This is a genomic window from Serratia sp. NCCP-200 (genome assembly GCF_059697885.1).
Genome location: NZ_BAAKUJ010000001.1, coordinates 170,901 through 632,273 on the forward strand (window position 1 = coordinate 170,901; position 461,373 = coordinate 632,273).

Sequence of the window (461,373 nt, forward strand, 5' to 3'; positions counted from 1 at the left end):
CAGCGGATCGGTGATAACGCCGCCGCTGAACAGCGTTATCAGCAAGCGCTTAAACTTGCACCGGGTAACGGTACCGTATTGAATAATTACGGTGCGTTTCTCTGTAGTTTAGGGCAGTATGTACCGGCCCAACAGCAGTTTAGCGCTGCGGCACTGGCGCCAGAATATGGCCAGGTTGCCGACAGTCTGGAAAACGCAGGTTACTGTTTCCTCAAGGCCGGTCAAAATGATGAAGCTCGTAAGTTATTAACGCGAGCGCTGAAGATCGATCCGGACAAGGGGGCTCCGCTGCTAGTGGAAGCAGAAAAGCAATTTGGAGAAGGGAAGCGCGCGCAGTCGCAACTTTTATTGGACAGTTATCAACATGTTCTGCCGGCGAGTGCCGACAGTCTATGGCTACAGATTCGTTTCGCCGCGTTAGCGGGCCGTCAGGATAGCGTTCAACGCTATGGCAAACAGCTAGCGCGAAGTTTTCCACAATCCAAACAGTACCAGCAGTTCTTAGCTAATGAATACTGAAGATTCCCAAGATAAAACCGTATCTATGACAACAGGTCAACGCCTGCGCCAGGCTCGTGAACAACTCGGGCTGAGTCAACAGGCCGTGGCTGAACGCCTGTGCCTAAAAATGTCTACCGTGCGCGACATTGAAGACGACAATATGTCTGCCGATCTGGCTTCAACGTTCGTGCGTGGTTATATCCGTTCCTATGCCAAGCTGGTGCATTTGCCAGAAGATGAACTGTTGCCGATGATGGAAAAACAGGCACCGGTGAGAGCGGCCAAAGTGGCTCAGATGCAGAGCTTCTCTTTGGGTAAGCGCCGTAAAAAGCGTGATGGCTGGCTGATGAGCTTTACCTGGCTGATTGTGTTTGTGGTCGTGGGGTTGACCGGTGCCTGGTGGTGGCAGAATCACAAGGCTCAGCAGGAAGAGATCGCCACCATGGCGGATCAATCTTCCGCACAGCTTTCTCAGCATGGTGAAGGCCAGCCAGTGCCATTGACCGACGGTAACGTGGATAATGGTGCATCGGCAGTTGTCCCAGACAACAGCCCTGCGCCGTCAACCAATAGCGCTGCTACGACTCAACAGGTCCCGGCCGTGCTTGATCCTCAGGCGGCTCAACAGCCTGCTGTAGTAGCACCAAGCCAGGCTACTATCCCGGATGCGACATCGACCGCGCCAGCCGCTCAGGCTCAGTTGCCTACCGGTGCTGCTGGCGTCAGTGCTTCGGAGGCTGATGCCAACGGGCTGGTGATGGATTTTTCCGGCGACTGCTGGGTGCAAGTGGTTGACGCGACGGGTAAATCCTTGATCAGCGGCATCCAGAAAAGCGGTTCCCGGCTGAATCTGGCTGGCAAGGCGCCGTTTAAACTGACCCTTGGCGCACCGGCTTCGGTACAGGTCCAATTCCAGGGTAAACCGGTCGATTTAAGCCGGTTTGTCAAGTCAAACCGTGTTGCTCGTCTGACCGTTGCCGCGCAGTAATTGCGCGGCTATTGTCGTTATGTCTGAGCAGCAGTGGAGAGTAACTGATGCATAACCAAGCTCCCATTAACCGTCGCAAATCTACCCGTATTTACGTCGGTAACGTGCCTATAGGCGATGGAGCGCCGATTGCCGTGCAATCGATGACCAACACCCGTACCACCGATGTCGAAGCGACGGTTAATCAGATCCGGGCTCTGGAGCGCGTGGGGGTTGATATTGTCCGCGTTTCCGTTCCCACCATGGACGCCGCCGAGGCGTTTCGGCTGATCAAGCAGCAGGTCAACGTACCGCTGGTGGCCGATATCCATTTCGATTACCGCATTGCGTTGCAGGTTGCCGAATACGGCGTTGACTGCCTGCGTATCAACCCTGGCAACATTGGCAACGAATCTCGTATCCGTTCAGTGGTTGATTGTGCGCGTGACAAAAATATCCCGATCCGCATCGGCGTTAACGGCGGTTCGTTGGAAAAAGATATTCAGGAAAAGTACGGCGAACCTACGCCGGAAGCGCTGCTGGAATCCGCCATGCGTCACGTGGATATTCTGGATCGTCTCAACTTTGACCAGTTCAAGGTGAGCGTGAAAGCGTCCGACGTGTTCTTGGCCGTACAGTCTTACCGGCTGCTGGCTGCCCGTATTGACCAACCCTTGCATCTTGGCATCACCGAGGCGGGCGGAGCACGCAGTGGCTCAGTGAAATCAGCCATTGGCCTGGGCATGCTGCTGTCGGAAGGGATCGGCGATACGCTGCGCATTTCGCTGGCGGCAGATCCGGTTGAAGAAGTGAAGGTTGGCTTTGATATCCTGAAGTCCTTGCGCATCCGCGCTCGTGGCATCAACTTCATTGCCTGCCCAACCTGCTCACGTCAGGAGTTTGACGTCATTGGCACCGTCAATGCGTTGGAACAACGCCTGGAAGACCTCATCACCCCGATGGACGTGTCCATTATCGGTTGCGTGGTGAACGGGCCGGGCGAAGCCCTGGTGTCGACCATTGGGGTAACCGGTGGGCACAAGAAGAGCGGCTTCTACGAAGACGGCGTGCGCCAGAAAGAGCGTTTTGATAACGAACAGATGATTGACCAGTTGGAAGCGAAGATCCGGGCCAAAGCGGCCATGATGGACGGATCCAAGCGCATTTCGATCAATCTTCTGGAAGAATAAGTCGGCGGCTATTGGCCCGCTGATTGATAATCCGAGGACTGGATTGCGCATCTGCGTTGAATAGCGGGTGGCAAAGTCCCTATAATCGGATCCATTTTATATAAACGGACAGAGAACTCACGTGGCAAAAAACATTCAAGCCATTCGCGGCATGAACGATTACCTGCCGGAAGAAACGGCACTGTGGCAGCGTATTGAAGGCACACTCAAGCAGGTGCTGAGCGGCTATGGCTATAGCGAAATCCGGTTGCCGATTGTAGAGCAGACCCCGTTATTCAAGCGCGCCATCGGTGAAGTGACCGACGTCGTGGAAAAAGAGATGTATACCTTCGAGGACCGCAACGGCGAAAGCCTGACGCTGCGCCCGGAAGGAACGGCTGGCTGCGTACGCGCCGGTATCGAACATGGTCTGCTGTACAATCAGGAACAGCGTCTGTGGTATATCGGCCCGATGTTCCGTTACGAACGTCCACAAAAAGGCCGTTACCGCCAGTTCCATCAGTTAGGGGCAGAGGTATTTGGCCTGCAAGGTCCGGATATTGACGCCGAGCTGATCCTGCTGACCGCCCGCTGGTGGAAAGCGCTGGGCATTGCCGAACACGTCAATCTGGAACTGAACTCCATCGGTTCACTGGAAGCTCGCGCCAACTACCGTGACGCTCTGGTGGCTTTCCTGGAACAGCATCAGGAAAAACTCGACGAAGACTGCAAGCGTCGCATGTACAGCAACCCACTGCGCGTGCTGGATTCTAAAAATCCAGAAGTGCAAACCCTTCTTAACGATGCGCCGCGTCTTTCCGACTATCTGGATGAAGAGTCCAAAGCCCACTTTGCCGGGCTGTGTGAACTTTTAGCTCAGGCCGGTATCCCATATACCGTTAACGAGCGCCTGGTGCGCGGCCTGGATTATTACAATCGCACGGTGTTTGAGTGGGTCACCACCAGCCTGGGCGCTCAGGGCACCGTGTGTGCCGGTGGCCGTTACGACGGCCTGGTTGAGCAACTGGGTGGGCGCGCTACCCCTGGCGTGGGTTTTGCCATGGGGCTGGAGCGTTTGGTACTGCTGGTTCAGGCGGTTAATCCGGACTTCAAGGCACCGGCCACCATCGACGTGTACGTCATATCGAGCGGTGCGGGTACCCAGAGTGCGGCCATGTTGCTGGCAGAGCAGGTTCGTGATGCTGCGCCGCAGATTAAATTGATGACCAACTATGGCGGCGGCAACTTTAAAAAGCAGATCACCCGTGCGGACAAGTGGGGCGCGCGTATCGCCCTGATCCTGGGTGAGAACGAAGTCGCAGCACAGCAGGTGGTGGTTAAAGACCTGCGCAGTGGTGAACAAGAAACGCTGGCGCAAAGCGAAGTCGCTGCGCGTCTGGCTTTGATGTTAGGTTAAGGAGAAGGACACCGTGGAAGTCTATACCACTGAAAACGAACAGCTTGACGCCGTGCGCAACTTTTTTGCCGAAAACGGTAAAGCTTTGGTTGTGGGTGTGGTGCTCGGTATTGGTGCCCTGGTTGGTTGGCGCTACTGGCAGAGCAACCAGACCTCCAGCATGATGGCTGCCTCACAGTCGTATCAACAGGTTGACGTTGCCCTGGCATCGGGTAAAGCCGAAGACGTGGCAGCGGCAGAGAAGTTTATCCAGGCGAATGACAACAGCTACGGCGTGTTCGCGGCTCTGGATTTGGCTAAACACTTTGCACAACAAGGTGATTTTGCCAAGGCAGAACAGCAACTGGTGGTGGCACAGAGCCATGCCAAAGATGAAAACCTGCTGGCGTTGGTAAATCTGCGGCTGGCTCGTGTTCAGATGCAAGAGAAAAAGCTGGATGAAGCGCTGAAAACGCTGGATGGCGTGAAAGGCGAAGGTTGGATGGCCATGATGCAAGACGTACGCGGCGACGTGCTGTTGGCCAAAGGCGACAGTAAAGGTGCACGTGAAGCTTACAGCAAAGGCATCGAATCCAATGCTTCTCAGGCGCTTGCGGCAGTAATGCGCATGAAATTGAATAACTTGTCCAGCTAAGGGGAATTCCCATGCAATTGCGTAAAACACTCTTGGTCGGACTGGTTTCCGTGACTTTGCTGAGTGGCTGCTCGTTGTTTAGTGGCGAAGAAGACGTGGTTACCATGTCGCCGCTGCCAACGGTTGAAAATCAGTTCACGCCGAACAAAGCGTGGAGCACGTCGGTCGGTGATGGTATTGGTGAGTATTACTCTCACCTGCGCCCGGCTTATCAGGACAGCACGGTTTATGCTGCCGATCGTCGCGGTACGGTGAAAGCGATGGACCTGGCCGACGGTAAACAAAAATGGAAGGCCGATCTCTCCGAGAAAACCGGCTTCTTCTCCAGCAACCTGCCTGCGCTGCTGTCTGGCGGCCTGACGGTGTCTGGCTCCAACGTGTACGTTGGCAGTGAGAAAGCGGTGGTGTATGCGCTGAATACCGAAGACGGTAAAGTCGCCTGGCAAACCAAGGTTGCGGGTGAAGCGATTTCCCGTCCGGTGGTCGCCGAGGGGCTGGTGCTGATCCATACCACCAACGGTCAGCTGCAAGCGTTGAACGAGTCTGATGGTGCCATCAAGTGGACGGTCAACCTGGATATCCCTTCACTGTCACTGCGTGGTGAGTCTGCTCCGGCAACGGCCTTTGGTGCCGCGGTAGTTGGCGGTGATAACGGTCGCGTCAGCGCTGTGTTGATGCAGCAGGGCCAGTTGATCTGGCAGCAGCGTATTTCCCAGCCAAGCGGTGCGACCGAGATCGACCGCTTGAATGACGTAGATACCACGCCGGTGATTATTGACAACGTGGTCTATGCCTTGGGTTACAATGGCAACATGGCGGCGCTGGATCTGCGCTCCGGCCAAATCATGTGGAAACGTGATATGGGCTCGGTGAACGACTTTATCGTCGATGCAGGCCGTATCTATGTGGTCGATCAGAATGACCGTGTAGTGGCAATGAATACCGAAGGTGGCGTTAACCTGTGGCGCCAGAGCGATCTGCTGCACCGTAACCTGACTGCACCAGTGCTGTATAACGGCTACCTGGTCGTTGGCGATGCCGAAGGTTATCTACACTGGATCAATACCACCGATGGCCGTTTTGTGGCTCAGCAAAAAGTGGATAGCTCCGGCTTCCTGTCCGCGCCAATTGTGGCCGGTGACAAACTGCTGATCCAGGCGCGTGGCGGCAAGGTTTACGCCTTCACTCGCTAACAGTTGTAACCCCAATCAATCGCAGGCTGTGCAACCTGTAAGATTCATGGGATAACGGCTCCTGACGTCAGGGGCCGTTTCGTATTTTTAAGCTATGCCGCTGCTGTCTATTGCGCTGCATAGTAACGCATTGATTATTAAGTAATGAGGCTTCAACATGATACCTGTCGTTGCGCTGGTCGGGCGCCCGAATGTCGGTAAATCCACCTTGTTTAACCGTTTAACACAGACGCGCGATGCGCTGGTGGCGGATTTCCCCGGGCTAACGCGAGACCGCAAATATGGTCGTGCTGAAGTTGAGGGCAACGAATTTATTATCGTCGATACCGGGGGTATTGACGGGACGGAAGATGGCGTTGAAACGCGCATGGCTGGTCAGTCGCTGCTGGCGATCGAAGAGGCCGATATCGTCCTGTTTATGGTCGATGCCCGTGCCGGGCTAATGCCTGCCGATCAGGGGATTGCCCAGCACCTGCGTAATCGCCAGAAGGCGACGTTCCTGGTTGCCAACAAAACCGATGGCATGGATCCGGACACCGCGACGGCAGATTTCTATTCCTTGGGCCTGGGCGACGTCTATGCGATTGCCGCTTCCCATGGCCGTGGCGTCACGCAGCTGATTGAACACGTGCTGGTGCCGTTCATCCCGGCAAAACCGGAAGAAGTCGAGCTGACCGAAGAAGAAGCCAATGCCGCCTATTGGGCCGAGCAGAACGGTGAGCTGGAAGAGGGTGAATATGAAGATCCGGAAGAGGACTTCAACCCGCAGGATCTGCCGATCAAGCTGGCGATCGTTGGCCGCCCTAACGTAGGTAAGTCGACGCTCACTAACCGTATCCTTGGCGAAGAGCGTGTCGTTGTGTTTGACATGCCTGGCACGACTCGCGACAGCATTTACATTCCGATGGTGCGTGACGAGCGTGAATACGTGCTGATCGACACCGCCGGGGTGCGCAAGCGTGGCAAGGTTACCGAAACCGTTGAGAAATTCTCGGTGATCAAAACGCTGCAGGCGATCGAAGATGCCAACGTCGTGTTGTTGGTGATCGACGCCCGCGAAGGCATTTCCGATCAGGATCTGTCGCTGCTGGGCTTTATCCTCAATAGTGGGCGCTCACTGGTGATTGCGGTCAACAAGTGGGACGGCATGAGTGAGGAAGATCGCGATCACGTGAAAGAGATGCTCGATCTGCGTTTGGGCTTTGTCGATTTTGCGCGTGTGCACTTTATCTCTGCGCTGCACGGCAGCGGTGTGGGTAACCTGTTCGAATCTGTGAACGAAGCCTATGAGTGTGCGACTCGCCGCGTAAATACCTCGATGCTTACCAAGATCATGCAGATGGCTGCCGAAGACCACCAGCCGCCGTTGGTGCGTGGCCGCCGCGTGAAGCTCAAATACGCGCACGCAGGGGGTTATAACCCGCCAATCGTGGTGATCCACGGTAACCAGGTATCCGATCTGGCCGACTCCTACAAACGTTACCTGATGAACTACTTCCGTCGTTCACTCAAGGTGATGGGGACGCCGATCCGCATCCAGTTTAAAGAGGGTGAGAACCCGTTTGCGGGCAAGCGCAACACCTTGACGCCAAACCAGATGCGCAAGCGCAAGCGCTTGATGAGCCACCTGAAGAAGTCAAAATAACCATCGTAGGGCGTGGAATTGATACCGCGCCCTATTTTTATCCTGCTTAAACCGTTCTATTATCTGCCAATCTCACTTCTACACCGGCCTTGCAAAGGAAGCTCATGTCCTGGGAAACCTGGAGTTTTGCCTTTAGCGTCACCGTACCCAACTTATTGATGATGCTGCTGGGGATCCTGCTGCGCCACTGGCGGCTGATGGACGATCGCTTTATCGATGGGGCCACCAAGCTGGTGTTTAATCTGGCGCTGCCCTGCCTGTTGTTCTTCAGCATCGCCACCAACCACCCGCAACTGCGCGATAATTTTGCTCTGGTGATCTACGGTGCGGTAGGGACGATTGTGACCTTCCTGCTGCTGGAGTTCGCAGCCAAGTGGCTGGTGAAAGATCCACGCGAGCGTGGCGTGTTCGTGCAGGGGGGATTCCGGGCGAATACCGCGATTGTCGGCCTGGCTTATGCAATGACCGCTTACGGCGATGAGGGCGTCGCGATTGCCTCGCTGTATCTGACCGTGACGGTGATCCTGTTTAACGTGCTGTCGGTTATCACCCTGACGCGCAGCCTGCAAGGCGGCAACGGGCAGAAGATCAAACATCTGTCATTGCTGCGCAGTATCGTGACCAATCCGCTGATCCTCGGGCTGTTAAGCGGTCTGGCCTATGCTCAGACCGGGCTGGGGATTGCGCCCGTGCTCAAGCAGACCGGCAGCTATATCTCAGGCCTGTCATTACCGCTGGCTTTGTTGTGTACCGGGGCCAGCCTCGATCTGCGGGCAATGTTCCGTTCTTCCAACGTCGCTGCGTTGTCGTCGTCGGCTAAACTGTTTTTGGTACCGGTGTTGATGACGTTTGGGGGTTGGCTTTGCGGTTTCGAGGGCGCTACGCTCGGCATTATTTTTATGTTCTCGGCGACGCCGACCGCCTCCGGCAGCTATGTGATGACGCGCGCCATGGGGGGCAACGCGACGTTGGCCGCCAATATTATTGCGATCACCACCGTGGGATCCTTCTTTACCACCGCGTTGGGGATCTCTTTCTTGCGCTCGTGGGGCGTGATTTAAACCAGGAGGAAAGATGGACGCCTTATGTCCGGTTTGTGCTCAGCCGATGAGCTGGGTGAATGGCCACTATCATTGTGACGACTGCAACAGCGATTACCGGCAGCTTGCCGAATGCCCCGACTGCGGGCAACTGTTGCAAGAACTGAAAGCCTGCGGCGCCGTGGATTATCTCTGCCAACATGGCCACGGGCTGATCTCCAAAAAAAGGGTGAAGTTCAGCTATCAACCGGTGGAATGACCTCATACATCATAGAGCCGGTGGTCGTGCGTGCTGACCGCTGGCGACACCTTGTTTTGGCTGAGGCGTTTTACCGAGGCCCGCACCGCCAAGCGCCCGTGCAACAGCATATTGCTGGGTGGCGCATCCGGGCGCAGCATACGGCGTTGCAATAGAGCGATGGCCTCTGCACCCAGCTCATCACGAGGAACGTGAACCGAGGTGAGCGGCACGTCGTGGATTTCTGCCAGATTAAAACCATCCGTACTCATCACCGAAATATGCCCCGGCACGTTGATATGCATCTTCTTTAGCGCATTAACCGCACCTACCGCCATATAGTCACCCCCTGCCAGGATCGCCGTGGGCAATTGCGTCCGATCGGTAACGCCGTTGATAAAGGCTGTGATGGCCTGCTCGGCTTCTTCGCTGCCGAACCCGGACGTGGTGACCAGATGTTGGCGATCATCGAAGGGAATATTGTGCCGCATATAGGCCTGTTTGATCCCCGCCAGCCGCAGCTCCATGGTATTGCGCCGTAGACATTGCAGATTGAGGATACGACTGTGGCCCTGTTGCAACAGATAGTTGGCTGAATACTCCCCAATCAGTTGATGGTCTGGGGAGACGCTGTCTAGCCGCATCTGGCGATCGGTGCAGTTAATCAGAATGCAGGGCTTGTTCAGATCGGCGGCCAGCGTATGGATATGCTCGTCATCAATGCCGATGATCAGCACGGCTTCGGTTAACGGATCGCTCATCTTTTCCAAAAACAGTACGCTGTCGCTGTGTTGTTCCTCCAACCCGCAGTAGCGGATCCTCACATCATGTTGCGCCAGTGCACTGGTGATCCCCTGGATCACCTTGTAGTAGAAAATATCGGTGCGGACATCAAAGGCGCGCTGTGGGGCAAATACCATCACGTTGTTCAACATCAGCCTGCCGTTGGAAAGCCCCTGCAAAATGCCGTTTTGCTGTGCGCAGGCCAGCACTCGTTGCCGCGCCTCGGCGCTGGTGTTGGATTTCCCGGCCAACACGCGTGAAACGGTGCTGATCGAAAGCCCGGTTTGGCGCGCAATTTCCTGTACTTTCAGCTTTCCGTTCATTTTGTGATCTCCTTCAAATTCGGTCGTGGAAATTTTTTCACGGCCTATATCTGCCTTTTATACGGCTTTCTATGGCTATAACGGCGAAATTTTAACTAACGCATGAGAATTTTTGCAAAAATCGCCATTTCACTCGCACTCTCCGCTGGTTAGTCTCCATTGGTACACCAATTTTATAGATTTATCAGTCCAATTTACCGGCTGGAATACAAGTAAAACAACATTAAATCATAGGGTTGTCGCAGCATTGTCGTTGTATTTGTGGCCGACGTCACAAATAACGCTGTTAACACCTCCGTTAGCAAGAGTTGCCCTACCAAAAAGGCGTATGGTCGCCACGGAGATCAAGATGAGTGTAGAAATCAATCAAACGGTAGTTGCCAGCAGCCGCCGCAAATTCAAATCGTTGCGCTGGTGGATGTTGGCCCTGTTCCTGCTGGGCGTCACGGTTAACTACATAACCCGTAACTCGCTGGGTATTTTGGCCCCTGAGCTGAAAACCAGCCTCAACATGACCACCGAGCAATATTCTTGGGTGGTGGCCTCCTTCCAACTGGCCTATACCCTGTTCCAACCTATCTGCGGGTGGCTGATAGACGTCATCGGTCTGAAGATGGGGTTCCTGGTTTGTGCCAGCATCTGGGCGGTAGTGTGCATGATGCATGCTGGTGCGGGCAGCTGGTTGCAACTCGCGATCCTGCGTTTCTTCATGGGGGCAGCTGAAGCGGCGGCTACCCCGGCTAACGCCAAAGCGATTTCTGACTGGTTCCCGAAAAAAGAACGGCCAATTGCCGCTGGCTGGGCAGGGGTTGGCTTCTCGATCGGCGCGATGTTGGCTCCGCCGATCATTGTGATTGCCCATGTGTCCTTCGGCTGGCAGGGAGCCTTCTTGTTCTCTGGTGCGCTGGCGCTGATCTGGGTGGTGCTGTGGTGGGTGTTTTACCACTCGCCGCAACAGCACCCGAACCTGAGCCAAAAGGAGTTTGATCTGATCAACGAGGATAATGAACCGGTACTGCCGAAGCTGCCGTTCTTTAAATCGTTGGCGATCCTGTGCAAAAACAAAAAATTCTACGGCATCGCCATCCCAGCGTTTCTGGCTGAACCGGCTTGGGCGGTGTTCAGCTTCTGGGTGCCTCTGTACCTGGCCACCGAGCGCGGCATGGATCTTAAACAGATCGCCATGTTTGCCTGGCTGCCTTTCCTGGCGGCGGATATCGGCAGCGTCGCCAGTGGTTATCTCACTACGCTGTATCGCAAATGGTTCGGCTGTTCACGGGTGAACTCGGTGGTGGCCAGCTCGGTGACCGGAGCCTTCATGATGGTATCGCTGGCGTTTGTCGCGATCACCAAAGATCCCTACATCGCAATCGCGCTGATCTCCATCGGTGGCTTTGGCCACCAGGTGATCTCCTGCATGTTGAGCGCGCTGGTGGTGGAATCCTTCGATAAAAACCAGATGGCGACGGTGAACGGTATGCGCGGCTCCAGCGCCTGGATCGCCAGCTTCCTGTTTACGCTGTTGATTGGTGCCGTTTCCGACACCGTCGGCTTCAACCCGCTCTTCGTCGCCATGGGCTTCTTCGATCTGATCGGTGCGATGTTCCTGATCGGTTTGATCGCCGAGCGCGGCAAAAAACCTTCACCTACTGTTTAAGTTGGATCATTATGAAAACGTTAAAAAACTGGACGCTGGCGGGGCAATACGCGGACCGTGTTGAACTGCTGGTGGACGAGCAACACCTGTTCTGCCTCTACGTGCTGGAAAGCAATCTGTTCCGCGTGCTGATCAAACGCCATGGTGAGCTGGCGCTGGATCGTACCTGGAGTATCGCCCCGCAGGAGGATGTGCCTTGGGAAGGACGCGATCGCCTCAGCGTCGTCGGTTTTGGCCTGCCGGGCTATCAACTTAGCCAGCAGGCAGACAGTTTGACGGTAGCGACTCCGCAGCTGCGCGTGACGATACATCAGCCGCTATGGCTGGAATGGGAATATTGCAACGCGGCGGGGGAATGGCTACCACTGGCAGCGGATCGCCCAACCAGTGCCTATCTGCTCAATGCGCACGGTGACGGCGTGGCGCACTATCAGCGCCGCCATAAAGGCGAACGTTACTATGGACTAGGTGAAAAGGCTGGCGATCTGGAGCGAACTGGCCGCCGCTTTGAAATGCGTAACCTGGACGCGATGGGCTACAACGCCGCCAGTACCGATCCGCTCTACAAGCATATCCCTTTTACCATCACGCGCCGGGAAGAGGTCAGCTTCGGCCTGTTTTATGACAACCTGAGCAGTTGCTGGTTGGATCTGGGTAATGAGATCGACAACTATCACCTGGCCTATCGCCGCTATCAGGCCGAGGCGGGAGATCTGGATTACTATCTGTTCCTGGGGCCAAAGGTGCTCGACGTCACCAAAGCCTTCGTGCGCCTGACCGGTAAAACCCATTTTGGGCCGAAGTGGAGCCTGGGTTACAGCGGCTCGACGATGCACTACACCGACGCGCCGGATGCCCAGCAGCAGTTGCAGCAGTTTATCCAACTGTGCCGCCAGCACGCCATCCCGTGCGATTCGTTCCAGCTCTCTTCCGGCTATACCTCGATCAATAACAAACGCTACGTCTTCAACTGGAACTACGACAAGGTGCCGCAGCCTAAACAGCTTAGCCAAGCCTTTCACGATGCTGGGTTGAAGCTGGCGGCTAATATCAAACCCTGCCTGTTGCAGGACCATCCCAAATATCAACAGGTGGCAGAACTTGGCTTGTTTATCCGCGATTCGCAAAGCGACGCTCCAGAACGTTCCAGCTTCTGGGATGACGAAGGTTCGCACCTCGACTTCACCAACCCAGCGGCGGTTCGCTGGTGGCAGCAAGGGGTGACAGAGCAACTGTTGGAAATGGGGATTGATTCCACCTGGAATGACAACAACGAGTATGAAGTGTGGGATGGAGAAGCGCGCTGCCATGGCTTCGGCAAGCCAATCGCCATCAAGCATATTCGCCCGGTGATGCCGCTGCTGATGATGCGAGCCTCGCTTGAAGCACAGAAGCGCTTTGCGCCGAACCTGCGGCCTTATTTGATTTCGCGTTCCGGCTGCGCCGGTATGCAGCGCTATGTGCAAACCTGGAGTGGGGACAACCGCACCAGTTGGCAAACCTTGCGCTACAACACCCGTATGGGGGTGGGGATGAGCTTGTCCGGGTTGTTTAACGTAGGGCACGATGTGGGGGGGTTCTCCGGCGATAAACCGGACGCGGAACTGTTGGTACGTTGGGTACAAAACGGAGTGATGCACCCGCGCTTTACCATCCATTCCTGGAATGATGATGCTACCGTCAATGAACCCTGGATGTACCCGGCGGCAACGCCGATGATCCGTGATGCCATCAACCTGCGTTATCGGCTGATGCCCTACTTCTACACGCTGCTGTGGCAGGCAAGCCATGACGATGAGCCGATGTTGCGGCCAACCTTCCTCGATCATGAGCACGATGAACGCACCTTCGGTGAGACCGATGATTTCCTGATTGGCCGCGACCTGCTGGTGGCCAGCGTGGTGGAGCAGGGGCAGCGCCAGCGTGAAGTCTACCTGCCGGATAACGTTGATGGTTGGTACTGCTTCTATAGCGGCCAATGGTACAGCGGTGGCCAGAGCATAGTGCTGGAGGCACCGCTGGAGCGCTTGCCGTTGCTGGTGCGCGCTGGGGCCGGGCTCCCGATGTCACAACGGTTGGGGCATGTAGACAATGCGGCAGACGATCGCCGTGAACTGCGACTGTTCCCCACCAAGGGCTGCGGATGGTCCTCAGGCCTGCTGTTTGAAGACGACGGGGAAAGCCATGGCTGGCAGCAGAATAATGCGCTGTGGCTCCGCTGGGAGGCAGTGAGTGACAATCAGCGCATCGAGCTGACCTTCACCTGTGAAGGGCATTTCAAACCGACGTGGCAGGCGCTGAACATTGTGTTGCCAGCAGGTGAGACTCGCGAACTATGGGTGAATGGGGTTTGTTGTGATAGCTATGTGCTGTGACTGATGCCACATCCCAACCCTCTACTGAGGGTTGGGATGCTATCAAACGGGATGAAGTTTGGCCTAAAAAAGAAGAAGTCGATCGGCTCTGCCACTAACGGCTATTCCACCACGCGTTTCTTACGCGGCTTTTTCGCCACGGTGACGGTTTTGACTACGCTCTCCACCCAGCCATCCTGCAGGCGGGTTTTCAGCATTTCCCCAACCTGTGCCTGCTTGGTGGTTTTCAGTAACTCACCCTGTGGTGTCTGCGTTACGCTATAGCCGCGAGCCAGGGTTGCCAGCGGGCTAACCGCCTCCAACTGACTACAGGCGACGCCAAAGCGTTGGCGATAGCCATTGAGCTGCCGCTCCATCCCTTGTTGCAAACGGTATTCCTGCTGCTGAACGCGCTGCTGCAAGCGGTGGATTCGGCCCATCGGCTGGACCTGCGCCAGGCGCTGCTGCGCGCGTTCACTGCGGCGAGAAGATAGCCGTAATTGCTGCTGCATCCCATCTTCCAAACGGCGCTGTAGCTTGAATAACAGCGTTTGCTGCCGCGCCAGCCTCAGGTGCGGATGCTGTTGTTGCAAACGGTGGTTGATGCGGGTGAACTGCTGCTGGCGCTGCGCCAGATAATAGTCCATCGCCATTTCCAGCCGCTGTTGCTGTGACTGCAATTGGCGCAACAGCTCAAGCTGATTACGGCTGACCAACTCCGCCGCAGCGGAAGGGGTAGGTGCCCGCAGGTCGGCAACAAAGTCGGCAATGGTGACGTCGGTTTCATGGCCAACGGCGCTGACGATCGGGATACGGCTGGCAAAAATTGCCTTCGCGACGCGTTCGTCGTTAAAACTCCATAAATCTTCTAACGAGCCACCGCCGCGCCCGACGATCAACACATCGCACTCATCACGGCGGTTGGCGGTTTCTATCGCGCGAACGATCTGCAACGGAGCTTCTGCCCCTTGCACGGACGTGGGGTAAATCACGATCGGCAGTGAAGGATCGCGCCGCTGTAACACCTGTAAAATATCGTGCAGTGCCGCGCCGCTGGCGGAGGTGATCACTCCAACGCATTTGGCCGGGCTCGGCAGCGGTTGCTTGAACTGCTGATCAAACAAACCTTCGGCTGCCAGGCGCTGTTTCAACTGCTCGAATTGCTGTTGCAGCAGGCCGTCACCGGCAGGCTGCATGCTTTCGGCGATCAGTTGGTAATCACCGCGTGGTTCATACAGGGTGATGCTGGCCCGCACCAGAACCTGCTGGCCATTTTGCGGGCGAAAGGTGGTGCGGCGGTTGCTGTTGCGGAACATCGCACAACGCACCTGGGCACGGTCATCTTTCAGCGTGAAATACCAGTGGCCGGAGGAGGGCTGGGAGAAGTTGGAGATCTCGGCGGAGAGCCAAATCTGCCCCATTTCCATTTCCAGCAGCTGTCGAACCGTCTGATTGAGGCGGCTTACGGTAAAAATGGACGGTGAAGTAGGTAGTGACATGTGACCCAGATCAAATTTCAAAACAAGCACTTAATTGGTCGATATTACAGCTCGGCGAAAGGTAATCAAGAGTTTTTGTAAGAAAGTGCTGGAGGCAACCGATTACGCTCTGTATAATGCCACGGCAATATTTTATCTTTTCCGCATCCACCTTGGTGAGATATTGCCCATGCTACGTATTGTAAAAGAAGCTCTAACGTTTGATGACGTTCTCCTGGTTCCAGCCCACTCCACAGTTCTGCCTAATACCGCAGATCTTGGCACCCAACTGACCAAATCCATCCGCCTGAATATCCCTATGCTGTCCGCAGCCATGGATACCGTAACCGAATCCAACCTGGCCATTGCGCTAGCGCAGGAAGGCGGTCTGGGCTTCATTCACAAAAACATGTCCATTGAGCGCCAGGCGGAAGAAGTTCGCCGGGTGAAAAAACATGAAAGCGGCGTGGTCACGGACCCACAGTCCGTCACACCTTCCACCACGCTGGCTGAAGTGAAAGAGTTAACCGCGCGTAACGGCTTTGCCGGTTACCCGGTTGTGACCGAAGAAAACGAACTGGTGGGGATCATTACCGGCCGTGACGTGCGCTTCGTCACCGATCTGACTCAGCCTGTCACCGCAGTGATGACGCCAAAAGAGCGTCTGGTCACCGTCAAGGAAGGCGAAGCGCGTGAAGTCGTGCTGCAAAAAATGCACGAAAAACGCGTTGAAAAAGCGCTGGTGGTGGACGACAGCTTCCACCTGCTGGGCATGATCACCGTTAAAGACTTCCAGAAAGCAGAGCGTAAACCTAACGCCTGTAAAGATGAGCATGGCCGTCTGCGCGTAGGCGCTGCGGTGGGTGCTGGTGCCGGTAACGAAGAGCGTGTTGATGCGCTGGTCGCTGCCGGTGTTGACGTACTGCTCATCGACTCTTCACACGGCCATTCCGAAGGCGTGTTACAGCGCATCCGTGAAACCCGTGCCAAATACCCAGACCTGCAAATCCTTGGCGGCAACGTCGCAACTGGGGCTGGTGCCAAAGCCCTGATGGAAGCCGGCGTGAGCGCGGTGAAAGTCGGTATCGGTCCTGGCTCTATCTGTACAACTCGTATCGTAACCGGCGTGGGTGTTCCGCAGATCACCGCTATCGCCGATGCGGTCGAAGCACTCGAAGGAACGGGTATCCCAGTTATTGCTGACGGTGGTATCCGCTTCTCTGGCGATATCGCCAAAGCGATTGCTGCCGGTGCGTCCTGTGTGATGGTTGGCTCAATGCTGGCGGGTACGGAAGAATCTCCGGGCGAAATCGAGCTGTATCAGGGCCGTTCGTTCAAATCTTACCGTGGGATGGGTTCTCTGGGCGCAATGTCCAAAGGTTCCTCCGACCGTTACTTCCAGACCGATAACGCCGCTGATAAACTGGTGCCGGAAGGTATCGAAGGCCGTGTGGCCTACAAAGGCATGCTGAAGGCGATCGTACATCAGCAGATGGGCGGTCTGCGTTCCTGCATGGGCCTGACCGGCTGTGCGACCATCGACGAACTGCGTACCAAAGCCGAGTTTGTGCGCATCAGCGGTGCCGGTATTCAAGAAAGCCATGTGCATGACGTGACCATCACCAAAGAATCACCAAACTACCGCATGGGCTAATGCTTTAACCTCTCTCCTGCGGGAGAGGGGCAGGGATGAGGGGGGCAACCTCTCATCCCAAATACCCTTTTTGCTTTTTTTCTCTGTTGCTGGAATTTGCCTCACATGACAAAAAATATTCATAAGCATCGCATCCTGATCCTGGATTTCGGTTCACAATACACCCAGTTGGTTGCTCGCCGCGTGCGTGAGATTGGCGTTTACTGTGAGCTGTGGGCCTGGGACGTCAGCGAAGAGCAGATCCGCGAGTTCAATCCAAGCGGCATCATTCTCTCCGGTGGCCCGGAAAGCACCACCGAACTGAACAGCCCGCGTGCGCCAGAATATGTCTTCACCGCCGGCGTACCGGTATTGGGCGTGTGCTATGGCATGCAGACCATGGCGATGCAACTGGGCGGCCATGTACAGGGGTCAACCGAGCGTGAGTTCGGTTATGCGCAGGTGGAAATCACCCAATCAAGCGCCCTGATCCGCGATATCGAAGATGCGATCAGCCCGGCAGGCAAACCGGTATTAGACGTATGGATGAGCCACGGCGATAAAGTTACCGCTATCCCGTCAGATTTCGTCACCGTTGCCAGCACCGATACCTGCCCGTTTGCCATTATGGCCAACGAGGAAAAACGCTTCTACGGCGTACAGTTCCACCCGGAAGTCACCCATACCCGCCAAGGCCAGCGTATCCTGGAGCGTTTCGTACTGGATATCTGTGGTTGTGAAGCACTGTGGACGCCTGCCACCATCATCGAAGATGCCGTTGCGCGTATTCGTGAGCAGGTCGGCGAAGATCACGTGATCCTCGGCCTGTCCGGCGGCGTGGATTCATCCGTTACCGCCATGCTGCTGCACCGTGCCATTGGCAAGCGCCTGACCTGCGTATTCGTAGATAACGGCCTGCTGCGCCTGAACGAAGCTGACCAAGTGTTGGAAATGTTCGGTGACCACTTCGGTCTTAACATCGTGCACGTGGCGGCAGAGAACCGTTTCCTGAGCGCGCTGGCGGGTGTGGATGAGCCAGAAGCCAAGCGTAAGATCATTGGCCGCGTCTTTGTCGAAGTATTCGACGAAGAAGCCTGCAAGCAGAGCGCCGTGAAGTGGCTGGCTCAGGGCACCATCTACCCGGATGTGATCGAATCCGCTGCTTCCGCTACCGGCAAAGCGCACGTGATCAAATCGCACCACAACGTCGGTGGCCTGCCGAAAGAGATGAAGCTGGGCCTGGTGGAACCGCTGAAAGAGCTGTTCAAAGACGAAGTGCGCAAGATTGGTCTGGAGCTGGGCCTGCCGTACGACATGCTGTACCGCCACCCGTTCCCAGGGCCAGGTCTGGGCGTGCGCGTATTGGGCGAAGTGAAGAAAGAATACTGCGATCTGCTGCGCCGTGCCGATGCGATCTTCATCGAAGAGCTGCACAAAGCCGATCTGTACAACAAGGTCAGCCAGGCATTCACCGTATTCCTGCCGGTGCGTTCCGTTGGTGTGATGGGCGATGGCCGTAAATACGATTGGGTTGTCTCTCTGCGTGCGGTAGAAACCATCGACTTTATGACCGCGCATTGGGCACACCTGCCGTACGATTTCCTTGGCCGTGTTTCCAACCGTATCATCAACGAAGTCAACGGGATTTCCCGTGTGGTTTATGATATCAGCGGGAAGCCACCGGCGACGATTGAGTGGGAATGATAAGTTAATATCAGCCTCACTCGATAGCGTGAATAGAATGAAAATCCTCTGTTTTACAGGGGATTTTTCTTTTTCAGTGAGCATTCATTGTGTTAGCCTCGAAAGTTTTGCCATCGGCATGATGTGGTGGCAGAATACGGCAAACTAACTTTTAAGAATTTTTTCGCATTGAATATTTTTTTACGTTATGCATCTGTAGGTGTGCTGAACACCTTTGTTCATTGGGCTGTGTTTGCGCTCATGTTTTTTAGTGGTTTTTCCCAATCAATATCCAACGTTGTTGCCTTTTGCATCGCGGTGACCTTCTCGTTCTTTGCAAACGCCAGGTGGACCTTTAAAAAAGAAGCGACTACTGTCCGCTACATGGCGTATGTGCTGTTTATGGGGGGCATGGCATTTTGCGTAGGTTGGATCGCTGACGAAGTAAAGGCTAACCCAATAGTCACACTGATTACCTTTTCTGCAGTAAGCCTCATATGTGGCTTCATTTATTCTAAACTAGTTGTATTCAAGGATGATAAATGAAAATATCGTTGGTAGTTCCTGTATTTAATGAAGAAGAAGCAATCCCTCTCTTCTATAAATCCGTTCGTGAATATAAAGAGTTTGCAGAAAAAGATATAGAAATTGTGTTTGTAAACGATGGTAGTTATGATAAAACAGAGAACATAATATCAGCCTTGTCGCTAGCTGATGAGAAAATAAAAGTTATAAATTTCACGCGTAATTTTGGCAAAGAGCCTGCCTTATTTGCTGGTTTGGAGGCATCTTCGGGTGATGTCATCATTCCTATCGACGTAGATCTCCAGGATCCAATAGATGTTATCCCGTTATTGTTAAATAAATGGGAAAATGGTGCGGAAGTTGTTTTAGCTAAACGTATAGATAGACAGAGTGATGGAAGAATGAAGCGTAAAACTGCAGAGTGGTTTTATCGCATTCACAACAAAATAAGCAAACCGGCCATAGAAGAAAATGTTGGCGATTTTAGGCTTATGTCTCGAGAAGTCGTGGATAACATCAAATTACTTCCCGAAAGAAACCTGTTTATGAAAGGGATATTAAGCTGGGTGGGTGGAAAGGTTGACATCGTTGAGTATTCAAGAGCCCAACGAGTTGCTGGCTCAAGTAAATTCAATGGCTGGAAACTGTGGAATCTGGCGATAGAAGGTATCACCAGTTTTTCGACCTTTCCGCTACGGGTATGGGCATATATCGGTTTTTTCGTTGCCACTTTATCCTTTACTTATGGCGCATGGATGATTCTGGATAAATTAATTTGGGGCAATCCGGTACCGGGCTATTCCTCTATTATAGTTTCCATCCTCTTCCTTGGAGGTGTGCAGCTAATTGGAATAGGTGTGCTAGGTGAATATGTTGGACGGATTTACATAGAAACAAAACGCAGGCCGCGTTACATAGTTAAAAAGTGAGATGGAAAATCAGATGATCTGCAAAGACGATAAAAAAACATTGGCCTTGTATTCAGGCTTGGCTCTGCTGTTTATATATCCTCTTATTCAAGCTGGGGTGTTTTACAGGGATGACCTAGATCGAGCGATTACAGGGCAATATGGATGGCGTGGATTAGGGCGGCCAATTGCGGATATTCTGATGAAAATCCTATCGGCGAGTGGGCGCTACAATCTTGACCTGTTTCCCTATACAATGATTGCATCTTGTCTGTTTATAGGTGCCGCTTCCTTCTTGCTTTTCAAACATTTGGTTAAAATGGATGTTCCGCATGCCAAACTTGTTGCGGCACTTTTGATATTCAATCCTTATCTATTACAAAATATTGCTTATAGATACGACTCTTTGGGTATGGTAATTGCCTTGTTTCTTGCCGTGTTAGCCTATACCTATAGGAACGACAGCATAATTCGTGAAGGCTCAATAAAAATAATAGCGGGCGTGTTATCGCTAACCCTCTATCAACCATGCATGAATATTTTTATCGGCCTGCTTGCCATTGATATGATGATTATTGCAGTTAAAAGTGAATCTACAATAGCTCATTCCATAAAATTAATAATAAACAAGGCAGTGACATTTGTTTGTTTTTATCTTGTGTACATGCTGTTTTTTGCTGTAAGAAACAACTCTCGTTCGGACATTATTTTGCCGAATGCTGAGGGTGCTGAAAAACTGTTAAGCACGATAAAGGGATTAAAAGAGCTGGTTTTGTCGTATTTTTACGGCCCTGTTTATATCTATTTCCTGGTGCCTGTAGTGGTTGCTTTGGTATTCATGATGGTCAGCAACTATGCACATACCAAGAGAATAATTTCATTCATGATATACGCTTTGCTATCATGCTTTATTTTCTTGGTGTCTCTAATGGGGCCAACAATCCTTCTGCAAGATGCTCCTGTATTCCCAAGGACCCTGGTTTCATTTTCGGTGCTACTGGTTATTATTGCCATTCCGATTATGTATTTTTCTCCTAAATTAAAATATCTATCGCTCGTCCCGCTAATCACCGTTTTTGCATTCAGTGCTCAGCTAAGTAGCGCCATAAAGTCACAGCGTGAATATGAAGACTTTGTTTTTAACATGATTGCCAGAGAAATGCTGAGCTACCCAAACATAGAGACTATCGGCACTACTGGGCAAGTGAATATTAACGAAAGAACCAAGTTAATCATGGAAAACAAGCCGCTGATTGGCCATTTTCTTAGCCCGGCCTCTGAGTTTATTGCATCTTTCCAGTTGATTAATAAGGGATTAACGCAAACGCTGCATGGTTACGTTGATGAGCAAGCCAATATGGATAGACTTGCAGGGATGATAGATAAAGGTATTAAGCCGGTATCCTCTAATAAGGACTATTCGTTATACGTTTCTGGTAATGAGGCTATAGTCACATTGGGAACCACTAAAAATTCACTATCTGTATTGGCTCAATAATTTTTAACTGAGTCTATGAATTTGGTTTATCTGCATCAAGCGGTTAATCTGGCCTGAGTTCGGTATTCAAATCGACTCAGGCCGTTCAGGTTATTGCTTTGCTACTTATCTATGCTTACTCAGGAAAATTATCCATCAATATATAGCTGGCATCCTTACGTTTATGTTGATCGATCAACGGCACCAGGCGTTTAAAGTGTTCGCTCGCGCAGTGAGCATCCAACGCCGCGCGATCGGGCCACTCTTCGATAAAGATAAAGTGCCCGGCGTCCTTTTGGTCGACATACAGATCATAGGCGATGCAGCGGGGTTCCTGCTTGGTGGCTTCAACCAGCTCTTGATAAAGCGGTAACACCGTTTCTATTGCTTCAGCCTTGATAAAATCTTCGGCAATGACTTTCAACATTTTTATACCTCATCCACTTTTACGACTCGGGTATTGCCTAAGTTGAGTGCTTGCCCGGCATGACCGATTGGTGTCATGCGAGGTATTGGCTGGCCGCTGTCGTTTTCCACCAGGCGTGAGTAGTCCTCTCCTGCCGCAAAAAGATGGTCTTCTCCCCATTGGCGCAGCGCGACGATAATCGGGAAGATATCTCGGCCTTTATCGGTCAGCAAATACTCCTGATAGGCGCTGCCATCGGCGGCAGGGCTAACTTGCAAAATCCCCTGGGCGACCAGCGTGCGTAGCCGAGTGGAAAGAATATTCTTTGCCATCCCCAGATTCTTTTGAAACTCACTAAACCGGCTGATGCCGTCAAAGGCGTCGCGGATGATCAGCAGTGACCACCAATCACCCAGCACATCCAAGGTTCGTGCTACCGGGCATTGAGCATCCTCAAGGCTTTTACGTTTCATGCTGCGGCTCCCGAATTATTCTGGTTGCATTATAAAACCTCTTTCACTAAAGTGCATTGAGTTTAATAATGAAACCACTTTGACGAGGCGCTTGATGAGTGATAAACCGCTGGAAACCTTCCGCTCACAGTCTGTCGAGCTTTTGCCTACGTCACTGGTGCTGCTGTTGGCTACAGCCTGCGCCTTCAGCGTGGCCAATGTTTATTACGCGCAACCGCTGCTTGATGCCATTGTGGAGGATTTTAATATCAGCCTGGCAAGAGTAGGGATGGTGATTGCAGCGACCCAGATCGGCTGCGCCTGTGCGCTGTTATTGGTGGTTCCTTTGGGGGATTTGCTGGATCGCCATCGTCTGCTGGCGGTGCAGCAAATACTGTTGATTGCCGCGTTGCTGATGGTTGTGGTGTCTAGTAGCAGTTTGGCGTTACTGGCGGCTATGCTGCTGGTGGGGCTGCTGGGAACCGCGATAACGCAGGGATTGATCGCCTTTGCCGCGACGTTGGCCTCCCCGCAGGAACGTGGACGCGTGGTGGGGGCTGCTCAGGGCGGAGTGGTGATGGGTTTACTGTTGGCGCGCACCCTTTCTGGGTTACTGGCGGATATCGGCGGTTGGCGAACCGTCTACATTTTCTCAGCGGCTCTTACCCTGATATTACTTCCTGTTCTGGCTCGTTTATTACCAAAGCAGCCTGCTTACGAGTTGAAGTTAAGCTATTGGCAACTGCTGAGCTCAATGCTGAGCCTGTTGCGCCATGACCGGATTTTGCAGATACGCGGTATGTTGGCGTTGTTGATGTTCGCGGCATTCAGCATCTTCTGGAGCACGCTGGTTCTCCCTTTGAGCCAACCCCCATTTCTTTTTTCTCATTCGACCATTGGTGCATTTGGGCTGGTAGGGGCAGTCGGAGCGCTGGCGGCGATGAGAGCTGGGCATCTAGCTGACCAAGGCTGGGGGCAGACAGCTAGCGGAGTGTGCCTGTTGTTGCTGATGATCGCTTGGCTGCCGCTTGGGTTGATGGAGCGAGGAATGGCGTACCTGATTGGCGGTATCATCCTGCTGGATCTTGCCGGGCAGGCGATCCATGTCCTCAACCAGAGCATGATTTTCACTGCACACCCGCAGTCCCACAGTCGCCTGGTCGGGTGCTACATGCTGTTTTATGCCGTTGGCAGTGGGCTGGGGGCGTTTGCCGGTAGCCATATTTATGCGTGGGCAGGCTGGCACGGCGTATGCTGGTTGGGTGGTTCGGTAAGCCTGGTGGCATTGCTGTTTTGGTGGCGTACGCTGAAATATTGCCGTTGACCCTTCCATACGCCAGTGCAGGTTTATCCAGCAGCTTTTTTTTCCGCCATACCCTGGATAAACAACAATCCCAACGCAATGACGACTGGGATAAACACCAGCATATTCAGCCAGAACCAGCCGAGAATATGCATCATCTGCCCAGATAACAGAGAGGCTAATGCCGTGGTGCCGAACACAAAAGAGTCATTCAGTGATTGCACCTTCAGCCGTTCTTGATGCGTGTAACAAGCGCTCAGCATGACGGTCGCGCTGACAAAACCAAAGTTCCAGCCGACGCCCAGCAGGATTAATCCGCCCCAGAACCAGATGACCTCGGTGCCTATCATGGAAACCGCCGCGGCACAGGCCGTCAGCAATAGCCCGCTGGCGCAGACGTTACGTGGCCCAAAACGCGATATCAGCCTGCCAGTAATAAACGCCGGCGCGTACATGGCCAGAATATGCCATTGGATACCTAATGTGGCGGTGGACAGGCTGTGGCCGTGATGGATCATCGCCAGCGGCGTTGCGGTCATCATAAAGGTCATCAGCCCATAAGAGACCAGGGCTGCCACTGCGGTGGTGATAAAGCGCAATGAACCGGCGATTTCCCCCAGAGAGCGGATTTTATCTGTTGATGCTGTTTGAACGGGGTCGGAAAGCGGGTTTTGTTGAGCCACTAAGCGAGCGGTCATGCGCCGCATTTGCCATAAAAGCAGCAACGCAATCAACGCCAGCAGAGACTGCCCGAGGAAACTGGCCGACAGGGGAACTGGCAACAGGTTTTGCGTCCAGATCACCAGCTGTGGGCCAATTACCGCTGCCAACAGTCCGCCGAGCATAACCCGGGAGATCGCCACGGGTTGCTCAGGTTTGGCGACATAATCCGTTACCGCAAAACGGTAGCTTTGCACGCACGCCGCGTAACCCCCGGCCATCAGGCAGCCCAGACAGAACAGGATGAAGGAGCCGTTTATGACGCCCCATGCAGCTATTATCCCCCCGATGAACGCACTGAGCGCACCAAGGGTATAGGCGTTAACACGCCCAAAGCGGGCTATCAAGGCCCCTACAGGTAACACCGACAAGGCCAGGCCAATGTTGAAGAGACTGACCGGTAGCGTGGATAAGGCTTTATTACTGCTTAATGTCTCACCCACCAATCCGCCCAGTGAGATGATAATCGCAGGCGAGGATGCACCTATCGCCTGAAGGGCAAAAAGCAGATGTACGTAGCGCTTTGTTTGTGCGCGGTAGGTGTCTATCCCTGTATTGACGCCAGCCGGATCCACGATGGCTATTCCTTGGTTGGTTATGGGTAGTGAATACCCTGAATGAACCAGGCGCTATCTCCATGACGCCTGATTCGGTAATAGCGATCAATAGTACCCTAGCAATTTCCACCAGGCGAGGCCGACAACGAAGATCAGAATGACGTTGAACGTCACCACGCAAAAATTGATTTTGTAGAAACGTGGCCGTTCAAAATATCCCTGAGCGAAGTAAATGGGGCCAGGGCCGCCGCCATATTCGGTATTTCCCCACATCAGATTGCTGAAAATACCAAAACAGATGGCAACCATCATCGGCGGCGCGCCAGCAGCGATGGCGGTAGCTGCGAACGGTGCATACAGTGCAGCGACATGGCCGGAGGCCGTGGCAAACAGATAATGCACATAGATATACAGTATCCCCAGAATGACAAACGTTTGCATTGCGCCAAAACCGCTAATAGTGGTTTCGAGCTTGGTGGTCATCCAACTGATAAAACCGAGGCTGGATAGCCCGCCAGCCAGGCTGATGATGACGCTGAACCAGATCACCGTATCCCACGCGGCCTGATCTTTAAGCAGGTCTTTCCAACTCACGGCATGGGTAGCAAACAGATAGGCGGCCAGCCCCAGCCCTACCGTAGTGGCCGATAATCCTGTCAGCAGGCTGGTGCCCCAGCCCAGCAGTGCCAAGATAAAACCCAGCGCGACCTTTTTTTCAACGCCTGACATCGCACCCAGCTCATTGAGAGCACGGCGTCCCATGTCTTTCGCTTCCGGGGTCTTTTTAAGTTCCGGGTTCAAGATCTTATAGACCAGCAGTGGCATCAGGAAAAAGCACACCATGGCGGGTACGACCGCGGCCACGAACCAGCCACCCCAGGTTATCTCTACCCCCAACGAATCTTTTGCCAGACTGCCCACCAGTGGGTTCGCCGCCATACCCGTCAGAAATATGGCACCGGTAATGGGGGTGAACTGGAAGCACACCATAGTCAGAAAGTCGCCGATCTTTTTACCGCTCTTACCTGGTGCCGAACCTAAGACTTCATTGATAGAGCGTACGATGGGAAAGATGATGCCTCCCGATCTGGCGGTTACCGAAGGCATGGCCGGAGCCATAATCAGATCGGATACCCCTAGCGAGTAGGCAATCCCCAGGCTGCTGCCACCAAATAGTGACAGCATTTTATAGGCGATACGCTTGCCCAAGCCGGAGGTAACGAACCCCAGTGACAGGATATAAGCACAGAAAATCAGCCATACTGTCCCACTGGCAAAGCCGGATAAGGCTTTAGCCTCCGTCAGGGTTCCGGTAAAAATGGCTACGCAAAGCGCGACCAGCATGACTGCCCCGGAGGGCAGTGGTTGAGTCAGAATTGCCGCAATAGTTGCTGCAAAGATGGCGAACATTTGCCAAGCCTGTGGTGTTAATCCCTCGGGTACCGGGTAAAACCAGATCGCCAAGCCTAAAAGCAGGGGGATCAGGGTGGCGATAGCTTTTTTCTTTCTGTCGGGTGATCCTGCTGACATAATTATCTCCTTATACAAGGATTGAATTTCCTGCGGATGCGTTAGCCCTGTTTGGCTGAATGTTGTACTGCCCGATCCACCATTTGCGGTGCCATACCCAAATAATTGGTCGGGTCGGTAAGCTGTTCAATCAGCTCTGGTTGCAGACGGCTGGCAATGGCCGGCAACGCGTTCAGCACATCGGCGAGGCGTCCTCCCTGTTCATTGACAATGCGGCAGGCGTCATACACCACATCATGGGCATCCTGGCGGCCAATATAAGGTGCAAGCCCCATCATCACGGCTTCGGCTACGATCAACCCATTCGTCATGTCCAGGTTTTTTGCCATGGCAGCTTCATCCACAATCAGCCCACCGAGCATAAATCTTGCCTGCTTCAGTGCACCGGCGCTGAGAATGAAGCTTTCTGGGATGGCTATCCATTCGGCATGCCAGGGCCCGGTGGCGCGCTCCAGGTCCTGGACCATCGCATCCAACATCAACCCAGCCTGTTGACGGACTCCTTTAGCGCAGGCCAGCATAAGCTCACTAGAAATAGGATTGCGTTTTTGCGGCATGGTACTGCTGGCACCACGGCCTTTGACGAAGGGCTCATAGAGTTCGCCGAATTCGTTTGAGGCCATCAGCATGACGTCATAGGCGATTTTGCCTAACGATCCGGTGATCAGACCCAACAGGTTAACGGCTTCGGCAAAACCGTCGCGTGCGACATGCCAGGTGGAGGCAGGAGTGCCCAGCTTCAGCTCTTCCATCATCGCCTGCTGCACAGCCAGCCCCTTATCCCCCAGCGATGCCAACGTCCCGGCGGCTCCGGCGAATTGGCCTACCAGGACGCGCGGGCGGGCTTGCGCCAGGCGTTCGGCGTGCCGATCAAACATATTGAGCCAGATTGCCGCCTTATAGCCGAAGGTGATCGGCAAGGCTTGCTGCAAATGGGTGCGTCCGGCCATTGGGGTGGTTCGGTAGCGCTGTGCCATGTCAGCCAGAATGCGGCGTAGTTCGTTGATATCGGTTTCGATAAGTTCGAATGCATCGCGGATTTGCAGGACGACAGCGGTATCCATAATATCTTGTGTCGTTGCACCCCAGTGAACGTATCCCCCTGAGCTGCCAGCCTGCTTCGATATCTGATGCACCAACGGCAAAATGGGATAGCCAACGATTTCGGTTTCATGACGCAGTAGGTCAAAATCCAGCGTGTCTGCACTGCAGCTGGCCGCAATTTCCTCTGCGGCTTCTGCTGGGATCACCCCACAGCGAGCTTCGGCTTTGGCCAGAGCGACCTCCACTTCGACATACTTGCGCACCAACTCGCGATCATCAAAAATGGCACGCATTTCCGGGGTACCAAAAGCGTCACGGAACAGAATAGAATCAAGAACATTAGAAGCCATATTGCCTCCCTGAGTGTAAGAATGGTGGTAAGATTTATTTCATATGTCATATAGGACAGGTGGCTAAACAGCAGCTCGTGAGGAGCGAGGAAACGAGGACTCTTGCTGTTCAGGTTACTTTAAATGTCCGTACATTTAATATGTCCGGACAATATATAATGTACGGACATTTGAGCAAAGCTGTCTTGCTACAGCTTTGTGAGGTTGATCTGAAAGTTTTTTCGGGAGTAACGGCCAGACCGCTATGAAAGAATCTCTTTATAAACGTATTGCTCGTGAGCTGGTGCAAAGCATTGCCTCGGGTAAGTACCCGGTTGGCACGTTTTTGCCACCTGAAATGGAGCTGTGTGAACAGTTTGATGTTAGCCGACATACCATCCGTGAAGCTTTGCGTGATATCACCGAGCAGGGATTGATCGTCAGGCGCAAGGGGATTGGCACACTGATAGTGGAAAAAAAGTCAGACAGCGCGATGAATCACCCGCTGGCCAGCCTGGAAGATTTGCTTTTCCTGGCCAACAACAACCTTCGGGTGGTTAAAAAGATTGATGAGGTGGTGGCTGATGAGGCGCTATCTCAAGTGATCGGCGGTTCGCCGGGTTCGCGCTGGTTACATATCGCCAGTATCCGTGAAGACGGCGCAAAGAAAGACGCGCCCATCTGCTGGACAGACAGCTATACCCGCCTGACTTATGACAAAATACGTCGCCTGGTGCGCAGCGATCCCTATGCATTGATCAGTGAGCTGATTGAAAAGCATTATGGGGTCAAGAGTGAAGAGGTTCGTCAGACCATCACCGCCGTTGGCGTATCGCCGAAAATTGCCAAAGTGCTTGGTGTTGAACCCGGCTCACCCGCGCTGAGAATTGTTCGTCGTTACGTTGACCGTCATGGTGAAACGTTCGAAACGACGGTGTCTATCCATCCGGCGGACAGATACGCTTGTTCTATTGTGTTAAGACCGCAAGCTTAAGGACAACGCTATCTTTTCGGTGAATACATCAGGTAATACTCTTCACCGCCGTCACAGCCAGTGGAGGCGATCTGCCAGCCGTGCTTGTGATAGAACGTCAGCGCCTTGTCGTTTTTCACCAGGCACTTGAGCGAGCCGGTTGAGGTAAACGTCCGTTCTGCGGCATGCAACAGCGCGCTGCCCACGCCCTGTGGCGGCAACAGGGGGTCGACATACAGGTTATGAATAAAATTATCGGCGCGATATATCGAGACAAAGCCGAGCAGCTTGCCGTCCTGCTCGACTACCCAGATCTCTTCACCAATCGTTGAGCGATCAAAATCTTCCAGCCGATAATTTTGCGTGTCACGCCAGGTAAAGGCGGCTTGGCGAGCGGCCAGATACAGGCTGCGCAGGAAAGGGCGATCGGCCTCTTGGTAAGGTCTTATGTGCATGGCGGCTCCTGATGATTTGCTAGCACTATAGCTGACAATCAACTCATTTCAACGCTGGTACCCAGCCATTGGCCGATCCCTTCTACTCCGCCGTTGGTTTTGGCCTGTTGCTCAAGGTTATGATGAAGACGTCGTTTATTCCGTTCTTTATCGTCGGCTTTTTGTTCGTCACCTTTATTCCGGTACAAAATCTGCTGCCGGTAGCCGTGCTGGGCGTGGCGTTTGCGGTCTACGAATACTTTAACCAGCAGAAAAAGGCTGCGGCTCCAGCAATCACTTCGGGAGATCTGGAAGATGGCATCTGAAATCAATGTGACCGAAACGGCGCTTGAAACTCTCCCTCGGGCTACCTGGTGGTGGCCCTTTATTTCTCGAGTGATTTAGGAATATAAATCCATTTTATTGTGTGTTAAGTCAATATAATCAGTATAAGACACAATATTTTGTAGTTATAGGCCTTGTTGGCTGTAACGGCTAACTCTATAATTTAGTGTGTTAGGTAGCTTTAACTAAGGGGGGACAAACATGTTGGACTTAAGCCTCAGTAAGCCGAGTGAGATAGTCAAACTTCTGTGTGAGCGCCTACGTACAGAACGGTTAGCTTTGCAGATGACGCAAGCTGATGTGGCCGCACGCGCTGGCATTGGGGTCAATACGGTGTCCAATTTGGAGGCTGGGCGCAGCGTGGGCTTCGAGAACGTGATCCGGGTAGCCATGGTGCTGGGACGAAGTAAGGAGCTGGAAGCGCTCTTCTTGCCTAAGCTGGATAGCTTGGAGGACATTCTGCGCTATGAAAGCAGTGCCAAGCGTCAACGCACCAAGAGGAAACTCACTCATGCTTGAACAGGTTGATGTCTATTATGATGGCTGGGGTGAGCATTGGCGGTGGGGCACACTGGTTTCTACGACAGCGATTACCGGTCGTCCGCTGATTGCGTTTGAGTTCAGCGACGAGGCGAAGAATAGAGGATTAGAGTTGTCCTCCTTCAGACTTCCTTTGGCGGGGGGCAAGTTACGCAGGGATTTCCCACCCCATCAATGGGGGCTACCTGGGCCTGTCTACGACTCGTTGCCAGACGGTTGGGGCATGTTGCTGATGGATCGTTTGTTCAAGCGCCGCGGCCTCAATCCAGCACGTATTGGCCCATTAGAACGCTTGGCCTACATTGGCAATAATGCCATGGGGGCAATGTCGTTCGAGCCTGTGGCACTCGAGGGACTAGTGCCTGAAGTGCATCTTGCCGTTGAGCGGCTGGCCGCAGAAGTACAGGAAGTGCTCAATGGTGAGGGAGGGGAGTTCCTGCAGCAATTGCTGTTGGTGGGCGGTTCTCCGCAAGGTGCCAGGCCAAAGGCCCTGGTTTATCGCGATCCTCAAAACGGAACATTTACCACCGCTTCCATACCAGGATTTGAAGCCTGGCTGATCAAGTTTCCGGCCAAACAAGAGCATCCCGAAGTGTGCGCCATCGAAATGGTCTATGCCGAATGCTTGCGCACGTGCGGTATCCAAACCCCCGATACTCAGCATTTCACCCTGCCTGATGGGTTAGCGGCCTTTGCGATCAAACGCTTTGATCGCCAAGACGGCCTACGCGTGCCCATGCAAAGTCTTGCCGCGTTTACCGGAGCCGATTACCAAACTGCTGGAACTTTGGACTACGTAAATTTCTTGCGTGCCACTCAGTTATGTACCAATGATATGCGGCAGAAGGCGCTCGCGTTTGAGCGTGTAGTCTTCAATATTGTGTTCAACAACCGAGACGACCACCCCAAGAATTTTTCCTACATCATGTCATCGATCGGTGAATGGACGTTAGCACCGGCCTACGATGTGACTTTTTGTGAGGGGCCGGGCGGATACCATCAGATGGACGTGATGGGCGAGGCTTTGGCGATATACCGAGAAGGTCTGCTAGCCCTGGCGGATGAAGCAGAAGTCCCAATGGATACGGCTGGCAGCATCATTGATCGAATGTGTGATGTGGCCAGCCAGTTTACGACTATAGCTCGCAACATGTTCCCAAGTGCGATCACGCAAGATACCCTGCGCACTATTCAACATCGCATTGACGAAAACATCGATCTGCTACGCTAAATCTGGGGTTAAGTACTCAAGGGCAACGGCCCGAAGGTTATAACCCCTTCACTGCAATCAACGCAGTGTTTAACTGAGCTACCGCCTACTTGGCAGACATATCGGGATAGGTGAAAAAGTCATTCAGCACGCGGAAAAACACCTCTTTCGTCTGTACATCCACCGCCATTGAGTGTGCCATGCTCGGTAGTAAACGGTCGGCGGCTCCTGCACTCTTGAACAGCTTGGCAGCTTTTTGTGCGCAAACATCAAAGGTGCTCATGTCGATATCGGTACGTGCCGGAATTGACCCTTTGATCTGATTAAAACGACGTTGGAAATCGGGATCCATAAGCACATTCGCCAAGTGGCACTGTGCCTCAATGGCTGTGGCGTTGCCGTTCTGCTGCAAAATGGCAAAGCTGTCGATGCCGTAGATAAAATAGCCTTCACTGTCAGGTGTCGCGACGCACAGAAAATCTTTCCCCGGCACGGCGCCCATCTGCATCCGTTCGTCTTTAGCCCAGTCCCCCATGATCATCATGGCTGCCTTACCGCTGTAGAGCAGTTCGGCGGACTCTTGCCATGGGCTGCGTACATAATTAGGATCGATCTAGTCATGCAGGCAGCGGAACAAAAAGGCTTCATTCCTTTCGGTTTGAAGCCCTGAGTCATCTTTACAAGCGTCAGCGTTTACTTCACATCGACCTGATAGAAAATGTGTTTGCCGAACGGGTCGATTTCGTATCCGGTGACCTCTTTGCGCACCGGCTCAAAAATCGTCGAGTGGGCAATCATCACCGCAGGCATCTGATCGTGCATCATCTGCTGGGCTTCTTTGTACAGCGCTACACGTTTTTCGTGGTTACTTTCGGCGCGAGCTTCCAGGATCAACTTATCAAACGGCTGATAGCACCACTTCGACGAGTTAGAACCGCCGTTGGCTGACGTGCAGCTATACAACGGGCCAAAGAAGTTATCCGGGTCGCCGGTTGCCGTGGTCCAGCCCATCAGTGCGGCCTGATGCTCGCCGTTTTTCACCCGCGTCAGGTACTCGCCCCACTCGAAAGTGACTACTTTGGCCGTTACGCCCACTTTCGCCCAGTCGGCCTGGATCATCTCGGCCATGCGCTTGGCGTTCGGGTTATACGGACGCTGAACCGGCATTGCCCACAGATCGATGGTCATGCCGTTGGCGAAGCCGGCTTCTTTCAACAGCGCTTTGGCTTTCTCCGGATCGTAATCGTAATCTTTCAAATCCGCATCGGCACTCCACACGCCCGGTGGCAGTATATTTTTCGCCGCTGTGCCGGTGCCGTGGAAAACTGCCTCGATGATCGCTGGTTTATTGATGGCCAGCGCCAACGCCTGACGGACTATCACGTTATCCAGCGGTGCCTTCTGGGTGTTAAACGCCAGGAAGCCGGTGTTCAAACCCGCTTTTTGCATCAGGTTGATGTCTTTATTTTCCCGCATGCGTGGCAGATCTGCCGGGTTAGGGAACGGCATCACCTGGCATTCATTTTTTTCCAGCTTGGCGTAGCGGATCGACGCGTCCGGCGTGATGGAGAACACCAGACGGTCGATTTTCGCTTTGCCCTGCCAGTAATCAGGGAAGGCGCTAAACAGGATGCGGGAGTCTTTCTGATACTGCTTCAGTTCAAACGGCCCGGTGCCAATCGGCTCCATATCCACACGCTCTGGTGTGCCCGCTTTCAACATGCTATTGGCGTATTCCGCCGAGAGAATTGAGGCGAAATACCAGCCTAAATCGGCAACAAACGGTGCTTCCGGATGGGCCAGAGTGAAACGCACGGTATGGTCATCAACCTTGTCGATGGCGGTAATTAACTTGCCAAACTCCAGGCTCTCGAAGTTGGAGTAGTTGCCGTTGGAAACGTTGTGATAGGGATGGTTTGGATCTTTCTGGCGCATAAACGAGAAGATCACATCATCGGCGTTAAAATCGCGCGTCGGCTTGAAATATTTGTTGCTCTGGAACTTCACCCCTTGGCGCAGATGGAAGGTGTACACCTTACCGTCTTCACTGACGTCCCAGCTTTCTGCCAGGCTAGGCTGTAGTTCGGTGGTACCGACTTTGAAATCCACCAGTCGGTTATATATCGGCACCGCGCTGGCATCTACGCTGGTCCCGGAGGTGTAGAGCTGCGGGTTAAAGTTTTCTGGTGAACCTTCTGAACAATAGACTAACGTTTTTGCTGCTACCCCAGAGCTTATTGAGAGCGCTGCTACGGTCAGCGCAAGCTTTGTAATTTTAATTATCATCACTATCTTCCTGTTGGTGAGCCTACCACTGAAAAATAAAGCTTGTACTAAAGCGCTTAATAAATAACATTAAATTTACATTGTCAGCAAACAACATCGAACGATAACAATGAGGTCAACGCTAGCCTCGGTAAAGGCAGTAGTTGGCAAAAATAAACTCTAACAAAAGGGTGAATTCTGAAAGATTGCTCTGGTGATCCTAGCCATGGGAGCCTTGCAAACGGGATGCGTTCATATACAACACAATGTCTTCACCGCTCGCCACGCAGTTAACCCAACGTTTCTTCCGCTACCTGGCCGTCACCAGCCAGAGTAACCCAGCGGTAAGTACTTTACCCAGCACTCCTGGCCAGTTCGCCATGGCAGAAATGTTGGCAGAGGAACTACGCCAACTTGGCCTGGATAATGTGGTTATTGACGAACATGCCACCGTCACCGCAGTGAAAAAAGGCAACGTACCCGGCGCGCCACGTATCGGGTTCATCACCCATATCGATACCGTTGACGTCGGTTTATCGCCGGATATCCATCCACAAATCTTGCGTTTTACCGGTGAGGATTTGTGCCTGAACGCGCAGCAAGATATCTGGCTACGCACCGCTGAACACCCGGAAATCAAAGCCTATCCGGGGGAAGAGATTATTTTCAGCGACGGCACCAGCGTGTTGGGGGCGGATAACAAAGCGGCTGTCACGGTAGTGATGACGGTGTTGGAAAACCTTACCGCAGAGGACCAACACGGCGATATCGTGGTGGCATTTGTACCGGACGAAGAGATTGGCCTGAACGGTGCCAAAGCGCTGGATCTGGCGCGTTTCGACGTCGACTTTGCCTGGACCATCGACTGCTGCGAATTGGGCGAAGTGGTGTATGAAAACTTCAACGCCGCCAGCGCCGAACTCCGCTTTACCGGTGTGACCAGCCACCCGATGTCCTCCAAAGGCGTGCTGGTGAACCCACTGCTGATGGCGATGGATTACATCAGCCACTTCGATCGCCAGCAGACTCCTGAGCATACCGAAGGGCGTGAAGGCTATATCTGGTTTAACGGCATGCAGGCATCACAAAGCGAAGCGCTGCTGAAAGCCAATATCCGTGATTTCGATTTGGCGAACTTTGAGCGCCGTAAACAGCAGATTGGTGAAGTTGCGGAGAAGATTGCTGCGCAGTATCCCACCGCCCGGGTGGAGTATCACATCAGCGATACCTACAGCAATATCAGCAATGCCATCACCGATGACCGCCGGGCCATTGATCTGATTTTTGCCGCACTGACCGAGTTGAACATTGAGCCTAAAGTCATCCCGATGCGCGGGGGCACCGATGGTGCTGCGTTGTCGGCAAAAGGGTTATTAACGCCCAACTTCTTTACCGGCGCGCATAACTTCCATTCGCGGTTCGAGTTTTTACCCCTCAAGTCGTTCGAGGCTTCCTACAATGTGGCGTTAACGCTGTGCAAGCTGGCGGCTAAATAAGGACTGGCTAGCCAGGCTGAGTCTTGAGCTTCTTTGCTCTGGCCTGCCTGGCGTCAACGGGCATATTCCGTCGGTTACGGCTTATTTATTAAAATTAAAGTAATAAAAAACAATAATTAATAGATTTTAATTCCATGGATGTATTCTTGGTTATGTTTTAATGTGGCGCATTATTTTTTCAAATTTTGGAGGTTATAATGACCTTTCTTTTAGTGTGCCTGCTGGGATTTTTTTTGATGAAAAAACGCCATTATCTTTTCTAAGTGAACTATATTTGTTATGCACGGAATGAAGGAGGAAGGTGCTTTAAATCCTAGTGAGAAACCAATGGCTTTCTACTAACTCAGTATGCTTCTGATATTACAAGCTTAAACTAGTTTTTATATTGGTAAACTTTTTTGACCTCTAGAGGTAATTAAATGGCCAATAAAGGTAATGAACATATTTATCTTGGGAAAAGGCTATCCAGTATGGTTTCAACCATGCTGGATAGCGATTAACAGACTTATTGCTTCGTATCATGAACACCGCAAATGTTGCTGCGGTGCTCATGGAAGATTGATCACTCAGCTTGGCATTATGCCAATGGGGGGTAACTAGTTTATGTCTAATTCTGTTTCTAATACCGCTAAGCCCGGTCATTCAGCCAAGAAACTTGGTATTGCTACACTTGCCATTATGAATATCGTTGCCGTAGTGAGCTTGAGAGGCTTACCCGCAGAGGCTGAATATGGCTTGAGTTCGATATTTTACTATCTGTTTGCCGCCGTTTTTTTCCTGATCCCGGTGTCACTGGTGGCTGCAGAGTTAGCGACCGGTTGGCCGGAAAAAGGCGGAGTGTTCCGTTGGGTCGGGGAAGCCTTTGGTCCTCGTCTGGCCTTCTTGGCCATGTTTATGCTGTGGGTAGAAGTCACCGTCTGGTTCCCGACCGCACTGACGTTTGCTGCTGTTTCTCTTGCCTTCATTGGCCCGGAACAACGGTGGGATGAGGCTTTATCGGCGAATAAATTCTTTGTGTTAGGGATAGTACTAGGTATTTATTGGCTGGCGACCTTTATTGCTTTCAAAGGGGTTGGTACCTTTGCCAAAGTGGCTAAATGGGGCGGCATTATTGGCACCATAATACCGGCCGTGATCCTCATTGTGCTGGGTTTCTCCTATTTAATGTTTGGTGGTGCACCGCAGGTGACTCTGGCATGGGGTGACGTCATTCCTGATTTCAATAATTTCGACAATGTCGTGTTGGCCGCAAGTATCTTCCTGTTTTATGCAGGGATGGAGATGAATGCCATTCACGTAAAAGACGTCGACAACCCGAAAAGAAACTATCCTATCGCTATTATGTTAGCGGCAGTGGGGACCGTGCTGATCTTTGTGCTGGGCACGCTGGCGATTGCTTTTGTGGTCCCTCAGTCCGATATCAACCTCACCCAGAGCTTATTGGTTGCCTATGACACTATGTTTAAGTGGGCGGGCCTAGAATGGCTGGGTCCGATTGTGGCTTTTGCATTAGCCATTGGTGTGCTGGCTGGCGTAGTGACTTGGGTTGCGGGTCCTTCTTCTGGTCTGCTGATTGTCGCGAAGGCGGGTTATTTGCCCCGCTGGTGGCAACATACCAACAAGAATGACATGGCAACCCATATTCTGCTGTTGCAGGCATTGCTGGTTTCGCTATTAGCGACATTGTTTGTGGTGTTGCCTTCCGTACAGGCGGCCTACCAGATTATGAGTCAGTTGACGGTTATTCTGTATCTGGTGATGTATATGCTGATGTTCGGCTCTGCCATTTATCTGCGGCATAGCCAGCCTAATCGTCCACGTCCTTATCGTATTCCTGGGGGGGACATTGGAATGTGGGTGATCGGTGGTGCAGGTTTGGTGGGGTCAATTCTGGCGTTTGTCTTCAGTTTTATACCGCCAAGCCAAATATCGGTGGGTAGCCCTGAGGGATATGTAAGCATCTTGCTGGTCCTGACCGCGTTCTTTGTGGTGCTGCCATTCCTGATTTACATGCTGCGCAAGCCGCATTGGCGTGATGAGAACAGCGATTTTGCCCCGTTCACTTGGCAAATCGAAAGTGGGCACCCAGGTATTGCAAGCGCTTCAACTTCGCACACCAGCGATGTAGTGGCGACCGGTGTGGTGAAAACTATTGAGCCTGCTGCACCAGTCGCTCCGCTGCCAAAACCTTAATATTTCTTTCAAGGGTTGGGAGTATTAGCTCCCAACCCCGAAAATTCAGTCTGGGAGCCAACAACATGACTATCGATTTACAACGTCTTCAACAGGTGGCATCGGATGCCTATACGCAGTATTCCACATTGAGTGGCGGCGAGAATGCCAGCTATATCCCTTTTTTAGCGAGCGTGCCAAGCCATTTAGCCGCCTTGGCGATTGTGACCGTTGACGGGGATATCATTTCTCATGGCGATGCGGAGTTTCGCTTCGCGCTGGAGTCAATTTCAAAAGTGTGCTCGCTCGCCTTGGCGTTGGAAGATGTTGGCCCACAAGAGGTTCAGGACAAGATTGGTGCCGATCCCACCGGTTTGCCCTTTAACTCGGTGATTGCTCTGGAGCTGCATAACGGCAAACCCCTCTCACCGTTGGTGAATGCCGGGGCAATGTCAACGGTGAGCTTAGTGAAAGCGAGTGACCGGGAAAACCGCTGGTCGCGTATTCTTGATATGCAACAGCAGCTAGCGGGGGCACAGATCGCACTCTCTGACGAGGTGAATGATTCAGAGCAAACGACCAACTTCCATAACCGTGCGATCGCCTGGTTACTCTATAGCGCCGATGCGATGTACTGCGATCCAATGGAAGCCTGCGATGTGTATACCCGCCAATGTTCAACGCTGCTTAATACCATTGAATTAGCCACTATGGGGGCGACAATTGCCGCTGGTGGTATTAACCCCGTCAGCAAAAAGCGAGTGCTGACAGAGTCTAATACGCCCTATATTTTGGCAGAAATGACGATGGAAGGGATGTATGGCAGTTCCGGTGATTGGGCGTATACCGTTGGATTACCGGGTAAGAGTGGTGTTGGGGGGGGGATCCTGACCGTGGTACCCGGTGTTATGGGGATTGCTGCGTTCTCGCCTCCTCTCGATCCCGTTGGTAACAGCGTCCGCGGGCAAAGAATGGTTGCGGCTGTTGCCCAGCAAATGGGGTATAACCTTTATCGGAGCCGTTAATTATGAACAGGCCGCTGGTTTCTGCGAGTGGAGATAAATCCCTGACGGTTTTTAATGTTGCCGCGCTTGGCATTGGTGCCATGGTGGGGGCCGGGATTTTTGCGTTACTCGGTCAGGCGGCTCTGTTAGTTCATTCGGCAACCTGGCTGTCGTTTGCTATCGGTGGGGTGATCGCGTTATTTGCCGGTTACGCGTATTCCTGTCTCGGCGCGTTTTATCCTAGCCGGGGCGGGATTATTACTTTTTTCCAGCACGGATTACCGTCTACTGTCCTGAGTAACATGTTGTCGTTGCTCTATTTGATCACGCTTGCGCTGACAATTGCGATGGTTGCACGGGCTTTTGGTGCATACGCGCTCCAACTGTTTCACTCCGACCCCTCCTCGATTTGGCTGCTCCGTACTTATTCAGGTGGGGTCATATTGGCTCTGGTGCTGGTAAATATTATCAGCACTAAGGTGGTGGGGCGTACCGAAAACGTTCTGGTGGTCATTAAGCTTGCTATTTTAGCTGTCCTCATCCTTGCTGGCATAATGACCATCAAACCGCAGATGTTGGAAATTCAGCAGATACCTAGCGCGCAAACCTTGTTTTCTAGCGTAGGGCTCACGTTTTTTGCCTATGCAGGGTTTGGCATGATGGCCAATGCGGCTGACAAGGTAGCAGACCCGCATCGTACGATGCCCAGAGCTTTCATGCTGGCGATTGGTGTGACCATCGTATTATATATTTCGTTGTCCCTGGTGTTGCTGGGCAACGTTTCGGCATCAGATTTGGCTAAGTACGCAGATACCGCTGTGGCCCAGGCGGCTTCTCCCATTTTGGGTCCGATTGGTTTTACTGTGGTGGCTATTGGTGCCTTGCTGGCTACCGCTTCGGCGATTAATGCCACGGTGTTTTCCGCATTCAATATTATGTCCAGTATGGGAATGAACGGCACGCTGCCTGCGATGTTCAAACAGACACTATGGCGGCAGGCGACGCGTGGCAATATTGTTGCTGCGATAGTCGTACTGGTTCTTTCCCTCTCCTTGGATTTAGGTTCGCTAGCCAATGTTGCCAGTGCGACATTTTTAATCTGCTATTTAGCCGTTTTTTTCGCCGCATGGCGGTTACGCCTGCAAATTAATGCCTCCTCCATTTTAATCTTGTGTGGCGGTGGATTAATGTTATTGGTATTTGTCGGCTTTATTTATAGCCTGATGCAGCAAGGGCTGAAAGAAGCGATAATTATTTTTGTTGCGCTGGTCATCAGTTGGCTATTTGCGTTAAACGCCAAGCGTAAATCACATGTCCTGGAGTGATCTCATGGAAGCCACGTTGGTGCAGTTTTTGCTCTTGTATATCACCTTCCTAGCCATGTTCAGCCCGCCCGCAACCATGGCCGCTGCGGCCACTATACTGGGAGGCGTATCCAACAAGGTTTTGCGACGTGTAGCGTTGCGCGTGTCGCTGGCCTATGTAGTAGTGATGTTGATCGTGATCTGGCTGGGCAATTACATGTTGACAGCATTAGGGCTCAGCACCCATGCGTTAAGCGCCACCGGTGGGGCAGCCTTGCTCTTTCAAGGCTGGCCGTTGATGACGCGTGGCACTAAAGCCGATCAAAGTAATGCGGTGTTAAACAGCGACAGCCCGAAAAATGCGGATGATTTGGCGGTGGTGCCGTTGCTATTTCCGATATCGATTGGTGGCGGGACGATTGCCGTTGGGATTTCGTCGGCGGCACATAATGATACTTTTGCGGGCATGATGCTGCTTTCGGCCGTGATCCTGGCAATGGCACCGACCATTGCCTTAACGTTTTTGATTTCTGGCCCGCTGCATGGGCGGCTTTCCACTGGTGCCATGGACACGATTGCACGTATTTCTGGCATTATTCTGGTTGCTCTGTCATTGCAATTGCTGGTATCTGGCCTGACTGGGTTAGTGACGTCGGCGTTGCACGGCACGGTTGTAAAAACCCTTTGAGGGTAAGCTAATACGGGTAGCTCAAGTGCCGTGGTGGGTCCCTCTTCTTTTGGGAGAGGGGACCCACCGTATCCCCTCATTCCTCGTTATGGCGAGCAGTCAGATTTGCCCCGTCTTGTTCCGAGAGCTTGAAGAAAATAAATCCAGAGACAATGGTTATTACCCCGAGAATAACGAAAGTCACTCTGAATGAATCCACCAGATCCAGATGCATGGGATCGGCAGGCGCCTGAAACATCCTCAACAGCACTGCGCTGATGGCAACACCGAATGTGGTAGAGAGCTGCTGGCTGACAGACATCAAACTGTTACCGCTGCTGGCCTTCTCATCATACAGGTCAGCAAGGGTAAGGCTGCTCATGGCGGTAAATCGCAGTGAGTTGACGAAACCGATCAGGAACAGGTTTATCGCCAGGAAGTATATTGGCGTATTCTGGTCAAAGAGACCCAGGGCCATGATGGCCATGCCGACAAAAAACGTACTATAAATTAGCACATTGCGATAACCAAAACGGCGGAGGATCGGGGTGACCAGCTCCTTCATGATCATCGCCGCCAGGGCGAGTGGGATCAGCATCAAGCCCGAATGAATGGCCGAAAACCCTAACGCCAGTTGCAACATTAAAGGGAGCAGGAAAGGTATGGCCTGCGCCCCCAAGCGTGATGCAAAGTTGCCTGCCAACCCGATACTAAAGGTTTTTACCTTGAATAACTCGAGAGGAAAGATCGAGCTTTTGTGAAAAACTTTGAGGTTTTTTCTGGCATGAGTGACGTACACATACAGCAGCAGCACCCCTGGGATGAACAATAAGATAGGGTAGTGTATGCCTTCGCCATCACTCATCATTTCAAGGCTTAAGGTCGTAATAATAAACGCCAGGGAAACCAAAACCAGCCCCTTGACGTCCAGGTCTGTCGATTTGCCACGAATATTCGGCATGAATTTCAGGCTGAATATGATCCCCAGAATACCGATAGGCACGTTAATCAGGAATATCCAGTGCCAGGTGAACTTTTCGACTAAAAACCCACCTAGCACTGGGCCAAGGAAGGGGCCCGCCAGCCCTAAAAGGGTAGATGTGTTTAGCGCCTTGAGAAAATCTTTTCTATCAAACGACTTTATCAGCGTCAGCCTGGAGACGGGAACCATCATGGCTCCTCCAACCCCTTGAAGAACCCGGGATACGTCCAGCCAGAACAAGGATGTGGAGCTGGCGCTGCACAAGGAGCCGATAGAAAAGAAGGTCAGGGCAAAGATAAATACGTTTCTGGTGCCGAACTTGTCGGAGAGAAAGCCGCTAGCCGGGATGAAAAGCGCCAAGCTGAGGGCATAGCAAATCACTGCCGACTCCATGCTCAACGGTGATTCATGTAAGTCTGCCGCCATCTTTGGCAGCGCAGTGTTGAGTATTGAGGTATCAAGGGCCTGCATAAAATATGCAACCGCTGCAATCCATGGCAAGGCTTTGTGCATAGTAGGAGTAATCGCAGTTGCCATCTAAATTCGCTCACCAGGCGGGTTATCTATTGATAGTAGAACAGCCACTTGATGAGCGCGAATGCCAATTTTGCACGTATGGTTTCTGAAGGAACCGATAAAAGTCACACAGCCGCAGGGAAGGCTATTTTTTTACTATTCCGGAAATATCATTGGTATTGATCAGATGATAGTCGCCGTTCATGCCGGTATAGCTGGTCATACCGCTACTGCGGTCAGTGTCAGGTTCACCGTGAGCCTGTAGGATATCGCCATATTTAGTCGTGATAATGTAGTCACTGGTGCAACCCGTCAGCGCCACTGTTAGGACAATGAGAGGCAGAAAAGTCAGTTTTTTCATTGGTCAACAGGCTCTTTCATTTTAACTGCTTCATATTACAGACGAAGTGGCCCGAGATGCAAAGGCTACCTTGTTACACCTCAGCGCGTTTGTGTTTCAAAGATATCCGTCGGCAAATGGGTGTAGTCCACCTTCTTGAGCTTAAAGTTGGTGATATAGACGGGGCCGGCTTTTTGCTCGGAAAGAAACGAGTATTTCGGCGTCAGCTCTTTGGTTTTGATCCCGGTCCACGAGGCGAAAAAGGTCAGGAAGTCATTGGCCGAACGAGGGGCTTTAATCAGGCGGTGTGCGGTGTCATCGCTGGAAAGCACCATAAAGGGGACCTGAAAATTTTGCTGAAACTGGTCATCGTGGGCCAGATATTGCACCTGGGTACCGCGCTCTTTAAACGCCAGACCGTGATCGGAGAAGTAGACCATTGAGAAACTTTCCCCGGTGTCGCGTAACTGCTGATAGAGCTGTTTCAGCAGGTTGTCAGTTTGCGTCATGGAGTAAAGATAGCAGGAGGTCTCTTTGGATTGCACAAAGTCCGCGTACTTCCCCTGAGTCCGGTCGCAGGCTTGCGGATGTGAACCCATCAGGTGCAAGACGATCAACTGCGGGTTAGTGCTGCTCGGGGCGGCAAAAACCTGAGCGGTCATTTTGAGCAGCGTTTCATCATGGGTATTCTTATCCGCTTCAAAATCACCGTTTTTCAGGAACTGCACTTCATCGGCACGTTTGGCAATGCTGGCGATAGCGGTGTCATATTCACCAATTTGGCCTTGGTTGGAGAACCACCAGGTCTGAAAACCTGCCCGATTGGCCAACGTGACGAAGTTATCCTGATACTGCGGTTTGCCGTTAATGACACGGGTTAACGTTAAGCCGAGCGATTTCTGTGTTGAGCCGCTGGCCGCAATATAGTTAAGCAACAGAGTACCGTTTACGTGGCTGGCGAAGGGGGTATTGTCCCAGTGCCCACCAAACGCCCCTAAGGCATCTCGCCGCGCGCTTTCGCCGATCACTACCATGTAGATATGATATTTCGGTTTCACCGCCAGCACGTTCCAGGAATCTTTCAGCTGTGAAAACGCCTGCATACGGGCTTTTTCATCAATCACTTCCTGGTTATTGGCGATCACATCTCTGACGAAACGAAACACGGGATAACCAGAGTCGGTCAATTTAAACACGCCACCGTACGCCAGATTCTGTACTGGCGTGACAAAAAAGCAGACCACGCTGATGGTGAGACATAAGCTCTGGAGGGTGTTCCAAGCGCCTTTCGGGGTTGGCTTACGGCGCAATGCGATAATACCCAGTGCCAGAATAAACAGGGACACCAGATAGCTGTACCACGGGAAGATGGTCAATATCTCGCTGGACTCTTCCACCGTGGTCGAGTGTAACGCCAGCAGGGTATTAAAATTGGGCGAGCCATAGGCCTGAGAAAATGGGAAATACATGGCGGCGATGAGGCTACACAGCCCGATCACACTCTTTTGCAAGCGCGGGCTGAGGCGCCACAGCAGCAGTAACACACAACTGAACGCCACGGCATACAGCAGACTAAATGGGTAGCCGAGGGCGAAGTTGATCAGCAGCGACTGCAGGAAATAAAAGCCTGTCCACGGGGTTAGGGTGACGTCACGCGCTGCCAAGGTATCTTTAACCGTTGAATTCATGTTTACCGAAATTTATCAAATGCCGTGTGGTAACTCTGACAAGAAAAGAGTCATAAATCCGTTTGGTAGACGGAAAGGGGAGGAGGGATAGACCGCATCCAGCGAGCCGCAACATGTACCCGGATGCGAGAAGATAGAGCCGAATGAAAACAAGATCAACTGATAATTATCGGCTGTTTTGAGAGGTTGATTGCAATTTCGAACGGAATGAGAGGTAAAGGTAGGAAGGTGCGGATTTTCAAGAAAAATGCAGACCCTTCAGTGAGGACGGATCGCTATCGGTACGCCCCATTTCTGGAATAACGCAATCAGGTTAATCAGTGATTGCCGGAGTTGGAGTAACGCTACTGTCGCTTAAATCTGGCGTTATTGAAGCGGGGGCGGAAATATCCTCAGACGAGGAGTGTTCAATCAGCTCGTATAACTCGATCCGTTCATCAGCGGTAAAATCCCGCCATTCGCCCATCGGCAACCCTTGCAGAGCGATGTTCATAATACGTTCGCGCTCAAGCTTGATGACTTTATAACCAAAATATTTGCACATGCGGCGGATTTGGCGGTTAAGCCCTTGCACCAGGGTGATGCGAAACACCTGCGGGGCTTCTTTCTCTACTAAGCATTTTTGAGTCACCGTGCCCAGGATGGGGACGCCCGCACTCATGCCCTGAATAAACTCATCGGTCACCGGTTTGTTGACGGTCACCAGATACTCTTTTTGGTGATTGTTGCCAGCACGGAGGATCTTATTGACCAGTTCGCCGTCATTGGTCAGGAAAATCAGCCCTTGGGAGTCTTTATCCAGGCGCCCGATGGGAAAGACGCGTCTGGTGTGATTAACGAAATCACCAATGTTATCCCGCACGTGCTTCCCCATGCTGGTGATGATGCCAACAGGCTTATTCAGTGCGATAAGCACTAGATCGTCCGCATCACGCGGTTCGATCGGCTGGCCGTTAACTGTCACCACATCCCCGACCAATACCTGAGCACCCAAGGAGGCTAACTTGTCGTTGATGGAAACGTTGCCTTGCTTGATGTGGCGGTCGGCAGAGCGACGAGAACACATGCCGCTGTCGCTAATGTATTTGTTAAGGCGGATAGATGAGTGAGTGAGCATGGTTTCCCCGTTAAACGCGAACTATACATTATCTGGGGGAGACGGCGTCTCCTTTTTATTTTTTGACGCTATCGCGTGATTGACCTCACTGGCCACAGCCTCAATAATGGCAAACGTCGACTCGGGGTGCCCCTAGGGGCTGAGAAATTACCCGTATTACCTGATCTGGATTATGCCAGCGTAGGGATGTCGCGGTATCTCAACCGGTACCCGCCCTCTTGAACGCCGGTTGGGAGCATTATGTTTACTCGACCTGATGTGTTACCCGGCATCCGTGCCGCGGCCTGCTTTAACCAATTTAAACGCCAACCTCCATTGATCCACTGCCTGACCAACGAAGTGGTGCAAGAGCTGACGGCCAACGTGCTGCTGGCGTTAGGCGCTTCGCCAGCCATGGTGGTGGAACCGGAAGAGGCCGCGCAGTTCAGCCGCGTGGCTGATGCGCTGTTGATCAATATCGGCACCCTGCACGCATCGCGGGCAGAGTCGATGTTAGCCGCCATCGAGGCTGCCAATCGTGCTGAAAAGCCCTGGTTACTGGATCCGGTTGCCGTTGGGGGATTGGAATACCGAGCAATCTTCGCCCGCCGCTTGCTCACCCTGCGGCCTGCGGCGATCCGTGGCAACGCGTCGGAAATCATTGCCTTGAGCGGCCTGCAGACCAGCGCCCGTGGTATGGATAGCCAGGATGACTCGCTGGTGGCGTTACCCGCAGCACGCGTATTGGCGCGTAATTGCGGGGCCATTGTGGCCGTCACCGGTGAGACAGACTACATCACCGATGGTGAGCGAGACTGGGCCGTCACCGGTGGCGATGTATTAATGACGCGCGTGGTGGGGACGGGCTGCGCGCTTTCGGCCGTTGTGACAGCATTTTGCAGTTTGCCGGGCGATCGGCTGGATAACGTTGCCACCGCTTGCCGGGTGATGGCGCTATGTGGTGAAAGGGCCACGGCGCGGTGTTCTGGCCCTGGCAGCTTTACTGCCGCCTTCCTGGATGCCCTCTACCAACTGCGCATGGAGGATCTGCTATGAAACGGATTAACGCTCTCACCATCGCTGGCACCGATCCTAGCGGTGGAGCCGGTATTCAGGCCGATCTGAAAGCTTTCTCCGCATTGGGGGCCTATGGCACCAGCGTGATCACCGCGCTGGTGGCGCAGAACACCCGTGGCGTGCAGTCGGTATATCATATCGAACCGGCATTTGTGGCCGCCCAACTGGATTCGGTACTCAGCGATGTGCGTATCGACAGCGCTAAAATCGGCATGTTGGCTAATGCCGACATCGTGCAGGCGGTGGCCGAGCGCCTACGCCATTACAAGCTGCCTTATGTAGTGCTGGATACGGTGATGCTGGCTAAAAGTGGTGACCCGCTGTTGGCACCGGAAGCGGTGGAGTCCATCCGCCGTGAGCTAATGCCGTTGGTTTCCATTATCACGCCGAACTTGCCAGAGGCGGCGGCTTTGCTGGCCTGCGCTCCGGCACAAAACGAATCGCAAATGCGCGAGCAGGGACAGGCGTTGTTAGCGATGGGCTGTCAGGCGGTGTTAATGAAGGGGGGCCACCTAAGTGAAGAGGAAAGCCCAGATTGGCTATTTACCCCCGGCTTTGAGCAGCGCTTTAGTGCGCCGCGCATAGCGACCAGGCACACGCACGGCACCGGTTGCACCTTATCTGCGGCACTGGCTGCTCTGCGCCCGCGCCACCCAAATTGGGCCGATACCGTAGCTGCGGCAAAAAACTACCTGCAACAGGCTTTACAGCAGGCCGATAGCCTGGAGGTGGGGCAGGGTATTGGGCCGGTACACCATTTCCATGCATGGTGGTGAGCCAGAGATTGAGTTTATGCTGGCGAAACTGGTGGCGACATTAACCAAAGGTATTGGGTGACAAGCTGAGAAACGTTGCCACAATGTCGGAAGAAATGTCGGAAGAAATGTCGGAAGAAATTTTACCGCCGCTTCCAAGAAGGAAAGCGGCTAATCAGGGTTGGGGCAACCAAAAAAAGGTATTGGCAGGTTGTCTGACGAAAAACGCTGAGCCAACTTTCCCGTTTAATTGTGGTCTGAGCTACTTGGAGCTACGCTTTTGATTTACCGAGGGAGGAGACCATGATAGGAAAAAAGAGGTTGCTGGGAGCCTTGGTTGCGACCCTGCTTGGATTTAGCACCGGCAGTTTTGCCGAACAGATTATCACTGCCTCAGATCTGATCCAGCAACCGGGCTACCAAACCAGTTGGAAAAATATGGTGAAGGGCCAGGCACAGTTACCGGGTTGGGCGCGCAAAGGGATCGGCACTTCCACACCAGCCGAAACCGTCACCTGGCAAGGGCAAAGCTACCAGATCGGTAACATCTGCAAGCCGCATGACTGCGCCAATAACTTTATGATTGTGGCTTTTAAAGCAGACAAGTCCCAGGCTTGGGGCGTGCGGGTTGAAGTGCCCAATAAGCCGCAGGCCATCGACCATCCGAAGCAATACGCCAAATATCAATGGCTGGGTAAACCGGATGATCAGATGAAAGCGTTGCTGAAGAAACAGTTTGAGGGCAATCCAGACTGGAAGTAACGCTGCTGAGGGGGAAAGCTACGCGCCAAGGTAGTTAAGCGGGCGTAGCATGCTACGCCCCCTACGTGATATCAGCCGATCCCGGCCTGATGCAGGTCGTGCAGGTTGATTGCACCTACCAGTACGCCATCGATATCCACCACCGGAGCCGCGCTGATGTGCTGTTCGTGCAGCGCTTCCAGGGCTTCCCCGGCACGCCACTGTTCTGGCAAGCGGTAGCCGGGGCGAGTGATCGCCGGGCTGAGGCCGTCATTGAGGCTATTACCCTTCACCAACCAGCGGCGCAGGTCACCGTCGGTAAACACGCCCACCACTTTTTGCTGTGCATCACATACGGCTACCAGGCCTAGCCCGGTACGGCTCAATTCCAGCATGGCTTCCATTACGTTGGCACTTTCTTGCACCATCGGCAGGCGATCGCCGGTACGCATCAAGTGATGGACGCGATTTAGCAGGCGAGCACCCAGGCTGCCACCGGGATGGGAACGGGCAAAATCTTCGGCATTAAAACCGCGCTGGCGCATCAGGGCCATCGCTAATGCATCCCCCATCATCAGCGTAGTCACTCCGCTGGAAGTGGGTGCCAGGCCCATCGGGCAGGCTTCACGTTCAACGCTGATATCCAACGTACAGGCAGCACCCAGTGCCAGCGGCGACTCTTTGCCACCGGTCATGGCAATCACGGGGATCTTGCTCTCTGCCAGCAGCGGCAGGATCAGATCCAGCTCTTTGGCGCGGCCTGAATAGGAGATGAAGATCACCACATCATCGGCGCCGATCATCCCCAAATCGCCATGCAAGGCTTCCGCCGGATGGACGAAAAACGACGGGGTGCCGGTGCTGGCCAACGAGGCGGCAATCTTCTTGCCGATATGGCCGGATTTACCAATGCCGGAAATTACCGCCTTGCCACGGCAGTTGAGCAGCAGTTCGCAGGCATGGACAAAATTGTCATCCAGACGAGTCAGCAGGCGTTGCGCTTCGGTCAGCTCAATTTCCAGCGTTTCACGGGCAAAGTTGAGCAGGGCAGTGGCGTTACTCATCAAGGGGGTCTCCTACCAGAATGATATTGATACCTTTGGCCTGCAGCGCAGCCAGGTAATCCGGGTTGATGCCGTTATCGGTAATCAGGGTATCCACGACGCTCAGATCGCACACCACGTTGGGGCTTTTGCGGCCAAACTTCGAGGAATCGACCAGCAACACAATGCGGCTGGCGGCTTCACACATCGCCTTGCTGACATTATGCACCTCATTAAAGGTGGTGACACCCGCATTGAGGTCGACACCGTCGGCCCCAATAAACAGCTTATCGAAGCTGAACTGCTGAAATGCCGACTCCGCCAGGCTGCCGTGAAAGGAGGCAGATTTTTTACGGTAGGTGCCGCCGGGCATCAGGATGGTTTGATCGTTATCCAGTTCCACCAGCGCGTTAACGATAGTCAGGCTATTGGTCATCACGGTGATGTTATTGAACTGCGCCAGATGTGGCACCATCTGCAATACCGTACTGCCTGCGTCAAAGATCAGCGAATCACCATCATCGATCAGCTTGATGGCGGCATAGGCGATCTGGCGCTTCTTTTCGGTATTGATATGGGTTTTACGATCGATGGGCTGATCGCCATCGTCACGGCTAAGCACCACGCCGCCATAGGTGCGGATCACCTCGCCTTCTTCTTCCAGCAAGGTGAGATCTTTACGGATGGTGGTGCCGGTCGTGGAGAAATGCTCTGCCAAGGCATCCACTGCCGTTTTGCCATGCCGCTGCAAGTATTCGAGGATAGCGGCTTGCCGCTGCTTTGGTTTCATAGAGATCCCTGTTCACAAGAGTTTACCATTCCTCTCGGTGATATAGTTCACTATGAAAGGTAATGTCTTTTAATGTGAAAATATCATGATTTCGGTGCGATCGCTAACGATAGTGCAGTTTGGCATGCCCGATCCTCGGGGAAGATCACATCTGGGCAGAGTTGTTGTTGGTGCATGCCATGTAACTGCGTGAGCTGTTTCGGCTGGGCGAAGATGGTCAGGCCGCGCATCAGCATGCTGCCACATACTCGCTGCTGGGTGTCAAACGCCAGTGCCAATACCACGCGGGGTTTGAACCTGCCCCCAGAGCGGCCAACGCCAACGGTGCCCAACTGGCATAGGCTCTCGAACGCGCGGTTAAAGCGCTGTAGCTGCCACCAACCCAGGGCGATTTGTAGCAGCCAGGCGATAACGGCGAAGGTAATGAGTGCGCTGGTCATACGGTTGTTCTCCTGTGTGAAAATAAAGGGAGAGAGTCCGGCGATCGACCCCTCACCCTAACCCTCTCCCACAGGGAGAGGGGACCGAATGTGCTACAACGTTATTCCTGTATTTAACTACGGCACGGTATCAAAATATGGGGTTAGCGTTCTTCAGATAGAGTCCTATACCTGACTATGACACCGTACTGGCCCCCTCTCCCTGTGGGAGAGGGTGGGGGTGAGGGGCTGTTAGGTACATCTGTAATTATCAGCCCGTAAATCAGAACATCACCTGCCCGCCAGTAATGTTGATCGACTGGCCGGTGCAGTAAGAGGCTTTGTCGCTGGCATAAAACAGCAGCGTGTTCAGCACGTCCTGGTAGTCACAGCCGCGTTTCAGCGGCACCTTATCGGTGTAATACTTCTCGACCTCTTCAGGCTTGATGCCCAGCTTCTGTGCATATTGCGGCAATAGCGACTGGAACATCGGTGACTTCAACAGGTTACCGAGCATCAGGGAGTGCACGGTGATACCGTAATCGGCCAGATCGAGCGCCAGCGACTGCGTCAATCCAACGCCACCGAACTTGGCGGCGCTGTAGCCGGAATTATGCTTGCTGCCGACCTTGCCGGATTTAGAGTTGATTTGAATGATGCGCCCGGCGATACCGTCGCGGATCATCAGGCGAGAGAACTCGCGGGCACACAGGAAATAACCCACCAGGTTCACCTGCAAGGAGCGGTCAAAATCCCCCAGTGGGAAATCGGTGATCGGCGCGGCTTTGGCAATCCCGGCGCTGTACACCAACAGGTTGGTTTGACCGAAAGCCCGGTCGACCGCACCAGCCAGCGCGATAACGCTGGCCTCATCGGTGGCATCGGCCTGGAAACCGATGGCGCGATCGGCCCCGAACTCCTGATTGATTTGCTGTGCCACCAGATTGGCGTTGTCGGCATTCAAATCGGCGACCGCAACGCGATAACCCGCTTCAGCCAGGCCATGGCACAGGAAAGCCCCCAACGTTTGGCCACCGCCAATCACTACAGCTACTTCAGACATGATCTACTCCTTATGCGATAAATTTCAGTGTGCTGCCTAACGGGACATCAGCGGGCGTGCTGCCTGTTACGTGGATCGTGCCAGGGAATTCGGCCTGAGTTTCTCCATCAAAACGTACGGTGATATGGCCCAGTTCGCGTAGGTTCTGGGTGGCAACCTCTCCGACGGCGGTGATGGGGTAGCGCCGATCGCCAAGCTCCATCACGCCCCCGGTTTGTAATTCACCGGCGGTCTCGCCGTGCTGGTGGATGAAGCAGTACTCTTCAATATCTGCCGGTGCGCCTTCGCGGAAGGTGATCAGCATATTGTCCAGCAGTGCGTCACGGGCGCAGCCGCCAATCTGGGTGATAGTGGTCTGGAAAATGGTGCTCATGGTTTTCCTCCGGGCAATTTATTGGTAGATAAAGGCCGATGCGGCCCAGGCGATCAGGACCGTAGGTGCGCCAGTGAGGAAGCGCCCAACCAGTACCGAAGGGACGCCGACACGTACCGTATCCTGCTTGGCCTCTGCCAGGGACAGACCCACCGGGATAAAGTCACAGGCGGCCTGGGCGTTAATGGCGAACAGCGCCGGGAGTGCCAACTGAGGGGGAATATGGCCAAGACCAATCTGTACGCCCACCAGCACGCCGATGACCTGAGCGATGACGGCGCCAGGGCCGAGGAACGGTGAAAGCAGGGGGAAGGAACAGATCAGCGCCAACGTCACCAAACCGATTGGGCTGTTGGCCAGCGGCGTCAGGCCGTGGGCGATAAAGTCACCCAGACCAGAGGCCATGATGATGCCGATCAGCGCCGAGACGAAGGCCATAAACGGCAGAATGGTTTTCAACACGGTGTCGATGGTGTCACGTCCGGCCTGGAAAAACACCGCGACAACTGACCCCATACCCATCCCGACTTTTGCCAACAGGCCATCGCTCTGTTCGGTGATTTTTTTGCTGGTATCGTAATCACGAACCTTTGGTTGTGGCTGTTTTTCGCTGGGCGGAGGAGTTTCAGACCCTTGTGCAACCTCAATCAGGCTGATGTTGTTTTCCCGTACGCCGGAAACGTAAATATCCTCCAGAATAAACTGCGCCAGAGGGCCAGAGCGGCCAGTTGAATGAATATTGATAGTCGGGATGAGGCGTTTAGGGTAGATGCCACAACGCAACGTCCCCCCACAGTCAATAATCGCCAGACCAATCTCTTCCGCCGGTGGTTCGCCTTCTTTGAAACCGTCTACCGCAGGCCAGCCGGTTAAATCGCTGAGTTTGTCGACGATCGCCGGGCGGGTACCGGCGGTGATATAGACGATTTTCTTACCTGGCTCGATAGGTAACTGTAGTGGGCCACCCCAGCCGCCAGCACCTTTCTCAATACGGATATAAGCACTCATGCTGCGCTCCACAAATTAAAGTTGAACCTGGCGATCCAGTTGGATGCCCATCTTGCGTTCAAATATGCTGGTGGTGAGATCGGTGATCCAACCGCGGAAGAAGTTAGTGAACAGCCCAACCAGGAAGTAACTCACTGCCAGAGGAGCCAACGGCAGGCCAAGCGTGGTCAAACCGCTGGCAATGCCGAGGTAAACGAACAGTTCGCCAGGGTTGATATGGGGGAACAGGCCGTTCATGGAGTGGCAACTGTAGGAGGCTGCGGCGTAATAACTGGGTTTATATTTCTCTGGCATAAAACGTCCGAGACTCAACGTCATCGGATTACAAAACACAAAGGTGCCGATCAGGGGGAGTAGCAGGTAGCGTGAAACCGGGTTACCGGCACAGCGCTGTGCCAAACGTTCGATACGTTCCTGGCCAACAAAGTTGATCAACGCGTTCATGATAACTAACAGGCTGATCAACAACGGTAAAATGCCGGTCACCATACCGACAAACACTTCCCCGCCTTTTTGGAACAGGCCGATGAACCATTCGGCTCCGTGGGTTATTAGCTCAATCATTTTTTTCTCCTGTGATGGATGCTATGGCCTGGAGCGAAGTGCGGCTCTGTCGCCATGGGTCATACAGTAACCACTTTGGTTCGGCTTTTGTTTTAAATGGATCACACTTTGAAAGATAAATATTTTATTGTGAAAGATAAAAATGAAAGAAAAGAAATTAATAATGAAAGAATAGAGGGGGTAGGACATGAAAAAGGCCCAGCAGAGCTGAGCCTCGAAGACTAATAATTTGATAAATAACGATTAAGCGATGGTGACGCTGTTGTCGAGATAGGTGTCCTGCACGGCATTGATCAGGGCGATGCCATCCTTCATCGATTTCTTGAACGCTTTACGCCCCAGGATCAGGCCCATCCCGCCAGCCCGTTTGTTGATCACGGCGGTACGCACTGACTCTTGCAGGTCATTTTCCCCTGCGGCGCCGCCAGAGTTAATCAAACCGGCACGGCCCATGTAGCAGTTTGCCAACTGGTAGCGCACCAGATCGATCGGGTGATCGGTGGTCAGCTTGTCATAGACGCGATCGTCGGTATAACCGAATTTCACTGCACGGTAGCCGCCGTTGTTCTCGGCCATTTTCTGTTTGACGATATCGGCACCGATGGTGGCCGCAATGTGGTTGGCTTGGCCGGTCAGATCGGCGCTGGAATGATAATCGACGCCATCCTTGTTGAACGCAGGGTTACGTAGATAGGCCCACAATACGGTCACCATGCCCAGTTCGTGAGCGCGCTCAAAGGCGATCGAGATCTCTTCAATCTGGCGGCGTGACTGCTCGGAACCGAAGTAAATGGTTGCACCAACCGCCACCGCCCCCATGTTGAACGCCTGCTCAACGCTGGCATACAGAGTCTGGTCGTATTGCGTTGGATAGCTCAGGGTTTCGTTGTGGTTCAGTTTGACCAGGAACGGGATCTTGTGGGCGTAGCGGCGGGAGACCGAAGCAAGCACGCCGTAAGTGGACGCCACGCAGTTACAGCCAGCTTCGATCGCCAGCTCAACGATATTTTTTGGATCAAAATAGAGTGGGTTGGCGGCAAACGAGGCCCCGGCAGAGTGCTCCACGCCCTGATCGACCGGCAGGATCGATAGATAACCGGTGCCCGCCAGGCGGCCATGGTTCAGCAAGGTTTGCATTGAACGCAGCACGCTGTTTGGGCGGTTGTTGTCGATCATCACCCGATCAACAAAGTCGCCACCGGGCAGGTACAGATTTTCCGCAGGGATGGTGGTGCAGCGGTGTTGCAAAAGGTCTTCCGCTTCCTTACCTAACAATTGTGCAATATCTGTCATGATTCACTCCCGTTAAAGCTTCCTATACACCGGTAACTCTGGGTATTTGGCCACCGGCGTAGTCAAAAGCGGTGATTGAAGCTATGCAAAAGATACTAATCAAAACCTGATGATGCGAAGAGACAATAGATGCGATTGAGAAGAAATGCTATTTAGAAGGCAAAATTTGCGAGTGAGCGCTTGTTGATGGTGTCCCCTTTCCTGATCGGAGAGGGGAACAGTTTTTACTCGGCTTCAAACCAATCGGTGTTTTGCAGGGCAATCGGGGTGATCGAATAGATCATCTCCTGCAAATGCTCATGAATAGCCAGCTCCGCCGCATCAGGATCCTGGGCTTTCAGCGCCTCAAAAATACGGTAATGCTGGTGGATCAGATTCTCCGGCGGTGACACTTCGCTCAGGCTGAGGAAGCGCACCCGATCCATCGTCGCTTTGATGGTCTCGATGGTTTCCCACGCCAGGGCACAGTTGGCCATTTGCGTCAGCAGATGGTGGAATTCGTCGTCCAGCGCCAAAAACTCGCGGATCTGATTATTCTGTGCCGCCAGCTCCTGGCGATGCAGATTATGCTCCAGCGTCATCAACTGCTCGGGGGTGATGGTGGTGGCAACTCGCCGCACGATGGCGCATTCCACCGCCTGACGGATAAAGCGCCCGTCGGCCACTCGTTTGGCGGAAATTTTCATCACGAAGGTACCGCGTTGCGGCAAGATCTGCACCAGCCCCGCTTCAGCCAGTTTGATAAAGGCTTCGCGCACCGGTTGGCGTGAAACGCTGAAACGGGTGGAGATCTCTTTCTCGGAAAGCAACGTGCCCGGAGGGATGGTGCAATCGACGATATCTTTGCGCAGGAAACGATAGATCTGCTGATTGACCGGGACATTATTCGTGAGGACGTACGATTCTGACATGGCGACAATCAATATATGAGAGTAGTAGTGAATGCCACCATACTAGCAGATTAACCCGTGAAAGAGGGCGGATAAATCCACCCGCATTCTCTGCTTTTCTATTAGCGCGCCAGCACCCTTGCCACCGTCGCTTTAGCTCCCCGAGCCAACAGCGCCAGATAAGCACTGGTCACGGCATTGACGAAGCGTTGGTTATCCGGCAGATCGCGTCCGAACACCGAGGTCATTTGCAGTAACGCCATCACGCGAGGCTCACCTTCAGCACTGTTGGCGACGCGCAGGGCAATTTCCTCACGCAATGGATCGCTGATGTCGATCGGTTGACCCTGTTCGTCCTTACCGCCGACGTAACGCATCCAGCCCGCTACGCCCAGCGCCAGACAGTCAAAATCACTGCCGTTGGCCAGATGCCAACGCACCGAATCCAGCATGCGCTGCGGCAGCTTTTGCGTGCCGTCCATGGCGATCTGCCAGGTGCGGTGCTTCAACGCTGTATTGCCATAGCGTGCCAGCAGGGAATCGGCGTATTTCTCCAGATCGGTTCCCGGCGTGTTCAGCGTTGGGGCTTGCTCAGCCAGCATCAGATGGCGGGCGGCCTTGACGTAATGCTCATCCTGCATACAGTCACTGATGTGTGGGTAACCGGCTAAATAACCCAGATAGGCCAGGAACGAGTGGCTGCCGTTCAGCATACGCAGCTTCATCTCTTCGAACGGCAACACATCGCTGACCAGTTCGGCACCGGCTTGTTCCCATGCCGGGCGGCCCGCGACAAAATTGTCCTCAATCACCCATTGGCGGAACGGCTCGCAGGCCACGGCTGCCGGATCCTGCACGCCGGTTTGCTGTGCGACCTGAGCCAGGGTGTCTGGCGTCACGGCTGGCACGATGCGATCGACCATGGTGGAAGGGAAGGTGACGTGGGTTTCGATCCACGTTGCCAACGCCGGATCTAGCGCTTTGGCATAGGTGGTGATCACGTTGCGGGTCACATGGCCGTTTTCCGGCATATTGTCGCAAGACATCACGCTGAATGCAGATTGCCCGGCAGCTTTACGCTGCGCCAAGGCTGCGACGATAACCCCAACTGCGCTTTGTGGGTGATGCGGATTAGCCAGATCCCGCACAATCAATGGATGATCTAGCTGCAACTGGCCGGTGGCGGGAGAATGACAGTAGCCTTTTTCGGTGATGGTCATGGACACAATAGCCACTTCTGGCTGGGCCAGGGCCTGGAACACGGCGTCCAGCCCGTCGATTTGCGCATGCAGCGCCTGTTTTACTACGCCCACCACCCGGCATTGCCAGGCATCGGCTGACATTTCTGCCACGCTGTAGAGCATATCTTGCTGTTTGAGATCGGCGATTTGCTGTTCGCCGCCGATCAGGTTGATTTCGCAGTACCCCCAGTCGCTGCCGTGTTCCTGTGCCAGAATATCGGCGTATACCGCCTGGTGGGCCCGATGAAAGGCACCAAAGCCCAGATGAACCAGGCGCGAAACCAGTTTGCTACGATCGTACTGCGGAACAATGGCGTTGGCTGCTAACAGCTTGGTATCCATGTTAAAACTCACTGTGTGATGGTTTGATTGCCGCAGAACCTTCTCTGCGGCAGAGGATTGAAGAGGGATTAATGACTGCTGACGCGCTGGGCTATCGGTAGCGCTGGGCTTTCTGCGGCATCTTCCGCCAGGCTCAGGTCGCGATCTCTGACTTCTGGCATCAATATCGCTGCCAGCAAGCCGATAACGGAGTACAGGATCATCATGGCGGCGATTGGCCACCAGGAGTCGGTCATATTGCAGAAGATACCGGCCAATACCGGGCCGAAGCCGACCGCCACCAAACCACCGGCCTCTTTGGAGATCGCCATGCGGGTAAAGCGGTTACGTGAACCAAACATTTCCGCCATGGTGATGTTTTCCAGCGCAAACAGGCCCAGCACCGCGACGTTATGGATAATAATGATCGAGGCCATAATCACGTTCACCTCATTGGTCTTGTCCACAATCATCGAAATCAAGGGGTAAGCCAGAATGATGGCGGAGATATTGACCAGGATATAAGGTATCCGCCGGCCTATCTTGTCGGAGAGCCAGCCAAGGAACGGGATGGTAATAAAACCGATGGCGGAGCTGATCATCAAGGCGTCGGTTGGGATAGCCTTCTCAAACAGCAGGGTTTGCACCAGATAACCAGCCAGGAAAGTCTGGATCAGACCGGAGTTGCCTGCCTGGCCAAAACGCAGCCCGGTAGCCAGCCAGAAGGATTTGCTACTGAACATTGCCGACAGCGAATGGGTCTTGTCAGCCACGGCGTGAGCCGGTGTTGCGCTGGTGCTGTCGTCGTTAACTTTTTCAAACACCGGGCTTTCTTTCAGGTTCATACGCAGCCAGATGGCAAACAGCATGACGACCACGCTGGCCAGGAAAGGAACGCGCCAGCCCCAGGCCAGCAGCTCTTCTTTCGACAGGAAGAAGAACATGACGGCCCAGATAGCCGTTGCTGACAGCGTGCCGCAGTTGGTGCCCATGGCTACTAGTGAGGAGATAATCCCGCGTTTACCCTTAGGCGCATATTCTGCCAGCATGGTTCCGGCTCCGGAAATTTCCGCACCTGCTCCCAACCCTTGAATAATACGCAGTAACACCAGTAACAAAGGGGCGAAAATACCGATTTGCGCATAGGTTGGCAGCACGCCGATTAAGGTGGTGCAGATCCCCATCATGGTAATGGTAATAAACAGCACCCTTTTACGGCCGATGGTATCCCCCATGCGTCCAAAGAAGAAGGCACCCGCAATACGGGCGATATAACCCGCGCCGTAGGTTCCCATCGCCAAGATTAACGCCATGGCGGCGGACTGTTCCGGGAAAAATATTTCATGGAAAACTAATGCTGCACCTAGCGAATAAAGCTGAAAATCCATAAATTCCAATGCGGTACCAAGCCAGCCGGAAACGGCCGCCTTGATCAGGTCCGAGGTACTTCTTTCCGGCTGAGTGTTGTCAATTTTTGCGTTCATCATTGTTCTGTTCTCTGCAAATTGTTGTTGTAAGGACGGCAAAGATGAGGTTCAGAAGCCCCTGTTTCCTTCCAGCTACAGCAGGCCGTAGCTGGAAAGTCGTCAGGTCAGAATTTCAGTAAAACTTTACAGCACTGCTTTTGGTCTTTTTCGAAGACCTCCATCGCGTCAAGCACTTGCGTAAACGTAAACTGATGGGTGATCAGTTTCTCTGGTTGGATCTGGCGTTGCGCCATCCAGGCAATCACCTGCGGGAAGCGGTTGCTGTTAAGGCGTGAGCTGTAAATCGAGATCTCTTTACTGGTAATGGCTTGCTGGCTGATCACGCAGGGCTCGGCAGAGAAGCCCATAATGCCAATGCGCGCAGCGGGAGAAGCCAAACCGATCGCCTCCGGCAGAATGGCCGGGTGGCAGGCAGCATCGATGATCAGCGTTGGCCGAATGCCGAGTTTTTGTAACTCGCTGGCCAAATCAAGATGGCTGTTGTTGATCACTACGTCCGCGCCATTGGCGGTAGCCATAGCCAGACGTTCATCGATACGATCGGCCACCACAATCTGTTTAACGCCGTAAACGCCGCGCAGCGCCTGAATGGAGGTTAGCCCCATCGGTCCGGCACCATACACCAAGGCCACATCTAACGGGCCAGGTTGCAGTTGGCTACAGATGTTGGCAGCAATGGTGAAGGGTTCGACCATCGTGGCTTCGTCGTCTGGAATGCTGTCCGGTACTGGATGGGCATTTTTGGCTGGTAGCGTCACGTACTCGCTGAACCCGCCGTCACGGTGCACTCCGATGACTTGCAGTTCAGTGCAGACGTTTGGCCTACCCACCGAGCAGGGATAGCAATGGCCGCAACTGACAACCGGATCGCCCACCACGCGTTCTCCGATACGTGACGGGTCGACACCTTCGCCGATAGCATCGATATGGCCAAAGAACTCATGGCCGATCACGCGCGGGTATTTGGCAAACGGATTATGGCCCCGATAGATATGCACGTCGGAACCGCAGATCCCGGAACTAGCCACACGGATCCGGACTTCACCTTGCTGCGGCGATGGCAATGGGCGTTCTTCGATCACCAATTGCCCTGGCTGTTGAACAGTAATGCTTTTCATAGAAATTCCTCGGTTTACCAGTTCCACAGGGTGCCGTCTTGCAGGCGCGCTACCGGCAGGTAGGCTGGATCGTAGGGATATTTGGCAGCCAGTTTTTCGTCAAACTCGATGCCCAACCCTGGTTTTTCACCTGGATGCATATAGCCGTTGTCGAACGTCCAGTTATGTGGGAACACCTCCAGCATCTGTTCGGAGTAGCCCATATATTCCTGCACGCCGAAATTCGGCACCCACAGGTCAAAGTGCAACGCCGCCGCCATGCAGATCGGCGACAGATCGGAAGGGCCGTGTGAGCCGGTACGCACCTGATACAGTGAAGCGAAATCGGCGATACGGCGCATGCCTGTGATGCCCCCGGCGTGGGTGATGGTGGTACGGATGTAATCGATCAGTTGCTCTTCTATCAGCTGTTTGCAATCCCAGATGCTGTTGAACACCTCACCAACCGCAATCGGGGTCACGGTATGTTGGCGGATCAGGCGGAAGCACTCCTGGTTTTCGGCCGGGGTAGGATCTTCCATCCAGAACAGGCGGTATTGCTCAACGCTTTTGCCAAAGCGGGCCGCTTCGATCGGCGTCAGGCGGTGATGCATATCGTGCAGCAGGTGTTCGTCAAAACCGAATTTTTCACGCACGGCTGCAAAAAGTTTCGGGGTGAAGTCGAGGTATTTCTCGGTTGACCACAGCTGCTCTTCCGGCCAGTTACCTTTGGTCGCAGGCTCATACGCCAGGCCTTTACCCTTGGCCATGCCGTAGGTGGTTTTCATCCCTGGTACGCCGCATTGTGCGCGGATTGCCTTGAAACCCAGCTCCTTGTGCTTGGCATAATCGTCCAGCACTTCGTCAATCGAGTGGCCGGTGGTATGGCAATACACCATGACGCCGGTACGTGAAGCGCCACCCAGCAACTGGTAAAGCGGCATATTGGCCGCTTTGGCTTTGATATCCCACAATGCCGTATCCACCGCAGAGATGGCCGACATGGTCACCGGGCCACGGCGCCAATAAGCACCTTTGTAGAAGTACTGCCAGATATCTTCGATCTGATGAGCATCGCGGCCAATCAGCTGTGGGCAGACGTGATCTTCCAGATAAGACGCGACCGGCAGTTCGCGGCCGTTCAGGGTTGCATCACCGATCCCGGTTAGCCCGCAGTCGGTGGTGATCTTCAGGGTGACGAAATTTCTTCCCGGGCAGGTGACAAACACCTCGGCTTTAACAATTTTCATGACTTCCACATCCTGTTGTTGCTGATAACGTATGGGCGAAAATTAACCTTGAACTAACTACCATACAAGTATGATTTGTGAGAATTGCCGCTGGAGATCACATTTATGGGTGGATCGCAGACGTGGGGTGGTGGTTTTATCTTGAGGTAAAAAGAGGGATGTGGGTTCGCAGGCGTGTTCAGGAGCGGGAATTAATTTGTAGCACCAGCCCCTCACCCCAACCCTCTCCCACAGGGAGAGGGAGCTGATTCGGTGATACGCTCAGGTGTGGATGATAATTTGTAGCACGGCAAATTCACCATGAGGTTGGGAACGATTTGATGTGGTGGGGAGGGCCGCATATTAAATCCCTCTATTGGAGAGGGGATTTAAACGATGTAATGGTTGAGCGCTGGGGCTAATTTGTAGCACATACTGTCCCCTCTCCCTGTGGGAGAGGGTTAGGGTGAGGGGCGTTACGCCGGGCTAAAGCTTGTTCGATCTGAGCGCGTGGATTATTTGTTTATCCCAGCAGATCGCAATTTGGCGGTAAGCGGCACTTGATCGCATCAGGCAGCACCTCAATGCGGAAATCACGACCTTTCAGCGGTTCGCCATCAAGGTTAAAGGTGATTTCATGCGGCGCGGTGATTTCCAGCCATGGCAATGAGGCATCGACTACGTTGCTGTTTTCCTCACCGCTGAACAAGATATTGACCAGCGTAGGCATCAACTCTTCGGCAGTGAGCAGGCGCACCTGCAATAAACCATCGTTAATCAGCGCCCCAGGGCAAAGTTTCTGCCCACCCCCGGCCTGCCTACCGTTGCCAATACCGATCACCAGCGCTTCTCCGGTCCAATGGAAATCTGGCCCGCGGATCTCGCAACTGTCGGCTTTCAGCGCATCCAGGCGCAGCAGCCCATGAATGAAATAGGAAACGCCCCCCAGCGCAGCCTTCAGTTTTTCCGGGGTTTCGGTGGTGATGCGGGTGCCAAAGCCGCCGGTCGCCATATTGATGAAATAGCGCTCGTCATTGACCTTGGCCAGATCGATCGGCACCGCTCGGCCCTTGATGGCTAACTGCAAGGCCAAATCTGGTTGTAAGGGAATAGAGCAGGCGGTAGCAAAGTCGTTGGCGGTGCCCAGCGGCAGTATGCCGAGTATTGGGCGAAACTCTGCGGGCAGTTGTGCCAATGCGGCAGCGACCTCGTTGATGGTACCGTCGCCACCCCCGGCGATCACGGTTTCAACCCTCAGTTGGCTAGCCTCTTTGACGTAACGAGCAGCATCCCCCAGTTCCCAGGTGACGCGGACATGCAGGGTCTGGCCCTCACGGCGCAGCAGGTTCACCGCTGCGCGAACTTCCTCGTTGCCGGAGCTTTTACCATTGATGATAAGCAGTGCTGGTGCATATTGGTGCATTCCTGATCCTTATGGCGAAAAACGAATCGGCTGTCAAACGGTGGCCAGGTGGGGCTTCCCAGTAGTTTGAACCCTAAACCAAGCCATTAACGATAAACCACAATCCGGTAGCGGGCCATAAGAATATTCAGGTAATGCCGCGTTTGGCTGCTACAGGGTATTTATATAATCAATGCCCAATGGGGGGAAATACCTTTCTTTCACGCAAGTTAAGCGTTGGTATTAACGACCTTATTAATCGCTATAGAATAATTTATATATTGCAGGGAAAATGATAAGCCGCTTGGCGCAATGCAAGAAATATCCTAAAAAACCAATGAAATTTTCAGCTGATTGAAATTTAAGGGGATAAAAAAGAAAAGGCCAACCCAAGGGAGATTGGGCTGGCTAAGGAGGTGGTTCCTAGTATTGCTATGCAAATATTTTCGTTATTAGTTTTAAGCAGCCTGATAATAACCAAGCCGCGCGCTAATTGATGTGATCTGATTCTAATATTTGCCAAAAATTGCCACCCAGGCGGGTGGCGATAAACATCTTAACCGTTCTGGCTATCGTCCTGCGGCAAATTGCGGATCAACAACGCATAATTGAGGTCGATATCCTCGGGGATTGGCAAATAAACGATATGGCCGTTGCCCGGAGCGACATCGATCGTCTCGCCCTTCTTGTTCTGCAGGCTTTCCAGGGTAAACAACACGTTACCTCCTGGCGTCATCATCTCTACGCTGTCACCGACCAGGAATTTATTTTTTACATCTACTTCTGCCCAGCCGTTACGGCGCACCCCGGTAAATTCCCCGACAAACTGCTGCAGTTCGGAAATGGAGGAACCGTAATCATAGTTCTGATGGGCATCGTGCGTATGGCGGCGCAGGAAACCTTCGGTATAGCCACGATGAGCCAGACCTTCCAGCGTGGTCAGCAGGCTTGGATCGAAGGGTTTACCGGCAACGGCGTCGTCAATGGCACGGCGATAAACCTGTGCGGTACGGGCGCAGTAATAAAAGGACTTGGTACGGCCTTCAATCTTCAGCGAATGTACGCCCAACTGGGTGAGCCGCTCTACGTGCTGGATGGCTCGCAGATCTTTTGAGTTCATGATGTAGGTGCCGTGCTCGTCCTCAAACGCGCTCATGTACTCGCCGGGTTTCTGCGCTTCGGAAAGCATAAAGACTTTATCGGTTGGCGCGCCAATGCCCAGCGTCGGCTCAACGTTTTGCACCGCGATAGGCTCATGAAGATGCACGATGTTGCCGGTATCGTCTTCCTTGCCTTCTTCTGCCTTGTACTGCCAGCGGCAGGCATTGGTGCAGGTGCCTTGGTTGGGATCGCGTTTGTTGATGTAACCGGAAAGCAGGCAGCGGCCGGAATAGGCCATGCACAGTGCGCCATGAACGAAGATCTCCAGCTCCATTTCTGGTACCTGGCTACGGATTTCTGCCACTTCATCCAGCGACAGCTCGCGGGAAAGGATCACTCGCGTCAAGCCCATCTGCTGCCAGAACTTCACCGTTGCCCAGTTGACCGCGTTGGCCTGCACCGAGAGGTGAATGTCCATCTGCGGGAAGGCTTCGCGCACCATCATGATCAAACCGGGGTCGGACATGATCAGCGCGTCCGGGCCCATGTCGATCACCGGTTTCAGGTCACGCAGGAAGGTTTTCAGTTTGGCGTTGTGTGGCGCGATGTTAACCACCACGTAGAACCTTTTGCCTAGCGCATGGGCTTCGTTAATCCCAAGCTGCAGGTTCTCGTGGTTAAATTCGTTATTACGTACCCGCAGGCTGTAACGCGGCTGGCCTGCGTAAACCGCATCGGCGCCATAGGCAAAGGCGTAACGCATGTTTTTCAGCGTTCCCGCCGGGGAGAGGAGTTCTGGTGTAAACATAGTGATTCTCGGTCTGATTTCAGGTCAGCACCGCGCCACCCAATGGCGCAGTGAAAGCGGGGGATTGTAGCGGCAGCCCGCCAAGAAATCAGCAATTAACCGGAAATTTTCAAGGGAGATTGATCTTCATCATCAGAAAAACCGCGCGGTAACAGATACCGCGCGCAGGCCGGATGAGATTTATACGCTTAAATCACGCACGTCTGTGGTAGGGCCATTCTTGATCACCGACTGAATCCCGCTTTTCGCTGCGCTATCCGAGCTGTACATCTGGCTGGTGCCAATCACCTGATGGTTTTTGGCTTTCAGCACGAAATAGGGTTTGTTGTTGCTGCTGATTTTTACTTCAAACTGCGCTTCATGAGGCGAATTGGTTTGCACGGATGCAATCCCGTTTTCCGCCGAGGCTTTGCTGGCATACATCTCGCTGGAGAGAATGATCTCGCCATTGCTGGCCTTCAGGTTGAAGTGATACTGCCCGTTGCTCGATTTTGTCAGCTCATAATGTCCGCTTGCCATGGTCCTGCTCCTGATTAGTGCCAATAAGTGAGATAAGTGTAGCTAATGTCTCGGCAAGCGTTTTTTTTAACGGTGAAGTAATGCGTACCAGTGCACAGAAATGGGTGGCTTGTTGTATTCGTTGCCAGGTTGGGCTGGAGGGAGGTTGCCCTGGTTACATTGGTGATTGCGTAGCGGTTCGCATCGTTGGCAAAAAACGTTAGACGGCAGATGATTTTGCTACGTTGAGAGGATAGGGTGGCTGATATCCGCATTCCTTATGCGAACAAAAAACAGGCAGCTTGGCCTTGGCATCCACTCAAAATAGGCATATGCTTTGGCCTATGCCAGCGTGAGGAGGTGCAATATGGAAAGAGTCGCCAAGCTTTTTAAAAACGGTAGAAATCAGGCGGTGAGATTGCCAGTGGAATTCGAATTCGATGTCGATCAGGTTTATATTCGCCGGGATGAACAGGGTAACGTTATCTTGTCGAAGCACCCAATGAAATTGGACTCCTGGCAACCGCTACTGACCATGCTGCAAAACGTGGCGGTTCCTGCTGACTTCCTGACTGCTGACGATCGCCAGCAAGGGATAGCAGAACGGGATCCGTTCAAGGAGGAACAGTAAGTCATGTATATGTTCGACACTAACACGGTGAGCCAGCTTTTTCGTCAGCATCCTCGGCTGCTTGCGGCTATGGGCCGGGTACCGCCATCGTCGGTGTGTATTTCCAGCATATCCCAGGCGGAACTGCTTTATGGCGTCGCCAAGCGGCAGAACAAGGCGCTAAAACAGACGGTGATGATGTTCCTGGACGCCGTCACCGTTTACTCCTGGGACTCTGCGGCGGCGCATTGCTATGGTGTCATGCGCGCAAGTATGGAAAAACAAGGCAGACCGATGGGGGCGTTGGATCAGCTTATTGCCGCACATGCGGTAAGCCGTGGCGCAACCATAGTGACCAGCGATCGGGCTTTCACTATGGTCGCGGAGCTTGAGGTGGAAGACTGGACGCTGTAAGCGTCACAGCCCATTGACCAGCCGACACTGTTCGGCTTCCCAGCGGTAGCCCACCCCGTAGACCGAACGGATAAACGCCTTGTCGCCGTCGATCAGCTCCAGCTTGCGGCGCAGGTTCTTGATATGGCTATCGATGGTACGGTCTGTCACCACCCGGTAATCGTCGTACAGATTGTTCAGCAGTTGTTCGCGTGAAAACACGTTGCCCGGCTGGCAGGCCAGGGTTTTCAGCAGGCGGAATTCCGCCGGAGTCAGATCCAGGATATGGCCCTGATAGCTGGCCTGAAAGCGTGGCTCATCAATCTGCAACAGTGAATCATCATCGCTATGTTCCTGGGGCCGATAGCAACGGCGCAGGATGGTTTTCACCCTGGCAACCACTTCGCGCGGGCTGTAAGGCTTGCAGATGTAGTCATCCGCCCCGATCTCCAGCCCCAGCAGGCGGTCGATCTCCTCGATTTTGGCGGTCACCATGATGACGGGGATATCGGTAAAACGGCGTAGCTCACGGCAAACGGTTAAGCCATCGCAGCCTGGCAGCATCAAATCCAGCAAAATAAGCGCCGGTGGATGTTCATGCACCGCCGGGATCACCTCGCTGCCGTTGCTCAGCCAGCGGGTGGCGTAGCCAGCAGCCTGCAGATAATCTACCAACAGTTGGCCCAGCTTGGGTTCATCTTCCACAATCATGATTTGTAGTGGCTGATTTTGGTTTTCCATCAAACAACCTTATTATTCACCAGAGATGGGGAAATCTACTGTAATGCGCACGCCGCCTAAAGGCGAGTGTTGTGCGCGGATCTCGCCGCCATGTGCCTCCACAATGTTCTGACAGATGGAGAGCCCCAGCCCCGAACCGCCGCTGGCGCGGTTACGCGATCCTTCAGTGCGATAAAAGCGTTCGAAGATGAGAGCCAGTTGCTCGTCATTCACACCTGGGGCGCTGTCCTGCCAGTAAATCCGCGCCGTTCCGGGCAGGCGTTCGATACCAATCTCCAGCCGACCACCGGCATCGGTATAGCGTTGGCTGTTTTCCAACAGGTTGTTGAATAACTGGAGCAGTCGGTCAGGATCGCCAAACAGTGGCATCTGTTCCGGCAGATAGGTGACGATTTCCAACTGTTTGGCATGAAAACGTTCACGGAAGGCCGCCACTGCGATCTGCACCAGATGCACACAATCTACCGGCAATTTACGGTAGGCGAGGGCGCCGAGATCGGAGAGTGACAGCTGGTGCAGATCGTCCACCAATTTGGTGAGGGTTGAGACTTCCGCCTGTAGCGAACTGAGCGAAGCCGGTGTGGGTTGGCGAACGCCGTCTTGCAGCGCCTCTAACTCGCCACGCAGTACCGCCAGTGGGGTACGTAGCTCGTGGGAAACATCCGCCATTAGCGCCCGCCGCATCTGTTCGTTCTTTTCTAACGAGGTGGCAAGCTGGTTGAAATCCTGTGCCAGCCGACCCAGCTCATCTTGGCTGCTGACCGCCACCCGAGCGCTGAAATCACCCGCCGCTAGCCGATGGGTACCAGCAACCAGGCGTTTAACCGGTGCCAGCAGGCCGCGCGACATCAGCCAGGTGACTGCCGCCGCCAACAAGGTAGATAGCCCAACGATCATCCAGCTGGTGCGCTTCTGTTGGCGATCGAAGTTGATGTCCGCATTGCGCGTCAGTTTTTCCGGTGGAGTAGCCACTACCCAACCGACGATCTGATTGTTGTAATGAATCGGGTGTCGGGTGCTTTCTTTCGGGATCGGGCCGGAATGGCCTACCAACCGGTTATATTGACTGTCCACCACCCAGAATTGGGTGCGCCAGCCCTTGGGGGGCAGATTGTGGCTACTGTCGCTGTTCTGCTCAAACGAACGCATGATCTGATACACCACCTGATCGTTGTTACGCAGAAATTCCCAGTTGCCGTGGAGGCGATACTGATCTTCCAACGCGTCACCGAGCATGCTGATGCGCTGCTCATTGCTGTGCTTGATGTAATCGATAAAACCCCGTTCAAAGCTGACGCGTACGCCCCAGTGCATGGTGATCAACACCAACATGCAGGTGGCGAAGATCGCCATGAACAGCTTGCCGGTTATGCCAATTCTCATTGTTTCCTCGTGGAGCCGGTGCCCGGCTCTTTGGTCAACGTGCGGTTGGGGGCGATGCCGGTCGGTACGCGGGCGAAAGCCAGCGCCGGCAGGGCAATAATCAGCGCCATGCAGCCATAGCTGTAGATAAAGGCGTTGTGGATCGCCGGGCTATCGGCCACCACCTGATGATGCGCGAAGCTGCCAATCAGGATCCCGGCAATACTGACGCCCAGGCTCATGGATAGCTGCATCACCATCGACAGCAGGCTGTTGCCGCTGCTGGCGAGCCGGTCGGGCAGATCTTTCAGCGTCAGGGTATTCATGGCGGAAAAACGCAGGGAGTTAACCATACCCTGGAAGAACAGCACCAGCGGCAGCAGATAAACCCAGCCCAGCATCGCCACCAGCGGAAAACTCAGGGTGACTAGCGCCAGCATCAGCGTGGCGGCTACCAGTACATTGCGATAACCGAAGCGGTTAACCACCTGCACCACGATGCGCTTCATGCCCATGCTGCCGATGATCATCGGGATCATCATCAACCCGGCGTGGAACGGGGAAAACCCCATACCCACTTGCAAAAACAACGGTGTCATAAAGGGCAACATACCGCTGCCGATCCGTCCCAACAGGCTGCCGGTCAGGCCGATGCGGTAGGTTGCCGTCTTGAATAGTCGTAGTGAGAACAGCGCCCGGCTGTTACCTCGGGCATGCAACCAGTAGCCAGCCAGCGCAGCGCAACCCATAACCACCAGCCCGGCGATAGTGGCAGAGGAAAGCCCCATGCCTTTATGCCCGTCGAGCGCCAGCGTCAGCGTCGCCATGCCAATTGCCAACATGATAAAGCCGCTGATATCGAAACGCCGGGTCTGCATGGTGTAATTGGGCATCAGCAGCGCGGTGGCAATCGCTCCGGCGATCCCCACGGGAATGTTGATCAGGAAGATCCAGTGCCAACTGGCGTATTGCACCAGAAAGCCCCCCAAGGCGGGCCCCATCAGCGGGCCGATCTGGCCTGGCAGGGTGACGAAGGTCATCGCCGCCATATACTGTTCACGCGGGACGATTTTCATCACCGTCAGCCTGCCGACCGGCACCATCATCGCGCCGCCGATGCCTTGTATCACGCGGGAGGCCACCAGCTCATTCAGGGTTTCCGAACGGGCGCACAGGATCGACCCGAGCGTGAACAGCACGATGGCGCTGAAGAACACCCGTTTGACGCCAACCCGATCCGCCAGCCAACCGCTGGCAGGTAGCATTACTGCGACCGTCAGCACATAGGAAACAATCACCGACTGCATGCGCAGCGGGTTTTCCCCCAGGCTGGCTGCCATGGAGGGCAACGCGGTATTGACGATGGTGGTATCCAGCGTCTGCATAAAGAAGCCGAAAGCCACGATCCACAGCTGCCATCGCACCGAGGTGGACCCTGGTGGGGCGCTGGGTTTGATGTTCATCTCATAGGCCCTTATCTCCCGCGTTGCTGCCGATCAGTGAGGCAGCGGCGTCAGTTTTTTACCGCGACGGAACTTCATCTGCAAGCGGTCAAAGTACAGATAGATCACCGGCGTGGTATACAGCGTCAACAATTGGCTCATCAGCAGCCCCCCGGCGATGGTGATCCCCAGCGGCTGCCTCAGCTCCGCCCCGTCCCCGCTGGTCAGAACCAGCGGCAAGGCGCCAAACAGGGCCGCCAACGTCGTCATCATGATGGGGCGAAAACGCAGTAAGCAGGCCTGGAAGATGGCCTCACGGGCGCTGATCCCGCCGTTGCGTTGCGCATCCAGGGCAAAGTCGACCATCATGATGGCATTCTTTTTAACGATACCAATCAACAGCATAATCCCGATTAGCGCAATCAGGCTAAACGGCGCGTCAAACAGTTCCAGTGCCAGCAATGCCCCGACTCCGGCAGAAGGTAGCGTGGACAGTATGGTCAGCGGATGGATATAGCTCTCATACAAAATACCTAGCACGATATATACCGTGGCGATGGCCGCCGCGATCAGGAACAGCTGTGATTTCAGCGTTTCCTGAAACACCTGTGCGGTACCGGCAAACGAGCCTCGCACGGTGGGGGGAACTCCCAGCTGCGTCATGGTACGTTCGATGGCTGCCGTCGCCTCGGACAGGCTGCCACCGTCTGGCAGGTTGAACGAGATGGTAGAGGCTGCCGACAGCCCCTGATGGTTCACCGCCAGCGGTGCGTTGGCTGGCCGCCATTGGGCAAAGTAAGACAGCGGGATCGGCTGACCGCTGTTGTTGATCACAAACATTTTGTCCAGCGAGCTCACGTCCTGGGTATAGGGCGGAGCCACCTCCATCACCACTTTGTATTGGTTCAGCGGCTGATAGATGGTGGAAATCTGGCGCTGCCCGAAAGCGTTGTTGAGCAGGTTGTTGGCGTCGTTGACCGAAATGCCCAGCCGCGACATGGTTTCGCGATCGTAGGTCAGATCCATTTCCGAGCCTTTGTCCTGCTGATCGGAGTTGACGTCCGCCAGCTCCGGCAACGCTGCCAGCGCGGTACGGATCTTCGGCTCCCATTCGCGCAGTGCGCCAAGATCGTCGGCCAACAACGTGTATTGATAGCTGGCGTTGGCCTGCCGCCCACCAACGCGAATGTCTTGTACCGCCATCAGGAACAGGCTGGCCCCCGGCTCTTTCGCCAGTTTGGCACGCAGGCGGGCGATCACCTTCTGAGCATCATCGGTGCGTTCCGACAGCGGTTTGAGGGAGATAAACATCGAGCCGCTATTGGTGCGCGAACCGCCGGTAAATCCGGTGACGTTATCCACGTCCTTGTCTTCCCGCACGATCTTCATAAATTCTTGCAGCTTACCGCGCATTGCCTGAAACGAAATGCTCTGGTCGGCCTGGATAAAGCCCATCAGGCGGCCGGTATCCTGCTCGGGGAAGAAGGTTTTTGGAATACTGATGTACAGCCAGACGTTGAGGGCGATAGTGGCCAGGAACACTGCCATTACCCAGCGGGAATGGCCCAATACCCAGTTGAGTGAGCGGCCATAGCCCTGCTGCAAACCCAGCAACATGCGGCCAAAACCCCGAATACGCCGCTGTTCGCGCGGTGGCTGGTAACGCAGCAGATAGGCGCACATCATCGGCGTCAGCGTGAGTGAAATCAGTAACGAAAGCCCGATCGACACCGAAAGCGTCACGGCAAATTCACGGAACAGCCTGCCTGGCAAACCAGCCATAAACAGCAAGGGAATAAACACCGCCACCAGCGATACGCTCATGGAAAGCACGGTGAAGCCGACTTCACGTACCCCTTGCAGGGCAGCTTTGATCGGTTTCATCCCGGCCTCGACGTGGCGCGAAATGTTTTCCAGCACCACGATGGCGTCATCCACCACAAAACCGGTGGCGATGGTGAGCGCCATCAGCGATAGGTTATTCAGGCTGAAGCCGCACAGGTACATGGCGGCGAAGGAACCGATCAGGGAAACCGGTACGGCCACTGCCGGGATCAGCGTTGCGCGGCCAGAGCGCAGGAAGATGAAGACCACCAGGATCACCAGCCCGATGGCGATCACCAGTGATTGCTCTACTTCGGCCAGTGAGGCACGGATCGTCGGTGAGCGATCCTGGGCAATATTCAGTTCGATCGAGGCGGGGATGTTCTCCCGCAATGCGGGCAACTCGGCGCGGATACGATCCACGGTTTGAATGATATTGGCACCGGGAGCGCGGCTGATGGTGAGAATGATGGCCGGTTTGGCGTTGGTCATCCCGGCGTTGCGTACGTCCTGGACCGAATCGATGACGTTGGCCACGTCGCTCAACCGTACCGCCGCGCCGTTGTTATAGTGAATCACCAACGGCTGGTAGGCCGCCGCGGTTTTCAATTCGTCGTTGGCCTGGATCTGCCAGCGCTGCTGTGGGTCATCCACCGCGCCTTGCGGGCGGCGTACGTTGGCGTTGGCGATGGTTTGCCTTACCGCATCCAGTGAAATCCCCTGGTTGAATAAGGCACCGGGATTAAGCTCCACGCGTACCGCAGGTAGGGAACTGCCGCCGACCGAGACATCGCCTACGCCTTCCGTCTGGGCAATTTTTTGCGCCAGTTGCGTTGACGCGAAGTCATACAGCTGCCCTTGGTTGTAGGTATCCGAAGTCAGCGTCAGGATCATGATTGGCGCGTCGGACGGGTTGATCTTGCGATAGGTGGGTCGGCTTGGCATCCCGGTAGGTAACAGACTTTGGGCGGCGTTAATCGCGGCCTGTACGTCACGCGCTGCCCCGTTGATATCGCGATCGAGATCGAACTGCAGGATCACCCTGGTGCTGCCAAGTGAACTCGTCGAGGTCATTTCATTCACCCCGGCGATCCGGCCCAGGGCCCGCTCCAGCGGTGTAGCTACCGAGGAGGCCATGGTTTCCGGATCGGCGCCAGGCAACGAAGCGCTCACCAGAATGACGGGGAAATCTACCTGCGGCAGCGGCGATACCGGCAGCAGCCGAAAGCCAATCACCCCGGCGATGGTGATCGCCAGCGTCAACAGCGTTGTGGCAACCGGCCGGTAGATAAACAGGGCAAAGAATTTCACGGCAGCTCCTGCGGTTCTGGCTGGCGGTGGGTATTGCGAGCCAATTTATCAAACAGCAGGTAAATCACCGGCGTGGTGAACAGCGTCAGGATCTGGCTCATCACCAGACCACCGACCATACAGACGCCCAGCGGGCGGCGCAGTTCGGCCCCGACGCCGGTACTCAGCATCAGCGGCAATGCCCCCAGCAGCGCGGCCAGCGTGGTCATCAGGATCGGGCGAAAACGCAGCAGGCAGGCCTGATAGATGGCGTCGTACGGCGTCATCCCTTGCTCACGCTCGGCAGCCAATGCAAAGTCGATCATCATGATGGCGTTCTTTTTCACGATGCCGATCAGCAAGATGATGCCGATAATGGCGATCACATCCAGCTCATGCCCGGAAAGCATCAGCGCCAGCAGGGCCCCGACACCGGCGGTGGGCAGGGTCGAAAGAATGGTCACCGGGTGGATAAAGCTCTCATACAGCACGCCCAGCACGATATACATCGCGACCACCGCCGCCAGGATCAGCCACAGCGTGCTGCCAAGGGCAGCCTGGAATGCCAGCGTGGCCCCCTGGAACTGGGTGGTGATGTCTTTGGGCATGTTGAGGTCTTTCTCAGCCTGAGTGATCGCCTCTACTGCTTCCCCGAGCGAGTAATTACCGGCCACGTTAAACGACACGGTGGCCGACGGGAACTGATCGAGATGGTTGATCGACAGCGGGCCAAAGCGCTCTTCTATTTTGGCGATGGTGCTCAATGGCACTATGGTGCCGTTGCTGCTGGTCAGGCGGATATCGTTTAACGCGGAAAGCCCTGGTGTGCTGGAGACATCATGCTCCAGGACCACCCGATATTGGTTTGCCTGGGTGTAAATGGTTGAGATCAGGCGCTGGCCGAAGGCGTTATACAGCGCGTTGTCGACATCGCTCATGGTGATGCCAAGGCGCGAGGCCGAGTCTCGGTCGACATTCACATAGGCCACCAGCCCCTGATCCTGCCAGTTGCTGGTCACTTCGGCCAGTTGCGGGGCCTGCTGCAATTCGGCCATCAACTTCGGCACCCACAGGCTGAGTTCATCCAATGACATCGCCTGAAGGGTAAACTGGTACTGCGTGCGGCTCACCTGGGTGTCGATGGTCAGATCCTGCACCGGTTGCAGATACAGCTTCAAGCCGGGGAACTGCGCCGTCTGTTGCTGCAGGCGGGTAATGATCGCCGGGATGCGATCGCTCCGTTCGCTCAGTGGTTTAAGGTTGATCTGCAAACGGCCACTGTTGAGCGTAGCGTTGCTGCCGTCCACGCCGACAAAGGACGTCAGGCTTTCTACCGCCGGATCCTTGAGGATTTCGGCAGCAACCTGCTGCTGGCGCTCGGCCATGTTACTGAATGAAACGCTCTGTGGCGCTTCCAGCGTGCCCTGAATGATGCCGTTATCCTGCACCGGGAAGAAGCCTTTCGGCATCAGCAGATACAGCAACACGGTCAGCGCCATGGTGCCGAAGACGACGCCTAACGTCAGCCACTGATGGTTCAATACCACTTTCAGCCACACGCCGTATTGGGCGATCACCCGGTCAAAGAAACGCTCGCAAGCGCGAGAGAAACGGTTTTGCTTACGCAGCGATTCGTGGCTAAGCATCCGGGCGCACATCATCGGCGTCAGCGTCAGCGACACCAGTGCGGAAATCAGGATCGCCACTGCTAGCGTCACAGCAAACTCACGGAACAGGCGGCCAACGATATCGCCCATAAACAGCAGTGGGATCAGCACCGCTACCAGCGAGAAGGTCAGCGAGATAATGGTAAAGCCGATCTCTCCGGCCCCTTTCAGCGCCGCGTCGAGCGGTTTTTCACCTTTTTCGATATAGCGCGAGATATTCTCGATCACCACGATGGCGTCATCCACCACAAAGCCGGTAGCGATGGTCAGCGCCATCAGCGTCAGGTTGTTGATGGAGAAGTCGAGGAAATACATGACGGCAAAGGTGCCCACCAGGGAAAGCGGCACCGCCACGCTCGGGATAATGGTGGCGGGAACGTTACGCAGGAAAACGTAGATCACCATGATGACCAGGGCGATCGCCAGCAGCAGCTCAAACTGTACGTCGCTGACCGAGGCCCGGATGGTGGTGGTGCGGTCGGTCAGCACCTTCACATCTACCGATTTTGGCAGGCTTTTGATCAGCTCTGGCAGCATCTCGCGAATACTGTCGGCGGTGGTGATGACGTTGGCACCCGGCTGGCGCTGAATATTCAGCACAATGGCCTGCTCTTTATTGGCCCATGCCGCCAGGCGGTTGTTCTCCGCGCCTTGCTCAATGGTGGCGATATCTTGCAGACGGATGGCCGCGCCGTTCTGATAGGCGATAATCAACTGACGGTAATCCTCAGCGGTTTTCATCTGATCGTTGGCAGAGAGCGTGACCGAACGCGTCGGGCCGTCCAGGCTACCTTTGGCCGAGTTGACGTTGGCGTTACTGATGGCGGTGCGGATGGTTTCGCTATCCAGCCCATAGGCGGCGACCGCCGTAGCATTGAGTTTCACCCGTACGGCCGGGCGCTGGCCGCCGGAGATGGTGACCAGACCGACCCCGGTAACCTGCGAAATCTTTTGCGCCACCCGGGTTTCCACCATGTCTTCTACCTGGGTCATCGGCATGGCGGTCGAGGTGACGGCCAGCGTCAGGATCGGTGGATCGGCAGGGTTAACCTTGCTGTAAATCGGCGGGTAGGGCAGATCGCTGGGCAGCAGGTTAGTGGCGGCATTGATGGCCGCCTGTACTTCCTGCTCGGCAACGTCCAGCGGCAGTTCAAGCTGGAATTGCAGGGTGATCACCGAGGCGCCACCGGAGCTCTGCGAGGCCATCTGCTTAAGGCCGGACATCTGACCGAACTGGCGCTCCAGCGGCGCAGTGATCGCCGAGGTGACCACATCCGGGCTGGCGCCAGGGTAAAGTGTGACGATCTGGATGGTTGGGTAATCCACTTCCGGCAGGGCAGAAACGGGCAGTGAGCGATAGCCAATGATCCCGGCCAGCATGATAGCCAGCATAAACAGCGTGGTGGCTACCGGGCGAAGAATAAACAGGCGGGAAGGCCCACCGCCGCTATGGGGGGACATCGACTGCATCAGGAGTTCCCCTGAGGTTTAGCGCGGTGCTTCGGTTGTTCTGCAGTCGGGGTGGCCGTCGTTGTATGAGGGGCCACCACTTCAACCTGCATGCCTTCGGTCAGACGGTCGATCCCGTCGGTGACGACGCGGTCGCCCGCATTGACACCGGCGTTAATGACTACCTGCTGGCTATCCTGAATACCGGCGGTAACCCGATGTTTGCTGACCTTATTGTCTGCGCTCAGCAGCCAGACGAAGTTGCCTTCGTTGCCCATTTGCAGCGCGGCGGTAGGGATCACCACCGCATTTTGCAGGGTGGCAACCTTCAGCCGGGCGTTAACGAACTGATTCGGAAACAGCGCATCGTCCTGATTGTCGAAGCGAGCCTTCAGCTTGATGGTGCCCGTTGCGGTATCGATCTGGTTATCCAGGCTCAATAACTCACCGGTGGTTAACAACTGCTGGTTGGTACGGTCCCAAGCCTCGACGCTCACGGGGCCAGCTTTTTGCGCTTTGACCAGATCGGCGATATTGCTCTCCGGCAGGGTGAAGACCACATCGATCGGATACGTTTGGGTGATCACCACGATGCCGGTAGTGCTGCCGCTGGCGATGTAATTGCCCACGTCAACCAGTTTAAGGCCCACGCGGCCATCAATCGGTGCGGTGATCTTACTGTAGGTTATTTGCAGTTTGGCGCTGTCCACCGCCCCTTGATCGGCCTTGATAGCCCCTTCGGTCTGGCGAACCAATGACTCCTGGGTATCCAGTTCCTGGCGCGATACCAGATTGGTTTTTGCCAACTGTTGGTAACGGGCGAGGTCGCGTTTGGCATTGGCCAGCGTCGCCTGATCTTTGGCTAACTGCCCCAGAGCCTGAGTTAATTGTACTTCGTAAGGGCGCGGGTCGATCTCAACCAGCAGGTCTCCCGCCTTGACTTGTTGGCCTTCGGTAAAGTGTATCGCCATCAATTGACCATCGACGCGGCTGGTGACGGTCACGGTGTTGGCCGCGGTGGCGGTGCCCAATCCTGAGAGGAAACGCGGCACACTCTGCACTGTGGCGGTGGCGGCCTGCACTGGGGACATGGGAGCCCCTCGTCTACCACCGGCTCTGCCTGCGGCTCCTGCTGGGCCTGAACCTGCCTGCTGCGCACCCGGCGCTGCATCGGTAGCCTGTGGCGCGCTAAAGTGACGCCAGATCAGAATGGCGGCAAGCACTACGATAACTATGGCTAGCAGGCGCAAGAGCAGTGAGCGGCGTTTGGGTTTTGTATTCATGGCGTTGGGCATTCTCTCCAGAGACAGTCGTGCGGGCAATCAGTTGCCAAAAGTGATACTCCTTACAGGATACTAGTTTAGCGAGCCGTCACGGTGTAAAAATGAAGGAAATATGGAGGAAGCGTCAGGTTTGTCGGCGGAGAATGTCTATTTTACCCAAACCACGCTTAGCTAGACATTTTCTGACATATAACCGATTCGTTTTAGCGTTCCAGCCGTTTTCGCGCTAATAATTTAGGGCGAATTTTTCCTTTTCCCTCAGGAGCCACATCATGAGCAAGAAACCGTTGGGCCGTTCCGGCATTCAGGTCCCGCAACTGACCTTTGGCGGCAACGTGTTTGGTTGGACTGCAGACGAGGCCACGTCTTTCAGCCTGTTGGATGCGCTGGTAGCCAATCAGCTGAATTTTATTGATACCGCGGACGTTTATTCGAGCTGGGCGCCGGGCAACCAAGGTGGCGAGTCAGAAACGGTGATTGGTAACTGGCTGAAGAAAAGCGGCAAGCGCGACCAGGTGATCATCGCTACCAAGGTGGGAAAACCGATGGGCGAGGGCAAACAAGGCTTGTCGCCACGCTATATTCGTCAGGCCGTAGAGGCTTCGTTGCGCCGCCTGCAAACCGATTATATCGATCTTTATCAGTCCCATGATGATGACCAGGACACTCCGCTGGCAGAAACTCTGTCTGCGTTTGATGAACTGATCAAAGCCGGGAAAGTGCGTGCCATTGGCGCTTCCAACTATCAGGCAGACCGGCTGGTGGAAGCACTGAAAGTCAGCGAGCAAAACGGACTGGCGCGCTATGAAACCCTGCAGCCGGAATACAATCTGTATGCCCGTGAAGGTTATGAGCAGGCGCTGGAAGCGGTGGCGCAGCAACAGGGGCTGGGGGTGATCAACTTCTTCTCACTGGCCAGTGGTTTCCTCACCGGTAAATATCGTAGCGCACAGGACGTGGGTAAGAGCCAGCGTGGGGATACCATTGTGTCGCGTTATCTTAACCCACGCGGTTTCCGCATTCTGGCAGCCCTCGATCTGCTGGCAGAAAAGCACCAGACTACACCCGCACAGATCTCGTTGGCCTGGCTGATTGCTCGCCCAAGCATCACCGCGCCCATCGTCAGCGCCACCTCGTTAACCCAGTTGGATGAGTTGGTGAGTGCCACTCGGCTCCAATTGGCCGCCGAGGATATCAAGGCGCTGGATGAGGCAAGTGCCTGGTAAGGCCCATAACATCAATTATTATTCAATGAGTTATCATCCAATATCACTTATTTGGTGACAGCTTACGATACAACACATGCTTGCGTAGTGGATGGCCCAGCGGTAAACGGGGATGCTCGAAGGTTTCACCGCTGAAGGTCATCCCGATACGCTCCATCACCCGGCGGGAAGGGAGATTAATTTCAGCGGTAAAGGACACCACCTCTGGCAGTTGCAGCCTATTGAAAGCGATATCCAGCGCGCAACGTGCCGCTTCGCTGGCATAGCCTTGGCCCCAATGCTCCTTCGCCAACCGCCAGCCAATTTCCACGCAGGGCGAGCAGGGCAGATCGTCGCCAGGAATGGCTAGCCCGACAAAGCCGATAAAGGCAGCCTGATGCTTCACCTCGACGGCCCATAGCCCCCAGCCGTGTTGTTGCATAAATTGGCGGATACGATTGGCCTGGGTGTCGCTTTCAGCTCTGCTTAGCGTTGCCGGGAAGTATTTCATCACCTCAGGAGCGCTATTGAGCGCGGCAAAGGCGGGCAGATCGCTATCTTGCCAACCGCGCAGCAGCAATCTAGGTGTTTCACCAGTGATGATAGCCATAATGCTCCATTGTCAGGGGCGTTAGCCGCCCCTGCGTTAATCAACGAAACAGCGTCTGCGCCCAGCGTGCCAACCCGGCGGTGACCGAGCCAAAATCGTTGCCACCGACGATCGGGATCCCCGGCAACTGCTGTTGCAGTGCAGTTCTCAGCAGTGGTGAGCGCGCGCTACCACCGGTCAGGTAAATGACCTGCGGCTTACTTTGGCTGGTAGCCAGAGCGGCGCTAACCTGTTCCTGGATACGTAGCAGAGGTTGGGCAATGGCATCGGCCAACTGCTCTTGGCTGATCGTTTCTGCCAGCTCCGGCTGCACAAAATCCAGTTGAGCGCTGATGCTTGCCTGACCCGATAGCGCGATTTTACTCTCTTCCGCCGCACGTACCAGCCGATAGCTCAGGCGCTGCTGATGGACTTTCAACAGCCGTTTCACCTTCTCGGGTTCGGCAGCGTCGCGGAGCAGATCGCGCAGCATACGGCCATTGGCTGTGCTGTAGAAATCGATTTGGGCCGGGACATCGTTGGTCGCTACCGCGTTCCAGTAAGGCAACGCAGGCATGGCGATCCCTTTCTCGGTTTCACCGCCCATACCGAACAGCGGCATCAGCTGTTTGAACGCCAGCATGATATCCAGATCGTTACCGCCTACGCGGCAACCGCTGTGCCCCAACAGGCTCTGTTGGCGATCGGCACGATCGCGCCATTGTGGCCCCATCAGCAGCACCGAGCAGTCGGTGGTGCCGCCGCCGATATCGACTACCAGCACGGTTTTCTCTTCGCTTAGCGTCGCTTCAAAGTCCAGCCCGGCGGCAACCGGTTCGAACTGGAACTCGATCTCTTTGAAGCCGGCCCGTTGTGCGGCGCGGTGCAAAATCCCCTGCGCCTGCTGGTTAGCCTCTTCACCGCCGGTGCCCTGGAAGTTGATCGGGCGGCCAATAACGGCCTGATCGATGCTGGTTTGTAACACGCCTTCCGCCTGGCGCTTGATGTGGAACATCATGGCGCACACCAGATCTTCAAATAGCGCAATCTGTTGTGGCTTAAGGCCGTTAGCCCCGAGGAAGGATTTCGGCGAGCGGACAAAATACACTTCTTCCGGATCTTCGATGTAGTGAGCCAGCGCCTGCAGGCCGAACAGCACGCTGTCGCCATTGACCGGAATATCTTCTTCGCGGTTGAAGGTGATGGCGCGGCGCAGCAGTTGCTGGTTTTCCTCGCTGCCGGTTGGCACCTGCCAGTGGCGATGCAAGCACTCACTCACCGCCTCGCGCGTCGGTGCACACAGCATCGAAGGGAGATACGGCTCGTTGTTTTCCAACGTCAGTAATTCAGGACCCTGGTCGCGCATAACGGCGACAGAACAGTTGGCAGTGCCATAATCGAAGCCAATAAACATTTTTCGTTCCCCATGCCGATGAAGGGGGGCGACTTTACCCGAGACTGGTCTGCCGAGCAACGAGTGGGCGGCTAACTGGCGAAAAATTTAGCGCTAATCACGGCGGCGTGGTTAACTTGATGGCAGCGATATCAAACAGGTTAATGTCCGATTCCCGCACGTCAGCTATAGGTCCGAGCGCCATAATGAACAAAAAACTGACTCCGAGCGATGCCATGAAGAATCAACAACAGGCGCTGTATAGCGCGCTGAGTGCGCGTGACCGTAAGTTTGACGGACGATTTTTTGTCGGTGTCTCCTCCACCGGTATTTATTGCAGGCCGGTATGTAGCGCCCGCACGCCGAAAATCGAAAATTGTACGTTTTACCCCAGCGCCGCCGCCGCCGAACTGGCCGGTTTTCGCCCCTGCCTGAAATGCCGCCCTGAACTGGCGCCAGGGTTGGCGCTGATCGATCTGGGCAATCGCTATGCTCAGGTTGCGGTTCAACTGATTGAGCAGGGTTATCTTTCAGAGCATAGCTGTGAACAACTGGCTACCCGGCTGGGGATTTCCGATCGCCATCTGCGGCGCATTTTTGCCGAGCAGTTCGGCGCTTCCCCCATTGATTACGCCCAGTCACACCGCCTGTTGCAGGCCAAACGGCTGCTGGCGGATACCGATTTGCCCCTGAGCGAGGTGGCATTTGCCGCCGGGTTTGGCAGCCTGCGGCGTTTCAATGAGCTGTTTAAGGCCCGTTATCGCCTGATCCCTTCGGTATTGCGCAGCACTGCTGGCCGAAGTGAGCGTGCCGCCACCAGCGGACTGGTATTTCATCTGGGGTATCGGCCACCTTACGATTGGCCGCGTATGCTGGGGTTCTTACAGACTCGTGCGGTCAGCGGCGTGGAAAGCGTTGTCGGTCAACAATACTGCCGTTCGATCGCGGTGGATCAGGGCGGCGTCGAATATTGCGGTTGGGTGAGCGTCCAGCCGGAAGAGGCGCGAAACCGGGTGCGGGTGGAAATTGCCCCATCGCTCAGCCGAGTGACGACCGAAGTCCTGCGGCGCATTCGCCAACTGTTCGATCTGGATGCCGCGCCAGACCGCATTTGCGAGGCGTTAGGCGCGCTAGCGGCGGATGCGCCCGGCTTACGTTTGCCAGGCTGCGTCAACAGCTTAGAGCAGGCTACGCGTGCGGTGTTGGGGCAGTTGGTCAGCGTCAAGATGGCGGCTATTTTTGCCGGGCGGATGGCCGAACGCTGGGGAACGGTGCTGGAGCAGCCGTATGGCGATATCACTCATGTTTTTCCGCAGGCGGCGCGGATCGCCCAGCTGCAACCGGAAGATCTGCGTCCATTGGGCGTACAGCTGAAGCGCGCGGCGGCGCTGATTGAAATTGCACGCAGGGTAACAGAAGGGCGTTTGCAGCTGGATAACGTGCTGGATATCGACCAGGGTATCAAGGAGTTGACCGCGCTGCCGGGAATAGGCAGTTGGACCGCCAGCTATATCGCGATGCGGGCCTGGTCATGGCCGGACGTTTTTCTGGCGGGGGACTATCTGATCAAACAGCGTTTCCCCGGCATGACGCCGCGCCAGATTGAGCGCTATGCCGAACGCTGGCGGCCTTGGCGTTCCTACGCCACCTTGCATCTGTGGCATAACGATCGTTGGGCACCTTCAGTGAATACCGAAGTAACCGCCGCTGAGTAACTCGCTCAGGGGGAGCTCCAGCGCAACGGTGTCACCGTCTACCAGATCGACCCCGATGGCTGTCAGCGCACTTAGCGTAACCTGTTGATGTGCAGGCCCGGCCAGAGTTTGAGTATTAATACGGTGCGCGGCACCATGGATCATCGACACCATCAGTTCATCCATTTGATTGCAGTGGACGTCGGTGATAAAACGCTCGTCGATGCGGATGTAATCGATAGTCTGGCCGTTTAACTGATCGAAGGCGTTCAGGTTGCGGCCAAAACCATTGACGATCAGCTTGCAGCCCATCTGCTGCAAGCGGCGGATAAAGGCACAGCCATCCTCTGGGTGATCGAGCACAATGGTCTCGTCCACCATCAGATACAGCGTGCTGGCCGGCAGCACGGAAGCCGCCAGTAACTCCAGTAAATAACTTTGAAAATCAATATCCAGCACGCTGTCTGTGGCTAATGGCAGCGCAATGGCCAGCCCCTTGCGGCGTAGAGCTTCGGCGTGTCTTTCCAGCACCTGGCTTACCACCCAGCGATCGACATCCGGTAGCAGGCCGTAGAGCTGGGCGGCGGCGAGGAAGGACTCAGAGGCCAGCATACGATCATCGGATGGCCGAACGTGCAGCTTTAACTGATAGAAGCAGACTGCCTGCGGCGTTTTAGGCGGCGAGGCTGCCCTGACGCGTAACAGCAATTGCTGATTATCGATAATATTCAGCACTTCCTGGCGTGTTAGCAGCTCATGCCGGCGCTCCATCTGCTGTTTTTGCCGGGCTTCATAGATATAAACCTGGCCACGGCCTTGGTGCTTGGCGGTATAACAGGCGATATCGGCCTGTGCCAATAGCTCGCTGCTCTTGCCGCTGGTGGCCCCGATTGGTGTAATACCGGCGCTTGCACCGACATGATAAATCTTGCCTGCCCAGTAGAATGGGTGTTCGCCGATCTGCTCGATCATCTGTTGCATCAGCAACTTGGCCTGCTCCAACGAACAGTCGAACAGGATCAGGCCGAATTCGTCGCCACCGAGCCGTGCCAGGCAGTCGCTGTTACGCAGTTGGCGTTGCATCAACTGGCCAATCTCCCTTAGCAAGGCATCACCTGCCGCGTGTCCGGCACTATCGTTAACCGCCTTGAACCTGTCGAGATCGAGGAACACCAGCGAGTGCTGTTGCTGGCTTTCGGCCGCGCTGGCAATGGCGCCCTTCAGCCGCTTTTCGAAGCTGGTACGGTTTTTCAGATCGGTTAGCGCATCGTGTGAGGCGTTGTAGCTGAGCTTTTTCATCAGTTCCCGCGAGGCGCTGACATCCTGCAACACCATCACTGCCCCCATCACCTCGCCCTCGATGGTTTTCAGCGGCGATACCGATTCCTGTACGTCGAAGCGGCGGCCGTCGCGGCTATGCAGTACCAGAGCGTATTCTGCTGGCAGGGGAGGACCTTCTTGCAGGCAGTTTTTCACCGGATTTTCTATCTCTGGGCCATCCTGGCCGTTGGTCATCCGCACTACGCCGTTGATCGGCATACCGAGCGCCAGCTCCAGCGGCCAACCGCACATTTGTTCAGCCACCGGGTTCATAAAGGTGATGCGCATTTCGCGGTCGGTGGAGATCACCCCTTCGCCGATGGCGTCCAGCGTAATGTGCAAACGTTCTTTCTCTTCGTGCAGCGCTTCGGCCAGCGATTTGATTTCCGTCATGTCGATATTGGTACCGATCATCCGCTTCGGCTCACCATGCTCATCGAAGATGGTATTACCTTGGCCGCGAATATGACGAATTCCTCCCAGCCGGGTCTTGATGCGGAACTCCATCACAAACGGCCGGTGCCGATCGCTGAGCGTAGCCACTTGCCGCCCGATACGCTCGCGATCCTCCTCCAGCAGTAAAGCAATCCACAGCGCCAGGGTGGGAGTTTGATCCGGCGTCAGTTCGTACAGCTCGAACATTCGCTTGTCCCAGGTGAGCTTATCTCCGTTCAACATCCATTCCCACACGCCGATCCCGCCGGCCTGATTGGCTAATGTAATGCGTTCTACCAGGCTGCGGTTCTCCGCTTCGGTACGTTTTAGCTCGTTGATATCTTCTACTTGAGAAATAAAGTACAGCGGCTGGCCCTGGGGGTCGCGCACCAACGATACCGCCAGCAGTGTCCAGACGCTCTCACCGTCGCTGCGGATATAGCGCTTTTCCATGGTGTAGCTGCTGATGTGGCCATCAAGCAGGTCTTGTAACTGTGTCAGATCGGCATTTAAATCATCGGGATGGGTAATTTCTTGAAACGTCAGGCGGCGCAGGGTTTCTGGGGGATAGCGCAGCAGCTTGCACAGCGCCTGATTGACCTGTAACCATTTCCCTTCTGGTGACACCAGCGCCATGCCGATGGCCGAATACTCCAACGCATTACGAAAACGCGCTTCGCTTTCCACGATATGCTCTTTTTCCACCCGGAAGGCATGCATCACCATCGCCATGGCGTGGGCCGGGATCAGGATCAACATCAGTGGCAGGTAGATTGTCACATCGCTTAAAAATGTCCCCCTATCCTGAAAATGCAACAGCCCGAGCGAGATCATCACCGTAATCATCAGGGTGGTGGTAAAACAGATGATAAAGGCTTCAAGCCGCGGCAGGCTGATCGCTGCCCACAGCAACGGCAGGATGATAAAGGTAAACGGGAAGGGCATGTTGAGCAGTGCCAGATAGCTGAAGGTCAGTGTTCCCAGCAATACCAACAGCAGTTCGAACAGGTTCAGCGTTCTCAACATTGAGCGGCGATAAACCAGCCCGATCGGCGCCAGAGCCAGTACGCCAATCGCCTCGGAAATAAACCAGGTGCTGAAGGGTTGCCAAAAGGTTTCCCCAGGCGCGGGCGCTAGTGAGGCTGCCAGCAGTGCGCTGAACATGGGCATGAAGATCACGGCGCAGAACACAAATTTCAACCAGCTTGCCAAGCCGTTCAACGGATCGTCTGGCTGCAGTATTCGCCGTAACAGCAGGGTACAGACGGTGGCCTCCAGCAGGTTAATCAGCGTGAGTTTGACCGGGAACCAACTGAGGCCAAACAGCAGAAAACTGGCAATACACATGCCGATCCCGCAGAGGATCAAGTGCAATGGCCAAGTACGCGGTGGCTGGTGGAACATCAGCATAATAACGGCGGCAGTCGGGAACCACAGCGGGGTAAAGTGGCTGGATTCTGCTGACAGCGTCAGGCACAGGTAGGCCAGCAGAAACACAATCAGTGCGCTCAGCAACGAGTGGGTGAACAAGACACCTTTAGCTTTGAGTGGGTGCTGCGCTGCGCTGAGATCCATCGGTAACCTTCACTATGTGCTATCGACCACGAAATCCTGCCGCCATTTTACTCACTAAAAGAGAGTACAGCGGACGAGGAATACCTATCCAAGTATATACCCAACCTCAATCAAGACATACCGTTGCGCTTCGGCACTTCCTGCGCAAGGGAAACCCGCGATTTGTTCTGGTTGAGCTAGCGGTGACACTGACTAAAGCAGGAACACGGTCGCCAGCCCCAGGAAGATAAAGAAGCCGCCGGTATCGGTCAGGGCGGTGATCAGTACGCTGGAGCCCACGGCAGGATCGCGGCCCAGTTTGAGCATGGTCATCGGTATGATCACCCCCATTAGCGCGGCTACCAGCAGGTTGAGCATCATGGCCAGCGTCATTACGCCCCCCATCGCCAGGTCGCCATACAGCAGATAGGTGACCAGCCCCATGATGCCACCCCAGACGATCCCGTTGATGATGGCTACGCCCAGCTCTCTGAACAACAGGCGCGAAATATTGCCCTCTTCGATCTGATGCAGCGCCAGCGCGCGCACGATCATGGTAATGGTCTGGTTGCCGGTATTGCCGCCGATACCTGCGACGATAGGCATCAAGGCGGCCAGCGCCACCAATTGTGAAATAGTGTGTTCAAACAGGCCAATGACCCTGGAGGCGATAAAGGCGGTACAGAGGTTGATGGCCAGCCAGGCCCAACGGGTTTTCACTGCCTTGCTGACCGGGGCAAACACGTCTTCTTCCGGGCTTAACCCGCCCATACGACGCAGAGTGGTGTCGCTTTCTTCGTTAACCACGTCAACGATCTCTTCGATGGTTAACCGCCCCATCAGTTTGCCTTTGGCATCGATCACCGGGGCGCTGATCAGGTCATAACGTTCGAACGCGCTGGCCGCCGCCTCGGCTTTGTCTTCCGGCTGGAAGGTAGTGGGATCGCTATCCATCACCTTAAACACCGGGGTTTGCGGATCGTTAAGCAGGATCGCGGTCAGCGGCAGTTCGCCTAACAGGGTATTTTTGCGATCGGTGACGAACAGCTTATCGGTGGCGTCCGGGATGGTTTTGCGTTGACGCAGGAAGCGGTGTACGGCCCCCAAAGAGACATCAGGGCGTACCGAGACCAGTTCAAAGTCCATCATCCAGCCGACGGTATCCTTACCGTAATGGACCATCTCGCGCACCTGCTCACGCTGCTCTGGCTCCAGTGAGGTCAGCAGGCGGCCCATCAGGTTACGTGGCAGGTATTGCGCCAGATAGGCCTGTTCATCGACATCCAGGGTTTTGATTGCCTTGAGCAGGTCTTTATCGCTCATCTCTTCGATCAGGCTATCCCAGACGGGTTCGGCAACTTCTACCAGGGTTTGGCCGCGCTTGTTGTTATCCACCAGCCGCCACAGCGCCAGGCGTTCATCTTGTGGCAGCGCTTCTAGCAGGTCCGCCAGGTCAGCGGCGTGCATATCTTGCAGCAAGTGGGTGATTTCGGCGGTATGATTAAGCAGTTCGCCTTCGCTGAGTTGCTTTTCATCCCCTGAGCGGCCAAGAATGCCGTCAACCAAAGGGGTATTATTTAACAGTAGGCTTAGAATGCGCTGACGATACTCAGCGACTTTTTTGACGTTATGTGTTGCGGCGGACATGGAATTCCTTAACGCTGACTTGGTACACCGGGTTCCTTTTAGACTATCTTTAAAAGATAGAGCATAGCGGCGGTTGGCGTGGTTTTTATCAATCTGATGGTGCAGGGTCAGCAGCTTTAGCGTGCCGGTGACTCAGGGTGATGGTCGCTTGGTAGGGCAAGATAATCACCGATTATCCACGCGGGCTTCCTGGGTCTGCGGTTCAGGCAGCGATCTTTTTTCCTGATGATGGGGAATAGCGGCAATGGCGGCATACAGCAGGCGACCGACTAGAATGATGAAACTGATCAGCAGCACGACTTTGGTCATGCGCCCGGTTGTGGTCTTTCTCATGGTTCATTGAGCCCGTCGGTTTTTCCCATTGGCATTGTTCAAGCACCCTGTTGGGGCTGCCGCTGGAAAATGATGGTGGCGATTACTGTTGTTTGACACATGCCTGCCATGGCTAACATTGATTTAAATTGTAAATGGAATTCTAGGCTCTGATGACAAAAGATGTCCATTTATTTCCGTGCGTTTGATCGAGCAATTTAGCTGGGGTTTATGTCCACCACTTTTTAAGCGGTTACTCGAAATGCACGGGATATAGATTTTGTCTGATTTTTTGTTGTGTATTAATAGGTTATTATCGTCCTAAGACGTGTCATATGGATTTTTATTAGCCTTTTCTCTATTAATTGATCGTGGTCAAATCTTAAGCTATCGCAGAGAATAGAATTCACAGCCATTCTTGATGCTGGAACCGCATGTCTCAGCTTGCTCCCCGAATGGTTCTGTGGTGGGATCGGATCCTGCCTTTTCTGCGATTTAAAACGCTTAAGCGACGAAGTGAATCACGCCTTAGCGGATACAATGTCTTGATGGGTATTTTAAAGTTCTGGAATAATTTACGTGACCGTTGGTGGGGGCAGCCTATAGTGCTGAGCCTGCTGCTGGTGCCGCTTGCAGGCTGGCTATCGCCGCGCCTGATGCTGCCTGATGGCAAAGTGTATCTGGTTTATCTACCGCTAGTGGTCTGCTTTTCTTTGCTGATGGTTTATGACTGGCGTGCCATGCCTGGCATCGCTTTGGCTATCCTTATCCGCTATTCCAACCGCGCCGGCGGCAGCGAAGTCGACGTGATCATGACGTTGCTGTATGTGGGATGTCTGAGCATTTGCTGGTGGGGCTATCGCTGCCAGTCGCAGCGCCACTGGTGTGTGGGGCTCACCGAGTTGAAGCTGGGTAAACACCGGCTGATCTGGCTGGTGCTGATGCCGCCAGTGCTGTTTATTTTTGGTTTACAGCTGGTTATCGGCCTCGATTTGTTGCCGGACGAACTCGGCATGCTTTCCGGAAGCGGTAATCACCTGCATGCACTGATTAACTTTCAGGCCATTCTGATTGGCTGCCTGTCTTCCATGCAACTGTTCTATTTCGTCTTACGGATCATTAAGAACCCCAAGTTTGCTCGCGTACTGCTGGGAAGGATCCGTCGCGAGATGGCGCCATCGGTTAAAAAAAGTGAGCTGCAGCTGTGGGTCGTGGTGCTGCTTGCCTTGGTCGTGGTGCTTGCCTACCACACGGCTGATACCAATGCCATGCAGGTGCCCGACTACAGCCTGACGCTGTTATTGCCGGTAATGCTGTATAGCGCCATGCGCTTTGGCTACCTGTTCAACTGTATTATCTGGGCGGCAACCCTGCTGGTGCTGTTCTTTAACTATCCGGGCTACGTGCAATGGGACAGCCTGCTGCATAACTTGACCATGATCTCGTCAATGATGCTGGCGTTCACCCTCAGTATTCTGCTGACATCTGCGGTGCATACTCGCCAGCGGATGGACCATGCGAAGGCGCAAAGCGCCTCGTTAAAAGATCCGGTCATCGGCTTACCCAACCTGCGTGCATTGAAGCGCGATCTGGCCAAGGTGCCGCGTTCTACGCTGTGCTTCCTGCGGATTTCCGAGCTGGATTTGCTCAGCCGAAACTATGGCATGCAGTTGCGCATCCGGTTCAAACAGAAGCTGGCGAGCAGCCTACGCACGGTGCTGGAGGAAGGGGAGGACGTCTATCACCTGCCGGGGTACGATCTGGTGCTGCGGCTCAACGGTTCCGACGGTGAGGCCCGGGTGGCCAAAATCCACAGCACGCTGGAGAAGTTTCGTCTGGTGTGGAACGGTCTGCCAATCCATCCGCCGCTGGGAATTAGCTACTGTGGAGTCTATTCGGAAGTGGAACACCTGCATCTGTTACTGGGGGAATTGAGCTCGTTGGCGGAAATGTCTCTGACCAGTGGCCGGCCTGAAAACGTGCAGAACGATCATCATGTGGTTCAGGATGAAATCAAGCGCAAGGTCGCCTTGTTACACTGGGTGCAACGCTCGCTGGATAACGACGGTTTCATGTTGATGGCTCAACCGATTGTCGGGGTTCGCGGCGATTCTTACCATGAGATCCTGCTGCGTATGCTGGATGATGAAGGTAACGTCATTCCTCCCAACGAATTCCTGCCGGTGGTGCATGAATTCGGGTTGGCTTACCAGTTGGATATGTGGGTACTGCGCCAAACCTTGCAGTTTATGGAGCTCCATCGCGAAGGTATGCCTAGCGCGCGCTTTGCCGTGAATCTGTCACCGTCCTCGCTGTGTCGCCCGAGCCTGTGCCAAGACGTGCGCGATGCCTTGCGGCAATACCAGATTGAGCCTTATCAACTGGTGTTGGAAGTGACGGAGTCTCATCTGGTGCAGGATGTGAAATATGCCAAGAGTTCGCTGAAAGAGCTGCGTCAGTTAGGTTGCCGCATTGCCCTGGATGATTTTGGCACCGGCTATGCCACCTACGATCGCCTGAAGGAGTTGCATGTCGATATCTTGAAGATCGACGGCAGTTTTGTGCAGGACATGCTGACCAGCAAGGTGGATTACCAGATCATTGCGTCAATCTGCAAGGTGGCGCTGATGAGAAGGTTGTCGATTGTGGCGGAATATGTCGAGTCGCCCGAGCAGCGCGATGCGCTTAAAAGCCTCGGCGTGGATTATATGCAGGGCTACTTTATCGGCAAACCTCAATTGTTGGCGTCTCTAGTGCCGATGGAGGCACAACCGGAAGACGAAGAGTCTGACTGAGAACGTGGCCCCTCACCCTAACCCTCTCCCACAGGGAGAGGGAACCGATCGAGCGTGGTTGAAATTGTAGTGATTCATCTTGGATGAGAGACGATCGAGTACGCTGATTTTTCTGCGCCATGCTCCATCTTTGTTCTTCTTACTCCGTATTTACAGCACTCCGGTCAGCTCCCTCTAGTACAGATGTCTCTTATACACATCTCAAATTGCGGTCAAATGGCCGTAATTTGAGAAACATAGTAGGCTGATTTTAAAGAGAATTTTTTCGAGCAACAAATTGATGTGTTTGAAATAATTCCCTTAAAAAACAGCAGGATGTCGAGTTGTGTATAAGAGACAGCTAGTACAGGGAGAGGGGGACCGGGCGAGTATGCTGATTTTTCTGCACCATGCTCCATCTTCGTTCTTCTTACTCCGTATTTACCGAAGCAGCACAGGCCAACCAAGCACTCCGGTCAGCTCCCTCTCCCTGTGGGAGAGGGTTGGGGTGAGGGGTTACGCGGCAGGTTTTGCGTCTGCGTCCTGCTCGCCTTCTTCTTCTATCACCAGTTTCCAGCCAACCACGTCATTCCAGTATTCCTGCTCACGCTCAAAATCGAGCTGTACCAGGTTGTTCTGCGACAGATAGCCCGCCGGGAAGCGCAGCGTCCAGTGATTGTCATCCGTGACCAGGCGCAGGGTTTCCGGCGTGGTGGTGGCCTGACGCTGATTGTTAAGCAGGGTGCTCAGGCGTAACAGCTGGATCAGCGGCAGATAGTACTTCTTCTTGAACAGGTTCAAGCGGGGTAACTCTTCGAGCTTGATCGCTTTACGCTGGAAACGCACCAGCGCCGATAGCAGCAACTGCTGTTCCTGGTTGAAGCCTGGCAGGTTGGTATTTTGTAGAATATAGGCGGAGTGGCGGTGCATGCCGCTGTGGTTGATGCTCAGCCCCACCTCATGCAGCATGGCGGCCCATTTCAACAGCGCTTCCAACTGTGGCTGCACCAGCTTGGTGTTTTGCGCCATCCACTGGGCGTACAACAGCTCGGTGGTTTCGAGCACGCGCTTGGCCTGCTCGCGGTCAATATTATAGTGATCGGCCAGACTTTTGGCCGTGCGGCTGCGAATATCCTGGTGGCGGAAGCGGCCCTCCATTTCATACAGCACGCCTTCGCGCAGGGCACCGTCGGACAGACGCAGATCGCGGATTGCCAGCGCATCAAATACCCCACACAGGATCGCCAGCCCCGGCACAAATACCGATTGGCGATCTTCCGACAGGCCCGGCAGGCTCAGGGCGCTGAAGTTTTTAAACTGCAACACTTGCTCAACCAGCAACTCCAGCCGTTCAAGGGTAATCAAACCGTCTTTTTCACCCATGGCCACCAAAACTTCGTGAGCGGCCTTGATGGTGCCAGATGCCCCCAAGGCATATTGCCAGCCCTGGATGCGGTATTGCCAGGCCAGGGTTTCCAATTTTTGTGCGGCGGCCAGGCGTGCTCGTTTAAAGTTGGTTTTGCTGATCTCCCCTTCAGGGAAGAACAAGTGGGCAAAGCTCACGCAACCCATGCGGCGGCTCTCTGCCAGCAGAGGCTCGAAATCCTCCCCGATCACCAGTTCGGTAGAGCCACCGCCGATGTCGATCACCAGCTTGCGGCCTTTTTCCGGCTGAGTATGTTCGACCCCCATAAAAATCAGACGGGCCTCTTCCTGCCCGGCGATGATTTCGATCGGATAAGGGATCACTTTTTCCGCCCGTTTGAGGAACACCTCGGCATTCACCGCCTGACGCAGGGTGTGGGTACCCACGATGGTCACGTTATCCGCTGGGAACCCCTGTAATCGCTCGGCAAACAGCGCCAGGCAGGCCAAGCCCCGCTCCATGGCTTCTTCACTGAGCACGTTGTTGCTATCCAATCCATCGGCAAGGTGTACCCGCTGTTTTAAACGGCCTAACACCTGTAAGGCGCCGTTAACGACGCGGGCGATCACCATATGGAAACTGTTCGAGCCAAGATCGATGGCAGCGATTTCCTGTGGCTTATTATTGGTTGCAGTGCTTTTTAGCGGCATAGTGGCTGGCCTAGTTGTCCGGTTGTTCCAGAGCTTTTAAATACTCATAAATGGCCACCTGTGCACGGACCTTACGGCGATTGCCACGCGGTACATACTGGTTGCTCAGTTCTTTATCGATATAGCGGGCCTTGACCGTATCGCTAAACAGCAGCTCCAGAATGTCCAGAACGCGCTGTTTGAGCGCCGGATCCAGCAGCGATACAGCCACTTCGATACGGTAATCTATGTTGCGGGTCATCCAGTCGGCGGAAGAGAGGTAAACCCGTTTGTCACCTTTGTTTTCGAAAACGTATACCCGATCGTGTTCCAGGAAACGGTCAACGATGCTGATAACCTGAATATTGTCACTAATTCCCGGCAGGTTGGGGATCAGCGAACACATGCCGCGCACCAACAGACGGATTTTCACGCCGGCAGCGGCAGCGGTATATAACCGATCTACCAGCCCTTTATCCACCAGATTATTTATTTTCAACATAATAGCGGCGTTTTCACCGGCTAATGCGTTGGCAATTTCCCGATCGATCAGATCGTACAGCATGCGGCGGGAGTTCTGCGGCGAAACCATCAGGTTGTCGAAGGAGACCGGCCGGTACGGATTTTCAATAAAATTGAATACCCGGCGTACTTCGTTAGTGATGCGCGAATCGGCGGTCAGCAGCGAGTAGTCGGTGTAGATACGGGCGGTTTTTTCGTTAAAGTTGCCGGTACCAATATGAGCATAGCGCACAATATCGTCGCCTTCACGGCGCGAGATCAGGAATAGTTTGGCGTGGATTTTCAGCCCCGGTGCGGAGAAGATCACGTGCACCCCGGCCTCGGTCAAGCGTTTGGCCCAGTGGATGTTGGCCTCTTCGTCGAAGCGTGCCTGTAGCTCGACCACCACGGTCACTTTCTTGCCGTTATGCGCCGCATGGATCATCGATTCGATAATGCGTGAGTCTTTGGCTACCCGATAGATATTGATTTTTATCGCCAGCACGCTGGGATCGAACGACGCCTGACGCAGCAGCTCCAGCACGTGTTCAAAAGTGTGGTACGGGTAGTACAGCAGCACGTCTTTTTCGCGGATGGCATCGAAGCCGTTACGGAATTTATCGAACCAGATATGCCGCAAGCGTGGTAGTGGGCGGTTAACCAGATTGGCCTTACCGACGTTCGGGAAGCTGATGAAGTCTTTGAAATTGTGGTAGCGGCCACCGGCGATCACCGAGTCGTAGTTGGATATCCCCAGCTTGTTACGCAGCAACTCCACCATCTCGTTGGGCATATCGCGCTGATACACAAAGCGTACCGGCTCGGCGGTCAGGCGCTGTTTCAGGCTTGACGACATCAGTTCCAACAGGCTGGATTCCATTTCGGTCACCAGATCGTATTCTGCATCGCGCGTCATTTTCATCGAATAGGCGTTGAGCGCATCATAGTCGAAGAAGCCCTTGAAGATGTCGTCCAGGCAATAGCGCAGGATGTTATCCAACAAGATCATTGGCTTGCGGCGGCGGGGGGCTTCCGGCGGCAGATTGACGAAACGGGGCACTTTGTCGGAAGGAATTTCCAGTAACGCATAATCGATGCGCGTACCGCGAATGATCTCCACCGCCAGATAGGTGTAATCGTCCTTCAGGAACTGCACCAAATTGGTGTCATGATTGATCAGGATCGGCGTGATGTGCTGGCGCAAATGATGCTTGAAGTATTGCCGCAGCCAGATTTGCTGGTTCTCCGACACCTGACGCTCGTTGATCAGGAAGATCTGGTTGCGCGCCATCTCCAGCAGCAGATCGTTGTACAGGCTGTCGAACTCCTGGTCGGTCTTCAGCACCTTGGCCTGAATTTTTTTCAGCAAATGACGTGACGCGCCACCTGAACCCTGTTCTTCGCTGATCAAGATGCGCCGTTTCAGATCGGCAAAACGGACTTTATAGAATTCATCCAGGTTATTGGAGTAAATGCCCAGAAATCGCATGCGCTCAATCAAGGGATTGCTCTTATCTGCGGCTTCCTGCAACACGCGTTCATTAAAGGATAACCAGCTTAATTCTTTATCGATGTAGAGCTTTTCCTGACCCATTGCTACTCCAGTTCAATTTTAGAAAAGGATCGGACTTATCGCCGAATACCGCTCTAGTGTCCTTCTTCATTATTGCGAGAGATTGACAACAATGTCCAACATATCTGCGGAGTTATCCCGCCGCATTGCCCGCTGCAAATTGTTATCGGCCCAGCATGGCACCCGGCAACTTTGTCATGCAAACGTCACAAAACTGACATAAGATGCCCGGTTATCTTTGGGTGCAAGCCCGACAACGGAACCGACGACAGGCAAATGGCACAGACAACGCTTAACCAACATCCCCGGGATCGCCTGCGTGCGCACGTTGATCGTGGCGTACAAGGGGCCGTGACCGTCAGCGGGCTGCTGGTATTGATGACGCTGATGCTGATCTTTGTCTATCTATTGCTTTCGGTTTTGCCGCTGTTCAAACCGGCCTCGCTAGGCACTTCACGCGTATTGCCAATGAGCTACAGCTCCCCAGCGCTGGCCATCGGGATGGACGTACAGCAGCGTATTGGTTATCGCATCGATCGTCAGGGGGAAGGGCATTTTTATCTGTTGCAGGCACCGAACAATACTCCTATACAGCAAACGCTATTGAGCCAGCCTACATTATTGGCTCAGGCGGTTGGGGAGCGTGACCTGTTTGCCCTGGCACGGGCGGATGGCCGATTGATAGTTGCCTTGGCCGATTTTGCACCGTCGGGCGGTGTTGAACCGCAGTGGCGTTTTCCGCTGGGGCAGGAGCCTTTGGCGTTTGATCCCCATGGGCATGCACTGACATTGCTAAGCCTGGCGCAAGTCCGCCGGGGCAACTTCCTGCTGGCGGCGGTAACGGACGACAACCGGTTGCTGTTTGGGCGGTTCAACCCGACGCTTCAGGGCCAACCCACGGAAATCCCTTTGTCCGCCGCGCCACAACAACTGTTGCTAACGCCTGATGGCCGCCAGCTTTATCTGTTAACCGGTAACCAACTGGCCCGCTATCAGATTGAAGGGGCACAGCCGCAGCTGCGAGAGACGCGAACCCTGGGTGAACATCCTCCCTACCGTCTGACGGCGTTGCCAGGGGGGAGCGCATTATTGATCCAGGCTGGCGACGGTAGCCTGCGTGAATGGTTTGACGTGGAGAAAAACCAGCGCTATCAGTTAGCACCGATACAGCAATTTGCCCATCAGACTACCACGCAGGAGTTGTTGGTCGCCGAGCCGTATCGGCGGGTGTTCGCAACCTTGCAGCCACAGGGCGAGTTCGCCTTGTTTTCCAGTATCCAGTCCAAGCCGTTGCTGAAGGACAAGCTCTCCGTCAACGTACAACAGATGGCTTTTGCCCCACGTGGCGACGGTCTGTTGCTGGAAACTGCCCAGGGTTGGCAGCATTACGCCGTGGACAATCTCTATCCAGACGTCACCTGGCGTTCCCTGTGGCAGCGGCTGTGGTATGAGAACTACCCTGAACCGGCGTATGTGTGGCAATCCACTTCGGGTGAAGATAGCTACCAGGCTAAATTCAGCCTGATGCCGGTGATCTTTGGCACCTTCAAGGCGGCAGCGTACTCCATGTTATTCGCCATTCCGCTGGCGCTGGCCGGGGCGATCTATACCGCCTGCTTTATGTCGGCAGGGTTAAGGCGGGTCGTCAAACCGGCGGTCGAGGTGATGGGCGCGTTACCAACGGTGGTGATTGGGCTGGTGGCCGGTATCTGGCTGGCGCCGATGATCGAGCGTTATCTGCTGGCCGTGTTGGCCTTGCCGTTCCTGTTGGCCGGGGTCGTGCTGCTATGCAGTTGGCTGGTTAACCGATTTACGACGCGGCCTTGGTCACCAGGTTGGGATTTACTGTTGCTGTTACCTGTAGTGGTGCTAACGATTTGGCTGGCGCTTGCCGTAGGGCCTTGGCTGGAGCTTAAGCTGTTTGGTGAGCCGCTGCATTTCTGGTTGGGCGAGGACTTCGACCAGCGCAATACGTTGGTGGTGGGCGTGGCGATGGGCTTCGCACTGGTGCCGATTATCTTTTCGCTGGCAGAGGATGCGTTGTTCAGCGTGCCAGACTCGCTTAGCCGGGGTTCGTTGGCCCTGGGGGCTACCCAGTGGCAAACTGTATTACGCGTAGTGTTGCCTTCCGCCAGCGCCGGTATTTTCTCTGCGCTGATGATCGGTTTTGGCCGCGCGGTGGGGGAAACCATGATCGTGCTGATGGCCACCGGCAACACGCCGCTGATCGACGGCAGCCTGTTCCAGGGCTTACGGGCGATGGCGGCCAATATCGCGATCGAAATGCCAGAGGCCGTCACGGGCAGCAGCCATTATCGGGTGCTGTTCTTGACCGCGCTGGTGCTGTTTATCTTTACCTTTGTGTTTAACACGCTGGCGGAGGCGGTACGGTTACGCTTGCGTAAGCGCTATACGCTGAACCAGGAGACACCATGAGAAGCTGGGTGAAAAGCGGCTCCCCGTGGATTTGGCTGACGGCGGCATCGGTGGCCATCAGCCTGCTGGCGCTGATCGGCATTTTACTGCTGCTGGCCGGGCAGGGGACGCGTTATTTCTGGCCTAGCCCGGTCTATCAGTTCGAGCTGAATCAGACGGCCGCAGGCCCGGTAACGATCGTGGGGGAGCTGTATCAACGGCAGACGATCTCGCGCCAGCAATTGCAAGACGCCGGTGTTGCATTGCCACCAGGGGAGGCGCAAAGCTTTATCCGCTACCTGATCAAAGTGGGAAACCGGGAAAGCGAAGGGCAGGATTTCCGTACTTTGCTGGCCAGTGACGTCAGTAGAATGACCACCCCACGCGATTTATTAGTGTTGGAGCGTAACAGCAACGGCACCGCGTACGGCTACCTGGCTGGTTTACTGGAGGATGGCCAACCGTTGACCGGCAGCGATCTCAGCCAGGCGTTGCAACAGCGCTTGCCGCAGATTGCGGCGCTGACGCGACAGGCGCGTGATATTCAGTTCCGCGACATGGCGCGGATTAACGAACAGTTTGAACATTTACGCCTGCATGAAAAGAGCCTGCAGCGTGAGAATAAGCTGGATGCGCGCTGGCAAGCCTCTATCCGTGCCGAACGGCAGGAGTTGCAACGCCAATACCGCCAGCTTGCAGGCAAACTGCAAGGGTTGGAACGCGATCGCCAGCGTGATGCCTTGCTGCTGCGCGACATGCACGGGCAGGTTCACACCATTGCCCTGAGCCAGGTGCGCGATGCCTGGTATCCCAATGACATGAGCAGCGGGCAGAAGCTGGCGCATTGGACCAAGCAAGTACAAAAATTCCTGACCGACAGCCCACGGGAAGCCAATACCGAAGGGGGCGTGTTCCCGGCGATTTTTGGTACCGTGTTGATGGTGATCCTGATGTCGATCGTGGTAATGCCGTTTGGCGTGATTGCCGCCGTCTATCTGCACGAGTATGCCGGTAATAATCTGCTGACGCGGCTGATCCGCATCTCGGTAGTGAATCTGGCGGGGGTGCCGTCGATCGTCTACGGGGTATTTGGTCTGGGGTTCTTTGTCTATATGGTGGGCGGCTCGCTCGATCGGCTGTTTTACGCCGATTCCTTGCCGAACCCGACGTTCGGCACACCGGGCGTGCTGTGGGCCGCCTTGACCCTGGCATTGCTGACCTTGCCGGTGGTGATTGTTGCCACTGAAGAAGGGTTGTCGCGTATTCCCGTTTCGTTGCGCCAGGGGTCTTTGGCTCTGGGAGCCACCCGGGCGGAAACGCTCTGGCGGATCGTGCTGCCGATGGCTGCACCGGCGATGATGACCGGCCTGATCCTGGCTGTAGCACGAGCGGCGGGGGAAACGGCACCGCTTATGCTGGTTGGCGTGGTGAAATCGGTACCGGTGCTGCCGGTGGACGATATTTTTCCCTATTTGCACCTGGAACGTAAATTCATGCACCTGAGCTTCCAGATTTACGATATGGCGTTTCAGAGCCCTAGCGTAGAAGCGGCGCGGCCACTGGTGTTTGCCACGGCATTCCTGCTGGTGTTAATTGTTGTTGGGTTGAATCTGACGGCAATGGGCATCCGGCATTCGCTAAGGGAGCGGTATAAAGCATGGTCGCAGTAACAAGATTGAATCTTTTGGGGAGCGCCAAATGAGTCTGATAACGCCGGGCAGCCTACCCCGGTTGGATGTCCAGCAGTTGGCCGATGAACATACCGTACTGGCGGTCAACGGTCTGGATCTGTTTTATGGTGACAAGCAGGTGCTGCACAATATTTCCCTGCGTATTCCCAAACACCGGGTGACGGCGCTGATCGGCCCTTCTGGCTGCGGCAAGTCGACGCTGTTGCGCTGCTTTAACCGGATGAACGATCTGGTGGATCGCTGCCGGATTGACGGCGAACTGCAGCTTAATGGCGAAACCATTTCCGGCCCGCAGATTGACGTTGCCGCATTGCGGCGGCGCGTGGGCATGGTATTCCAGCGGCCCAACCCGTTCCCGAAATCGATCTACGAAAACGTGGTTTACGGCCTGCGCTTACAGGGCGTCCGCGACAGGCGTATTCTGGATGAAGCCGTAGAGCGATCCTTGCGTGCCGCCGCGCTGTGGCACGAGGTGAAAGATCGGCTACGGGAAAATGCGTTCCGCCTTTCCAGCGGCCAACAACAACGATTGGTGATTGCACGGGCGATCGCGGTTGAACCGGAAGTGTTGCTGCTTGATGAGCCGACCTCTGCGCTGGATCCGATTTCTACCTTAACCATCGAGGAGCTGATTTCGGTGCTGAAACAGCGCTACAGCGTAGTGTTGGTGACCCACAACATGCAGCAGGCCGCGCGGGTTTCCGACTATACGGCGTTTATCCACCAGGGGACGCTGGTGGAATATAACGATACCGACGCGATTTTCACTTCGCCACGCCAACGCCGTACAGAGGATTACATCACTGGCCGCTATGGTTGACGGACGAGCAGCTTAATTGGCCTGCTTGCTCGGCTGTTCCTGTTGTTCAGGTTCAACCTTTTTCAGCGCGGTCACTTTTGCCTGAGTGGGCTGGGCCTGAGGAGGCGTTTTTTGCATCAGCTGCGACTGGCCAATAAACAGGCCGCCTTTCTCGATGGAGATTTCGTCGGCGAAAATATCCCCGCGCATGCTGCCCTTAGGCTGGATTGACAGCGAGTCGGCGAAGCAACGGCCTTCAACCGGGCCATTGATCATGATCTGCTGGGCGCGGATTTCGCCTTTGACATGGCCGCTGGTTTCAATGCGCACCATGTGGCTGCAAATGATGTTTCCTTCAACCCGACCTTCGACAATGATATTGCCATCGCCTTCGATCACGCCGGTGAACAGTGCACCATTGGAGATAAAGGTGTCCTTCTTGGCACGGATTGGCTTGATGGCATCGGCAACTTCAGGCAGGGCGTTTGGCTCAGAGTGAGCGGCCGGCTGAGGCACAGGCTGATCAATCAGCTCCTGCGCTTTTTCCTCATTAACGGCTTTATTTTTCTTATTGAATGACAGCATTTGATTCGTCCTTGTTATTTTGTAGATAAACGCCAGCGTTGCCAACAGTGCCAGGACCAAGGTGGCCAGCAGCGCGCGTTTTATGTAGATACCGGTGAAGCTGATCCCTGTCAGCCAGAGAACGATGGACAGCGTCCATAATCCCCATAAACACCATAATAAGTTGTAATTACGCATGTTTTTCAGGCCGTTGAAGTCCATTCGCCGCGAAAGTGCGGGATGCCAGGCGGCAGCCAGCGTGACGGTTCCTGTAAGGCTATCCGTAGTAGCGAGTGATGATACCTAATAATGCGAGCTAATTCACCACTCGCTTGACCAACCAGGGATATTCTTAAATGGTCATGGAAATTGATTATTTATATGATTTTTATGGTTAAATTGGTTTTTTTGCATGAATATGGGGCGCGGACACAATCTGTCAAATAACTCAACGACATTACTCTGGCAACCGGCGTAAGATGGCTGGTCATTCACATCTGGAGGTTGTATGTCTTTATCGATTTATGCCCACTCCCCATTGCAGTTTGCTCGTGGTTTGCAGATCCTGTCGGCGTTACTGAAAAAAGGTGAGCAGTTCTTGCAGCAGAAGCAGCAGGCTGAAAGCGTGCTGTTAGAAGCCCGACTGGCGCCAGATATGTTTCCACTGCTACGGCAGGTACAGATTGCCAGCGATGCTGCCAAAGGCGCAGTGGCCAGATTAGCCGGGCAGGAAGTACCGTCCATGCCGGATAACGAAGCCAGCTTTGCCGAGCTGTACCAGCGTATCGAAAAAACTATCGCCTATGTGCAGGGCTTCCAGGCGGCCGATTTCGCCGAGGCCGATAGCCGCAATATTGAGATAAAAAGCAAAACGCGTGATTTTCACTTCACCGCGCAAGATTTCCTGCTGACTTTCGCCATCCCCAACTTTTATTTCCACCTGACCACCGCCTACAACATCCTGCGTAATCAGGGTGTGGAAGTGGGGAAATTGGATTATCTGGGCGCGAAGTAATTTTGGATCTTTCGGGGAGAGGAATATCTCCCCGGTTTGCTGTTATTTAACCAATGGCCTATCGCCAGGCTGGGCAGTCTTGAACTTCGCCAAATACTGCGGCTGGAATATGCACATGCGCAGCACGGTGCGGTATGCGCCGCTAACGAAGAATTCGTCAATCAGTTCGCCTTCCACCTCAAAGCCCAGCTTGCTGTAAATATGGATCGCCTTCGGGTTTTCTTTATCGACGATCAAATACAGCTTATACAGGTTAAGTACCGAGAAGCCGTAGTCCATCGCTAGTTTGGCGGCGGTGCTGGCGTAGCCTTTGCCCTGATGCGCCGGATCGATGATGATCTGGAATTCGGCGCGGCGGTGAATATGGTCGATCTCTACCAGTTCCACCAGCCCGACCTTGGCCCCTTCATGCTCGATGATAAAACGCCGTTCGCTCTGGTCGTGAATGTGTTTATCGTACAGATCGGAAAGCTCGACAAAGGCTTCATAGGGTTCTTCGAACCAGTAGCGCATGACGCTGGCGTTGTTATCCATCTGGTGAACAAACGCCAGATCTTCCCGCTCCAGCGGGCGTAGCCTGACGTTGGTGGTGCTCGACATACATTCTCCTCGGTATTATTAATCTGGCAAAAGTATAACCTCAGGAGCTGATTGAAGGCGAAAAAAAACGGCACCGTGAAAGGCACCGTTTAGCTTGCGGTTAAATTGCGGGTCAGTCGGCGGCATAGCCTTGTGCTGGCAGGCGTTCACCATCCAGCCAGGCAGCGTTGTCGCGCATTGCCAGGCGCCCTTCGATAAACCAGCTCACCACCAGAGGGTATATGGTGTGTTCCTGGGTCTGCACCCGCTCAATGACCTCATCTTCCTCGTCACCGGGGAAGATCGGCACCTTGGCTTGCAGGATCACCGGGCCACCGTCGAGCTGCTCCGTGACGAAATGTACCGAAGTGCCATGCTCGGCGTCGCCGTTGTCGATAGCCTGGCGATGGGTATGCAACCCGGGGTATTTCGGCAGCAGGGAAGGGTGGATATTCAGCATGCGCCCGGCATAGCGCTGCACAAACGCGTTGCTGAGAATGCGCATATAACCGGCCAGCACCACCAGATCGGGTTGGTATTGGTCGATAGCTTGCGCCAGCGCGGCGTCAAAGGCTTCGCGATCGGCAAAGGCTTTGGCATCCAGCGCTTGAGCGGCAATGCCTGCCTCTTCTGCACGCTGCAGGCCATAAGCCTGTGCGTTGTTGCTGAGTACCGCCACGATAGTGGCGGCGATCCTGCCCTGTTGGCAGGCGTCGATCAGTGCCTGGAGATTACTCCCCTGGCCGGAGACCAACACCACAATCTTTTTCATCACTGGATGACCACTTGTTGTTCGTCAGAAGAAGCGGTCAGTTTACCAATCTGCCAGGCTTTTTCACCCGCAGCGGTCAATATTGCGATGGCTTTTTCTACCGACTCCTGTGGCAGCGCGATCACCATACCGACACCGCAGTTAAAGGTACGATACATTTCATGGCGGCTCACGTTGCCCGCCTGCTGCAACCAACTAAACACGGCAGGCCACTGCCAGCTAGATTCGTCGATCACCGCCTGCATCCCTTCTGGCAGCACGCGTGGGATGTTTTCCCAGAAGCCGCCACCGGTCAGGTGAGCTATCGCATGCACTTCCACTTTCTCGATCAATTCCAGTACCGATTTGACGTAAATCTTGGTCGGCTCGAGCAGATGATCTGCCAGCGGTTTGCCTGCCAGGTCGGTGGTAGTGGGGTCGGTCTTGCTCACTTCCAGGATCTTGCGCACCAGCGAATAACCGTTGGAGTGCGGGCCTGAAGCGCCCAGAGCGATCAGCGCATCGCCAGACTCTACTTTGCTGCCGTCGATGATTTCGGATTTCTCAACCACGCCCACGCAGAAACCGGCGACGTCATAGTCTTCACCGTGGTACATGCCAGGCATTTCGGCAGTTTCACCACCCACTAACGCACAGCCGGATTGTTTACAGCCTTCGGCAATCCCGGTGATCACGCTGGCGGCGGTATCCACATCCAGTTTGCCGGTGGCGAAGTAATCGAGGAAGAACAGCGGCTCAGCGCCCTGAACCACCAGATCGTTAACACACATCGCCACCAGATCGATACCGATGGTGTCGTGGCGTTTTAAATCCATCGCCAGACGCAGCTTGGTGCCCACGCCGTCGGTGCCGGAAACCAGTATCGGCTCGCGGTATTTCTGCGGCAACGCGCACAGGGCGCCAAAACCGCCCAGCCCACCCATTACTTCCGGGCGGCGGGTCTGTTTCACTACACCTTTGATGCGGTCTACCAATGCGTTGCCAGCATCGATATCGACACCTGCGTCTTTATAGCTGAGAGAGGTTTTGTCGGTCACTGCGCGATCCCCACGACGGTTTGCGGTTTGAGAACGGTGCTTCCGGCGGTGATGCCGGAACCAGGCGCGGCAATTCTAACAGCGCAAGCAAACGTTTGCGAGAACCATGTGAGCCCGCTCGAACTTTTCGTCTTCTATACTGTTGATCACTCTTTTGTTGATCTCGATCTGGCTATTGGTAGTGGCGTCGGGAGCAAAAGGCGGTATAATCCGGCGATTTTTTTGGCCGTCAACCACCTTAATAGGAGAAAAATGATGAAGATCGTTGAGGTGAAACACCCGCTGGTTAAGCACAAGCTTGGTCTGATGCGCGAACACGATATCAGCACCAAACGCTTTCGTGAGCTGGCTTCTGAAGTGGGTAGTTTGCTGACCTATGAAGCGACCGCCGATCTGGTGACAGAGAAAGTTACCATCGAAGGCTGGTGTGGGCCGGTTGAAGTTGAGCAGATTAAAGGGAAAAAAATTACCGTAGTGCCTATCCTGCGTGCCGGTCTGGGCATGATGGAAGGAGTGCTGGAGCACGTACCGAGTGCTCGTATCAGCGTGGTTGGGGTTTATCGTGATGAAGAAACCCTGGAGCCGGTCCCTTATTTCCAGAAACTGGTTTCCAACATTGACGAGCGCATGGCGCTGGTGGTTGACCCAATGCTGGCTACCGGTGGTTCGATGATCGCCACTATCGACCTGCTGAAGAAAGCCGGTTGCAGCAGCATCAAGGTGCTGGTGCTGGTCGCCGCTCCTGAAGGGATCGCCGCGCTGGAGAAAGCGCATCCAGATGTTGAGCTGTATACCGCGTCGATCGATCAATGTCTGAATGACAAAGGGTACATCGTGCCTGGCCTGGGTGATGCAGGCGACAAGATATTTGGTACCAAATAATAAATAAGCCGACCTGAGAGTCGGCTTTTTAATGCCCTTTGGATTGCTAACACTGGCAATCCATTGGGTATTAATCACCAAGCTAACACAACTGATACTAACTCAGAGGAAAAACACCCCATGACCCGTCGCGCCATCGGCGTTAGTGAACGCCCGCCGCTGTTCCAGACCATCCCACTCAGCTTCCAGCATCTGTTTGCCATGTTCGGGGCCACCGTGCTGGTGCCGATCCTGTTCAAGATCAACCCGGCGACGGTGCTGTTGTTCAACGGCGTGGGGACATTGCTGTATCTGTTTATCTGTAAAGGCAAGATACCTGCCTATCTGGGTTCCAGCTTTGCGTTTATTTCACCGGTGTTGCTGCTGTTGCCGCTGGGGTATGAGGTTGCACTGGGCGGTTTTATCATGTGTGGCGTGTTGTTCTGCCTGGTGGCGTTGATCGTCAAGAAGGCGGGAACCGGCTGGCTGGATGTGATGTTCCCGCCTGCGGCGATGGGCGCAATCGTTGCCGTCATCGGTTTGGAGTTGGCGGGCGTGGCGGCCAACATGGCCGGGCTGCTACCGGCGGAAGGCACCTCCGCAGACAGCACGACCATCACTATTTCACTGGTGACGCTGGGTGTTACCGTATTGGGCTCGGTGCTGTTCCGCGGCTTCCTGGCGATTATCCCGATCCTGATCGGGGTGTTGGTAGGCTATGCGCTGTCGTTCTTTATGGGCGTGGTGGATCTGACGCCAATCCGTGACGCGCACTGGTTTGCCTTGCCGACCTTCTACACGCCACGCTTTGAGTGGTTTGCCATCTTTACCATTCTGCCAGCGGCATTGGTGGTGATTGCCGAGCACGTTGGTCACCTGGTAGTCACGGCGAACATCGTTAAAAAAGACCTGCTGCGCGATCCGGGCCTGCACCGTTCCATGTTTGCTAACGGGATTTCTACCGTGATCTCCGGCTTCTTCGGCTCTACGCCTAACACCACCTATGGTGAGAACATCGGTGTCATGGCCATCACTAAGGTTTATAGCACCTGGGTGATCGGCGGCGCGGCTATTCTGGCCATTCTGCTTTCCTGCGTAGGCAAGCTGGCGGCGGCGATCCAGGTGGTACCGGTGCCGGTAATGGGTGGTGTTTCCCTGTTGCTGTATGGTGTAATTGGCGCTTCGGGTATCCGCGTATTGATCGAATCCAAGGTGGATTACAACAAGGCGCAGAACCTGATCCTGACTTCGGTGATCTTGATTATTGGCGTTAGCGGCGCGAAAGTGCATATCGGTGCGGCGGAGCTGAAAGGTATGGCATTGGCGACCATCGTTGGCGTCGGCCTGAGCCTGCTGTTCAAGCTGATCAGCCTGTACCGCAAGGAAGAAGAAGTGATCGATGTGCCAGAAGAGCGACTGGACCAAAAATAATCGGCAAAGCTCTATTAGCTTGCTGGTAGAGTGGGCCTGATGATGATTGTGCCTTCATGGTCAGGGAATGTCTCTTGAGTGCTTCTAGGTCCACTATAGCCTGCTTGCCGTGTCTTGATAGCAGGCTATTGGTACGGATAATTGGGCAACAGGATAGTACATCTGCCAACGGTTGCCCGGTTATAACCGATTACAATAAAAGACCGGAATGTCGGTTTCATAGATAAAGTACCCTTGCTTACCTGCTGGGCGTATGGTGTAGCCTGACAAACTGTTTATTTTAGAAAAAACATCGGGTACAAGGCGTTTTTCGACATTTTCAGGGATGGTGTCTCGGGCATATTTATTTATATAGAGGGTTTTAAAAAAATACAAGCCATTATCGTCAACTTGGTAGCTGACAATGATATCACGCCTGATAAAGTACGTGTTCTTCCCATCATAAAAGTTTGCAGTTATTGAGAGTTTACCTCTGCCATCATCTTTGTCGCTGTCGCCTTTTAAATTTATTATAATGTTATAGTTGGCAACCACTTCAGGTTTTGGTACGTAAAATTTAAAATAAAGCTTAGACTCACAAGAGATAGTTTCTGTTTTATTATCTAAATAAAAAATGTAATACGCTACGGCCAGCATGGCACATAATAACATTACTAATGGAATAATGACTTTAGTTTTCATAGCCAGTCCAATGATATGATTTACAATTACTTCTAGCATCACCATCAATGCGGTTATCACATAAGAAAATTGATTCTCGTTTAATTACAGGGTTTCCAAAGTAATACAAAGACTGGTTTCCTACGTTATTACACTCTATGCTGTGATTTTCAATTCTTGATTTTATATATAAGGGAGTGAATTCCCCATCTTCCCCATAAATATCACAATGCTGATACTTCCCTATTAATGTGTAACCGACCCCTAAAGGTTTTTTGACGTTGTAAATATAAATTGATGAGCCAATGATGAGGGTGAAAATCATCACAAAATAAAAGGTGCTGCGTCTTTTTAGTAAGCTGGTTTTTTTGGGGGGTAACGCATTGATTACTAATGCAGGCTTTTCTTCCACCTCTTGCTGTTTTTCTTGATGATTATCTTCTTTTACGTATTCAACTTCATTTTGGAATAGCTCAATAGTAAATTCTTGCGGGATATTGAACCCGGAACGCGGAGTTGTTTTAATAATGTTTTTATCTAACCCCAGTGAGCAAAGGTGTTTTCTCAGGATATAGATATGTTGATATAGGGTATTAGTGCCTACAATGACACCTTTCTGTCCCCAAATGTCATCGATAAGCTCATCTGGAGAGACAATTTGATGATCTGCATCAATGAGTTTCTGTAAACATTTAGCCGCAGGGTTAGAAAGCTTTTCTTTTACTTCTGGCTCATTAAGGTTGAAAACTTCCCCGTCATCAATATTGTAAACTATCTTTTTATCTATCAAATAGTAACCAACCATCTCAATCCTCTGAGTAATGAATGCCACCCATAAGGATGGGATTATTCCCAGCGCATGTAAAGTCTTATCCCGATTTAATTTAACATCTATATAGTGTCTAAGAGTAAACCGGCAACGTGCGGCGGCCAGGTACAGATACTTTGCTGCAGCAGAAAGGGCCGGAGGGGGCCCTTACTCCGGCTCCGCATATTGTCTGCGTTTCAGATGCGGGTGCAGTACAATAGTGTGGTATCGGTCTGGCCTACCAGATAGCCTTGTTTGCCAACCAGGCATACTATGTCATCCGCCAAACCCTTCACTATATGTTTGCTTGGGCTTTGACAAGCGGGCTCTCTATTATGCGCTTTTGAATTGATATAGTTCCAGGATAAATTATCAGAGGAGCTAAAGAGGGGACGGTTTCCATTTTGATACGAAAGCGAGACATTATTTAACGGTTGGCGATCGCTATTAACCAACAAAATGATTAGGCTAATAATAAACGGAATGAAATAAAATAGTTTATGCCACCCGGATGAGCTCTCAACCAGGGTCGGGATGCTAGCATTTTCTGCGCATCGAAATTCATTCTCCATCCGCTCAATAGTAAAGTTTGTGGATATATTAAATCCGAGCTGCGGCGTGGTTTTAATAATCTCTCTATCTATGCCTAAAGCCCCGAAATTTTTTCTTAACATATAAATATGTTGGTAAAGCGTATTCGGGCCGACAACCATTCCTTTTTGTCCCCAAATATCCTTAACAAGAGCATCTTGTGAGATGATCTGATGCTTGGCATCAATCAGGATCCGTAGGCACTCGGCGCCAGGTTTTGATAGCTTTATTTTTAAATCTGGTTTATTCAGCTTAAAAATGACACCTTCTACACTATTGTAAACTATAGTTTTGTTAATCAGGTAATCATTAGTCATTTCAAGCTCCTTCAAGGTGAGAATAATCTGAAGGCGGTGAGTCTAGCATATAGAATATGCTAGACCACAGAAAGGATTGCAGGGATATAAATATCATAATCAGAAAGCAAGAGAGATAAGGGCTGAAGGTGTGTTTGCTGGCCGTCTTTTGTTAGCTAGGTTCAGAAAAATGTCGCCATGGTTGGCGACATTGAAGGGGGATAATTATCATTCTTATTGCGTATGATGCCGTTGACTAGTTTGCTAATAATAATTGATGGTGAATACAACCTTGCTGTCTGCTTTACCGGGTGTCACTTTGTTTTCTGTCTTGATATACCTGGCTACCAATGGAATAGTCAGGCTGGTACTGGCACTATTGCTAACGGCGATCCGCTGCTCATTGCCGAGATTGAACAGGGTATTGCTAGCCTTGTTACCCGAAGCCAGCTGGATACCAACGCCGTTTGCCGTGTTGTTTGATGGCTCTAACTTGACGATGCCGTTGGCGGCGTTGATATTACCATATAATGCAGATAGCTTAAGTCCAATGGCATTACCGGTATATTTTAACCCGGAAATCGCGCCGGTTAAGTGCACCGTGTTAAAGGCATTATTGATATAACCGTAGAACCTTGGGCAGTTGGTCATTTTTATTGAGGCATCGCGCCATTCGCTGGAGCCTTTTGACATCATATCAAAGATGTCCCAAGAGCCGAGATCGACAGTATAATCCGGTACGCTGCAGGTTTGAGAAATGATCCTTAAACTGCCGCTAAAGTTGACGGTGTAAGGCTTCCACGAATAAAGGACGGCGCTGCCGTTGGCAACGGTGTAATCGTTACGAATGACGGCGGTAGGTAAGGAGCTGCCGTTCAGCGTACCCGGTGTGATATTACCGGTTTTTATCAGTAACATCGTGATGGTGGTCCACACCTGTATATCACCAATGCTGGCTCGAGTTTCACTGTACCATTGATAGGCGGTGGCATTAAGACCCGTGTTGCCTCTGGCGATCACCACGCCAACGCCAGGGATATTGGTGTTGTATATTTTTCCTGAATAAGTTCCCCCTTGCCAGCTGGAAAGCGACTGCGGCATTTTGGTGAGATAAATATATTGCCTGTCCGTATGTGGGCCGGTGCCATCACAAAGACCATGGGGCGCTTTGGCATAATCCTTGGTTGAAGTGATGTTTTGCCGATAAATGATGGACCCGAGGGGGAGTTCGTTACCCACGGTGATATTCCCTCCCTGCAAGGGAAAGGCATCGGTTCTGACCGGCACATTTATCTTACAGGTTAGCGCTAAACCAGCCGAACTGTAGGCAACCAGAACGACCAATAAGGCGTGCAAGCTATAGTTAGTTAAGGTCGATCGAATGCTTTCAAGCCACCCGTTAGTAAAACTGTTCATTGTTAATCCTCCCGGCAGATTGAATCAAAGCGGATAATGTTTTTAATGGTCGAGCCTGGTTGCTTAGGCGGTAAAATATAATTCAGCTGGCAGTATTGACCCGGTTGGCTACCCCACTTGACCGTAAGCTGGTCCCGTTGCTTTTCTACCCGCGCGTAGATTTGCCCCATCTGACCAACGCTGCCGATGTTGTTTTTCACACTGTCGAACACTTCGGCCCCAAACGGCACCGCTTCGCCATTAGCGCGTTGTGCCATGATCAACAGCGGTGTCCCTTGCTGGGTTTTAAACGTCACCTTGCTCACCGCACCTGCATGTGGGGCAACTTTGTCACTGGTATTTTCCAACTCGACCTCGTACGGCATGCCTTTTGGATCGATGGTGATTTCATTCATCTCATACGGGTTCAGATAGGGTACTGCGGCGTGTCCCCATGGATCGATGCGCACACCGGAATAGCCGCCAACCTTGGCGCCCGTCGCCCCCTTGGCTTCAACCACGGCGAAGGTATCGCCGGTATAAGGGGTCATGACAACACCTTGCGGCCAGGCGATCATCGTGCCACTCAGCCCAGCCGACGCATTCTGGTAATGTCTGCCCGCGCCGTAAGTGGCGGTCATATGGGTATAAGCTGAGCGGTAACCGCCGTTGAGTGCCATGCTGCTGCCCCCACCCTGGTTATAATGCATCGCGCTGGCACCGTAGTTGTATTGATAGTCCTCCCCGGCACTGCCGGAAATCCCGACTTGTTGGCCACTTTGCCCCGTGGTGCTGTGATTCAGACTGGCACTCAGCGATGGTAGATTGGCATTTTCTTTACGCCCTAATGGCATGCTGAGGTTAAGCAGCCAGTTGGTTTCCATCCCGCCCCGCATGCCGCGAACGCGCCCGGCGCTCAGGCTGTAGCTGATATCGCGATACTCGTTGCTGTAGCCCAGTTGATATTGAAGATCGGTATTGCCTTGATTCCAGTAATCCTGGGTATAACCGGTGACATACATTTGCCCCCAACCGGCTGGCAGCCCCTGATTCATGGTGATATTAAAGCGGTTACGTGGCCGCCAGATATTGTCAGCCGATTGGCCGCGCTGCTCGGCATCGATCGCCCTCATGGCGGTCATATAGTCGTAATAGCCGGAGGTTGAATAGCGATAGGCGGCGATGGTCAGGTTGCTGTTGGTTGCCGGCAAGAACTTGCTGTAGCTCAACTGGAAGCTCTGCCCGCTGTTCATCCGCTCTTTGGTGCTATTCAGATGGACTCGAGCCTGGCTGACATCGGCGGAGAACGCGCCAATGGAGGTGCTCAATGCTGCCCCCAATTGCAGCGCATAGTAATCATTACTTGCCTGCAGGCCGCCGTAGCCTGTCAGGGTATTGGTCAACCCGCGCTGGTAAGTGGCCTGGACCAGAGTGGGGTTTGTGGACAGCGAGATATCATTGAGCTTACCCGCTACCACATCGTAGTGGTGGGTTCCTGGGCGTAACAACTGGGCGACTGATGCATAAGGAACCTGGAAGTTCTGCACACTGCCGTCTGCTTCCTTCACTGTTACGTCCAGATTGCCGCCAAAGCCGGTCGGGTACAGGTCGTCAATCACAAAGGCCCCCGGTGATACCGTGGTCTCATAAATAACCAGACTATTCTGGCGCACGGTTACCCGCGCATTGGTCCGTGCGATCCCACGGATATTGGGGGCATATCCGCGCAGGGAAGGGGCCAGCATGCGGTCGTCGTTGACTAGTTCAATCCCTCTGAATGGCAGAGTATCAAACACCTGTCCTTTGGTGCTGGTTTCCCCTAGGCGCACGCGACCCAAGATCGCCGGAATATCGCGTTCGACATAGTTGTTAATCGACTGGTATTGCCCGCCGATCCTCTGCTGCCAGTTATAATTCCCGTCGTGGCGGAAATACCAAGCGCCGATATTGATGCCTGCATTTATCCCGGTGTAGACCGAGTTACTGGTTTCTCCACGTGAGTGCGTGGTATAGACGTTGGTGTTGTATCCTAACAGCAGCGCAGGGATGCCCTTGTCCCACAGTTCTGGGCTGACATAGCCGCGCGCGATATTTTGCATCATTGCTTGCGGGATGCTGATATCCAGGCGTTGCAACCCTGAGTCGAACGCCACCTGAGCCTGTGGGATCAGGTGGGTGAGTGGATAGCAACTTTGTTCATTGCGTAGTGCCTCGGTAAAAGAGGTTGGTAGCTGGCTGTAGTTAAAGTTGATTTTTTTCAGGATGGCTGGTGACAAGCAAGGTAAGACTTGCTTATCCGCCTGCTCGACAAACAACACCTTTTCGTGCGTCGCCAATTCGCCGTTAACAAATATATCGGCCGGGTAGGTGCCTGGTGAAGCTGCCGCGCCGTGTTCAAAACGGGATAAATCAACCGCCTCTGCCTCAGACGAGCTTAGAAATATCGGGTCGAAACGCACGCCCGTTCCCGTAGGAGCATCGTTGCGCAAAATCGCTGGCGTATCTTCTGTGGCATGGGCCGCAGGCATGACGGCCAACATTACCATGGTAGCCAATAGAGAATAATGGAATGGATGACGCATAGTAGATAAACAACCCTGTTTATATTTATCCCAAATAAAACGACGGATTAAAGAACAGCCTTCACTGTTTTAACCGCCCCCCAGTCGTTAACATATTCGTAGGAGATTGCAGTTCCCGCAGGTAAAGTGCGCGCGTCTTTCAGTGTGAAATGTTGAACGCCGCCAGGAGGAACCATCTCGCCTTCCGTAGAGAACGTATTTCCCCCTTGATGCACGACCACCGAGACTAACGAAACGTAATAGGGCGAGGAGTTGGCTGCCTGAAGTTTTCCGTTGCTAAATGACCAAACCAATTTTTCGGCGGCGTCGGCCGCTTTGGTGTTATCGGCAATGGCAGCCGGACGATAGAAGATTTTTATCCGGGTACGGAAGGCGACCTGCAGGCGATTTGGCGCGATATTTTCCTTCACTGGTGGAATTTCCAATACGTTCAGCCAATACACGGATTCTTTATTTTCAGGCAGCGCAGGAGATGCGGTATAACTCAGGCGCAGCGTCTGGCTTTTATTGGGATCGATGCGGTTAATGGGAGGCGTCAGAATAAAGGGTACGCGGATTTTTTCCGGTTTGGCATCGGAGTCGCCGGTATCAATCCAGCTTTGTACCAACATGGGAGCCTGTCCGACATTCGATAATTTAACGGTCACTTCCTTGTCATTCCCTGGATAAACCACGCGGGTCCCATTGACCACAATACTGGCCGAGCCAGGCAGCGGGGAAATCAGAAGAAAGCATAAGGCGGCCCAGAGTGTAAACGGGAATGATTTGCTGAACATAAATGCACTATCCTTGAACAATGAACAGGGAGGTTACCCTCCCTGATAAATCAAAACATTATTTGTATTGCAGGTTATAAACTACGCTACTGGTCACGGTACCCGGCGTGGTTTGGCCATTGGCATAATATTCAACGGCGTAAGGCAACAGCGCGGTACCCTTGGCCTGATCGATATCGATATAAGTCATATCGTTGACCTGGTTGGTGCTACCGATGTCGATGACTTTATAGTTGCCAGACACGTCCAGTAATTGCAGATCAACCTTGGTGGCGCTACCGCCAACGTTTTTCAGGCGCCCAGTGCCCAGGTCTACCGTATTGCCCGGCTGGAAGAACGCCGAAACCTTGGAATGGCCACCTGCAGTACCGATCACACATTTGGAGATGTTCATCTTGAAAGAGGCACGGCCGGTGGTGTCACCAGCGCTGGTCAGTTCGGTTACGCTAACGGTGGGTAGAATGATGGTGGCATCTGCGCCCTGGCCTTCGATGTCCACGTCACAGGTGCTGTCAGTCAGCAGGCCATTAAACGTAATGGTACCGGTTGAGGCAGCCTGTACAGAAGTAGCCAAACCCAGTGCAGCCAGCAGAGAAAGACTAACAATTGTTTTTTTCATCTTTAAAACGTCCTTTATAGATCGAGTATCGTTACCATCATGGTAATACTTGGTGTGTAAGTAGGTTGTAGCGAACAATAAGTGGCTTATTAATTCGTCACGCCTCCTTTTTTAAACGTAAAGCTACGTTCAAACCTGTCGCCCATTAATACGGCTACCTTTAACGAGCGGTTAAATTATCTGACTTGGTTTAAATGACGGATTTACACGCTTCAGTGCAGTCCGAGGATTTTAACCTTCATCATCAATTCCTGATTGCTGAGTACGCCCAGTCGTTTCATTGAATTACGCTTGTGGGTACTAATCGTTTTAACGCTTTTGTGGGTCAACTGCGCCACCCGGTGTGGGCTATGGCCCATCGATAAATGCCGCACCGTTTCCCTTTCCATTTCAGACAAGTTCAACATTGGGGGGCTGTTTATATCAAACCGGCCCATTAAGAACAGCATCGATAATTTTTTTTGTAATTCTTGTTTTAATCTGGTGATGGTTATATCCAGATCGAACAGGCAAACGCTCCAGTCGGTAGGGGTACCTTGTAACAAACGCTGGCAGCGTTCAGAACAAAAAACGATGCTGGGTGTCTTCGGTTTTGGTCGGTTAACAAAAGGCAGCACGTCGGTCAGGCACTTCTGGCTGATTATCCATATGTCGATTTGAGGTATTGCCTGTCCTAGCTCCAAAGGCATGCGTAGAGGAATATCGGCCAAGACGCTTTCTACTCCATATTTAAAAAATGAGTCAACCCCATAAATATTGATTGCTGGTTTATACTTCATTTCTTCCTCAAAGATACAGTTCTGGCAGTGGGTACAACAGGGACCAGGGTTAATATTAACCTGGCTTACTGTTTTTAACTGCAAGTTGATAATCGGACTCTTGGCTGAGTTTATTGCTTGTTAGACCATTTTTAATAGTAAAGCGTTTTTATATCGGCCCTTGAAATACTGATGCCTTTGCTTCTGGATGTAATGATAATATCTTCTGAAATACCCAATAACGCCAGTTTTGACTTAAGTTCTTTGAGTTCTTGCCACAGGAATTGGTTGGAAGATGAATAGTTCATCTTGCCAATGACCTCGCTCAGCAATTCCTGACGGCTGACATACTTGTCCCCGGCATGCTTGAGTAAATAGGTGAGTATGGCCATCGTCACTTCTTTTAACGAGACGATCGCGCAGGAGAAGTTGGCGCTAGGTTTGTCCGTGCTGAGACGAACTATCCTGTTATGCTTGACATCGATTTGCAGATCCGGCTCAACCCAGAAGCCAAATAGTTTTTTCCTATCCATTTCCTAAAACTCCTGTTATTAGGTAGAGAGCCTATCCGTTGGTAAGACAATTCTATGTTCATACTCATATAAAACAATACGTTTGATATTATGATCTTAGTGTTTCAACTTTGTAACAAAATGGAGTTTTTGACTAAGTAATTTCACTTTGTTGGATATAAAAACTGCCAAATCAAGGAGAGCTAAATTTTGTGCTGCAATTGATCATGGTTTTTACCCTAGCATAAAATTATAAAAATAAATTCTAATTGGTATAAAGTGCTTTTTTGTTTGGTAAGTTTAATTTATTCAGTTACTTATATATAAATCTTCAATTGCGTTGATTCTTATTTGTGGCCAATAATCTTGGAAGATTTATAGCCGTTTTAATTTCTGACTCATCAGAGAATACTGAGCCTGTTCAAGCTGCGATTCCCGTTTGCCAGGCTCATATTACGGAGTATCCAGCGGTATAAAACTCAAAGTTTATCATTCTATCTCAATGAGATGGCCTAACTAACCTATAAGGTATTGGTGTAAACGAATTGCATTTATAATGTTGCTTTTTTGGTTTTTAGGCGGTTTTTTATTGGGGCATTTAACAGAGGCAGATTGCACCTCGTTAACCAGAAAAATCTTAATGAGGTGTTAATCTTCACATTAATGATAACGCTTGGGCCATACGCCAAAAGTGGGTTTGGCCAAGTCTATTTGATGGAAGGCATATCAGACACTTTAACACCGGTTTTGGTAAATAGAGGGGTGTGAAGGCAGGAAAGAAATGACGGGCGGGTAGCCAAGCGGGCGCAGCACATGCCGCGCCCATACAGAGCAAATCTGTTTATTGATTGGCAGGCTGGGCCGGCTGTTCGGTTTTACCGTCGGCTTGTTGAGCCTTATTATCCATACTGTTCTTGAGCTGTTCGGTTTTTGCTTTGGCCTGTTGTGCCAGATCGTTCGCTCCGTTAATCGCATCGGCCTTGATATTTTTGGCCTGATCGATCAGCTGCTGGCTTTGTTTGTCTGCATCCTGTTTGATTGCTGCAGCCTTGGCCTTGGCATCATCAGTGAGGGCATCCGCCTGCTTGGCGGCGTCATCTTTAATGGCGGAAGCCTGATCCTTCAGCTGTTCCGTCTGGGCCGCTGCAGCCTGCTTGATTTCTTCCGCTTTGGCCTTGGCATCGTCGGTCAGTTGATCCGCTTTCTTTTCTGCCGCATCTTTCATTTGTTCGGCACTGTCTTTGGCCTTATCCAGGTGGGAATCGACCTTGGCATCATCGCAGCCCACCAGCAGTAAACCTACCATTGAGGCCAATAGCACTTTATTCCACGCTTTCACGGTCTAACTCCTTTCGGTGATCGTCAATTTGTACGACTTATCTTAGAACAGCTTTGCCGTACAAGACAAATTTGGCAACTAAATCGCGTTGTTCTCATGGCGGGTTCAACAGAGGTTGCTTTCTGTGGTAGACTCATTGTGTTTTCCTGCCAGTTTTGGTTGAGGTGCTTTTCTGAATACGCCGGCACAGCTTTCACTGCCACTTTATCTACCCGATGATGAAACTTTTGCCAGTTTTTATCCGGGTGAGAACCCATCCTTATTAGCCGCGATCCAATCCGCAGTCCGTCAGGAGCATGGTAGCTACATCTATTTCTGGTCACGCGAAGGCGGGGGACGCAGCCATTTGCTGCATGCGGCCTGTGCCGAACTCTCGCAGCGTGGCGAAGCAGTAGGCTATGTGCCCCTGGATAAGCGGGCCTATTTTGTGCCCGAAGTGCTGGACGGCATGGAACAGCTGGCGTTGGTCTGCATTGATAACATCGAGTGTATTGCCGGTGATGAAGAATGGGAAATGGCGATTTTCAATCTCTATAACCGCATTCTGGAAACTGGCCGCACCCGCCTGTTTATCACCGGCGATCGTCCGCCGCGCCAGCTAAATCTGCATTTGCCGGATCTGGCCTCGCGCCTGGATTGGGGGCAGATCTACAAGCTACAGCCACTGTCGGACGAAGAGAAACTACAGGCGTTGCAGTTGCGCGCCAAACTGCGTGGTTTTGAACTGCCGGAAGATGTGGGCCGTTTCCTGCTCAAGCGCCTGGATCGTGAAATGCGCACGCTGTTTATGACGCTCGATCAGCTTGACCGCGCGTCGATCACGGCACAACGCAAGCTGACCATTCCGTTTGTGAAGGAAATTCTGGGGCTGTAGCGGGTCACTACTCCCCATTACCCATTTTAGGTTATTCACCCTTCGTGTAACAGCGCACTGCGGAATGACAGGATATGCGCCTGTGCAGCACTAGCGGCGGCGTCGCTGTCCTGTGCGGCCAACGCGCTGATAATCGCCCGGTTTGCTGTCACAGGATCTCCAGCACCTGCTCCGGTGGTCTGCCAATGCGGGCTTTGCTGCCTTTGACCACTATTGGGCGTTCGATCAGTTTCGGATTGCTCACCATCGCTTGCAGCAGTTGCTCTTCGCTCAGGGTTTCATCCGCCAGTTTCAGTTCCTTGTAGAGATCTTCTTTCTTGCGCATCAATTCGCGTGCTGAAGCGAAACCGAGTTCTTGCAACAGCTTTTTCAACTCGGAGACGGAAGGTGGCGTATCCAGATACAGCACCACCTGCGGTTCGACGCCATGCTGTTCCAGCAGTGCCAATGTCTCACGGCTCTTTGAGCAGCGTGGGTTGTGATAAATAGTGACGTTTTTCAACTTTTCTCTTTCCTTGTTCAAATCAAGTGCGTTGGAACTTGCTGAAGGTTTTTTGCAACTGACGCAGTTGGTCAATCCGTGCGTCATAGCGAGCCTGTTTCAGGCTGCCCAGTTTTTGTAATGAGCTGGCGTTACTGAGTAAACCGATCGCCTGATCCAGACGACCTGCCAGCGCCAGGCTTTCTGCCCGGGCGGAGAGTTCTTCATCGCGTAGACCTTGGGCGGCACTGGCCTGAGCCAACAGATCCCAGCCATTCGGATCGTTCGGATGGGCAAAGGTATAACGGTTGAGAATTTTTGACGCTTGTGCGGGTTGATTGCCCTCAACGTAGGCGTTCGCCAGGTTGAGCAGCAACACCGGGTTATTGCTTTGCGCCGCATTGACCGCCTCAAGGCGAGCAATGGCCTGAGCGGCCTTATTCTGACCCAGATCGATGTCGGTCAGCAGATCCAGCAGCCAGACGTTTTTCGGATCCTTTGCCAGCAGCGGCTGAATAAGATTGCGCGCTTCGTCGTATTTCTTGGCTTCATAGAACAGGATCGCCCGGCCATATTTGGCGGCTATTTGCTCGCGAATGTTGCCTTTGCTGTAAGTGTTCAGCAGGTCTTCGCTCAGACCATAGCCTTCCGAGCTGTACATGCCCAGCGTACGTACCCTTGCTAGCAGATAGTCTTGGCTGGATTGCACCAGACGGCGCGGCATTTGGTTGGCGCGGTTGCGGGCGTCCGAAAGCCGACTGTCTGGCAACGGGTGCGTCAGCAGCATTTCCGGTGGTTTTGAGGCATAGCGGGACTGATCGGCCAGCCTTTGCAAGAAGTCTGGCATCGCTTCGGGATCGAACCCGGCGCGCTGCAATACCTGAATACCGATACGGTCGGCCTCTTGTTCGTTTGCCTGGGTGAAACTGATCATCCCCTGCTGCGTTCCCGCCAGCGTACCGCTCAGCGCCGCCATGCCCATGGTTGGGTTGGCCATCGCCAGCAGGATAGAGCCTAGTGCGCCCACCCAGGTCAGTGGTGCGTTGCGTTGCTGGTCTTCCATTGCGCGGGCCAGATGGCGCTGGGTCACGTGTGAGATTTCGTGCGCCAGGACCGAGGCCAGTTGGCTCTCGTTGTCGGTTTCACGGAACAGGGCTGAGTGCAGCACCACGTTGCCGCCGAAGAAGGCAAAGGCGTTGATCTCGTCGTTACGGACTAAAAAGAAGTGGAACGGGGTGCGTACCGAATAGGCGCTGGCGACCAGCCGGTTACCCAACTGGTTGATATACTGGGTCAATAGCGGATCGTTGATCAACGGGGCGCTAGCGCGTAGCTGCCGCACGTAAAAATCGCCCATGGTCAGTTCTTGGCCGATGCTCAACGTCCCCCCTGCGGAAGTCCCCATATCCGGCAGTTGGTCTTGTGTTTGGGCATTAACCGGCGCCAAAGCAGAGGTGCAAAGCGAGCCGAGCAGCAGGACTGTTAACGCTGTTTTAGTCAACCGGATGGTCATAGTCAGATCATTCCCTCAATAAAGTCACCAAGTAAGACGTCAGTATCAGATAAGAGTTCTTCTTCCGTACCAGACTCTCCAGTACAATCAGCGCGAAAGTGCGTTGGCTCACAAAAATGCATTTTCAGGGGATCGTGCGCCTGAGCGGCAAAACGTTATTACATCATAGCCAGCCACAACCCACATTGAAACGCCTGCACGGTGATAACCGGGCTAAAATTATTTAAAAATCATGTCATATCTGCTCGGCCGCATAGGGACTGGCGAGCCTCACCCCCCATTGATGGAATAAGGAGCAATCTCTGATGTTGGAGTTGTTATTACAGTGGTACCGACGTCGTTTCACCGATCCGCAGGCTATTGCGCTGCTGGTGATCCTGGTTGCCGGGTTCTGCATCCTTTATTTTTTTCACGGTATCTTGACCCCCTTGCTGGTGGCGCTTGTGCTTGCTTACTTGCTGGAGTGGCCTACCGTACGCCTTCAGCGCTTGGGATGTTCGCGCACCTGGGCGGCAAGTATCATGCTGATCGTGTTTGGCGGTATTGCCATGCTGTTGGTCTTCGTGGTCGCGCCAACCGCCTGGCAGCAGGGCATCAACCTGATGACCGATTTACCGGGCATGCTCAATCAGTTCTACAACTATGCGGCGACCTTGCCGACACGCTACCCGGCGCTGGTGGATGCAGGCATCATTGATATGATGGCGCAGAACCTGCGTGAGCGACTGTCGGGGATGGGAGAATCGGTGGTGAAATTCTCGCTGGCCTCTCTGGTTGGGCTGCTGACACTGGCCATCTATCTGATCCTGGTCCCTTTGATGGCGTTCTTCCTGCTGAAGGACAAAGAGCAGATGATCAATGCGGTGCGCCGCGTGCTGCCGCGCAACCGAGGGTTAGCAGGGCAGGTATGGGTCGAGATGAACCAACAGATCACCAACTATATTCGCGGTAAGGTGCTGGAGATGGTGATCGTCGGAGTGGCGACCTATCTGGTGTTCTTCATTCTGGATATGCGTTATTCCCTGCTCTTGGCGGTGTTGGTCGGCCTCTCGGTGCTGATCCCATACATCGGCGCGGTGCTGGTGACGATCCCGGTGGTGGTGGTGGCGATGTTCCAGTGGGGCATTGGTGCCGATTTCTGGACGCTGATTATCGCTTATCTGGTGGTGCAAGGGTTGGATGGCAACCTGCTGGTGCCGATCCTGTTCTCCGAGGCGGTCAACCTGCATCCGCTGGTGATCATTCTCTCGGTGATTATCTTCGGCGGCCTGTGGGGGTTCTGGGGCGTATTCTTCGCCATTCCGTTGGCGACGCTGGTGAAAGCCGTGATCCACGCCTGGCCGGATGACATGCTGGTGGATGTGGGGGATGAAGTGAAGTGAGAAAAATAAAGCGCAGCAACTCATGTTGCTGCGCTTTACCCTTTACTGCTGCAGGTAGTTCAGAACGATTTCGTGGTGATTGGTGGTCTTGAAATCATCGAACACTTTCTCAACCTTGCCGTCGGTGCCGATCAGGAAACTGATACGGTGAATACCGTCATAGGTTTTGCCCATGAAGGTTTTCTCGCCCCAAACGCCAAACTGCTGAGCTACCTGATGATCTTCGTCGGATAGCAGCGTGAAATTGAGCAGTTCTTTCTCAACAAAACGCGAGAGCTTTTCGGGTTTATCGGTGCTGATGCCCAGCACTTCGACGCCCGCCTTTTTCAATTCATCCATGTTATCCCGTAACCCGCAGGCTTGCACGGTGCAACCTGGCGTCATGGCTTTAGGATAAAAATAAACCAGTACTCGTTGTCCCTGGAAGTCGGCCAAATTAATTTCCTCGCCATCCTGGTCGAGTAAACTAAATTTCGGCGCTGTATCACCGGCTTTCAATGGGCTCATAACTACTCTCCATCTCTCTCATCATGCTGTGGATAGTTCACCACGCTAATACTGCCTTGCGCATTCAATTCTGTACATAGGCGATAAAAGGCTTGTTCAATATTTGTTGCATCCTGGCCACCGGAACTGTGGGCGGTGATCTGGATATAGAGCTGGGAGGGCTGATCCCCCTGTGCTGGCTGAGTCCGTGACACCAGCTCGGCAATGTTCATCTGGCTCGAATCAAACAGGCCGGTAAACCGCTCGATGATATGCGGGGAGTCTTTTACCTCAACCTGTACCCACACTGTAGCTGGCATTGGCGGTCTTTCTTGCGAGTTTGTGCGTTTCATCACGATCAGTAAATCCAGCTCGGCACCTTTTTGCGGCAAAGTGGATTCGATCAGGGTAATCGCGTTCCAGCTACCTGAAAGCAGCATGATGAAGGTGAACTCTTCACCCAGCATGGCCAGACGGCTATCTTCGATATTGCACCCGCAGCTACTGACGTGGCGGGTGATGGCGTTGACGATACCGGGGCGATCGGCGCCCAGTGCGGTGATCACCAGATAGTGTTCATCAGGCTTAGGCAAAATGCAGCTTCCTGTCGTACTGAATGGGGTTACCAAGGTAAACATAAAAAAAACCGCCTGCCAAGCGCTTAGACACGTTGTTTGCTTGCTTTTGGATAGGTGACAAAAGTACCATGGGTGACTTGTTTGTGGAGGGGACGGCCAATGTTTACGGGAAGTATTGTTGCACTGGTTACGCCGATGGACACCAAAGGTGCTGTCGATCGTGCGAGCCTAAAAAAACTGATTGATTATCATGTAGCCAGTGGGACTGCGGCGATCGTTTCCGTAGGAACTACTGGCGAGTCCGCCACGCTGCCCCATGACGAACATGTGGACGTGGTCTTGCAGACGCTGGAACTGGCCGCAGGCCGTATTCCGGTGATCGCCGGTACCGGTGCCAACGCCACCAGCGAGGCTATCTCACTGACGCAGCGTTTCAGCAACACCGGTGTCGTGGGCTGCCTGTCGGTCACGCCTTACTACAATAGACCGACCCAGGAAGGCCTGTACCAGCATTTCAAAGCCATTGCCGAAAGCACCAATCTGCCGCAGATCCTCTATAACGTGCCTTCACGCACCGGTTGTGACATGCTGCCGCCAACCATCGCTCGTTTGGCCAAAATTAAGAATATTGTTGCCGTTAAAGAGGCAACAGGGAACTTAAGTCGTGTTAGTCAGATCCAAGTGCTGGTTGATGATGAAGACTTCATTTTGCTGAGCGGCGACGACGCCAGCGGTCTGGACTTCATGCAACTGGGTGGCAAAGGGGTGATTTCCGTGACGGCCAACGTGGCTGCGCGTGAAATGGTCGAACTTTGCCGCCTGGCGGCGCAAGGCAATTTTGCCGAAGCCCGCCGTTTGAATCAGCGCTTGATGCCTTTGCATCAGGATTTGTTCGTAGAAGCAAACCCAATTCCGGTGAAATGGGCCTGTAAGGCATTGGGATTGATGGCAACCGATACGATGCGTCTGCCTATGACGCCGTTGACCGACGCTGCCCGTCCTGTCGTGGAGCGTGCGTTGAAAAGCGCCGGTTTGCTGTAACTCTTAGGGAGATTTGATGGCTTATTCATTGCAAAAGTCGACGCTAGCAACGGTCGTGGGATTAGCGCTGGTGATGACGCTGGCGGCTTGTTCTACCGATCAGCGCTACAAACGCCAGGTTAGCGGCGATGAGGCCTATCTTGACGCCGCACCGCTCAAACCGTTGAGCGCGCCGTCTGGCCTGATCCTGCCGGTACAAACTGGTAATTATGAAGTTCCGGCAAACGCGCAGAAAGGTGCTGTTGGCAAGCAACTGGATATCCGGCCACCGGTACAGCCGCTGGCACTGTTGAGCGGTTCCCGTGGTCAATATGCGGGTGACAGCGGCACGCTGCTGATGGAAAGCAGCCCGCAGAACGATAACCTGTGGCCTCGCGTAGCCAGCCTGTTGCAGAGCAAAAACATTCCGATCGCCTCACGTACGGATGCCAGCCAAACGCTGACCACCGACTGGGTGAAGTGGAACCGTCTGGATGAAGACAACCAGTACGAAGGCCGCTACCAGATCACGGTACAGAAACAGGGTTATCAGCAAGCGTTGGTAGTGAAAACCCTCGAACTGCGCCAGCAGGGGAAAACCGACAAGGTTACCGATCCATCTGAAGTTCAGCGCTACAACGGTATGATGATGAACACCATCGTTGAAGGCCTGGACAAGCAGGACAACCTGTCGAGCAGCCAGTCCGCCAACCGCGTTGGCGTATTGGATGTGCAGAGCGGCGCGGATGACACCGGCTTGCCGACGCTGATCGTGCGTGCGCCGTACACGGTAGTATGGGATCGTTTGCCACCGGCACTGGAAAAACTGGGGATGAAAGTGGGTGACCGCAGCCGTCCACAGGGTACCGTCGCCGTGACCTACAAATCCCTGAGCAGCAGTGATTGGGATGCGTTGGGCGCCAAAGATCCTGAACTGAAAGAAGGTGATTACAAACTGCAGGTCGGTGATTTGAATAACCGTACCAGTTTACAATTTATCGATTCCAAAGGTAAGCCGTTGACCCAGTCGCAGAACGATGCGCTGGTAGCGGTGCTCCAGACGGCTTTCAGTAAAACCAGCGTGAAATAACTACATCTAGGGGCTGCGGCCCCTTTTTGTTTTGCTGATACGGTATCGTTTGCGTCGCAGATTTGGCACAATAGTTATCAGCAAACCAAAGAACTTATCAGGTCAATTTTGTGCCCAGTAGGCTGTCTGTCAGCCGGAAGGTACCATCTCATTGGAGTAAGTTAAGATGCAAAAGCTAGCTGAACTGTATCGCGGCAAGGCAAAAACCGTCTACACCACCGAAAACCCGGATCTGCTGGTGTTGGAATTCCGTAACGATACGTCAGCACTGGATGGTCAGCGCATTGAGCAGTTCGATCGCAAAGGGATGGTGAACAACAAGTTCAACCATTTCATTATGAGCAAGCTGGAAGAGGCCGGTATCCCAACGCAGATGGAACGCCTGCTGTCAGACAACGAAGTGCTGGTGAAAAAGCTGGAGATGGTACCGGTTGAGTGCGTGATCCGTAACCGCGCTGCGGGCTCTTTGGTCAAGCGCTTGGGGATCGAAGAAGGTTTGCCGCTGAATCCGCCGCTGTTTGATCTGTTCCTGAAGAACGACGCGATGCACGACCCAATGGTGAACGAATCCTATTGCGAAACCTTCGGCTGGGTGAGCAAAGAGCATCTGGCGCGCATGCGCGAGCTGAGCTACATGGCTAACGACGTGTTGAGCAAACTGTTTGACGATGCAGGCCTGATCTTGGTCGATTTCAAACTGGAGTTCGGCCTGTTCAACGGCGAAGTGGTGCTGGGCGATGAGTTCTCCCCGGACGGTAGCCGCTTGTGGGACAAGAATACCCTGGCCAAGATGGACAAGGACCGCTTCCGCCAGAGCCTGGGTGGCCTGATCGAAGCCTACGAAGAAGTCGCCCGCCGTATCGGCGTGAAGCTAGACTAATAGCCCCTCACCCCAACCCTCTCCCAAAGGGAGAGGGAGTTGTTCCAGAGTTGTTTTCAGGCCTGGAGTTAATCTGCGGCACGCTGGCTTCACGTTATATCCCCTTGGTCCTTTGGGAGAAGGCACGGGGTAAAGCATCAAATCCAGGCACCCAATTCCCCAATCCCTACTTTCCAGAAAATTACTGCATTCCCTTCGCCGCGAACGCCTTATAATAGTAACCAGGGCAAGTTTCCTACGATTATTAAAAATCATCTCTGGAGTTTATTTATGCGTTGGCAAGGGCGTCGAGAAAGTGACAATGTCGAGGATCGCCGTGGGCAGTCTTCAGGTCTGGGCGGCGGCGGCCCCCGGATACCTATCGGCGGCAAAGGTGGCCTGATCATTCTGGTCGTGGTGCTGGTTGCCGGTTACTACGGGGTAGACCTGACTCCTCTGCTGAATGGCGGAGATGTCTCCCCGCAGTCTCAGCAGCAAAGCGCCAGCATCAGCCCGCAAGACGATCAATTAGCCAAGTTTACCTCGGTGGTGCTGGCTTCTACCGAAGATAATTGGCAGGGCATCTTCAAGCAGATGGGGAAAAACTATCAGGATCCGAAACTGGTAATGTACCGGGGCGCGACGCGTACCGGCTGCGGCACCGGTCAATCGGTGATGGGGCCGTTCTATTGTCCGGCTGACGACACGGTCTATATCGATCTCTCGTTCTACCAGGATATGAAAACCAAGCTGGGCGCTGGCGGTGATTTTGCCCAGGCTTATGTGGTTGCGCATGAAGTGGGCCACCACGTGCAGAATCTCTTGGGGATTGAGCGCAAGGTTCGCCAGATGCAGCAAGGGGCTAGTCAGGCAGAGGTTAACCGCCTGTCGGTGAAAATGGAGCTTCAGGCCGACTGCTTTGCTGGCGTTTGGGGCCATTACGCCGAGAAACAGCAGATGCTGGAAGCAGGCGATCTGCAATCCGCATTGAATGCCGCGCAGGCGATTGGTGATGACCGTTTGCAGCAGCAAAGCCAAGGGAGAGTGGTGCCAGACAGCTTTACGCATGGCACTTCGCAGCAGCGTTATACCTGGTTCAAGCAAGGGTTCGATAGCGGCGACCCTAATACCTGCAACACCTTCGCCTCCCGTTGATATTACTCAGTGCCGGTGCCTAGAGCCCGGCACTCTGCTTTCAGGTCTCAATATTCATGTTTCAGGTAATGCAACAACGCATGCAGCAGCAGGGTATTCGGCGGTTGTTGGTGATCAGCGGCGAATCGCAATGGTGCCGAGATCAGGCGCAGCAACTGGCGGCACAGGTGCCGGGTGACTGGCCTTGGGTCGGTAATGACGTGCCCGCAGGAATCGATGCGTTGGCGAGTCACGCGGTCAGAATCCTGTTGGGGCAGGAGCGATTGCATGCGGTGTTTGATGCGTTAGCGGAGCTGGATGTCGAAGCGCTGGCCCAGCTTTGCGGGACATTACAAGCCGGTAGCTGGTTATTGTTGCTGGTACCATCTTGGCAAAGTTGGCCGCAGCAGCCTGATAGTGACAGCCTGCGCTGGAGCGATTGCCCACAGCCAATTGCCACGCCCCATTTTATCCACCATCTGCAACAACGCTTGCTGGCCGATAGCGAAGTGTCTATCTGGCGGCAAGGTGAACCGTTGTGCCTGGCTCCCTTACCATCACGGCCAGCTTGGCAGGCTCCCCAGGGTAATCCGAGTGAGGAACAGCAGGCCATTTTGGCCCGCTTGTTGGCGGCCGAGTCTGGGATCTGGGTATTAACCGCTGCGCGTGGCCGGGGGAAATCAACGGTGGCGGGGATGTTGATGGCCAGCAGCCCGTTAACCTGTTGGATCACCGGCCCGAGTCGCGCCGCTACCGACGTAGCCAGCGAGTGGGCCGCAGGACGGGCCAAGTTTTGGGCACCGGATGCTTTGCTACAGCATTGTTCTGAACAGGGTGCAGAGGGTGTTGGCTGGCTGCTGGTGGATGAGGCTGCAGCGATCCCTGGACCTTTACTGCAACAGTTAATGGACTATTTCCCGCGCGTATTGCTGACAACTACGGTGCAGGGATATGAAGGAACGGGGCGCGGATTTTTACTGAAGTTCTGCGCCTCCTTACCGCAGTGGCAGCCGTTAAGCTTGCAGCAACCGATGCGTTGGGCTGCGGGTGATGCCCTGGAGCGGATTATCGATCACGCCTTGCTGTTCAACGAGGAACCGGCATGGGCAGTGGCAGGGCAGTCACCCACTTTTAGTGCTATTGAACAGGCTGAACTGTGCGCCGATCCGCAACGGTTACGGCGTTTCTATGCGTTGCTCTGTAGCGCACACTATAGAACCTCACCGCTGGATTTACGCCGTCTGATGGATGCGCCCGGGATGCACTTCAGTGCGGCGTCACTGGGAGATGAGGTGGTCGGGGCGTTATGGCTGGTAGATGAGGGCGGCTTATCGGTTGAACTGGCCCATGAGGTGTGGGCGGGCCGCAGAAGGCCACGTGGCAATCTGGTCGTTCAATCCTTGGCGGCACATAGCGGCCAATGGTGGGCACCTACGCTGCGTTCCCGTCGCATTACCCGTATCGCCGTGTTGCCGGAGTTACGCCAGCAAGGGATCGCCAGCCGGTTGGTGGAACAGCAAAAACGTGACTCGCAGGGGTTGGATTTTCTTTCCGTCAGCTTCGGCTATACCGAGCCGCTGTGGCGGTTTTGGCAATCTTGTGGCTTCACCCTGGTGCGGATTGGCAACAAACCGGAGGCCAGCAGTGGCTGTTACACCGCCATGGCGTTGCTGGCCATTACTGAGCAAGGAGAGGCGCTGTGCCATGCGGCGCATAAGCACCTGGCTCGGGATTGGCGCTGGTTGCGGCAACGTAGCGACCTGTTGCTGGAGCTCGACGATGATACCGATCCGCTATTAAATGAAGAAGACTGGCGCGAGCTGGCCGGTTTTGCCTTTGCCCATCGCCCCTTGGAGGCTAGCCTGGGGGCACTACAACGTTTGTTGTTGAACAGCTCATTGCCCTGTGCGGCATTGCGCGCGCATTTGCAGCAACAACAAACCGTGGCCCAGTGCGCTGCCCAATATGGCCTGAGTGGCCAAAAAGCCTTGCTGCGGCTTTGGCGACAAGAGGCTGGGCAGGCGTTGCAACAGCTTAATGCGCAACATTGCCGCTACTGGCAGGAGTGGGCGCAGTCGTTGCAATAAATGGAAAGAGTTGTTCAATAAAACCCGATTTTCCTGATTTCTTCGCGGCGTATAGTAAGGGCAGTTGCCGGGTCTGTCCCGGATGTCTCTAACCTGAGGAGTCCCCTATGAAACATTCGCATTTCGTTGTCCAAAGCCCCGCAACACCGGCAGAGCAACTGATACTGTTGTTTCATGGCGTGGGAGATAACCCGGTGGCGATGGGGGAGATCGGCAGTTACTTCGCCAAAGATTTCCCGCAGGCCTTGGTGGTGAGTATTGGTGGCCCATTCGCTTTTGGCAACGGTGAGGGTCGCCAATGGTTCTCGGTTCAGGGGATCACCGAACACAACCGCGCGCAGCGCATTGCCGAAGTGATGCCAACCTTTGTTGAAACCGTGCGCTACTGGCAGCAGCACAGCGGAGTGGGCTACGCGGGTACCGCGCTGGTTGGTTTTTCGCAGGGTTCGATCATGGCGCTGGAGGGGCTAAAAGCCGAAGCCAAGCTGGCCGGGCGGGTAGTGGCCTTCAGCGGTCGTTTTGCCCAGTTACCGCAAGCCGACGTTGGTGACAGCGTGGTACACCTGATCCATGGTGAGACAGACGGTGTGATTGCTGCGGAACATGCGCAAGCGGCTGAAGCTCAGTTACAGGCCGTTGGCGCAGATGTGACATTGGATATTGAACCTGGCGTCGGGCACGCAATCAGTTCGGGCATGATGAATGCTGCTCTGGATCGTTTGCATTACTATGTGCCGCAGCGCTATTGGGAAGAGGCGATGTTTGGTAAACGGGGCGATCTGATCGCTTTTAAATAAACAGCAGGGCGCTATGTGCGCCCTGAGGTTATGGCTTTTTCGGCCAGTCGTCTTCGTCGTCCCACTTGGCGTTGTTATCGCGGTGGGGCGGCAATTCAGGCTTGTTGGCCAGGAATTTTCGATGATCCAGGCGGCGTAATTCCTTGATCCCGCTAATGATAATACCTGCCAATATCACCAGGATTATCCACCAGTAGTCAGCTAACCAATGCATGTTTACACCTTTCCTTCAGGGCGAACAAAACGCGAGAATATCGCGGGCAGATGGCTTGCGAGCCAAGCTGCACCAGCAACGTCCTTATCTCGCCAGGCCGCCAGCAGCAGCTCGGGCGTCAGTAAATGCTCGGCCTCTTGCGCCAGCGGGCGATAACTTAAATGCCAGGGTTCCACCGCCACTCCACCTTGATCGGCGGTAAACGGGCGATAGAAGCCAAACTCGGCCATATGTGCAGTCAGCCAAAGATTTAGCGGATGGAAATAACCACCGGCTTCATATTCCCACGGCTCCAACTGCAACTTTTGCCCAACGGGCAGCAGCGACGGATCGTAAACATCCAGATCGCTGCCCCAGTGGTGACGGCTGGCACCCGGCAGGGCCGACCAACGCAAAATGGCTTCACAACGCTCGGCGGCAGACAGTGGCTGGATATCCATCGGCTGGCTATTGTGATCCAATACTGGCCGCTCTCCACAGAACTTGCCATTCCAGATCGCCAGTTGCCGGTCAAAATCGCGAAAGGTGCTGGCCGGTTGCAGATCGAAGCCTGCCATTTTAGCCGCCTGCTGCATGGCCTGAAAGGCCACCACCGCAGCGGGTTGCAGCCGGTGATTGCCGCTCAGTACGGTGAGATGCTCCGTTGAGCGCCCGGTGAGCATTTCTGCGCTGATCATGCGACCAGTTGCTCCATGATACGCTGATACATGCGGCTCAGTAACTGCAGATCGGCCGCATGTACGCATTCATTCACTTTATGGATGGTAGCGTTGACCGGCCCCAGCTCAACCACCTGTGCTCCCATCTGAGCGATAAAGCGGCCATCAGAAGTCCCGCCGGTAGTCAGTAGTTGCGGGGTGAGCTCGGCATAGTGTTCTACCGCATTCACCACGGCATCGACCAAAGCGCCTCGTGCGGTCAGGAAAGGTTGGCCAGACAGCCACCAGTCGATGCTGTAGTTCAAGTTATGGCGATCCAACAGTTCCTGCACCCGCTGCTTGATCAGGGTGTCGGTAAGCTCGGTGCTGAAGCGGAAGTTGAACTGCACGAACATTTCACCGGGGATCACGTTGTTGCTACCGGTCCCGGCCTGCACATTGGCAATTTGCATGCTGGTTGGCGGGAAGAATTCGTTGCCCTGATCCCACTCAATGGCGACCAGTTCGTTTAACGCAGGCATAGCCCGGTGAACCGGATTATCGGCCAGATGTGGATAGGCGACGTGCCCCTGAACGCCATGTATACGCAGATTGGCGGTGATCGAGCCACGGCGGCCATTTTTCACCACGTCTCCGACCCGCTCGGTGCTTGAAGGTTCGCCGACCAGGCAATAATCAAGGCGTTCGTTGCGAGCCATTAAGGCTTCCACTACCTTCACTGTGCCATGAGTGGCGCTGGCCTCTTCGTCTGAGGTGATCAAAAACGCCAGGCGGCCCTGATGGTTGGGGTTGGCGGCAACGAAGCGTTCTGCGGCTACCACCATGGCGGCCAGGGAGCCTTTCATATCGGCGGCTCCGCGCCCATAAAGCATGCCGTCGCGGATGACGGGCTCAAACGGTGGGTTATCCCAATTTTTCTCGTCGCCGGTTGGCACCACATCGGTGTGGCCAGCAAACGCCAGCGTGCTGCCCTGACCGCGCCAGGCCCAGAAGTTTTGCGTATCGCCAAAGTTCATTGGTTCGACGGTAAAACCGATCGCTTTCAGGCGGGCGATCATCAACTCCTGACAGCCTTCGTCATGTGGGCTGAGGGAAGGGCGCTTGATAAGCTGTTGCGCCAGTTCGATAACAGGGCAGATCATGAGTTAACCTCGGTAATAAATTGCTGATAGCTTTCGCTGCTGAAGCCTAGCAGGGCATGTCCTTTACCATCATCCAGCAAGGGGCGTTTGATCATGGCCGGTTGCTCCAGCATCAGGGCGATGGCGGCATCGGCATTGTCGCAGGCATTGCGCTGGGCTTCATCCAGTTTACGCCAGGTGGTTCCACGAGTATTCAACAAGGGTTCCCAACCCAGGCGCGTGACAAAATCACGCAACAGCTGCTCGTCGAGCCCGTCTGCGCGATAGTCGTGGAATTGATAAGCCACTCCCTGTTCTTCCAGCCAGCGGCGGGCTTTTTTGATGGTGTCACAATTTTTGATGCCGAACATGGTCAGCGAGGCGTGCTGCGGTTTGTCTGTCATGGCGTAAAAGCTACCTTTTAATCGTCAAAATCTGTACGGAACGATGAGTGAGGGTACCGCTCGTCTATATAGAGATAATGCGGGAAAACGGGGCTTAGATCCAGACGGCCAGGGGCGGATCATGCAGATGGGGTGTTTAGGCTTGCAACGCCTTAAGGTTTGTCAGAGCTATGAGTCTGTTTTGCCAATCCTCCGGTAGGGTGCTGTTTTGATCTGTATTAGTATCCCTGTAAAATAATAAGGTAAACCTATAGTTTTAATCAACGCCACTAATTCCGGGTGATTACATTCATGAAACATGGGTAAATAGCTTTTTCATATTGATTTTAATGATGTGTTGGTGGTTTTTAATGATCGCGTCATTGTCTTTACACTTGATTATGTTGAGTTGTGATGTTAAAAAGCGTTTGTTTTGTATATAATATTGAGTCTCGTGTGATGCTTACGTAGTGACTTTATAAAAAAGGATTTTGATATGGCAAATGACATTTTTCTAACTTTGAAAGGTGCAAAGCAGGGGCTGATTTCTGCGGGATGTTCCACTAAAGATTCCATCGGAAATTTATACCAAGCGGGGCATACAGATCAAATTTACCTTCATCAACTCAATCATTCAATGAGTCGAGAGCAGCACGTTAGCCATCATCCGTTCGTTATCGTTAAGCCAATCGATAAGTCTTCACCTTTAATTGGTATCGCAATATCTAACAATGAACGTTTGGATGCAATTATAGATATATATAGAACCAACCAGAATGGTGGGCGTGAATTATTTTATTCCATCAAGTTGACTAACGTTACGATTATGGACGTTAACATTTTTTACCCAAATTCATCAACCCATAACGAATCACAACCGCAAGAAAGTATATCACTGAAGTACGAAAGCATTTCTTGGCAGCATCATATAGCTGGAACCAGTGGTTATAGCATTTGGGATGATAGGGTTTACTAATGAAAAAAGTAAAAAGCGTTGATAGACTCCTTTTGGAGTCTTATTTCACTAGGAGTGAAATAAAAAAAATAAAAAATAATGCTAATGTTTTTCAACTCGATATTCTATATTCAGTTAGAGATATAGGTAGAAGAACCCTCAGAGCAAGTATCATCTTAGGGGTAATACTAACTATTTTCACAATTGGAACAGTTTCCAAAGATGGTGTTTTTGGTTTTGGAATTATAGTTCTTATGTGCTTTATGATTGTAATACCTTCTTATTTCCTAACTCCAATGAGGCTCTACATTAAGTCTTTGTATTTTTTTGTGAAAGACAGAAGAAATGAAAAGTTAAAATGAGAAATTAATTTGCATTTTTGTGTAAGTCACATATTTCTTAGTGAGCTATTTCATTACTCCCTTTATAGTAATAGCATCGCTCACTATCTCCAATGAGAGTGAGAACTTCCCCATGGTTTTAAAGCCAGTAACCGCATCGTTATACATAGCATAATATAATCTTTCAGTATCTGGTCCTCTACCACTTATACCTAACCAGCTTCTACTATTTGGTACTACTGCCTTGCCAAATAAAGCTTTTAATGAAAGGGACAGGTCTATGCCTGCATATAGAATATCGCCACCACGTTCACCATAACCTACGTTGGTAGATGCCCAGCGATATAGGTCTCTTAAGTAACCTGTATTTTCCTCACCCGTGAAGAAAAATTGTAAGTTTTCGTAGATGTTATTCGCTCCATGACAAATAAGTAAAACGCCCGTAACACCACTAACGAAAGTGACTTCTGATGCTAGCACCATAGCTAACCCAGAGGTCACTTGTGATAGTCCTGCGACAACGCCGATTGCTTTAACAACATATGTGTATACGCCGTTTTCTTTTTTTATTTCCAAATATACAGCTCTGGCCACCTTATTAAGTTGTAACGACTCATACTGCATTCTTAAAGAATCATGCTCAGTTTTTAGACAGACAAATGCATTGCGTTGCCCTTCTTGAGTCGTTGCTGCACGGCAAGTCGATATATGATGATTGATCAGATCATCAATTTCTTTTTGAAATGAAAATCTTGATTGTGCATTTTTTAGATAAAAAGCAGATGCTCTGTTAGCCAAACGGCCTAACTCATGAGAGTTTGCAAGTGCCATCTCAAGGTAGTAGTTTTTCACTTGTTCACGAAAACCGAAATAATTATCCATATAAAAAAAATCCCTTTAAAATAAAAAGCGTGATCATTATATCGTGCTTACTTTAATTCGCTTATTCATGATAGCAATCTCTACGAAAGTGATCAAATGTAGCTACTTTGCTTGAGTGATGGGGGGCGGAATGAGGATACCTCCGTAGCTATGATGAAAAATTAGTGTAACGCACAGGGAATGTTGATGCCGAACATGGTCAGCGAGGTGTGCTGCGGTTTGTCTGTCATGGCGTAAAAGCTACCTTTTAATCGTCAAAATCTGTACTGAGTGGCAGACTGGGTCACAATGTTATACCACTTGGTTATAGAACAGATAATGCGGGAAAATGGAGTTTAAATCCAGACAACGATGTGTTCATCATTGACAGGGAGATACCTGTATTTTCAGGTCCGCAGATGAGTAACACATTTGGTTTTGACCTTCTCTGTAAAGCGACGAGATACTGCCCCACTCAGTACTAATTGTTTGTCACAGACGGGGGAGAGTAATTATGCTGCGAATATTAATTTACCAAGACAACCTCCAACAATTTTTGATAATATCATCTGGGAATAGATGATGTAGTTTCGTATGACTTGTGCAACATATTATTCTTTATTTTATATTACAACATGGAAGTGAAAATGAATGCGAGAAAACTAATCCTAACAAGTTGCTTTTCATATAGGGATCTATTAGAAATAAAACGCTCGTATGCTAAAACCGTGCGTGAGGTTTATGGTGGAGAGGGTAGGGTTTCGAGTGAAGAGACATTTGAGAATTATATTTTTGTTCTTGCCGATATTGTAAGTAGCACTGTTTTCATCTTCTCGGCTTTAGGTATTTTAAATACAGGGATTCTTATATGCCTCCATGGCTTAACTAGAGGGCCATTTGTCATGTTTATTATAAGCATAACATTCGTGGCTTGTGTGGTAATTAGGAATGGTAAAGCAAGTAAGTTACAGATAAAAACCACAATAAAGTTAATTAACTTAAGGTTGAGGGTTTTTATTTTTAGGCTCAGCCTACCGTAGCACACAAATGAATATTGTTTTTTGTTATTATGAATTATTCACTATCATGATATTTGTAGTCATTGTCATAAAGTGTGGCTTTAAGTGTATTAAGGGATAAGCCTGCTTGAAATGTCCTCATAGCAGTATTTTTATTTTCTCACTTAATATTTAGCAGTTTGATGTTCAACGCACATACCCGCTATTTTGTAACCGCTCCAGCGCGCACCCATCGGCATACACCATGCCGGTAGTCAGATCGTGGAAGCCATATCGCTTATAAAATGCCAATTTGTCCGGCACCGAGTAAATAAACACTTTACCTAACGGAGCCAGATCTTGCATGACGCGATCCATCAACTGCTGACCATAACCTTGTCCCTGGAAGCGCGGATGGATGGCGACATCGGCCAGATAAGCTACCGAGGTCATGTCACTGATGGCATGGGCTGTGGCCATCAACTCACCCTCAATAAAGCCCCAATAGCAGAATTGGCTATTTTGGTACACCTTCTGTAAGACCTGAGGATCACGCTCGCCCAGTCCGGCAGCGGCCAGCAATTCGCCCAACTGTTGCCAGTCGATATTACAGTTACGCAGATCGGTGATGAGCTCAATATTCTCCCCTTAACCAATACGATCCAAATCCGCAGCATATTGCTGAATAGCACGCTGGTAGCTGCTGATTTCCGTATGCGCAGAGGTCTCCGCCAACAGCATCAGCAGATCCGCCACCGCCTGTTTGGTTTCCCCAAGATTGTAGAGCGTCATGGCGCGGAACAGCGTGATCTCCTTGGCCTGCGGGAACTCGTTTAACCCGTCGTCGAAAGCGGTTAGCGATTTCTGGTATTCCCCCAATGCGCGATAGGTGCTACCCAGGCCCAGCCAGGCTTCCTGGCGTAACTGTGTAGGCAGGCCGTGCTGCAAGGCGGCGAGATAGCAGGGGATTGCCTGCTGCTCAAAGCCCTGTACATCGTAAAGGCACGCCAGCTGGTAATGCAGCGAGCCATCCAACGGTGCCTGTTGCAGCATCTGTTGGGCCAGCTCGGTGGCTTCCGGATAGCGACCTTGTTGTTTCAACTGCTCGATGGTGATACTCGAAGACATGATTTTCCCTTTCAACGGTGTTTTGCTAAATCCTGTAGCAACGTTACTCCTTCACTATTCATCCGCAAAGAAATATATGCCTGGATAGATCTCCGATGAGTTTGAAATAGTACGTTCACATCATGCTGATGTAGAATGTCCTATAGTTAATCAGGCTTTTCTTGACGGCAACACGTGATATTTTTCACAAAATGCCTGCGTGCATACCAGTGAGTAAAAAATGACACCCCAAGTTCCATCGTATGTTCGACAACTTTTCACCCTGCTGCTATGGGGGATAATCTATTACTTCGCCGGATTGATCTCATTAAAATTTGACGACCCTAACTCGCCGATCGCTATCGTGTGGTTTCCCTCAGGCGTTGCGGTTGCCGCCTTTCTTTTGTCCCGCTGGCGCAGTTATTTAACCCTGTTCGTCGTTTTGACGTTGGCGAGCTTGTTGTTGACGGAGGGCTGGCAGCATAAACCATTGATATCACTGATCGATGCCCTGCTATCCATGCCCGCCAACGTAGCGATCGCCTGGGCGGTTCGACGCTTTGCACGGCTTAATGACGATCTCCATACTATTTTAATCTGTATCACTGCAACCTTGGTCTTCAGCGGGCTGGATGCGCTAATTATTGGTGGGGGTTATGCTCTAATCCACCAGCAGCCTTTGTTCAGCTTGTTCTGGCAGAACTTTATCGCTGATGTTACCGGCATTATCTTTGCTACAGCCGTTATTATGGGGTTTGTTAATCGGCGCTTGGAACCTGCCAGTTGCAATCTGCAAACGGGTCTTCTGGGAGGGGCACTTTGGCTGCTGCTGTGTGTTTCGATCTGGTTTATCTTTGGTTACCCCCTTCTCTGGCTGCAACACAACGCTGCTGCGCTCTACTTTGCCTTGGCATGCCTTCCCATTATTTTGGCTATTATGCTTTCTGTGGCTTGGGGAAATCGCGGGGGCTCTCTCGCGCTTATCACTCTTGGGTTGGGAGTGATTTACTATACCAATCATCAGCATGGGCCCTTTTTTCTAAAGGGCTTGCATCTCAATGAGTCTCTGTTATTAGCCTTGAGCTACCTTTCCGCGGCGGCGTTGTTGATCGTGTTTATCAGGGTGTTGAAGCACTCGACCAACAGTTTTAACCCAGATACCGGCCGGATAACCGGCAAGGGGGTGATTTATAGCCTCAACCCACGGACCGGGATTTTGCACTGGGAAGATGAGCTCGGCAGTTTGTTTGAGCAGAAGGTTCCCAGCAAGCTAGACACCATGGATGATGTCATGCAATGGGTTCATCCGCATGATCAAGGCAAGCTGCGTGACCATTGGCTCCTCAATGATGGCCCTCAACCCCGTCCCCCGTTGGTATTCCGTATCCAGATGCCACAGGGAGAGTGGTTAACGTTGGTGGATAACAGCTGCGTCCTGCTGGATGAGGAAGAACAGAGCATTATTGTCGGCAACTGGCAAGCAAGCCAGTATCACCAGGACAGTTAAATGAACCTATTATTTGCATATTGCGGAGAGTTGCAGCAGTGATCCAGATTGCCCTGTTATTATTCGGCGTTGATTTTGTGCGCTCCAAAGCCAAATTTTTGGGCGTAATCGGGATTATCTGGGGGCTGATGGGGATCGGTATCTTTATCGATGGCCTTGATGGCGTGCTCTATTTTCCCTTACAGGTTTTTGGTGCGCTGATGCTTCTGGAGAGCCTGGTCACGTTGAGTATTGCCTCTAGCGGGGTTGGGGCGCAGAAAGCGGTGCTCTATTTCAAGGGCGGGATCTTTTGTGTTGTCGCACTGCTGATCCTGGCGAACAAACCCTACAGTAATTTGCTACTGGCAATCATATTCGGTTTCTCCTATTTCGTTATTGGCTTGTTTATGATCGCTTCAGCCTGGATCGTCCGGTTTCCGCGCTGGAAGAATGCGCTGGTCAGCGGTATTGCTCAGATACTGTTCGCCATGCTCATATTTAGCCCCTATCCGGTGCACTACAAGGCCACCATATCGTTTTTCCTGGGCACATTGATGGTTGTCAGTGGCATCAATATCCTGCAATTAGCCAGGCGGGCCAACCTTTTAAGGGATGGCACCTCGGTGTTTGAATTGTTGGTACCTACCGAGATATTTTACGTCTTTGGAAAGAAATCGGCGGCTCGGCCACCCGAGGTGGTTGCCCCCAGCACTGATTTTAAAAAGCCTTTAACCGTCCATATCTGGACCCCGGAAGGAACGGCGAGTGCGGCCCCAATCCCCCGGCCAGTCATTAATCGCTATATCGCGGCCGTGGATGCTCAAGGGGTTATCTCTACCGGGCATGCTGCATTGGAACTGGTACCGAGCATCTACATCAGCCTGTATCCAGCGGCAGATATCGATCGTTCTCCTTCAGAGTTCCTCAATGTGTTGAAGGCGACGCGAGAAAATGACGTGCCCGGCACCTTCCAGCCGGACTATGTTACCGAGGCGGCCAACTGGTGCGATTCGAATCGGCAGATCCAGTTTCACAGTTATAACAGCTCGGCACTGCTACGTTTTTGGAGCGGCTATCAGCTGACTAAAATCTACAATCTGACGTCGCGTAACTGCTCCAGTAGTGTTGCCTATGCCTTGGAAGCCTCATTGGATGGCGTGCTTGCCAAACAGAGTAAAAGTTGGCTGGGTACATTACGTATTTTGACCATGCCGGAACTGTGGATTGCCGCACAGGTACGCAGACGGGCACTCTCAATGGCCTGGACGCCAGGGCTGGTGATGGATTACGCCCGAGCGCTGCGACATATTGTTCACCCCGTGCCTCAGCCATGGTATCAACGTATTCTCAAGCGCAGGCAGCCGGAAAAAGAGGGATAGCGACGCGTCATGATTATTTTACAACAATAATCAGCCACACAATTGTTTCGGCTAAGGCTGACCGTTGATCATCCAAATTATTCGGCGGGTTTCGTTAAAAAAGTAACATCAGGGTAGGTTTCTGATTAATCTGAAAATATGCTCCGCTCCTGGATTTCTTGGATGGTATCGTTCCCAAAAGGCTTCACTTGGTCAAAAAACAGGCGTAGAATCTCTGCGTCCAATAACCGGAGGTTGTGAAGTATCATGGTTGATCGAGAGTTAAAAAATTGGAAAGACTTTATTGATGAGATGTTAGGTAACTAACACCATATAGGGTTTAAAGCTTGAATAAGGCTATTGGGTTTGTTTTTATTTAAAGCACCTAGGGTAACAATATTAAGTCTTTAACAAAGCAGCCTCGGTTTCCCGAAGCTGCTTTTTTTACGCCTGCTATTGGCTATCGTGATGGTGAGGCAGCGCCTTACCAGGGAAGCGGCGGCGTACCAATACGAAGAACAGCGGCACAAAGAAAATTGCCAGAACGGTGGCTGAAATCATACCGCCCATCACCCCGGTACCTACTGCATGCTGGCTGCCAGAACCTGCACCGGAACTGATGGCCATTGGCAGAACGCCGAAGATAAACGCCAGTGAGGTCATCAGGATAGGGCGCAAGCGCAGGCGCGAGGCTTCCAGCGTTGCCTCCAGCAAATCCTGGCCTTTATTGTTCAGTTCGTTGGCAAATTCCACGATCAGGATGGCGTTCTTGGCCGACAGCCCGATAATCGTCAATAGCCCCACCTGGAAGTACACATCGTTTTCCAGCCCGCGCAGCCAGGTGGCCGTGACGGCACCGATCACCCCCAGCGGTACCACCAACATGACCGAGAACGGGATCGACCAGCTTTCATACAGGGCCGCCAGACACAGGAATACCACTAACAGCGAGATGGCATACAGCGCCGGTGCCTGGGAACCGGACAGGCGTTCCTGGTAGGACATTGCGGTCCATTCCAGACCGAAACCGGTCGGTAGCTGGCTGACGAGTTTTTCCATTTCATCCATCGCGGTACCGGTACTGACGCCCGGGGCAGCCTCGCCCACGATTTCTACCGTGGAGTTACCGTTGTAGCGTTCCAGACGCGGTGAACCATATTCCCAATGGGAGGTAGCAAAGGCGGAGAAGGGCACCATCCCACCGCTGTTGTTACGTACATACCACTTGTTGATGTCCTCCGGCAGCATGCGGAAGGGCGCTCCGGCCTGGACGTACACTTTCTTCACTCGCCCGCGGTCTAAAAAGTCGTTGACGTAGGTGGAGCCCCAGGCGGTTGACAAGGTGCTGTTGATATCGTCGATCGACACGCCCAGCGCCTGCGCTTTGCGTTGGTCGATATCGATCTGCAACTGCGGGCTGTCATCAAGACCATTATGGCGCACGCGCGATAGCTGCGGGTTTTGCCCAGCCAACTGCAGTAATTGATTGCGAGCCTCCATCAGCTTGCCATGCCCCAGCCCGGCGTGGTCTTCCAGCTGCATATCGAAGCCCGAAGAGTTCCCCAGTCCGGTGATCGCTGGCGGGCTGCTGGCGATAACGCGCGCTTCGTTGATATTGCTAAAGGCCTTGGTGGCACGCTCGATGATATCGAACGAACTATTGGCTCCCGAACTGCGTAGATCCCAGTCCTTCAGGCGCAAGAACAGGCGTGCGACGTTCTGGCCGTTGCCGCCTGGCCCGGCACCGATGGTGGAGAACACCGACAGCACGTCGGCTTTCTCTTCGGTCAGAAAGTAGTGCTCAACCTTTTCCACCACCTTGGTGGTTTGTTGCAGGGTGGAACCTGCTGGCAACTGCACCTGTACGGTGAACACGCCACGGTCTTCCTGCGGCAGGAACGAGGTCGGCAGTTTGATAAACAGCACCGCCATACCGGCCAACAGCAGCAGGTAGATCACCATGTAGCGGGCACTGTGATGCAGCACGCGCGCTACCCCACGTTCATAGCGTTCGGTGTTGCGATTGAACATGCGGTTAAACCAGCCGAAGAAACCGCGCTTGCCGTGATGATGGCCTTTGGCGATCGGCTGGAGAATAGTGGCGCACAGGGCCGGGGTGAGGATCATGGCGACCAGCACCGAAAGCACCATTGCGGAAACGATAGTGATCGAGAACTGGCGATAAATGGCGCCGGTGGTGCCGCCGAAGAAGGCCATGGGAATAAATACCGCCGAAAGCACCATGGCAATCCCCACCAGCGCGCCCTGGATCTGCCCCATGGATTTACGGGTTGCGTCCCTGGGTGAGAGACCTTCCTCGCTCATCACGCGTTCCACGTTTTCCACCACCACGATGGCGTCATCCACTAATAGGCCGATCGCCAGCACCATGGCAAACATCGTCAGGGTGTTGATGCTGTAACCGAAGGCCGAAAGGATGGCAAAGGTGCCCAACAGCACCACCGGAACGGCGATAGTGGGGATTAACGTGGCGCGGAAGTTCTGCAAGAACAGGTACATGACTAAAAACACCAGCAAAATGGCTTCCAGCAGGGTTTTTACCACATCATGGATCGACGCCTGGACGAACGGCGTCGTCTCATAGGCGATCTTGGCTTCCAGCCCGTGGGGGAAATAGTGTGAAAGCTCGGCGATCTTGGCTTTCACCAACTGGTCGGTTTGCAATTCGTTGGCACCGGAAGCCAGCTTGATGTTCATACCGGCGGCCTGCAGGCCGTTGTAACGGCTGAGGTAGTTATAGTTTTCCCCGCCCAATTCCACCGTGGCAACGTCACCCAGGGTGACCAGCGAACCGTCACGATTGACGCGCAGCGTGATCTGGCGGAACTGCTCCGGCGTTTGCAATTGGGATTGAGCATTGATGGTGGCGTTTAGCGCCTGCTGATCCACGGAAGGGGATCCGCCCAACTGGCCCACCGCGACCTGGGTATTCTGCGAACTGATGGCGCTGACTACATCCTGAGTGGTGAGCTGATAGCTGGTGAGCTTGTTCGGATCCAGCCAGATACGCATGGCGTATTGTGAACCGTAAACGTCCATGCTGCCCACGCCGTTAATGCGGCTGAGGGGGTCTTGCAGGTTGGAGACGATGTAGTCCGCGATGTCCTGCTTATCCATGCTGCCATCGTTGGAGACAAAGGCCACCATCATCAGCGTGGTATCGCCCGATTTTGACACCGTTACGCCTTGTTGCTGTACCGCCTGTGGCAACCGCTTGATGGCGGCTTGCAGCTTGTTTTGTACTTGTTGCATTGCCTCGTTGGGATCGGTGCCGGCATCAAAGGTCAGCGTAACCGAGGCCTGGCCGGTATTGGTGCTCTGGGACGACATATACATCATGTTGTCGAGGCCGGTCATGTTCTGTTCGATAATCTGGGTTACAGTATTTTCCAACGTCTGTGCCGATGCCCCCGGATAGGAGGCGCTGATACGCACGTTTGGCGGAGCGAGGTTCGGATATTGTTCGACAGGCAGAGAAAAAATCGCCAACGTCCCCGTCAGGCAAAGAATAATTGCCAGAACCCAGGCAAAAATCGGGCGATCAATAAAAAAATTGGCCATGCGGCATGAACCTCGTTGTGACTTATTCTATTTTTGACAGCATCACCTATGCTTTCGCCTGGCGCTGATGGATGGCCGGGCTGTCGCAGGATTTGATTGTACCCAAAGGTGCTACTGCACTTTACTCGTCGAGTGCAGATAAAGCGTGGAGAAAAAAAGGAGATAATGTAAATAACAGTAGTAGAAATCTACAGTTACACATTGCACCACCACGAAACGCGTCATTATGGCGATTTTATTGCGTTACGGTGAAATAATCAGGACGTTTTCCTCAGCAGGAGTTAAGTATGGAAATTAACCCGGTATTTGCTCGTCGTCTTTATCTGTGTTGGCTGATCAGCAGCAATGAACGCCCTAACGTTCCGCGCCTGATGGAACTGACCGGTTGGCCGCGCCGTACGTTGCAGGATGTACTCAAAGCTTTGCCAGGCCTGGGCCTGGAGTTGCAGTTTGTGCAGCAGGGGAAGCGTAATAACGATGGCTATTACCAGTTGGCAAACTGGGGCCCGCTAAGCCAAAGCTGGGTTAATCAGCATCATGAGATGCTGTTGGCGGCCATTGGTTGAATGTTCCCCGGCGTGCCGGGGAAGCATTACTGGCTTTTCGCTTCCAGATACATCACGGTTGCTGCCACGCGCGAACGCACGTTGAGCTTGCGCAGCATATTGCGGATGTGTACTTTCACCGTCTCTTCAGAAATATGCAACTGCGCCGCGACCTGCTTGTTTGACATGCCGCGCGCCACTTCCTGCAACACATCCAGTTCACGCTCGGTGAGGGCGGCAAAGGGGTCGTGTTGCTCGCTGCGTGACGAAAGATAGTCTGCTACCGCATCGCTAATCACGTTCTGGCCCTCGGCGGCCTGGCGAATATGCTCCAGCAACTGTTCTGGCTCGCTGTCTTTCAGTAGGTAGCCATCGGCACCCGCATCGATCAGCGCATAGACGTCGCTGCGGGAGTCGGAAACGGTCAGTACGATGATGCGTGCATCCACCCCTTCATCGCGCAATGCTTTCAGCGTATCCAGCCCGGAAAGACCCTTCATGTTCAGATCGAGCAGGATCACGTCTGGCGTGAACTGCGCGGCCAGGGCGATCGCCTCAGCACCGCCGCTGGCTTCTGCCACCACGGTGAAAGTGGGATCTAGCCCCAGCAACTGTTTGATGCCGCGGCGCATCAACGGGTGATCGTCCACGATCATTACTCGGTAATTATTCATCACAATAAAACGTGCTCCCTGTAGCGAGTAAAGCCACTGCCTACTGCCGGCAGTAAAGCTGACTCTTAAAATATAGTAGTAATTAGCATTGTCGCTCGGCTCGAATGGCCGCCGTGCAATGCTGTTAGCCCTTATGGCGGGAAGCTAAGACAGACCTCCGTGCCCCCGGCATTGCCACGCCTGATATGTAACGTCCCGTTCAGGCGCGATGCACGTTCGCTCATAATGGTTAGCCCGTAATGGCCTTCCGGTTCATCCAGGCTGTCGATGCCGCAGCCGTCGTCACAAATGGTGATCTCGTTGTCGCCGCTGGGGGAGACTTCGCAATGGATCACAATTTCCTGTGCATCGGCGTGTTTGATGGCATTAAGCACGGCTTCACGCACGATCTGTAGCGCATGAACCTGTTGTTGGGCATTCAACGCCTGTGAGGCTAACCGACAGTGTAACTGAATCCGCGCGCTGGTCAGCAGTTTTAATGGTTCCAATACCTGCTGCAACGCGGCGTTCAGATCGGCATCCTGAATGCTCAACCGGAAGGTGGCCAGTAGTTCGCGCAATTGGCGATAGGCATCCGCCAGCGCCCGATCAAAATCATCAATGATCTCATCCGCCTGCGATGAATGGCCTGTCAGGGTACGTTTGAGCAAGGTAAGCTGGATGCGCAGGAAAGTGAGAGCCTGGGCTAACGAATCGTGTAGTTCACGGGCAATGGTGGCGCGTTCCTCCATCAGTAGGAACTGCATATGCTGCTTTTGTGCGCGGTTAAAGTAAACCCCGCGGCTGAGCATATTGGTCACGCTTTGCATCAGGTGCGGGTGGGGCGGCTGTTGCTGATGTTGCCAGCTCAGGCTACCCAAGGGTTTGTTGTCTTGCATGATCACCTGTGAATGCCAGGCCAGTTCCGCCACGGGTTCACCACTGCTGACCTGCCATTGGCTTAGGCTGTCTTCCACATTGAGCCGGATACAATGTAATTGTTCGCTTAGCTTGATGATATGCAGGACCTTCTCAAACGCCCGCTGATCCAACTGCCCAACGCTCAGCGCCTGGGAGCAACTGTAGAGCACCTCTAGCGTGCGGTTAGCCTGCTGTAGCCGCTCGGTTTTTTCCTGCACCTTCTGTTCCAGTGACTGGTAGAGCTTCGCCAATTCGCCTGACATGGTGGTGAAGGTTTGCGACAGGACGCCCAGTTCGTTTGGCAACGAAACGTCGAGCGGCGGATGATTAAAGTCACGTTGTTGCATACGCAGGCTGGCGTCCACCAGGCGTTTGAGCGGGGTGACCACTTGGCGGCGCATAAAGCGGATGCAGAACAGCACCAGGGCAATGATGGCGATGTAGCCCATCACGCTGATCGTCGCTACGATGGTCAGTTTTTGTTCGGAGTAGCGCTGCAAAGCCAAGACAAAATGGTCGATCTGATTAACATAGCTGGCCACGTTGGCCTGATAGTTTTCCGGGTTCCCGGCCAGGATCTGTTTTTCCAGCACCAGCCAGGCCTGGCGCAGCGTCAGGTATTTTTGCCGCACATCGTCAGGCACATAAAATCGATCGAGTTTAAGCAGGGCCGGAGCCATCAGCGACTGTTGATACTGCACCAGGTGCTGCTGCACTTCAGCGGAACCGTTAGTGAGCTCATACGCCAACCGGTAGCTCTGCATGCGCAACGATCCCGCGATATTGATCGCTTCGGCATCTTGCAGGCTGCCGGCCACGGTAGTCAGTGCCAGTCCGGTGGACAGCACGGAAAGGATCACGATACTTATCAGCGCCTTCGCCAGGCTGCCGGTCACTGAGCGTTTTACGAGCAATTAAGCGTCCTTCTGGTTATAGGCCTGAGTGTTATGCGCCGTCAAATTATAACTTTTGCTGGCAAAAAGCATGGCGATTTTGAGCAAACGGCCGATTTAGCGCCAAAACAAATCTTCGCTATATAATCAATTAAATAGCGATTTGGCGGTCTACCGTTGGCAAAATGCCCTATATCGGCTATCAGTGATTGATCTGGCGCAAGTAATACCTACTTTTACCTATTTAGGGTGATTATCTACCCCCTCCGATAAGCCTATTTTATCCTTGCCTCTTACCCGAGGTGCGAGACAAACAATAATAAAGTCACACTATAATAATTTTTTACACGCGCGCGTGTTGCCAACTTTGAAGGATAACCCGAATGGCCGAATTGTCGCGACGCAGATTGCTCAGCGGACAATGGCGTCATCAAACTGATGCGATCCGTCCCCCGTGGTCGCGTGAAGCCCCTCTCTTCCTTGCGGGTTGTACCCGGTGCCAGGCCTGCGTTAACGCCTGCGAAACCGGCGTACTGATCAGCGGCAGTGGCGGTTATCCCGAAATCGATTTCCAACGCGCGGAATGTACCTTTTGCCGACAATGCGCAGATGCCTGCGAAGCCCCACTGTTTTACCCACCCCAGCACCAACCCTGGCAACAAGTGGCGTCGTTTTCGGCCGTTTGCCTGGCGATGCAGGGGGTAGAGTGTCGCAGCTGTCAGGACAGTTGTGAAACGCAGGCAATCCGTTTTCGGCCACGGTTAGGCGGCATAGCCCAACCGGCGCTCGAGGCGGCGGCGTGCAATGGTTGTGGTGCCTGCGTTGCCGGTTGCCCGACCTCGGCGATTGCAATAACCCGGAGTGAAAATAATGAGCAGTGAATGGCACGTAAGCGGGTTGATGGTACAGGCACGGCCTGACAAATTCCCGGCGCTGATCTCGGCGCTGCTGGCAATCCCTGATACGGAAATTCCGGCACAGGATCAACAGCAGGGCAAACTGGTCGTCGTTATGCAAGCAGCACGCTCCCAGGCGTTGCTGGAAAAAATTGAGTCGGCGCGCAATCTGGAAGGCGTGTTGGCAGTGTCGCTGGTTTATCACCAGCAGGATGAGCAAGGTGAGGTAATGCCATGAAACTCAGTCGTCGAGACTTCATGAAAGCGAACGCTGCCGCGGCTGCTGCCGCAGCTGCCGGGCTGACGATCCCAACGGTCGCCCAGGCCGTGGTCGGCAGCGGTGACGAAATCAAATGGGATAAAGCACCTTGCCGTTTCTGCGGCACCGGGTGTGGCGTTCTGGTCGGTACCCAAAATGGCCGCATTGTGGCTTCGCAGGGCGATCCGGATGCTCCGGTTAACCGGGGTTTAAACTGTATTAAAGGCTACTTCCTGCCCAAGATCATGTACGGCAAGGATCGTCTGACACAGCCAATGCTGCGCATGAAGAACGGGCAGTACGACAAAGAAGGTGAGTTTACTCCCATCACTTGGGAAAAAGCCTTCGATGTTATGGAAGAAAAATTCAAAGGGGCACTGAAAGAAAAAGGGCCAGAGGCGGTAGGTATGTTTGGCTCCGGCCAGTGGACGGTATGGGAAGGCTACGCTGCGTCCAAACTGTTCAAAGCGGGCTTGCGTTCCAACAACCTCGATCCAAACGCTCGCCACTGCATGGCTTCTGCTGTGGTCGGCTTTATGCGCACCTTTGGCATGGATGAACCGATGGGCTGCTACGATGATATCGAGCAGGCCGACGCCTTCGTGCTGTGGGGCTCCAATATGGCGGAAATGCACCCGATCCTGTGGTCGCGCATTACCAACCGCCGCCTGGGCAACGATAAGGTCAACGTCTCGGTACTTTCCACCTTTGAACACCGCAGCTTCGAGCTGGCGGATAACGGCATGGTGTTTACCCCGCAGACCGATCTGGCGATCATGAACTACATCGCCAACTACATTATTCAGAACAATGCGGTTGACCAGGATTTCCTCAAGCAGCACGTCAATATCCGCAAAGGGGCGACCGATATCGGTTACGGCCTGCGCCCAACCCACCCGTTGGAGAAAGCGGCGAAGAACCCAGGGAGCGATGCTTCGGAGCCGATGAGCTTCGAAGATTACAAGGCCTTTGTGGCGGAGTACACGCTGGATAAAACCGCTGAGTTAAGCGGTGTGCCGAAAGACCAACTGGAAGCCTTGGCCAAACTGTATGCCGACCCGAATGTGAAAGTCGTCTCTTACTGGACGATGGGCTTCAACCAGCATACCCGCGGCGTCTGGGCCAATAACCTGTGCTACAACCTGCACCTGCTGACCGGTAAGATCTCCAAGCCGGGCTGTGGGCCGTTCTCACTCACTGGTCAGCCTTCTGCCTGTGGTACCGCGCGTGAAGTGGGGACGTTCTCCCACCGCCTACCAGCGGACATGGTCGTGACCAACGAGAAGCATCGCCAGATTGCCGAACAGAAATGGCAACTGCCAGCTGGCACCATCCCGGAAAAAGTCGGGCTGCATGCGGTTGCACAGGATCGTGCGTTGAAAGACGGCAAGCTGAACGCCTACTGGGTGATGTGTAACAACAACATGCAGGCCGGGCCAAACATTAACGAAGATCGCATGCCGGGCTGGCGCGATCCGCGCAACTTTATCGTGGTTTCCGATCCGTACCCAACGGTGAGCGCATTGGCCGCCGACCTGATCCTGCCTACTGCGATGTGGGTAGAGAAAGAAGGGGCTTACGGTAACGCCGAGCGCCGTACTCAATTCTGGCATCAGCAGGTGAAAGCGCCTGGCGAGGCCAAGTCTGACCTGTGGCAGTTGGTGGAATTTGCCAAACGCTTCAAGGTGGAAGAAGTGTGGCCTGCGGAGCTGATCAACCAGAAGCCGGAATACCGGGGTAAAACCTTGTACGACGTCCTGTTCGTTAACGGTGAAGTGAACAAGTACAAGCTGGAAGAGATCCCGGCCGACCAGTTGAACGACGAGTCGCGCGACTTCGGTTTTTACATCCAGAAAGGGCTGTTTGAAGAGTACGCCGGGTTTGGCCGTGGCCATGGTCACGATCTGGCGGCCTTTGATATGTACCATAAGGCGCGCGGTTTACGCTGGCCGGTGGTGGATGGCAAGGAAACCCTGTGGCGTTACCGTGAAGGGACCGATCCTTATGTGAAGGCCGGTGAAAGCATGCGCTTCTATGGCAAGCCAGACGGCAAAGCCGTGATCTTCGCACTACCGTTCGAGCCAGCGGCGGAAAGCCCGGATCAGGAGTTCGATCTGTGGTTGTCCACTGGCCGCGTGCTGGAACATTGGCACACCGGTTCGATGACTCGCCGGGTGCCGGAATTGCACAGAGCCTTCCCAGAGGCGGTGCTGTTTATTCATCCGCTGGACGCCAAGAGCCGCAATCTGCGCCGTGGTGACAAGGTGAAGGTAGTGTCACGCCGTGGTGAAGTGGTGAGCATCGTCGAAACCCGTGGCCGTAACCGTGTGCCGAAAGGCCTGGTGTATATGCCGTTCTTCGATGCCGCGCAACTGGTCAATAATCTGACGCTGGACGCTACCGATCCGCTGTCGAAAGAGACCGACTTCAAGAAGTGTGCGGTAAAACTGGAGAAGGTATAAGGCCAACGGAATGAGCCAGCAACGAGATAAAACACCGGCCCGGCGGCGCTTCCTGCGGGATGCTGCGCGCAGCGTGGCCGGGTTGGCAGGGATAGGCGTACTGCTGGGGTTGCAACAAAAGCAGTCTCAGGAACGTGATGGCCTGGCCCTGCGGCCGCCGGGAGCACTGGCCGAAGGGGCGTTTGATAGCGCCTGCATTCGCTGCGGTCAGTGTGTGCAAGCCTGCCCGTACCAGACGCTGAAACTGGCGACGCTGCTGTCGCCGAGAGCGGCGGGAACGCCGTACTTTGTGGCGCGGGATATCCCTTGCGAGATGTGTGAAGACATCCCGTGTGTGGTGGCCTGCCCGAGCGGTGCGCTGGATCCGAACCTGACGGATATCGATCAGGCGCGGATGGGGCTGGCGGTGTTGCTGGATCATGAAAACTGTCTGAATTGGCAAGGGCTGCGTTGCGATGTGTGTTACCGGGTTTGCCCGCAGATCGACAAGGCCATCACCTTGGATCTGCAACACAACGAGCGTACCGGCAAGCACGCCATGTTTCTGCCGACGGTTCACAGCCAGGATTGTACCGGCTGTGGCAAGTGTGAGCAGGCTTGTGTACTTGAGCAGGCGGCGATCAAGGTGTTACCGATGGAACTGGCGCGTGGCCAATTGGGTGAACACTATCGCTGGGGCTGGCAGGAAAAGCAGCGTGCAGGGCATTCACTGGTGCCGGAAGGCCTCACATTGCCAGCACGCGGCGTAAAGGGAGGTGAATGATGGCTAATCCAGTCGCTGAAGCGGGGCGTGATGCCCGTCTGCGCCATGGCTGGTTGCGTAGCAACCGCTTCCTGATCCTGCGCCGTTGTAGCCAACTGTTGATCTTGTTGATGTTTCTCTCCGGGCCGCTGTGGGGCATCTGGATCCTGCGTGGTAACTACAGCGCCAGCCTATTGGCGGAGACGGTGCCGTTAACGGATCCGTTGATGATGCTGCAAAGCCTGTTGGCCGGGCATTGGCCAGCTTGGTTGGTGTGGGTAGGCGCGGTAGTGGTGCTGATCTACGGCCTGATCGGTAATCGGGTGTTTTGCGGCTGGGTTTGCCCGGTCAACCCGGTGACCGATCTGGCTGCCTGGCTGCGGCGCAAGTTAGGCCTGCGTCAATCGGCCAGCCTGCCTCGTTCCCTGCGCTATGGCATCTTGCTTGTCGTACTGGTTGGCAGTGCCGTGAGTGGCACGCTGATCTGGGAATGGATTAATCCGGTGGCCCTGATGGGGCGCGGACTGATCCACGGCAGCAGCGGGGAAGGGGCATTAGCCTGGCTGAAAGGGCTGGGTGCCGCATTTGGTGCAGGCATCTGGCTGATTGTGGCGCTGTTCCTGTTCGATCTGCTGGTGGTCGAACACGGCTGGTGTGGCCATCTTTGCCCAATGGGAGCGCTGTATGGCGCCATTGGTAGCCAGGGTGTGGTGCAGATCAGCGCGGAGCAGCGTGATAACTGTACCCGCTGCATGGATTGTTTTCATGTTTGCCCAGAACCGCAGATCCTGCGTGAGCCGTTATTAGTAAAAAAAGGCACACCACGGGTTGCCAGTGATGCCTGTATTGCCTGCGGACGTTGTATCGACGTTTGTGCAGAAAACGTATTCGAAATTAAGAGCAAATTTCATTATTCGGGAGCCAAAAAATGACCAGCAATGTCCTGAAAAAGCAGCTTTCCCTGTGGGGCGCGCTGTTAACACTGGTAGTTGCCAGTGCCGCGTTTGCCGCCAGTGATGTCGATCTCAAGCAATCGCCAGAGGTTTCCGGCACGGCTGAAGGGCAGATCAAAATGCCCAAGCAGCAGGAAAAGATGGCGCTAAACTATGTCAACCAGCCGCCGATGATCCCACACAGCGTCGACGGCTACCAGATTAGCAAAAACACTAACCGCTGCTTGCAGTGCCACGGCGTGGAGCACTATCGCACCACTGGCGCACCGCGTATCAGCCCGACACACTTTATGGACAGCGATGGCAAGGTGCTGGGGGAAGTCGCTCCACGTCGTTATTTCTGTCTGCAATGCCACGTACCACAAACCGATGCGGCACCAATCATCGGCAATGATTTCAAGCCTATGCAGGGCTTTGGGCACTAAGCGGGGGAGCTATGGCCGAACGTAATACCACAACATCCGAGAAAAAGGCCGGACCGATCCGTCGTCTATGGCGCTGGTGGCGCAGGCCGAGCAGGCTGGCCCTGGGGACTTTGCTGCTGTTGGGCTTTGTTGCCGGGATCGTTTTCTGGGGCGGTTTCAACACTGGTATGGAAGCGGCCAACACCGAAAAATTCTGTATCAGCTGCCACGAGATGCGTGAAAACGTCTACGAAGAGTATATGGAGACGGTGCACTACAACAACCGCAGTGGCGTCCGTGCCACCTGCCCGGATTGCCACGTCCCGCATGAGTGGGGGCCGAAGATGCTGCGCAAGCTTAAGGCCAGCAAAGAGCTATACGCCAAGGTGTTTGGCATTATCGACACGCCGCAGAAGTTCGAAGAGCATCGTCTGACCATGGCCAGCAACGAATGGGCGCGAATGAAGGCCAACAACTCGCAGGAGTGCCGTAACTGCCACAACTTCGAGTATATGGATTTCACCGCGCAGAAAACCGTGGCGGCCAAAATGCATGACAAAGCCATCACCGAAGGCAAAACCTGTATCGATTGCCATAAAGGGATCGCACATAAACTGCCGGACATGCACGGAGTCCCTACCGGATTCTAACTCTGGTGGATATCAACCCCGCAGCGCTGCAAGGCCTGCGGGGTTTTTTTTCAATATGATGAGGTGTCGGATTATTCGCTACCCCGTCCTTCCGTGATCAAATGATGAGTGTTTGTTTCAGAGTCAGCACAACAGGACTGGATATCATCATTTACCCCAATTACATATATTATTTTTATCCAAGTAGGTGCTTGGGTTGGAAAACCAAACGACACACTGACTGAAGAGGATTGATAATATGGACGCTCATGAGTTTATTACTGATGCACGTATGCATGGTTGGGATAAAGAGGATAAGAGTAGCATTTATTCGATGCTGAGTTTTGAAGTTAATCCCAATGTGACAGAGGCCGATAAAAAAATAAAAGTTGGTATCTATTTGTTTAATGCCAGCTTTGATTCCGTAGCCGTCAGGGAGGCTATCGGCAATGAGAATTTTTCGGGATTTGCTAGCGGCTTTTATAACTGTTTTAATCAAGCGGCCTTAAATAGTGTCAGTACGGGGTATGCTCAAGTCGGTGGTGATACCGTCGGAGAGGTATTGGCACGGCAGCAGGAACTGATCGCTGCATATCAGGATATGATCGATAAAGGGATCTTGACGCCCAATTCAATGATGTTACCCGCTAATGGAGGGCAATTTACCAGTGCATGGCTCGGTGTTGATTTCTATGATGACGAGGGTAACGTGACCAGTGGAACAAGTTTCCAGTTGGATGCCATTCCTAAACCGTAAATAAGCCAGGTTATTCTCAGGTTTTACAGCTGTCTTTTTGATAAAAACCTTTTGTTGTGAAATGAGAGGTTTTTATCTCATTGGTATATTTCAGCTGTGTGGCATTGGCTAGCCACTGTAATATCATCTCGCTGAAATTTTAGTCGCCCCAAGCCCCCATTTCTGTTTAGCCTGCGGTTTTTTGTTGCAAATCCGCCGTGGCTGCGCTTTGCTAGTGGCCAAAGGTTGTGGTGCGTTGGCTTACGGAAGAAGGGAATATGTCGTCAAAAATTGAAAATATCAGAAAGCAGCTGTTATCGGACAACTGGTACGTATTGAATAAATACACCTTTGAGTTAAAACGTAAAAATGGCGGAACCATCGAACAGGTGCGCGAGGTCTATGACCGCGGTAACGGGGCGACCATTTTGCTGTATAACCGCGCCAAGGGTACCGTGGTGCTGACCAACCAGTTCCGCATGCCGACCTACGTCAACGGCAATGCCACAGGCATGTTGTTGGAAGCCTGTGCCGGGCTGCTGGATGACGATCAGCCCGAACAGTGCGCCCGCCGTGAAGCGGTAGAAGAAACCGGTTTTCAGGTTTCGAAGGTGCAAAAGATCTTTGAGGCCTACATGTCACCGGGGGGCGTGACGGAAATACTCCACTTCTTTATTGCCGAGTACCAGGATGATGAACGCCAAACCAGCGGTGGCGGCATTGAGGATGAAGATATTGAAGTGGTGGAATTGCCCTTTGATGATGCAATCGCAATGATCGCCGACGGCCGCATCAAGGATGGTAAAACCATCATGCTGTTGCAGTATTTGCAGATCCACCGGGTGATGGAGTAGTTTCCCTCACCCCAACCCTCTCCCACAGGGAGAGGGAGCTGTTAGCCCCTACTCGTTTGAAAATAAAGAAGTCATTTTAGCTAGCGTGATCGTCCTTAGCCAAAGTGAGTCACTACATTTAAAACACACTCGATCGGTCCTGAAAATAAAGCAGTCATTTTAGCTAGCGTGATCGTCCTTAGCCAAAGTGAGTCACTGCATTTAAAACACACTCGATCGGTCCTGAAAATAAAGCAGTCATTTTAGCTAGCGTGATCGTCCTTAGCCAAAGTGAGTCACTATCTTTAAAACACACTCGATCGGTCCCCTCTCCCTGTGGGAGAGGGTTAGGGTGAGGGGCAATTGCTTTGCCGATCTCACTTTTCTATCATCGTCTTACAGCTGTGCGATCAGCATGTCTTCCAGCTTCTGCTGGTCGACGGCGAACAGGCGAATGCCTTCGGCCAACTTCTCAACCGCCATGGCATCCTGGTTATGCAGCCAGCGGAACTCCGCCTCGGCCAGTGGTGCTGGCTGATAAAACCCTTCGGTAGACGGCGTCAGTTTACGTTCGATAGGCTGATTGCTCTGTTTCAACTCTTCCAGCAGGTTTGGCGCAATGGTCAAACGGTCACAACCCGCCAACGCCAGGATCTGCTCAACCTTACGGAAGCTGGCGCCCATGATCACGGTCTGATAGCGGTGCTGTTTATAGTATTCATAAATGGTACGAACGGACTTCACGCCCGGATCCTGCTCGGCATCGTAATCGGTCATCGGCTGTCTGGCCTGATACCAGTCGTAGATACGGCCAACGAACGGCGAAATCAGATAGACACCGGCTTCGGCACAGGCACGGGCCTGAGCAAAGGAGAACAGTAGCGTCAGGTTGGTGTTAATGCCTTCTTTTTCCAGCTCTTCGGCCGCCTTGATCCCTTCCCAGGTGGCTGCCAGCTTGATCAGAATGCGGGATTTATCGATGCCCTGGTTTTGATACATGCCGATCAGCTTGCGTGCTTTGGCCACGCACATACCGCGATCGAAGGATAGACGGGCATCCACCTCGGTGGAGATTCGCCCTGGTACGCTTTTTAGAATTTCGACCCCAATATTCACCGCCAGTCGGTCACTGGCGTTAATCAGCTGGGTTTCTTTGCTACCGCCTTGCTGGCGGGCGTACTCCAGCGCTTCGGTGATCAGCGACTTATACTGCGGCAGCGCCGCGGCCTTGAGGATCAACGAAGGGTTGGTAGTGGCATCCTGTGGTTCGAACTGGCGGATGGATTCGATATCACCGCTGTCGGCAACAACCACGGTCAACTGTTTGAGTGCGTCTAACTGGTTCATTTATAAGCTCCTTGCCCAAAGTCATAACAGTAAATGAGAACGTATTTCATTATGGTTAACACCATGCATCATATGGCTGATGAATGAAATACGCTTTTTCTGATTGTTGCGATGGATAGAAACAATGGGGGCAGAAATACCACATGGGCCCCCCAAGCCGTGACTCTCTGTCGACGTTGGTTCAGCGTTGGCCAACAACCTGTTCGTAATAGCCGATCCTTGCCACCTTAGGCGCCGATCCCCCTCCTTCAAATTCAGAGCTCAACCAGGCTTCGACGATCGATTTTGCCAGTTCCGGGCCAATGACGCGTGCGCCAAGCGTGATGATTTGTGCATCGTTGCTTTTACGTGCGCGCTGTGCCGAATAGGTATCATGGCACTGTGCTGCGCGGATCCCCGGAACCTTATTGGCCACAATGCTCATGCCAATACCTGTGCCACACAGCAAAATGCCACGTTGGTGTTTCCCATCCTTAATGCCCTGCGCCACCTGAAAGGCGATATCGGGATAACCGCTGGGGGGCGTATCGCTTCCCGGTGAGTAGTCGGTAACCGGAATATCGCGCTGTTGCAGAAACGCAACGATCACATTCTTCAGTTCAATGGCGGCATCATCGGCGCCAATCGCAATAGGCTGCATAACACATCTCCTGTTGATCAAGGGTAAGGCTGACGATCCCCGGTGGCGCGTCATGGCTATTACCATAACCATGATTTATCAAATGTTCAATTGATGTTCATTTGTTTTTATTTTGGCTAAGGGATCATGGCCGATAAAGGTGATGGACATCACGAATAAATCGATTTTAAGGCCTTTTAGATGACTTTAAGGAGGCTTCTTGAGCAGGATCACAATTTCAAAGGTTGGTGGTGGGCAAACATGTTGAGAGTATGTAGTGTTTATTTGTTCTTTGTGTGTACTTATGATCATAAAAATAAACCCTACCCGAGGATAGAACTATGTGTCAGAACTGCGTAACAGCGGCAACCATGGCCGAAGGCATTCCTGAAACCATGAAAGCGGTGGTGGCTTATGCCCCGCAGGATTACCGCCTGGAGCTTGTGGAGGTACCGAAAATTGGCCCGCACGAGATCCTGGTGAAAGTTGAAGCCTGCGGCATCTGCGCCGGTGATGTTAAAGCGTTTGAAGGAGCGGCCAGCTTTTGGGGAGATGAAAAACAGCCGGCTTACATCAAAGCGCCGATGATCCCAGGCCACGAATTTATCGGCCACGTGGTGGGCTATGGTGAGGGCGTTGAAGGATTCAAGTTGGGCGATCGGGTGATTTCAGAACAGATCGTTCCCTGCTGGCAATGCCGTTTCTGTAACCGTGGCCAGTATTGGATGTGTGAGAAACACGATCTGTACGGCTTCCAGAAAAACGTTAATGGCGGTATGGCGGAATACATGAAGTTCACCAAAGAGGCCATCAACTATCACGTTCCTGCGGATATGCCGATCGAAGACGCCATTCTGATCGAACCCTATGCCTGTTCTTTCCATGCGGTACAGCGCGCCAACATCAAGCTGGGGGACGTGGTGGTGCTGGCCGGGGCCGGAACGCTGGGCTTGGGGATGATCGGTGCGATTAAAAAATCCGGTCCATCGAAGCTGGTAGTGCTCGACCTGTCAGACGAACGCCTGGCGCTGGCGAAAGAATTTGGTGCTGACGTTGTGCTGAACCCACTGCGCGATGATGTGATGACGATCGTTAAGGACATGACCGAAGGTTACGGCTGCGATATCTACATTGAAGCCACCGGCGCGCAGCAATCTGTCGAACAGGGGCTGATGCTGATCCGCAAATTGGGTACCTTTGTCGAGTTCTCGGTGTTTAAAGATCCGGTGACCGTCGATTGGAGCATTATCAGCGATCGTAAGGAGTTGGATGTGCTGGGATCGCACCTGGGCCCTTATTGTTATCCGTTGGTGATTGAAGGGATACGCAATGGCGATCTGCCCACCAAAGGTGTCGTCACCCAAACGTTGCCGCTCGAGCAGTTTGCTGAAGGCTTCGCCATGATGAAACGGGGCATCGGCTCAATCAAAGTGGTGCTCAACCCAAATCTGTAATGCCTGCATCATTCTTCGGGTGCGGGCTAGCCTGCACCTCCACAATTCAATGTGCTGGGGTGTTTTATGCTGAATGGACTGATTCATCGCATTGGTCTGTCACCAAAATTAATGCTCGGTTATGCCGGTGTGTTGGTCTTTATGATGGGGGAAGGGCTGGAACAAGGCTGGCTTTCACCCTATTTGATCGGCAAAGGCTTAACCATTCAGGAATCTGCGCTGCTGTTTAGCGTTTACGGTTTTGCTGCGGCAATCTCTGCCTGGTTTTCCGGCGTTTTGGCAGAAATCTTTACCGCTCGCCGCGTCATGCTGGCTGGATTGTTGCTGTTCTTGCTGGGCTCGGTGTGTTTTCTGGTGTGGGGATTACCCAGTAATAACCTGTCGGTGATGATACCGACCTATGCGCTGCGTGGGCTGGGCTACCCCCTGTTTGCCTATGGTTTTCTGGTGTGGGTCGCCTATGAGGCTCCGCCGGAAAGGCTGGGTTCCGCCGTGGGGATTTTCTGGTTTGTCTACAGCGGTGGGTTGAGCGTACTGGGCGTGCTCTACTCCAGCATCATGTTGCCGTACCTGGGGGAAATCCAAACCTTATGGAGCGCATTAATCTTTGTGGTACTCGGGGCGATGATCGCCCTGATGCTTAACCGTACCCCTGGCCATAGCGACGTGGGGGACAGGCAAAAAGCCTCCCTCAGCTATGTGCTAAAGGGGATCACCATTGCGTTTGAGAACCCGAAAATCGGCCTGGGTGGCATTGTCCGCACCATCAATACCTCTGCGGCGTATGGCTTCGTGGTGTTTATGCCGATGTACATGATGGATATCGGGTTTAGCCGCACTGACTGGCTACAGATGTATGCGGCACTGTGGACGGTGAACATTATCTTCAACCTGATCTTTGGGGTGATCAGCGACGGCTTGGGCTGGCGTAACGTCGTCATGTGGTTCGGTTGCGTCGGCTGCGCTATCACCACGCTGATGTTCTATTACGTGCCTTACTTCCTCGGTCCCAATTATCTGCTGACCGTCGTGGCCGCCGGGCTATTCGGTGCTTGCCTGGCGGCCTTCGTGCCTCTTTCAGCCATTATGCCAACGTTGGCCCCGGAGAATAAAGGTGCCGCCATGTCGATCCTGAATCTTGGCGCGGGGTTGAGCACTTTCGTTGGCCCGGCAGTGGTAGGGTTATTTATCGGCAGCTTGGGGAGCGGCGGGGTGATTTGGATTTTCACCGGCCTGTATTTGTTCAGCGGCGTCTTGATGAAATATGTCACCTTGCCTAAAGCCGTGCCTGCCGCCGTGGAAGAAAATCATCACAGCTTGGCGTAACTAACCGTTTGAGGGAGTTTTCTATGATTACTGGTCAAAGCAAGGGAGCCTTGCAAGGGAAAGTGGCGTTGATAACCGGCGGCGCGGCGGGAATAGGTCTGGCTATTGCCAAATGCTATCTGCAAAACGGCGCGCAGGTCGTACTGTTGGATCGTGCTCCACAGGTGGTGCAGATTGCCCAGCAGCTGGATCAGCGACAGGCGTTAGGCATCGTGATGGACGTCACCGACAAAGCCTCTGTAGAACAGGCGGTTGCGCAGGCCAATGCCCATTTCGGGCGGCTGGATGTGCTGGTCAATAGCGCTGGGATCGTCGCGCTGTATCCGGCGGAAGAACTGCCCGAAGACGCTTGGGATAACACCATGGCGGTGAACCTGAAAGGGGTGTTCCTTACCAGTCAGGCCGTGGGCCACTATCTGATCCGTCAGGGCAGTGGCAGCATTATCAACCTGGCCTCGCAGGCTGGCGTGGTCGCCTTGCCCAATCATCTGGCTTACTGCGCCAGCAAAGCCGGCGTAATTGGCTTGACCCAGGTTCTGGCGCTGGAATGGGGGCCGCATAACGTGCGGGTAAACGCCATTTCGCCCACGGTGGTGCTGACCGAGTTGGGGCGCAAAGCATGGTCTGGCGAGGTTGCGGAACAAATGAAGCAGAAAATTCCCCTGAGGCGCTTTGCCGAACCCGAGGATATTGCCGCCAGCGCGCTGTTCCTGGCGAGCGATGCGGCCAGCATGATCACCGGCAGCAATCTGGTGGTTGACGGCGGTTACACCATTCAATAACTCGATACTCAGGCAAAAGAGAGGCCATGATGAACAGAATCATTAACGATCCCGATCACGTCGTGGAAGATGCCATTCAGGGCTATCTGAAGGCTCATCCGGAATATTTCACCGCGACCGATAATGCACGAGTGCTCAAATACCCTGCTGCGCCGATCAAAGGCAAGGTGGGTATTGTTACCGGTGGGGGCTCGGGGCATGAGCCTGCGTTTCTGGGCTATGTTGGCAAGAACATGCTCGATGCTGTGGCCATCGGTGAGATTTTCTCTTCGCCAACGGCGGGGGCATTTCTGGATGCGTTCAAGGCCGCGGACAGCGGGGCGGGGGTCGCCTGCCTGTATGGCAACTATGCTGGCGATAATATGAACGTCAAAATGGCGATGAAGAAGGCCAGCGCCGCCGGTATCACGGTAAAAACCTTGGTGGCAAATGATGATGTTGCCTCTGCGCCCGCCAGTGAAATTGAAAAACGCCGTGGCGTTGCCGGTGAGATTCTGATGTGGAAAATCGGGGCCGCTGCCGCAGCGCTGGGTTACGATCTTGACGGGGTGATCGCTGCTGCGCAAAAGGCGATTGGCAATTGTCGCTCGATCGGCGTCGGGCTCAGTTCTTGCACCATCCCGGCGGTAGGTAAGCCCAACTTCCATATCGCCGATGGCCACATGGAGATCGGGATTGGGCATCACGGTGAGCCTGGGATTGAGGTATCACCGATCCAGTCGGCGTCCGCGATGGCTGGCACCATGCTCGACTTTGTGCTCAATGATATGCCGTTGAACAAGGGGCAGGAAGTCGCCCTGTTGATTTCCGGCCTGGGGGCCACGCCGGTGATGGAACTCTACATCTATTATGCCGAGATTGAAAAGCGGCTGACGGAGCGTGGCATCAAGGTTCACCGCCGTTATGTGGGTAACTATTTTACCTCGCTGGAAATGATGGGGGTGACGTTAACCTTGATGAAGCTCGACGACCAATTGAAAACGTTGCTCGATATGCCCGCTCATTCATTGGGCCTAACTCAGGTGGAGTGAATCATGACCACACAAATTTCGACGCAGTATGGTAATGAGATCGTCGCGGCGCTGATTGGCGTGATTGTCAGCAATCGCGAGTATCTCAGTGAAATAGATGGTGCGATTGGCGACGGCGATCACGGCATTAATATGTCAAAAGGCTTCACCTTATGTGGTGAGGCCATCAAGGGCCAAAAACTGACGTTGGCGCAGGCTTTTGACGCGGTAGCGGACGCGCTGATGGAAGGGATTGGTGGCTCGATGGGGCCGCTGTATGGCAGCCTGTTCATGGGCATGGCTGACAGCGTGCGTGATAAAACGGCGCTGGATAAACAGGTTTTTTTGGCCATGTTGCGTAATGGGCTCACTGAACTGCAGGATATCAGCAGCGCTGGCGTAGGCGACAAGTGCCTGATGGATACGCTGATCCCTGCGATCGAAGGGTTTGAGCAGGCGGTTCGGCGCGGCGATAGCTTCAGTGAGTCGCTGGATCAGTTGAAACGGGCTGCCGTTACCGGGCGTGATTCAACCCGCGATCTGGTTGCCAAGATTGGCCGCGCGAGCCGATTGGGGGAACGTTCGCGCGGCGTGCTGGATGCCGGTGCGGTATCCTGTTGTCTACTTTTATGCCAACTGGCTGATGCGGTAGAACAACGCTTGAATACCGTTGCCGCCTGAACAGGTTATACTAGCGGGCAATGCGATAAGATGGGTTCGGTATGCTGGATCCATCTTCTATTGAAAAAGACCAATCTGCCGTGGGGAAACGTGTAACGGATGGAAAAAAAAACAGGATCCCAGGATAACGAACTGCTGACTGAAATTGCCGTGGCGTATTATCAGGACGAAATCACTCAGGAGGAGATTGCAAAAAAGTTCGGTATTTCGCGGATTAAGGTCGGGCGTTTACTCAAGCGGGCCAAAGAAGAAGGCATTGTTGAGATCACCGTCCGCTATCATCCGGTATTCAGTACCCGGCTGGAGCAGCAAATGCTGGAGCGTTTCTCCCTCAGCCGTGCATTAATCGCGCTGGATCATCAGGATGAGGAAGAACAGCGGCGTCAGGTAGCAGCATTGGTTTCCGGTTATCTGGCCATGTCCCTGAAAGACGATATGGTGCTGGCGGTTGGCCAGGGGCGTAACGTGGCCGCGATCGCCGACCATGTGGGTAGCGTGGCCCCCAAAAATTGTAAGTTTATCTGTGGCATTGGGGGAACGCATCGCCCCGGTGACGCCATCAATGCTGACCACATCAGCCGCCGTCTGGCGAAGAAGTTTGGTGGTAGTAGCGAGACGCTGTATGCCCCGGCGTATGTTGAAAACCGGGCGTTGAAAGAGGCGTTTATGCAAAACGGCACCATCAAGGAAACCCTGGATCGGGCGCGCAAGGCCGATGTGGCCCTTGTGGGCATAGGTGATATGAACGAAAACAGCTATATGGTCAAGCTGGGCTGGTTTACTCCGCACGAGATTATTGATGCCAGCCTGAATCAGGGAGTGATCGGTGATATCGCCGGTTATGACTTTTTCAATGCGCAGGGGATGCATGTGGATACGGTGATGAACGATCGCGTCATTGGCCTGAGTATTGATGAGCTGCGGAAAATCCCTTGTGTGATCGCCATTGCCTCTGAGAATACCAAAGCGTTGGCTATTCTGGGCGCGCTGCGTACCGGGGCGATCGATATCATCGCGACCAGTGCCCTCAACATCCGCACCATTCTTAATATGTCACAGTAATCGCTGTGGTAAAAAGGGTTTAACTGCGTCAGGTTAAACCCTTTGCGATTTCCCCTTCTTGGTAAAATTCACCTCCGGCACTTGTCCGGTGAGCGCTCTAACAACGCAAAGCAAACGACAGCGCTGAGGTTGTCGGTATAATTATCCTTCTGAATTGTCCAATTATTAAAGAGCGATAGCATTTGATGTTATTCCAGTCATGCGGTTGGATAGTTCGCGTCGCCTAATTTTATTGAGCGTTTGAAAAGCTCATGCGGCTAATAATAACCAGGAGGAGCCATGTCCAGCTTTGAGCCAGACGCTGTGGGCGCAATCATTCAGCGAGTCTGTGAATATCTGCAACCGATCTTTAATGCCCTTTTAGCGGGCACTATGGCGTTATTGAAAGGCGCCTATCTGAATATGCCATCACGCCGCCGGTTATTAAATGCCGGTATTTGTGCCTTGTTGGCATTAACCATTCGCGATCTGTTATCGCTGATGGGGTTGGAGTTGGCATGGGCTAATACCATCAGCGTATTAATTGGTTTTCTCGGTGCGGATTACCTTGGCGATTTAATTAAACGATTTATTGGCAAAAAAACAGGGTTTAACAATGATAAGTGAAAACACGGAAATTAAATTCAACGCGCGCAGTGAGAAAAACCTGCTGGGGGTGCATCCCGATCTGGTGCGGGTGATGCGTTTGGCGCTGCGTTATTCGCTGGTGCCGTTCACCATCACCGAAGGATTGCGCTCTATGGCCCGCCAGCGGGATTTGCTGCGTGAGGGGAAAAGCCAAACGCTGAGAAGCCGCCATCTTACCGGGCATGCGGTTGACGTCGTGGCGATGCCTTTGGGGGCGGTGTCCTGGGAATGGGATTACTATGCCCAGATCGCGTCAGCGGTGCGGCGTGCCGGGTTGGAGTGCGGTGTTGATGTCGAGTGGGGCGGGGGATGGAAAACGCTGAAAGATGGGCCACATTTCCAATTACCGTTCAAGGATTATCCGGCTTGAGCGGTCAACGGCGACATCTGAGCTGATCAAAACTGCTGCTTTTCTGTTCGTTTAACTTCCTTTTAACTTTTATTTACGAATTTTACCCAAGGTTATGGCACGCTTCAAAGTTTGTGACGATTCTCTCACTATACTGGTTCAGCGATAAAGCCTTACCTCAACATAAAAGAAGAAAGCAAAGGAACCCATAATGGACGAACAGCTCAAACAGAGTGCCCTTGATTTCCATCAGTTTCCGGTCCCAGGGAAGATCCAGGTATCGCCGACTAAACCGCTAGCTACACAGCGCGATCTGGCCTTGGCCTATTCGCCGGGCGTGGCTGCTCCCTGCCTGGAAATTGCCGCCGACCCGCTAGCCGCTTATAAATATACCGCCAAGGGTAACCTGGTGGCGGTGATCTCCAACGGCACCGCAGTGCTGGGGTTGGGGAATATCGGCGCGCTAGCCGGTAAGCCGGTCATGGAAGGTAAAGGGGTTCTGTTTAAGAAGTTTTCCGGTATTGACGTGTTCGATATCGAAGTCGATGAACTCGATCCTGACAAGCTGATTGACGTGATCGCCGCGCTGGAACCGACCTTCGGCGGTATTAACCTGGAAGATATCAAAGCGCCCGAGTGCTTCTATATTGAGAAGAAACTGCGTGAGCGCATGAAGATCCCGGTGTTCCATGACGATCAGCACGGCACGGCGATTATTACCACCGCTGCGGTGCTCAACGGCCTGCGGGTGGTGAAGAAAAACATCTCCGACGTACGCCTGGTGGTATCGGGAGCCGGTGCGGCCTCCATTGCCTGTTTGAACCTGCTGGTCGCGTTGGGTCTGAGCAAGCAGAATATCACCGTTTGCGACTCCAAAGGCGTGATCTATCAGGGCCGCGATGCCAAGATGGAAGAAACCAAGGCGGCGTATGCCATTGCGGATAACGGCCAGCGTACGCTAGGGGATGCCATTCCCAATGCCGATATTTTCCTGGGCTGCTCCGGCCCTGGCGTGCTGACGCAGGACATGGTGAAAACCATGGCCAGAGATCCGCTGATCATGGCGCTGGCTAACCCGGAACCGGAAATTCTGCCGCCGTTGGCGAAAGCGGTGCGCCCAGATGCGATCATCTGTACCGGCCGCTCTGATTACCCCAACCAGGTGAACAACGTGCTGTGCTTCCCGTTCATCTTCCGTGGCGCGCTGGATGTGGGGGCCACGACCATCAATGAAGAGATGAAGCTGGCCTGCGTGCACGCCATTGCCGATCTGGCGCTGGCAGAGCAGAGCGACGTGGTGGCTTCGGCGTATGGCGATCAGGACCTTTCCTTTGGCCCGGAATACATCATTCCCAAACCGTTCGACCCACGCCTGATTGTCAAAATCGCCCCGGCGGTAGCCAAGGCAGCCATGGATTCTGGCGTGGCGATGCGCCCGATCGAAGACTTCGATGCCTACGTGGAGAAACTGACCGAGTTCGTTTACAAAACCAACCTGTTTATGAAGCCGATCTTCTCCCAGGCGAAGAAAGAAGTGAAACGCGTGGTAATGGCCGAAGGTGAAGAAGAGCGCGTCCTGCATGCTACCCAAGAGCTGGTATCGCAGGGGCTGGCTTACCCGATACTGGTGGGTCGCCCAAGCGTGATTGAAATGCGCCTGAAGAAACTTGGCCTGCAACTGACGCCGGGTAAAGACTTTGAAGTGGTGAATAACGAGTCCGATCCGCGTTTCAATGAATACTGGGGTGAGTATTACCAGATCATGAAGCGCCGTGGCGTCTCCCAGGAGCAGGCTCGCCGCGCGGTGATCGGTAACCCAACGCTGATTGCTGCCATCATGCTGCATCGTGGGGAAGCTGACGCCATGATCTGTGGCACCATCGGCAGCTACCACGAGCATTATGACGTGGTGGAAAAGGTATTCGGGTTCCGTGAAGGGGTACATGTGGCAGGGGCAATGAACGCCTTACTGCTGCCGAGCGGTAACACCTTCATCGCCGATACCTACGTCAACGATGACCCAACGCCGGAACAGCTGGCGGAAATCACCCTGATGGCGGCAGACACGGTACGGCGCTTCGGGATTGAACCGAAGGTGGCGCTGTTGTCCCACTCCAGCTTTGGTTCTTCCAACTGCCCGTCGGCGAGCAAAATGCGTAAAACGCTGGAGCTGGTCAATCAGATGGCACCAGGATTGGAGATCGACGGTGAGATGCACGGTGACGCCGCGCTGGTGGAAAGTATCCGCCACGATTTGATGCCGGACAGCCCGCTGAAAGGCTCCGCCAACATCCTGATCATGCCAAGTATGGAAGCGGCGCGGATCAGCTACAACCTGCTTCGTGTCTCCTCTTCCGAAGGGGTGACGGTAGGGCCGGTATTGATGGGCGTGTCTAAGCCGGTACATATCCTGACGCCGATCGCCTCGGTGCGCCGTATCGTCAACATGGTGGCATTGGCCGTAGTGGAAGCACAAACCCAACCGCTGTGATTGTGTGAAAGTGACCCCCTGCGGCTTCGGCCACAGGGGGTTTTTTATGCGTGGCAGCGTTCGGCAATCGCCTGAATGTCGGCAGGTGTGGTTCGGCAACAGCCGCCAATCAAGCGGGCACCGGCATGCTGCCAATCGGCCAACTGATTGATCAGATGCTGCTGGTGGTTACCGCAACTGTGCCAGGTTTTGCTCACCGCGTCGTAGTGTTCGCCGGAGTTTGGGTAAACCAGTAACGGTTTATCACTCAGGGCGGCAAGTTGCTGTAACGCCGGGGTAACGTTTTCCAACGCGATACAATTGACGCCTACTGCCAGCACCTGCGGGTTATCGTTAAGCTCAGCCATGACGACGGCCAGTGGCGTTCCATCGCTGAGATGCTGGCTATCGCGCAGAGTGAAAGAGAACCATCCACCCAGCGCTGGGAATTCCGCCAGCAGCGCCAGCAGGGCCTTTAATTCCGCGAACGAAGGCAGCGTTTCACATGCCAGCAGATCCACGCCAGCGTTGGCCAGAGCAGTGATGCGAGGGCGATGGAACGCGATCATTTCTGCTTGCGGCAGATGATAGTCGCCACGGTATTCAGAGCCGTCCGCCAGGTAGGCGCCATAGGGGCCGACCGAACCGGCCACCAGCAAAGGCAATCGTTGTGGGTGCTGGGCCAGATAATCGGCGCGCGCCTGCTGCGCCAGGTGGACGCTTTGGGCGATCAGTGCCAAGGATTGCGGCTCATCCAGGCCCCGGCGTAAAAAACCTCGGGGCGTGGCCTGATAGCTGGCGGTAATGGCGCACTGTGCTCCTGCTTTGAAGTAATCCAGATGCACCTGATAAATCAGCTCCGGGTTTTCAATCAGCACCTTTGCCGACCACAGCGGATCGGTGAGATCGCAACCTCGGGCCTCCAGCTCGGTGGCCATTGCCCCGTCCAAAATCAACGTGCGGTTATCGGCCAGCAAGGCGGCCAGAGGGTTGTTAACCGACATGTTCTTCTCCGGTGTTCAGTAGGTTTTTCTGCCCGGAACGCCGGGTCAGGTAATAGGCCAGATAGCAGATCGCCACAAACGGCAGGCCGCAATATAGCGCTACGCGTTGCTCTGGGTCGAATGCCAGGCCGATACAGGCCAATAAACACAGCGCAAAGCCGACAATAGGCGTCAGCGGATAGCCTGGTGCCCGGTATTTCAGCCCTTCAATCGGTTGACCGCTGCGCAGGTAGCGGCGGCGAAAAACGTAGTGGGCGGCACAGATGCTCAGCCAGACGGCAACGACCGCAAAGCCGGAAATGGCAGACAGTGCGACAAACACCGTATCGGGCGCGATCACGCTGGTCAACAGAGCCAGCACCCCACCGAGCATGCTGAACGTCAATGCATTCATCGGGATCCCGCGCGCATTCACCCGTGAAAAATAGGCAGGCAGGGTGCGCTGATTGGCCAGCGACCACAGCATGCGTCCCGAGGCATACAGCCCGGAGTTGGCGGCCGAGAGAATGGCGGTCAAGATCACGAAGTTAAAAATATCGGCGGCATAAGGCACACCAATGCGCTCAAAGACCAGGACAAACGGGCTTTTCACGATCCCGGCCTGCTCCATAGGGATCAACGCTGCCAGGATAAATACCGTTCCGATAAAAAATACCATCAGGCGGATCACCGTGGTGCGGATGGCCCAGGGCACCACTTTTTCCGGATTTTCGGTTTCGCCCGCCGCAATGCCGATCAGCTCAGTACCGGAGAAGGCGAAATTGACCGCTACCATGGTCATCAGGATCGGTAACGTTCCATTAGGCAGCCAACCCGATGAGGTCAGGTTACTTAGGAAGGGCGCCGGCGTGCCGTCTTTCATCGGGATCAGGCCAAACATGGCCGCACCGCCCAGCACGATGAATGCCAGAATAGTGATCACCTTGATCAGCGAGAACCAGAATTCACTTTCGGCAAAGAAGCGGGTGGTAATGACGTTGAGCAGAAAAATGGCCAGGCAGAAAATCAGGCACCACAGCCAGACCGGTGATTGTGGAAACCAGTATTGCATACAGAAACCAGCGGCTGTCAGGCTCGAACCCAACGCGACTGTCCAGGTCAGCCAGTACAGCCAGGCAACGGTATAGCCGGTAGCCGGGCCAAGATAGCGTGCCGCATAGACGTGAAATGCGCCGGTTTCCGGCATGGCGACGGCAAGTTCCCCCAGACACAGCATGACCAGATAGACCACGACGGCGCCAATCAAGTAGGCCAGCAGGGTGCCTAGTGCACCGGTCGTGGAGATGATATAGCCGGTGTTGAAAAACAGACCGGTACCGATCACGCCGCCCAGCGACAGCATCACCAAATGCCGGGCTTTCATGGTGCGTTTGAATTGCCCTTCAGCGGCAGGTTGCATAACAATCTATCCATATGGACGTCTAAATGGCTATCAGTTATACCCGTTCCATTACGCGAAATCAACGTAACTCAAAACACGGTAACGAAAAAACGGCTGTCAGCCACCAGGTGCTGCCAATTTCTATATGCAAATGATAATTATTATCTATAATGTCGCCACTTTTGTGTAAGGACAGACGACATGAAATTTCTGATAGTGTTTGCAACGCTGATGCTTACAGCCTGTAGCCAGGGGCCGGTCTCCTCCCCGAAAAGCGACATTACCACGCTAGGCAAGATTGTTGATTTACGCAGTGGCGAGACGTTGACGCCCCAACAGTTACTGACGCGCCTGGCAGAACAGCCACGGGTGATCGTGGGCGAAAAGCATGACAATCCTTATCACCACCAGATCGAACTGTGGCTGGTAGAGCAATTACCACAACAGCGGCCACAGGGCAGCGTGCTGATGGAGATGATCACACCCAGCCAGCAAGGCAAAGTGGATGAAGTAAAACAATGGCTGCAAACCGAACCGACGGTGCGTGATAGCCGCGTAGCTGAACTGACCGCCTGGCAAGCCAGTTGGAAGTGGTCACTGTATGGCGAGGTGGTAATGGCGGCGATGCGTGCACCTTATCCTCTGTTGTCTGCCAACCTCGATCGCAGCGAAATCATGGCGTTTTATCAACGGCCCGAATTCCCCAAAGGCCAGCTTTCCGTGCGGCCAGAAGTCCAGCAGGCGCTCGCTGCGACCATCCGTGATTCCCATGACGGCAAAATTGATGCGGTGCAGCTGCATGCCATGCTCGCTATTCAGCAGCAACGCGATCGACGTATGGCCGAAAGTTTACTGGCTGCTCCCACCCCGGCACTGCTGATAGTGGGCGGTTATCACGCTTCCAGAACGGTCGGTGTGCCACTGCATATCCAGGATCTGCAGCCCGGGGCCAAATTTACGGTGTTGATGCTGGCAGAGCAGGGCGTGGCCATCGATCGGCCTATGGCGGATTACCTTTGGGTCACGCCAACCGCAAAATGATTACGTCAAGATAGCGAAAAGATCTGTCATTAACATTTACAAATGATTATCATTAGCAAATGTGATATGCAATCATTCGCAATTAGGTGTTCTACTATCCCTATGTTTAGTCAGCCTTATGGCCCTCAGGCGGCAACTCTGCCGCAGCCGCGCTGGGGGCGTGGTTTACTGTATGCGCTAGGCGTCCATCTGGCGCTGGTATGGCTGTTTTACTGGCCGCAAACTTCGCTGCCGCCGGTGCTGATGCCACCACCGGCGATCATGCTCAGTTGGGCGGCGCAGATCGAAGCGCCAAGCCAGCCCAAGCCGTTGCCGCTGGGGTTGCAGCAACAGGCGGACAGTTCCGCAGCACAGCCTGCACAACAGCAGCGGGAGCCGGAGATGCCCGAACTGGCACGTGCCGAAGCGGCAAAAATTGTGGTGGCCGAGCGCAGTAAAAATGCGCATAAGCAACTGCGTAAAGCGCCGCCAAAGCCGCCAACTCCGATGGAGAAAGAGCAAGACGTCACGCATTCTGCAGCGGCCAGCACGGCGGCACCCAAGGCGCAAAACCTGGCACAGCGGGTGGCGGCACCGTTAAACAGCGATTCCACCGCGCAGGCACAGGCCAAGCTTTCCTGGGAGAGTCAGGTTAAAGGGATGCTCAACCGCGTGAAGCGTTATCCGGCAGACGCCAAACGGCGTCAGCGTTCGGGGGCACCGGTGGTGAGTTTCGTGGTGGATGCTCAGGGGCGAGTGGCCGATGTCGTACTGAAAACGTCCTCAGCTACCGCGTCGTTAGATCGTGAAGCGCTGGCGGTGATATTGCGTGCGCAGCCGTTACCTACGCCACCGGCGGAGATGCTACGCCAAGGCAAGGTTGCTGTGACCATGGCAGTAGATTTTAACCTGGCGCTGTTGTAAGCCAGCCAAAACGTATTTACCCATCAGGCTTTATCTCTTGTTGTGCGCAACAGGAGAGGGGTTTGCTACGCTCAAATTATCGTGAGGGGTTATGACATTACCTGTTCAATCGGCTCGCTGCCGCAGGCCTTTGGTGACTTATTTACTGATTTTTATGGGGTTATTAAGCTTTACCACCAATGCGGCCGTACAGCCGCCCCAGGCTGAAATTATTCCGCATAAATTAACCGCCCAGGGCGAAACACGAATCGATAATTATTATTGGCTGCGCGATGATGGCCGCCAGAATAAACAGGTGTTGGCTTATCTGACGGCGGAAAACCGTTATACCGAACAGGTGATGCAGCCATATCAGACGCTGCGCGATCGGTTGTATCACGAGATGCTGGGCCGCATGAGCCCGGAAGATCGCTCGGTTCCCTATCAGCTCAACGGCTACCGCTATCAGGAACGCATTGAAGCGGGTAAAGAGTTTGCCGTCTACCAGCGGCAGGCCGTGGCGGATGGCTCCGCCTGGCAGACGCTGCTGGATGGCAATCAGCGTGCTCAAGGCCAAGATTATTACCGCGTGGGGGGATTGGCAGTCAGTGAAGATAACCGCCGCCTGGCCGTCGCGGAGGATACTCAAGGGCGTAGGCAATACCGCATTTCCCTGCGCGATCTGGCTAGCGGCGCTTGGGCCAAAGAGGTGATTGAAAACACCTCGGGCAATATGGTGTGGGCCAACGACGGCAACAGCTTGTTCTATGTGCGCAATCATCCCCAAACGCTGTCACCCTATCAGGTCTACCGCCATCAATTTGGTACGCCGGTGGCTGCCGATAAGTTGGTGTATCAGGAAAACGATGGGGCCTTTTACCTGAGCCTGGATCGCTCCTCTTCGCGGGATTACGTGATTATCACCATCAGCGGGAATACCACTTCCGAAGTGCGCCTGATCGACGCGAACCGGCCGCAAACTCCGGTGCAACTTTTTGCCCCGCGTCAGACCGGGCGCGAATATTATCTCGACCATTATCGCGGTGCGTTTTATCTGCGTTCCAATCATCAAAGCCCGCATTTCGGTTTGTACCAGACCGCATCCGCGAGCCAGCCATGGCGGCCCCTGATCGCTCCACAGGAAAACAGGGAGTTGGAAAGCTTTGCCCTGTTTCGTGACTGGCTGGTGGTGAAAGAGCGCAGCGAAGGTCTGGTGCATCTGCGGCAGATTGCCTGGCAAGGGGGCGAGCAACGCAGCATTCCGTTTGATGATGCCAGCTATATGGCCTGGCTGGGCTACAACCCTGACCCGGAAAGTGACCGCCTGCGCTATGGCTATTCGGCCATGACCACGCCAACCAGCACCTATGAATGGGATCTCAACAGCGGCAAACGCGAGTTACTGAAACGCCAAGAGGTGAAGGGCGTAGAACCAGGCCTGTATCACAGTGAGCGCTTGTGGATCACCGCCCGTGACGGGGTAAAGGTGCCGGTCTCGCTGGTATACAACAGTGCCAAATTCAAACCAGGCAAAAGTCCGCTGGTGGTGTACGGCTATGGTGCCTACGGCATGAGCATGGACCCGGCGTTCAGCGCCAACCGCATTAGCCTGTTGGATCGCGGTTTCGTCTATGCGCTCATCCACGTACGCGGGGGCGGTGAGCTTGGCCAAAACTGGTATCAGCAGGGCAAATTGGCGAACAAGCCAAACACCTTTAATGACTTTATCGATGCCACCCAGGCGTTGATCGAGCAGGGCTTTGGACAGCCGGGGCGTGTTTATGCCATGGGGGGCAGCGCCGGTGGTCTGCTGGTGGGGGCGGTGATCAACCAGGCCCCCCAACTGTATAACGCTGTGGTGGCACAGGTGCCTTTTGTCGATGTGCTGACGACGATGCTGGATGACAGCATCCCGTTGACCGTCGGTGAATACGAGGAGTGGGGCAATCCCAATCAGCCGCAGCCCTATGCGCTGATCAAGTCCTACAGTCCGTACGATAATGTGCGCGCGCAGCACTACCCGAATCTGTTGGTCACCAGCGGGCTCTATGATTCACAGGTACAGTATTGGGAACCCGCCAAATGGGTGGCGAAACTGCGCCAATTCCAGCAGGGGGATGCGGTGTTATTGCTGTCCACGGATATGTCGGCGGGCCACGGGGGGAAATCGGGCCGCTTGAGTCGGTTGGAAAATAGCGCACTGGAATACAGCTTTATTTTAGCCATGGACGCAAAAACACAAAAATAAGGATCTTGGCCGCGCGGCTTAATGGCTGCGCGGCAGATAATAACCATAATTAATTTCCGCCTTCCTAGCGGTATTTTCTGCTGAGCATTGATCACTCACTGATTTTGATAGCAATACTTTAGGGGATATATGAAATTTAAACTGCTTATTGGTGCGGTTGGCACCGGTATGGTTTTGGCTGGCCCGCTGTTGGCCGCAGAAAATAAAGGCCAGGCGGTATTCAGCCCGCTGAACGTTTCGGCGGCGGCTAATAACAGCGAACAGGAGGCATTGGAAAAGCCTGGGGCATTCAGTTCGCGCGACGAAAATAAAAATCTACAGTCGATAGATAATATCCTGCGCAGTATGCCCGGCACTTTTACGCAAATCGATCCCAGCCAGGGGGCGGTCAGCGTCAATATCCGTGGGATGAGCGGTTTTGGCCGGGTAAATACCATGGTTGATGGTATTACCCAGAGCTATTTTGGCACCTCGACCTCTGGCGTGATGTCCCATGGTTCCACCAACAATCAATCCGGCGTGCTGATCGATCCGAATTTTATTGTTGGGGTCGATGTGGCGCGTGGTGAGAACAGCGGCGCATTTGGGGTGAACGCATTGGCGGGCAGCGCCAACTTCCGCACTATCGGCGTGGATGATGTGGTGTTTGCCGATAATCCGTTTGGCGTGCGCACCAAGTTCTCCGTGGGCAGTAACGGCATTGGCCGCAGCGGTATGATCGCCGTTGGGGCCAAAGGGGCGGCGTTCACCGATACCGGCAGTTTGGGCGTGATGGCTGCCATTAGCGGCAGCTCCATCTATTCCAACTTTAACAACGGCGACGGCGTGAGCAGTGAGGACTTCGGCTACGACGAGTTTATGAAGCAAAACCCCAAATCGCAGCTGTTCAAGGTGGATATCAAGCCCAACGAATATCACAGCATTGAATTATCTGCCCGTACTTACCAGAATAAATTCTCGCGCCGCGATATCGACAGCAACGATTTTTATCTCAAATATCACTACGCGCCATTTTCCGAACTGGTGGATCTGAATATGACCGCCAGCCACAGCAAGGGTAATCAGAAGTATGACAGCGATTCGCTGTTCACCTTCTTTAATACCAATGCGGAAAACCGCTCCGACGCGCTGGATATCAATAATACCAGCCGCTTTAGCCTGTGGCAGACTGACGTAGCGTTCACCTACGGCGGTAAACTGATGCGCAACCAGTACGACAAGCACGTTGAATCGCAGATTGAGGATCCGCAGACGGCGCATGAGGCGATCGAGAACAACACCTTTGCCCCGTCGGGCGACCAGCGTATCGCCAGCCTGTACACCGGTTTGCAACTCAACCGTGATATCTACCAGCTCGATCTCAATCTCAATTATGCCAACAACAAGCTCACCGGCTTTAAACCGGCCTGTGATTTGCGGGTGGAGTGTTTTCCGCAGGGCAGTGCCAATATCGATCTGAAGGAGCACGGATTTAACCCGTCAGTGATGCTGTCTGCACAGGTCACGCCTTGGCTACAACCTTTTGCCAGCTACAGTAAATCGATGCGCGCCCCCAACATCCAAGAGGTGTTTTTCTCTAATTCCGGCGGCGCTTCGATGAACCCGTTCCTGAAAGGCGAACGTTCAGAAACCTGGCAAGCGGGCTTTAACCTCAGCGGCAACGATCTGCTGTTCAAGCAGGACACCCTGCGCTTTAAGGCGGTGGTTTACACCAGCAAAATCAAAAACTATATCTTCAGCGAGTCTTACATGGTGTGCCGAAATGGCCGCAAGTGTAGTTTGGGTGAGAACTTGCAGAATGACTGGAGCGATGCCAGCGAAGCGTTCTCGGATAACATGTATATCTACGTCAACTCCCTGACGCCGGTGCGTACCCACGGGGTGGAGCTGGAAGCCAACTATGATGCTGGCCGCGGTTTTGCCCGTGCCTCATTTAGCAAACAGCACACCGACCAGCCTACCTCTATCGCCAGTAGCTACTTTGGCGCGGGAGATATCAACGAACTGCCGGATATGTATTTCACATTGGATAGCGGGTTACGTTTCTTTGACGAAGCGTTGACCGTGGGCAGCATCATCAAATATACCGGCAAGGCTCGCCGCCTTTCTCCAGACTATGAAACCAGTGAGCAAACCGGGAAGCTGATGAAACAGGAGATGCCAAATATTCCCACCGTTATCGATCTGTACAGCACCTATCAGATCAACAGTAATGTTTTGCTTAAATTCAGCGTGCAAAACGTGATGGACAAAAGCTATTCTGACGCGCTTAACAAGCTGAATATGCTGCCGATCCAGGGAGATGAGGCAACCGCGGCCAACACCGCCCGCGGGCGGACTTATCTGTTTGGTGGCGAGGTGCGCTTCTAAGCTGATTTCCCTCATCCTGAGCCGCAATTAGGCTCCTGTACCTGATTACAACACCGTACCAGCCCCCTCTCCTTTTTGGGGAGAGGGTTGGGGTGAGGGGCGTCTCCCTAAACTAATTGGCCCGTTTCGCCTGCTGCAGCCACTTGTCCAGCTCATTGGCAAACTGCTGTCTATCGCGCTGGTTGAGGGTGTTCGGCCCCCCGGTCTGGATCCCGCTGGAGCGCAGGGTATCCATAAAATCACGCATGTTCAGGCGTTCACGAATGGTATCTGGCGTATAACGCTCACCGCGAGGATTCAGGGCGATAGCGCCTTTTTCTATCACTTCGGCGGCCAGCGGGATATCCGCGGTGATCACCAGATCGCCTTTTTCACAGCGGCGCACGATTTCGTTATCCGCCACGTCAAATCCTGCAGCAACCTGCAAGGTGCGGATAAATTTCGAAGGGGGCGTGCGCAAAGGCTGATTAGCCACCAGGGTGACAGGCATTGCCGCACGGTCTGCGGCACGGAACAGCACTTCTTTGATCACGTTTGGACAGGCGTCGGCATCGACCCAAATCTGCATTATTGTTGCTCCTGTAGCCAGTCGCGCACCGGTAGAAAATCACGGTATAGCGCGGCTTCCGGGCTGTCGGTTGCGGGCTGGAAGTTATATTCCCAACGCACCAAAGGCGGCATCGACATCAGGATCGATTCGGTGCGGCCACCGGTTTGCAGGCCGAACAGCGTACCGCGATCCCACACCAGATTAAACTCGACATAGCGGCCACGGCGATAGAGCTGAAACTGGCGTTCGTTTTCGCCCCAAGGCAGTGCTTTACGTCTTTCCACAATCGGCAGATAGGCCTCCAGGAAGCCTTCACCTACCGCCTGGGTAAACGCGAAGCAGCTTTCGAAATCCGGGGCATTCAGATCGTCAAAGAATAAGCCGCCGATACCGCGGGCTTCGTTACGGTGTTTGATAAAGAAATAGTCATCGCACCACTTTTTGTATTTTGGGTACACATCGTCGCCGAAGGGGGCGCAGAGTTGTTGCGCGGTGCGGTGCCAGTGAACAGCGTCCTCGGTAAAACCATAGAAGGGCGTTAGGTCAAAGCCGCCGCCAAACCACCAAACCGGCTCTTCGCCGGGTTTTTCCGCGATAAAGAAGCGCACGTTGGCATGACTGGTCGGTATATAGGGGCTGAGCGGATGGATCACCAGTGATACGCCCATCGCCTGAAAGCTGCGCCCGGCCAGTTCTGGACGATGCGCAGTAGCAGAGGCGGGCAGCGTGGCACCGGAAACGTGGGAAAAGTTTACTCCGGCCTGTTCGAATACCGCACCGTTAGTCAGCACCCGGCTACGGCCACCGCCGCCTTCTTCACGCGTCCAGCGATCTTCCTTAAAATCGGCACCGCCATCGGCCTGGGCCAACTGCTCACAAATCTTGTCTTGCAACGCCAGCAGGAAGGATTTTACTGCGGCAATGGTGGGTAAACTCATACGGGTTTTTCGCAATGGGTAACTGAACAGGGCGGCAAGTATACCTTCTCGCCCCGTATTTTGCAGGTCTAGCGCGGCTTACGTTGGTGAACGTCGTAATAGTGGAAGAAATTGATCACGCCGTCTGCGATGGCGCGGGCAATTTTTTCGCGAAAGGCGGTGGTGTCTAACAGGCGCTCCTCACCGGGGTTGGTGATAAACGAGGTTTCTACCAGTACCGAAGGAATAGAAGGGGACTTTAATACGGCAAACGCTGCCTGTTCGGTGCTTTCGCTATGCAGGTGGTGAACCGGGCGGATCTGGCCCAGCACGTGGCGGCCCAGGGTCAGGCTGTTGTTAATAGTGTCGGTTTGCACCAGATCGAATAACACCTGCTGTAGATAGTTGTCCTGTTCTTTGTATTTGCCCCCCGCAACGTCATCGGCGGCGTTTTCCTTATTGGAGAGATAGCGTGCCATTGCGCTACTGGCTCCGCGGTTGGAAAGGGCAAACACCGAAGCACCGGCGGCATCCGGGCTGGTAAATCCATCGGCATGGATCGAGATAAACAGATCGGCCTGGTGCTGGTGGGCGATCTCCACGCGCTGGAACAGCGGGATAAATTCGTCCTCCTCCCGGGTCAGGCGGGCTTCAACGTGCTCGTGCTCATGCAAAAAACGCCGCACGTGGTTGGCAATTTCCAGCACCACGTGTTTTTCCTGTGAGCCTTCATGGCCCACGGCACCGGAGTCGATACCGCCGTGGCCGGGATCGATCATCACTACTCTTTTGCTCCCAGTGGCTTTGGGTAGCGGTTTGCTGTGCGGTTTTGGTTGCAGCATATTGGCCTGGGTGGCTGAGGTTTTGCCCCCGAGCAGGGCCAGAGCCAGGCCGGAGAGCAGCAGTTGGCGGCGGGTTGATGAAGCGGTGAGGGGGCTGAAATTGAGGTAGGTTTTGCTCTGTTTCTTCATCACGCGCGGCTCCAACTCGATCAATCTATTTCGCGACGTTATAGCGTATTGATCCTCATTAATCGACTTGATAACTATTGCCATTTATTACCTGACAAAACGCTGCGGCTTGAAAGACTGTGGGTATCAGTTAATAATTACGCAATAATCAGAAAAAAGTTCAATTAACAGTAGCGAGCAACGATGGAAATTCGCGTATTTCGGCAAGACGACTTTGAAGAGGTCATCACCCTGTGGGAGCGTTGCGACCTGTTACGGCCATGGAACGATCCCGAGATGGATATTGAACGCAAACTGAACCACGATCCGGATCTGTTTTTGGTGGCGGAAGTGGGCGGTGAGGTGGTTGGCTCGGTGATGGGCGGTTACGACGGCCACCGTGGCTCGGCGTATTACCTGGGCGTTCACCCAGACTATCGCGGGCGCGGCATTGCCAATGCGTTGATTAGTCGGCTGGAGAAAAAGCTGATTGCGCGCGGCTGCCCGAAAATTCAGCTGATGGTGCGTGAAGACAACGACACCGTGATCGAAATGTATGAAAAGCTCGGCTACGAAATTCAGGCGATCACCAGTCTGGGGAAACGCCTGATCGAAGATCAAGAATATTGATCGTCAGGGCGGTGGTTGCCACCGCCCCAAGCCCTGGTTTAAGGCAGTTTTTTGATATTTTTCACATCGACTTCTACATTGTTCCAGTCCTTATCCACTTTCCCTTCCAACTGTACCTTGTCTTTTGGGGTGATGGTCTGGCCGTTCCAGCGCTTTCTGTCGATCTCTACCGTCAGCGTACCGGTGGCGTCGCGGAAGGTGTAGGTGTCATCACCTACGCGCTGTTCGATATTGCCCTGCAACATCACCCAGGTATCATCGCTCAACGATTTGACCTTATCTACCGTGGTCAGCGTGGCGCTAGGGCCGGAGAAACCACCTTGCGGGCTGGTTTGCGTTTGAGCCGGTGTCGCGTTGGGGTCGATGAACCCGCCCTGTTGAGCTAGAACCGGTGCGCTGCATAATGCGATGAGTGTAAGTAAAGCGATCTTTTTCATCTGGATTTTCCTTATCAGTGGTCTGAATGATTTCCCGTTAGCGGGACATGACCTGATTAAACCATAAGGATCTTAAGAGCTTCTTAAGCTGCAGATTGAAAATGGTGGCCAGCGTCGCCATTTGCAAGGGTAATCATAACATTGGCAAGGAAAAGTCTTTGAAGGCGTCAACACACCGGTTTTCACCGGACGATTACGATCAGCACGGTATGCTACGGTTGCCGCTGTGGTTTTGGGGCGTACTGATCTTACAGGCTCGTACCTGCCTACTGTTTGTGATGGCGGGCACCTCACGCGATCAGGGCAGCAGTTTGCTGCAGCTGTTTTACCCGGATAGTCAGCGTTTTTGGTACGGTATGCTGCTGGGGCTGCCTGCGGCGCTGGCCTTTTTGATTGCTGGCCGCCGCCAGCATTGGCCCCGTCTATGGCGTTGTTGGCGTTGGGTACTGGTAGTGTCGCTGGCGGCAGCGCTGCTCGGATCGCTTTATAGCCTATGGCAGCAAGACAGCAATGAACCTCCGCTGGATCTCCTACTGGTGCTGTTGGATGTGCTGGCGATGGGGTATCTGTTAATGAATCGGCGCTTGAAAGCCTGTTTTATCCCGCAGGATGAGGCGGGTTAATTGTTAAAAGTTGCGGCACTTTTCCCAATTTACGTACTCCAAGCTGGCAATTGATGGCGCAGCCCCAGCGGTTATGAGAGGCTGCATATCGCCGATGTCTTTGATGTTAAGGAGCTATGAATGAATATTCGCCCACTGTTGTTAGGGCTACCGCTGTTGTTGACCGGCTGTTCGGCCATGTCAAACTTCTCCTGGTCCAGCCTGTCGCCGTTCAACTGGTTTGGCGGCAGCGTAGAGGTTAGCGCCAAAGGTGTCGGTGATGTGGGTGCGGGTACTCCCATGACGGAGGCGGCGATTGGCAAGGGCCTGAATAACAACTACCGCATGCGTGGTGGGATGGCGACCAACCAAGGGCAGATCGTTTCCTACTTCCAGGCATTGGACGGCGATGACGTTAAGCTGGTGATCACCGGAGAACCTAAAGGCCACGTGCAGCGCGTTGACGTAATGGACGCCAAGATCGCCACCGAATGGGGCAGCAAGCTGGGTACGCCGTTTAGCGAGCTGTTCAGCAAGGCCTATGGTGCCTGTAAACCGGCCGACGGCGAGGATGTTGGCAAGGTCGAGTGCGTGGCGCAGCAAAGCCGTAATGTCAGCTATATCTTCAGTGGCAAATGGGCTGGCCCACAGGATCTGATCCCACCGGACGATACTCTGCAAAACTGGACGGTGAGTAAGATCGTCTGGCATGCCAAAGCACAATAATTCTTATTGCAGGCGCACCTTGCAGTGTGCCTGCCACGCTTGGCGTTAAATCCCTATTTTCTTTGCGTTCGGGCAAGGCAATCAGCCTGCTGTGCGTTATGATATTGCGCGTTTATAACAGGGTAACCTGTTACCCGATTCAGGTCTTGAGGAAATCAACATGACACAGGTTCAGAGCGGCATCCTGCTGGAACACTGCCGTTTTGGTATTTTTATGGAAGCTATGGTGCAGGGCGAATTCGTCGATCTGCGCCAGGGTTGCAAACAGTTTTGTCAGGCGCTCGACGAGTTGCAGCAACAGTTTCCAGATGCCCACTTGGGTGCGGTTATCGCTTTTGGCTCCGACGTTTGGCATGACCTTTCCAATGGTCAGGGAGCCAAAGAACTCAAGCCTTTCGCACCGCTGGGCAAGGGGCTGGCACCGGCCACCCAACGCGATATGCTGATCCATATTCAATCGCTGCGTCATGACGTTAACTTTACCCTGGCGCAGGCCGCACTGGCCGCGTTTGGTAACACCATTCGTATTGAAGAAGAAACGCACGGTTTCCGCTGGGTAGAAGAGCGCGATCTGAGCGGCTTTATCGACGGTACCGAAAATCCGCAGGGTGAACAACGCCCGGAAGTCGCGGTGATTGGTGCTGGCGAAGAAGACGAAGGTGGCAGCTACGTGCTGGTTCAGCGTTACGAGCACAACCTGCGCCAGTGGCAGCGTTTCACCACCGAACAGCAGGAACAGATCATTGGCCGTACCAAACAAGACAGTGAAGAACTGCCGCCGGATCAACGGCCTGATACCTCGCACGTCAGCCGTGTCGATCTGAAAGAAGACGGCAAAGGGCTGAAAATATTGCGCCAGAGCCTGCCTTACGGCACCGCCAGTGGCAAGCATGGCCTGTATTTCATCGCCTATTGCGCGCGCCTGCACAACATCGAAAAACAGTTGTTAAGCATGTTCGGCGAACTGGACGGCAAACACGACGCGATGCTGCGTTTCAGCCGCGCGGTGACCGGCAGCTACTACTTCGCACCTTCGCTAACGCGTCTGTTGTCACTTTGATGCGTCTCCTGGGGCCAGTTTCTCTGGCTCCGGGCTTTCCCTCCCTCTGCGGTGAACCGCTCCCCTCCTGCCTTATAGCGTTTGATGCTTGAAAATCACTAAACGGTATATAAAAGCGTTACAGGTCTGCATCAAGTTATAAATACACTGGTCAATATCAGGGCATCAGCCCGGCGGTAAGACTCAGTGATAAGGTGCAGAATGAAACATTCCCGGGTTAAAAATACGCTGTTGAAAGGTTGGCTGGTGGCGGCATTGTTAGCCAGCGGTACGGCTTCGGCGGCAGAATTGCTCAACAGCTCTTATGACGTCTCCCGCGAACTGTTTGCCGCGCTGAACCCTGGCTTTGAAAAGCAGTGGGATCAGCAGCATCCGAACGACAAACTGACCATCAAACAGTCGCATGCCGGTTCTTCCAAACAGGCGTTGGCGATCTTGCAGGGGCTGCGTGCCGATGTGGTCACCTATAACCAGGTCAGTGACGTGCAAATCCTGCACGATCGCGGCCAACTGATCCCGGCAGATTGGCAGCAACGCCTGCCGAACAACAGCTCTCCATTCTATTCCACCATGGCGTTCCTGGTGCGCAAGGACAACCCGAAAGGCATCCACACCTGGAGCGATCTGGTGCGTGATGACGTGAAGCTGGTATTCCCGAACCCGAAAACCTCCGGCAATGGCCGCTACACCTATCTTGCCGCCTGGGGCGCTGCCAGCCAGGCTGATGGCAACGATCAGGCCAAGACCCGTGAGTTCATGACCCGTTTACTGAAAAACGTGGTGGTGTTTGATACCGGCGGCCGTGGCGCAACGACGACCTTTGTCGAGCGTGGCCTGGGTGACGTGCTGATCAGCTTTGAATCCGAAGTGAACAATATCCGCAAGCAGTACGGTGCAGACAAGTATGAAGTGATCGTGCCGCCGGTCGATATTCTGGCTGAGTTCCCGGTGGCCTGGGTGGACAAAAACGTTGAGAAAAACGGCACCGAACAGGTGGCCAAAGAGTACCTGAACTATCTCTATAGCCCGGCGGCCCAGAAGCTGATCACCAGCTTCTATTATCGCGTCAATGATCCGCAGGTGATGGCGGCGGCCAAGAGCCAATTCCCTGAGACCAAGCTGTTCAGCGTAGAAGATCAGTTCGGCGGCTGGCCGCAGGTGATGAGTGTCCACTTTGCGACGGGCGGAGAATTGGACCAACTGTTAGCGGCAGGGCATAAGTAATGTTTTCGATGGCCAGCAAGCGGGTACTGCCTGGGTTTACTCTCAGTCTGGGAAGCAGCCTGCTTTTCACCTGCCTGATTTTGCTGTTGCCGCTCAGCGCGCTAGTGATGCAGCTGGCGCAAATGAGTCTGGCACAGTATTGGGAGGTGATCACCAATCCGCAGGTCGTGGCTGCTTATAAGGTGACGCTGCTGGCGGCCGGAGTCGCCAGCGTTTTCAACGCGGTGTTTGGCATGCTGATGGCCTGGATCCTCACCCGTTACCAGTTTCCTGGCCGCTCCTTACTGGATGGCCTGATGGACTTGCCGTTTGCATTACCTACGGCGGTGGCCGGGCTGACCCTGGCGGGGCTGTTTTCTACCACCGGTTGGTACGGCCAATGGCTGGCTCATTTTGATATCAAGGTTTCCTTCACCTGGTTGGGGATTGCGGTGGCGATGGCCTTTACCAGCATTCCGTTCGTGGTGCGCACGGTGCAACCGGTGCTGGAAGAGTTGGGGCCGGAATATGAAGAGGCCGCCGAAACGCTCGGGGCTACCCGCTGGCAAAGTTTCCGCCGCGTGGTGTTGCCAGAGGTTGCGCCAGCGCTGCTCGCCGGTACGGCGCTGTCGTTTACCCGTAGCCTGGGGGAGTTTGGGGCGGTGATATTTATCGCAGGCAACATTGCCTGGAAAACCGAAGTGGCCTCATTGATGATTTTTGTGCGCTTACAGGAGTTCGATTACCCGGCCGCTAGTGCGATTGCCTCGGTGATCCTGGCAGCATCACTGCTGTTGCTGTTTGCCATTAACACTTTGCAGAGCCGGTTTGGCCGCCGTATTGGAGGGCACTGATGGCTGATGTTACCGCCCTGAACGGCGCAGAGCGCCCACGCGTGAATTGGGGAAAATGGACGCTGATTGCCATCGGCGCACTGTTCTCCATCCTGCTGCTGGTCGTGCCGATGGTGATGATCTTTATCGAAGCATTTTCCTCCGGCGTAGGTGCCGTGTGGCATAACCTGTCGGACCCGGACATGCTGCACGCCATTTGGCTGACGGTGCTGGTGGCGTTAATCACCGTGCCGGTCAACCTGGTGTTCGGTACTTTGCTGGCCTGGCTGGTTACGCGCTTTACGTTCCCTGGCCGCCAACTGCTGCTCACGCTGTTCGATATGCCGTTTGCGGTGTCGCCGGTGGTGGCGGGGCTGCTGTATCTGCTGTTTTACGGCTCCAACGGCCCGATCGGCGGCTGGCTGGATGCCCATGATATTCAACTGATGTTCGCTTGGCCCGGCATGGTGCTGGTGACGATATTCGTGACCTGCCCGTTTGTGGTCCGTGAATTGGTGCCGCTGATGATGAGCCAGGGCAGCCAGGAAGACGAGGCCGCGGTGCTGTTGGGCGCTTCCGGTTGGCAGATGTTCCGCCACGTCACCTTACCGAACATCCGCTGGGCATTGTTGTATGGCGTGGTGCTGACCAACGCCCGCGCGATTGGCGAGTTTGGTGCAGTATCGGTGGTGTCCGGCTCTATCCGTGGCGAAACCTATACCCTGCCACTGCAAGTGGAATTACTGCATCAGGATTACAACACCGCCGGGGCGTTTACCGCAGCGGCACTGTTGACCCTGATGGCTATAGTCACCCTATTTCTGAAAAGCGGACTGCAATGGCGCCTGGCGCGTCAGGATGCGCGTCTCGAGCGGGAGGAAAATCATGAGCATTGAGATTAACGGTATCAACAAGTCTTTTGGCCGTACCAAGGTATTGAACGATATCTCGCTCGATATTCCTTCCGGTGAGATGGTGGCGCTGTTAGGCCCATCCGGTTCGGGCAAGACCACCTTGCTGCGGATTATTGCCGGGCTGGAAAGCCAGAGCAGCGGTAAGCTGGGTTTCCACGGCACCGACGTCAGCCGCGTGCATGCTCGCGATCGCCGGGTCGGCTTCGTGTTCCAACACTATGCGCTGTTCCGTCATATGACGGTTTTCGACAATATCGCCTTTGGCCTGAGCGTGCTACCACGTCGCGAACGTCCGAATGCGGCGGTGATCAAACAAAAAGTGGAGCAGTTGCTGGAGATGGTGCAGTTGGGTCATCTGGCTAACCGCTACCCTTCACAGCTTTCCGGCGGCCAGAAGCAACGTGTCGCCTTGGCGCGCGCGCTGGCGGTGGAGCCCCAGATCCTGCTGCTGGACGAGCCGTTTGGTGCGCTGGATGCTCAGGTGCGTAAAGAGCTGCGCCGCTGGCTGCGTCAACTACATGAAGAACTGAAGTTTACCAGCGTGTTCGTCACTCACGATCAGGAAGAAGCGATGGAAGTCGCCGATCGCATCGTGGTGATGAGCCAGGGGAATATCGAGCAGGTAGGTTCACCGACCGAGATCATGCGTGAACCCGCCACCCGCTTCGTGCTGGAGTTCATGGGCGAAGTTAACCGCCTGAACGGTGAAATCCGCGGTTCACAGCTGTTTGTGGGCGCTCACCAATGGCCGCTGTCGTTCCAGCCAATGCACCAAGGCAGCGTCGATCTGTTCCTGCGCCCGTGGGAAATGGAGATTGGCACCGATTGCAGCGCCCGTTGCCCATTACCGGTACAGGTGTTGGAAGTCAGCCCGCGTGGCCATTTCTGGCAGTTGACCGTGCAGCCGATTGGCTGGCATCAGGAGCCTATCAGCGTGATTATGTCGGAAGGCCATGCTGCACCGGCGCGTGGGGACCGTTACTACGTTGGCAGCCTGAATGCCCGCCTCTACGCCGGTGAACAACTGTTACAACCGGTTGCGTTAGCTAAAAGCGCCTGATAATTTCTAACCATTCCCATTTAAGGCAACCCTGGGTTGCCTTTTTACATTATACGCAGGCAAAGATTGTGACCACGCTGGAACAATGCATCGGTAATACACCGTTAGTAAAACTACAACGACTGGCCGAAGGGCTGGACAGTGAAATCTGGCTCAAGCTGGAGGGCAACAATCCGGCGGGGTCGGTCAAGGATCGGGCCGCGCTGGGGATGATCCAGCAGGCGGAACTGCGAGGTGAAATCCAGCCGGGCGATACGCTGATCGAGGCCACCAGTGGCAATACCGGCATCGCGCTGGCGATGATTTGTGCGATGAAGGGCTACACGCTGAAGCTGCTGATGCCGGAAAACATGAGCATGGAACGCCAGGCAGCGATGCGAGCTTATGGTGCCGAACTGATCTTGGTCAGCCGTGAGCAGGGGATGGAAGGGGCGCGTGACCTGGCGCTGGAGATGCAGCAGCAGGGTCAGGGCAAGGTGTTGGATCAGTTCAACAATCTGGATAACCCCTACGCGCATTTCACCACCACCGGCCCGGAAATCTGGCAGCAGACCGCTGGCCGTATCACTCATTTCGTTTCCAGCATGGGCACCACCGGCACCATTACCGGCGTTGGTGGCTACCTGAAAAGACAAAATCCGCAGGTGAATATCATCGGTTTACAGCCTGCTGAAGGCAGCAGCATTCCAGGCATCCGCCGTTGGGCATCGGCCTATCTGCCGGGTATTTTCCGCCCTGAGCTGGTGGATCAGGTGTTGGATATGGCACAAAGCGAAGCCGAACAGACCATGCGCCAACTGGCTCAGCGGGAAGGTATTTTCTGCGGCGTTAGCTCCGGTGGTGCCGTAGCCGGGGCACTGCGCGTTGCTGCGGCCAATCCTGGCAGCGTCATTGTCGCCATTATCTGCGATCGCGGTGACCGTTACCTGTCTACCGGCGTATTTTCCTAGCTGAGTAATAATCGGTAGGGAGGAGCGTGACTCTCTACCTATTCCCCAACCTCTGCCATTTATCCCCTCAAGATCGATTATCCCCTGAGCCTTAAAGCCCCGTCTTTCATTTGTGTCGGGAGAATGTCAATGTGTAAGGATTAGGTAAAACCGGCTGCGTACAGCGACAATAGACGCGAAAATGGCGGCAAATCAGCGGAGGAGTGGGCATGAAAATTTTATTGGTCGATGACGATCTGGAACTTGGCACCATGCTGAGCGAATACCTGACGGCTGAAGGATTCAACGCGTCCCTGGTGCTGACCGGCAAGGCTGGAGTAGATGGTGCGCTTTCTGGCGAGTATATCGCGATGATCCTCGACATCATGCTGCCGGACATGAGCGGTATCGACGTGCTGCGCGAGGTACGTAAAAAAAGTCGCTTGCCGATCATCATGCTGACGGCCAAAGGGGACAACATCGACCGGGTGATCGGGCTGGAGATGGGCGCCGACGACTATGTCCCCAAACCTTGCTACCCACGCGAACTGGTGGCACGCCTGCGTGCGGTGCTGCGCCGGTTTGAAGAGCAGCCGGAAGCGGTGGATAAGGTTTCTGTGCTGAGCTTTAACGAATTAACGCTCAACCCGTCCACCCGCAGCAGTGCCTGGCAGGGTAAGACGTTCGACCTCACCGCCTCAGAGTTCAACTTGCTGGAGTTACTGCTGCGTTCGCCTGAACGAGTGGTGTCGAAGGATGAACTGTCAGAGAAAGGTCTGGGGCGGCCACGTGAGGCTTACGATCGCAGCGTGGACGTGCATATCAGCAATATCCGCCAGAAGCTGGGCGCGCTAACCGATAACCGACTGAGCATTGAAACCGTGCGCAGTATCGGTTACCGCATCAGGTAATGCCGATGCGCGGAAGACTGTTCTGGAAAATACTGCTCGGTTTCTGGCTGACGTTTATCATCATGACCCAGGCGCTGTGGGTGACGTTTACCTTTTATGGTAATCGCCATGAAGTCCCGGAAAACAGCATGACCTGGCGTATCGCTAATCTGCAGCTGACCTCTGCGGCCTCGGTGTTGCGCAGCAGCGGGATGCCCGCGCTGAACGCAATGGTTGCCAAATGGCCTGAAACCGAACGCCGCTTCTTAAGCGTAACGCCAGCCATTAAGCCATCGGCTGATGAGTCAGGCCAAAACCCACAGATCAACCAGCCAGCGAAAATGATGGTGGAATGGGTAACAGGTGCAGATAACCAGAGCTATCGGTTGAGCTACGATTTGGCAGGACTGCGTGCCGAATATCGGCCACCCAAGCGCTGGCGTCTGCTGAACATTCCGGAGCCAATGGTGTGGGTCGGTGGGCTGGGGGGCTTGCTGTTCAGCGCCATGTTGGCCTGGAACCTGACGCGCCCGATGCGCCAACTGCGCGCCGGTTTTGAGCGGGTAGCGCAGGGCGATCTGGCGGTGCGGCTGTTCCCGGCGATGCGGCGGCGGCATGACGAGCTTTCTGAGGTGGCTCGTGACTTTGACAGCATGGCGGAGCGGCTGGAGGTGCTGGTCAGCGCCCGTGAGCAATTGCTGCATGATGTCTCCCATGAGTTACGTTCGCCGTTGGCCCGCTTGCAGCTAGCTATCGGCCTGGGACGACAAAATCCGGAGAACGTGGAGAACTCGTTGCAGCGTATCGAACACGAAGCTGGGCGGCTGGACAAGATGATTGGCGAACTGTTGGCGCTGTCGCGCACCGAGAACAACGGCCTGTCCAATGATGAAGAGTATTTCGATCTCTATGGGCTGGTGGAGGCGGTGGTTAACGATGCGCGCTATGAGGCGCAGATCCCTGGCGTAGAAATCGTGTTGCAGGCCAGTTCCGACGAGGAATACACCGTAAAAGGTAATGCCGAACTGATGCGCCGGGCGGTAGAGAATATTGTGCGTAATGCCCTGCGCTTTTCCAGCCACGGCCAACGGGTGACCGTGGTGCTGACGCGTATCGACCCGCTGTTCCAGATCCAGGTCAGCGATCAGGGGCCGGGCGTGGAGGAGTCAAAGCTGTCCAGCATCTTTGATCCTTTCGTCCGGGTAAAATCGGCGATGTCTGGCAAAGGCTATGGCCTGGGTTTGGCGATCACGCGCAAAGTGGTACTGGCCCATGGAGGGCAGGTTGAGGCACACAATGGCGAACAGGGTGGCCTGGTGATCACGCTTCGGGTACCGCGCTGGAGCTAAAGGTTACAGACAAAATAAAGACTGCTGACAAACTCTCTCTGGGCTCACAATGGGGCGCTGCATGCCGCGCCCGTATGGGTTAGCTTGGTACTCAGAGCCACAACCCACAGCATGCTGGCTATTTATTCGGGATCACTGTTATGTAATCACTGACAAAGTCTATCAGCTTGTTATCACTTGTGATCAGCGCCAGTTTGTTGTGTTTCGCCTGAGCGACAATGAGCCGATCAAACGGGTCTTTATGTAGCTTTTCAGGTAAATCACTGACAGCTAGCGCATGTTCGCTTTTAATGGGAATTTCAATCAAACCTGCATCAAACAGTCCTTCCCTGAACTGTTTGGGATCGATAGAAAAATCGGGTTTGTTCAAATTGCTTTTAATGACCACTTCCCATATTGACGCTGCACTAAAACAAAGCGTTTTATCGGTATCTTCCAGGACTTCCACAACATCAGCTGTCAGTTTTTCCGGTTCATAAGCCATGAACAGCAATATATTGGTATCTAACAGGAAATCCATTACGAGTATTTTCCTTCGAATAAATCAACAAGTTCGGTGCTGTTCATATCGTCGAAATTGACAGGAACGCTCCCCTTACCTTTGAGGAAACCCAGCTTGCGCTTAGGTTTATCTTCTCTGTATGCGATGACCTTAACCAGAGTATGACCATTTTTTGCGATCAGCACGGGCTCACCTGTACGAGCAACTTCCTGGACAATTCTTGACAGGTTGGTTTTCGCGTCGTAGATGTTTACCTTTTCCATAACATGACCTCTTATTGTACTTGCTCAAAGTATAGTCATTTTATTGGTCTGGTCAATAAGGTTAGACCAGGATTTACGTTCGCTGCAAGCTAGACGGGCGCTGCATGCAGCGCACCTACGTGTTAGGTCAGTTGAGGGATGTTTGCAGCTTGATTTCAACGATAATGCTGCTTGTCCAGATCGTACTTTTTCATCCGCAGGTAGAGCTTTTTACGCGGGATCTGTAAATATTCGGACACCTCGTTAATCCGTCCCTGATGCAGGTTCAATGCCTCGGTAATGATCTGGCGCTCATAGTCTTCGATACGCTGATCCAGCGGAGCGGGATCGGATCCGTGCAACAGCGGGTTGGCGGTCTCTGCCAGTGGCATTACCCCGACGGCAAACAGCTCTGCGGCATTGGCCAGCTCGCGCACGTTATTTGGCCATACCCTTTTGACCAAGCGCTTAATCAGCTCGGCTGGCAGATCCGGCAATGGATGGTTAAGGCGTAGGCAGGCCTGCTCCAGGTAGTGGCGGAATAACGGTTCTATATCGTCAGGGCGCAGAGAAAGCGGTAGGCAGGCGATTTGGGTCATGGCAAAGCAATAATAGAAATCGGGCAGGAGGGTATTCCCGGCGGCCAGTTCCACCAGCGGTGCAGTCCCAATGCCGATCAGCCGGAAGGGCAGCGGGTCTTGTCCCTGGAGCTGGATCAACCGCGCCTGCTGGGTGATAGACAAGTGCTCGAGGTGGCGTAAAATCAGCGTCCCGCCGCTTACCTGCTCAATCCATTGTTCTAACGGTGCCTCACCCCCCGGCGTCAATTCACCTACGATCAACGGCTGTTCGCTGCGATGGCTCATGCGGTGTAAATAACGGGCTGCCAACGTCCTGCCGACGCCTAATTCCCCTTGCAGATAAACCGCTAAATCGGTTTCGGCTACCTGCTGCAAACGCACTCGTAGCTGCTTTATCCACTCACTACGGCCAATCAGATTGCTCTGCAGCTGTTCCTGTTGCCAACGGCGACGGGCAATGTAAGAACGTCTCTGGGCCAGCGCGGTCGCGACCTGTTCGAGTAGCTGGGCCGGGTTGACCGGTTTTTGCAGGAAGTCCCAGGCCCCTTTTTTCACCGCTTCAACCGCCATCGGCACATCGCCATGGCCGGTGATCAACAACACCGGCAAACAGGCATCGTGAGCGAGCAGTAGCGCCATCAGCTCAATCCCGGAACAGCCAGGCATACAGACATCGCTGATCACGATCCCTGGCCACTCCTCACCGAGCATTTCCTGTGCCTTAAGCGGGTTATTACAGGCCTGAACCTGATAGCCTGCCTGGTTGAGCAGCATGGTATAGGCATCGAGGACATCGGCATCGTCGTCGATTAACAGAATTTGCGCTTGTTGGCTTAACATGGTTGATCCACCGGTTGAAACTGTAAAACGACGCAGGCGTTCTGCGTCAGCGTAGAGGCCAGATACAGGCTGCCGCCCATTTGCTGCATCAGCGAGAGCGAGATGGACAGGCCAATCCCCAAGCCCACCGATTTGCTGGTGGTGAAAGGTTTGAGTAACGATTCAGCCCGCGTCAGCGGCCAGCCAGGTCCGTTATCCCACAGCATGATCTGCCAACCGGACGCCTGGCGTTGCCAGCTAATCTGCAATAATGGCCGCTCCTGGCAGGCATCTAGCGCGTTGCTCATCAGATTGACCAATACCTGCTGAATGCGTACCTCATCACCTAACACGTTTGGTGAGCCTTCCGGTAGCCGCAGTTCCCCCTGCAGCGGTTGGTGGCGCAAAGCCAGCAACTCCCAGGCGGCGATTAGTGACTGGCGCAAATCAACGGGCTGAGAAGGGCTATCCTGTTCTGTTCGCCGGGTAAATTGCCGCAGCATGCGGATGATGGCATCCATGCGGCCAATCAGACCGTCGGCTTTGGTCAGGGCTAGCGTGGCCGCCTCTGGCTGTTGTTTCTCAACCGCATGGCGAGCGGTAAACAGGTACATCGACAGGGCGTTCAGCGGTTGGTTGATCTCATGGGCCAGAGTGGTCATGGTCTGCCCAACCACGGCCAGTTTGGCGGCCTGCACCAGCTCATCCTGTGTCGCACGCAAATGCTGCTCAATGCCCTTACGCTCGGTGATTTCCTGCTCCAGCCGGGATTTTTGCTGGTTCAACTGGCCTAGGGTCCGCCGCAACAGACGGGCGATGCGGCCCAGTTCATCGCCACCGTAAACCGGGATCGCCGCGTTGGTTTCCCCAAGGCCGATACGCACCACCACCTGGTTTAGCAGGGTAAAGCGCTTGACCAGGCGGGAACGGATAAAATAGTGATTGAGCAAATAAACCAATAACATCGCCAGCAGGGTGGCGATCACAATTAGCCTGCCGCTGACGCGGATGATCTGCTCCAGACGGTGATTAAAGGTCTGCATCTGCTGGTGGCTGTTACTCAGTTGCGATTCCAACTGTGTGCGAAAGCGGGCAAGCGTCGCCTCCTTGGCCTGAGTAGCCAGCGTAAGTGCTCGTTGTGCCTGATGATAGTCTTTCATCGCCGCAGGCATACTGTTTTCGGCAATGCCGGTCTCCAGCAGTTCGTCGATGGTTTGCCGCAGCGTGATGGTGCTGGGGTGAGCCTGCAACCCCTGCATATTGTCGTTTGCCGTTTTTTTCAGGTAGGCGAGGTAACGTACGTGCTCGGCAACCGAAGTGGGCTCTTCAGCGCCGGATTGCAGCTCATTAAGGCGATCGCGCAGGGCATCGGCGATCTGGTTCTCGATGCGTGCCAGGGCATAAACCTGCTGCTGTTCACTTTGCACCTCGCGCAAACTGGCCTGCAAGCGGGGGAGTGCCTGGCCAGAGCCTGTCTCCATCTGATCGAGCAAAGCCCCCTGTTGCCAACTGAAATCCTGCACCAGCGAATTCAGCTCGGTGGTGAAGTCATCATGTAACCAACTGATGCGCGCGGCGATCTCATTGACCTTTTCCCTGGCGATAAACATGTTGTACAGCGCATTGTCCAATCGGCCCAACAGTTGGCGGCTTTCTGCCAGCGTCGCCTGAATTTGCTGACGTTCAGGGTTCTCCAACTGCATGCTGGCCTGCTCTATTTGCTCCAAATGACCGACGATCTGATTTCTTAACTGCAGGCGGGCATTGGTATTGGCGGCCTGCAAAAATTCATTGAGCTGATCGACCAGCGTGTTCAGATTGCTTTCGATCACGAACGAAGATTGGATACGCGGAAAGTAATCATCCAGCGCATAGCGGACCTGCGAGCTTTGCTCATGCCAGGAGTACAGGCTAACCCCGCTGACGGTAAGCGTCAGCAGCGCGCCGGTGAGAAAGGCACCCCGCAGGCAGGCGCTGATGGTCAGACGTTTGAAGAAGCGCGGCAATAAACGGCTCATTTTAACTCTTCCAGCGCCTTGATGGCCTTTCTCTGCTGCTGCTGAAAGAACAGTTGCCATTCCATGACCTGCTGCTCGCTCTCGCTACGTGCAGCAAACTGTTTAAGGTACTGCGGATCTTCGCTTTGGGCCTGGGTGACGGGAATGGCGGTCAACAGCGCACGGATCTCCGGCAAGGGCCGTTTGAGGCGGCTTTCAGCACCATGCAACGCTTTCCAGGCGTCCTTGAGTTGAGACAGGCGGAAGCTGATGGCCGTATCAAACAGCTTTTGGACTAGGCGCTGGCGTTGCAATATTAGGGAGTAATTCAGCGGTGGCCGCTGTAACAGCTTTTGCTGCTGCGTGAAGCGTGGGTTGTCGGCCGGCAGTGGAACCACCGGGTATTTTCCCGTGCTGGTATCGGCCAGGACCCGCTGCCCCTGTGGACTGAGGAGGAACTGAATAAAGCGCCGGGCCTCGGCGGGGTAATGGCTATTGCTTGTCACGGCAATATAGGTGGGGGAGGCCGCGGCCTGAGGGAAATAATGGAAGGCCAGGTGTGGATCGTCAAGCAGCAGATTGGCATAGTTATCGATAATCGGCCCGACCGAACCCAGGCCGCTTTTGACTTTATCCGCCACGCCAAAGCTGCGCGAAGAGATGGTGATCAGGTTACCGGCCGCCGATAGCATCGTTTGCCAGCCGGATTGCCACCCCCGCTGTTGCAATAGCGATTCCACCATCAGGTGGCTGGTATCCGAGCGGGAAGGGCTACTCATCAGCAGTGCCCCCTGGTAGCGGGCATCGGTCAGATCGTCCCAATCGTCTGGTAGCGGCAGCCGTTTCTCTGCCAGATTGGTGCGGTTGATCAGCAGGCCAAAACCCGAAATGGCCACCGCCACGGCGGTATTGCGGATAGGTTCAGGCACCAGCCGCTGTGATTGTTCCGGAGCACCCTCATAGTTTGCCAGGCGCTGATGCTGTTGCAGGTGCTGGAGCAGCATGGGGGAGGAGGTCAGCACCAGATCGACGTTGTCACTGCCGGTGCTGTCGAGCAGTTGTTCCAGGGAGGCGCTGGTGCGGTTCAGCGTGCGGATGACTACAGACTGGGGCTGGCCTTGCCAACGGCTAATGAGGTAGGCGGTTGCCTCTGGTGAAAAGGTGGTGGCCATCACCAGTTCATTTCTTTTGGCGCAGGCAGCAGTGGATAACAGCCAGCAGGCCATTGCCGCAAAAACGAGCGTTGCACGCATAATAAAACTCTCCCTCGACCTCATCGATTGTGATCTTATTCATAAAATCGCAATAACGATAAAAATAACCCGCAAAGCATTTGGGACAAAAATATTTTTCGTCAACCAACAGAATTTAGCCGGGGTTATAACGTTGATGAAGTCAGAATATTACCATCGATAGCCCATCAATACTGTTAACGCCTTCAAAAACATCACCACTTGTGGGCTGGTTTTGTGTGCAACCTTAGTGCTGTGGCGCTCTAGCGCGGGGAAGTGAGCGAGCTGGTTTTTGGTTAATAACGGTAATGTTAATTGATGGGTCAAAACTGGGCTTATTTGTTCTGGGTTTGAGTCAATTTTGACACATATTACAGGGCTTGTCTTATTAATGAATTAATTACACCATCCGCTGCGAGCGTTATTAATAAATAGCAGGCGCATCGAGCCAGTACAGATAAACCTCACAGGGGAATAACATGTTTTCATTATTAAAACCTAGCGCGGCGGCGAAGCATGTTCCGCCAGAACAGGTGCAGGCAACCTACCAGCGTTATCGCATGCAAGCGTTACTGAGCGTCTTTTTGGGCTACCTGGCCTATTACATCGTGCGTAACAACTTCACCCTTTCGACGCCCTACCTGAAAGAGCATCTGGATCTGAGTGCGACGCAGATCGGCATGTTGAGCAGTTGCATGCTGATTGCCTACGGCATCAGCAAAGGGGTGATGAGCAGCCTGGCCGATAAGGCCAACCCTAAAGTGTTTATGGCCTGTGGCCTGGTGCTGTGTGCCATCGTCAACGTCGGTTTGGGGTTCAGCACTGCCTTCTGGGTCTTTGCCGCATTGGTGGTGTTTAACGGCCTGTTTCAGGGGATGGGCGTAGGCCCTTCGTTCATTACCATTGCCAACTGGTTCCCACGCCGTGAGCGCGGCCGCGTTGGTGCGTTTTGGAATATCTCCCACAATATCGGCGGCGGGGTGGTAGCCCCCATCGTCGGCGTGGCTTTCGCGGTATTGGGCAGTGAACACTGGCAGAGCGCCAGCTACATCGTCCCAGCAGGCGTGGCAGTATTGTTTGCGTTGGTAGTGCTGTGGCTGGGTAAAGGTTCCCCGCGCAGTGAAGGTCTGCCTGCCTTGGAGCAAATGATGCCGGAAGAAACCGTCAGGGTGAAAACTGGTGTGCAGGAGCAGGCGCCGGAAAATATGAGCGCCTTCCAGATCTTCTGCACCTATGTTCTGCGTAATAAAAATGCCTGGTATGTCTCGCTGGTGGACGTATTTGTCTACATGGTGCGCTTTGGCATGATCAGCTGGCTGCCTATTTACCTGCTCACCGAAAAGCATTTCTCCAAAGAGCAGATGAGCATCGCGTTTCTGTTCTTTGAATGGGCGGCGATCCCGTCCACACTGTTGGCTGGGTGGCTGTCGGATAAGCTGTTCAAGGGACGCCGTATGCCGCTGGCGATGATCTGCATGGTGATGATTTTCATCTGCCTGATTGGTTACTGGAAGAGTGACTCGCTGTTGATGGTCACCATCTTTGCTGCGATCGTCGGTTGCCTGATCTATGTGCCACAGTTCCTGGCCTCGGTACAGACGATGGAGATCGTTCCCAGCTTTGCTGTCGGCTCCGCCGTTGGCCTGCGCGGCTTTATGAGCTATATCTTTGGGGCTACGCTGGGCACCAGCCTGTTTGGCGTGATGGTCGATAACATGGGGTGGCATGGCGGCTTTTATCTGCTGATGGGCGGCGTGGTGTGCTGCATCTTGTTCTGCTATCTGTCACATCGTGGCGTATTGGCCTTGGAGCGTGAAAGACAGCAACAGGAGCTACAAGCGGAACCGCTGGTAGCGCAGTAGGGCTTAGAAGTCTTGGATAAAAAAATGGCGCCGATAAAGGCGCCATTTTTACGATCGAACCGCGATTACTTCTTGATGCGGATGATCGGGGTCTCGCCAACGGTGACGCTGCCGGACAGTTTGATCAGCTCTTTGATCTCGTCCATGTTGGAGATAACCACCGGAGTCAGGGTAGACTTGGCTTTCTCTTCCAGCAGGGCCAGATTGAACTCGATAATCACATCGCCTTTCTTGACGCGCTGACCTTCTTCCGCGATGCGTTTGAAGCCTTCGCCTTTCAGTTCAACGGTGTCGATACCAAAGTGCACGAACAGCTCAATGCCGCTATCAGATTCGATAGAGAACGCATGGTTGGTTTCGAAAATTTTACCGATAGTGCCGTCAACCGGAGCAACCATTTTGTTGCCAGCAGGTTTGATAGCAATGCCGTCGCCAACGATCTTCTCGGCGAATACGACGTCCGGTACATCTTCGATATTGACGATTTCGCCAGAAAGTGGAGCGACGATCTCGATAGTGCCCATGTCTTTCTTGTCATCAGAAACCAGAGACTTCAGTTTATCGAACAAACCCATGATCTTCTCCTAAGCATTAAATTGGGCGGCGTTCCAGTGTCGTGGAATTTTAGCAGAGCGTTTTTTCTTCGATGAACTTATTGACGCAGTTCATCAAATCCTGTGCCGTTGGTTGTTCCAAGGCCTGCGCTGCCAATGCCTTCACATCTTCGAAATTGGTATTACGAATAATTTTCTTGATGCGCGGGATTGCAATCGCACTCATGCTGAACTCATCCAGCCCCATGCCCAAAAGCAACAGTGTAGCACGCTCATCGCCAGCCAGCTCGCCGCACATACCGGTCCACTTGCCTTCTGCGTGAGATGCATCAATAACCTGTTTGATCAGGCCAAGCACTGATGGGGACATCGGGTTATAGAGATGAGAAATCAGCTCGTTGCCGCGATCTACTGCCAGAGTATACTGGGTTAAATCGTTTGTCCCAATACTAAAGAAGTCGACTTCTTTCGCCAGGTGGCGAGCAATCACTGCCGCGGCCGGTGTTTCCACCATTACGCCCACTTCAATGCTCTCGTCAAAGGCTTTGCCTTCTTCACGCAGCTGCGCTTTCAGCGTTTCCAGCTCGCCCTTCAGATCGCGCACTTCTTCCACCGAGATGATCATCGGGAACATGATGCGCAGTTTACCGAAAGCAGAGGCACGCAGGATGGCGCGCAGCTGAGCGTGCAGGATTTCCCGGCGGTCCATCGCGATACGGATCGCGCGCCAGCCCAGGAACGGGTTTTCTTCTTTTGGCAGGTTCATGTACGGCAGGTCTTTATCGCCGCCGATGTCCATGGTACGGACGATGACTGCCTGTGAGCCCATGGCTTCCGCAACGGCCTTGTAAGCCGAGAACTGCTCGTCTTCGGTTGGCAGTGAGTCGCGGTCCATGAACAGGAATTCGGTACGATACAGGCCGACACCTTCGGCACCATTGCGCTCTGCACCGGCGACGTCGCGCACGGTACCGATGTTGGCACAGACTTCAACCTGATGCCCGTCCAGCGTGATCGCCGGCAGGTCTTTCAGCTTGGCCAGATCGTTTTTCTCGGTGACGTATTGGGTATGAACCGCTTTCAGCTGTTCAATCACCTCGGCCGTCGGGTTGACGTAAATCTTGTTGTTAACCGCATCCAGGATCAGGTAATCGCCGTTTTTTACCTGAGTGGTCACGTCGCTGGTGCCAACGATAGCGGGCAGTTCCAGGGAGCGAGCCATGATCGAGGTGTGGGAAGTACGGCCACCCAGATCGGTGATGAAGCCCAGCACTTTGTCCAGGTTCAGTTGTGCGGTTTCTGACGGTGTCAGGTCCTTCGCGACCAGGATCACCTCATCCTGAATGGCGGTCAGATCGACAATCGCCATGCCCAGGATGTTTTGCAGCAGACGCTTACCGATATCACGCACGTCAGCCGCGCGCTCTTTCAGGTATTCGTCGTCTAATTCTTCCAGCGCTTTCGCCTGGCCTTCGATCACGGTGTAGGCTGCCGCATCGGCAGACGCCAGATCGTCTTTGATGAGGGCTATGATTTCCTGCTCAAGCTCTTCGTCTTCCAACAGCATGATGTGGCCTTCGAAGATCGCTTCTTTTTCTTCGCCGAAGGTCTCGCCTGCCTTGGTTTTGATTACTTCCAGCTGTTCAGACGCTTTGGCGCGGCCTGCCAGAAAACGTGAGATTTCCTGCTCTACATGGTCTGCAGAGATTTTTTTCCGGTTGATGACAATCTCATCTTCCTTCAGCAAGAGAGCCTTACCAAAAGCGATACCCGGTGATACTAAAATGCCTGAAATCATAACCCTACCTTACTCTTGACTGGTGTTAACTAAAAAGACGGGCCGATTACTCAAGCTCTGCCATCAGTTTTACCAAGTGCTCAACGGCTTTCTGCTCGTCTTCACCAACGGCTTCGATGGTGACTACTGTTCCTTGGGTCAGGCCCAGAGTTTGCAGCTTAAACAGGCTTTTGGCGCTAGCGCTCTTGCCGTTGGAAGTCACGGTGATGTCAGACGCGAAGCCTTTGGCTTCTTTTACGAACTGAGCGGCAGGGCGAGTGTGCAGACCATTCGGAGCGGTGATAGTCACTTCTTGCTGGAACATTGATGTTTCCCCAACTTATCGGATTTAAGGTTGTGGAGCTAAAGTTTAGCCTAACGGCGTGATTTTAGCTTGTCTGGTTAGCGCCTGACTATGGTACAGGGGCGAGCATGGATGCAACATAAAACGACGCTTTAAGCATTTCAGATCAAAAAATCCGAGCATCTGGCGTTGTTTCAATCAGCTCCCCATTATGCCGTGTTTTTCGCTGGAGCAACAAATGAGTAAATCGATTCAGCTCAAACAATGGCAGGAAGGTGATTAATTTTGCGCATCGAAATAATTGACCGGTTAAATACTAAAGCCAGCGGTGAAAATCAATCGTTGAGTGGTGTAAACTTTGATCCAGTCCACAAAAAAAGCACCTGAATAGGTGCTTTTTTAGCTATTTGTGCACTGTTTGCGCTATTGCTGAAGTTCCTGTTCGGTGAACAGATCGGCAAACAAAGCGGTGCTCAAGTAGCGCTCACCTGAAGAAGGCAGAATAACCACAATTGTCTTGTCGGTAAAGTCGGCTTCTTCGGAAAGTTTGACGGCGGCCGCGACGGCGGCACCGGAAGAAATCCCGGCCAGGATGCCTTCTTCTTCCATCAGGCGGCGTGCCATGCTGATGGCTTCGTCGTTGGTGATCTGCGCGACGCGGTCAACCAGGCTCAGATCCAGGTTGCCAGGAATGAAACCGGCACCGATGCCCTGGATTTTGTGCGGGCCGGGTTTGATTTCCTGGCCTGCCAACGCCTGGCTGATGACCGGTGAGTCGGTTGGTTCAACCGCCACTGTGGTGATAGCCTTGCCCTTGGTGTTCTTGATGAAGCGGCTGACGCCGGTCAGTGTACCGCCAGTGCCGACGCCCGCGATAAAGACATCGACTTCGCCATCGGTATCTTCCCAGATTTCCGGGCCGGTGGTTTGTTCGTGGATTTCCGGGTTGGCCGGGTTGCTGAACTGTTGCAGCAGGATGTAGTGGTTCGGATCGGTGGCCACAATATCTTCGGCCTTGGCGATCGCCCCTTTCATGCCTTTGGCACCTTCGGTCAGCACCAGATTGGCACCCAGCGCCTTGAGCAGTTTACGACGTTCGATGCTCATGGTTTCCGGCATGGTCAGCGTGAGCTTGTAACCCCGCGCCGCGGCGACAAACGCCAGGGCGATACCGGTGTTGCCGCTGGTTGGCTCCACCAGCTCTTTGCCTGCGCTCAGAATGCCACGCTTTTCGGCATCCCAAATCATATTGGCACCGATGCGGCATTTGACGCTGAAGCTCGGGTTGCGAGATTCAACCTTGGCGAGAATGCGTCCGTTGCCGATACGGTTCAGACGAACCAGCGGCGTATGGCCGATTGTTAATGAGTTGTCTTGGTAAATCTTGCTCATGGCCCGTCCTTATAACTCTATGAAATGTAGGGAACATCGAAAGCATACGCTAACGGTCTCGGCAGGGAAGTAAAGAATTGGTATATAGATATGTTATTAGAGAATAAGTTTTATACCCGTCGTCTTTCAAGCTGTAGCGTTGTTACCTGCACTATCCCACCCCAGTCACTTATTGAACATAAGCTCCTGGGGATGAGATAGCTTGGCGCCTAGCTACAGCTTGAAATCCATAGGGTAATCTCATCATCAGGATGGGCGCACGAAGCGCCCCCCAAATAAAGCCGTTAGTGACGAACAAATTGTGCACGATAACGGTCGACCCACATCGCCGTGGCACCGCAAACCGCCACCGGCAGGATCACCAGATTGAGGATGGGGATCATGGTGAACAGGCTGACCAACGCACCAAACTGCAGGTTGTCGGTTTTGTGCTGCCGCAACGCCTGGCGCATCTCGGCGAAGCTGACCTTGTGGTTATCAAACGGATAATCGCAGTATTGAATGGCCAGCATCCAGGCGCTGAACAGGAACCACAGCACCGGTGCCAGCGTTTGGCCGATGCCCGGTATAAAATAGAGCAACAGCAGGCCCAGCGCGCGTGGCAGGTAATACATCAGCTTGCGCCATTCACGGGACATGATGCGCGGCAGATCTTTGACCACGCCGAGCATACCGGTATCCGGCAACGGTTTGCCGGTCAGGCTGCCTTCGAGCTGTTCCGCCAGCAGCCCGCAAAACGGGGCGGCGATCAGGTTGGTGATGGTACTGAACAGGTAACTGAACACCAACAGCACGGAAATGACCGCCATCGGCCAGAGTAAATAACTTAGCCACTGTAGCCAGCTTGGCACATGGCTCATCATGCTCGGGATCCAGTCGCCCAGTTGGCTGAACAGCCACCAGAAGGCAGAGCCCATCAGCAGCACGTTCACCAGCAACGGCAGGACGACATAGCGTTTAATACCCGGGCGCGAAATCAGGCGCCATCCTTGGGCAAAATAATGGAAGCCGTTGGTGGATCCGACAGGGGGAGGCACATAGGACATATCTTAAGATTTTCTCTTTGGCTAAACAGGCCAAGCTATCATATAGGGTTGATTTTCCACTGGCTAGAGCCACATTGGCTGAAAAAACAGCAAAAAAATGCCGAATAATCATCTTTATTGGCATAAAGTTCAGCACGGACTTGCACTTGTGCCTGTGGGCAAATAGAGTTAAAGAGTGAATGTTTGCCGCGGTGGCAATGTCTTGGAACAACAGAGATAGCAATGATGCAGGATTTGCGTCTGATATTAATCGTTGTTGGCGCGATCGCCATAATAGCGTTGTTATTACATGGTCTTTGGACCAGCCGTAAGGAACGCTCGTCCCTTTTTCGCGATCGCCCAGCCAAACGCTCGAAAAACGAGCGTGAACCTACTCCACTTGATGATCCTGCCGAAAGCGTGGGAGAGGTGCGTATCCGTGCCACTCGCGCAGAAGTTGAGGATGAGCCATCAATGGGCCATATCGATGTCGCACGCGAAGAGCCGGTGATTGCACCAAGGCCAGCTCCAGCAGCTCAGCCTGCGCCTCGGCCAGCCCAGCCCGCGCCGCTCTCCCAGCGGCCGGATTACGATGACATCCTGCTGGATAACTATGCCCAGGACGAGGACGAAGAGCCGCAGCAACCTGTTGTGCGTCGTGAGCCGCGCGTTGACGATATGCCTCCGGCTACCGCTCCTGCACCAGAGCCCGCCTTCCAGCATGCAGAACCTGTGCGTGAACCGCAGCCAGCGCCGGAACCGTTGAAACCGGCAAAACTGCAGGAAACCGTATTGGTGCTGCACGTTGCAGCCCATCAAGGCGGTGTGATCGGGGGTGAAGTGTTGCTGCAGAGCGTTCTGCAAGCGGGCTTCCAATTTGGTGAAATGGGGATCTTCCATCGCCATATCAGCCCGGCAGGCAGTGGCCCCGTGCTGTTCAGCCTGGCCAATATGGTCAAGCCTGGCTCATTCGATCCGGAAATGATGTCCGATTTCTCCACGCCGGGCGTATCGATGTTTATGATGGTGCCGTCTTACGGCGACGCCAATCAGAACTTCAAGCTGATGCTGCAATCGGCACAACGTATTGCCGACGATGTGGGCGGCGTGGTGCTTGACGACGAGCGCCGCATGATGACCCCGCAAAAGCTGGAAACCTATAAAGCACGCATCCGCGAAGTGTTGGAAAACAACGCCTGACCGGTTGCCTGTGCACTGCATAATCCGTAATCCAGAACCCCCGCCAGCCGGGGGTTTTTTATCTTTGATGGTGAGCCATGGCATCGATTAACGAAACAATCAATCAACTACGCACCTCATTGCGCCATCACGAATATCAGTATCACGTACTCGATGCGCCGGAGATCCCGGATGTGGAATACGATCGCCTGATGCGTGAGCTGCGTGAGCTGGAAGAAGCCCATCCTGAGCTGATCACCGCCGATTCTCCGACTCAGCGCGTCGGGGCCGCCCCCTTGGCGGCGTTTGATCAGGTGCGTCATGAAGTGCCGATGCTGTCGTTGGACAACGTCTTTGATGAAGAGAGCTATCTGGCGTTTTACAAGCGCGTGCAGGATCGCCTGAAAAGCAACGAGCCACTGACCTTCTGCTGTGAGCTGAAGCTGGACGGGTTGGCCGTCAGCCTGCTGTATGAAGATGGCGAGCTGGTGCGTGCCTCCACGCGTGGTGATGGTACCACCGGGGAAAATATCACCTCTAATGTGCGCACTATTCGCGCCATCCCGCTGCGCCTGACCGGCGACAATATCCCGCGCCGGGTGGAAGTGCGTGGCGAAGTCTTTATGCCGCATGCCGGCTTTGAGCAGATGAACGAAGAGGCGCGCCGCAAAGACGGCAAAATCTTCGCCAACCCGCGTAACGCCGCGGCAGGCTCCCTGCGTCAGCTTGATCCGCGTATCACGGCCAAGCGTCCGCTGACCTTCTTCTGCTATGGCGTTGGCCTGCTGGAAGGGGGCGAATTGCCGCGCAGCCATTGGCAACGCCTGATGCAGTTCAAAGCCTGGGGCTTGCCGGTGAGCGATCGCGTCAAGCTTTGCACCGGTAGCGATGAGGTGCTGGCGTTTTACCGTCAGGTAGAGCAGGACCGCATCAATCTTGGCTTTGATATCGACGGCGTGGTGGTGAAGATCGACGATATCGATCTGCAAGAATCTCTGGGCTTTGTTGCTCGCGCACCGCGTTGGGCTACGGCGTTCAAATTCCCGGCACAAGAGCAGATCACCGTGGTGCGGGAAGTGGAGTTCCAGGTCGGGCGTACCGGTGCGATTACGCCGGTCGCGCGCCTTGAGCCAGTTTTGGTCGCCGGGGTGATAGTCAGTAACGCCACGCTGCATAATGCTGATGAAATCGAACGCCTTGGCCTGCGCATCGGCGACACGGTGATCGTACGCCGTGCCGGGGATGTGATCCCGAAAGTGGTCGGGGTGATCGAAGATCGCCGCCCGCAGGACGCGCGTGAAGTGGTATTCCCACTGCATTGCCCGGTGTGCGGTTCCGATGTGGAACGGGTGGAAGGCGAAGCCATTGCGCGTTGTACCGGCGGGCTGATCTGCGGTGCCCAGCGTAAAGAGGCGCTGAAGCACTTCGTTTCCCGCCGGGCGATGGACGTTGACGGCATGGGCGATAAAATTATCGAACAACTGGTCGATAAAGAATATGTCAAAACGCCAGCCGATCTGTTCCGTCTTTCCGCCGGTATTCTCACCGGGCTGGATCGCATGGGGCCCAAATCGGCACAGAATCTGGTCAATGCCTTGACCAACGCCAAACAGACTACCTTTGCCCGATTCCTGTATGCGTTGGGTATTCGTGAGGTAGGAGAGGCTACAGCTGCCGGTCTGGCGGCGCATTTTGGCTCGTTGGAGAAGCTGCGAGAGGCCGATCTGGACGCGTTAAAACAGGTGCCGGACGTGGGCGAGGTGGTGGCCAGTCACGTGGTGAACTTCTTTGCTGAAGCACATAACCAGCAGGTGATAGCAGAGCTGACCAGCCCGGAAATCGGCATTAACTGGCCTGCGCCGGTGGTGGTAGTTGCCGAAGAGATCGACAGCCCATTTGCCGGTAAAACCGTGGTGCTGACCGGATCTCTCAGCCAGCTCTCCCGCGATGAAGCCAAAGATCGGCTGACGGCGCTGGGGGCCAAGGTCAGCGGCAGCGTATCCAAGAAAACCGATCTGGTGATTGCCGGTGAGGCTGCCGGCTCCAAGCTGGTCAAGGCACAGGAACTGGGGATCGAGGTGATCGACGAGGCGGAGATGATCCGCCTGCTGGGGGCCTGATGGAAAAAGAGAACCTGATCGAAATCGCCAACACCGTGATGCCCTTTGGCAAATACCAGGGCAGGGTGCTGATCGACCTGCCGGAAGAGTATCTGCTATGGTTCGCCCGTAAGGGCGAATTCCCCAACGGCAGGCTGGGAATGCTGATGGAAATGACGTTGGCGATTAAAATTGAAGGGCTGGATCACCTGATCAAACCCCTGAAGAAAAGCTGAGTCGCTGGGCGTAACGCCATGTTGCGCCCTTCATCTCTAGATATAAACGTCCACGGCGTTGGCGGCGGTCGGGCGGTTGACGCCATCACCGCTCATGGCCTTGGCCATTTGTTCTTCCTGCTGTTTTTCCATTTCTTGTTTCTGAATGCGCGCGATCTCGGCCTGGAGCATTTGGATCTGGCCCATGATCTGCTGTTTTTGCTGCTCGATCTGTTTAGCATCGCCATCCGAGTTTTGCAGCTCAACGAGCTTTTGCTGTAGATTCTGGATCTGCTTAAATAGCGCTGAAATACGCGAGGCCGCGCTACTATCTTTTGGGGCCACGGGTGTATCAGTTTCGGTTTTTTTGGCTTTTTCCCCTTCAGGGGCATTATTAACCGGTGCCGACATCAGTGCAGCCCCGCCTTTACCCGTGGCGGTAAACACCTCGCGGACTCCGGCAATCGGGTTCTTGATGGGCACAATCATGGTAATGTTGGTCGACATGCGATCCTCCCAGGTAGCTTGTCAGAGGTATCGGCAAATCGCGGCAAAACTTTACCTTGGCGCCAGCTTTAGCTGCGGCCAGAGTTCGAGCCACTGCTTATCCACCACGCGTTGTTCGAAAGCGGCCAGGTTATTGCTCTTGGGGTTGAAGGTGATGCAGCGGTTGAACAGCGCCTGTAGGCCAAAAGGCGCGACGAGTTGGATGCTGCCATCGGCCTGCAATCTGGCACCCACGGCGGTTTCGATCTCCGTCCAGTAACTGATGGCGTCTTCGCTGTCGAGATAGGGCGCGCGATGACTACGCAGGTGCATACGCGCCTGATTCTTTACCGACCAAGGGTGTGCCGACCATTCCAGCAGGCGCGATTCCAGCATCTGGTCGCGCTCGGCATCGATATGGCGCGCATCGAAATGGATCACATCGATATCGTTGAGCGGCGTGCTGGTTGTAAAACCATGCAGCCGGTCCCACACCAGATTACGCACAAAGCCTGCGCCAAGGCACCAATCGTTCAGCCCGAGCCGCCGGGCGGTGGCTAATATCTGCATACGTTCGCTGTCTTGGCGTAACCAATCAATAATTTGTTGCTGTGGATCCATCATTTCTCCTTTGTCACCGTTACTCTAACCCGAAATGGGCAGCAGCGGGATCGGGATGAGTGTGGAAAACGGCAAAAAAAAGCGCGGCATAAGCGCCGCGCTGAGATTGGCTCGGTAGCATACATTTAGAACTGGGTATTCAGGCTCATAAAGTAAGTCCGGCCCGGTTCGTTATAGGTTGCCGCCCCGGCTCCATAGATATTGACGGCCCCGGTGACTGGGTTACCCACGTTTTGCGAGTTACCGGAACGGAACTGGCGTTTGTCGAACAGGTTCTCGATCCCCGTTGTTACGCTGATATTTTTAGTCAACGCATAGGTGCCGCTCAGGCCAAAGATTGCGTAAGGGCTGACCTCACGAGTTTCCGGCCCGGTGGTTGGCTCCCCACGGTAGTTGTATTTCTTCGGCTTTTGACGGCCATACCAGGTCGCGGTGGTCTGCAAAGACAGATCCTGCGTGGCCTGCCAGCTCAGGGTAGAGTTGATGGTGAACTTGGGAATAATCGACAGGTAATCACCGGTGGTTTTATTCTCGTTCTCAATCATATAGGTGGCGTTATTATTCCAGGCTACCGTTTCGCTCACCGGCACGTTCAACGTACCTTCCAGACCCTGGATCACCGCTTTCGGCACGTTCTCCCAGCGATAGATATCGGTTTTACTGGTGTTAGAGGCCGTTGGCGAATAGCCCGCTTCGATCTTGTTGCGGTAATCGTTACGGAAGTAGGTGATACCTGCCAGCCAGCCTTCATGGTGGAATTCCAGCCCGATCTCTTTGTTGATGCTGTTCTCGGCCTTAAGATCGTCATTACCCATCAGATAGCAGCCGGTTCCCGTTGCGCTGGCAGCACAGCCCTGGCCTTTGCTGTAGAGAATGTAATCGCCGTTGCTCTGGAACAGGTTAGGTGCTTTGTAGGCGCGAGCGATACCCATTTTCAGGGTAAACAGATCGCCCAATTCCTGTGACAGGTTAAGCGACGGGCTCCAGTTGTTACCGGCCATGGAGTGATGATCGTAACGTAGGCCTGGAGTCAGCATTGTGGTATCGGTCAGCTCGATATTATCTTCGGCAAATAGCGAGAAGATATCCGCGGAGGAATACGGGCTGCGGTTGCTACTATCGGTACCTGGGATCGCTCCCCCGGTATTAGTGCCGGTTAGCGATTGGGTGGTCGAAGAAGGATCTTTCATCTTCTGCTGGTTCCACTCGGTACCCAGCGTGGCGGTTTGTGGCACCCACATATCGAACGGAATGCTGACTTCACTGTGCGCCAGGAAATTATCCAGACGGGTGGTGTTGTAACTGTCGTTGGCGAAGATCCCTTCGGTGCCCCCGGCCAGCCCTTCGGCTAAACGGGTATTACGCGTGCGCTCAAACTGGACGTAGTTGTTGGTGCTGACGCCGTTATCCCAGGCACCACGGTAGTTGAGCGCATAGGTTTCGCGATACATACGGTTGGTTTCTTTACCGTAGTTGCTCTGCACCAGCGCATTGGTGTTGGTGTTCTGGGTATCCCCGGCGTACAGGTTACCTTGGCGGCCATAGGCATATTGGAAATCCAAGGTCTGCAGGTGGGCGAATTCCCAGCTCAGCAAGGCATCGATATTTTTGTCGATCACCCCTTCACGACCGGCAGGCAAAGTATTGGCATAGGTGCCGGTACGTTCGGACTGATGCCCCTGGTTGATATCCCAGGCGTCGGCCTGCGTTTTGCTGTAGCCACCGAACAGACGGAAGCTCAACTGATCGCTTAACGGGCCGGAAAGGCTGAAATCGGTACGCTTGGTGGCGCCTTCATCCTTATGCTGCGGTACGTTGAAATAACCGTTTAGCGAGCCATGAAGATCTTGGGTGGTTTTCTTGGTGATGATATTGACTACGCCACCTGCTGCACCGTTACCATAGCGGGCAGCCGCTGGGCCACGCAGCACTTCGATACGTTCGATCATATCTGGTGGCACCCAGGCAGTATCGCCACGGGTATCACGCTCGCCGCGCCAGCCTTGGCGCACCGAGTTACGGCTGCTGGCTGGTTTACCGTCGATCAGGATCAGGGTATTTTCTGGCCCCATACCGCGGATATCGATCTGGCGGTTGTTGCCCCGCTGGCCGCTGGTGGAGTTACCGGTCAGGTTGACCCCCGGCATGGTACGGATTAGCTCATTGATATCACGAGCGGGAGGGCGTCGTTTGATTTCTTCGGCAGTGATGGTGGAAACGCCGGGAGCTTGAAGGTTTTGTTTGGCGGCGGTGACAACGATGACATCTTCAGAGGCGGATTCTTTTTTACTTTTCTCAGCCAGCGCGGCGCTGTCTGAGGTGGTGGCCGTTTGCTCGGCATTGACCGTAACGGAAAATGCAGATGTGCCCAATCCTAACCCGATGAGTGTGGCTAAAGAATAACGAGATAACTTCCGATTCATTTTGAGGTTCCTACCTAACAACCCTTCCTGATGCGGCGCTGTGTGACAACCGGTAACGGAACGGTTTGTTGTAGTTTTATTGTGTAGTCGAAAATAGTAACGAAACCCGGAGGCCAGGCTGACTGGCAGCAAGATCCCGCTCAATAATTCGGCATCCATCCCTGTTGAAGAATGCCCGCTCTATTTCGAGCTTGTATACACTATTGCAAATGCAAATAATTATCAATAGTATTCCTTGTGCCGTTTGGCATTTGGGAACCGGTGAGTCGCACGGCGTGCCTTGCCAACAACACAATGAGTGGGCGTTTTGAAAACTGAACAACAACCAGCAAGCAGTACGTTATTGGCGAGCAAGCATGCAGGGAGCCACGGTTGGTGGCTGGATATCGCCCGGCGTGGTACCCCCTTGGTGGAACTGCAGGATAATGGGCGATGGAAGGTGACGTTCTTGTGGCGCGACCCTCAGGGCGGTGAACTGACCTCGGCTTATCAACGAGTCTGGATCCATATCAATTGCCTCACCGATCATCACCAAGCGTCGCCCCCGCAGAGCCTGCAACGGCTTGCAGGTTCGGACGTCTGGTATTGGCAAACCGAGCTGCAAGGCGACTGGCGCGGCAGCTACTGCTTTATCCCCTGCATGGAGGATCGTCCCTTCGAACCGCAGGGGGACAATTCCCACGCCAACATGCTTTCTATTCGCCACTGGTGGCACCAGGTGTTTGCCAACGCAACTCACGATCTGCTTAATCCTTACCGCGCCTGGCCTGGCGTAGGGGGGCACACGCTTTCCGGCTTGCATATGCCACAGGCTCCCCAACAACCGGCCTGGCGGGACTTTGACAACTATGCCGTGACCAGCGGCCGCTGTACGCCAGCACCGCCTGCCAAACTGCAACGGCATACCTGGCATAGCCAGCGATTGGGAACCTCCCGCCACGTCTGGATCTACTCCACCGGTGAAAGTAACCCGGCGGCGCGGCCATTGGCTATTTTGCTGGACGGCCAATTCTGGGCCAATCAGATGCCGGTCTGGGATCCGCTGATGCAACTGACGCGCACTGGCCAACTGCCGGAGGCGGTCTATATGCTGATCGACGTGATCGACCAGCAACACCGCGCGCGGGAACTGACCTGCAACGATGAGTTTTGGTTGGCCCTACAGGAAGAGTTATTACCGCAATTGGCCGAATGGGCCCCGCATAGCCGTGAGGCTGCCAACACCGTAGTTGCAGGGCAAAGCTTTGGTGGCTTGGGCTCGCTCTATGCTGGCCTGCGCTGGCCGGAATATTTTGGTGCCACCATCAGCCAGTCCGGCTCGTTCTGGTGGCCACGCCGCGATATGTTGCAACTGCCCACCGTGCCCGAGGATGCCTGCTGGTTGATCCGCCAGGTAGAAGACGGGCAGTTAGGTGCGCATGGCAAGCTGAAGGTGTTTTTAGAGGCCGGGGCGCATGAAAAGCTGGTCCACCGGGTGAATGACCGTATGGCGGCCCTGTTAAGTGAAACCGGGCATCAGGTGCAGTATCGGCTGGTGGAGGGCGGGCACGATGCGTTGTGTTGGCGCGGCGGTTTACTCGATGGTCTGCAAGCGCATTGGTCGGAGCTGGTCAACCGCCGTGCCGAATTGAAGCCGTCCGCCAACCCTCTTCATGCTTAAGGAGCAAGTAATGGAAACCTTAAACCCGTTCGATGACGAGCAGCAAATTTGCTACGTCCTGCGTAATGAAGAACTGCTTTACAGCCTGTGGCCGGATTTCAGCGCCATCCCGGTCGGTTGGGTCAGCGTTTTTGGCCCGGCTTCCCGGGAGCACTGCGTCAACTGGCTAGAACAGAATTGGCAGGATATGCGGCCCGCATCACTGCGTAAGGCGTGATGGAGACGCAGCAAGAACCGACAACAGGAGCGAACGTCGTGTCAGAAACCTCTATTTTACCCACCGGGCAACAGGTTACCGTTGAGTTGCCATTGGTGGCGGCGCAGCCCGGTATTTGGGTTGCCGATCAAATTTCACCGTACGGCAATGCCTATGCGGTCGCCCATTATATCGAACTGAATGGCCCGCTGGATAAAGACCACCTGTTACGGGCGATCTCACTGGGCCTGGCCGAAGTGGATACCTTAAGGCTGCGTTTCGTTGAGCGTGACGGTGTGCCGATGCAGTATTACGACGCCACGATGCCGTTGGCTGCGCCGGAATGGATTGATTTAAGCGACTCGGCGGATGCTGAGGCGGCGGCCCACGCGCTGATGCAGATCGACCTTGGTGCCGAATTACGGGTGAGCAGCGGCAAACCGCTGTATCGCCATATCCTGATGCGTCTGGCCGACGATCGCTGGTTCTGGTATCAGCGTTACCATCATCTGGTGGTCGATGGCTTCAGCTTTACCGCCATCGCCCGCCGTATCGCCAATATTTATACCCGCCTATATCAGCACGAGCAGCCAGAACCGACGCCGTTCACGCCTTTTAGCGATGTGGTGGCGGAATATCAGCAGTATCAGCAATCCCCTGGTTATCAGCGCGATGCCGATTTTTGGTTGAACAAGGCACGGCAGTTGCCCGTGCCAGCCACCCTATGCCCGCAACCGTTGGCCGGGCAGGCACCTTCGACGCGTATTCACCGCTTGGCACAGTGCTGTGCCGCGCAGGATCTTGCGCCACTGGTCAGTCTGGGCCAGCAACAGCAGCTCAGCGCAGCCGATATGGCGATGGCGCTGGTGGCCGTGTGGGTGGCTCGTCTGACAGGGCAAACCCGCTACAGCGCCGGGTTTATTTTTATGCGCCGCATGGGTTCGGCTGCGCTTTGTGCCACCGGGCCGGTGATTAACGTATTGCCGGTGGAGATGCACGTCGCGCCGCAGGCAACGCTGGCCGATATCGCCGCACAAATCAGCCGTGAACTGAAGTTTGCCCGCCGCCATCAGCGCTATGATGCTGAGCAGGTACAGCGCGATCTGGGGCGTATTGGCGACAGTCAGCCGCTGTATGGCACAGTCTTCAACTTCAAGATGTTCGACTACCAGCTCGATTTTGCCGGTATCAAAGGGATCACCCACGACCTGGCCTCTGGCCCGGTGCGTGATTTGGAAATCGCCTTGTTTATCGACGAGGCTGGCACGCTGAAGATTGAGCTATTAGCCAATGCCGAGCGTTATCAGTTGGCCGAATTGACGGAGCACTTACAGCGCTTGCCGCTGCTGCTGCGGCAGTTTGCGGCACAACCGACATTGCCGGTGAGCGAAGCCGATTTGTTGAGTGAAAAAGATCATGCGCTGCTGGCCAAGGTGAACGACACCGCTTATCCGGTGGCAGCCCAGACCCTCAGCGGTCTGCTGGCCGAGCAGGCGAAAAAGACCCCGAATGCCCCGGCGCTGGCAGATGAGCACCACCGGTTCAACTACCGCGAAACTCGCGAACAGGTGATCGCCTTGGCCCAGCGTTTGGTGGCTCAGGGTGTGCAGCCGGGCGACATCGTGGCGGTGGCATTGCCGCGTTCGGTCTTCCTGTCGCTGGCGTTAATGGCGATAGTGGAAGCGGGAGCGGCCTATTTACCACTGGATACCGGCTATCCCGATGAGCGCCTCAGCATGATGCTGGAAGACGCGGCCCCACGCCTGATTATCACCGATGCTTCCCAACAGGCGCGTTTTGTGGGGCAGGGGGAAGTGCTGTTATACGATGCGCCACTGGTAGCCACCGCTGCTGCACCGAGCGTGATCCAAGGCCCGACGCCACATCATCCGGCTTATATCATCTTTACATCCGGCTCAACCGGGCGGCCAAAGGGCGTGCTGGTTGGGCATCAGGCCATCGTTAACCGTTTATTGTGGATGCAGCACCAGTACCCGCTGGCGGCAGATGATGTGGTGCTGCAAAAAACGCCGTGCAGCTTTGACGTCTCGGTGTGGGAATTCTTCTGGCCATTGATAGTGGGCGCGCAGCTAGTGATGGCTCCGCCGGAGGCGCACCGCGACCCTCAGCAACTGCAAACGCTAATCGATCGGCATAAAGTCACTACCATGCACTTTGTTCCTTCGATGCTGGCGGCCTTCGTTGGTGCCTTGGACAGCACAACCGCCATCGCCCATTGCCAGCCACTGCGTCAGGTGTTCTGCAGCGGTGAAGCGTTACCGGCAGAGCTGTGCCGCCTGTGGCAGAGCCGCACTCAGGTGCCGTTGCATAACCTCTACGGCCCTACCGAGGCGGCGGTGGATGTGACCTGGCATCCGGCCTATGGTGACGCCCTTGCTGCTGTCACCGGTGCTAATGTCCCTATCGGGCTGCCGGTGTGGAATACCGGTTTACGTATTCTCGACGCTCGCTTACGCCCAGTGCCACCGGGTGTAGCTGGCGATCTATATCTGACCGGCGTGCAGCTGGCTCATGGTTATCTGGCCAGGCCGGACCTGACCGCCAGCCGCTTCGTCGCCGATCCGCAGGGCAACGGTGGCCGGATGTATCGCACCGGTGACGTCGCCCGCTGGCTGCCAGACGGCGCGGTAGAATATCTGGGCCGCAGCGACGATCAGCTGAAAATTCGCGGCCAGCGGATTGAACTCAGTGAGATCGACCACGCCCTGCTGTCATTGCCGGGCGTGAGTCAGGCGGTGGCTCATGCCTTGGTATTGGAGGGCATGGTCGTTGATGCGATGGGAGGCGATGCCCGGCAACTGGTGGGTTATCTGGTCCCGCAACCCGGCGTGCATCTGGATAGCGAAGCCCTACGTGCTGCGCTAGCCGATCGCTTGCCGCCGCATATGGTGCCGATCGCCCTGGTTGAAATGGCCGAGTTGCCGCTTAGCGCCAACGGCAAGCTCGATCGCAAAGCCTTACCACAGCCGCAAACAGGGGCTGGAAAGGCCGGACGCGAGCCGGAACCCGGGTTGGAAAGCGAAATTGCTGCCGTTTTCGCTCGTTTACTTCAGCGCGAGCAGGTATTTGCCGATGACGATTTCTTCGCCTTGGGCGGGCATTCATTGCTGGCGATGCGCCTGGCCGCCGAGTTGCGGCGCGATCTGGGTAAAGCGGTGTCGGTTGGCCAGGTGATGGTCGCTTCGAAAGTAGAGCAACTGGCTCAGCTATTGGCGGAAGAACGTACGCAGGAAGAGGCCGATCAATGCGGTTTTGACAGCGTGCTGCCGCTGCGCGTTACCGAAGGCCCAACGCTGTTCTGCCTACACCCGGCTTCCGGTTTCTCCTGGCAGTTCAGCGTGCTGCCGCGTTATATCGATCAGCATTGGTCGCTGGTGGGCATTCAGTCTCCACGCCCGGATGGCCCATTGGCTCTGGGTGAGGATATGGATCAGGTCTGCGATGCGCATCTGGCCACGGTATTACAGGTACAGCCACACGGCCCGTATCACTTTATCGGTTACTCCTTGGGGGGAACGTTGGCTCAAGGTATCGCAGCGCGTTTGCAGGCGCGTGGGGAGGAGGTGGCTTTCCTTGGCTTGCTGGATACCTATCCGCCAGAAACCCAGAACTGGGACGTGATGCTGGACGACAACGTGCTCAAAGAGGTACAGCGCGAGCGCGAGCAGTTCCTGGCGGTATCAGAAGATACGCTCGATCCTGCGCTGGGCGAGGCGCGTGTCGCGATGTTTGACAATATCGAAGCCAACTATGCGGATTCGGTCAGGCTGTTGTCTCACACCCATACGGCGCATTTCCAGGGGCAAGCGACGCTGTTTGTGGCCAAGCGCACCTTGCAACCAGGCATGGATGTGCAGCAGACCTGGGCGGAATATGTCGACGCGTTGCAGGTGTTTGAGCTGGATTGTGCGCATGTTGATATCGTTTCACCGGCTTCGTTCAAGGTGCTGGGCCCCTTGTTAAACCGGGTATTGCGGGCACTGTAACTGTAATGCCATGTGCAAACTGCAGGTTAAAAACGACGGTGAGCCGTCCTCGTTGAAAAAAAATTTCCTGGTAGAGTGTCTGCGATAAGTGGCAGGAGATCTAACGCGGCACTTGCCCTGTTGCTGTTGCCACCAAGTATGACCTGTCTTATCATCCCAACCGGGCAATAGCAATATTGCCCGTCAATGGAGGCGATCCGCGTGCGCACAGGCAGCGGTGACGGACATTATCCAGTCAGGAAGGAATAAAATTTGAAACAGCTACAGAAAACCCGTGGATACCGGCAGCCACTGCTTGCCTGTCTGATCATCAGCAATGTCCTGCTGATGGCTGGCTGCGCGAATGAACGCCCGGTCACCTCGTCTGTCACACCGACTGCGGAGCCTACGCCTGTTGTCGTTGAAACTCCGCCATCCCCGCAAGAACCGACGCCTATAAGCAGGTGTCAGAGCGATCTTGCCGCGTTGCAAACCGTTAGTCCTCGGACCTATGCCGTCAGGAAGGCTAATTTTGACAGTCTGCTGGCCAACGCCTCGTTTTACAGCGGGGTACGCGGTGATGTGAACGCATTGACCAAAAATACGGTAGACGCACTGTATAAATATAAAACCAATCAGTTGTGCACACAGATCGGGCAGGACTTGCTTAACGGACTGATCCGCAAAATGGAGAGCGTGAAATGAAGTTGGGGTTAAAGTATGGTTTGGCCTTGAGCCTGACGTTGCCGGTGGGCTGCGCATTGGGTGCAGAGCAACTCAAGGATGACAGAGCCAGCACCATCAATGCCTTGGAAGCGATCACCAGCCAAGAGAGCGAGGCTCCGGCGTTGTTGTTGTTGAGCCCTTCACAACTCAATGAGATCAGCCCTCCTGCAGAAAGGAAAGTGAGTAAACCCTCCACCAATACCAAGACCCGCGAGTCAGCGTCCCTGCAAGCACAAATCAAACAGTTAAATGCTGCCCTTGCCCAACGGGACCAAGAGCTGCAGCAACTGCGTCAGGCAGCACGGCAGGATGCGGATGCTCGCGCCGAGGTTAGCCAGTTGAAAAAGACCTTGCAGGAGAATTTGCAGGCGACGGAGCAGATGCAGCAGGATATGGTGGCCGCGGCGACGGCTAAAGGTGAAAACTCCAACGAAAACGGTAGGCTACAGCAGGCGCTGGACCAAAGCCGCCAACAGAGTTCGGCGTTGCAGAAGCAGTTGGCTGCTCTGGCCAAAGCACACACCGATAATAGCGAAGAAAACAAGGCGTTGCAGGCAGAGTTGAACGACAGCCGTCAACAGGCCGAGCAAGCGAAAAAGGCGTTGGCCGAGCTATCGGCGAAGACTGAAGCTAAACCCATCTTGCAGCTTGCGCTGGACGAAAGCCTGCACAACCAGCTGACGATGCTGAAAGTAGCCAACGAACAGCAACAGGCGGAAAACAGCCGGCTGCAGCAACAGCTGGCTACGCAGCCACGAGAAATCATCGAGCCGAAGTCAGAGCGTGAGATCCGTGATTATGCCATCGGCAGTTCCCTGGCAGAAGACATGTTGGCCTTGCTCAAACAGCGAGCGGCCCAGGGAGTTGAAGTGGATAGCCGTCTGGCGCTGGCGGGGGTGCAAGATACCTTCGCGGGCAAGCTCAAGCTGCAACCGGAGCAGATCGACAAGGCCTTGGATGCCAGCGAAAAGTTGGTGCAACGTAATTCACAGCAGCAAAAGTTGGACACCGAAAAGGCAGGGGCAGCTTACATCGAGCAGTTCGCCAAGCAAAAACAGGTGAGGAAAGAGGCTTTAGGTTACTTTTACCGGATCGATAAGGTCGGTAAAGGAACTATTGGCGCGAACAACATGGTCAGCGTGGCGGTAAAAGAGAGCCTGATTAACGGTAAAGTCGTCAAGGATATGCAGGCGGCAGGCACCTCGGTCACCCAGTTACTGAGCAGCTATCCACCGATATTCAGAACGGCGATCTCGAAGCTGCAAAATCACGGCAGTATCACGATGGTCGTCCCGCCAAGCTTGGCTTACGGCGATAAAGGTCTGCCCCCTGATATCCTGCCGGGATCGACCATGGTCTATAACGTAACGGTATTGGATGTCGAACCTGCCAAGTAAATGGAGCACGGCTGTGGCTACCTGCGTAACGGTTTTTCAACCTTGCACGGCCATAGTTAGTAACAGCTCACGGTGATGAAGTCTCAGTAGAGCCATCGGCTATCAGCCGGTGGCCTGATTTTTCATCGTGAGTTTGCTGGCCGCTATTTCCCCAATGGCACCACCAGCGGCGTATGCGAGACAGGATCGTCGATGATCACGCACTTCAACCCGTAAACTTCCTCGATCAATTCCGGCGTCACAATGTCTTTTGGTGCCCCCTCGGCCACCACTTTGCCGTCGCGCATGGCGATCAGATGGGTGGCATAGCGGCAGGCATGATTGAGATCGTGCAGCACCACCACCAGCGTGTAATGATTCACCCGATTCAACTGGCGCAGCAGTTCCAGCAGATCGATTTGGTGAGTGATGTCCAGCCAGGTGGTCGGTTCATCCAGCAGCAGCAGCGGCGTTTGCTGGGCCAACACCATGGCGATCCACACCCGCTGGCGTTGGCCACCGGAAAGGGTGTCGACGGGTTGATCGGCCAACTGCGCCACGCCGGTTGAGCGCATGGCCTGTTCCACTGCCTGCTGATCTTCGTCGCGCCAGCGGCTGAACAGGCTCTGATGAGGGTAGCGGCCACGGGCAACCAGATCGAACACCGTGATATCACCTGGGGCAATTGAGCTTTGCGGTAACAGGCCCAGTTGGCGTGCGACTTCTTTGGTGGGATATTCGCGGATTTGTCGGCCATTCAGCCATACTGAGCCCGCCCGGGGTTGCATCAGGCGGCTAAGGGTGCGCAGCAGCGTGGATTTACCGCAGGCGTTTGGCCCGATAATGACCGTCAGTTCGCCGTGAGGAATAGACACTGAAAGATCGCGTGCGACGATTTTCTTGTCGTAGCTCAGCGTCAGGTTTTCGGCACGCAATGGTGCGGTTAACGGGGTTTCAGCATTCATTTTTTTCGTGACTCACGGATTAGTAACCAAATCAGATAGATGCCACCGATGCTGACGGTCAATACGCCGACCGGCAACTGATAAGGCATAAACAGGCGCTGCGCTGCCACATCGGCCGCCAGCAATAATAAGGCACCGGTCAGCGCGGTGAGCAGCAAGACATGCTGATTGGCGCACAGGCGGCGGGCGATTTGTGGGGCGACCAGAGCAATAAAGGAAATCGGCCCGGCCACGGCGGTGGCGGCAGCGGTTAGTATCACGCCGACCAGCAACAGCATTAGCCGGGAGCGTTCAACCCCAACGCCGAGCGCGCAGGCGGTGTCATCTCCCATTTCCAGCAGCCGCATACGCCTTGTCAATGTCAGCAATACCAGTAACGCCAGCAGCAGTACCGCCAGCACCGGCAGGCTTTTCGCCCAGGTGATGCCGTTGAGGGAACCGGCATTCCACAGTCCGGCGGTCATAGACGCTTCCAACGAGGCGCTGATAATCATCCAGGTATTGGCGGCCAGCAGCAGGGCGCGAACGGCAATCCCGACAATAATCAGGCGGAAGGTTTCTACCCCGTTACTCCAGGCCAATAGATAAACTACCCCGGCGGTAAGCAGGCCACCGGCCAACGCCCCAGAGGTAATGCCGATAACGCTGCTGTTAAACAGCACGATGGCGACCAGCACGCCGCTATAGGCTCCCGTATTGAAACCAATAACGTCAGGGCTGCCGAGTGGGTTACGCAATAATGACTGGAAAATCGCACCGCTCAGGCCGAGCGCCGCCCCCAACAGTAACGCCATAGCGACGCGAGGCAAACGCCACTGGGTGACGATCACCGCAAGATTGGTCGGACCTTCGCCGCGTAGCGCGTCGATCACCTGCGCCGCGCTGAGTTGCAAGGTACCAGAACCGAGGGCATAAACCGCCAGCGCAAGGCAGGCGAATAACAACAGCAGGGCAGTCGCCAAAGGACGCGCTAGCCGAAACGGTTTTTTGGTAAGGATTTGGCGGGAAACCAACAGGCTCATCTTATCCTCCCCGCCGGAACATACGGCGCTGGCGCACCAACATAATCAACATCGGCGCGCCGATCAGGGAAAGTACGATGGAGACCCGCAGTTCCCCCGCGACCAGAAAGCGGCCCAGTAAATCAGCGCTCAGTAGCAGGATCGGCGTTAAAACCAGCGTCCAGGGCAGCATCCAGTTGAGTTCTGACCCCGCCAGCCGCCGGGCAATGTGGGGCATCATCAGCCCGACAAAGGCAATAGGACCAACGGCGGCGGTAGCTCCGCCACACAGCAGCGTAATAGCTAACAGGCCAAGCAGTTGGGTGCGAATAATTCCGGTGCCGAGCGCCGCTGCAAGCTCACTCCCCATACTTAAGCTGTTCAACGCCTTGCTAAGCCACAGAGTAATCAACGTGCCCAGCAGGATTGGCAATGCGACGCTGCGCACTACCGCCATATTCTGAATGTCCAGTGTGCCAGCTTGCCAAAAACGCAGCTGATCGAACACCAAAGGATTGAGCAGAGCGATGCCGGTGGTCATCCCTTCCAACACGGCGGCCAGCGCCACCCCGGCTAGCGTCAGGCGTACAGGATTAACGCGGCTGCCGCCCATTGCGCCTACCAGCGCCACCAACAGCGAGGCAAACAGCGCACCGGCAAAGGCGAACCACAGATATTGGCTGACGTCGGTCGCACCAAAGAAGGTAATGCCCAACACCACGGCGAAACCGGCTCCGGAGTTAACCCCCAAGATACCAGGGTCTGCCAGCGGGTTGCGGGTGAGGGTTTGCATCAGCGCGCCAGCCAGCCCAAGTGCGATGCCAGCCAACACGCCGATCAGCGTGCGTGGCAGGCGTGCTTCGGTAATGATGACGCAGTCTGCGCCGCTGCATTGGCCATTCAGCGCGGCAACGACGTTAGTGAAAGGAATGGATTTAGCCCCCAGCGACAGGCTGAGCATCATCACCAGCAACAGCACGACAAAGGCGCACAGCAGGCCAAACAGACGCAGCCAGAAGGAGCGGGATAACCCCATAAACAGAGTGCCCCTGCGGTCAGGAAGCGGAGGAGAGCAATTAGGTGTAAGCCGGAACATGACAGCCCATTATTAACTGAATATCAATGATATCTATTATCATTATTGATTGTATTTATCTATGGTAGCATGGCAGCCTGACCAGCACTAGCGCTGAGCCTCTCGAATATCGTGTCGTTGTTTGTGGAAGATCAAGGATATAAGTTGTGGTGATAACAAAATGAATAAACCCTCTATTTTGCTCGATTTTAGCCTACTTAGGACCAACCCCGCTTTTCGTGCCGTATTCTGCGCCCGTTTTATTTCGATCCTGGCATTGGGCCTGATGGCGATCGCCATTCCGGTGCAGATCCAGGCGCTGACTGGGTCAACTCTGTTGGTTGGGCTTGCGGTGACCCTGGCGGGCGGCGGAATGTTTGCCGGTTTGCTGATGGGCGGGGTGCTGGCCGATCGCTATGAACGCCGTCGGTTGATCCTGTTTGCGCGCTCAACCTGCGGTGTGGGCTTTCTGGGGTTGTGCCTCAATGCTGCGCTGCCTGCACCTTCGCTAACGGCGATTTATCTGCTAGCAGTATGGGACGGATTTTTTGGTGCGGTAGGCGTGACGGCGTTGCTGGCGGCGACACCGGCGATCGTTGGCCGTGAGAATATCGTGCAGGCCGGGGCCATCAGCATGTTGACCGTACGCTTTGGATCGATCCTGTCTCCCGCTATCGGCGGGCTGGTGATCGCCGGGGCGGGTATCAGCTGGAACTATGCGCTGGCGGCCTTGGGTACGTTGATCACTTTGATCCCGCTATTAAAATTGCCTCAGTTGCCACCGCCGCCACAGCCTCGTGAACATCCGTTGCGGGCGCTGATCGGCGGCTTCACCTTCTTGTTCCAAAACAAGGTGATTGGCATGGTAGCGCTGATTGGTGCGTTGATGACCATGGCCAGCGCGGTGCGAGTGTTATATCCGGCCATCTCCGGTATGTGGCAGGTCACTACCCAGAGCCTGGGGATCATGTATGCGGCGGTGCCATTAGGGGCGGCGATTGGCGCATTTACCAGTGGCCGGGTGGCTCAGGTGGCACGGCCGGGCTGGATGATGTTGATAACGGCGATAGCGGCTTTCGTGGCCGTGGGGCTGTTTGGCCTGATGCCTTGGTACGGTATGGCGCTGTTGTGCCTGGTGGTGTTTGGCTACCTCAGCGCGCTGAACTCGCTGCTGCAATATGGCCTGATACAGAACTTGACGCCGGACGCGTTTCTGGGCCGGATTAACGGCCTGTGGACAGCGCAGAACGTAGTAGGGGATGCGCTTGGTGCCTTGCTGCTCGGCGCGATGGGGGCATTTATGCTGCCAGCGATGAGCTCTATCAGCTTCGGTTTTGGTGCGGCACTGCTGGCCGTGGTGCTGGCGTTTGCCATGCGTGGTTTGCGCAACGTGAGCATGGGCGGGCAGAGCGATAAACTCCAACCCACCGTTGCGGCTACGGAGAAATAAACAGCTTTTCCAGACGCGTCAGCAAGTTGCTGGCGCTGTAATAATCCAGGCGGAAGGTGTCGTTCCCCAATGGGTAAACCCGCTTATTCTCCACCGCTGGCAGATGAGCCAGGAAACTGTTGCTCATCAGCCGCTGTGCATCACTTTCATCGTTGGCGAATAACAGCAGCGTTTGCCCATTCAAGCCTTCTGCCAGGTTTTCACCGCCAAGTTGGACGATATCTTTACGCGCCCCTTGGCTGGTGCTGGCGTTGAGTTTTGGTGGCAAAGTGGCCAGGGTAAAGCCTAGCTGTTGCAGCAGTTGCCCTTGGGATGAGTCTGCGGTCCACAGGTTGGCATTCTTGCCATCGCTGCGAAATACCAGTGCCGTTATGGGCTGTGGTGGCAATGTCATCTGCTGTTTTAGCATTTTCTCACGGCGATCAAACTCGCTGACGATCTTTTCCGCTTGTGCTTCATGGCCGGTCGCTACGCCGAGGATGTTGGCCAGTTCCTGCCAGCTTTTATCGTCGTAGTTCACCACCAGCACCGGAGCGATGGCCGAGAGTTGATCGTACAGGCGCACCGCAGAGTCGGCCCCGGTAGCGGACATTACAATCAGGTCAGGTGCCTCACCGGCGATCGCCTCGGCGTTGGGTTCACCAATATATAACCGCTTCACTCCGCGTTTGGCCGCAATCTCTCCCCACTGGTGGAAAAAGCCCTGCCGATCCGATAGCCGGTTGTTTGGGCTGGTGGCTCCGCTGGCGATCACCGGGGCGTCGATCGCCAACAGCGTACCGGTGACCGTCACGCTGGTGGAGACGATGCGCTGTGGAGGTTGTTTAAGGGTGATAACGCCGTGTGAGGTTTCGATACTGCGCGGCCAGGCTTGAGTCTCGGCTTGGGCAACGCTCAACGCCAGCAGGCCAAACAGCGCCAGGCTGAGCCGCAGGGGGATTGACATCGGTGAGATCCTTTTAATCCGAATGTTTATCATTCATTGGTCAGAAACCACCAAGTTTAACCGTTAATGTGGGTTAGCAGAAGAGGTTACGTTTATTGACATGGTCAGTTCTGGCAGGTACTTTATCGCGGATGCAATACAAATGATAATCATTATTATATTGGTTATTGTTAATGAAACAAGAGGAAGTACCTATGGACGTAGCCGTTAAGGGCGCTGCGCAAAAGGACCTGCAACAGGGTGTAGATCTGGCACAGGCCGCCACAATATCCCCGACTTCAGGTTTCTTTTTTACCTCGCCTTTTCGCAGTCTGAGCACCCAGGGATGCTTTGCCCGCATCACCTTGCCAGCGGTTGATGGCGATGACCTGCAGGGCCAATTCCAGCAGGCGATACAGCAGGCATTTGCGCAGGCCCGCAAGGCAGGCATCAAGGATCCGCTGTTGTGCGGCGCAATCCCTTTCGATACTCGTCAACCCTCGTCACTGTTTATCCCGCAACAGACGCAATGGTTCGATCGTGAAACCCTGCTGACCAGCTTAGCGCCTGCTGCTGGACCGATCCCTGAGATTGTCCGCCAAACCGAGCTGCCAGCGCAGCCGCAGTTTATGCAGATGGTTAGCGATGCCGTACAGGCAACTAGCGGTGATCGATTGGACAAGGTAGTGCTCGCCCGCCTGTTGGACATTGAAACCAGCAAGCCGGTAGACCACGCAGCGCTGATGGCGCGCATCATTGCCCAGAATCCGCACGGCTTCCATTTCCACGTGCCGCTGGCAGAGGGGGCATTGGTGGGAGCCAGCCCGGAGCTGCTGCTGCGTAAATTTGGCGACCAGTTCCATTCCAACCCGCTGGCGGGTTCGGCTCGGCGCGAAACAGATCCGCTGCGGGATCGGGCCGTCAGCGAACAACTGTTGGTTTCGGGTAAAGACCGCTATGAACACCAGATCGTGACCGAAGGCATGCGCCAGGTCTTGGCTGGGCGTTGCAGTCATTTGAATATTCCCGCAACCCCCGAACTGCTCAGTACCACCACGCTGTGGCATCTTTCGACGCCAATCGACGGTGAAGTAGCCGATCGGGCAGAGAATGCCCTGTCGCTGGCCTGCCTGTTGCACCCTACGCCGGCATTATGCGGTACCCCAACGCTGGCAGCTCGCGATCTCATCGAACAGCTTGAGCCGTTTGACCGGCAGCTGTTTGGTGGCATCGTCGGCTGGTGTGACGCCGAGGGCAACGGAGAATGGGTCGTCACCATCCGTTGCGGCACCGTGAAGGGTAATCAGGTACGCCTGTTTGCCGGTGCGGGCATCGTGCAGGACTCTTCCCCGCAGTCCGAATGGCACGAAACTGGTACCAAACTCAGCACCATTCTGCGTGCGTTTGGCCTTAATCAAGGATAAAGAGTCCCCCATGACTATTGCTTTTACCCCCTGGCCTGAAGAGTTCGCGCGCCGTTACCGCGAACGCGGCTATTGGATCGATCGACCGTTGACCGACATCTTGTCCCGTCAGGCAGATAACGACGCTATTGCCATGATCGACCCGCAACGCAGCTTAAGCTATCGCCAACTGGAACGGCTTTCCGATCGTCTAGCCGCCGCCCTGTTACGGCGCGGGCTACAATCCGGTGATACTGCGTTGGTTCAACTAGGCAACGTGGTTGAATTCTATGTGGTGTTCTTTGCCTTGTTGAAAATCGGCGTGGTGCCGGTGAATGCCTTGTTCAGCCATCAGCGTAGCGAACTGAACGCCTATGCCAGTCAAATCAAGCCTGCGCTGCTGATTGCCGATCGCGAACATGCCCTGTTCGCGCAGGAGCAGTTCCTGGATACGTTCAGAGAACAGCATCCTTCGCTACGGGTGGTTGGGCTGCGTAATCAGGCCGAAGGTGAACAGGCGTTGGCTGCTTGGCTGGAAGAGGATCCAGGTGCTTTTGAACCGACGCCAACGGCCGCCGATCGGGTGGCGTTTTTCCAGCTTTCCGGTGGCAGCACCGGTACGCCGAAGCTGATCCCGCGCACCCATAACGATTATTACTACAGCATTCGCCGCAGCGTAGAGATTTGCCGTTTTGACAGTGCTACCCGCTATCTGTGTGCATTACCGGTGGCCCACAACTACCCAATGAGCTCTCCGGGCGTGTTGGGGGTGTTCTATGGTGCCGGTCTGGTGGTATTTGCCAGCGATCCTGCGGCTGCCCAATGTTTCAAACTGATCGAACAGCATCAGATCACGGTCACCGCGTTGGTGCCGCCTGCGGTTACCTTGTGGTTACAGGCGATCGAAGAGTGGGGCAGCAATCAGCCGTTAGCCAGCCTGGCGCTGCTGCAGGTCGGCGGAGCCAAATTGGGGGAAACCCTGGCGGCCCGCATACGCAATGAGATCGGCTGCCAGTTGCAGCAGGTGTTTGGCATGGCCGAAGGGCTGGTGAACTACACATTGCTGGATGACGACGACCAACACATTCTCGCCACCCAAGGCACGCCAATGTGTCCGGACGATGAGCTGTGGGTGGCAGATGAACAAGGTAATCCGCTGCCGGTAGGGGAAACGGGCCGTTTGATGACGCGTGGGCCATACACCTTCCGCGGCTATTACCAAAGCCCTGAGCATAATGCCGAAGCCTTTGACGAGAACGGTTTCTACTGTTCCGGCGATCTGATCAGCCTGACGGCGGACGGTTATGTGCAGGTACAAGGGCGGCAGAAAGACCAAATCAACCGCGGTGGCGAAAAGATTGCTGCAGAAGAAATTGAAAACCTGCTGCTGCGCCACCCGGCGGTGATTAACGCCGCGCTGGTGTCGATGCCGGACGATCTGATGGGTGAAAAAAGCTGCGCCTTTGTCATCGCTCACGAGGCCGTCAAACCCGTGTTACTGCGCCGCCATCTGCGTGAGCAGGGCGTGGCCGAATTTAAATTACCCGACCGCTTTATTCAGGTGGAGTCACTACCGTTAACCCCGGTCGGTAAAGTCGATAAAAAACTGCTGCGTGAACGCCTGGAAGCGCAACAACTGGCTCAGGCCAAAGGAGAGTAAGTCATGGCGATCCCTAAACTTAATGATTATGCGTTGCCAACGCCGAGCGAACTGCCGGTTAACAAGGTTAACTGGGCCTTCGAGCCACAGCGCGCGGCACTGCTGATCCACGACATGCAGCAATATTTCCTCAATTTCTGGGGGGAAGACAGCCCGCTGATCAAACAGGTGGTCGAAAACATCGCCGCTCTGCGTCGCTACTGCAAGCAGCAGGGCATCCCGGTGTTTTATACCGCGCAGCCTAATCAACAAAGTGATGAAGACCGTGCCTTGTTGAATGATATGTGGGGGCCGGGGCTGAACAAGCACCCAGAGCAGCAGGCGGTGGTCAGCGAATTGGCACCGGATGCTGACGACACGGTGTTGGTGAAGTGGCGTTACAGCGCGTTCCATCGCTCGCCGCTGCAAGAGATCCTGCAAGAAAGTGGGCGCGATCAGCTGATTATCTGCGGCGTCTACGCGCATATTGGCTGTATGACCACGGCTATCGACGCCTTTATGCGTAACATCAAGCCGTTTATGGTGGCCGACGGCCTGGCGGACTTCTCCCGTGAGGAACACCTGATGGCCCTGCGTTACACTGCCGGGCGCTGTGGTCGGGTGGTGACTACCGCCGATCTGCTCCCTGGTATTGCCAGCATCGATGCGTTGCGCCAGCAAATTATCCCGTTGCTCGATGAAGATAGCGAAGACATCGGCAATGATGAAAACCTGATCGATTACGGCCTGGACTCGGTGCGTATCATGGAGTTGGCAACCCGCTGGCGTAAAATTCGTGAAGATATCGATTTTATCGCGCTGGCCAAATCACCGACGATCGATAGCTGGTGGGCGTTGCTTTCCGAGAGGAAATCCTGATGGCTAGAGAACAGGAATTTAGCGGTAAACACGTTTGGGTGACCGGTGCCGGGGCGGGAATCGGTTATCAAACCGCATTGGCGTTTGCACAGAGCGGGGCCGAGGTTATCGGCTTCGATCTGCATTTTGGCGATCTGGACTATCCGTTCCGCACCGAGGTGCTGGATATCACTGATGCCGATGCGGTAGATAGCGTTTGCCAGCGTTTATTGGCGGAACATGAGCGGTTGGACGTGTTGGTCAATGGGGCTGGCGTTCTGCGCATGGGGCTGACCGATGAAACCAGCAATGCGGACTGGCTGGCCTGTATGGCGGTGAACGCCGGTGGTGCCTTTAACCTGTTCCGTCATACCTTGCCGGTGTTCCGCCGTCAGAAGCAGGGGGCCATCGTGAGCATTGCCTCTAACGCGGCCCATGTGCCACGTGTTGGTATGGCGGCCTACTGCGCCTCCAAGGCCGCTATGCGCAGCCTGTGCCAAACCGTGGGGTTGGAAATGGCGCCTTATGGTGTACGCAGTAACCTGGTTTCCCCCGGTTCGACCAATACCCCGATGCTGCGCGGGATGTGGCAGGACGAACACGGCGAAAGCAATATGATCAAGGGTTTCCCGGACCAGTTTAAGTTGGGGATCCCGTTGGGCAAGATTGCCCAGCCGCAGGAAATTGCCGATGCGATCCTGTTCCTGGCGTCTGACCGGGCTAGCCATATCACGATGCAGGATATTGTGATCGATGGTGGGGCGACGTTGGCGGCTTGAGTTTGGGTTGAGCGGTTGATTTGAAGAGGGGGCTGATTATTCGGCTCCCTTTTTTGTTTTTGGGGAGGTTAGTTTTTCAGGAAGACTGGCTGTTTGCGTCCGCCGATAGTCAGGTTGAAGGCGATATTACTGGTAGCACGGACTGTTCCCTCTCCCTGTGGGAGAGGGTTAGGGTGAGGGGACATCACCGTGGGCTAAGGGGGCGGTTGCCAGGTAGGTCAAAAGAGTAGCAGGGGGCGAGCATTTGGCACCTGTACGGTGGGTCGTGCAGGATGACCGGCCGCCGCCGTTGTCTCGCAAGCGAGACTCGAACCTGAACGCAGGTTCTCACCCACACGACCCTTCTTTGCTTATGTGGCGAGGGAGACGGTACTGTTATGGGGAGCGCGTATGCGAAAAAGGCGCCTAAAGGCGCCTTTTTCTAAATGGTGGTGGGTCGTGCAGGATTCGAACCTGCGACCAATTGATTAAAAGTCAACTGCTCTACCAACTGAGCTAACGACCCACGAATGTGGTGTACTGCTATCTGAAACTGAAATGGTGGGTGATGACGGGCTCGAACCGCCGACCCCCTCCGTGTAAAGGAGATGCTCTACCAACTGAGCTAATCACCCACTTCAGGACTTCCAGATACTACCCAATGAGAGAATGATGGTGGGTGATGACGGGCTCGAACCGCCGACCCCCTCCGTGTAAAGGAGATGCTCTACCAACTGAGCTAATCACCCTCATTGTTCTCATTGCTTACTGCGTTAACAAGATGGTGGGTGATGACGGGCTCGAACCGCCGACCCCCTCCGTGTAAAGGAGATGCTCTACCAACTGAGCTAATCACCCCGTCTTGTTGGAGTCGCATTATAGGGATAGTTGAAAGTGAGTCAACGGTTTTTAAAATGATTTCAATCGTTCGCCGCAAATTTAGACAGGATGCGATATTTATCGCCGACCAGGACGATTCTTTGCACAGTATCATGCGTAGTGGGCCGCAAAGCGTAGTGGCCGATAGCGCGTCGGCGTTGAGGAATTAGCATGGAGTGGTAGAATGTCGTCCACTATTTTACATTCCGAGCAATCGTCGGCACTCCGCTGACACGCGTTGCGTAATAAGGCAGTGAACCCAATGAAAATCAAAACCCGTTTCGCCCCAAGCCCGACCGGCTATCTGCACGTCGGTGGCGCCCGTACTGCGCTCTATTCCTGGTTGTTCAGCCGCCATTTCGGCGGTGAGTTTGTATTGCGTATCGAAGATACCGATCTCGAACGTTCAACCCAGGAAGCTATCGACGCAATTATGGATGGCATGAACTGGTTAAACCTGGATTGGGATGAGGGCCCGTACTTCCAGACCAAGCGTTTCGAACGCTACAACGCGGTGATTGATGAAATGCTGCAACAGGGAACGGCCTATAAGTGCTATTGCTCGAAAGAACGCCTGGAAGCGCTGCGCGAGAAGCAAATGGAAAACGGCGAGAAGCCACGCTATGACGGCCATTGCCGCGATAGCCAGTGCAGCCACACTGCCGATGAGCCACACGTAGTGCGTTTTCGTAACCCGCAGGAAGGTTCGGTCATCTTCGACGATAAAATCCGTGGCCCGATCGAATTCAGCAACCAGGAGCTGGACGATCTGATCATTCGCCGTACCGACGGTGCGCCAACCTATAACTTCTGCGTAGTGATCGATGACTGGGATATGGAAATTACCCACGTGATCCGTGGTGAAGACCATATCAACAACACGCCGCGCCAAATCAACATCCTGAAAGCGCTGGGCGCACCAGTGCCGGAATATGCCCACGTGTCAATGATCCTGGGTGATGACGGTAAAAAGCTGTCTAAACGCCACGGTGCCGTTGGCGTGATGCAATACCGCGATGATGGCTACCTGCCGCAGGCGTTGTTGAACTATCTGGTGCGTCTGGGCTGGTCCCATGGCGATCAGGAAATCTTCTCTATTGATGAGATGAAAGAGTTCTTCACCCTGGACGCGATCAACAAATCCGCCAGCGCCTTCAACACCGAAAAGCTGCAGTGGTTGAACCATCACTACATTAACCATATGCCAGCGGAAGAAGTGGCGGTCTATCTGGCATGGCATGTTGAGCAGCAGGGAATTGAAACCCGCAACGGTCCAGAACTGAAAGATCTGGTCAAACTGCTGGGCGAGCGTTGCAAGACGCTCAAGGAGATGGCTGAGTCTTGCCATTACTTCTACCAGGACTTCAGCGAGTTTGACGCCGATGCGGCGAAGAAACACCTGCGTCCGGTCGCACGCCAGCCGCTGGAGGCCGTACGTGCCAAACTGGCCGCTATTACCAACTGGACGCCAGAGAACGTGCACGACGCCATTCAGGGCACTGCAGACGAACTGGGCGTGGGTATGGGCAAAGTAGGGATGCCACTGCGCGTCGCGGTGACTGGCGCTGGCCAGTCACCGGGCATGGACGTGACCGTACATGCTATCGGCCAGGCTCGCTCCCTCAAGCGTATTGATCAGGCGTTGGCTTATATTGCCGAGCGTGAAGCGCAAGCCTGACAGTTAGTTGCCAGCTAAACCGACAAAGCCCTGCGAAGCGATTCGCGGGGCTTTTTTCTTGCTGGTTTATTTTGTACCCAAAGCGGCGGTTTTTTAGCATTAAACGCGCTGATTTGGCGGCTTTTTCAGCGCTTGATCGAGGAATTCAATTTAGCCGTTGACAGGGTTTCTGGGGTTTCATATCATGCGCCCCGTTCACAGGATTTCGTGATTGTGGATTGGGGCTATAGCTCAGCTGGGAGAGCGCTTGCATGGCATGCAAGAGGTCGACGGTTCGATCCCGTCTAGCTCCACCAACCTTTTATCTCAGGAAGGTTGGGGAATACCGTAACGCACGGTTAACGCGTACCACTTTTGTGGGGCTATAGCTCAGCTGGGAGAGCGCTTGCATGGCATGCAAGAGGTCGACGGTTCGATCCCGTCTAGCTCCACCAACATTTGAAAAGCCGACCCAAGGGTCGGCTTTTTGCATTCTAAGGCTTTACCTCTGGACTGAATTGTTGTTATCAGTTTTTATATAGACTATATTTGGTCTTTTACTGGCAATAATTTACTGCTGGAGACATTATGAAAACAGAAACTATCAGCTATCTGAAACAAAATGCCGCCAAGCTCGATCTGTCGGAACCTTTGATTGTGACGCAAAACGGTCTTCCTGCTTATGTTATCGAGTCCTACGGAGATCGTATGCGCAGGGATGAAAGTATTGCTTTGCTCAAGCTTATGACGCTGTCTGAGAAAGATATTGAGCTAGGGCGAACCTTCTCCCGTGAACAAATCTTGGATTCACTCTGATGACTGCGAAAGCGGTAACTTTCATTTATTCAGGGACCGCGAAAATGACGATGCAAACCATCGCGTATTTTTTGCGCTCTCACCAGATTGACCCGAAACCGGTTATAAAAAGAGCATTGGTTGAGTTTGAAGAGAAAACCGGTGTTTTTCCTGAAGGAAGTCCTGTCTGTGATGAATTGCTAGCTCTTGGGTGCGCTAAATACCGGGAATGTAATACAGCTGACGGATACCGAGTGCTCTATAGCACCACGTTTGGCAAAGAGGATACGCGGATTTACGTCCACGCGATGTTGTCCCAAAAGCAAGACATTGCAAGCTTACTTTTCAACCGCATACTTGAATGGCAGTAAGATTTTCTGAGCGTCATGCCAGCAATAACTATGTCCTCCTCAAAAAATAGAATCGCATGCTTTATCGGCATCAAATAAAAAACGCCCGATAAACTTCATCGGGCGTCTTAAGACTAGAACTTGTCGATTCTAAAGCTGTTAGCCAAGAACCAGGCCTGTGATGGCCGCTGACAGCAGGCTAACCAGGGTAGAGCCGTAAACCAGCTTAAGGCCGAAACGTGAAACCACGTTGCCCTGATGCTCGTTCAACCCTTTAATCGCACCGGCTACGATGCCGATAGAAGAGAAGTTGGCGAAGGACACCAGGAACACGGACAGGATACCCATGCTGCGTGGAGACAGTTCAGCACCGATTTTCTGCAGTTCCATCATGGCAACGAATTCGTTGGAAACCAGCTTGGTCGCCATGATGCTGCCAACCTGTAACGCTTCATGCTTAGGCACGCCAAGGACCCAGGCAAATGGATAGAAGAAGTAACCCAGGATTTCCTGGAAGCTCAGGCCGAAGATGGCGCTGAACAGGCCGTTAAGCGCGGCAATCAGGGCGATAAAGCCAATCAGCATCGCGGCAACGATAATCGCCACCTTGAAGCCTGCCAGAATGTATTCACCCAGCATTTCAAAGAAGCTTTGGCCTTCGTGCAGATTGCCGAGGTGCAGCTCTTCTTCTTTACTGGTGTCATAAGGGTTGACCAGTGACAGGACGATAAAGGTGCTGAACATGTTCAGTACCAGTGCCGCCACGACATACTTGGCATCCAGCATGGTCATGTATGCGCCAACGATGGACATGGAAACTGTCGACATCGCGGTAGCGGCCATGGTGTACATGCGTTTTTCTGACATCTTGCCTAGCACATCTTTATAGGCAATGAAGTTCTCAGACTGGCCCAGGATCAACGAACTGACGGCGTTGAAGGATTCCAGTTTGCCCATACCGTTCACTTTAGATAGCACGGTCCCGATGATGCGGATGATAAACGGCAGCACTTTGATGTATTGCAGAATACCGATCAGGGCAGAGATGAACACGATCGGGCACAGCACCTTCAGGAAGAAGAAGGCCAGACCTTTATCACCCATCCCGCCGAACACAAAATCAGTCCCTTGCCCCGCAAACCCGAGCAACTTGTCGAACATTGCTGCAAAGCCTTTTACAAAGCCTAAACCTGCTTCCGAGTTCAGGAAGAAATAGGCCAGTAACACTTCAATAACCAACAACTGAATAACATAGCGGATGCGGATGTTTTTACGATCGCGGCACACTAACAGGGCCAGGATCGCAACCACCACTAACGCTAACGCAAAGTGCGCAATATGGGACATGTTTGCTCCAAATTTGAGGCAGGCTGAATTTCGGTTGTCATTTTATGTAACGCCAAGTTTAAAAACGAGACATTCATTGCAAATATGGAAAATCATAGTGGAGATAGTCCTAATCTATGACGGCAAAACACCAAAGATCAAGATGTTAATAAATATGCGTTTTCGTGGCATTTTTGTGCTATTTTTACTATCAAGCGTGATCCGCTCTGAACCTTGTGATCTAGAGTAGATGGAAACGCTAGGATTTCATGCGATCTGTTCGATAAAACCTTCGTTTTGGCTATCGCAGAGATAACCATTATCGCTGCAAATGCACTTGATAATCATTATCACTTAAGTAAAGATGAAGGTGAGCTAAATTAGTAAGGGTTTTCGCTATGCTGAACAGTCGCGCGGTTAACAATACTTCCTCCAGCCGCCCGTCCAGAAAGATCAAACTTTCTCTGATGGGGCCTGCCTTTATCGCCGCCATCGGCTATATCGACCCCGGTAATTTTGCCACTAATATTCAAGCTGGCGCTTCTTTTGGTTACACGCTGCTGTGGGTGGTGGTATGGGCCAACGTCATGGCGATGCTGATCCAACTGCTGTCTGCCAAACTCGGCATCGCTACCGGTAAAAACCTTGCTGAACATATCCGCGATCGCTTCCCGCGCCCGGCAGTTTGGGCTTATTGGGTGCAGGCGGAGATTATCGCGATGGCCACTGACTTGGCCGAGTTTATCGGTGCCGCGATCGGTTTCAAACTGCTGCTGGGAGTAACGTTGTTGCATGGGGCAGTCCTCACCGGCATTGCCACCTTCCTGATCCTGATGCTGCAAAAACGCGGGCAAAAGCCGCTGGAACTGGTGATTGGCGGCCTGCTGCTGTTTGTGGCAATGGCCTATATCGTGGAGTTGGTATTTTCTCAGCCGCAGTTGAGCGGGTTGATTAGAGGGATGGCGATCCCGGATTTGCCGAATGGTGACGCGGTGTTTCTTGCTGCGGGGGTGTTAGGGGCAACCATCATGCCGCATGTGATTTATTTGCACTCCTCGCTGACGCAGACTGCCGGTAAAGACTCTAAAGCCGAACGTTATTCGGCCACCAAGCTGGACGTGGCGATCGCCATGACCATTGCCGGTTTTGTTAACCTGGCGATGATGGCCACCGCCGCTGCCGCATTCCATTTCAACGGCCACAGCGGCATTACCGATCTTGACCAAGCTTACCTGACGTTGCAGCCGTTGCTCGGCAATGCGGCAGCCACCATTTTTGGCCTGAGCCTGGTTGCAGCAGGTCTTTCTTCTACCGTGGTAGGTACCTTGGCGGGGCAGGTGGTGATGCAGGGCTTTGTCCGCTTCTATATCCCTATCTGGGTGCGGCGGGTGGTCACCATGATGCCGTCGTTTATTGTCATCATGATGGGGATGGATGCGACGCGTATTCTGGTTTTGAGCCAGGTGCTGCTGAGCTTTGGTATCGCCCTGGCGTTGGTTCCGCTGCTGGCGTTTACCGGCAACCGTGAACTGATGGGGGATATGGTCAACGGTCGTCTGATCCAGAATCTCGGTAAACTGATTGTGTTGGTGGTGGTTGGGCTCAACGGTTATCTGCTGATTAGCAATCTGCTTTAGGGTTTAGGGGGGCGGGCCACAGATTGACTACTGTACTCGTTTTCTACATCACCTTTGTTACAGATTAACTTCTGTACCTGACAACGTCTCTGCGCCAGCTCCCTCTCCCTGTGGGAGAGGGTTGGGGTGAGGGGTCAATCATCATGATCGTGATGATGGTTTTTGTGATGATGCTTGTTCTTATGGTGCTGCTTTTTATACTGTTTGTAATAGTATTTATCGGCCTTGCGGTAGCGGCCATCATGGTAGTAGTAATTTTTGTGCCAGTAATCGCGGTCACGCCAGCGATAGCCATCCCAATAGTAGCCACGGCGGCTGCGCTCCCCTAAATCACGCCCCTGATGGCCATGCCACCAATCGCGATCGCGCCAATCGTAACCGTCCCAGTAATTGCCGCGTTTGTCCTGGTCACCAATCTGCAGTGAGACCCCTGGCAGCAAATCAATATTGACGCTGCTGGCAAGGGCGATGGGCATGAAAAGCGCCGCCAGAATGGCTGCGGTAAACAGAGGTTTAAACATTTAGGCTCCCTTGGCCGGATATCGATAATGAAGCACGTTCATCGGTATAGGTTTTGGCCATGCAAACGGTTGTTATCCCTCGTTCTTAAACGCTATGCGTAAAATCCTTGAGGTATTTATCCGAGGGATGCTATCGCCGTGGAGCGACCACGCCTTTGGGGAAATTCTGAAAGCCACGGGGAATACCGGGGATTGGGAGTTATCTGAGGGGGAAGGTGAAAAAACCGCCGATAACCCACCGGCGGCTTGTAAGCGATTACATCAGGATCTGCTCAATCTTGGCGATCTCTTCTGCGCTGAATTTACGGTTGGCCAACATACCGACCGCATCTTCAATCTGGCTGACCTTGCTAGCGCCGATCAAAACGGAAGTGACGCGATCGTTTCGCAACACCCAGGCCAGCGCCATCTGCGAAAGCTTTTGGCCACGCTGCTCTGCCAGCGCGTTCAGTTGGCGAACCTTTTGCAATTTCGCTTCGGTGATCTGCTCGGGAGTGAGCGAGCGGCTGCCGCTGGCTGCGCGGGAATCAGGCGGAATGCCTTGCAGATAGCGATCGGTCAGCATGCCTCCGGCCAGCGGTGAGAAGGCGATAGACCCCACGCCATGATCTTCCAGCGTATCCAGCAACTCGGGTTCAACCCAACGTTCAAACATCGAGTACTTCGGCTGGTGGATCACGCAAGGAGTGCCAAGCTGTTGCAGTATGGCAAATGCCTGCCGCGCCCGTTCCGCCGGGTAATTCGATAACCCTACATACAGCGCTTTCCCCTGGCGGACTATCAAATCCAGCGCCGCCATGGTTTCTTCCAGCGGCGTATCCGGGTCAGGGCGGTGATGGTAGAAGATATCCACATAGTCGAGCCGCATGCGTTGCAGGCTCTGGTTCAGGCTGGCGACCAGGTATTTCTTCGATCCCCAGTCACCGTAGGGGCCAGGCCACATGGTGTAGCCCGCCTTGGAAGAGATAATCAGCTCATCGCGATAAGGCTGGAGATCCTGATGCAGAATACGGCCGAAATTCTCTTCGGCAGAACCCGGCGGTGGCCCGTAGTTATTGGCCAGATCGAAGTGGGTAATGCCAAGATCGAAGGCACGATGCACCAGGCTGCGCGCATTGTCATACAGTGTGCTATCACCAAAGTTGTGCCACATGCCGAGTGAAACGGCTGGCAGTTGCAGCCCGCTGCGGCCACAACGACGATATTCCATATTCTGGTAGCGGGCAGGCTCAGCTTGATAAACCATAAAATCCTCATCGACGGCGGGAAATGAGATTCAGTGTATGCGTTTACACCGGGGTTGTCAGAGTGCCAGATCACGCTAATTGTCTGCCATTTATTCAAATTGCTTGTGGGTGATCCCTACCGCATGCGCAGGGTGTGCCGATGTAACGAGGGGGAACAGTGCTTTTGTCGATAAAATTCGAGAATTCGGCAACATCTTTGAAACTAACCATTCTGCTGTTACCCAGGTGATGAACATGAACAAGAGCTACACGGTGACGGATTACCTTCTCGATCGGTTAGCCCAGATGGGGATTCGCCCCTTTTTCGGTGTACCGGGAGATGACAACCTGCAGTTTCTCGATCATGTTATCGATTATCAGCTGATAACCTGGGTCGGTTGCGTCACCGAACCTGAGCAGTTGCGTACGGCGCTTGGTGAGGTCGGAGGCCGTGAGCAACTGGCGTTTATCGAGGTGGTACTGCCAAAAATGGATATTCCCGAGCTGCTCGATAGCGTGTCACGGGCCATTCAATCGCGTAATGCGGCGGCTTGATCGGCGGCATTTTCCAGCAGGCGATCCAATAACCACAGTCCCGCTGGCCCCGGCGGGGTGAGCTTGGACCATACGGCGTCGACCGAGATGGTTTGCGGCCAGCCGCGCATTTTCAGCTCTGTCAGGCGTTGCTGACCGTACTGTTTGACCAGCCAGTGCGGTAATATCGCCCAACCCGCTCCTTGTTCCGCCATCTCCAACAGCATCAGATAGCTGGGAGCCGACCAGGTTCGCCCGCGCGGTTTGGTTGCGTTGTTGCTGGTATAGGTGTTGAGGTAAAGTTGGCGGCTGCTGGCAAGGTGGGCCTGTGTCAGGGCAGGGAGACGGGTCAGCGGATGGTCGTGAGCGACAAACAGCCCCATTTCAGTCTGTTCTGGCAGCCTGGCGACGGCGATCTCGGGGGGATAGGTGGGTTGTACCGCCAGCATCCCCAGGTGGGCGCGGCCGGTCTGTAGCAGATCCAGCACATCCTCCCCTTCGGCGATCATACATTCCAGCTCGATATCCTGATAACGCCGCTCGAAATGTTTCAGCAGGTTATCGTGATGGTTGGGCTGATAGGTATCGGAAAAAACGATGGTCAGCCGTGGTTCGATATTGTCCCCCAAGCGGATGCTCAGCGCATCGAGTCGCTCGCTGGCCGCGAGAATTTCCTGCACGTGGCCCAGCACCTTGCGGCCAGCTTCCGTCAATACCGGTTGGCGCGTCTGGCGATCGAACAGCGTCAGCCCAAGATCCGCCTCCAGATTGGCAATGGCGGTGCTGATGGTGGATTGGCTTTTGCGCAGCCTGCGTGCGGCGGCAGAAAACGAGCCTAACGCGGCGGCCTCAACAAAGGCCAGTAGGGCTTCTGGGGAATAGCGCATAATGTATCTACTTTATCGATGGAACCTATTTTTAATCTACGCAAAAAACCGATGATAATCACCTGACATTTTCAATAACGGTCACAAAACAAAACAGGTGAAGTATGCAGTTGCAAAACAAGTCGTTGGTTGAACGTATCGTTCACGCCGTGGGGTTCGAGGCTATCGCCGTGATGATCTGTGCCCCTTTGGGTTCATGGTTGCTTAATCGCTCGATGGCGCAGGTCGGGGCGCTGGCGGTCATGTTATCTACCGTCGCCATGCTGTGGAACATCGTCTATAACTCGATCTTTGATCGGCTGTGGCCGGTGAGCCGAGTGGTCAGAACGCTGAAAGTGCGTATTGGCCACGCTTTTGGCTTTGAAGCCGGTTTTGTACTGATTGGTCTGCCGATAGCCGCCTTTATGCTCAATATTTCGTTGTGGCAGGCTTTTGTGTTGGAGATCGGTTTCTTCCTGTTCTTCCTGCCTTATACCATGGCGTATAACTGGGTCTACGATACCCTGCGCCAGCGTTGGTTTGAGCCGCGCCAGGCGAAGGTTAGCAGTTCGCACAGCAAATAATTGCTTCGTCAGTCAGGTCGTTCTCGGGTAATGTCTGGTTGATAGTGAGTCACAGCCAAGGAGAACCGAATGAAAGTGTTGGGATTATTGGGCGGGATGAGTTGGGAATCCACCATCCCCTATTACCGAATGATCAACGAGCAGGTGAAACAGCGGCTTGGTGGCCTGCATTCAGCCAAAATCGTGCTCTACAGCGTGGATTTTCATGAAGTGGAACGCTTGCAGCACCAAGGTGATTGGGAAGGCGCTGGTCGTTTGCTGGCAGGGGCCGCTGCTTCGTTGTGTGCTGCCGGTGCCGAAGCCATCGTGATTTGTACCAACACTATGCATAAGGTGGCGGATGCGGTGGAGCAGGCCAGCGGCCTGCCACTGATCCATATTGCCGATGCCACGGCATTGCAGGTACGCCAGCAAAATATCCGCCGTATCGGCTTACTCGGCACGCGCTTTACCATGGAACAGGATTTTTACCGTGGGCGTTTGCAGGACAAATTTGCTATCGAAGTGGTTACGCCGGATGCTGCCGATCGCGATATCGTACACCGCATCATTTATGAAGAGCTGTGCCTGGGCAAAATCGTTGATACTTCACGCGATGAATATCGCCGGATTATTGCCAAGTTGGAACAGCAGGGCGCCGAGGGGATCATCTTTGGCTGCACTGAAATCGGCCTGTTGGTTAGCGCACAAGATGCCGCAGTACCGGTGTTCGACACCACGGCCATTCATGCGCATGCCGCTGCCGAGTATGCTCTGGCCTAGTCTTCATGCGGAGGCTGGTATTTTACTACCAGCATTAAAGGTTTGCCCGCCAGTACCAACCAAGCGGGCAACATTACAATGCACAGTATCGGTAACAGGTGCAGCTCTGGCACCACCGCCACGGCCATAAACAGGCTCAGCCAGCCGTCGCGAGTCACCACCAGCACCAACCCCATAATGGCACAGGAAACGGTGATCGCTGCCGGAACCGCCGGAACATGTTGATGCAACATCAACCCCAGTGCGACACCGATAAACACCGCCGGGAAAATACGCCCGCCGCGGAATCCGCACGCCGCTGCGACCACCAGGGCGGCCAGCTTGGTCAGGGTGATCACCAGCAGTTGGCTGGTGGTGAAACTGCCGTCGACCACCAACAGTTTCATCTCATCCAACCCTTTGAATAGGGTGATATCTCCGCCAATGACCCCAAGTATACCCAGCAGCAGGCCACCTAGCCCGAGCATCAATACCGGGTTTTTCAGCGAATGGAACATGTGGTGCATGCGTGGGAAGCACCAGATCGCCACCATCCCTAGGGCAATAGCGATCAGCGCGACCACCGAGCCGCTGAAGATATCGCGTAGCCGGGTCACATCGTAAGCATCAAGCTGTAGGGTAAAGTCCGGGGTAAAGAACATCTGGGTGGTGACGGCCCCAGCGGCGGCGGCCATCAACGGGGCAAACAGGCGATCCCATAGAGGTACTTCGCTATTTCCCCCCAGCGTTTGCGAGAAAATCAGGGCGGCGGCAACCGGGGTACCAAACATTGCGCCAATCGTGCCAGCGGCGGCGAGGATGATCCAATCCATCTTCGGCACCTTTGGCAATAACCTGGCTCCGAGTGCGACCACTAGGGCAATATTGATGGCGGTGATCGGGTTTTCCGGCCCCAAACTGACGCCACCTGCCAGGCCGACCATCAAGGCTAACGCCAACCCTGGCACGGCTGCCAGCGGCAAAGGCATGCCGATCAGCGACTCGGTAGCCGGATCTGGCCCGGCATGGCCCGGCACGAAGCGTACGATTAGCCCAACGGCGATACCGGTCAGCGTAAGCATGCCGATGGTCCACCAAGGGGAATGGCTATCGATATTGAGCAGCTCCGGGAGGCGAACCCACAGCAAATTCTGCAGCACGCTGGCACTTTCCATCAGCAAGATGAGGATCAAGCTGGAGGCAGAACCGATAACGATCGCGGGCAGGGCGAAGGCCAACATAGCATTGGCGCGCGGATGCAGCATGCGGGATCCCTTGTTGTCACGTCCCTGATTGGCAGGGAAAACAGAGAGTAAAGCCAGCAGAATCGCCAGGCCCCAGAGAAATGGTTTGCATAGTATATAGCTCCAACGGAGCGATTTCGCTAATGGTAGCCGTGCGCGATCGCTTTCATCTCATGTTTTTTGCGCCAATCTGTAACCGCCGGTATAAATCGGTGAAAACAGTGCTGGCTGAAACGATTTTTGTGATCGAGATCGCTATTGAGCAGCGGGCCGCAGAATGCCGATTGTTGTTTGGGCGGCGTGATTTTACAGTGTACCTAATTTCGCATTATTCATTTTAGGGAGAAACACCGATGACCTATGCCCTCGTAGGTGATGTTGGCGGCACCAATGCCCGCCTGGCGCTGTGCACTGTCGAGACGGGCGAGATCGCCCAGGCGAAAACCTATTCTGGTCTGGAGTTCGATAGCCTGGAAGCGGTGATCCGCCAATACCTGGCCGAACTGCAACTGGAGGTTCAGGATGCCTGTATCGCCATCGCCTGCCCGGTAACGGAGGATTGGGTCGCCATGACCAATCACACCTGGGCCTTCTCCATCAAAGCGATGAAAGAGAGCCTGGGCTTAAAGCACCTGGAAGTGATTAACGATTTTACCGCGGTTTCGATGGCTATTCCGATGCTATCTGAAGATGACGTGTTGCAGTTTGGCGGGGGCAAAGCGCAAAAAGATAAACCGATTGCCGTTTACGGTGCGGGTACGGGCCTGGGCGTGTCACATCTGGTACACGTAAACCGCCGCTGGGTGAGTCTGCCGGGTGAGGGCGGCCACGTAGATTTTGCACCGAACAGTGAAGAAGAGGACATCATCCTGGAGGTGCTGCGTGGTGAAGTGGGGCACGTCTCTGCGGAGCGCGTGTTGTCAGGCCCTGGGCTGGTGAACCTTTACCGAGCCATCGTCAAGGCAGACAAGCGGCTGCCGGAGAAGCTGGAGCCAAAAGACATCACCGAGCGTGCGCTGGCGGATAGCTGTACCGATTGCCGCCGTGCCCTCTCCCTGTTCTGCGTGATCATGGGACGGTTTGGCGGCAACCTGGCGTTGAACCTGGGAACGTTTGGCGGGGTGTATATCGCCGGGGGCATCGTGCCGCGCTTTATGGAGTTCTTCAAGGCTTCCGGGTTCCGTGCCGCCTTTGAAGACAAGGGGCGCTTCAAAGACTACGTGCGAGAAATTCCGGTGTTTATGATCACCCATTCCCAACCGGGGCTGCTGGGGGCTGGCGCTCATCTGCGGCAGACGCTGGGGATACCCCTCACCCCAACCCTCTCCCAAAGGGAGAGGGAGCTGTCAGCCCCTGCTCTGGTGGAAGTAAAGAGGTAATTTCAGCAAACTTGCCTTCTCATCCAATGTGAATAACTACAGTTTGAAACCTGCTCGATCGGTCCCCTCTCCCTGTGGGAGAGGGTTAGGGTGAGGGGCCATTAGCCGTTTGCTTTGGCCAACACAGGCTCTGCGTGAGACTCTTCTTCCTGCTCAACCGCTTTCGGCGCTTTGATAAACAGGGTGATCAGCAGTGAAATCACCGACAGCACACCCATCACCATGAAAGTCGCGTGGAAGCCGCCGAAGTGGTTGGCCACAAACGACCCAGCCAGCGCGCCCAGACCAAAGCCCTGATAAATGATGCCGTAGTTTTTGCTGTGGTTTTTCAGGCCGAAAAAGTCACCGACAATCGCCGGGAAGACGGTAATGTTGCCACCGAAACAGAAGGCGACCGCGCCGACGCAGATAAAGAACAGCGTATGGCTCAGCGTCACGAAGCTCAGCGCGGCAATCGCCAGAATGGTGACCAGCATGGTGAAGCTGATGACGCGCATACGACCTACTTTATCAGACAGGGTACCTAGAATGATGCGGCCTGCGGTATTGAAGATTGCTACGGCAGAAACGGTGTTGGCGGCGGTGGCCAAATCCATTCCAGCCAGCTGTACGCCCATGTCTTTAACGATACCAATCAGATACAGGCCGCTCATGCAGGCCGCGAAGAAAATCACGAACAGCATATAGGCCTCTTTGCTTGCCAGCATCTGGCGCACGGTGTAATCGTTGCCCAGCGTGCCGTGGTTAGCCTGTTGGTTAACCTGCACCGGTTCTTTGAGCAGCATGGAACCCAGCACAATCAGCGCCATCACGATCACGCCCCAGTAGAAGAAGGCGGCAGAGACTCCGGCACCGCTAATCAGTGCGGCGTTAACGTATTTGAACAACAGGCTACCGCTGCCGAACGCCCCGACGGAGATGCCGGAAATTAGCCCCTTGTTGTCCGGGAACCATTTGATCAGGTTGGACAGCGTAGAGATGTAAGCGATACCCACCGCAAAACCGACCACCACGCCCGCTAACAGATAAATCATATCCAGCGATTGCACGTGGGCACTGGCAATCAACCCCAGGCCGACCAGCACGCCGGAGACCAGCGTCAGATTACGAATACCAAAACGCTCTTGTAGCTTACCGGCGAACAGCGTGGCGAAGGCCAGGAAGAAGCTGGTGATCGAGAAAGTGGTAGCGACATCGCCAAGGCCCCAGTGGAACTTGTCTACCAGCGGCTGGTTGAACAGGCTCCAGGTATAGATAGTGCCGAGGCCCATCTGGCAGATGATGGTGCCGAGAACGATTAAGCTGCGATTTGCCGGTTTGCTGTTCATGGCCGGTCTCCTTCCTGTATTGGCATTGCCCATTGGCAAAATTAGCAAGGCAACCAGAGCCCTGCGGTATGGGCTTATTATAAAGGGGGCGATCGTTGCCAATGGCGGATCGGGAATGAACTGCCGCTGCCGAGGAATGAAATGCCGTTATCGCTGCATGAGTTGCCGAATAAGGGCTAAAAAGCCGTTGGAATGCGGCCTGCCGGGCGTGATCTACATCAAGGATATGTCAGAAAGATGGCCAAAGCGCTGCGGCAAACTGTGTGGTAATTGTGAAGGATATGCCTGAAAGGCGTAATTGGGCTTTCGTCCTATAGAGAACGTACTGGTGCGGAACTACTGTGATCGGTAAATGGACCCGTTCCATGCTCTGGGAGAAACCTGATGAAAAAAGTGCTGTTGTTATTGGCTGCGTTGCTGCCGCTTTCACTGCCTGCGGTGAGCCATGCGGATATTTCTGTTGGCATCAACGTGCCTGGAATGTCGCTGCATATTGGCGATCGTGATGATCGGGGCCATTACTGGGATGGTGGTCGCTGGCGTGAACCGCGCTGGTGGCACGAGCATTATGGCCCACGCGGATATTACGGCCCACCGCCAAGGGCGGTTTATTACGGCCCCCCACGTCGTGAATGGCGTGATGGCCCACGTTATCACCGCATGCCACCACCACCGCCACGCTATTACCAACGGGATCACGGCCCGCGAGGCCCACGCTGGTAACTATAACCGCATCAGTTGGCGAAACGCCTTGACCTTGCTGCGGCTGACCGGGACTTCAAAATCCAGATCGCTCAGCCGCAGAATATAGGTGTTGTTGAACCACGGAACGATTTCCCGGATCTTGGACAGATTCACGCAATACGAACGGTGGCAGCGGAAGAAAAACTCTTCCGGCAGCCGTTGGTAAAACTCGGTGATATTCATCGGCATCACAAACTCTTCGCGCCGGGTATACACCCGCGTGACCTTCTCATCGGCGGCGGCGTAGTAAATGTCGTTGATGTCCGTGACGATGATGCGCTCGTCTTTGATCAGGTTAATGCTGTGGCTGGTACGATTCGCCGGTGCGCTAGGCTCTGGCGTCTGCGCTGGTCGGTTATGCAATGCCTCCAGCTTTTGCAGCATGGTGATGATGCGTGCCTCATGATACGGCTTGAGGATGTAATCGAACGCCTCGATCTCAAACGCCTCCACCGCATGCTCTTTATAAGCGGTGATAAACACGATCGACGGACGATGCGCAAACTTGCTGATGTTCTGTGCCAGCAATACGCCGTCTAACGACGGAATATTGATATCGAGGAAAATGGCATCGACCTGATGAGTTTGCAGGTATTTCAGCACGTCCAAACCGTCTTCAAAGGTGGCTTCGATGGTGATATTACTGTGTTTGTTAATCAGATAAGCCAGCTCTTGCTGGGCGAGAAACTCATCTTCCACAATGATGGCTTTCATAACTGTTCCCCGTCAGGTTGTGGGCTGTTTTCGCTAAGCAGTTTATTGCCGTTTTTGGTGACGTAGAAGGCAATTTCCGTTCCCGGTTCCAGCCGACGGATGCGCAATCCTTCGCCGTACAGCAGTGAAACACGGTGATGCACGTTGAGCAGGCCGATATTGTGGCCAGGCATTTCATTGCGCTCCACGCGCTCGATCACCAGCGGATCGATGCCGTTGCCAGTATCTTTCACCGAAATCCTGACACGATCGCCCTGATCTTTCACCGCGATCACCACCACGCCTTTCCCTTTACAGGGTTGAATACCGTGCACGATGGCATTTTCCACCAGCGGCTGGATCAGCAGGCTAGGGATGCGTACGGCAATATCGTCGTCGATGTCATAAATCACCGTCAGCTTACTGCCGAAGCGCGCCTGCTCGATGGCGATATAGTCCTGGATCTGATGCAGTTCCTTACGGATATCGATCAGTTCGTCGTTCAGTTCCAGGTTATAGCGCAGGTAACGCGACAGGTTGATGATCAACTGGCGGGCGGTATCCTGGTTAAGCCGGATCGACGACGAGATGGCATTCAGCGCATTAAACAGGAAATGCGGATTGATTTTGCTTTGCAGTGCGCGCATTTCGGCCTTGTCCGCCATTTGGCGCAGATGCTCGATGCGCGAAACCTCCATCTGGGTGGAGATAATCTGCGACAGGCCAACCGCCATCACCTTCAGCGTATTAGTGATCTGATGGGCATGGCAGTAGTAAATTTTCAGCGCCCCGGTCACCTCACCTTTTTCCCATAGCGGGATCACCAGTTGGGAATGGATCTGCGGTGCGGTCTGGTTCTCGAGGTTGTTTTTGATGATGATTTTGCCCTGCTGGATGCTTTCCAGCGTGACTCGGCTCAACCCTGCGCGCCCGAGTGGGTAATGCTCTGCTCCCACGCCAACGTAGGCCAGCACATGTTGGGTATCGGTGATGGCGACCGCATCGGCATTGATATCGTGGCGGATAATTTCGCAAATGGTGGCCAGCGATTCGCTATTGATATTACGGAAATAGGGCAGCGTTTTGCGGGCGATATCCAGTGCCAGCTTGGCCTGCCGCGCCGCAATCACCTCTTTTTCGTCTTCGACGCTTTGTACCAGCAGTACGATCAGGCCGATGCACACCGTGCCGAGGATCATCGGCAGGGCAATTTTAGACACGATATCCAGCCCGAGTTCGGTGGGTTTGGCCCAGACAACGATCAGCAGCATGGTGAGTGATTCGCATAGCATGCCCCCCAAGATCCCGGCACGCCAGCGCTGGCCTTTCTTCACCTTCAGGTTGATATAACCGGCGCCGATCCCGGCAATAATGCTGGTGATCAGGCAGGGAACCGAGGTGATACCGTCGATATCGATCAGATAGCGGTGCAATCCGGCGATAATGCCGGTAATGATGCCAACCCAGGGGCCAAACAGGATCCCCCCGGCCATGATGGCGATCACCCGTACGTTAACCAGAGAACCTTCGACATTGATGCCAGAATAGGTACTGAACAGGGCGAACAGAGAGAAGATGGCCGTGACTGCGGCCAGTTCCAGCGGAGTATGATCTTCCTTTTGCAACAGCTGGCGAAACAGCCGGGTGCGGGTGAGGAAAAACAGGCAGATCAACATCAGGGCGGCACGATCGAATACCGCTAACAACATTTCAAAAACAGGGTGCACAACGGCGGCTCACTGCGACGAACGGGAGACCACAGTATATCACAGCGTGGCAATGACCGCGGTGGCCGGAGCACACCGCGGTCATCAGGGTTATTTATACCCCAACTGTTCTTTGCCGAGCGGCGTCAGCAGCTCAACGGTGGCGCGGCCAATGAAATCCACTTCGAAATCATCCGCAGCAAAATCCACCGGGCTTTTGCCGGACAGGAAGCTTGGCAACTGCCGTTGCAGATAGGCATCGTTCTTCTCACAACCCGGCGCAGCGGCGATGTACATCACGTTGCTGTCAAACTCGCCGTTATGCTCGTTTTCTACCGAATGGATCACGTCACAGTGCCAGAATACCGTATCTCCCGGCTCCAGATCGGGAATAGGGGATAACCCACTTAATAAAAGGGGATGCCATTGTTCCGAGATTGACAGCGCCCGGCCTGGGGCGGCTCCGCACAGATCGTCATCCGCCACATCGTCTTGCAGGGCACGCAGCAGGATATAGGCCATGGCGTTGGCGATCGGTACCACGTTCAGCGTACCGGCATGGGTGCGTTGCGGTGTCAGTGCTGTCCAACCCTGGAAGGTGCGGAACATGGAACAAACTGCCGGTGAGGCGATCTCGCGCACTTCTGTGCGGCCATCGGCGGCAAAGGGATCGTATTGCTGCCAGTTGCCGGAGAACACGTGACGATAGACGTAGCGGAAATTCTCATCCAGCCAGCGTTCGATGGTGCCGCTATCCACATGTGGGGAAAGGCCCAGCGAAGAGGAGTTTGGCGGGCGGCGACGGGTACGGTCGGCGTAGGTAGCGACACGCGTTGGGTCAAAGTGCTGTTTGCCGTTGCTTTCGGTTGCCCACAGGCTGTTGAGGAACACCTGCACCGCATGCATGCGCTGATCTTGACGAGCCTCGACCTGAGGCTTCGACCAGTAAATGCCGTAGATCTGTGGCTTACTGGCAGCCAGTTTGCCAAAGTAGTTATCTTCGGCGGCATTTTTTAGCCGCTCGACGAAGTTATTGCGTTCGAGATAGTCACCGATCTCCTGGTTCCAGGCCTCGGCTTTGCTGCGTGGGAATACGCCCCGAATAGCGCACACGCCGCGCTGTTTAATCAGGGCAATTTGTTGTTCGGTAACGCGTTGTTGCAGAATATCTTCGGCGTCCACCTGCGGTACCGGGTCCTGGCCGTTGGCCAGTTCCTGACGGATTTGATCCACCTGCTGGCGAATATTGTCTTCCAGTTCCAGGAAGACTTCGCGATAGTTGGGTAAAGCCTGGCGTAACTGCTGCTTGACGCTTTTTATTGCGGCAGGAATATCATCGATGAGTAATGAAGCCATGGTGTTCTCCTTGGCCCGCCGGTGGGCGAGGATGTTAGTGGTAGGGTAGCGTTATAAAGTTGCTGTTTTGTTGTAACCTGGTTAATGATTATCTGGATTTAATAGGGGAAAATAAAGGGATATCTTTCATTCGTAACTTCCTCTTTTTCGTTTTTCGGAGATTTACCTGATGAAATTGGAAACACCTCGCTTGCTGCTGACATCGCTAACGACGGATGACTGGCCGTTATTCCTACGTCTGTTTCAGGATCCCCTGGTGATCCGTTACATTGCCGATCCGCTGCCGGAACACGAGATCCGCGAACGTTTCGAAGCACGCTTGCCCACATGGGATAAGCATTGCGATCGCTGGCTATGCCTGGTGATGAGAGAAAAAAGCAGCGGTCAAGCGGTGGGAATGACCGGGTTTCGCCCTGAGTGGTCCCCTTGCCAGCAGGCCGAAGTGGGCTTTGGCAGCCTGCCGGAAGGGCAGGGAAAAGGTTATGGCAAAGAGTCGCTGCCCGTGATCTTGGACTTTGCCTTCAATGCCTGCGGGTTTCACAAAGTGTATGCCACGGTGACAGAGGGGAATTTAGCCTCACGGGGTCTGTTGGAGAGCTGTGGTTTTCAACTGGAAGGGACGCTGCGTGACAATTTCCGCCTGGCGGGGCGGTGGTGTAATGACTGGCGGTTGGGGTTGTTGGCGACGGAATTTGCGGCTGCCGAACGGTAAAAAAATTGTTACGCGAGGGGCTCGACAGCCTGACAAGGCTGAGTTATGTTCGATGTTCGGCCATTCTGTGGCCAGCGTCGCTCGGATGGTCCGGGCGCTAACGTCTCTTCGAGGTAACTATGTCTGATAACAACCCGCGCCGTTTCACGCGCATCGAACGCCTGCCCCCTTATGTATTTAATATCACCTCTGAACTGAAGATGGCTGCACGCCGTCGCGGGGAAGATATTATCGATTTCAGCATGGGTAACCCGGATGGCCCGACGCCGCCGCATATCGTAGAGAAACTCTGTACCGTAGCCCAGCGTGATGATACGCATGGCTACTCAACCTCACGCGGTATTCCACGCCTACGCCGTGCTATTTCGCACTGGTATCAGGAACGCTATCAGGTCGATATCGATCCCGAAAGCGAAGCTATTGTGACCATCGGCTCGAAAGAGGGCCTGGCGCACCTGATGCTGGCAACGCTAGATCATGGGGATACGGTGTTGGTGCCGAATCCAAGTTACCCGATCCATATCTATGGCGCGGTGATCGCCGGTGCGCAGGTGCGTTCCGTGCCGCTGGTGGACGGCGTGGATTTCTTTGGTGAGCTAGAGCGCGCCATTCGTGAAAGTATTCCGCGGCCAAAAATGATGATCCTGGGCTTCCCATCCAACCCGACTGCGCAGTGTGTAGAACTGGATTTCTTTGAGCGGGTAGTAGCGCTGGCGAAGCAGTATGACGTGCTGGTGATCCACGATCTGGCCTACGCCGATATCGTCTATGACGGCTGGAAAGCGCCTTCGATCATGCAGGTGCCGGGAGCCAAAGACATTGCGGTAGAATTCTTCACCCTGTCGAAAAGCTACAATATGGCCGGCTGGCGTATTGGCTTTATGGTGGGGAATCCTGAGCTGGTTAGCGCATTGGCACGTATTAAAAGCTACCACGACTACGGCACCTTTACGCCGCTGCAGGTGGCCGCTATCGCCGCATTGGAAGGCGATCAGCAGTGCGTGTTGGACATTGCCGAGCAGTATCGCCAGCGCCGTAACGTGTTGGTGAAAGGGCTGCACGAAGCCGGCTGGATGGTGGAAAACCCGAAAGCCTCGATGTATGTGTGGGCAAAAATTCCTGAGCCTTACGCGCATCTGGGGTCGCTGGAGTTCGCCAAGCGTCTGTTGGCGGAGGCTAAAGTGTGCGTATCGCCGGGGATCGGCTTTGGCGATTACGGCGATACCCATGTGCGTTTTGCCTTGATTGAAAACCAGGATCGTATCCGCCAGGCGGTGCGCGGTATCAAGGCGATGTTCCGTGCTGATGGGTTAATCAAGCCAGCGACCAAATAGCATCGCGTTGTTGCCTGAGACTCGGCAATCGCTATTATCCCCTCACCCCGACCCTCTCCCACAGGGAGAGGGAGCCAGTCCGGAGTTGCATTCAAGTGCTGTGAGCGGTCTGTTTTCCTCGAAGAGGGGGCTGATTCAGTGCGGTTGCCAAGCAAGTTTCTGTACCTACAGCAAGCTCAATTGTCTCTCATCCAAGGTAGATCACCATATTTTAAGCCCACTCGATCGGTCCCCTCTCCCTGTGGGAGAGGGTTAGGGTGAGGGGCATTTGCGTACCCACAATCCTGATTTTTCTTCTACTTAAGGTTATCTTCAGTTGTTATCCGCTATGCTCTGCTAATACCGAATTTAGTGGGAGTCTCTATGAGCGTTCGTTTTGCAAAATCACAAATCCTCCTGCACTGGCTGACGCTGGTGATGGTGATCCTGACTTACAGTGCCATGCTGCTGAAGGACTCGGTGCCGGATGACAGCGCGGCATTGGTGAAGGATCTGCACTTTAACTTTGGCCTGTCGGTGTTTGTGCTGATGCTTATCCGCCTTGGGCTACGCCACCGGCATCCTACGCCGCCGATCACTCCCGCCTTGCCGGAATGGCAGGCGCTAGGGGCGAAAATGCTCCATTGGGTGCTGTATCTGCTGTTTTTATCGTTGCCGATATTGGGCTTCTTGACGTTGGCCTATGGTGGCAAACAGTGGTTGCTGCTGGGTTGGCAAGTACCGCAGTGGGTCACGCCCGATGCGGGCATACGCCGCACGCTGAAAATGGTGCACGAAACCTTGGCAAACACGGGGTATTTCATTGTCGGCATCCATGCCTTGGCCGCGATTTATCATCACTATGTGCGCGGTGACGACACCCTACGCCGGATGATGCCCGGCAAATAGATCGCGGTGCAGAAACAACAAAGGGGCGCAGAAGCGCCCCTTTATCTATGTACCTGGTGAGATTGCGGTTAGGCAACCATCAGCATGAAGGTGCCTACCCATGCAACCAGCATGAATGAAACGCCCATCAAAAAGTATTTCACGTAACAACTCCTTGTGGAGTCCTCGCAAACCAACGATCCCGATTGTTGTCTGAGTATTTTGTGGCAAATCAGCGGCGGATGGCGGGTTCTTCAATCAGAAGGAACAACGTCCTGAGCTACGATTTACCGGTCGTTGCGATTCAAGTTCCTTGAGGTTAACCAGGAATCACAACAGGATCGGCGCTAATGTACTCCCAAAATCCTACCCATTTCAATACTGTGTTTTTGATCACACTTTTTGTCGATTTTTTACCCTGCAGTGAGTTGAAACGGGCGTAGTATGCAGCATCCCTACGAGGTGTGATGGTTGATAAATGCCATAAGTAACAGTTTGTTACAAGTCATCAGGCCACAGCGCTGACGCTGGCGATCAGAATAGCCCAGAAGACCAGACAAGAAAGCAGGATAGCGGCCCAGACATGACGACGGTTGAGTTCCATTTTTAGCCTTCACTTTGCAATCGGTGGTTGTTTAATAACCCTATCGGCGCAAAACGGTAAAAATTTACTCTCTGGGCAAACTATTTATTCTGATTGCTGGCGGATCGCCACTACCGTGGTATGCACTTCGTAGCCCAGCAGAAACAGGGCTTGTTCAAGGGCCTCGACCTTCGAGGCATAGGCCACATCCAGCAACCGATCGATCTGAGCACCGTTAAGGCCCATCTGGCGTGCCAGTAGTGCTTTTGAGGTGTTGCTGCTCAACATATGGTTGTGCAGTTCCAGCTTTAATTTCACCAGCACCGGTAAATGCAGGGCGATGTCACCGCTTTGCAATGCGGAGGCCGCAGGCAGCGGGCGCCCTTCTTCCATTTCAATGGCGATAGCCGTCAGCAGGCTTTCCTGCGCCTCCAGTTCGACATCCTCACGTTTGTAGCAGGCGGCTTGCTGCTCGGGGAAATCCCGTAGGGTAATTTGCCAGGCATCGCTTTCGCTATCGAAGGCGTAATGGGCGGGATAGTGGCAAGGCATCATATTTCCTGCTTGGGGGGAAGTGAGCCGCATTGTGACCGGTTGGCGACAACAATGCCAGAGATTGGCGTCCTTAAAGCACGGGGATAATCGCTGTGTAGGCCGTCAAGCTGAAAACAGGGTTATGCAGTATTTTTTTTGGACGGCGACTGATGTTTTATTAGCAACTTATGCCAGAATTATCCTATAAGCCCAATGATGATCCGGATTAACATGAAATACAGATTTAACGATCGTGTGCTGTTTGATGGTGATAGCGGAACGTTGGGTCCAAGCGACTTTTCCGACGAGCCCACTACTATTTCCAATCCCGCCAAACGTCTTTTGCTATTACTGATCGCCAACTATGGCAAACCCGTGGAACGTGAGGTGATTTTCAAAAAGGTGTGGGACGACTACGGCATGATCTCCAGCAATAACAACCTTAATCAATGCGTGAGCAAGTTGCGCCGGGTGCTTAAGGTGATGGGGATCGATGATGAGGTGATTGTCACCGTGCCGAAGATAGGGTTTATGTTGCGCCACGAGATCCAGGTTGAAATCAGCCAGGAAGACGATGGGCATTTTACCCCGTTAGTCCCTGTACAGACAGTGGGTGATGAGAGCCATGTGCCAGTGGAGAGCGGGCTGGAAGACGAAGCCGAGACAGATGATGATGTTGCTTCCGTTTCCGGGGCAGACGGTGAGTTCGACCTGCCGACAAGCGAAGAGATTGCCACTCCACCCAACAAAAAACGTCTTGGTTGGGGTCTGATCGCTACGGTTGCTGGTTTGGTTTTTGTACTGGGGATCGCATCTACGATGTACGCCACCAATTCACTGGCCAGACAGGAGGTGTTTCTTGGCAAGGCAGGGAGTTGCAAGGTGTTCATGTCGACATCCACACAGTCAGGTGTCCCCAACTCCAGTCTGAATCAAGACATATTGTCCTATGTGGAGCAACGAAAAGCCGAATGCCGGGCTGATGAATACCTGCTAGTGGTACGCAGCAACCAGGTTCGTTCTTTTATTTCTGGCGTGAGTCGCCTGTTTTTTGTTCGCTGCACCATCGTACGTGAGCACAAAATAGAGTTTTGCTCAGGGCTTGAGAACGACAGTTTGCCGTTGCTGCAGTAAGGCTAAGTAAAAGAATGGGCCTGATCATCGCAACAGTAGTCTTGTTTTTTGGTGGGGTGAGCGATACTTCGCCGAATTGTTTAAATATTGTATTATTCGAACATAAAATAAACAAGTTTTTTGTGCTTAACAAAGAGCTCATGCAGAGTTTTATCTATTAAATAGACCATTAAAAACATTAAATTTGGATTTTAAACCTAAATAATTCCATTTTAATAGTTAATGATTCTTTTCTACCGCTTGTGAGTTAAGATTTTTCTTGTCAACGGGTGGTTAGGATTGTTCTTAAGTAACTGACTGATGACGCTCACCACGGAACCTGCGGAGTTCTCGCAGAACGGTGGAAACAAACAAGTACGGCAAGATGGTAAATAACGGACCGATGACAGTAAAGCTTCTCGGGCGCACCAATCGGCAATGTGCTTGGTTAACTACAGTTATCTTGTAATGGATTAGGATCATTATGAAATTTTACAACACCAAAACTACCCTGCTGGCCGCTGTTATCGGTATGACTTTTGCGGGCTCAGCCCTGGCAGCCGATGGCACCATCACTATCAATGGCACCATTACCGACACTACCTGCGATATTTCGGTCAACAACCAGTCTAAAGACGCCACGGTAACGTTGCCGACCATTTCCATCTCTGCGCTGCCAGCCGTTGGGGCAACTGCAGGGGCAACACCTTTCAGCATCGCACTGACCAACTGTGCAGGAGCTACACTGAATACTGCCAGCACCTTCTTTGAAGCGGGTGCTTATGTTGAACAGAGCACCGGTCGCCTGAACAACTCGGCATCGGGCACGGCGACCAACGTCCAGGTTCAGTTGTTGAACGCCAATCTGGGCAGCATCATGGCGGGTAACGCACATAGCCAAGGCGATTTGGCCGTTGATATCAGCTCAGGTGGCGGCGTAATGAATTATTACGCGCAATACTATGCGAATGGGATAGTCACGCCAGGTACGGTTAATACTCAGGTGGATTACACCATCATCTACCTGTAAGACATACAGCCGTGGGATGAGGGCAGCCTCATCCCTTTCAGAGGACAGCGCCATGTTAAGAACTCTATTTACCGTTTCCGCCTTTAGCCTGGCGCTGACATGGACAGTTGCCGCTGATGCTGGTGTGATCATCAACGCCACACGCATTATTTATAACGAAAACAGCGGTGAAGCGATCACCCAACTGCGTAACCAAGGGACCAGCCCGGTGTTGATCCAGTCCTGGATCGATAACGGCGATGTTAAATCCAAACCCGACACCGTCAAGGTGCCTTTTACCCTGACGCCACCGGTCGCCCGTATCGATCCGGGCAAGGGGCAGGCGTTGCGTATTGCGCGTACCGGCGGCGGATTGCCGAGCAACCGTGAATCTCTGTTCTGGCTCAATGTGTTGGAGATCCCACCCAAGGCTACCCAAAAAATAGCCGCGGGCGACAACCTGATGCAGTTCTCTTTCCGCACCCGCATCAAACTGTTCTATCGGCCGGATAACCTGCCAATGACCCCGGCTCAGGCTTACGAAAAGCTGGATCTGAGCTTACGCAAAGGGGCTGCGGGTTATGAAATCGTCGCCAAGAATCCATCGCCTTATTACCTTACTTTCCGCCAGATTGAAATTCGTAGCGCCAAAGGCGCGCCAGTACTGGGCGATCTAGGGAAAACGCAGGAAAGGATGGTGGCACCCTTTGGCGAGTTGGTGATGAAAATTCAAGGAATGAAATCGGCACCGTCAGCAGGCTTAAAAGCGTTTTACAGCCTGATTGATGATTTCGGTGGGGATAACAAAAATGAGCGGACGTTGGCGGGCAGTGGTAAGTCTTGATTTACGGCCCTCTTTTCTCAACCGGTTTTATATTGCGGGAGCCATTTTACTGGCTCCCATAACGTTGGCTTATGCGGATGAAAGCGAGGCTATTGAGTTTAACGAGTCTTTTCTGCGTTCGTCCGTCGATGTCAGCCAGTTCTCCAGCGGTAACCCGGTTGCTCCCGGCATTCACCGCATCGATCTCTATCTTAACGACCAATGGAAAGGGCGGCAGGACGTCAACTTTTCCCTGGCTTCGCCGCAAAGCAGCATCGCTCAGCCTTGCTACGATCTGAAACTGTTAAGCCTGTTCGACATTGCCTTGGATAAACTGGACAAGGCGGTGTTGTCACGCTTGCAGCAAGGGGAACAGTGTATTGCGCTGGGTGAACTGGTGCCTGGCGTGGAGGGCAATTTTGATAGCGGTGGCCAACGGTTGGACGTGCGTGCGCCGCAGTCTTTGCTGCAGCATGAAGCCCGTGGTTATGTCAGACCTGAGCTGTGGGATAACGGCATCACGGCGGCTACCTTGCAATATGACTACAACGCCTACCGTTCCGATCATACCGGTACCTCTGCTCAAACCACCCAATTTTTAGGGTTGCGTGGCGGATTAAACTGGGACGTATGGCGTCTGCGTTACCGGGCGTCGGCCAATTGGAATGATGATGAGGGTTTTCGCTATCAAAGCAATGAAACCTATCTGGAACGGCCTCTGGTTGGCTGGCGTAGCCGGATGGTGCTGGGCCAATCGACCACCGACGGTCAAGTCTTTGACAGCATTGGGTTCATTGGCGCTCAGATCAGCTCGGACGATCGTATGTACAGCGATTCCCAACGTGGCTTTGCCCCGGTGGTGCGCGGTATCGCCAATACCAACGCGTTGGTGCGTGTCAGCCAGCGTGGCAGCCAGATTTATGAGACCACCGTACCGCCGGGGCCGTTTGTTATTGACGATCTGTATCCTACCGGTAGCGGCGGCGATCTGCTGGTTACGGTGACCGAAGCCGACGGCACTGAACGCAGCTTTACCGTCACCTATGCTTCGATTGCCGAACTGCTGCGGCCAGGTGTAACCCACTATTCACTGATGGCGGGGAAATATCGCAATAACTCGGTGAGCGAGGAACCTGCCATTGCGGTGGGCACCTTGAGGCATGGTTTCACAAACCTGCTGACGGGGTATACCGGCGTGATCGGTGCCGATGGCTATGCGGCGGCCTCGGGTGGTCTGGCATTCAATACCGATTTTGGTGCGCTGTCGGCGGATATTACCCAGGCACAAACGCAGTTTGAGCACCGTCCTAACGAGCAGGGGCAGAGCGTACGGCTCACCTATGCGAAAATATTGCCGGTAGTGGATACCAACATCACGCTGGCCAGCTATCGCTATTCCAGCTCTGGGTATTACAACGTGGATGACGCCATGTTGCTGCGCGATCGCGACAGTAACGATAGCGGCTTTGCTGACTATAACAGTTGGAAACGACGTAATCGTTTCCAGATCAACGCCAGCCAGTCGTTGCCGGAGGGTTTTGGGACTGTCGCGCTGAATGCCAACGTGCAGGATTATTGGGATCATGACCAGACCGATCGGGAATATCAGCTTAGCTACAACAATCATTATAACAAGCTGAATTATGGGGTTAACTTCGCACGGACACGCAACCTGGCAACCGGAAACTGGGATAACAAAGCCATGCTGACCCTGTCGATCCCATTGGGTTCCAGCTCGCGCGCACCTAACCTGACCAGCAGCTATACCCAGCAAAAGGATCGTCAGGGGTTGCAGAACTCGCTGTCCGGTAGCCTGGGAGAGGACCGGCAGTATAACTACAGCGCCTTTACCAACTACGACTATGATAAAAATGGTAGCAACAGCGTTAGCGGTGGCGTCAACGGCTCATGGGCCGCGCCTTATGCCTTTGTTGGGGGCAGCGTTTCCGCAGGCCAGGGTTATCAACAATATGGCGCCAATATGTCCGGTGGCCTGGTTGCCTATAGTGGCGGAGTGGTGTTTACACCGATGCTTGGGGAAACGTCGGCAATCGTCGAGGCAGAAAACGCCAAGGGGGCCAGGATCACCAACTACAGCGGTCTGCGCCTGGATAACAGCGGGAAGGCGGTGGTCCCTTACCTCAGCCCTTACCGTCAAAATACCGTGGAGTTGGATCCGAAAGGGCTTTCCAGGGATGTGGAGCTGAAATACACCAGCCAGAAGATCGCGCCTACCGCTGGTGCCGTCGGGCTGTTACGTTATGAGACCGAAAGCGGCTACTCGATCCTGGTGACGGCCCGAGACGTTGCGGGTAATCCGTTGCCCTTTGGCGCAAACGTGTCCGACGAACAACAGCGTAGCGTGGGGTATATCGGTCAGGTTGGTGAAGGCTTACTGCGGGTCAACAACCCTAAAGGCCAGTTAGAGGTGAAATGGGGGGAAGGGGCCGGAGACAGTTGCCGGTTTAACTATCAGTTGCCCGCCGTATCGCCTGAGGATGAATCGGACTATCGCCGCCTGGAGGTAATATGCCAATGAAGCAACTACTGACGTTGGTCCGTTTGTTCACGCCGAGGCTCGGCGCAGGGTTCCGGCTGCGGGGTAAGCGCTTGCTTCTTGGCTTATTGCTGATATTTGGCTACGGCGGAGCGACCAGCGCCGAAGGGCTTGCGGTCAGTTGCGCGCGTAACAGCGGTTATTATCAGTTTTTCGACACGGCCACCATTGAGATTGGCAAAGACAGCGCCGTGGGTGACGTACTGGGGCCTTGGATCAACTCTTACAACTCCACTGCCTGGAACTGCACCCCCAATAGCGCCTACCAGCAGCCGGTGCAGTTTAGCGTACAGGGTTACCCGCCTTACACCACGCGCAATACCATCGTGGTCGATGGGCAAACTTACATGCTGTATAACACCACGGTAAAAGCCGGTCTGGGGTATATCGTCCGTTGGCGTTATACCCTGAATGGTAAAACCACCAACTGGCAGCCGTTGACCATTGGCACGGGTGGGCAGCAGACCCATCCTGAGACCATTACCGTCAACTACAGCGGTAACCGCTTCTATTTGGGCGTTGATGCTCAGGTGCGGTTTGTGAAAACGACCACCGGCCTGACCGCTGGCGCAATTCCCTTGTTCGATCCAATTTATCTGCGGCATTTAGAGACGTATAACGGCATTGCTCTGCCGGGCGATCTCACCTACATGATTGCCCAGTTCAAAAGCGGCGGCACTATCGCCAGTGGCGGCACCTGCACCACTCCGAATGTGAATGTCGATCTGCCGGAGGCCAGCGTCGGTCAGTTCAACGGCGTGGGTTCGGTGGCAGGGCGTAAAGCCTTTGAGCTGGCGTTCAACCAATGCCCGGCTGGCTTGGCCAGCATTGGTTACAGTTTTGCCGCCACGACACAGGTGCTGGATGCTGCCAATGGTGTAGTTGCACCGAATGCTACCTCAAGCGCTAGCGGCGTCGGGATACAGTTACTGCGTGGCAACAACCTGCCGGTGACGTTTGGCACTATTTATCTGCTGGATAACTATAATAGTTCTGCCAAGGCCAACTATCGGGTTCCCATGCAGGCTGGCTTGTTCCAGGTGGGTAATGCGGTAACTGCAGGTACGGCCAACACCGCAATCACTTTTACGCTCAATTATAAGTAGGGTAAAAATGGCAGCTATGTCTGGTTTCACGCCACAATATCGCAGGCTTGGCCGTTGGCTATTGATTACGGTGATGGCCCTATTTATCCCACTGAGCCACGCCGAGATATACCTGGGAGCCACGCGCCTGATTGTCAACGGCAAGGATAAGGAAGCGACGCTGCGAGTGACCAACGAGGGTCGCTCAGCGGTGTTACTGCAAGTCTGGGTGGACAATGGTGATAGTGAGGCTGAACCGGAGAAAATCGCCACGCCGTTTACCGTAGCGCCGCCAATCTTGCGCCTGGACGGGAAGCGGGCACAGCGTCTGAGAGTGTTGTTTACTGGGGCAGAACACACGCTGCCGAGCGATCGTGAGTCGGTGTTTTGGCTTAACGTGTTGGAGATCCCGCCTAAAGTGGCCAGCAATACGGCCAGCCAGATGCAGATGGCGTTCAGAACCCGCATTAAATTATTCTACCGGCCACGGTCATTACAGACGATGAACACGGCCAACGTGCAGGAGCAGTTGCGCTTTAGCCTGGCAAAACAGGGCGGCAACCCGGTGTTGCTGGTCAGCAACCCCACGCCTTTTCACCAGACATTACTAGAAATGACGGTGGGCCGCGAAAAGCAGCAGGCCGTCGTTACCTTGGTACCGGAAAATGGCATGGTAAGCCCAAAAGGGCAGGCTGATTTTGCCTTAACGGCGGCTAAAGGCCCGGTGAATGCTGGCATGAAGGTATTTTACTCGGTGCTTGACGACTTTGGCTCTGTGGTTACGGCAGAGCGAGTCTTGCAGGCGGAGCAATCTTCCTTGCCGCGCTAGGTATTTCTGCGATCTCTGCCCACTTTTTAAGCACACCGCACGTATGGCGTATATTTTTTAGCTTTTGCGAGTATTCTTAGAAGTGCAGCACATTTTACGAGCGATTGTCATCCTGCTTGTAGCACGTCAACTTTACTGTAAAACGTTGAGGAGGAGATCATGGAAACTTTGGAAAAGTGCTATGTCTATGCCAAGAACACCAGCAACATGGATTTTCTCGCTTCTACGGTGGCATTCTTGGAGTTTCAGGGTCGTGAAGTCGATGCTAACGGCGTGGCGGGTAATATGTCGCGTGAACAGAGCGATAACTTCTTCGAACGGCTCAATCATTACCGTTCTATCTACAAAAAGCAGAGCCAGCCAGCTTGAATTCACCTCTAAGGCCCCGTTTTCGGGGCTTTTTCATTTAACTTTTTAATTTAAATAATATTTTTTGTGATTTACTTCGAAAACGAAAAGATAGGTCGAAATGCCCCTGCGGTTGAGCTCTAGGGGCGTTGTTGCTTGTGGGCTGGCGCAGTAAGCATCTGGAAAGTTTGTTTACCACATCAGATCGTCAGGCACGACAAAATCGGCATACGGATCTTCTTCATCTTTAGCCTCTTTGCTCAGCTCGGCATTTAATACAATGCTGCTTGCATCACGTTGCGCAATTTTATCGGCTACGATAGCGGGTATAATGGCGTATTCGCCATCAGGGTTCTTATCGGTAATCAGACGAGCAATGGCAAGGCGGCCACTAATCAATTGAGATTGAGTTGTCTTATCCACATATATTTTTTTAATTAAATTGTTATCTGTGAAGTTATAACCAATATCGCCATTTGCAATAACGATGCGGTTCATTTCAATAAGCTGCTTAACCTGTGCTTTATATTCTTTCGCTAAGGCGGCCTGTTTTTGCTGCTCATTTAACTGCTTATCACGTTCAATCTGTGCTTTTTTGTTTTCTTCCACGGCCTCTCTTGCCTCACGAGCCTGAACCCGCGATTTTTTTGCCGTTCTTTCCACTTTCGCCAGTTTTTTACTGTTGACCAGTCCAGCTTTAAGCAGCTGCTCTTGTAATGTTAGCTTTGCCATGTTCGTTTCCGAAACCGATTAAATAATGCCTTGGATTATACCCTTAACCTAAGAGGTTGTGCTAGGTAGCGGGAGTCTGTCACATATCATATTGATAACACTGTGTATTCCGCCCTCATCGCCAGCATGGTTGCTGATTTGTGTAGGGGCCGAATATGTTCAGCCTGAGTTAACCGATTGGTTATCTAAAGGGCGGAGCATTGCTGCACCCCTACACTGAGCAAGACTAGGGGATCAACTGCTCGGGGGAGCAATCATACAGCGCCGCGAGTTTTTCACGGGTACGCTTCTGAGGGCGGTCTGATGCCTCCCATTGTGAAACGGTGGATTGGGTGGTGCCGAGTTTTTCAGCCACATCATACTGAGACAGGTCCCGATAGATCCGCCAGGCCGCCAAAAGAGAAACTTCCTGGTCAATCATGATCTTGACGATCGCATTAGGCACGGTCACATCATCGGATTTTGAGGCAGTGTAGGGCACATCTTCCCAATCATTTTTTGCGTTAATCAGTTTTTCATATTCGCTGTAGGGCACCACGGCATACTGTGGTTCGCCTTTATCGTTGCGGATAATTTGCACTGCCATTTTCGGTTACTCCTGGTTTTACTCTAGATAGCTACATGAGGAAAGGGCGGGTTTTCCCGCCTTAGTACGTTTTCGATGACCTACGCTTAACTGCTGCAATCTCACAGATGACCGGTTCACCGTCAGTGATTTCGAAGATTATCCTATAGTCTCCAACCCTTAGCCGGAACTGGTTATCAGTTGCGTGGAGCTTCCTGATGTCGAGCTTGACGGCCAGGAAATCTTCAAGTTGGTTAACCCTCTCACTGATGGCTTTGCGGTACCTGGTGTCGATTGACAGCAACTGTTTGAGTGCTTTCTTCGTCCATTGAACCGTAACCATCATTTCCTCATTTTGTTAAGGAGCGCTATCCTTACTGGTCGATTAGATAATAAGATTTAATTGCGGTTAACTCAACTGAAATGCGATTTAAATGCGATGTCCTTCGCAGGAAGGGAAGGTTGGCCGGGATAATGAGATGGTATTGCATGTTAGGCAACGGATTGCCGAATCTAAGAGCTGGCAACATGGGCCGTCTTTGGGTGTTGTGACTGGGTTTTGTTCGCGTGGGGGAGATTCGGTTCGTATCAACATGGTGTCCCCTGCAGGAATCGAACCTGCAACTAGCCCTTAGGAGGGGCTCGTTATATCCATTTAACTAAGGGGACACAGCGGGCGCAGTATACCCATTTTTACGCTTGGGTTTAAGAGGTTATTGGCCTGATCGTCTGAAATGTAACCGGTTTCTCTGTTTTTAGCCCATTTCTTGCCGTTAGCCGCCCATTAATGTGAGTTTGCGGCAGAAGCCAGGCGCTTTGGTGAAGGGCAAGCGGCAGGAACGAGGCATGTCAAAGTGCCCCACAGCTGCCGCTGTGGTATCAAGGAGTTGTCTGGTTCTAAGGGGTTAGATTAAAAAGTTTTGCTGCATCTTGCTAAAGTCGGCGTCGGTAAAGCCTAATTCCTGCTTGATGTAACCCGCGACGCTACCAGATTGTTGTTTCATGGTGTTGAACACCTCAACAATAAAGGATTCGCGCGTATCAATCAGCGTATGCAGGTAATCAAGCACATTTTGGTCGTCGGTTATTTTACGGTAGGCGGCCATTTTTACCTCGTTGCGCTCCATCCGGTTGGCCTGGGTTAGCATGTAATCGGCAATAATGTCATCCTCTGAAACCCCCAGCATGGATAAAACCAATAAAGCGCCATAGCCCGTGCGGTCTTTGCCTCCACGACAGTGCTGAATATGTGGGCTGTTGTCTTTATCTAACAACACCTCAATCATGGCCTTAAACGCTGTTTTAGATTTGTCACTGGTCACGAAGTGTCTGTATTGTTCTATAACCTGTGCGCCTTGCCCATTGATCAGTTCTGTAGGGATATCACGCATAACGCTTTCGATCAGCATGCGATCTTCGTCACTGGGCTCGGCGGAAAACTGGGCTGCAAGCTCTGCGGTTTGTGCCGCTGCATCCAGGTGATAGGTTCTTTTCTCACCAACAGCGTCGTTGGGGCTTTTGGCAATCTCATTGGCGCTGCGGTAATCAATAATGGTCTGAATCTGCAACGATTCGATGTATGCCACGGCCTGCGGGCTGAGATGGTGTAAATGGTTCGAACGGTACAGCATTCCCCATTTTACTTGTTTGCCACCGGCACCCACGTAGCCGCCAAAATCCCGGAAGTTATTTAATCCGCCAACGGGAAGGGTTCTTTCTGCGGTAAGAAAAGTTTGGCCTCCCTGCTCGATAATAAAATAAACGCGCTGTTCGGCCTTTAACGGATCGTCCAATAAATAGGGGCTAGTGGCATTGTCCGTAATTAAATAGCGTTCCTGACTGTTGGTATCATTATCTTTTGTCCAGTATAGCGACACCGGGTCTGCATCGGAATTAAAGCTTATCTCGAGTTGGGTCTTGTTTTTTCTGCTGACGGATAACTGAATCTTCGAATTCATCACTATTCCCTTTAACTTAAAATGCCAAACATGGAGCAAATGACGCCGAACACCATCATTGCAATGATGAGTGACACCGTATATTTTCCTTTAAATCTTTTGACCAGGAAGAATATGCCCAAGGAAAACAGTAACGTCAGCAGGTTAGGTGCAACCTTGTCAAACATCTCCTGGACTTTTATCGACTGCTCGCCAACGGCGATCACCAAGGGGGTCGATATCTTGACGGTGGTGGCTATCAGCGAGCCTAGCACCATCACGCCCACCACGTTGGCTACGTTTGAGATGCGTTGAATGATGTTGGAGTTTTTCGACTGCTCGATTAAATCCACGCCCTTGTTGTAGCCATAATGGATAAAGAAATATTTCGAGCCGATATTGACCAGGTTGAAGAGAATAAACATCAGTATCGGGCCGATAAGATTGCCCTGTAGGGCAAATGCGGCACCGATACTGCCGCAGATCGGCAGCCAGGTGAATTTCAACAGGCTATCGCCTAAACCGGCCAGCGGGCCCATTAAACCGGCCTTAACAGAAACTACCGCTTCTTTCTCTTCTTCTGTGGTTTTTTCTTCCAGCGCGGCGGTAACGCCCAAAATCAGTGCGCCGGTGTTAATCTGCGAATTGTAGAATTCCAGGTGCCGCTTCATGGCCCGTACGCGTGTTTCTTTATCAGCATCGGCGTACAACTTGTCGAGCACCGGGATCATGCAATGCGCAAAGCCAATAGTTTGCAGCTTCTCATAGTTATATGAGAATGACATGGTCTGAATATTCCAGAAAATACGGTTTAAATCGGCCTTGGTCAGCTTTTTTTCCTGAGTGGTGGGGCTCACACCATGATATGAAATTGTCTCGTTCATAAGTCATACTCTTCTTCAGTGTCCGTTGCGGTCGCTTTGCTCTTTTCTGGTGCCGGAGTATTCATGCCGTTGGTATAAGCCATGTCATAAAGCACGGCAAAGGCCAGGGCGATAAAGGTAATCGGAATAATCGGCAGCTTTAAATAGGTGGTCAGAATAAAGCCCAGCAGGAAGAAGAACCACATCCGGCCCTTTAACAGCATCAGCAATAAGATACACACACCGATGGCTGGGATCATTTTAGACGCCACGCCCATGCCGGTTAAAATGCTGGCCGGTATGGCTTCTAACACTTTGCTGACCAGGTCCCCGCCAAAGTAGATTGCCAGGAAGCAGGGAACGGCACGGATCAAGAACCACAGCGGCGTCGAGAAATAGTGGACCTTGACCAGGCCTTGATAGTCCCCCGATTGAATGGATTTCTCCGCCCAGACGTTTAAGAAACTGGCAAAAGAGCGCCAGACGATCAGCAGTTGCTGGCAAAGAATAGAGACCGGAACTGCCAGCGCGATACCCGCGGCAATACCGCCTTTGGAGGCGATACCCAAAGCGACGCCGATGATCGATCCCGCAATAATATCGGGAGCAGAGTAGGCGCCTACGTTACCGATGCCCATCCACATCAGTTCAAGCGTGGCGCTGATCGCCAACCCCTGAACCATATCCCCCATGATGATGCCCGCTACCGTGCCGGTTAACAACGGCCGCCGCAGCATTTGTGGCCCTACGTCATCCATTGAGCAGATACCTGCCCAAATGGCCACCAAGATTGCTTCCATTAACATCGTTGTATCCCCCAGCGATTACGTAAAAAGTTACCTAATCAATCGATCAATGTTTTCAGTTCCACAATGGGATCTTTCGGCACCATTTGTATTTCTACCGCAATATTTTTGGCAATCAGCGATTTAAACGCCTGCTCTTCTTCTGGTGTTACCGCAACGGCCCGCGAAAGGCTCTTTCTACCTTCCTGCATTCTCATGCCACCCACGTTCAGCTTGTCGATTTTCAGCCCACCTTCTACCAGCGCGTGGACATCGACACTGTTGGTAAACAGCAGCATGGTGCGTCTTTTAATTTCTGCCTTTTTCAGTACATCGATAAACTTCTGTACGCCAAACACCTGAACCTTTAATTCAGGTGGTGCTGACATGGTGATCACCGATTGCTGAACGCTATCACCGGCAACCTTGTCATTAATAATCAGGATCTGTTCAATATCATGGTTTTTAACCCACGTGGTGATCACCTGGCCGTGAATAAGGCGATCATCAATTCTGGCTAAATTAATTGGCATGGTATTTTTCCTTAAAGTTCGGTTGACTGTTCCCGCTCAGCTTGTAAGACCTTCCCAACGTTGAAGCAACTATTTGGAAAAACCTCCTCGATAACGGTTCCAATCTCATTTAATGACAACTCGCGATTGCTGAAAACTTCAAGCAGGGTCGGAATATTAAAACCGCAGAATAACAACACGTCATCATGGGTTAACAACAGCTCGCAAGACAAATTACACGGCGAGCCACCCATCATATCCACCAGGATCACCACTCCGTTGCCCTGGTTAATCGATTTATAGGTATCAAATAGCGTGACGCGCGCATCACTGATATTGGTGTCTTCCTGAATGGAAACCACCGCAACGTTGTCTTGCTTACCGATCAGCATCTCGGCACAGGTCAGCGCACCTTGGGCAAAGGGGCCGTGGCTCACTAATATGACAGGGATCTCAGCTTGCATCGTCTCTCCTGGATAATTCTTTATGTAACATTGTTACTTCGTGTGTTTTATTTTTTAGTAATACTATTACCTTTAAATTGAAATGGACACCATGAGAAGTGGATTTTCTCCGTTCTGAGAAGCCGATCACCCTTTGGTGGTTAATGCTGCCTGGAAGGCTGTTTTTGGCTTGAGGAGGAGATGGGGATGTGAGGACCAAAGATAAGGAATAGGTAGGGGGCGAAGGTGCGGATTGTATGAGCGGGCGCGGCATGCAGCGCCCCTACATTTTTAACCCGGCGAGGGTATGTAGCCTCTGGTTAAGGCTTGTTGTTTTGGTTATAAAAACGTTCTGCGCGGGTTTGGGTTTGCTTTAATAAACGCTCGTCGTACTGCTGAATAAACAGGTTAGTCACCAGCATGTTGATCACCGAAAGCTGGGAAATCTTGGAGCGGATAGGGATCAGGCGGGATACGCTTTCCGTGGAAATGGTATGCAATAACACATCGGCCATGCCAGAGATGCGGCTTTGGCCCATTTTGGTGATGGCGATAGAGGGGACACCCAACTGCTGTGCCAGGGTCAGCAACTTGACGCCATCCTGATTTTCACCAGAGTGGGAGATAATGATCAGCAGATCGTGTTTATCCAGCGTATTGACGATGCTAAATTGAATGCTGTAGTCCAGGTGGCAGCTCACGTCTTTCTTTATCTTGATCAACTGGTATTCAAGCTCTTTACCTACCAGTCCGCTACTGCCTGCACCGTAGATCACCACTTTATTGCTATTTCTGATGAGCTCATTGGCTTTGGCCAACTGCTCGCTATTCATCATGACGTGGGTTTCATCAATAGAGGATTTTTCTATCAGATGAATTTTACCGTTCACCGTTTCTATTGAGTCATCCAGATTAATGTCTTCCTGCAACACGTTATCTTGTTTGCTGGAACCTGAGGCGGTGATCAAATCGATTTTAAGATCGCTAAATCCCTGATACCCGAGCTTATGACAGAGACGTAGGATGGTGGTAGTGCTGACGTCGTTAGCTTTTGCCAGCGTCTGGATACTCATATTTTTTAGCGACTGTTTATTCGCAATAATATAGTCGGCTACGCCACGCTCTTTAGCCGATAATCCGTTGCTGACTTCTCTAAGTTTTAAGTCGAACATCTAACACCTTTCGCCGGGTAAGAATGTTATTCGTTGTTTATAATACAATTTCGCACCAACCTTATCAAACGGCGAATCGGTGCGGCGGCAAGTCTTTCTAGCTATCCGTATTCTCCTTGGGCTTTTTATCCTGCTGAGCCTTCAACCGTTCGGCCTTGGCCTTGTCACTCATATCGTTACGGATCTGCGCATGGCTGATCAGGGCGAAGATAAAGCTGCCGCCGATGATATTGCCTGCCAACGTCGGGATGGCGAACGGGTAGAAGAACTCCTGCCAGGGGAGTGCGCCGCTAAACACCAGGTACAGGATCTCGACGGAACCGACCACGATATGGGTCAGATCGCAAATCGCCACCAGGTAGGTCATCAGCACGATCACCCAGATCTTGGCGGCCCTGGCCGAAGGGAACATCCATACCATCGTGGCGATGATCCAACCCGCCAGGATGCCGTTGGCAAACATCTCTCCCGGGGTGTTATGCATGATTTCCTGTGACAGGCTGGTGAAGGCCGCCCGGGTATTCTCATCAAAAATAGGCATATGGATAAACGCCAGCGCGGCCAGGCCGGTACCGATCAGATTCCCCAACAGCACTATCCCCCATAGGCGGAACAGAATGACGAAGTTCTTCGGCGTCGGTTTATGCATGATGGGCAACACTGCAGTGACGGTGTTTTCGGTAAACAGCTGCTGGCGAGCCATGATGACGATGATAAAGCCGAAGGTATAGCCGATGTTCTCGATAAAAAATCGGCTTGGGTCGTCCGGTAGCCGTGCGTGAAAAATTCCTTTTGCTGCCAGAGAAGCCCCCATCGACAAGCCGGCCGCCAAGGCTGACAGCAATAGCGCCAGCCAGTCACGCTCCAGTTCTTTCTCCCCTTCCATGCGGATTTGCTCATGCACGGCAGCGGCGCGCGAGGGTAGTTTTTCCTCATCGACCTCAATGGTGGATTTGCCACGATCGTGCTCTTCGCTTTCGACCTTGACGCTGTTTTCATCGCTGTTGGCTGGACGATTTGGTTTTGTGCTCAATGGTCATTCTCCTATTGGCTGATAACTAAAGCGTAGTTGCTGATGGGGCGAAGGAAAGTGCGCGGGAAAAATGATTAAAAAGTAACGAAATTTTAACGTTGATGATTTTTTCTACGCAATTTTGATCTGATGCGCAATATTACCCCTAATGGAGTACATCCAAGCCAGGCTGCGGGCTACGAGCGCACTGTGGCTTATGCTATGATTCGCTATCCCAAAGAAAAATATGAGTCCTCCATGCTGGAAGCCAAAAATCTTAGTTGTGTACGAGATGAACGAACTCTGTTTGACAGGTTGAGTTTTTTGGTGAGCCCGGGGGACATTATTCAGGTGGAAGGCCCTAATGGAGCCGGCAAAACCAGCTTGCTGCGTATTTTGGCCGGGTTGGCGCAGCCAGACGCAGGCGAAGTACTGTGGCAGGGCGAAAATACGCGCCATCGCCGTGAGCACTATCATCTGGACCTGCTGTTTCTGGGGCACCAGCCGGGAATTAAATCCATGCTGACCCCGTTTGAGAATTTGCAGTTTTACCAGGCGGTTAGCCAGTCATCCGATCGTCAGGCCATCTGGCAGGCGTTGGAGCAGGTAGGCTTGGTCGGTTATGAGGATTTGCCGGTGGCGCAGCTTTCCGCCGGGCAGCAGCGGCGCGTGGCGCTGGCACGGCTCTGGCTCAGCAAATGCCCGTTGTGGATCCTGGATGAACCCTTGACGGCGATAGACAAGCAGGGCGTGTTGGAGCTGACCGCGCTGTTTGAGCAACATGCGCAACAGGGCGGTATGGTGCTGCTAACGACGCATCAAGATTTAACCGGAACACGGCAGGCGGTAAGGAAAATTCGCCTGACACAGACCAGCGCGGAGATCGCCTGATGTTCTTCATCATACTGCGGCGGGAACTGAAAATTGCCTTTCGTAAAGGCTCTGAGATCGTCAACCCGCTGTGGTTCTTCCTGATCGTGATCACGCTGTTTCCATTGGGCGTTGGGCCAGAACCGCAATTGCTGGCGCGTATTGCGCCGGGAATTATCTGGGTAGCGGCGCTGCTAGCCTCGTTGCTTTCGCTGGAACGGTTGTTCCGTGATGACTATCTGGATGGTTCATTGGAACAGCTACTGTTGTTGCCAACGCAGCTGCCAATGACGGTGTTAGGCAAAGTGTGTGCTCACTGGGTAGTGACCGGATTGCCGTTGTTGATCCTGTCGCCGCTGGTGGCGCTGCTGCTGTCGCTAGATGTGAATACCTGGATGGCGATGGCGCTGACCCTGCTGCTGGGTACCCCAACGCTGAGCCTGATTGGCGCTATCGGGGTGGCGTTGACGGTGGGGCTACGCAAAGGCGGCGTGCTGCTGAGTTTGCTGGTGCTGCCGCTGTATATTCCGGTACTGATTTTCGCTACCGCGGCGATAGATGCTGCCTCGATGGGGATGCCGATCGACGGTTATCTGGCCATCCTGGGTGCGATGCTGGCGGGCAGCATCACGCTGGCGCCTTTTGCCACCGCAGCTGCGTTGCGTGTAAGCGTACACTAGCTGGAAATTTAATCGCGGATGAATGCCTATAAGAGCTTTTCCGTGCGCAAGACTTTCGCCGTTCTGCCATCAGGGAGCGGTTACCGAATGATTTCTTACCGTGAGCAATGACGACAATGTGGAAATGGTTACATCAATTTGCCAAGCCGGAACGGCTGTACCATGTCTGTGGCCGCTTTGTCCCCTGGTTGGGGATAGCGGGCGCCATCTGTCTGCTGGTCGGCTGGGTGTGGGGCTTCGGTTTCGCACCTAAAGATTATCAACAGGGTGACAGCTTCCGTATCATGTACATTCATGTTCCGGCGGCCATCTGGTCGATGGGCATTTATGGCTCTATGGCGATAGCGGCGTTTATCGGCCTGGTCTGGCAGATGAAAATGTCCGATACCGTGGTCGCGGCCATGGCTCCGGTCGGCGCGGTATTCACCTTTATTGCCCTGGTCACCGGCTCTGCCTGGGGCAAACCGATGTGGGGCACCTGGTGGGTGTGGGATGCACGCCTAACCTCAGAGTTGGTGTTGCTGTTCCTTTATATGGGCATCATTGCGTTGTATAACGCTTTCGACGATCGCCGCCTGGCCGGGCGAGCCGCCGGTATTCTGGTGCTGGTAGGGGTGATCAACATTCCGATTATTCACTTCTCGGTCGAATGGTGGAATACCCTCCACCAGGGCTCAACCAATATGCAGCAGAGCATTGCGCCAAGCATGCGTTATCCGCTGCGTTGGGCGATCTTCGGTTACCTGTTGTTCTTTATTACGCTGACCTTGATGCGCCTGCGCAACCTGATCCTTTTCCAGGAACGTCAGCGCCCTTGGGTTGCCGAATTGGTTAACAAGGAGCGTCAGTCATGAATGCTGCATTCAGTTCCTGGCAGGCGTTTTTCGCCATGGGCGGTTACGCGTTTTACGTTTGGTTGGCCGTGGCCGCAACCCTGCTTTCCCTGCTGGGGCTGCTGGCCCACACCCTGTGGCAGCGCAAGCAGCTACTGGCCGAAGTCAGCCGCCAAGCGTCACGTGAACGGCGTATCCGCCAGTCACAACAGTCAAAGCAATCCGCGGCCACACCGCAGTCTGTTAACTCGCGGGAGAAATCACAGTGAATCCACGTCGTAAAAGCCGCCTCTATCTGGTCATTGTCGTACTGATTGGCGTCGTGCTTACCGCCACGCTGATGCTGTATGCCTTGCGCTCCAATATCGACCTGTTCTATACCCCGAGCGAGATCCTGCAAGGCAAGGGTGAAAAGCATGAGAAGCCGGAGGTGGGCCAGCGCTTGCGTATCGGTGGCATGGTGATGCCAGGCTCGGTCAAACGCGATCAGCAAAGCCTGCAGGTGAGCTTCAAGGTATATGATGCCCACGGAGCCATCGAAGTGACCTACAACGGGATTTTGCCGGATCTGTTCCGTGAGGGGCAGGGCGTAGTGGCACAAGGCGTGCTGGGGGAAGGTAACGTGGTCAACGCGCGTGAAGTGCTGGCCAAACACGATGAAAAATATACGCCACCAGAAGTCGCGGATGCCATGAAAGAGAATCATAAAAGCCCGGCCGCTACCTATAGCAATTCGCCGGACGGGGGCAACAAGTCATGATGCCGGAACTTGGAAGTTTTCTGCTGTGCCTGGCGTTGGCGATTTCGTTGCTGCTGAGCATTTATCCGCAATGGGGAGCGGCGCGTCAGGATACGCGCATGATGGCGGTAGCCCGTCCGTTAACCTATGGCATGTTTATCGCTATCGCCCTGGCATTTGCCTGCCTGGTGTATGCGTTTATTACCAATGACTTTACGGTCTCCTATGTAGCCGCCAACTCCAACACCAAGCTACCGGTGTATTACCGCATTGCGGCAACATGGGGTGCGCACGAAGGTTCCCTGCTGCTGTGGGTGTTGCTGCTGAGTTGCTGGTCACTGGCGGTTGCCATGTGCAGCCGTGCAATGCCGCAGGATGCCGTGGCGCGTGTGTTGTCGGTGATGGGAATGATCACCGCCGGGTTCTTGCTGTTCATCATTATGACCTCCAACCCGTTTACCCGCACCTTGCCGAGTTTCCCGATCGACGGGGGCGACCTTAACCCGCTGTTGCAGGATATCGGGCTGATCTTCCACCCGCCGTTGCTGTATATGGGCTACGTGGGTTTCTCGGTGGCCTTTGCTTTCGCCATTGCCTCACTGATGGCCGGGCGGCTCGATACGGCCTGGGCTCGTTGGTCGCGTCCGTGGACTACGGCGGCCTGGGTCTTCCTGACCATGGGCATAGTGTTGGGATCAGCGTGGGCTTACTATGAGCTGGGCTGGGGCGGCTGGTGGTTCTGGGATCCGGTCGAAAACGCCTCCTTTATGCCTTGGCTGGCCGGTACGGCCTTGATGCACTCGCTGGCGGTCACCGAAAAACGCGGGACCTTCAAAGCCTGGACGGTGCTGCTGGCGATCACGGCCTTCTCCCTGTGTCTGTTGGGCACCTTCTTAGTGCGTTCTGGCGTACTGGTTTCCGTTCACTCCTTTGCCTCCGATCCGGCGCGCGGGATGTTTATCCTCGCCTATCTGGTGATTGTTATTGGCGGCTCACTGTTGCTGTATGCCGTGAAGGGCGGGCAGGTGCGTAGCCGGGTGCAGCATGAAACCTTCTCGCGGGAAACCTTCCTGCTGGGCAACAACGTCTTGCTGATCGCCGCCATGCTGGTGGTGCTGTTGGGGACCTTGTTGCCGTTGGTGCATAAACAGTTGGGGCTGGGCAGTATTTCCATCGGCGAACCTTTCTTCAACACCATGTTTACCTGGCTGATGGCACCGCTGGCGCTGCTGCTGGGCATCGGGCCGTTGGTGCGCTGGCGTCGTGATGAACCCACCAAGCTCTGGCGTCGCCTGGGCGTGGCGCTGGTGATCACATTAGTGCTGTCAATCCTGCTGCCTTGGCTGCTGCAAGACAGTATCGTCGGCATGACGGTGGTCGGGCTGATCATGGCCATCTGGGTGATCTTGCTGACTCTGATGGAGCTGCATGAGCGGGCCACCCATCGCCACGGTTTCTGGCAGGGGCTCAGGCACCTTTCCCGTAGCCATTGGGGCATGGTATTAGGCCATCTGGGCGTGGCGGTCACGGTGATCGGGATCGCCTTCAGCCAAAACTACAGCGTTGAGCGTGATGTCCGCATGAAAGCCGGTGATAGCGTGGAAATTCACGACTATCGCTTCATCTTCCGCGACGTTCACGATATCCGCGGTTCAAACTACACCGGCGGTGTCGGGATTATCGATGTCACCCGCAACGGTAAGGCAGAAGCCACCCTGCATGCGGAGAAACGCTATTACAGCGTGGCGCGCAGCATGATGACAGAAGCCGCTATCGACGGTGGCCTGACGCGCGATCTGTACGCCGCGTTGGGTGAAGAGTTGGACGATGGCTCCTGGGCCGTGCGGCTTTACTACAAACCTTTTGTTCGCTGGATCTGGTTCGGTGGGGTGTTTATGGCGATTGGTGGCGTGCTGTGTATTCTCGATCCGCGCTATCGCATGAGCAAAAAACTCAAACGTGAAGCTAAACAAGGGGGGCAGGCATGAACCGCAAACTGTTATTTATTCCGTTAATCCTGTTCCTGCTGTTGGTGGTGGCTTTGTTGGTGCAGCTGACGCGTAACGCCGGCGGGGAAGATCCCACCATGCTGGAGTCTGCGCTGATTGGTAAACCGGTGCCGACCTTCAAGCTGGAATCCCTGGAACATCCAGGTAAAACCTTCGATCAGGCGGTGCTGCGCACTGGCAAACCGATATTGCTGAACGTGTGGGCGACCTGGTGCCCCACCTGCCGGGCAGAGCACGAGTATCTGAATACTCTGGCGGCCAAGGGCATCCGTGTCGTGGGACTAAACTATAAAGACGATCGCCAGAAGGCGGTGGTGTGGCTCAATCAGTTGGGTAACCCTTATGCGCTGAGCCTGTACGACGGTGACGGCATGCTGGGGCTGGATCTCGGTGTGTATGGCGCACCGGAGACCTTCCTGATCGACGGTGAAGGCATTATCCGCTACCGCCACGCCGGGGACATGAACGAGCGTGTCTGGCAGCAGGAAGTGTTACCGCTGTACCGTAAATATGGGGGCGACGCATGAGGCTGATAACCTTACTGGTGGCGACATTGCTAAGCTGGAGTGCTGCTGCGGCCATCGATACCTACAAATTCAATTCGGTGGAGCAAGAACAGCAATACCGTGAGTTGACCGAACAGCTGCGCTGCCCTAAATGCCAGAACAACAGCATTGCCGATTCCAACGCCATCATCGCGGCGGATATGCGCACCAAGGTGTATGAGCTGATGATGCAGGGGCAAGACAAGCAGCAGGTCATCGACTATATGGTGGCGCGCTACGGTAATTTTGTGACCTATGAACCCCCGGTGACGCCAGCAACCTTGATCTTGTGGGTCGGGCCGCTGCTGTTTGTGCTGATTGGCGGGGCGGTGGTGATACTGCGCTCTCGTCAACGGCGGGCGGGCGTAGTCAACGAGGAATTCTCCGAGCAGGAGCAGCAGCGTCTTGCGGCGTTGTTGAAAGAGACTGACAGGAAGAAACCCTAATGGCTTTTTGGCTGATAATTATAGTGCTGTTGGTCGGTGCGAGCGCGTTGCTGGTCGTACCTGCGATGCGCCAAGGCAAAGAAAGTACGGCGGCCAGCCGCGATACGCTCAACAAGGCGTTCTACCAGGATCGTCTTGACGAGCTGGTACAAGATGAAGATCAAGGGGTGGTTGCGGAACGCCCGGAGCTGGTCAAAGAGCTGCAACAGAATCTGCTGAACGATATCCCTGGGCAACCGGATGAGCAGCCTGCACGGCCCATCAATCGTTGGGCTTTAGTGCCTGGCGTGATGGTGCTGGTGGTGGTATCGGTTGGCTTTTATCTGAAAACCGGCGGTTTGGCTCAGGTTATGGCCTGGCATCAGGTAGAATCCCAAATGCCGGAACTGCGCGCGCGGGTGGCCAATGAACGTGCCCAACCGCTGAGCATGGAAGAGATCGCCCGTCTTGGCTTGGGTTTACGCACCTCGTTGCAGGACGATGACAGGAACCTGAACGACTGGATGATGCTTGGCCGTGTCGGGATGGCATTGAATAATGCCACCACCGCGACCCAGGCCTTTGCTCATGCTTACAGCCTGGATCCGAGCAATATGGAAGTGCGCCTGGGCTATGCCGAAGTGCTGACGCGCTCTGGCGATCCGGAAGACAACAAGCAGGCCACCGCAATGCTGCGCACCATGGTGGCAGAAGATCACACCAACGTGCGTGTACTGAGCCTGTTGGCGTTCAACTCCTTTGAGCAGGGCGATTACCAACAGGCGATCGGTGCCTGGCAGGTAATGTTGAAACTGTTACCTGCCGATGACCAGCGTGTTGCAGTGATAAAGCGCAGCATTGAACAAGCAAAAGTTCAGGTGGGCGCAGAAACTGTTAAACTCTCCGTCACTGTAACGCTGTCGCCAGAGGCGGCAAAAGCATTACCACAACAAGGAACGCTGATTGTTTCGGTTACCGATGGCACCAACCCGGTGCCGGTAGCGGTCAAGCAATTGCCACTGAGTCGTTTCCCGCTATCATTCACATTGGATGACAGCAACGCCATGATGCCTGAGCGGCTGCTCTCGGCTCAGCAGAAGGTGAAGGTGCACGTCAGGCTGTCACAGGATGGTTTGGCAACGCCACAGGCGGGCGACTGGTTTGGCGATAGTATGCTGCAAGCCTATAGCGGCAAGGAACAGGTCAGCGTTCAGATAGATAAACAGGTTCCCTGATAAAAAGAATTCAAGGGTTTTCATGGAGATAAATATGAACTTTCGCCTGACTGGGCTGGCTTTCGCAACGGTGTTATTGGTAGGCTGTGCCAGCTCGCCTGGTGACGATCCGCAAGGGCGTTCCGACCCTCTTGAAGGGTTTAACCGGGCGATGTTTAACTTCAACTATAACGTGATGGATCCCTATGTGCTGCGCCCGGTTGCGGTGGCATGGCGTGATTACGTCCCGACGCCTGCGCGTAATGGCTTGAGCAACTTTACTTCCAACCTGGAAGAGCCAGCCAGCATGGTGAACGAATTTCTGCGTGGTAACCCTTATCAGGGCATGAAGCACTTCAACCGTTTCTTCCTCAACACCCTGTTGGGGATGGGCGGGTTGATCGACGTGGCCAGTATGGCTAACCCGAAACTGGCGCGTGAAGAACCACGCCGCTTCGGTGGCACCTTGGGGAACTACGGTGTAGGTTACGGCCCGTATGTCCATTTACCGGTCTACGGCAGTTTCACCATCCGTGAAGACGGTGGTGACTGGGCGGACAGCGTTTACCCGGTACTGAGCTATCTCACCTTCTGGATGTCGGCGGGTAAATGGGTTGTGGAAGGGGTTGAAACCCGTGCTCAACTGCTGGATTCCGATGGGTTGCTGCGCAACTCTTCCGATCCTTATGTGATGGTGCGTGACGCCTATTTCCAACGCCATGACTTCCTGGCGAATGGCGGGGTGCTCAAGCCGCAGGAAAACCCGAATGCCAAAGCGATCCAGGGCGATCTGGACGAGATCGACTCCGCCAACTAAGGATTAGGTTTTTTTCAATTTATCCTGTGGGGAATAGCGTTTGAAAAAGGATCCCGGAAGTCTGGGGATCCTTTTTTATTTATGTAAATGATAATCATTTTTATTGATGATTTTCTGGGATGGCGGTGCAGTAAATGCTAAAATCTGCGCCAGGCGACTGCCGCTGGTTACATGGAGGGCAGAGCCCGTGGCTTGGGAACTGGCTTGTGTGGCACAAGGATCGTTTATAGCGGATTACAGCATCACCTTTACCGCGTTTTGTACCCTCTTTCCTGCCGGTTTTCTGCTGCCGCGATATTTTCGCTGTGATGCGCACGGAGAATGCCAATATGGACCTACTTTCTTCAGGCAATGCCCCTTTCTTGATCGCTCTGCTCCTGCTGCTGTTTATCGGCGTGCTGGAAACGCTGGCGGTGTTTCTTGGTGCTTCCCTTTCCAGCCATTTCGATGCGGCTATAGACTCTCATCCGGATATTACCCTGGGTGAGAACGTTTTCGCCCAGGGTCTGAGCTGGCTGCATATCGGGCGCTTGCCGCTGCTGATCATCATCGTGCTGTTTCTCGGCGGTTTTTCACTGAGTGGCCTGATACTGCAATGGCTGGCAGGCGGTGAACTACCGGTGTGGCTGGCGGTGATCGTTGCCTTTATCGTCGCTGTGTTCAGCGTACGCTGGTGTGGCCGCGGCATTGCTCGCTACTTGCCACGTGACGAAAGCAGCGCCGTTTCCACGGACAGCTTTATTGGCCGGATGGCAATCATGACTGGCGCAACGGCCACGGCGGGCTCCCCGGCAGAAGCCAGATTGACCGATGAGCACGGGCGTACCCATTACATTTTGATCGAGCCGGATGAGGCGGACGCCGCCTTTGTGCGTGGAGCCAAGGTGCTGGTTACGGCGCGCATCTCCGGGGCCCGCTTTAGCGGTAGCGCCAACCCTTGGCCGGACCTGCTGTGAAGGCGGTTTTAACGGAATTATTTTGATAATACTGATGGAGAGGTAGCCCTAGTGATAATTAGTGATGGTCTTACGTTTTGGGGTTCGATTGCGGGTGGTATCTTTGTCGTCCTGCTGATTATCGGACTGATTTTTTCACGCCTGTATCGCCGCGCTTCGGCGGAACAGTCGTTGGTACGTACCGGTCTGGGCGGTCTCAAGGTGGTGCTGAGCGGTGGTGCCATCTCCCTGCCGGTGTTTCATGAGATTGTTGAAATCAACATGAAGACCCTGAAGCTGGAGGTCAGCCGTGCCATGCACGACAGCCTGATCACCAAGGACAGAATGCGCGTCGACGTGGTGGTGGCATTTTTTGTCCGTGTGCAACCGACCATTGAAGGGATCTCCACTGCCGCACAGACTTTGGGCCAGCGTACGCTGTCACCGGAAGATCTGCGCCAACTGGTGGAAGACAAGTTTGTTGATGCCCTACGCTCCACCGCAGCGCAGATGACCATGCAAGACCTGCAAGATACGCGCGAAAACTTCGTGCAGGGCGTGCAGAGCACGGTATCCGAAGATCTGGCGAAAAACGGCCTGGAGCTGGAAAGCGTATCGCTGACCAACTTTAACCAGACCTCGAAAGAGTATTTTGATCCTAACAACGCCTTCGATGCCGAAGGGCTGACCAAGCTGACGCAGGAAACCGAACGCCGTCGTCGCGAGCGTAACGAAGTTGAGCAGGACGTGGAGGTCGCCGTACGCGAGAAAAACCGCGATGCCATGGCACGCAAGCTGGAGATCGAGCAGCAGGAAGCCTTCATGTCGCTTGAGCAGGAGCAGCAGGTCAAGACCCGCAGCGCCGAGCAAAGCTCCCGGATCGCCACCTTCGAAGCGGAGCGCCGCCGCGAGGCCGAACAGAGCCGCATCTCCGCCGAGCGCCAGATCCAGGAGGCGGAAATCGAGCGTGAGCAGGCGGTACGGACCCGTAAGGTAGAGGCGGACCGTGAAATCCGCGTCAAAGAGATCGAACAGAATAAAGTCACTGAAATGGCCGCCATCGAGCAGAAAAAAGTGACGGAAATTGCCGAGCAGGATAAAGCCATCGCCATTGCCGCCAAGTCCGAGCAGCAGTCCCAGGCTCAGGCGCGCGCCAATGACGCGTTGACCGAAGCGGTGAAAGCGGAGCAAAACGTGGAAACTACGCGCCAGACTGCCGAAGCCGATCGTGCCAAACAGGTTGCTCTGATTGAAGCCCGTCAAGGGGCAGAAACCGAGGCGATGCAACTGACGCTGAAAGCCCGTGCGGAGAAAGAGGCCGCTGAACTGCAGGCCGCTGCCATCATTGAACTGGCCGAAGCCGCACGTAAGAAAGGCTTGGCAGAGGCGGAAACCCAGCGTGCGTTGAACGAAGCGGTCAACATGCTTTCCAGCGATCAGACCAGCCTGAAGTTCAAACTGGCGCTGCTGCAGGCACTGCCGGCGATCATCGAGAAGTCCGTTGAGCCGATGAAGGCCATCGAAGGCATCAAGATCATGCAGGTGGATGGGTTGAACCGTTCTGGCGGTACCGCAGGTGCGACAGCGGCTTCGGTCGGCGGAGGCAACCTGGCCGAGCAGGCGATGTCTGCCGCTCTCGCCTACCGCACACATGCTCCGGTTATCGATTCCCTGCTACAGGAAATCGGTATCAGCGGCGGATCATTACAGGCGTTGACCGCTGCTTTGCCGCAGGCGCAGCCAGTTGCTCCGGTGGTGGAGCCTGACGCTGTAGTCGTTCAAGAAGAAATTACGGAACAAAAGCCGGAGTCGTATGCTCCGTCGACTGAGCACAGCATCACGACGGTAAGCCTTTCCTGAGTTACGACTGGATGGGATTAATAGAATAAAAAACGGCGGGATAATCCCGCCGTTTTTACGTTTCTGTCCAGGAAAACAGATTAGAAACGGTAGTTGAAGCCAGCACCGTACAACCAGGCTGAACCCTTCGATTCGAAGGTATATGGGCCTTCTTTGATGGTGACTTTCTGGCCGTGCATGTAGGACACACCCACGTCGACAGAAGCGTCTTTATTGAACGCGTAAGTGGTACCGGCACTGATCCAGGTGCGATCCTGATCCGGGATCGAGATAGACCGGTTTTGTGCTGGGACCGGGCTATCGTCGAAGGCGATACCGCCACGGAAGGTCCAGTTATCGTCGTAGAAGTAGGTAGTACCCAGCGCGATACGGTAAGCATCACGGAAGCCTTCATGCTTCTGGAACAGCGTTTTGCCGTTGTTGTCTGTCGCTTTCAGCTCCTGGAACTGGCTCCAACTGGTATAGGCCATGCTGTAGTGGATCGCCCACTGCTGTGCCACTCGGTTATACCCGGAGATCTCCCACATTTCTGGCAGGTTCAGGGTCAGAGAACCCGGGACGTTGTTACCGTCGGTCCCCATTGGTAGGCCAAACTGCCCGAGCAGGCCGTTATAGGCGGAAGGCAGGCTGCTTCGGTAGTCGCCGTCAAAGTCGATTTTCACTTCAGAGCGGTAAGTAAAGCCGTAGCGGTTTCTGTCGTCTACTTGATACAAAATGCCTGCGTTCCAGCCGTAGCCCCACTTGTTACCTTCCAGATGAGAGATCTGGGTATCCGCAGGGATTGAACCAATTGCGGCCGCCTGTTGAGGGGTTAATAACTGCTGCTTGAGGCCTTGGTTTGCCAGCAGCAGTGGTAAATCGCCGGCGAAGCGATCGATCTTGGCTTTGGCATACACTGCATCGAAGCCCAGACCGAAGCTGAATTGTTGGTTCAGACGGTATGCGAGGCTCAGGTTGAGGTTTGCCGTGGTCAGGTCGGTAGTCCCGCCGACGGAGCCAGCGGTGTAGCCTTCGTTGTATTCGGTGGCCAGGCCATAGTTGCTGGTCACAGAACCGCCAACGGCCCATTGGTCATTCAGCGGTTGGATGTAGTGCAGGTTGGGTACCCAGGCGGTCGGGGCAATGTTCTTCGCATCCAAGCTGCGGCCTGAAGGTGAGGTGCCGGTAATGTTAACGTCTGGGTCAATAAAAACGGCGCCAGTGGAGAAAGAAGGGCGGTCAAACATCATCATGGTTGCCGGGTTACGGCTTGCTGAGGCTGCGGTATCCGCCACTGCGCCTTCGCCAGAATAGGCTCGCCCTAAACCAACTGCCGAGAACTCGTTCAGCTGGAATCCTGCGGCATACACGTTCGAAGAAATAATTGCCACTGCAGCTGCGAGAGCTGATTTAGTGAATAGGTTTTTCTGGCTCATGACCAAAACCTCATTTTATGTGTTTATTATTTAAACAATGTTACACAAAGTAACATGGAGCGCGCGATTGTAGGGTCCGTTATCAATCTGACAAATCAGACCAGTGGCTGAATTATAGGTCCGACCTGTTAAGATGTTGCAAGTTTGTTTTTGAAATATTTCCAAATTGATATCAGAAAAGAGATCCACATAACAAAAAACGACCGATACATAACAAAACTCTTATGTTTTTTTACCAGGTGGCGATTTAGTTATGTGATTTCCGTCACTTAAAATGCTTACAAAAAGTAAGGCTAGTGATTGGCAAGCCTGAGGAGTAAAATAAACACAGAATTTTGTTTATTTGCGCCAGATCATAAATGGCTATTTGGGCGAGCTTAACCGCGGCCCGTGAGGAGATTTCAACTATGTCAGATGCAATCAATAAATGTAACGCTCAGGAAACTGCGGCCTGCTGCTGTGTCGATGTCGGAACCGTGATGGATAACACCGATTGCACCGCTTCCTACAGCCGAGTGTTTGCCAATCAGCAAGATGCAGAGCAAACCCTGGCAGCACTGACTGAAAAGGCGCGCGGCGTGGAGTCCGATCCTTGTGACATCAGCAGTAGCATTAAACCGGTTGACGGCGGCGTGCAACTGGATGTGGATTTCACCTTCTCTTGCCAGGCAGAGACCATGATCTTCCAGCTCGGCCTGCGTTAATCCCGATCCGATCCCGTAGGGGCGTAATATGCGCCCCTGCTGGTATCCGCACCGCTTTACCCCCTACCAGAAAGTTGCTCCCGCTCTCAGTTTTCACTTCTACCGGTTTGCCAAATGTAAACATTTGGTTAACAATGACCTCATCAGGTCAGACCTCTTTTTGTCCGTTGTGTTGACGGCCTCTCTTCAGGAGCGTTTATGAGTAAGGCATTGCCGCTGGTTACCCGTCTCGGCGACCGTATCGCCATCGTTCAAGGGCTGCGTACCCCTTTCGCCAAGCAGGCTACCGCTTATCACGGTATACCAGCGGTCGATCTTGGCAAGACTGCGGTGAGCGAGCTGCTGGCGCGTAGCGGCATCGATCCCGCCCTGATCGAGCAACTGGTATTTGGTCAGGTGGTGCAAATGCCTGAAGCGCCGAACATTGCGCGGGAAATTGTGCTTGGTACCGGCATGAGCGTGCACACCGATGCCTATAGCGTTTCACGTGCCTGTGCTACCAGCTTCCAGGCGATTGCCAACGTGGCGGAAAGTATCATGGCTGGCAGCATCAGTGTTGGCATTGCCGGTGGGGCGGATTCTTCCTCCGTGCTGCCGATTGGCGTTAGCAAGGCGCTGGCTCGTACGTTGGTGGACGTTAACAAGGCCCGCACGTTGTCGCAGCGTTTGAAACTGTTCAGCAAACTTAAGTTCCGCGATCTGATGCCGGTGCCGCCCGCCGTGGCAGAATACTCTACCGGTCTGCGCATGGGGGATACCGCCGAACAGATGGCGAAAACCCATGGCATTACTCGCGAGCAGCAGGATGCTTTGGCACACCGCTCGCATCAACTGGCCGCCAAAGCCTGGGAACAGGGGCTGTTGCGCGATGAAGTGATGACCGCCTATGTGCCGCCGTATAAAACCCCGCTGGCCGAAGATAACAACGTCCGCAAAGATTCCAGCCTGGAGTCTTATGCCCGCTTGAAACCGGCATTCGATCGCCGCCACGGTACCGTCACGGCCGCCAACAGTACGCCGCTGACCGATGGTGCGGCAGCGGTGCTGATGATGAGTGAGTCCCGCGCGAAAGAACTCGGCCTGGAGCCTCTAGGCTACCTGCGCAGCTTCGCCTTTGCCGCCATTGATGTCTGGGAGGATATGCTGCTCGGCCCTTCCTATGCTACCCCGTTGGCGCTGGATCGTGCCGGTATTACTCTGGCCGACCTGACCCTGATCGATATGCACGAAGCCTTTGCGGCACAAACGCTGGCCAACCTGAAAATGTTCGCCAGCACCGAGTTTGCCCAGCAGAAGTTGGGGCGTGAGCAGGCGATCGGTGAGGTGGATATGGAAAAATTCAACGTATTGGGTGGCTCCATCGCCTATGGCCACCCGTTTGCCGCGACCGGCGCGCGCATGATCACCCAGACGCTGCACGAGCTTAAACGGCGCGGTGGCGGTCTGGGGCTGGCCACCGCTTGTGCGGCTGGGGGATTAGGTGCGGCGATGATCGTGGAGGTAGACAAATGAGTTTCGAGAACGCATTGCACGAACAGCGTGCCAAGCCTTCGGCATTTCATCTGACCTTGCGCCCGGACAATATTGGCGTGATCACCATCGATGTGCCGGGTGAGAAGGTGAATACGCTGAAGGCGGAGTTTGTTGAGCAGATCAACGACGTGCTGCTCAAGGCGCAGCAGCTTGCCACCCTGGAAGGCTTGGTCATTCTATCCGGCAAGCCAGATTCCTTTATTGCCGGTGCAGATATCACCATGATTGCCGCGTGCCATACGGCCCAAGAGGCACAAACGCTGGCGAAGAAGGGGCAGAGCACGCTGGCACAGATTGCCGCGTTCCCAGTGCCGGTGGTTGCCGCCATTCATGGTGCTTGCCTTGGGGGCGGGCTAGAGTTGGCTTTGGCCTGCCATAGCCGCGTCTGTTCGCTGGATGACAAAACGGCGCTCGGCCTGCCGGAAGTCCAGTTAGGCTTGTTGCCTGGCTCTGGTGGCACCCAGCGCTTACCACGCCTGATTGGTGCCAGCAAAGCGTTGGATATGATGCTGACGGGCAGACACGTTCGCGCGCGTCAGGCGCTGCGTATGGGCCTGGTGGACGAGGCCGTACCGCAATCTATTCTGCTGCAAACCGCCATTGAGCGTGTGAAACAGGGCTGGAAGTCGCGCCGTGCGTTACCGTGGCAAGAACGCCTGCTCAACGGTCCGTTAGGCAGAAGCCTGCTGTTCAGCATCGTGCGCAAGAAGACCCTGGAGAAAACCCACGGTAACTATCCGGCAGCGGAGCGTATTATTCAGGTGGTGCGCACCGGTCTGGATCAGGGTAGTGCCAGCGGCTATGAAGCGGAGGCCCGCGCCTTCGGTGAACTGGCGATGTCACCACAGTCTGCTGCATTACGCAGCCTGTTCTTTGCCTCTACGGCGCTGAAAAAAGAGCGTGGCGGGGATGCTCAGCCCCATGAATTACAGCGCGTCGGTGTTCTTGGCGGTGGTTTGATGGGCGGAGGTATTGCCTGCGTCACGGCGACTCGCGGTGGGTTACCGGTGCGCATTAAAGACGTGAATGAGCAGGGGATCAACCATGCGTTGAAATACACCTGGGATCTGCTGGGCAAACGGGTACGTAGCAAACGCATGCGTCCGGCAGAGCGTCAGAAACAGATGATGTTGATTTCCGGCAGCACCGATTACAGCGGTTTTGAACGGGTCGACATCGTGGTGGAGGCGGTATTTGAAGATATCGCGCTCAAGCAGCAGATGGTGGCCGATATTGAACGGTATGCCGCGCCGCATACCGTATTCGCCTCCAACACCTCATCATTACCGATCGGCCAAATCGCGGCGCAGGCAGCCAGGCCGCAGCAGGTTATTGGTCTGCACTACTTTAGCCCGGTGGATAAAATGCCGTTGGTCGAAGTGATCCCGCATGCCACTACCAGCGAACAAACCATTGCCACTACCGTTGCTCTGGCCCATAAACAGGGGAAAACGGCGATCGTGGTCGCCGATCGCGCTGGTTTTTACGTCAACCGCATTCTCGCCCCTTATATTAATGAGGCGGCGCGCTGCCTGCTGGAAGGCGAGCCGATCGAATCGGTGGATAAGGCTTTGGTCGATTTTGGTTTCCCGGTGGGCCCCATCATGCTGTTGGACGAAGTGGGTATCGACGTCGGCACCAAAATTATCCCGATCCTGACGGCGGAACTGGGGCCACGCTTTGCCGCTCCAGCGGCGTTCGACGCAGTGCTGAAAGACGGCCGCAAAGGGCGCAAGAATGGCCGTGGTTTTTATCTGTACCCGGCCGAGGGCAGCAGGGCACGCCAGAAGCGCAAGAGCGCAGACAGCAGCATCTATCCACTGCTGGGTATCACCGCCAAGGCGCATATTCAACATGCGGTGATCGCCCAACGCTGTGTGATGATGATGCTCAACGAGGCGGCGCGTTGCCTGGATGAGGGCGTGATCCGCAGCGTACGTGACGGTGATATCGGCGCGGTGTTTGGCATTGGCTTCCCGCCGTTCCTGGGTGGCCCGTTCCGCTATATGGATGAGCTGGGCGCAGAGAAGGTGGTAAAAACCCTGCGCTATCTGCAACAGCAATACGGTGAATATTTTGCCCCTTGTGAACGCCTGCAGCGCATGGCTGAGCAGGGGGAACGTTTCTATCCGCAAGGCAGTTAACCAGCATAGCGGCCCGGTTTGCGCTACAGTTTGATCAGGGCCGCATTGTGATCGTCATCACTCATTGCAATTAGGGCAATCCCGGATGCTGTACAGGGAGATTGGGGAGGGGTAACGTAGCGTTTTGGTGGGTGGCTCACTCAGCGCTCCCAAAACTTCATAGCAACAGGGTTAAAATTTAACCCGTTGAATTGGTTGTTATGTCAGCGATGAATTTGTGTAAGGGCGCAAATGTTGTAAAAAACAGCGTTTTCTTTACGCGAACTTTCAGGCAAAATGCCCGGCCGCCATAGAGAGACGGCGCGTTATCGTTTGAAGCAGGCCTGTGTTCTTGAGTGCAACTCGGCGATACAGCACGCTCGGCGTTTCTGTATAGCGTTATTTTGTCAACAACAGCGGTGCAATATGCAAGTTTTGATTATGCGTCACGGAGAGGCGGCACTCGATGCAGCCAGCGATGCGGTAAGGCCTCTTACCGTTTGTGGCCGTGATGAGTCACGTCAGATGGCGGCCTGGTTGAACACCAAGTCTGTGGATATTGAACGAGTGCTGGTCAGCCCCTATTTGCGGGCCGAGCAGACGCTGGAAACGGTACGCGAAGCGTTAACGCTGCCGGAAGGTGAAGAAGTGCTGCCGGAGCTGACTCCAGGGGGCGACGCTGGGCTGGTGAGCTGTTATCTGCAGGCGCTGGCGAAAGAGGGCATTGGTGCGGTATTAGTGGTTTCCCATCTACCGCTGGTGGGTTATCTGGTGGCCGAACTGTGCCCAGGGGAATGCCCGCCAATGTTTGCTACCTCCGCCATCGCTAATGTCGAGCTGTCCGAGGATGGCAGCATCGGCAAGTTTGAATGGCAGGTCAGCCCGTCACAGGTGATGGCCAAGGTCTGAGCTGGTTCCCACCCTCAAAGGGCGATGATAAACATCGCCCTTTGTCATTAACGTCATCAAAATTGCCACTGTAACGTAAAGCCGAGGTTGACCGGGCTGGTGATGAAATTATCGGGCTTGGACAGCGGCACCCCAACGAAGGCGTCATAACCGACCGCTTTTACCTTCCCTCGAATACCGGCAACGCTACCGAGCAGGTGACCATCGGCAAAATCGTTACTACCGTCACCTTTCACCCGGCCATAATCCATACCCAGATATAATTGCTGCTCCAGTTTTGGCAGGTTCAGGTTCAGGTCATTGCGCAGGTAGTAGCCCTTGCTGGCCATCATATTCATTTCGCCGTCAAATCCACGTACGGTCCAGCGGTTACCGATACTGAATTGATCCTGAGTGGTCAGGCGGTCCGGGCTATATTGCTGGCGAAAGCGGGATTGATAACTCATTGAGAGATCTTGCACAGTAAATGGCGTATAGGTGCTGATATCCAGGTTGAGGATACGGCTTGACGGAGCGCTGTCCACCGGTCTTTCGGCACCAAACCAGGTGGTATCACGCTGATAGCTCAACATGGCATCGACAATGGACTGGCCGACGTAGTGGCGGTGATTGAACTCGACGCTCCAGTTGGCCATATTACGCTGTTGTAACTGCAGTTCCGTATCGTTCAGGTAAAAATGCGAGTTACGCTTGAGGACCTGAAAACTGAGCGTGTTTTTTTGGCTTGCGTTGCGATACAACAGGCGATTAACTTTTAAGCTAAGGTTGCGATACTTGCCGCGGTAGGAAAAATCGGTATAGATGCCATGGATATTTTGCAAATACTCGCTGCGGCTGGCATATAAATCCACTGACCAAAAGCCGTAGGGCACCGAGTAGTACAACGAGCCATTATTAGCATGACGGGTCGATTGGAACTGCAAATCACGACCGGCAGAAACGTAGAACAGATCGTTCATCGAGGTCGGGTTATCAATATATAAAGCCAGGCCGCTTTGATAGCGGCTGGTTTGTTTACTGCCTGAGTCATCCAGCCAACCGCCCAAACGCCAGAATGAGGGTTGTTCACGGGTTATTTCCAGGTCGGATTCACCCGCATGTTTGCCTGGGTGGAGTGAAATATTGGCAACGACATCAGGAATGCGCTGCATGTTTTCCAACCCCTGCTCAATAGCACGCAGATCCAGCAGATCCCCTTGGCTGCCAGGGAAGGTGGTGTGCAAGTTGACGTACTTATCGCTGTCATCGGTTAGCCTGACGTTGCCAATGGTGCCGGGCAGGATATCCAGGGTGAGAAGCCCTTCGGTCAAATTTTGCTGGGGGATCATGACCCTGGTAGTGATATAGCCATGCCCAATCAGGTCATTTTGTAAGGCAGTTGCGAGCGTTTTCACCCCCTGGATCCCCAGGCAGCGCCCTTGTGCTTGTTCTGTCAGTTTGCGCAAGGGTATCCAATGAGGGATCTTGTCGTCCTTATTCAGTTCAACCCGTTGAATGGTGAAGCAGGGTTGTTCTTCAGGAAAGTCAATGTGGGTACTTAGTCCAGCGTTGCCGGCGGAGCGCACGTCTTTACCTACGGTTTCCAATTGGTTGTAGCGTGCTTTTTCCTGTTCCTGCTGGTGGCTCATTTGCTGCTCAATAAACTGGCCATTTTCAGCTGCCTGAACCAAGGGGGTGAGAATAAGCAATAGCCAAGCATGGGGAGAGCGAAAACGCATGTTAACTTCCTTATTAATATGATTTTTCTTAAATCAGACGCGGTATGGATATAGGTAAAAAAAGAAAAACAGCTGATGGCCATTGTTAACATGGCTATCAGCTTGTAATTACCTATCTCGCGATGAATAGATGTGATAGGGGGGCAGCATTAGCACTGGATTAGCGCTTGCTATGGATTTCTACAGTATTGTCTGAGATCAGTTTGCCGTAATTACTGAATTTCCCATCAGTACTGACCTTGATCTTGTTTTTGCCAGCCAAGGTCCCTTGATTATAGAAGCTGCCATCGACCTGCTGACCATCGGAAAGCGGGCCGCGCTTCATATTGATCTCTAAAGTATCACCGGCCTCAATGTTTCCAGCAGTGCTGGCCGATGAGCCATTATCTAAACGTGAGGCATTAACCACCAGATTTTCGCCAGCAATCATATTGCCATTGTGATTGCCAATGTTGGCCGCAGTCAGCGTGATGTTTTTATCGCTCCCAATATGCCCATGCTTATTGGCTATGAGATACTTAGAGATAATGGTGATATCCCCCTGAGAAGCGATGACACCATACTCATTATTGAGTGAGGAGCTTAAATTTAGGCTCATGTCACCACCGCTGAATATTCCGTATTCTTGGGTCGGATTGTGATAAGCACTATTAACCAGACGAGCGGCGTCGATATTCAAAGCTTCTTGAGCCATGATTTTTCCTGAGTTGCTTTTAATCTCTGACGCTTTTATAGCTATGTTGCCTTCTGCCAGGATTTCACCCTGGGTGTTATTCAGTTCGGATGAGACGTTGATAACAACGTCATCCTTGGTTTGGATGAGGCCATATTGACTGCTTATCTTGTAGGCATTCAGCGTCACGCAGCAGTTAGCCTCAATAATCCCTCTGTCGTTGAAGAGCGTGTTAGCGGTATTAACAGTCACGCCACCGACATCTGATACAATTCTACCCACGTAGTTATTCACACCATACTTGGCGTCCAGGGTGACATCGTCCACGGCACTGATGATACCGCCGCTGTTTTTGATTGAGGATCCTTTGGTGCTAATCATAATACCCTTTCCAGCGCTGAGTTCACCATTATCATTATCAACACCTACATTTGAAGATGAGGCTGCGGAAATGTCGATGTTGATATTGCCATCGGCCACCATGGTCCCTTTGATGTTTCTCACGTAAGCGCTTTTAATATCAATATCATTGCCCGCTTCAAGATAACCATCTGGGCTGTTTATTACGTATGTATTGTTGTTACTGGGGGTCAATACCACCCTGAGATCTTTTTGGGCAGAAATAGTCCCCTTATTGGTGAGTGAACCATTCATGTTCATGGTCACATCACCAACAGAAGCGGCGAGGGTGCCAGCGTTATTTACACCCACGCCATTCCCGGTACCGATCAGCGTAATTTTGTTGGCGTACATGCCGCCCAGGTTGGAAACGTCAAGACCTATGCCAGACTGACGAGCAGCAGAGAGCAGGGTGGCTTTGGTGTTGTCGACATTAACGCGGTTTTGGCCATAAGTGACCCTTAGATCCTGAGCCTGCACGTCGGCGTTAATGGCAACGGTGTGGGCAATTAAATCGGTATAGTTGGCGCTGGAACTCTGCAAGCCATCGCCAGTAATGGTAATTTTACCTTTGTTGACAACGTAATCGAGGACGCGCCCATTAGCCACCGAGGCCTTGCCCGTGGTCAAGGTCGCACGATTGGCGTTGATGAAACCGCAGCCGTTACAGGTAATCCCCGATGGGTTGGCAATAATAACCTGTGCATTCTGGCCTGCTACCTCAATCATCCCGTTGAGTTGGCTGGCTTTAGCGGAGTTGACTTCATTGAGGATAACGTTAGCGGCCCCTTTGGCCATATTCTTGTTGCCGTTAATGGCACCCGCCACCTGGGTCGTCGAGTTTTGTGCGCTGTTATTTAGCACCACTCCACCACGGTCTACGTCAAACTGGTTATAGATATTGTGAGAAACGCCCCCTCTGCCGGGCTTATTAATGTCGATAACCGTACCGCCTTTGATGGAGCTGGCACCGAGCGATGGGCCACCTGGTGCGGAAACGATAGCGGCTTGGGTAACGGTGACTCCCTGTAAGGCCAGCAGGCTAAAGAAACAAATTGGCGAAAGTTTGGCAAGAAACGGCTTCTGTTTGTTTTTTAGGGTCATAATATTATTTCCTATAATATTTGAAATGCAAAGGCTATCAATATTGATAGCCGAACTGGTGGAAAAAGGCTTTGCAGCTAACTTCATTTCTGTCAACCATGAGGGATCATCCCCAAGTTGTGCAGGTGGTATATACTATTATTTGATTAACTTAAGGTGCTATATTTGCGATGCGGCTATTTGTAGCAGTTATTAACTGCGCATAACAATGTATACGCTTTATCTACGTATAACAAAATGCGCATTCTACTGACAATATTCCCCTTGTCTACTTTTTGGCGTTAATACAGGATCATTCTCGTAAATTTTAAATCACATCAGTGATTTTTGTTTCAAGCATATTTAAAACAAATGTTTTATTTGAAATCCCAGCTTAAAAGCGTTTGGTGTATTTAAGTGGATAGGGTACTGGGGAGGGGACTTAAGTTTTTGCCAGGATTGGTAGGGGCTATTTTGTCAAGGTTGTTCCCAACTCATGGCCCCTTTTGGACACCGTCATTGAGGATTGTTTGGCACCGCCAAGTGCCATTTTATTTCGCTATTCGGCTAGTTCGATCAACAGCAGTATGGCTGCGTTACCGCCCCATTCTTTGGGAGCCTGGTGGAACGCCAGCACGTCCGGATGTTGCGCTAGCCACAGCGGCGTTTGCTGCTTGAGGATGTGTTTACCGTGGCCGTGCATTACGCAGGCACAATGCACGTGCTCACGCTTGCAGGCGGCGATCATCGCCCCTAGCTCCTGCTTGGCCTGCATCTGCGTCAGGCCATGCAAATCCAGGAACAGATCCGGCACGTAATCTCCGCGGCGCAGTTTCTTCAACTCATAGTGGCTGTAGCCGGGACGCACATAGCGCGTTGGGCCCTCATCCTCCAACTGCGGTTGAAACTCATCGGAAAAGTAAAAGCTGGCATCCACCTGCTCTTGCAACAGGCGCTGCGGCGCGATCTGCTTGGTTTTCATTTTCGGTTTTGGGTGGACGATGGTGTCCTGCGGCAGCTTCTTTGCTCCCGCTACCGACTCTCTAAAGAGCAATAATTCATCTTTGCTCAGAGGGGGCTTATTCTTCATTATTCGCTCGTCGCCTATCATTTATCGCGCTAGTTTACCTGCTCGAAGGTTTCTGTCGACGCAAAACTGGCACTGAATGCCAACCAGAATGCTGCTACGCTGCTATTGCTGCTGATTTGTCGCAGGCTTCATGGCAAACTACGGGGCTAAATCATGAATCATCGTGCCTGCCGGAGGGCAAATTGGACAAAATTTTCGTCGAAGAAGCAGTGAATGAGCTGCACACCATTCAGGATATGCTGCGCTGGGCCGTAAGCCGTTTCAACGCCGCCAATATCTACTATGGCCACGGAACCGATAACCCGTGGGACGAAGCCGTGCAATTGGTCTTGCCCAGCCTGTTCCTGCCGTTGGATATTCCTGAAGATATGCGCACTGCGCGTTTAACCTCCAGCGAGCGTCACCGCATCGTTGAGCGAGTGATCCGCCGTGTCAACGAGCGCATCCCGGTTGCTTACCTGACCAATAAAGCCTGGTTCTGCGATCTGGAGTTCTATGTCGATGAGCGCGTGCTGGTACCGCGTTCGCCGATTGGTGAGCTGATCAACGATCGCTTCAGCGCGCTGATCCCACATCCGCCACGCCATATCCTGGATATGTGTACCGGCAGTGGCTGCATCGCTATCGCCTGCGGCTATGCCTTCCCGGAAGCGGAAGTGGACGCGGTAGATATCTCCACCGACGTGCTGGCCGTGACCGAGCGTAATATTCAGGCGCACGGCGTGGAACATCAGGTGATCCCGATCCGCTCCGATCTGTTCCGTGACGTCCCCGCGATCCAATACGATCTGATCGTCACCAACCCGCCGTATGTCGATGCGGAAGATATGTCCGACCTGCCGCAAGAGTTCCGCTTTGAGCCGGAGCTGGGCCTGGCCGCAGGCAGCGACGGCCTGAAGCTGGTGCGCCGCATTCTGGCCTGTGCGCCAGACTTCCTGAGTGATGACGGCGTGCTGATTTGTGAAGTGGGCAACAGCATGGTACATCTGATGGAACAATATCCGGATATTCCGTTCACTTGGCTGGAGTTTGATAACGGCGGGGACGGCGTATTCATGCTGACCAAACAGCAACTGATTGACTGCAAAGAGCATTTCAGCCTCTACCGCAGCTAACCAACAACCTGGGCTCGCCATAGTGTGAGCCTGTATGCCCCGTTTGCACGCGAACGGGATGACAACCAACGGTAAGGAGCCGTGATGGCAGGGAACAGTATTGGGCAGTTTTTCCGCGTCACCACATTTGGTGAATCTCACGGTGTGGCGCTGGGATGTATCGTAGACGGTGTGCCGCCAGGCATTCCGCTGACAGAAGCTGATTTGCAGCACGATCTCGATCGCCGCCGCCCCGGCACTTCGCGCTATACCACCCAGCGCCGCGAGCCGGATCAGGTGCGCATCCTCTCCGGGGTTTTTGAAGGCGTCACTACCGGCACCAGCATTGGCCTGATGATCGAAAACACCGATCAGCGCTCGCAAGACTACGGCGCGATCAAAGATGTGTTCCGCCCTGGCCATGCTGACTACACCTACGAACAAAAGTACGGCGTGCGTGATTATCGCGGCGGTGGCCGTTCTTCGGCGCGTGAAACTGCGATGCGCGTTGCCGCTGGTGCCATCGCCAAAAAATATCTGGCGCAGAAGTTTGGCGTACAGGTGCGCGGTTATCTGGCGCAGATTGGCGACGTGAGCTGCGAGCTGAAAGATTGGGATCAGGTTGAACAGAACCCGTTCTTCTGCCCGGATCCGGACAAGTTGGAAGCCCTGGACGAACTGATGCGCGCGCTGAAAAAAGAGGGCGACTCCATCGGTGCCAAAGTGACCGTAGTGGCGGAAAACGTCCCGGTTGGGTTGGGCGAGCCGGTGTTCGATCGTCTTGATGCCGACTTGGCGCATGCGCTGATGAGCATCAATGCGGTCAAAGGTGTAGAAATCGGCGACGGTTTTGCCGTAGTCACCAAGCGTGGCAGTGAAAACCGCGATGAAATCACCCCTGAAGGTTTCCAGAGCAACCACGCTGGCGGCATTCTTGGTGGTATCAGCAGCGGCCAGCCGGTGGTTGCCCATCTGGCGCTGAAGCCGACCTCCAGCATCATGGTGCCGGGCCGTACGATCAACCGTCAGGGTGAAGCGGTGGAAATGGTCACCCGTGGCCGCCACGATCCGTGTGTCGGGATCCGTGCGGTGCCGATCGCCGAAGCGATGATGGCGATCGTGCTGATGGATCACCTGCTGCGCCAGCGTGCGCAAAACGGTGATGTGATTTCCGACGTACCACGCTGGTAAGGGACTACGATGAAAAAATGGCTGCTGGGCTTCGCTGCGTTGATCGCTTCCAGCTCTGCCTTGGCATTAACGCCGTGGCAAAAGATTGACCACCCGGTCGGTGGCACTGCGCAGGCCGTTGGCGGTTTCGCCAATGGCTGTATCATCGGGGCGCACCCGTTGCCACTGAATTCACCGGATTATCAGGTGATGCGTACCGACCAACGGCGCTATTTTGGCCATCCTGACCTGCTGGCGTTTATTCAACGCCTGAGCAGCCAGGCCAACCAGAAAGCACTGGGCACGGTGTTGATCGGGGATATGGCCATGCCGGCCGGTGGGCGCTTCAGCAGCGGCCATGCCAGCCACCAATCCGGTTTGGACGTGGACATCTGGTTGCAGCTGCCTCGCCAACGTTGGAGCGCTCAGCAACTGTTGAAACCGCAGCCGATCGATCTGGTCTCTGGCGACGGTAAGCAGGTAGTGGAGCGCCAGTGGCAGCCGCAGATCGAATCCTTGATCAAGATGGCGGCGCAGGATAGCGAAGTGACGCGGATCTTCGTTAACCCGGCGATCAAACAGCGCCTGTGCCAGGATGCCGGTGCCGATCGCGGTTGGTTGCATAAGGTCCGCCCTTGGTTTGGGCATCGTGCGCATATGCACGTACGCTTGCGTTGCCCGGCGGGTAGCCTGGAGTGTTTAGATCAGGATGCGCCGCCGGTGGGCGATGGCTGTGGTGCCGAGTTGGCCAGCTGGTTCAAACCGCATCAGCCGAACGCCAATCCGGTCAAGAAGGAGCCGCCACCGCTGCCGCCAACCTGTCAGGCGCTGCTGGATAGCCACTTCGCCAACCGCTGATAGCCAAATAACAACGCCTCGAAAGGGGCGTTTATTTTTGGTGTCATAAGGCGTAGTGTGTGCGCAAATAAAAAAGCAGGCAGACGACTTATGGATGGGCTGGTGTTAGGTCCCGAATTGCTCGGGATACTGTTTCTGGTAGCAATGTTCGCCGGGTTTATCGATTCGATCGCCGGTGGCGGTGGGCTGTTGACCGTACCGGCTCTGCTGGCCGTTGGCGTTCCTCCCACGCAGGCGCTGGCGACCAATAAATTGCAGTCGGTGGGGGGATCGTTTTCCGCCAGCCTGTACTTTGTCCGCCGTCGCGCTGTCGATCTTAATACCCAGAAGCTGACCATCTTCCTGACGTTGGTGGGGTCAGTGATCGGGGCGATCCTGGTGCAGCATATGCGTGCCGATATACTGCGCCAGATGCTGCCGCTGTTGGTGATCGGTATCGGTGTCTATTTCTTGCTGACGCCACGGCTGGGGGAAAGCGATCGCCAGCGTCGGCTGGGGGCGTTACCCTTTGGCCTGGTAGCTGGGGGCTGTGTAGGGTTCTACGACGGTTTCTTCGGGCCAGGAGCTGGTTCGTTCTATGCCTTGGCCTATGTGACGCTGTGCGGTTTTAACTTGGCCAAGGCAACTGCCCACGCCAAGGTGCTGAACTTCACCTCCAATCTGGCCAGCCTGGTGCTGTTTATTATTGGCGGCCAAGTCATCTGGAGCATTGGTCTGGTGATGTTGGTTGGGCAGGTGTTCGGAGCCCGTCTTGGGGCGCACATGGTGCTGACCAAGGGCCAGAAGCTGATCCGGCCGATGATCGTGATAGTGTCTCTGATCATGAGCTGCAAATTGCTGTACGACAATCACGGGGCGGAAATCCAGCAATGGTTGGCGTTGCATTTTTAACATTTCAAAGGGGCGGCAAGCCGAGAGATATCGGCTATAATGGCCCCCTTAATTTTGTGGTTATTTGAGTTTTTTTATGCCAAACACACACCAGTATCCGCAACTGATTGAAATCTTTAATCAGTGTTTTAGCGATGAGTTCAATACCCGCCTGGTTAAAGGCGACGATGAGCCTATCTATCTGCCTGCCGATGATGAGCTGCCTTATAACCGCATCGTCTTTGCACACGGCTACTATGCCAGCGGCATGCATGAAATTTCCCATTGGTGCATCGCCGGGGCCGAACGCCGCAAGCTGGTGGACTTCGGTTACTGGTATTGCCCGGATGGGCGCGATGCCCAGACGCAAAGTGAATTCGAAGCGGTCGAGATTAATCCGCAGGCGCTGGAGTGGATGTTCTGCGTGGCGGCGGGTTTCCCGTTCAACGTCAGCTGCGACAATCTCAGTGGAGACTGCGAGCCGGATCGCATTGGTTTCCAGCGTAAAGTCCGTACCCGGGTGCTGGAATTGCTGGAGCGGGGAATACCCACACGACCTGCGCGCTTTATTCAGGCGCTGCAATCGTTTTACAATACGCCTCCGCTGGCGGCCGAGCATTTTCCCTACCCGGAAGATCTCTGAGGCCAGAGTCTGTTTGTTAACGAGGAAATTTGATGATCGCAGAATTTGAAGCGCGCATTCTGGCGCTGATTGATGACATGGTAGAGCACGCCAGCGATGATGAACTGTTTGCCGGTGGCTACCTGCGCGGTCATCTGACTTTGGCGGTGGCGGAATCGGAAGAACATGCCGAACACAGCGCCGAACAGCTCAAGGTGCGGGTGCAGAGCAGCCTGGACAAGGCCATCAAGGCCGGGGAACTTTCCCCACCGGATCAGGTGTTGGTGCTGGGCATGTGGGAAAACCTGTATCAGACAGCATTGCCGACTGAGTAATTGCTCTAAAGGGGGCAGCATCACGCTGGCCCCTCAAATGAACTATACCTCGCGTCCCTTCAGTAGCTTCCTGACCCACATGCGGTTTGGGTTCAACGCTGCCAACATCTCACTATCCCCCGGTAAGGGTTCGCCAAACAGCTGAGCCGCTAAAATCTCCGCGGCCAACGGCGCTGAGCACAGACCGCGTGAGCCCAAGGCTCCGATCATAAACAACCCCGGATACATTGGCGCATCGGCAATTGCTTCGCCGCGCTGGCGTTGCTGCTGTAAATCGCCATACAGCGCCAGAGTGGTTTGATAGTCCGGTACGGCACCCACCATCGGCATGTGGTCTCGCGTAGCGCTGCGTACGCCACAGCGGGCCTGCTGGCCACTGATATCCACCTCTTGCGGCCAACTCTGTTCTGGCAGACAGCGCAGCAGGCGTTCGCGGTTCTCTTCTTGCTCTGCCTGACTATATTCCGTGTTTGATTCACCGCGTTGGTAGCTGGCACCAATGCAGTGCTGCTGATTGCCAGGATTCACCGGCGTCAGATAACCGTCGTAACACAGTACCTGCTTTAACTCACTTAAGACTGGCGTAGTGGGAATATGTGAAACCTGGCCGCGCACTGCATAGGCCGGTAGAGCGGCACCAGGTTCCAGAGTGGTGAGTTGGTGCCCGTTAGCCAGGATCACCGTCGCATGTTGGTGAGTTGCCCCCCCAGCAAAATGCAACTGCCAACCTTCATCACTGCGGTTCAGATCGGAAAGCGTATGCAGATAGTGGCAAACCAATCCCTGCCGTTCGGCCAGGGCAATCGCGGCACGCGTCAGGTCGGCAGGGCACAGCCATCCCCCAAGCGAATAGTGAATGCCACCAAACCCCGTATCGACCCCACACAGCGTGCTAAGCGTAGCGCGATCGGCCGGTTGGGCCAGAGTGTGCGGCCAGGTAACGGCCAGGATCTTGGCGATCTTGCCTGCGCTCTTCTCGTCATAGGCCAATTGGCTGACGCCACACCACTGGTGATCGAACTCAACCTGCTGTTGCAGCAGGGCGTCATACTGGCGGCGGGCAAAGGGGAAGGCGGCGCAGAAGAAGTTTTCCAACGCATCGCCCCGGCCATTCAGCAATGGGTACAGCGCCCCCTGTCGATTGCCGGATGCGCCCTCTGCGGGCTGTGCATCGGCGCAATACAAGGTCACCCTGGCCCCACGGCGCAATAAGGCCAACGCGGTGAGCGCACTGGCTACGCCGCCGCCAATAATGGCGACATCGTCGGTATTCTCCGCTGCCGGGCGCAGGAACCACGGGCTTGGATTGACGCTTGCCGGGGTGTCGGCAGGTAGCTGACCGGTGAGCATCTCGCGTTTCTGGCCAAAGCCTTTGCATTTGGTAACCTCAAACCCGGCCTGCTGCAATCCACGGCGGACAAACCCTGCGGCAGTGAAGGTGGCAAAACTGCCGCCTGGGCGGGCAAAACGCGCCATGGTAGCAAACAGCGGTTCGCTCCACATATCGGGATTTTTGGACGGCGCAAAGCCATCGAGAAACCAGGCGTCAATTTGATCGTTCATGCTGGCATCAAAGTGCGGCAACAGGGTATTGACGTCACCGAACCATAAATCGAGCGTGATCTGCCCTTCGGCAAGCAGCAGGCGGTGGCACCCTGGCAGCGGCAAAGGCCACTGGGCGCGAAGCTCATCGGCAAAGGGAGCCAGTTCTGGCCATTGGGCATGGGCTGCCGCCAGATCCTCCAACTGCAATGGGTATTTCTCAAAGCTGATAAAATGCAGACGCTGCAAACTCGCCGCCGGTGTCTCCTGGCGGAAACGGGCAAAGGCCTGCCACAGAGTCAGAAAATTCAGCCCGGTACCGAAGCCGGTTTCTGCCACAATAAACAGTGAGCGTGGGTGATCGCTGAAGCGTTGTGGCAACCGGTTGCCCCCCAGAAAGACGTAGCGGGTTTCCTCCAGCCCATCCTGGTTGGAAAAATAGACGTCATCAAACTGTTTCGAAACAGGTGTACCTTGTTCATTCCAGCTTAACGCTGCGGTTTGGATGGGGGCATTGCTCACGGTAGGTTGCTCGTAATTCAAGGGATAGAGCGATTTTAACGGGGGTAGCCCCGAGGTGCAAACTGGGTAAAGATAATGCAAAATTATTCTGATCGGACTTGTTCGGCGTACATCTGTACGCTAAAGTGCGTTGCAAAATCCCGAATGTAAATTGTGGAAGAGGTACTTGAATGAAACGTGCAGTGATTACTGGCCTGGGAATCGTCTCCAGCATTGGTAACAACCAGCAGGAGGTCCTGGCAAGTCTGCAGGAAGGCCGCTCTGGGATCACCTTCTCCCAGGAGCTGAAAGATTCCGGCATGCGTAGTCACGTATGGGGTGATGTTAAACTCGACACTACCGGTCTGATTGACCGTAAAGTGATGCGCTTTATGAGCGACGCGTCGGTTTACGCCTATCTCTCCATGGAACAAGCGATTCAAGATTCCGGCCTGGCAGCCGATCAGGTGTCCAACGATCGCACCGGTCTGGTGGTCGGTTCCGGTGGTGGTTCTCCACGTAACCAGGTTGCGGGTTCTGACGGTATGCGCGCCAAAGGCCTGCGTGGCGTTGGCCCATACATGGTGACCAAGGCGATGGCATCAGGCGTTTCTGCCTGCCTGGCTACCCCATTCAAAATTCGCGGCGTGAACTACTCCATCAGCTCTGCCTGCGCAACTTCAGCACACTGTATCGGCCACGCCGTTGAGCTGATCCAACTGGGTAAACAAGACGTCGTCTTTGCTGGCGGTGGCGAAGAGCTGTGCTGGGAAATGGCCTGCGAGTTCGACGCTATGGGCGCGCTTTCCACCAGCTACAACGACACGCCAGAAAAAGCTTCCCGTACCTATGACGCAGCGCGTGACGGTTTCGTTATCGCAGGCGGCGGCGGCATGGTAGTGGTTGAGGAGTTGGAGCACGCTCTGGCTCGCGGCGCGCATATTTATGCGGAAATCATCGGTTACGGTGCGACTTCAGACGGTGCCGACATGGTGGCTCCATCGGGTGAAGGCGCGGTGCGTTGCATGAAGATGGCAATGCAGGGCGTAGACACACCAATCGATTACATGAACGTACACGGCACCTCCACGCCGGTCGGCGACGTGAAAGAACTGGGCGCGATCCGTGAAGTCTTTGGCGATAACACCCCGGCCATCTCTTCAACCAAAGCGATGACCGGCCACTCACTGGGTGCGGCGGGCGTGCAGGAAGCGATTTATAGCCTGCTGATGGTCGAGCACGGTTTCATTGCGCCAAGCATCAACATCGATAACCTCGATGAGAAGGCGGTAGGAATGAACATCGTGACCGAGCCAACCAAGCGTGAGCTGACCACGGTCATGTCCAACAGCTTCGGCTTCGGCGGCACTAACGCCACGCTGGTAATGCGTAAACTGCAGAAGTAAGCGCAGGGCGTCATATTATCAATCGGGCACCGTAATAGGTGCCCGTTTTTTTATGCGTTTTTAACGCGATATCTTATATCAGTGAAAATTAAGATTTCTCAGATCAAAAAACTGACAGCAGATAACTTAAACGGCGAGCGCTTTTTCGTTTAATTTAGCCGTGGCCTGACAGGATAATAAATTAACCCGGTTAATTTTTGTCCCAAAAAATAAATAATACCTCAACGAAATTACCATTTCTCCTATACGAATAATCAAACCAGTCATAATGCCCACGCTTTATCTAGCTTTACGATCTCGTTATGGCGAGGCTCCTATACGAACACAAGTTACCGCTCTAATGGCATCGAGAGAGGCCACCAAGGGTAAAACAAGCATTAGCCGAATCAAGGCATTGCTAAGGTAACTTCCCCCTGGGGATACGTTGTATAGTGCTAAACCCAAGACGTGGGGATCGGCTTTCGCTGTCCTGTCTTGTCGCCTCTATGAGACTCCATCTTTCAATCGGGAGTATCTAGAATGTCACATGTTGTATTGCAAGACCTTTATCAAAACGCCAACTTTGAAGACGACGCCATCGCGCGTTATATGAACAAGAAAGTCTCTGTTCTACATCAAGATCTTTACGTTGGCGAAGCCAGGAAAATATTCGTTAACCAACTTTCCAACGACGATATTCCCGCACAAATCTTTATTGAAGATGGCACCAAACTGGTGGGAGTTCTTTCTGTTAAACGTTTATTGCAGGAAGAACATAATGGCGAACGTATCAAGGATATGATGGAGACCACCTTCTTCCATGTAAAACCCACGGACGAACGTGAACATATCGCCAAACTGGTGGACAATAATAATTTAGATATTGTGGCGGTGGTCGATAATGGCCGTTTGGTCGGCTGCTTAACCGAGCGCGAAATCGCGCAGATTATCGAGGATGAAAACACCGAGGATGCCCATTTGCAAGGGGCGAGCCTGCCGCTTGATAAGCCTTACCTTGAAATGAGCTCCTTCGAGCTGTGGAAAAAACGTAGCGTGTGGCTGCTGCTGCTGTTCGTCGCCGAGGCTTATACCAGCACGGTTATTCAGCATTTTGAAGAGTCATTGGAAGCGGCGATTGCCCTGGCCTTCTTTATCCCGCTATTGGTGGGTACAGGTGGTAACAGCGGCACGCAAATTACCTCCACCATTGTGCGGGCCATGGCCTTGGGGGAGGTCCGCATGCGCGATTTGGGACGTGTGCTGAGCAAGGAAATGACGACTTCGATCATGATCGCGTTAACGCTGGCCTGTGCTGGTGCGTTCCGTGGTTGGATGATGGGTATCGGCTATGAGATTACGCTCATTGTGAGCTTGACCCTGGTTTGTATTACGCTGTGGGCCGCGATTGTCTCTTCCGTGATCCCAATGGCTCTGAAACGCTTCGGTGTGGATCCTGCCGTAGTCTCCGCCCCGTTTATCACCACGCTGATAGACGGCACCGGCTTGATAATCTACTTCAAAATAGCCCAGTGGACCTTGGGGCTGAATTAATAATGCAAACCGGCGAAAGCCGGTTTTTGCTATGATTAACGGGATTTTTAAGCTGTGTAGTTGACTGTAATCAAAGCATTTTCAGTTTATAGGATCGTTCCGAGGCGGCTTTGTCAGCGGGTGTAAATTCCGTTCCTGTGACGGTTTTCTGCCGATATACTCAGCACAGTTTCTTACTCTGGAATTTTTGCATGTCGGCTTTGGCGTCCATCTCAATATCTATGCACCGGTTGCGCTTCGCCAAGAAGCGGGCCACAGCATGGCTATTGGCCGTCTGCTGGCTACTGCTCAACAGCCAACTGGCGATCGCCAGCCATCACTGCAACCTGCAACTCACCACCGTTGCGCCAGCCGCGCAGCATACGATGCATATGCAGGCCGCCGATCCGCTAGCCAATGAGATGATGCAGGCCGAAGGGCCGCTGTGTGAAAAGCACTGCGTTCCAGATACGGCACAGCAAGACCACGGTAATCTTGCCCTGGCGGCAGTAATACCTGCCAGCAGTGAGCTGTTGGTGGCCGATCCTCAGCCCCAGGCACAGTTCTCCCGCCTCGATTGGCAAACCCCTCCGATAGCAGGCCCGCCGGCAGAGATCGTCTTCTGCCGCTTCCGTGAATAGCCAAACCAACCACTTTGCCGTCCAGCACGGTGACCTGAGTTGTTTTTGTCTATTCTATGGAGCTATCGTTATGCGTAATCTGATCACTGCCGTTTTCATCTCTCTGATGTTCTCTTCATTCGTCTCCGCTGCGGAGATGCAACATCACCAACATGCCAGCCAAGACGCCGCCGTCTATCACTCTAAAGGGACCGTTAAGGCCTGGGGTGAGCAGAAAGTGTCGCTCGCCCACCCAGCCATTCCTGCCTTGAACTGGCCGCCGATGACCATGAATTTCCTTCAGCCACAGCCGCCATTGCCTGCTTTGGCTGCCGGGACTGCGGTGGAGTTTAGCTTCCGTCAGGTTGACGGCGGCTATCAGCTGACCGCCATCCGCGCCAGCCAAGACTAACGGGGGCACCATGTCCAGACTACTTTCTCACCCATTGCGGGTGGGCTGGCTGCTGCTCGCCTGTTGGACGGCGAGTGCGCAGGCAACCGGCCTGACGTTGGAGCAATCGCTGGCGGCGGCGGAGCGCTATTCCGCCGAGCTTTCGGCCAACCAGCATCAGGTGAATGCGTTGCAAAACATGGCGGATTCGGCGATGGAGCTGCCCGATCCCAAGCTGAAATTCGGCATTGAAAACGTGCCGGTACAAGGCGGTAGCGCCCGGCGCTTGACTCGTGACGGTATGACCATGGAGCGGGTTGGCATCATGCAGGACTATGTCAGCAGCACCAAACGCCAACGTAAGGCGAATACCCTGCGTGCCGAGGCTAATAAAACCGAAGCCAACAGTGCGACAATCCGCGCCCGCTTGCAGCAGCAGACGGCACAAGCCTGGTTGGAACTGGCGCTGAGCCAGCAGACGCTGAAAGATGCCACGGCCTTGCTCAAGGAGAGTGAACGCCAGATCGCTGCCCAACATGCCGGAGTGGCCAGTGGTAGTTCACCCGCCGCTAACGTCATCGATGCTCGCTTGACGCTGTTGGCGATGCAGGACCGGCTCAGCGAGGCGCAGCGTGACGTCACCATCGCCCAGGCGCGCTTGACCCAGTTGACCGGGCAGCAGGTTGAGGGGATCGGTGGCCCCTTGCCACGCTTCGAGCGCCTGCCCGCCGAGAGCAACCTGTTGCGACAAGCGATCAAACAGCATCCCGAGGTAGTGCAGGCAAGCCGTGAGGCCGATGTGGCCAAGGCGCGATCGGCACAGTCCGAGGTGGCCGCCATTCCAGACGTGGGCATAGAAGTATCGTATGGCAAACGGGCCGATGGCTATGAGGATATGGCGGGCGTGATGTTTACCGTCGATCTGCCGCTGTTCCGCTCCCAACGGCAGGACAAAGACTATGCCGCCGACGTTTCCCGTTCGATGGAGGCCAACGATCAGTTGACGTTATTGATCCGCGATCATCAGGCCCAGTTAGATACGCTGCTGGCGCAGTATCAGGCCGCGCAGGCGCAATGGCAGCGTCAACAGCAGCAAGCGGTCCCGTTGCAACAACAGCGCGTGGCACTGCAACTGGCGCAATACCGCAGTGGTAAAAGCGATCTCTCCTCAGTGTTGGAAGCTCGTCGGGCCTTGCTCGACAGCCGTCTGAGCGCCGGTAAGGCCGCGCGTGAATTGGCGCAGCTATGGGCCGCCATCCGTTATCTCACCGTGCAGGAGGCAATCTGATGAAAATGCGTTTTAGCCTGACGCTGTTAGCCGCCTTATTGGGCGGTGCTATGGGCGGTTATTGGTTTGCCGGGGAAAGAACTGCGGCGCAACCTGCTAGCGGCGGTGCCGAACGGCAGGTGCTGTATTGGTACGATCCGATGGTGCCAGGCCAGCGTTTTGATAAGCCGGGCAAATCGCCGTTTATGGATATGGAACTGGTGCCACGCTATGCCGATGAGCAGCAGGATGACGGTGGTGTCACCATCAGCGCCCGCCAACAGCAGAATCTGGGTGTGCGTACAACGGCTGCACAACTGCGTGAACTGAATTTGCAGCTTGATGCCTATGGCAGTGTTGCCACCGATGAACGTGGCGTGCAGGTGATTGCCGCACGGGCCAACGGGCTGATAGACAAACTCTATGTACGTGCCAGCCAGCAGCAGGTAAAGAAAGGGCAAGCGTTGGCACAGCTATGGATCCCGGACTGGAGTGCTGCACAGCAGGAATACCTGGCGATCCGCAAACTGGGCGATAGCGCACTGACCTCTGCTGCTCGCCAGCGTCTGGCGTTGCAGTTTATGCCTGAAGCCATCATTCGTCAGGTTGAACGCAGTGGCCAACCCCAGACCCGCATTACCCTTACCGCCCCGGAGAGTGGATTTATCAACAAGCTGGACGCACGGGAAGGGATGCAGGTCACCGCGACGCAGGGCCTGTTTGAGTTGGCCAGTCTCGATCCGGTGTGGATGGTGATTGATTACCCGCAGTCGCAGGCCGGGCTGTTGCAGGTTGGCGATGCGGTGGCAGCCAGCTCCGCCAGTTGGCCGGGTGAACGTTTTACTGGCGAGGTTAGCGAGTTGCTGCCTAACGTCGATCCGCTTACCCGCACCTTTAAAGCGCGTATCGTGCTGAAAAATCCCCAACAGCGCCTGAAGCCGGGCATGTATTTGCAGGTGCAACTGGCGCAAAACGCCGGGGCCAAGCCGGTGCTGGCTATCCCGCAGGAGGCGCTGATCGGCAGTGGCGATCGCAACCGGGTGCTGGTGGCGGAAGGGAACGGCCACTTTGCTCCGGTTGACGTGGTCGCCGGCCTGGCACAGGACGGCTGGGTAGAAATTAAACAGGGTCTGCAGGCAGGGCAACAGGTGGTCACCTCAGGCCAGTTCCTGATTGATTCCGAAGCCAGCATGCGCAGCGCCTTGCCACAGATGGCCGGGCAGGAGGGGGTAAAACAGTATCAGACGTTGGGCGTGGTCGAGGCGGTGGATGGCGCTACCGTCACACTGTCGCATGATCCGGTGGCAGAGTTGCAGTGGCCCGCGATGACCATGGATTTCACCTTGCCAGCGGGTGGCTTACCCGCCGGGATTGGCATCGGCAGCAAGGTGATGTTCCACTTTAGCGTGGATGAAAACGGTTCGCACATCAGCCAGATCATGCCGCAAGGAGGCCACCAATGATCGCTTCCGTGATCCGCTGGTCGATACGCAATCGCCTGTTGGTATTACTGGCTTCGATATTGCTGGCCGGGTGGGGCGTATGGGCGTTGCAGAAGGCACCGCTGGATGCGCTGCCCGATCTCTCTGACGTGCAGGTGATCGTCCGGGCGACCTATCCGGGCAAGGCGCCGCAGGTGATTGAAGATCAGGTGACCTACCCGCTGACCACCACCATGCTAACGGTGCCGGGAGCCAGCACGGTGCGGGGCTTCTCCATGTTCGGCGATGCCTACGTCTACATTCTGTTTGCAGACGGTACCGATCCTTACTGGGCGCGTTCGCGGGTGTTGGAGTCACTCAGCCAGGTCCAGTCCTCTCTGCCCCCGCAGGTCAAAGTGGCGCTGGGCCCGGATGCTACCGGCGTTGGCTGGGTTTATGAGTATGCGCTGGTCGATCGTACTGGTAAACACAGCCTGGCGGATTTACGCGCCTTGCAGGACTGGACGCTCAAGTTTGAGCTGAAAACCGTGCCTAACGTGGCGGAAGTAGCCAGCGTTGGCGGCATGGTGCGGCAATATCAGGTGATATTAAATCCGCAAAGTATGCGGGCGCTGAATATTACCCATCAGCAGGTGGTGAGTGCTATTCAGGATGCCAACCAGGAAGGCGGCGGTGCGCTGCTGGAAATGGGGGAGGCTGAGTATATGGTGCGTACCTCCGGCTACCTGAAAAAACTCACCGACTTTAATAACGTGGTGATCACTGCGCGCGACGGGGTGCCGATCCTGTTATCGCAGGTGGCAGAGCTACGTGAGGGGCCGGAAATCCGCCGTGGTGTGGCGGAACTCAACGGTGAAGGTGAAGTGGCTGGCGGCATTGTGGTAATGCGCTACGGTAAGAATGCGCTGGAAACCATTAATGCGCTGAAGGCCAAGCTGCAACAGCTTCAGCACACCCTGCCACCGGGCGTGGAGATCGTGCCGGTTTATGACCGATCGCAACTGATCGAGCACGCGATCGATACGCTGTCATTTAAGCTGTTGGAAGAGTTCCTGGTGGTTGCGGTGGTGTGCGCCTTGTTCCTGTCCCACTTCCGTTCGGCGCTGGTGGCGATGGTGACTCTGCCGCTGGGGATCCTGGGCGCTTTTGTGGTGATGCACTATCAAGGCGTTAACGCCAACATCATGTCGTTGGGAGGGATCGCCATTGCCATCGGCGCGATGGTGGATGCGGCGATCGTGATGATCGAAAACATGCACAAGGTGCTGGAGCAGTGGCGGCAACGTCATCCCGGCCAGCAGCCCACCTCAAAAGATTATTGGCACATCTCAGAGCAGGCGGCGGTTGAGGTTGGCCCTGCGCTGTTCTGTAGTCTGTTGATCATCACCCTGTCGTTTATCCCGGTGTTTTCGCTACAGGCGCAAGAAGGGCGGATGTTTTCCCCGCTGGCGTTCACCAAGACCTATGCGATGGCGGTATCGGCGGGGTTGGGTATCACGCTGGTGCCGGTGCTGATGGGCTATTTTATCCGGGGCCGTATTCCGGACGAACATGCCAATCCGATCAATCGTTGGTTGATCCGCATGTATCAGCCGTTGCTGGCGGCGGTGCTGGCGCGTCCTAAAACCACCCTGGGGATTTCCGCTCTGCTGTTGGTGCTGACCTTATTCCCACTCAGCCGTCTGGGCAGCGAGTTTATGCCACCGTTGGACGAAGGGGATCTGCTGTATATGCCTTCGACGCTGCCGGGGATCTCGGCACGCGAGGCGGCACGGCTTCTGCAACTGACCGACCGCTTGATCAAAACCGTGCCGGAAGTGGACACGGTCTTTGGCAAGGCTGGGCGGGCGGAGACGGCAACCGATCCGGCCCCGTTGACCATGCTGGAAACCACCATTCGCTTTAAGCCCCGCGACCAGTGGCGGCCCGGTATGACGATGGACAAACTGGTGGCCGAACTGGACAGTGTGGTCAAGGTGCCAGGCATTGCCAACGTCTGGGTGCCGCCGATCCGTAACCGTCTGGATATGCTGGCGACCGGCATCAAAAGCCCGGTAGGCATCAAGGTCAACGGCAGTAATATTGCCGATATCGAGCTGGCCGCCAGCCAGATTGAGCAGGTGGTGAAGCAGGTTCCAGGTGTGACTTCCGCGTTGGCGGAGCGCCTGGCCGGAGGGCGCTATGTGGATATCGATATCGATCGTCAGCGTGCGGCGCGTTACGGCGTTTCGGTGAAAGAGCTGCAATCGGTGGTCGCTACGCTGGTGGGAGGGGAAAACGTTGCTGAAACCATTGAAGGGCGCGCACGTTATCCTATCAACGTCCGCTACCCAAGGGAGATCCGTGATTCGCTGCAAAAGCTGCGTGAATTGCCTGTGGTGACGGCGACCGGTGGGCAAGTACCTTTGGCAGAACTGGCGGATATTCGCATCACCGAAGGGCCACCAATGCTGAAAAGCGAGAATGCCCGGCTTTCGGATTGGATCTATGTCGATCTGCGCGGGCGCGATTTGAAATCGGCGGTGGAAGAGATGCAACAGGTGGTGGCACAGCAGGTGAAGCTGCCTGCCGGGGTTTCCCTCAGTTGGTCCGGGCAGTTTGAGTATCTGGAACGCGCCAGCGCCCAGTTGAAGATTGTGCTGCCGGTAACGCTGGCGATCATCTTTGTGTTGCTGTTTGTCACTTTCAACAGCGTGAGCGATGCGCTGCTGATCATGGCGACGCTGCCGTTTGCGCTGATAGGTGGGGTCTGGCTGCTGTATCTGCTCGATTACAACCTGTCGGTGGCGGGGGCGGTGGGCTTTATTGCCCTTGCCGGGGTAGCGGCAGAGTTTGGCGTGATTATGGTGCTGTACCTTAATCAGGCGCTGGCGAAACATCGTCAACCGGGCCAGCCGCTGAGTCATCAGCAACTGATGGCGGCGATTAGCGAAGGCGCGGTGTTGCGCGTCAGGCCAAAGGTGATGACGGTGGCGACCATTATGGCCGGTTTACTGCCGATTATGTGGGGCGGTGGTGCTGGCTCAGAGGTGATGCAGCGGATTGCCGCACCGATGATTGGCGGTATGGTGAGTGCGCCATTGCTATCGATGCTGGTGATCCCGGCGGTGTATTCGCTGCTGCACCGCAAGGATGAAAAATCCGGTGAGAAAGTAGAGTAATTGGCCCCTCACCCCAACCCTCTCCCACAGGGAGAGGGAGCTGTCCGGAGTGGTTGGTTGGTTTCGTGCAACTTCGGGAAGCGGAGTGTAAGAAGAGAGGGTATGGGATATCAACTTTTACTGGATTCACAAATATTACACAGAAAAATCAGCGAACTCGATCGGTCCCCTCCCTTTGGGATAGGGGGCTGTCCGGAGTTGTGGCAAGGTACCGTGATCAATCTGTTGGTTGGTTAAAAGACAGTTGATTTAGTGCCATGGTCAGGTAAGTTTCTGAAACGAATAGCGAACTCGATCGGTCCCCTCTCCCTGTGGGAGAGGGTTAGGGTGAGGGGTAATACGCTGATTTTAAAGGTCCTACTGCACCAGGAACGCCTTAAACTGCGGCGTCATCACCGCGCTGAAGCCGTCATCGGTTTTGCTGATCAGATACACCGCCAGTCCTTTCTCTTCGGCCAGTTTCAGCGCTTTTTCCGTGCCCAGCACCATCAACCCGGTATCCCAACCGTCGGCCTCCAGCGCCGTAGGGGCAATCACCGTAACGGAAACCAGCTTATGGGTGATCGGCCGCCCGGTGACGGGATCGATCACGTGGGAATAGCGCTGGCCATCCTGCTCGAAGTAGTTACGGTAACTCCCCGCAGTGCTGATGCCGTAGCCTTGCAAATCCACCAGCGCCTGCACCGCATTTTCCCGGTCGGTTGGCTTTTGGATCGCCACCCGCCAAGGCTTGTTCTGGCCATTCACGCCGCGTGATGAAACGGCTCCGCCCACCGATACCAGATAGTTGGTGATGCCTTTGCGCGCCATCAACTGGACCAACTGATCTACCCCGTAGCCTTCGCCCAGCGTGGAGAGATCGACATACATCTCAGGCAGATCTTTTTGCAGCCATTCACCTCGGCTGTCGCTCAGCAGTTTTAGATGTTGCAAGCCAATATGCTGACGGGCTGCATCGATCTGCTGCTGGCTGGGGACTTTGATGGCCCGCTTATCCGGGCCGAAACCCCACAGGTTAACCAACGGGCCGACGGTGATATCCATCGCGCCCCCGGTATCACGGCCAATGCGCTGAGCGGTGAGAATGATATCGGCCATTCCACGGGGGATGGGCTGCGGCTCGGCAGAGGTGCTCTGGTTGAAGCGGGATAACACCGAATCGGGGCGGTAAGTGGAAATATCGTCGTTGGCCTGCTCCAGCAGCGCATCGATCTCCTGCTGCAATTGTTGCTTGCTCTCGGTGATAGTGCCGCTGACCTTTACGCTATAGAACGTCCCCATGGTTTTGCCTTCGATGTCGATCTGGGGGCGGGTGTTGGCATCGTTACAGGCGGCTAGCAGCATCAGCGCCGCGCTGAGCAGCAGCCTTTTGGCAATGGAATTGGCCATAGAAAATCCTAAAAGCAGGGAAAGACGACGGGTATAAAACAAAATACGATAAATGGAAAGGGCAACGTGCTTTTTTACTGGCGTAATTCAAGAGCTTCGGCTAACGTCGTTTTCCAGCCTTAGCTTGAAAAATAAGAGTAAATCCATGAGTTCAAATGCGGTGACCAGTTTGTTGAGGCCATTTTTGCATGACCGCTTCCTGCATGCGTTGCTGCTGATGGGGATGCTGCTGTACGCCATTGGGCCACAGTCGTTGAGTGTACTGTCTGGCTTTATCGATTGGCGCACCATCATGACCCTGCTGGGGTTGATGCTGCTGACCAAAGGTGTTGAGGTGAGCGGTTATTTCGATTTTATCGGCCGCCAGATCGTGAACACCCTGCAAAGTGAACGCTCACTGGCACTGTTTCTGGTGTGTGCCGCTGCGGTGCTGTCGTCGTTTCTCACCAACGATGTGGCGCTGTTTATCGTGATCCCGTTGACCATTACGCTGAAAAAGCTCTCTTCACTGCCGATAAGCCGCCTGATCATCTTCCAGGCACTGGCGGTTAACGCCGGGTCGTTGCTGACGCCGATTGGCAATCCGCAGAACATTTTGCTGTGGAGCAAGTCTTCGCTGACCTTTATGGAGTTTATCGGACGCATGGCACCGTTCGGCATTATCATGATGCTGAGCCTGCTGGTGGTCACCTGGTTCAGTTTCCCGGCGCGGAAAATTGTCAAAGCCCCGAACACCCAACCTTATCCTTATCAAATGCGCCTGTTGCTGGCCAGTGTCGCGCTGTATGTGGTCTTTCTGATCTGCCTGGATTTGGACGTGCCGTTGTATGGCATGTTACTGGTGTTTGCCGGTTTTCTGCTGTTGGCTCGCCAGGTGCTGCTGCAGATTGACTGGAGCCTGATCTTTGTATTTCTCGCCATGTTTATCAATATTGGTTTGCTGACCCAACTGCCGGCGGTGCAACCGCTGTTTGACCAGATTGCCTCGCTGGCGGATGGCAGCGTGTATGCGTTGGGGATTGCGCTATCCCAAGTGATCAGCAACGTCCCGGCGACCATTTTGTTGCTGAACTATGTGCCGTCCAGCGCCTTGGTGGCCTATGCGGTAAACGCCGGGGGATTTGGCCTGGCGATCGGATCGTTGGCGAACCTGATCGCCCTGCGGATGGCGGGAGAACGCCAGATCTGGCTGCAGTTCCATTACTATTCGATACCGTTCCTGGCCTGGGCTACGTTAGTGGGTTGGCTGCTACTGGGTTAATTTGACTCAAGCACTTTGTCATCACTCTTAATGCATTGGAGTTCTATTATGAGCATCTCTTCGTTGGTATTGGCCTATCCCCCGGCTACGGCAGCACAAAGCCTGGATTATCTGGCGGCAAAGCTCGCCTTCTACGCCGACTCGGCGGATGTGGCGGAAGATTTGCGCAATGGCGTCAGCGAGATTGTGGTGATCGATACCCGTGCCAGTGCGTTGTACGCCGCCGGGCACATTCCTGGCGCGGTGAGCTTTCCTCATCGTTTAATGGATGAAAGCAGCACCTCATCTCTCGATCGCGACAAGGTCTATGTCACCTACTGCGACGGTATCGGCTGTAACGGTTCCACCCAGGGGGCATACAAGTTGGCCAAGTTCGGCTTTCGGGTCAAAGAGCTGATTGGCGGGCTGGATTTCTGGCTACGCGATGGCCATCCGGTGACCATCGGTGTTGAGCAGGGCACGATGCAGGGGCGGGATAAAGCGCCGGAGTGCGGCTGTTAAAACAGCACCCACAGTACCAATACCAATACGATAACGCCGACAACCAGCGCCAGAGGCTTACTGAATACCGACTGTAAAGGCTGCGGCAGGGCGGCGATTAGCGGGTTAAGCAATGGCTGTGGCTGTTGGACGCCACTGTGTAACGACGGAGCGTGGCCAGCCTTGTCCAGACGGCGGGTAAACAGCTGCTGGATCACGTCGTTTAGCTGTGCGTGGGTCAGCGGCGTATTCAGGTTGCCGTTAAAGCGGCTCTGGCAATAGTCATTGAGCTGTTGCTGCTCCTGCTGGTCTGCTGGCTGTTTCAATACCGCCAGCAGGTTTTGCAGTGTCGGCGCCGTTTGCGGGCTGAGCGCCAATTTCACCTGCATAAACTGACTGAGCAGTTGGAAGTGGCGTGCGGGCAACGGATCGTTGATTTTTACCCCGACCAGATCGAACAGTGCCTGCCAGAGTTTGGCCGTTGTCTCACCGGTGGCCGCGCTAAGCTTGGTGACCTGCAGCTGTAAGTGCTGATGTTCCGCAGGCAGCAGCGAACGATCGCTGGTGGCCGTTTGTTGCGGGTGAGGGATTGTCAGTTCGCCGGTTTGCAGCAGGTTCAACACTTGCTGGAGCTGTGGGTGGCTCAACTGGCTTAACACCGTATGGCCAAACTGCTGGCGGATAAAGTCGCTGACCGCCTGGCGGTTATTGCCTTGTGGCAACAGTTCGGTGAGCTGTTGCAGCAGTTGGCGGCTGGCATGGCTCTGTTGTGCCACGCCAAGGCGGTTTTGCAGTAGCTGCTCCGCCGGTTGGAAATGGCGCGCCAACAGTTCGCTGTGGTTATCCGCTCCTAATTCATGACGCAGCGTGGCCCAGATCTCGGCGGATTTGGCCGGGCTGAGGGCCATGATTTTGACGATCAGTTTTTCCAACTGGGTGCGTTGGGCTGGGGAGAGCGGTTGATCGTCGGCAGGAGGGATTTTGCCAGCGGTTGGAGGGTGATCGGCTGCGCCAGGAGCGCCAGGTCCACTTAACGGTTGCATATCACCAGTCCTTCGCAGTGTATAAAGTCGACATACCCGGCGAAAAGCACAGGCTTAATCGCTTATGATACCTGTAATTTCGTGCCATCAATACCGCCGCCAGACATTTCTTTACAGGCCAATCGTTGCTTATCCTGTTTGCGCCGCTAAGATAGGCGCAGATACGGCATTGAGGGCGTGATGATAAATCGGCAGCGGATTGCAAAATGGTTTTTAACCCTGGCTTGCCTGGTGGTACTGACGTGCCTCACCCAGCGCATGGCGGGCTTGCATACCTTGCAACTGGCCCTTGGCCTGCCCTCTGTCAGCGTCAGCCAATCCGTGGCCAGCGGTGATGAAGAGGCCACCACCACGACCCCCTGTGAGCTGAGTGCCAAATCGTTGTTGGCTTCTTCCCCGGTAATGTTTGAAAACGTGCTGTTTGGCCTGGGGATGTTACTGGTCCTGTTGACCCCGATCATCGCTCCACGCTTGTCGTTCCCTCCTGTACGCGTTATTTCCCCCACCACCCTCAGGGTGCATCTGCGATTATGCGTGTTCCGTGAATGAGTTAATCCCTCGCCAAACCGAGTGACTAATTTATTTATGGAGAACAACTATGTGGAATATCATCAGGCTGGCGTTGGCTTGCCTGTTATTACTTTGGCTACCTGCGACACAGGCAGCGGATAGCGGCTGGCTGCAAAGCCCGCAGAACGATCATGCAAAAGTCAGGCTGCGTGCCGACACCAGCAACGGGGACGAAACCCGTGTGCTGCTCGCTGTTGAGCTGGAAAAAGGATGGAAAACCTACTGGCGCTCACCAGGGGAAGGAGGTATTGCGCCAGCAATCACCTGGCAGGGCAACCCACCACCGGCAACCTGGTTCTGGCCAACGCCGCAGCGCTTTGACGTGGCAGGGATCTCGACGCAGGGCTATCATCAGCGGGTAACACTGCCTATCGTGTTAAAGGGGGCAGTGCCACAGCAACTGGAGGGTACGCTTACCTTATCCACCTGTAGCAACGTCTGCATCTTGACCGATTATCCGTTCAAACTGGATCTCACCACCCCGGCTGATCCAAAGTTCAATCACGACTTTGCTCAGGCGATGGGGCAGGTGCCGATTGCCAGTGGGTTGGTGGACAGCCTGCGTGCCGGTTATCGCAACGGTGAGTTGCAGATTAGCGCGCAGCGTACCGCGGGCTGGCAACAACCTGAGCTGTTCTTTGATACGGTGGCAGGAGCCGATTTGGGTAAGCCAACGGTCAGCAGTGATGGCGAGAGTCTGCAAGCGCGAGTTCCCGTGAGTGATGGTTGGGGAGACGCAGCACCGGATCTGCGTGGTAAACAGCTGCGGCTGGTTATCAGCGATGGAGGGATCGCTCAGGAGGCTACGCTGACCATTGGCGGGCCGCTTGCTTTGCCCTCCACGGCGGCTTTCCCCTTGTGGCAAGCGGTGTTGATGGCGTTAGCGGGCGGTTTCATTCTTAACCTGATGCCTTGTGTGCTGCCGGTGTTAGGGATGAAGCTAGGCTCCATCTTGCAGGTCGAACAGCGCGATCGGCGCAGCGTGCGTTGGCAATTTCTGGCTTCTTCCTTGGGGATCGTGGTGTCCTTCATGGCGCTCGCCTTGTTGATGACGCTGTTGCGCCTGAGCAATCACGCGCTGGGCTGGGGTATCCAATTCCAAAACCCGTGGTTTATCGGTTTTATGGTGCTGGTGACGCTGCTGTTCAGCGCCAATCTGTTCGGCCTGTTCCACCTGCAACTCTCTTCTTCGTTGAATACCAAGCTGGCCACCCATAACGGGCGTGGCTTGAGTGGTCATTTCTGGCAGGGAGCGTTTGCCACGCTGTTGGCAACGCCTTGCTCGGCTCCTTTCCTGGGAACGGCGGTGGCGTTTGCGTTGGCGGCTCCGTTGCCGGTGCTTTGGGGCATGTTTGTGGCACTGGGAATTGGCATGAGCCTGCCTTGGTTGCTGATTGCCGCCTGGCCTGCGCTGGCGTTACGCCTACCACGTCCTGGCCGCTGGATGAACGGGATGAGGTTGGTGCTGGGCTTGCTAATGCTGGTTTCTTCGCTCTGGCTGCTTAGCCTGATGACCAACCATATCGGCGTGAAGCCGACTTTGATTGTCGGTGCCATCTTGCTGCTCGGTTTATTGCTGGCGGTGTGGCAACAGTTAGGTGCCCGGTCAGCGGGGATCGCGACGGCCAGCGTGCTGGTGGTAGGTGGTTTGGCATTGCTGATGGGATCGTTGACCGCTAACCAGTGGCGACAGCCGTTGCACGACAACATCGCCTGGCAACCGCTTTCTGAACAGGCGATCGTACAGGCACTAGCTGAAAATAAACGGGTGTTTGTTGATGTGACCGCCGACTGGTGTGTGACCTGCAAGGCGAATAAATACAACGTATTGCTGCGCGACGAGGTGCAAAAAGCACTCAGCGCTGATGATGTAGTGGCGTTGCGTGGTGACTGGAGCCGCCCGTCTGAAAGCATCTCGGCCTTCCTGCAACAGCGCGGCAGCGTTGCCGTTCCCTTTAACCAAATCTATGGCCCCGGCTTGCCAGACGGCGAAGTGTTGTCACCGCTGCTCACTCGCGAAGCCGTACTGCAAGCCCTGTCTACTGCCAAAGGAAACCAATAATGAACAAGTTACTGATGTTACTGCTGTTGATTGTCACCCCGGTCTGGGCTGCGGCCCCTTTCACCGCCGAGCAGGAAGTGCGGATCAAAGAGCTGATCCGCGAAACGCTGGTCTCTAACCCGGATATTCTGGCAGAAGCGGTTAATGCTTGGCAGCAGCAAACCAACGGCCAGCAACTCAGTCAGGCGATTGAGCAGAATAGCAAAATCCTGTTCGACGATCCTGCCAGCCCGCGGTTGGGGGCCAAGAATGCCAAGCTGACGCTGGTGGCCTTCACCGATTACAACTGCCCGTACTGTAAGCAGTTTGATCCGATGTTGGAGAAGATCGTCAACAAATATCCCGATGTGGCGCTGGTGGTGAAGCTGTTGCCGTTCAAAGGGGAAAGCTCGATCGCCTCATCGCGGGTGGCGTTGACGGCTTGGGAGCAGCATCCAGAACAGTTCTGGCCGCTGCATCAGCGCCTGATGGCGAAAAAAGGCTTTCATGACAACGCCAGCATCGCCGCAGCGCAAGAGAAAACGGGTGTTAAGCCGGTGGCACCTAGCGAGCAGAGCATGACCACGCTGCGTACCAATATGCAGTTGGCGGAACAGTTTGGCGTGCAGGGAACGCCTGCCACCCTGATTGGCGATCAGATGCTGCCGGGCGCGGTGTCTTATGAGGATCTGGAAGCGTTAGTGAAGCAGCAATTGGCGAAGGTAAAAAATGGCTAGGTTACGGCGCTGGACGCGCGAACTGCTGATTCTGCTGTTGCTCGTGCTGGGCGTGACGTTCGCCATGGACTGGTGGCGAGCTCCACAGGCTCCCTTGACCTTTGAGCAGCAAATGCTGGAAACCCTGGACGGAGAGCCGGTGTCGTTGGCGCAGCTCAGCCAGGATAAGCCTTTATTGGTCTATTTCTGGGCCAACTGGTGCGGGGTTTGCCGCTTTACTACGCCTTACGTGGCTAAACTGGTGGCAAACGGCGGTAATGTGATGACCGTGGCGCTGCGTTCGGGCAATGACCAGCAGGTTGAGCAGTGGCTGGCGGCCAAGAAGCTGCAACTGCCGGTAGTTAACGATGAGCAGGGCAAGCTATCGGCGCAGTGGCAGATTGGCGTAACGCCGACCATCGTGATGATCTCTCAGGGGAAGGTGGTGCAAAGCACCACCGGCTGGACCAGCTATTGGGGCATGAAACTGCGGCTCTGGTGGGCCAGCGTTTAATTCCCCGTCACCTCAACAATCGCCCGGCAAAGCCGGGCGATCCCTTCGGTAATCAGCTCCGGCGTATTGGCGGCAAAATTCAACCGCAAGCCATGTGCGCCGTGCTGCTCCTCAACATAAAAACATTCGCCACGGGCAAAGGTGACACCCTGTTGCCAGGCTATTGGCATCAAGGTTGTGGTGCTTACGGCAGGTGGCAATTCCAGCCAGATAAACAGCCCTCCCGCAGGGATTTCAAACCGACAGCCCGGTGGCAGGTGCTCGCTTAATGCAGCCACCATAGCATCTCGGTGCTGGCGGTATATCCTTCCCGCCCGGCGCAGCTGCTTGTCGTAACTGCCAACGGTGACAAAGGCGTCCAGCGCGCGCTGGATCAGGTTGGAGCTGGTAAAACTGTCGACGTGTTTGAGCCGTGAGAATTGCAGATACTGTTCGCTGTCTGCCACCAGATAACCGATGCGCATACTGGGCAGCAGCATTTTGGAGAAGGTACTGACATAAATCACCGTGCCAGCGGGAGCCATGGCGCGCAGTGACGGCAGGCTTTTACCGTTGTAACGCAGATCGCCAACAAAATCGTCCTCCAGGATCACTATCCCGGCCTGTTGCGCCAACGCCAGCAAGCGGCTGCGGCGGGCTTCGCTCAGACAGCGCCCGGTGGGGTTATTGAAATTGGGGATGGTGTAGATCATTTTGGGCTGATGCCGGGCGATCAGCTCCGGCAGTTGCTCAACGCACATACCGTGACGATCGCTGGGCACTGGAACAATGTTGATCTGGTGCAGGCGCAGCAGTCCCAGAGCTTCGGCATAGGTGGGCTCTTCGACAATCACCGTATCCCCTGGGCGTAATAGCGTCTGGAAAATCAGGCTGATGGCATGTTGCGAGCCGTTGGTGATCAGCACCTGTTCGGCTCGGGTGGGGATACCTTGAGCGGTCAGGATCCGGCTTAGCGTGTCGCGCAGCGGGTAGTAACCACAATAATCACCATAGCTGAAGGCCTCTTCCGCATGACGGCTGAGGATCGACAGCAGGATCTTGCGGAACGCCTCCAGAGGGAACACCTTGGGGCTGCCGACGCCAGCGGCAAAGTTGATGATGTGCTCCGGCAAAGGAATATCCGGATAACCGTCCAGCCGCGACGTGGTGGTGGTGAAGCGATCCGCAGGGAATAGCTCGCTGGATGCTGGCCGTTGCTGCATAGGGGCCGGTTGCAGGTGGCGGACATAGGCGCCGCTGCCACGCCGCTGTTGTAACAATCCTTTGGCCGTCAGTTCGGCGTAGGCACTTTCCACCGTCAGGCGGCTGACCGAAAGCTCGGCGGCCAGGCTGCGCGTTGACGGCAATTTATCGCCATCGGCAAAGGTGCCGCCAAGAATGGCGCGGCGCAGCGCTTCTTCGATCTGCAGATACAGCGGAATGTCCTGCTGACGATCCAGTGGAATGTGCATAAAATTGGCCCGGTCAAAAAAAGTCTGTTTTCACTATATCCCAGAGTAACAAGGCTTGGCACCGATAAAAGTGGCCTGCACAACATCGTAGCAAAGTGGCTATGGTGGCAAAATCTGGCCGCGTTAAAATCTCCGCCAGAGAATTAAGCGGTGGAATTTTGAGGGTGTTATGTCGTTACCGTCGGGTGTTGTAGCAGAACCAGTTGTGGTCAGTGGCGGGATCCTGCGGGGAACCAACCAGGGGTACGTGATCGCCATAATCAGTGCCATGCTGTTGGCCTTTACCGCCATCATCATCCGCGCGCTGACCGAGTATTACCATCTACCGACGTTTGTGCTGGCTTTCTGGCGTGCGGTCTTGGTGGCCTTGGTGTTGTTACCGTTATTGCTGCTGTTCAAACCGCAATGGGCCTCTCTGCGCCGTGAACAGGTGCCGTTCTACGCTGGCTACGGTTTGCTGTTGGCACTGTTTAACAGCTTATGGACGCTGTCGGTGGCGCTCAATGGCGCCTCGGTGGCGACCATTCTGACCTATTGCTCGGTCGGTTTTACCGTATTCCTGGGCTGGATGATGTACAACGAACGCCTCAGCCTGCGCGAACTGCTGGTGATCGTGGTCAGCCTGGGCGGCTGCTTCCTGGTCAGTAACGGCGACAGCATGGGCAACAGCCGTTTTGATCTGTTGGGGCTGATGGTCGGCATGCTGTCCGGCATTGGTTACACCCTGTACACCCTCGGCGGGCGTATCGCCAGCGAGCGGCGCTACCCGGTGTGGAATACCATCCTGTACGTATTTGGTTTTTCCGCCGTGTACCAGTGGTTGTTCAACACCTTGCTGACGTTTTTCCCCTTGGCGGCATTTCACGGCATGGCGGGGGACCTGTGGTTTCTATCCCAGGGAATTCAAGGCATTCAGTGGAGTGGCTGGCTGTTGCTGCTCACGCTGGCCGCAGGGCCAACGCTGCTGGGCTTTGGCCTGTACAATATCAGCCTGAAAACCCTGCCGCTGGCGGTGGCCAACCTTATCCTGTCGCTGGAGCTGGTGTTTACCGCGGTCATCGCCTACTTCCTGTTGGGAGAAAATATGAACCAGTTACAGCTATTGGGTAGCGCGCTGGTGATGGGCGGGGTATTGATGCTGAGAAGAGCGAAGTAGGCTTGGCTTTCTGCGCTGGTTTGTTACCATTGGCAGCGAAACAACAGGGTGCAAACAGCAAATGATCATTAATCCAAGGTTAAAACGAGCGCTTATCGCTTGATTGGGCAGTGTTTTTGAACGGAAAACGCTGCCACTGACATTACGTTCCGTGGCTCTTGCAATAAATTAAGAGAAGATGCCATGTCTGATAAACACTGGTCACAAGTAGAATTACTCCACCAGACGGTAACCAACCCCAATATCCTGATCAAGGGAACCCACAGTTATTACAGCCATTGCTGGGATGACGGCTTTGAACGCTCCGTGGTGCGCTATTTACACGGCGATGCGGTCAGCCAACAGTGGGAGCCACTGGGGCAGCTAGACAGGTTGCACATTGGCGATTATGTCTGTATCGGTGCCGAAGCGGTGATCCTGATGGGAGGGAATCATACCCACCGTATTGATTGGCTGAGCCTGTATCCGTTTATGGAAACCATCCAGGCGTCTTATTTACCTAAAGGTGATACCCGCCTTGGCGATGGTTGTTGGATCGGGATGCGGGCCATGCTGATGCCTGGCGTGACGATTGGCGAAGGGGCGATAGTGGCTGCCGGTTGCGTGGTGACTGCGGATGTCGAGCCCTACGCTATCGTTGGCGGCAATCCGGCCCGGATGATTAAACGGCGGTTTTCTGCGGAGACAATCGAGCGTTTACTCGCGTTGCAGATTTACGATTTGGCCGCCGAAGCGTTCGTCAGCATCCAGCCCTTGCTGGCCAGCGATGATATTACGGCCTTGGAACAGGCTGTTGAGGTTATACGCCAATAATAAATCGGGCGAGTTAGTCCCGCCCGATTTTTAACCGGCTCACAACATTGGGGCGCTGCATGATGCAGCGCCCTTTTTGCATTACTCAACTTCCGTTGCTTTTCCTGTGATACGGCGGTGCTTGCGGAGTTTGCGCAGCAGTGGGGGTAACACCAACACCGCGACGGCCAGCACCAACAGGCATTGGGCAATGGCACTGCTCCACAGAATGTCAAAGTTCCCGTTGCTGATAGACAACGCCCGGCGCAGGTTTTGCTCCAGCATTTCCCCCAACACAAATCCCAGGATCAGCGGCGACATCGGGAAGTGCATTTTGCGCAGGATGTAGCCAAACACGCCTAGCCCCACCATCAGCAGCAAATCGAAGGTCGTGCTGTGTACCGCATAGACCCCAACGGCGGAAACGGCGGCGATCGCCGGTACCAGGAACCACAGCGGCACGGTCAGCATACGGGTGAACAGCCCAATTAACGGGATGTTCATGATCAACAACATCACGTTAGCGATCAGCAGCGCGGCGATCAGCCCCCAAACGATATCCGGCTGTTCGGTGAACATTGCCGGGCCAGGGGTGATGTTATACAGCGTCAATGCTCCCATCATCACCGCCGTAGTGCCTGAACCCGGTACGCCCAGGGTCAGCATCGGGATAAATGAACCGCAGGCGGAAGCGTTATTGGCGGCCTCCGGTGCGGCGACGCCACGAATATCCCCTTTACCGAACGATTCACTGTTGCCGCTGATGCGCTTCTCGGTCATATAGGTGAGCGCACTGGCAATAGTCGCCCCGGCACCGGGCAGAATACCGACGAAGAAACCGACAAAGGAGGATCGCAGGGTCGGGCCAACGCACTCGGCGGCCTCTTTACGGTTAAACAGCATGCGGCCGGTTTTACGGATCAGCTTCTGGCCCGTGCTGGTGCTTTCCAGCATCAGCAAGATCTCGCTGACCGAGAACAACCCGATCACCACCACAATAAACTGAATGCCGTCAGAGAGGTGTACGCTGTCGAAGGTGAAGCGATACACGCCGGTATTGGCGTCCACCCCTACGGTGGCCAGCCCCAGCCCAATCAGGGCCGCCAGCAAGGATTTCAACGGGTTCTGGCTCATCATGCTGCCAAGGCAGGCAATGGCAAAGACCATCAGGGCAAAGTATTCCGCCGGGCCAAACGCCAGCGACCAGCGGGCCAGCATGGGGGCGAACAGAATAATGCCGATAATGGCGACCAGCGAGCCGGTGAAAGAGCTGACAGCGGAGATCGACAGGGCAACCCCTGCACGGCCCTGCTGGGCCATAGGATAGCCATCCAGCGCGGTCATGATTGCGGCGGCATCCCCCGGGACGTTGAGCAGGATCGAAGAGATCCGCCCACCGTATTCACAGCCGATATACACCGTGGCCAGCAGGATCAGGGCCGACTCGGCGGGTAGCTTCAAGGCGAAAGCCAGCGGTAAGAGGATCGCCACGCCGTTGATCGGGCCAAGGCCCGGCAGCAGCCCGACGATAGTGCCAACGAAGCAGCCGATCAGGGCGATCATCAGGTTCTGGGGCAGTAGCGCCACTTCGAACCCTTGTGATAAATACATCCAGGTTTCCATTATCGCTCCCGTTAGCTCAGCCAAACGCCGAGTGGCAGTGTGACATCCAGTAAATAATCAAAGGCGTAGAACAGAGAAACGCCCATTACGACGCCTGAAATCAAGGCGGCTTTGATACTGGCCTGGAACAGCAGACCAATGCTGAAAGTCAGCAGAGCCGTTGCCAGCGGGAAACCGAGCCACTCGAATCCCCAGGCGTACAGCACCAGCGTGATTACCAGCACCAGCAGGCGTTGCAGCACGTTTTTATGTGGCCACTCGACTAGCTGTGGCCGACGCAACAGCAGCAATGCGGCACACAGGGCCATCAGGCTCAGGATGGCCAAAGGGAAGGGGCGTGGCCCTAATGGCTCGTAGCTGTATTCGCTCTGGATGCCCCAACCGAGAAACAGGCCGCCGCCGCAGAGCAGCAGCCACAGAGCAGCAAAAATACGATCGCTCATGTCAATCCCCTAGGTTATTTGGCCAGCCCGAACGCTTTAGCCTGCTCGCGGTACTGGTTAACCTGGTTTTTCACGTAGCTATCCAATTCCTTGCCGGTCAGGTTGAATTCAAACAGGCCGCGCAGATCGCGCTGTTGTTTGAATTCCTCGGTTGCCGTCATGGTTTTGAAGGTGTCGATCCACCATTGATACTCGGCCTCGCTGACCTTTGGGCCAAGGTAGAAACCACGGATGATCGGCCACACCAGGTTGAACCCCTGCTCCTTGGCGGTAGGGACGTTTGCCAGTTCGCCCGGCAAGCGTTCTTCGGCATATACCGCCAGTACACGCAGCTTATCGCCCTTCAGGTAAGGCACCATCTCGCTCAGATCGCCGGATACCGCCTGAATGTGATTACCCAGCAGCGCGGTCACCGGCTCGCCGCCCCCTTCAAACGCCACATAGCGCATCTTGTGGGGATCTACGCCAACTTCACGAGCCAGCAGGGCAGTTTTCATCCAGTCCTGGCTGCCAATGGAGGCTCCAGCACCAAATACCACACTGTTCGGGTCTTTTTGGAAGGCTGTCATCAAGTCTTTCAGCGTCTTGTAAGGCGAGTCGGCGCGTACGGCGATCATGCCGTAATCGGTGCCCACTGCCGCCAGCCACTTCACATCATCCACGTTGTAGCGGCCAAACTTGCCTTGCGACAGGTTCAGCAGGGAACCGCCAGAGAACGCCACCACGGTGCCAAATTCGGCTGGCCGCTGGGCAACGATGGCGTTATAGGCCACCGCCCCCACGCCGCCGGGCATATAGGTGACGCGCATCGGCTTATCGATGGCCTTGGTTTCTTGCAACGAGACCTGGATCAGTTTGCAGGTGAGATCGAAGCCTCCGCCGGGTTTGGCCGGAGCGATACATTCGGTGCGTTTTGGTGCTTCCACAGCGAACGCTTGGTTGGCAGCGAACAGCAGAACAGAGGCGGTAAGCGTACGGGTAATTATTGTTTTCATGACGTTTCCCCATCGGTTTTGTTTCAGTTTGTGAGAATCCCCGCTGACACGGGGTTGCTAAATTGTTAAAACAGAAACCTTTCATTTACCTTTCAGTGACCGGGAAAGTTTACAGGATGTGATATGCGTCTCTTGTTAGTGGAAGACCACCCCGAGCTGGCTCATTGGTTGCAGAAAGCCCTCAGTGGCCTTGGGTTTGCAGTGGATGTGGCGATAGACGGCGTGGCGGCAGACCATTTGTTATTGCACGAAAGCTACGCGCTGGTGGTGTTGGATGTCGCACTGCCCCGACTCAACGGCCTCGATCTGTTGGCGCGGCTGCGCAAGCGTGGGCAGACTCTGCCAGTATTGTTATTGACTGCCCGTACCGAGGTAGCCGATCGGGTTAAAGGGTTGAACCTTGGGGCTGACGATTACCTCACCAAGCCCTTTGAACTGGATGAGTTGGAGGCTCGCATCCGGGCGTTACTGCGCCGCAGCGTTGGCGTGACGCAACAGGCATTGCAATACGGTTTGCTGACCTATCATGACGAGGGCTACTTCTTGCTGGCAGAAAAACCTCTCTCGTTAACTCCCCGTGAGCTGGCGGTGTTGACCACCTTGATGCATCGCCGTGGCCGCCCGGTTGCCAAACAGCAATTGTTTGAGCAGGTGTTTACGCTCTCTGATGAGGCTAATCCCGAAAGTATCGAACTTTACGTCCATCGCGTGCGTAAAAAACTCCAAGGAAGCAACGTGGCGATCGTGACGTTGCGTGGCCTGGGCTACAGCCTGGAGCTGTGCGATGAGGTGGTTTAAAGCACCGCGTTCGTTGTTCTATCAATTGCTGCTGTTCTTTGGTTTACCGCTGCTGGTATTGGGTGGGATCTCAATCTATACCCACTATTTCAGCGCGATGAGTGCGGCGACGATGGCCTACGATCGCACCTTATTGGCGTCGGCCCGTACGGTGGCGGAGCGGCTGGTAGTGCGCAATCAGCGCCTGGAGGTGGATGTGCCTTATGTGGTGCTGGACAGCTTCGAGCGCAATATGAACGACCGGCTGTACTATCAGATTATTTCACCTGAGGGGCAGAGTATTTCGGGCTATAACGATTTGCCCAAGATGCCGCCCTATATTCCTCGTTCCAACCTCTATCCGGCCCTGGTGCATTTTTACGATGCGCACTATCGCGGGCAGCCAATTCGCGTGGCGGCGCTGTTCCAGCCGGTGAATGAGGGTGGAGTGATGGGGATGGCGACCATTCTGGTGGCGGAGACGTTAGAGTCGCGGCGCTATCTGGCGCGGCAGATGCTGCTGGCGGCGCTGCTCAGCCAGGGGACAGTGGTGGTATTGACGCTCACTCTGGCTTACATCCTGCTGAAAAAGCTGCTGCAACCGTTGCGCAAGCTGTCCAGCATGATGCTGCGGCGCGATCCGGGGGAACTGACGCCTTTGCCGATGGTGCTGCCCTGGTCGGAAATGCAGCCGCTACTGCTGGCATTCAACCGCTATATTGAGCGGCTGCGGTTGATGGTGGCGCGTCAGGAACGTTTTAGTGCTGATGCCTCTCACCAGCTACGTACGCCGCTCACGGTTTTGAAAACCCAAGTGGGGGTGGCATTGGCCAGCGAACGGCCCGAGCAATGGCGTGAGAGTCTGGAAGGGATGAGCGCCACCCTGGACAGTACAGTCGCGTTGACCGATCGCCTGCTATACCTCTCGCGGCTGAAGGCGCACGAGCATCAGGCCGAGCGTAAGTTGCAGCCGGTTAATCTGGCGCAGGTGTTACGCGACGCCTGTTTTTCGCGCCTGCCGCAGGCTCGCAGCAAGCGGATTGATCTTGGCTACGAAGGGGCGGGAGTGTGTTGGGTGGGCGGTGAGGCGTTGCTGTTGTCGGAGCTTTGCGCCAACCTGTTGGATAACGCACTGAAATACACGCCGGCCAAGGGGATCGTGACCGCCCGTTTATTGATGGTGGATGGGCTGGGGCTGTTAGAGATAGAAGACAGCGGCCCAGGTATTGCGCAGGATCAGACGGTCGCTGCTCTGCAACCGTTTCGTCGGTTGGATAACGTTGGCGATCAGCCAGGGGCTGGGTTGGGACTGGCATTGGTTAAAGATATTACCGCTTATCACGGCACCCGCCCGGAATTGCTGAGTTCTGACGCGCTAGGCGGTCTGTTGGTACGGATACGCTTTAAACTGTTGGGGTGATAGAGGGAAAAAAGGGGGGAGGGGAGTTCCCCCCTCCCCCACTTTATGGTGTAACGCTGCTTTTTCTGCGCCCTAACGGCGTGCGCAGGCGCTGTGACAAGATCACCCCCAGCAGGGCGACACCGCCACCAATCAGATGGTAGCTATGCAACTGTTCATGCAGGAACAGGACCGCAATTATCGCGGTGAACACCGGTGCCAGGTTCATAAAGATCGACGCCTTGTTGGCTCCCAGGCGCATCACCCCCTGGATCCACAAAAACGGCGCGGCAATCGAGGCAGGGATACCGGCAAACAGCACCAGCGGGATGTTCTGGCTGGTAAGCTGTACGTCATGCGCCATCAGGAAGTTCGGCAACAGCAGCACCACGCCAAACACGATCTGCACATACAGAGACTGCCAGTTGGGTAACGGGATCGCCCAGCGTTTGGTCAACACGCCGTATAGGGCGTAGGAGGCCGAAGCGGCGAACATCATCAGTTCACCTTTGCCAATGCCGTGTTGCAGCAGCAGCCCGGGTTGCCCCGCGCTAACCAGCCACACCAGCCCACCCAGCGACAGGATACTACCCAGTGCGATACCCACGGTGGGGGCAACGCGCAGGACGAATATACCGATTAATACCGTCAGCAGTGGGATCAAGGAGTTGAGGATGCCCATAAACAGCGCGCTGACGCTATGTGCGGCGTAGTAGGCCAGGCTTTGATACAGCACCATCCCCAGCAGGCCGAGGATCATCAGCTTCCACCAGTTGGCGCGAATGGCTGGCCAATTACGGATAGCTCCTGGCAGAGCGAAAGGGGTGAGTACGATCAGCGCCAATGCCCAGCGATAGAAGGAGATGGCCGCCGGATCGATGGCGGTTGCCGATACTTTACTGACTACGGCGTTAATCGACCAGATCAGCACCGCCAGCAGGGGAAAGAGCACGTTCATGATAATAATTCTCAACAACGAATAACATGCTGGCTAGTCTACCCGTGTCCGGTTTATTATATATAGTCAAAATCAGACAGAATTTCGCGAAATCAAGACAACTTCACCATGGCCGAAACCCGTAATTATCCCACCGCAGACGTCGCTGCTCCGCGCACGCTGTTTTTCCGCTGCGAAGAAACCAATGCGGATACCGAATATCTGCCGCACAGCCACGACTGGGGGCAGCTGATCTGCGTCAAAACCGGGGTGATCGCGCTGAATATTGCCGGGCAGCGTTTTTTGGCTCCGCCGGAGTTCGCCGTCTGGTTGCCGCCGGGGATGGAGCATTCCAGCCATAACCGTAAACCGGTGCTGTTCCGCACCATCAATATCGCCAAATCCTTGTGCGCCGGGTTGCCAGAAGAGGCTTGTTTGATCAACGTCTCGCCGGTGTTCAGCGCCATTGTTGAAGATTGTCTGGGGCGCAAAATGCTGGAGCCCACTAGCGAAGAGGATCTGCGTCTTTGCCGGGTGCTGATCGACCAACTGCGGATTTCCCCGGTTCAACAGACCTATCTGCCGACCTCGCAAGACAAGTTTTTGGGGCCAGTGTTACAGGCGTTGGAACGTTGCCCAGCGGATAACACCTCATTGGCGGTGTGGGCCAGCAAGGTGTATACCACTGAGCGGACGCTTTCACGCCGTTGTCAGCAGGAACTGGGCATGTCGTTTAGCGAGTGGCGGCAGCGCCTGCGTTTTTTACATGCGCTCTCACTGCTCGAACAGGGGAAAACCGTGCAGGATGTGGCACTCGATGTGGGCTACAGCTCGGCTTCCGCGTTTATTGTGATGTTCCAGCAGATTGCAGGCACCACGCCAGAACGTTTCCGCCGGGCATGACAATCCCAACATGCCATCAACTGGCCCAGGTTACGTCGAACCGAACGTTCACATCACCACTCCAGGTGCCTGCCGGCAAGGTGCTGAAATCGGTCACTGGGGTCGTGCCATCAGCCGTCGCACCGATGATAGTGAAATCGAAGTGGTCTTGCGCACTGTGGCGACCAGGCTGCTTGTCAGCGTTGGCAAGTTTACTCAGGTTACCGCCTGACATACCGGCAGAAGTATCAATCAGGGTGGTTTGAGCGGTTTTTGTTATCGCAGCGCCGTGGTGTTTAACCCCCACTTCCAGGGTAGAACCGGAGGTGCCTAATTGAGTCAGGGTATTGGAAACCAGTTTGGCGGTCAGTTTAATCGCGGTTCCTTCGCCTTGGAGAGCCACGTCGAACACGCCTTGCTGGCTATTGAAGCGCTTTACGCCTTCAGCATATTGGAAATACAGGCTGCCAATGGGCGTAACGACCAATTGGCTGGCGGAGTCTTTTACCGCTATCGCAGGCCAGGTGGCCAATGCTTGTGTAGTCACGTCTTCAGCCTGAGCGGTGCCTACGGCTGTGAGTGTTGCAACGATCGCCAGAACAAGTGTCGCTTTTTTCATGGTTAACGCCCTTGATTTTCGATTTGTTTCAGCCCGTTAGCCTGTCGCTAACGCGAGGGTTCGCCTCCTTGCGTGATAATTATCGGAAAGAACTCAATAAAGCTTAGAAGAAAAACATCGTTATTTCACCGGGCATAACAAGCTTGGGTTTCCAAGCCATTCGGTGGCACACTATTTTGTAGTTACTGCTTACCTATACCCGTCGGAGAGTGACGTGAAGATACTGGTTGATGAAAATATGCCCTATGCGGTGGATTTGTTTAGCCGCTTGGGGGAAGTACAGGCCGTGCCTGGCCGCCCGATCCCAACCGATGCGCTGGCCGGAGCCGATGCCTTGATGGTGCGCTCGGTGACCAAAGTGAATCAGGAGCTGTTGGCTGGCACCAAGATTGGTTTTGTTGGCACCGCTACGGCGGGTACCGACCATGTGGACGAGGCGTGGTTGCAGCAGGCGGGGATTGGTTTCTCGGCCGCGCCTGGTTGTAATGCCATTGCGGTGGTGGAGTATGTGCTTTCGTCATTAATGCTGCTGGCGGAGCGCGATGGCTTCTCTTTGCGTGATAAAACCGTTGGGATAGTGGGGGTGGGTAACGTTGGCTCCCGGCTGGACGCTCGTCTGAAAGCCTTGGGCGTGCGTACGCTGCTGTGTGATCCACCGCGCGCCGATCGTGGGGACAGCGGCGAATTTTGGCCGTTGGAAAAGCTGGTGGCAGAGGCCGACGTGCTGACGTTCCATACCCCGTTAAACAAGACCGGCCCGTATAAATCGTTGCATCTGGCTAACGCGGATCTGCTGGATGCCTTGCCCGACGATCGTATTTTGATCAACGCCTGCCGTGGTGCCGTGGTACATAACGCCGCGTTGCTTAACGTGCTGGAGCGGGGTAAGCGATTGAGTACGGTACTGGACGTGTGGGAGCCGGAGCCGGATCTCAGCGTGCCGTTGCTGGATCGAGTGGATATCGGCACCGCCCATATCGCCGGTTACACGCTGGAAGGCAAGGCACGCGGCACCACGCAGGTGTTTGAAGCCTTTGCCCAGCATCTGGGGCAGCCGCAAACTATCGAGCTTGCCTCGCTGCTGCCGGTGCCAGAGTTCAGCGAAATCCGCCTCAATGGGCCGCTGGACGAAGGCAAGTTAAAACGATTGATGCACTTGGTGTATGATGTGCGCCGCGATGATGCGCCGCTGCGGCAGGTTGCCGGGCTGCCGGGTGAGTTCGATCGCCTGCGCAAGCATTATCAGGAACGCCGGGAATGGTCTTCACTGCGGGTGCAGTGCGATGACAGCGCCAGTGCGGAACTGCTGCACAAACTGGGCTTCGGCGTTCTGTAATAGGGCGAGCATAAGGTTGCCTTAAGGCAATTGGCGGTAAAGTTTATCGGGCGGTGACTGCATCGCCCGTTTGCATTTGAATCAAATACTCTGGAGAAACCCAATGTCTGACGGCTGGAATATCGCTGTGCTCGGTGCCACTGGCGCAGTAGGTGAAGCGTTGCTGGAATTGCTACAGGAACGCCAGTTCCCGGTGGGTGAACTCTTTCCTTTAGCCAGCGAGCGCAGTGCTGGCGCTACGGTGCGTTTCAACGGCAAATCCTTGCTGGTGGAAAACGTAGAAGAATTCGACTGGTCGCAGGCGCAACTGGCGTTTTTTGTTGCCGGTAGCGAAGCTGCGGCCCGTTACGCTGATGATGCGGGCAATATGGGCTGCCTGGTGATCGACACCAGCGGCCATTTTGCACTTGAGCCGGACGTGCCGTTGGTGGTGCCCGGTGTTAACCCTCAGGTGCTGGCGGATTACCGCAACCGCAATATCGTGGCGGTGGCCGACAGCATGGTGAGCCAGCTGTTGACGGCGATTAAACCGCTGACCGAACAGGCCGGGCTTTCCCGTCTGCACGTCACCACGCTGATGTCGGTTTCGGCACGCGGCAAGGTCGCGGTGGACGATCTGGCAGGCCAGAGTGCGCGTCTGCTGAACGGCATCCCCGCAGAGCCGGGTGTGTTCGCCAAACAACTGGCGTTTAACCTGCTGCCATTGATGACCGATGAACAGGGCAGCGTGCGTGAAGAGCGTCTGATCGTCGATCAGGTGCGTAAGGTGTTGCAGGATGAAGGGCTGCCGATTTCGGTAAGCTGCGTTCAGTCGCCGGTTTTCTACGGCCATGCGCAAGTTGTGCATCTGGAAGCGCTGCGTCCAATCGCGGCAGAGGAAGCTCGCCACGAGCTGGAGCAGGCTGAAGATATTCAACTGAGCGAAGAAGACGATTATCCGACTCAGGTTACCGAAGCTTCCGGCAGCGATATGCTGAGCATTGGCTGTCTGCGCAATGATTACGGTATCCCCGAGATGCTGCAGTTCTGGTCGGTGGCCGATAACGTGCGCTTTGGCGGCGCGTTGATGGCGATCGAAACCGCTGAACGGCTGTTGCAGGAGCAGATGTACTGATGTCCGAGGTGGAGTTGCCAACCCAGCCAATGCTGAAAATTGCGCTGGGGATTGAGTATGACGGTAGCCGTTATTACGGCTGGCAGCGTCAGCAAGAGGTTACCAGCGTCCAGGCTTGCCTGGAAAAAGCGTTAAGCAAGGTGGCGGATGCGCCGATCGGCGTATTCTGCGCCGGGCGCACCGATGCCGGAGTACACGCTACCGGGCAGGTGGTGCATTTCGAAACCGCCGCACAGCGTAAAGACGCCGCTTGGACGATGGGGGTGAACAGCCATTTGCCGCCGGATATCGCGGTACGCTGGGTGAAAGAGGTCAGCAGCGATTTTCATGCTCGCTTCAGCGCCACCGCGCGGCGGTATCGCTACATTATTTATAATCACCGCTATCGCCCGGCGGTCTTGCAACAGGGGGTGACGCACTTTTATCATCCGCTGGACGCCGATCGCATGCATCGTGCCGCGCAGGCCTTGCTGGGGGAAAACGACTTTACCTCATTCCGGGCGGTGCAATGCCAGTCACGCACACCGTGGCGAAACGTAAAACACGTTAAGGTTACGCGCTACGGCGAATATATCGTGGTAGATATAAAGGCCAACGCCTTTGTCCATCATATGGTGCGCAACATTGTTGGCAGCCTGATGGAGATTGGCTGTGGCAATCAGGATGAGAACTGGATGGGCGAGCTGTTGGCGCTCAAAGATCGCAGCCTGGCGGCCGCTACCGCACGGGCTGAAGGCCTGTATCTGGTCGCGGTTGATTATCCAGAGTCGTTTGCCTTACCCCGGCCACCGATGGGGCCGCTGTTTTTAGCCGACGATTAACTGGCAGGCTGGCAGATTAATGCGTTATTTACTGGTGCCAACGCCGGGTGAGAGAGACACCTGGTCAATTGAGAGTGTTTATGGACATCATCAAGTTTCTGATTGATTTTATTTTGCATATTGATGTGCACCTGGCCGAACTGGTCGCGCAATACGGTATGTGGGTTTACGGTATTCTGTTCCTGATCCTGTTTTGTGAAACCGGGCTGGTGGTGACGCCGTTCCTGCCGGGGGATTCTCTGCTGTTTGTCGCCGGTGCGCTGGCCGCGTTGCCTTCCAACGATCTCAACGTGCATACCATGGTGGCGTTGATGGTGATTGCGGCGGTGATTGGCGATGCCGTCAACTACACTATTGGTCGGCTGTTCGGCGAAAAGCTGTTCAGCAACCCGAACTCGAAAATTTTCCGTCGTAGCTATCTGGACAAAACCCACCAGTTCTACGAGAAACACGGCGGAAAAACCATTATTCTGGCGCGATTTGTGCCGATCGTGCGCACCTTTGCGCCGTTCGTGGCCGGTATGGGGCATATGTCCTATCGCCACTTTGCTGCCTATAACGTGATTGGTGCGCTACTTTGGGTGCTGCTGTTCACTTATGCTGGCTACCTGTTTGGCGACTTGCCGATCGTGCAGGAAAACTTGAAGTTGTTGATTGTTGGCATCATCCTGGTTTCAATTCTGCCGGGCATTATTGAAATCTGGCGCCATAAACGCGCGGCTGCCCGCCAACAAAAACAGTAAAAACACCGCTTAACCCGTCGGTTCGACCAGTTTTTTGTCCACACAATCGGGCCGATATGGTTTAATGAGCGACATTTATGGTCTGTTCCCGCGAACGACCCTGAAGCCAATGCCTTGGTAGCGCGCCAGTTGCGCTTAGCTCGGCATTTTTGCATGGGGTGTGTTGCGGGAGGATTGTTAAGGCATGAACAGCGGACGGGTGTCTGCCAGGTTCAAACAGAAAGGTCATCGATGAGCTGGATTGAACGAATTCTCAACAAAAGCAATGTTACGCAAACCCGTAAGGTGAGCATTCCTGAAGGGGTCTGGACCAAATGCGATAGCTGTGGTCAGGTCCTTTACCGTGCCGAATTGGAGCGTAACCTTGAGGTCTGCCCCAAGTGCGACCATCACATGCGCATGTCAGCCCGTATGCGTCTGCATACCTTGCTGGATGAAGGCAGTGAAGTGGAACTGGGCAGCGAACTGGAGCCGAAAGACGTTCTGAAGTTCAAGGATTCCAAAAAGTACAAAGATCGTCTGGTTGCCGCACAGAAAGCAACCGGCGAGAAAGACGCGCTGGTGGTGATGAAGGGCACGCTGTATGGCATGCCGATCGTTGCAGCCTCCTTCGAATTCGCCTTTATCGGCGGTTCGATGTCTTCCGTGGTCGGTGCGCGCTTTGTGCGTGCGGTTGAACAGGCGTTGGAAGATAACTGCCCGCTGGTATGCTTCTCTGCCAGTGGCGGTGCGCGTATGCAGGAAGCGCTGATGTCGCTGATGCAGATGGCGAAAACCAGCGCCGCGTTGGCCAAGCTGCAAGAGCGTGGCCTGCCGTATATTTCGGTACTGACCGATCCGACCATGGGTGGCGTATCTGCCAGCCTGGCGATGCTGGGCGATATCAACATTGCCGAGCCAAAAGCGCTGATCGGCTTTGCCGGGCCACGGGTTATCGAACAAACCGTGCGTGAAAAACTGCCGCCGGGCTTCCAGCGCAGCGAGTTCCTGATTGAAAAGGGCGCCATCGACATGATCGTGCGCCGTCCGGTGATGCGTCAGACCCTGGCCAGCATTCTGTCCAAGCTGACCAACCAACCGCAGCCGCATTTCGATGAGGCCGCGCCGGTCATCGCTCAGGAAAATCAGGCCGACGCCTGAGGAGCAGACAAAGACCCGGTATAGGTGCAAGCCTGCGCCGGGTTCCGCCGTCATTTTGTGGCTAAGTTGCGGCGGGAAACGAAGAGCATCGCTTTTGACATCGTCAGGGCGATGCGTCTTACGGATTTATGAACCCAAAGTCAGTGATGGGACTCATGCAAAACCACCAAATTCCCCAAGCCACGTCGCCATTGAGCTCGTGGCTTTACTATCTGGAACGTCTGCATAGCCAGGCGATCGAACTCGGCCTGGAGCGTGTACAACACGTTGCGGCGCACCTTGACCTTCTCACTCCTGCTCCTACGGTATTTACCGTTGCCGGTACTAACGGCAAAGGCACCACCTGCCGCACGTTAGAGGCCATTTTGCTGGCCGCCGGGCTACGGGTTGGGGTTTACAGTTCACCGCATCTGGTGCGTTACACCGAACGGGTGCGCATACAGGGTGAAGAGCTGAGTGAGGCTGAACACAGCCGCTCCTTTGCCGCGATTGAAGCTGGCCGGGGGGAAACCTCGCTGACCTATTTCGAATTTGGCACGCTTTCGGCGTTACAGCTGTTTAAGCAGGCCAGGCTCGACGTAGTGATCCTGGAGGTGGGCCTGGGTGGGCGTCTGGACGCGACCAATATCGTTGAGCCAAGCGTTGCCGTGGTGACCAGCATTGCCTTGGATCACACCGACTGGCTAGGCCACGATCGTGAAAGCATCGGCCGCGAGAAGGCGGGGATATTCCGTGGCGGCAAGCCTGCCGTGGTCGGTGAGCCGGATATGCCACATAGTATCCAGCAGGTAGCGGAAGATCTTAACGCTCAGCTGTACCGCCGTGATGAAGCCTGGTCGTTCAGCGAACAGGGCGAACGCTGGCAATGGGAAGGGGGGGGCACACGTCTGACCGATCTCCCTATGCCTAACGTCCCCTTGGCGAATGCGGCAACGGCATTGGCTGCGCTGCACTATTCGGTTCTGGAAATCGACGAGAAGGCCATTTTTGCCGGTCTACAACAGGCCGCTTTGCCAGGGCGTTTTCAGACCGTGCAGCAGAACCCGCAGCTGATCCTGGACGTTGCCCACAACCCTCATGCTGCGGCCTATCTGGCTGGGCGGCTGGCGAAACTCCCACGCAATGGCGGTGTAGTACGCGCGGTGGTGGGGATGCTGTCGGACAAAGACATTGCCGGTACGCTGGCCTGCCTGAGTGAACAGGTGGACGAGTGGTATTGTGCGCCGCTGGAAGGCCCGCGCGGAGCCAGCGTTGAGCTGCTGGCACAGTATTTAACGGAACCACGCAAATTTGCCGATGTCGAAACTGCCTGGCGTCAGGCTATGCAGGACGCAGATATTCAGGATATTGTGATCGTCTGTGGGTCTTTCCACACTGTTGCCCACGTGATGGCGGCGTTAGACGAGAGGCGGGGAGTGTGAGTGGCAAGTAAATTTCAGAATCGACTGGTTGGAACCGTGATTTTGGTTGCCCTGGGGGTGATTGTCCTGCCGGGGCTGCTTGACGGCAAAAAGAAGCATTATGAGGATGAGTTTGCGGCGATCCCGTTAGTGCCCAAACCGGGTGATGCTCATGAAATCGACGTGATCCCACCGGCCAATCAGGCGCTACCTTCGGTTCCACCTGAGGGGGCTGGTGCTTTGGTTGAACAGCAGCAGGCCGCCGCCGAGGCCTCCGCCCAGCAGGCGGCTAATCAAACGACTCAACCGCAGCAGCCTGCGGTTGTTGCTCCGCCGCCCATCGAAACCAAACCGGTTCAGCCAACTAAACCTAAACCGGTAGAGGTGAAGCCGGTGGAAGTGAAACCTAAGCCAGTGCCAACACCGCCAAAGGTAGAGCCAAAGCCGGAAGTGAAACCAGAGCCGAAGCCTGAAACCAAACCTGCGGTTGAAGAAAAGGCACCGGTTGGTCAGGCCTATGTGGTGCAGTTGGGGGCGTTGAAAAATGCTGCCAAGGTCAATGAGATCGTCGCTTCGCTGCGCCTGTCTGGGCACCGGGCTTATACCGTGCCTTCCACGCCGGTGCAGGGCGAGATCACCCGCATCTACGTTGGCCCTGATGCCTCGAAGCAGAAGCTGCAAGCTTCGCTGGCGGAGCTGAATGGGATCAGTGGGTTAAGCGGGCAGGTGAAGGCGTATAGCGCACGTTGATCCATTGGGGCTGCCATATGTATGCCCCTCACCCCGACCCTCTCCCACAGGGAGAGGGGGCGTTCCCTCAAGCATTGTGCGTAGAGGGGGAGGGGTTCTAATATTCTTGCTCACTTAATCCAAGGTTCGGGTAAGTTGGAATTGTGTCACAACCGCTAAGCGCGACTCGGACGATCCGCCTCTCTGTGGGAGAAGGTACGGGGGAGTTGGAATTGTGTCACAGCAGCTCACAGCGATTTGGACGATCCTTTCCCTGTGGGAGAAGGTACGGCGAAGTTGGAATTGTGTCACAACCGCTAAGCGCGACTCGGACGATCCTCTCCCTGTGGGAGAAGGTACGGGGGAGTTGGAATTGTGTCACAGCAGCTCACAGCGATTTGGACGATCCGCCTCCCTGTTGGAGAAGGTACGGCGAAGTTGGAATTGTGTCACAACCGCTAAGCGCGACTCGGACGATCCTCTCCCTGTGGGAGAAGGCACGGAGAAGTTGGAATTGTGTCACAGCAGCTCACAGCGATTTGGACGATCCGCCTCCCTGTTGGAGAAGGTACGGCGAAGTTGGAATTGTGTCACAACCGCTAACCGCGACTCGGACGATCCGTCTCTCTGTGGGAGAAGGCACGGGGGAGTTGGAATTGTGTCACAGCAGCTCACAGCGATTTGGACGATCCTTTCCCTGTGGGAGAAGGTACGGCGAAGTTGGAATTGTGTCACAACCGCTAACCGCGACTCGGACGATCCCCTCTCCCTGTGGGAGAGGGTTAGGGTGAGGGGCCAGTGCTCAAGGAGGAGGATTGCCAAATCACCACAAAAATTGTGCCTTTCAGGGGCCGGATATCCTATGTAGGCGCGGCGATTGGCAATTTTAAGATCGCCGTTTTTTATTTGTTACGTGGTGGGAAATCCGCTACGCAAACGTTTTCTTTTTCTGTTAGAATTCGCCGCGATTGGATGCAGGGGCGATTCATCATTGGAATAGTTCATGGTCTGGATTGATTACGTCATTATAGCGTTGATTGGATTTTCGGCTCTGGTGAGCCTGATCCGAGGTTTTGTTCGCGAAGCATTGTCACTTGTGACATGGGGATGTGCGTTCTTTGTTGCCAGCCATTTCTACCCATACCTTGCAGCCTACTTCACCCGTTTTGAAGATGAGCTGGTACGTAACGGCATTGCGATTGCCATTTTGTTTATCGCAACGCTGATTGTGGGCGCTATCGTTAACTATGTGATTGGGTCACTGGTAGAGAAAACCGGATTATCGGGCACCGATCGGGTGCTGGGCGTGTGTTTCGGCGCACTGCGCGGCGTGTTGATCGTGGCAGCGATACTGTTCTTCCTGGATACCTTTACCACCCTGTCGCAAAGTGCGGACTGGAAACAGTCACAGCTGATCCCCCAGTTCAGTTACATCATCAGATGGTTCTTTGACTATCTGCAAAGCACGTCGAGTTTCTTACCAACCCAATTACCGGGGCGGTAGCGGCTTAGAGGAAAAGACAACATGTGCGGTATTGTCGGTATCGCCGGTTTTATGCCGGTAAACCAGTCGATTTATGATGCATTGATGGTGCTCCAGCATCGTGGACAGGATGCCGCTGGCATCGTCACTATTGATGCCCATAATGGGTTCCGCCTGCGCAAGGCAAATGGTCTGGTGAAAGATGTATTTGAAGCCCGCCATATGCTGCGCCTGCAGGGCAACATGGGCATTGGCCATGTGCGTTACCCAACGGCTGGCAGCTCCAGCGCTTCAGAAGCTCAACCTTTCTATGTCAACTCGCCGTTCGGCATTACGCTGGCACACAACGGCAACCTGACCAACGCCCACGAACTGCGCCAACAGCTGTTTGAACGTGGCCGCCGTCATGTCAACACCACTTCCGATTCCGAGATCCTGCTGAACGTGCTGGCCACCGAGCTTGACCGTTTCCCGCATTATCCACTGGAGTCCGACAACATATTTACCGCCGTTGCCGCGATGCATCAGCAACTGCGTGGCGCTTACGCCTGCGTAGCCATGATTATCGGCCACGGTCTGGTGGCGTTCCGCGATCCCAACGGCATTCGCCCGCTGGTGATCGGCAAACGTGAGCTGGAAGATGGCCGCTGTGAGTACATGGTAGCCTCTGAGAGCGTGGCGCTGGATACCTTGGGCTTCGACTTCCTGCGCGATGTGGCGCCGGGTGAAGCGGTGTATATCACCGAAAAAGGCCAGTTGTTCACTCGCCAGTGCGCGGAGAACCCAAAAACCAATCCATGCCTGTTCGAGTATGTCTACTTTGCCCGTCCTGACTCCTTTATGGACAAGATCTCCGTCTACAGCGCCCGCGTGCGTATGGGGCAGAAATTGGGTGAGAAGATTGCGCGCGAATGGGAAGATCTGGATATCGACGTGGTGATCCCGATCCCGGAAACCTCTTGCGATATCGCGCTGGAGATTGCCCGTATTTTGGATAAGCCGTATCGCCAGGGCTTCGTCAAGAATCGCTATGTTGGCCGCACCTTCATCATGCCGGGCCAGCAGGCTCGCCGTAAGTCGGTACGCCGCAAACTGAACGCCAATCGTGCCGAATTCCGCGATAAGAACGTGCTGCTGGTTGATGACTCCATCGTCCGCGGTACCACTTCAGAGCAGATCGTAGAGATGGCGCGTGACGCCGGGGCCAAACGGGTTTATCTGGCTTCTGCCGCACCGGAGATCCGCTTCCCTAACGTTTACGGTATAGATATGCCGAGCGCAACGGAACTGATTGCCCATGGGCGTGAAGTGGACGAAATCCGCCAGATTATTGGTGCCGACGGCCTGATTTTCCAGGATCTGGATGACCTGATCGCCGCAGTGCGCGAAGAGAACCCGGACATCGCCCAGTTCGAATGCTCGGTGTTTAACGGCATCTACGTGACCAAAGACGTTGACCAGAGCTATCTGGAATATCTGGAAACGCTGCGTAATGACGATGCTAAAGCGTTGCGCGGCCAGACGGAAGCCGAAAATCTGGAAATGCATAACGAGGGCTAACGCCCACGTGCCTCACCAAAACGGTGCATCGTAGCGTTAGTTACGGTGCATTGTTTTATTCCCACCTTGAATCTACGAAGGTTTGCTGCCAAACCTGCCTCTATTCGGCTATCCTTACGGCATATTTCCCGACAAAGGCCAGCTTGATGAAAAGACTCATTATCGGTATTTCCGGCGCCAGCGGCGCTATCTACGGCGTGCGCTTATTGCAGGTGCTGCGTGGTGTAGAAGAGGTGGAAACCCACCTGGTAATGAGCAACGCGGCACGCCAGACGCTGGCGTTGGAAACCTCTCTGAGCCTGCGTGACGTTCAGGCCTTGGCCGATGTGGTGCACGATGCGCGTGATATTGCCGCCAGTATTTCCTCCGGATCGTTCAAAACCATGGGGATGGTGATTTTGCCATGCTCAATCAAAACCTTATCTGGCATCGTCAACAGTTACAGCGATGGGCTGCTGACTCGCGCCGCCGATGTGGTCCTCAAAGAGCGTCGGCCACTGGTGCTCTGCGTGCGTGAAACGCCGTTGCACCTGGGCCATCTGCGGCTGATGACCCAGGCCGCGGAGATGGGGGCGGTGATTATGCCGCCGGTACCGGCCTTCTACCATCGTCCGCAAACCGTTGATGATATTATCGATCAGACCGTTAATCGGGTTATCGACCAGTTTGACATCGAACTGCCGCAAGATCTCTTCACGCGTTGGCAAGGCATCAATTAACTATTTCACCCTCAAATTTATACATTTGTGCAACATCGCACTGATTTAGTGCGATTGATGCATCATAATGATCCTGCTTCCCCATGCACTCTGTTTCAGTAACTTGCTGGTTTTCCATGGCGAAGCCCGAGTTTGCCGTTCATTTTGTTGTTCGTTGCCTCTGGGAAGAGCTTTGAACAGAGCGTGGCCGTTCCCCGCGCTCGCTAATGACAAAGTGGCATGATTACTGCAGATCCTGTGTGTGATGAAAGTAATGCCCGTAGTGGCATCGGCAAAAATATCCATTTGAGGGTAATTATGAAAAAGCTTGTTAAAGTTCTCCCTTTAGTTTTGGCTTTGAGCGCGGTTAGCAGTGCATTCGCCGCATTACCTTCCACGCTGAAAATCGGTACCGACCCTACCTATGCGCCGTTTGAGTCGAAAAATGCGCAGGGCCAACTGGTTGGCTTCGATATCGATCTGGCCACCGAGCTGTGCAAACGCATAAACACCAAGTGTATCTTTGTGGAAAGCGATTTTGATGCGCTGATCCCCTCCCTGAAAGCGAAGAAAATCGACGCTATCATCTCTTCCCTGTCCATTACCGAAAAACGCCAGCAGGAAATTGCCTTTACCGACAAGCTGTTTGCGGCCAACTCACGCCTGATCGCACCGAAAGGCTCCAAGATCCTGCCAACCGTCGATGCGCTGAAGGGCAAGAGCATCGGCGTATTGCAGGGGACCACCCAGGAAGCTTTTGCTAACGCCAACTGGCAGCCAAAAGGCGTGACCGTGGTGCCTTATCAGAATCAGGATCTGGTGTATGCGGATCTGGCTTCCGGGCGTATTGACGCCGCGTTTCAAGATGAAGTAGCCGCGAGCGAAGGCTTCCTGAAACAGCCTCCAGGCAAAGAGTACGAGTTTGCCGGTGAATCAGTGAAGGACGATAAATTCTTTGGTGTCGGCACCGGTATGGGCCTGCGCAAGGATGAAACCGAGCTGAAAGCGGCGCTGGACAAAGCCTTTGCCGAAATGCGCAAAGATGGCACCTACGATAAGTTCGCGAAAAAATACTTCGACTTTGACGTTTACGGCGGCTAATTCCTGTCGGGTACTCTCTATGACAACAGGCCCGGTTTTCCGGGCCTGCTCTGGCTGGAGTGTCATGACGTGCTCAATGACGACAGGGTGACGTAAATGCTACAAGGTTACTCCCAACTGATATTTGAGGGGGCTCTGGTAACGCTTGAGCTGGCCCTCAGTTCCGTATTGCTGGCAGTGGTGATTGGTTTGATCGGCGCTGGCGGTAAACTTTCACAAAACCCTGTTATTTCGACGATCTTTGGTGCCTATACCACCTTGATCCGTGGCGTGCCGGACCTGGTGTTGATGCTGTTGATCTTCTACGGTCTGCAAATTGCCCTCAACCATGTAACCGAGTTTATTGGCTTCTCACAGATTGATATCGATCCCTTGGGGGCGGGCATCATTACCCTGGGCTTTATCTACGGAGCCTATTTTACCGAAACCTTCCGGGGAGCCTACCTGGCGGTGCCTCGTGGTCAGATCGAGGCGGCTACCGCCTTCGGTTTTTCCAACGGGCAGATTTTCCGCCGCATTCTGTTTCCGGCCATGATGCGCTTTGCGTTACCGGGCATCGGCAACAACTGGCAGGTGATCCTCAAGGCGACGGCCTTGGTCTCCATTCTTGGACTCAACGATCTGGTAAAGGCCACGCAGCTGGCAGGAAAGGGCACCTATCAGCCTTTCTTCTACGCCATTGTCGCAGGCTTGGTGTATCTGTTGTTCACCACGATTTCCAACGGTGTGTTGCTGTGGCTTGAGCGGCGTTATTCACTGGGCGTCAAAAGGGCCGAACTATGATCGATATCCTGCATCAGTATTGGCAGCAACTGCTGTGGACCGATGGCTATCGCTATACCGGTGTGGCGGTGACGCTGTGGTTGCTGATCTCTTCGGTGGTCATGGGCGGGCTGCTGGCCATCCCGATGGCGGTAGCTCGGGTATCTTCCATCCGCTGGGTACGCTACCCGGTGTGGCTGTATACCTATGTTTTCCGCGGTACGCCGCTGTACGTACAACTGTTGGTGTTTTATTCCGGTATGTACAGCCTGGAAATCGTGCGGGGTACTGAGCTGCTCAATGCGTTTTTCCGCAGCGGGATGAACTGCACCATATTGGCGCTAACGCTGAATACCTGTGCCTATACCACAGAGATTTTCGCCGGGGCCATTCGTTCGGTGCCGCATGGGGAAATTGAAGCGGCTAGGGCCTATGGGTTTTCTAGCTTTAAACTGTATCGCTGCATTATTTTGCCTTCGGCGCTGCGTTCGGCACTACCGGCGTACAGCAATGAAGTGATTCTGATGCTGCACTCGACCGCACTGGCCTTTACCGCCACGGTGCCGGACCTGTTAAAGGTGGCCCGCGATATCAACGCGGCGACCTACCAGCCGTTTTATGCCTTTGGCATTGCGGCCGTGCTGTATCTGATTATCTCCTATACGTTGATCAGCCTGTTCCGCAGGGCAGAAAAACGCTGGATGGCACACGTAACTCATCGATGAATGACGGGGATCCACCATGCCTGAACAAAAATTAGCCGTCACCGAACTGCACAAGCGTTATGGTGACCATGAAGTACTGAAAGGGGTCTCCCTGGCGGCCAATGCGGGCGATGTGATTAGCATTATCGGTTCTTCCGGCTCCGGTAAAAGTACCTTTCTGCGTTGTATCAACTTCCTGGAAAAGCCCAGTGAAGGCACCATCAGCCTGAATAATGAAAATATTCGCATGGTGCGCGACAAGGATGGCCAGCTTAGAGTCTTTGACAAGAAACAGCTGCAGTTGCTGCGTACCCGCCTGACCATGGTGTTTCAGCATTTCAACCTGTGGAGCCACATGACGGTGTTGGAGAATGTGATGGAAGCTCCAATCCAGGTATTGGGGCTGAGCAAGGCCGAGGCGCGCGAACGGGCGGTGCGCTATCTGGATAAGGTCGGCATTGATGCGCGGGCGCAAATCAAATACCCGGTGCACCTCTCCGGCGGGCAACAGCAACGTGTTTCCATTGCCCGGGCGTTGGCAATGGAGCCGGAAGTGCTGTTGTTCGATGAACCGACTTCGGCGCTGGATCCTGAACTGGTGGGCGAAGTGCTGCGCATTATGCAGAAATTGGCGGAAGAGGGGAAAACCATGGTGGTAGTGACGCACGAAATGGAGTTTGCGCGCCATGTCTCCAGCCACGTCATTTTCCTGCATCAGGGGCTGATTGAAGAGCAGGGGCCACCTGCGGAGTTGTTTGGTAACCCTAAGAGCCCGCGTTTGCAGCAGTTCCTTTCTGGAGCGCTGAAGTAGATATTTTACCCCTCACCCTAACCCTCTCCCACAGGGAGAGGGGACCGATCGAGTGAGCTGGAAATACGGTGATGTATCTTGGATGAGGGGCCAATCACGTGGGGTTATAAATACGGTGATTGTATCTTGGATAAGGGGGCGTTCGGGTTTGCTGAGATGACTTCTTTACTTCCAACAGAGCAGGGGCTAACACTAACAGCTCCCTCTCCTTATCGGATGGTTGCTGAGATGACCTCTTTACTTGTAACAAAGCACAGGCTAACAGCTCCCTCTCCCTGTGGGAGAGGGTTGGGGTGAGGGGTCAAGCCTGCTGATTGATCACATCATCCAGCGCTTGTTCCAGTTCAAAGAAACGGAAAACAAATCCCGCCTCTTCCAATCGTCTCGGCACCGCCCGTTGCCCCCCTAATACCAACACTGCCGCTTCACCCATCAGTAACCGCATGGCAAAGGCTGGCGCACGAAGAAACGCCGGGCGATCCAGCACCTTGGCCAGGGTGGCGGTGAACTGTTCATTATGCACCGGATAAGGTGCCACCATATTGAAGGGCCCACGCAGCGGAGGATTGTCCAACAGGTAAATGATGGCATTGACCATATCGTCGATATGGATCCAGGGCAGATATTGGCGGCCATTGCCGATCGGCCCGCCTAACCCCATACGGAATGGCGGTAGCATCTTCGCCAGCGCTCCCCCTTTGGGCGACAAGACAACGCCGGTACGCAACAGGCAAACGCGCGTGTAGCTACTTTGTGCCCGTAGGGCCAGAGCCTCCCAGCGTTGGCACAGCTGGTGGGTAAATTCATCGTGCGGAGGTTCTTCTTCTGTTACCACCGCCTGGCCCTGATCGCCGTAATAGCCGACCGCCGAGCCGGAAATCAGTACCGAAGGTGGCGTATTGCTGGCGGCGATGAGCGTGGCTAGTCGTTCGGTTAAATCCCAACGGCTGCGGCATAGCAGTTCTTTCTGCGCCTTGCTCCAGCGTTTGTCGGCAATGGGCTCACCCGCCAGGTTGATCACGGCATCAAAGCCGTCCAGAGAGCGTTGTTCATCAAGCGAAGCCCAGTAGCTGAGCCGATCGCCGAACTTATCCCGTGCCTTGGCGACGTTGCGCGTCAACAGGGTGATCTCATGCGAAAGGTGCAGCAGTTGCCTGGTCAGGCTACTGCCGATCAACCCAGTCGCGCCGGTAATCAGGATCTTCATGGTCGGCCTCCCTGGTAGGGTGAGTGCTAAGCGGTTTCCCGTCGGTAACTCATAGTCATGGAAACCGAGTCGGCATAACGTAGGGCCAGCAATTTATCTATCTCTACTTCAGCATAGGTTACCCATGGATGTTGTTTCACTATGTCGAGCACATCCTGAGTTAATTTTTCCAGTAGCGCGAAGCGGTTGTCTTCGATATGGCGAATGATCGCCTTGGTGATGGTGCGATAGTTGAGGGCATCGCTAATGTCTTCGCTGTTACGCGCCTTGTCCGCCGGGTAGTGGATCGCCACGTTGATCAGAACGTCCTGACGGTTGTTGATTTCTTCTTCCTTGATACCGATGAAGGTGCGTAACCGCAGGTTTTTAATACGGATAATGGCATCGGGTTGCTGGCATGGCATCAGAGATTCTCCGGAGGTCTGATTGTTTGTACTCAGAATACACGGAAAGTGAAGAAAAGATAATGTTGCCAGACGCTTAAAGAGAGCAACGCGGGGGAGATCACACCGGTTTCCCCTCTCCGATGTGTACACGATGCAAGAGAGGGGGGAGGGCCGCGTTAGGCTTGATCTGCCAATTTATAAGCGCGTTCCGTGGCCGGGCGGTTGCGGATGCGTTCGAACCAGTTGCGCACCGCCGGATAATCCGCCAGATCGATGCGCTGGCGTGGATGCGACACTACCCAGGGATAAGTCGCAATATCGGCAATGCTGTAGTTATCACCGCCCAGGTAAGGGTGCCGTTGCAACTCGGTTTCCAGTACGCCATACAGGCGTTTGGTTTCCTGCTGGTAGCGTTCTATCGCGTAGGGGACAGGTTGTGGTGCGTAGTGGTTGAAGTGATGATTTTGCCCAAGCATCGGCCCAAACCCGGCGACCTGCCAAAATAACCACTGTAGCGTTGCTGCCCGCTCGCGAACCCCCTTGCTGAGCAGCTTGCCGGTTTTCTCTGCCAGATATAGCAGGATCTCGCCTGACTCAAACAGGCTGATGGGGGCCCCACCGTCAACGGGTTGTTGATCAACGATGGCCGGGATTTTATTGTTGGGAGAAATGGCCAGAAACGCTGGTGTGAATTGATCGCCAGCACTGATATTTACGCGATGGATACGATAAGGTAAACCAACCTCCTCCAAAAGCAGGGTAATTTTGTGCCCATTGGGAGTCGGTGCGTAATACAGATCAATCATATGATAATACTCCTTATAAAACATCAAGATAAGATGAGCATAGATCGGTTGGTTCGCTTGAGGCTATGCGAACATCCGCATGGGCTTTATCGGCGGCCCTGTTGCGGATGCAGAGGGTACTGTTACAGCTTATACGATAGCGTGAGGTTCGATCCAGGCTTTGGTCATGCGGAGTATCGCAGATGGGGGGAGGGCACCTGAAGGGCCAACAATAATGGGCAAAATGTCCTCCCATTTGTGAAAGAAGAAAAGCCCTACTACTCTAACTGATATCCCGTTGGAGTAATCCTCCGTGACATTAAAACCTCTAGTTGTGTGGGTTAATGTTACCTTTCAACTGTTATTGCCGTTGAGCCTTTCCTTTGCCCCAGTAATAGCAAAAATGCTTGCCCCAGCTCCTCTAACCAAGCCTGTTACGCTGTATGAAACCGAGCCATATACCTTGTCAGCAGGTGAAACCGTCTATAGCGTTGCCAAAAAACAGCGTATTACGTTGGATGAGCTAAAAAAGGTTAATCAGTTTCGCTCATTTTCAAAACCGTTCAATCAACTGGGGAGCGGCGATGAAATTGATATCCCGACCGCAGCATCATTACGCTTGAAAAACCAGCAAGCAGAAGCTTCCCCAGCGGTACCCCCTCCTCAACATAATGAGAGGCTGGCACATGGCCTGTTAAAGGGGACCACACTGTTAGCCGATGATAACACTCCGTTGGCAGCGGCTGGCATGGCGCGTTCGATGGTGGTGGGTGAAATCAATGATTCGGCACAACATTGGCTGAGTTCGTATGGCACGGCGCGCGTTCAACTTAATCTTAATGATGACTTCAGCCTGGAAGGGAGCTCGGTAGATCTTCTGGTGCCGCTTTATGATGATAAGAAATCGCTTTTATTCAGCCAGTTAGGGATGAGAAACCAAGACAGCCGCAATACCGTCAATCTCGGGGCGGGCGTTCGGACTGTGCAAGATAATTGGATGTATGGTGTTAACGCTTTTTTTGATCGTGACATGACGGGTAAGAACGACCGCGTAGGCTTTGGGGTTGAAGCCTGGACCGATTACCTGAAGCTGTCGGCTAACAGCTATCTGGCTCTCACCGATTGGCATCAATCCCGGGATTTTGCCGATTACAATGAGCGCCCTGCCAATGGTTATGACCTGCGGGCAGAGGCTTATTTGCCCGCTTATCCTCAGTTGGGCGGAAAGTTGATGTTTGAGCAGTACCGGGGTGACGAAGTGGCATTGTTTGGCAAAGATGACCGGCAGAAAAATCCCTATGCGATCACTGCGGGGATCACCTATACGCCGATCCCCCTGATCACTATCGGGGCAGAGCACCGTGCTGGCAAAGGTAGCCGTAACGATAGCAACATCAGTATGCAACTCAACTACCGTCTGGGAGAATCCTGGCAGGCGCAAATTGATCCCTCTGCGGTGGCAGCAAGCCGTACTCTGGCCGGTAGCCGTTATGATCTGGTGGAGCGTAATAACCAGATTGTGCTGGAGTACCAGAAACAGACGTTAATCCAATTGGCATTGCCGGATCAAATGACCGGCAGTGCCTTTGAAACTATCAAAGTGGATGCGCAGGTAACGGCGAAATATGGGCTTGAACGTATCGATTGGGATAGCACATCCTTAGTGGCAGCCGGAGGGAAGGTAATACAAACGTCTTCACAAAGCATTTCGCTAAAGTTACCCCCTTTTATGGCTGGCAATAATAATTACACGTTAGCTGCCGTGGCTTATGATAATCAGGGCAATGCTTCAAACCGCAGTACCACGCAAATCGTTGTTACCCAACAAAATGTCAGCAGAGTCAATTCCAACATCCAGGCTTCCCCGGCCGAAATACCTGCTGATGGCGCTGCCAAAAGCGTGATTACCTTGAATTTAAAAGACCTTAACAATTTTCCGGTTCAGGGAATGGGGGACCAACTGACTGCGGATTTGCAATTTACACCGAATATGGGGGCAGCTCAGCCTATCAGTAACCCGCTGTTGAGTGCCGTTACCGAGACTGCTCCGGGGGTCTACACCTATCAGTTAACGGCAGGGTTCTCCCAGGGAGAAGCTATTATTGCTCCAACCCTTAATGATATCTCTCTGGCTTCAGCTAAAGTTAATTTAATCGCGAGTAGTCAGGTATTGAGCCTGGAAAACTCCCTTTTTAGCGTAGAACCGGCAGAAATTATTGCTGATGGTTTACAGACCAGTACGTTGGAGTTTACCGCCCAGGATACCAATCACCAGCCGATTAATGGGTTAACGGTGGCCTTTGAGGTTACGGGCATTCCCGAAGTTACTCTGAGCGCGGTAACGGAAAATAACGGCGTGTACAGCGCCAAACTGAGTGGAACAGTCGCAGGCACGGTAACCGTAGTTCCTACGGTAAATGGTGCCGCCGTGGAGATGAAGTCTCACGACGTGGTGCTCACCGCCGATCGCAGCGCTGCCACCATTGAGCTGAGGGTGATTAGCGATCATGCATACGCTAATGGCGTTGATGTTAATAAGGTTGAAGCAAGGGTAACCGATAGCCATGGCAATCCTATCGATGCTACCGCAGTGGAGTTTGAGGTAGACAATGGTGCGACGGTCCTGTCCCCTACGGCCAGAACAGATAATGAGGGGCTGGTGACGGTGGAGCTTGCCAATGTTAACGCTGGAGTCGTCACGGTTACCGCCTCTATTGGTGACTACCAGGTGAGTACAGAGATCTCTTTTGTGCCAGAAACACCCGTCAAATTGTTGATATACAGCAACAGCACCGAGCTGACTGGGCATCCTGTCGTTGGGGATAACCTTCTGGCCGTTGCAATGTGTTCAATTGCCTTGTGTAACGGAATACCAATGAATTATCAGTGGGAAGTGGAGTCATCTGCAGGTTCGGGGGTCTTTGTCGCCATTCCTGGTGCAACCTCAGAAACATTGACGGTGACAGCAAACTTACAGAAACGGGCTATTCGAGTGGTATCGCATTAACACCGGGGTTTTATCATTATTCCAGGCAGGTCTGGAAGATGATTCAAACATTGATTTTGAGTACAGCAGAGGAAAGAAAACAATGAATAACAAAATTGGCTCATGCAGAGGGCTGGTTCCTCTGCTATCGGGAATGTTGCTCAGCATGCTGATAGTCGGTTCTGCCTGGTCGGCGGTGACCTCCAGCCCGACGTCCACCGTAAGAGGGCGGGCCCCGGTAGTGACGCAGAGCACCATCGTTTCTGACAATGCCAGTGGCAACGGCTTGATCGATATCGGTGATACCTTGAGTATCGGTACCGCAGGGGCGTTCAGCGATGCGGATGGTGATGCGGCGATACCGGAAACCTACCAATGGCAGGCTGATGGTGCAGATATTGCAGGGGCTACCGGCAACACCTACACCATTGTTGCCGGAGACTTGGGCAAAGCCATTACCGTGCTAGTGACTCCGCACACCGACCCGGCCATTACCGATCCGGCCATTGGTTTAGTGGTTCCTTCCAATACCTTGACCGTTATTGCTGGTGGGACAGTCACCGGTGTGACGGTTACCGGTGAAGTTGGTGGCTATCCACAGGTTGATTCTACTCTGACTGCGACAGCAACCTGTGCGGGGGGAACCTGTACTGGCCTGACCTACCAGTGGCAGCTTGAAACTGGCCAGGGAACAAATACTTACAGCAACATAAGCGGGGCAACCAGCAGCACCTATACTCCAGTGCGGACAGACCAGAGACTGAGAGTCCAGGTTGTTGTCAGCAACCCTGCGGCTCAGTAATCAAGAGTCAGCCCAGGCATGCTTAAGGTGTGCCTGGGCCAGTTGGTTTAACCAATCAGTATGATGGATACGCTGGATGTTGCATCGCAATAATATCTTTAAGGTTTTTGTATTCAGGATATTACTGGTTCTGATCGTCATGATGAGCCAGGTGGTGCAGGCTGTCCAGCAATCTACCCAGCCAGTTCACGGGCGAGCACCGACCACCACGCTCTCGGTAGACAACGCCAAGCCGCGGGCCGGGGAGGTCATTACCGTGACATCGTCCTTCAATGATGTGGATGGCGATACGGAACAGGGAACGACCTACCAGTGGATGTTGGACGGTGCTGCCATTAATGGGGCAACCAGCCCGAGTTATACTCTGGAGCTCAGCGACATCCTGGCGGGCAGTGAGTTGAACGTGATCGTAACCCCTCAAACCAATCCCGATATTACCATTCCAAGTGAAGGACTGCCGGTTCAGCTAGCTAGCCCTATCAATATCAAGTGGCAGCGGATGCTTTCCAGCCTGGTATGGGCCGAGTCTCCCCTGGGGGCGGTTGCCGATGGGCTGGCGGTGAACACCGTACATGCTACCGTTCAATATCTGGATGGCACGCCTGTTGTGGGGGCAACGGTGCTTTTCGATGCCGATAATACGGGCGCGATTTCGGCTAGTGCGCAAACTGGAATTGGGGGGGAGGCAACGGCTTATGTGACGAATGTGATCGCCGGTACCACTCAGGTAACAGCCAGGATTGATGATGATGTTCAGTCGGTCAATACGCTGTTTGTTGCTGGCCCAGTGGAGGTTGTACATGCGGAAGTCACCCAGGACAATGCGCTGGCCAATGGCATTGACGATAATAATGTGCTGGTCTATGTCGAAGACCGCCATGGCAACAGTATTGAGGGTGAAACGGTAAACTTCACCGCGACCAACGGCGTAACGCTGCTGGCTACCAGTGGCGTGACGGATAGCAACGGTGAGGTAAAAATAGTCCTGACCAGTGATACTGCCGTCAATAGTGATGTCACCGCTACCACCGCCAATGGTATTTCAGCTACCGTCAACGTTGCGTTTTTTGCTGACGTGCAGATGACGCATATCTTGGCCAACGGCGCCTCTTTCTCGGCTGATGATGGCTTCCCTAAAACAGGCTTTACCGGTGCGGAATTTCAGTTGGTGGTTGGCGAGGATCCTGCCGGGAACAGTTCCTATAGCTGGAGTAGCGACCAGAGCTGGGCCAGTGTGGATGGCAGCGGTAATGTGAGATTTAATCAAGAACCTACATCGGCTAATAATCGGGTCACCATTACGGCCGAACATACAGGCAATGGCTCAACGTTAACCTATCAATTTACCGTCAACCGCTGGTTCAGAAATAATAGCTACTTCCTTATGGAACCCAGTGAGGCTGCCGCTTGGTGCAGTTCCCAAGGGGGTGGCTACGCGGTGCCGAGCTATAGTGAGATGACAGACCGAACCCCGATAGCCCAGACCGGGGCCAACCGGGATGCCAATGCCAGATTATGGAATGAATGGGGCAGTATGAGTCGATACTCTAGCGGTTGGTTTGCGGGTAACTATTGGGTGAGGGAGCTTACCGCTGCCGGTAACGAACGGCATTATGTTTACCTGGGGAACGGTAATTTATTCAGTTTCCCGTTAGACGGCGTAACCTATGTGACTTGCTCAACCTCTCTATAGGCGAATGTGGCAAAGGCAGCAGGACCCGAGATAAGGTCAGGGCAGAAGCCGCTGTGGTAGGACTCCCCGAAGATATTATTGAAAAAGTTTACAGTACGATGATTAACGCATTTATTGATTATGAGCTGGAACAGCACCGAAGTCTGGTACAAAAGTAGTATCGGTCAAACCCTTGCCGAATAGGCTGGGAGCAACAAGGGCGTGCGGGTAACTAGGGATGTAAATCCTGAGGTCTTTTGCTACAGATCTTTTTCATCGCCCGGTTTTTATAACAGTTGATGGTTTTTAGCCTGAGCTTGAGCTTTTTGGCGATCTCATAAGGCTGTGCACCGCTGTAGATTTCATTGATGACGATCAGCTCTCGGCCGGTCAGATACTGCCGGCTCGTGGCTTCCTCTACCTCGGCATCAAACTCATCCTGCGCCGTTTGGGGAGGGAAAATCGCTAGCAAGATATCCTCCACACAGGCATTTTTATCCAGAGTGATAAAGTGGTTGTACATATCCGGGTTGGTCAGGCACAGGCTGTTTTCGTACATCAAGATGATCCTGGCCTCCAGCTTGCCCTGCTCCAGGGCGGCATAGAGCGCAGAACAGGCGCCGTAATAATGAATAAAGCCGCAGCTGCAATCCAAAATCAGAAAGTCACAGGCGCTATTTTTCAGCTCCGATAGCGTATGAGCCTCAAACGTCTCCTTCTCGAAGGGTAATTCATGCAACGCTATTTTATTGTGGGGCAAGGTTTCACCGTGCCTGAGCAACGCGTGCAAACCAGCGGAGAAATAGCGGTCATTACTCACCGTGAAGATATGAATATCAGGCATTGTTGATCATCCTAATCAGTAATAATCCTAGCTTGTGCGTGGGTTGGCGCATGAGCCGCAATCTTGTCGATGGCGTGCACGATTTTTTGCCGACTTTCTGAAAATCAGGATGAGTTTCTTACTGCACATCCAGCAACTACCCGCCCCCTCAACGTAGGGGGGAACGTTCCCTGTCAGCTCGATGGAAATATCACAATGTGGGCAATAGGCGACATACTCGCAGTAAGCCATGAGATTTACTCATTCCATTGATTTATATTGAAAATTTATATTACATAGGATAGCAGAGTTGTTTTTAATGATCAATAAAATAGATCGATATGATAAAAACAATTGATTTTATCGATAAGTTACCAATTATTTCAATAAAATCAAAAGATAAGAGTTGTCTCTTAACTTACCGATAAATTGCTGAGAATGACCCATATATATTCATTGTGTGTATGTATTTCAATTTAATTATCTTAAATATGAATTATTGATATTTCTCGTCTGTGGTCGGTTTGGCAGTATGCATATTGAGAGGGGTAGGCAAGGGGAACAGGGTAATTTTATGCAAGAGGAGAGCGGGAGTTGCCACAGCTTATTGGCTGCCAAATGCTCCCGGCATGATGGCCGGGAGCACATGAGATTATTTCAGGAAATCTTCACGCTGTGGAGTGAAGGTATCCAGTAAGGTTCCGGCCTCCAGGCAGACGCAGCCATGCACCACGTCGGGCTTTTTGTACAAGGTATCTCCGGCAGCCACTTCTTTGGTGACGCCATCGATGGTGAAGCTGAAGCGGCCGGAAAGTACGTAGGTCAGTTGCTCGTGCGGGTGGCTGTGCAACGGGCCGACAGCACCTTGGCTAAAGTTGACCTCTACCGCCATCATGGTGCCACCATGGGCGAGAATGCGGCGTGTAACGCCGCTTCCTAAATCTTCTAACGCACAATCCTGTTTGTAGATAAACATGGTTGTTCCTCAATAAAATAGTGCCATCAAGCAAAGAGATCTTCCGGCAAGCGGGCTAGATACAGCGCAGGTTCACCCTCAAAATCTGAGGTGAAGAGCACTTGCCGGTTGTCCGGAGTAAAGGATGGGTGCGGATGCGTTACCTGACGGTCGCCATTCAGTACGCGCCATGAACTGTTATGCGCGGCCAGGCGTGCCTGGCGTTTTTGTTTCGCATCGAACACGTAAAGCCACGGGTCGTTCTCAATGGTGTAGCCTTGAGAATCCTTGATATCGACCGGCGTAGCCGAACCGTCACCCACTAACAGACTGCCGTCGTAGTTGCTCATCAGGTGCGAACAGGCTGGCATGGTCATCACGATCTCATCCTGCCCGGTCTGTGGATCGTAACGGCAGATGTTGCGCTCTTGCTGGCCTTTCAAATAAGAGACGTACATCAGGGCTGAACCGTCCGGCACCCAGAATTCGTGCGTACAGCTCTCGCCTGGGGCATGAGTTTTTACCTTACGCATATTGCTGCCGTCTTCGTTGATCAGCCACATGCGGGCATCTACCAGATCGTGTGGCCCTTCGTGGCAGAACGCGACGCAGTCGCTATGGTATGGGCGATAGATTGGGTGGCCCAACCAGAGGCGATCCTCATAGATCACACGTGATTCACCGCTGGCCAAATCGACACGCAGCAGGCGGCAATGCGGGTTTTTGGTGAAGAAGCTGTGGAAAATTTTCCAGTCGGTCAGAGGTTGCCAATCTTCACGATCGATTTCGATGCCCACCAGGCTGGTGCATTCACTGTTGGCAACCCAGGTGCCGTAGCCAACCCACTCTTCAGGCACGCGATACACGGTTTGTTCAGTGCAGTTGCTCAGCTCTACCCGGCGCAGCTCACGCTCATTCTTCACGTAATACAGGAAACGATCGTCCGGGGATAAAAAACCGCCGAAGGTGTTATCGCCTGGGCCTTCGGTCAGTTGCACCGCTTGCTGCAGTTGCAGATCCAGCAGGTAGTAGTTGCGGTTACCGTCAAATTCGCCAGCAAACAACAGCTTACTGCCGTCGTTGGTGAAACATTTCTGGTAGAAGTAGTTGCGGTGGCACAGCACTTCAGGCGGTGTCAGGCGGGTGAGCTGTGCGCCGGTACCGGCATCGGTTGCGCGATGGAAATTGAATTGGTGGATTGAACCTTTAGCCACGATGGCCTCCCTTAACCTTATCGATAAACCGCCGCTGTTCAGGCGATCTCTTAACTAAATAAAACATCGTTTCATAAATTTAGAAAAATGATATCAAAGTGACGGATTAGGCCAACCTGAACGGGTGATTTATGAGAGCTGCATCGCATAAATCGTTGCGCTTTACCCGATTGATGGCAGATCGCGGTTTTGCTCATAGCCAACCAGCATGACGCCGTTGCATGCTCGCCATTATAGAAAGATAACGTACGGGCAATCCCTGATGCTGGGACTGCGGCCGGATGCTGCCCGCGTTTTAAAACTGGTTAAATGAGATCTCCTTATTTTTTATGTGACTTTCATCACAACATTATAACTCGCCTAAAAGTATAAAACGTTATTCCTGTAAAAATGAAATTGCAGTTCATTATTTTTGTTTGCGAGAAGAAACGATGACAACGAATGGTATTAACGCTCTGGGTAAGGGAAGAACGGTCAGGCTAGGGCATCAGCTGGCTTATGGCGGGGGGAACCTGCTGGGCAGCGGGGCGCTGGCGATCAGCGGTGCCTGGCTGCTCTATTTTTACACCACGTTCTGTGGGCTGACGCTGTTGGAGGCGTCATTCATCTTCTCGGTTGCGAGCGTCATTGATGCTATCAGTAACCCGGTGATGGGCTATCTGACCGATAACTTTGGCAATACCTGGCTCGGTAAGCGCTTTGGTCGGCGCCGTTTCTTCTTGCTGATTGGTGCGCCACTGATGGTCTTTTACCCGCTGCTGTGGGTTGAGGGCTTTGGTTTTTGGTACTACCTCGCCACCTACGTCATTTTCGAACTGATTTATACCTCGGTGATGGTGCCTTACGAGACGCTGGCGACTGAAATGACCGATGATTTCGCCATGCGCTCCAAGCTGACCGGCTATAAAGCGATTTTTGGCAAGATGGCCAACTTCCTGGCGGCGTTTATCCCAGGCCAGTTTATTCTGCTCTACGGCAAAGAATCGGCTCAGCCTTTTCTGTATACCGGCATCACCTACGGCGTGATCCTGTTTACTGCCATCACCGTGCTGTATCTGTTCTCCTGGGAGCGCAAGGATGAAGCAATAGCGGAGGTTAAGCATAAGAAATCACTGCTCAAAACGTTGGCTTCATTGGCGCGGGATATGCAATCAACCTTCTACCTGCGGGTATTTCGCAAGCATCTGGGCATGTATCTGTTCGGCTTCGGTGCGGAATGGCTGTTTGCCTCGGTATTTACCTATTTCGTGATTTTCGTGCTGCAATACGATCCTGCTATTCTGGCCGGATTGAACAGCCTGAATGCCATCTTACAGTTGATATCGACCGCCATCTTTATTGGCCTGTGCGTGAAAAAGGGCTTCAGTAAACCTTATTCCTGGGCGCTCGGTATCGTGATGTTTGCGGTCTGTTGCTACTCCCTGCTGCACTTCTTTAACCTGCCTGCGCATATTGCCACAGCTGCCATTATCGGTATCACCGTGATCTTTGGCCTGGGCACCGGCGGGGTGTATTACATTCCCTGGACGGTGTATACCTTCCTGGCGGACGTGGACGAAGTCTTTACCGGCCGCCGTCGCGAAGGGATCTATGCTGGGGCGATGACCTTCTCCGGCAAGATTATGCGTTCGATTATCGTCTTCACCATGGGGGCGATCCTCAGTTACTACGGCTTCCAGTCCAAGTCTCACACTCAGCCGGAAACCGCTATTACCGCCATCTCCTGGGTGTTCTTTGCCGGCGTGATTTTGTTAGCGCTGATGGCGATTGTTTTCAGCAGCCAGATGACGCTTAACCGCCAAACTCACCAGGTGGTGCTATACGAAGTGGCCCGCATCAAGGCTGGCGGCAAGATCGGCGATATTAAACCTGACGTTCGCCTGGTCATCGAGAAACTGGTGGGGCTGCCCTACGAACAGTGTTGGGGCAACAGCAAGATCTGCCAGAAGATGAATATCACCCCTGAAGTCTCTACCCCTGTGTATAAACCGGCCTAACGGGCCTGATCTCCCCAAAACCCAGTGACAGGATCTTCTCGCCAACATGGCGGGAGGATCCCTACCTATTAAAAACAAGGAAAGGGAAATGAAGATCGTACCTCTATCGTTATTAATTGCTCTGACCAGCGTGTGTCATAACGGTGTCGCCGCACCGCTGCCTGCCGCTAATGAACTGGTTTGGCAGGCCATCGCTTTCGGCCAGTCAACGGATGCCAACTTTGCCACCAACGTGCTGCCGGAAAAAGTGGGCACCAATCAGGTGACGATGGCCAATGGCAAGCCGATGCAGGCCGGGCCGCTGAAAATGCCGTTCCACGTCGAAAGCCGGGGGGGCAAAATCGGCAATAGCCATGATGGCCTGACCTTTTACTACACGCGCGTTCCCGCCAATGCCAATGTGGTTCTGGAAGCGGAGGTGACGGTCGATCAGTTTGGCCCGGAAAATATGGCTCTGCCCGCCGGGCAAGAGGGGGCGGGATTGCTGATCCGCGATATCCTCGGCAAACCACGGTTGGAGAAGGTCCAGCAGGGTTATGAGGAGTTTCCGGCGGCATCCAACATGGTGATGAATGCCATCATGACGCAGGATAAAAAAGATCATCAGCGGGTCAAAATGACGCTGATTTCCCGCAACGGCGTGCTCAATTCCTGGGGCAATGCGGGTGTCGAGATCAAACGTGAGGGGTATCAACCTGAGGTCGATCTGCAGAAAACGCCAACCTTCCGGCTGCGTCTGGCTCGCACGGATCAGGGGTTTACCGCGGCCTATGCTCCGCTGGGCAGCGACAACTGGGTCAGTAAAACGACCAACGATCCGCACCGCGTCACCAAGCTTGATCCTGAAGGTTACTACGTGGGCTTCTTTGCTTCACGTAACGCACGCATTACCGTCAACCAGGCCAGCCTGACGCTCAGCGAAAGCCAGCTCCCGGCGGCACAAGAGTTTACGGTTAAAGCGATGCCGTTGCAGATCGAGATCGGTTCTGCGCCAATATCCGCCACGGATGATTACGTCTTCCAACTACGCAGCAATGAGAATGGCACTCTGTCGCTAAGCCAGGACGGCGTGGTCATTGCCGCAGAGCGTAAGGTACAGGCCGGAGAGATGCTGGCGGTGAAGGTTGCGCTGAAGAAGGCGGAAACCGCGCTGGATTACCGTTTCACCACGGCAAAAGGCAACGCACAGAGTGACAAGCTGATGGTGCGCAAAGCGCACTATGCCGACGCTGCTAATCTGTATGCTGCGCCACAGGGCAAAGCCGAAAATGATGGCAGCCAGCAGCATCCGCTGGATTTTGCCACCGCCGTGCAATCCTTAACGCCGGGTGGCACGCTTTGGCTGGCGGCGGGGGATTATCCCTTGGCCGTCATACCAGCCGTAGCCAGTGGCACCGCCACGCATGCCAAAAAGCTCCGGCCGCTTGGGGATGGCGTGGTGCTGCACGGGATGGAACTGGAAGCCAGCTATTGGGATATTCAGGGCATCACGGTAACGGAAAAAAGCCTACATATCGCGGGCAGCCATAACCACCTTGACCGGGTGGTGGCACATCATGCGGATGATACCGGGATTGTCATTTCCTCCCCGGCCAACGCCGACCGGCCACTGTGGGCCAGCCACAACCTGATCACCCATTCTGAATCATACGCCAACAAGGACCCTGGTCTGATCAATGCGGATGGCTTTGCCGTCAAAATGCGTGTGGGTGAGGGAAACCGGTTAGTCGCCTGCTTCTCACATGACAACGTGGATGATGGTTTTGATCTGTTTAACAAGATCGAGGATGGCCCGAACGGCAAGGTGATCATTGAGAACAGCGTCGCGCTGCGCAATGTCAATAATGGTTTCAAACTGGGGGGCGAAGGGTTGCCAGTGGCCCATCAGGTGACTAACAGCATCGCCATTGAAAACGGCATGGATGGGTTTACCGACAACTTTAACCCTGGCGCCCTGCAAGTCACCAGCAATATGGCGATTGATAACCAGCGGTTTAACTACATTTTCCGCCCGGGCCCCTATACCACGCAGGATAAGCAGGGCGTATTCAGTGGCAACGTCTCGCTGCGTAGCAAGCCGGGAGAATATGCCGATGCGGTGGTAGGGAACATCGCCGACAACAATGCCTTCATACCTGCTATGTAGGGGCACCGCATGCTGCGCCCGGCCTGTATGCTGCGCCCGAACTGTACTGCGCCCGGTAAGCCGCATGCGATACCGATGTAGCTAACCCCAGCGGTTATGCCGTTTTTGCCCCGGTGAAAACGGCATGCATCACATAATCAAAAATTACTTTCACATAAAATAAAACAATGTTTCAATTTTATTGATTGCGTCAGGGATAAGCGCTAGAATTGCGCCATCATGATGACAGGGGTGAGCAATATCGTTCCCCCTGTATGGCAGCAAGCTGCGGACACTGGCGGGATTGCAACGCTATCCCCACTTTTGACAAGGGCCGCTGATGCCCTGAGTACTAAGGACAAGAGCATGATTCTCGATAATTTTTCATTGCAGGGTAAAGTGGCGATTGTGACCGGTTGTGACACCGGGCTGGGACAGGGGATGGCCATAGGGCTGGCTCAGGCAGGTTGTGATATCGTTGGCGTTAACGTGGTTGAGCCGGACGAAACCATTGCCAAAGTCACCGCACTGGGGCGTCGTTTCCTGAGCCTGAAAGCCGACCTGAGCAAGCTGGAAGTGCTGCCTGAGCTGCTGGAGCGCGCGGTGGCCGAGTTCGGTCATATTGATATTCTGGTCAATAACGCGGGTATCATTCGCCGCCAGGATGCGCTGCAGTTTAGCGAAAAAGATTGGGATGATGTGATGAACCTGAACATCAAGACGGTGTTCTTCATGTCTCAGGCGGTGGCCCGCCAGTTTATTGCTCAAGGCACCGGCGGCAAGATCATCAATATCGCCTCCATGTTGTCTTACCAAGGGGGCATCCGTGTGCCGTCTTACACCGCGTCCAAGAGCGCCGTCATGGGTGTTACCCGTCTGTTGGCCAACGAATGGGCCAGCCACGGTATCAACGTGAACGCGTTGGCTCCTGGCTATATGGCGACGAACAATACTCGCCAACTGCGCGACGATCAGGCCCGCAGCGAGGAAATCCTCGAGCGTATCCCGGCTGGCCGTTGGGGCCTGCCAGAAGATCTGATGGGGCCGGTGGTATTCCTGGCTTCACCGGCTTCGGATTACATCAATGGCTACACCGTAGCGGTAGATGGCGGCTGGTTGGCTCGCTAACTAGACAAAGAATAACCGATTGATTTTATTTGCGGAGAGCAAAAGATGAATATTGCACTGATGATGGAAAACAGCCAGGCGGGTAAAAATGCGCTGGTTCTCGAACAATTGCAGGCGGTTGCGGCTGGCAATCATGATGCGGTGTTCAACGTGGGTATGAGCGATGAGCAGGATCACCATCTGACCTATATCCATTTAGGGATTATGGCCAGCATTCTGCTGAACGCCGAAGCGGTCGACTTTGTGGTCACCGGCTGCGGTACCGGGCAGGGCGCCTTGATGTCACTGAACATCCATCCTGGTGTAGTGTGCGGTTACTGTATCGATCCTGCGGATGCTTTCCTGTTCGCTCAGATCAACAACGGTAATGCGCTGTCCCTGCCGTTTGCCAAAGGCTTTGGCTGGGGTGCTGAGTTGAACGTGCGCTATATCTTTGAGAAGGCTTTTACCGGGCGTAAAGGTGAAGGTTATCCGGTGGAGCGTAAGGAACCTCAGGTTCGTAACGCCGGTATCCTCAATCAGGTTAAGCAGGCGGTGATCAAAGACAACTACCTTGATACGCTGCGTGCCATCGATCCAGAGCTGGTGAAGACCGCCGTTAGCGGTCCTCGCTTCCAGGAATGTCTGTTCTCCAACGGCAAAAAGCCGGAGATTGTGGCGTTTGTCAAAGAACTGCTGGCCCGCGCCTGATGTTCTTCAGGTGGCCGAATATCGGCCACCTGTTTTCCCCACCGCTTGTTGTCTAACCCAGCTACGTTAAAATGGTTTCATATTCCGCACCGAAGGAAAGATTATGAAGCTGATGTTCGCCTCGGACCTGCATGGTTCGCTCTCCGCCACCGACAAAATCCTCGAATTGTTTGCTCAAAGTCAGGCCGATTGGTTGATACTGTTGGGCGATTTGCTCAATCACGGTCCACGCAATGCCTTACCGGATAACTATCAGCCCGCGCAGGTGGCCGAACGATTGAATCACGTTAGTGACAAGATCGTTGCCGTTCGCGGTAATTGCGACAGTGAAGTCGATCAGATGCTGCTCTCCTTCCCGATGATGGCCCCTTACCAACAGGTGCTGTTAGCCAAAAGACGATTGTTTTTAACCCACGGACACCTTTATCATCCCAACACATTACCGCCTTTAGCGGGTGGGGACGTGCTGGTGTATGGTCATACGCATTTGCCTCAGGCACAAAGGCAAGGTGAGATCTACTGCTTTAATCCGGGCTCGGTCAGCATCCCGAAAGGGGGTTTTCCGGCCAGCTATGGCATACTGGCAGACGACGTCTTGAGCGTGCTCGAGTTGCACAACGGCAAGGTTGTTGCAGAGGTGGCGTTAACGCACTAATTTTATAGACCCGATAGCTCGAAAATGGCAGCCAGGGTTGTTCCTTGGCAGAGCTGGGACACATACCAAAAATAATTGAAGCATAACCCGTGCGCGGCATGCATCGCGCCCAAAATAGAAGGTTTTACAGGATGGCGGAACAGGATCAGGCTGCAGATACCGAGTGGGTTGATATCGTCAACGAGCAAAACGAAGTGATTGCTCAGTCCAGTCGTCAACAGATGCGTGCCCAACGGCTGCGTCATCGTGCGACCTATATCGTGGTGCATGATGGTATGGGGAAAATTCTGGTGCAGCGGCGCACAGACACCAAAGATTTTTACCCGGGTTGGATGGATGCCACCGCCGGGGGAGTGGTACAAAGCGGGGAAAACGTGTTGGATTCTGCCCGCCGTGAGGCCGAAGAAGAGCTGGGTATCGCCGGGATCCCGTTTGCCGAACATGGCCTGTTCTACTTTGAAGAGGAACAGTGCCGTATTTGGGGGGCGTTATTTAGCTGCGTCGCCAATGGCCCGTTCGCTCTGCAGGAAGAAGAAGTGGCTGAAGTGAGCTGGTTGACGCCAGAGGAGATCACCGCCCGCTGCGACGAGTTCACCCCCGATTCACTGAAGGCATTATCGCTGTGGCTGACGCGTAATAACGGCCAGGACTACGGCAAGCCGCTGCCGCGCGAAAGCAGAGCCAGCTCTGGCGAGGAAGACGCCTGATTTAACGCACGGCCTTGCTGCCCATAGAGTAGCAAGGCCGTCTATTTTTCTCCTCAGTTAGCCCCTCCCCACTTGCCAACCGTCTGAAATCACAAATGTAACCATCAATGACGGCATTCATACTTACCCTCTCGGCCCAAATCTGCTGATTTTATCTACCTACAATTAGTTAACTCATCTCATCAAAATTTCTATCCTTGGTGCTACAAATGCAAAAAGAATAAATATTCTTATTTATTATTGGGTTACATGTAGCTCCTGTTTTGGTTTTGATAATCTTTGTTTTTTGATAAAAAAATCAAAACAACGTTTCTACTTTGGTCACACTTTTGCCATCCGCTGAATGACGTTGGAAAAATTTCAGATATAATAATTTGAAATAGTGTTTCAGTTTGTTGGTTGGTAGATGACAGGATCATCTGGGAGACCGAAAAATGGAATTATCCTACTGTAACAAGCAACCCAACGGCATAGTGACAATGCGAGCATTGGTCGCTGATGATTGGCTGAGATTGGCCAGCGATCGCCTGAAAAAGTTTTTTGATTTATCACTACGGGGGGGATGCTGAACCTGGACAGACTGCCGGGCTTGTCATTTCTATTGTTTAATCTTACTTAAATTTTACTTAACTAATTTTTATTTCTTTTTCTATTTAAATGGCTATGGGTAACAACCATGAATGAAAACAGAATGCTGGGGTTAGCCTATATATCACCTTATATAATAGGGTTGATTATATTTACGGCGTTCCCCTTTGTGTCATCATTCTTGCTGAGCTTTACGGAATATGACCTGATGAATCCCCCGGTGTTTAACGGGGTGGAAAACTATCGTTATATGCTGATGGAAGACCATCTTTTTTGGAAATCGATGGGCGTCACCTTTGCATATGTGTTTCTGACCATCCCGTTAAAATTGGCATTTGCGTTAGGTATCGCGTTTGTCCTTAATTTTAAACTGCGCGGCATCGGCTTTTTCCGTACGGCGTATTACGTTCCCTCCATTCTGGGCAGCAGCGTGGCTATTGCCGTGCTATGGCGTGCTCTGTTTGCCATCGACGGGCTGCTAAACAGCTTTATCGGTGTCTTTGGTATGGATCCGATCAACTGGTTGGGCGAGCCTTCGCTGGCATTGATGTCGGTCACGTTGCTGCGCGTATGGCAGTTCGGCTCTGCGATGGTGATCTTCCTGGCGGCGCTGCAAAACGTGCCACAGTCACAATATGAAGCAGCCATGATTGATGGTGCTTCCAAGTGGCAGATGTTTATGAAGGTCACGGTACCGCTGATCACGCCAGTGATTTTCTTCAACTTTATTATGCAGACCACGCAGGCGTTCCAGGAGTTTACGGCTCCGTATGTCATTACCGGGGGCGGGCCAACCCATTACACCTATCTGTTCTCACTGTATATCTACGATACCGCCTTTAAATATTTTGATATGGGTTACGGTGCCGCATTGGCGTGGATCCTGTTCCTGGTTGTGGCCCTGTTCGCCTCAATCGCCTTTAAATCATCGAAGTATTGGGTCTTCTACTCGGCAGACAAAGGTGGCAAAAATGGCTGACATGCAACAGAACCAATTACCCATGTCCAGTGCGCAGGAAATCGCTGAGCGTGAAGTTCAGCGCACATTGCGCCGGGAAAAAATCAGCGCCGCTATTCGTTACGTCGTGCTGCTGCTGGTGGGATTGTTGATGCTTTATCCGCTGGTGTGGATGTTCTCGGCCTCGTTTAAACCCAACCAGGAGATCTTCACTACCCTGGGCCTGTGGCCGGAACATGCGACCTCGGACGGTTTCGTCAACGGTTGGAAAACCGGCACGGAATATAACTTTGGTCACTACATGCTTAACACCTTTAAATTTGTGATCCCCAAGGTGTTATTAACCATTATCTCATCGACCATTGTGGCCTACGGCTTTGCCCGCTTTGAGATCCCGTGGAAGAAATTCTGGTTTGCCACGCTGATCACCACCATGTTGCTGCCGAGCACGGTGTTACTGATCCCGCAATACATCATGTTCCGTGAAATGGGCATGCTGGACAGCTATCTGCCGCTCTATTTGCCGCTGGCATTTGCGACTCAAGGGTTCTTCGTCTTTATGTTGATCCAGTTCCTACGTGGTGTGCCACGGGATATGGAAGAGGCGGCCCAGATTGATGGTTGCAACTCGTTCCAGGTGCTGTGGTATGTGGTGGTGCCAATCTTGAAACCGGCGATTATCTCCGTCGCGCTGTTCCAGTTTATGTGGTCGATGAATGACTTTATTGGCCCGTTGATCTACGTCTACAGCGTCGATAAATACCCGATTGCGCTGGCGTTGAAAATGTCTATCGACGTGACAGAAGGTGCGCCGTGGAACGAAATCCTGGCTATGGCAAGCATCTCTATTCTGCCGTCCATCATCGTGTTCTTCCTGGCCCAACGCTACTTTGTGCAGGGCGTTACCAGCAGCGGAATTAAAGGTTAATTGAGGATCTATCATGGCTGAAGTCATTTTTAACAATCTGCAGAAAGTGTACAGCAACGGTTATAAGGCGGTGCATGGCATCAATCTGACCATTGCCGATGGCGAGTTTATGGTGATTGTCGGCCCTTCCGGCTGTGCCAAATCGACCACGCTGCGGATGCTGGCAGGGCTGGAAACCATTAGCGGCGGCGAAGTGCGTATTGGCGATCGCGTGGTGAATAACCTGGCACCTAAATCCCGTGGTATTGCCATGGTGTTCCAGAACTATGCGCTGTATCCGCATATGACGGTAAAAGATAACCTGGCCTTTGGCTTGAAGCTGAGCAAGATGCCTAAAGAGCAGATTGAAGAGCAGGTTAACGAAGCCGCCAAGATCCTGGAACTGGAAGAGCTGTTGGATCGTTTGCCACGCCAACTCTCCGGTGGGCAGGCGCAGCGTGTGGCCGTGGGCCGCGCAATTGTGAAAAAGCCAGACGTGTTCCTGTTCGATGAACCGTTGTCTAACCTGGATGCCAAGCTGCGTGCGTCGATGCGTATCCGTATTTCCGATTTGCACAAGCAGCTGAAAAAGAGCGGCAAACCGGCGACCACCGTCTATGTTACCCACGATCAGACCGAAGCCATGACCATGGGCGACCGTATCTGCGTGATGAAGCTGGGCCATATCATGCAGGTGGATACGCCAGACAACCTGTATCACTTCCCGAAAAACATGTTTGTCGCCGGCTTTATCGGGGCGCCAGAAATGAACATCAAGCCGAGCAAACTGGTAGAGAAGGACGGCAAAATCGGCCTGACCGTCGGTAACTACACCTTGACCCTCAACCAGCATCAGCAGGATAAGGTCGCCAGCTTTGTCGGACAGGACGTGTTCTTTGGCGTGCGGCCCGAGTTTGTGTCGATTTCGGAATCGCCGTTTGAGGGTAACCACTCCGAAGGCGAACTGGTCCGCGTCGAGAATATGGGCCATGAGTTCTTTGTTTACCTGAAGGTAAATGATTTTGAGCTGACCTGCCGTATTCCTTCCGATGACGTCAAACCGATCCTGAAAAATGGGCTACATCGTCCGGTTTATTTCAAATTCGATATGGATAAATGCCATATCTTTGATGCGAAAACGGAAAAGAATATTTCTCTTTAACAGGAGTTGTAAATAATGAAAAAAATAGTCTTACGTACTCTGGTAGCCTCGTCCATGGCGATATTTGCCCATCAAGCCTTTGCCTCTGAACAGGTTGACTTGCGTATGTCCTGGTGGGGAGGCAATGGCCGCCATCAGGTTACGTTGAAAGCGATTGAGGAATTCCAGAAGCAGAACCCGAATATCAAGGTGAAATCGGAATATACCGGCTGGGACGGTCACCTTTCCCGCCTGACCACCCAGATTGCCGGGGGCACCGAGCCGGACGTGATGCAAACCAACTGGAACTGGCTGCCGATCTTTTCAAAAACCGGCACCGGATTCTATGACCTGAACAAGGTGAGTGAGTATCTGGATCTGACGCAGTTTGATCCCAAAGAGCTACAAACCACCACGATCGACGGCAAGCTGAACGGCATCCCGATTTCAGTGACCGCACGTGTTTTCTATTATAACGATGTCACCTGGAAAGACGCGGGTGTGCAATATCCCAATAATTGGGATGAATTGCTCGCCGCCGGTAAAACCTTCAACGAAAAACTGGGCGATAAATATTATCCGGTGGTGTTGGAGCACCAGGATACCTTCGCACTGTTACGTTCCTACATGATCCAAAAATATAACGTCGATATTATCGATGAAGCGCAGAAGAAGTTTGCCTATAGCGAAGCACAATGGGTCGATTTCTTCCAGATGTATAAAAACATGGTAGACAGCCACGTCATGCCATCATCGAAATACTACGCCTCGTTCGGCAAAAACAACATGTATGAGATGAAGCCATGGATTGCGGGGGAATGGGGTGGGACCTATATGTGGAACTCCACCATTAACAAATACTCCGACAACCTGAAAGCACCGGCCAAGCTGGTATTGGGCCCATACCCGATGCTGCCGGGTGCCAAGGATGCCGGATTGTTCTTCAAGCCGTCGCAAATGTTCTCGATTGGTAAAAGCAGCAAGCATCCAAAAGAAGCGGCAATGTTGATTAACTTCCTGTTAAACAGCAAGGAAGGCGTTGAGGCGCTGAAGCTGGAGCGGGGGGTTCCGTTAAGCAAAGTGGCTGTCAGCCAATTGACCGAAAGTGGCGTGATCCAGGATAGCGATCCGGCGGTTTCCGGGTTGAAACTGGCGCTGTCACTGCCGCATGCTATCAGTGCTTCGCCGTATTTTGACGATCCGCAGATCGTAGTGCTGTTCCAGGATGCCATTCAGAATATCGATTATGGTAAGAAAACGGTGCAGGAAGTGGCGGCAGATTTCCAGCGTCAGGGCGACCGTATTCTGAAACGCGCAATGAGATAAGGTCAATTTCCGTCATATTTAAATAGCTGTTGGTCATAGTGATACAGCTGGGAGCTATGCAGAACGCCGACACGCCGTGAACCCGTCCCTGGGGGCTCGTATCGCGCATCCATGCGCTCAACGGTCGGCTAACCTGCATAGCACCCATCTGTCAGAGGCTTAAGGTGGCGCGGTATTACGTACGGCTATTTATGTTGGGTAATCTTTATTCATCAAAAAAAGATAAAGTTTATTTTAAGTTATAGGTTCGCTATTTCCGTTTTTGAGTAATACGTATTTCAAATAACACTACAACCCCCTTAATTAGAGTGGGGATGTCTTTTCTATAATTAATGATAAGGGTAGTAATAATGAAATTTAAATTATTGACTCTGGTGTTAGCCTCTGTAGCAAACTTTAGTGCAATGGCCATGTCGCTTGATTTACGCCATGAATGGCAGGATACAGCCAAAGGTGACCATAAAAATAGAATGCTGGTATCGCATCGTTTCGATAACGGCCTGGGATTCTCTCTGGAAGCAAAATGGCGTCAGGACTCTTCAGACTCGACGCCTGATAAACCTTTCCACGAACAGGTCAGTAATGGTACAGAAGCCGTCGTCAGCTATCAGCATAAATTTGATGCGATCACCCTGCAGCCTGGATTCTCGCTAGAATCCAACAGTAATAGCAACGGCTATCGCCCTTATTTGCGTGCACAGTATAACTTTACCAAAGACATTTATGTGGCGGGCAGATATCGCTACGAATATAAGCGCACCACCTCAAAAGGCTCAGAGGGGGATGAGAAAACCAACCGTGGCGATTTTTGGTTAGGTTATAACTTCTACAAGGACTGGTCGGCTGAATATAACTACGTGTATAAGAGCAGCAACAAGGTTATTTTTGACGACGGCAAAACCGATTACGAACATAACGTCAAGCTGGCTTACAAGTGGGATAAAAACTGGAAGCCTTATGTTGAAGTCGGGAACGTGAAGCAAGATAGCAAAAACGATAACCGCCAGACGCGCTACCGTGTTGGGATAAACTATAGCTGGTAAGTGTTATTGAGATACCGGGAATACCGACTTATCGGCGGGTTCCCGGTATCGTCATCGTTAACAGCTGCTACGACGGCACAGGGTTGAAGGGATCGAACCTTTGGGCTGCCAGGGTTGATCGTTCAAACGTGCCAACAATGCCTTACCTGCCTGAATACCAATCTCCTTATGCGGCACGGTCATGGTCGTCAGCGGTGGCTGGCAGACCTGGCTGACCTCGCTGTTGCCAAACCCCACGATAGCCAGCTGCTCCGGCACCTTGATCCGTCGCCGCTGGCATTCATACAGCGCGCCACAGGCCAGTTCATCAGATGTACAGACCAAGGCATCCAACTCCGGCCAGGCCAGTAAAAACTCCGGCAATTGCTGGGCACCGAGGCTAAAGCTGGCGGGTTGCGCGGCATTAATCACCCGATGAGGGGACATGTGGTTTTGCAGTAGCGCTTTGTGCCAGCCTTGCAGATGCTGTTGGAAAATCCACTGTTCCTGATTAGCACACAGCAGGCCAACATTCTGATACCCGCTGGCAATCACGGTTTGAGTGAGCTGATACATGGCGGCAACGTAATCGATGCCGATATTGATGTCGATCGGGTCGGTGCGGATTGCCCCAATTTCCACCACCGGAATATTGGCGGCGGTTAATGCCTGACGGGTATTTTCGGAATGCTCAATGCTTAGCAGCACGGCAGCAGCCAGGTTGTAAGAGAGCAGGGTTTCCAGCAACGTTTCTTCACGCTCGATATGATGTTGGGACTCGGCCAACATGATCTGGTAACCCGCCGGTTGCAGTACCCGCTGTAACCCGGCAAACATATCCGCACAGCCGGACTCGGAAAAACTCGGCACCACCATGGCGATGGTATAAGAGGACGCCGAGGCCAACGAACTGGCCGCCAGGTTGGGGAGGTAACCCAACTCACTGACCGCCGACTCAATTTTTTCTCTCAGCTTATCTGAAACCTGTTCCGGCGTGCGTAGCGCCCGCGAGACGGTCATGGTGCCCACGCCTGCCAATTGGGCCACGTCGGCCAGGGTAACCCGGCCGGTACTGCGTCGTTTTCTACCGATCGACATTGCTGATCCTGACTGAAATGCGCGCATAACGCATAAATGAGCTCATGGGTTGAAACCCATTTCTGGGCTTCGTGGTTCCCGCTTCTGTACCCATTCTACCCCGTTCCTTTGGCGATCGATAAAAAAACTGAGCCGCCGGGTTTGATCCCCGATAGTTTTGATAGCGCTATCACAGAACTGAATGATTGATTTTTGGTAGCGCTATCTTTGTGCGTTTGGTCACGGTTTAACCCCTGTACGTTGATTAAAGTTTTACCGTCGCCGGGCTATTTCATGACGGCCACGCGCCATCAAACAATCCATAGCCAACAGATTTCGTCTCGTTACGGTTCGCAAATTCTGGCGGCTTAAGGGAAAAACCCAAAAGGAGGAGATGTGCTCAACGACTGGCTGAACGCCGACCACATTCAACTGTGCGATCAGGTTATTGACTGGCAGGAGGCGGTCACATTGTGTGCTCAGCCACTGCTGCAGCGCGGTGTGATCACCGCTGATTACCTGACAGCCATATTTCACCAACATCAGGCGCTGGGGCCCTATTACGTGTTGGCACCCGGTATCGCGATGCCCCATGCCAGGCCGGAGGAGGGCGCCAAAGCGCTTGGCCTTTCACTATTAAAGATCAATCAGGGTGTGTATTTTCAGTCCGAAGATAACGATCCGGTCTTCATTGTGGTGATGCTTTCCGCTCCAGATAGCAGTAGCCACATTGATATGATCTCGCAGCTGGCCGAGTTATTTTCTGATAGCGAAGCCATGGAGAAACTGTTCCTGGCGCAAACCAAACGGCAAATTGAGGATGTTATCGCCAATTATTAATCTCTAACCGGTTATACGGCTATACCCGCAGCTTTTGATAATACTCAGCATCCGATAGATATCGGGTGACGCTATCCTACACATAAAATTTGGCAGGTAAGAATAATGAAAATCATGGCTATTTGTGGCTCAGGATTGGGCAGCAGTTTTATGGTGGAAATGAACATCAAGAAAGTGCTGAAAAAAATGAATATTGAGGCGGAGGTTGAACATTCCGATCTTTCCTCGGCAACGCCGGGTGCGGCAGACATCTTCGTGATGGCGAAAGATATTGCCGCTAGCGCCAGCGTTTCAGCCGACCAGTTAGTGGTGATCAGCAATATCATTGATATTAATGAGCTTGAAGCCAAGCTGCGTGCTTACTTCACAGCCCACTCTATTATTTAATCTAACCCATTGGCGAGGTGGATATGTTTATCCAGGAAACGCTCAGATTTGTGGTTGATATATTAAAGGTCCCGGCGGTATTGGTCGGGGTGATTGCCTTGATTGGTCTGTTGGCACAAAAGAAATCTTTTTCTGATGTGGTCAAAGGGACGGTTAAAACCATTCTGGGCTTTATTGTGTTGGGCGGTGGAGCGACGGTATTAGTCGGCTCGCTGAACCCATTAGGCGGCATGTTTGAGCATGCGTTCAATATTCAGGGGATTATTCCCAATAACGAAGCCATTGTCTCTATCTCACTAGAGAAATACGGTGCCTCCACCGCGCTGATCATGGCGTTTGGCATGGTGGCCAACATCATCGTAGCCCGCTTTACCCGCTTGAAATACATCTTCCTGACCGGGCACCACACCTTCTACATGGCCTGTATGATCGGCATCATCCTTACCGTGGCCGGTTTTGAGGGCGTACAGCTGGTGTTCACCGGAGCGCTGACTCTGGGGTTGGTGATGGCGTTCTTCCCGGCGATCGCCCAGCGCTATATGCGCCGCATTACCGGCAACGACGACATTGCCTTTGGCCATTTCGGTACCCTGGGCTATGTCCTTTCCGGTTGGATCGGTTCCAAGGTGGGGAAAAACTCGCGTTCCACCGAGGAGATGAACTTACCTAAAAACCTCAGCTTCCTGCGTGACAGCTCGATTTCCATCTCGATGACCATGATCGTTATCTACCTGATCCTGGCTATCTGTGCGGGCCAGGATTACGTCGAAAGCCAATTGAGTGGCGGGCAGAATTACCTGGTGTACTCGATTATTCAGGCGATCACTTTTGCCGCCGGGGTATTCATCATTCTGCAAGGGGTGCGCCTGATCCTGGCCGAGATCGTCCCGGCCTTTACCGGCTTCTCGGAAAAACTGGTCCCTAATGCCCGCCCGGCGCTGGACTGTCCGGTGGTCTATCCCTACGCCCCCAATGCGGTGCTGATTGGTTTCCTGTTCAGCTTCCTGGGTGGCTTGGTGGGGCTGTTCTTGCTCGGCCAAATGAAGATGGTACTGATCCTGCCGGGCGTGGTGCCGCACTTCTTTACCGGGGCCACTGCCGGGGTGTTCGGCAATGCGACCGGCGGGCGGCGTGGTGCCATGCTGGGGGCGTTTGCCAACGGCCTGTTGATTACCTTCCTGCCGGTGCTGTTGTTACCGGTACTGGGCGCGCTGGGTTTTGCCAACACCACCTTCTCCGATACGGACTTCGGCGTGGTGGGGATCGTGTTGGGCAATATGGCACGCTTCCTGACCAAAGAAATGATCATGGTCGCGATCGTCGCCATCTTTGGCCTGCTGGTCGCGCATAACTTCCTGGGAAAACGCAAAGATGCCCCAGCCAGAAATAAGGAGGAAAGTTCATGAGCAACACCGTGACTGATTTGACGCAATTAGCCGGGGCGATCCGTCTGGAAACGCTGAAGGCACTCACTGGGCTGGGGTTTGGCCATTACGGCGGCTGTATGTCGGTGGTTGAAACGCTAGCGGTGTTATACGGCGAAGTGATGCGTATCGATCCGGGTGACCCGGATTGGCCTGAGCGCGATTATTTCGTGCTGTCGAAAGGCCATGCTGGTCCGGCTCTGTATAGCGTGCTGGCGCTTAAGGGCTATTTCCCGTTGGAACAGCTGCAAACGCTCAACCAGAATGGCACCCGGTTGCCGAGCCACCCAGATCGCTTGCTAACTCGCGGGGTGGATGCCACCACCGGATCGCTTGGGCAAGGGGTCTCTATCGCTGCCGGTATGGCGCTTTCACACCAACTGGCAAAGCGCAGCAACCGGGTATTCTGCATCCTGGGGGATGGTGAACTGAACGAAGGCCAATGCTGGGAAGCGTTCCAGTTTATCGCCCACCACAATCTGCATAATTTGACGCTGTTTATCGATTACAACAAACAGCAGTTGGACGGCACGCTGGATGAGGTGATCAAACCCTTCGATCTGGCCGGAAAATTCCACGCCTTTGGTTTTGAGGTGCAAACCGTTCGTGGGGATGACATTGCCGCGATCCATGATGCCGTATTGCCGGAACGCAGTGGCGAGCAGCGGCCGTTGGTGGTGATCCTCGATAGCCTCAAGGGGCAGGGCGTGGCGTATCTGGAGAACCTGAAAAACTCACACCATCTGCGCTTAACGCCAGATGTTCGTAGCGAAATCGAAAAGGCCATTGCCGAGCTGGAGGCCGCCTATGTTTAACCTGGAAATGCCGTTTGAAAAAGACGCCGTAGAAATGCGTAAGGTGTACGCCAGCGTGATCCGCCAACAGGCCGAAGCCGATACGCCAGTGATTGCACTGGAAGCCGATCTGATGAGTTCGATGGCGATGGATGGCGTACATAAGGATCACCCAGAGCGGGTCATCAACTGCGGCATCATGGAGGCTAATGTGATTGGCGTAGCCGCCGGTTTGTCGCTGACCGGACGAGTGCCATTTGTCCACACCTTCACCGCTTTTGCCAGCCGCCGCTGTTTCGATCAGCTGTTTATGTCGTTGGACTATCAGCGCAACAACGTCAAGGTGATCGCTTCCGATGCCGGGGTCAGCGCCTGCCATAACGGCGGCACGCATATGTCGTTTGAAGACATGGGGATCGTGCGCGGCCTGGCGCATTCGGTGGTGTTGGAGGTGACCGATGCCACCATGTTCCAGGATATTTTGCAGCAACTGGTGAAGTTGCAAGGCTTCTACTGGGTGCGAACCATCCGTAAGCAGGCGACACGCATTTATCCCGCAGGCTATCGTTTCACCATTGGCAAGGCTAATCTGCTGCGTGACGGCAGCGACATTACGCTGATCGCCAACGGCATTATGGTCGCCGAAGCGTTGCAGGCGGCGCAGGAACTGCAACAGCGTGGCATCAGCGCGGCGGTGATAGACATGTTTACGCTCAAACCTATCGATCGTGAAATCATCAAAACCTTTGCGGCGAAAACCGGCAGGATCGTCACCTGCGAGAACCACAGTATTCATAACGGGCTTGGTTCGGCAGTGGCGGAGGTGCTGGTGGAAGAATGTCCGGTGCCGATGCGGCGAGTGGGGGTGAAAGGCCGCTATGGGCAAGTGGGCACGCAGGAGTTCTTGCAGCAGGAATATGGCCTGACGGCGGCGCATATTGTGGCGGCTGCGGATGAGCTGTTGACCCCCCCTCACCCCAACCCTCTCCCAAAGGGAGAGGGAGCTGATAGGCGGTGCTCTGCTGGAAGTAAATAGGTCATCTCAACAAATTTACCTCAACACTTTCCCTTTACAGACCGGGGACAGGGTAGACAGGTGTTCAAGGACATGGTGAACACTTTTTAATATCCTTCACTCATGACGATCGGCCTATTTCTCAGGCCGAGCATCTCCTTATCCAAGGTGTGTCACCGAATTTTCAGATCTACTCGATCGGTCCCCTCTCCCTGTGGGAGAGGGTTAGGGTGAGGGGCATCGGGGGGCATTGCTTGCTCTTTGTTGACGCCAAAAATAAAACGGCCCGGTGATGATCACCAGGCCGTTATGGGTATTACCAGAGTCTAAAGGTGCCGTAGTGGCACCTTTGTCTCATCAGGCTTTAGCAGCCTGCGCGTCAGCCTGAGCCGACTGGATCGCCGTCAGGGCTACGGTATAGACGATATCGTCAACCAGAGCACCACGGGACAGGTCGTTCACCGGCTTGCGCATGCCTTGCAGCATTGGCCCGATGGATACCAGGTCAGCAGAACGCTGTACCGCTTTATAAGTGGTGTTACCGGTGTTCAGATCCGGGAAGATGAACACGGTCGCCTGACCGGCTACTGGCGAATTAGGCGCTTTGGATTTGGCCACGTCGGCCATGATCGCTGCGTCATACTGCAGTGGGCCATCGATGATCAGATCCGGGCGTTTTTCCTGCGCCAGACGGGTCGCTTCACGCACTTTCTCAACGTCGCTACCCGCACCGGAATTACCAGTAGAGTAGGAGATCATCGCTACGCGTGGTTCGATACCGAATGCGGCTGCGGAATCGGCAGACTGAATAGCAATTTCAGACAGCTGTTCAGCGGTTGGATCCGGGTTGATCGCGCAGTCGCCGTAGACCAGAACCTGGTCAGGCAGCAGCATGAAGAACACGGAAGAAACCAGTGAGCTGCCCGGTGCGGTTTTGATCAACTGCAACGGTGGGCGGATGGTGTTGGCGGTGGTGTGAACGGCACCGGAAACCAGGCCGTCAACTTCGCCTTTCTCCAGCATCAGGGTGCCGAGAACTACGTTGTCTTCCAACTGCTCACGCGCAACCACTTCGGTCATGCCCTTGCTCTTACGCAGCTCAACCAGACGCGGCACATAGAGTTCACGCACGGCAACCGGATCGACGATCTCGATGCCTTTACCCAGCTCAACGCCCTGCGCGGCGGCAACGCGTTTGATCTCTTCCGGGTTACCCAGCAGCACACATTCCGCGATACCACGTTCGGCACAGATGGCCGCCGCTTTCACGGTGCGTGGCTCGTCGCCTTCCGGCAGCACGATGCGTTTACCCGCTTTGCGCGCCAGCTCGGTCAGCTCATAACGGAACGCCGGTGGGGACAGACGACGTGAACGCTCAGAAGTGGCGGTCAGGGACTCGATCCATTCGGCGTTGATGTGGCTGGCCACGTAGTTCTGCACTTTCTCAATACGCTGATGGTCGTCTGAAGGCACTTCAAGGTTGAAGCTTTGCAGGCTCAGCGAGGTCTGCCAGGTGTTGGTGTCAACCATGAACACCGGCAGGCCGGTTTCAAAGGCGCGCTCACACAGCTTGTTGATGGAGGCATCGATTTCGTAGCCGCCGGTCAGCAGGATGGCACCAATTTCCACGCCGTTCATCGCGGCCAGGCAGGCTGAAACCAGCACGTCTGGACGGTCGGCAGAGGTTACCAGCAGGGAACCCGGGCGGAAGTGTTCAAGCATGTGCGGAATGCTACGCGCACAGAAGGTCACAGATTTCACCCGGCGGGTCATGATGTCGCCTTCGTTGATCACTCGCGCCTTCAGGTGGCGGGCCATATCAATGGCACGGGTAGCGATCAGCTCGAAGCTCCACGGTACGCAACCCAATACCGGCAGCGGGCTGTTGGCGAACAGCTGTGCAGGATCGACGTTGGCTACGCTGGCCTTGGTGGAATCGTCAAAGATTTCGGACAGGTCTGGGCGAGTACGGCCCTGATCGTCCACCGGAGCGTTCAGCTTGTTGATGATCACGCCGGTAATGTTTTTGTTCTTGCTGCCGCCGAAGCTGGAGCGAGCCAGTTCGATGCGCTCGGTCAACTGGGCTGGAGAATCGTTGCCCAGCGCCAGCACAAAGACGATCTCTGCGTTCAGCGTTTTGGCGATCTCGTAGTTCAGCGAGTTGGCAAACTGATGCTTACGGGTAGGCACCAGGCCTTCGATCAGCACCACTTCTGCGTCTTTGGTGTTTTCGTGGTAACGAGCCACGATCTCTTCCATCAGCACGTCCTGCTGGTTGGAGCTCAGCAGGCTCTCAACGTAGCTCATACGCAGGGGTTCGGCCGCTGGAATGGTCGAGTTGCTGCGGATGATGGTGGTGGTCTGGTCGAGGGAATCGCCGCCGGTACGCGGTTGGGCAATAGGTTTGAATACGCTCAGGCGAACGCCTTTTTGCTCCATGGAGCGGATGACACCCAGGCTGACGCTGGTCAGACCGACGCTGGTGCCTGTGGGGATCAACATAATTGTACGTGACACAGAATAGTCCTCTTCACGGTTTTCTGCCTGCAACGGGGGCGCAGACAAAGATGACAGGCTCAAAACAACACCGCCAGCCTGGGCTGACGGTGTGGAGAGCATTAAGCGGTCAGACGGGAAGCGTCTTGCGCGATGACCAATTCTTCGTTGGTCGGGATCACCAGTGCCGGACGGCTGCCGTCTTTGGTGATGTTGCCTGATTTGCCGAAGCGGGCAGCCAGGTTGCGTTCATGATCGATTTCAAAGCCCAGCAGGCCCAGTTTATCCAGGGTCAGTTCACGTACCATCGCGGCGTTCTCACCGATACCACCGGTGAAGATCACGGCATCCAGACGGCCTTCCATCAGGGCGCTATAGGCACCGATGTACTTGGCCAGACGGTGGCAGAAGACGTCCATGGCGCGCTTGGCATCGGCCTTGGTCTCATAGTTGTCTTCAACGTAGCGGCAGTCGCTGGTGACTTCGGTCAGGCCCAGCAGGCCAGATTCTTTGGTCAGCATCTTGTTGATCTGGTCAACGCTCATGCCCATGGCATCGTGCAGGTGGAAGATGATGGCTGGATCGATGTCACCACTGCGGGTACCCATCACCAGGCCTTCCAGCGGGGTCAGACCCATGGAAGTATCAACACACTTACCGTTGCGTACTGCGGTTACGGAACCGCCGTTGCCCAGGTGACAGGTGATGATGTTAACTTCTTCAACCGGCTTGTTCAGCGCCTTCGCGGCTTCTTGAGTCACGTAGAAGTGGCTGGTGCCGTGTGCGCCGTAGCGACGAACGCCATGGTCGCGGTACAGGCTGTACGGCAGGGCATACAGGTAGGACTCTTCCGGCATGGTCTGATGGAACGCGGTGTCAAACACGGCAACGTTTTTATCAGCCAGATTAGGGAAGGATTTCAACGCTTCAGCAATACCGATCAGATGAGCCGGGTTATGCAGTGGTGCAAAAGGTACCGAATCTTTGATACCCTGCAGGACTTCGTCGTTGATGACGGCAGAAGCCGTGAACTTCTCGCCGCCGTGCACGATGCGGTGGCCGATAGCGGTCAACTGGGCGGAAAGCTCTGGTTTTTGTGCCAGAATAGTATTAACAATGAAGTTCAGCGCTTCGCTGTGCGCAGCGCCGGCACCCAGTGCCGCTTCTTGTTTACCGCCATCCATTTTCCATTTGATACGGGCCTCAGGAAGATGGAAGCACTCGGCCAGGCCAGAGAGGTATTCTTCACCGTTGGCTGCATCGATGATGGCGAATTTCAGGGAAGAACTGCCGCAGTTAAGGACCAGTACTAGCTTACTCGACATGGAAGTACCTACTTATAGTTCGTGTTGGTATTAAGGAAGACCCAAAAACACGTGGTGAATAAAACGTCAATCAGACAACAAGCGTAGCGCATAATGCCGTTGACATTTATGATTAACATCATGTCAGTGATACAAAGGACACAATGATGAAAAAACCGATGATTTCTCTGCGGTTTAAGCGATCCTGATTTTTACCGCTTCCTAGCCCCACATGGCCGCCAACGGCAGGATTAGGGAGATAGGGCTAAAAGTTGACAAATCTTCTGTCATCTTCTACCGGCACATGGCCGGCTTAGGATACCGATAGCCCGCCACAAACACAAAATAAATTTAAAGCTTCAACTTTTTTGTTAGTGTGTTTGCAAGAATATTTTATTTTTTATACGTGAAGTTGAGGTGCGCAATGACAAGCAGACCATCCGGTTCCGTAAGCTGGTTTCAGATATTCCAGCGCGGGCAGCATTACATGAAAACCTGGCCAGCAGACAAACGGCTGGCACCGCTTTTCCCTGAGAACCGCGTGGCGCGCGCTACCCGCTTTGCCGTTCGCTTTATGCCACCGTTGGCGATTTTTACCCTGACCTGGCAGATTGCGCTCGGCGGTCAGCTTGGTCCGGCGATTGCCACCGCGCTGTTTGCCTGTAGCCTGCCGATGCAGGGGCTGTGGTGGTTGGGCCGACGTTCCGTGACGCCGTTGCCGCCAACCCTGCTGCAATGGTTCCATGAGGTCCGTAACAAGCTGGCGGAAGCCGGGCAGGCGATTGCCCCCGTTGAAGGGACGCCAACCTACCAGGCGCTGGCGGACGTGCTGAAACGAGCCTTCAAGCAGTTGGACAAAACCTTCCTCGACGATCTTTAAGTGCCACTGGGCCGGGATCTCACCGGCCTTGCTTTATGCCGCAAATTCGTGCCCGGATCATGTCTGGTCACTCCCCACATTTGACGAATATCCCGGTTCAAATCAAAGAATGGGTTAGTTGTGATTCCACGCCATACTGAAGTCATGCGATGCTCTGGTTAATTTGCAGAACTGAGGACAATGAAATGGAAATGACTCACGCCCAACGGCTGATTTTGTCGAATCAATACAAGATGATGACCATGCTCGATCCGGACAATGCGGAGCGCTACCGCCGCTTGCAGACGATCATCGAACGCGGTTTTGGTTTGCAAATGCGCGAGCTGGATCGTGATTTTGGTGAGATGAGCGAAGAAGTGTGCCGCACCATCATCAACATCATGGAAATGCACCATGCGCTCCAGGTCTCCTGGGAGAACCTCAAGGATCGCCAGGGGTTAGAAGCGCGTCGTCTGGCATTCCTGGGTTTTGATGCGGCTACTGAAGCGCGTTACCTGAGCTATGTGCGTTTCCTGGTGAACACGGAAGGGCGGTATACTCATTTCGATTCTGGTAGCCACGGGTTTAACGCCCAAACCAAAATGTGGGAAAAATACCAGCGCATGCTGAGTATCTGGCTATCCTGCCCACGCCAGTATCATCTGAGCGCCGTCGAGATTGCGCAAATCATCAATGCCTGATTAAACGTAGAGGGGTTTCCCGTGGAGTGTAAGGGTTTTCTGTTCGATCTTGATGGAACGTTAGTAGATTCATTACCAGTGGTAGAGCGAGCCTGGACGCAATGGGCAGAACGCCATGGCATCAGCCCGCAACAGGTGCTGGACTTTATCCACGGAAAACAGGCGATCACCTCGCTGCGTCACTTTATGCCGAATGCCACCGAGGCTGAGCTACAGCATGAGTTCACACTGCTTGAGCAGGTGGAGGCAGAGGATACCGACGGAGTCCATGCCCTACCAGGTGCATTGGCCCTGCTGGAGCAGATCAATGCGTTGGGGATACCTTGGGCAATCGTCACTTCGGGTTCCGTGCCAGTGGCTAACGCACGCCGTCTTGCCGGTGGAGTGCCGCTTCCTGAGGTGTTTATCACCAGTGAGCTTGTTACACAGGGTAAACCGCATCCAGACGCCTACCTGTTAGGGGCACAAGGTCTTGGGTTGGCACCGCAGGATTGTGTGGTGGTGGAAGATGCCCCTGCCGGGATCCTTTCAGGTTTGGCCGCAGGTTGCCAGGTGATTGCGGTTAATGCACCGGCAGACGCACCGAAGCTGGACCAGGTGGATCTGATCCTTTCCTCCTTGGAACAGCTCAAGATCGCCAAGTCCGAACAGGGCGCTGTCATCGAACTTATTGCTTAATCTGCACATTCTTACCTCAATTTGATTAGACCCCGCATCGTCGGGGTTTTTTTATGCTAATTTCTTATGCCGGGATCACTGCAGAATGAGGCCGTTTTGAACAGCGAATTACTTTGGGTTTTGAGTTTACTGTTAATAGCCATTGTGCTGTTTACCACCAATAAGCTGCGCATGGATGTGGTGGCACTGTTGGTGATCATTGCGTTTGTGCTCAGTGGAACCTTGAGTCTGCAAGAGGCAACGGCTGGCTTCAGCGATCCTAACGTCATTTTGATTGCCGCTCTGTTCGTCATTGGCGAAGGGCTGGTACGCACCGGGGTGGCCTATCAGGTTGGTGACTGGTTGGTGAGGGTGGCGGGCAGCAGTGAAACCAAGATGATGATGCTGCTGATGTTTACCGTCGCCGGGCTGGGGGCCTTTATGAGCTCGACCGGGGTGGTAGCCATCTTTATTCCCGTGGTGCTCAGCGTCGCGGTGCGTATGAAAATCTCCCCAGGGCGGCTGATGATGCCGCTGAGCTTTGCCGGTTTAATCAGCGGCATGATGACGCTGGTCGCCACGCCGCCGAATATGGTGGTCAACAGCGAACTGGTTCGTGAAGGCATCGACGGTTTCGGCTTCTTTGGCGTCACGCCAATTGGTCTGGTGGTGTTGCTGTTGGGCGTGGGGTACATGCTGGTTGCAAGACGCTGGCTCGGCGACAGCGGCGGCACCAAGACCAAGTCGGCCTGGGAGCGCCGGACTTTCCGCGATTTAATCCGCGACTATAAGCTCACCGGGCGGGCGCGTCGTTTGGCGGTGCGTAGCGGTTCGCCACTGATTGGCCGTTCGCTGGATGAATTGCATTTGCGCGCGCGTTACAGCGCCAACGTTATCGGCATTGAGCGCTGGAAGCGTTTCCGCCGGGTGATGATCAGCGCCTTTGGCAGCACGGAACTGCGCGAAGGGGATGTACTGCTGATCGACATGACGGATTGTGATATCGATCTGCGTCAGTTCTGTAGTGAGCAACAGCTTGAGCCCATGGTGCTGCGGGGGGAATATTTCTCCGAACAGTCGCGCAACGTGGGCATGGCCGAAGTTTCGCTAATCCCTGAATCGGCACTGCTCGGGAAAAGCGTGCGCGATGCCGCTTTCCGCAGTAGGTACGATCTCAACGTGGTCGGTATCCGCCGCAATGGTGAAACCCTGCAAGGCAAGCTGGTGGATGAACCGCTGGGCCTGGGGGACATTCTGTTGGTGATCGGCGATTGGAAAGCAATCCGCCAGTTACAGGCCAAAACCCATGACTTTATCGTCTTGAACCTGCCCGCAGAAGTGGACGAAGTGGCACCGGCGATCACCCAGGCTCCTCATGCGTTGTTCTGTCTGGCGCTGATGGTGGCAATGATGCTGACCGACGAGATCCCCAATCCGATCGCCGCGCTGATCGCTTGCCTGCTGATGGGGCGCTTTCGCTGCATCGATATGGAAAGTGCCTATAAGGCGATCCATTGGCCGAGCATCATTTTGATCGTCGGTATGATGCCCTTTGCCCAAGCGTTGCAGAAAACGGGCGGGGTAGATCTGATCGTCCGTGGGTTGATGGATGTTGCCGGTAATGCCGGGCCGCACGTCATGCTGGCCTGTCTGTTTGTCCTGTGCGCCACCATAGGGCTGTTTATCTCCAACACCGCCACCGCGGTATTGATGGCACCGATTGCCATCGCGGCGGCCCGTGAAATGGGCGTTTCACCTTATCCGTTTGCCATGATTATCGCTATTGCCGCCTCCGCCGCCTTTATGACGCCGGTGTCATCGCCGGTCAATACGCTGGTGTTGGGGCCGGGGAACTACAAGTTTGGCGATTTTCTGAAAATTGGGGTGCCGTTCACCGTACTGGTGATGATTGTCAGCGTGATATTGGTGCCTTGGTTGTATGCGTTTTAAGCACACAGTTTGCGTTTTATGTCAGGAATGAGTAAAGGCACTTTATTGACTCTTGAGAATGCGCTTAAGTAGCTAACGACCGAAACCATAAAGAGTTTTGGCATTTTATCGGCTCATGCAGCAGCTCGTTGAGGCTTTACGGCGACCGGTGTCGCCCAGGCTTAGTTTAGCGATCCTTCTGGAGTTGCCATGAAAATGAAACATGGATTTATAACCCTTACTTTAGCTTCTCTGTTGTTGCTGTCCGGCTGTACGAGATACATGAGTGGCTCTCTCAATTCGGTGCCCGATCCGGGTTATGCCTTTGATAAGAATGCGCCAGTGTTGGTGCTTGTCGCCTCAGATTCTGATGAACCGATGCTGGCGAAACACTTCTTCGGTAATACGCTGACGTTTTTGCGCGCAAAGGGGTTTCAGCGCGTTTATACCGAGGATAACCTGCCAAATGGCGGTGTGGTGCCCAAGCTGTTTGTGGTGTTGGACGTAGATAAAAACACCCGGGTACATGAATATACCAGCGCGGATTACGGGGATGTGGCCACCGGTGAGACCACCGAATGCACCACTGAAAATACCAAGAAAGGGGAAAAGGCGACCTGTACCACCAAGGCCATTATGACCAGAGAGATCATTGGCTATTCGAAGAAAAGGGACTACTACACCGAGCGCCGTTTCCTGCTGAGTATGTTTAACAGCGATAAAAAACCGGTGCTGGAGGCCCAGGCTTCTTACTTTGGCAACCAATGCCCACAGGATAAAATTTACCGCTTCCTGGTCACACAAACTTTCCAGCGTATCGATTTACGCTCGGTGGTGGAGCAGGAGTTCACGGTAGAAATGCCGGAAGGTACGACCTGCGGCTAAGGTGTCTCAGACTGCCAGGTGCATAAGCACCTGGCTCTGCACTCACAGTGGTGAGTCGCTGCTGATTTCATCCAGCGAAAGGCTGAAGCTCGGGATAAACACCGTCATGAAATACTCCATTTCTGGGCTGTGGCGCATTTGCAGCGTTTTCTCCAGACGAGCCTTGGCTTGCTTGAACTCATTATTCCCCGCTGACAGCTCCTCCAGACACTTCAGATACGCGCATAGCGCATCGGCCTGTTTCACGATCAGCTTTTCGTCTTCGCTGTGATGGTGCTCGTCCAGGATCGAGCGGAAATCGTTCTGTAACTCTTCCGGCAGCATCTCCAACAGCTTTTGTTGGGCAATCTTCTCGATTTTTTTGTATTCGTGGGCAATCTGCGGGTTGTAATACTTGATGGGAGTGGGCATATCGCCGGTCAGCACTTCGCTGGCATCGTGATACATCGCCAACAACGCCACGCGTTCGGCATTCAGGTTGCCGTTAAACTTGCGGTTTTTGATCGCGGCCAGCGCATGGGCGACAAAGGCGACCTGCAGGCTGTGTTCGGAAACGTTTTCGGTACGCACATTGCGCATCAGCGGCCAGCGGCTAATCAGTTTCAAACGGGACAGGTGGGCAAAGAAGTGGCTCTGGCTCATGGTGCTCTCTCTACAACGGCATGTGAGAGCATTATACGCTATGGAGCTAAGTACATCCCTCGGAATTGTAGGGCGCAGCGAACCGCGCCCGGCAAAATTACTGGTGATAGGTTTCCAGGAAGCGGCCCAGTTTGCCCACCGCCATTTCCAATTCATCCACGCGGGGCAGCGTAACGATACGGACGTGGTCTGGGTAAGGCCAGTTGAACGCGCTGCCCTGTACCAGTAACACCTTCTCTTGCAACAGCAGATCCAGCACCAGCTTCTGGTCGTCGCGGATGTTAAAGCGCTTGGCGTCGATGCGTGGGAACATATAGAGCGCACCCTGAGGTTTCACGCAGGAAACGCCAGGGATCTCGTTTAGCAGCTCCCAGGTACGGTCGCGTTGTTCATACAGGCGGCCACCAGGCTGAATAAATTCGCTGATGCTCTGGTAACCCCCCAGTGCCGTCTGGATCGCATGCTGCATTGGCACGTTAGCGCACAGACGCATGGAAGCCAGCATCTCCAACCCTTCAATATAGCCTTTGGCATGTTTCTTCGGCCCGTTGAGCACCATCCAGCCCTGACGGAAACCGGCAACGCGGTAGGTTTTGGACAAGCCGTTAAAGGTCACGGTCAGCAGATCTGGGGCCAATGCGGCGATGGAGTGATGCTCTGCCTCGTCGTAGAGGATCTTGTCGTAGATTTCGTCGGCAAAGATGATCAGGTCATGCTGGCGAGCAATCTCGACGATCTGTTCCAGCAGCTCTTTGCTGTAGACCGCGCCGGTTGGGTTGTTAGGGTTAATGATCACGATGCCACGGGTGCGTGGGGTGATTTTGCTGCGAATATCGTCCAGATCCGGGAACCAGCCAGATTCTTCGTCGCACATATAGTGCACGGCCTTGCCGCTGGAAAGTGACACGGCGGCGGTCCACAACGGATAGTCTGGCGCAGGCACCAGCATTTCATCACCGATGTTCAGCAGCGCTTGCATGGATTGCACGATCAGCTCAGAAACGCCATTGCCAATGTAGATATCCTCAACGGTCACGTCACGCATGTTACGTGCCTGATAGTGCTGCATGATTGCCTTGCGCGCCGAGTAGAGCCCTTTGGAGTCGCAGTAGCCTTGTGCCGTTGGCAGATTGCGGATCACGTCGACCAGAATTTCATCGGGGGCATCAAAGCCGAACGGGGCAGGGTTGCCAATGTTCAGCTTGAGGACTTTATTGCCTTCTTCTTCAAGACGTTTAGCTTCTTTGAGTACCGGGCCACGAATGTCATAACAGACGTTGTCCAGTTTGCTGGATTTCTCAATGGGGGACATAGAAAGTTGAGCCTTTTGCTAAGATAGGGTCGTTCCTACCGTGGAACACCGCAATCCGTCCAATGTACTCCTGGAGGCCGGGCTTTTGAAGGGTTATGCATTGCTTTGGTGAAAACGATCGGCAAAAATCGCTTTTTAAGATAATAACTGTCTGTATTGATCGTTTTTTCAGTGTTTAAATCTGAAAATGTCGCTGGTTTAAGGTTTATACTTCGATGGAAGTGCATGTCACGTAAAGGGTTTTTGTCAGTTAACCGCATAAATGTGTACGCCAAGCGTCAGAAAAACGCCAAAGCCGCTTAAAAATAGTAATATGGGATTAATCTGGTTTCTGGTCTGTACTGACAATACCACACTGAGTTGAAGTAGAATTACATTAGGTCCACTTTAGTAATTAACTTAAATTTTATTTAAGTAATGGTCGGTGTCTTTTAATAAGCAAAAGACTTACTGCTTGAATTTATTAAATTCCCTAATCGATGAGTCATTCGATATACGGGGAGGTTGTTAATATTTTGTACAGAAAACAACAATGCTGTCATGGTCTCTGGCGGCCAGGGATCGAGGTAACCGGGAGGAAAGGGGGGATTTTGCCCGCATAGGATTATCAGTGCTTATAAGGGTAAGCACTTTTCGTCGTAACTTTCACCACTATCAATAAGCCGTTGCGATAGATCATGGATAAAAAGCGATGCAGATAACGAAATATAAGTAATTTTTTTGCCCTCTTCTAATGAGTGGGGTACTGTCATAAGTGGCGCATGCCCTTTTCAGCTGCGTCTTAGAAATACACCAGGGTAGTTTGTAAATTAGAATTTAAAAAGTGAAGAAAACACTATGACAAGTGCAAATCGTCCGATACTTAATCTCGACCTCGATCTGCTAAGAACCTTTGTTGCTGTTGCTGATTTGAATACGTTTGCGGCGGCTGCCGTTGCCGTGTGTCGTACTCAGTCCGCAGTCAGTCAACAAATGCAGCGGTTAGAGCAATTGGTTGGCAAAGAGTTGTTCGCCCGTCATGGGCGCAATAAATTGTTAACCGAACATGGTATCCAGCTTCTCGGCTACGCCAGGAAAATCCTGCGCTTCAACGACGAAGCTTGTGCCTCCTTGATGTACAACAATATCAACGGCGTTCTGACTATCGGTGCTTCTGATGATACCGCCGATACCATTTTGCCTTTCTTGCTAAACCGCGTGACGTCGGTCTATCCCAAGCTGGCGATTGATGTGCGGGTGAAGCGTAGTCCGTTCATGATCGACATGCTGAAGAATGGTGAAGTGGATCTGGCCATCACCACCGTGGATACCGAAGGGCATCCGCACATCATTCTGCGTACGTCCCCAACGCTGTGGTACTGCTCGGCAGATTACCATTACCAGGCGGGGGAACCGATCCCTCTGGTGGTGATGGATGAGCCAAGCCCGTTCCGTGCGATGGCGATCAAGCACCTTGAGGCTGCCGGTATTCCTTGGCGTATTGCCTACGTGGCCTCTACGCTTTCTGCGGTGCGCGCGGCGTGCCGGGCAGGTTTGGGGATCACCGTGCGGCCAATCGAAATGATGAGCCCAGATCTGCGAGTTCTGGGGGCGGCGGAAGGTTTACCGCATCTTCCTGATACGCAGTATGCGCTATGCAAAGACATGAAGTGCGAAAATGAACTGGCCATGGCGATCTTCAGTGCCGTGCAAAACGGCAGTGAGATTTACCACTTCGGCGGCGGCGAATCTTCGGTGATCGATGAAGGTTCCAGCGTGGCGGATAGCGAAGAGTAGCGTTTTACCCTAAGCTAGTCGTATTGAAAGTTACAAACCTCTGCCACGGCGGAGGTTTTTTTTAACTCAAAAAAGGGAAAGCAAGGATTTTGGCCTGTTGAGGGTAAATTCGATGCTAAATGGGTATTTTAGCATGGTTTCTAGCAGGTGAAACCTGCATTTCTTCTAATTGCTCGTTTTTTATGCAGCGATAACAATGAGTAAATGCCTGGAGTTGATAGGGTTATTTTGCTATTTTACGCTGACGTTTTTTTACCTGAAATTGACAAAAATTGTTAAACCGCCACACTTTTTTTGAGGATTTCTGCCCGAAACGTGTCCTGGATCAAAAAAATACCCCTAGGTAGTGAGTGGAACAACAGGGAATTCCTGAGAGAATGGTATAGTAAAAGTGAAATGTGCCTGTGGGGTTATATCTATCTGTTTCCGTTGAGCAATCAACTGACACGATTTAGCCTAAGCCAAGCGCATCATATGTTAATTAAATGCTTCGTATGTAAATTAGTGTGTAGATACTTTTGTCAAAGTTGACAGAAGGTTATAGAAAGGAGTAAAAAGCCCACAGTAAAACACTGCCTAACTCTCTGTAAAAGCAGCTTGTTTGTGTGGTTATTTATCCTTCCCTTAAATCGATGTGGTGCACTAACTGCCAGTTACAAGAGCAGAACGATCGACGCCACTTTTGATGAGTAAGCATAGAGTATGTCAACAACCATTGAAGTCATCGCTCATCACTGGGCGTTCGCCGTATTTCTTATCATGGCTATCGGGCTCTGCGGCTTCATGCTGCTGGGTGCGTTCTTCTTGGGTGGGAGAGCCCAGGCTCGCGCCAAAAACACCCCTTATGAATCCGGGGTCGACTCGGTCGGTACGGCGCGTTTGCGTCTGTCCGCCAAGTTCTACCTGGTGGCCATGTTCTTCGTCATTTTCGATGTTGAAGCCTTATATCTGTACGCCTGGTCGGTCTCGATTCGTGAGAGCGGTTGGGTAGGCTTTATCGAAGCCGCCATTTTCATTTTGGTGTTATTGGCTGGTTTGGTTTATCTGGTGCGTATCGGCGCATTGGATTGGACTCCAACGCGCTCCAAGCGTTTGAGTAAGCCAACTATCATCAAGAACGCTAGCAACAGTCATCCGCAGTAACAGCGAGGCATTAAGATGGACTATACGCTCACCCGCATAGACCCGAACGGTGAGAACGACCGTTATCCCCTGCAAAAACAGGAGATCGTAGGCGATCCCCTTGAGCAGCAGGTTCACCGTACGGTTTACATGGGTAAACTCGAACATGCTTTGCATGACATGGTGAACTGGGGGCGTAAAAACTCTCTTTGGCCGTATAACTTCGGCCTTTCGTGCTGTTATGTGGAAATGGTGACCTCGTTTACCGCCGTTCACGACGTGGCGCGTTTTGGTGCGGAAGTATTGCGTGCCTCCCCACGCCAGGCCGACTTTATGGTCGTTGCCGGCACCTGCTTTACCAAGATGGCCCCGGTCATTCAGCGTTTGTACGAGCAAATGCTGGAGCCTAAATGGGTGATCTCGATGGGCTCCTGCGCCAACTCAGGCGGCATGTACGATATCTACTCAGTAGTCCAGGGCGTGGATAAATTCCTGCCGGTCGACGTGTATATTCCTGGCTGCCCACCGCGCCCGGAAGCTTACATGCAGGCACTGCTGCTGCTGCAGGAATCCATTGGTAAAGAACGTCGCCCGCTGTCGTGGGTCGTTGGCGATCAGGGCGTGTACCGCGCCAATATGCCATCAGAAAAAGAACGTAAGCACGCCGAGCGTATTGCGGTAACCAACCTTCGGTCGCCTGACGAGATTTAAGACGTTCATTTAACGTCCATCTTAGTGCGCTATTGGTTAACACAGCGAAAAGTTGAACTTGCGGCGAAATAACCCTTTAGTGTGGTGAAAAAAATTATGACAGATTTAACGACGCACGAAGCTCTGCCTGCTTGGCATACCCGCGATCATCTTGATGATCCGGTGATCGGCGAACTGCGCAACCGTTTTGGGCCGGAAGCCTTTACTGTTCAGCCCACCCGTACCGGAATGCCCGTGGTATGGGTCAAGGTTGAGCAGTTGCTGGAAGTTATGACGTTTTTGAGAAAACAACCGAAGCCGTACGTCATGCTGTTCGACCTGCATGGCATGGACGAGCGTCTTCGTACCCACCGTGAAGGCTTACCTGCCGCGGACTTCTCTGTTTTCTACCATCTGATTTCTGTCGAACGTAACCGTGACATCATGCTGAAAGTGGCGCTGTCTGAAAAAGACCTGCACGTGCCCACAGCAACCAAGATTTTCCCGAATGCCAACTGGTATGAGCGAGAAACCTGGGAAATGTTCGGTATTACCTTCGACGGCCACCCGCACCTGACGCGCATCATGATGCCGCAGAGTTGGGAAGGCCATCCACTGCGTAAAGACTACCCGGCGCGCGCCACCGAATTCGATCCTTTTGTGTTGACCAAACAAAAAGAAGATCTGGAGATGGAGTCGCTGAAGTTCAAGCCGGAAGAGTGGGGCATGAAGCGCGGCACCGAGAATGAGGACTTCATGTTCCTTAACCTCGGCCCAAACCACCCTTCTTCACACGGTGCATTCCGTATCATTCTGCAGTTGGACGGTGAAGACATCGTTGACTGTGTGCCGGACGTGGGTTACCACCACCGTGGCGCAGAGAAGATGGGCGAACGCCAGTCCTGGCACAGCTTTATCCCGTATACCGACCGTATCGAATACCTCGGCGGCTGCGTAAACGAAATGCCTTACGTACTGGCGGTGGAAAAACTGGCCGGGATCGTGGTGCCGGATCGTGTCAACACCATCCGCGTCATGCTGTCTGAGCTGTTCCGCATCAACAGCCACCTGCTGTACATCAGTACCTTTATCCAGGACGTGGGTGCCATGACCCCGGTGTTCTTTGCCTTTACCGACCGTCAGAAAGTTTATGATGTCGTTGAAGCGATTACCGGCTTCCGTATGCACCCGGCCTGGTTCCGCATTGGTGGCGTGGCGCACGACCTACCGCGTGGCTGGGATCGCCTGCTGCGTGACTTCCTGGACTGGATGCCGAAGCGCCTCGATTCCTATGTGAAAGCGGCACTGCACAACTCCGTTCTGAAAGGGCGTTCTGTCGGCGTGGCTTCTTACAACGCCAAAGAAGCGTTGGAATGGGGTGTGACTGGTGCTGGCTTGCGCGCTACCGGCGTTGAGTTTGACGTGCGTAAATGGCGTCCATACTCCGGCTATGAAAACTTCGATTTCGAAGTTCCGGTCGGCGACGGTAACAGCGACTGCTATACCCGCGTGATGCTGAAAGTGGAAGAGCTGCGCCAGAGCCTGCGCATTCTTGAGCAGTGCCTGAACAACATGCCGGAAGGCCCGTTCAAGGCCGATCATCCGCTGACCACGCCGCCGCCGAAAGAGCGCACGTTGCAACATATTGAAACGCTGATCACCCACTTCCTGCAGGTTTCCTGGGGCCCGGTGATGCCAGCCAACGAATCATTCCAGATGGTTGAAGCCACGAAAGGGATCAACAGCTACTACCTGACCAGCGACGGCAGCACCATGAGCTATCGCACCAGGATCCGTACGCCAAGCTATGCTCACCTGCAGCAAATCCCTGCGGTGATCCGTGGCAGCCTGGTCTCTGACCTGATCGTCTATCTGGGTAGTATCGATTTTGTAATGTCAGATGTGGACCGCTAACTATGCATGATCTTAAAGACACTCACGTGAGTCACGATGCGCTTGAGGCCACCAATGCAGCCGCTCCCCAGAGCGGCGCTGATGCATTTGTGCTGAGCGCGGAAGAACGTGATGCGATCGAGCACGAAAAGCACCATTACGAGGATCCACGCGCCGCCTCCATTGAAGCACTGAAGATCGTGCAGAAGCAGCGTGGTTGGGTTCCGGATGGGGCGATTTATGCCATCGCTGAAGTGCTGGGCATCCCAGCCAGCGACGTAGAAGGCGTGGCCACGTTCTACAGCCAGATTTTCCGCCAGCCAGTAGGACGCCATGTGATCCGTTACTGTGACAGCGTGGTTTGTCACATCAACGGCTACCAGGGCATTCAGGCCGCGCTGGAAAAGAAACTCAACATCAAGCCGGGCCAGACTACCTTCGACGGTCGTTTCACCCTGCTGCCGACCTGCTGTCTGGGTAACTGCGACAAAGGCCCGAACATGATGATCGATGAAGATACTCATGCTCACCTGACGCCAGAAAACGCGGTCGAACTGTTGGAGCGGTATAAATGATGATTGATATCAAACGTACTGCCGAAATGCATCCGCTGACCTGGCGCCTACGCGATGACCAACAGCCGGTCTGGCTGGATGAATATCGCAGCAAGAACGGTTACCAGGGCGCGGGAAAAGCGCTGAAAGGCATGGCCGCCGATGACATCGTCACCCTGGTGAAAGATGCCGGGCTGAAAGGCCGTGGTGGTGCAGGTTTCTCCACCGGTTTGAAGTGGAGCCTGATGCCGAAAGACGAATCCATGAACATCCGTTACCTGCTGTGTAACGCCGATGAAATGGAGCCGGGCACCTATAAAGACCGTTTGCTGATGGAGCAACTGCCACACCTGTTGGTGGAAGGCATGCTGATTTCGGCATTCGCGCTGAAAGCCTACCGAGGTTACATCTTCCTGCGTGGCGAATACGTCGAGGCCGCAGTACATCTGCGCCGTGCGATTGCGGAAGCCACCGAAGCAGGCCTGCTGGGCAAAAATATCATGGGCAGCGGCTTTGACTTCGAGCTGTTCGTCCACACGGGCGCTGGCCGCTACATCTGCGGTGAAGAAACGGCGCTGATCAACTCGCTGGAAGGCCGCCGCGCCAACCCGCGCTCCAAGCCGCCATTCCCCGCTTCCGTGGGCGTATGGGGCAAACCGACCTGCGTGAACAACGTAGAGACCCTGTGTAACGTGCCTGCCATCCTCGAGCATGGCGTGGACTGGTACAAAGGGATCTCCGCCGGTAAGAGTAACGACGCCGGTACCAAACTGATGGGCTTCTCTGGCCGGGTGAAAAACCCAGGCGTCTGGGAGCTGCCGTTTGGGACTACCGCGCGTGAAATTTTGGAAGATTACGCCGGTGGCATGCGCGATGGCCTGAAATTTAAAGCCTGGCAGCCGGGCGGGGCGGGTACCGACTTCCTGACCGCCGATCACCTGGATCTGCCAATGGACTTCGAAAGCATCGGTAAAGCGGGCAGCCGTTTAGGTACGGCGCTGGCGATGGCGGTGGATCACGAAATCGGCATGGTTCCCCTGGTGCGTAACCTGGAAGAGTTCTTTGCCCGTGAGTCCTGTGGCTGGTGTACACCGTGCCGTGACGGCTTACCGTGGAGCGTGAAGATCCTGCGTGCTTTGGAAAGAGGCGAAGGCCAGCCGGGGGATATCGAAACCCTCGAGCAGCTGTGCCGCTCCCTTGGCCCAGGTAAAACCTTCTGCGCCCATGCGCCAGGTGCCGTAGAGCCACTGCAAAGCGCGATTAAATATTTCCGTGAAGAGTTTGAAGCCGGGATTTCCCCACAGTACTTGGGCAATCTCCAGGCGGTTGGCGGCATTCAGCCAAACAACTTGTTGAAGCAACGCTGGTAATCCCGCTTTGCCTGGGTGCGGTGAGCGCGCCCCGAAACACGGCCAGAATTTTTGATTAACGCCTGCCTTATGGGCAGGCCACTTGGAAGCATGCTGACTATGGCTACGATTCATGTAGACGGCAAAGAATACGACGTAGATGGAGCCGACAACCTGTTGCAGGCGTGTCTCTCCCTCGGCCTCGATATTCCTTACTTTTGCTGGCATCCGGCGCTTGGAAGCGTCGGCGCTTGCCGCCAATGTGCGGTAAAGCAATACCAAAACGCGGACGATACGCGTGGCCGTTTGGTGATGTCCTGTATGACACCGGCATCCGATGGAACCTTTATTTCCATCGATGACGCAGAAGCCAAACAGTTCCGTGAAAGCGTGGTCGAGTGGTTGATGACCAACCACCCGCACGACTGTCCGGTATGTGAAGAGGGCGGTAACTGTCACCTGCAAGATATGACAGTAATGACCGGCCACAGCTTCCGTAAATATCGCTTCAGTAAGCGCACCCACAACAACCAGGAACTGGGGCCATTTATCTCGCACGAGATGAACCGCTGCATCGCCTGTTACCGTTGTGTGCGTTACTACAAAGACTACGCGGATGGCACCGATTTTGGTGTCTACGGCGCGCACGACAACGTCTATTTCGGTCGTCCGGAAAGCGGCACGCTGGAAAGCGAGTTCTCCGGTAACCTGGTAGAAGTGTGCCCAACCGGCGTATTCACCGACAAAACCCACTCCGAGCGTTACAACCGTAAGTGGGACATGCAGTTTGCCCCGAGCATCTGCCAGCAGTGCAGCATCGGTTGTAACACCAGCCCGGGTGAGCGCTATGGCGAACTACGTCGTATCGAAAACCGTTACAACGGCAGCGTAAACCACTATTTCCTGTGTGACCGCGGCCGCTTTGGTTATGGCTATGTGAACCAGAAAGATCGCCCTCGTCAGCCGCAGCAACTGCGTGGCAACGACTGGATCACCCTGAACGCCGAGCAGGCGATGCAGGGTGCGGCAGATATTCTGCGTCAGGCCAACAAAACCATCGGTATCGGTTCACCGCGTGCCAGCCTGGAAAGCAACTTTGCGTTGCGTGAACTGGTCGGCGCCGAGAACTTCTATACCGGCATCAATCAGGCTGAACAACAGCGCCTGAACCTGATGCTCAACGTGTTGAAAAACAGCGGCGTTTATACGCCTAACCTGCGTGAAATCGAAAGCTACGACGCGGTGTTGGTTCTGGGTGAAGATTTGACCCAGACCGGTGCTCGTATCGCGCTGTCGGTACGTCAGGCGGTGAAAGGGAAAGCCCGCGCGATGGCTGCGGCACACCGCGTCGCCGATTGGCAGATCGCGGCGGTGCAAACCATCGGCCAGCACGCCAAACACCCGCTGTTCGTCACTAACGTAGATAACACCCGTCTGGACGACATCGCCGCCTGGAACTACCGTGCGCCGGTGGATGAGCAAGCCCGTTTAGGCTTCGCCATTGCCCACGCGCTGGATGAGTCCGCGCCGGCGGTGACCGATCTGGCCGACGATCTGAACAAGAAAATCGACGTGATCGTGCAGGCCCTGGCCGGTGCGCAGAAACCATTGATCATCACCGGCAGCAACGCGGGTAGCACAGCGATCATTGAAGCTGCGGCCAACATTGCCAAGGCGTTGAAAGGTCGCGGTGCCAATGTTGGCATCACCTTCGTTGCCGCCGCTGCCAACAGCATGGGCTTGGCGATGATTGGTGGTGGCTCGCTGGATGAGGCGCTGGTGCAGTTGGAAAGTGGTTCCGCTGACACCGCCATCGTGATGGAAAACGATCTCTATCGTCACGCCCCGGCGGCCAAAGTGGATGCCGCATTGGCCAAGGTCAGTAACCTGATCGTTGCCGATCACCAGCGCACCGCCATCATGGACAAAGCCAACCTGATCCTGTCTGCGGCCAGTTTTGCAGAGAGCGATGGCACCTTGGTCAGCCAGGAAGGCCGCGCACAGCGCTTCTTCCAGGTCTACGACCCGGCTTATTACGATGATGCCAAGAAAAATATCTACAGCGTGATGTTGGAAAGCTGGCGTTGGATGCACTCGCTGCATTCCACCTACACCAGCCGCCAGGTTGACTGGACCCAGCTCGATGACGTGATTGCCGCCTGCGTGAGCGCATTGCCGCAGTTGCAAGGTATTGTCGAAGCTGCCCCAGATGCGACCTTCCGCATCCGTGGTCAGAAACTGGCCCGTTCACCGCACCGCTACAGTGGCCGCACCGCGATGCGTGCCGATATCAGCGTGCATGAACCGCGTCAGCCGCAAGATAAAGACACCATGTTCGCCTTCTCGATGGAAGGGAACAACAGCCCGCTGGCTGACCGTCAGCAGATCCCATTTGCCTGGGCACCAGGTTGGAACTCACCGCAGGCATGGAACAAGTTCCAGGCCGAAGTGGGTGGCAAACTGCGCCATGGCGATCCGGGTATCCGCCTGATCGAAGCAGGGGAGGGCAACCTCGGTTACTTCACCGCTATCCCTACGGCGTTCAAAGCCGAAGGCTGGCGTGTTGCGCCGTATTACCACCTGTTTGGCAGTGACGAAATGTCACAGCGCTCCGAAGTGATCCAGCAACGTATGCCTCAGGCCTACGTGATGATCAACGTTGCCGATGCCGCACAGCTGGGTGTCAATGTCGGAGCCTGGGTCGAGTTCAGCTGTGCAGGCCAAACGCTGCGTTTGCCGGTACGCCTGAGTGAAACCCTGAGCCAAGGCCAGGTTGGTTTGCCGCTCGGCTTGCCAGGGATCCCGCCGGTACTGGTGGGTGCGAAGGTTGAAAATCTGCGGGAGGCGGCACTATGAGCTGGTTGACACCTGAGGTGATCGACATCCTGATCGCCGTGTTGAAAGCGGTGGTGATCCTGTTGGTCGTGGTCACCTGCGGGGCGTTTATGAGCTTCGGCGAACGCCGTCTGCTGGGGCTGTTCCAGAACCGTTACGGACCAAACCGTGTCGGCTGGGGCGGTTCGCTGCAGCTGGTCGCCGACATGATCAAAATGTTCTTCAAAGAAGACTGGGTTCCGACCTTCGCCGACCGCATGATCTTTACGCTGGCCCCGGTGATCGCCTTTACCTCGCTGCTGTTGGCCTTTGCCATCGTGCCGGTCAGCCCGACCTGGTCGGTGGCCGATCTCAACATCGGTATTCTGTTCTTCCTGATGATGGCTGGCCTGGCGGTGTATGCCGTGCTGTTCGCCGGCTGGTCCAGTAACAACAAATACTCGCTGTTAGGGGCGATGCGTGCTTCGGCACAAACCCTGAGCTACGAAGTGTTCCTCGGCCTGTCCGTGCTGGGCGTAGTGGCGCAAGCCGACTCGTTCAACATGCAGGCGATTGTTGAATCACAGGCACACATCTGGAACGTCATTCCGCAATTCTTTGGTTTCATTACCTTTGCGATTGCCGGTGTGGCGGTATGTCACCGCCATCCGTTTGACCAGCCGGAAGCCGAGCAGGAACTGGCCGACGGTTACCACATTGAATATTCCGGTATGAAATTCGGTCTGTTCTTCGTGGGGGAATACATCGGTATCGTGACCGTGTCCGCCCTGATTGTGACGTTGTTCTTCGGCGGTTGGCAGGGTCCATTCCTGCCGCCATTCATCTGGTTCGCACTGAAAACGGCCTTCTTCATGGTGATGTTCATTCTGATCCGTGCTTCGTTGCCGCGTCCGCGTTATGACCAGGTGATGTCATTCGGCTGGAAGATTTGCCTGCCGTTGACGCTGCTGAACCTGCTGGCAACCGCCGCGGTCATTTTGTACAACGCTCAATAAGGGGTGAATAAACCATGGCATTGAAAGAGTTAGTGGTTGGTTTCGGCACCCAGGTGCGCAGCCTTTGGATGATTGGCCTGCACGCCTTCGCCAAACGCGAAACCCAGATGTATCCGGAAGAACCGGTTTACCTGCCGCCGCGCTACCGTGGCCGCATCGTGCTGACGCGCGATCCGGACGGTGAAGAGCGCTGCGTGGCCTGTAACCTGTGTGCGGTTGCCTGCCCGGTTGGCTGTATCTCCCTGCAAAAAGCAGAGCAGAAAGATGGCCGCTGGTATCCGGAGTTTTTCCGCATCAACTTCTCACGCTGCATTTTCTGCGGTCTGTGCGAAGAAGCTTGCCCAACTACCGCGATCCAGCTGACGCCGGATTTCGAAATGGGTGAGTTCAAGCGCCAGGATCTGGTGTACGAAAAAGAAGATCTGTTGATCTCGGGGCCGGGTAAATATCCGGAATATAACTTCTACCGGATGGCCGGTATGGCGATTGACGGCAAAGCCAAAGGCGAAGCCGAAAACGAAGCCAAACCGATCGACGTCAAAGGTCTGTTGCCTTAAGGAGCCAGCAAGCATGGAAATTGCCTTTTATTTGGCAGGGTTCATTGCGATTATCGCGACCATTCGCGTCATTTCGCATACCAATCCTGTGCATGCGCTGCTGTATCTGATCGTCTCTTTACTGGCGATCTCGGCAGTCTTTTTCTCACTGGGTGCCTACTTTGCGGGTGCTCTGGAAATCATCGTCTACGCCGGTGCCATTATGGTGCTGTTCGTGTTCGTGGTCATGATGCTCAACCTCGGCAACGCGGTGCAGCAGCAAGAGCGCGACTGGCTGAAGCCTGCCGTCTGGATTGGCCCTGGTCTGCTGTCACTGATCTTGCTGGTGGTGCTGATTGTGGCGATCCGCAGCGTGTCCGATCAGGGCATCACCGGTGAGATGGTGGACGCCAAAGCGGTCGGGATCAGCCTGTTTGGTCCTTACGTGCTGGCGGTTGAGCTGGCTTCAATGCTGCTGTTGGCGGGCCTGGTCGTTGCCTTCCACATTGGTCGTGAGCACAAACCGGGTGAAGTGTTCAGCAATACCCCGGCAAGCAGCGAAATGGCGAAAAGAAAATCGGAGGACCAAGCATGATCCCTCTTCAACATGGGCTAATCCTGGCGGCGATCCTGTTCGTCCTGGGGCTGACTGGCTTGATGTTACGCCGTAACCTGCTGTTTATGCTGATCAGTCTGGAAGTGATGATCAACGCTGCGGCGTTGGCGTTTATCGTGGCGGGTAGCTATTGGGGCCAGACCGACGGGCAGGTGATGTACATCCTGGCCATCAGCCTGGCGGCAGCCGAGGCCAGTATCGGCCTGGCGTTGCTGCTACAGCTCTACCGTCGTCGGCATACCCTGGATATTGACACTGTCAGTGAGATGCGCGGATGAACCTATTATATTTAACTATTCTGCTACCGCTGATCGGGTTCCTGCTGTTGGCATTTTCCCGTGGTCGCTGGTCTGAAAACACCGCGGCTACCGTTGGCGTAGGGTCGATTGGCCTGGCGGCTCTGGTCACGGTGTATGTGGCGATTGATTTCCTAGGCCAAAAGGCCGCTGGCGTGCAGCTGTATGAGCAAAGCCTATGGAACTGGATGAGCGTTGGCGACTTTAACGTCGGCGTTACCCTGGTGCTGGACGGCCTGTCGCTGACCATGCTGTCGGTAGTGACCGGCGTTGGCTTCCTGATCCACATGTATGCTTCCTGGTACATGCGTGGGGAAGAGGGCTACTCCCGCTTCTTCGCTTACACCAACCTGTTTATCGCCAGCATGGTGGTATTGGTACTGGCAGACAACCTGCTGCTGATGTACCTGGGTTGGGAAGGCGTGGGCCTGTGCAGCTATCTGTTGATCGGTTTCTACTACAAAGATCCGGCCAACGGCGCGGCGGCAATGAAAGCCTTCATCGTTACCCGTGTGGGTGACGTGTTCCTGGCCATTGCGCTGTTCATTCTGTACCACGAGCTGGGTACGCTGAACATCCGTGAACTGATGGTGCTGGCACCGCAGAAACTGGCGGTTGGCGATACGGCATTGACCTGGGCAACCCTGATGTTACTGGGTGGCGCAGTAGGTAAATCAGCTCAGTTGCCGTTGCAAACCTGGCTGGCAGATGCGATGGCGGGTCCAACCCCGGTATCTGCATTGATCCACGCCGCAACCATGGTTACCGCAGGTGTCTACCTGATTGCCCGTATGCATGGCCTGTTCCTGATGACGCCGGAAGTGCTGAATCTGGTCGGTATCATTGGTGGCGTTACGCTGCTGCTGGCGGGCTTTGCCGCGCTGGTGCAGACCGACATCAAACGTGTACTTGCCTATTCCACCATGAGCCAGATTGGCTACATGTTCTTGGCGCTGGGCGTGCAGGCATGGGATGCGGCCATCTTCCACCTGATGACTCACGCGTTCTTCAAGGCGCTGCTGTTCCTGTCCTCCGGTTCAGTCATCCTGGCCTGTCATCATGAGCAGAACATCTTCAAGATGGGTGGCCTGCGCAAGAGCATTCCGCTGGTGTATGTGTGCTTCCTGGTGGGGGGCGCGGCGCTGTCTGCTCTGCCTATCGTTACCGCTGGTTTCTTCAGTAAGGATGAAATCCTGGCAGGCGCTATGGCGAACGGCCACTTCAACCTGATGATTGCCGGTCTGATTGGTGCATTCATGACCTCACTGTATACCTTCCGCATGATCTTCATCGTGTTCCACGGCGAAGAGAAAATCAAAGCGCATGCGGGCAAAGGTATTACTCACCACCTGCCACTGTTGGTTCTGATGGTGCTGTCCACCTTCGTCGGCGCGATGATTGTGCCGCCGTTGCAGGGTGTACTGCCGGAAACCACCGAACAGGCACACGGCAGCGTTCTGACATTGGAGATCGCCTCTGGCGTGGTCGCTATCGTCGGGATCCTGCTGGCAGCTGCGCTGTGGCTGGGCCAACGTCGCCTGGTCAACAGCATCGCGAACAGCGCTCCGGGTCGTTTCTTCTCGACCTGGTGGTTCCATGCCTGGGGCTTCGACTGGCTGTATGACAAAGTGTTCGTCAAGCCATACCTGGGCATCGCCAAGCTGCTGCAAAGCGATCCGCTGAACTCACTGATGAACCTGCCTGCGCTGTTCTCCCGCTGGGGGAACCGTGGCCTGACGGTGAGTGAGAACGGTCAGATCCGCTGGTATATCGCGTCTATGGGTGTGGGTGCAGTGCTGGTACTGGCTCTGTTGATTTTGGTTTAACTGAATAATTTAAACAGACGCATTTTGGGTTCGGCCCTTGTCGAACAAGGGCCCGATACAAGTTTTTTAGATTATTCATATAAGGGACACAAAACGCCATGCTATTACCTTGGCTAATTCTTATCCCCTTTATCGGCGGTCTGCTGTGCTGGCAGTGCGAGCGTTTCGGTACTAAGGCGCCGCGCTGGATAGCGTTGATCGCAATGGGGCTGACGTTGGCGCTTTCTCTGCAACTGTGGTTGCAGGGGGGCTATTCGTTGATAAAACCGCAGGGCATGCCGCAGTGGCAGTCTGAGTTTATGTTGCCGTGGATCCCGCGCTTTGGCATCAGTATTCACCTGGCGCTGGACGGCCTGTCACTGCTGATGGTGGTGCTGACGGGTTTCCTGGGCGTGCTGGCGATCCTCTGTTCCTGGCGTGAAATCCAGAAGTATCAGGGCTTCTTCCACCTGAACCTGTTGTGGATCCTGGGCGGCGTGATTGGCGTGTTCCTGGCCATCGACCTGTTCCTGTTCTTCTTCTTCTGGGAAATGATGCTGGTGCCGATGTACTTCCTGATCGCCTTGTGGGGTCATAAAGCATCGGATGGTAAAACCCGTATCACCGCAGCAACCAAGTTCTTCATCTATACCCAGGCCAGCGGTCTGGTGATGCTGATTGCGATCCTGGGCCTGGTATTCGTGCACTACAATGCGACCGGCGTGTGGACCTTCAACTACGAAGATCTGCTGAAAACCCCAATGTCGCACAACGTTGAATACCTGTTGATGCTGGGCTTCTTCATCGCGTTCGCGGTGAAAATGCCGGTGGTGCCATTGCACGGCTGGTTGCCGGATGCGCATAGCCAGGCACCAACGGCGGGTTCTGTCGACCTGGCGGGGATCTTGCTGAAGACGGCGGCCTACGGCCTGCTGCGTTTCAGCCTGCCGCTGTTCCCGAACGCGTCCGCCGAGTTTGCCCCTATCGCCATGTGGCTGGGTGTGATTGGTATCTTCTACGGTGCCTGGATGGCGTTCGCACAGACCGATATCAAACGTCTGATTGCCTATACCTCCGTTTCCCATATGGGCTTCGTACTGATCGCCATCTACACCGGTAGCCAGCTGGCTTACCAGGGTGCGGTGATCCAGATGATCGCCCACGGTTTGTCTGCCGCTGGTATGTTCATCATCTGTGGCCAGCTGTACGAACGTCTGCACACTCGCGATATGCGTCAGATGGGCGGCCTGTGGGGACGTATCAAGTACCTTCCTGCGCTGTCACTGTTCTTCGCGGTGGCAACTCTGGGGATGCCGGGTACCGGTAACTTCGTCGGTGAATTCATGATCCTGTTCGGCAGCTTCCAGGTTGTACCAGTGATCACCGTGATTTCTACCTTCGGTCTGGTGTTTGCTTCGGTTTACTCGTTGATCATGATGCAGCGTGCCTACTACGGCACCCCGAAATCTGATCAACCGTTGCCGGGCATGACCGCACGTGAACTGTTTATCATTCTGCTGTTGGTGGTACTGCTGGTGCTGCTGGGTGTCTATCCTCAGCCAATCCTCGATACCTCAAGTGCGGCGATGAGCAACGTGCAACACTGGTTTGGTCCGTCAGTTTCAGCAATTTCAACAACAAGGCCGTAATTCGCCATGACAATAACTCCTCAACAACTGATCGCACTGTTACCGCTGTTGATCGTCGGATTGACGGTGGTGGTTGTGATGCTGTGCATTGCGTGGCGACGCGACCACTTTATCAACGCCACCCTGACAGTGATCGGTCTTAACCTGGCGCTGCTTTCACTCTACTTTGTTGGCCAGGTAGGCCCAATGGACGTCACCCCGCTGGTGCGGGTTGACGGTTACTCGATGTTCTATACCGGGCTGGTGGTGCTGGCTAGTCTGGCAACCTGTACCTTCGCCTATCCATGGCTGGTGGGTTACCCGGATAACCGCGAAGAGTTCTACCTGCTGGTGCTGATTGCTACCATGGGTGGCATTCTGCTGGCGAGCGCCAACCACCTGGCTTCACTGTTCCTGGGTATTGAGCTGATCTCGCTGCCGCTGTTTGGTCTGATAGGGTATGCCTATCGCCAGAAGCGTTCGCTGGAAGCGGCCATCAAGTACATGGTGCTGTCTGCGGCGGCCTCTAGCTTCCTGCTGTTCGGCATGGCGCTGCTGTACGCCGAATCCGGTGACCTGTCACTGGCAGGCCTGGGCAAGAGCATGCAGGAGAACATGATGCATCAGCCGCTGATCCTGGCAGGCATGGGCATGATGATCGTCGGTCTGGGCTTCAAACTCTCCCTGGTACCTTTCCAGTTGTGGACGCCGGATGTGTATCAAGGGGCGCCAGCGCCGGTTTCAACCTTCCTGGCTACCGCCAGCAAGATTGCGATCTTCGCCGTCGTGATGCGTCTGTTCCTGTACGCACCGGCTGCCGACAACGAAGCGCTGCGGATGGTGTTGTCGATCATCGCCGTCTGCTCGATCCTGTTCGGTAACCTGATGGCGATCAGCCAGACCAACATCAAGCGGCTGCTGGGTTACTCCTCGATCGCTCACCTGGGTTATCTGCTGGTTGCGCTGGTTGCGGTGCAAACCCACCAGCTGTCGCTGGAAACCGCCGGGGTGTATCTGGCCGGTTACCTGTTCAGCAGCCTGGGTGCCTTCGGTGTGGTTAGCCTGATGTCCAGCCCGTACCGTGGCCCGGATGCCGACTCGCTGTTCTCCTATCGCGGTCTGTTCTGGCACAAGCCAATCCTGTCAGCGGTTATGACGGTGATGATACTGTCCCTGGCCGGTATCCCGATGACGCTGGGCTTTATCGGTAAGTTCTTCGTGATTGCGATGGGCGTCAGTGCTCACCTGTGGTGGTTGACCGGTGCCGTGGTGCTGGGTAGTGCAATCGGTTTGTACTACTACCTGCGTGTGACCGTCAGCCTGTTCCTCAGTGCGCCGGAAACGCTGGTTCGCGATACGCCAAACAACTGGGCGTTGACCGCCGGTGGTGTGGTGGTGCTGATCTCTGCCGCGTTGGTGCTGTTGCTGGGTATCTACCCGCAGCCGCTGATTACGCTGGTGCAGATGGCACAGCCGATGTTCTGATTGAACTCGAGCTAGATAACAAGGGTCGCCCAATGGCGGCCCTTGTTTTTTTGTGGACTAGAGTGCGCCGCCGTTAAACGAGGCTTCCAGTTCTTGAACTACCGCGCGTATTCTTGCCGTGTGTTGCAGATCCGGATGTAACACCAGCCAGATATCGACCCAGTCCTGATTCTCCGGGAGGATACGCACCAGATCGGGATCGCTATCGGCCAGGAAGCAAGAGAGCAGGCCGATGCCCAACCCGTTGCGCGTTGCCGAACGCAGTAACAGCTGTGAGTTGCATTGCAGCACCACGTTTGGTTCATTCAACGCTTCGCCGCCGAAGTTGTCCCAGTGGCGTGGCACCAACTCGCGCGGGAACATCAGCAAATCGTGGCCGCGCAGATGGTCGCCTTTACTCGGCATTCCGTATTGATCCAGGTAGCCCTGCGTGGCATATAGCCCCATCTCAATAGTTGCCAGACGTTTGATGACCAGCTCATCAGATTCAGGGCGAGCACCACGAATAGCCAGATCGGCCCCACGATAGGAGATGTCGGAGATATTGAGCGCCGTCAGTAGCGTGATGGTGATATGCGGGTATTTCTCGCGCAGCCGTTTCAGTGCCGGGATCACAAAGGCCTCGGCCAAGGTATCGGTGGTGGCGATGCGCACTTCACCCGCCAGGCTTTGATCGCCGCTGCTGGCTTTACGGGCGATAGCCTGAACCGAATTTTCCATCGCCAGCACTTCTGCCAGCATGGCTTCACCCAGCGCGCTGAGCGAGAAGGATTTTGGCGTGCGAATAAACAGCTTTGAACCCAACGCCTGCTCGAAAGCGGTGATCCGCCGCCCAACGGTAGCTTGATCGACGTGAAGTTCATGGGCAGCCTTGCGTAACGTACCGCAGCGTGCCACCGCCAGGAAGAAGCGTGCATCATCCCAATTCATTGTGCAGTGTCCTTGGTGGCATCCGATCTATTTTGACCGCCAGCGGCGGTAGAGAGAGTTATTATCTGGTAAGCGATAAGTAAATGCATCTGGGTGACGTTATGGAGCAAGCTTATTTGTAGCAGGCAATCCATTTTGCGCAAGAATGCTGGTATTCTTGGGCGGTGCCGCTAACACATTTCCGACGGTGAAAACCGCCGCGTAAGAGATTATTTGCAGCCCGGCAGGGCTGCATTCTGGGGAAATCATGGTTGCTTTATGGATGGTCGCTGCCAGCGTGTTCTTCGCGCTGATGGGGGCCTGCATCAAACTGGCTTCGGCCAAGGTCGGTTTCTTCGATATTATTTTTTACCGTTCATTGATCAACGTGGCCATCGTGGCGGCGCTGATAAAAATCAAAAATATCGGTTTTCGTACCCGCCATCTTGGCTTGCACATGAAACGCGCCGCGATTGGCAATGCGGCCATGTATTGCGGCTTCTATGCGCTGATCCATCTGCCTATCGCTACCGCAACCACGCTGGGCTATACCAATCCGATTTTCCAATCGGTGATCACCTTCGTCACGGCCAGAGGTCAACTGACCGGCAGGTTGCTGTTCTCGGTGCTGCTGGGCTTTGTGGGCATCCTGATCCTGTTGCGTCCAGATGTACCGAGCGGGGAATATACCGCTACCTTGATTGGCCTGCTGTCTGGATTGCTGACGGCGCTGGCCTATTTCAACGTCGGCAAACTGGTGCGTACCGGGGAGCCTGAACTGCGTGTGGTGTTCTACTTCTCTCTGGTTGGTACCTTGTTCGGCGTGGTGATGAGTTCGATTGTCGGATTCGCGGCGTTGGATGCTACCAGCCTGTTGTACGTTTGCGCTATCGGCGTATTCGGTAGCCTAGGGCAGATCACCATGACCCGAGCCTATGGCGGTGGCAATGCGGTCACCGTCGGCATTCTTTCCTACAGCACGATCATTTTCTCCACGCTGCTCGGCTACCTGATTTTTGCCCAGACCCTGTCGTTTATCGCCGCGGCGGGTATGGTGCTGATCATCCTTTCCGGAGCGTTGGCCATTTTGCGCCGTGCACCCGCGAAAAAGGTAGCAACGGCTTCGGTGTGATTTTGCCGCTCTGGCCACCTGCAACAATGCATCATAGTGCTGCATTGTTGGTGGTTTTGGCGGTCTGCTCTGAACGCTATGATGAGCGCCTGATATTTTGCGGGTGAGGTGATTTGCCTGCGTATTTAGGGAGAAAATCATGTCCGACGGTGTAGCCGTTGATAAAACCACGCGAGCCAACACGGCCTCCTCGCCTGGTGCCATTGTGCTGTTTCTGGCTCTGGCATTGATGTCGGCACTGCTCAACAGCAGTGCGCCAACGCCGCTTTATCCCTTGTACCAACAGCAACTGGCACTGACCTCGGTCAGCCTGACCCTGATCTATGGGGCTTATGCCGCTGGCGTACTGATTTCCCTGTTCGCCGTGGGCAATCTGGCTGGCAAGGTGAAGGATTTACGCAGCATGATCCTCCCGGCGCTGCTGGTAGTGCTGTTGGGAGCATTGCTTTTTGCCCTGGCTGATTCATTTTCCCTGATGCTGATGGCTCGCTTGCTGGCCGGGGTAGGCACGGGGGCGTTGACCGGAGCGGCAAATATTGCGTTGGTTCGTTTTGGTCCTGCGGACGGTGGCAAGCAGGCGGCGCTAATTGCTACCCTGTCCTTTACTGCCGGGTTGGCATTGGGGCCGATTTTTAGCGGTATAGCGTTGCAGACCGGTTTTCATACCACCTCGATGCCGTTTGTGATCATCATGGCGGTGGCAACGATTGCCGCTTTGGGGATTATGCTGAGCTGGCCTGCGCGTGTGGTGGTTAAAGCTGGCGTCCGTTTGGCTGAGGATACTGGGGCAGGGGAAAATACCTTGGCCGCGGGCCTGCGCCTGACCGGGAGCCGATTTTTCGTATGTGCCGGTGCGCTGTTTGTCTGTTGGGCGCTGGCTGCCAGCATCCTGGCGATCGGGCCCAACGTGGCGGAAACGCTGTTGGGTATGCAGAACCGCAGCAGTTTCGGCTATGTGATTGCGGTCTACCTGCTGATTGCCGGGGCCAGCCAGATCCTGAGCCGTCAAATCAATGCGCGCCATTCGCTGATGTTTGGCTGCCTGGCACAGGCGTTAGCGGTGGTGGTCTTTGCCGAAGCCATTCAGATCCATTCACTGGGGCTGGCCGCTGCGGGGATGGTCATTGCCGGTTATGCTTACGGAGCCATCTTTGTCGGCAGTGCGACGCTGATCAACCTTATTTCACCCCAAGCCAGCCATGCACGCCTGATCTCACTGTTTTATGTGATTGCTTATGTTGCCAACTGGGTGCCCATTCTGCTTGGTAGTATCATCGACCATGCCAGTCTGCATCTGGCGGTAAACCTATTATTCCTGGTTACTGTCATCGTCTGCGTGATGTTGGGGCTATGGGTTACGCGAGTGGGCTTCCCGCACTGAACCTGGCTATTTGGCTGGTGGTCGCTCTTGTGATCACCGCCTTTATTCAATAATGTGGCTAGCGGTTTTTTCGCGTTGGATGATGAAAAAACGCCCTGTTTTTGTGATTAATATCTCGTTTTAATGATTCTCGTGCATCATTTTGCACTATTGATGTGATTTTTATCACATCGTATTGACTGATTTCGCGTAAACTGTGTGGATTATTTTTAGCGGATCAGGATTATGAACGTCATTTTTGCCATTGCGGTAACTACCGGTATTCTATCCGGCGTATGGGGCTGGGTTGCCATCAGCCTTGGGCTAATCAGTTGGGCGGGCTTTCTTGGCTGCACGGCCTATTTTGCCTGCCCGCAAGGTGGCCTCAAGGGCTTGGCGATCAGCACACTGACCTGCTTGAGCGGCGTGTTCTGGGCGATGGTCATTATTCACGGCAGCGCGTTGGAACCCGCCTGGAGCATTCTGGGCTACCTGCTGACTGGCATCGTCGCCTTCCTGATGTGTATTCAGGCCAAACAACAATGGTTAGGTTTTGTTCCCGGTACTTTTATCGGTGCCTGCGCCACCTTTGCCGGTGATGGCAACTGGCCATTGATCACCGCCTCACTGCTGGTCGGGCTATTGTTTGGTTACGCCATGAAAAACAGTGGCTTGTGGCTGGCCGCACGCCGTAAATCGCCCTCTGTAGCGCTGGCCGAACAAGCCTCCACCGACGCCTGAAAGGGCGTCAGTATCTTGCCTCGCCTCTTTTTTAATCAACATTCCGATGGCGTGTATCCAGGTCGTGTCCTACCATGGGACTACGACCAATGGTTGTTGATGGTTAAGCAACGTTGAATTTGTTAATAACGGAGAGCTTAAAGATGGCGATAAATCGAAACGAGAACCAAACGACGCTGAACGACGATCTGAGAATGCTGAGTGATACACTGCAAGAAGTGTTGGATTACTCTGGCGATCGAGCCGATCAGGTTTATACGGATATCAAAGCCCATGCCGAGCGGGCGCTAAAAGACATCAAATCGCGTCTGGCAAATAGCTCAGAATGTTATTACGTGCGGGCGAAAGAGGTGGCATGTCGTGCCGATGACTATGTCCGTGACAAGCCCTGGCACAGCGTAGGCATTGGTGCCACGGTAGGTTTGGTGCTTGGGCTATTGCTGGCCCGCAAGTAACACCAATGAGCGCGGTAGCTAGCGGCCGCGCTCATTGAAATGGTTAAACGGATCCTGTGCTTGGTGCAGCACTGCCAACACCTCAATACCATCCAGCACTTCCCGATAGTAAATAATATGGCTCTCAACGGGAAAACTCAGCACACCAATATAGAGATCCTCACTGCGATCTCGACCAGGGGATGGGTGACGATCCAGAATATCTGTCATCGTTACACGTAGCGCATTAGCGTAAGCCTCTGAGACGTCCTTCCCCCACTTGCGGGTAGAATAGATCTGTATCGCGCGAATATGCTCCCTGGCTTTCTTGGTAAACCTTACGCTCATCCTTTAGCTCCTTACCCTCAGATACCGTTAAGTTCATCAGCCGTGAGCGGAGCAAACACATCATCAATGCTATGTAATTCACCACGGTCAGCTTGCGCAATAGATTCAGCAAGAACGGCTTTTAGGCTCTGTAGCTTGAGCTGAGTAAACCGATCGTATTCCTCAGGCGAGATGACCACTGCCACGCGCTTACCATGCTTGCTTATTTCTACTGGTTCACGCTGTGCCTTCATCAGCAAATCGCCAAACTGGTTTTTGGCTACTTGTGCGGTTATGACTTCCATACATCACCTTCTGGCTAAAATGGCTTGAATGTCCATTATAGCCAGAACAAAAAATAAACACCAATAGCTTATGTTAACGCCCCAGTATCACCTCCACCAGGTAGGTTTTAGCCTCATCAGCCAAGGTAATCACCGCTTCCTGCTGCAACACACCATCAATCATCACCTGCGTTTCTCCTTCCCCTTGGCGTAGGGTGAAGTGATATTCGCTCTCCCCTTCACGGTAGGTTAGGGTGACCGGTGGCCAATCTGCCGGTAAGCGGGTGTGGATGGAAAGCGTATTGCCTTGGCGTTTTAGCCCCAGCAACGACTCGACGATCAACCGATACATCCAGCCCGCCGATCCGGTATACCAGCTCCATCCTCCGCGCCCAACGTGCGGAGCGACCGCGTAAATATCCGCCGTGGCGACATAAGGTTCGACCTTGTAGCGCTCCGCCGCAGTACTATCCAGGCTGTGGTTGATGGGGTTGATCAGCGCCATCAGTTCCCAGGCGCGCTCGATATTGCCCATCTCGGCAAACGCCATCACCGCCCATACCGCCCCGTGAGTGTATTGACCGCCGTTTTCCCGCACGCCGGGCAGGTAACCCCGGATGTAGCCAGGATTCGGGCCGTTGCCGTCAAAAGGTGGGGTCAGCAGTTTGATGATGCCGGCCTGGTCGTCCACCAGGTGCTTGTCCAGAGATTGCATTGCCTGTGAGCTGCGATCTTTGTCACCCGCACCGGAAAGGATCGACCAACTCTGGGCGATGGCATCAATGCGACATTCTGCCGCTTGGTGTGAACCCAGCGGTTCTCCACTATCGAAGTAACCACGGCGATACCATTCGCCATCCCAGGCGTTGTTGTGCAGGTTGGCGCGCAGTTTTTCTGCTTCCTCGCGGCACAGTTCTGCCAGTTCCAGATCGCCGCGGCGGATGGCCAGTTTGCCGTAACGTTGCAGAATATAGAACAGGAAGAAGCCCAGCCAAACGCTCTCACCCCGGCCTTCCAATCCCACCATGTTCATGCCGTCGTTCCAGTCACCGGCACCCATTAGCGGCAAACCATGCTCGCCAAAGGTCAGGCCATGCTTCAGCGCCCTGGCCCCGTGCAGATACAGGCTTTCCTGTTTCGAGCTGACACCAGGCTGTTCATAAGAAGACTCTTCACCCGGTGCCAGTATACGGGCCTCCAGATAACCCACCTGTTCTTCGAGGATCGATGAGTCTTCGGTCGCGTCGAGGTAGTGGCAAATAGCCAGCGGCAACCACAGGTAATCATCGGAGCAGCGGGTGCGCACCCCGTTGCCCTGCGGTGGATGCCACCAGTGCTGAACGTCGCCCTCAACAAACTGGCGCGAAGCACACAGCAGGATCTGCTCACGCATCCGCTCAGGCAAGGCATGTGTCAGGGCCAAGGTATCCTGGAGCTGATCGCGGAAGCCAAATGCGCCGCCGGACTGGTAATAACCGCTGCGTGCGTGAATGCGGCAGGAGAGGGTTTGATACAGCAACCAGCCGTTAGCCAGCAGGTTAACCGCTGGATGAGGCGTACCGATCTGCACCTTGTTGAGGATCTTGTCCCAATGGGCATCGACCTGCTGCAATTCGTGTTGCAATGCCTCTTCGCTGAGATACTGGCGCAGCAGTGATTCGGCTTCGTCGGCATCTTGTCCCAGGCCAAGCGCAAACACAAAGCTGCGCTGATCGCCATCGATCATGCTGATGGCCGACTGTACCGCGCCACAGGGATCCAACCCGGCACCGGTCTTGCCGGATAACCGCCGCAGCTTAAGCACGGCAGGAGCGGCCAACGAACCGTTACGGCCAATGAATTCCCGCCGATCGCCGGTGACTGAGCAATGGACGCCGGTAACGCCGAAGAACGCAGTACGTGGCGATCCGCTGCTGGTGTAATGGTTGGTGGCGAGGATGCCACAGCCACCAGGTGGTGTGGCTACGCGGGTGACCACGTGCATCGCCGATTTCTGGCGCAAATCACCGAGGATTAGCTCGGCATAGCCGGTAGTCGAGAGCTTCCGCGTCCGGCCAGAAGTGTTGGTGAGCGTCAGCAGGAACAGTTTCACCGGAGCGTCTTTGGCAACCAGCATCGTCAACTGGCTGTCGATACCGCCTTCCCGGTGTTCAAACACGCTGTAACCAAAGCCGTGACGCGTCAGGTAATGACCGCGCCCACGGGCGGGCAGCGGCGTTGGTGACCAGACGTGACCACTCTCTTCATCGCGCAGATAGAAAGCCTCGCCGCTGCGATCGCTGACCGGATCGTTATCCCAAGGCGTCAGGCGGTATTCATGCGCATTCTCATACCAGGTGTAGGCTTGGCCACTTTCAGAGATCACCGAGCCGAACATCGGGTTGGCGATAACGTTTGACCACGGCGCTGGCGTCACCTTGCTTTCGTTCATGGCGATCACATATTCACTGCCATCCTCAGAGAACCCGCCAAATCCGTTGTAGAACTGGAGTTTGTCGATGATTGGCAACTGTGGCGAATGCAGATTACGTGGCAGATTGGCCATGGTAGCCAGTTTGGAGGAGGCGGTTGGCGGCCCCAATGGCTGTTGCAGCGTTTGCGGCAGTTGCAACCGTTGGTTGAGCTGCTCCGTCAGGCCACCGCGGCGGTCATCCAGATAGATCCGCGCTACGCTCAGCAGCAAAGTGTGATCTTCCGATGACATATGTTCACTGGAACGTACGAAGATCCCTCCGGGTTTGTCCGTCAGGGAAGACTCCATCCCGGCGGCGATCAGCCCCATGATCCGATTTTGCAGATCTTGCCTATAGCCGCCAGAATCCTCATTGAGGATCACCAGGTCGACCAGCAATCCTTTCAACCGCCAGTAGTTGTGCGCCTGAATGAGCTGTTGCACCAGCCCGATATTCTCACTGTCGGTGACGGACAGCAGCACGATCGGCAGATCGCCGGAAATCGAATAGCCCCACAGGCCGGACTGCCCGCGGCGGTTATTGATGATTTCATTGCTGGCGGCACGCATTTCCTGCGCCGGGAACACCACCGCGCTGGCCAGACGGTTAAACAGATTGGCGTCTTCTTCGTTTGCGTTCAACTGGCGCAACACCACCTGGCTGTGCGACCAGGCGAGTTCGAAAATACGGTCGGCCATATGCCGGTCGCGATACTTCTCCAACATCGCCAGGCTGGTGGCGCGGTCTTCACACACGCCGTAGAAGATATCCAGCGTCAGCGGCACATTGGGTTCCAGCCGGATCCGCTGACGGATGGCGATGATCGGATCGATCACCGGCCCGGCGCTATTGGTCAGGGGTTGATTCTGATATAGCGCCTGCGGGTTGGCTGCCGTGCGGCCACGGCCGATAAACTTGGCCCGGTCGGTTTCAAAGGAGGTTTTGCTGCTGGCACCCTGGACCGACATCATATGCAGTAACCACGGCGATTTCTCTTTCGGCTCACGCGGTCGGCGATGGCACAGAATGGCATCCTGTTCCGGCAACAGCTCGGTTTGGACAAACAGATTGCTGAATGCCGGGTGCGCCAAATCGTTGCTGGCCGGGGCCAGCACCACTTCGGCATAGCTGGTGATCTCAATGGTCCGCGGCTGTTTGCCCCGGTTCACCAAGGTTAAGCGCCGCAGTTCGATGTCGTCCTCAGGGGAGATCACCACCTGGGTTTTCACCGACAGTAGCCCCTGCTTGCGTTGGAATTCCGCCCCGGCATCGTTGAAGACCGCGCGATAGCCGCCTTTCTCGGTTTCGCCGGTAGGGTGCCAGGTATTGCTCCACACCTCGCCGGTTTGCGGATCGCGCAGGTAGCAGAACGCCCCCCAGTTGTCGCAGGTGGCATCCTCACGCCAGCGGGTCAGCGCCAGATTCTGCCAGCGGCTGTAGCTACCGCCGGTTTGGGTGATCATCAGGTGGTAGTTGGCATTCGACAGCAACTGGACTTCCGGGATCGGCGAATCCACTCGGGTGAACTCACGCGCGGCGAAGCTGGCCGGTTTAATCGCGCCTTCATGGGTTTCGAAGTGCCGGCGGGTGCTGTACAGCTCAACCGCATCAGGCACCCGTTCCTGCAACAGCAAACGGGTCGACTGGAAAGCGGGGTAACTGGCAAAGCGTTTCACCATCGGCGCATCCAGCAACAGGTGTGACAGCGCCAGGAAACTCATACCCTGGTGGTGAGCCATATAGGAGCGGACAATGACATACAGCTGCCCCCGGCTGAGGCGTGAAGTGGTGTAGTCCAGCGCTTCATAGAAGCCATAACGGCCCTTGGCACCGTTTTTTTCCAGTTCCACCAGGTTGCTACAGGCACTGTCCGGATCGACAATCAGCGCCATCATGGTAGCGTAAGGGGCGATCACCATGTCGTCACCCAGCCCACGCCGCAGCCCTAACCCCGGCACACCAAAGGCGTGATACTGGTAGTTTTGCAAAGCGTCAAAGCCGAAGTAACCGGACTCGGAAATCCCCCACGGTACACCGCGCTCTTTGCCCCAGGCAATTTGCCGCTCCACTGCAGAGCGGCACATCTGTACCAGCAACGTATCGGGATAGGCAGGCATCACCAGTTGCGGCATCAGGTACTCAAACATCGAGCCGCTCCAGGACATCAGCGCTGGCTCCTTGTCGATCACCGTAAACAGCCTGCCTAACGCAAACCAGCTCCGTTGTGGAATTTGGTTGGTGGCAATGGCGACATAGTTGGTCAGGCGGATTTCCGAGGCCAGCAGATCGTATTTACCACTGTCGGCACGGTTTTGATCGCAGTTGAAACCGACGGTCAGCAAATGGGTGGCTTCGTCATACAGGAAGCTGAAGTCCATTTGCGCCATTGCTGTCAGGCGTTGGGTCAGCTGAGCCAACTGTTCAAGGCGTTCCCTTGCCAATTGCTGTACGGCATCCAACTGCATTTGCTGTTCTGTCGACAACGTCAGTTGTTTAGGTGGGTTGGCCAGCCAATGCAAACCAGGGATTTGCTCCAGCTCCGGCATGCTGTCGCTCAGCCAGCCAAACCATAATGCCCATTCGGCGCACAGTTCGTTGAGCTGCTGGTGCAGGTTGCCGGCCCAGCGTTTGACCTCGTCACCCTGTTGCAGAGCGGGTTCCTGCAATCCATTACAGTGGTTACGCATTTCATTGAGTTCAGCCTGAAGTGCGGCCGGATGGGCATTCTGCGCCTGTTCCCAGTGTTTGCGCAGTTTGGTTAATCCTTTCGGTGCGGCGTTACCCCAGTGTTGCTCCAGTACCAGCAGCGTATCTTCTAACCCGGCCAGAATACGGGCTGGCTCGATAACTGGCTGCATGGCTAACCCTGGCAGGCCCGCGCTCAGGGTTAGCAGATGGCCCGCGAAATTACCGCTGTCCACGCTGGAAACATACCGTGGATTCAGAGGTTCCAGAGTGCGAGTGTCGTACCAGTTGTACAGGTGACCGCGATAATGCTCCATGCGATCGAGCGTATTCAACGTCAGGGTAATACGCTGCAAGGCCGAACTGAGGGTGATATAGCCGAAGTCATAGGCGGTAAGGTCGGCTAACAGCGCCAGCCCGATATTGGTGGGTGACGTGCGATGTGCCACCACCGGCTCTGGAATTTCCTGATAGTTATCCGGCGGCAGCCAGTTTTCCTGCTGGTTGACAAAGGTGGCGAAAAACTCCCAGGTTTCGCGGCTGCTCTGGCGCAGGAAACGGCGCTGGCGATCGTCGATGGCCGTTTTGCTGCGCTGTGGCTCCAGGCTAAGCGAATAAAGCAGGTACGGCGACAGGATCCACAAGGCGGCCAGAGGGATAGCGGCTAACAGCGCTACCGGGCTGGAAAAAGCGGCCAATAGCAGCAGTGCAACACCTGCCAACGGGTTGATCCACAGGTTACGATAAAAATTCGCCAGCGTGACGGTCAGGTGGTGTTTGGATTGGTCGAAGCTGGTCCACTCTTGCAGATTGCGTTTGCTGATCAACAGACGCCACAGGGTGATACCAATGGCCTTCAGGCTGAACCAGGCTTCATGAGGTAGCTCGGCCAGACGCAGGCCAATCTGAGACAGCCGATGCAGTGAGCCCTTCAGTGCCAACTGCAAGTGCTGAATAACAGGCCGACGCGGGGGCTTACGCACCACATCCTGCAACAGCGCCAGCAGCGTGGGCAGCAGAAGAATAATGGCGAACACCGCCAACCAGTATGGGGTATCCGGTAGCCAGGTTAAGCCAAAGAACAGCAGCAACAGGAAGCAGGGGGCTACCAGGCTGCGGCGTAGGTTATCGAACAGTTTCCAGCGCGACAGGGGGCTTAATGGGTTAGCGGCCCGCGAACCGTCTTCGGTGATGACCCGGGGCAACAGCCAGTTGAACAGTTGCCAATCGCCGCGGATCCAGCGAGTACGGCGGGCAACATCGACCAGATAGTTGCTTGGATACTGCTCATAGAGCAAGACGTCGCTCAATAAACCGGAACGGGCATAGCAGCCTTCCAGCAGATCGTGGCTTAACACCAGGTTTTCCGGGCAGGTGCCCTTCAGGCTGTGGGAGAAGACGTCAACATCATAAATCCCTTTGCCGATAAACGAGCCTTCGCCAAACAGATCCTGATAGATATCTGAAGCCATCTGGGTATAAGGATCGTTGCCCGGCGTGCTGCTGCACAGGGCAGCATAACGGCTCTGACCATAAGCGGGGATCTCTTCGGCCATGCGGGGTTGCAGGATGGCATAACCCTCCACCACTCGCTGCAGTTTGGCATCATACTGAGGTTGATTCAGGGGATGGGCCATAGCGGCGATCAGCCGGTGTGCGGTTTCACGCGGTAGCACGGTATCGCTGTCCAGGGTGATCACGTATTTGACGTTTTTCAGCACCTCCAGCCCTTGGCCAACCTGAGTGGTAAACGCATTGCCACGGTTACGCAGCCAGTCGTTCAGCGCGTTCAACTTGCCACGTTTACGCTCCAGCCCCATCCAGCTCTGCTGTTTTTCATTCCATTGGCGATCGCGATGGAACAGGAAAAAGTGGCTTGGCCCTTCGCAAGCATACTGCGCATTGAGCTCGTTCATCTTTTGGCTGGCATAGGCCAGCAGTTCGGCATCGTCGGGCTGCTGTTGCCGAGGCGAGTCATTGAAGTCGGTGAGCAGGGCAAAATGCAGGTGTTTAATGGCGTTGCCCAGATAACAAACTTCCAGCGTGTTGATCAACTGGTCAATGCCGGACTTGCTGCTTATCAGCGTGGGAATGGCAACTAGCGTACGGAACTCTGCCGGGATACCACAGGAAAAATCCAGCCTTGGCAGCGGCTGTGGAGAACGGCTGCGGGTGGTGACCTCACTGAGCAGACTAATAACGAACTGAGCGAGCACCATCCCCAATGGGAACAGCAAGATCAACAACCCCCAGGTGAGCCCGGTTTGATGGGCATGGCGTAACAGCAAGGCCCAGCAGGCCGTCGTTAGCAGGCTGATGCTGCCCAGCCAGGAAAGCAGTGGGGATTGGCTGAGCGCCTGACGGATGCGCGTAATACGGCTAAGCCGCACGTCAAGCTGTTGCTCTAACTGCGTGCGGCCATGGTCAATCAGGTAATAGCCGATGTGGTGAGTGCGTGGATCGTTGCGGGGGTCTTCGGCGGCGATCCGTGCCATATTCAGAGCGTGTTGTGCGACCTCCACCTCGTTGTGAGAACAGTGGCGAGCCAGCCTCTCGATCACATGGCGATAGTTGTCACGGGTATCGAAATGCATTAAAGGATAAACCCCGGTGGGGTCTTCGCGCAGCGTCTGATCGACCTTGCTCATGGTCTCAACAAATTCTGCCCAATCCATTTCACTCAGTTGCCGCAGGCCAGCGATACTGTTGCTGACGGAAAGTTGGCTGACCGCCAGTTGCTGGTTGAAACGATGGATAAGCTCATCGGAGGTCAGGCTGACTTCGGCCAGGCGTTGCTCAACCCAGGTCAGCGGTAGCGCCAGCATGGTGCCGTGCCCCTGTAGACGACGAACCAGTTCCGCCACGAAGGCGCTGGTGCGGGGCGGGTTGGAGCGCGCCATATCGGCAATCACAATGATCAGGTTGGCCGGATCGTTTTCCGCCGATTCCAGCATTTTAGTCACCCAACTATCGGCCAGGCTGCGTTCTTCCTGTGCCTGAGCCACTTCTACCGCCACGCGGCGCAGGTTTTCAATGAGTGCCAGCCTCAGCATGCCCGGCAGCGCCCACAGCTCGCCCAGGGTCAGATTGGCCTCTTTTTGGTAGGCAGCAATATAGCGCGTCAGGCTCTCGGCATCCCATCGTCCGTCGCCATGAGCAATGGCTTCGGTGGCGATATCGAAAATTCGTGGGCAATTGTGCGGGGCGGTTAACTGTGGCAGCCCACGGCCGAAGGTTTTCGGCAGATGGTGCCGAACGACGCGGATCTGCTCCTCAATAAGATAAAAGTTATCCAGCAGCCAGTCGCCCGCCGGGGTCATGGTGTTTTTCTTGTCGTTGCTCAGCCTGCGGCAACTGTCCGTTAACACCTGCTCGTTGTTATCGAGACGTTTGAGCAAATAGTAGGGCGTTTTATGGGTTGCCAGCTTATGGGAGCGTGCCAGGCGCTGGCCATAGCGTTCCATTTGGTCGACCGAAAACAGCTCTGCCTTGATGTTGCTGGCGGGAGGGGTTTCGGCCGCGGCACGGTTATGCCGTAAGGGCAACCGAGCCACTTTGGGGTGTCGGCGCTGCTTCTTTAACCAATTGATAAGTATTTCTTTCACGCAAAAAGCTCCTTACATCTGGCCCAAAGGACAGCGGGTTAATACCGTTGGGAGGCTGTGAACATCTTGATTTAACTATCGATTTGATATGACAAGATTTCACTGCGGCAGGAACATGACTTCTAAGTATAGTTCCGCCGCGCGCGTGTGGTTGTTTTTTAATCTTAAACTTTAATTTTAATAAATAATTAGCGACGCAAGGTATGGGTTAATAGACGCTATTTTTCCGCCCGTGAGGGTTGATTTACCGTATAATTCCCCACATAGCGTTTGGTTAATGAGGTGGCAGTGGAACAACTTTCGGGAGTGCTGCGGCGGTTACGTCAGCAGCTTGGGCACGACTTTCCCCGTGAAGCCGGATTTCGGCAGTTAACTCTGGTGGTTCCCGGCCATCTGAGCGATATGTTGCTGGAGTGGCTGGCGGCGCAGGTGCTGTTCCCTCAATTCTACTGGCGTCATCGCGAAGGGCGGCAGGAGGCGGCGGTATGCGGTGCTTTACGGCAGTTTTCACACCCTTCAATGGCGCAGGCATTCGTGAATGCCTATCCAGCAGCCCGTTTATGGGGGCTGACTGCCTTTGACGGTGACGCCCAGCTGTTTTTGCCGCGTCTGGAAATTCTCAACCGCCAAGGCAAGTGTGAACTGACGCTAAACCTGTTTTCTGAACAGGCATTGAGTGATGACGCCCAAGCGGCGCTTGCCTGGCTTGAAAATCTGCTGGTAACCAAACCGATCGAGAATTTACAGGTGAAAGTGCTGTCGGTGCAGCATCAGCCGGAACGTTCCGGGTGGGAAATCATGCTGCGCGATGCGCTGAAGGCGATAAATCGGCAGCAGATGGATAAGGTGGTCTTGGCGCGCAGCTCGGTGTTGACGTTGGAAAGTCCGTTGTTTGCCCCTGCGATGATGGCCGCCAGCCGCAGGGTGAATCACCAATGCTACCACTTTATGCTGCGCTTTGATGCACATTCCGCATTTCTTGGCTCCAGCCCGGAAAGATTGTACCTGCGTGAGGGAAAACATTTGCTGACCGAAGCGTTGGCGGGGACGGTTGCCAACCATCCCGATGAGCGGCAAGCCCAGGCACTGGCCCAATGGTTGCTGCAAGACGGCAAGAACCAACAGGAAAACCTGCTGGTGGTTGATGATATCTGTCAGCGTTTGCAAGGCGGTGCCAGAGCGGTCGATGTGTTGCCACCAGAAGTGGTGCGGTTGCGCAAGGTACAGCATCTGCGGCGGCGTATTGAAGGGCAACTGAACCAGGGTGATGATGCCGATTGCCTGCAACGGCTGCAACCGACGGCTGCGGTCGCCGGGCTGCCGCGCCAGGCCTCGCTAGAGTTTATCCGCCAGCATGAGCCTTTTTCCCGCGGTTGGTATGCCGGCTCTGCGGGTTATCTTTCTGCATCACAGGCGGAGTTTTGCGTTGCGCTGCGTTCTTGCCAGATCGAGGATGCTCGGGTTGAGCTGTATGCCGGGGCGGGGATTGTCGTCGGTTCCGATCCGGCGCAGGAGTGGCAAGAGATCGACAACAAGGCGGCGGGCTTGCGCACGCTGTTGCAGTCAGAACATTCTGGGCCGGCACATTGAGCAGGCCGATCTTCGTGTGTAAACTTGTTGTGTTTTATATGTTTCTTTTTTGTTCTCTTTCGGGGCGCTATTGGGCATTGATGGGTCGAAATTGATTTATTGCAGGCCACCTGCCACAGGGAAATACGGCGTTTTTGCGCCAGCGCAAAAGCCGTAAAGATAATTACTTATATAATTCAGAGTTATGATCCCCGGTTCGCTACCTCGTTTGGGTAGGCTTCGGCGCGTAACCTCTGTTTACTACTGATGAGCGAAATATGTCGACAAGTGTTTTTAATCGCCGGTGGGCGGCGTTGTTGTTGGAAACGCTGGTCCGCCATGGAGTGCGGCATGTCTGTATCGCTCCGGGATCGCGCTCAACGCCTCTGACTCTGGCCGCTGCCGCGAACCGCGCTTTTGTCTGTCATACTCATTTCGATGAGCGGGGCCTGGGCCATTTAGCGCTGGGCCTGGCAAAGGCCACGCGTGAGCCGGTGGCGGTGATCGTCACCTCGGGTACCGCGGCGGCAAATCTTTATCCTGCCCTGATCGAAGCCGGGCTAACTGGGGAGCGGCTGGTGTTTCTCACCGCCGATCGCCCGCCGGAGTTGATTAACTGCGGTGCCAATCAGGCGATCCGCCAAAACGGCCTCTACTCGAGCCACCCTACCTTGAACATCGATCTGCCACGCCCAAGCCCGGATATTCCGGCTCGCTGGCTGGTGTCTACCCTGGACAGCGCGATGGCGCGTCTGCGGCACGGTGCTCTGCATATCAACTGCCCGTTTGCGGAGCCGTTATATGGCGGAGATGAACAGCAGTATGAGCAGTGGTCGGCGGAGCTAGGGGACTGGTGGCAGGATACGCACCCTTGGCTGCGTGAAATGGATCCCCATCAGGTTATCAAGCAGCCGGACTGGTTTTTCTGGCGGCAGAAGCGCGGTGTGATTATCGCAGGCAGGATGGGGGCGGAAGATGGCGTGCAACTGGCTGAATGGGCGGACATGCTCGGTTGGCCGCTGATCGGCGATGCCCTCTCGCAAACGGGGCAACCGCTGCCCTGTGCCGACTTATGGTTGGCGAACCCACAGGCTCGCGATCTGTTGGCCAGTGCGCAGGTGGTGGTGCAGTTTGGCAGCAGCCTGACGGGCAAACGCCTGCTACAGTGGCAGGAGCGCTGCCAGCCGGAGGAGTTCTGGCTGATCGACGATCTGCCTGGGCGCCTCGATCCTGCGCATCATCGTGGCCGCCGTATTCGTTCTACCGTTGGCGAGTGGCTCGATCTGCATCCGGCGCAACCTCGCTCACCTTGGGCTGGCGATCTGTCCGCGTTGGCGGATGATGCCCTCGATGCGACTTCGCAATACCTGGTTAACCGGTTTGGTGAGGCGCAACTGGCCCATCGCCTGCCTGAGCTGTTGCCGGAGAACGGCCAGCTGTTTCTCGGCAATAGCCTGATTGTGCGCCTGATAGATGCCTTAACCCAGTTGCCTGCCGGTTATCCGGTGTTCAGCAACCGCGGGGCCAGCGGTATCGACGGCTTAATCTCCACCGCAGCTGGGGTTCAGCGTGCTACAGCCAAGCCGACGTTGGCCGTGGTAGGCGATCTCTCCGCGCTATACGATTTGAACGCTCTGGCACTGTTGCGCCAATGTTCAGCGCCCACGGTGCTGATCGTGGTGAACAACAATGGCGGGCAGATTTTCTCTCTGTTGCCAACGCCGGAACCTGAGCGCCAGCGGTTTTACTGTATGCCGCAGGACGTGGAGTTCAGCCAGGCGGCAGCCATGTTCCAGCTTGATTATGCTTGTCCGGAAAACTGGGGGCAGTTGCAGCAGGCAGTGGAAAAAGCCTGGCGTCACAGCGGAGCCACGCTGATTGAGTTGCAGGTGCCGCCGAGCGATGGCGCAGAAACCTTGCAACATCTGGTACAAAGAATGGGGGCAAACTGATGCTGGCTTCCCGCGTGCTACAACAAGGCGAAAGCCAGCGGCCATGGTTGATCTGGCTGCATGGTCTACTAGGGAACAACAATGAGTGGCGGGTGATCGCCTCGCGTTGCGAACAGTGGCCCTCGCTGGCGATTGATTTACCCGGCCATGGCGATTCTGCCGATCAATCCTGCCTGGACTTTGCCGACGTCAGCAGGCAAATCACTGCCACGCTGCAGCAGCATAATATTGAGCGTTACTGGCTGGTGGGCTATTCACTCGGTGGGCGCATCGCCATGTACCATGCTTGCTGCGGAGAAGCGCAAGGGCTACAAGGTATTGTGATCGAAGGCGGTAATCCAGGGTTGGAGAACGAGGATTTACGTGCCCAGCGGCGTGCCCATGATGCCGCCTGGGCGAAGCGTTTCCGCACCGAACGCATCAAAACGGTATTGGCCGATTGGTATCTCCAACCGGTCTTTGCCAACCTCAGCCCGGTACACCGCGAGGCGCTGATCGCCGCCCGTGCAGATAATCATGGCCCGGCCATTGCCGATATGCTGGAGGCGACGTCTCTCGGGCGGCAACCTTGGCTGGTGCCACAGTTACAACAGTTGGCACTGCCAGTGATGGTGTTATGCGGTGCTGACGATCACAAATTTCAGGCGTTGGCGCGTGATGCCGGTTTGCCATTGCAAATCGTGCCAGAAGCGGGTCATAACGCTCATCTGGCCAATCCGGCAGATTTTGCCGCCGCGCTCGATGCATTTCTTGCTAAAAAAGGAACCAAACATGCTGTATCCCAATGAAGAACAACTGTACGCCGCGATCGACTGGCAGGACTGCTCGGGTGATTTCGAAGACATCCTGTACCACAAGTCCAGCGATGGCATTGCCAAAATCACCATCAACCGCCCGCAGGTGCGTAACGCCTTCCGCCCGCACACGGTGAAGGAAATGATCGAGGCGATGTCGAACGCGCGCTATGACGACGGTATCGGCACCATCATTCTTACCGGTGCCGGGGATAAAGCCTTCTGTTCCGGTGGCGATCAGAAAGTGCGCGGTGACTACGGCGGCTATCGTGATGACAGCGGCGTGCACCACCTGAACGTGCTGGACTTCCAACGCCAGATCCGCACCTGCCCTAAACCGGTAGTGGCGATGGTGGCCGGATACTCCATCGGCGGCGGTCACGTGCTGCATATGATGTGCGATCTGACCATTGCGGCCGATAACGCCATCTTTGGCCAGACCGGGCCGAAAGTCGGTTCCTTTGACGGCGGCTGGGGCGCATCCTACATGGCGCGTATCGTCGGCCAGAAGAAGGCCCGTGAGATCTGGTTCCTGTGCCGCCAATACGACGCCGCTGCGGCGCTGGATATGGGCCTGGTGAATACCGTGGTGCCGTTGGCCGATCTGGAAAAAGAGACCGTGCGCTGGTGCCGTGAAATGTTGCAGAACAGCCCAATGGCCCTACGCTGCCTGAAGGCCGCACTGAACGCCGACTGCGATGGTCAGGCCGGGCTGCAAGAGCTGGCGGGTAACGCCACCATGTTGTTCTATATGACCGATGAAGGTCAGGAAGGGCGCAACGCATTTATCGAAAAACGCCAGCCTGACTTCAGCAAATTCAAGCGTAACCCGTAATGACGGCACTAACCCGTGTTGCTGCGATCTATCGCTATAGCCTGCCGATGGAGGCGGGCGTGGTGCTGCGCAATCAGCGGCTGAAAACCCGAGATGGCTTGCTGATCCACCTGCAACAGGATGGGCAGCAAGGATGGGGGGAAATAGCCCCCTTACCGGAGTTCAGCCAGGAGACACTCGAGCAGGCGCAGCAGGCTACCTTGGCCTGGGTGCAGGCTTGGGCTGCGGGTGAACTGCCTGCGGAAAGCGAGTTGCCGTCGGTGGCTTTCGGCACCAGTTGTGCCCTCGCAGAACTGGCTGGGCAATTGCCAATGCAGGCCGATTATCGCAAGGCGCCGCTGTGCACTGGCGATCCGGACGAGCTGTTCGACCTGTTGGCCGCGCTGCCGGGGGAGAAAGTGGCCAAGGTGAAGGTGGGGATGTATGAGGCGGTGCGGGATGGCATGGTCGTCAATGTCCTGTTGGAAGCCTTACCTGACCTCAAGCTAAGGCTCGATGCCAACCGCAGTTGGAGCCGGGCCAAAGCGGACGGCTTTGCCAAATACGTTAACCCAGCGTGGCGCGATCGCATCGCGTTTCTGGAAGAGCCCTGCAAAACCCGTGACGAATCCCGTGAGTTTGCCCAGGCAACCGGTATTGCCATCGCCTGGGATGAAAGCGTGCGTGAAGCCGATTTTGTCGTGCAGGCCGAGCCGGGCGTGGCAGCGATTGTGATCAAGCCGACCTTGGTGGGGAGCCTGGCCCGCTGCCGTGAACTGGTCATGCAGGCGCATCAGGCCGGATTGGTGGCGGTGATCAGTTCCAGCATTGAGTCCAGTCTGGGGTTGACGCAGCTGGCGCGCATCGCGCATTGGCTGACGCCGCAAACGGTGCCAGGTTTGGATACGTTGAACCTGATGCAGGCCCAGTTGATACGCAGCTGGCCAGAGAGCACCTTGCCGTTATTGGGCATTGATACCTTGGAGTGTGTATGGCGCAGTTGAGTGATTGGCCGTGGCGGCATTGGGCCAAACAGCGCCCGCAGGCGACCGCGGTGATCTTTGAACAACAGCCGGTCAGTTGGCTGATGTTGCAACGGCAGGTAGAAGTGCTGGCTGCCGACTTTCAGCGCCAGGGCGTATTACCCGGTAGCGGCGTGCTGCTGTGTGGGAAAAACAGCTATCCGCTGCTGTTGGCCTATCTGGCGCTCTTGCAGTGTGGTGCGCGCCTGCTGCCGCTCAATCCGACGCTGCCGGCGCCGATGCTGGCGGCTTTGCTGCCGGATCTGGATATCGATTTTGCTTTCAGCCCGGATGGCTTGCCTGAGTTGCCCCCTGGGGCGATCGTCTTGTCGCCGCCGGGCGTTGATGAGTGCCACTTGCAGCTGCTGCCGTGGGATGAACAAAGACTGGCAACGTTGACGCTGACTTCCGGCTCCAGCGGCTTGCCAAAAGCCGCCGCCCATAGCTATGCCGGCCACCTTGCCAGTGCTGATGGCGTGTTGCAACTGCTGGAGTTTCAGCCACAGGATAGCTGGCTGCTCTCGCTGCCGCTGTTTCACGTGTCTGGTCAGGGTATTATCTGGCGCTGGCTGGCGGTGGGGGCACAGCTTGTGGTGCGTGAAATGCAACCTTTGGCCGATGCGCTGGCGGGATGCACCCATGCTTCGCTGGTGCCCACTCAACTTTGGCGCCTGCTGTCTGAACCGATGGCCAAGCATGCGCTAAAAGAAGTGTTGCTCGGCGGGGCGATGATCCCGGTGTCACTCACCCAGCAGGCCGAGGCGGTAGGGATCCACTGCTGGTGCGGCTATGGTTTGACGGAGCTGGCTTCAACGGTTTGCGCCAAGCGTGCCGACGAGCTGCCCGGCGTTGGGGCACCTTTACCAGGCCGTGAAATACGCCTGGTGGATCAGGAAGTCTGGATCCGCTCCACCAGCCTGGCACTGGGTTATTGGCTGCGGGGCGGGCTAGTACCTATTACCGACGATCAAGGATGGTTCCATACCCGCGATCGTGGCGCGATGGAGCAGGGTGAACTGCGTATTATTGGCCGGCTGGATAACCTGTTCTTCAGCGGCGGGGAAGGCGTTCAGCCGGAAGATGTGGAACGTGTTTTTGCCGCGCATCCACAGGTGTTGCAGGTGTTTATCGTGCCGATTGACGATGCGGAGTTTGGCCAACGTCCGGTAGCGGTGGTCGATCTGGAAGGCGAGTTGACGCTGGAAGGGTTAATGCTTTGGGCGCAGGACCGGCTGGCGAACTTCCAGCGGCCGATTGCCGCATTGGCGTTGCCCGACGAGTTAAAAAACGGCGGCATCAAGATTTCGCGCCGTCGTCTACAACAGTGGGCGAGTAGCCAACTGCAGGCATAACCTGTAGCGTTGCGAAAAAGGCCGCCCGAGGGCGGCCTTGCTATTGGTGTAAAAAATTATTTCAGGCCCAAGGCCTTGGCTACGCCGCTGCCGTAATCGGGATGTACTTTGGTGAACAACTCAACCTGACGGCGTTGGATCTGTTCTGGCACCTGCGACAGTTCACCGGCGATACGGGTGAACATACGTTGGTGCTCCTCGGCACTCAGCAGATTGAACAGCGCGCGCGGTTGGCTGTAGTAATCGTCGTCTTCACGATGATTCCAGTGATCGGCGGCACCTTCGATGCTCAATGGTGGTTCGCTGAAATCTGGCTGCTCCTGGAACACCCCAAAACTGTTTGGCTCATAGGTTGCGCCATTGCCGCTGTTACCATCTACACGCATCGCCCCATCGCGATGGTAGTTATGGAACGGACATTTGGCACCGTTGACCGGGATTTGGTGATGGTTGACGCCCAGGCGGTAGCGGTGCGCATCGCCATAGGAGAACAGACGGCCCTGCAACATTTTATCCGGGGAGAAGCTGACGCCAGGCACCACGTTGGCTGGGTTCATGGCCACTTGTTCTACTTCGGAGAAGTAGTTATCCGGGTTGCGGTTCAGTTCGAAGAAGCCGACATCGATCAGCGGGTAGTCGCCGTGCGGCCAGACTTTGGTCAGGTCAAACGGGTTATACGGGGTTTGTGACGCTTCATGCTCTGGCATGATCTGGATTTGCAGTTTCCAGCGCGGGAAGTCACCGTTCTTGATGGAATCGAACAGATCGCGCTGCGAACTTTCACGATCTTTGGCGATGATGGCTTCTGCTTCATCGTCCATCAGGTTTTCGATGCCTTGCTCACAGCGGAAGTGGAACTTGACCCAGAAACGCTCGTTATTAGCATTGATAAAGCTGAAGGTGTGGCTGCCGAAACCGTGCATATGACGGTAGGATTTAGGCAGGCCACGGTCGCTGAAGTCGATGGTCAACTGGTGCAGTGACTCAGGCAGATGGGAGAAGAAGTCCCATTTATATACCGGATTGCGCAGGTTGGTGTGCGGATCGCGTTTTACCACGTGGTTCAGGTCTGGGAATTTCAGTGGATCGCGCAGGTAGAACACCGGGGTATCGTTACCGACCAGATCCCAGTTACCTTCCTCGGTATAGAATTTCATGGCAAAGCCGCGGATATCACGTTCGGCGTCGGCAGCCCCGCGCTCACCGGCAACGGTAGAGAAGCGGACGAACATCTCGGTTTGCTTACCAATCTCAGAAAAGATTTTTGCGCGGGTGTACTTGGTTATATCGTGGGTTACGGTAAAGGTGCCGTAAGCTCCAGACCCCTTGGCATGCATACGACGCTCTGGGATCACTTCGCGGTCAAAGTGGGCCAGTTTTTCCAGGAACCAAACGTCTTGAAGTAGCATCGGGCCGCGCTTACCGGCGGTGATCACGTTATTATTATCAACAACGGGCGCGCCAGCCGCGGTAGTTAATCCTTTCTTGCTCATCAATTGCTCCTTACTGTGTTGCAGTTAAGTTGATAGCTCAGTGTCGGGTGCTGCAGATCTTCATCATATTAACTAATGAAAAGGCCAGCCCTGCTGACCTCCATCAAAGGCACTACTAGTTGTAGACTTATTCTCAGTCCTCGGCAAATAGGTAGCGCTTATCGTTGTAATTTTGGGGTAACTGATTGGTATTTGTTTACAGTTTATTGAAAAATTAACGGCTTATTGCTTTAAATTAGCCGGGAATTGATGACAATTCAGTTACACTTACCCGCGTATTTTTTACGGTGCCAGACATCATCACTCCTTGATGATGAAGAATGAAAAGGATCAATAATGAACAAAACTTTAGTCGCGTGCGCAGCAGGTTTGCTGTTTGTGGCTGGCTCTGCCAATGCGATCAGCGTGAGCGGTGAGGCAGGGGAACATTACACCAACCTGGGCGTCGGCTTGGGGGGCACAACAGCGGGCCTGGGGATCAACGGCAACTGGATCCGTAGCGATCATGATGGTGACATCGGGAGCCTGGGGCTGAGCTTCGGCCTGCCGGTTGGGCCTTTGACGGCCACCGTGGGCGGCAAGGCCATTTATCTTAGCCCGAAAGATGGCAAAGATGGTGGGGCATTGGCATTAGGAGGCGGTCTGCAATGGGATCTCAACCGCTATCTCAGCCTGTATGGCGAAGGCTATTTTGCGCCGGAGTCTTTGACCAGCGGGGCAAAAGCCTACAACGAAGCTAATGGCGGGGTGCGCTTAAACGTGCGTCCGTTCAATGTGGATGTCGGTTATCGTTACATCAACATCGAAGGTAAAGACGGCAACCGCGACAACGCGATAGCCGATGGCCCTTATATCGGTGTGGGCGTGGGCTTCTAATACTACCTGCTATTAAACGGGCGCCGCATATGCTGCGCCCATTTTTTTCTGTTAGCCGATGGCCGGTAACAGACCGCTGGCGATGCTGATCTGAATGGCGATCACCGCCACCCCACAGACAAACACCAACGCCAACGCTGGCGTTCCGCCCCAGACTCGATAGCTGGCCTGATGCCGCCGACGAGTTTTCCAGACCAGCAATGAAGGTAGCAGCAGGGCGAGTACGGATAGCGCAATCGCCGCAAACCCAAGTGCCAGCACAAAACCGCGTGGATAGAACAGCGCAAATGCCAATGGCGGCAGGAAGGTGATGGCACCGGTCTGCAAACGGCCCCGCACGTTATCCTGGCGTTTGAACAGATCGGCCAGGAAGTCGAACAACCCGAGTGAAACCCCCAGGAACGAGGTTGCCAGCGCCAAATCGGCAAACAGGTGTACCGCCAGCTCGACATGAGGCGACGCAACCACGTCACGCACCGCTTGCAGTAAACCGTTCAGCCCGGCCTGTTGTGCCAGAATGCCGACAAAGGTGGTGGAACTGATGCTGCCCAGCGTCGCCAACTGCCAGAAGATATAAGCCACTAACGGGATGGCACTGCCGATGATAAAGATCCAACGCAGCTTGCGGATGTTACCGCCCATATAGTTGACGATGCTGGGTACGCTGCCGTGGAAACCAAACGAAGTGAAGATCACCGGGATGGCCGAGAGCGCCAGCCCTTGTTCCAGCGGGAGCGTCAGCAGGTTGGTTTGCTGGATGTGCGGCATCATCAGGCCAAGCATGACGATCAGGAAAATCGACTTGGCGGTAAACAGAATACGGTTGAACAGATCCACCGAATGGGTGCCGATGCAGACGATCCCCCCTGCGACCAGGGTGAACAGCAGCACGCCGAGGTAAGTCGGGAAGTCCTGAGACGTCCACTGGCTGATGCTGACAGCCAGCAGTTCGCCAGCGCCGCTGATATAGGCCGCGGTCAGCGCATACATCAAGAACATCATGCTGAAACTGGTAAGCCACTGACCACCGCCGCCCAGATAACGTTTGGCCAGCGTTCCCAGACCGGTGTCCGCCTGCTCATGCTGATAAACTTCGACCAGCAACAGCGCGGTATAGCACATTAATAACCACAGCCCGACCAGCAGTGCCAGCGTTACGCCAAAACCTACGCCCGCTGCCGCCAGGGGCATAGCCAGCATCCCTGCACCAATGGTGGTGCCTGCCACAATAAAAACACTGCCCAGCGTGCGATTCTTCACGTTTTTCTCTGCTATTGGATAATTTAGGGGCGTTTTTGGGAGCCCTATTTTTAGTGCGGCAGAATAGTTGATTGCCGATTTTGTGTCAAACCGACGTTACGTCTGATGTACATTTATGTTTACGATTGTGAGTGAGGCCGCGGCGGTATCAGAAGGGGGCTCTCTGTCCAGTCAGTTCATTAGCGAGCCAGCCCGCTGCTTTGTCGCTTCGCTTCTGTGTTCCGCCAGACTGATACCGAAAGACAGCAGTAAGGCGATGGCGGCGATGCCTCCGGCCAGCCAGAGGTTGGCGGTCATGCCAAGTTCATCCACAACTTGGCCACCTGCCCATGCCCCCAATGCAATGCCGATATTGAATACGCCCACATACAGTGCGGTAGCAATCTCTACGGCTCGCGGTGCGACTTTCATTGTCCATGTCATTAGACCGACTGATACACCGCCATAGGCCAGCCCCCAAACTAGCAGTACCACTCCACCGCTGATGTAGGAGTCACCAATGGTCAGGAATAGCACCGGAGTGAGCAGTAGGCCCATCGAGACCGCTATCAAGGTCAGGGTCGTGCACCGCGCCGCGATGATACCTGCCAAGAAGTTGCCAACAATGCCTGCAAAGCCGTAGGCGAAAAGCAGCGCGCTAATCCATTGCGTATCGAATCTCGGTACTGACAGCAGTAACGGGCGCACGAAGGTAAAGACCATGAAGTGGCTGGCTACCAGCAGTAACGTCAGAAATAACCCGACTTGCAGCTTCCGATTACCGAGTTGTTTGCCGAACTGGCGTAGGGTAGCCGAACTGGCAACGGGGAGTGCAGGAACGACGGCAAGATGCAAAACCAACACCGACACGCTAAGCAACGCCATACTGCCAAAAGCCCAGCGCCACCCCACAAAGTCACCGACCAGCGCTCCGAGTGGAACCCCAAATACAGAAGCGGCCGCTACACCACCAAAGATAATGGAGGTTGCCAATCCGATGGAGTTATCAGGAACAAGCCGGGAAGCCAAGCCACCTGCGATAGCCAAGACTCCCCCCATACAAAAGCCGACGAGAACACGAGCAGCCAGCATCCAAGCCATGTTCGGCGCCAATGCCGATACAATGTTGGCGATAGCCAGTAGGCCCAGTAATCCGCACAGGATCCTGCGCCGATCCATACCACCAGATGCAATCACCACCAGCGGCGCGAACAAGGCCGCCAGCACTGCTGGCAGCGAGATCATCTGGCCTGCAGTGCCAGTGGATGTCTCCAGAGTGTCGGCAATCGGTGTCAGCAGGCCGACCGGTAGCATTTCCGTCGTGACCACCGAAAAGGTGGCAAGACCTATGGCGGTGACGGCCAACCATTGGTGTCGGGTAGACGTTTGAGGCGCAGTACTTGAAGATTTATCCATAGTTAAGCTCCTTGTGAGTAGGGAAAACAGGTAGTGCCCATATCACGCGGCATTTGGTACGGATGAGTCACGCAGGCGCTGACTCCCCCAAAGAGCGACCAACAGCACCAAAGCGCCCGCGCACAGGGCTATAACAAATCCAGCACGCGCACCGCTTTCATTCACTACCTGGCCGGATACGGCTGCTCCCAGCGCAACCCCGACATTTAGAGCGGCCAGCAGCCAGGTCATGCCTTCCGTCAATTGGCGCTTTGGTACCTGGCGTTCGATAAGCGACATTGCCACGATCATCGTTGGCGCGAAAAACAGACCTGCTACGAACACCACAGTGGCTAATGTGGCAATGTTGCCTGCCAGCAGCAGGGGCAGCGTTGTCACAGCTGTCGCCAGCCCACCCAGCAACAGCAGGCGGGATAATGGGATAGGTAACTTGAGTGCGCCAAACAGCAGACCTGACAGGCATGATCCTACGGCATAGGCAGATAGAACCAGACTGGCCGCCGCTGGTTGCCCCAGTTGCTCGGCGAAGGCCACGCTGACGATATCAACAGTGCCGACGATGATACCCATCGCCATCATCAGCAGTGCCAGCAATCGCACGCTCGTCAGTTTGATGACAGATCCTGGCAGGCCCGAAGTAGCGTCATGTTTTTTGACCAACGGTTCGGTGCTGCGCTGTGCGATAAGGGCCAGCACTCCTATGGTGAGAAGTATCGCCGCCGCTAATGGGCCAGCTTGTGGAAATAGCGCTACGGACAGGCCAACTGACAGCGGCGGCCCGGTGATGAAGGTGACTTCATCGAGCACTGTCTCAAGCGAATAGGCCGTCTGCAAGCGCGGTTGGCCCTGGTAGATAGCTGTCCAGCGTGCCCGCGCTACCGCCGACATGCTGGGCATAAAACCGGCCAGTAAGGCACCTGCGAACAAAGTCCAGTTGGGTGCCAGCCACCAGGAACTGGCGAGTAGAAGCAGTATCCCGATGACGCTGATGGCCGTCGCAGCTGGCAGTACTCGGCTCTGTCCGTGGCGATCCATCAAGCGAGATATCTGTGGCGATAGCAGAGCGTAGGCCAGCACGAAGGTGGCGGATACGGCACCGGCCAGAGCGAAGCTGCCACGCAGCTGTGACAACATGGTGATGATGCCGATGCCAGTCATCGACAGCGGGAGCCGTGCCAGCAGTCCGGCCAGAGCTAAGCTCTTGGTGCCGGGAGCGGTGAACAGTTCTCTATAAGGGTTAGCCATCTCAGTCTCCAGGGGGCGTCGCTTGCCTTAGTGGCATAGCGCGGTGATAATACATACGGAACGTATGAAAAGGAGTGTATATTCATACGAAGTGTATGTAAATAAACATACGTAACGTATCTAAAGGGGAACATCAATGGCTCGCCGCACCCGCGCAGAAATGGAAGAAACCCGTGCCACATTGTTGGTAACTGCCCGTAACGTCTTCAGAGAGCACGGCTACGCCGAGACCTCGATGGATGAACTCACCGCGCAGGCGGGCTTGACCCGTGGCGCGCTTTATCATCACTTTGGTGACAAGAAAGGGTTGCTGACGGCAGTGGTGGAACAAATCGACGCCGAGATGGATGCGCGCCTACAACTCATCTCCGACACCGCCGAAGATGCGTGGGAAGGTTTCCTCCGCCGTTGTCGTGCCTATCTGGATATGGCGCTGGAGCCGGAATTCCAGCGCATCGTGCTTCGCGACGCCAGGGCGGTGCTGGGCGGAGCTTCGCCGGACTCGCAACGCCATTGTGTTGAGTCGATGCGGCGGCTGATAGACAACCTTATCCAACAAGGTATCGTCGCTAAGGTCGATCCCCAGGCGCTAGCATCGCTGATCTACGGTAGCTTGGCTGAGGCTGCGTTCTGGATCGCGGACGGTGATGACGGCAATACGCGGCTGGCGGGAAGTGTTGCCGCGCTGGAACTATTGCTGCGAGGATTGTTGACCAAATCATAAGTTAACGAAACTCCCTGTTCATACTGCTCCCCCTGCCTGTAGCACTATTAGCCGCAGCTATTTGGTGAAAAGTTGTTTACGGGCTTCTATAGTGGAGGGATCTGAACATAAAGGGAGAGATCAATGTTAAGGGTGGAGATGCTCAGTACCGGTGATGAGGTGCTGCATGGGCAAATTATTGATACCAATGCTGCCTGGCTGGCAGATTACCTGTTCCAGCAAGGCTTACCGATGAGCGGGCGCGAAACGGTGGGGGATAGCCTCTCCTCTCTGATCGAAATTCTACAGGAACGCAGCCATATCGCCGACGTGCTGATCGTCAACGGCGGTCTGGGGCCAACCAGCGACGACCTCAGCGCGTTGGCGGCAGCAAAGGCTTGCGGTACTGAATTGGTCGAACATCCCGAATGGATCGCCCGTATGGAAGCCTACTTTGCGGAGCGCGGCCGTCCGATGGCGGCTTCAAACCGTAAACAGGCGCAGATCCCGGCTAATGCGGAAATGCTGGATAACCGTGTAGGTACCGCCTGCGGCTTTGCCTTAACGTTGAATAAGTGCCGGATGTTCTTTACGCCGGGTGTGCCTTCCGAATTTAAAGTGATGGTAGAAGAGCAGATCCTGCCACGCCTGCGCCAAGGCTTTACTTTACCTGAGCCGCCGTTGTGTCTTCGTCTTACCACCTTCGGGACGTCGGAAAGCGACTTGGCTGCTGAATTGGACGGCATGCCTTTGCCGCCGGGTGTCGTACTGGGCTATCGCTCTTCCAGCCCGATTATTGAACTGAAATTGACTGGCCCACAGGCTCAGCGTGCCGCGATGGAACAAGCCTGGCAGAGAGTGCGGCAGGTTGCGGGTGACAATACGATTTTTGAAGGTACGGCTGGGCTACCGGCAGAGCTGACGCAACGCTTACAGCAGCAGAACTTGACGCTGGCGCTGAGCGAGCAATTTACCGCCGGCCTAATCAACCTGCAGTTGCAGAGCGAAGCGGCCCCGCTAGCCGGTGGCGAACTGTTACCGGCGCATTGCTCCGAAACGTTGGCAACGGTGCTGGCGCGAGCCCAGTCTTTGGCGCAGCTCACCGGCGCGCAGCTGGCGTTGGCGGTTAGCGCCATGGCAGGGGATCGTGTCAGCGTTGCTCTGCATACGCCAAAAGGCAGTATTGGCCAGACGGTGAGCTATCGTGCATCACGTCATGGCCTGCGTTTACGTCAGGAGTCGGTCGCGATGCTGGCTATGGATATGCTGCGCCGTTGGCTAAATGGCGGCCAGGTTTGCGGCAAAAACGGCTGGCTGGAAATTGTGGAAATTATCGAGTAGAAACGAGTTTATGGCGGTGATATATCCCTTATGGATCATAATAATATAAGGGATATTCGCTGTGGGATTGTGTTGTTACACGCTTTGCGAGTGCTTGAGATTTTTCGTCTTCGGCATTGATACCCGCCGCCTTTCAAGCTGCAGCGTTGTTGGCTACGGGTGTTCATCCCAGTCACTTACTAAACGTAAGCTCCTGGGGATTCACACCTTTACCACCTAGCTGCAACTTGAAATTCTTAGGGTATTCAGTGATCGATGATTATTTTATTGAGTTAGATTTCCAGCTCGATATCCATGGCGGGCATGCAGCAGCAGGGCAGGATCTCACCGTGATTGATAAATGCCAACGGCTGCTGGTGGTAAGCGACCTCACCCTTCAGTAATTTCACTCGGCAGGCACCGCAATAGCCGGAGCGGCATTGGTATTCCACCTCCACCTCATGCAGTTCCAGCACGTCGAGCAGGCACTTCTCACCTTCGGGGCAGGAGAGCTGCGTACCGGTGGCACGCAGCGTGATGGTTGGTGCCGCCACTTACAGCTCGAAATCACTCAGGTCGTCGGCGTTGACTTCAGAGTCAATCTGGCCGACCAGGTAAGAGCTGACTTCAACTTCCTGCGGAGCCACCTGCACGTTATCCGACACCAGCCAGGCGTTGATCCACGGGATTGGGTTGGAGCGGGTAGGGAACGGTGAACCCAGGCCGACGGCCTGCATGCGGATATTGGTAATGTATTCCACATACTGGCACAGGATGTCTTTGTTCAGGCCAATCATGGAGCCGTCACGGAACAGATATTCGGCCCACTCTTTCTCTTGCTGTGCCGCCAGGACGAACAGGTCATAACACTCTTGCTGGCATTCCACGGCGATTTCGGCCATCTCTGGGTCATCGGCGCCTGAGCGCATCAGGTTCAGGATATGTTGCGTACCGGTCAGGTGCAGGGCTTCGTCGCGGGCGATCAGCTTGATGATTTTGGCGTTGCCTTCCATCAGCTCACGCTCGGCGAAAGCAAACGAACAGGCGAAGCTAACGTAGAAACGAATGGCCTCTAGTGCGTTGACGCTCATCAGGCACAGATACAGCTGCTTTTTGATGGCGCGCAGGTTAACGGTCACCGTTTTACCATTGACCTGATGCGTGCCTTCACCCAGTAGATGATAGTAACTGGTCATTTCGATCAGATCGTCGTAGTAGCCGGAGATATCTTTTGCCCGCTTGAGGATCTCCTCGTTGGTGACGATATCGTCAAACACCACCGACGGATCGTTAACGATGTTACGAATGATATGGGTGTAGGAACGCGAGTGAATGGTCTCTGAGAATGACCAGGTTTCGACCCAGGTTTCCAGCTCCGGAATGGAGATCAGCGGCAGAAATGCCACGTTAGGGCTACGGCCCTGAATGGAGTCCAGCAGCGTCTGATACTTCAGGTTGCTGATGAAGATGTGCTTCTCGTGTTCCGGCAGCGCTTGATAGTCGATACGATCGCGCGCGACGTCAACCTCTTCCGGACGCCAGAAGAAGGAGAGCTGTTTTTCGATCAGCTTTTCGAAGATTTCATGTTTTTGCTGGTCGAAACGCGCCACGTTGACCGACTGGCCGAAGAACATCGGCTCAAGCAACTGGTTGTTTTTGTTTTGAGAAAAAGTAGTGTAAGCCATGAGCTTGGATCCATTAGTACCGAGCTGAAAATTAAAGGGGCCGGAAGAGTTCCGGCCCGCTGTGTCAAACGTTAGATCTTGCAGGCGCCGCCTTCACAGTCGTCATCGCCGCCCTGAGCAGGCTGCATGTCTTCCTGGATATCATCTGCACCGTCGCGGGTGTTCTGATAATACAGCGTTTTGACACCGAACTTGTAGGTGGTGAGCAGATCTTTCAACAACTGCTTCATCGGCACCTTGCCACCCGGGAAACGGGTTGGGTCATAGTTGGTGTTCGCCGAGATCGACTGATCGATAAATTTCTGCATCAGGCCAACCAGTTGCAGGTAACCGTCGTTATTCGGTAATTCCCACAGCAGTTCGTAGTCATTTTTCAGACGTTCATACTCAGGAACGACCTGGCGCAGAATACCGTCTTTGGACGCTTTGATACTGATGTGGCCGCGTGGTGGCTCAATGCCGTTGGTGGCATTGGAGATCTGCGACGAGGTTTCCGACGGCATCAAGGCAGACAGCGTTGAGTTGCGCAGGCCGGTCTCTTTGATCTCTTTACGCAGCGTTTCCCAGTCGTAATGCAGCGGTTCGCTACAGATCGCGTCTAAATCTTTCTTGTAAGTATCGATTGGCAGGATGCCTTGCGCATAGGTGGTTTCATTGAACCACGGGCAAGCCCCTTGCTCCTGAGCCAGACGGTTCGAGGCTTTCAGCAGGTAGTACTGGATCGCTTCGAAGGTTCTGTGGGTCAGGTTGTTGGCGCTGCCGTCGGAATAGCGTACGCCGTTCTTCGCCAGGTAATAGGCGAAGTTGATCACACCGATACCCAAGGTACGGCGGCCCATCGCGCCACGGTGAGCGGCTTTGATCGGGTAATCCTGATAATCCAGCAGGGCGTCGAGCGCACGCACGGCTAGCGTAGCCAGCTCTTCCAAGTCGTCCAGGCTGTCAATTGCACCCAGGTTGAAGGCTGACAGCGTACACAGCGCGATTTCACCGTTTTCGTCGTTAACGTCATCCAGCGGTTTGGTCGGCAGAGCGATTTCCAGGCACAGGTTTGACTGGCGTACCGGGGCGATCTGCGGATCGAACGGGCTGTGGGTGTTGCAGTGGTCGACGTTCTGGATGTAGATACGGCCGGTAGAAGCACGTTCCTGCATCATCAGTGAGAACAGCTCTACCGCTCTCACGCGCTGCTGACGAATGCTACTGTCTTTCTCATACAGGGTGTACAGACGTTCGAACTCGTCCTGATCGGCGAAGAACGCGTCGTACAGCCCTGGGACGTCAGACGGGCTGAACAGGGTGATGTCTTCATTCTTGATCAGGCGCTGATACATCAGGCGGTTGAGCTGCACGCCGTAGTCCATGTGACGGACGCGGTTGCCTTCAACCCCACGGTTGTTTTTCAGCACCAACAGGCTTTCCACTTCCAGATGCCACATTGGGTAGAACAGCGTTGCTGCACCACCACGCACACCGCCCTGAGAGCAGGATTTTACCGCGGTCTGGAAGTGCTTGTAGAACGGGATACAGCCGGTATGGAAGGCTTCACCGCCACGAATTGGGCTACCCAAGGCACGGATACGGCCAGCGTTGATACCGATACCTGCACGCTGTGAAACGTATTTCACAATGGCGCTGGAGGTGGCGTTAATGGAATCCAGGCTGTCACCACACTCAATCAGCACGCAAGAGCTGAATTGGCGGGTTGGGGTGCGCACGCCAGACATGATCGGCGTAGGCAGTGAAATCTTGAAGGTGGAGATCGCGTCATAGAAACGTTTTACGTAGTCCAGACGGGTGGCGCGCGGATAGTTGGAGAACAGGCACGCGGCAACCAGGATATACAGGAACTGGGCGCTCTCGTAAATTTCGCCGCTGACGCGGTTCTGTACCAGATATTTCCCTTCCAACTGCTTCACGGCAGCGTAGGAGAAGTTCATATCACGCCAGTGATCGATAAAGGAGTCCATCTGCTCGAACTCTTCAGTGGTGTAGTCTTCCAGCAGATGTTTATCGTATTTGCCCATCTCCACCATGCGTGCGACATGGTCGAGCAGCTTCGGTGGCTCAAACTGGCCGTAAGCTTTTTTACGCAGATGGAAGATGGCGAGGCGAGCGGCCAGATACTGATAGTCCGGTGCGTCACGGGAGATCAGATCGGCTGCGGCCTTAATGATGGTTTCATGAATATCGGCGGTTTTGATGCCGTCATAAAACTGAATATGTGAACGTAACTCTACTTGAGAGACCGAGACGTTGTTTAAACCTTCCGCGGCCCAGTCGATGACTCGGTGGATTTTGTCGAGGTTGATGCGCTCTTTACTGCCATCGCGTTTAGTTACAAGTAGGCTTTGGTTCATTTTTACCTGTCCGTGAGATTCCCCTAAGCAGAAAGTGTAGTCGCTCTGCTCAGTATGTAAACACTATATATAGGGGGTGTATGTCGGTGAGGTAACAAGATAGTGATAAAACGGTGGGTTTGCAAGTGAACAAAACCTGCCGATCTTGTGGATAACTTGGGGGTGAAATGTTACCAATTGTTCCTAGTGCGCGCCCTATCTGGGGTGGCAAGGTTGTCAATAAGCACGATGAGATTTTGCTGATTTTGTGAAAACCCCGATCGTTTGCCGCTTTATTAAACGTTAGAAAAAAACCGCATATTGATCTGCTTTTATATTCTTAAAAACGGTTTAGATCGGCTTTTTTGATCGAGAACGGATAAATAGGTATTTATCTTATATGCTTAGTCGCAACGGAGGCGGAAACATCGCCCCCGTTACGTTTGGGCAGTTTCACCCTTGGTGCTGGGTATGCACCATGTAGTTCACATCAACGTTGCGGCCCAGTTTGAAATGGTCGGTGATCGGGTTGTAATGCAGGCCGATGATATGTTTTTCACGCAGCTCGGTGCCATCGACCCAACCGATCAGCTCAGAAGGGCGGATGAACTTCTTATGATCATGGGTGCCCTGTGGCACCATCTTGAGCACGTATTCAGCGCCGATGACCGCCATCAGCCAGGCTTTGGTATTGCGGTTGATGGTGGAGAAGAACACGTGGCCGCCCGGTTTGACCAGGTGTGCACAGGCGCGCACGACGGAGGCCGGGTCAGGGACGTGCTCGAGCATTTCCATACAGGTGACGATGTCATACTGTTGTGGATGAGCTTGCGCATGGCTTTCTACCGTTTCTTGCACGTAGGTCACCTGCATACCGCTTTCCAGCGCATGCAGTCGCGCCACCTGGAGTGGTTCTGCCCCCATATCCAGCCCGGTCACTAACGCACCTTCACGTGCCATGCTCTCTGCCAGAATGCCGCCGCCGCAGCCAACGTCGAGCACTTGTTTGTCAAAAATGCCTCCTGCGCGCTGCATGATATAATTCAGACGCAGCGGATTGATCCGATGCAGCGGCTTGAACTCACCTTCCAGATCCCACCAGCGCGAGGCGACAGCTTCAAATTTGGCGATTTCCTGGTGATCAACGTTAGGCGCGTGACGGGATGATTCAGCATTCATGGGCGTTATTGGCTCCTGGTTCTCTTATGGTGCAGATTATACATGTTCCGGCACGCTTGGCGCAGCGCTGTTGTTATCGAGGCAAGTGTTATCGAGGTAATTTTCGCCCGCAGGGCAGCACATTTCAGCGAAACAGCGCCGGTAATTTCCCCGTAAAGCGCGCTTTGTGATATAGTTTTACACCTTTGGCACTACGCCAAGGCAGATGAATCATTCAGTATGAGGGATAGCAGCTCCATGAGCGACCTTGCCAGAGAAATCACACCGGTAAATATCGAAGAAGAGCTGAAAAGCTCGTATCTGGATTACGCGATGTCGGTTATTGTCGGCCGTGCGTTGCCAGATGTTCGTGATGGACTGAAGCCGGTGCACCGCCGCGTTCTGTACGCGATGAATGTACTGGGTAACGACTGGAATAAACCATACAAGAAATCGGCCCGTGTCGTTGGGGACGTGATCGGTAAGTATCACCCGCATGGTGACAGCGCGGTGTATGACACGATCGTCCGTATGGCCCAACCGTTTTCGTTGCGTTACATGTTGGTGGACGGCCAGGGTAACTTCGGTTCTGTGGACGGCGACTCCGCCGCAGCAATGCGTTATACCGAAGTGCGCATGTCGAAAATCGCCCACGAACTGCTGGCGGATCTGGAAAAAGAGACCGTCGACTTCGTGCCAAACTATGACGGTACCGAGCAGATCCCGGCCGTTATGCCAACCAAGATCCCGAACCTGCTGGTCAACGGCTCGTCCGGTATCGCCGTGGGCATGGCGACCAACATTCCGCCGCATAACCTGTCTGAAGTTATTAATGGCTGTCTGGCCTATATCGAGGATGAAAACATCAGCATTGAAGGGCTGATGGAACACATCCCAGGCCCGGACTTCCCGACGGCGGCGATCATCAATGGCCGTCGTGGTATTGAAGAAGCCTACCGTACCGGCCGTGGCAAAGTGTATCTCCGCGCCCGTGCCGAGGTAGAGGCGGACGCTAAAACCGGCCGCGAAACCATCATCGTGCATGAAATTCCTTATCAGGTGAACAAAGCGCGCCTGATCGAGAAAATTGCCGAGTTGGTGAAAGAGAAACGCGTTGAAGGCATCAGCGCGCTGCGTGACGAGTCTGATAAAGACGGCATGCGCATCGTGATTGAAGTCAAACGTGACGCCGTGGGTGAAGTGGTGCTGAATAACCTGTATTCGCTGACTCAGCTACAGGTCACCTTCGGTATCAACATGGTGGCACTGCATCAGGGCCAGCCAAAGTTGCTGAACCTGAAAGATATTCTGCGTGCATTTGTGCGCCACCGCCGTGAAGTGGTGACCCGCCGTACCATTTTCGAACTGCGTAAAGCCCGCGATCGCGCCCATATCCTGGAAGCGTTAGCCATTGCCTTGGCCAACATCGACCCAATTATCGAACTGATCCGCCGCGCGCCGACTCCGGCAGAAGCGAAGATTGCGTTAATCGCGCAGCCATGGGATCTGGGTAACGTCGGGGCGATGCTGGAACGTGCCGGTGACAACGCTGCACGCCCAGAGTGGCTGGAGCCAGAGTTTGGCATCCGTGACGGTAAATATTACCTGACCGAGCAACAGGCTCAGGCGATCCTGGATCTGCGCTTGCAGAAACTGACCGGCCTGGAGCACGAGAAGCTGCTGGACGAGTATAAAGAGCTGCTGAACCTCATCGCTGAGCTGATCTTTATTCTGGAAAACCCAGACCGCTTGATGGAAGTGATCCGTGAAGAACTGGTGGCCATGCGCGATCAGTTTGGCGACGCACGCCGTACCGAAATTACCGCCAACACGTCTGATATCAACATCGAAGACCTGATCAACCAGGAAGATGTGGTCGTGACATTGTCGCATCAGGGCTACGTGAAGTATCAGCCTCTGACCGACTATGAAGCGCAGCGTCGCGGTGGTAAAGGCAAGTCAGCCGCCCGTATCAAAGAAGAAGACTTTATCGATCGTCTGCTGGTGGCCAACACCCACGACACGATCCTGTGCTTCTCCAGCCGTGGTCGCCTGTACTGGATGAAGGTGTATCAACTGCCTGAAGCCAGCCGTGGTGCTCGTGGCCGGCCGATCGTTAACCTGTTGCCGCTGGAAGCCAACGAACGTATCACCGCCATTCTACCGGTACGTGAATACGAAGAAGGCCGCCATGTATTCATGGCTACCGCTAGCGGTACCGTGAAGAAAACCGCATTAACCGAGTTCAGCCGCCCACGCAGCGCCGGCATCATCGCCGTTAACCTCAACGAGGGTGACGAGCTGATTGGTGTTGACCTGACCGATGGCAGCAACGAAGTGATGCTGTTCTCCGCCAACGGTAAAGTGGTCCGCTTCCCAGAAGGGCAGGTTCGTTCAATGGGCCGTACCGCTACCGGCGTTCGCGGTATCAACCTCGGTGAAGGCGATCGCGTAGTTTCGCTGATTATTCCTCGTGGTGAAGGCGATATCCTGACCGTGACGCAGAACGGTTACGGTAAGCGTACCGCGGTAACGGAATACCCGACCAAATCGCGCGCGACCCAAGGGGTTATCTCCATCAAGGTCAGCGAGCGTAATGGCCAGGTTGTTGGGGCTGTTCAGGTAGAAACTACCGATCAAATCATGATGATCACCGATGCAGGCACGCTGGTGCGTACCCGTGTCGCGGAAGTCAGCGTGGTTGGCCGTAACACCCAGGGTGTCACCCTGATCCGTACTGCGGAAGACGAGAACGTCGTCGGCCTGCAGCGCGTCGCTGAACCGGTTGAAGATGAAGAGCTTGATAGCCTTGAACCGGGCGCAGAAGAAGCGGAAGAAGATACCACACCACTCGATGAGAGTGATGATGATACCGGCGCCGTAGACGATATGGATGACGAGAACGCCTAAATAGCACGGCCTTGGCCGTATAATCTGGGTGGTTCAAAAAGGGCTTGGCAGCGATGCTAGGCCCTTTTTCAGTTGTATGGTTTAATTGCTGCAATCACTTGTCGATGCTGCACGGGATCGTTGTTTTGCTATGATTATGCTCGTCACCCCTTACACTGGCATGGTACCTGCTTGAAATACTTAGCCTCTTTCCGTACCACGTTAAAAATTTCCCGCTATCTGTTTCGGGTACTGGCGTTCATGCTGTGGTCGCTGGGTGCACTGCTGACCACGTTTTATATCCTGGATATCGTGCATGAGAAAGAATCCGATATCAGGCAGGAATATAATCTCAACTTTGACCAGGCTCAGGGCTACATTCGCCACTCGGCGGATATCATCCGCGACATCAAATACATGGCGGAAAACCGCCTCAACGGCACGGTAGGGAGCCTTGAGCTGTTCACCGGCATGATGAATGGCAAAGACAGCCAACCGGAGATGAAGCCGCTGTACCCGGAATCCAACTGCGCGCTGAACTCCAACTACCGTGACTCGATCACCTCGTTAAACAGTCTGATCCAATACTGGAAAGAAAACTTTGTCGCGGCCTATGATCTGAACCGGGTGTTTTTTATCGGCAGTGACAGCCTGTGCATGACCGAATTCGGTAGCAGTAACGGCATCACCGATCGGCAAAACGTGCTCAAGGCGCTGCATGAGCGCATCCTTAAATACCGTAACGCCGCCAACAGCGCGGAGAAAGACAATAACCTTTACTGGATCAGCCCCAGCCAGCAGCGGCCTGATGTAGGTTACCTGTATGTAATGACGCCGGTCTATGTCGGCAACAAACTGGAAGCGCTGCTGGGGATTGAACAGACGATCCGCCTGGAAGACTTTGTCACCACCAGCAACTTGCCGGTGGGGGTTAATCTGCTGGATGAGAACAACGAATCGGTGCTGCGACTGGCCAATGGCGATCGCTATGCCTCTTCGCTCAATGTTTATCCGCAGGAACACACTTATTTTGGCTATGTAGACAGTTACCAGGATCTGATCATGAAGAAGGCGCTGCCGCCTTCGTCGCTCAGCATCGTGTATTCATTGCCGGTGAAGAGCGTGGTGGAGCGTTTCAAGGTACTGATCCTCAATGCGGTGCTGCTTAACCTGCTGTCGGCCGTGGTGTTGTTCAGCCTGGCGTGGTTGTTCGAGCGCAAAATGTTCCTGCCTGCGGAAGAGAATGCCTTCCGGTTGGAGGAGCATGAACAGTTCAACCGTAAAATCGTGGCTTCGGCGCCGGTGGGTATCTGCATTCTGCGCATCAGTGATGGCACCAACATCCTGAGTAATGAACTGGCGCATAACTATATCAACCTGTTGACCAACGAGGATCGGGATCGCATTACACGCATTATCTGCGAACAGCAGGTCAACTTTGTAGATGTGATGACCAGTAATAACAACAATCTGCAAATCAGCTTTGTGCACTCCCGTTATCGCAATGAGGACGTGGCTATCTGCGTGCTGGTTGACGTTAGTGCCCGAGTCAAAATGGAAGAGTCGCTGCAGGAAATGGCCGCGGCGGCGGAGCAGGCCAGCCAGTCCAAATCGATGTTCCTGGCCACCGTCAGCCATGAACTGCGCACACCGCTCTACGGGATTATCGGCAACCTGGATCTGTTGCAGACCAAGGCGTTGCCGCAAGGGGTCGATCGCCTGGTCAATGCGATGAACAACTCCTCGGGGCTGTTGCTGAAGATCATCAGCGACATCCTGGACTTCTCCAAGATTGAGTCGGAGCAGTTGAAGATAGAGCCCCGTGAGTTTTCTTGCCTGGAAGTTATTACCCACATTGCGGGCAACTACTTGCCGCTGGTGGTGAAAAAGCGGCTCGGTTTGTACTGTTTTATTGAACAAGGTGTGCCTGAGCGTATCAATGGCGATCCCGTGCGTTTGCAGCAGGTATTGTCTAACCTGTTGAATAACGCCATCAAGTTTACCGACACCGGCTGTATTATCCTGCAGGTTTGCACCCGTGACAGCTATCTGGAGTTCAGCGTTCGCGATACCGGCGTCGGCATTCCAGAAAAAGAGGTCCTGCGCCTGTTTGATCCCTTCTTCCAGGTTGGCAGCGGGGTGCAGCGCCATTTCCAGGGCACTGGGCTTGGGTTGGCGATTTGTGAAAAACTGATCAACCTGATGGACGGTGATATCGCGGTAGAGTCCGAGCCTGGCCTCGGCAGCCTGTTTACCATTCGTATTCCGCTGTTTGGGGCGCAGTTCCCGACGCCGCAGGCCAGCGATACCTGGCAGGGCAAGAACCTGTGGCTGGAAATTCGTAATCAGCGGTTGGAAAGCTATCTGCAGGCGATCCTTGGCGGCTACGGTGCCACGGTATTACGTTATGAGGGACAGCAAACCGGGGCAGGGGACGTTCTGCTCAGCGATCATCCTTTGCAGGTGGACACCCCGCTGTTGGCACAGGTCGAACTCTCCATTGCGCACATTGGGCCGTCATTGGAAACGCACCCGGGTTACTGGCTGCATAGTACCTCCACGCCACGGGATGCCATCCAACTGTTGAACCGGCTATTTGGCGTGGTTACCGAAAACGATAAGGCGTTGGTGCAACTGCCGTTATCGGTTAAGGCCAATAATGCCGATAACGGGGATATTCGCCTGCTGGTGGTAGACGATCACCCGATCAACCGGCGCTTGCTGTCCGATCAGCTGTCATCGTTGGGCTATCAGGTGATTACCGCCAATGATGGTGTCGATGCGCTCAGCGTACTGGAGCGCAATGCGGTGGATATCGTATTGACTGACGTCAATATGCCGAATATGGATGGCTATGAATTGACACGTTGCCTGCGTAAGTCGAATTTCACTGCCCCGGTGATTGGTGTGACGGCTAATGCGCTGGCAGAAGAGAAACAGCGCTGTCTTGAGGCCGGGATGGATAACTGTCTGTCTAAACCGGTCACTCTGGAGACGCTGGAGCAGTCGCTGGGCTATTACAGTCAACGGGTACGGCGGCTTAGGGCTGGATCGGAAACGGCATAAACACTAAAGGGCGCCTAAGAGCGCCCTTTAAATTGATAACAATGCTGGTTCAGGGGCGCCGCATGCTGCACCCATTGAACTTTAGTCTTTATCCAACTGCGTCATACTGACGGAGGAGAGATAGTTGAGCAGTGCAATATCGTTATCAACACCCAGTTTCATCATGGCTGATTTCTTCTGGCTACTGATAGTCTTGATGCTGCGGTTCAGTTTTTTGGCGATTTCAGTCACCAGGAAACCTTCGGCGAACAGACGCAACACTTCACTTTCTTTCGGAGAGAGGCGTTTGTCACCGTAACCGCTGGCACTGATTTTCTCCAACAGCTTCGAGACGCTCTCTGGCGTGAATTTCTTGCCTTTCTGCAATGCGGCCAGCGCTTTTGGCAAATCGGTAGGCGCACCCTGTTTCAGGACGATGCCTTCGATGTCCAGATCCAACACCGCGCTGAGAATGGCCGGATTGTTGTTCATGGTCAGAACGATGATCGACAATTGCGGATAGTGGCGTTTGATATATTTTATCAGCGTAATGCCGTCGCCATATTTGTCACCCGGCATCGAAAGATCGGTGATCAGGACGTTGGCGTCCAGCTTGGACAGATTGTTGATCAGTGCTGTAGAGTCCTCGAACTCCCCAACGACATTCACCCACTCAATTTGCTCAAGTGACTTCCGGATGCCAAACAGTACGATAGGATGGTCATCGGCAATAATTACGTTCAGGTTATTCATGTTGTTGGCTACCTTGCTGCAGCAGTCTACTGACGAAAAAATCAATCTGACTGATGTTATTCTCGATCTTGAGCGCATCACCGTCCGCGATGTGCTGTTCTAACGATTCACACAGAAGCTTTCCGGGAAGCAGATTTAACATGGCAAACACGCCCTTCAGGCGGTGTGCGGTTTGAGACAGCGCTGCAAAATCACCGCTGCCCGCCTCAGTATACAGTTTTTTGATATCGTCGGGTACTGTATCAATAAACAAACCATAGTAATCACTTGATCTCAATTGTTTTTCATACACTTGGGCGCTTTCTGCCAGTGATCCTACAGGGTTTTCTTCCTGCTCTTGTGCCGCCATCTGGTGTTCTATCAAGATCAGAACAGCGTCGATCATGGCATTGTGCAGGTTATAGTTGACGCGGATATAACCTTTATCAAGCTGTTGCCAGCCCGCTTCATCGCTGGTTAGCAGCAACGTATAGTCGTCGGCCTGCTGCGGGTTATCGGTCAGTAAAACATCATATTCCCGGCTGTTTTGGTGCTCCTCGGCCACGATGCAGTTGGCCCCATATCCCGCCAGTAGCTGAGTCACGATCTGGCGGATCTCGTCGGAGGTGATATCCAGCAGTGCCGTTACCCCATCGAGTAATTTCTCCGTCGCCTGTTCCTCTGTTTTCTCCTGCTCCATAGTGACGCGAATGGTATAGCGAGTACCGATATCGATTTTGCTGCGGATATCCAACTGGCCATTGAGCTTTTTGCACAGCTGATTACACAGGAAAAACGTCAGCCCAGAGCCGTGATCGAAGCGATCGACCAGCGTTTGGCTGAGGAACGGGTAGGTCAGATTGCTGATTTCCTCATTGGAAATGCCGGTGCCGGTGTCGTTGATATGAAATACCAGGTGTTCAGGGCGATCGACTTCCTGTTCCACCACCAGGGTGATCTTGCCGTAGGCGGTAGTGATGATGGCGTAGCGCAGCAGCAATGAAAGGATTTTGCGCAGTGCGCCAGCATCGCCAATGTACTGTTGGTTGACGTCCAGATTAACGTGATTGAACAGCGCCAGCCCTTTCTGGTTGATGGCTGGCAGCACGTCCAGCAGCAGTTCATCCAGCAGTACAGTGGGGTTGAAAGGTTGACGAACCGGCTGCCAATCCTGTGTCTCCAGCCTGGTGAGCAGGGTGATATTGTCGATCAGATCCAATACCGATGCCGAAGCCAGGTTGAGTTGTTTAAGCAATGTCTGTTGCTGTTCGGCATCTGATGGTTGGCACAGGCTCCCGGCCAGTTCGTGTATTTGCCGCACCGGCTGATTCAGCTCGATCCCCAGGTTGTGTAGCATCAACTTACGGGCCTGAACGTTTTTATCGTATTCGCGGCGGGCCTGTTGCAGCCGTTTGTTCACCATCACCTCTTTATCCTGATCGTTGAGCAGGAACAGGTAGGTTTCCGCCGTGCGTTGGCTGCGGAAGATGCGGATCTCATAGACTTCGTTGTTGACCGTCGCCTGGATCACGCCATGATGCTGCTCCGCCATATGGGCAATTTTGGACAGGCTGAGGTGTGGCATCAGGTGCTCGGCGATCTTGTTGCTGGTGATCACGCGGTTATCGGCAAAGTCATAGACCAGCAGCCCGCAAGGCAGACTGGCAACAATTTCCTGGTTGAGCGAGCGTTGGAGATCCAGCTCGGCGGCGATATTTTCGCTGGGGCGGATGTATTGCTGGCGGAGGAAATAAATGCCCACCATCGATAGCGTCAGCAACAGCAGATTGACCGCCAGTAGCCAGATGTTATTGCGCAGCAGGTCAATCGCCAGATTGAAAGCTGAAACGCGGTAAATCAGCTGCAACGGCGAGTTGGGCAAGGAAACACTGAACTCAACCCAACTGCCTTTTAGGGCGGCCTGGGCGTTGATTGCCGTTTCGCTTGGCACCATGCTGTCGTCGATCTCTGCATTATCGGGCAGCAGCAGGAAGTTGGAGCGGGCCATATTAAGCGGAATGATATCGTTAATCGGCAGGTCGAAGGCGATCACCGTGGCCAAATGCCCCGGCTGGTTAAAGGTGGTGCGGATAGAAAACGAGTAGGCGTTCTGGAAGCGCTGTTTACGCAGGCCGGAAAAACTCTCGCGTTCGTCCAGCATATTGGCCTGTTGCAGCATTTCGGTGCGGCGGTCTGACACCGACGTAGTCAGGTAGTTTTCTTTCAATCGCGAAGTCAGGTCTTTCAGCGATTGGGTCGTCACCAGGCTCAAGCTGTTATCTTGCCCGTTGAGAAAATACATCGCATAGTTTTCGGTCTCGGTTCCCCAGCGGTTATCCAGGAAGTCCGAGATATTAGCAACCGTAGCCAGCGTGGCGTTGTCGTGGTTGCCAAAAATGACCGCATCGGTTTTGCTGCGTCGCTTCTCAACATAATATACATCCGGACGCAGTCGGGTTTCCTGCAGGTTGGTCTCAACAGCAAGCGACGCGGTATTACCAAATTTGTCGTAGATTTGCTCGGTCAGAGAGCGGTAGCTGTCGATACGCTTTTGCAGCATGTTGGCGATGGTGTTGACGGCATGTTTTTTCTCCGTCAGATAGGCGTTGGTATAATTATAGCTGTACAACCCAATGGCCATGGCCAGCAGCACGACAAACAGCCAGAAGCTGCGGGTGATGTAGCGGGAATTAATGGTCAGTTGTCTATCTTGCAACATGGCTACGCATTCCTGAAATTAGCGAGTGACCGCTTTGGCGCTGGCAGTGACGATCAGCAGTAATGCCGCGACACAGGCCAGGGCAAACGTCAGGCTGGAGACCTGGGCGATTAGCCCGATCACTGCCGGGCCCGCCAGAATACCGGCATAGCCCACCGTGGTGACCGAAGCGATAGCCAGGTTGGCAGGCATGACGCGTTGGTTCCCCGCTGCGCTAAACAGAATAGGGACCACATTGGATGCCCCGACGCCGACCAGCATAAAACCAATCAAAGAGGCTAAGGCGCTGTCTATGGTAATCGCCAACGCCAGGCCGATGGCCGCACACAGGCTACCTAGCAACAGTACCTGATATCTGCCCATGGCATTCACCACGCGATCGCCATTAAGCCTGCCGATCGTCATGGCAATGGAGAACAAGGCGTAACCTAACCCAGCCTGGTTATGATCCATCCCGCGCATGGTGGTCAGGTACAGCGCGCTCCAGTCGAGCATTGAGCCTTCCGCCAGGAACATGATGAAGCACAGCAGGCCAATGAACATCACCCAGCCTCGTGGCAGAACGAACATCGGGCCTTCTTTATCTCCGCCGCTTTCACGCAGCAGGTTTTTACTGGCAATCAGCAGCAGAGCCAGAATGGCGACGACGGCGATCAGAGTGGCTTGTAGCGGACCGAGTCCCAACCATAATAGGGCGCTGACTCCACCCGCACCGGCTATCCCGCCAACGCTGAAGAAACCGTGAAAGCCGGACATCATGGCACGATTGCTGGCGCGTTCGACCACCACGGCCTGAATGTTCATGGCCACGTCAATCATACCAATCGCTGCACCGAACAGCAGTAAGGCTAACGCCATCCCCAAGGTGGAGTCCATCAGCACCAGCAGCGGCAAATCGATGCATAGGGCGATCCCCGCTAGCAGGATCACGCGGCGGCAGCCAAATTTGCCGGTCAAAAGCCCAGTCAACGGCATTGCCATGATCGAGCCAACTCCGATGCACAGCAGCAGCAGGCCTAATGAGCCGTCATCTATGTTGATACGCGTTTTGGCAAAAGGCACCAGCGGTGCCCAGGTGGCCATTGCCAGTCCGGCGATAAAAAAGGCCAGGCGGGTGGCATTCTGCTCGGGCACACCGGGCTTAATTTGTTCGTTGCAAGTGACTGTCATGTCGGTATCGGGATCGGCTCTGGATAGTGGCTTAAATGAACCCCTGTTTTTATCACAATCTGTGATCGGGGTCGAAAGGATTCGCGTTAACCGTGTAACCCATCAGGGGGGAGGAGTTGTGTAAAATCACTCGCGGATGAGGGAAAAATAGTTTCTCAAGGTAACAAATCTATTATCTAGGGAATTGATGCAGGATTCATTGCTATTTTGTATGTGATTGTTGTCTATTTAAACGATGAGCGGCGATAAATTATTCGTTGGTTAATTTATTGGCGGGTTTTTAGGATTGATTTAGCTATTAGTGCGGTAGTTGATCATGTTTATGATATCTCTTTGTAATTAAATTTGTGCATAAAATGCTTTATTGGAACGATTTTATCGCTGATTTTTGGATATAAAAAAACCGGCCAGAGGCCGGTTGTAACTACAAAAATTATCATACGGATAATGAAGGTAATAATGAAAATAATGATGATAGCGGGGAGATTATAGCGCCAGGAATTGCAACGATTTTTGGCACAACGTGCTTATTGTTTGATACTTTTGTACTGATATCTTTATTTTTATAAAGTTTTGTATATTACATTGATTTATAAAGTTTAATTTATTTTTTTATCTTTCGGTGCTTTATTTGGTTTGTCGGTAAGGTTTTGTTAAAGTTCGCCGTTATTTACATTTGGAAACCTTTAAATATAGGTATGAAACACTATCGGATACTTGGTATCATTTTCTTTCTGGATTAATATAGCCCTTGTTACCAGAATGGTGATTCACAGTCGCGCTAATAATGCTCAGAAGAGCAGTGGCCGTAGCTCGACATAATTAAGAGGATAATAACGATGAAACTTCGAGTACTCTCCCTGGTCGTCCCAGCTCTGTTGATGGCAGGCACAGCAGGTGCAGCAGAAATCTACAACAAAGACGGCAATAAACTGGATTTGTTCGGTAAAATCGATGGTCTTCACTATTTTTCCGACAACGATAAAACCGACGGCGATCAGTCTTACATGCGTTTTGGCCTGCGTGGCGAAACTCAGATCAACGATCAGCTGACCGGTTATGGTGAGTGGGAATATCAGGTTCAGTTGAACAAAACTGAAGACGAAAATGACTCCTTCACCCGTGTGGGCTTCGCTGGTCTGAAATTCGGCGATTACGGCTCATTGGATTACGGCCGTAACTACGGTGTGATGTATGACATCGGCGCATGGACCGACGTGTTGCCTGAGTTTGGTGGCGATACCTATGGCGCGGACAACTTCCTGTTCCAACGCACCAGCGGTGTTGTGACTTATCGTAACAATAACTTCTTCGGTCTGGTTGATGGCCTGAACTTTGCCCTGCAATATCAGGGTAAAAACGGCAACGGTGAAGAAAGCAACAATGGCCGTGATGTCCTGAACCAGAACGGTGACGGCTACGGTATGTCCGTATCCTACGATCTGGGCTATGGCATCAGTGCTGCCGGTGCGTTCTTCAACTCTGACCGTACCAACGATCAGAACGGTGGCCCTAACGGCACCTCTTCCATTCTGGGTCGTGGTGACAAAGCCGAAGGCTATAGCGGCGGCCTGAAATACGACGCCAACAACGTCTACCTGGCAGCGATGTATACCCAGTCTTACAATGCTACCCGTTTCGGCAACAGCAATAGCTCTCTGTACGGTTATGCGAACAAGGCACAGAACTTCGAAGTGGTTGCACAGTACCAGTTCGACTTCGGCCTGCGTCCTTCCGTGGCGTACCTGCAGTCTAAAGGCAAGGACATTGGCGGCGGTTACGGCGACCAGGATCTGCTGAAATATGTTGATGTGGGCGCGACCTACTACTTCAACAAAAACATGTCCACCTACGTTGACTACAAAATCAACCTGCTGGACGACAACACATTCACCGACAAAGCCGGTATCAATACCGACGACGTGGTTGCTGTAGGCCTGGTTTACCAGTTCTAAGCAATACCGTGAATGTGACTACGCGGCCTTCGGGCCGCGTTTTTTTTGCCCGTTCGCCAGCCGCACAGATTGATCTTCACGCGGCACTGATTGCTATTCTGCTGAGTCCGTACCTGCCTACCCTGTTTATAAATTGATAAATCAGGAGATTGGCATGGAACTTAAGATTGAGCGTGTGATTGAGACGGTGCTGTATGTTAACGATATCGAACGTGCCGCAGCCTTCTATCAGCAGGTGTTGCAACTGCCAGCGATGGTCGCGAACGAGCGTTTCCGGGCCTATAACATCTCCGATCAAAGCGTGTTGCTGCTGTTTGTTGCCGGAGATTCGCTGAACGGTGCTCACTATCCGGGAGGCTATATTCCCCCTCATGACGGCAGCGGCCCACAACATCTTGGTTTGGCCGTGAGCAAGGCCCAGTTACTTTTGTGGGAGCAGCAGTTGGCCGAACACGGTGTTGAGATAGAAGGGCGTATGCGTTGGGAGCAGGGCGCGGAGAGCATTTATTTCCGCGATCCGGATGGCCACCTGTTGGAACTGGTGACGCCGGGTATCTGGGCCAACTATTAACAGCGGTAACGCATTATTGGCATAAAAGCCTTTTAGCTTCTACACTTACATAACAATAAGCATGCTAAGGAGATAAGCTATGACAATGAAACTGGTTTTGGCCGGATGTACTGCGGCATTATTTACCGTACTGACTGGGTGTACCACTTACGACAGGGCCGCGAGCTATGTGAACGAGCCTGTGGTAAGCGATGTAAAAGTCGGGATGACGAAACAGCAAGTGCGCGCAATTGCCGGGCCACCATCGACCTCTGCTAGCCTGATCCATGCACAGGGTACTTGTGATACTTATGCTGTGGCACCACGGGATGGCAAAGCACAGACCTATTTTGTCAGCTTCAACGACACGGGCCACGTGATGAACAAGGGTTATCAGAGTTGTTCAGAGTACGATACCCAACCTAAATAACGGCCTGCTTATTGTCCGAAAAGAGCCTCGCTGATGCGGGGCTCTGGTTTTTTTAAGCGCAATTGGTCTGAAATTTAAGCGAACGAGCGTTTTGACGCATTTTTTTACGTCGAAACGATAGACATTTCATAACGGTACCGTTAATATCTGCGCCCATTGGAAGGATGGCCGAGTGGTTTAAGGCAACGGTCTTGAAAACCGTCGAGTGTAACAGCTCCCAGAGTTCGAATCTCTGTCCTTCCGCCAAATACAGACCCCAAGCTTATGATGAGCTTGGGGTTTTTTGTTTTTGGTGTTTCTCGGTATGCCATTCAGTATGCCATTGGATGTTGACTGCAGTTGTCCTTGTTTGCCTTGAGTTGGACAGGTAATTGAGGGTTCCGTTATTCACAGCGCGATCTGCCGCTTCCATTGTTGGGCGAGGATGGGGGAGATAGCAGGAGGTTTGTGTGAGATTGGGAAGCTAATCTGCTCTCCGCCATCATAAGCGTGATGCCAGCATTCTTGGAAAGTGTTTTGCCACGATGTCATTCATCTTATCAACCAGCCCCGGTTTCCTAAACGTCAGATGTGCCGAGCCCTTCATAAAGTATTTGATTGAAAAATACTCATCTTCATACACTTTTGCCATCTGCGGATTGGCACGGATATGCTCATAAAGCCGAGCGGTGAGATCGCTACGATTATCAGGCAGCGGTTTGCCATCGAGTAAATATAGCATCCTCTCCAGATCGGCCAGTTGGTCACGCCGATAGCTGTGGTTCAGTGTAAATCCCCATTGGTTATAACTCACCAGATTGGACACGATCACCTTTTTGCCAAAACGGCACGGGCTGTTGATTTTGTAATGCCAGGAGAGCGACTTGAAGACGTTGATCACTCCCCGCTCAAATACCTCCCCCTTATCTCGGTGTAACTGCTCGAATGTGCTGTAAATGCTATCTGAGCTGATGGCGGGCAGGTCTTTACTCTCCAGGTTTCTGTACCACTGGTCACGCGCCTGAGCGTCCATCACGCTGAGCATGCCTGATTTCTTCATCAGATCTTGCCATATGTCGCGATCAATATTGCGGGTGATCACCGGCATGGCCGTTTCTGCTTTCTCCATCAGCCAGCAACCGCAGCGGAACTCTTGTCGCATGGCCCAGTCTCTGGCTATTCCTCCACCGATGCTGTTGGTTATGGCCGAGATATCTTCAAGCTGGTGAATAAGGGCTTCAATCTGCGCCAGCGCGGCATTACGCCCGGTGACGATACGTTCAATGCTGGTAGAGCAAATCACTTCAGTGTGACCGGTCAATACGTCGGGTTCAATGACGGTATTCAATGTGGTTGGCATCGCTGAATTCCTCAGAAACAAAATGCCCGCGTCATCGCAAGCAGGGTTAAAGGTTGGGGGAGTGTGAGTGCTTACGGCTTATACCAGGTTGGGCGGTGTTGTCTGATAAACAGCGAAATAAACATACCCAAAACTACCTAGCGAATCCGCTTCACAGCTAAAACCGGCGTGCTGGACGGTGACGCAGTGCTGACGGCGTGGATCGAGTTCACCAGACAGCAGACAGGCTTCCAGTTGTTCAATCAGCGCAGGTAAAGCGGCATCCAGAGTTTTAAGCGCATCAGGGGAGAACGTACCGACAAAACCGGCGCGGTCAGCCAGAAAGTGCAGGTAGTTGCCCTGCTGAACCAATCTGGCCCCCAAACGTGGTGTGATAGCAGATTGCAGGCCCCAGACAGGCGACGGAGTGCTGTCGTTGCTGGCGGCATTGGATTGGGTTTCCTTCATCGTCAAAATTCCTTGAACTTGAAAAAGTAAAACGCCAGAGGTGAGGCTGGCGTGTTGTTGGATCACTGAGGTAAGTGAGAGGCTGTCAGGCCAGGCGTCGAATGGCGGGACTGCGCAAGCCCAGCGCACTGCGGGCGCGTAACATATCGCCACCGTTCAGGGTGGGGTCTTGTGCCATCAGGCTGAAACCGGGGCGATCAATACGTACCAGATCAAATTTCTCCACCAGTTCATTGATGGTTTCCCGTACCGTGACGCCCTGCTCAATTTGTTGAGCAATAGCTTGGTCGTCGTGATAGGGCGTATCGTTAAGCTCCAAGCCATAACAGTGAGCCAGCAACCAGGTGAGCAGTTGCTGGTATTCAGTTCGTGCTTGGTTGGCGTTGGGCGCGATGCAGGGTATTTTGTCGAGAGTCTTCATGCAGGTAGCTCCTTAACACAGTGGGGAAACCGGTAACTGACAGTGGTGGTTCAACCAATGGGCCACCTTTCGCCAGTGCTTTACAGGGACGCCAGATTCAATCGTCCAGGCATTGGGGCATTGTGTGTTCGCCAGTAACAGTACAGCTATCACCAGCCACTGGTATGGATAACCCCGCGTATCGCAGCGAATAAGGACATAGGGTGTCTGGCGCTGGTAGAGAATGAACGGATCGCCTGCTTGATGGGTAATCCGCTCACCGTTAAAACCGAGCATGCCCAATCCCATCAGGTTGTTGTCGAACTGGTATCGGCGCTTGCCGGTGTGTTCACAGATAACGGGTGCTACGGTTAATCCCAGCTTGTCTGGGTGTTGACACAGTTGCTGGTAAGCGGTGGTGATCGCTTGGCATAAGGCTTTCCAGTCCTGCGATGTCACGTTGCCATGTTGCAGAAAATGGAATACGCCAGGCACGGGCGATGCGCTCGTGTTCATGAGATAGTGTCCTTTGAAATTAAATGGATAATGCGAATGTAGAGCCGAAGGGATTATTACTAGTCGAAGGTGGTAAAGTCGGGTAAGACCTCACCCAGGGCATCTATATGTAAGTAGCTTAGATGATGGCGTTTCATCAGCGTGGTGACCAATCTGCGGCAGGTTTTGGACATTCTGCAGATGTTGTTTTTGTGTCCAACAGATCAACCGGATACTGGCCGGCATTGGCGAAACAGATTGGTGAGTACTGGCAAACGACGGTGACAGAAGGGCGAGGACGTTACTTTGCCAATGACGCTGTACAGGAAAAATATTTCTATCCCGGCTGCCTCCATGCATTAAATGGGCGCAATGACATTCTTGCTGAGGTTGAGCACGCACTGTTGTTTATGACTGAAATGGATCTCTGTGCCCGGCTGGTTTTGCCGAATGGGTCACCTACATTCGGTGTGACACATTTTGGGGCAGCGAATGACCTGCTACCGTAACGCTATTTAGTGGATGACGAGACATCGACTCCATCCCTTGAAGTCCATCAGGAGTCTGATGTCAGTAGGGGCCGCATACTGCAGCCCCTGTTTTTGTGCATGCTGATGTTGCCACTGAAATATTAATCAACGCCAATGGCTCATCGTTGAACCGTACAATATACAGGTATGCCACCTGCAGATTCAGACTGGCTTCGGGATAAACTAATGCTCATTCAAAAAGATGATATTTTTTGAGTGATGTTAGCTTCAAATCAGAACATGTTATCGAGTGCCACCAAAGCGTAATGCCACAGACAAGTGCAATGGCCACGATCTGACATATTACTCCCCGGTTGATAAGCGGCTGGCGGCGGGGGATCGCCTAACCAAGACTACTCATCGGGCTTCAAAAGGGGGTTGCCAGGGAATCCCCCAAAAACAGGCAGGCTGCCTACTTTACCGTTTAAACCGTACCCGCCTTTCATAATCATCGCGACAATCGGCGTCACAAAAGTGTGCTTCTGGCAGCGGTTCCAGGCAGTTGTGACACAGCCCGATAAACGGTAACTTCTCCCTGGTTCTATTTGCTAACAGGCGGTTCATCCGATCGATTTCAATCTCGTGAGCGATATCGACTTCATCAGCCATGACGTCATCCTTTTACCATACGAATGAAGTGAATCTTATAAACGGCAGGTACTCCATGGCAAGCCGTTAACATGTAAGCAATAATGACGGTAGGCTAGGGGCCGGTTTACAGCCGTTCATACTTTATGTCAGATCACAGGGGGCTCCCGATCCCTGACATGAAGGACCGTTACTTGCTGATTTCTTGCATATCGCAAGGTTTGAGCTCATTGGCATCGTTCACGTAGCGGTAGAGCCCCAGTCTATGGGAAGGGAGTGACGTATTTTTCCAACCACACGCGTAGGTGGTCTATTCCTCGTTAGTTCTAAACAATGGTATTGTATTACCAACAATATAGCGGCGACGCAGCCAGGCCGAGAGTGCGTCCATTGCCATCACGACCATGACCATCACCAGGGTGATAAACATCACCACGTCCCAGTGCCATAGCCGCATGTTTTCCGCATAGACCAAGCCAATACCTCCTGCGCCGACAAAGCCCAGCACGGCAGCCGAGCGAGTGTTGGATTCAATCTGAAACAGGCTCAACGCTAGGAGTGTCGGAAAAGATTGGGTGAAGATAGCGAAGCGATGCTTTTGCAGGCCATTGGCACCCACAGCATCAAGTCCCTTGCCGGGAGCGGGATCCGCGGCCTCATGCCCTTCAGCATACAGGCGCCCCAGCAGCCCGGTATCCTGCATGATAATGGCCAGCACTCCCGCCAGCGGCCCAAGGCCTACGGCACGAACAAAAATCAATCCCCATATGGCCATGTCTACCCCACGCAGTATATCAAACAGGCGACGTATCAGCAGAGCAACGGCCCCGGGCAACCGGCCCTGCATGATATTACGCGCCGCGAGGAATGACAGCGGAAGCGCAATCGCCGTCGCGGTCAGTGTGCCGGCGAAGACAATGGCCAGTGTGATGAGGATCTGCGTTAGGTAATAACCTAACGGCCAGTCAGTAAAATTCTGCCATAGAAACATCCGGTGCCAATAAAGGCCGATTTGCCCTATGCCTGCGCTGAACTGGTCGGGGCTGATGCCGTATTGGGAGAAAAACCAGAAGAAGTACAATAAACCCGCTAATGCCAGCCCCCCCACACGACCAAAATAGCGTAGCTGAACCCGGAGTAGTGTCATGTGATCGAACCGACCAGGCGCAGGTGGCATTTGATTTCCGTACAATAATCTTCTGCGTAGCCGACCGGAAAGACTATCCAGCAGGGACACCACAATAATAATCAACAGCAGTGTCATGCTGACCTGATCGTAACGGTCGAGTTTGATGTTAGTCATCAGTTCCTGGCCTATCCCGCCAGCCCCCACCAGACCAAGAATGGTTGAGGAGCGAAAGTTGATTTCCAGACACAGCAGCGTGTAGGAGAGAAAAATCGGCTTCACCTGTGGCCACAGGGCGAAACGTACCCGCTGCAGCGCAGACGCACCACAGGCCACCAACCCCCGTACCGGCCTGTCCTGAGCACTTTCTATCGCTTCATAGAACAATTTGGTCAGGCTACCCGTACTGTGCAACATCAACGCAAGGGCTCCTGCCAATGGGCCGATACCGAACGCCATCACAAACATCATGGCCCACGCCAGGTCCGGCAGGGTTCTTAGGAACGCCACCAGTGTGCGTATGGCAAGGCGCAGCGGCCAAACAGAGCCTGCGTTGCCGGCCGCAAGAAATGCCAGAGGAATGGCGATAACGACGGCCATAACGGTTGAGGCCAGTGCCATCTGGAGTGTTTCCAGGATCAGTGGCAACTGTACTGGTAGGCGATATCCCCACCAGGCGAGTGACCCCTTAACATTGGAACCCGCAAACAGGTCCACCAGGTGAAGTGTCGGCAGGGTGTCAGATAGGTAACTCGCTAAATCAGGTAGGGCATGCCAGAGAGTGAGGAGATTAAATTCGGCAACGTGGCTGGCGGAAAAATAAACTGCCAGCAGCAGAACAGACATGCCCAGACTATCCCGCTTTTGTCGTAAGCGAACCTGCAGATAGTAACGCTCAAATTCGGTATGGGCACTGTTCATCGGGCGCTGATTTCCTGGAGTGCTATCCTCCCGGCGTGATGACCGGGAAGACCTGGAAAAGAATTAACGTGTGCTGAGCAATTCGCGTTTCATGTCGATGATAAGCTGAAAATCAGCCACGCTCCCCTGACTGATATGTAATGGCCCCCCTACCGCTTTGATAAAGCAGGCATGATCGTCTGTATCGAGTTTCTTGATAGCGGCGACCACTTTAGATTTAAACTCTGCCGGAAGAGCGTTGCTGACGAGGATTGGCCCGCTTGGAATGGGGGGAGATTGCCAGATTATCCGGATCTGTTTCATCAGGTCTGGGTAGCCCATACGCATTAGCGAGTGGAAAGCGCTCGCGCTATAACCGCTGTTGCGATCGCCGGTCATTGAGCTGTAGGTGACCGCGCCGGCGAACTGCCCGTTCAGTACGCCAAGGATATCCTGCTCATGCCCGCCGGAGAAGGTAATGCTAGAGAAGAAGTGGTTATACTGATTATCCACATTACCGCCGAGCTGATTTCTGAACGCGTAGTCAGGGATCAGATAACCGGAGGTGGAGTCAGGATCGGCAAAAGCAAAGGGTTTACCTTTCAGGTCGTCCAGAGACTGGTATGGGCTGTCTGTTTTAACCACCACGACCGAATGATAACTGTGAACCCCGGTTTTATCATCGGCGGTAATACCAATGACCTCGACTGCGTCAGGATCCCTGATATACACCGACGCATAGGCTGCCGGTGACATATTCAGCACCACATCGACCTTGCCGCCAAGCAGACCCTGAGTGATACCCGTATAGTCCGACGCGTTGCGTAAGCGGGTATCAACCTTCAGCTCATGATCCAGAAATTGTTTAACACACTGATTATCGCCGATTTGTTGTGTTGAGTTCTGCCCGCCTAAAATACCCAGGTTTAATACTGACGGTTGCGTAGCTGCACTAGCCTGCCATACCAGTGCCATGCCCAGGATGGTGCTAGTAAAACCCACGCGAGTAAAAAAGTGCTGTGTCATTATCTTCCCCGTTTGAATAAAAAAATGCAGTTAGCTTCTTTCTTCGTTGTACAACTGGAGCAGGATGCCCTGATCCAATTTTTCTGGCGGGCCGTCGAAAATAATCTGGCCACCCGCGATGCCAATAACCCGTGTGCAATATTGTTGAATAATATCAATAGAGTGGAGATTAACCACGACACTGACACCCTGTTCGGCTATGTCGCGAAGCGTGTCCATAATGAGATGGGTGTTGGTAGGATCAAGCGAGGCTACGGGTTCGTCGGCAAGTAAGATCTCCGGGTTTTGCATCAGCGCCCGGCAAATGGCCACGCGCTGCATCTGGCCCCCGGAAAGGTTTTCCGCGCGCTGTAACGCCTGCGGCAGTAAGTTAATCCAATCCAGCAAAGAAATGGCGCGCATCTGGTCAGCTTTGGGGAATAGCTTAAACCAGGATTTGAGCTTGGAGGTTTGGCTCAGGCGGCCAAGCAGGACATTTGTCAGGACATCAAGACGTGGGACGAGGCAGTAATCCTGGAAAATCATGCCACACCGACTTCGCCAGGCATGCAGCGCGCGGCCGGTTAATTGGGTAATCTCAAGCGGCTTACCATGCTCCGGATAACTGTAGATTTCTCCTCCGCTAGCAGGGAGGGTTCCGTTCAGAATATGGAGCAGGGTTGATTTACCCGCCCCCGATCGGCCAATGACACCGGTCAGTTCTCCAGCGTAAAACTCAACGCTAAGGTTGTTCAGGACGGGTGCCTGCCCGCGCCAGGATTTGCTCAGGTTACGCACGCTTAGAACGGTACGTTGCCGGGCAGAGCCGGAATGTGCCAGTGGCGGATAGTGGCTTTCCGGCACTACGGTAAGAGCATGGTTCATAACAGCTCCTGTGAAAATAATACCAAGCAATACCAAATGGTTAGAAACCCAGAGAAGAATTATCCGATAGCTGCCACCCCGAGTGGAGAGTTCCGGCAAGGCGGCGGGGTTATTCGTCAATTTCTAGGATTTATCTTATCCCCACTCCTTCATATCATAAAATTAACATCCAGTCATATTTGGCATGTGTTGTGGTGATGCTATAAGGGAAAACCGTGACACCTGTGCTTTACGCTTAAAATGCAAGCAGCGGATAACGTTAGAATTTTAATGACAACGTTTTTGACATTATGAATCACCGGGAAACACGTTGTTAACATTGGGTGATTGTAGAGTTAATAGCGGGTGAGTAACATTTGCCCGCTTTTAACGCAGCTACTAGCCGCCACTAGCTCAGCAGGATAGAGCCGGTGAAGCCGTTGTCACAGGTGCGGGGTTCGAGGCCCCGGTGGCGGTCCATTTTGGCTTTCCGGCCTGCGATGATGGGGAGACCCTAGTGGCCGGAGAGCCTGTCCGCTGGAGTGCAGCATCCCACTCTTGAAGCGTGCTATTCCAACCGTTAAACAATACAGTAAATCCTATCCTATTGATTTCCTTTACAGCCCTCCTCCATTGTTAACATTTTGTCCCACAGGCATAGGGTCTTATCGCTTAACAATCCCACATCAAGACAATATTTGAAACATTTAGACAATAAATGTCTGCTTTTGACTATTTCTCTTACATAAAAGCGTTTTGCCGCAGAAAAACCCGTTGAGAGCTTACTTAACATCAGGGAAACGCGACGGTGACAAACCTCTGCTTGCTGGAGGTACGAGTGGTTAGCCATGGTACTGGGAACCGCAAATGCCCGCTTTCGTAAGTTTCCTATAACAAAAAGAGAGAGAAGCTTATGATTTTCAACCTTTATCAGGGCCTTATCACCACCACGCTCCTTGGCGCGTTATGCGTGCCGAGCGTTTACGCGCAGCAAGCTTCTACGCAGGCTGCACCCACACCGGGGTTTAATACCTACATCCCGCAGGATGTCCTGACCCCGAGCACTATCCCAACCCGGATCGGTACGCTCAGCTTTGTCGACGGCGTACCGACGCAGGACACGGCCAACCTGGCGTTCGACAACCTTGATTTCCTGCGCGGAGTGGAGGTATTTCTCAGCCTTATGCCTGCTGCAAGCATTGAAGCGCTCCGCCAGGGCAACGCCGCGCTTGGGGCAACCAAGAGCAACCAGGCCACTATCTACGATCAACTGGCCGATTCCAATCCACTGCTGCTGACCGCTAATACCGATACGGTCTACGCCTTTGGCATGCTTGATCTGGAAACTGACGGCCCGACGGTGGTGGAGGTACCACCAGGTAGCGGGCCGGGAACGGTTAATGACGCATTCTTCCGCTTTGTTGTCGACATGGGGGGGCCTGGCCCGGATCGTGGCAAAGGGGGTAAGTACCTGATTGTGCCGACAGATTACAAGGGTAAGTTACCCAAGGATGTGAAGCATGGCGGTGAATACTACATTGCGCGTTCGCCATCCTATGTGAACATCGTGGTGCTGCGCGGATTTTTGGTAGATGGCAAACCTGATGCGGCCTCGAAGATGTTCCGTGACGGCTTCAAAGTCTACTCTCTGAGCAAGGCACACAACCCCCCGAAGATGGAGTTTATCAACTCCTCACGGCAGGTATTTAACACGGTGCACGCCAACAACTTCGAATTCTACAAGGAACTCGACCACGTCATCCAGAAAGAACCTGTCGGTTTTATCGATCCCGAACTGCGTGGGCTAGCCGCCTCGATTGGTATTCGCAAGGGCCAGGCATTTTCGCCAGACGAGCGGATGACGAAAATTCTCACCCATGCGGTTGCCGCCGGTAACGCCACTGCCAGAGCCATCAGTTTTCGCAGCCGTGACCCTCGTTCCCTGATGTATCCCAATAGCCAGTGGCGGGCCAGCTTTATCGGTGGCGATTATCGCTGGCTTGGCGGTGATGGCCTCGCAGGCCGCGACCTCGATGCACGTACCAGCTTTTTCTACATGGCCACCGTCAATACGCCAGCAATGGCGGCGAAACTGGTTGGCAAAGGATCACAGTATGCCGTTTCCAGTGCTGACTCGACCGGCGAGCCTTTCGACGGTGCGAAGAACTACCGGCTGAACATTCCCAAGAATGTGCCAGCCAAGGACTTCTGGTCGGTAGTGATCTATGACCCGCAGACCCGCTCTGAGCTACAGACCTCACAACCGTTTCCAAGCAAGAATAACAAGCGTGACAAGCTGATCGCCAATGCCGACGGATCGGTCGATTTGTACTTCGGGCCTAAACCGCCGAAAGGTCTGGAGGCTAACTGGACGCAGACGGTGCCGGGTAAAGGTTGGTTTACCATCTTCAGGCTGTACGGCCCGCTTGATGCCTGGTTCGACAAAACGTGGAAACCGGGTGAGATAGAAGAGGTTAAGTAACCGCCCTGTTTTCTGGAGAAAAATAACCAATGATCATCTCAGCATTAAAGAAAAAACCAGAGTGTCGCGCGGTTCTGCTGGCGGCGATGATCGTGTGTGGTGTGGCAAGCGCCCAGGCTGCCGACGATCAGGGCGGTATCGCATTGGGTGGAACACGGCTGGTCTTTGCAGGCGGCAAAGATGCTGCCTCCATGACGGTGACCAACTCCTCGGCGGCAGATGTTTGGCTGATGCGTTTCTGGGTTTCCCCGTATGGAGACAGTGAAGATAAACCTGGGCAAGGGAGTAGCGAGCAGGCGGTGCCGTTTGCCGTTACGCCCCCGCTTTATCGCCTTGATCCACAAAATGCGGTTCAGCTGCGTGTGAATAAGCTGGTCGAGAACCTGCCAGCGGACCGCGAGTCGGTGTATTACCTGAACAACCTGGCGATCCCGCCGAAAAAGGGTGAAAAAAACTACCAGAAGGCGGTTCAGAGCGGGCTGCAGTTTGCGGTGAACACCCGCATCAAGCTGTTCTACCGCCCGGCGGCAATTGACGATCCTGTTGCGGTGAAACAGGCACCTGAAAGACTGACGGTTACGTCGTCCGGCAAGGAAGTGGTGGTGAAAAACCCGACGCCGTATTTCGTGACGATGACGCAATTAACCTTGAACGGCAAACCTGCGCAGGCACCCAAGGACACCATGGTGGCGCCGTTTGGTGAACTCAGGCTCGCGTCCTCTTTGCCGCACGGTACTTTCAGTTACACCACCGTGGACGATCGTGGCATGACGACAGTGAAACTCAACAAAGCGTTTTGAGCCAATGCCAGCGGGAAGGTCGTTGAAAAATAATTAGCCATTAAGAGGTTGCCATGAAAAGGCTGCCGCGGGCGACATCTGGATTTGCCATCAGGGAGTTGCCCGCCTGTTTTTTGGGGGTGGTGCTTATCACCACCGTGCAGCCGGAAAGCTTTGCCTCTGAGGGCACAGGAATGCCGGGAGTAAATACTGCCGCAGCGCTTCAGGGCAAGACGGGCGAAGATCAGGCGCTGAGTTTTGACAGTGACTTCCTGTATATGGGGGCAAACAAGCGGGGAGAACATGTTGACCTGGCGTATTTTGCCCATAAAGGTGGGCTGCAGCCGGGCCGCTATGCTGTTCAGGTCACAGTAAACGGCAAGGCGGTTGATGAGGGGCGGATGGTAAATTTCCGCTCATGGCCAGAACAGCCTGGGAAGTTATATGCCTGCGTCAACGCGCAACAGATGGCGCAGTGGTGGGGCATTATTGCCGTCCGGCAGGACGTAAAGGAAGAGAAGCTTGAGGGGGAAGACCGTGGTTGCCCGGAGGGTGGGGTGGCAGCCATGGTGCCTTTGGCGAAAGAGCAGTTTGATTTTAATAAGCAACTATTAGTGCTGACGGTACCGCAGGCCTCTCTGGGGCCGGCATCGCGGCTGAGAACCTCCCCACAAATGTGGGACCAGGGCATGGCGGCCCTGCTGATGAATTACAACTACAGTGGCAGCCAGCAGCAAAGCGGCGGCAGGAAAACCGGCAGCGATTACCTGGGGATAAACGGGCAGATGAATCTGCAGGGTTGGCGTATTCGCAATGACCTGACCGCACACAAGAGCCAGGGGGAAAACACGCAATGGAATGCCACCCAAACCTATGCACAGCACGATTTTGCAAGCTGGGGCGGCGGGCAATTTACCGTGGGAAATACGACCTCCTCTGGCAGCAGCGTGGGATCGGTGCAGTTTACCGGCGTAAAGCTGGATTCAGATGACGCAATGCTGGATCCGAAGTTTACCACTTACAGCCCGGCCATCACCGGCATTGCCAACTCGCCGTCCACGATCACGGTACGTCAGTACGGCAGAGTGGTTTACCAGCAGAATGTGCCGCAGGGGCCGTTCTCTCTGACAGACTTTAATCGCAGCGGTAATGGTGATGTGGAGGTGGAAATACGCGAAGCAGACGGCAGAACCCGGTATTTCACCATGGCGCAAGCTCAGAGTGGTGCCCTATTGCGGCAGGGGGGCCTGACCTGGAGCACCTCGGCGGGTAAAGCCACTAACGGTGCCGGGTATGCCGACGACAAATTTGTGCAGGCGGGCATGTCCTGGGGGGTGTGGGCCAACACCACGTTGAACGGGGGGACGCTGCTCTCGCGGAACTATCAGGCGCTGACCGCCGGAGCTAGCGTGTATGCTGGTCTATGGGGGGCGGTGAGTTACGCCCTTAATGCTTCACGGGCCGAACTGTCGGTGGTACCTGGCGAACAGGGTGCGCCGACCGGTGTCTTGCATGCGGTGAGTTGGTCGCGCAGTTTTGGCAATACCTCGGTGGGGGCGTCATGGCGCCACAGCCAAACGAGAGATTTTTACAGCTATGCAGAGTTGTTGACGATGAAACCCCGGCAGGAAGGGGATGAATACAGGCAGAGCAACGGCACACGCGATAGCTACAGTGTGTCGCTGTCCCAATCCATGGGCGTCTGGGGCAGCCTTTCTCTGAGTGGCGCACGTTCCACCACCTGGGGAAGTTCTGCTGTACAAAACAATCTGTCGCTCAGCTACAACACCACGGTGAAAGATATTGGCATCGGCATGTCTCTGGGGGTCAGTACCTATAACGGTAGCGACGGCCGGTACGGTGATGATGACAGCGGTAAGGGTTCCGGTGGAGCAGGCTACTCCCGTGGTGATGAAAACCGTACGGACAGAACCGTCGGCATGAACGTTTCATTGCCGCTGGGCAAATGGTTGAGTGCCCGCAGCGTAAACGGGACGTATTCGTTTACCCGCAATAACGGTGAAGTAAGCCAACAGGTGGGCATCAACGGGTCGGCACTCAATGGGGCACTTTCGTATGCCGCTTCACAGGGGCTGGTCGGAAACCAAACGGGCAACACCAGCCTGGGTTATAGCGGGCGTTATGGATCGATAAACGGTGGCTACAGCTATGGTGCTGACAATCACAGCGTTTCGTACGGGGCCAGTGGCGGGCTGGCTATTCACCCGCATGGCGTCACGCTGGGTAAACAGCTTGCGCTGGGTGGGGGCAATGCGCTGGTGGAAGTGCCGGGTGTCGGTGGGCTGAATGTCAACAATGCGGTGACGGATTGGCGAGGGTATGCGCTGGTGAGCGGGTTGACGCCGTATGACATGAATCGGATTAACGTGGACATGGCCAACCTGCCCGGCAACGTGGAGCTGGATACGTCGAGTAAGAACGTGGTGCCTACCCGCGGTGCACTGGTCGCCGTGCCGTTCCGCAGCAATAAAGGCTATCGCCTGTTGCTGAATTTGCAGCGGGATAAGGGGGAAGTTCCGTTTGGGTCAACGGTGGCCCTGATGCAGGACGTTGACGCCACACTTCCTGTGAGCGGGATTGTGGGCGAGGCCGGGCAGGTTTATCTCTACGGTATGCCGCAAAAAGGCACGGTGACCGTGAACTGGGGGGATGGCAAGGACGAACGGTGTACGGCCAACTATGTTTTGCCGGATAGCGCCGATCAGCAAAAGCTGGTTACGGTGTCCGGAGCATGTCACTGATGGTGGATCAGGGAGTCGGTGGATGAGAGCAACAATCAGCAGCAACCGGCAGCTCGGGGTGTATGGCATAACGCTGCTGCTAGCCTTACCGGTGTATGCCGACACGATAGCACCCTATATGAGCACGCCGGTTGCGGTAACCTTCGGTGTTCGCTCACTGACGCCGGATACGCCTGTGGATCCACAGGTAGCATTTGTGTCTCAACGGGCGCGATTGCCAGACGTGCAGTGCGAAGTCTGTACTAGCGATGATAGCTGGACGAGGACGTGGCGACTGTCGCAGATGCATCCTGACCGGGACAACACCCGGGCAGAACAGGGTTGGTATGTGTTCCACAGCGGTGTGAAAGGCATTGGCATCGGGATACAAACCGACCCCCAGGAGCGGCGGGAAAAGCAGGGCAGTGGTATGCGGCTGCCTGAGGAAGGCGAACTCACCGTAGGGCTGGTGCGTGTAGGGAGGGATACCGGGGCTGGTCTGGCGGATTTACCGGCGGCGGAGTTTATCCGTACCACGACTTTCACCGCACCGGATGGCCAGGTGAAATACCGCCAGCAGGATACCGTCCGGGTTTCGGCGGATCTGCGTGTGCCAACCTGCACGACCTCGGCGGCTAGCCTGAATTTTCGGCTACCTGAAATCAGCCAGGTATGGCTGAAACGCAATGTAGAGCCGGGGGGCTATACGGATTCGCAGGCGTCTTTGCCACAGCTGGTGGTGGCAAACTGCTCGGAGAACACCCGACATCTGCGTATCCGGTTCTTGCCGGTTGGTAGCGTAACGGACTCGCTGGCGGGGCCAGCCACCATCCTGACTGCACGTGATGAGAACGGGCAAGAGACCGGCAGCGGTTTTTTGCTGAAATATGACGCCAGCGCCTTCGGGCAGACCCAACAGGGTGTAGTGCACTGGGACCGCAATCTGCCGTTGGAACTGGAAAACCCACAACCGGCAGACAGCGGTAATGAATTAACGCAGGGGATCGCGGTGGCGTTACAGGCATTCTACGCTCGCCCCATGAATGAACAGGCCATTACAGCGGGCAAAATCATGGCAAAAGGGTTGTACCAGATATCCTATGACTGAACCCGACGGCAGGAGGGCAATGTGATGCAGGACGGCAAACACAGGCTGGTGGGTATGTTTCCGGGATTGCTGCTGGGCACAGTATTGATCGGCTATCTGGTGCCGGGTGTGGCAAGGGCTGGAGCGGAGACCTACCTTGCTGCGCAGGACATTACCCTTTACGGCACCGTGACGGCGCCGTCCTGCACGGTAAAGCTGGAAAATAGCCATATGTCTTTTTCGCGCAGTGAAGATGCGCCAGCAATACTAACGCTGCAACTGAATCTGAGCCAGTGTGAGGCCGACGGTATCGGGGTGATGTTTAAGGCTGAACACTGGCCGGATAATCCGGTGAGAGGGACATTGTTGGAAAAGCAGTCACGCGATCGCAATCGTCAATGGTATTACACCATCGGCCCAGCGGATGACGAAACGGAAACGCCCTGGCCTTTGAGGCTGGCAACGGATTCACCGGCCACCGAGGTGGATAAACAGCAGGTTGATAATGGCAATGAGCGTTATTTCAGCCTGGCACAGGTGAATTACTGGTATGACCTAAAACAGCCGCTGCAAGATAATGAGGTGCTGGTTATTCCGTTTAATGTTCGGCTACATCCGGCCTTAACGCAGGATAGTGATAAAGACCAGGAGCAATTGGAGTCTACTTTTACGTTGCAAATTTCGTGGCGCTAAATAATGGCGGGGCGGCTGGAAAAACCCAACAGGATTATTATTACTCTTTGTTTTTCATTGATTATCAACATGAACGCCGACAGTGCCTGATATACAGATCTAGATGCAAAAATTAATGGGTAGCACGGTGGCTTCCCTCTCCCTTTGGGAGAGGGTTAGGGCGAGGGGTAAATAGACTCATCATTAACCCTTTTTTGTTTAATATCAGCACCTGATATTTAATCACTAACAGGAAGGGAAATACGACAAAGAATATTAGAACGAGCAGCGAAAAAAATGGGAGACGGCATTAATGTTCATCTCTAGCGCGATTAGTAATAACTCAGGAAATAAACTATGAAAAAATATATCACACCATCGTCAAGAGTCTCGCTGCTGCGTGCCAGCAGTCTCTGCCTTATGTTGGCCGGGCCAAGTGTATCGCTGGCGGCCGACGACTCAAACCAGGTTGAGATTTCTGCTTCGGTATCTGTAGTGGCAACAGAAATCTGCAAGATCATTGTGTTGCCGTCTGGTCGTAATATGGCGATGACCTGGACGCGTGATACCGAAGGGGTTAGTTCAGCTACGCTTGTGAGTCCTACCGACCCTATTTACGTCACCGTGAAGTCTTTAGGAGGGGAGAATTGCAACGTTAATAACCTGACGCTCAAAACCAAGATAGGAGACGGCCTGGAGCAGATGGTGAGTGATAGTGGTATCACCTACTACAGATCAAAAGTTAATAATCAAGGCGCTTTCTGGCGTATTTTACCCTATCTGGCGGACGCGAAATTTTATCTCGATGACTCAGTGAACAGTGAAGGGATTGGGACAATTTCCTGGGATGGTCCAACGTCTGGTGATGGGGACACGGTGTCATTTCTCCACGAGCCTAAGAATAAAGCCAGCGATACTATTGAGTCATCTGTGGGAGCAGGGAAGTTTATGTTCATGACGGATGAATATGTGGAGGATGGTGGCGCATTGCTGGTTGATGGTGCCAACAGTGAAGGGCGTTTTTCCTCAGATAATCTGGATGAAAGATACAAATCAGCCCGGCTGGGCTTTGGTGCTCTGATTGCCACCGATCCGGAGAATGCTGCTGGGGTGCCGAGTCCTCAGATCGCCTCTGGCGGAGATCTGGTTACGTTTTCATGGGTGGTGTATATCGATCAGGCATGATCGAGTGCAGGCCTCATCCCCAGCGTGTCGCCCCGCTGGGGATATTAGTATTTATTCTCTTTCACCCTAACCTAAAGCTCCCTTCAGCCTTCAAGATAATATCCTCCTCAATTGTCACCCTCCTGCAACTGTAGGCGGATTAACCATTCCCGAAGCCATCATTCAGTTATTGTCGGGAACCACGCGATAAGCAAAAAAAAGCCCGGGTTAACGGGCTAAACGCAAAGAAAGGGCTGCACGGGGTACGCCCTAAAGGGAATGAATATGTTTGATAAACAACGTCACCATTGAGTCAACGGTTTTTTATCTTGTCAATAGGGGGACGGTATTATTGGCTTTTCAGAGTCGGCTTATGCCGGGCCAAGAGGCGTCATGTCAGGATGTGGGCGGAAGAACAACCTTTACCCAATGCTTGAGCCTGACGGGCTTAACGTGAATAATGCCGCTGCTGCAGTGCAGCCTTTGAATACTTCTGGAGAACGATAAAATTGAGCAAGCAACGAAAATATCTGACACAAGGAGAGGTCGAGCAGTTACTGATAGCCGCCGGGCAGGGGAGTATGCCAGAGCGGGACTATTGTCTGATTTACATGAGTTTTGTGCATGGTTTTAGGGTGAGTGAGGCGCGTTATTTAACGCTCTCGGATTTGGACATGAAGGAAGGATGCCTGTATATCCACCGGTTGAAACAGGGGTTTAGTACCACCCATCCGTTGCTGAGCAAAGAGATCAAAGCTTTGCGGGCCTGGTTGAAGGTGAGAAAGACCATGAAGGGGGCAGACAGTGATTGGTTATTTTTATCACAACGTGGCGGGCCGTTAAGCCGGCAGCGGATCTATCGGCTGATCCAGCAGTTGGGGGAAACGGCGGGCATTTCGGTATGTTCGCATCCGCACATGTTGCGACATGCCTGCGGATTTGCGTTGGCGGACCGTGGGGTGGATACCCGGCTGATCCAGGACTATCTGGGGCACCGCAACATCAGGCATACCGTGCGTTACACGGCCAGTAATGCGGGGCGATTCGAGGGGGTGTGGAGGTCAAAAAGTAGGCAAAAAAAATTACCTTTAGGACCAAACTGTTATCTATCTTAGAATAGTCTTAATTTTGTGCAATAGAAAAATCAAGAATTTTCCCATCAAATTATTTCGAGTTGTAAAACAACGACATACATCACGTTTTCTTTCCCGTCCTTTCCTTGGTTATCAGTAAGTTAAAAAATCCAGTCTGTAACAATTCCCCTCCCGCTCTGTCAAATTTTGTCAGTGCCGCTTTTCCATTCGATACCGAAAGTGATAACTGCCGCATTAATCATTAATGTCGGCAGTTATCCCTGTAAATGGTTAGTTTTTTAGTTGGTCAGACCAGCGACTGCAATAAGAAGTCAAAATGGTCCTAAATGTCACCTTATTGGTACGCTCGTGGGTTACCTCAATGTCCCCGATCAAGGACCGGCGCGCAGGGACGGGCGGTTAATCCGTCCGGGCTCTTTACAGAAGTTAAAACAACACACTCAGGTACACGATATGAAGACACAAAACGTAAAAATCACTCTGCTGGCCACGCTGGTCACCGGTCTACTGATGTCTCAGGTTGCATCAGCGTCAGACACCACGATTTATTTCAACACCGAAGTGGCTAAAACCACCTGTGACGTCACGGCAGGGAACGCAGGTCCTACCGGCTCGCTGACCACCAACGGGCAGAACGTGATGCCGTTTGGTACTTACACAAAGGCCCAAATCGGTAAAGCCGGGGGGAATGTGACAATCGGGACCTTCTCTGCTTACAACATCATCCCATCACAGGCGACGCCTATCATGTTGTCACTCTCCGGTTGTTCTGGTGATGATCTTCTGGCGCCAGTGGCCACACCAGCCCCAGGCGTTCCCGCCGGTGTCTTGCAACTGAAAGTCACCGGGGCTCCAGCCTTGCAGGCGGCAGGGGCTGAGAAGAACGTGTTCGGTGACCCAAGCAAAGACGTTGGTTTTGGTTATGGCCTGAAATACCTCGTCAACGGGGGGGGCACTGACAATCTCTTAGATGGAACATCGGGTGACATCTTGCCAACAACGGGTAGCGTCAACATCTATGAAAACAAAGGGACAGTAGATCAAACGGCTGCCAGCCTTGACCTTTCCGTGACCATCACGCCATCACTGGCGGCGTGGGCTACTACAGACTCTGGAGTATCAACTGGGGTCCTCAGCACCCCTGTCACGTTCAGCGTACTGCAGAACTGATTTTATCAACCATGTTGCCGGAGGGAGATCTCCCCTCCGGCTCACGGCGGTTAACAAATGTCGTAACGTCGGAAAGGGACAAAGATGAACGTTGTACGCTATTGGTGCAGTGCTGCTGCGTTTATGGCCCTCATAACGTTTCGGGCCACCGGGGGCGGAGATGTGACATTTGACTTGCAGACGACGGTCACCGATACCACCTGCGATGTCAGGTTGGCTCGTGTGGGAGGCGATCTGTCGAGCAGCATGAATGAAGTTAACCTGGGTCGGTTTACGGGGCATGACTTTAAAAATAACCGTGTACGACTGGTGGGAGAGGACGCCTTGGTGATGTACATCCCTGAGCGTGAGTGTGCCGGGAAAAATCTCAGGGTAAAAGTCGAAGGGCCGATGGCCAGGGGCTCTCAGGGCCGAGCCTGGGGAGAGCACCGCCGTGCCCTGGCTTGGGGGATGCGGCTTGGCTGGGCAGAGAACGGGGTGACCGGACGGTATCCGCTGACGCCATTAAATAACACTCTCGATCTTAGCGTGCCTTCGGGGCGTCTGCAGCACGCGGGGAATGCGGTGCACACACTGGTGTTGCGCCCGGAATTAAAAACATGGGACCACAGGCATGTTGTTGCGGGGGTAGCGCAAACGGTGCCGCTGGTGTTTTCTGTGATGTATGACTGAGTGGACGGGCGATGAAGACCGAAGATGTGGGTAAACGTATGGGCATAAAAACACAAGGCGGCATGACAGCCAGAGCAGCGATGAACCGCGTGTGGCTGTCGGCGCTGCTGTTGATCATGTTGGCCATGGGCATGGCACCGGCACAGGCCTTTATGTTGGGCAGTACACGCGTGGTGTTGCCAGAGGGTCAGGCGGTCCCCGTGCAGATCATCAGCGGTGAGGGCGATGGGGTACTTCTGATCCGCGCCCGTGTGACGGCCAATCTGTCAGATAAGAACGCTGTGAAGGGGGTCGTTGTATCCCCGCCGCTGCTGCGTCTGGACAAGGGACTGACCGGGATCATGCGTCTGCAGGCCGTGGCGTTGGCTGGCCTGCCGCTGGACAGGGAAAGTGTCATGTACCTGTCTGTGGTCGGCATGCCCTCGTCAAATCCGCTGAGTGCGGATGCGGGAAAGGTCTCTAGCAGTATGGTGGTCAGTACCGGCATTCAGGAAAAGGTGTTCTATCGTCCGCATGGCATGAGTGGTCTTGTCGCCGCGCCCTGGAAAACGATGACGATCACGCGTGTACCTGGCGGGGTCAAGGTGAGTAATGTCAGCCCCTTCCACCTGACGTTTTCGCGCCTGAACATTGATGGCCACAGCGTGGCGCTGGGGGGGAACCAGCCCACCATGATCCCCCCTTTCGGCAGCCAGGTCTATGGCACCAAAAGTGTGGCGAAGAAGACGCTGGATTGGGTGGCGCTTAATGACCTGGGTGGCGATGAGAAGGGCTCAACCGCCGTGCAGTAGGAGAAAATAATGCGCACAGTAATGAGGACAACGTTCGGACGGTTCTGCTTCTCCTGTGTAGCGCTGGTGTGTCTGGCGTTACTGGGAACACCCAGCTCGGCAACCGCGAATGTCAACGTACACCTGGTGGGTAATCTGGTCGTAGGAACCTGTGACCTGGTGCTTGAGAGTGGCGGGCAGAAAGTTGACATGCGCGGCGTATTGGCATCCGAGTTTGAAACGGTGCAAACGGCGTCGATACATAATTTTCAACTGATTATTACGGACTGTAATGGGGTCGACGTGGG

Annotated in this window: 403 protein-coding genes, 9 tRNA genes, 5 pseudogenes and 2 riboswitches (2 of these 419 running past the window's edge); of the genes and pseudogenes, 247 read left to right on the top strand and 170 right to left on the bottom strand. The window is 54.2% G+C overall.

Annotated elements, in window-relative coordinates; genetic code table 11:
* From pilW to AC6HVW_RS00865, 9 genes are all read left to right on the top strand, one after another.
* Positions 1 to 519: the 3' portion of a type IV pilus biogenesis/stability protein PilW gene (gene pilW / locus AC6HVW_RS00825; RefSeq protein WP_021807187.1), read on the top strand. Its footprint begins 231 nt before the window's first position; 519 of the gene's 750 nt are visible here — the last part of the coding sequence; its start codon lies beyond the left edge, outside the window; its stop codon occupies positions 517 to 519.
* The gene (rodZ, locus tag AC6HVW_RS00830) at positions 509 to 1,489 is read left to right on the top strand and encodes a cytoskeleton protein RodZ (protein WP_497569229.1); all 981 of its coding nucleotides are present in this window, start codon (positions 509 to 511) and stop codon (positions 1,487 to 1,489) included. The genes pilW and rodZ overlap by 11 nt, the downstream gene beginning before the upstream one ends.
* Before the next feature lie 47 nt (positions 1,490 to 1,536).
* A complete protein-coding gene (ispG, locus tag AC6HVW_RS00835; RefSeq protein WP_021178849.1) occupies positions 1,537 to 2,658 on the top strand; it encodes a flavodoxin-dependent (E)-4-hydroxy-3-methylbut-2-enyl-diphosphate synthase in 1,122 nt (373 codons plus the stop codon).
* Between the two features lie 121 nt (positions 2,659 to 2,779).
* Positions 2,780 to 4,054, top strand: coding sequence for a histidine--tRNA ligase (gene hisS / locus AC6HVW_RS00840; RefSeq protein ID WP_021178848.1), 1,275 nt, complete (start codon positions 2,780 to 2,782; stop codon positions 4,052 to 4,054).
* A 13-nt stretch (positions 4,055 to 4,067) separates the two neighbouring features.
* A complete protein-coding gene (locus tag AC6HVW_RS00845; protein ID WP_021807185.1) occupies positions 4,068 to 4,688 on the top strand; it encodes a YfgM family protein in 621 nt (206 codons plus the stop codon).
* A gap of 11 nt (positions 4,689 to 4,699) precedes the next feature.
* Positions 4,700 to 5,881 carry an outer membrane protein assembly factor BamB gene (bamB, locus tag AC6HVW_RS00850; protein ID WP_071683912.1) on the top strand — a complete coding sequence of 394 codons (1,182 nt, stop codon included), beginning with the start codon at positions 4,700 to 4,702 and terminating at the stop codon, positions 5,879 to 5,881.
* A gap of 157 nt (positions 5,882 to 6,038) precedes the next feature.
* Positions 6,039 to 7,526 (top strand): ribosome biogenesis GTPase Der, encoded by a 1,488-nt coding sequence (gene der / locus AC6HVW_RS00855; protein WP_071683911.1) that lies wholly within the window; start codon positions 6,039 to 6,041, stop codon positions 7,524 to 7,526.
* Positions 7,527 to 7,630: 104 nt separating this feature from the next.
* Positions 7,631 to 8,587 (top strand): AEC family transporter, encoded by a 957-nt coding sequence (locus AC6HVW_RS00860; RefSeq protein WP_071683910.1) that lies wholly within the window; start codon positions 7,631 to 7,633, stop codon positions 8,585 to 8,587.
* A 13-nt stretch (positions 8,588 to 8,600) separates the two neighbouring features.
* Complete coding sequence (locus AC6HVW_RS00865) at positions 8,601 to 8,825, top strand: zinc ribbon domain-containing protein (protein WP_021178843.1); 225 nt, start codon at positions 8,601 to 8,603, stop codon at positions 8,823 to 8,825.
* 2 nt (positions 8,826 to 8,827) lie between these two features.
* On the opposite strand, the gene AC6HVW_RS00870 is transcribed toward AC6HVW_RS00865, so the two are convergent.
* On the bottom strand, positions 8,828 to 9,910 hold the full coding sequence (locus AC6HVW_RS00870; RefSeq protein ID WP_071683909.1) for a LacI family DNA-binding transcriptional regulator: 1,083 nt from the start codon (positions 9,908 to 9,910) through the stop codon (positions 8,828 to 8,830).
* 349 nt (positions 9,911 to 10,259) lie between these two features.
* Here AC6HVW_RS00870 and AC6HVW_RS00875 point away from each other — a divergent pair, with 349 nt between their 5' ends.
* Together AC6HVW_RS00875 and AC6HVW_RS00880 are read left to right on the top strand one after the other, a co-directional pair.
* The gene (locus tag AC6HVW_RS00875; RefSeq protein ID WP_024484230.1) at positions 10,260 to 11,567 is read left to right on the top strand and encodes an MFS transporter; all 1,308 of its coding nucleotides are present in this window, start codon (positions 10,260 to 10,262) and stop codon (positions 11,565 to 11,567) included.
* 11 nt (positions 11,568 to 11,578) lie between these two features.
* Complete coding sequence (locus tag AC6HVW_RS00880; protein WP_071683908.1) at positions 11,579 to 13,942, top strand: glycoside hydrolase family 31 protein; 2,364 nt, start codon at positions 11,579 to 11,581, stop codon at positions 13,940 to 13,942.
* 101 nt (positions 13,943 to 14,043) lie between these two features.
* Here AC6HVW_RS00880 and xseA read toward each other — a convergent pair whose 3' ends face one another.
* Positions 14,044 to 15,420: an exodeoxyribonuclease VII large subunit gene (gene xseA, locus AC6HVW_RS00885; protein WP_059201520.1), complete on the bottom strand. Its 1,377-nt coding sequence runs from the start codon at positions 15,418 to 15,420 to the stop codon at positions 14,044 to 14,046.
* Positions 15,421 to 15,589: 169 nt separating this feature from the next.
* On the opposite strand from xseA, the gene guaB reads away from it, so the two are divergent.
* The 5 genes from guaB (at position 15,590) to AC6HVW_RS00910 (ending at position 21,646) form a co-directional block, all read left to right on the top strand.
* Entirely contained in the window at positions 15,590 to 17,053 is a 1,464-nt protein-coding gene (gene guaB / locus AC6HVW_RS00890) for an IMP dehydrogenase (RefSeq protein ID WP_137751186.1), read from the top strand.
* Between the two features lie 105 nt (positions 17,054 to 17,158).
* Positions 17,159 to 18,736 carry a glutamine-hydrolyzing GMP synthase gene (guaA, locus tag AC6HVW_RS00895; protein ID WP_021178837.1) on the top strand — a complete coding sequence of 526 codons (1,578 nt, stop codon included), beginning with the start codon at positions 17,159 to 17,161 and terminating at the stop codon, positions 18,734 to 18,736.
* 126 nt (positions 18,737 to 18,862) lie between these two features.
* Entirely contained in the window at positions 18,863 to 19,261 is a 399-nt protein-coding gene (locus AC6HVW_RS00900) for a GtrA family protein (protein WP_301178828.1), read from the top strand.
* On the top strand, positions 19,258 to 20,169 hold the full coding sequence (locus tag AC6HVW_RS00905; RefSeq protein WP_447888474.1) for a glycosyltransferase family 2 protein: 912 nt from the start codon (positions 19,258 to 19,260) through the stop codon (positions 20,167 to 20,169). The genes AC6HVW_RS00900 and AC6HVW_RS00905 overlap by 4 nt, the downstream gene beginning before the upstream one ends.
* Positions 20,170 to 20,182: 13 nt before the next feature.
* Positions 20,183 to 21,646 (top strand): glucosyltransferase domain-containing protein, encoded by a 1,464-nt coding sequence (locus AC6HVW_RS00910; protein ID WP_071683905.1) that lies wholly within the window; start codon positions 20,183 to 20,185, stop codon positions 21,644 to 21,646.
* Between the two features lie 115 nt (positions 21,647 to 21,761).
* Here the strand turns inward: AC6HVW_RS00910 and AC6HVW_RS00915 are convergent, their stop codons facing one another.
* The gene (locus tag AC6HVW_RS00915; protein WP_497569230.1) at positions 21,762 to 22,052 is read right to left on the bottom strand and encodes a putative quinol monooxygenase; all 291 of its coding nucleotides are present in this window, start codon (positions 22,050 to 22,052) and stop codon (positions 21,762 to 21,764) included.
* A 2-nt stretch (positions 22,053 to 22,054) separates the two neighbouring features.
* Entirely contained in the window at positions 22,055 to 22,504 is a 450-nt protein-coding gene (locus tag AC6HVW_RS00920) for a winged helix-turn-helix transcriptional regulator (RefSeq protein ID WP_497569231.1), read from the bottom strand.
* A 94-nt stretch (positions 22,505 to 22,598) separates the two neighbouring features.
* On the opposite strand from AC6HVW_RS00920, the gene AC6HVW_RS00925 reads away from it, so the two are divergent.
* The gene (locus AC6HVW_RS00925; RefSeq protein ID WP_497569232.1) at positions 22,599 to 23,807 is read left to right on the top strand and encodes an MFS transporter; all 1,209 of its coding nucleotides are present in this window, start codon (positions 22,599 to 22,601) and stop codon (positions 23,805 to 23,807) included.
* A 23-nt stretch (positions 23,808 to 23,830) separates the two neighbouring features.
* Here the strand turns inward: AC6HVW_RS00925 and AC6HVW_RS00930 are convergent, their stop codons facing one another.
* The 3 genes from AC6HVW_RS00930 to pcaB form a co-directional block, all read right to left on the bottom strand.
* Positions 23,831 to 25,081 carry an MFS transporter gene (locus AC6HVW_RS00930; protein ID WP_497569233.1) on the bottom strand — a complete coding sequence of 417 codons (1,251 nt, stop codon included), beginning with the start codon at positions 25,079 to 25,081 and terminating at the stop codon, positions 23,831 to 23,833.
* Positions 25,082 to 25,168: 87 nt separating this feature from the next.
* Complete coding sequence (locus AC6HVW_RS00935; protein WP_186486093.1) at positions 25,169 to 26,593, bottom strand: DASS family sodium-coupled anion symporter; 1,425 nt, start codon at positions 26,591 to 26,593, stop codon at positions 25,169 to 25,171.
* A 41-nt stretch (positions 26,594 to 26,634) separates the two neighbouring features.
* The gene (gene pcaB, locus AC6HVW_RS00940) at positions 26,635 to 27,987 is read right to left on the bottom strand and encodes a 3-carboxy-cis,cis-muconate cycloisomerase (RefSeq protein ID WP_447888470.1); all 1,353 of its coding nucleotides are present in this window, start codon (positions 27,985 to 27,987) and stop codon (positions 26,635 to 26,637) included.
* Between the two features lie 244 nt (positions 27,988 to 28,231).
* Here pcaB and AC6HVW_RS00945 point away from each other — a divergent pair, with 244 nt between their 5' ends.
* Positions 28,232 to 28,960 (top strand): GntR family transcriptional regulator, encoded by a 729-nt coding sequence (locus AC6HVW_RS00945; RefSeq protein WP_497569234.1) that lies wholly within the window; start codon positions 28,232 to 28,234, stop codon positions 28,958 to 28,960.
* A gap of 8 nt (positions 28,961 to 28,968) precedes the next feature.
* Here AC6HVW_RS00945 and AC6HVW_RS00950 read toward each other — a convergent pair whose 3' ends face one another.
* Positions 28,969 to 29,394, bottom strand: a complete 426-nt coding sequence (locus AC6HVW_RS00950; protein ID WP_497569235.1) for a GNAT family N-acetyltransferase — start codon at positions 29,392 to 29,394, stop codon at positions 28,969 to 28,971.
* Positions 29,395 to 29,483: 89 nt separating this feature from the next.
* Here AC6HVW_RS00950 and AC6HVW_RS00955 point away from each other — a divergent pair.
* From AC6HVW_RS00955 to AC6HVW_RS00965, 3 genes and pseudogenes are all read left to right on the top strand, one after another.
* Positions 29,484 to 29,699 (top strand): annotated as a pseudogene (locus AC6HVW_RS00955) (PTS sugar transporter subunit IIC); the annotation flags it as partial.
* A gap of 220 nt (positions 29,700 to 29,919) precedes the next feature.
* The gene (locus AC6HVW_RS00960; RefSeq protein WP_024485815.1) at positions 29,920 to 30,237 is read left to right on the top strand and encodes a helix-turn-helix domain-containing protein; all 318 of its coding nucleotides are present in this window, start codon (positions 29,920 to 29,922) and stop codon (positions 30,235 to 30,237) included.
* A complete protein-coding gene (locus AC6HVW_RS00965) occupies positions 30,230 to 31,489 on the top strand; it encodes a type II toxin-antitoxin system HipA family toxin (RefSeq protein ID WP_071683897.1) in 1,260 nt (419 codons plus the stop codon). Before AC6HVW_RS00960 ends, AC6HVW_RS00965 begins: the two co-directional genes overlap by 8 nt.
* Positions 31,490 to 31,574: 85 nt before the next feature.
* Here AC6HVW_RS00965 and AC6HVW_RS00970 read toward each other — a convergent pair whose 3' ends face one another.
* Together AC6HVW_RS00970 and AC6HVW_RS00975 are read right to left on the bottom strand one after the other, a co-directional pair.
* Positions 31,575 to 32,012: a hypothetical protein gene (locus AC6HVW_RS00970; protein ID WP_497569236.1), complete on the bottom strand. Its 438-nt coding sequence runs from the start codon at positions 32,010 to 32,012 to the stop codon at positions 31,575 to 31,577.
* A gap of 149 nt (positions 32,013 to 32,161) precedes the next feature.
* Positions 32,162 to 33,754: an ABC transporter substrate-binding protein gene (locus tag AC6HVW_RS00975; RefSeq protein WP_071683896.1), complete on the bottom strand. Its 1,593-nt coding sequence runs from the start codon at positions 33,752 to 33,754 to the stop codon at positions 32,162 to 32,164.
* Between the two features lie 245 nt (positions 33,755 to 33,999).
* Here AC6HVW_RS00975 and pepT point away from each other — a divergent pair, with 245 nt between their 5' ends.
* The 5 genes from pepT to AC6HVW_RS01000 all read left to right on the top strand — a co-directional run bounded on the left by pepT (position 34,000) and on the right by AC6HVW_RS01000 (position 40,397).
* The gene (pepT, locus tag AC6HVW_RS00980; RefSeq protein WP_071683895.1) at positions 34,000 to 35,229 is read left to right on the top strand and encodes a peptidase T; all 1,230 of its coding nucleotides are present in this window, start codon (positions 34,000 to 34,002) and stop codon (positions 35,227 to 35,229) included.
* Between the two features lie 603 nt (positions 35,230 to 35,832).
* Positions 35,833 to 37,422 carry a glutamine/gamma-aminobutyrate antiporter GadC gene (gene gadC, locus AC6HVW_RS00985; protein ID WP_071683894.1) on the top strand — a complete coding sequence of 530 codons (1,590 nt, stop codon included), beginning with the start codon at positions 35,833 to 35,835 and terminating at the stop codon, positions 37,420 to 37,422.
* Positions 37,423 to 37,487: 65 nt separating this feature from the next.
* Positions 37,488 to 38,426 (top strand): glutaminase A, encoded by a 939-nt coding sequence (gene glsA, locus AC6HVW_RS00990; RefSeq protein ID WP_071683893.1) that lies wholly within the window; start codon positions 37,488 to 37,490, stop codon positions 38,424 to 38,426.
* Between the two features lie 2 nt (positions 38,427 to 38,428).
* Positions 38,429 to 39,730: an APC family permease gene (locus tag AC6HVW_RS00995; protein ID WP_071683892.1), complete on the top strand. Its 1,302-nt coding sequence runs from the start codon at positions 38,429 to 38,431 to the stop codon at positions 39,728 to 39,730.
* Between the two features lie 4 nt (positions 39,731 to 39,734).
* Entirely contained in the window at positions 39,735 to 40,397 is a 663-nt protein-coding gene (locus tag AC6HVW_RS01000; RefSeq protein WP_071683891.1) for a MarC family protein, read from the top strand.
* 76 nt (positions 40,398 to 40,473) lie between these two features.
* Here the strand turns inward: AC6HVW_RS01000 and AC6HVW_RS01005 are convergent, their stop codons facing one another.
* The 4 genes from AC6HVW_RS01005 to rluF form a co-directional block, all read right to left on the bottom strand.
* Positions 40,474 to 41,895 (bottom strand): MFS transporter, encoded by a 1,422-nt coding sequence (locus AC6HVW_RS01005; RefSeq protein WP_261397393.1) that lies wholly within the window; start codon positions 41,893 to 41,895, stop codon positions 40,474 to 40,476.
* Between the two features lie 124 nt (positions 41,896 to 42,019).
* Complete coding sequence (locus tag AC6HVW_RS01010) at positions 42,020 to 42,235, bottom strand: YgdI/YgdR family lipoprotein (protein WP_071683890.1); 216 nt, start codon at positions 42,233 to 42,235, stop codon at positions 42,020 to 42,022.
* Between the two features lie 80 nt (positions 42,236 to 42,315).
* The gene (locus AC6HVW_RS01015; protein ID WP_071683889.1) at positions 42,316 to 43,902 is read right to left on the bottom strand and encodes a phosphoethanolamine transferase; all 1,587 of its coding nucleotides are present in this window, start codon (positions 43,900 to 43,902) and stop codon (positions 42,316 to 42,318) included.
* 313 nt (positions 43,903 to 44,215) lie between these two features.
* Positions 44,216 to 45,019: a 23S rRNA pseudouridine(2604) synthase RluF gene (gene rluF, locus AC6HVW_RS01020; protein ID WP_081367119.1), complete on the bottom strand. Its 804-nt coding sequence runs from the start codon at positions 45,017 to 45,019 to the stop codon at positions 44,216 to 44,218.
* 112 nt (positions 45,020 to 45,131) lie between these two features.
* Positions 45,132 to 45,223, top strand: a riboswitch (TPP riboswitch).
* Positions 45,224 to 45,259: 36 nt separating this feature from the next.
* Between rluF and thiM the strand changes: the two genes are divergently transcribed.
* The 3 genes from thiM to AC6HVW_RS01035 all read left to right on the top strand — a co-directional run bounded on the left by thiM (position 45,260) and on the right by AC6HVW_RS01035 (position 47,592).
* Positions 45,260 to 46,054 (top strand): hydroxyethylthiazole kinase, encoded by a 795-nt coding sequence (gene thiM, locus AC6HVW_RS01025; RefSeq protein WP_071683888.1) that lies wholly within the window; start codon positions 45,260 to 45,262, stop codon positions 46,052 to 46,054.
* Positions 46,051 to 46,851 (top strand): bifunctional hydroxymethylpyrimidine kinase/phosphomethylpyrimidine kinase, encoded by an 801-nt coding sequence (gene thiD, locus AC6HVW_RS01030; protein ID WP_071683887.1) that lies wholly within the window; start codon positions 46,051 to 46,053, stop codon positions 46,849 to 46,851. The genes thiM and thiD overlap by 4 nt, the downstream gene beginning before the upstream one ends.
* Before the next feature lie 282 nt (positions 46,852 to 47,133).
* Entirely contained in the window at positions 47,134 to 47,592 is a 459-nt protein-coding gene (locus AC6HVW_RS01035; RefSeq protein WP_021178809.1) for an inhibitor of vertebrate lysozyme family protein, read from the top strand.
* A gap of 71 nt (positions 47,593 to 47,663) precedes the next feature.
* Here AC6HVW_RS01035 and gutQ read toward each other — a convergent pair whose 3' ends face one another.
* The 16 genes from gutQ to AC6HVW_RS01115 all read right to left on the bottom strand — a co-directional run bounded on the left by gutQ (position 47,664) and on the right by AC6HVW_RS01115 (position 64,219).
* A complete protein-coding gene (gutQ, locus tag AC6HVW_RS01040) occupies positions 47,664 to 48,635 on the bottom strand; it encodes an arabinose-5-phosphate isomerase GutQ (RefSeq protein ID WP_059201502.1) in 972 nt (323 codons plus the stop codon).
* Positions 48,628 to 49,404, bottom strand: a complete 777-nt coding sequence (gene srlR / locus AC6HVW_RS01045) for a glucitol operon DNA-binding transcriptional repressor SrlR (protein WP_021178807.1) — start codon at positions 49,402 to 49,404, stop codon at positions 48,628 to 48,630. Before srlR ends, gutQ begins: the two co-directional genes overlap by 8 nt.
* 83 nt (positions 49,405 to 49,487) lie before the next feature.
* On the bottom strand, positions 49,488 to 49,844 hold the full coding sequence (gene gutM, locus AC6HVW_RS01050; RefSeq protein WP_021178806.1) for a transcriptional regulator GutM: 357 nt from the start codon (positions 49,842 to 49,844) through the stop codon (positions 49,488 to 49,490).
* Positions 49,845 to 50,106: 262 nt separating this feature from the next.
* A complete protein-coding gene (srlD, locus tag AC6HVW_RS01055) occupies positions 50,107 to 50,886 on the bottom strand; it encodes a sorbitol-6-phosphate dehydrogenase (protein WP_024486186.1) in 780 nt (259 codons plus the stop codon).
* Positions 50,887 to 50,896: 10 nt separating this feature from the next.
* On the bottom strand, positions 50,897 to 51,259 hold the full coding sequence (gene srlB / locus AC6HVW_RS01060; RefSeq protein WP_071683886.1) for a PTS glucitol/sorbitol transporter subunit IIA: 363 nt from the start codon (positions 51,257 to 51,259) through the stop codon (positions 50,897 to 50,899).
* Positions 51,260 to 51,277: 18 nt separating this feature from the next.
* Complete coding sequence (gene srlE, locus AC6HVW_RS01065) at positions 51,278 to 52,267, bottom strand: PTS glucitol/sorbitol transporter subunit IIB (RefSeq protein ID WP_071683885.1); 990 nt, start codon at positions 52,265 to 52,267, stop codon at positions 51,278 to 51,280.
* A 15-nt stretch (positions 52,268 to 52,282) separates the two neighbouring features.
* Positions 52,283 to 52,831 (bottom strand): PTS glucitol/sorbitol transporter subunit IIC, encoded by a 549-nt coding sequence (gene srlA, locus AC6HVW_RS01070; RefSeq protein WP_021807150.1) that lies wholly within the window; start codon positions 52,829 to 52,831, stop codon positions 52,283 to 52,285.
* Positions 52,832 to 53,074: 243 nt separating this feature from the next.
* Positions 53,075 to 54,124, bottom strand: a complete 1,050-nt coding sequence (gene fbaB, locus AC6HVW_RS01075; RefSeq protein WP_021178801.1) for a class I fructose-bisphosphate aldolase — start codon at positions 54,122 to 54,124, stop codon at positions 53,075 to 53,077.
* Positions 54,125 to 54,348: 224 nt separating this feature from the next.
* Complete coding sequence (locus AC6HVW_RS01080) at positions 54,349 to 55,035, bottom strand: GntR family transcriptional regulator (RefSeq protein WP_497569237.1); 687 nt, start codon at positions 55,033 to 55,035, stop codon at positions 54,349 to 54,351.
* A 101-nt stretch (positions 55,036 to 55,136) separates the two neighbouring features.
* Positions 55,137 to 56,597, bottom strand: a complete 1,461-nt coding sequence (locus AC6HVW_RS01085) for a mannitol dehydrogenase family protein (protein WP_497569238.1) — start codon at positions 56,595 to 56,597, stop codon at positions 55,137 to 55,139.
* Between the two features lie 68 nt (positions 56,598 to 56,665).
* Entirely contained in the window at positions 56,666 to 58,060 is a 1,395-nt protein-coding gene (locus AC6HVW_RS01090; protein ID WP_497569289.1) for an MFS transporter, read from the bottom strand.
* Between the two features lie 107 nt (positions 58,061 to 58,167).
* On the bottom strand, positions 58,168 to 59,181 hold the full coding sequence (locus AC6HVW_RS01095; protein ID WP_071683882.1) for a Zn-dependent oxidoreductase: 1,014 nt from the start codon (positions 59,179 to 59,181) through the stop codon (positions 58,168 to 58,170).
* A gap of 14 nt (positions 59,182 to 59,195) precedes the next feature.
* Entirely contained in the window at positions 59,196 to 60,410 is a 1,215-nt protein-coding gene (manD, locus tag AC6HVW_RS01100; RefSeq protein WP_447888459.1) for a D-mannonate dehydratase ManD, read from the bottom strand.
* Between the two features lie 502 nt (positions 60,411 to 60,912).
* Entirely contained in the window at positions 60,913 to 61,812 is a 900-nt protein-coding gene (yegS, locus tag AC6HVW_RS01105; RefSeq protein ID WP_071683880.1) for a lipid kinase YegS, read from the bottom strand.
* 535 nt (positions 61,813 to 62,347) lie between these two features.
* Positions 62,348 to 63,700 (bottom strand): prephenate-dependent tRNA uridine(34) hydroxylase TrhP, encoded by a 1,353-nt coding sequence (gene trhP / locus AC6HVW_RS01110; protein ID WP_059201494.1) that lies wholly within the window; start codon positions 63,698 to 63,700, stop codon positions 62,348 to 62,350.
* Positions 63,701 to 63,880: 180 nt separating this feature from the next.
* Positions 63,881 to 64,219, bottom strand: a complete 339-nt coding sequence (locus tag AC6HVW_RS01115) for a YegP family protein (protein WP_071683879.1) — start codon at positions 64,217 to 64,219, stop codon at positions 63,881 to 63,883.
* Positions 64,220 to 64,565: 346 nt separating this feature from the next.
* Here AC6HVW_RS01115 and AC6HVW_RS01120 point away from each other — a divergent pair, with 346 nt between their 5' ends.
* Both AC6HVW_RS01120 and AC6HVW_RS01125 read left to right on the top strand, forming a co-directional pair.
* Positions 64,566 to 64,829, top strand: a complete 264-nt coding sequence (locus AC6HVW_RS01120) for an antitoxin (RefSeq protein ID WP_071683878.1) — start codon at positions 64,566 to 64,568, stop codon at positions 64,827 to 64,829.
* Between the two features lie 3 nt (positions 64,830 to 64,832).
* On the top strand, positions 64,833 to 65,222 hold the full coding sequence (locus AC6HVW_RS01125; protein ID WP_071683877.1) for a type II toxin-antitoxin system VapC family toxin: 390 nt from the start codon (positions 64,833 to 64,835) through the stop codon (positions 65,220 to 65,222).
* Positions 65,223 to 65,225: 3 nt separating this feature from the next.
* Here the strand turns inward: AC6HVW_RS01125 and baeR are convergent, their stop codons facing one another.
* The 6 genes from baeR to AC6HVW_RS01155 are packed head-to-tail and all read right to left on the bottom strand — an operon-like array spanning position 65,226 to position 76,259.
* Positions 65,226 to 65,942 (bottom strand): envelope stress response regulator BaeR, encoded by a 717-nt coding sequence (baeR, locus tag AC6HVW_RS01130; RefSeq protein ID WP_059201493.1) that lies wholly within the window; start codon positions 65,940 to 65,942, stop codon positions 65,226 to 65,228.
* 12 nt (positions 65,943 to 65,954) lie between these two features.
* Complete coding sequence (baeS, locus tag AC6HVW_RS01135) at positions 65,955 to 67,325, bottom strand: envelope stress sensor histidine kinase BaeS (RefSeq protein WP_071683876.1); 1,371 nt, start codon at positions 67,323 to 67,325, stop codon at positions 65,955 to 65,957.
* Positions 67,322 to 68,767, bottom strand: coding sequence for an MFS transporter (locus AC6HVW_RS01140; RefSeq protein ID WP_071683875.1), 1,446 nt, complete (start codon positions 68,765 to 68,767; stop codon positions 67,322 to 67,324). Before AC6HVW_RS01140 ends, baeS begins: the two co-directional genes overlap by 4 nt.
* 33 nt (positions 68,768 to 68,800) lie before the next feature.
* Positions 68,801 to 71,881, bottom strand: a complete 3,081-nt coding sequence (mdtC, locus tag AC6HVW_RS01145; protein WP_071683874.1) for a multidrug efflux RND transporter permease subunit MdtC — start codon at positions 71,879 to 71,881, stop codon at positions 68,801 to 68,803.
* A complete protein-coding gene (locus tag AC6HVW_RS01150; RefSeq protein WP_071683873.1) occupies positions 71,878 to 74,997 on the bottom strand; it encodes an MdtB/MuxB family multidrug efflux RND transporter permease subunit in 3,120 nt (1,039 codons plus the stop codon). Before AC6HVW_RS01150 ends, mdtC begins: the two co-directional genes overlap by 4 nt.
* Positions 74,997 to 76,259, bottom strand: coding sequence for an MdtA/MuxA family multidrug efflux RND transporter periplasmic adaptor subunit (locus tag AC6HVW_RS01155; protein ID WP_497569239.1), 1,263 nt, complete (start codon positions 76,257 to 76,259; stop codon positions 74,997 to 74,999). The genes AC6HVW_RS01150 and AC6HVW_RS01155 overlap by 1 nt, the downstream gene beginning before the upstream one ends.
* Before the next feature lie 272 nt (positions 76,260 to 76,531).
* Between AC6HVW_RS01155 and AC6HVW_RS01160 the strand changes: the two genes are divergently transcribed.
* Positions 76,532 to 77,485, top strand: coding sequence for an aldo/keto reductase (locus AC6HVW_RS01160; protein ID WP_021807136.1), 954 nt, complete (start codon positions 76,532 to 76,534; stop codon positions 77,483 to 77,485).
* Between the two features lie 43 nt (positions 77,486 to 77,528).
* On the opposite strand, the gene AC6HVW_RS01165 is transcribed toward AC6HVW_RS01160, so the two are convergent.
* Both AC6HVW_RS01165 and yegD read right to left on the bottom strand, forming a co-directional pair.
* Positions 77,529 to 78,074, bottom strand: a complete 546-nt coding sequence (locus AC6HVW_RS01165) for a GNAT family N-acetyltransferase (protein WP_071683872.1) — start codon at positions 78,072 to 78,074, stop codon at positions 77,529 to 77,531.
* Between the two features lie 40 nt (positions 78,075 to 78,114).
* Positions 78,115 to 79,467 carry a molecular chaperone gene (gene yegD / locus AC6HVW_RS01170; protein WP_186486089.1) on the bottom strand — a complete coding sequence of 451 codons (1,353 nt, stop codon included), beginning with the start codon at positions 79,465 to 79,467 and terminating at the stop codon, positions 78,115 to 78,117.
* 185 nt (positions 79,468 to 79,652) lie between these two features.
* Between yegD and alkA the strand changes: the two genes are divergently transcribed.
* On the top strand, positions 79,653 to 81,161 hold the full coding sequence (alkA, locus tag AC6HVW_RS01175) for a DNA-3-methyladenine glycosylase 2 (RefSeq protein ID WP_497569240.1): 1,509 nt from the start codon (positions 79,653 to 79,655) through the stop codon (positions 81,159 to 81,161).
* Here the strand turns inward: alkA and AC6HVW_RS01180 are convergent.
* The 3 genes from AC6HVW_RS01180 to AC6HVW_RS01190 all read right to left on the bottom strand — a co-directional run bounded on the left by AC6HVW_RS01180 (position 81,129) and on the right by AC6HVW_RS01190 (position 86,429).
* Positions 81,129 to 84,470: a diguanylate cyclase gene (locus AC6HVW_RS01180; protein WP_497569241.1), complete on the bottom strand. Its 3,342-nt coding sequence runs from the start codon at positions 84,468 to 84,470 to the stop codon at positions 81,129 to 81,131. The two genes, alkA and AC6HVW_RS01180, sit on opposite strands and share 33 nt — an antisense overlap.
* Before the next feature lie 192 nt (positions 84,471 to 84,662).
* Positions 84,663 to 86,096 (bottom strand): magnesium transporter, encoded by a 1,434-nt coding sequence (mgtE, locus tag AC6HVW_RS01185; protein WP_021178779.1) that lies wholly within the window; start codon positions 86,094 to 86,096, stop codon positions 84,663 to 84,665.
* Positions 86,097 to 86,261: 165 nt separating this feature from the next.
* Positions 86,262 to 86,429, bottom strand: coding sequence for a YfgG family protein (locus tag AC6HVW_RS01190; protein ID WP_065686557.1), 168 nt, complete (start codon positions 86,427 to 86,429; stop codon positions 86,262 to 86,264).
* 527 nt (positions 86,430 to 86,956) lie between these two features.
* Between AC6HVW_RS01190 and AC6HVW_RS01195 the strand changes: the two genes are divergently transcribed.
* Positions 86,957 to 89,203: an EAL domain-containing protein gene (locus AC6HVW_RS01195; RefSeq protein ID WP_071683868.1), complete on the top strand. Its 2,247-nt coding sequence runs from the start codon at positions 86,957 to 86,959 to the stop codon at positions 89,201 to 89,203.
* Between the two features lie 495 nt (positions 89,204 to 89,698).
* Here the strand turns inward: AC6HVW_RS01195 and ppx are convergent, their stop codons facing one another.
* Both ppx and ppk1 read right to left on the bottom strand, forming a co-directional pair.
* The gene (ppx, locus tag AC6HVW_RS01200) at positions 89,699 to 91,258 is read right to left on the bottom strand and encodes an exopolyphosphatase (protein ID WP_071683867.1); all 1,560 of its coding nucleotides are present in this window, start codon (positions 91,256 to 91,258) and stop codon (positions 89,699 to 89,701) included.
* A 10-nt stretch (positions 91,259 to 91,268) separates the two neighbouring features.
* Positions 91,269 to 93,332 carry a polyphosphate kinase 1 gene (ppk1, locus tag AC6HVW_RS01205; RefSeq protein WP_065686554.1) on the bottom strand — a complete coding sequence of 688 codons (2,064 nt, stop codon included), beginning with the start codon at positions 93,330 to 93,332 and terminating at the stop codon, positions 91,269 to 91,271.
* A gap of 255 nt (positions 93,333 to 93,587) precedes the next feature.
* Here ppk1 and AC6HVW_RS01210 point away from each other — a divergent pair, with 255 nt between their 5' ends.
* From AC6HVW_RS01210 to pstB, 3 genes are read left to right on the top strand one after another with little or no spacing between them, the layout of a single operon-like run.
* Complete coding sequence (locus AC6HVW_RS01210) at positions 93,588 to 95,747, top strand: ABC transporter permease subunit (RefSeq protein ID WP_497569242.1); 2,160 nt, start codon at positions 93,588 to 93,590, stop codon at positions 95,745 to 95,747.
* Complete coding sequence (gene pstA / locus AC6HVW_RS01215; protein WP_059201482.1) at positions 95,744 to 97,396, top strand: phosphate ABC transporter permease PstA; 1,653 nt, start codon at positions 95,744 to 95,746, stop codon at positions 97,394 to 97,396. Before AC6HVW_RS01210 ends, pstA begins: the two co-directional genes overlap by 4 nt.
* Before the next feature lie 28 nt (positions 97,397 to 97,424).
* Positions 97,425 to 98,237: a phosphate ABC transporter ATP-binding protein PstB gene (gene pstB, locus AC6HVW_RS01220; protein WP_021807126.1), complete on the top strand. Its 813-nt coding sequence runs from the start codon at positions 97,425 to 97,427 to the stop codon at positions 98,235 to 98,237.
* Between the two features lie 12 nt (positions 98,238 to 98,249).
* Here the strand turns inward: pstB and AC6HVW_RS01225 are convergent, their stop codons facing one another.
* Complete coding sequence (locus AC6HVW_RS01225; protein ID WP_254698859.1) at positions 98,250 to 98,978, bottom strand: bactofilin family protein; 729 nt, start codon at positions 98,976 to 98,978, stop codon at positions 98,250 to 98,252.
* 310 nt (positions 98,979 to 99,288) lie between these two features.
* On the opposite strand from AC6HVW_RS01225, the gene AC6HVW_RS01230 reads away from it, so the two are divergent.
* Entirely contained in the window at positions 99,289 to 99,795 is a 507-nt protein-coding gene (locus AC6HVW_RS01230) for a DUF1993 domain-containing protein (RefSeq protein WP_059201481.1), read from the top strand.
* A gap of 42 nt (positions 99,796 to 99,837) precedes the next feature.
* Here AC6HVW_RS01230 and speG read toward each other — a convergent pair whose 3' ends face one another.
* From speG to purM, 3 genes are all read right to left on the bottom strand, one after another.
* The gene (speG, locus tag AC6HVW_RS01235) at positions 99,838 to 100,395 is read right to left on the bottom strand and encodes a spermidine N1-acetyltransferase (RefSeq protein WP_037376386.1); all 558 of its coding nucleotides are present in this window, start codon (positions 100,393 to 100,395) and stop codon (positions 99,838 to 99,840) included.
* A gap of 112 nt (positions 100,396 to 100,507) precedes the next feature.
* Entirely contained in the window at positions 100,508 to 101,146 is a 639-nt protein-coding gene (gene purN / locus AC6HVW_RS01240; protein ID WP_071683864.1) for a phosphoribosylglycinamide formyltransferase, read from the bottom strand.
* Complete coding sequence (purM, locus tag AC6HVW_RS01245; protein WP_071683863.1) at positions 101,146 to 102,183, bottom strand: phosphoribosylformylglycinamidine cyclo-ligase; 1,038 nt, start codon at positions 102,181 to 102,183, stop codon at positions 101,146 to 101,148. Before purM ends, purN begins: the two co-directional genes overlap by 1 nt.
* Positions 102,184 to 102,438: 255 nt before the next feature.
* Here purM and upp point away from each other — a divergent pair, with 255 nt between their 5' ends.
* Complete coding sequence (gene upp / locus AC6HVW_RS01250; RefSeq protein WP_024484908.1) at positions 102,439 to 103,065, top strand: uracil phosphoribosyltransferase; 627 nt, start codon at positions 102,439 to 102,441, stop codon at positions 103,063 to 103,065.
* Between the two features lie 120 nt (positions 103,066 to 103,185).
* Positions 103,186 to 104,475, top strand: coding sequence for a uracil permease (gene uraA / locus AC6HVW_RS01255; RefSeq protein ID WP_021178765.1), 1,290 nt, complete (start codon positions 103,186 to 103,188; stop codon positions 104,473 to 104,475).
* 180 nt (positions 104,476 to 104,655) lie between these two features.
* Here the strand turns inward: uraA and AC6HVW_RS01260 are convergent, their stop codons facing one another.
* The 10 genes from AC6HVW_RS01260 to AC6HVW_RS01305 all read right to left on the bottom strand — a co-directional run bounded on the left by AC6HVW_RS01260 (position 104,656) and on the right by AC6HVW_RS01305 (position 114,811).
* Positions 104,656 to 105,156 (bottom strand): YqeJ family protein, encoded by a 501-nt coding sequence (locus tag AC6HVW_RS01260; RefSeq protein WP_059201479.1) that lies wholly within the window; start codon positions 105,154 to 105,156, stop codon positions 104,656 to 104,658.
* A complete protein-coding gene (locus tag AC6HVW_RS01265) occupies positions 105,146 to 105,940 on the bottom strand; it encodes a winged helix-turn-helix domain-containing protein (RefSeq protein ID WP_071683862.1) in 795 nt (264 codons plus the stop codon). Before AC6HVW_RS01265 ends, AC6HVW_RS01260 begins: the two co-directional genes overlap by 11 nt.
* A gap of 200 nt (positions 105,941 to 106,140) precedes the next feature.
* The gene (locus AC6HVW_RS01270) at positions 106,141 to 106,851 is read right to left on the bottom strand and encodes a winged helix-turn-helix domain-containing protein (protein WP_071683861.1); all 711 of its coding nucleotides are present in this window, start codon (positions 106,849 to 106,851) and stop codon (positions 106,141 to 106,143) included.
* 243 nt (positions 106,852 to 107,094) lie between these two features.
* On the bottom strand, positions 107,095 to 108,246 hold the full coding sequence (locus AC6HVW_RS01275) for a fimbrial protein (RefSeq protein ID WP_071683860.1): 1,152 nt from the start codon (positions 108,244 to 108,246) through the stop codon (positions 107,095 to 107,097).
* A 2-nt stretch (positions 108,247 to 108,248) separates the two neighbouring features.
* Entirely contained in the window at positions 108,249 to 110,807 is a 2,559-nt protein-coding gene (locus AC6HVW_RS01280; RefSeq protein ID WP_071683859.1) for a fimbria/pilus outer membrane usher protein, read from the bottom strand.
* A gap of 47 nt (positions 110,808 to 110,854) precedes the next feature.
* On the bottom strand, positions 110,855 to 111,583 hold the full coding sequence (locus AC6HVW_RS01285) for a fimbrial biogenesis chaperone (RefSeq protein ID WP_071683858.1): 729 nt from the start codon (positions 111,581 to 111,583) through the stop codon (positions 110,855 to 110,857).
* Between the two features lie 58 nt (positions 111,584 to 111,641).
* Positions 111,642 to 112,202 carry a fimbrial protein gene (locus AC6HVW_RS01290; RefSeq protein ID WP_021178761.1) on the bottom strand — a complete coding sequence of 187 codons (561 nt, stop codon included), beginning with the start codon at positions 112,200 to 112,202 and terminating at the stop codon, positions 111,642 to 111,644.
* A gap of 212 nt (positions 112,203 to 112,414) precedes the next feature.
* Positions 112,415 to 112,981 (bottom strand): helix-turn-helix transcriptional regulator, encoded by a 567-nt coding sequence (locus tag AC6HVW_RS01295; protein WP_071683857.1) that lies wholly within the window; start codon positions 112,979 to 112,981, stop codon positions 112,415 to 112,417.
* Positions 112,982 to 113,112: 131 nt separating this feature from the next.
* Positions 113,113 to 113,493, bottom strand: a complete 381-nt coding sequence (locus AC6HVW_RS01300) for a winged helix-turn-helix domain-containing protein (RefSeq protein WP_497569243.1) — start codon at positions 113,491 to 113,493, stop codon at positions 113,113 to 113,115.
* Positions 113,494 to 114,313: 820 nt separating this feature from the next.
* Positions 114,314 to 114,811 (bottom strand): hypothetical protein, encoded by a 498-nt coding sequence (locus tag AC6HVW_RS01305; protein WP_046807980.1) that lies wholly within the window; start codon positions 114,809 to 114,811, stop codon positions 114,314 to 114,316.
* Positions 114,812 to 114,983: 172 nt separating this feature from the next.
* Here AC6HVW_RS01305 and hda point away from each other — a divergent pair, with 172 nt between their 5' ends.
* Positions 114,984 to 115,685: a DnaA inactivator Hda gene (hda, locus tag AC6HVW_RS01310; protein WP_024484905.1), complete on the top strand. Its 702-nt coding sequence runs from the start codon at positions 114,984 to 114,986 to the stop codon at positions 115,683 to 115,685.
* Between the two features lie 148 nt (positions 115,686 to 115,833).
* On the opposite strand, the gene arsC is transcribed toward hda, so the two are convergent.
* Positions 115,834 to 116,187, bottom strand: coding sequence for an arsenate reductase (glutaredoxin) (gene arsC, locus AC6HVW_RS01315; RefSeq protein WP_071683854.1), 354 nt, complete (start codon positions 116,185 to 116,187; stop codon positions 115,834 to 115,836).
* Between the two features lie 22 nt (positions 116,188 to 116,209).
* A complete protein-coding gene (bepA, locus tag AC6HVW_RS01320; protein ID WP_071683853.1) occupies positions 116,210 to 117,679 on the bottom strand; it encodes a beta-barrel assembly-enhancing protease in 1,470 nt (489 codons plus the stop codon).
* Positions 117,680 to 117,984: 305 nt separating this feature from the next.
* On the opposite strand from bepA, the gene AC6HVW_RS01325 reads away from it, so the two are divergent.
* Entirely contained in the window at positions 117,985 to 119,061 is a 1,077-nt protein-coding gene (locus AC6HVW_RS01325) for an AI-2E family transporter (RefSeq protein WP_071683852.1), read from the top strand.
* A 42-nt stretch (positions 119,062 to 119,103) separates the two neighbouring features.
* Here AC6HVW_RS01325 and bcp read toward each other — a convergent pair whose 3' ends face one another.
* Both bcp and AC6HVW_RS01335 read right to left on the bottom strand, forming a co-directional pair.
* On the bottom strand, positions 119,104 to 119,568 hold the full coding sequence (bcp, locus tag AC6HVW_RS01330; protein WP_021178751.1) for a thioredoxin-dependent thiol peroxidase: 465 nt from the start codon (positions 119,566 to 119,568) through the stop codon (positions 119,104 to 119,106).
* 2 nt (positions 119,569 to 119,570) lie between these two features.
* Positions 119,571 to 120,185, bottom strand: coding sequence for a glycine cleavage system transcriptional repressor (locus tag AC6HVW_RS01335; protein ID WP_021807112.1), 615 nt, complete (start codon positions 120,183 to 120,185; stop codon positions 119,571 to 119,573).
* Between the two features lie 99 nt (positions 120,186 to 120,284).
* On the opposite strand from AC6HVW_RS01335, the gene dapA reads away from it, so the two are divergent.
* The 6 genes from dapA (at position 120,285) to ypfH (ending at position 127,112) form a co-directional block, all read left to right on the top strand.
* Positions 120,285 to 121,166, top strand: a complete 882-nt coding sequence (gene dapA / locus AC6HVW_RS01340) for a 4-hydroxy-tetrahydrodipicolinate synthase (protein ID WP_071683851.1) — start codon at positions 120,285 to 120,287, stop codon at positions 121,164 to 121,166.
* A gap of 16 nt (positions 121,167 to 121,182) precedes the next feature.
* Positions 121,183 to 122,235, top strand: coding sequence for an outer membrane protein assembly factor BamC (gene bamC, locus AC6HVW_RS01345; protein ID WP_071683850.1), 1,053 nt, complete (start codon positions 121,183 to 121,185; stop codon positions 122,233 to 122,235).
* Between the two features lie 166 nt (positions 122,236 to 122,401).
* Positions 122,402 to 123,115 carry a phosphoribosylaminoimidazolesuccinocarboxamide synthase gene (gene purC / locus AC6HVW_RS01350; protein ID WP_021178747.1) on the top strand — a complete coding sequence of 238 codons (714 nt, stop codon included), beginning with the start codon at positions 122,402 to 122,404 and terminating at the stop codon, positions 123,113 to 123,115.
* Positions 123,116 to 123,385: 270 nt separating this feature from the next.
* Entirely contained in the window at positions 123,386 to 124,249 is an 864-nt protein-coding gene (gene ypfJ / locus AC6HVW_RS01355; RefSeq protein ID WP_071683849.1) for a KPN_02809 family neutral zinc metallopeptidase, read from the top strand.
* A 56-nt stretch (positions 124,250 to 124,305) separates the two neighbouring features.
* Positions 124,306 to 126,315, top strand: a complete 2,010-nt coding sequence (locus tag AC6HVW_RS01360) for a tRNA(Met) cytidine acetyltransferase TmcA (protein WP_497569244.1) — start codon at positions 124,306 to 124,308, stop codon at positions 126,313 to 126,315.
* A gap of 107 nt (positions 126,316 to 126,422) precedes the next feature.
* Positions 126,423 to 127,112: an esterase gene (gene ypfH / locus AC6HVW_RS01365; protein WP_071683847.1), complete on the top strand. Its 690-nt coding sequence runs from the start codon at positions 126,423 to 126,425 to the stop codon at positions 127,110 to 127,112.
* A gap of 28 nt (positions 127,113 to 127,140) precedes the next feature.
* Here the strand turns inward: ypfH and AC6HVW_RS01370 are convergent, their stop codons facing one another.
* Genes AC6HVW_RS01370 through AC6HVW_RS01385 form a run of 4 tightly spaced genes read right to left on the bottom strand, consistent with a single transcriptional unit; the run spans position 127,141 to position 129,510 of the window.
* Positions 127,141 to 127,326 carry a YpfN family protein gene (locus tag AC6HVW_RS01370; RefSeq protein ID WP_021178743.1) on the bottom strand — a complete coding sequence of 62 codons (186 nt, stop codon included), beginning with the start codon at positions 127,324 to 127,326 and terminating at the stop codon, positions 127,141 to 127,143.
* A 2-nt stretch (positions 127,327 to 127,328) separates the two neighbouring features.
* On the bottom strand, positions 127,329 to 128,003 hold the full coding sequence (locus AC6HVW_RS01375; protein ID WP_071683846.1) for a M15 family metallopeptidase: 675 nt from the start codon (positions 128,001 to 128,003) through the stop codon (positions 127,329 to 127,331).
* On the bottom strand, positions 128,000 to 129,127 hold the full coding sequence (dapE, locus tag AC6HVW_RS01380; protein WP_021807105.1) for a succinyl-diaminopimelate desuccinylase: 1,128 nt from the start codon (positions 129,125 to 129,127) through the stop codon (positions 128,000 to 128,002). Before dapE ends, AC6HVW_RS01375 begins: the two co-directional genes overlap by 4 nt.
* The gene (locus tag AC6HVW_RS01385; protein ID WP_071683845.1) at positions 129,124 to 129,510 is read right to left on the bottom strand and encodes an ArsC family reductase; all 387 of its coding nucleotides are present in this window, start codon (positions 129,508 to 129,510) and stop codon (positions 129,124 to 129,126) included. The genes dapE and AC6HVW_RS01385 overlap by 4 nt, the downstream gene beginning before the upstream one ends.
* A gap of 475 nt (positions 129,511 to 129,985) precedes the next feature.
* Between AC6HVW_RS01385 and AC6HVW_RS01390 the strand changes: the two genes are divergently transcribed.
* Both AC6HVW_RS01390 and AC6HVW_RS01395 read left to right on the top strand, forming a co-directional pair.
* Positions 129,986 to 130,465 carry an Hcp family type VI secretion system effector gene (locus AC6HVW_RS01390; RefSeq protein WP_071683844.1) on the top strand — a complete coding sequence of 160 codons (480 nt, stop codon included), beginning with the start codon at positions 129,986 to 129,988 and terminating at the stop codon, positions 130,463 to 130,465.
* Positions 130,465 to 130,806, top strand: coding sequence for a hypothetical protein (locus tag AC6HVW_RS01395; RefSeq protein WP_037376382.1), 342 nt, complete (start codon positions 130,465 to 130,467; stop codon positions 130,804 to 130,806). The genes AC6HVW_RS01390 and AC6HVW_RS01395 overlap by 1 nt, the downstream gene beginning before the upstream one ends.
* Before the next feature lie 45 nt (positions 130,807 to 130,851).
* On the opposite strand, the gene AC6HVW_RS01400 is transcribed toward AC6HVW_RS01395, so the two are convergent.
* From AC6HVW_RS01400 to AC6HVW_RS01410, 3 genes are all read right to left on the bottom strand, one after another.
* Positions 130,852 to 131,667 (bottom strand): DUF4225 domain-containing protein, encoded by an 816-nt coding sequence (locus AC6HVW_RS01400; RefSeq protein WP_071683843.1) that lies wholly within the window; start codon positions 131,665 to 131,667, stop codon positions 130,852 to 130,854.
* Between the two features lie 1,184 nt (positions 131,668 to 132,851).
* Positions 132,852 to 133,283, bottom strand: a complete 432-nt coding sequence (locus tag AC6HVW_RS01405) for a GNAT family N-acetyltransferase (protein WP_071683841.1) — start codon at positions 133,281 to 133,283, stop codon at positions 132,852 to 132,854.
* Positions 133,284 to 133,292: 9 nt separating this feature from the next.
* On the bottom strand, positions 133,293 to 133,772 hold the full coding sequence (locus AC6HVW_RS01410; RefSeq protein WP_071683840.1) for a tetratricopeptide repeat protein: 480 nt from the start codon (positions 133,770 to 133,772) through the stop codon (positions 133,293 to 133,295).
* Between the two features lie 220 nt (positions 133,773 to 133,992).
* On the opposite strand from AC6HVW_RS01410, the gene AC6HVW_RS01415 reads away from it, so the two are divergent.
* The 3 genes from AC6HVW_RS01415 to ypfM all read left to right on the top strand — a co-directional run bounded on the left by AC6HVW_RS01415 (position 133,993) and on the right by ypfM (position 136,922).
* Positions 133,993 to 135,258, top strand: a complete 1,266-nt coding sequence (locus AC6HVW_RS01415; protein ID WP_071683839.1) for an MASE1 domain-containing protein — start codon at positions 133,993 to 133,995, stop codon at positions 135,256 to 135,258.
* 38 nt (positions 135,259 to 135,296) lie between these two features.
* Positions 135,297 to 136,616 (top strand): HdeD family acid-resistance protein, encoded by a 1,320-nt coding sequence (locus AC6HVW_RS01420; protein ID WP_071683838.1) that lies wholly within the window; start codon positions 135,297 to 135,299, stop codon positions 136,614 to 136,616.
* A 246-nt stretch (positions 136,617 to 136,862) separates the two neighbouring features.
* On the top strand, positions 136,863 to 136,922 hold the full coding sequence (gene ypfM / locus AC6HVW_RS01425) for a protein YpfM (protein WP_137751254.1): 60 nt from the start codon (positions 136,863 to 136,865) through the stop codon (positions 136,920 to 136,922).
* Positions 136,923 to 137,048: 126 nt separating this feature from the next.
* Here ypfM and acrD read toward each other — a convergent pair whose 3' ends face one another.
* On the bottom strand, positions 137,049 to 140,177 hold the full coding sequence (acrD, locus tag AC6HVW_RS01430; protein ID WP_071683837.1) for a multidrug efflux RND transporter permease AcrD: 3,129 nt from the start codon (positions 140,175 to 140,177) through the stop codon (positions 137,049 to 137,051).
* Positions 140,178 to 140,464: 287 nt separating this feature from the next.
* Between acrD and AC6HVW_RS01435 the strand changes: the two genes are divergently transcribed.
* Positions 140,465 to 140,743 carry a winged helix-turn-helix domain-containing protein gene (locus AC6HVW_RS01435; RefSeq protein WP_071683836.1) on the top strand — a complete coding sequence of 93 codons (279 nt, stop codon included), beginning with the start codon at positions 140,465 to 140,467 and terminating at the stop codon, positions 140,741 to 140,743.
* A 26-nt stretch (positions 140,744 to 140,769) separates the two neighbouring features.
* On the opposite strand, the gene narP is transcribed toward AC6HVW_RS01435, so the two are convergent.
* Together narP and narQ are read right to left on the bottom strand one after the other, a co-directional pair.
* Positions 140,770 to 141,402, bottom strand: a complete 633-nt coding sequence (gene narP / locus AC6HVW_RS01440; protein ID WP_059201467.1) for a nitrate/nitrite response regulator protein NarP — start codon at positions 141,400 to 141,402, stop codon at positions 140,770 to 140,772.
* 125 nt (positions 141,403 to 141,527) lie between these two features.
* Positions 141,528 to 143,210, bottom strand: a complete 1,683-nt coding sequence (gene narQ / locus AC6HVW_RS01445) for a nitrate/nitrite two-component system sensor histidine kinase NarQ (RefSeq protein ID WP_071683835.1) — start codon at positions 143,208 to 143,210, stop codon at positions 141,528 to 141,530.
* A gap of 362 nt (positions 143,211 to 143,572) precedes the next feature.
* Here narQ and napF point away from each other — a divergent pair, with 362 nt between their 5' ends.
* The 9 genes from napF (at position 143,573) to nudK (ending at position 151,124) form a co-directional block, all read left to right on the top strand.
* Complete coding sequence (napF, locus tag AC6HVW_RS01450; RefSeq protein WP_021807093.1) at positions 143,573 to 144,070, top strand: ferredoxin-type protein NapF; 498 nt, start codon at positions 143,573 to 143,575, stop codon at positions 144,068 to 144,070.
* Positions 144,057 to 144,323 carry a chaperone NapD gene (napD, locus tag AC6HVW_RS01455; RefSeq protein ID WP_166735081.1) on the top strand — a complete coding sequence of 89 codons (267 nt, stop codon included), beginning with the start codon at positions 144,057 to 144,059 and terminating at the stop codon, positions 144,321 to 144,323. Before napF ends, napD begins: the two co-directional genes overlap by 14 nt.
* Positions 144,320 to 146,806 (top strand): nitrate reductase catalytic subunit NapA, encoded by a 2,487-nt coding sequence (gene napA / locus AC6HVW_RS01460; RefSeq protein WP_071683834.1) that lies wholly within the window; start codon positions 144,320 to 144,322, stop codon positions 146,804 to 146,806. The genes napD and napA overlap by 4 nt, the downstream gene beginning before the upstream one ends.
* A 10-nt stretch (positions 146,807 to 146,816) precedes the next feature.
* Positions 146,817 to 147,569, top strand: a complete 753-nt coding sequence (gene napG, locus AC6HVW_RS01465) for a ferredoxin-type protein NapG (protein WP_497569245.1) — start codon at positions 146,817 to 146,819, stop codon at positions 147,567 to 147,569.
* Positions 147,569 to 148,480 (top strand): quinol dehydrogenase ferredoxin subunit NapH, encoded by a 912-nt coding sequence (napH, locus tag AC6HVW_RS01470; RefSeq protein ID WP_071683833.1) that lies wholly within the window; start codon positions 147,569 to 147,571, stop codon positions 148,478 to 148,480. Before napG ends, napH begins: the two co-directional genes overlap by 1 nt.
* Positions 148,477 to 148,926 carry a nitrate reductase cytochrome c-type subunit gene (gene napB / locus AC6HVW_RS01475; protein ID WP_021178725.1) on the top strand — a complete coding sequence of 150 codons (450 nt, stop codon included), beginning with the start codon at positions 148,477 to 148,479 and terminating at the stop codon, positions 148,924 to 148,926. Before napH ends, napB begins: the two co-directional genes overlap by 4 nt.
* Before the next feature lie 11 nt (positions 148,927 to 148,937).
* Positions 148,938 to 149,555, top strand: coding sequence for a cytochrome c-type protein NapC (gene napC / locus AC6HVW_RS01480; RefSeq protein WP_021178724.1), 618 nt, complete (start codon positions 148,938 to 148,940; stop codon positions 149,553 to 149,555).
* Between the two features lie 238 nt (positions 149,556 to 149,793).
* Positions 149,794 to 150,291, top strand: coding sequence for a hypothetical protein (locus AC6HVW_RS01485; protein ID WP_059201465.1), 498 nt, complete (start codon positions 149,794 to 149,796; stop codon positions 150,289 to 150,291).
* 257 nt (positions 150,292 to 150,548) lie between these two features.
* On the top strand, positions 150,549 to 151,124 hold the full coding sequence (nudK, locus tag AC6HVW_RS01490; RefSeq protein ID WP_059201464.1) for a GDP-mannose pyrophosphatase NudK: 576 nt from the start codon (positions 150,549 to 150,551) through the stop codon (positions 151,122 to 151,124).
* A 375-nt stretch (positions 151,125 to 151,499) separates the two neighbouring features.
* Here nudK and tal read toward each other — a convergent pair whose 3' ends face one another.
* Both tal and rpiB read right to left on the bottom strand, forming a co-directional pair.
* The gene (gene tal, locus AC6HVW_RS01495) at positions 151,500 to 152,450 is read right to left on the bottom strand and encodes a transaldolase (protein WP_024484505.1); all 951 of its coding nucleotides are present in this window, start codon (positions 152,448 to 152,450) and stop codon (positions 151,500 to 151,502) included.
* A 181-nt stretch (positions 152,451 to 152,631) separates the two neighbouring features.
* Positions 152,632 to 153,090 carry a ribose 5-phosphate isomerase B gene (gene rpiB, locus AC6HVW_RS01500; RefSeq protein ID WP_071683832.1) on the bottom strand — a complete coding sequence of 153 codons (459 nt, stop codon included), beginning with the start codon at positions 153,088 to 153,090 and terminating at the stop codon, positions 152,632 to 152,634.
* 320 nt (positions 153,091 to 153,410) lie between these two features.
* On the opposite strand from rpiB, the gene AC6HVW_RS01505 reads away from it, so the two are divergent.
* The 9 genes from AC6HVW_RS01505 (at position 153,411) to maeB (ending at position 162,851) form a co-directional block, all read left to right on the top strand.
* Positions 153,411 to 154,523 carry an MDR/zinc-dependent alcohol dehydrogenase-like family protein gene (locus AC6HVW_RS01505; RefSeq protein ID WP_021178720.1) on the top strand — a complete coding sequence of 371 codons (1,113 nt, stop codon included), beginning with the start codon at positions 153,411 to 153,413 and terminating at the stop codon, positions 154,521 to 154,523.
* Positions 154,524 to 154,589: 66 nt separating this feature from the next.
* Positions 154,590 to 155,849, top strand: coding sequence for an MFS transporter (locus AC6HVW_RS01510; RefSeq protein ID WP_186486549.1), 1,260 nt, complete (start codon positions 154,590 to 154,592; stop codon positions 155,847 to 155,849).
* 23 nt (positions 155,850 to 155,872) lie between these two features.
* Positions 155,873 to 156,631 (top strand): SDR family oxidoreductase, encoded by a 759-nt coding sequence (locus AC6HVW_RS01515; RefSeq protein WP_071683830.1) that lies wholly within the window; start codon positions 155,873 to 155,875, stop codon positions 156,629 to 156,631.
* Positions 156,632 to 156,660: 29 nt separating this feature from the next.
* Positions 156,661 to 157,662: a dihydroxyacetone kinase subunit DhaK gene (locus tag AC6HVW_RS01520; protein ID WP_071684001.1), complete on the top strand. Its 1,002-nt coding sequence runs from the start codon at positions 156,661 to 156,663 to the stop codon at positions 157,660 to 157,662.
* 3 nt (positions 157,663 to 157,665) lie between these two features.
* Positions 157,666 to 158,322, top strand: coding sequence for a dihydroxyacetone kinase subunit DhaL (dhaL, locus tag AC6HVW_RS01525; RefSeq protein ID WP_071683829.1), 657 nt, complete (start codon positions 157,666 to 157,668; stop codon positions 158,320 to 158,322).
* Positions 158,323 to 158,421: 99 nt separating this feature from the next.
* The gene (locus AC6HVW_RS01530; protein WP_021178715.1) at positions 158,422 to 159,384 is read left to right on the top strand and encodes a sugar-binding transcriptional regulator; all 963 of its coding nucleotides are present in this window, start codon (positions 158,422 to 158,424) and stop codon (positions 159,382 to 159,384) included.
* A gap of 279 nt (positions 159,385 to 159,663) precedes the next feature.
* Positions 159,664 to 159,990, top strand: coding sequence for a phage holin, lambda family (locus AC6HVW_RS01535; protein WP_071683828.1), 327 nt, complete (start codon positions 159,664 to 159,666; stop codon positions 159,988 to 159,990).
* Entirely contained in the window at positions 159,980 to 160,381 is a 402-nt protein-coding gene (chiX, locus tag AC6HVW_RS01540; protein ID WP_071683827.1) for an L-Ala D-Glu endopeptidase ChiX, read from the top strand. The genes AC6HVW_RS01535 and chiX overlap by 11 nt, the downstream gene beginning before the upstream one ends.
* Before the next feature lie 190 nt (positions 160,382 to 160,571).
* Positions 160,572 to 162,851: an NADP-dependent oxaloacetate-decarboxylating malate dehydrogenase gene (maeB, locus tag AC6HVW_RS01545; protein WP_021807083.1), complete on the top strand. Its 2,280-nt coding sequence runs from the start codon at positions 160,572 to 160,574 to the stop codon at positions 162,849 to 162,851.
* A 44-nt stretch (positions 162,852 to 162,895) separates the two neighbouring features.
* Here the strand turns inward: maeB and mmuM are convergent, their stop codons facing one another.
* Positions 162,896 to 163,834: a homocysteine S-methyltransferase gene (mmuM, locus tag AC6HVW_RS01550; protein WP_071683826.1), complete on the bottom strand. Its 939-nt coding sequence runs from the start codon at positions 163,832 to 163,834 to the stop codon at positions 162,896 to 162,898.
* On the bottom strand, positions 163,824 to 165,233 hold the full coding sequence (gene mmuP, locus AC6HVW_RS01555; protein ID WP_021807081.1) for an S-methylmethionine permease: 1,410 nt from the start codon (positions 165,231 to 165,233) through the stop codon (positions 163,824 to 163,826). Before mmuP ends, mmuM begins: the two co-directional genes overlap by 11 nt.
* Positions 165,234 to 165,416: 183 nt before the next feature.
* Here mmuP and AC6HVW_RS01560 point away from each other — a divergent pair, with 183 nt between their 5' ends.
* The 4 genes from AC6HVW_RS01560 (at position 165,417) to AC6HVW_RS01575 (ending at position 171,756) form a co-directional block, all read left to right on the top strand.
* Positions 165,417 to 166,256 (top strand): ChaN family lipoprotein, encoded by an 840-nt coding sequence (locus tag AC6HVW_RS01560; protein WP_186486550.1) that lies wholly within the window; start codon positions 165,417 to 165,419, stop codon positions 166,254 to 166,256.
* Between the two features lie 102 nt (positions 166,257 to 166,358).
* On the top strand, positions 166,359 to 167,159 hold the full coding sequence (locus AC6HVW_RS01565) for an energy transducer TonB (RefSeq protein WP_071683824.1): 801 nt from the start codon (positions 166,359 to 166,361) through the stop codon (positions 167,157 to 167,159).
* A 154-nt stretch (positions 167,160 to 167,313) separates the two neighbouring features.
* Positions 167,314 to 169,386 (top strand): S9 family peptidase, encoded by a 2,073-nt coding sequence (locus AC6HVW_RS01570; RefSeq protein WP_071684000.1) that lies wholly within the window; start codon positions 167,314 to 167,316, stop codon positions 169,384 to 169,386.
* A 129-nt stretch (positions 169,387 to 169,515) separates the two neighbouring features.
* Positions 169,516 to 171,756, top strand: a complete 2,241-nt coding sequence (locus tag AC6HVW_RS01575; protein WP_497569246.1) for a TonB-dependent receptor domain-containing protein — start codon at positions 169,516 to 169,518, stop codon at positions 171,754 to 171,756.
* A 112-nt stretch (positions 171,757 to 171,868) separates the two neighbouring features.
* Here AC6HVW_RS01575 and AC6HVW_RS01580 read toward each other — a convergent pair whose 3' ends face one another.
* From AC6HVW_RS01580 to amiA, 3 genes are all read right to left on the bottom strand, one after another.
* On the bottom strand, positions 171,869 to 172,324 hold the full coding sequence (locus AC6HVW_RS01580; RefSeq protein WP_024527105.1) for a YaiI/YqxD family protein: 456 nt from the start codon (positions 172,322 to 172,324) through the stop codon (positions 171,869 to 171,871).
* Complete coding sequence (gene hemF / locus AC6HVW_RS01585) at positions 172,324 to 173,244, bottom strand: oxygen-dependent coproporphyrinogen oxidase (protein ID WP_071683822.1); 921 nt, start codon at positions 173,242 to 173,244, stop codon at positions 172,324 to 172,326. Before hemF ends, AC6HVW_RS01580 begins: the two co-directional genes overlap by 1 nt.
* A gap of 68 nt (positions 173,245 to 173,312) precedes the next feature.
* Complete coding sequence (gene amiA, locus AC6HVW_RS01590) at positions 173,313 to 174,194, bottom strand: N-acetylmuramoyl-L-alanine amidase AmiA (protein WP_071683821.1); 882 nt, start codon at positions 174,192 to 174,194, stop codon at positions 173,313 to 173,315.
* 183 nt (positions 174,195 to 174,377) lie between these two features.
* Between amiA and AC6HVW_RS01595 the strand changes: the two genes are divergently transcribed.
* Positions 174,378 to 174,803 (top strand): GNAT family acetyltransferase, encoded by a 426-nt coding sequence (locus AC6HVW_RS01595; RefSeq protein WP_021807072.1) that lies wholly within the window; start codon positions 174,378 to 174,380, stop codon positions 174,801 to 174,803.
* A 38-nt stretch (positions 174,804 to 174,841) separates the two neighbouring features.
* Here the strand turns inward: AC6HVW_RS01595 and AC6HVW_RS01600 are convergent, their stop codons facing one another.
* Entirely contained in the window at positions 174,842 to 175,240 is a 399-nt protein-coding gene (locus AC6HVW_RS01600; RefSeq protein WP_021178705.1) for a YgiW/YdeI family stress tolerance OB fold protein, read from the bottom strand.
* 158 nt (positions 175,241 to 175,398) lie between these two features.
* Between AC6HVW_RS01600 and AC6HVW_RS01605 the strand changes: the two genes are divergently transcribed.
* The 10 genes from AC6HVW_RS01605 (at position 175,399) to AC6HVW_RS01650 (ending at position 184,806) form a co-directional block, all read left to right on the top strand.
* Entirely contained in the window at positions 175,399 to 175,863 is a 465-nt protein-coding gene (locus AC6HVW_RS01605; RefSeq protein WP_071683999.1) for a DUF2919 domain-containing protein, read from the top strand.
* 120 nt (positions 175,864 to 175,983) lie between these two features.
* Complete coding sequence (locus AC6HVW_RS01610) at positions 175,984 to 176,568, top strand: RpoE-regulated lipoprotein (RefSeq protein WP_059201454.1); 585 nt, start codon at positions 175,984 to 175,986, stop codon at positions 176,566 to 176,568.
* A gap of 160 nt (positions 176,569 to 176,728) precedes the next feature.
* Entirely contained in the window at positions 176,729 to 177,628 is a 900-nt protein-coding gene (locus AC6HVW_RS01615; RefSeq protein WP_059201453.1) for a Dyp-type peroxidase, read from the top strand.
* 201 nt (positions 177,629 to 177,829) lie between these two features.
* Entirely contained in the window at positions 177,830 to 178,852 is a 1,023-nt protein-coding gene (locus tag AC6HVW_RS01620; RefSeq protein ID WP_071683820.1) for a sulfate ABC transporter substrate-binding protein, read from the top strand.
* A complete protein-coding gene (gene cysT, locus AC6HVW_RS01625; RefSeq protein ID WP_071683819.1) occupies positions 178,852 to 179,685 on the top strand; it encodes a sulfate/thiosulfate ABC transporter permease CysT in 834 nt (277 codons plus the stop codon). The genes AC6HVW_RS01620 and cysT overlap by 1 nt, the downstream gene beginning before the upstream one ends.
* Positions 179,685 to 180,560, top strand: coding sequence for a sulfate/thiosulfate ABC transporter permease CysW (gene cysW / locus AC6HVW_RS01630; RefSeq protein WP_071683818.1), 876 nt, complete (start codon positions 179,685 to 179,687; stop codon positions 180,558 to 180,560). Before cysT ends, cysW begins: the two co-directional genes overlap by 1 nt.
* Positions 180,550 to 181,638 (top strand): sulfate/thiosulfate ABC transporter ATP-binding protein CysA, encoded by a 1,089-nt coding sequence (gene cysA / locus AC6HVW_RS01635; protein ID WP_071683817.1) that lies wholly within the window; start codon positions 180,550 to 180,552, stop codon positions 181,636 to 181,638. Before cysW ends, cysA begins: the two co-directional genes overlap by 11 nt.
* A 68-nt stretch (positions 181,639 to 181,706) precedes the next feature.
* Positions 181,707 to 182,588, top strand: coding sequence for a cysteine synthase CysM (gene cysM, locus AC6HVW_RS01640; protein ID WP_186486551.1), 882 nt, complete (start codon positions 181,707 to 181,709; stop codon positions 182,586 to 182,588).
* 209 nt (positions 182,589 to 182,797) lie between these two features.
* On the top strand, positions 182,798 to 183,478 hold the full coding sequence (locus AC6HVW_RS01645) for a response regulator transcription factor (RefSeq protein ID WP_021807065.1): 681 nt from the start codon (positions 182,798 to 182,800) through the stop codon (positions 183,476 to 183,478).
* A 5-nt stretch (positions 183,479 to 183,483) separates the two neighbouring features.
* Complete coding sequence (locus AC6HVW_RS01650; RefSeq protein WP_071683815.1) at positions 183,484 to 184,806, top strand: ATP-binding protein; 1,323 nt, start codon at positions 183,484 to 183,486, stop codon at positions 184,804 to 184,806.
* A 118-nt stretch (positions 184,807 to 184,924) separates the two neighbouring features.
* On the opposite strand, the gene AC6HVW_RS01655 is transcribed toward AC6HVW_RS01650, so the two are convergent.
* From AC6HVW_RS01655 to AC6HVW_RS01675, 5 genes are all read right to left on the bottom strand, one after another.
* Complete coding sequence (locus tag AC6HVW_RS01655) at positions 184,925 to 185,326, bottom strand: type II toxin-antitoxin system VapC family toxin (protein WP_071683814.1); 402 nt, start codon at positions 185,324 to 185,326, stop codon at positions 184,925 to 184,927.
* Positions 185,326 to 185,571 carry a type II toxin-antitoxin system Phd/YefM family antitoxin gene (locus AC6HVW_RS01660; RefSeq protein ID WP_021807062.1) on the bottom strand — a complete coding sequence of 82 codons (246 nt, stop codon included), beginning with the start codon at positions 185,569 to 185,571 and terminating at the stop codon, positions 185,326 to 185,328. The genes AC6HVW_RS01655 and AC6HVW_RS01660 overlap by 1 nt, the downstream gene beginning before the upstream one ends.
* Before the next feature lie 155 nt (positions 185,572 to 185,726).
* Positions 185,727 to 186,971 (bottom strand): two-component system response regulator PgtA, encoded by a 1,245-nt coding sequence (gene pgtA, locus AC6HVW_RS01665; RefSeq protein ID WP_071683813.1) that lies wholly within the window; start codon positions 186,969 to 186,971, stop codon positions 185,727 to 185,729.
* Positions 186,965 to 188,968, bottom strand: a complete 2,004-nt coding sequence (gene pgtB, locus AC6HVW_RS01670; RefSeq protein ID WP_071683812.1) for a two-component system sensor histidine kinase PgtB — start codon at positions 188,966 to 188,968, stop codon at positions 186,965 to 186,967. Before pgtB ends, pgtA begins: the two co-directional genes overlap by 7 nt.
* Positions 188,965 to 190,200, bottom strand: coding sequence for an ABC transporter substrate-binding protein (locus AC6HVW_RS01675; protein WP_071683811.1), 1,236 nt, complete (start codon positions 190,198 to 190,200; stop codon positions 188,965 to 188,967). The genes pgtB and AC6HVW_RS01675 overlap by 4 nt, the downstream gene beginning before the upstream one ends.
* 458 nt (positions 190,201 to 190,658) lie before the next feature.
* Between AC6HVW_RS01675 and pgtP the strand changes: the two genes are divergently transcribed.
* Positions 190,659 to 192,041 (top strand): phosphoglycerate transporter PgtP, encoded by a 1,383-nt coding sequence (pgtP, locus tag AC6HVW_RS01680; RefSeq protein WP_071683810.1) that lies wholly within the window; start codon positions 190,659 to 190,661, stop codon positions 192,039 to 192,041.
* Positions 192,042 to 192,106: 65 nt separating this feature from the next.
* On the opposite strand, the gene crr is transcribed toward pgtP, so the two are convergent.
* The 5 genes from crr to cysZ form a co-directional block, all read right to left on the bottom strand.
* Positions 192,107 to 192,616, bottom strand: coding sequence for a PTS glucose transporter subunit IIA (crr, locus tag AC6HVW_RS01685; protein WP_021807057.1), 510 nt, complete (start codon positions 192,614 to 192,616; stop codon positions 192,107 to 192,109).
* A 49-nt stretch (positions 192,617 to 192,665) separates the two neighbouring features.
* Positions 192,666 to 194,393, bottom strand: coding sequence for a phosphoenolpyruvate-protein phosphotransferase PtsI (ptsI, locus tag AC6HVW_RS01690; RefSeq protein ID WP_021807056.1), 1,728 nt, complete (start codon positions 194,391 to 194,393; stop codon positions 192,666 to 192,668).
* A 46-nt stretch (positions 194,394 to 194,439) separates the two neighbouring features.
* Complete coding sequence (gene ptsH / locus AC6HVW_RS01695) at positions 194,440 to 194,697, bottom strand: phosphocarrier protein Hpr (protein ID WP_021178688.1); 258 nt, start codon at positions 194,695 to 194,697, stop codon at positions 194,440 to 194,442.
* A 402-nt stretch (positions 194,698 to 195,099) separates the two neighbouring features.
* Entirely contained in the window at positions 195,100 to 196,068 is a 969-nt protein-coding gene (cysK, locus tag AC6HVW_RS01700; RefSeq protein WP_497569247.1) for a cysteine synthase A, read from the bottom strand.
* 284 nt (positions 196,069 to 196,352) lie between these two features.
* Positions 196,353 to 197,114: a sulfate transporter CysZ gene (cysZ, locus tag AC6HVW_RS01705; protein WP_021178686.1), complete on the bottom strand. Its 762-nt coding sequence runs from the start codon at positions 197,112 to 197,114 to the stop codon at positions 196,353 to 196,355.
* Positions 197,115 to 197,336: 222 nt separating this feature from the next.
* Here cysZ and zipA point away from each other — a divergent pair, with 222 nt between their 5' ends.
* The 3 genes from zipA (at position 197,337) to AC6HVW_RS01720 (ending at position 200,607) form a co-directional block, all read left to right on the top strand.
* Positions 197,337 to 198,293, top strand: a complete 957-nt coding sequence (zipA, locus tag AC6HVW_RS01710; RefSeq protein ID WP_021807055.1) for a cell division protein ZipA — start codon at positions 197,337 to 197,339, stop codon at positions 198,291 to 198,293.
* 77 nt (positions 198,294 to 198,370) lie between these two features.
* Positions 198,371 to 200,392 carry an NAD-dependent DNA ligase LigA gene (gene ligA / locus AC6HVW_RS01715; RefSeq protein WP_021807054.1) on the top strand — a complete coding sequence of 674 codons (2,022 nt, stop codon included), beginning with the start codon at positions 198,371 to 198,373 and terminating at the stop codon, positions 200,390 to 200,392.
* Positions 200,392 to 200,607: a DUF3820 family protein gene (locus AC6HVW_RS01720; RefSeq protein ID WP_021178683.1), complete on the top strand. Its 216-nt coding sequence runs from the start codon at positions 200,392 to 200,394 to the stop codon at positions 200,605 to 200,607. The genes ligA and AC6HVW_RS01720 overlap by 1 nt, the downstream gene beginning before the upstream one ends.
* Before the next feature lie 36 nt (positions 200,608 to 200,643).
* Here the strand turns inward: AC6HVW_RS01720 and AC6HVW_RS01725 are convergent, their stop codons facing one another.
* The 3 genes from AC6HVW_RS01725 to AC6HVW_RS01735 all read right to left on the bottom strand — a co-directional run bounded on the left by AC6HVW_RS01725 (position 200,644) and on the right by AC6HVW_RS01735 (position 204,116).
* Positions 200,644 to 201,093, bottom strand: a complete 450-nt coding sequence (locus tag AC6HVW_RS01725; RefSeq protein WP_071683808.1) for a FlxA-like family protein — start codon at positions 201,091 to 201,093, stop codon at positions 200,644 to 200,646.
* Positions 201,094 to 201,144: 51 nt separating this feature from the next.
* Positions 201,145 to 201,693, bottom strand: a complete 549-nt coding sequence (locus tag AC6HVW_RS01730; RefSeq protein ID WP_071683807.1) for a nucleotidyltransferase family protein — start codon at positions 201,691 to 201,693, stop codon at positions 201,145 to 201,147.
* 125 nt (positions 201,694 to 201,818) lie between these two features.
* Positions 201,819 to 204,116, bottom strand: coding sequence for a TonB-dependent siderophore receptor (locus AC6HVW_RS01735; protein WP_071683806.1), 2,298 nt, complete (start codon positions 204,114 to 204,116; stop codon positions 201,819 to 201,821).
* Positions 204,117 to 204,423: 307 nt separating this feature from the next.
* Between AC6HVW_RS01735 and fes the strand changes: the two genes are divergently transcribed.
* The 5 genes from fes (at position 204,424) to AC6HVW_RS01760 (ending at position 212,081) form a co-directional block, all read left to right on the top strand.
* The gene (gene fes, locus AC6HVW_RS01740) at positions 204,424 to 205,776 is read left to right on the top strand and encodes an enterochelin esterase (protein WP_071683805.1); all 1,353 of its coding nucleotides are present in this window, start codon (positions 204,424 to 204,426) and stop codon (positions 205,774 to 205,776) included.
* A 10-nt stretch (positions 205,777 to 205,786) separates the two neighbouring features.
* Positions 205,787 to 205,993, top strand: a complete 207-nt coding sequence (locus AC6HVW_RS01745; RefSeq protein ID WP_186486552.1) for an MbtH family protein — start codon at positions 205,787 to 205,789, stop codon at positions 205,991 to 205,993.
* 38 nt (positions 205,994 to 206,031) lie between these two features.
* A complete protein-coding gene (locus tag AC6HVW_RS01750) occupies positions 206,032 to 209,979 on the top strand; it encodes an enterobactin synthase subunit F (protein ID WP_071683803.1) in 3,948 nt (1,315 codons plus the stop codon).
* Positions 209,980 to 210,231: 252 nt separating this feature from the next.
* A complete protein-coding gene (locus AC6HVW_RS01755; protein WP_024485227.1) occupies positions 210,232 to 210,663 on the top strand; it encodes a YuaE family lipoprotein in 432 nt (143 codons plus the stop codon).
* Positions 210,660 to 212,081, top strand: coding sequence for an FKBP-type peptidyl-prolyl cis-trans isomerase N-terminal domain-containing protein (locus tag AC6HVW_RS01760; protein WP_071683802.1), 1,422 nt, complete (start codon positions 210,660 to 210,662; stop codon positions 212,079 to 212,081). The genes AC6HVW_RS01755 and AC6HVW_RS01760 overlap by 4 nt, the downstream gene beginning before the upstream one ends.
* A 143-nt stretch (positions 212,082 to 212,224) precedes the next feature.
* On the opposite strand, the gene AC6HVW_RS01765 is transcribed toward AC6HVW_RS01760, so the two are convergent.
* From AC6HVW_RS01765 to fepD, 3 genes are read right to left on the bottom strand one after another with little or no spacing between them, the layout of a single operon-like run.
* Positions 212,225 to 213,025, bottom strand: a complete 801-nt coding sequence (locus AC6HVW_RS01765) for an ATP-binding cassette domain-containing protein (RefSeq protein WP_071683801.1) — start codon at positions 213,023 to 213,025, stop codon at positions 212,225 to 212,227.
* Complete coding sequence (gene fepG, locus AC6HVW_RS01770; protein WP_071683800.1) at positions 213,022 to 214,047, bottom strand: iron-enterobactin ABC transporter permease; 1,026 nt, start codon at positions 214,045 to 214,047, stop codon at positions 213,022 to 213,024. Before fepG ends, AC6HVW_RS01765 begins: the two co-directional genes overlap by 4 nt.
* Position 214,048: 1 nt before the next feature.
* Entirely contained in the window at positions 214,049 to 215,122 is a 1,074-nt protein-coding gene (gene fepD / locus AC6HVW_RS01775; protein WP_037376375.1) for a Fe(3+)-siderophore ABC transporter permease, read from the bottom strand.
* Between the two features lie 160 nt (positions 215,123 to 215,282).
* Between fepD and entS the strand changes: the two genes are divergently transcribed.
* Positions 215,283 to 216,551, top strand: coding sequence for an enterobactin transporter EntS (entS, locus tag AC6HVW_RS01780; protein WP_071683799.1), 1,269 nt, complete (start codon positions 215,283 to 215,285; stop codon positions 216,549 to 216,551).
* Here entS and fepB read toward each other — a convergent pair.
* On the bottom strand, positions 216,538 to 217,497 hold the full coding sequence (fepB, locus tag AC6HVW_RS01785; protein WP_081367116.1) for a Fe2+-enterobactin ABC transporter substrate-binding protein: 960 nt from the start codon (positions 217,495 to 217,497) through the stop codon (positions 216,538 to 216,540). The two genes, entS and fepB, sit on opposite strands and share 14 nt — an antisense overlap.
* Positions 217,498 to 217,691: 194 nt before the next feature.
* Between fepB and AC6HVW_RS01790 the strand changes: the two genes are divergently transcribed.
* Genes AC6HVW_RS01790 through dhbA form a run of 4 tightly spaced genes read left to right on the top strand, consistent with a single transcriptional unit; the run spans position 217,692 to position 222,155 of the window.
* Positions 217,692 to 218,900, top strand: a complete 1,209-nt coding sequence (locus AC6HVW_RS01790) for an isochorismate synthase (RefSeq protein WP_071683797.1) — start codon at positions 217,692 to 217,694, stop codon at positions 218,898 to 218,900.
* 10 nt (positions 218,901 to 218,910) lie between these two features.
* On the top strand, positions 218,911 to 220,539 hold the full coding sequence (locus AC6HVW_RS01795) for a (2,3-dihydroxybenzoyl)adenylate synthase (protein WP_071683796.1): 1,629 nt from the start codon (positions 218,911 to 218,913) through the stop codon (positions 220,537 to 220,539).
* A 3-nt stretch (positions 220,540 to 220,542) separates the two neighbouring features.
* Positions 220,543 to 221,397, top strand: coding sequence for an isochorismatase (locus AC6HVW_RS01800; RefSeq protein ID WP_021807039.1), 855 nt, complete (start codon positions 220,543 to 220,545; stop codon positions 221,395 to 221,397).
* Positions 221,397 to 222,155, top strand: a complete 759-nt coding sequence (gene dhbA, locus AC6HVW_RS01805; protein WP_071683795.1) for a 2,3-dihydro-2,3-dihydroxybenzoate dehydrogenase — start codon at positions 221,397 to 221,399, stop codon at positions 222,153 to 222,155. Before AC6HVW_RS01800 ends, dhbA begins: the two co-directional genes overlap by 1 nt.
* Positions 222,156 to 222,584: 429 nt before the next feature.
* On the opposite strand, the gene AC6HVW_RS01810 is transcribed toward dhbA, so the two are convergent.
* From AC6HVW_RS01810 to AC6HVW_RS01825, 4 genes are all read right to left on the bottom strand, one after another.
* A tRNA-Lys gene (locus tag AC6HVW_RS01810) sits at positions 222,585 to 222,660 on the bottom strand.
* A 33-nt stretch (positions 222,661 to 222,693) separates the two neighbouring features.
* Positions 222,694 to 222,769: transfer RNA gene (locus AC6HVW_RS01815), tRNA-Val, on the bottom strand.
* 38 nt (positions 222,770 to 222,807) lie between these two features.
* Positions 222,808 to 222,883, bottom strand: a tRNA-Val gene (locus AC6HVW_RS01820).
* Positions 222,884 to 222,916: 33 nt separating this feature from the next.
* Positions 222,917 to 222,992: transfer RNA gene (locus tag AC6HVW_RS01825), tRNA-Val, on the bottom strand.
* A gap of 283 nt (positions 222,993 to 223,275) precedes the next feature.
* Here AC6HVW_RS01825 and gltX point away from each other — a divergent pair.
* The 5 genes from gltX (at position 223,276) to AC6HVW_RS01850 (ending at position 225,836) form a co-directional block, all read left to right on the top strand.
* Complete coding sequence (gene gltX, locus AC6HVW_RS01830) at positions 223,276 to 224,691, top strand: glutamate--tRNA ligase (RefSeq protein WP_071683794.1); 1,416 nt, start codon at positions 223,276 to 223,278, stop codon at positions 224,689 to 224,691.
* Between the two features lie 220 nt (positions 224,692 to 224,911).
* Positions 224,912 to 224,987, top strand: a tRNA-Ala gene (locus AC6HVW_RS01835).
* Positions 224,988 to 225,049: 62 nt separating this feature from the next.
* Positions 225,050 to 225,125 (top strand) — tRNA-Ala (locus AC6HVW_RS01840).
* 133 nt (positions 225,126 to 225,258) lie between these two features.
* Positions 225,259 to 225,486, top strand: a complete 228-nt coding sequence (locus AC6HVW_RS01845; protein ID WP_021178663.1) for a type II toxin-antitoxin system Phd/YefM family antitoxin — start codon at positions 225,259 to 225,261, stop codon at positions 225,484 to 225,486.
* Between the two features lie 44 nt (positions 225,487 to 225,530).
* The gene (locus AC6HVW_RS01850; RefSeq protein WP_235050811.1) at positions 225,531 to 225,836 is read left to right on the top strand and encodes a type II toxin-antitoxin system RelE/ParE family toxin; all 306 of its coding nucleotides are present in this window, start codon (positions 225,531 to 225,533) and stop codon (positions 225,834 to 225,836) included.
* Positions 225,837 to 225,974: 138 nt separating this feature from the next.
* Here AC6HVW_RS01850 and AC6HVW_RS01855 read toward each other — a convergent pair whose 3' ends face one another.
* Positions 225,975 to 227,162 (bottom strand): NupC/NupG family nucleoside CNT transporter, encoded by a 1,188-nt coding sequence (locus tag AC6HVW_RS01855; RefSeq protein WP_021178662.1) that lies wholly within the window; start codon positions 227,160 to 227,162, stop codon positions 225,975 to 225,977.
* Positions 227,163 to 227,539: 377 nt separating this feature from the next.
* On the opposite strand from AC6HVW_RS01855, the gene AC6HVW_RS01860 reads away from it, so the two are divergent.
* Positions 227,540 to 228,778 (top strand): Nramp family divalent metal transporter, encoded by a 1,239-nt coding sequence (locus AC6HVW_RS01860; RefSeq protein WP_186486554.1) that lies wholly within the window; start codon positions 227,540 to 227,542, stop codon positions 228,776 to 228,778.
* A 134-nt stretch (positions 228,779 to 228,912) separates the two neighbouring features.
* On the opposite strand, the gene AC6HVW_RS01865 is transcribed toward AC6HVW_RS01860, so the two are convergent.
* A complete protein-coding gene (locus tag AC6HVW_RS01865) occupies positions 228,913 to 229,299 on the bottom strand; it encodes a DUF2502 domain-containing protein (protein WP_497569248.1) in 387 nt (128 codons plus the stop codon).
* Positions 229,300 to 229,555: 256 nt separating this feature from the next.
* Entirely contained in the window at positions 229,556 to 230,545 is a 990-nt protein-coding gene (gene mgrA, locus AC6HVW_RS01870; protein WP_071684119.1) for an L-glyceraldehyde 3-phosphate reductase, read from the bottom strand.
* A gap of 235 nt (positions 230,546 to 230,780) precedes the next feature.
* Between mgrA and AC6HVW_RS01875 the strand changes: the two genes are divergently transcribed.
* The gene (locus tag AC6HVW_RS01875; RefSeq protein WP_071684118.1) at positions 230,781 to 231,080 is read left to right on the top strand and encodes a thiamine pyrophosphate-binding protein; all 300 of its coding nucleotides are present in this window, start codon (positions 230,781 to 230,783) and stop codon (positions 231,078 to 231,080) included.
* On the opposite strand, the gene AC6HVW_RS01880 is transcribed toward AC6HVW_RS01875, so the two are convergent.
* Entirely contained in the window at positions 231,056 to 231,946 is an 891-nt protein-coding gene (locus AC6HVW_RS01880; RefSeq protein ID WP_071684117.1) for a LysR family transcriptional regulator, read from the bottom strand. The two genes, AC6HVW_RS01875 and AC6HVW_RS01880, sit on opposite strands and share 25 nt — an antisense overlap.
* 104 nt (positions 231,947 to 232,050) lie before the next feature.
* On the opposite strand from AC6HVW_RS01880, the gene AC6HVW_RS01885 reads away from it, so the two are divergent.
* Together AC6HVW_RS01885 and AC6HVW_RS01890 are read left to right on the top strand one after the other, a co-directional pair.
* On the top strand, positions 232,051 to 232,509 hold the full coding sequence (locus tag AC6HVW_RS01885; RefSeq protein WP_071684116.1) for a multidrug/biocide efflux PACE transporter: 459 nt from the start codon (positions 232,051 to 232,053) through the stop codon (positions 232,507 to 232,509).
* Between the two features lie 69 nt (positions 232,510 to 232,578).
* Positions 232,579 to 233,271, top strand: coding sequence for an aspartate/glutamate racemase family protein (locus tag AC6HVW_RS01890; protein ID WP_071684115.1), 693 nt, complete (start codon positions 232,579 to 232,581; stop codon positions 233,269 to 233,271).
* Here the strand turns inward: AC6HVW_RS01890 and AC6HVW_RS01895 are convergent.
* The gene (locus tag AC6HVW_RS01895) at positions 233,268 to 234,515 is read right to left on the bottom strand and encodes an ion channel protein (protein WP_071684114.1); all 1,248 of its coding nucleotides are present in this window, start codon (positions 234,513 to 234,515) and stop codon (positions 233,268 to 233,270) included. The genes AC6HVW_RS01890 and AC6HVW_RS01895 overlap by 4 nt on opposite strands.
* A gap of 332 nt (positions 234,516 to 234,847) precedes the next feature.
* Here AC6HVW_RS01895 and glk point away from each other — a divergent pair.
* A pseudogene (gene glk / locus AC6HVW_RS01900) lies at positions 234,848 to 235,798 on the top strand (glucokinase); the annotation flags it as partial.
* A gap of 176 nt (positions 235,799 to 235,974) precedes the next feature.
* Here glk and AC6HVW_RS01905 read toward each other — a convergent pair.
* Positions 235,975 to 237,201, bottom strand: a complete 1,227-nt coding sequence (locus AC6HVW_RS01905; RefSeq protein ID WP_024486104.1) for an L-lactate MFS transporter — start codon at positions 237,199 to 237,201, stop codon at positions 235,975 to 235,977.
* Between the two features lie 384 nt (positions 237,202 to 237,585).
* Here AC6HVW_RS01905 and AC6HVW_RS01910 point away from each other — a divergent pair, with 384 nt between their 5' ends.
* The gene (locus AC6HVW_RS01910) at positions 237,586 to 237,924 is read left to right on the top strand and encodes a DUF2502 domain-containing protein (RefSeq protein WP_071684111.1); all 339 of its coding nucleotides are present in this window, start codon (positions 237,586 to 237,588) and stop codon (positions 237,922 to 237,924) included.
* Here the strand turns inward: AC6HVW_RS01910 and AC6HVW_RS01915 are convergent, their stop codons facing one another.
* The 3 genes from AC6HVW_RS01915 to AC6HVW_RS01925 all read right to left on the bottom strand — a co-directional run bounded on the left by AC6HVW_RS01915 (position 237,925) and on the right by AC6HVW_RS01925 (position 241,700).
* Entirely contained in the window at positions 237,925 to 238,659 is a 735-nt protein-coding gene (locus AC6HVW_RS01915; RefSeq protein WP_071684110.1) for a LytR/AlgR family response regulator transcription factor, read from the bottom strand.
* Complete coding sequence (locus AC6HVW_RS01920; protein ID WP_071684109.1) at positions 238,656 to 240,347, bottom strand: sensor histidine kinase; 1,692 nt, start codon at positions 240,345 to 240,347, stop codon at positions 238,656 to 238,658. The genes AC6HVW_RS01915 and AC6HVW_RS01920 overlap by 4 nt, the downstream gene beginning before the upstream one ends.
* Before the next feature lie 108 nt (positions 240,348 to 240,455).
* On the bottom strand, positions 240,456 to 241,700 hold the full coding sequence (locus AC6HVW_RS01925; RefSeq protein ID WP_071684108.1) for a DUF1479 domain-containing protein: 1,245 nt from the start codon (positions 241,698 to 241,700) through the stop codon (positions 240,456 to 240,458).
* A gap of 169 nt (positions 241,701 to 241,869) precedes the next feature.
* On the opposite strand from AC6HVW_RS01925, the gene AC6HVW_RS01930 reads away from it, so the two are divergent.
* The 3 genes from AC6HVW_RS01930 (at position 241,870) to AC6HVW_RS01940 (ending at position 244,634) form a co-directional block, all read left to right on the top strand.
* Entirely contained in the window at positions 241,870 to 242,412 is a 543-nt protein-coding gene (locus AC6HVW_RS01930) for a GNAT family N-acetyltransferase (protein ID WP_071684107.1), read from the top strand.
* A gap of 119 nt (positions 242,413 to 242,531) precedes the next feature.
* Positions 242,532 to 243,746 carry an alanine transaminase gene (gene alaC, locus AC6HVW_RS01935; RefSeq protein ID WP_059201423.1) on the top strand — a complete coding sequence of 405 codons (1,215 nt, stop codon included), beginning with the start codon at positions 242,532 to 242,534 and terminating at the stop codon, positions 243,744 to 243,746.
* A 363-nt stretch (positions 243,747 to 244,109) separates the two neighbouring features.
* Complete coding sequence (locus AC6HVW_RS01940; protein ID WP_186486556.1) at positions 244,110 to 244,634, top strand: cytochrome b; 525 nt, start codon at positions 244,110 to 244,112, stop codon at positions 244,632 to 244,634.
* 68 nt (positions 244,635 to 244,702) lie between these two features.
* Here AC6HVW_RS01940 and ypdK read toward each other — a convergent pair whose 3' ends face one another.
* Complete coding sequence (gene ypdK, locus AC6HVW_RS01945; RefSeq protein ID WP_099782600.1) at positions 244,703 to 244,777, bottom strand: membrane protein YpdK; 75 nt, start codon at positions 244,775 to 244,777, stop codon at positions 244,703 to 244,705.
* A gap of 524 nt (positions 244,778 to 245,301) precedes the next feature.
* Complete coding sequence (locus AC6HVW_RS01950; protein WP_071684105.1) at positions 245,302 to 245,748, bottom strand: type II toxin-antitoxin system HicB family antitoxin; 447 nt, start codon at positions 245,746 to 245,748, stop codon at positions 245,302 to 245,304.
* 213 nt (positions 245,749 to 245,961) lie between these two features.
* On the opposite strand from AC6HVW_RS01950, the gene AC6HVW_RS01955 reads away from it, so the two are divergent.
* The 7 genes from AC6HVW_RS01955 to AC6HVW_RS01985 all read left to right on the top strand — a co-directional run bounded on the left by AC6HVW_RS01955 (position 245,962) and on the right by AC6HVW_RS01985 (position 253,515).
* A complete protein-coding gene (locus AC6HVW_RS01955; RefSeq protein WP_071684104.1) occupies positions 245,962 to 246,864 on the top strand; it encodes a transcriptional regulator in 903 nt (300 codons plus the stop codon).
* A 463-nt stretch (positions 246,865 to 247,327) separates the two neighbouring features.
* A complete protein-coding gene (locus tag AC6HVW_RS01960) occupies positions 247,328 to 247,873 on the top strand; it encodes a fimbrial protein (RefSeq protein ID WP_071684103.1) in 546 nt (181 codons plus the stop codon).
* Between the two features lie 52 nt (positions 247,874 to 247,925).
* The gene (locus tag AC6HVW_RS01965) at positions 247,926 to 248,696 is read left to right on the top strand and encodes a fimbrial biogenesis chaperone (protein WP_186486557.1); all 771 of its coding nucleotides are present in this window, start codon (positions 247,926 to 247,928) and stop codon (positions 248,694 to 248,696) included.
* Positions 248,662 to 251,214 (top strand): fimbria/pilus outer membrane usher protein, encoded by a 2,553-nt coding sequence (locus tag AC6HVW_RS01970; protein WP_071684101.1) that lies wholly within the window; start codon positions 248,662 to 248,664, stop codon positions 251,212 to 251,214. The genes AC6HVW_RS01965 and AC6HVW_RS01970 overlap by 35 nt, the downstream gene beginning before the upstream one ends.
* On the top strand, positions 251,205 to 252,338 hold the full coding sequence (locus AC6HVW_RS01975; protein ID WP_071684100.1) for a fimbrial protein: 1,134 nt from the start codon (positions 251,205 to 251,207) through the stop codon (positions 252,336 to 252,338). The genes AC6HVW_RS01970 and AC6HVW_RS01975 overlap by 10 nt, the downstream gene beginning before the upstream one ends.
* Before the next feature lie 7 nt (positions 252,339 to 252,345).
* Positions 252,346 to 253,146, top strand: a complete 801-nt coding sequence (locus tag AC6HVW_RS01980) for a fimbrial biogenesis chaperone (protein WP_081367127.1) — start codon at positions 252,346 to 252,348, stop codon at positions 253,144 to 253,146.
* Positions 253,147 to 253,305: 159 nt separating this feature from the next.
* Positions 253,306 to 253,515: a hypothetical protein gene (locus tag AC6HVW_RS01985; RefSeq protein WP_021178640.1), complete on the top strand. Its 210-nt coding sequence runs from the start codon at positions 253,306 to 253,308 to the stop codon at positions 253,513 to 253,515.
* A gap of 171 nt (positions 253,516 to 253,686) precedes the next feature.
* On the opposite strand, the gene AC6HVW_RS01990 is transcribed toward AC6HVW_RS01985, so the two are convergent.
* The 11 genes from AC6HVW_RS01990 to AC6HVW_RS02040 form a co-directional block, all read right to left on the bottom strand.
* Positions 253,687 to 254,226: a DUF2058 domain-containing protein gene (locus AC6HVW_RS01990; protein WP_021178639.1), complete on the bottom strand. Its 540-nt coding sequence runs from the start codon at positions 254,224 to 254,226 to the stop codon at positions 253,687 to 253,689.
* Positions 254,227 to 254,452: 226 nt separating this feature from the next.
* Complete coding sequence (locus AC6HVW_RS01995; RefSeq protein ID WP_071684098.1) at positions 254,453 to 254,812, bottom strand: helix-turn-helix domain-containing protein; 360 nt, start codon at positions 254,810 to 254,812, stop codon at positions 254,453 to 254,455.
* 61 nt (positions 254,813 to 254,873) lie between these two features.
* Positions 254,874 to 255,134 carry a type II toxin-antitoxin system RelE family toxin gene (locus AC6HVW_RS02000; protein WP_071684097.1) on the bottom strand — a complete coding sequence of 87 codons (261 nt, stop codon included), beginning with the start codon at positions 255,132 to 255,134 and terminating at the stop codon, positions 254,874 to 254,876.
* A gap of 251 nt (positions 255,135 to 255,385) precedes the next feature.
* A tRNA-Arg gene (locus AC6HVW_RS02005) sits at positions 255,386 to 255,460 on the bottom strand.
* Between the two features lie 236 nt (positions 255,461 to 255,696).
* Positions 255,697 to 256,749, bottom strand: a complete 1,053-nt coding sequence (locus tag AC6HVW_RS02010) for a tyrosine-protein phosphatase (protein ID WP_497569249.1) — start codon at positions 256,747 to 256,749, stop codon at positions 255,697 to 255,699.
* An 11-nt stretch (positions 256,750 to 256,760) separates the two neighbouring features.
* Entirely contained in the window at positions 256,761 to 257,612 is an 852-nt protein-coding gene (locus tag AC6HVW_RS02015) for a PTS system mannose/fructose/sorbose family transporter subunit IID (protein ID WP_024485102.1), read from the bottom strand.
* Positions 257,609 to 258,397, bottom strand: coding sequence for a PTS mannose/fructose/sorbose/N-acetylgalactosamine transporter subunit IIC (locus AC6HVW_RS02020; RefSeq protein WP_071684095.1), 789 nt, complete (start codon positions 258,395 to 258,397; stop codon positions 257,609 to 257,611). Before AC6HVW_RS02020 ends, AC6HVW_RS02015 begins: the two co-directional genes overlap by 4 nt.
* Before the next feature lie 38 nt (positions 258,398 to 258,435).
* The gene (locus AC6HVW_RS02025) at positions 258,436 to 258,909 is read right to left on the bottom strand and encodes a PTS sugar transporter subunit IIB (protein WP_024485100.1); all 474 of its coding nucleotides are present in this window, start codon (positions 258,907 to 258,909) and stop codon (positions 258,436 to 258,438) included.
* Positions 258,910 to 258,920: 11 nt separating this feature from the next.
* A complete protein-coding gene (locus AC6HVW_RS02030; protein ID WP_071684094.1) occupies positions 258,921 to 259,352 on the bottom strand; it encodes a PTS sugar transporter subunit IIA in 432 nt (143 codons plus the stop codon).
* A gap of 299 nt (positions 259,353 to 259,651) precedes the next feature.
* Positions 259,652 to 260,503, bottom strand: coding sequence for a MurR/RpiR family transcriptional regulator (locus AC6HVW_RS02035; protein WP_071684093.1), 852 nt, complete (start codon positions 260,501 to 260,503; stop codon positions 259,652 to 259,654).
* A gap of 97 nt (positions 260,504 to 260,600) precedes the next feature.
* Positions 260,601 to 261,536 (bottom strand): formate/nitrite transporter family protein, encoded by a 936-nt coding sequence (locus AC6HVW_RS02040; RefSeq protein WP_071684092.1) that lies wholly within the window; start codon positions 261,534 to 261,536, stop codon positions 260,601 to 260,603.
* A gap of 237 nt (positions 261,537 to 261,773) precedes the next feature.
* Here AC6HVW_RS02040 and ccmA point away from each other — a divergent pair, with 237 nt between their 5' ends.
* The 12 genes from ccmA to AC6HVW_RS02100 all read left to right on the top strand — a co-directional run bounded on the left by ccmA (position 261,774) and on the right by AC6HVW_RS02100 (position 272,442).
* A complete protein-coding gene (gene ccmA / locus AC6HVW_RS02045; protein WP_071684125.1) occupies positions 261,774 to 262,406 on the top strand; it encodes a cytochrome c biogenesis heme-transporting ATPase CcmA in 633 nt (210 codons plus the stop codon).
* Positions 262,406 to 263,065, top strand: coding sequence for a heme exporter protein CcmB (gene ccmB, locus AC6HVW_RS02050; RefSeq protein ID WP_021806074.1), 660 nt, complete (start codon positions 262,406 to 262,408; stop codon positions 263,063 to 263,065). Before ccmA ends, ccmB begins: the two co-directional genes overlap by 1 nt.
* A gap of 116 nt (positions 263,066 to 263,181) precedes the next feature.
* Complete coding sequence (locus tag AC6HVW_RS02055) at positions 263,182 to 263,919, top strand: heme ABC transporter permease (protein ID WP_021178631.1); 738 nt, start codon at positions 263,182 to 263,184, stop codon at positions 263,917 to 263,919.
* Positions 263,916 to 264,167 (top strand): heme exporter protein CcmD, encoded by a 252-nt coding sequence (gene ccmD, locus AC6HVW_RS02060; RefSeq protein ID WP_059201374.1) that lies wholly within the window; start codon positions 263,916 to 263,918, stop codon positions 264,165 to 264,167. The genes AC6HVW_RS02055 and ccmD overlap by 4 nt, the downstream gene beginning before the upstream one ends.
* Positions 264,164 to 264,658 carry a cytochrome c maturation protein CcmE gene (gene ccmE, locus AC6HVW_RS02065; protein WP_186486561.1) on the top strand — a complete coding sequence of 165 codons (495 nt, stop codon included), beginning with the start codon at positions 264,164 to 264,166 and terminating at the stop codon, positions 264,656 to 264,658. The genes ccmD and ccmE overlap by 4 nt, the downstream gene beginning before the upstream one ends.
* Positions 264,655 to 266,625: a heme lyase CcmF/NrfE family subunit gene (locus tag AC6HVW_RS02070; RefSeq protein WP_021806070.1), complete on the top strand. Its 1,971-nt coding sequence runs from the start codon at positions 264,655 to 264,657 to the stop codon at positions 266,623 to 266,625. Before ccmE ends, AC6HVW_RS02070 begins: the two co-directional genes overlap by 4 nt.
* A complete protein-coding gene (locus AC6HVW_RS02075) occupies positions 266,622 to 267,173 on the top strand; it encodes a DsbE family thiol:disulfide interchange protein (protein WP_021178627.1) in 552 nt (183 codons plus the stop codon). Before AC6HVW_RS02070 ends, AC6HVW_RS02075 begins: the two co-directional genes overlap by 4 nt.
* Complete coding sequence (locus tag AC6HVW_RS02080; RefSeq protein WP_186486562.1) at positions 267,170 to 267,637, top strand: cytochrome c-type biogenesis protein; 468 nt, start codon at positions 267,170 to 267,172, stop codon at positions 267,635 to 267,637. The genes AC6HVW_RS02075 and AC6HVW_RS02080 overlap by 4 nt, the downstream gene beginning before the upstream one ends.
* On the top strand, positions 267,637 to 268,851 hold the full coding sequence (gene ccmI, locus AC6HVW_RS02085; protein ID WP_186486563.1) for a c-type cytochrome biogenesis protein CcmI: 1,215 nt from the start codon (positions 267,637 to 267,639) through the stop codon (positions 268,849 to 268,851). Before AC6HVW_RS02080 ends, ccmI begins: the two co-directional genes overlap by 1 nt.
* 34 nt (positions 268,852 to 268,885) lie before the next feature.
* A complete protein-coding gene (mlaA, locus tag AC6HVW_RS02090; protein WP_081367126.1) occupies positions 268,886 to 269,647 on the top strand; it encodes a phospholipid-binding lipoprotein MlaA in 762 nt (253 codons plus the stop codon).
* A gap of 329 nt (positions 269,648 to 269,976) precedes the next feature.
* Positions 269,977 to 270,603 carry an OB-fold-containig protein gene (locus AC6HVW_RS02095; RefSeq protein WP_071684089.1) on the top strand — a complete coding sequence of 209 codons (627 nt, stop codon included), beginning with the start codon at positions 269,977 to 269,979 and terminating at the stop codon, positions 270,601 to 270,603.
* 51 nt (positions 270,604 to 270,654) lie between these two features.
* Entirely contained in the window at positions 270,655 to 272,442 is a 1,788-nt protein-coding gene (locus AC6HVW_RS02100; protein WP_081367125.1) for a flotillin family protein, read from the top strand.
* A gap of 80 nt (positions 272,443 to 272,522) precedes the next feature.
* Here AC6HVW_RS02100 and fadL read toward each other — a convergent pair whose 3' ends face one another.
* Positions 272,523 to 273,857, bottom strand: a complete 1,335-nt coding sequence (gene fadL / locus AC6HVW_RS02105; RefSeq protein WP_071684088.1) for a long-chain fatty acid transporter FadL — start codon at positions 273,855 to 273,857, stop codon at positions 272,523 to 272,525.
* A gap of 407 nt (positions 273,858 to 274,264) precedes the next feature.
* Between fadL and AC6HVW_RS02110 the strand changes: the two genes are divergently transcribed.
* From AC6HVW_RS02110 to sixA, 4 genes are all read left to right on the top strand, one after another.
* Positions 274,265 to 274,561 (top strand): YfcZ/YiiS family protein, encoded by a 297-nt coding sequence (locus tag AC6HVW_RS02110; RefSeq protein WP_021806065.1) that lies wholly within the window; start codon positions 274,265 to 274,267, stop codon positions 274,559 to 274,561.
* 198 nt (positions 274,562 to 274,759) lie between these two features.
* Positions 274,760 to 276,073 carry an acetyl-CoA C-acyltransferase FadI gene (gene fadI, locus AC6HVW_RS02115; protein ID WP_024485084.1) on the top strand — a complete coding sequence of 438 codons (1,314 nt, stop codon included), beginning with the start codon at positions 274,760 to 274,762 and terminating at the stop codon, positions 276,071 to 276,073.
* Entirely contained in the window at positions 276,070 to 278,238 is a 2,169-nt protein-coding gene (gene fadJ / locus AC6HVW_RS02120; protein WP_186486564.1) for a fatty acid oxidation complex subunit alpha FadJ, read from the top strand. Before fadI ends, fadJ begins: the two co-directional genes overlap by 4 nt.
* A 405-nt stretch (positions 278,239 to 278,643) precedes the next feature.
* On the top strand, positions 278,644 to 279,126 hold the full coding sequence (sixA, locus tag AC6HVW_RS02125; RefSeq protein WP_059201361.1) for a phosphohistidine phosphatase SixA: 483 nt from the start codon (positions 278,644 to 278,646) through the stop codon (positions 279,124 to 279,126).
* Positions 279,127 to 279,182: 56 nt separating this feature from the next.
* On the opposite strand, the gene AC6HVW_RS02130 is transcribed toward sixA, so the two are convergent.
* The 3 genes from AC6HVW_RS02130 to smrB all read right to left on the bottom strand — a co-directional run bounded on the left by AC6HVW_RS02130 (position 279,183) and on the right by smrB (position 284,089).
* Complete coding sequence (locus tag AC6HVW_RS02130) at positions 279,183 to 280,844, bottom strand: ShlB/FhaC/HecB family hemolysin secretion/activation protein (protein ID WP_186486565.1); 1,662 nt, start codon at positions 280,842 to 280,844, stop codon at positions 279,183 to 279,185.
* Positions 280,845 to 281,004: 160 nt separating this feature from the next.
* Entirely contained in the window at positions 281,005 to 283,107 is a 2,103-nt protein-coding gene (locus tag AC6HVW_RS02135; RefSeq protein ID WP_186486566.1) for a filamentous hemagglutinin N-terminal domain-containing protein, read from the bottom strand.
* 451 nt (positions 283,108 to 283,558) lie between these two features.
* Positions 283,559 to 284,089 (bottom strand): endonuclease SmrB, encoded by a 531-nt coding sequence (gene smrB / locus AC6HVW_RS02140; protein ID WP_021806058.1) that lies wholly within the window; start codon positions 284,087 to 284,089, stop codon positions 283,559 to 283,561.
* 182 nt (positions 284,090 to 284,271) lie between these two features.
* Here smrB and prmB point away from each other — a divergent pair, with 182 nt between their 5' ends.
* From prmB to AC6HVW_RS02170, 6 genes are all read left to right on the top strand, one after another.
* Positions 284,272 to 285,204: a 50S ribosomal protein L3 N(5)-glutamine methyltransferase gene (gene prmB, locus AC6HVW_RS02145; protein ID WP_021178614.1), complete on the top strand. Its 933-nt coding sequence runs from the start codon at positions 284,272 to 284,274 to the stop codon at positions 285,202 to 285,204.
* Positions 285,205 to 285,288: 84 nt separating this feature from the next.
* Positions 285,289 to 286,374, top strand: coding sequence for a chorismate synthase (aroC, locus tag AC6HVW_RS02150; RefSeq protein ID WP_071684084.1), 1,086 nt, complete (start codon positions 285,289 to 285,291; stop codon positions 286,372 to 286,374).
* A 9-nt stretch (positions 286,375 to 286,383) separates the two neighbouring features.
* On the top strand, positions 286,384 to 287,211 hold the full coding sequence (gene mepA, locus AC6HVW_RS02155; RefSeq protein ID WP_071684083.1) for a penicillin-insensitive murein endopeptidase: 828 nt from the start codon (positions 286,384 to 286,386) through the stop codon (positions 287,209 to 287,211).
* Between the two features lie 90 nt (positions 287,212 to 287,301).
* Positions 287,302 to 288,102 (top strand): sulfite exporter TauE/SafE family protein, encoded by an 801-nt coding sequence (locus AC6HVW_RS02160; protein WP_071684082.1) that lies wholly within the window; start codon positions 287,302 to 287,304, stop codon positions 288,100 to 288,102.
* A gap of 76 nt (positions 288,103 to 288,178) precedes the next feature.
* Entirely contained in the window at positions 288,179 to 288,724 is a 546-nt protein-coding gene (locus tag AC6HVW_RS02165) for an elongation factor P hydroxylase (RefSeq protein ID WP_024529154.1), read from the top strand.
* A 32-nt stretch (positions 288,725 to 288,756) separates the two neighbouring features.
* On the top strand, positions 288,757 to 289,038 hold the full coding sequence (locus tag AC6HVW_RS02170) for a YfcL family protein (protein WP_021806053.1): 282 nt from the start codon (positions 288,757 to 288,759) through the stop codon (positions 289,036 to 289,038).
* A 42-nt stretch (positions 289,039 to 289,080) separates the two neighbouring features.
* Here AC6HVW_RS02170 and mnmC read toward each other — a convergent pair whose 3' ends face one another.
* A complete protein-coding gene (gene mnmC, locus AC6HVW_RS02175) occupies positions 289,081 to 291,102 on the bottom strand; it encodes a bifunctional tRNA (5-methylaminomethyl-2-thiouridine)(34)-methyltransferase MnmC2/FAD-dependent 5-carboxymethylaminomethyl-2-thiouridine(34) oxidoreductase MnmC1 (RefSeq protein WP_368439587.1) in 2,022 nt (673 codons plus the stop codon).
* Between the two features lie 170 nt (positions 291,103 to 291,272).
* On the opposite strand from mnmC, the gene fabB reads away from it, so the two are divergent.
* From fabB to AC6HVW_RS02210, 7 genes are all read left to right on the top strand, one after another.
* A complete protein-coding gene (gene fabB, locus AC6HVW_RS02180; RefSeq protein WP_021178607.1) occupies positions 291,273 to 292,487 on the top strand; it encodes a beta-ketoacyl-ACP synthase I in 1,215 nt (404 codons plus the stop codon).
* A gap of 289 nt (positions 292,488 to 292,776) precedes the next feature.
* Positions 292,777 to 292,947: riboswitch (M-box (ykoK) riboswitch) on the top strand.
* Between the two features lie 59 nt (positions 292,948 to 293,006).
* On the top strand, positions 293,007 to 294,017 hold the full coding sequence (locus AC6HVW_RS02185) for a magnesium transporter (protein WP_059201357.1): 1,011 nt from the start codon (positions 293,007 to 293,009) through the stop codon (positions 294,015 to 294,017).
* A gap of 191 nt (positions 294,018 to 294,208) precedes the next feature.
* Positions 294,209 to 294,637 carry a hypothetical protein gene (locus AC6HVW_RS02190; protein ID WP_059201356.1) on the top strand — a complete coding sequence of 143 codons (429 nt, stop codon included), beginning with the start codon at positions 294,209 to 294,211 and terminating at the stop codon, positions 294,635 to 294,637.
* Positions 294,638 to 294,707: 70 nt separating this feature from the next.
* On the top strand, positions 294,708 to 295,028 hold the full coding sequence (locus AC6HVW_RS02195; protein WP_059201355.1) for a copper-binding protein: 321 nt from the start codon (positions 294,708 to 294,710) through the stop codon (positions 295,026 to 295,028).
* Between the two features lie 10 nt (positions 295,029 to 295,038).
* The gene (locus AC6HVW_RS02200; RefSeq protein WP_071684080.1) at positions 295,039 to 296,295 is read left to right on the top strand and encodes a TolC family protein; all 1,257 of its coding nucleotides are present in this window, start codon (positions 295,039 to 295,041) and stop codon (positions 296,293 to 296,295) included.
* The gene (locus AC6HVW_RS02205; RefSeq protein ID WP_186486568.1) at positions 296,295 to 297,737 is read left to right on the top strand and encodes an efflux RND transporter periplasmic adaptor subunit; all 1,443 of its coding nucleotides are present in this window, start codon (positions 296,295 to 296,297) and stop codon (positions 297,735 to 297,737) included. The genes AC6HVW_RS02200 and AC6HVW_RS02205 overlap by 1 nt, the downstream gene beginning before the upstream one ends.
* Positions 297,734 to 300,877 (top strand): efflux RND transporter permease subunit, encoded by a 3,144-nt coding sequence (locus AC6HVW_RS02210; RefSeq protein WP_071684078.1) that lies wholly within the window; start codon positions 297,734 to 297,736, stop codon positions 300,875 to 300,877. Before AC6HVW_RS02205 ends, AC6HVW_RS02210 begins: the two co-directional genes overlap by 4 nt.
* A 357-nt stretch (positions 300,878 to 301,234) precedes the next feature.
* Here the strand turns inward: AC6HVW_RS02210 and apbE are convergent, their stop codons facing one another.
* A complete protein-coding gene (gene apbE / locus AC6HVW_RS02215; protein WP_071684077.1) occupies positions 301,235 to 302,266 on the bottom strand; it encodes an FAD:protein FMN transferase ApbE in 1,032 nt (343 codons plus the stop codon).
* 145 nt (positions 302,267 to 302,411) lie between these two features.
* On the opposite strand from apbE, the gene AC6HVW_RS02220 reads away from it, so the two are divergent.
* Positions 302,412 to 303,527 (top strand): SLC13 family permease, encoded by a 1,116-nt coding sequence (locus tag AC6HVW_RS02220; protein WP_209555092.1) that lies wholly within the window; start codon positions 302,412 to 302,414, stop codon positions 303,525 to 303,527.
* A 48-nt stretch (positions 303,528 to 303,575) separates the two neighbouring features.
* Positions 303,576 to 304,028, top strand: coding sequence for a rhodanese-like domain-containing protein (locus AC6HVW_RS02225; protein WP_071684076.1), 453 nt, complete (start codon positions 303,576 to 303,578; stop codon positions 304,026 to 304,028).
* Here AC6HVW_RS02225 and flk read toward each other — a convergent pair.
* The gene (flk, locus tag AC6HVW_RS02230; protein ID WP_071684075.1) at positions 304,025 to 305,050 is read right to left on the bottom strand and encodes a flagella biosynthesis regulator Flk; all 1,026 of its coding nucleotides are present in this window, start codon (positions 305,048 to 305,050) and stop codon (positions 304,025 to 304,027) included. The two genes, AC6HVW_RS02225 and flk, sit on opposite strands and share 4 nt — an antisense overlap.
* 180 nt (positions 305,051 to 305,230) lie before the next feature.
* Here flk and AC6HVW_RS02235 point away from each other — a divergent pair, with 180 nt between their 5' ends.
* Genes AC6HVW_RS02235 through AC6HVW_RS02250 form a run of 4 tightly spaced genes read left to right on the top strand, consistent with a single transcriptional unit; the run spans position 305,231 to position 308,891 of the window.
* Complete coding sequence (locus tag AC6HVW_RS02235; RefSeq protein WP_021806041.1) at positions 305,231 to 305,599, top strand: hypothetical protein; 369 nt, start codon at positions 305,231 to 305,233, stop codon at positions 305,597 to 305,599.
* 49 nt (positions 305,600 to 305,648) lie between these two features.
* Entirely contained in the window at positions 305,649 to 307,682 is a 2,034-nt protein-coding gene (locus AC6HVW_RS02240; protein WP_186486569.1) for a protein-disulfide reductase DsbD family protein, read from the top strand.
* Positions 307,682 to 308,398: a DsbA family protein gene (locus AC6HVW_RS02245; protein WP_071684073.1), complete on the top strand. Its 717-nt coding sequence runs from the start codon at positions 307,682 to 307,684 to the stop codon at positions 308,396 to 308,398. The genes AC6HVW_RS02240 and AC6HVW_RS02245 overlap by 1 nt, the downstream gene beginning before the upstream one ends.
* Positions 308,391 to 308,891, top strand: coding sequence for a protein disulfide oxidoreductase (locus AC6HVW_RS02250; RefSeq protein WP_071684072.1), 501 nt, complete (start codon positions 308,391 to 308,393; stop codon positions 308,889 to 308,891). The genes AC6HVW_RS02245 and AC6HVW_RS02250 overlap by 8 nt, the downstream gene beginning before the upstream one ends.
* Here AC6HVW_RS02250 and pdxR read toward each other — a convergent pair.
* Positions 308,888 to 310,342: a MocR-like pyridoxine biosynthesis transcription factor PdxR gene (gene pdxR, locus AC6HVW_RS02255; RefSeq protein ID WP_071684071.1), complete on the bottom strand. Its 1,455-nt coding sequence runs from the start codon at positions 310,340 to 310,342 to the stop codon at positions 308,888 to 308,890. The genes AC6HVW_RS02250 and pdxR overlap by 4 nt on opposite strands.
* A 169-nt stretch (positions 310,343 to 310,511) precedes the next feature.
* On the opposite strand from pdxR, the gene AC6HVW_RS02260 reads away from it, so the two are divergent.
* Both AC6HVW_RS02260 and AC6HVW_RS02265 read left to right on the top strand, forming a co-directional pair.
* A complete protein-coding gene (locus tag AC6HVW_RS02260) occupies positions 310,512 to 311,498 on the top strand; it encodes a DMT family transporter (RefSeq protein WP_186486570.1) in 987 nt (328 codons plus the stop codon).
* 183 nt (positions 311,499 to 311,681) lie between these two features.
* A complete protein-coding gene (locus AC6HVW_RS02265) occupies positions 311,682 to 312,311 on the top strand; it encodes a CatB-related O-acetyltransferase (RefSeq protein WP_071684069.1) in 630 nt (209 codons plus the stop codon).
* 81 nt (positions 312,312 to 312,392) lie between these two features.
* On the opposite strand, the gene AC6HVW_RS02270 is transcribed toward AC6HVW_RS02265, so the two are convergent.
* From AC6HVW_RS02270 to AC6HVW_RS02280, 3 genes are read right to left on the bottom strand one after another with little or no spacing between them, the layout of a single operon-like run.
* Positions 312,393 to 313,913, bottom strand: a complete 1,521-nt coding sequence (locus tag AC6HVW_RS02270) for a tripartite tricarboxylate transporter permease (protein WP_024530649.1) — start codon at positions 313,911 to 313,913, stop codon at positions 312,393 to 312,395.
* 11 nt (positions 313,914 to 313,924) lie between these two features.
* Positions 313,925 to 314,356, bottom strand: coding sequence for a tripartite tricarboxylate transporter TctB family protein (locus tag AC6HVW_RS02275; protein WP_059201342.1), 432 nt, complete (start codon positions 314,354 to 314,356; stop codon positions 313,925 to 313,927).
* 14 nt (positions 314,357 to 314,370) lie between these two features.
* Entirely contained in the window at positions 314,371 to 315,351 is a 981-nt protein-coding gene (locus tag AC6HVW_RS02280; RefSeq protein ID WP_071684068.1) for a Bug family tripartite tricarboxylate transporter substrate binding protein, read from the bottom strand.
* Between the two features lie 123 nt (positions 315,352 to 315,474).
* Here AC6HVW_RS02280 and tctD point away from each other — a divergent pair, with 123 nt between their 5' ends.
* Together tctD and AC6HVW_RS02290 are read left to right on the top strand one after the other, a co-directional pair.
* Positions 315,475 to 316,149, top strand: a complete 675-nt coding sequence (tctD, locus tag AC6HVW_RS02285) for a transcriptional regulator TctD (RefSeq protein ID WP_059201340.1) — start codon at positions 315,475 to 315,477, stop codon at positions 316,147 to 316,149.
* Positions 316,136 to 317,548: a sensor histidine kinase gene (locus tag AC6HVW_RS02290; protein WP_186486571.1), complete on the top strand. Its 1,413-nt coding sequence runs from the start codon at positions 316,136 to 316,138 to the stop codon at positions 317,546 to 317,548. The genes tctD and AC6HVW_RS02290 overlap by 14 nt, the downstream gene beginning before the upstream one ends.
* A gap of 43 nt (positions 317,549 to 317,591) precedes the next feature.
* Here the strand turns inward: AC6HVW_RS02290 and AC6HVW_RS02295 are convergent, their stop codons facing one another.
* Positions 317,592 to 318,485 (bottom strand): DMT family transporter, encoded by an 894-nt coding sequence (locus AC6HVW_RS02295; protein ID WP_071684065.1) that lies wholly within the window; start codon positions 318,483 to 318,485, stop codon positions 317,592 to 317,594.
* 108 nt (positions 318,486 to 318,593) lie between these two features.
* On the opposite strand from AC6HVW_RS02295, the gene AC6HVW_RS02300 reads away from it, so the two are divergent.
* Positions 318,594 to 319,367, top strand: a complete 774-nt coding sequence (locus AC6HVW_RS02300; protein ID WP_024485605.1) for an AraC family transcriptional regulator — start codon at positions 318,594 to 318,596, stop codon at positions 319,365 to 319,367.
* Positions 319,368 to 319,383: 16 nt separating this feature from the next.
* On the opposite strand, the gene ecpA is transcribed toward AC6HVW_RS02300, so the two are convergent.
* Entirely contained in the window at positions 319,384 to 319,965 is a 582-nt protein-coding gene (gene ecpA / locus AC6HVW_RS02305; protein ID WP_186486572.1) for a common pilus major fimbrillin subunit EcpA, read from the bottom strand.
* 214 nt (positions 319,966 to 320,179) lie between these two features.
* On the opposite strand from ecpA, the gene pdxB reads away from it, so the two are divergent.
* From pdxB to hisP, 14 genes are all read left to right on the top strand, one after another.
* On the top strand, positions 320,180 to 321,301 hold the full coding sequence (gene pdxB, locus AC6HVW_RS02310) for a 4-phosphoerythronate dehydrogenase PdxB (protein WP_071684063.1): 1,122 nt from the start codon (positions 320,180 to 320,182) through the stop codon (positions 321,299 to 321,301).
* A 103-nt stretch (positions 321,302 to 321,404) separates the two neighbouring features.
* A complete protein-coding gene (locus tag AC6HVW_RS02315; RefSeq protein WP_024485602.1) occupies positions 321,405 to 322,415 on the top strand; it encodes an aspartate-semialdehyde dehydrogenase in 1,011 nt (336 codons plus the stop codon).
* A complete protein-coding gene (gene truA, locus AC6HVW_RS02320; RefSeq protein ID WP_059201335.1) occupies positions 322,415 to 323,236 on the top strand; it encodes a tRNA pseudouridine(38-40) synthase TruA in 822 nt (273 codons plus the stop codon). Before AC6HVW_RS02315 ends, truA begins: the two co-directional genes overlap by 1 nt.
* 80 nt (positions 323,237 to 323,316) lie before the next feature.
* Positions 323,317 to 323,979 carry a DedA family protein gene (locus AC6HVW_RS02325; protein WP_024485601.1) on the top strand — a complete coding sequence of 221 codons (663 nt, stop codon included), beginning with the start codon at positions 323,317 to 323,319 and terminating at the stop codon, positions 323,977 to 323,979.
* Between the two features lie 231 nt (positions 323,980 to 324,210).
* Positions 324,211 to 325,119, top strand: coding sequence for an acetyl-CoA carboxylase, carboxyltransferase subunit beta (accD, locus tag AC6HVW_RS02330; protein ID WP_021178576.1), 909 nt, complete (start codon positions 324,211 to 324,213; stop codon positions 325,117 to 325,119).
* 155 nt (positions 325,120 to 325,274) lie between these two features.
* A complete protein-coding gene (folC, locus tag AC6HVW_RS02335; protein WP_071684062.1) occupies positions 325,275 to 326,540 on the top strand; it encodes a bifunctional tetrahydrofolate synthase/dihydrofolate synthase in 1,266 nt (421 codons plus the stop codon).
* Entirely contained in the window at positions 326,541 to 327,269 is a 729-nt protein-coding gene (dedD, locus tag AC6HVW_RS02340; protein ID WP_039995290.1) for a cell division protein DedD, read from the top strand.
* Positions 327,270 to 328,251: 982 nt separating this feature from the next.
* Complete coding sequence (gene cvpA / locus AC6HVW_RS02345; protein ID WP_024485212.1) at positions 328,252 to 328,752, top strand: colicin V production protein; 501 nt, start codon at positions 328,252 to 328,254, stop codon at positions 328,750 to 328,752.
* 21 nt (positions 328,753 to 328,773) lie between these two features.
* Positions 328,774 to 330,291, top strand: coding sequence for an amidophosphoribosyltransferase (gene purF / locus AC6HVW_RS02350; RefSeq protein WP_021178572.1), 1,518 nt, complete (start codon positions 328,774 to 328,776; stop codon positions 330,289 to 330,291).
* Positions 330,292 to 330,437: 146 nt separating this feature from the next.
* Positions 330,438 to 331,010, top strand: coding sequence for a UbiX family flavin prenyltransferase (locus AC6HVW_RS02355; RefSeq protein ID WP_071684061.1), 573 nt, complete (start codon positions 330,438 to 330,440; stop codon positions 331,008 to 331,010).
* Between the two features lie 297 nt (positions 331,011 to 331,307).
* On the top strand, positions 331,308 to 332,090 hold the full coding sequence (gene hisJ / locus AC6HVW_RS02360) for a histidine ABC transporter substrate-binding protein HisJ (protein WP_024485210.1): 783 nt from the start codon (positions 331,308 to 331,310) through the stop codon (positions 332,088 to 332,090).
* Positions 332,091 to 332,186: 96 nt separating this feature from the next.
* Positions 332,187 to 332,873 (top strand): histidine ABC transporter permease HisQ, encoded by a 687-nt coding sequence (locus AC6HVW_RS02365; protein WP_021178569.1) that lies wholly within the window; start codon positions 332,187 to 332,189, stop codon positions 332,871 to 332,873.
* Positions 332,870 to 333,577, top strand: a complete 708-nt coding sequence (locus AC6HVW_RS02370) for an ABC transporter permease (RefSeq protein WP_021806023.1) — start codon at positions 332,870 to 332,872, stop codon at positions 333,575 to 333,577. Before AC6HVW_RS02365 ends, AC6HVW_RS02370 begins: the two co-directional genes overlap by 4 nt.
* A gap of 16 nt (positions 333,578 to 333,593) precedes the next feature.
* Complete coding sequence (gene hisP, locus AC6HVW_RS02375; protein ID WP_024485208.1) at positions 333,594 to 334,367, top strand: histidine ABC transporter ATP-binding protein HisP; 774 nt, start codon at positions 333,594 to 333,596, stop codon at positions 334,365 to 334,367.
* 301 nt (positions 334,368 to 334,668) lie between these two features.
* Here hisP and AC6HVW_RS02380 read toward each other — a convergent pair whose 3' ends face one another.
* The 3 genes from AC6HVW_RS02380 to yfcG form a co-directional block, all read right to left on the bottom strand.
* Positions 334,669 to 335,574: a TIGR01777 family oxidoreductase gene (locus AC6HVW_RS02380; protein WP_071684059.1), complete on the bottom strand. Its 906-nt coding sequence runs from the start codon at positions 335,572 to 335,574 to the stop codon at positions 334,669 to 334,671.
* Between the two features lie 26 nt (positions 335,575 to 335,600).
* Entirely contained in the window at positions 335,601 to 335,978 is a 378-nt protein-coding gene (gene folX, locus AC6HVW_RS02385; RefSeq protein WP_021178565.1) for a dihydroneopterin triphosphate 2'-epimerase, read from the bottom strand.
* 158 nt (positions 335,979 to 336,136) lie between these two features.
* Entirely contained in the window at positions 336,137 to 336,766 is a 630-nt protein-coding gene (yfcG, locus tag AC6HVW_RS02390) for a GSH-dependent disulfide bond oxidoreductase (protein WP_021806021.1), read from the bottom strand.
* A gap of 292 nt (positions 336,767 to 337,058) precedes the next feature.
* Between yfcG and AC6HVW_RS02395 the strand changes: the two genes are divergently transcribed.
* The 4 genes and pseudogenes from AC6HVW_RS02395 to AC6HVW_RS02410 form a co-directional block, all read left to right on the top strand.
* On the top strand, positions 337,059 to 339,752 hold the full coding sequence (locus AC6HVW_RS02395; RefSeq protein ID WP_315901738.1) for a ZirU family protein: 2,694 nt from the start codon (positions 337,059 to 337,061) through the stop codon (positions 339,750 to 339,752).
* A gap of 82 nt (positions 339,753 to 339,834) precedes the next feature.
* Positions 339,835 to 340,533, top strand: coding sequence for a ZirU family protein (locus AC6HVW_RS02400; RefSeq protein ID WP_261397448.1), 699 nt, complete (start codon positions 339,835 to 339,837; stop codon positions 340,531 to 340,533).
* A gap of 76 nt (positions 340,534 to 340,609) precedes the next feature.
* On the top strand, positions 340,610 to 342,226 hold the full coding sequence (locus AC6HVW_RS02405) for an Ig-like domain-containing protein (protein ID WP_071684058.1): 1,617 nt from the start codon (positions 340,610 to 340,612) through the stop codon (positions 342,224 to 342,226).
* Between the two features lie 29 nt (positions 342,227 to 342,255).
* Positions 342,256 to 342,384: pseudogene (locus AC6HVW_RS02410) on the top strand (chorismate mutase); the annotation flags it as partial.
* Between the two features lie 53 nt (positions 342,385 to 342,437).
* Here the strand turns inward: AC6HVW_RS02410 and AC6HVW_RS02415 are convergent.
* The 3 genes from AC6HVW_RS02415 to AC6HVW_RS02425 form a co-directional block, all read right to left on the bottom strand.
* Positions 342,438 to 343,049 carry a helix-turn-helix transcriptional regulator gene (locus AC6HVW_RS02415; protein ID WP_186486774.1) on the bottom strand — a complete coding sequence of 204 codons (612 nt, stop codon included), beginning with the start codon at positions 343,047 to 343,049 and terminating at the stop codon, positions 342,438 to 342,440.
* Positions 343,050 to 343,680: 631 nt separating this feature from the next.
* A complete protein-coding gene (locus AC6HVW_RS02420; protein WP_024530670.1) occupies positions 343,681 to 344,004 on the bottom strand; it encodes a cupin domain-containing protein in 324 nt (107 codons plus the stop codon).
* Positions 344,005 to 344,030: 26 nt separating this feature from the next.
* Positions 344,031 to 345,197, bottom strand: coding sequence for an oligogalacturonate lyase family protein (locus tag AC6HVW_RS02425; RefSeq protein ID WP_071684056.1), 1,167 nt, complete (start codon positions 345,195 to 345,197; stop codon positions 344,031 to 344,033).
* A 431-nt stretch (positions 345,198 to 345,628) separates the two neighbouring features.
* Here AC6HVW_RS02425 and AC6HVW_RS02430 point away from each other — a divergent pair, with 431 nt between their 5' ends.
* The 11 genes from AC6HVW_RS02430 (at position 345,629) to AC6HVW_RS02480 (ending at position 358,462) form a co-directional block, all read left to right on the top strand.
* Positions 345,629 to 347,194, top strand: coding sequence for an MFS transporter (locus AC6HVW_RS02430; RefSeq protein ID WP_071684055.1), 1,566 nt, complete (start codon positions 345,629 to 345,631; stop codon positions 347,192 to 347,194).
* Positions 347,195 to 347,282: 88 nt separating this feature from the next.
* Entirely contained in the window at positions 347,283 to 349,340 is a 2,058-nt protein-coding gene (locus AC6HVW_RS02435; RefSeq protein WP_071684054.1) for a right-handed parallel beta-helix repeat-containing protein, read from the top strand.
* Positions 349,341 to 349,685: 345 nt separating this feature from the next.
* Positions 349,686 to 350,447, top strand: coding sequence for a 2-dehydro-3-deoxy-D-gluconate 5-dehydrogenase KduD (gene kduD, locus AC6HVW_RS02440; protein ID WP_046808386.1), 762 nt, complete (start codon positions 349,686 to 349,688; stop codon positions 350,445 to 350,447).
* 45 nt (positions 350,448 to 350,492) lie between these two features.
* The gene (locus AC6HVW_RS02445) at positions 350,493 to 351,137 is read left to right on the top strand and encodes an RpiB/LacA/LacB family sugar-phosphate isomerase (protein WP_021178550.1); all 645 of its coding nucleotides are present in this window, start codon (positions 350,493 to 350,495) and stop codon (positions 351,135 to 351,137) included.
* Between the two features lie 103 nt (positions 351,138 to 351,240).
* Complete coding sequence (gene yfcE / locus AC6HVW_RS02450) at positions 351,241 to 351,792, top strand: phosphodiesterase (protein WP_071684053.1); 552 nt, start codon at positions 351,241 to 351,243, stop codon at positions 351,790 to 351,792.
* A gap of 131 nt (positions 351,793 to 351,923) precedes the next feature.
* Positions 351,924 to 352,499: an NUDIX hydrolase YfcD gene (gene yfcD / locus AC6HVW_RS02455; RefSeq protein WP_021178548.1), complete on the top strand. Its 576-nt coding sequence runs from the start codon at positions 351,924 to 351,926 to the stop codon at positions 352,497 to 352,499.
* A gap of 676 nt (positions 352,500 to 353,175) precedes the next feature.
* Positions 353,176 to 354,066, top strand: coding sequence for a carbohydrate ABC transporter permease (locus tag AC6HVW_RS02460; RefSeq protein WP_024485193.1), 891 nt, complete (start codon positions 353,176 to 353,178; stop codon positions 354,064 to 354,066).
* Complete coding sequence (locus tag AC6HVW_RS02465; protein ID WP_059201296.1) at positions 354,059 to 354,973, top strand: carbohydrate ABC transporter permease; 915 nt, start codon at positions 354,059 to 354,061, stop codon at positions 354,971 to 354,973. The genes AC6HVW_RS02460 and AC6HVW_RS02465 overlap by 8 nt, the downstream gene beginning before the upstream one ends.
* Positions 354,974 to 354,986: 13 nt before the next feature.
* A complete protein-coding gene (locus tag AC6HVW_RS02470; protein ID WP_021178545.1) occupies positions 354,987 to 356,114 on the top strand; it encodes an ABC transporter ATP-binding protein in 1,128 nt (375 codons plus the stop codon).
* A 15-nt stretch (positions 356,115 to 356,129) separates the two neighbouring features.
* Entirely contained in the window at positions 356,130 to 357,419 is a 1,290-nt protein-coding gene (locus AC6HVW_RS02475) for an ABC transporter substrate-binding protein (protein ID WP_071684052.1), read from the top strand.
* A 350-nt stretch (positions 357,420 to 357,769) separates the two neighbouring features.
* Positions 357,770 to 358,462, top strand: coding sequence for an oligogalacturonate-specific porin KdgM family protein (locus AC6HVW_RS02480; RefSeq protein WP_071684051.1), 693 nt, complete (start codon positions 357,770 to 357,772; stop codon positions 358,460 to 358,462).
* A 57-nt stretch (positions 358,463 to 358,519) separates the two neighbouring features.
* Here the strand turns inward: AC6HVW_RS02480 and AC6HVW_RS02485 are convergent, their stop codons facing one another.
* Positions 358,520 to 359,539, bottom strand: a complete 1,020-nt coding sequence (locus AC6HVW_RS02485; RefSeq protein WP_071684050.1) for a LacI family DNA-binding transcriptional regulator — start codon at positions 359,537 to 359,539, stop codon at positions 358,520 to 358,522.
* A gap of 375 nt (positions 359,540 to 359,914) precedes the next feature.
* On the opposite strand from AC6HVW_RS02485, the gene AC6HVW_RS02490 reads away from it, so the two are divergent.
* The 5 genes and pseudogenes from AC6HVW_RS02490 to AC6HVW_RS02510 form a co-directional block, all read left to right on the top strand.
* Complete coding sequence (locus AC6HVW_RS02490; RefSeq protein ID WP_071684049.1) at positions 359,915 to 360,358, top strand: PTS sugar transporter subunit IIA; 444 nt, start codon at positions 359,915 to 359,917, stop codon at positions 360,356 to 360,358.
* Between the two features lie 105 nt (positions 360,359 to 360,463).
* Positions 360,464 to 360,745: a PTS sugar transporter subunit IIB gene (locus tag AC6HVW_RS02495; protein ID WP_071684048.1), complete on the top strand. Its 282-nt coding sequence runs from the start codon at positions 360,464 to 360,466 to the stop codon at positions 360,743 to 360,745.
* Between the two features lie 23 nt (positions 360,746 to 360,768).
* The gene (locus tag AC6HVW_RS02500; protein ID WP_021178539.1) at positions 360,769 to 362,151 is read left to right on the top strand and encodes a PTS ascorbate transporter subunit IIC; all 1,383 of its coding nucleotides are present in this window, start codon (positions 360,769 to 360,771) and stop codon (positions 362,149 to 362,151) included.
* The gene (locus AC6HVW_RS02505) at positions 362,148 to 362,984 is read left to right on the top strand and encodes a transketolase (RefSeq protein WP_186486773.1); all 837 of its coding nucleotides are present in this window, start codon (positions 362,148 to 362,150) and stop codon (positions 362,982 to 362,984) included. The genes AC6HVW_RS02500 and AC6HVW_RS02505 overlap by 4 nt, the downstream gene beginning before the upstream one ends.
* A pseudogene (locus AC6HVW_RS02510) lies at positions 362,977 to 363,927 on the top strand (transketolase family protein); the annotation flags it as partial. The gene AC6HVW_RS02505 and the pseudogene AC6HVW_RS02510, both read left to right, overlap by 8 nt.
* Before the next feature lie 408 nt (positions 363,928 to 364,335).
* Here the strand turns inward: AC6HVW_RS02510 and pta are convergent.
* Both pta and ackA read right to left on the bottom strand, forming a co-directional pair.
* Positions 364,336 to 366,495, bottom strand: a complete 2,160-nt coding sequence (pta, locus tag AC6HVW_RS02515) for a phosphate acetyltransferase (protein ID WP_024485140.1) — start codon at positions 366,493 to 366,495, stop codon at positions 364,336 to 364,338.
* Positions 366,496 to 366,596: 101 nt separating this feature from the next.
* On the bottom strand, positions 366,597 to 367,799 hold the full coding sequence (ackA, locus tag AC6HVW_RS02520; RefSeq protein WP_024485139.1) for an acetate kinase: 1,203 nt from the start codon (positions 367,797 to 367,799) through the stop codon (positions 366,597 to 366,599).
* Positions 367,800 to 368,202: 403 nt separating this feature from the next.
* On the opposite strand from ackA, the gene yfbV reads away from it, so the two are divergent.
* The 5 genes from yfbV to AC6HVW_RS02545 all read left to right on the top strand — a co-directional run bounded on the left by yfbV (position 368,203) and on the right by AC6HVW_RS02545 (position 372,809).
* On the top strand, positions 368,203 to 368,658 hold the full coding sequence (yfbV, locus tag AC6HVW_RS02525; RefSeq protein WP_024485138.1) for a terminus macrodomain insulation protein YfbV: 456 nt from the start codon (positions 368,203 to 368,205) through the stop codon (positions 368,656 to 368,658).
* 185 nt (positions 368,659 to 368,843) lie between these two features.
* A complete protein-coding gene (locus AC6HVW_RS02530; protein WP_071684045.1) occupies positions 368,844 to 369,338 on the top strand; it encodes a YfbU family protein in 495 nt (164 codons plus the stop codon).
* Positions 369,339 to 369,359: 21 nt separating this feature from the next.
* The gene (locus AC6HVW_RS02535; protein WP_071684044.1) at positions 369,360 to 370,016 is read left to right on the top strand and encodes a sugar phosphatase; all 657 of its coding nucleotides are present in this window, start codon (positions 369,360 to 369,362) and stop codon (positions 370,014 to 370,016) included.
* Between the two features lie 96 nt (positions 370,017 to 370,112).
* Positions 370,113 to 371,945: an SLC13 family permease gene (locus AC6HVW_RS02540; protein ID WP_071684122.1), complete on the top strand. Its 1,833-nt coding sequence runs from the start codon at positions 370,113 to 370,115 to the stop codon at positions 371,943 to 371,945.
* A gap of 261 nt (positions 371,946 to 372,206) precedes the next feature.
* The gene (locus tag AC6HVW_RS02545) at positions 372,207 to 372,809 is read left to right on the top strand and encodes a hypothetical protein (protein WP_021805997.1); all 603 of its coding nucleotides are present in this window, start codon (positions 372,207 to 372,209) and stop codon (positions 372,807 to 372,809) included.
* Between the two features lie 42 nt (positions 372,810 to 372,851).
* Here the strand turns inward: AC6HVW_RS02545 and yfbR are convergent, their stop codons facing one another.
* Together yfbR and AC6HVW_RS02555 are read right to left on the bottom strand one after the other, a co-directional pair.
* A complete protein-coding gene (gene yfbR / locus AC6HVW_RS02550) occupies positions 372,852 to 373,451 on the bottom strand; it encodes a 5'-deoxynucleotidase (RefSeq protein WP_021805996.1) in 600 nt (199 codons plus the stop codon).
* Between the two features lie 97 nt (positions 373,452 to 373,548).
* Positions 373,549 to 374,763, bottom strand: a complete 1,215-nt coding sequence (locus AC6HVW_RS02555; protein WP_021805995.1) for a pyridoxal phosphate-dependent aminotransferase — start codon at positions 374,761 to 374,763, stop codon at positions 373,549 to 373,551.
* Positions 374,764 to 375,600: 837 nt separating this feature from the next.
* Between AC6HVW_RS02555 and lrhA the strand changes: the two genes are divergently transcribed.
* The 14 genes from lrhA to nuoN all read left to right on the top strand — a co-directional run bounded on the left by lrhA (position 375,601) and on the right by nuoN (position 392,343).
* Positions 375,601 to 376,539: a transcriptional regulator LrhA gene (lrhA, locus tag AC6HVW_RS02560; protein WP_071684042.1), complete on the top strand. Its 939-nt coding sequence runs from the start codon at positions 375,601 to 375,603 to the stop codon at positions 376,537 to 376,539.
* 702 nt (positions 376,540 to 377,241) lie between these two features.
* A complete protein-coding gene (locus AC6HVW_RS02565; RefSeq protein ID WP_021178526.1) occupies positions 377,242 to 377,682 on the top strand; it encodes an NADH-quinone oxidoreductase subunit A in 441 nt (146 codons plus the stop codon).
* 15 nt (positions 377,683 to 377,697) lie between these two features.
* Positions 377,698 to 378,372, top strand: coding sequence for a NuoB/complex I 20 kDa subunit family protein (locus AC6HVW_RS02570; RefSeq protein ID WP_021178525.1), 675 nt, complete (start codon positions 377,698 to 377,700; stop codon positions 378,370 to 378,372).
* 96 nt (positions 378,373 to 378,468) lie between these two features.
* Positions 378,469 to 380,265, top strand: coding sequence for an NADH-quinone oxidoreductase subunit C/D (nuoC, locus tag AC6HVW_RS02575; protein ID WP_037375523.1), 1,797 nt, complete (start codon positions 378,469 to 378,471; stop codon positions 380,263 to 380,265).
* A 2-nt stretch (positions 380,266 to 380,267) separates the two neighbouring features.
* A complete protein-coding gene (gene nuoE / locus AC6HVW_RS02580; protein ID WP_021178523.1) occupies positions 380,268 to 380,819 on the top strand; it encodes an NADH-quinone oxidoreductase subunit NuoE in 552 nt (183 codons plus the stop codon).
* Entirely contained in the window at positions 380,816 to 382,168 is a 1,353-nt protein-coding gene (gene nuoF / locus AC6HVW_RS02585; RefSeq protein ID WP_186486771.1) for an NADH-quinone oxidoreductase subunit NuoF, read from the top strand. The genes nuoE and nuoF overlap by 4 nt, the downstream gene beginning before the upstream one ends.
* A 99-nt stretch (positions 382,169 to 382,267) precedes the next feature.
* Positions 382,268 to 385,003 (top strand): NADH-quinone oxidoreductase subunit NuoG, encoded by a 2,736-nt coding sequence (gene nuoG / locus AC6HVW_RS02590; protein ID WP_186486770.1) that lies wholly within the window; start codon positions 382,268 to 382,270, stop codon positions 385,001 to 385,003.
* Entirely contained in the window at positions 385,000 to 385,977 is a 978-nt protein-coding gene (gene nuoH, locus AC6HVW_RS02595; protein ID WP_021805990.1) for an NADH-quinone oxidoreductase subunit NuoH, read from the top strand. Before nuoG ends, nuoH begins: the two co-directional genes overlap by 4 nt.
* A 14-nt stretch (positions 385,978 to 385,991) precedes the next feature.
* Positions 385,992 to 386,534, top strand: a complete 543-nt coding sequence (gene nuoI / locus AC6HVW_RS02600; protein WP_497569250.1) for an NADH-quinone oxidoreductase subunit NuoI — start codon at positions 385,992 to 385,994, stop codon at positions 386,532 to 386,534.
* Positions 386,535 to 386,547: 13 nt separating this feature from the next.
* A complete protein-coding gene (nuoJ, locus tag AC6HVW_RS02605) occupies positions 386,548 to 387,108 on the top strand; it encodes an NADH-quinone oxidoreductase subunit J (protein WP_021805989.1) in 561 nt (186 codons plus the stop codon).
* Positions 387,105 to 387,407, top strand: a complete 303-nt coding sequence (gene nuoK, locus AC6HVW_RS02610) for an NADH-quinone oxidoreductase subunit NuoK (protein ID WP_021178516.1) — start codon at positions 387,105 to 387,107, stop codon at positions 387,405 to 387,407. The genes nuoJ and nuoK overlap by 4 nt, the downstream gene beginning before the upstream one ends.
* The gene (gene nuoL, locus AC6HVW_RS02615) at positions 387,404 to 389,251 is read left to right on the top strand and encodes an NADH-quinone oxidoreductase subunit L (protein WP_497569251.1); all 1,848 of its coding nucleotides are present in this window, start codon (positions 387,404 to 387,406) and stop codon (positions 389,249 to 389,251) included. Before nuoK ends, nuoL begins: the two co-directional genes overlap by 4 nt.
* A gap of 98 nt (positions 389,252 to 389,349) precedes the next feature.
* Positions 389,350 to 390,879 carry an NADH-quinone oxidoreductase subunit M gene (gene nuoM, locus AC6HVW_RS02620; protein ID WP_021805987.1) on the top strand — a complete coding sequence of 510 codons (1,530 nt, stop codon included), beginning with the start codon at positions 389,350 to 389,352 and terminating at the stop codon, positions 390,877 to 390,879.
* Between the two features lie 6 nt (positions 390,880 to 390,885).
* Complete coding sequence (gene nuoN, locus AC6HVW_RS02625) at positions 390,886 to 392,343, top strand: NADH-quinone oxidoreductase subunit NuoN (RefSeq protein WP_497569252.1); 1,458 nt, start codon at positions 390,886 to 390,888, stop codon at positions 392,341 to 392,343.
* A 57-nt stretch (positions 392,344 to 392,400) separates the two neighbouring features.
* On the opposite strand, the gene AC6HVW_RS02630 is transcribed toward nuoN, so the two are convergent.
* The gene (locus tag AC6HVW_RS02630) at positions 392,401 to 393,273 is read right to left on the bottom strand and encodes a LysR family transcriptional regulator (protein ID WP_071684039.1); all 873 of its coding nucleotides are present in this window, start codon (positions 393,271 to 393,273) and stop codon (positions 392,401 to 392,403) included.
* A gap of 247 nt (positions 393,274 to 393,520) precedes the next feature.
* Here AC6HVW_RS02630 and AC6HVW_RS02635 point away from each other — a divergent pair, with 247 nt between their 5' ends.
* The 4 genes from AC6HVW_RS02635 to elaB all read left to right on the top strand — a co-directional run bounded on the left by AC6HVW_RS02635 (position 393,521) and on the right by elaB (position 396,940).
* A complete protein-coding gene (locus tag AC6HVW_RS02635; protein WP_024529599.1) occupies positions 393,521 to 394,384 on the top strand; it encodes a DMT family transporter in 864 nt (287 codons plus the stop codon).
* 139 nt (positions 394,385 to 394,523) lie between these two features.
* A complete protein-coding gene (locus AC6HVW_RS02640) occupies positions 394,524 to 395,765 on the top strand; it encodes an MFS transporter (RefSeq protein ID WP_497569253.1) in 1,242 nt (413 codons plus the stop codon).
* Positions 395,766 to 395,990: 225 nt separating this feature from the next.
* Positions 395,991 to 396,485 (top strand): DUF1097 domain-containing protein, encoded by a 495-nt coding sequence (locus tag AC6HVW_RS02645; protein ID WP_021805982.1) that lies wholly within the window; start codon positions 395,991 to 395,993, stop codon positions 396,483 to 396,485.
* Positions 396,486 to 396,628: 143 nt separating this feature from the next.
* Positions 396,629 to 396,940 carry a stress response protein ElaB gene (gene elaB / locus AC6HVW_RS02650; protein WP_071684037.1) on the top strand — a complete coding sequence of 104 codons (312 nt, stop codon included), beginning with the start codon at positions 396,629 to 396,631 and terminating at the stop codon, positions 396,938 to 396,940.
* A gap of 18 nt (positions 396,941 to 396,958) precedes the next feature.
* Here elaB and AC6HVW_RS02655 read toward each other — a convergent pair whose 3' ends face one another.
* From AC6HVW_RS02655 to AC6HVW_RS02665, 3 genes are all read right to left on the bottom strand, one after another.
* Positions 396,959 to 397,267 carry a type II toxin-antitoxin system RelE/ParE family toxin gene (locus AC6HVW_RS02655; protein WP_071684036.1) on the bottom strand — a complete coding sequence of 103 codons (309 nt, stop codon included), beginning with the start codon at positions 397,265 to 397,267 and terminating at the stop codon, positions 396,959 to 396,961.
* A 17-nt stretch (positions 397,268 to 397,284) separates the two neighbouring features.
* Positions 397,285 to 397,551, bottom strand: a complete 267-nt coding sequence (locus AC6HVW_RS02660; protein ID WP_021178506.1) for a type II toxin-antitoxin system Phd/YefM family antitoxin — start codon at positions 397,549 to 397,551, stop codon at positions 397,285 to 397,287.
* Positions 397,552 to 397,624: 73 nt separating this feature from the next.
* Positions 397,625 to 406,273 (bottom strand): glycoside hydrolase family 94 protein, encoded by an 8,649-nt coding sequence (locus AC6HVW_RS02665; protein WP_497569254.1) that lies wholly within the window; start codon positions 406,271 to 406,273, stop codon positions 397,625 to 397,627.
* 288 nt (positions 406,274 to 406,561) lie between these two features.
* Here AC6HVW_RS02665 and menF point away from each other — a divergent pair, with 288 nt between their 5' ends.
* From menF to menE, 6 genes are all read left to right on the top strand, one after another.
* Positions 406,562 to 407,863, top strand: coding sequence for an isochorismate synthase MenF (menF, locus tag AC6HVW_RS02670; protein WP_186486766.1), 1,302 nt, complete (start codon positions 406,562 to 406,564; stop codon positions 407,861 to 407,863).
* Positions 407,864 to 408,120: 257 nt separating this feature from the next.
* Positions 408,121 to 409,794 carry a 2-succinyl-5-enolpyruvyl-6-hydroxy-3-cyclohexene-1-carboxylic-acid synthase gene (gene menD, locus AC6HVW_RS02675; protein ID WP_497569255.1) on the top strand — a complete coding sequence of 558 codons (1,674 nt, stop codon included), beginning with the start codon at positions 408,121 to 408,123 and terminating at the stop codon, positions 409,792 to 409,794.
* Positions 409,794 to 410,582: a 2-succinyl-6-hydroxy-2,4-cyclohexadiene-1-carboxylate synthase gene (gene menH / locus AC6HVW_RS02680; protein WP_071684032.1), complete on the top strand. Its 789-nt coding sequence runs from the start codon at positions 409,794 to 409,796 to the stop codon at positions 410,580 to 410,582. Before menD ends, menH begins: the two co-directional genes overlap by 1 nt.
* A complete protein-coding gene (gene menB / locus AC6HVW_RS02685) occupies positions 410,566 to 411,423 on the top strand; it encodes a 1,4-dihydroxy-2-naphthoyl-CoA synthase (protein WP_021805976.1) in 858 nt (285 codons plus the stop codon). Before menH ends, menB begins: the two co-directional genes overlap by 17 nt.
* Complete coding sequence (menC, locus tag AC6HVW_RS02690) at positions 411,423 to 412,406, top strand: o-succinylbenzoate synthase (protein ID WP_071684031.1); 984 nt, start codon at positions 411,423 to 411,425, stop codon at positions 412,404 to 412,406. The genes menB and menC overlap by 1 nt, the downstream gene beginning before the upstream one ends.
* Positions 412,394 to 413,776 (top strand): o-succinylbenzoate--CoA ligase, encoded by a 1,383-nt coding sequence (gene menE, locus AC6HVW_RS02695; protein WP_137751182.1) that lies wholly within the window; start codon positions 412,394 to 412,396, stop codon positions 413,774 to 413,776. Before menC ends, menE begins: the two co-directional genes overlap by 13 nt.
* A 56-nt stretch (positions 413,777 to 413,832) precedes the next feature.
* Here the strand turns inward: menE and katA are convergent, their stop codons facing one another.
* Positions 413,833 to 415,269: a catalase KatA gene (gene katA / locus AC6HVW_RS02700; protein ID WP_021178500.1), complete on the bottom strand. Its 1,437-nt coding sequence runs from the start codon at positions 415,267 to 415,269 to the stop codon at positions 413,833 to 413,835.
* 336 nt (positions 415,270 to 415,605) lie between these two features.
* Between katA and AC6HVW_RS02705 the strand changes: the two genes are divergently transcribed.
* Positions 415,606 to 416,145 carry a YfaZ family outer membrane protein gene (locus AC6HVW_RS02705; RefSeq protein ID WP_021178499.1) on the top strand — a complete coding sequence of 180 codons (540 nt, stop codon included), beginning with the start codon at positions 415,606 to 415,608 and terminating at the stop codon, positions 416,143 to 416,145.
* Between the two features lie 51 nt (positions 416,146 to 416,196).
* Here the strand turns inward: AC6HVW_RS02705 and tyrP are convergent, their stop codons facing one another.
* The 3 genes from tyrP to AC6HVW_RS02720 form a co-directional block, all read right to left on the bottom strand.
* Positions 416,197 to 417,405, bottom strand: a complete 1,209-nt coding sequence (gene tyrP / locus AC6HVW_RS02710) for a tyrosine transporter TyrP (RefSeq protein WP_021805972.1) — start codon at positions 417,403 to 417,405, stop codon at positions 416,197 to 416,199.
* 171 nt (positions 417,406 to 417,576) lie between these two features.
* Entirely contained in the window at positions 417,577 to 418,800 is a 1,224-nt protein-coding gene (locus AC6HVW_RS02715) for an MFS transporter (protein ID WP_186486764.1), read from the bottom strand.
* Between the two features lie 42 nt (positions 418,801 to 418,842).
* Entirely contained in the window at positions 418,843 to 420,045 is a 1,203-nt protein-coding gene (locus AC6HVW_RS02720) for an MFS transporter (RefSeq protein WP_497569256.1), read from the bottom strand.
* A 136-nt stretch (positions 420,046 to 420,181) separates the two neighbouring features.
* Here AC6HVW_RS02720 and AC6HVW_RS02725 point away from each other — a divergent pair, with 136 nt between their 5' ends.
* Positions 420,182 to 420,769 (top strand): TetR/AcrR family transcriptional regulator, encoded by a 588-nt coding sequence (locus AC6HVW_RS02725; protein WP_071684028.1) that lies wholly within the window; start codon positions 420,182 to 420,184, stop codon positions 420,767 to 420,769.
* Between the two features lie 123 nt (positions 420,770 to 420,892).
* A complete protein-coding gene (locus AC6HVW_RS02730; RefSeq protein WP_071684027.1) occupies positions 420,893 to 422,089 on the top strand; it encodes a nicotinamide mononucleotide deamidase-related protein YfaY in 1,197 nt (398 codons plus the stop codon).
* A gap of 272 nt (positions 422,090 to 422,361) precedes the next feature.
* On the opposite strand, the gene yfaE is transcribed toward AC6HVW_RS02730, so the two are convergent.
* The 4 genes from yfaE to ubiG all read right to left on the bottom strand — a co-directional run bounded on the left by yfaE (position 422,362) and on the right by ubiG (position 427,271).
* A complete protein-coding gene (yfaE, locus tag AC6HVW_RS02735) occupies positions 422,362 to 422,622 on the bottom strand; it encodes a class I ribonucleotide reductase maintenance protein YfaE (RefSeq protein ID WP_021805960.1) in 261 nt (86 codons plus the stop codon).
* Positions 422,623 to 423,753 carry a class Ia ribonucleoside-diphosphate reductase subunit beta gene (nrdB, locus tag AC6HVW_RS02740; RefSeq protein WP_021805959.1) on the bottom strand — a complete coding sequence of 377 codons (1,131 nt, stop codon included), beginning with the start codon at positions 423,751 to 423,753 and terminating at the stop codon, positions 422,623 to 422,625.
* A gap of 71 nt (positions 423,754 to 423,824) precedes the next feature.
* A complete protein-coding gene (nrdA, locus tag AC6HVW_RS02745) occupies positions 423,825 to 426,113 on the bottom strand; it encodes a class 1a ribonucleoside-diphosphate reductase subunit alpha (RefSeq protein WP_071684026.1) in 2,289 nt (762 codons plus the stop codon).
* A gap of 432 nt (positions 426,114 to 426,545) precedes the next feature.
* Positions 426,546 to 427,271: a bifunctional 2-polyprenyl-6-hydroxyphenol methylase/3-demethylubiquinol 3-O-methyltransferase UbiG gene (ubiG, locus tag AC6HVW_RS02750; protein ID WP_021178493.1), complete on the bottom strand. Its 726-nt coding sequence runs from the start codon at positions 427,269 to 427,271 to the stop codon at positions 426,546 to 426,548.
* A 237-nt stretch (positions 427,272 to 427,508) separates the two neighbouring features.
* On the opposite strand from ubiG, the gene gyrA reads away from it, so the two are divergent.
* Complete coding sequence (gene gyrA / locus AC6HVW_RS02755) at positions 427,509 to 430,160, top strand: DNA topoisomerase (ATP-hydrolyzing) subunit A (RefSeq protein ID WP_081367122.1); 2,652 nt, start codon at positions 427,509 to 427,511, stop codon at positions 430,158 to 430,160.
* A gap of 171 nt (positions 430,161 to 430,331) precedes the next feature.
* On the top strand, positions 430,332 to 433,205 hold the full coding sequence (gene rcsC, locus AC6HVW_RS02760) for a two-component system sensor histidine kinase RcsC (protein ID WP_071684024.1): 2,874 nt from the start codon (positions 430,332 to 430,334) through the stop codon (positions 433,203 to 433,205).
* A gap of 81 nt (positions 433,206 to 433,286) precedes the next feature.
* Here rcsC and rcsB read toward each other — a convergent pair whose 3' ends face one another.
* From rcsB to AC6HVW_RS02775, 3 genes are read right to left on the bottom strand one after another with little or no spacing between them, the layout of a single operon-like run.
* Positions 433,287 to 433,937: a response regulator transcription factor RcsB gene (rcsB, locus tag AC6HVW_RS02765; RefSeq protein WP_021178490.1), complete on the bottom strand. Its 651-nt coding sequence runs from the start codon at positions 433,935 to 433,937 to the stop codon at positions 433,287 to 433,289.
* Positions 433,930 to 436,632 carry a phosphotransferase RcsD gene (rcsD, locus tag AC6HVW_RS02770; RefSeq protein WP_186486775.1) on the bottom strand — a complete coding sequence of 901 codons (2,703 nt, stop codon included), beginning with the start codon at positions 436,630 to 436,632 and terminating at the stop codon, positions 433,930 to 433,932. The genes rcsB and rcsD overlap by 8 nt, the downstream gene beginning before the upstream one ends.
* Before the next feature lie 21 nt (positions 436,633 to 436,653).
* Complete coding sequence (locus AC6HVW_RS02775; protein ID WP_071684023.1) at positions 436,654 to 437,805, bottom strand: MFS transporter; 1,152 nt, start codon at positions 437,803 to 437,805, stop codon at positions 436,654 to 436,656.
* Between the two features lie 839 nt (positions 437,806 to 438,644).
* On the opposite strand from AC6HVW_RS02775, the gene ompC reads away from it, so the two are divergent.
* From ompC to AC6HVW_RS02795, 4 genes are all read left to right on the top strand, one after another.
* Complete coding sequence (ompC, locus tag AC6HVW_RS02780) at positions 438,645 to 439,760, top strand: porin OmpC (protein WP_021178487.1); 1,116 nt, start codon at positions 438,645 to 438,647, stop codon at positions 439,758 to 439,760.
* 154 nt (positions 439,761 to 439,914) lie between these two features.
* Complete coding sequence (locus tag AC6HVW_RS02785) at positions 439,915 to 440,331, top strand: VOC family protein (RefSeq protein ID WP_071684022.1); 417 nt, start codon at positions 439,915 to 439,917, stop codon at positions 440,329 to 440,331.
* 79 nt (positions 440,332 to 440,410) lie between these two features.
* Complete coding sequence (gene osmE / locus AC6HVW_RS02790) at positions 440,411 to 440,740, top strand: osmotically-inducible lipoprotein OsmE (protein ID WP_021805952.1); 330 nt, start codon at positions 440,411 to 440,413, stop codon at positions 440,738 to 440,740.
* Positions 440,741 to 440,898: 158 nt separating this feature from the next.
* A tRNA-Ser gene (locus AC6HVW_RS02795) sits at positions 440,899 to 440,986 on the top strand.
* 235 nt (positions 440,987 to 441,221) lie between these two features.
* On the opposite strand, the gene AC6HVW_RS02800 is transcribed toward AC6HVW_RS02795, so the two are convergent.
* The 4 genes from AC6HVW_RS02800 to AC6HVW_RS02815 all read right to left on the bottom strand — a co-directional run bounded on the left by AC6HVW_RS02800 (position 441,222) and on the right by AC6HVW_RS02815 (position 443,442).
* Complete coding sequence (locus AC6HVW_RS02800) at positions 441,222 to 442,079, bottom strand: DUF4942 domain-containing protein (RefSeq protein ID WP_497569257.1); 858 nt, start codon at positions 442,077 to 442,079, stop codon at positions 441,222 to 441,224.
* A gap of 78 nt (positions 442,080 to 442,157) precedes the next feature.
* Entirely contained in the window at positions 442,158 to 442,526 is a 369-nt protein-coding gene (locus AC6HVW_RS02805) for a type IV toxin-antitoxin system YeeU family antitoxin (protein WP_071684020.1), read from the bottom strand.
* An 85-nt stretch (positions 442,527 to 442,611) separates the two neighbouring features.
* Positions 442,612 to 442,947, bottom strand: a complete 336-nt coding sequence (locus AC6HVW_RS02810; RefSeq protein ID WP_071684019.1) for a TA system toxin CbtA family protein — start codon at positions 442,945 to 442,947, stop codon at positions 442,612 to 442,614.
* Positions 442,948 to 442,959: 12 nt separating this feature from the next.
* On the bottom strand, positions 442,960 to 443,442 hold the full coding sequence (locus tag AC6HVW_RS02815; RefSeq protein WP_071684018.1) for a hypothetical protein: 483 nt from the start codon (positions 443,440 to 443,442) through the stop codon (positions 442,960 to 442,962).
* 122 nt (positions 443,443 to 443,564) lie between these two features.
* Between AC6HVW_RS02815 and AC6HVW_RS02820 the strand changes: the two genes are divergently transcribed.
* Positions 443,565 to 443,930 (top strand): hypothetical protein, encoded by a 366-nt coding sequence (locus AC6HVW_RS02820; protein ID WP_497569258.1) that lies wholly within the window; start codon positions 443,565 to 443,567, stop codon positions 443,928 to 443,930.
* 438 nt (positions 443,931 to 444,368) lie between these two features.
* Here the strand turns inward: AC6HVW_RS02820 and AC6HVW_RS02825 are convergent, their stop codons facing one another.
* The 5 genes and pseudogenes from AC6HVW_RS02825 to phnC all read right to left on the bottom strand — a co-directional run bounded on the left by AC6HVW_RS02825 (position 444,369) and on the right by phnC (position 448,455).
* On the bottom strand, positions 444,369 to 444,560 hold the full coding sequence (locus tag AC6HVW_RS02825) for a hypothetical protein (protein ID WP_071681116.1): 192 nt from the start codon (positions 444,558 to 444,560) through the stop codon (positions 444,369 to 444,371).
* 289 nt (positions 444,561 to 444,849) lie between these two features.
* A complete protein-coding gene (gene phnE / locus AC6HVW_RS02830) occupies positions 444,850 to 445,716 on the bottom strand; it encodes a phosphonate ABC transporter, permease protein PhnE (protein ID WP_390901852.1) in 867 nt (288 codons plus the stop codon).
* Positions 445,717 to 446,586: pseudogene (gene phnE / locus AC6HVW_RS02835) on the bottom strand (phosphonate ABC transporter, permease protein PhnE); the annotation flags it as partial.
* A 63-nt stretch (positions 446,587 to 446,649) separates the two neighbouring features.
* Positions 446,650 to 447,591: a phosphonate ABC transporter substrate-binding protein gene (gene phnD, locus AC6HVW_RS02840; RefSeq protein ID WP_261457314.1), complete on the bottom strand. Its 942-nt coding sequence runs from the start codon at positions 447,589 to 447,591 to the stop codon at positions 446,650 to 446,652.
* 30 nt (positions 447,592 to 447,621) lie between these two features.
* Positions 447,622 to 448,455, bottom strand: a complete 834-nt coding sequence (phnC, locus tag AC6HVW_RS02845; RefSeq protein WP_497569259.1) for a phosphonate ABC transporter ATP-binding protein — start codon at positions 448,453 to 448,455, stop codon at positions 447,622 to 447,624.
* Positions 448,456 to 448,837: 382 nt separating this feature from the next.
* Between phnC and AC6HVW_RS02850 the strand changes: the two genes are divergently transcribed.
* From AC6HVW_RS02850 to AC6HVW_RS02905, 12 genes are all read left to right on the top strand, one after another.
* A tRNA-OTHER gene (locus AC6HVW_RS02850) sits at positions 448,838 to 448,914 on the top strand.
* 433 nt (positions 448,915 to 449,347) lie between these two features.
* A complete protein-coding gene (locus AC6HVW_RS02855; protein WP_071681113.1) occupies positions 449,348 to 450,916 on the top strand; it encodes a DUF1254 domain-containing protein in 1,569 nt (522 codons plus the stop codon).
* Between the two features lie 29 nt (positions 450,917 to 450,945).
* Positions 450,946 to 451,716: a fimbrial biogenesis chaperone gene (locus tag AC6HVW_RS02860; RefSeq protein WP_071681112.1), complete on the top strand. Its 771-nt coding sequence runs from the start codon at positions 450,946 to 450,948 to the stop codon at positions 451,714 to 451,716.
* Positions 451,717 to 451,769: 53 nt separating this feature from the next.
* Entirely contained in the window at positions 451,770 to 454,457 is a 2,688-nt protein-coding gene (locus AC6HVW_RS02865; protein ID WP_497569260.1) for a fimbria/pilus outer membrane usher protein, read from the top strand.
* A 22-nt stretch (positions 454,458 to 454,479) separates the two neighbouring features.
* Positions 454,480 to 455,544: a hypothetical protein gene (locus AC6HVW_RS02870; protein ID WP_071681110.1), complete on the top strand. Its 1,065-nt coding sequence runs from the start codon at positions 454,480 to 454,482 to the stop codon at positions 455,542 to 455,544.
* 24 nt (positions 455,545 to 455,568) lie between these two features.
* Positions 455,569 to 456,216 (top strand): hypothetical protein, encoded by a 648-nt coding sequence (locus AC6HVW_RS02875; RefSeq protein ID WP_497569261.1) that lies wholly within the window; start codon positions 455,569 to 455,571, stop codon positions 456,214 to 456,216.
* A 336-nt stretch (positions 456,217 to 456,552) separates the two neighbouring features.
* On the top strand, positions 456,553 to 457,380 hold the full coding sequence (locus AC6HVW_RS02880) for a hypothetical protein (RefSeq protein WP_071681108.1): 828 nt from the start codon (positions 456,553 to 456,555) through the stop codon (positions 457,378 to 457,380).
* 488 nt (positions 457,381 to 457,868) lie between these two features.
* The gene (locus AC6HVW_RS02885; RefSeq protein WP_137751180.1) at positions 457,869 to 458,474 is read left to right on the top strand and encodes a tyrosine-type DNA invertase; all 606 of its coding nucleotides are present in this window, start codon (positions 457,869 to 457,871) and stop codon (positions 458,472 to 458,474) included.
* Positions 458,475 to 458,906: 432 nt separating this feature from the next.
* A complete protein-coding gene (locus AC6HVW_RS02890) occupies positions 458,907 to 459,623 on the top strand; it encodes a hypothetical protein (RefSeq protein WP_071681106.1) in 717 nt (238 codons plus the stop codon).
* A 162-nt stretch (positions 459,624 to 459,785) separates the two neighbouring features.
* Positions 459,786 to 460,295 carry a hypothetical protein gene (locus AC6HVW_RS02895; protein ID WP_137751179.1) on the top strand — a complete coding sequence of 170 codons (510 nt, stop codon included), beginning with the start codon at positions 459,786 to 459,788 and terminating at the stop codon, positions 460,293 to 460,295.
* A gap of 11 nt (positions 460,296 to 460,306) precedes the next feature.
* Complete coding sequence (locus AC6HVW_RS02900; RefSeq protein WP_071681104.1) at positions 460,307 to 461,086, top strand: fimbrial biogenesis chaperone; 780 nt, start codon at positions 460,307 to 460,309, stop codon at positions 461,084 to 461,086.
* A 9-nt stretch (positions 461,087 to 461,095) separates the two neighbouring features.
* Positions 461,096 to 461,373 carry the start of a fimbrial protein gene (locus tag AC6HVW_RS02905; RefSeq protein WP_071681103.1) on the top strand. It continues 337 nt past the right edge of the window, so only the first 278 of its 615 coding nucleotides appear in the window; it begins with the start codon at positions 461,096 to 461,098; the stop codon falls past the right edge of the window.

Excerpts from the sequence above, each read along its gene's own strand:
- nuoL (WP_497569251.1), top strand. The coding sequence starts at position 387,404 with ATGAACCTATTATATTTAACTATTCTGCTACCGCTGATCGGGTTCCTG.
- AC6HVW_RS01880 (WP_071684117.1), bottom strand. The coding sequence starts at position 231,946 with ATGCGCTATTCCCCAGAAGCCCTACTGGCCTTTGTTGAGGCCGCCGCG.
- AC6HVW_RS02325 (WP_024485601.1), top strand. The coding sequence starts at position 323,317 with ATGGACATCATCAAGTTTCTGATTGATTTTATTTTGCATATTGATGTG.
- AC6HVW_RS00920 (WP_497569231.1), bottom strand. The coding sequence starts at position 22,504 with ATGAAACGTAAAAGCCTTGAGGATGCTCAATGCCCGGTAGCACGAACC.
- bamC (WP_071683850.1), top strand. The coding sequence starts at position 121,183 with ATGGCTTATTCATTGCAAAAGTCGACGCTAGCAACGGTCGTGGGATTA.
- srlR (WP_021178807.1), bottom strand. The coding sequence starts at position 49,404 with ATGAAACCAAAGCAGCGGCAAGCCGCTATCCTCGAATACTTGCAGCGG.
- AC6HVW_RS00960 (WP_024485815.1), top strand. The coding sequence starts at position 29,920 with ATGTTGGACTTAAGCCTCAGTAAGCCGAGTGAGATAGTCAAACTTCTG.
- AC6HVW_RS01190 (WP_065686557.1), bottom strand. The coding sequence starts at position 86,429 with ATGAGAAAGACCACAACCGGGCGCATGACCAAAGTCGTGCTGCTGATC.
- baeS (WP_071683876.1), bottom strand. The coding sequence starts at position 67,325 with ATGAGAATTGGCATAACCGGCAAGCTGTTCATGGCGATCTTCGCCACC.
- AC6HVW_RS02260 (WP_186486570.1), top strand. The coding sequence starts at position 310,512 with ATGTCGTTACCGTCGGGTGTTGTAGCAGAACCAGTTGTGGTCAGTGGC.
- AC6HVW_RS01385 (WP_071683845.1), bottom strand. The coding sequence starts at position 129,510 with ATGACAGACAAACCGCAGCACGCCTCGCTGACCATGTTCGGCATCAAA.
- mlaA (WP_081367126.1), top strand. The coding sequence starts at position 268,886 with ATGAACTTTCGCCTGACTGGGCTGGCTTTCGCAACGGTGTTATTGGTA.
- fadI (WP_024485084.1), top strand. The coding sequence starts at position 274,760 with ATGAGTAAGGCATTGCCGCTGGTTACCCGTCTCGGCGACCGTATCGCC.
- AC6HVW_RS00945 (WP_497569234.1), top strand. The coding sequence starts at position 28,232 with ATGAAAGAATCTCTTTATAAACGTATTGCTCGTGAGCTGGTGCAAAGC.
- fepB (WP_081367116.1), bottom strand. The coding sequence starts at position 217,497 with ATGTCAATCCCCCTGCGGCTCAGCCTGGCGCTGTTTGGCCTGCTGGCG.
- pgtA (WP_071683813.1), bottom strand. The coding sequence starts at position 186,971 with ATGTTAAGCCAACAAGCGCAAATTCTGTTAATCGACGACGATGCCGAT.
- AC6HVW_RS02890 (WP_071681106.1), top strand. The coding sequence starts at position 458,907 with ATGAAGACACAAAACGTAAAAATCACTCTGCTGGCCACGCTGGTCACC.
- AC6HVW_RS01580 (WP_024527105.1), bottom strand. The coding sequence starts at position 172,324 with ATGCAGATTTGGGTCGATGCCGACGCCTGTCCAAACGTGATCAAAGAA.
- purN (WP_071683864.1), bottom strand. The coding sequence starts at position 101,146 with ATGAAAAAGATTGTGGTGTTGGTCTCCGGCCAGGGGAGTAATCTCCAG.
- nuoM (WP_021805987.1), top strand. The coding sequence starts at position 389,350 with ATGCTATTACCTTGGCTAATTCTTATCCCCTTTATCGGCGGTCTGCTG.
- AC6HVW_RS01360 (WP_497569244.1), top strand. The coding sequence starts at position 124,306 with ATGTTTCAGGTAATGCAACAACGCATGCAGCAGCAGGGTATTCGGCGG.
- nuoE (WP_021178523.1), top strand. The coding sequence starts at position 380,268 with ATGCATGATCTTAAAGACACTCACGTGAGTCACGATGCGCTTGAGGCC.
- nuoN (WP_497569252.1), top strand. The coding sequence starts at position 390,886 with ATGACAATAACTCCTCAACAACTGATCGCACTGTTACCGCTGTTGATC.
- AC6HVW_RS01790 (WP_071683797.1), top strand. The coding sequence starts at position 217,692 with ATGGACGTAGCCGTTAAGGGCGCTGCGCAAAAGGACCTGCAACAGGGT.
- AC6HVW_RS01660 (WP_021807062.1), bottom strand. The coding sequence starts at position 185,571 with ATGGAAAAGGTAAACATCTACGACGCGAAAACCAACCTGTCAAGAATT.
- cysT (WP_071683819.1), top strand. The coding sequence starts at position 178,852 with ATGTTTTCGATGGCCAGCAAGCGGGTACTGCCTGGGTTTACTCTCAGT.
- gltX (WP_071683794.1), top strand. The coding sequence starts at position 223,276 with ATGAAAATCAAAACCCGTTTCGCCCCAAGCCCGACCGGCTATCTGCAC.
- phnE (WP_390901852.1), bottom strand. The coding sequence starts at position 445,716 with ATGCCACCTGCGCCTGGTCGGTTCGATCACATGACACTACTCCGGGTT.
- AC6HVW_RS01115 (WP_071683879.1), bottom strand. The coding sequence starts at position 64,219 with ATGGCAAGCGGACATTATGAGCTGACAAAATCGAGCAACGGGCAGTAT.
- napG (WP_497569245.1), top strand. The coding sequence starts at position 146,817 with ATGAGCCAGCAACGAGATAAAACACCGGCCCGGCGGCGCTTCCTGCGG.
- AC6HVW_RS01965 (WP_186486557.1), top strand. The coding sequence starts at position 247,926 with ATGTTAAGAACTCTATTTACCGTTTCCGCCTTTAGCCTGGCGCTGACA.
- accD (WP_021178576.1), top strand. The coding sequence starts at position 324,211 with ATGAGCTGGATTGAACGAATTCTCAACAAAAGCAATGTTACGCAAACC.
- ackA (WP_024485139.1), bottom strand. The coding sequence starts at position 367,799 with ATGTCGAGTAAGCTAGTACTGGTCCTTAACTGCGGCAGTTCTTCCCTG.
- cvpA (WP_024485212.1), top strand. The coding sequence starts at position 328,252 with ATGGTCTGGATTGATTACGTCATTATAGCGTTGATTGGATTTTCGGCT.
- AC6HVW_RS01395 (WP_037376382.1), top strand. The coding sequence starts at position 130,465 with ATGAAAAAAGTAAAAAGCGTTGATAGACTCCTTTTGGAGTCTTATTTC.
- AC6HVW_RS02380 (WP_071684059.1), bottom strand. The coding sequence starts at position 335,574 with ATGAAGATCCTGATTACCGGCGCGACTGGGTTGATCGGCAGTAGCCTG.
- menD (WP_497569255.1), top strand. The coding sequence starts at position 408,121 with ATGTCGACAAGTGTTTTTAATCGCCGGTGGGCGGCGTTGTTGTTGGAA.
- tal (WP_024484505.1), bottom strand. The coding sequence starts at position 152,450 with ATGAACCAGTTAGACGCACTCAAACAGTTGACCGTGGTTGTTGCCGAC.
- AC6HVW_RS02655 (WP_071684036.1), bottom strand. The coding sequence starts at position 397,267 with ATGAGCGTAAGGTTTACCAAGAAAGCCAGGGAGCATATTCGCGCGATA.
- AC6HVW_RS02355 (WP_071684061.1), top strand. The coding sequence starts at position 330,438 with ATGAAAAGACTCATTATCGGTATTTCCGGCGCCAGCGGCGCTATCTAC.
- ppx (WP_071683867.1), bottom strand. The coding sequence starts at position 91,258 with ATGCCGCTAAAAAGCACTGCAACCAATAATAAGCCACAGGAAATCGCT.
- entS (WP_071683799.1), top strand. The coding sequence starts at position 215,283 with ATGAATAAACCCTCTATTTTGCTCGATTTTAGCCTACTTAGGACCAAC.
- AC6HVW_RS02505 (WP_186486773.1), top strand. The coding sequence starts at position 362,148 with ATGAGCAACACCGTGACTGATTTGACGCAATTAGCCGGGGCGATCCGT.
- manD (WP_447888459.1), bottom strand. The coding sequence starts at position 60,410 with ATGAAAATTGTTAAAGCCGAGGTGTTTGTCACCTGCCCGGGAAGAAAT.
- AC6HVW_RS00965 (WP_071683897.1), top strand. The coding sequence starts at position 30,230 with ATGCTTGAACAGGTTGATGTCTATTATGATGGCTGGGGTGAGCATTGG.
- der (WP_071683911.1), top strand. The coding sequence starts at position 6,039 with ATGATACCTGTCGTTGCGCTGGTCGGGCGCCCGAATGTCGGTAAATCC.
- ypfJ (WP_071683849.1), top strand. The coding sequence starts at position 123,386 with ATGCGTTGGCAAGGGCGTCGAGAAAGTGACAATGTCGAGGATCGCCGT.
- AC6HVW_RS01515 (WP_071683830.1), top strand. The coding sequence starts at position 155,873 with ATGATTACTGGTCAAAGCAAGGGAGCCTTGCAAGGGAAAGTGGCGTTG.
- nuoI (WP_497569250.1), top strand. The coding sequence starts at position 385,992 with ATGGCATTGAAAGAGTTAGTGGTTGGTTTCGGCACCCAGGTGCGCAGC.
- AC6HVW_RS01610 (WP_059201454.1), top strand. The coding sequence starts at position 175,984 with ATGAATATTCGCCCACTGTTGTTAGGGCTACCGCTGTTGTTGACCGGC.
- AC6HVW_RS01865 (WP_497569248.1), bottom strand. The coding sequence starts at position 229,299 with ATGTTTAAACCTCTGTTTACCGCAGCCATTCTGGCGGCGCTTTTCATG.
- AC6HVW_RS01410 (WP_071683840.1), bottom strand. The coding sequence starts at position 133,772 with ATGTCTTCGAGTATCACCATCGAGCAGTTGAAACAACAAGGTCGCTAT.
- AC6HVW_RS02235 (WP_021806041.1), top strand. The coding sequence starts at position 305,231 with ATGATAAATCGGCAGCGGATTGCAAAATGGTTTTTAACCCTGGCTTGC.
- AC6HVW_RS02870 (WP_071681110.1), top strand. The coding sequence starts at position 454,480 with ATGAGAGCAACAATCAGCAGCAACCGGCAGCTCGGGGTGTATGGCATA.
- srlD (WP_024486186.1), bottom strand. The coding sequence starts at position 50,886 with ATGTCTGAAGTAGCTGTAGTGATTGGCGGTGGCCAAACGTTGGGGGCT.
- AC6HVW_RS02545 (WP_021805997.1), top strand. The coding sequence starts at position 372,207 with ATGAGTGGCTCTCTCAATTCGGTGCCCGATCCGGGTTATGCCTTTGAT.
- AC6HVW_RS01960 (WP_071684103.1), top strand. The coding sequence starts at position 247,328 with ATGAAATTTTACAACACCAAAACTACCCTGCTGGCCGCTGTTATCGGT.
- AC6HVW_RS02315 (WP_024485602.1), top strand. The coding sequence starts at position 321,405 with ATGTCTGACGGCTGGAATATCGCTGTGCTCGGTGCCACTGGCGCAGTA.
- AC6HVW_RS00865 (WP_021178843.1), top strand. The coding sequence starts at position 8,601 with ATGGACGCCTTATGTCCGGTTTGTGCTCAGCCGATGAGCTGGGTGAAT.
- AC6HVW_RS01520 (WP_071684001.1), top strand. The coding sequence starts at position 156,661 with ATGAACAGAATCATTAACGATCCCGATCACGTCGTGGAAGATGCCATT.
- AC6HVW_RS01290 (WP_021178761.1), bottom strand. The coding sequence starts at position 112,202 with ATGAAAAAAACAATTGTTAGTCTTTCTCTGCTGGCTGCACTGGGTTTG.
- AC6HVW_RS01675 (WP_071683811.1), bottom strand. The coding sequence starts at position 190,200 with ATGCGTGCAACGCTCGTTTTTGCGGCAATGGCCTGCTGGCTGTTATCC.
- AC6HVW_RS01400 (WP_071683843.1), bottom strand. The coding sequence starts at position 131,667 with ATGGATAATTATTTCGGTTTTCGTGAACAAGTGAAAAACTACTACCTT.
- apbE (WP_071684077.1), bottom strand. The coding sequence starts at position 302,266 with ATGGCCAATTCCATTGCCAAAAGGCTGCTGCTCAGCGCGGCGCTGATG.
- AC6HVW_RS01850 (WP_235050811.1), top strand. The coding sequence starts at position 225,531 with ATGACGATGCAAACCATCGCGTATTTTTTGCGCTCTCACCAGATTGAC.
- srlE (WP_071683885.1), bottom strand. The coding sequence starts at position 52,267 with ATGAGTGCTTATATCCGTATTGAGAAAGGTGCTGGCGGCTGGGGTGGC.
- AC6HVW_RS02420 (WP_024530670.1), bottom strand. The coding sequence starts at position 344,004 with ATGTTTATCTACAAACAGGATTGTGCGTTAGAAGATTTAGGAAGCGGC.
- thiM (WP_071683888.1), top strand. The coding sequence starts at position 45,260 with ATGTTTACTCGACCTGATGTGTTACCCGGCATCCGTGCCGCGGCCTGC.
- phnD (WP_261457314.1), bottom strand. The coding sequence starts at position 447,591 with ATGACACAGCACTTTTTTACTCGCGTGGGTTTTACTAGCACCATCCTG.
- AC6HVW_RS01000 (WP_071683891.1), top strand. The coding sequence starts at position 39,735 with ATGGAAGCCACGTTGGTGCAGTTTTTGCTCTTGTATATCACCTTCCTA.
- AC6HVW_RS02280 (WP_071684068.1), bottom strand. The coding sequence starts at position 315,351 with ATGAAAACAATAATTACCCGTACGCTTACCGCCTCTGTTCTGCTGTTC.
- AC6HVW_RS01415 (WP_071683839.1), top strand. The coding sequence starts at position 133,993 with ATGACACCCCAAGTTCCATCGTATGTTCGACAACTTTTCACCCTGCTG.
- AC6HVW_RS00910 (WP_071683905.1), top strand. The coding sequence starts at position 20,183 with ATGATCTGCAAAGACGATAAAAAAACATTGGCCTTGTATTCAGGCTTG.
- gadC (WP_071683894.1), top strand. The coding sequence starts at position 35,833 with ATGTCTAATTCTGTTTCTAATACCGCTAAGCCCGGTCATTCAGCCAAG.
- AC6HVW_RS02300 (WP_024485605.1), top strand. The coding sequence starts at position 318,594 with ATGGCCGAAACCCGTAATTATCCCACCGCAGACGTCGCTGCTCCGCGC.
- pdxR (WP_071684071.1), bottom strand. The coding sequence starts at position 310,342 with ATGCACATTCCACTGGATCGTCAGCAGGACATTCCGCTGTATCTGCAG.
- AC6HVW_RS00870 (WP_071683909.1), bottom strand. The coding sequence starts at position 9,910 with ATGAACGGAAAGCTGAAAGTACAGGAAATTGCGCGCCAAACCGGGCTT.
- AC6HVW_RS02220 (WP_209555092.1), top strand. The coding sequence starts at position 302,412 with ATGAGTTCAAATGCGGTGACCAGTTTGTTGAGGCCATTTTTGCATGAC.
- AC6HVW_RS02195 (WP_059201355.1), top strand. The coding sequence starts at position 294,708 with ATGCGTAATCTGATCACTGCCGTTTTCATCTCTCTGATGTTCTCTTCA.
- pepT (WP_071683895.1), top strand. The coding sequence starts at position 34,000 with ATGTCTTCACCGCTCGCCACGCAGTTAACCCAACGTTTCTTCCGCTAC.
- chiX (WP_071683827.1), top strand. The coding sequence starts at position 159,980 with ATGATAAGTGAAAACACGGAAATTAAATTCAACGCGCGCAGTGAGAAA.
- AC6HVW_RS02270 (WP_024530649.1), bottom strand. The coding sequence starts at position 313,913 with ATGGAAACCTGGATGTATTTATCACAAGGGTTCGAAGTGGCGCTACTG.
- hisJ (WP_024485210.1), top strand. The coding sequence starts at position 331,308 with ATGAAAAAGCTTGTTAAAGTTCTCCCTTTAGTTTTGGCTTTGAGCGCG.
- AC6HVW_RS01530 (WP_021178715.1), top strand. The coding sequence starts at position 158,422 with ATGGAAAAAAAAACAGGATCCCAGGATAACGAACTGCTGACTGAAATT.
- AC6HVW_RS01615 (WP_059201453.1), top strand. The coding sequence starts at position 176,729 with ATGACACAGGTTCAGAGCGGCATCCTGCTGGAACACTGCCGTTTTGGT.
- AC6HVW_RS02070 (WP_021806070.1), top strand. The coding sequence starts at position 264,655 with ATGATGCCGGAACTTGGAAGTTTTCTGCTGTGCCTGGCGTTGGCGATT.
- AC6HVW_RS02725 (WP_071684028.1), top strand. The coding sequence starts at position 420,182 with ATGGCTCGCCGCACCCGCGCAGAAATGGAAGAAACCCGTGCCACATTG.
- AC6HVW_RS01010 (WP_071683890.1), bottom strand. The coding sequence starts at position 42,235 with ATGAAAAAACTGACTTTTCTGCCTCTCATTGTCCTAACAGTGGCGCTG.
- AC6HVW_RS00970 (WP_497569236.1), bottom strand. The coding sequence starts at position 32,012 with ATGATGATCATGGGGGACTGGGCTAAAGACGAACGGATGCAGATGGGC.
- AC6HVW_RS02630 (WP_071684039.1), bottom strand. The coding sequence starts at position 393,273 with ATGAATTGGGATGATGCACGCTTCTTCCTGGCGGTGGCACGCTGCGGT.
- AC6HVW_RS02430 (WP_071684055.1), top strand. The coding sequence starts at position 345,629 with ATGACAACGAATGGTATTAACGCTCTGGGTAAGGGAAGAACGGTCAGG.
- AC6HVW_RS02465 (WP_059201296.1), top strand. The coding sequence starts at position 354,059 with ATGGCTGACATGCAACAGAACCAATTACCCATGTCCAGTGCGCAGGAA.
- rcsB (WP_021178490.1), bottom strand. The coding sequence starts at position 433,937 with ATGAATAACCTGAACGTAATTATTGCCGATGACCATCCTATCGTACTG.
- AC6HVW_RS02635 (WP_024529599.1), top strand. The coding sequence starts at position 393,521 with ATGGTTGCTTTATGGATGGTCGCTGCCAGCGTGTTCTTCGCGCTGATG.
- thiD (WP_071683887.1), top strand. The coding sequence starts at position 46,051 with ATGAAACGGATTAACGCTCTCACCATCGCTGGCACCGATCCTAGCGGT.
- AC6HVW_RS01860 (WP_186486554.1), top strand. The coding sequence starts at position 227,540 with ATGCTGAACAGTCGCGCGGTTAACAATACTTCCTCCAGCCGCCCGTCC.
- AC6HVW_RS01575 (WP_497569246.1), top strand. The coding sequence starts at position 169,516 with ATGAAATTTAAACTGCTTATTGGTGCGGTTGGCACCGGTATGGTTTTG.
- AC6HVW_RS01370 (WP_021178743.1), bottom strand. The coding sequence starts at position 127,326 with ATGCATTGGTTAGCTGACTACTGGTGGATAATCCTGGTGATATTGGCA.
- ppk1 (WP_065686554.1), bottom strand. The coding sequence starts at position 93,332 with ATGGGTCAGGAAAAGCTCTACATCGATAAAGAATTAAGCTGGTTATCC.
- AC6HVW_RS01980 (WP_081367127.1), top strand. The coding sequence starts at position 252,346 with ATGGCAGCTATGTCTGGTTTCACGCCACAATATCGCAGGCTTGGCCGT.
- AC6HVW_RS01760 (WP_071683802.1), top strand. The coding sequence starts at position 210,660 with ATGAAGTTGGGGTTAAAGTATGGTTTGGCCTTGAGCCTGACGTTGCCG.
- AC6HVW_RS02110 (WP_021806065.1), top strand. The coding sequence starts at position 274,265 with ATGTCAGATGCAATCAATAAATGTAACGCTCAGGAAACTGCGGCCTGC.
- AC6HVW_RS02860 (WP_071681112.1), top strand. The coding sequence starts at position 450,946 with ATGATCATCTCAGCATTAAAGAAAAAACCAGAGTGTCGCGCGGTTCTG.
- AC6HVW_RS01645 (WP_021807065.1), top strand. The coding sequence starts at position 182,798 with ATGAAAATTTTATTGGTCGATGACGATCTGGAACTTGGCACCATGCTG.
- AC6HVW_RS02825 (WP_071681116.1), bottom strand. The coding sequence starts at position 444,560 with ATGGCTGATGAAGTCGATATCGCTCACGAGATTGAAATCGATCGGATG.
- AC6HVW_RS02475 (WP_071684052.1), top strand. The coding sequence starts at position 356,130 with ATGAAAAAAATAGTCTTACGTACTCTGGTAGCCTCGTCCATGGCGATA.
- yfcG (WP_021806021.1), bottom strand. The coding sequence starts at position 336,766 with ATGATTGATCTGTATTACGCACCGACTCCCAATGGGCACAAAATTACC.
- speG (WP_037376386.1), bottom strand. The coding sequence starts at position 100,395 with ATGTCGAGCACCACCAACGTCAGGCTACGCCCGCTGGAGCGGGAAGAT.
- ligA (WP_021807054.1), top strand. The coding sequence starts at position 198,371 with ATGGCATCGATTAACGAAACAATCAATCAACTACGCACCTCATTGCGC.
- maeB (WP_021807083.1), top strand. The coding sequence starts at position 160,572 with ATGGACGAACAGCTCAAACAGAGTGCCCTTGATTTCCATCAGTTTCCG.
- AC6HVW_RS02785 (WP_071684022.1), top strand. The coding sequence starts at position 439,915 with ATGGAACTTAAGATTGAGCGTGTGATTGAGACGGTGCTGTATGTTAAC.
- phnC (WP_497569259.1), bottom strand. The coding sequence starts at position 448,455 with ATGAACCATGCTCTTACCGTAGTGCCGGAAAGCCACTATCCGCCACTG.
- ompC (WP_021178487.1), top strand. The coding sequence starts at position 438,645 with ATGAAACTTCGAGTACTCTCCCTGGTCGTCCCAGCTCTGTTGATGGCA.
- AC6HVW_RS02200 (WP_071684080.1), top strand. The coding sequence starts at position 295,039 with ATGTCCAGACTACTTTCTCACCCATTGCGGGTGGGCTGGCTGCTGCTC.
- guaA (WP_021178837.1), top strand. The coding sequence starts at position 17,159 with ATGACAAAAAATATTCATAAGCATCGCATCCTGATCCTGGATTTCGGT.
- AC6HVW_RS01565 (WP_071683824.1), top strand. The coding sequence starts at position 166,359 with ATGTTTAGTCAGCCTTATGGCCCTCAGGCGGCAACTCTGCCGCAGCCG.
- AC6HVW_RS00935 (WP_186486093.1), bottom strand. The coding sequence starts at position 26,593 with ATGTCAGCAGGATCACCCGACAGAAAGAAAAAAGCTATCGCCACCCTG.
- dhaL (WP_071683829.1), top strand. The coding sequence starts at position 157,666 with ATGACCACACAAATTTCGACGCAGTATGGTAATGAGATCGTCGCGGCG.
- AC6HVW_RS02500 (WP_021178539.1), top strand. The coding sequence starts at position 360,769 with ATGTTTATCCAGGAAACGCTCAGATTTGTGGTTGATATATTAAAGGTC.
- AC6HVW_RS02815 (WP_071684018.1), bottom strand. The coding sequence starts at position 443,442 with ATGAACACGAGCGCATCGCCCGTGCCTGGCGTATTCCATTTTCTGCAA.
- AC6HVW_RS02265 (WP_071684069.1), top strand. The coding sequence starts at position 311,682 with ATGTCTGATAAACACTGGTCACAAGTAGAATTACTCCACCAGACGGTA.
- glsA (WP_071683893.1), top strand. The coding sequence starts at position 37,488 with ATGACTATCGATTTACAACGTCTTCAACAGGTGGCATCGGATGCCTAT.
- AC6HVW_RS01570 (WP_071684000.1), top strand. The coding sequence starts at position 167,314 with ATGGGGTTATTAAGCTTTACCACCAATGCGGCCGTACAGCCGCCCCAG.
- AC6HVW_RS02720 (WP_497569256.1), bottom strand. The coding sequence starts at position 420,045 with ATGGCTAACCCTTATAGAGAACTGTTCACCGCTCCCGGCACCAAGAGC.
- AC6HVW_RS01875 (WP_071684118.1), top strand. The coding sequence starts at position 230,781 with ATGAACAAGAGCTACACGGTGACGGATTACCTTCTCGATCGGTTAGCC.
- mmuP (WP_021807081.1), bottom strand. The coding sequence starts at position 165,233 with ATGCAACCTGCCGCTGAAGGGCAATTCAAACGCACCATGAAAGCCCGG.
- AC6HVW_RS01300 (WP_497569243.1), bottom strand. The coding sequence starts at position 113,493 with ATGGATAGGAAAAAACTATTTGGCTTCTGGGTTGAGCCGGATCTGCAA.
- trhP (WP_059201494.1), bottom strand. The coding sequence starts at position 63,700 with ATGTTTACACCAGAACTCCTCTCCCCGGCGGGAACGCTGAAAAACATG.
- AC6HVW_RS02400 (WP_261397448.1), top strand. The coding sequence starts at position 339,835 with ATGAATAACAAAATTGGCTCATGCAGAGGGCTGGTTCCTCTGCTATCG.
- fepD (WP_037376375.1), bottom strand. The coding sequence starts at position 215,122 with ATGTTCCGGCTTACACCTAATTGCTCTCCTCCGCTTCCTGACCGCAGG.
- hisP (WP_024485208.1), top strand. The coding sequence starts at position 333,594 with ATGCCTGAACAAAAATTAGCCGTCACCGAACTGCACAAGCGTTATGGT.
- AC6HVW_RS02640 (WP_497569253.1), top strand. The coding sequence starts at position 394,524 with ATGTCCGACGGTGTAGCCGTTGATAAAACCACGCGAGCCAACACGGCC.
- AC6HVW_RS01985 (WP_021178640.1), top strand. The coding sequence starts at position 253,306 with ATGGAAACTTTGGAAAAGTGCTATGTCTATGCCAAGAACACCAGCAAC.
- AC6HVW_RS02295 (WP_071684065.1), bottom strand. The coding sequence starts at position 318,485 with ATGAACGTGCTCTTTCCCCTGCTGGCGGTGCTGATCTGGTCGATTAAC.
- fbaB (WP_021178801.1), bottom strand. The coding sequence starts at position 54,124 with ATGACAGATATTGCACAATTGTTAGGTAAGGAAGCGGAAGACCTTTTG.
- AC6HVW_RS02250 (WP_071684072.1), top strand. The coding sequence starts at position 308,391 with ATGGCTAGGTTACGGCGCTGGACGCGCGAACTGCTGATTCTGCTGTTG.
- AC6HVW_RS01095 (WP_071683882.1), bottom strand. The coding sequence starts at position 59,181 with ATGAAAAGCATTACTGTTCAACAGCCAGGGCAATTGGTGATCGAAGAA.
- AC6HVW_RS01990 (WP_021178639.1), bottom strand. The coding sequence starts at position 254,226 with ATGGCAAAGCTAACATTACAAGAGCAGCTGCTTAAAGCTGGACTGGTC.
- AC6HVW_RS01765 (WP_071683801.1), bottom strand. The coding sequence starts at position 213,025 with ATGAATGCTGAAACCCCGTTAACCGCACCATTGCGTGCCGAAAACCTG.
- cysW (WP_071683818.1), top strand. The coding sequence starts at position 179,685 with ATGGCTGATGTTACCGCCCTGAACGGCGCAGAGCGCCCACGCGTGAAT.
- yfbR (WP_021805996.1), bottom strand. The coding sequence starts at position 373,451 with ATGAGCCAGAGCCACTTCTTTGCCCACCTGTCCCGTTTGAAACTGATT.
- AC6HVW_RS01650 (WP_071683815.1), top strand. The coding sequence starts at position 183,484 with ATGCGCGGAAGACTGTTCTGGAAAATACTGCTCGGTTTCTGGCTGACG.
- AC6HVW_RS02810 (WP_071684019.1), bottom strand. The coding sequence starts at position 442,947 with ATGAAGACTCTCGACAAAATACCCTGCATCGCGCCCAACGCCAACCAA.
- AC6HVW_RS01930 (WP_071684107.1), top strand. The coding sequence starts at position 241,870 with ATGAAATTGGAAACACCTCGCTTGCTGCTGACATCGCTAACGACGGAT.
- ispG (WP_021178849.1), top strand. The coding sequence starts at position 1,537 with ATGCATAACCAAGCTCCCATTAACCGTCGCAAATCTACCCGTATTTAC.
- ccmA (WP_071684125.1), top strand. The coding sequence starts at position 261,774 with ATGCTGGAAGCCAAAAATCTTAGTTGTGTACGAGATGAACGAACTCTG.
- AC6HVW_RS01560 (WP_186486550.1), top strand. The coding sequence starts at position 165,417 with ATGAAATTTCTGATAGTGTTTGCAACGCTGATGCTTACAGCCTGTAGC.
- AC6HVW_RS01150 (WP_071683873.1), bottom strand. The coding sequence starts at position 74,997 with ATGCAGTCGATGTCCCCCCATAGCGGCGGTGGGCCTTCCCGCCTGTTT.
- AC6HVW_RS01795 (WP_071683796.1), top strand. The coding sequence starts at position 218,911 with ATGACTATTGCTTTTACCCCCTGGCCTGAAGAGTTCGCGCGCCGTTAC.
- AC6HVW_RS02820 (WP_497569258.1), top strand. The coding sequence starts at position 443,565 with ATGATGGCGTTTCATCAGCGTGGTGACCAATCTGCGGCAGGTTTTGGA.
- amiA (WP_071683821.1), bottom strand. The coding sequence starts at position 174,194 with ATGAAGAAACAGAGCAAAACCTACCTCAATTTCAGCCCCCTCACCGCT.
- AC6HVW_RS01655 (WP_071683814.1), bottom strand. The coding sequence starts at position 185,326 with ATGGATTTCCTGTTAGATACCAATATATTGCTGTTCATGGCTTATGAA.
- AC6HVW_RS02480 (WP_071684051.1), top strand. The coding sequence starts at position 357,770 with ATGAAATTTAAATTATTGACTCTGGTGTTAGCCTCTGTAGCAAACTTT.
- napH (WP_071683833.1), top strand. The coding sequence starts at position 147,569 with ATGGCTAATCCAGTCGCTGAAGCGGGGCGTGATGCCCGTCTGCGCCAT.
- AC6HVW_RS00995 (WP_071683892.1), top strand. The coding sequence starts at position 38,429 with ATGAACAGGCCGCTGGTTTCTGCGAGTGGAGATAAATCCCTGACGGTT.
- AC6HVW_RS02485 (WP_071684050.1), bottom strand. The coding sequence starts at position 359,539 with ATGTCGATCGGTAGAAAACGACGCAGTACCGGCCGGGTTACCCTGGCC.
- AC6HVW_RS02205 (WP_186486568.1), top strand. The coding sequence starts at position 296,295 with ATGAAAATGCGTTTTAGCCTGACGCTGTTAGCCGCCTTATTGGGCGGT.
- menH (WP_071684032.1), top strand. The coding sequence starts at position 409,794 with ATGCTGGCTTCCCGCGTGCTACAACAAGGCGAAAGCCAGCGGCCATGG.
- AC6HVW_RS01375 (WP_071683846.1), bottom strand. The coding sequence starts at position 128,003 with ATGATCAGCGCAGAAATGCTCACCGGGCGCTCAACGGAGCATCTCACC.
- AC6HVW_RS02210 (WP_071684078.1), top strand. The coding sequence starts at position 297,734 with ATGATCGCTTCCGTGATCCGCTGGTCGATACGCAATCGCCTGTTGGTA.
- AC6HVW_RS02800 (WP_497569257.1), bottom strand. The coding sequence starts at position 442,079 with ATGCCAACCACATTGAATACCGTCATTGAACCCGACGTATTGACCGGT.
- gutQ (WP_059201502.1), bottom strand. The coding sequence starts at position 48,635 with ATGAGTAACGCCACTGCCCTGCTCAACTTTGCCCGTGAAACGCTGGAA.
- AC6HVW_RS00950 (WP_497569235.1), bottom strand. The coding sequence starts at position 29,394 with ATGCACATAAGACCTTACCAAGAGGCCGATCGCCCTTTCCTGCGCAGC.
- AC6HVW_RS02095 (WP_071684089.1), top strand. The coding sequence starts at position 269,977 with ATGGACCTACTTTCTTCAGGCAATGCCCCTTTCTTGATCGCTCTGCTC.
- AC6HVW_RS01485 (WP_059201465.1), top strand. The coding sequence starts at position 149,794 with ATGGACGCTCATGAGTTTATTACTGATGCACGTATGCATGGTTGGGAT.
- mmuM (WP_071683826.1), bottom strand. The coding sequence starts at position 163,834 with ATGTCGGTTAACAACCCTCTGGCCGCCTTGCTGGCCGATAACCGCACG.
- mgtE (WP_021178779.1), bottom strand. The coding sequence starts at position 86,096 with ATGTCCGCCGCAACACATAACGTCAAAAAAGTCGCTGAGTATCGTCAG.
- AC6HVW_RS02405 (WP_071684058.1), top strand. The coding sequence starts at position 340,610 with ATGTTGCATCGCAATAATATCTTTAAGGTTTTTGTATTCAGGATATTA.
- AC6HVW_RS01855 (WP_021178662.1), bottom strand. The coding sequence starts at position 227,162 with ATGTCCCATATTGCGCACTTTGCGTTAGCGTTAGTGGTGGTTGCGATC.
- truA (WP_059201335.1), top strand. The coding sequence starts at position 322,415 with ATGTCCGAGGTGGAGTTGCCAACCCAGCCAATGCTGAAAATTGCGCTG.
- AC6HVW_RS02185 (WP_059201357.1), top strand. The coding sequence starts at position 293,007 with ATGTCACATGTTGTATTGCAAGACCTTTATCAAAACGCCAACTTTGAA.
- nuoJ (WP_021805989.1), top strand. The coding sequence starts at position 386,548 with ATGGAAATTGCCTTTTATTTGGCAGGGTTCATTGCGATTATCGCGACC.
- AC6HVW_RS01920 (WP_071684109.1), bottom strand. The coding sequence starts at position 240,347 with ATGTTGTTAGCGGTATTCGATCGTGCCGCCCTGATGTTGATCTGCCTG.
- AC6HVW_RS02190 (WP_059201356.1), top strand. The coding sequence starts at position 294,209 with ATGTCGGCTTTGGCGTCCATCTCAATATCTATGCACCGGTTGCGCTTC.
- menB (WP_021805976.1), top strand. The coding sequence starts at position 410,566 with ATGCTGTATCCCAATGAAGAACAACTGTACGCCGCGATCGACTGGCAG.
- menE (WP_137751182.1), top strand. The coding sequence starts at position 412,394 with ATGGCGCAGTTGAGTGATTGGCCGTGGCGGCATTGGGCCAAACAGCGC.
- AC6HVW_RS01325 (WP_071683852.1), top strand. The coding sequence starts at position 117,985 with ATGTTGGAGTTGTTATTACAGTGGTACCGACGTCGTTTCACCGATCCG.
- pstA (WP_059201482.1), top strand. The coding sequence starts at position 95,744 with ATGAGAAGCTGGGTGAAAAGCGGCTCCCCGTGGATTTGGCTGACGGCG.
- AC6HVW_RS02170 (WP_021806053.1), top strand. The coding sequence starts at position 288,757 with ATGATCGCAGAATTTGAAGCGCGCATTCTGGCGCTGATTGATGACATG.
- AC6HVW_RS02000 (WP_071684097.1), bottom strand. The coding sequence starts at position 255,134 with ATGGTTACGGTTCAATGGACGAAGAAAGCACTCAAACAGTTGCTGTCA.
- bamB (WP_071683912.1), top strand. The coding sequence starts at position 4,700 with ATGCAATTGCGTAAAACACTCTTGGTCGGACTGGTTTCCGTGACTTTG.
- AC6HVW_RS00975 (WP_071683896.1), bottom strand. The coding sequence starts at position 33,754 with ATGATAATTAAAATTACAAAGCTTGCGCTGACCGTAGCAGCGCTCTCA.
- AC6HVW_RS02805 (WP_071684020.1), bottom strand. The coding sequence starts at position 442,526 with ATGAAGGAAACCCAATCCAATGCCGCCAGCAACGACAGCACTCCGTCG.
- katA (WP_021178500.1), bottom strand. The coding sequence starts at position 415,269 with ATGAGCAAGAAAGGATTAACTACCGCGGCTGGCGCGCCCGTTGTTGAT.
- ptsI (WP_021807056.1), bottom strand. The coding sequence starts at position 194,393 with ATGATTTCAGGCATTTTAGTATCACCGGGTATCGCTTTTGGTAAGGCT.
- AC6HVW_RS02080 (WP_186486562.1), top strand. The coding sequence starts at position 267,170 with ATGAGGCTGATAACCTTACTGGTGGCGACATTGCTAAGCTGGAGTGCT.
- bcp (WP_021178751.1), bottom strand. The coding sequence starts at position 119,568 with ATGAGCCCATTGAAAGCCGGTGATACAGCGCCGAAATTTAGTTTACTC.
- AC6HVW_RS01620 (WP_071683820.1), top strand. The coding sequence starts at position 177,830 with ATGAAACATTCCCGGGTTAAAAATACGCTGTTGAAAGGTTGGCTGGTG.
- AC6HVW_RS01890 (WP_071684115.1), top strand. The coding sequence starts at position 232,579 with ATGAAAGTGTTGGGATTATTGGGCGGGATGAGTTGGGAATCCACCATC.
- AC6HVW_RS01125 (WP_071683877.1), top strand. The coding sequence starts at position 64,833 with ATGTATATGTTCGACACTAACACGGTGAGCCAGCTTTTTCGTCAGCAT.
- guaB (WP_137751186.1), top strand. The coding sequence starts at position 15,590 with ATGCTACGTATTGTAAAAGAAGCTCTAACGTTTGATGACGTTCTCCTG.
- AC6HVW_RS01165 (WP_071683872.1), bottom strand. The coding sequence starts at position 78,074 with ATGGCTATCATCACTGGTGAAACACCTAGATTGCTGCTGCGCGGTTGG.
- AC6HVW_RS01595 (WP_021807072.1), top strand. The coding sequence starts at position 174,378 with ATGGAAATTCGCGTATTTCGGCAAGACGACTTTGAAGAGGTCATCACC.
- xseA (WP_059201520.1), bottom strand. The coding sequence starts at position 15,420 with ATGTCACTACCTACTTCACCGTCCATTTTTACCGTAAGCCGCCTCAAT.
- fabB (WP_021178607.1), top strand. The coding sequence starts at position 291,273 with ATGAAACGTGCAGTGATTACTGGCCTGGGAATCGTCTCCAGCATTGGT.
- AC6HVW_RS01905 (WP_024486104.1), bottom strand. The coding sequence starts at position 237,201 with ATGAACAGCAAACCGGCAAATCGCAGCTTAATCGTTCTCGGCACCATC.
- AC6HVW_RS02010 (WP_497569249.1), bottom strand. The coding sequence starts at position 256,749 with ATGAATTCGAAGATTCAGTTATCCGTCAGCAGAAAAAACAAGACCCAA.
- AC6HVW_RS01295 (WP_071683857.1), bottom strand. The coding sequence starts at position 112,981 with ATGAAGTATAAACCAGCAATCAATATTTATGGGGTTGACTCATTTTTT.
- AC6HVW_RS02035 (WP_071684093.1), bottom strand. The coding sequence starts at position 260,503 with ATGTTCGACTTAAAACTTAGAGAAGTCAGCAACGGATTATCGGCTAAA.
- yfcD (WP_021178548.1), top strand. The coding sequence starts at position 351,924 with ATGGCGGAACAGGATCAGGCTGCAGATACCGAGTGGGTTGATATCGTC.
- sixA (WP_059201361.1), top strand. The coding sequence starts at position 278,644 with ATGCAAGTTTTGATTATGCGTCACGGAGAGGCGGCACTCGATGCAGCC.
- lrhA (WP_071684042.1), top strand. The coding sequence starts at position 375,601 with ATGACAAGTGCAAATCGTCCGATACTTAATCTCGACCTCGATCTGCTA.
- AC6HVW_RS01390 (WP_071683844.1), top strand. The coding sequence starts at position 129,986 with ATGGCAAATGACATTTTTCTAACTTTGAAAGGTGCAAAGCAGGGGCTG.
- nuoG (WP_186486770.1), top strand. The coding sequence starts at position 382,268 with ATGGCTACGATTCATGTAGACGGCAAAGAATACGACGTAGATGGAGCC.
- folX (WP_021178565.1), bottom strand. The coding sequence starts at position 335,978 with ATGCCATGCCAGCAACCCGATGCCATTATCCGTATTAAAAACCTGCGG.
- ccmI (WP_186486563.1), top strand. The coding sequence starts at position 267,637 with ATGGCTTTTTGGCTGATAATTATAGTGCTGTTGGTCGGTGCGAGCGCG.
- AC6HVW_RS01505 (WP_021178720.1), top strand. The coding sequence starts at position 153,411 with ATGTGTCAGAACTGCGTAACAGCGGCAACCATGGCCGAAGGCATTCCT.
- AC6HVW_RS02705 (WP_021178499.1), top strand. The coding sequence starts at position 415,606 with ATGAACAAAACTTTAGTCGCGTGCGCAGCAGGTTTGCTGTTTGTGGCT.
- gyrA (WP_081367122.1), top strand. The coding sequence starts at position 427,509 with ATGAGCGACCTTGCCAGAGAAATCACACCGGTAAATATCGAAGAAGAG.
- fepG (WP_071683800.1), bottom strand. The coding sequence starts at position 214,047 with ATGAGCCTGTTGGTTTCCCGCCAAATCCTTACCAAAAAACCGTTTCGG.
- AC6HVW_RS02435 (WP_071684054.1), top strand. The coding sequence starts at position 347,283 with ATGAAGATCGTACCTCTATCGTTATTAATTGCTCTGACCAGCGTGTGT.
- AC6HVW_RS01285 (WP_071683858.1), bottom strand. The coding sequence starts at position 111,583 with ATGTTCAGCAAATCATTCCCGTTTACACTCTGGGCCGCCTTATGCTTT.
- kduD (WP_046808386.1), top strand. The coding sequence starts at position 349,686 with ATGATTCTCGATAATTTTTCATTGCAGGGTAAAGTGGCGATTGTGACC.
- AC6HVW_RS02555 (WP_021805995.1), bottom strand. The coding sequence starts at position 374,763 with ATGTCCCCCATTGAGAAATCCAGCAAACTGGACAACGTCTGTTATGAC.
- AC6HVW_RS01940 (WP_186486556.1), top strand. The coding sequence starts at position 244,110 with ATGAGCGTTCGTTTTGCAAAATCACAAATCCTCCTGCACTGGCTGACG.
- AC6HVW_RS00875 (WP_024484230.1), top strand. The coding sequence starts at position 10,260 with ATGAGTGTAGAAATCAATCAAACGGTAGTTGCCAGCAGCCGCCGCAAA.
- AC6HVW_RS02275 (WP_059201342.1), bottom strand. The coding sequence starts at position 314,356 with ATGAGCGATCGTATTTTTGCTGCTCTGTGGCTGCTGCTCTGCGGCGGC.
- AC6HVW_RS01090 (WP_497569289.1), bottom strand. The coding sequence starts at position 58,060 with ATGAACGCAAAAATTGACAACACTCAGCCGGAAAGAAGTACCTCGGAC.
- aroC (WP_071684084.1), top strand. The coding sequence starts at position 285,289 with ATGGCAGGGAACAGTATTGGGCAGTTTTTCCGCGTCACCACATTTGGT.
- AC6HVW_RS01800 (WP_021807039.1), top strand. The coding sequence starts at position 220,543 with ATGGCGATCCCTAAACTTAATGATTATGCGTTGCCAACGCCGAGCGAA.
- AC6HVW_RS02055 (WP_021178631.1), top strand. The coding sequence starts at position 263,182 with ATGTGGAAATGGTTACATCAATTTGCCAAGCCGGAACGGCTGTACCAT.
- AC6HVW_RS01895 (WP_071684114.1), bottom strand. The coding sequence starts at position 234,515 with ATGCTGCATCCGCGCGCCAATGCTATGTTGGCCTTCGCCCTGCCCGCG.
- AC6HVW_RS01735 (WP_071683806.1), bottom strand. The coding sequence starts at position 204,116 with ATGAATCGGAAGTTATCTCGTTATTCTTTAGCCACACTCATCGGGTTA.
- AC6HVW_RS01280 (WP_071683859.1), bottom strand. The coding sequence starts at position 110,807 with ATGCGTCATCCATTCCATTATTCTCTATTGGCTACCATGGTAATGTTG.
- ubiG (WP_021178493.1), bottom strand. The coding sequence starts at position 427,271 with ATGAATGCTGAATCATCCCGTCACGCGCCTAACGTTGATCACCAGGAA.
- srlB (WP_071683886.1), bottom strand. The coding sequence starts at position 51,259 with ATGAGCACCATTTTCCAGACCACTATCACCCAGATTGGCGGCTGCGCC.
- tctD (WP_059201340.1), top strand. The coding sequence starts at position 315,475 with ATGCGTCTCTTGTTAGTGGAAGACCACCCCGAGCTGGCTCATTGGTTG.
- mgrA (WP_071684119.1), bottom strand. The coding sequence starts at position 230,545 with ATGGTTTATCAAGCTGAGCCTGCCCGCTACCAGAATATGGAATATCGT.
- AC6HVW_RS02530 (WP_071684045.1), top strand. The coding sequence starts at position 368,844 with ATGGAAATGACTCACGCCCAACGGCTGATTTTGTCGAATCAATACAAG.
- AC6HVW_RS02900 (WP_071681104.1), top strand. The coding sequence starts at position 460,307 with ATGAAGACCGAAGATGTGGGTAAACGTATGGGCATAAAAACACAAGGC.
- AC6HVW_RS01510 (WP_186486549.1), top strand. The coding sequence starts at position 154,590 with ATGCTGAATGGACTGATTCATCGCATTGGTCTGTCACCAAAATTAATG.
- srlA (WP_021807150.1), bottom strand. The coding sequence starts at position 52,831 with ATGATTGAGCTAATAACCCACGGAGCCGAATGGTTCATCGGCCTGTTC.
- AC6HVW_RS01970 (WP_071684101.1), top strand. The coding sequence starts at position 248,662 with ATGAGCGGACGTTGGCGGGCAGTGGTAAGTCTTGATTTACGGCCCTCT.
- yfbV (WP_024485138.1), top strand. The coding sequence starts at position 368,203 with ATGACAAGCAGACCATCCGGTTCCGTAAGCTGGTTTCAGATATTCCAG.
- fadL (WP_071684088.1), bottom strand. The coding sequence starts at position 273,857 with ATGAGCCAGAAAAACCTATTCACTAAATCAGCTCTCGCAGCTGCAGTG.
- cysA (WP_071683817.1), top strand. The coding sequence starts at position 180,550 with ATGAGCATTGAGATTAACGGTATCAACAAGTCTTTTGGCCGTACCAAG.
- AC6HVW_RS01080 (WP_497569237.1), bottom strand. The coding sequence starts at position 55,035 with ATGTCAGAATCGTACGTCCTCACGAATAATGTCCCGGTCAATCAGCAG.
- mepA (WP_071684083.1), top strand. The coding sequence starts at position 286,384 with ATGAAAAAATGGCTGCTGGGCTTCGCTGCGTTGATCGCTTCCAGCTCT.
- ccmB (WP_021806074.1), top strand. The coding sequence starts at position 262,406 with ATGTTCTTCATCATACTGCGGCGGGAACTGAAAATTGCCTTTCGTAAA.
- flk (WP_071684075.1), bottom strand. The coding sequence starts at position 305,050 with ATGCAACCGTTAAGTGGACCTGGCGCTCCTGGCGCAGCCGATCACCCT.
- alkA (WP_497569240.1), top strand. The coding sequence starts at position 79,653 with ATGAACAAAAAACTGACTCCGAGCGATGCCATGAAGAATCAACAACAG.
- nuoK (WP_021178516.1), top strand. The coding sequence starts at position 387,105 with ATGATCCCTCTTCAACATGGGCTAATCCTGGCGGCGATCCTGTTCGTC.
- alaC (WP_059201423.1), top strand. The coding sequence starts at position 242,532 with ATGTCTGATAACAACCCGCGCCGTTTCACGCGCATCGAACGCCTGCCC.
- AC6HVW_RS01845 (WP_021178663.1), top strand. The coding sequence starts at position 225,259 with ATGAAAACAGAAACTATCAGCTATCTGAAACAAAATGCCGCCAAGCTC.
- yegS (WP_071683880.1), bottom strand. The coding sequence starts at position 61,812 with ATGCACCAATATGCACCAGCACTGCTTATCATCAATGGTAAAAGCTCC.
- AC6HVW_RS01720 (WP_021178683.1), top strand. The coding sequence starts at position 200,392 with ATGGAAAAAGAGAACCTGATCGAAATCGCCAACACCGTGATGCCCTTT.
- AC6HVW_RS02020 (WP_071684095.1), bottom strand. The coding sequence starts at position 258,397 with ATGTTAATGGAAGCAATCTTGGTGGCCATTTGGGCAGGTATCTGCTCA.
- AC6HVW_RS01925 (WP_071684108.1), bottom strand. The coding sequence starts at position 241,700 with ATGGCTTCATTACTCATCGATGATATTCCTGCCGCAATAAAAAGCGTC.
- hemF (WP_071683822.1), bottom strand. The coding sequence starts at position 173,244 with ATGAGTTTACCCACCATTGCCGCAGTAAAATCCTTCCTGCTGGCGTTG.
- AC6HVW_RS02015 (WP_024485102.1), bottom strand. The coding sequence starts at position 257,612 with ATGAACGAGACAATTTCATATCATGGTGTGAGCCCCACCACTCAGGAA.
- nuoH (WP_021805990.1), top strand. The coding sequence starts at position 385,000 with ATGAGCTGGTTGACACCTGAGGTGATCGACATCCTGATCGCCGTGTTG.
- smrB (WP_021806058.1), bottom strand. The coding sequence starts at position 284,089 with ATGAAGAATAAGCCCCCTCTGAGCAAAGATGAATTATTGCTCTTTAGA.
- dapA (WP_071683851.1), top strand. The coding sequence starts at position 120,285 with ATGTTTACGGGAAGTATTGTTGCACTGGTTACGCCGATGGACACCAAA.
- purF (WP_021178572.1), top strand. The coding sequence starts at position 328,774 with ATGTGCGGTATTGTCGGTATCGCCGGTTTTATGCCGGTAAACCAGTCG.
- AC6HVW_RS02025 (WP_024485100.1), bottom strand. The coding sequence starts at position 258,909 with ATGCCAATTAATTTAGCCAGAATTGATGATCGCCTTATTCACGGCCAG.
- AC6HVW_RS01270 (WP_071683861.1), bottom strand. The coding sequence starts at position 106,851 with ATGACTAATGATTACCTGATTAACAAAACTATAGTTTACAATAGTGTA.
- fadJ (WP_186486564.1), top strand. The coding sequence starts at position 276,070 with ATGAGTTTCGAGAACGCATTGCACGAACAGCGTGCCAAGCCTTCGGCA.
- AC6HVW_RS01915 (WP_071684110.1), bottom strand. The coding sequence starts at position 238,659 with ATGAAAGCCATCATTGTGGAAGATGAGTTTCTCGCCCAGCAAGAGCTG.
- AC6HVW_RS02470 (WP_021178545.1), top strand. The coding sequence starts at position 354,987 with ATGGCTGAAGTCATTTTTAACAATCTGCAGAAAGTGTACAGCAACGGT.
- pcaB (WP_447888470.1), bottom strand. The coding sequence starts at position 27,987 with ATGGCTTCTAATGTTCTTGATTCTATTCTGTTCCGTGACGCTTTTGGT.
- ecpA (WP_186486572.1), bottom strand. The coding sequence starts at position 319,965 with ATGAAAAAAGCGACACTTGTTCTGGCGATCGTTGCAACACTCACAGCC.
- AC6HVW_RS01885 (WP_071684116.1), top strand. The coding sequence starts at position 232,051 with ATGCAGTTGCAAAACAAGTCGTTGGTTGAACGTATCGTTCACGCCGTG.
- nuoC (WP_037375523.1), top strand. The coding sequence starts at position 378,469 with ATGACAGATTTAACGACGCACGAAGCTCTGCCTGCTTGGCATACCCGC.
- nrdB (WP_021805959.1), bottom strand. The coding sequence starts at position 423,753 with ATGGCTTACACTACTTTTTCTCAAAACAAAAACAACCAGTTGCTTGAG.
- AC6HVW_RS02290 (WP_186486571.1), top strand. The coding sequence starts at position 316,136 with ATGAGGTGGTTTAAAGCACCGCGTTCGTTGTTCTATCAATTGCTGCTG.
- AC6HVW_RS01160 (WP_021807136.1), top strand. The coding sequence starts at position 76,532 with ATGAGCAAGAAACCGTTGGGCCGTTCCGGCATTCAGGTCCCGCAACTG.
- AC6HVW_RS01140 (WP_071683875.1), bottom strand. The coding sequence starts at position 68,767 with ATGAACATCAAACCCAGCGCCCCACCAGGGTCCACCTCGGTGCGATGG.
- AC6HVW_RS00915 (WP_497569230.1), bottom strand. The coding sequence starts at position 22,052 with ATGTTGAAAGTCATTGCCGAAGATTTTATCAAGGCTGAAGCAATAGAA.
- AC6HVW_RS02660 (WP_021178506.1), bottom strand. The coding sequence starts at position 397,551 with ATGGAAGTCATAACCGCACAAGTAGCCAAAAACCAGTTTGGCGATTTG.
- AC6HVW_RS01975 (WP_071684100.1), top strand. The coding sequence starts at position 251,205 with ATGCCAATGAAGCAACTACTGACGTTGGTCCGTTTGTTCACGCCGAGG.
- AC6HVW_RS02165 (WP_024529154.1), top strand. The coding sequence starts at position 288,179 with ATGCCAAACACACACCAGTATCCGCAACTGATTGAAATCTTTAATCAG.
- AC6HVW_RS02855 (WP_071681113.1), top strand. The coding sequence starts at position 449,348 with ATGATTTTCAACCTTTATCAGGGCCTTATCACCACCACGCTCCTTGGC.
- AC6HVW_RS01085 (WP_497569238.1), bottom strand. The coding sequence starts at position 56,597 with ATGGATACCAAGCTGTTAGCAGCCAACGCCATTGTTCCGCAGTACGAT.
- napB (WP_021178725.1), top strand. The coding sequence starts at position 148,477 with ATGACCAGCAATGTCCTGAAAAAGCAGCTTTCCCTGTGGGGCGCGCTG.
- AC6HVW_RS02445 (WP_021178550.1), top strand. The coding sequence starts at position 350,493 with ATGAATATTGCACTGATGATGGAAAACAGCCAGGCGGGTAAAAATGCG.
- AC6HVW_RS02570 (WP_021178525.1), top strand. The coding sequence starts at position 377,698 with ATGGACTATACGCTCACCCGCATAGACCCGAACGGTGAGAACGACCGT.
- pstB (WP_021807126.1), top strand. The coding sequence starts at position 97,425 with ATGAGTCTGATAACGCCGGGCAGCCTACCCCGGTTGGATGTCCAGCAG.
- AC6HVW_RS01015 (WP_071683889.1), bottom strand. The coding sequence starts at position 43,902 with ATGAATTCAACGGTTAAAGATACCTTGGCAGCGCGTGACGTCACCCTA.
- AC6HVW_RS02370 (WP_021806023.1), top strand. The coding sequence starts at position 332,870 with ATGATCGATATCCTGCATCAGTATTGGCAGCAACTGCTGTGGACCGAT.
- ypfH (WP_071683847.1), top strand. The coding sequence starts at position 126,423 with ATGAAACATTCGCATTTCGTTGTCCAAAGCCCCGCAACACCGGCAGAG.
- AC6HVW_RS01035 (WP_021178809.1), top strand. The coding sequence starts at position 47,134 with ATGATAGGAAAAAAGAGGTTGCTGGGAGCCTTGGTTGCGACCCTGCTT.
- ptsH (WP_021178688.1), bottom strand. The coding sequence starts at position 194,697 with ATGTTCCAGCAAGAAGTGACTATCACCGCTCCGAATGGTCTGCACACT.
- AC6HVW_RS01260 (WP_059201479.1), bottom strand. The coding sequence starts at position 105,156 with ATGAAAACTAAAGTCATTATTCCATTAGTAATGTTATTATGTGCCATG.
- AC6HVW_RS02365 (WP_021178569.1), top strand. The coding sequence starts at position 332,187 with ATGCTACAAGGTTACTCCCAACTGATATTTGAGGGGGCTCTGGTAACG.
- AC6HVW_RS02730 (WP_071684027.1), top strand. The coding sequence starts at position 420,893 with ATGTTAAGGGTGGAGATGCTCAGTACCGGTGATGAGGTGCTGCATGGG.
- pgtP (WP_071683810.1), top strand. The coding sequence starts at position 190,659 with ATGTTTTCATTATTAAAACCTAGCGCGGCGGCGAAGCATGTTCCGCCA.
- AC6HVW_RS01950 (WP_071684105.1), bottom strand. The coding sequence starts at position 245,748 with ATGCCTTGCCACTATCCCGCCCATTACGCCTTCGATAGCGAAAGCGAT.
- AC6HVW_RS01120 (WP_071683878.1), top strand. The coding sequence starts at position 64,566 with ATGGAAAGAGTCGCCAAGCTTTTTAAAAACGGTAGAAATCAGGCGGTG.
- AC6HVW_RS01435 (WP_071683836.1), top strand. The coding sequence starts at position 140,465 with ATGGAAATTAACCCGGTATTTGCTCGTCGTCTTTATCTGTGTTGGCTG.
- rodZ (WP_497569229.1), top strand. The coding sequence starts at position 509 with ATGAATACTGAAGATTCCCAAGATAAAACCGTATCTATGACAACAGGT.
- napA (WP_071683834.1), top strand. The coding sequence starts at position 144,320 with ATGAAACTCAGTCGTCGAGACTTCATGAAAGCGAACGCTGCCGCGGCT.
- AC6HVW_RS01210 (WP_497569242.1), top strand. The coding sequence starts at position 93,588 with ATGGCACAGACAACGCTTAACCAACATCCCCGGGATCGCCTGCGTGCG.
- AC6HVW_RS01275 (WP_071683860.1), bottom strand. The coding sequence starts at position 108,246 with ATGAACAGTTTTACTAACGGGTGGCTTGAAAGCATTCGATCGACCTTA.
- AC6HVW_RS02135 (WP_186486566.1), bottom strand. The coding sequence starts at position 283,107 with ATGAAGTTAGCTGCAAAGCCTTTTTCCACCAGTTCGGCTATCAATATT.
- AC6HVW_RS02715 (WP_186486764.1), bottom strand. The coding sequence starts at position 418,800 with ATGGATAAATCTTCAAGTACTGCGCCTCAAACGTCTACCCGACACCAA.
- acrD (WP_071683837.1), bottom strand. The coding sequence starts at position 140,177 with ATGGCCAATTTTTTTATTGATCGCCCGATTTTTGCCTGGGTTCTGGCA.
- yfcE (WP_071684053.1), top strand. The coding sequence starts at position 351,241 with ATGAAGCTGATGTTCGCCTCGGACCTGCATGGTTCGCTCTCCGCCACC.
- ccmD (WP_059201374.1), top strand. The coding sequence starts at position 263,916 with ATGAATGCTGCATTCAGTTCCTGGCAGGCGTTTTTCGCCATGGGCGGT.
- gutM (WP_021178806.1), bottom strand. The coding sequence starts at position 49,844 with ATGACCAGCGCACTCATTACCTTCGCCGTTATCGCCTGGCTGCTACAA.
- AC6HVW_RS01535 (WP_071683828.1), top strand. The coding sequence starts at position 159,664 with ATGTCCAGCTTTGAGCCAGACGCTGTGGGCGCAATCATTCAGCGAGTC.
- AC6HVW_RS00880 (WP_071683908.1), top strand. The coding sequence starts at position 11,579 with ATGAAAACGTTAAAAAACTGGACGCTGGCGGGGCAATACGCGGACCGT.
- AC6HVW_RS01725 (WP_071683808.1), bottom strand. The coding sequence starts at position 201,093 with ATGTCGACCAACATTACCATGATTGTGCCCATCAAGAACCCGATTGCC.
- nuoF (WP_186486771.1), top strand. The coding sequence starts at position 380,816 with ATGATGATTGATATCAAACGTACTGCCGAAATGCATCCGCTGACCTGG.
- AC6HVW_RS00925 (WP_497569232.1), top strand. The coding sequence starts at position 22,599 with ATGAGTGATAAACCGCTGGAAACCTTCCGCTCACAGTCTGTCGAGCTT.
- AC6HVW_RS02495 (WP_071684048.1), top strand. The coding sequence starts at position 360,464 with ATGAAAATCATGGCTATTTGTGGCTCAGGATTGGGCAGCAGTTTTATG.
- crr (WP_021807057.1), bottom strand. The coding sequence starts at position 192,616 with ATGGGTTTGTTCGATAAACTGAAGTCTCTGGTTTCTGATGACAAGAAA.
- AC6HVW_RS01155 (WP_497569239.1), bottom strand. The coding sequence starts at position 76,259 with ATGAATACAAAACCCAAACGCCGCTCACTGCTCTTGCGCCTGCTAGCC.
- AC6HVW_RS02075 (WP_021178627.1), top strand. The coding sequence starts at position 266,622 with ATGAACCGCAAACTGTTATTTATTCCGTTAATCCTGTTCCTGCTGTTG.
- menC (WP_071684031.1), top strand. The coding sequence starts at position 411,423 with ATGACGGCACTAACCCGTGTTGCTGCGATCTATCGCTATAGCCTGCCG.
- AC6HVW_RS02875 (WP_497569261.1), top strand. The coding sequence starts at position 455,569 with ATGCAGGACGGCAAACACAGGCTGGTGGGTATGTTTCCGGGATTGCTG.
- zipA (WP_021807055.1), top strand. The coding sequence starts at position 197,337 with ATGATGCAGGATTTGCGTCTGATATTAATCGTTGTTGGCGCGATCGCC.
- napF (WP_021807093.1), top strand. The coding sequence starts at position 143,573 with ATGGCCGAATTGTCGCGACGCAGATTGCTCAGCGGACAATGGCGTCAT.
- bepA (WP_071683853.1), bottom strand. The coding sequence starts at position 117,679 with ATGACCATCCGGTTGACTAAAACAGCGTTAACAGTCCTGCTGCTCGGC.
- upp (WP_024484908.1), top strand. The coding sequence starts at position 102,439 with ATGAAGATCGTTGAGGTGAAACACCCGCTGGTTAAGCACAAGCTTGGT.
- AC6HVW_RS01600 (WP_021178705.1), bottom strand. The coding sequence starts at position 175,240 with ATGAAAAAGATCGCTTTACTTACACTCATCGCATTATGCAGCGCACCG.
- osmE (WP_021805952.1), top strand. The coding sequence starts at position 440,411 with ATGACAATGAAACTGGTTTTGGCCGGATGTACTGCGGCATTATTTACC.
- AC6HVW_RS02160 (WP_071684082.1), top strand. The coding sequence starts at position 287,302 with ATGGATGGGCTGGTGTTAGGTCCCGAATTGCTCGGGATACTGTTTCTG.
- AC6HVW_RS01335 (WP_021807112.1), bottom strand. The coding sequence starts at position 120,185 with ATGTTTACCTTGGTAACCCCATTCAGTACGACAGGAAGCTGCATTTTG.
- AC6HVW_RS02880 (WP_071681108.1), top strand. The coding sequence starts at position 456,553 with ATGAAAAAATATATCACACCATCGTCAAGAGTCTCGCTGCTGCGTGCC.
- rluF (WP_081367119.1), bottom strand. The coding sequence starts at position 45,019 with ATGCTCACTCACTCATCTATCCGCCTTAACAAATACATTAGCGACAGC.
- cysK (WP_497569247.1), bottom strand. The coding sequence starts at position 196,068 with ATGAGCAAGATTTACCAAGACAACTCATTAACAATCGGCCATACGCCG.
- AC6HVW_RS00860 (WP_071683910.1), top strand. The coding sequence starts at position 7,631 with ATGTCCTGGGAAACCTGGAGTTTTGCCTTTAGCGTCACCGTACCCAAC.
- AC6HVW_RS01005 (WP_261397393.1), bottom strand. The coding sequence starts at position 41,895 with ATGGCAACTGCGATTACTCCTACTATGCACAAAGCCTTGCCATGGATT.
- AC6HVW_RS02240 (WP_186486569.1), top strand. The coding sequence starts at position 305,649 with ATGTGGAATATCATCAGGCTGGCGTTGGCTTGCCTGTTATTACTTTGG.
- AC6HVW_RS02030 (WP_071684094.1), bottom strand. The coding sequence starts at position 259,352 with ATGCAAGCTGAGATCCCTGTCATATTAGTGAGCCACGGCCCCTTTGCC.
- nudK (WP_059201464.1), top strand. The coding sequence starts at position 150,549 with ATGTCGTCAAAAATTGAAAATATCAGAAAGCAGCTGTTATCGGACAAC.
- baeR (WP_059201493.1), bottom strand. The coding sequence starts at position 65,942 with ATGGAAAACCAAAATCAGCCACTACAAATCATGATTGTGGAAGATGAA.
- AC6HVW_RS00905 (WP_447888474.1), top strand. The coding sequence starts at position 19,258 with ATGAAAATATCGTTGGTAGTTCCTGTATTTAATGAAGAAGAAGCAATC.
- AC6HVW_RS01730 (WP_071683807.1), bottom strand. The coding sequence starts at position 201,693 with ATGGATCCACAGCAACAAATTATTGATTGGTTACGCCAAGACAGCGAA.
- yegD (WP_186486089.1), bottom strand. The coding sequence starts at position 79,467 with ATGTTTATTGGCTTCGATTATGGCACTGCCAACTGTTCTGTCGCCGTT.
- AC6HVW_RS01195 (WP_071683868.1), top strand. The coding sequence starts at position 86,957 with ATGGGTATTTTAAAGTTCTGGAATAATTTACGTGACCGTTGGTGGGGG.
- AC6HVW_RS01995 (WP_071684098.1), bottom strand. The coding sequence starts at position 254,812 with ATGGCAGTGCAAATTATCCGCAACGATAAAGGCGAACCACAGTATGCC.
- AC6HVW_RS02645 (WP_021805982.1), top strand. The coding sequence starts at position 395,991 with ATGAACGTCATTTTTGCCATTGCGGTAACTACCGGTATTCTATCCGGC.
- rpiB (WP_071683832.1), bottom strand. The coding sequence starts at position 153,090 with ATGCAGCCTATTGCGATTGGCGCCGATGATGCCGCCATTGAACTGAAG.
- AC6HVW_RS02565 (WP_021178526.1), top strand. The coding sequence starts at position 377,242 with ATGTCAACAACCATTGAAGTCATCGCTCATCACTGGGCGTTCGCCGTA.
- pgtB (WP_071683812.1), bottom strand. The coding sequence starts at position 188,968 with ATGAGCCGTTTATTGCCGCGCTTCTTCAAACGTCTGACCATCAGCGCC.
- AC6HVW_RS01225 (WP_254698859.1), bottom strand. The coding sequence starts at position 98,978 with ATGCGTAATTACAACTTATTATGGTGTTTATGGGGATTATGGACGCTG.
- AC6HVW_RS01265 (WP_071683862.1), bottom strand. The coding sequence starts at position 105,940 with ATGGTTGGTTACTATTTGATAGATAAAAAGATAGTTTACAATATTGAT.
- AC6HVW_RS02865 (WP_497569260.1), top strand. The coding sequence starts at position 451,770 with ATGAAAAGGCTGCCGCGGGCGACATCTGGATTTGCCATCAGGGAGTTG.
- AC6HVW_RS02225 (WP_071684076.1), top strand. The coding sequence starts at position 303,576 with ATGAGCATCTCTTCGTTGGTATTGGCCTATCCCCCGGCTACGGCAGCA.
- AC6HVW_RS01230 (WP_059201481.1), top strand. The coding sequence starts at position 99,289 with ATGTCTTTATCGATTTATGCCCACTCCCCATTGCAGTTTGCTCGTGGT.
- cysZ (WP_021178686.1), bottom strand. The coding sequence starts at position 197,114 with ATGTCCTATGTGCCTCCCCCTGTCGGATCCACCAACGGCTTCCATTAT.
- AC6HVW_RS01180 (WP_497569241.1), bottom strand. The coding sequence starts at position 84,470 with ATGGATCTCAGCGCAGCGCAGCACCCACTCAAAGCTAAAGGTGTCTTG.
- uraA (WP_021178765.1), top strand. The coding sequence starts at position 103,186 with ATGACCCGTCGCGCCATCGGCGTTAGTGAACGCCCGCCGCTGTTCCAG.
- AC6HVW_RS01910 (WP_071684111.1), top strand. The coding sequence starts at position 237,586 with ATGAAAAAAGTGCTGTTGTTATTGGCTGCGTTGCTGCCGCTTTCACTG.
- AC6HVW_RS02130 (WP_186486565.1), bottom strand. The coding sequence starts at position 280,844 with ATGCGTTTTCGCTCTCCCCATGCTTGGCTATTGCTTATTCTCACCCCC.
- AC6HVW_RS01955 (WP_071684104.1), top strand. The coding sequence starts at position 245,962 with ATGAAATACAGATTTAACGATCGTGTGCTGTTTGATGGTGATAGCGGA.
- AC6HVW_RS01745 (WP_186486552.1), top strand. The coding sequence starts at position 205,787 with ATGGAAACCTTAAACCCGTTCGATGACGAGCAGCAAATTTGCTACGTC.
- purC (WP_021178747.1), top strand. The coding sequence starts at position 122,402 with ATGCAAAAGCTAGCTGAACTGTATCGCGGCAAGGCAAAAACCGTCTAC.
- folC (WP_071684062.1), top strand. The coding sequence starts at position 325,275 with ATGCAAAACCACCAAATTCCCCAAGCCACGTCGCCATTGAGCTCGTGG.
- napC (WP_021178724.1), top strand. The coding sequence starts at position 148,938 with ATGGCCGAACGTAATACCACAACATCCGAGAAAAAGGCCGGACCGATC.
- nrdA (WP_071684026.1), bottom strand. The coding sequence starts at position 426,113 with ATGAACCAAAGCCTACTTGTAACTAAACGCGATGGCAGTAAAGAGCGC.
- elaB (WP_071684037.1), top strand. The coding sequence starts at position 396,629 with ATGGCGATAAATCGAAACGAGAACCAAACGACGCTGAACGACGATCTG.
- AC6HVW_RS02245 (WP_071684073.1), top strand. The coding sequence starts at position 307,682 with ATGAACAAGTTACTGATGTTACTGCTGTTGATTGTCACCCCGGTCTGG.
- AC6HVW_RS02415 (WP_186486774.1), bottom strand. The coding sequence starts at position 343,049 with ATGCCTGATATTCATATCTTCACGGTGAGTAATGACCGCTATTTCTCC.
- dapE (WP_021807105.1), bottom strand. The coding sequence starts at position 129,127 with ATGATCTGCCCTGTTATCGAACTGGCGCAACAGCTTATCAAGCGCCCT.
- AC6HVW_RS02775 (WP_071684023.1), bottom strand. The coding sequence starts at position 437,805 with ATGACAGTCACTTGCAACGAACAAATTAAGCCCGGTGTGCCCGAGCAG.
- AC6HVW_RS02460 (WP_024485193.1), top strand. The coding sequence starts at position 353,176 with ATGAATGAAAACAGAATGCTGGGGTTAGCCTATATATCACCTTATATA.
- dhbA (WP_071683795.1), top strand. The coding sequence starts at position 221,397 with ATGGCTAGAGAACAGGAATTTAGCGGTAAACACGTTTGGGTGACCGGT.